Source organism: Gemmatimonadota bacterium, assembly GCA_040388535.1.
In the GTDB taxonomy this organism is placed as follows: Bacteria; Gemmatimonadota; Gemmatimonadetes; order Gemmatimonadales; family GWC2-71-9; genus Palsa-1233.
The window spans coordinates 765,318-1,226,690 of the sequence record JAZKBR010000002.1 but is presented as its reverse complement, the minus strand read 5'-3'; the positions used below and the strand labels follow the sequence as shown (position 1 = coordinate 1,226,690).

Sequence of the window (461,373 nt, the reverse complement as noted above, 5' to 3'; positions counted from 1 at the left end):
TCAGCGATCGCCGCTTCACGATGCTGGTGCTCTTCGCGTTTGCAGTGGTCGCCCTCCTGCTCGCAGGGGTGGGGATCTACGGTGTAGTGTCGTACACCGTGGCACAGCGCACCCGCGAGATCGGCATCCGCATCGCGCTCGGAGCCCGTCCCTCGGCCATGCAGCGCCTGGTGCAGGGCGGCGCGATGGCCGTCGTCGGTCTCGGCATCGCCATCGGTACCGTGGGGGCGATTCTCGCGACCAGGCTGATGCGATCACTCCTCTACGACGTGGAGCCCGGCGATCCGACGACATACCTGCTCGCGATCATCGCGCTTGGGCTGGTCGGCTTTATCGCGAGCTGGGGCCCGGCGCGGCGCAGCACGCGGGTCGATCCGATCACCGCGATCCGGAGCGAGTAGCCTGACACCATTTTGACATACGGGTCGTACACCCCGATATGTCATCTTTCTTCAATGCCGCCGACTGCCTCCGGTTCCTCACCGCGATGGCAGTCGGCGGTGCCCTTTCAGGCTGCAGCCCCGCGCCTCGCGAAACGCCGCTCGCAACCTTCGCCACCGGATGGCTCGCGACCCACAATGCACGAGACTCCGCCGTGGCGCGCAGGTTTGTATCGGAACATCCGGGTGATATTCGTTACACCGCGACCCAGGTCGACAGCGTCGTCGACGACTTCCTCCAGTTCAACAACATTCTCGGTTCACTCACTGCATCCGCACTCGTCCATTCATCGGATACCTCGTACGCGCTCCTCGTTTCCTCCAGCAAGGCGGGGGTGTGGCTCGCCGAGTTCAAACCGGCACGGCAACCCGGAACCGAGCGCGTCACCATCGCGGTGAGCCCGGCCCAGCCGCTTCCGGAGATGACAGCCGCCACCGACCGGATTCCGCTCGTGCGCACCGCATCGGGGCGACCGATCGTGATGGTCCGCGTCAACGGCTCGGCACCACTCCGCTTCGTGATCGATATCGGCACCAATGTCTCGCTGATCACTCCGGCGACGCAGCAACTGGTGACCGGCTCGGCGCCCAGCGGCGATGGTCGCTTCATCTACGACTCGCTCCAGCTCGGCGCGATCCGTTTCCGCTCCGGGCGGTTGCTCGTGGATGACCTGGGCGGTGAACTCGATGGCTTGCTCGGACTCGATCACTTCGCCGCACTGCTATTGACACTCGACTACCCCGGCAATGAGGTACGCCTGAGCCGGGACTCGCTGCCGAGCGCCGATGGCCACGAGATCCTGAACTGCACCCTGCCGCGTCCCGGCTCGCCCACGATTCCGATCTCGCTCGGCGGCGTGGAGGTCAGTGCGGTCCTCGACGTGGGATCAACCATGCCGATCGCGGTGCCCGACTCGCAGGTGGCGGGCTTCAAGTGGCTGCGCGAGCCGGTGGCCGGGAAGCGGCGTTCGGGTCCGCAAATTGCCGACGGCCGTGGACGAGTGGGCCGCTTGAGCTTCGATGCCACGATCGGCACCCTCACCGTCAGGGGTCCGATCGTCGAGGCGGTGCCGGGGCTCCACGACGAGATCCTCCTCGGCGAACCGCTGCTCAACCTTTTCGCCCTCACGCTCGACCAGCGGCACCGCCGCGTTCGCCTCGCGCGGAGTGGTCCTGCGGCAGTCACGGCTCCCGCCGTCACCCTCGCCGGGTTCCGGATCGCGAGCCACGCCGGCACTCCCGTGATCGATGACGTGATTCCGGCCACGGCCGCAGCACGAGCCGGACTCAGGGTCGGCGACACCGTGGGTACGCTGCAAGGGCGCAGTGCCGCCACGATATCGGCCGATGAGATCACCCGAACACTCAATGCAGCCAGTCAGTTCACCATTGAACTGACTCGCGCCGGGAAACGCGTACCACTCGCATTCCCTGCGACAGTGCTGGTTCCGTAGGCAACTCCTGACTCTTTCCCGGATTGTCGTGTGACGAATCCTGCCCGCTGCTTCGCCGCCGCCCTTGTCGCCGCCTCCGCGGCCGGAGTGCTGGAAGCCCAGTCCTCGCGCGGACACCTCAGCAGTGGCAGCTGGGCCGTCGAAGGTGCGACCGTGATCACGATGGCGCGCGACTCGGTGCTCCGCGACGCCACCGTGCTGGTGCGCGACGGCCGCATTCTCCGGGTGGGAGCGGCGGCCGCCGTGGCGATCCCGCGCGGGACACGGCGCATCGACGGCCGCGGCAAGTACGTGATTCCTGGCCTCACCGATATGCACTCGCATCTCTATGCCGATGAGTGGGTCCCCGATTCCGTTGGTCGCTACGAACTTGGCGTCTATCTCGCCAACGGCGTCACCACCGCCCGGATGATGATCGGTACCCCGCTCCACCAGAGGCTGCGCAAGGCGATCGAGGCCGGTACCCTCGCGGGCCCGCAGATGTGGATCGCCTCGCCCGAGTTCTCTGGACAGAAGCAGGTGCACGGCCGCCTCGTGACCACGCCCGACGAGGCTCGCCGCGCGGTGCGCGAGGTGGCCGACTCCGGCTTCGATTTCATCAAGGTGACCACCGACATCACCCTGCCCGTCTACGATGCCATCGTGAGCGAGGCGGCGCTGCGGCACATTCGGGTGGTCGGGCACGTCGACCCGCGCGTCGGCGTCGCGCACGCGTTGCAGTCGGGGCAGCAGATCGAACATCTCGACAATTACATGGAATCGGTACTCGCCGATTCGGCCCCGTCGCGCAACTCGGTCTCGGATGTCGGCGCCTATCGCGTGGGCAACTGGACCACGCTCGACTATGTCGACAATCGCAAGGTCGAGGCGATCGCCGGTGCCACGGCGCGTGCCAGCGGCTACGTCACACCGACGCTCGCCTTCTTCCGGCTCTGGTTTGCGACGCCCACCACCGATGAAGAGTTCCGCGCCCGCCCCGACTACACCCAGATCCCGCCGGCGATGCGTGACCTCTACATCAGGAGTCACAACGCGCTCTGGCGCAATCCACCGACCGAGGCCCGCCGCGCGCACTACATCGCGGTCCGCAACCGGATGGTCCGCGCCATCATCGACTCGGGTGGCCATATCATGGCCGGATCAGACGGTCCGGGCGGGCTGATGGGATATGGCTGGACGCTGCATCGCGAACTCGAGCAGCTGGTCGACGCCGGACTCTCGCCCTGGCAGGCATTGCAGGCAGCGACCACCGTCCCGGCGACTTACCTGCACGCGGAACGGGAATGGGGCCAGGTTGCACCGGGGCAGCGCGCCGACCTGGTGCTCCTTGATGCTGACCCGCTCGCCGACATCCGCAACACCACGCACATCAGCGCGGTGGCGGTAGGCGGACGCTGGTTCGAGAAGCCCGCGCTCGACTCGATGATCCGTGAGGCCGGCGTGCGCCTCAACCCGCAGCCCGCCGACGGCGCGGCCCTGCTCCGCCAGATGCACGATCGCTACGAGGGGAAGTGGTACAAGACGATGACCTTCGTGCAGCGCACGACCTTCCCCGGCCGCCCCGATCAGACCTGGTACGAGACCGCCGAGATGCCTGGCAAGCTCCGCATCGACATTGCTCCAGCCGACAGCGGCAACACCATTCTCTTCGTCGGCGATTCGACCATCCGCTTCCGCCGTGGCCAGCGCGTGGGCGCGCGGGCCGAAGAGAATGTCCTGGGCATTCTCCTGGCCGATGTCTACGGGCTGGCCGCCGATGAAAGCGTCCGCCGCGTCCGCGGCGCCGGATATGACTTGTCACGGCTCGCGAGCGGCAGCTGGCAAGGGCGGCCAGTCTGGATCGTTGGCGCGGCAGCCGGCGACAGCACAACGCCGCAGTTCTGGGTCGATCAGGAGCGGCTCTACACGGTGCGACTGATCGAGAAGTTCCCGGGCGAGTCTCCAGTCGATAGCCGGATCAGCGGTCATACGCCGGCGGGTCAGGGATGGATCGAACGCGAGATCCACGGCTATCGCGACGGCGTCGAGATCCAGGGCGAGTACTACAGCAACATCAAGCTCAATCCCGTGCTCGACCCCACCATCTGGAACACTACCACCTGGACGAGGCCAACATGGATTCCCTGAAGCGGCATCACGGAGCGGCGATACTGCTCGCCATCGCCTGCCTGCGCGCCGCCTCCGCCGGTGCCCAGTTGCAGACCAGGTCCATCGAGAAGATCACCGACGGCGTCTACGGCGCCATCTGGTCGGAGATGAAGAAGGATCCGGTACAGGCCAACTCGCTGATCATCATCGGCGAAACCGGGGTGGCGGTGGTCGATGCCGATTACACCCCGTCGGCGGCGCGCGGGACGGTCGCAGAGATCCGGAAGCTCACGAAACTGCCGGTGCGCTATGTGATCACGACCCACTGGCATGACGATCACATCTTCGGGAACCAAGTCTATCGCGACGCCTTTCCCGGCGTCGAGTTCGTGGCGCAGGTCAACGTTCGCAACTCGATGATCGCGAAGGCGAAGGAACATCAGCAGGAGCTGGTCACGAGCTATGGGAAGGCACTCGAGACCGTGACCACGCGGCTCGCGAAGGGGATCAACGGCAAGGGGGAGCCAATGACCCCTGCCGACCGTAACCGACACCTCGCCGCCCAATCACTCTACCGACAGTATCTCGTCGACTTCAAGTCGGTCCAGATCGTCCTCCCCACGATCACCTTCGTGGATGAGATCACCCTCCACCTCGGCAATCGCGAGGTCGAGGTCCACTCCTTCGGCAAGGGGAACACTCTTGGCGACGCAGTGATCTGGCTGCCCAAGGAGAAGATCGCGGCGGTGGGAGATCTCGTGGTCTGGCCGGTGCCGTACATCTATGGCGGCTTCCCCGATTCGTGGGGCCGGGTGTTGCAGGCGGTGCGCGCCCTCAACCCCGCCGTCGTGGTCCCCGGGCACGGCCCGGTGATGCGGGAGTTCAGCTATGTTGATCAGGTCGCCGCATTGCTCAAGGCCATGAGCACGCAGGCGACCGCTGCTGTCGCCCGCGGCCTCTCACTCGAGGATACCCGCAAGGGGTTCGACCTCACGTCGTTCCACGAGGCGCTGGTGGCCGGCAAGCCGGAGCGCGAGGAGACCTGGGCGGAATCGATCGTCGAATCCGGGATCAAGGCCGCCTACGACGAAGCGAAGAAGAAGCCCGACCCGGGCGCCTGACGCTCATCACCAACACAGCAGGAGCACACGTGCGATTCCGACTCGCCGCCCTGGGGCTCATCGTCACCCTCCCGCTGGGCGCGCAGACGCTGGTCATTTCGAACATGAACAACACCACGGCACAGCTGATCGACATCGCGCGCGGTGCCGTCGTTGCAACGCTGCCCACCACGTCGGTGCCGCACGAGGTCGCCGTGTCGCCCAACGGCAAGTGGGCCGTGGTCACCGACTACGGCGCGCAACAACCGGGGAGTACGGTCACCCTCATCGATGTTGCCACGGCGAAGGTCGCGAAGACGATCTCCTTCGCACCGTATCAGCGACCGCACGGCGCCGTCTTCCTCAACGACAACAAGACGCTGGTGCTCACGGCCGAGCGCGACTCGCTGCTGGTGCTGATGGATGTCGAAGCCGGCAAGATCATCGCGACCAGGCGCACCGGTCAGCGGGTGGGCCATATGGTGGCGATTCCGCGCGACCAGCGCACGGCCTATGTCGCCAACATCACCGCCGGCACGCTCTCGATTGTCGACCTCGCGGGAACTGCCGACCCCGTGGTGATCAAGGTCGGCACGCAAACCGAAGGCATCGGTGTTTCGCCGGATGGTCGCTCCGTCTGGATGGGAAGCAACAACACCGGCAAGGTTTACATCGTCGATGCCGTGCTGCGAAAGGTCGTCGACTCGGTGCAGACCTCGGGCACGCCGTACCGGATCGCGTTCACCCCCGATGGCAAGCTGGCGATCGTGACCAACCCCGAGCAGGACGAGATTCACCTCTATGATGTTGCCTCGCACGCGGAACGCGCCAAAGTGAAAATCACCTCTCCCGATGGCAAACCGGTGGGGCCACAGGGAATCATCATCTCACCCGACGGCAGCCGCGCCTGGATCACGATGGGCACCGCCAATTACGTTGCCGAATACCTGGTGCCGGAACTGCGCAGCGTGCGGCAGTGGGATGTGGCGGCCGGCCCCGATGGCATCGCGTGGTCTTCACAGCAGGCCCGGCCATGAACCGGGCACTCTGCTGCACATTGCTGCTGGCTGTGGTTGGAGCGCCCACGCTCTGCGCGCAGCAGAAGGCAACGCTGATCACCGAGGCGACCTACGGTACCCGGATGAGCGGCGGCCCCGACAACATCAACAGTTACGATGGCCCTGCCCGCTTCAATGTCTCGGCCGCGATCGGATCGCTCGGCCACATCACGCCGCGGTTCGATTTCGGTCCCATCCTGACCGTTGGCGTCTGGGATGATTTCTATCTCGCCGCCGGGCCACGGATGCGTTTCCACGCCTCGCCAAAAGTGGCGGTCGACGTGACGCCGCAGTACATCCTGACCCGCAGCAACCCCGGCTCCGGGCACGCGCTGCTCGATGCCGCGGTGATGTACCGGGATCAGATCGGCTTCGCCGTGCAGATGGGAACCTTCAGTCAGTACCGTTATGGCCCGACCCCGGGTGGCGAGATCGACTACCAGCAATTCCAGAAGGAGGGCGTCTTCGCCGGCTTCCGCATGGGCGGGAAACCCGGCCGCTACGGCATCCTTGCCGACGCCGTGGCGCTGGCCTCTACCCTGGCGCTCTTCGTCGCTGTCTGCAGCAATCGCGGCTGTGACTAACGCACCAGCTCGAGCATCCCGCGCGCCGCGCCGAGGTAGCGGCCTGATGCCGTGCTCACGGTGATATCGACGCGGTAACGTGACCCAGTGAAGCGCGAGACGTCGATGTCGCGTTGCACGGCGGTAATTCCCTGCGCCACATTCGGCGTGCTGAAGGTGAAGGTGATCAGCTGATCGTCCTGCGATTCATTCTCCACCACGCGCGTCACGGTGAGTCGGGTCCGCAGGTCGCGCAACGGCTGGGCACTCCGCATCTGATAGAAGAGCTGGATCCGTTCGGTCGCAACGATCATCGCCTGCGGCGCCATCGCGATCGTGTCCGGCCCCACCATCCAGCGCGGCCCCTGCCCCGCGACGCCCACGATCAGGTCCGATAGCGCGAACGCACCCTCGCCCAGTCGGGCGAGCCGGAAGGTCGCCAGACTCTCGCGAAAGGGCCGGTTCTCTCGCGCCACGACCCGCCAGAAATCGGGCTCGGCCGGAATCGGTCCGGCCACCACCCCCGTGGCGATCCCGGGCCGACCGCTGACCGCGAGTTCCAGGTGTGCCGGTGTCTCGCGTGCCGGCCGCGCATTGCTCTCGGGGCGGAGTTCGACCTCGAGGCGAGCGGTGTCGCGCGTGCTGTAGGTGCCGACGTTGACCTGGAACGGCGCCACGGCGAGCTGCTCTCCCGTGCCGGGGTCCCAGATCCGGTGAACTCGCGCCATCACCCGGGCCTCGTGCGGGTAGGAGCGTGCGGGCACGATCGGCTGTTCCTTCAGGATCTGGGCCAGCAATAGCAGCACGATCATCTCGACTCCAGGGGAAGTCGTAGACCAGAAGATTGGTACCGCGCTCCCTGAGAGTACAACGCTCCTTGAAACGCGCAACCGCCACTGTACCAGCCCCCCGCCGCGGATCGTCTCCCGAACGTTGCAGACCCGCGCGCTCCGTGCGCACCAACCGGTGGCCCATCCGGCCACCGTGAAGTCCATACATAGGAGGAGGTCTCGATGTCCCGCTCACTCGTCACCCTGCCGATGGCGCTTGCCGCTGCGGCACTCTTCGCCGCCGTGCCTGCGCAATCGCTTTCCGCGCAAGTCAACGCCCGCCAGGCCTCACCCGGCTTCAACCTCTTTTCGGTGAATCAGGATGTCGAGATGGGGCGCACCTCGGCCATCGAGGCCGAAAAGCAGCTCAAACTCGCCAATGATCCGGCCGCAAACCGTTACCTCACCGCCATCGTGCAGCGCCTCGCCGCGGTCGCTCCTGGCGCCAAGTTCCCCTACACCGTCAAGCTCGTGGTGGCCCCCGAGATCAACGCCTTTTCGCTCCCGGGCGGGCCGATGTACGTGAACACCGGCCTCCTCGCGGCCGCACGGAATGAATCCGAGCTCGCCGGAGTGCTGGCCCACGAGATGGCGCATGTGGCACTTCGCCACGGCACCAACCAGGCCTCGACCGCCTATCTCGCCAAGGGCGGGGTGAGCATCCTCGGTGGCCTCCTCGGCAAGAGCTCCGGCAATACCTCCGCCATCGTGAACACCATTGGCGGCCTCGGCCTCAACACCGCCTTCCTCTCCTTCAGCCGCAGCGCGGAGAGTCAGGCCGACGCGACTGGCGCCGACATGATGGCGCGCGCCGGGTACAATCCGGTGGCGATGGCAGACTTCTTTGACGTCTTGCGGGCCGAACAGGGGCGCGATCCGAGCAAGCTGGAACAGTTCTTCTCCGATCACCCGGGCGCAGCAGAACGGTCGACGAAGATCCGCGCGCTCGCACAGGGTGCCACGGTGCGCAACGTGGCCGATGTCGGTGGCTTCGCGACCATCCGCTCGCGGGCCGCGCAGGGGCTCACCACCTCGACGGCGTCGGGCTATCCCGGTCGCCTCAATCCACCGGTGGACGAACCCGGCAACTATGGCTCGCCGACTGCCGTCTCGGTGGCGGCCCCATCGACGCGCCTCGTGCGCTATCGCCAGCCGAGTGGCTTCATCCAGATCAACATGCCGTCCAACTGGCAAGTCGCGCAGAGCAGCGGCACCGCCGTGGTTGCCGGGCCTGCCGGCGGCATCGTCGCGACGAACGATGGCGTGCAGCACATCGTCTACGGCGTGATCCTCAATCACTATGCGCCGTTTGCAGGGACCTCCGCAACGGTGAATCGCTACGCGCCCTTCGAGGGGAGCACCGGCGCCGGGCGCACCCTGGCCGACGCGACCGACGACCTCGTCAACACCATCATCCGCGCCAACAGCTACCTGCACGCCGAGCCGAATTCGGCACGCGCCGAAACGATCTCGGGAGCGGCAGGATATTCGGTGATGTTGAGCGGGACCTCGCCGATCACGGGCGAACTGGAGCAGGCCACGCTCTTCACGCGCGGCCTCCCCGATGGGCACGTGGTCTACGGGCTGTCGATCGTGCCGGCCTCGCGAGCCAATGAAATGGATCCCGCGATGATTCGGCTGATGCGGAGTCTCGTCGTGAGCGACGCCGCCGGCCATCGTGCCGATGCGGCGCAGACCAACCTTCGTGGCCTGCGCCTCGGCGCGCGCAAGCGGCCCTAGGCCGCGAGCTTCCCTCCCTTGCCGAGCCAGGCGGCGCGCAGCTTCGCCTGGTCCGGCGTAGGGTTGGGGTTCATTTCGAAGCGCAGCGGTGCTCCCTTCTCGTCCTCGACGAGGGTGATGCCGAGCAGATCGTAGTACTCCTTGACCGGCAGGTGCTGCGCGCTGCGCACATAGCGCTGAAGGAAGTCGGCGACTTCGGGGCCGGCGTGCTGGGCGATCACGTCGAAGAGTGAGTCGTCGGTAAACGCCCGCTTCTTGCCATAGATTTTCGACAGATCCTGGATCAGGTCGCGCAGCCCGTGCTCGCCGTGCGAGAGCTGCAGCAGCTTGATGTCGAGCAGGCCCGCGACGACAGCCCCCCGCATATAGATGTTGCCATACTGCCGCTGACCGGAGTCAGAGTAAGACGTGACTGCGAGTTCCGTGAGCGACCAGGTCGAGTCGTAGGCGGCGCGGTCGTTCTTCATCTTTCCCACCACGGTCGCGAGATATTCATCGGCCGTCTTGAGCCCCGACTCGAGATGCATCTTCTGCGCGGCCCACTCGGTCGACCCCTCATAGAGCCAGAGATGCTGCGATGGCACCGGGGTCTCGAAGTTGAAGTGCTCGATGATCTCCGAGTGGAGATTGAGTGGCGTCACGACGTGGAAGAACTCGTGTGCCGCGATGTCGGAGATCCGCTTGCCGTAGGCAGGCGTGTAGTCCGCCTCCTGCAAGGCGTACTCGGAGCCGTAGGAGTGCTCCCAAGCGCCCTCACCGCGCTCTTCGAAGGTGTAGAGGAAGGTGTAGCGATCGACCGGGAGCTTGCCGAGAAAGGCGCCGGCGGCATTGAGCATGGTCCGCATTGCCTGGCTCAATTGAGTCGCGGTGATCTTGTCGTGCGTGGAATAGACTGCGATGTCGACCGGTACGCCCGTGACCAGCATCCGCGCAGTCGAGAGTCGACCGGCGAGAATCGGCGAGTCGACCAGCTGGTCGTAGTCATCGGCGAGGTATTGCCCGGCAGAAAGGCGGAGCGAGGTGCTCACCTTCCAGTCGCGCGGCGCGAGCAGCTTCACCGAGATCGGCACCGCCTGCATTCCGTGTGGCATCACGAAGAGCGCCTGGCCATTCATCAACGAGTGATCGGCGCTCAGCGACGAGCCGCACATCCGGTAGACGCGGTGTTCGGCGATGTGGGTGGTCCAGGTCGGTTCGATGGTGTAGCGCACTTCGCGGACGCGCTCGGGCGACGAGAGCTTCCATTGGTTGGTCGAGATATGACTCGTCGAGAGCTCGCGGCCCGCGGCATCGTAAGCGTGGAACTCGTGGACGAAGCGCCCGATGTCCATCACCTGATAGGTGCCGGGCGCGGTGGCAGCGAACTGGAAGACGTCGTTCGCCGCCGTGAGCTTGTCGACGCGCAGAGACACCTTGAAGAGGGTGTCGGCGCGATCGTTGAGGTTCACGGTGAAGCGGAGCCTGGCCGGTGCGGGCGCGGCGTGGGCTGCCGTGGCGATAAGCAGCAGCGGGAGAGCGGCGCGCGCGAGGAAGCGGAGAGTTGTCATCCCGAAAATTGCCCCGGCGCGGCAACCCGGGTCTAGAACGACTTTGGAGCGGGGCAAGGCAATTTCGCGCACAAATCAGGCGCTATTCGTCTCGTTTGGCGCGGCGGCGGGCGCGAATGGCGCGGGCCCGGCCGGAGAGGAACTCGAAGCCGATCCAGCCGACCGATTCGGCGAGGCCGGTGCTGAGCACGTTGTCGGAGTGGCGCGGGCCGGTGTAGTCGATGACCCCGACGCCGAGCCAGAGGACGGCGCTCGCGCAGACGAAGAGGATGCGGTCGCGGCGGCGGTCGGGGGCGGACTTCCAGACATCGAAGAGGGCCGAGGCGCTGCCGACGAAGAAGGAGACGGCGAAGAGGGGGAGGCCGGTGAGTTGGTCGTTGTCGGCATCGAGCAGACTGGTCATCGCGGCGTTCACGATCCAGAAGATCACGACGTAGACGAAGACGAGGATCGGGAATGGTCCTTTGGGCTGCTCGTCTTTCACGACGTCACGCTCGGGTCTCCGTGGGGGGTGGTCCGGCTCTTGAGAAAGGTAGCTGGGCGGTAGATTCCGGCATCCTTGCTCACCCCCGGAGCCTGCGTGCCCCGTTGCCTTCCTTTCCTGATCATTGCTGCTGCGGCGTGTGCTGGCATTCCTGCACCGCAACCCGCGGCCAAGGAAGTGTCGCTCGAAATCATTGCGACCGCCGTGGGGGACTCGGTCGATGGCAGCCAGCCATTTCTGGTTGCTCCAGCGCCGAATCGTGGCTTTTACCTCAGCGCACAGGCCCTCTCGGGGCTGGTAGAGCAGCTCGACTCGCTCGGTCGCTTCGTCCGGGTGATCGGCCGCATTGGCGATGGACCGGGCGAGATGCGGGAGCCTGGAGGGCTGATTGCCGAGAGCGGTCGTCTCTTCATCACAGACCGATTCGGAAAGTGGCATACCTTCGACTCGACCGGTCGCTTCCTGCGCGATATCCCCAGCACCATCTCTGGCGTGCGCAACGCGATTCTCCTTCGGGGCGATACCCTGGTCGTGACGCAGCGGATTGGCGACCCGACGCAGCAGGGAAAACCGCTCCACCTGATTGCCCCAGATGGCCGCATCGTCCGCTCGTTCGGGGAGGCCCCGGCATCCGAGGCGCCCAACCACTTTGCGTCATTCTTTCGGGAACTGGCGCGCGAGAGTGATACCAGCTTCTGGGTCGCGCGGAGCGACCGTTACGAGATCGAACTGCGATCGACCAGCGGCGCGCTTCTACGCCGTTTTGCACTGCAGCGTGTGTGGTTTCCACCCCTTGATCACGATCCCGAGAGCATCGACCGCGAGCGCCCGGCGACGACGATTCTCGCGATCCACCGCGACCCGCACGGGCATTTGCTGGTCATCATGCGGCGGGCCAGGGTCGACTGGAAGCCCAATCCAGCACCCGACCGCAAGTTGATGGCTCCTGCCGACGGAATGAAATACATCTCTGAGACCATCGAGATCCTCGATCCCGGCACTGGCGCACTGCTCGGCAGCGTCGAGGAACGCGACTTCCCGATCATGGGCTACCTCGGCGACGATCGACTGATCGGCATTCGGGAGGATGCGCTGGGGAGGCAGGTGCCGGTGATTGTGCGACTGAAGCACTAAGCGATAGAGGATTCGAACCTCGGCTTCCGGGGCCTACCGTACACGATACCGCCCCACACCCTGCATCCCCTCGCGTGCGCTGCCGAGCCACTCGTAGAGCGCGAAGAGTTCGTCGCCCTGGATCAACAGCCGCTGGATCTTGCCTGGCAGACGCACCGTGCTGAGATATTTCCCGGCGGCGTTGAAGACGTCGACCTCGCTACTGTCGTTACGGATGCGCGTGGTGCCAACCCACACGCGCGATTGCGCATCCTCTGCCATGGCACCCACCACCATCGCGGCCTTGGGGCGCCTGAGCATCTGGTCGAAGATCTGCCGGACACTCTTCTTCACTTCCGGGGTGACATTCGCCGTATTGCGCGTGAACTGCGCCTCGATCGCCTCCTTCTCCTGCGCGTTCGGCAACTCCGGTGGCAGTTCCGGTCGGCCGAACTGGCGCTGCTTGACTCCCTTGGCATCGGCGACGAATACCACGTACTCGCGCTGCGCCGGAATGAACCAGCCACCGGCGCGTCGCGGCACGATGGACTTGGCCCACGGCCCGTTCTGGACCGCCGGGTCGACGAAGCGCTTGAGCGAATCGACGTCACTCGGCGAAAAGCGACGAGTCACCACCTTGGTGCGCAGCGAGATGGCGACGAGATCCGAGGCCGTGGCTGCCGGCAGGGTGAGTGCGAGGACCGAATCGCGTGGCGTGCCGAGTAGGGCGAGGACGGGAGTGTGCGGAACGGTGGCCGTCACGCGCCATCCAGACGAGAGCAGCGCGAAGCGGGCGTTGCCCGCGTCGTACACGATTGCCCCACCATCAGACGCCGCGACCATCGACGTCACCAGCCGGAATTCTGAGGGCCCAGAGCCTTCGCGCCCCACGGAGCGGAACGCGCCGTTGCGCGGGTCGATGCAGGTAAGTGAGTGAGCGTCGGAGTTGTAGAGGATGAGGCAGCCAGCACGATCAATCGCGAGCCCGCCATCGGCGCGGTAGTCCAGGGCCTGAAGCATCGGCGTGACGGGAAGTGGCTCGAGGCGTGGCAGCGATTGCGCGCCGAGTTCGATGGTGCCCAGAACGCAGAGCGCTGCGGCGATGCGAAGGGGCGCAGCGACCACTACTTCACCACCGCCAACACCGTCATCGCAAAGGCACTTTCACCGGCGCCCGCGATCGCGACCTTCACGCGATAGCGCCCTGGATCAAGGCTCTTCAACCCCACGCTCCGCTGGATCTCGACCAGCCCGTCGCGCGCCGTCTGCGGAAAGGAAATCGCGAGCCGCGGCTTCTTCCCAACCGCATCGTCGGCGCGGAAGACCTCGAAGGTGAGCACGTAGTCCTGGCCCGGCTTCATGCCGCTGAGCTGGCCGTAGAGTTCGGCCTCGCCGCCGTTGCGGAACGCATTCATCGGATTGAGTGGCACCAGACTGCTCCCCGAGTTCCACTGCGTTCTGCTACCGGCGACCCCCAGCACAACATCGCTGATCGCGAGCCCTCCCTTACTCCCCTTCACCACGACCCTACCGAGTCGCGCGACGGCGCCACGGCCATCCTCCTGCGAGATCAGCAGCGAGCCGGTGTAGTCGCCGGGCTCGATCGTCAATTCGAGCATCCCGCTGAGAAACTCTCCCTCCTTGAGCGGGTGTGGCGTCGCGAAGTTGCGGATCGTATCCATCACGAACCGCCGGCCATCGCCGTGGCGCGCGGCACTGGCCACGAGATGCACCGCATACCCGGTGCGACCACCTGCCTCGGCGAGGGCCACGCTCGATAATTGCTCCCCCGGCAGGGCAAAGACCAGGAGCATCCGTGGGGTACCGTCGACGGCCTGTCGAACCGAGAGGATCTGCACCGTCGGCGTCACGGCCCGCGTGAACCGCCGCGCGAAGCGATCGGTCGAAGTCGCCGTGTCGATGCTCGCCTTGCCACGCGTCGCAGCGGCGACAACGCTGATATTGCTGGTCGTGCCCGCGGCGCCCGCCAGCATCCTGCGCTGAGGCGACGGCGTCCTACCTCCATAGGTCGCAAGCGTCGTGACGCGCGGGTCCGCCGAAAACGGGCAAGTAGCTGGGTCGAGCTGACAGAGTTGCCCACGCTCCTGGGGGTAGCTCGTGAGGATCTGCGGTGTCAGTGCGCTCGCGCCGGCCTGACCGTCGAAGTCCTCCTCCTTGAAGTAAAGCACCAGCGGCGTGCCGCCGTCACGCTCATAGCTCCACCCTTCAATGGCTTGCCCGCCCACCGTCCGAGCGAAATGATCCGGTGGACCCTGTCGGATATACACGAAACCGCGGTCATCGAAGACGATCGTGCTGCTCTTGAACTGCCGCAGGTTGCCTGCGCCGCCGTACATCCGTTTGAGCTGCTGGGCATCAGCAATCGCCGCCGCCGCGGGATCGTCACCCGTCGCGAATTCGGTGCTACGGACTTCGGCATCGAGATCGATGTAGTCGCCCGCCATCGAGCTCCGCGAGATCCTGTGCTTGCCCGTGCGTGGCAGTTCGAGGGTGTAGCTCTTCATGGCATACTCAAACCGCCGGTAGTGCTCCACCAGCCTCGCCCCATCCTGCTGTCCATCGCTCACATCGCGAGTGCCCCAGAACCCCGTGAGCCATTCCGGACGCGCGCTCGCCAGAAGCGAATCCCACTCCACCATCTCCGCCGGCGTGGCGACCCATTTGAGTTCCTGGCGGTAGGCCGCGCGCGACGCACTCGCGCTGTCGCGCGTGCCACGAATCAGGAGCTGTCGCCCCTCGGTGGGATCCTTTGCGGCATAGCGTGCCCGCGCAAGCGAGAGGAGCACCAGCCCGCTGTCGATATCACTGCGCCGCAATGCGTCGCGCAGGAACGCCGTGGCCGAGTCGGGATCGCCACCGGTGAGCTCAACTTGCGCGGCACCATACGCACCCGTTCCCGACAACTTCGGACGTACCCGTCGCAGCATCGCCACCCGCTCGGCCAGTCGCGACGCGCCTTCCCGCGGAATCGAGATCAGCGCGAGTGCCTCGGCAGCAGGGAGATAGTTGATGTCGAGGGTCAGCGCGCGGACGAGGGCGTACCCCGCCCCGGCCTCGAAACTGACGCCGAGCGGCTGCAAGGCGCCTTCGTGCGCGATGAGCTTCGCGCGCGCCGCCTGCACCCGGGCGAGGCCGAGGCCGTACCATGCGAGCGGCCAGGTGGGGTCATCCAGGACGGCACGCTCGAAGATGGCCATCGCCTTCGAGGCGTCGCCGGAATTGCCAGTAGCTGCGGCGCGCTGCACGGCGACGAGCCCGGAACACAGTCGCTTGAGCGAGCCGGTGCCAGTGGTACACGGCTGGGCGCTGGTGGTGGCGGAGTCGAGCCACGCCCGCTGCGCCGGCGACTGCGCGCTCGCGGCGGAGGTGATGAAGAGGAGAGCGATGGCCAGCGGTGGACGCATCGTGGGTCCGGTCGGGGGTCCGAACTGCCGGGAAGCCAGCGTCCTGAATCTACTGCGACCCGGCCATCGCGACAGTCAAGCCGGGCCTCAGCGCAGCTATTTCACCACCGTCAGCACCGTCATCGCAAAGGCACTTTCACCGGCACCCGCAATCGCGACCTTCACGCGATAGCGCCCGGGATCGAGGCTCTTGAGCCCGACGCTCCGCTGGATCTCGACCAGCCCGTCGCGCGCCGTCTGTGGAAAGGAAATCGCGAGCCGCGGCTTCTTCCCAACCGCATCGTCGGCGCGGAAGACCTCGAAGGTGAGTACGTAGTCCTGGCCCGACTTCATCCCGCTGAGCTGGCCGTAAAGTTCGGCCTCGCCGCCACTGCTGAACGCATTCATCGGATTGAGCGAAACCTCGCTGCTCCCGGAGTTCCAGTGGGTCTTGCTGCCGGCCACGCCAAGCACCACATCGCTGATCGCCAGTTGCTGCCTGCTGCCGATCACCGTGATCCGGCCGAGCCGTGCCACGGCTCCACGGCCATCCTGCTGCGAGATCAGCAGCGAGCCGGTGTAGTCGCCCGGTTCGATCGGCAATTCGAGCATTCCGCTCAGGAATTCGCCCGCCTTGAGCGGGTGTGGCGTCGCGAAGTTGCGGATTGTATCCATCACGAAGCGCCGGCCATCGCCATGACGTGCTGCGCTCACCACGAAGTGCACCGGATAGCCGGTGCGACCGCCCGCTTCGGCGAGCGCAAGCGAGGCGAGCTGATCGCCGGGGATGGCAAAGACCACGAGCAGACGCGGGGTCCCCTCGACTGCCTGGCGCACCGAGAGAAGTTGCACGACTGGCTCGACCTGGTGGGGAAATTTCCGCGCAAAGCGATCGGTCGTTGTCACCGTATCGATGTTGGCCTTCCCCCGCGTCGCCGCGGCGGCGACTCGCGCGGTGCTCGTGGTGCGTGCGGCCCCGGCCAGCAGGCGCGACTGCGGCGAGCCGCTTCGCGGCGACGCAACATCGCGCCCGGTCGCCAGTGTGGTGACGCGCGGATCCGCCGAAAAGGTGCAGTCGCCCGGCTCAAGCTGGCAGAGTTGGTCGCGTTCCTGGGGATACGAACTCAGGATTTCCGGCGTCAGCGTCGACGCGCCGGCCTGCCCATCGAAGTCTTCTTCCTTGAAATAGAGGACGAGTGGTGTGCCGCCGTCGCGATCGTAGCGCCACCCCTCGATCGCCTTGCCGCCCACCGTGCGCGCGAACTGGTCGGGCGGTCCCTGACGGATATAGACGACACCACGGTCGTCGAAGACCACCGTGAGACTGCGGAACTGTGCCAGCCCGGCCCCCGTTCCCGAGAAGCGCTTGCTCGCCGCCATTTCGGTGATCCCGGCCTCGGCCGCCGACGTGTCGGCGTCGTGCCCCACGTCGCGCACCACGGCATCGAGGTCGATATAGTCCCCCGCCATCGAGCTACGCGAGATCTGATGCTTGCCGGTCCGCGGCAACTGGAGCGTGTAATTCTTCATCGCGTATTCAAAGCGCCGGTAATGCTCGATCAGCCGCGCGCCGTCCTCATGGCCATCGCTCACATCGCGCGTATTCCAGAACGCCGTGAGCCAGTCGGCCCGCGCGGCCGATGGCAGTGAATCCCACTCCCGCAGTTCGGTCGGCGTCGCGACCCAGCTGAGTTCCTGGGCGTATGCCGCGCGCGAAGCACTTGCACTGTCGCGCGCCCCGCGAATGAGCATCTTACGCCCATCGACCGGATCCTTCGCGGCATAGCGCGAGCGTGCGAGCGCGAGGAGGACCACGCCACTGTCGATGTCGGTGCGCTGCAGGGCGTCGTGCAGGAAGGCGGTCGCCGAATCGGGATCGCCACCGTTGAGTTCGACCTGCGCGGCACTGTAGTCGGCAGTCCCAGTGAGTCTGGGCCGCAGTTTGCGCAGCATCGCGATCCGCTCGACCAGTCGTGACGCCCCTTCCCGTGGAATCGAGATCAGCGCGAGCGCCTCGGCCGCGGGGAGGTAGCTCACGTCGAGCGTGAGCGCGCGGATCAGGGCGAAGCCTGCCCCGGCCTCGAAGCTCATCCCGAGCGGCTGCAACGCACCTTCGTGCGCGATGAGCTTCGCGCGCGCCGCCTGCACCCGGGCGAGGCCGAGGCCGTACCAGGCGAGCGGCCAGGTGGGGTCGTCGAGGACGGCGCGTTCGAAGGTCAGCAGCGACTTCGACGCCTCGCTGGCGTCGCCAGTGGCCGCCGCGCGCCGGACGGCCGCGAGCCCACCGCAGAGTCGCTTGAGGGAACCGGTGCCGCTATTGCATTGCGGGGCGCTGGCGGTAGCCGAATCGAGCCACGCGCGCTGGGCCGGCGACTGCGCGCTGGCCGTGGCGGTGATGATGAGGAAAGCGAATCCGAAAATGCGGCGCATCAACCCTCAGCTCGGCCAGGGGGCGACGAATTTGATGGGAACGACGTCGGCGATCAGCCTGAAGTCACTGAGGTTGCTGGTCACGATGGTAGCGCCGAGTTCGCGTGCCGTCGCCGCGATGAGGAGGTCGTTCGCGAAGCTCCGCTGCGCCAAGCTCGCGGCGTACTTGCCGCTGATCCGCAGGCGCCGGTCGATGCCAGCGGCCAGCTGCCAGGTCGAGTATCCGGGAGTGTGCAGCCGCCGCCTTGTGCGAAACGGCTCGAGCAGTCCCCGGGTCAGGTCACGCAGCTTGCGCGGGGTCCGGGCCCCCACGAGCAACTCGTGGGCGACCACGGCACTGAGGAGAAGTTGCGGCAATTGCGCCCGATGGAATTCCCGAAACGACCTGCCGAAGGCCGAGTCATTGAACGCCGCGATGTAGATATTCGAATCGAGGAGCAACACCGGTGACTACAACGCGGTGTTGAAGGCGTCGAGGAAGCCACCGCGGCCCACCAGACCCTCCAGCCCCGCGTCGACCTCGGCCTGGAATCGTGCCATTTCAGCCACGGCATCGAGGGCACGACTGATGGTCTCGGTCTCGGTCGCCGCACCCAGCACACGCTTGGCCCGATCGATCTTGCGCTGATCGAGAATGACATTCTTGCGCCTGAGGCGCGGGCCCTTCGCCGGTGTGCCCATTGGTTCGTCCTCCGCTCTACATATGCTATGGCCGTCGAACGGTATTGACAAGCTTACGACTTCGCGCGCTTCTTCCGTGGCGCCGGCTTTCGTGCCGCTGGCTTGGCATGCTCCTTCATATGTGCGCGCAGCACCGCGTTCATCTTGGTCTGGTAGCGCGGACCCTGGCTGCGAAACCAGTCGAGCACGTCCTCATCCACTCGGATAGAGATCGGAAGCTTGATGACGGGCTCGACCACTCTCCCACCCACCCAGAAATCATCAGGAAGATTGGCAAGTTCCGGGGGAGAGGTACGTTCGATCTCCTCCTCGGTCATCGCGTCCATACGCGCGAAATCGGCGAAGCCCGGCCCCAGCTGGTCAGCCGTTTTCACCACCAGCCGCGTACGATTTCTTCTCACGGGGGTTACTCCTTCGGGCTGAAATGATGCGACGCTCGACGTGCTCTCCTGCTTGCATCCGATCGGTATAGCAGATGGTCAGGATCCTGCCTCGAGTTGCCCCGACCGCCACGATGCGCCGCTCACCGTAGTCGCGCCGGACATCATCCCATTCGACAGTCCGCCCGGCGAAGCTTGCGCTGGCAAAATCGAAGTCGAAGCCGCGTTCGAGGCGGGTCCTCTCACTCTTGTTGGGGTCCCAGGTGAATCGCATCGCCTACGATGCGGCTGTATATACACGCTATCACCCCTTCCCGTTCGGCACAAGCGTACCACAAAACGCGGATCGAGCGCCCGAACCGAGCTGCGCTACGGCCTGCGATACCGCTCCAGATACCAGAAGCCATCCTCGGCGGCTTCGCGCGCGACATACACCACACCCGGCCCGAAGCCGACAACCTTTGAAGCGTTCCGGAGCTTCGCCGTGCCGGTGTAGCGCGCGTTGCCGTCGAAGATGTCGTACACGGGCACCTGGTCTGACGGCGGCCGCAGTCGCTGGACCCAGACCTCGTTGCGGTCGGAGGCGATGACGTCGTCCCCACTTTCGAAGCGCGGCAGCGCAGCCGGGAAATTGCCGTCGGGAATCGGCCCGCGCTGCTCACGATAGGCGGCCTTTACCTTGTCGTCGAAGAGTACCGGCCGGAAGTCGACGGCCTGTCCGATGATTCGTGAGCCATCCGGGTGGAAGATGTCGACGCGGAACGGCAGCGGCCGGACAATCGCGACGGTCTCGTTGGGAAGCGAGACCCATTCGGTGCGGTTCGCCCAGGATCCCCCAAGAATGGAGCGCGACACTCGGCCGTCAGCTCCGGTAACCGGCGGGCCGAACGTCACCGGCACCATCGGCCAGTACCCGATGGTTTGCGGCGTGGCCGATGCGGGGAGCCCGCGCAGGATCAGCAGCGAATCGGGTCGACCCTGCGGCGGTCGCCCGGCATAGAAGAGCGTGCCATCGCGATTCATCCCGCGCACCGTCGCGAGCCCGGCGCCGTTGAGGTCGTTGCTGCTGAAGCGGGTGCCGGTCAGCGCCCCGGCAGCGCTGACGCCGAGCGCGCGCCCGAGCGCCATATCGGGGACGACGGCACCACCAGCGCCATCAGTGACCGCGCCCACGGGGGCCCGATACTCGTTCGGGCCCGCGCCCTTGTGGCCGAGGGTGACGAGCTTGTCGTTGGCAAAGTCGGCGACGATGATGGCCGGCGTCGTCATATCGGCGAAGACGAAGCGGCCATCGGCGATCTGGATCCCGTGACTCACGCTGGTGACGCCGGTGCTGATGGTGCGCTCCGGTGCGCGCGTGAAGTCGAGCGCGCGCTGGGCTGCGCAGGGGTGGGCAGTGGCGGTGATGGCGAGGGCTGCGCCAATCAAGGCGCGGTGTCGCACTAAGTTGTCCTTCATATCTTCGATTACCTCCCGGAAACCGATTTGAGACGACCCGGACGAAGGCCAAGCACGCTGGTGCCGGTGGAGTCCGCCACGAAGATCAGGCCGCCACCCGCTGCGAAGCGCTTCGTTGCGAAGGGCAAGCGATAGCTGTCGAGATAGCCGCCCGACGTCGCGCTGTAGCGGTCAATCAGGCGGTTCAGATCCGCGGTCCGCCCTGCGAAGAGCACCATCACGGTGTCGGCGGTGATCGCCGCATCGAACGTGGCCCAGTAGCTCATCTCCTTTTCATCCTTGCGAGGCCCAACGGCATAGGCGTCGAAGCTCTCGACATACCGAACGACCCTCGGTGGCCTACGCTCCGTAAGAATCGCGAAGCCGCGACCTGATGTGAGTGCCGCGATGCAGAGGGCCAGATCGGGACTGTTCCGCAGCACCACCTGATGCGACTCCCACTTCGCGCCCACGAGATCTGGCCAGATCGGGGCGCGCTTCGCGACCGGCTTTCCGGTGGAATCCATTTCGTTGAGGCTCGCTGCAAAGACGTCGGCGAGAAGTAGTCGGTCATTGCTGAGCGCGCAGAGTTGGTTCGGCTGCCCGCCCATCGCGCCGAGCGAGATGGTGCCCACGAGCTCGCCATTGCCGCTCCAGCGCGTAACGCGCCGGTCGCGGATGTCGACAACGGCGACCCCTCCGTCGCGATCCGGGGCAATCGCTGCGACGCCACCGAACTCCAGGGGCCCAGCGCCAGCGCGGCCCACCTTCCAGCGCGATGCACCCGTTGTCGCATCCAGCGCCACTATCCGCGCCTCGGCGTTGTCGAACACGTAGAGGGTGCCGCGATTGTAGGTCAGAAGACTTGGCGCCAACAGCGCGGAATCCAAGCCAGCCTTGCCGCTTTGCCAGACGGTATCCCACTGCAGGTCGACCACAACTCTTCCGGCTGGAGCTGCACTGCGACAGCCGATGGCAAGGACGCACACCACGGGAAGTACGGCCCGTAACCTTGTCCCACTAGTGAGCATCGAGCGCCGCCGGCAGCCGAAACTCAGCGAGTGCCGGCTCATCATCGGGGCCAGTGATGACTCCCCACGCGGTGTTGCCGAAGAACACCAACCGAGTGGCGCCGAGGGGAAAGCGGACGCGCCCGTAGTAGTGACCGGAGAGATCGAATGAGGCGAATTCTGGTGGTTCATCGTAGCTGACGCTGACGGACTCAACCTGGCCTCGAGCACTCTCGTGCCTGCCAAGCGCGCGGATTCCCTGCTTCACGCCTGCGGTGTGTACCGGCAGCCAGATGCGCTGCGACCAGTCGAACGCAGGCGCCCCGGCGAGGAGCTGTTTCAGCTCAGGCATGCGAGTGATCGGGCTCCGCATCCCCGGCGGCAGCCGCTGGCCGAAGTCGAGCACGAGCTGCAATTCCTGTCGCTCCTCTGGCAGAAATCGTGGCGGCGTCGCCTCGACATCGGTTCGGAGCAGGCTAGCCCTCGGTTCTAGCGCCTGTAGGGTATATCCGAGCTTGTCCGATCGGAGTGCGAGCCTCCTGCCATCGGGAATGACGGTCCAAAGCACCGACAGAGCGAACTTCGAATCAACGGCACCCGCTGTTGGCGGCGGGGCCGGGACGGTATCGAGGATCACTCCCATGCTGTCCAGCTGGAGTAGTGGCAACTGAAGAAATGAAAATTGTGCGGCGCCGCGGGTGGGCCCTGCGTGGGTGTAGAAAGTGTGGTGCGGTCCGGGAAAGATGTCGATGAGCCCGCCAATCCCACTGATGAAGAACGAGTTAATGAATCGGCCATCGGCCCGATAACGGTTGATCACGCCCTTCAACTGACGCAACAGAATGGTGCCGTCGGCCGCAATCGCGAGCCCAGGCCCGCCGCCACGATATTCACCAGGACCATCGCCCTCGCGGCCAATACGCCTGAGTGCGCTGGCACCTGGCGACAGGATACTCAGCTCGGGGCCGGTGTTGCCGTTGCCATCGAACACGGCAAGGCTGCCGTTGGGGCCGAGTGCCAGTGCGTCGATGCGGCCGAATGGAGCGCCATCGGGCCCAGCGGTGAGTGTGCGGAGTCGAGTGGCTTCGAGTATTGGAACATGAGCGGCTTTCGAGGAGGTGACGAAGGTCGTGTCTCCATGAATTCGCCGATGTTCCTGCGGCGATTGGGCTGCGAGCAACGCCGGCGTGATCGCGAGGGCAGTGCTGAGCAAGGTGGCGCGATTCACCCGGTTGCTCCTCTGCGATGAGATGTGATCATTGCAAGAGCCCACGGAGCCTGTATCGGAAGAGATTGAACCCCACATCCTCGCGACCTGCCTGGGTCCGCTCGGCCACGACACTATCGGAGAGGAATCGTGAGAGTGGCATATCCACGCGCCGCGACGCAACCAGCGCCACAGACGTGTCGGTCACACGATAGACCGCAATGATCGCATCCTGCACCAGGCGCTTGTCGTAGCCGGAAAGGAGTGGCTGTCGGGCGCCCAGTTCATCCTTCTGGCCAATGTCGGCGACCACCTTCCAGCGCGGATCGGCGACGTTGGTGATGGTCCAGAGCAGTCCAGCCCTATCACGCCACGCGCTGCTTGAGATGGCGAGCCGCAGGCCACGCACCCCGACACGTTGCAGTTCACGGAGTGGCTCGATCCCATATGGTGTGAACCACGGCGCCGGCAGCTGATAGCGTCGGAGGAGGCGGCCGTTCGTGTCCCATTCATCGATCCTGGGTGTGTTGTACCACGGCATCGCGTAGAAGTGGCCGCCGCCAGAAGCGGCGAGCGAATGGGGTGCAAAGCCATCGCCGACCGTGGCGCGGGCCTTGAGGGAGTCCCCAAAGTCGCGGCGATTCCCCAATGAATCGACATACACAAACGCTCGACCCGGCATCGACTGCTCGGTCGCCACTACGAGACCACGACCCGGCAGCGCAAGCGTCCGGAATTCTCCGAGGGGCTGGTCGAGCACTTGGGTGATCGGTGCGCCGCCCAGGAGTGGATACCAGAGGATCCGGTTGAAATCGAGCACGCCGAGGGATCCATCCGGGGCGGCGGCCACGGAGGCCGCCCAGCGGAGTTCGCCTGGTCCGTCTCCGGTGCGGCCGAGCAGTCGAACCAGATGGCCGTCCCAGCCATAGACGCCGACTCGCCCCTGTTCCGACATCGGCGCCACATAGAACAACTGATCAGCTCCCTGAACGACGCTCGTCGGGTCGCGTGGGGTGACCGAATCATCTTCGAGGCCGAGGGTCGTGAGAGAATCGAGTGCGATGACGCACTGGGGGCATGCGGGGGTGGTGTCGCGCGCGCTGATGATCTGTTCGGGGATCACGCCGCTCGACGCTGCCCCGTTCGTGGCACTGCGAGGCGCACCGGTCGAGCAACCGGTGATGGCAAGCAGGAGGGAGGCCATCGTGGCAATGCGGATAGCGATACCCTATAGCGGGGGCCGATAGGACGATCGATGAGCTGGGAAGGCGGTCGAAAAGTGCCCGTGCTATAGTGGGGGCGCAAGTCGGTCGCTGGCGCTAAGGACAACTCCCCGCAGTCGTCACCACCAGCGTGGGCTCCGGCTCCGCGAGACCGCAGAGGAGTATGCCGTCGCGAGCGGCAACGCGCCACATCCGCGTGGGAGCTGCCTTTCGCGTGAGCCGACCAGCGGGGTCGAACCAGAATTGCTGCGATGGCCCCTGCGCGGACGAATAATCGCGAGGTTGGGTACTCGCCTGCAGCGCGACACTGCCATCGGCCGCGACCTCCATCGCCGAGATGGACATCACCCCTCCGGGCCCTGCCCGTACTATGAACCGCTCGGGGCCGTCTTGCATCACCGGTATTTCGGCGAACCCCGGAACCGCTCCCCTCGCTACTTCGCTGCCGCGCTTGTCATACACGTGGAACGTGCCACTCCCCTCGGCTGCGAGCGCAACCAGCTGCTGCGCTGAGTTGCAGGCGAGTCGGCCTTCATCGAGGAGCATCATCCGGATCACGATGCTGCTGGCGCGCTTGTCAACGATGTTGGCCGGCGCGAAGCTGCGCACGATTGTGGCACCGCCATCCTGGAGTGCGAGCAGGTGAATCACCGGGGCACTTGCCGACGATGATTTCAGCACCACCAGCTGGCTCCCGAGAATACAGATCGAATGGCCGGTCAGCGGGACCGGAATCCGGTCGAGAAGGCGCGGCGGGCCTGACCGCGACAGATCGAATCGATGTACCGCTCGCTGCGCCTCGTCCATCACGAGCAGATGGTTGGCGCTATCGATCACCATTGCGACTGGTTTCCGGAACTCGCCCGGCCCATCGCCTCGTCGGCCGATGGCGAAGAGTCGCTTCCCCGCGCCCGAGTACGCCACAATCGACGCCTCGGCCACGTCGAGGTGGAAGATCCGGCCGCTGCGATCGATCGCCACCGGCCCGAGCTTCGCGGGCGAGTCATTCCCCGAAGGGGCGCCGATGCCGAAGATCACGGCCGTCGTCGGGGCGCGCTGCGCGTTGGCAGCAGTGACGAGGGTGAAGAGAATCGCGAGCAAGGACGATCGCATGCCCTACCTCCTCCCCGCCCCAACAATCCGCCACTTCACGACCACCGGCACCCCCTCTGCATCGGTGAAAGTCCCCCAGACATGATCACCGGCGAAGGTGAAGTTGAGCAGGTACGCCTGCCGCAGCGGCAGCCGCACTTCGCCGAGGTAGGCACCGCTGCGATCGAAAGCGGCGAAGACCGGCGGCACCTGGTACATCTGCCCCGGTGGTGCGGGCTGCCCCGGAAGCCCCGGCGGATGGACCATCGCACCCTTCACCGCGGTGACGTTGCGCTGGAACCAGAGGCGACCCTCAAGGTCAACGCGCATATCGGCGAAGGCGGATTTCGTCGTCGCGACTCCAGGGTTCGGTACCATCCCTTTCGTTTGCGCAGTCCAGAATGCGAGCCCCGCCTCGAGTTCGCTCCGCTCGGCCGGCAGCACTCGCGTGGCAGGGAGCGGGCGCTCCGCCGAGATCGCGGCCCGAGTGGCTCCGGGCAGCCATACGTCAAAGGCGAGACGATCAGAGAACGATCGTACGATGCGACCATCAGCCTGAGGAAGGATGAATTCCATCGGATCGAAGAGTCGTGGCGGCGCGTTCGAGCCAGTTGATCGGGGTCGTGGCAGCGTGTCGAGGACTTTGCCATCGGCGGCAACCCGCACGAATCCGTAGGCGCTCCAGTCCATCCCGACGCCGGCGCGGGGTCGCGTCACGGCCACCCTGATATAGACCGACTGCGCCGGTCCGGCGAGCAGGTACGGCGCGGGGCCCCCCAGCCCAGGCGGCAGCGGAATACTCGAGAGCACCTCGCCGTTTGCGGTCCAGCGATTCACGCGGTTGTTGCTGTAGTCGAGCATGAGCAGCGAGCCATCATCCCTGGCGGCGAGGCAGCCGGAAATTCCGCGCGCCCCAAATTCGCCGGGGCCTGCGCCCTGGCGTCCGATTGAACGGCGAAGCACTCCGTGCGAATCGAGAACACGCAGCGCCGGACCACTCAGGCCCCGGCTATCGAAGACTGCCACGCCACCATCGGGGAGAGCGGCAATGCAATCGACCGATCCGAGCTCTACTCCCGATCCTGCGCCGCCGACACGCACTTCCTCAATGGCGAGAGAGGGTGCGCCCCAACGGCCTGGGCCGGTCGATCGCACGAGAGCGGTCTCTGGCGGTTTGGATGACTGCGCGACGCCGATCGTGGGCAGACAGCTCAGGATCAAGACGCTCCACCTCAAGGTAGTGCGGAGGAAGTCACCTACTCCTTCAGGCAAGGCGGCGCGTCCATCTCGATTGCCCGGACTACTTCCGCACCGCAACCCGTCGCTCCCGAATGGTGGTCGTCGCACCATTCTTACCTGAAAGACGAAGCACCAGGCGATAGTCGCCAGCCCCGATCCTCGACAGATCGAGCGAACGCTGCAGCATCATCGTCGATGCGTTGGCGCGAAGGTCGGAAGTAATCGTGAGGCGCGGGCTCTTCGCCGTGGTATCACTGGGCCAGAGCTCGAGCCGCAAGCCGTAGTCTTCACCGGCGCGCAGGCCGCTCGCGACGACCGACAAGGTCGCCAGCTCCGTAGTGTGCCATGCGTTGGTCGGATTGAGCAGTACCGGCTGCCCTTGCCACTGCCATTCGAGCCCCCCGCCGACGCGGCCCAGGATCGGATCACCGAGTGTGAGCGCGTCGTTTGCCGTCGCGATCACGGGAACATTGCTGATCCAGGTGGTACCCCCGGTTTCACCAGCAATGTCCGCCGCCGTCACCGCGACCTGCCAGGTGCCGATTCCTGCCGGCACGATGGTGAGGAAACTCAGGAATCCCGCCACTGGCACTGGCTGCGCCAGTCGCCAATGGCGAATCGTGTCGACCGTGCCGGTAATTTCGCCACTCAGCGGGTCACCCACTATTACACGCAGCTTCAGTGATGTGGCCGCCGAGCCGGCGTCGTGCGCAGCGGCAAGACTTGCCAGCGGAACCGCCATGACCACAAGCACGCCACCGTCGGGGATGCCAAATGCCTGCACGACCGCCCGAAGCGGATGGTTGAACCGCTGCGGGTTCCCCTGCGTCACCTCGGCGTTCGTCCGCATGGCCGTGAAGTTCTGCAGGATCAGATTCGCACGTACCCGCGCATCTCCGGGGCCGGCGAGAGCACAGAGACGGGCGTCGACCTGGCAGAGCGACATCAGATCACCCATCGGGACGTTGCGCGCGAGCATCCCGAAATGAAAAGATGGCACACCAATCTTGCGCACCGCCGCTCGTGAGAAGGAGACGATACGAAGCTCCGGCCCGCCATCGCCGTTCGCACTCGCCACGCTCCAGACCAGGGACTCCTGGGCCAGCGCCGCAACGCCTGCCGAGGTAATGGTGTTCGTGGGCGCGCCATGCCGGAGCACTAGTAGCCCGCGGTCATCGATCACGCTGTTTCGCTCGAAATAGCGCGCGTCATAGACCGGTGGGGCCGTCCCTTCGTCGCGCGGAAAGAGCACGTCACCCTCGCTGCCATCCTGCGCTGCGCCACGAGGCGGTATGCCGCCCAACGCGAGGGTGCCGTCGGTGTCCCAGCGATACTGCTGCAGCGCCAGGCGCCAGCGGGAGAACTGTTCCCGCAATCTGGTGCCCGGCAGGCGGCCATCGGCGAGGTCCTCGCGGGCCCAGAACTTCCCGAGCCACGCCGCTCGCGCCGTCGGCACCAGCGCGGTCGATCGCCACTCGCGCAGCTCCGCACCCTCAGCGATCTCCTGCAGTTCCCGCCCGAACACATTGGCGTCGGCCGAGTCGCGGATGGCCGCCGCCCCGGCGTAGTAGGTCGCGCTCGCGAGCGAATCCCGACCAATGGCAAAGTGTGCCGCAGCAAGAAGGTGCAGTCGCTGCGCCTCGCCCAGGGCGCCAGGAAACGGGCGTTCGAGGAGTTTCACTGCCGCGAGTGGATCACCGGCTTCGATCTCGAGCCCGGCCACGGCGGCTGCGACAGCGCGCGGCAAATTGTTGCTGGGCACGCGCAGCTTGCGAAGCAGCTTGAGCTCCACTGCGGGTTCGGCCCAGATGCTGGGATACGGGGCGATCCTTTCCAGCTGCTCTGCGCTCCAGAGGTCGAGGGTGTCCCGCGAGAGAAGCCGGACCAGTGCCCGCACGGCACTGCTCCGCCACCGCGCTTCCTCGCGTGACGGGACGATCCCGATCGGCGAGAGCGGTGCCGCCATCGCCAAAGAGACTCGCGCAATCGCGCGGACGGAGGCGCGATCGAGTGCTCGGCCGTTGAGTTCGGTGAGCAGCGCTCTCGCTGCGCCCGCGTTCGCCTGTCGCTCGGTGATGGACGCGCCTTCGAGCTTCGTCGCGAGTGTGTTCGCGCGATCGGTGAGGTCTTGCGCGTGGAGCGGGGCCGCGAAGGCGACGGCTAACGAGGCGAGTGCTGCAAGGCAGTGATGCCGGACGTTGCTGCGAATAGCGATACCCTATAGCGGGGGCCAATAGGACGATCAGCTGTACCGGGAAGTCGAAGAAAGGTGCTCCTGGCCGGTAGCCAGCGCAAGGAGAATCGTGATGGTGAAGCCGTCCTTGCGTTCCCCCGTGCGCGCCCGGCATACTGCACAGCGCGTGGCGTGCGATGGCGACGCACTCGCCTTCCCGAGGTGTCCATGGCACAGCAGTTCAAGTCGAAGGTCGACAGCTGGTTCATCCTGCTGTTGGTTGGTGTCGCGATTATCGTGCTGGGGACGGCCGTCGTGACGCTGGCCGGTCACGCCCGGCCGTCGATCGGAAGCTGGCTGGCGATCGCGATCCCTGCACCCATCGCACTCGGACTACCGCTCTGGATGCTCCTCGGCACGTCGTATACGATCGATGGTGATACGCTGATCGTTCGCTGCGGTCCGCAGGTGCAACGGGTACCACTGCGTCTGGTGACGAAAGTCGTCGCGACCCGGTCGATCCTCTCTGCCCCCGCCCTCTCGCTCGATCGACTGGCGATCAGCTATGGCAAAGGGCAGAGTGTGGTGATCTCCCCGCGGGAGAAGAGTGCATTCCTCAAGGCGTTGGTTGCGGCCGGGGTCGCGCAGGAGGGTATCGCGGCTTGATCGGCGCGGGAAGGCCGTGGGAAGGTGACCCCGACGGGGACGCGAGGAATCGCGTGCAGGCATCACCTCGGCATCAGGCGCAGCCGCACCAGTCCCACCATCGGTTCCGGCTCCTCGGCGTACGTCAGCGCCATCCCGTCCCGCACGTCGAGCATCAGCGGCAGGTCGGTCTGTCGGCCCAGTTCGGCGCCATCCTCAAGGGCGATAATTCGCGACTCGATGCCGCTTCGCTCGACGACGCTGGTCTTCCCCTCCCCCCTCCGCACCAGCATCACCATCTGCAGGAGTGCCGTGATGCTGTCGAGCCGCACGAGCGCGCGCACCGTGACACTGCGATTCAGTGGCGGCGGGGCCGCCGTCAACAGAACGCCGCTGCCGACCTCCTTGACCTGACTTGGCACAAAATCGGCAAGCTTGCGACGCCACGCGACCGACCCATCACGGCGATAGGCGAGCAGGTCGCCAGTCTGCGCCGCGAAGACCACTTGTGCCTTGTCTGGCAGACAGAGCAAGGAGCCGTTGGTCGCAATGACGTTGAGATTGTTCGTCGCTTTGAAGAGCGGCAGGCCGATGTAGTTGACACGCTTTCCATCAAGCGACCGTGTTTCGATGGTACGCTGCACCTGCGGCCGGTAGCGAACTCCGACGGTTACGTCGGCAAGGGCGCAGATGGGCCGTGCGTACGAGGCCACGGGATACGAGCGCCGCAGGTCGAGCGAATTTTCGGCCGGGGTCAGCACGGTCGCCCGCTGTAACTGGTTGTCGCGGAAGACCAGGTTGCCGTCGGCCTGGAGGTACATCCCGCCGGCCTGACCGATCTCGCCGGGACCCTCGCCTCGCCGCCCAAACAGGCTCAGCAGTTCACCGCGTGGCGAGAGGTAGACCAGGCGATGCTTGCTGAAGTCCGAGATCACCGCGCGCCCATCACCGAGCAACACCCCGAAATCGACGACACCGAGTTCAGCACCATCGGAGGCGGCAGCGTGGCCGAACTGATATTCTGAACTGCCGAGAACAACTCGCAACCCTGCACGTTTGGCTGCGGCTGTCCAGAGCGAGTCCTCATCGATCGATTTGTCGACAACGATATCGATGAGCTGGGAGGTGGGAACCTCCTCAGGCTGGGAGCAGCCGGCTCCCCCAAACCCGAGGGCAATGCAACAGACGGTCGGGAATTTCCACGCCATGATACTTATGGATCGCGAGGAGGAAAGCCTTACTCGCGGGGCCGGGTTATCCTGCCCTGATCACCGCACCGCCACCTTGAACCGCACACTCTCCACCCCGTCCCGCTCTCCAATATTCAGCAGCTGTACCCTCCGCCGCTGCTCGGCTTCGGACATCGCGAACCAGAGCAACAGTTCAGTGCATCTCGATCAGCCACTTGATCACTACCGGCTCACCCTCCTTCGAGAGCGACGCGGACCAGACCGTATTGCCCGTCGCGACAAAGGCGCTTCCCGAGGCGCTCTCCAAGGGGAAACGCACCTCCCCCTCGTACTTGCCCTTGGCCGAAAAGCGCACCCAGACCGGCGGTTCGAAGAGATGCCGGGCTGGTCGCGGCGTCGCGCCAATACTGGGAGGGCCACCCTCCGGACGCGGAATGCCAGCCTCGGCAGGGACGCGTCGAAGCAACCATACCCGCATCCCTGCATCACTGAAAATCCTCTCGAATGCCGGCTTGGTTTCTGCCAACTCGCCCGCCGGAACCGCGCCACGAGTCAAGAGTCTGGTCCATTCCTGGATGGCAGCTTCCTCCGCCAGTTCGGCGGTAGAGAACGGGATGGCCGGGCGCGGGTGGCTCACTGGATGCCAGGCGCCCTTGAGATCCCGAAGGCGGTAGCCCAACTCCGCCTGATCGGCCTCGAGGACGCTCCCATCGATCCGGGGAAACCACTGCACGTTCGGATCGCCGATCCGGTGGCCGCGTTTGCGCAGCGCCATCGCCGAGGGCCGGAGCGTGTCAAGGATCGACCCCGCCGCACTCAGGTGGATGTAGCCGTAGTCGCCGCCATCAAAGACCCCCCCGGGCGTCGGCGGCCTGATGACGGAATGCACGTAGAATGAGCCGTCACGAAGCGGTACCAAGTACGGCGGGAGGCCGCTCGGCCGGACAGGAACGGAAACCGCCGGAAGCAGCTTTCCATTTCGATCCCAGCGAACGATTCGCGACAGCCCTCGGTCGAGCAGCACTATCGTGCCATCGGCGGTGACCGAGATGCAGTCGGACAGTTGCAGGGAGGAATATTCACCCGGGCCTGCGCCCTTGCGCCCGAGGCGTCGGCGAAGCTTGCCGTTCTCGTCGAGGAGTAACAGGGTTGGGCCGTCCATACCCTTGCCATCGAAGAGCGCAACGCCACCATCCGGGGTGGCCGCGATGCAATCGATTCTGCCGAAGGGCTCGGTGTCAGCAGCTCCGCTGACCCGGAGCTGCTCGGAAGCGACAGCGTGGCCCTCTTCCCTGCCGGGGGCCTGAGCAGCCGCGAGCGGCACACTCACGATGCAGGCTGCGGCGCCGATGGCCGCCCAGCAGCGGAATGCGAGGCGCAAGTCGTTCGAGGCGAGGATCATCTGACGTTTCCACTAGTCTAGGTCCCGCTAGAATCGTAGGGTCCCACCCGGCCGGATAGCCAGAGGACTCCATGAAAGTACATCGTGGTCGCCACCCAGCGCAGCGTGCAAATGCGGCGAGGAGGGGCCCCGTCAGTGAGCCCACCGGGATTGAAGGTCCGGTTGCCGTCTTTCTCGGTGATTCTCGCGACGCCGAATGGCCACACCTGGCTGCGGGATCTGGATGGACCGCGGAGGGAACACGAGGTCTGCGCCGAATTCAACCCGGCGGGAACTTCCATGCGACTGGATTCGTGGATGATGGCGCGGTGAGGTGGCGAGGGGATGCGAATGGAGATGCGGCCGAGGAGGTGTACAGGGTGATTTTGATAGAAGCGAAAGCAAAGTACAGCAGAGTCGGCCGGTGCGCTGCTCGCGACAGTCCACCGCATCCGGGTCCGCTCCCCCTCCCGCATCCCGGCGTGGTGGTCATGGCCGCCTGAAGGTGAATCGCGGGTTCGTTCACATTGTACGGTAGCCCTCGCGCAGTGCCCAATCAGCGACCGCTCGGTTCCTGTCGCGCGCACCTCTAGATTAATGTGCAGGTCCCTGCCTCGCATCCTACACGCCGTCGACTTCTGGCAAACAGCCCATACACAATACGCCCGATCCAACGAAGCAATGGGAGCTGTCCGATCAAGCCAGCCACCTTCCAGCGCCTCGAGGCGCGCGCAAGTGCAACAAAGGCATCATAACCGCGGTACGTTGTTCCGTCCGGCGCAAGCACATGCATAGCGCTCATTGCGTTGTGGAGTGACACGGCACGAAGGGTAGGAGTGTCGCCTTCCCCGGCCGTGGTGAAGTCAACCGCTTCAACACTAATATCAGGAAGCCATGCCTGCATTAGTTTGATTGTCCGTCGGCAGCGGGGACATCCGCCATCGAAAAGGACCGTCCAGCGCGCGCTGCTCGGGTTCACCTTTCCGTCGTGAACCTGGCTGTCACTCCTTGTCACCGGGCCCCGCGGTGATCCAGTTGGCGTGACCCAGGGTACGGGGGATACGGCCCAGCTCGCTGGTATCGGCGATGATCGGAATTGCTTTGCGGCCATTCAAGGACACTAGCGAACGCACATACACGCGTGCGTCATTCTTGCCCCGTCGTTGAAATTCATCGCGGAGATGATGACCAAACTGGAGCAACATGTCGGGGTTGCCTATCATCGCTCCCATCTGCCATGGGCGCAAGTACTGCTGTGCGCTCACCCACGCTGTGTCGGAGCCAGAGACCACCAAAAACTGTGCACTACCTGCTTTGTCGCGGAGCATCATCCTCCACGAAAATCGATGCCCCTCTTCGGTCCAGGCCACATCACCGGGGTAGAGCCAGTGTCGAAAGGGGACTGTCAATTGGACTACCATGAACGCAGCAAGGAAGGCCAGCAACGGCCGGCGCGGTTCGTCAAAGGTCGAGACCTCCTTACTTCGTGGCACTCTCGGCGCAGAGAAATAGGTCAAGACACTTCGGGGCCAACTCGGTACGAAGAAGATCGTGGTTGTTGCGACCATCATCCATGGGAAGATTCCGATCGGGAAGAGCTGGGCGTTGATAAAATGGAAGCAAATCGCAGCGATGAATGCGTAGGGGCGCGTGGGCCTGAGCAAGAGGAAAGGCACCACAAAGAGGTCAAATAGCATTCCTCCAACCCCAAAGAATACACCATGCAGCCCATGCCTCAGCAAGAAGTCGACAAAGGGCACAGTCGCTCGGTGATTCATCCACAATCCGGTAGGAGCACCGCCGAGCCAATCAACGTTGAGTTTCGCGAGCCCGCCGTAGAAGTAAATTACACCAACTTGAAAGCGCAGCACCCATATCACCCACGCCGGTACAGTCGCGGGCTCATAATCCTGACGACGCCTGCGGTCGATGGACCATTCTGCATGCGCCGGTAGGACGGCCAATAGCACGAGTATAAGTAGCGCCGCGTAGAAATGGTTGAGGTATCGCGCCTGTTCAAGCAGGAATTGGTAGGCAAAGCTGATTGCAAGAAAGACACTCGCAGCCCTGTAGTACAGTCCGAAAAGCACTGCAAGAGCCGCAAGGCCCATCAAAGCGAAATGGAGGTACAACAAATTGCCGGGCCAAGGGTGTACCCATCCGAACCCGAAGTAGGTGAAATGGAATGATGGATCTATCCAGTAGCTCTTGATCCAATTGTGCGTGAAATACCTAACTACCTCCCACAGGATGATTGCAGCCATCAGGATCCGCACGACCGCGACCGACGAGGCATCGACTGCGAGCAAACCCTTCCGTCGCACGTCGCTCCAGCGGGCGTGGAGCCCTCTCATGCCTGGCGCTAGCACTTCGGAGCCGGCGGCATTCGGAAGACGACTGCACTCTCCACTCCGACCGAGTCCCGCTCAACACCGTACACAAGGCCTTGATTAACGCTGGTGAGGAATGTTCCCCTTGGAGCGATGAAGGAGGCGATGGGAGTACCCTGACATCGGTCGAGCACTACCCAAGGCTGGCCGTTGGCCACCGAATACTGGCCCAAGAGCACTCGGCCATCCTCGGCAACAAGCAGCCCCGTAACCCCCGGGAAAGTATTTGGAATACGGTTCGAAATCGCGACCGAGACGGATGAGGGATCTTTCGCAGAAAGCCGTATCATCTGGCTATGGCTGACCTCACCCATTTCTGAGGCTCGTACCTCCGGTGGTACGTTCACGGCCGCAACCGACAGATCCCGCGAAAAGACCGTGTCTCCGCTTGTCGACAACACCTGCACGGTGAAGTATCGAAGATCCTTCGAACGCGTCAGAAGCGCGGAAGTCACTGCTATGTACCGGCCATTCGGCGAAATTCCCCACTGAGGCTTCTGAACGAGTGGCACAGAATGGCGAGCTGCCGGTCCGTTCTTGGCCTCAAACTCCACATACCCCTCGGCATCGTCGGGTTGCGGGTAGGCAATGCGTCGCTGAATCGCGCCACTTGCCCCGGTAAGGAGGGCGGAAGCAGTGACTCCTTCGGGAACCGCCGGACTGCCGGGCCGCTCATTGGCGAAAGTCACAAATTGGGAGTCTGACAGAATGGCCCATGGAAAGCTGGTTGAGGCACCGTAGACCGGGAAACTCGCGGAATCCTCCGGCTCGGCGTGGGGCGTCGGGTATCGAAATGCCCGTAGAAACGCACCACTTGGAGAGATCAGCGTAACTCGTCGCAGGCCCATGTCAGTGATCCAGAGCGTGTCGGCTATCCACCCCAGACGAGAAATGAACCGGAACTCGCCAGGTCCTTCGCCAGCACGGCCAAAGGTCGCAATCTCCTTCCCGCCAATACCGAAGAGCCGAACAGCATTGTCTTGTCGTTGAAGGATGGCGATTACTCCAGACAACGAGGCGAAGACCCCACCCACCTCTGAGAAGCGTGCTGACGTGCCATCGATCCGAAGTACGGGGATGAGAGTATCCACGACTAAGTGGACCCCACCAAGCTCAACCGGGCTTGGCGCTACGGGATCCTTACTTTGGTCAGGCCCCCCAGTCGGCGCGCCACACGCGAGGATACCAAGTGCGACGATCAGCCCGACGGGCTTCCCAAGTTCGCCAGCAATTGCGATCAACGCGATTCCCTGGCCTTGAGTGCTTCGTCAAGCATTGACGTGACACGCGAGAGCGCTCCGCTAGGTGAGAGCATGCCGTCAATGATAATTGATGGGGTGCCAGTCAAGCCCAGTGTTGTAGCACCCGCCATTCCGCGTTCGATGACCGCCACCTTCCCTGGTTCAGCCACGCAGGCGGAAAATGCAATCGTGTCAGGAACTTGGGCCTCGACGGCAAATCGCCCATACGCCTTCTTGCCGATCGAGTCGCTTTGGCTAAACAAGGCCTTACTGTATTGCTCGAACTTTCCCTGCCTGCCAGCACACTCGGCTGCTCGTGCCGCTGGGTACGCTTCGCTGTGGCCATTCAGCGGCCAGTGCTGGACTACCATGGCGACCTTATCACCATACTTCGCATGGATCTCCGGCCAGGTCTCGAGGGCAAACTTTCGACAGAAACCGCATTGGAAATCCGAAAATACGACCATCTTGATCTGCGCATTCGCAGCTCCCAGGAGTTGCCCCCCTTCTTGGAAAGACTCCCATCCTTTCACGGGGCGTGGTACGCCGGCCGCAGCTACGGGGGGCGGTGTGAATAGCTCTCGCCGTACAACGAGCCCCGTGGTGACCACGGCGCATGATACGGCAACTGTCATCATGACTCGGGAAATAATGCTTGTGTTCGGTTCTGACATCTGAGTCTCGCAGGGCAAAATGGTAGATACCCGATGCTCGAACGTCGCCACAGAGGTCGCGGCGACGTCCGAGCACTTACCGAATCAGGCCTGGAAGCAGAAGATCCGCTCATCCTGGCTGTCGGTGTCCCAGTCGCATCCGGTCGCTGTACCGTTGATGCACTGACCCTCCGCACCGCACCCGGTCATGGCCTGACACATCCCGGTCGGGTTCACGCCATTGCAGGACTCGACGCACATGATGCACGCCCCCCCCAGCGCATCCTGCGCCTGTGCTTCCTGCGAGCTGCCGCCAAACAGCGCGAGCATGGTCACTAGTGTGGCAATAGCCGTGATCTTGTCGGTCCTTCGCATCTGATTCTCCTTGGGAAGGGAAGATGGTTCAGGTGTCGCCAGTGCTCGGGTGAGAGCAACACGACCGATTCAACTCAAGCTCAGCGACGACTGGAACGCTACGGTTCACAGGATAGGACGTCAACGTGGGGGATCTGAAGGCGAAAGCCCCTATCCAATTGAGCCGTCCAAGCTTCGGTGAACACCTTCAACCCATTCGAGGCGGATACTCGTTTCATACTCTCAGCGGGCAGAGGACGGCCCACGCGGAAATCGGTCTTCCAGGCGATCCATACACGGGCACACGATATGCTCCCATCGGACGTACCCTGGCTCGGTGGCGATCCCGAGCTTTTCCCGAACAAAGCGCACATGTTTCCCGATCGTGCTCTCCTTTGGACCGATACGCTCCTCGATCTGTGCATAGGAAAGCCCCTGCCTCAACAGCGCGAATACCTTGGCCTGGGTCTCGGAAAGTTGCTTCAAGGGCCGGAGAACCCTTGTACCGTCTCGCATTAGGGGACTTTCGGACAAATATGAGCCTCCGGAATGGACGACATCAATCGCCCGCCAGAGTTCCTTGGGCACAAATGGCTTCGCAAGAAGTCCTCTCGCGCCGAGGGCGAATAGCCGCCCCGCCGGCGCCCAATCAGGGAAGCCCGTGATCAAGATGAAGCGTGTTGCCGACGATATCTCCATCAGCTGCGGCAACACATCCAGCGTCGACGTCTCCTCCTGCATCCGGACGTCCACGAGCGCGATGTCGGGCTGATGCTCCTCCAGCGCGGTCGCGAGCGTCTCGAGACATTGGACCGCCTCGACGCCGTTGAACCGTTGAGCCACCATCCGTAGGAGGGTCTTCGAGACGAGGGGGTAATCATCTGCAACCACTACAGTAGGCCTGGCGGCAACGGTCACGGGGGTACCCTGGGGGTGGGCAGGTGGCGGGTCTGAAGCGGGTGGATACTACTCATAGGACGGTAGCGGCAAAGTCTTACTGCGTCAACATAGGGAAAACCCTTATTTTTTCGCCCAATCTCTTGACACTGATCCCAGCGCAGCCCGCACGCCGTGCGGCTTTCATTACCTAGCCCCTCGCCTGAATAAGGAGAAAAACTCTTACACAAATGTCATCTATTCGCCGGGTTTCCACTCCCCTCTTCGGGCCCCACATCCAGATCGCCGCGAGGCGCAGCCACGAAACGCCCCCTACCTCACCCTCCACCGCTTCACCACCGCATCTCCCACGGCACTCGCATCATCCGGCGCGCAGACCAGCGCCAACCACTCACCGCGCATCGCCCACCGCCCCTGGAATCCTGCGCACGGCAATACGATGCGTCCCACGAACTGCTCGGCCGTGAAGACCTCCGCAAAGGTCGTATCGCCTTGCTGCCCCACGACCCAGATGCGGCCCGCACTATCAAGTCCCAGCGGCGTGAGATGCGTGAACCACGGCCGTACCTGCGCCGCGAGCTGCGCCCGCCGCAACTCCTGATTCTCGCTCCGCTGCCCCGGCCGGCCGGCGAGTCCGCCAAGCTCGGCATCGACCTGCTTCGCCGAAAGATGATTCTCGGGCAACACCCTGCTGACGGTGTGCTTCAGCATACCGTTCCAGTCATACAGCGCGAGCTGATACGTCTTCCCGTTCGCGACCACGATCCCGCCGCGCCAGCTCCCCAGCGCCGGCGGCACGATCATCCGCGGATCGCTCACTGCCGGGAACATCTCCACATAGTGCGCCTCGGCGTGGTCCAGCACTTCGCGCGTGTGCCCTTCGGCATCCACCAGCACCACACCATAGCGCGGCTGATCGGGCTCCCAGCCGAGCCACTCGTTCTCGCGTGTCCGCGCAAGGGGAATGCGCGGTAACGACAACGTGGTGCGCAACATCTTGCCGGTGGAATCCCATTCGGTGAGCCGGCGGGTGGCAAGATCGAATGCCATGATACTTGAATCGGTAATCTCGAGCGGCAACGCGAGCCGCGCTTCACCCGGCCCCTCGCCACGTCGCCCCGCCTGCCAGTGCACGTGGCCCAGCGTATCAATGGTGCGCAAGACCTTGCCGTCGAGCGAGAGATCGGCGAGCAACACATCACCATGCAGGCCGATGCGAATCGGCGACGTCGGAGAATGCGGTGACGCGGCGACGTCGTTGCTGGTGGGCATCGCCACCAGCGTCGGCATCGCCGGCGCCACGCGCGATGGCGGAGCCGCTGGCGCGGGTGCGCGTTCACCGCCGCACCCCGCCAGGAGAAGGAGAACAATGCTGCTGGTACTGCGTGACATCACTTTCACAAGACTCTCACTTCGTGCAGATCAGAATTCCGTTGTCGACGTCCGGCGCCCCGAGCAGGGTACTAGGACGAGCGTGCTGCGTGGAAGCTAGTTGCCGCCGGCGCCCTGCTTCGGGGTGTACGAGGTGCACATCGTGTTGGCGACGAAGGTCCAGATGTAGCCGGACTCGTAGCCGGTGAGGCAGCCCGACCAGTACGAGCCGTCGGTGAAGGTGCAGAACGAGCCGTTGTAAGCGCAGAACCAGAGCCCGCCGCCGGCATCTTCGGCCTTGGCGTAGGTCTGGATGCCGACGAGGAACAGAACAGAGAGACCAGCATTGAGGAAACGGCGTCCGATGGACATGGGAAATACTCCTGAAGAATGGATTGAGTGGGACCAGCGAATGGGACAGGGCTCGGGGCGCACGGAGCGACATCTCCAGCGCGGGAAATCCGCGACTGGAGCAGAGGGGGGCCAAGAGGATACGTCGGGAAAGCGTCAGGTCAACCCGCGAGAGAAGACGCGAGGATTATCGGGCGGATCGGGAGAAGAATGAGCGCCCTGAGGTTGTCACCCTGAGCGAAGCGAGGGGGCGGTGTCAGGAACGTTGTCATCCTGAGCGAAGCACCCGAAGGGTGCGAAGTCGAGGGAGCGATACTATCCAGAAAAGCTGTCGTCCAGGGGCTCGGTCGGGGGGAAGCCGCTGTTCGCGCCGTGCTCGCGCGGCGCTCGTTCAGCCGGCTCTCTTCGAACGGCCCCCCCGTACCTCGCCCCGATCCTCTCGGCGCGCGTCCGGACATCAAGCAATGTCGCCCCCGGCCGTCGACATTGTCATCCTGACCGGAGCCCGCGAAGCGGGCGCAGTCGAAGGAGCCGAAGCTCCGCTCCCTCGACTCCGCGGCCTACGGCCGCTACGCTCAGGATGACAACTTCGGAGCCCCCCTACCCCGGCTTCGGGATCGCCAGGTACACCCTCGAGATGAACCCGTAGAACTCTTTCATGTAATTGCGCAGGAACTCTTCCGTTCCCGGATCACTCACCGTGCCGTCGGCGTCGATGAGCCCGGGGGTGAAGCGGATGTACCCCTCGGGGGAGTTCATCTGCGGGGCGTTGCAATAGCCGAGGAGGGAGCGAAGATGTTGCTGGGCAACGGCGGTGCCGATGGGGCCGGGTGAGGCGCCGATCGATGCACTCGGCTTCCGGTTGAAGGAGTTCTGGCCGTAGGGGCGGCTGGCCCAGTCGATCGCGTTCTTGAGTCCACCGGGAATCGAGCGATTGTATTCCGGCGTCACGAAGAGCACGGCATCGGATGCCGCGAGCGCGGCCTTGAGTGCGACCACCGGGTCGGGGCAGTTGTGCTCGTGATCAGGCGAGTAGAGCGGCAGATCCTTGAACGGGATCTCGGTGAACACGAGCTCGCTCGGCGCGAGACGAATGAGCGCGGTCGCGAGGATCCGATTGATCGAGGTGCTCGAGAGCGAGCCGATGAAGTAGCCGACGCGGTAGGTCGTGGTCATGGCGAGGGGCCTGTGGTGAGGGCGTGCGCGTGGGGGAGTTCGTGTGAGATTAGCGCCCGGAACCGGGAGGCGCTATGTGATCGAAGGAGGGAGAGGTCGGTCGGTGGTGCCGCGCTCGCGCGGCACCGGTCTCCGCCCCACGTTGGGCCTGCTCGCGCGGCGCCTCGCGCCGCGCAGATCTCCAGGACGACTGACGCGCACCGGATCCGGGTTCAGGGGCTTCGGTCGGGGGGAAGCCGCTGTTCGCGCCGTGCTTGCGCGGCGCTCCGTCAGCCGGCTCTCTTCGAACGGCCCCCCCGTACCTCGCCCCGATCCTCTCGGCGCAGCCCAGACTTCCGAGGCTACTAACGCCCGCCCCAAAAACGCGCGTATATATAAGGAGAAGAACCGATAAATCCTGGGGCTTTTCGACCCCGGACCGCCGCCCTGGCTAAAAGCCCCACGCCGCATCGATCGCGGAACTCTTCCCCACTTCCGGCGAGATTCGCCGATGCCGCAGGGTCGAAACCTCGAGCAGCTCCAACCAGGTCACCCCCGACTGCGGACGTTCAAGGGTCAGTACGAGGAACTTGGCGTCCGGAGAAAATACCAGCTCCTCGACCCAGACATCCCCAAGGTCGATCGACAGGAGGGGGCCACCCCAGTTCTTCGATATCCGAAGAGTATGGTAGTCGGGTGTGTCGTCCCCGGTGGCGAGGCCGGTGACCGCCATCGCCTCACCGTTGCGCGCGAGTGCGAACCTGGGGACGCTATTCCCCCACGGCGAGGTGAAGAGGCGTGGAGATTTTCCGCTGGCGTACGCGATCCAGAGCGTGCCATTGCCATTATTGTCGTGTTGTACGTAGAGCAGACTGTCGCCGCGGGGAAAGAAACTCGGATGCGACAGGTACCCGTCGTACGCGGAGAGCAATGGCGTGATCGTGCGGTCCGCTGATCGATCAAGCTCCGTGATCCTGAGTTCCTGGTTACCCTGGTCGTCGTACCTGACAGCCACGATCCGTTGCCCGTCCGGCGCCCACCGCGCCCACAGCCGGTGGCGGTCGGTCGTGACTTGGCTCAGCAGGCTGTTGTCGTATTCCATCACATACTGATTGCCAGCGAAATTGTACATCAACCTGTTCCCATCAGGGCTCGGTTGAGGCTTGTCGGCGAGGGATGGCGTCGAAATCGGAAGGAAATTGGTGCCGTCAGGGCTGATTCGATATGGCTGGGGCGTACCCGCGACTGGACGCCACATAAACACGATGCTACCGAGCGGCTCCTCCGCAAAGAATGAACCTGCAGAGGAGCCGCTCGGAGAGGAACAGCCGAGCCCCGCCAAAAGTGCAAGGGGGATCAGCCGCTCGCGCATCAGCATCCGACGCCGGGCCAACTGTTTGCTCGCCGCAGCAAATCGACTCCGCCAGAGATTCACGGCCGCGGTCACCGCCAGCCCGCCAGACATCACGCCGAAGAAGATCGAGAAGAGGCCATCACTCTTCAAGCGCTTTTCTCCGCTGACGATCATCGAACCACTGGAAGACCAGCACCACGCTGATGCAGGCGATGGACCCCGCCAGTGGGGCGACCAACAGCGAACCCTCCGGCGGATCAAAATAGTTGCAGATGGATCCGATCACCGCGCCTTCGATTCCGGCGGAGATGACTTTCGTCGCGACACTCTTGCGAACTCGGATGCCGATAAACATGGGGGGTCACCTGAGATGTGCGGTTGACGTGAGGCAAACGCCGGACCGATTCAAACTTAGCAAGAGTATGGGATTGGGCGATGGCCGAGACGCAGCTAGGTCGCCCCGGGCCGCCGGGCACGCGGAAGTTCCGGGACGCGGCGCCTGGGGCCTCCGAAGACTGGTGGGCCGGACAGCAGAAGAAACGGGCCGTTGCCCGCCCTACCGCCGCCACGTCACGATATAGCTCACGATCGACTGCGCACCGCTCTCCGCTTCGGCCACACCCCAAACCCGTCCATTCCCGACAGTCCAGAGCCGGACATTCTTCGGTAGATGAAATTGCCCGGCTTCCCGGCCAGCCGGATCGATGATCACCCACAGTCTGTCGCTCTTCCCTTCCTGACCAACCCAGATGCTGCCATCCCAGCCGATGAGAAGTGCTGATGCTGGTGGGTACCGATCTGGTGCCTTCGCCGCCTTCAGGCCCGACGACACCTGTGCAGGGAGTGCGTTGATTATTTCGTCGAACTCCTTCGAGTCGAGTCGCTCGGTCGGGACGATGTATTCTCTTGAGCGAAGAGTGTCGCCGGTTTCTCCGAGCAGATGAAGCGTGAACGCGCCTCGCGACTGTTGCTCGAGCGTGAGGCTGGTAATAGCCACCCGATCCCCCGAGGGCGAGAACACCATTTGAGAGCGGGGACAGTAGGGGACAGCAACCGCGAGACCGGGCCGGCTGGACCCAAGCATGGTGCAGTCGCTCCGACTCGCATCACTGAGCGCTTCACCGAGAATGCTCACGGGAGTGCCATCGAGTCGCATCCGGACTGCGACTGAAAAATACCGTCCCTGCGCATCGACTCGTGTGCCAATGGCGAGCACCGTGTCTGCACTCACCACGCCTCGGAGGTAGATCCCGCCCACGGGAACCGGCGTTCCGCGCGGGCGAGGGAGAGCAAGAGTGACCGGAACACGCACGGTCTTGACCAGCGCGCGGTCGGGGCCGATCAGTGTCCAACGCTGCAGCGCGTTGTCGCCCACCCAGAGTGAGTCGCCGGTCCAGACTGAGATCGTAGGGCCAAGATAACCGAATTCACCAGGGCCGCCGCCGGATCGTCCGAAGGTACCGAGTGAGGTGCCAGTGGAAGAAAAGAATCGCACCTTGCTATCCTGCGGCTGGCCCACCGCAATCGTCCCGGTCTTGCTGACGGAGACGAAGGAGAGCGCTGACAGGTTTTCCCGATCCGCGTTGATCGTGACGCCGGGGGAGAGTGGCACCACTGGCCACGTGCTTTGGGCGTTCAGGGGTGAAGCGACTACGACAACCGGGAACGCGCAACAGGCACGAAGGAATGACATCGCCAGCTCGGTAGAGGCGGTGCTGTAAATTCACAGCATATCCCGCGACGCACAGCTATGCGATTGATTTCCCTCGGCGTCTGGTACGGAGCCGTTACCAGCTATCCGGGGCTGCGCTCGGTGATGGATGACGGATGATGGATATCCCGAAGGTTGTCATCCTGAGTAGCCTGCCCTGAGCTTGTCCAAGGGAACCCCGCGAATCGCGCGAAGTCGAGCTAGCGATACCTAACGGCGAGAGGGTGCTCCCTCGACTGCGCACCCCTTCGGGGTGCTTCGCTCAGGATGACAAGCCTGGAACCAGGCTTACCGGTACTTCCTCCCTTCCCGCGCGATATTCGCAAACGCATAGGCATTGGGCAGATCAAACGGCACCAGTGCATCCGACGCGATCGCGACCACCAGCTTCTCCTCGGGCCAGACTACCAGCAGCGCGCGCCCGCCATTCGACGTGCCGCCATGGTGCCAGATGGTGCGGCCGGCCGAATCAACGCCGATACGCCAGCCGAGGCCGACGAGAGAGGACGCACCCGAGGCGAGGTGCTGATGCGTGGTCATCATCGTGATCATCGAATCGGGGAGGAAGCCCGGGCGCACAAACGCCGTCCCGAAGCGCGCGAGATCGGTGACGCTCGCGAGCAATCCCCCGCTCGGCCAGCGATCGGAGAGATTGTCTGGCGTGGTGGGCGTTGCGACGCCTTCTGCGTTGACGTCGAAGGTGGTGGCGCGTTCGGGGAGCTTCGCGCCCGGCATATCGGGCGCGGTGAGCTTGAGGTGGAGCGGCTCGATCACTTCGTCGTGCAGCAGGCGGAGGAACGGCTTGTGGGCGGCGCGTTCGAGGGCGAGGCCGAGGAGGTTGAAGCCGTAGCTCGAGTAGGAGTACTTCGTGCCGGGTGCGAAGAGGAGCGAGTCCTGCGCGAAGATCGCGATGGTCGGTGCCAGCGAATCGAACGCGGTGGTGCTGATGAACTCGCGGGCACCGTAGTGGCGAATCCCTGAGAGGTGGCCGGCGAGCTGGCGCAGGGTGATCGGCGCATTCTTCTCGGAATACTCCGGCACGTACTGACGCACATTGGCATCGAGGTTGATGATGCCGCGACTCGCGAGTCGTGCCGCGATGCTCGCCGTGTAGAGTTTGCTCACCGAGCCGATGCGATACATCGTGCTCGGGCCGGGACCCCGGCGCGGCGGTGTTTCGACGGAGCCGCCGGCGTCACTGTAGATCTGCCTGCCGTTCTCCATCACGGCAACCGAGAGGGCTGGCGCTTTGGTGCGCGCGACCAGCGCGTCGGTCGTCTTCGAGAACCACTCGGTGTAGCTGGAGACGTTCTGTGCGCGCGCCGGGGTCGCGATGGAGATGGCGAGTGCAGCGAGCGCCAGGGTGGAGCGGACGAGATTCACGCGACTCTCCGAGCTGGGAGCGATGGGGGTCGGCCAGCGGGAAGTGTACTGTCCGGCGGGGGTGGGGAGTAGGGCGATTTCGGGGCTTACCGGATTTTGACGTCGCGCGGCGGACGCAGGAAGGTGTCATCCTGAGCGGAGCCCGCGGAGCGGGCGAAGTCGAGGGAGCGAAGCATCGTTCCGGGCAGACCCCGAGGCCGACTGACCCCGGGCCACCCCCGGAAATCGCGGCCGTTCCGCCCCCTCCCCCCGCCCCCAAAAACGCGCCTATATATAAGGAGAAAAATCGGTGATTTCGGGGCTTTCCCGCCCCAAACCACCCCGGGCCGCCCGCCGGCCCCCTGCCCCGATTTGACGATTGGTTGATCGCCCCACGCTAAGCTGGCCGGGACCTCCCCCAGCCTGAGGAGCCATCAGTGAACCCCTTTCATCTCACCGTCCTTGGGAGCCCGGAGCTCCGGGCGCCGAATGGCGACCCGATCCGGTTCCGGACCAGGAAGCATCTGGCGCTGCTGGTCTATTTCGCGGTGGAGAGGCCGGTGGCGCATCGGCGGGATAAACTGGCGACCTTGCTCTGGCCGGCGAGTGCGATGGAGGAGGCCAGGCATTCCCTGGCAACCGCACTGTCTGTACTTCGTGGGAGACTTGGTGCTGACGCATTTGACTCAAGCAGGGACGCTGTCCGTCTGATTCAAGGGCGAGTCACCACGGATCTCGATTCCCTTGAAGTCGCCTTCGATTCAACTCTTTTCCCTGCGAGTTTTCTGGAGGAATTTTGCATAGATGACGCTCCGGACTTTCAACAATGGTGCGACGCTCAGCGAATTCGATTGCTTCCGCGAATCCAGTCGGTCTTGTCAGGCCAGCTAAGCGAGTCTCGACGGCAAGGGAACGCTCGGTGGATGGAAGAAGTTGCGGAGCGTTTGCGAGCCTTGGATCATTTGAGTGAGGAGGCAGCGCGGGCCCAGCTCGAGGCGCGCACCATAGTGGGTGACCGGATCGGAGCACTTAGGGTGTTCGATGACTGGAAGCGGCGACTTGCCACCGAGCTTGGCGCAGTGCCAAGCGGAGACTTTGAACGGATCGCGACGCGGCTGCGACTTGCTTCGCTCCCGTCCGGTCACATCGGCGGATTGGCTGACCAGCCTACCTCGGCCTACGCAGATCGAGGACTCTCCGGTCGTTCTCAAGAAACCCAACGATGTCTCGAAATATGGGAGCGGGCAACCGCATGCGCCTCGCCGCATCTCCTGCTTCGCGGGTGTGTGGGCATCGGGAAGTCGGTCCTCGCAAGCCAACTGGCAACTATAATCAACTTACGAGGAGCAGCCGTCTTTCAGATCCGCTGCGCTGCAGCCGAACAGAGAATCGCTTTGGGCGGGATTCTCTCGCTCGTGACCGCCTTATGCAATCACCCCGGCGCCAGAGCGATTTCTCCTGCGCACCTCAAGGTCCTCGCTAGTTGGGCACCTAGCCTCGCGGACTACTTCCCCGGGATCTCGACCACAGACGAGCCCTCACTTCCTGCCGCACACGTTTGCCTTGCTGAGGCCATATCCGCTCTGATCTCCGCAATAGCAGGCGAGCAGCCGGTGCTGCTCGTCATCGATGATGCACACCTGGTGGACGAGCAATCATCGGCCATTATTCACTACCTACTTCGTCGCCTGCTCCGGGAGCCGGTGATGATCTTGCTCTCAGCCCAGATTCATCGGATCGGCCATACTAGTCACGCCGCCGCTTTGATCGCTATACCAAACGAGTGGGTACAGACCGTCGACCTTGATCCGCTATCAAGTGATGACGCCCGCGAACTTATTGTGGGCATCACAGGCCCGCTCGATATGCAGCACTTTCAGGATGTGCGTGCGATCATAGAGTATGCTTCAGGCATCCCAAGTACGCTGAGCGCAATCGCTACCGAGTGGCAACGCGCAGGGAAGCCAAGGTTCCGTAGTTCCTTCAGTGCCTTGCATGAGGATACACCTCTAGCGCCGGCCGACAGCCACTCCGAGGCTATCAGAAGTGCCCTGCTCGCCGTCGACGATGAGGCACTTGCGTTTGTGCAGTTGGCTTCCTTGCTCGGTTCACGCATGGATCACCTTGAGCTATACGAATGGATAGGGCTGTCTCTTCCTGCGGCGGCGCGGGCACTGCGTACACTGGCCGCCAACAATATTTTCGTTTCAGCCAATGCGCGCGTCTCGTTTGCCTCACAACTGGCGAGGGATTGTGCCTATGCCAGCCTTAGCTGTTCGCATCGTGCTTCGCTCCACGACATTATCGGAAGCCACCTGATGCAACACGGAGTGAGTTCAACTGAGGTAGATCCGTTAGAACTTGGGTGGCATCTTGGGCGAGGGAGGACGCCTGCGAAGGCAATGGAATTTCTTCTAACGGTTGGTGAGGATCTGCTTCGTCAAGGTCACAGCGGACGCCTCGCTGCCATGCTCTCCGATGCGCCCACCGTCGCGGCCAGCCTGAACCACTCCGGCTTCGCCCTCCTTCGCGCGGAAGCACTACAAGAGATCGGCTGCTGGGAGGCCTCTCATCTGGCGCTCGAGTCCTTGCCACAAATGCTAAGCAACACTGAGTTGGCACAGGAACGGCTCCTTCGGATTACGAACGATCGCTTTCTCGGAAGACTAGTAGGAGCGAGACTTGGCGAGGCGATCACGGCTTCGCTCAACATTGCCGGGGACAACAGCTTCACTCCTTCTCTCCGTACAAGAGCTGCCTCAACCTCGACCGCTCTCATTTCCTCAAGTCGCAACGACAAACACATTGCTCAGCTTGGCGATGTGACCAGCCAATTGATGGCCGTTCCATTGGCCGGCCACGACGCACTTCACGCATATCACGCCCGTGCGTGGTTTTTGGCACAACGTGGTGGTCCGCGGGTGGCGCTCCCGGTGCTCCTGGAGGGCGTCACGACGATCAGCCAGACATGCCCAGCAGACTCAATCACGACCCGCCTTCTCCTCGGAGCAGGAGTGTCATTGTGTCAGACGGGAAATTACCTCGAGGCAGCGCCGGTGCTTCACCAAGCTTACTCGATCGCCAAAGCCCTTGGTAATCCAGCGTTCATCGCAAACGCGGCATCTGGCCTGGCGTTGGTTGAGGGTCGCCTAGGCAACCCGTCTGCACAGATATCGTTTGCGCGCGAAGCCATCCGGGCCTCTAGTTCTGAGGAGTGGGGCATCTGCTTACTTAGCGCGGCGTATGATCAAGGGCTGGGCCTAGCCATCGAAGGACGGCTTGTCGAGGCAGAAAGCGCGATGGCCGCGTTTGACTCGCGCTTTGACAAAAGACGTCCAGAATGGGTTCAGCAGGCATGGAAACTATGCAAGGCAGATGTGTTGGCACTTGCCGGGAAAGAGCGTAAGGCCCTGCTCGCAGGGAAGATTGGTACGAGTGGGGTTCACAAGAAGCTTCATCACGACTGCTTTGCCGGACCATATGCACGCTGGGTTGCCTTCACCGGTATTAGGACCGGCACTGCAGCGGGCGCACTCGCGAGACTTGAGCGGCAGATAGAGGAAATCGACCGCCATGACGCGAAGGATCAGGCCGAAATCCTCGCAGCAATCGCAATTCTTGAGAACTCGATTGGCGGAAACACGGAAGGAAAGCGGGAGGCAGCGCGAGAACGACTCGGGCGGCTCCCAGGGCCAACTCAGTCGATGATCCGGAGACTGGGTGTCTCGCCGGTTGGCGAAAAGGGCGCGTGGGGTATCCGAGAAGTCGGCTAAGGCGCCTCGTTCACGGCACGATCGTGCGGCGGGCGCTGGCCTATTGCTCGCCCGGACCGCCTCGCCTCATCTGCCCGCGCTCGGATTCTCGGCTGGGGCATGTGATCGGGGATTGAAGACGGATCAGCTATTAGGCGTCGAACAGTTACGGAGTTGACCGTCAACTCAACCAACCTTGCGTCAAATTGTGACGATCGACCTTTGTTCAGTTCTGCAAGCACAACATCCACCGGCAGCGCGTTCCGATAAGGTCGGTTCGTTGTCATTGCGTCGATGGTATCCGCGATTGTGATGATCCTAGCGCCTAGTGGGATCGCTTCTCCGGCGATGCCATCCGGGTACCCACGACCATCCCAGCGTTCGTGGTGGTGACGGACGCAGGCGACTACGTAACCCTGAAACCTCGAGAACGAGGATACGAGTTCCGCACTTTTTGCAGAATGGGTCTTCATTACTGCCCATTCCTCTTCCGTTAGTTTGCCCTCCTTTTGTAGAAGCGGGGCAAACTCCTCATGAATCTTTCCTACATCGTGTAGCAACGCTGCATTCTCAATCTCTTCAATTTCTTCCGGGGTTAGCCCGAAATCTGTCGCGATTGCGCGAGAGAGTCCGCATACGCGGCGGGAATGGCCGGAAGTATAGGGATCTCGGGCCTCGATGGCCTTAACCATCATCGCGAGTTGCTCGCGGACATTCAGTTCAAGCTCGGCGTAAGCGCTGTCAAGCTCTCGATACAGGTCTTGAACGGTATTGAGCTTGCCATACACGTTCCGCACCGCAATAAACGGGATGAATATGCCCACGAAACCGAAGCGTCCGATGCCCTTCTCGTTGTCAAATCTGACGAATAAGTATGCCACGCCGAGAGCCATGAGGCTCGCAGCCATGTCGTATCCGAGTACCCACAGTGTATTCGAGCGCCAGGTTGAAAGGATCGGCTTGTGCGTTGCGAGAGCCACAGCCGTGTTGACGGCGATCGAATTCACGATGAAGTAGACGCAAGCAGCCGCGAGGAACTTACCGATGTCCGTAAGGGCACTCTCGAAGGGTAGGTGCGCACCGCCCGCCACCAAGATTGCCGGTGGATGCGCGCCTCCGAGTAAGTGGTACACACTGAAAGCGAGGCCAACGCTTACGATCCGCTCCGAAACATTAAAGAGGACCTTTAGCGGCGACACACGCGCGTAGAGTTGGGTCACGGCGGTGATGCAGCCTGCAGTGAGCGATCCCCACAATCCGCCAAGTGCAACACCGATCGCCAAGTGCATCACGAACACCAAGGATCCGGCCATCGATCGGGACTTGTTGGCGGTGCGTCCCGTCTCCATGAGGCAGCCCACTACACCCAACGAAATCAACGCCCAGTAGTCTACTCTTGGGCGTGGCAGACCAGTCATGAACCAGAGCAACCCTAGGGCTGCGATGGCGACTGATCCTACGTAGGTTTGGACAGCACGGCTCATGGACATGATAAAAAGGAAGGGAAATCCCCGAGTTGGGCATTTAGATCCAGGTCACGGTCTCCGCGAGGAAAATGCTCGCGATGAAATCGACGGCCGCAGCCAACCATTCCAGCATATGCGTCACCTCCTCCTGGTACCACTCAAAAGTCTGAACTTTTGGAGGGGCAGATCCCGCTCGTGATCTACCAGACGCTTCGCTTGTGGTGTCGCGCTCGGCTCCGCTCAGCCGGGCCCTGGGATTCCCCCCCTGTTTCTCCTCTATTCTGATGCTGCGTTCGCGCGAGACAGAGATCCTCGCGCGTCGGGCTATTTATGCTCGTCGATCGTCGATCGATCATCGATGATCGTTACTTCACAATTGAGAACCGCTCCTTCGACTGCGCCCGCTGCGCGGGCTTGCTCAGGATGACAACGTCCTGTCATCGAGCTTCGGCTCCTTCGACTGCGCGGCCCTTTGGGCCGCTTCGCTCAGGATGACAATCCTTGAGCTTCATCCTTCGACTAGCATGGTGCGGCGCGAGCGCCGCACCTACGGCGGCTTCGCCGCTTTCTCAACGCGCCTGGCGCGCCGCGGCCCAACGATTCGTCGCATCGAGCACCGCATACACTGCCGCGTGCTCACTGCTCTCCCGCACCTCGGCCGTGCCGACCAGCAGCCTGCTCTCGCGGCCACCGATCGCATGCACGCCGATCATCACATAGTGCTTGTCGAACGCCTCGATCAGCTGCGCCCCTTCGAGCGCCAACGAATGCTTGGCAATCAACCGCTCGAGCACCTGCACCGCCGCACGAGCCGCACACTCCACTCGTGAGCGCGCCGTGTCGGGACCTTCCTCGGTGCCGCTCTCGATCCGGCCATTCGCCGTGAGCGTGACCGTGGCAGTGACCCGCCGCTGATGCGGCACCGTCGCCATCACCAGGTCATCAAACAACACGACCCGCGTCATCACGTTCGCCTGCAACGCACTCTGCTCCAGCGCCGCCATCGGCTTCACATCGGCGGTCTGCGCGATGGAGATCTTCCGATGGTCCACTTTCAAGCCCAGATGCGCGAGCAAGGCGCTCTCGATGTTGCGCACCACCTGCTTCGGTGCCTGGCCCGCCTGCGCCAGGATGTGGATCTCGCTCACTTCGCCGAGCGGCGTCGTCACCACCCGCGCCGAGAGGATCCCCTCGAGCGAGGTCAGCAGATTCTCGGCCCGGCGCACACCCCACGGGTCGGTCGCTGGATCCACTGGTGCTCCTCCGGGCCGCGGCTGTGACGCGTCGAACAGATGTTGAGGCGATGCGGTCACACGGTCCCTCGTCGGAAAAATAAATTCGTCAGGCAACGGTATTGCGCCCCGCCGACTTCGCCAGGTAGAGCGCCCGATCGGCCTGATCGAGCAGCGGCCCTTCCTGCGGCGCGGCGGGATCGTACTCCGCCACGCCAATGCTCACCGAGACTTCGCCTTCGCTGTACCCCTGGGCCGAGCCGGCACTCAGGACCCGCTCACGCACCGCATCGGCCACTCGCAAGGCACCGGCACGATCGGTCCGGGTCAGCAGAATCACGAACTCGTCGCCACCATATCTCGCCGCGAGGTCCGTCGCACGAATCGTCCGCCGCAACTCGTCGGACACCATTCGCAGGACCGCGTTGCCACGCTCGTGGCCGTAGCGATCGTTCAGCAACTTCAGGTGATCGAGATCGAGGAAGAGGACGGCGAAATTGTCGCCACTCCGCTTGCTGCGCTCCATCTCGTGATTCAACCGCTGCTGCAACGACCGGTAACTCGCCAGGCCAGTGAGAGCGTCGGTACTCGCATCGCGACTCGCATCGTCGGCCCGCTGACTCAGCCACGGCACACACTGGCGGAGCGACGCGCGCCCAAGAGCGGCTGCCTGCGCAAAGCGGTGACAACTCGGATAGCCACACGCCCGACAATCCCACGCCTTCCCGTTCGGCCCCGTGCCGATTGCTTCCAGTATCGTCCGCACGGCGGCGGGTTCAGCCTGCTGCCGGCGCTGCCCGAAGGCGAACGCGGCGGCGACATCGACCTCTTCCAGCACCACCGGCGTCCGGCTCCGGGCCGGCTCGTACTGCTGGATCAAAGCCCGACGGCGGTAGAGATCCTGCTTCGGCCCGGCGGCAGGGTGCCCCAATGCCCCGGGATGCCCCTGGATATCGACGAAACCGAGGTCGATCCGGTCGTGCCCGACAGCCCTCGCCAGCGCTGGAAGCGCTTCCAGTCCGCGGACCGTGAGGAGCCTGCGGCCCCGGCTCGACCCGCTCACCACCATTTCCAGTGGCAAACCCCCTGCCACCGACATATGCCGCCGCATCTCAGGCGGAACCCGCGAGAAAGTCGTCGGCAATGTGGCCGGCCGGACCTCCCGCAGGGCGAAAAGCTGTTCCAGATCGTTGAAGGTGAGCATCGCATCCAGCTCACCAATGGTGCTTGGGGCACTCATCCCGGCATAGACCACCGGGAGGCCATTCCCGTGCATTTGACGCAGGAATCGCGCCTCTGCCACGCAGGGATGGGTAATAGGAGCCAGATAGGGGACCAGCTCGGGATAGTGGGCGGTGATGGCCGCCACGACGACCGGATCGGTGCTCCGAACCAGGGTCCCCCAGTCGGGGTCTTCCCACAGGTTGAGGTATTCCTGCGCCACCAGTTCGTCGCCGATGACCCCGCGGCTGACCAGCCGGAAACCCGCTTCGTAGCAGGCGTTGACCAGCTGTTCGGGAGTGGCGGGATGGAAATGCGCGACGGCCTCGGGGGCCAGGATCAGCGCGCCAGTGCCGGCTTCGGCGATGGCGAGGGCTTTATCGACGGCTCCGGTGGCGGCAATGGCGTCGTGCGGGCAGGCCGGGACGCATTCGCCGCAGCGGATGCAGTTTTCTTCGACGATTTCGACGACTCGCGCCTCTGGCGGCAGGGCAATGGCGTCGGTCGGGCAGACCCGGACGCAGGCCAGGCAGGCTACACAGCGAGCAGAGTCGACGGCGAGGTGCACGAGAGCCCGGGGCTCAGGGTAACTCGAAAGGAGTAATCCCCTGCAAGTTGGCAAGATCCTTGAGAAGTGTCAAGAGGTGACCCCACTCAACAAATTGCCATATCGTGACTTAGGCGATCCCGAACTCCTTGAGCTTGCGGTAGAGCGTGCGCTCACCGATCCCCAGGACCTGGGCCGCCCGCCGCCGATTGCCCCGGAGTTGTTCCAGAACGGTCTCGATAGTGACCCGTTCGACCTCCGCCATGGTCATTCCGGCCCGATAGACTACCACCGCCTCGGGCTCCGGCTCCTCTTCGGCCGATACTGGCCCCAACGAGGTGACCGGAATTGCGACAGTCTGCGAAATCGAGGGGTCGGAGACCTCGATAACGTGCACGGGCTCGTGGCGTTCTCCCAGTTTCCTTTTGAGTTCCTCGAGCTGGACCCTCAGCTCCATCAGGCTTCTGAGGATGAACTCGAACTCGGCCCCGCCCACCACCGGCCCGTCGCGGGTGTCGATTCTGGGGAGCCGCATCGGCAGCAGCGAGCCGCTCCCCTCGGTGACGTCGGCCGGGATATCCGCCGCCCGGACCTCGCTCCCAAGTGCCAGCACCACCATCGATTCGATCAGGTTGCGGAGCTGACGAACATTCCCCGGCCACTGCGCCGCGACCAGCCGCTGCATCGCTTCCTGCGTGATACCAGGAAAGGTGCGGTCGTGCAGCACCGCGAACTCGCGCACGAAACGCTTGAGCAGCAGCGGAATATCTTCGCGCCGCTCGCGCAGTGGCGGCAGGTAGATGCTCAAGACGTTGAGGCGGTAGTACAAATCGTCGCGGAACTCTCTGAGTGCCACCTGTTCTTTCAGCGCGCGATTCGTCGCGGCGACGACACGCACATCCACCTTGATTGGTGCGACGCCGCCGAGTCGGAAGAAGGAGCGCGTCTCGAGTACGCGGAGCAGTTTGACCTGCACCGACGCGGGAATCTCGCCGATTTCGTCGAGGAAGATTGTGCCGGTGTCGGCAAGTTCGAAGCGACCAAGACGCCGTTCGGCGGCGCCGGTGAAGGCGCCCTTCTCGTGACCGAAGAGTTCACTCTCCAGCAGCGTCTCGGGGAGTGCGGCGCAGTTGATCGCGATGAACGGCTTGCCGCGGCGCGGCGAGAGATCGTGGATCGCCTTTGCTACCAGTTCCTTGCCGGTGCCGCTCTCGCCCTGGATCAGCACGGTACTCGACACCGGCGCCATCTGTTCGATCTTGACCAGCACTTCCTGGATCGCGGCGCTCTCGCCGAAGATCCCGGTACGACGCTGCAGCTCGCGGCGCTCGACCAGTCGACGCACCGTCGCGACCAGATCATCGGTGGCCACGGGCTTCATCATCACTTCGGTCGCGCCGATGCGCATCGCACGTTCGGTGCGGTCGGAATCCGTGGGCTCGAGCAGGGCGAGCACGGCGATTTCGTGATCGCGCGCGTAGGCGGCGAGTTGCAGCGCCTGCGGATCGTGGACACCGCCGCTCAATACCAACAGCGCGGGATGATCGCGGCGCATCGCGTGGCGCCCTTCGTCGGCGCCATTCACGAGGGCGCAGCTCACGCCGGCGGCTTCGAGCGCGCGATCGAGCGGGACGGCGGTCTCGAGATCGGCGAGGGTGATGACGACTTGTGATGCCATATATCAGTGCTCCGTGTCGCCCTGGAGGAGCTGCGCGATGTGGGGCACCAGTGAGGTCATCACTGCGAGCCCGTCGCGGACGCCGCCGAGGGAGCCGGGGAGGTTCACGATCAGGGAGGCGGCGCGGGTCCCCGCGATGGCGCGGGAGAGGGCGGCCTTTGGTGTGGTTGGAAACGCCGCGGCGCGAATCGCCTCGGGGATTCCGGGAGCGTCACGAGTAATGACGGCTCTGGTGGCCTCCGGAGTCACATCGCGGGGGCCGAAGCCGGTGCCGCCGGTAGTGAGGATGACATCGGCGATGTTGCCATCGGCCCAGGCGCAGAGCTGCGAGATGATCGCTCCGACTTCATCGGGCACGACAGCCTGCGCCGTGACCCGGAAGTCGTGCACGCCGGCCCACGCGACTATTGCCGCACCGGATTTGTCGGTCCGTTCACCGCTCGTGACCGAGTCGGAGATGATCAGCACGGCGATGCGTGGCGTCATTGTTCGGTGCCGGCCCGGTTCACAAATGGGCGGCGGGCGACTTCGCCGTGCCACGTTTGCGCGCCCGACTCGAAGAGCAGCGGCGTGCCGGGAGTGCCGGCCGAGGTGGGGAGGGCGGTCATCCCGATGATGCCGACGCGCGGCGAGCGACCGACGGAGCGGATCCGGTCGATGAGCAGGCCCGCGACCGTAACGCGGGCACCGACGGGCGGGATGTCGTCGCCCTGTACCCGGAAGCCGACGATCCGCTTCATCGCACCGGAGCGGCGACGTGACGCAAGCGCCGTCTCGCCCGGGAATGGTGCGCCCTTCATTTCGGCGACCAGCGATTCGAGGCCAGCTTCGACCGGTGTGTCGATCGAGTCGATCTCGATGCCGACGCGTGCGACACCCCACTCGAGTCGGAGGAGTTCCCACGCTTCGCGCGACACTGGATAGATGCCGGCGTGACCGAGTCCGCTCTCGAGTGAATCGCGATCGCGACGGCGGCAGAACAAGTCCACACCATCGGGACCATCAAGCGTGGCGCGGCCTGCGAAGACATCGACGCCGGCGAAGCGCGCGGTCTCGACGTCGCCTGGCTCCATCGGAATCGGATCCATCAACGATTGCAATCGCGTCGCCGACGCTGGGCCGCGCACCGTGACCAGCCCGACATCTTCGGAGATATCGCGCAAACGAACATTGCCGCGTTTGCGACTGACGATGTAATCCCACGCCGGATGACGGAACTGCGCATCGACGAGCAGCATGATCCGATCGGGAAAGCGATAGACCGTGACGCGATCGAGAATCGCGGCATCATCGCGCAGGATCAGCGCGTGGGCGAAGCGCCCCGGCGGCAGCAGCGACACATCCAATGTCGCGACACGATTGACGAACGCGTGCGCATCGACACCGGTGACCTCGAACTGCCCCAGCCCTGCCGGGGTATAGCTCCCGGCCCCGGTCACCAACGTGCGATGCTCCTCGAGCAGCGTGCTCATCCCATCACCAGCGCCAGCAGCGCTTTCTGCGCGTGCAACCGATTCTCGGCCTGATCCCACACGCGCGACCGCGGGCCTTCGAGCACACCTTCGGAGATCTCCTCGCCGCGATGCGCCGGCAGACAGTGCAGCACGATGGCATTCACCTCGGCCGCGCGCATCAGCGCCTCATCGACGATGTAGCCCTTGAACGCTTGCCGCCGCGCGAGCGATTCCTCTTCCTGCCCCATCGAGGCCCAGACATCGGTGTTCACGACATCGGCACCGGCGACCGCTTCTTCGGGATCTTCGGTGATGGTGATCTTGGTCTTGCGGCTGTTGGCGTCGAACAGCGCACGATCGGGTTCGTATCCCTCGGGACAGGCCAGCCGCAGCTCGAAGCCGAGCAGGCCGGCGGCCTCGATCCAGGAGTTTGCCATGTTGTTGCCGTCGCCGATCCAGGCGACGACGCGCCCTTCGAGCGTCCCGAACTCTTCCTTCACGGTGAGCAGGTCGGCGAGCAGCTGGCAGGGGTGGAGCAGGTCGGTGAGGCCGTTGATGATCGGGATGGTGGCGTACTGGGCCAGCTCGAAGAGTTCGGCCTGGCCGTAGGTGCGGATCATGATCCCCTGGACGAAGCGCGAGAGCACCCGGGCAGTGTCCTTGAGTGGCTCGCCCCGCCCCAGCTGAATGTCCTTGTGCGAGAGAAAAATGGGCTCGCCGCCGAGCTGGCGGGTGCCGACTTCAAAGGAGACGCGGGTCCGGGTGCTGCTCTTGGCGAAGATGAGCGCGAGCGACTTTCCCAGGAGCGGCTTCTCGCGATAGGCGCCGCTCTTCATCGCGACGGCAGTATCGAGCAGCGCGAGGCATTCGTCGCGGCTGAAGTCGGCAAAGGAGAGGAAGTCGCGCTTGGTCATTACCGGTCCGGAGGGTGGGGTCGGCCAATATGGCAGAAAGATACCTGAAAAGCGGGGAGGGAGGAGGTGTGTCACCCTGAGCGTAGCGAGGGGGCGAAGTCCGGAAAGTTGTCATCCTGAGCGAAGCACCCGAAGGGTGCGAAGTCGAGGGAGCGATACTCACCTGAAAAGCTGTCGCCCCGGGCCATCGGGCAGGCGGGCGCTCCGACACGCGACGCCTGGGGCCTCCGAAGTCGGATGGGCAGGACCGCAGAGGGAACGCACGTGACCGTCTCCGCAGGGGCTCAGTCGGGGGGAAGCCGTTCTCATCGTGCCGGAACTCGCTCGCTGCGCTCGCTCAGACAGCCGGCTCTCTTCGAACGGCCCCCCCGCACCTCGCCCCGATCCTCTCGGCGCGCGGCGGAGATTGCCATGACAGTCCGTCGCCCCGGGCCGTCGAATAACCGGGAGCTCGGACGCGCGACGCCTGGGGCCTCCGAAGTCGCGCAGTCCCCGACCTCAATGACGCGCGAGCAGTTCGCCATGACGATCCACCCGGTTCGAATGACGCGACGCCCTGTCCGCATGACGAAACACCCGGTCGTGTTAGCGCGGCACCCTGATTTGTTAGCGCGAGGCCCTGATTGTAAAACGGACGGGGTGGTCGCTCTGACGGAGCGCCCTGTCGCCGTGACGAAACGGTCGGATCGCTTGACGAAACGGTCGGTTCGCATGACGCGAGGCCCGGTCATGTTAGCGCGGCACCCTGAATTGTTAGCGCGAGGCCCGGTTCGGAAAACGGAGGGCCTGGTCGCGATGACGAAGTGGCCTGTTCGCCTGACGGACGAGGGTGGCAGCGTGACGGACGGCCCTGTTCGCGTGACGCGAGAGGGTGGCAGCGTGACGGACGGCCTGATTTCCTGACGGAGGAGGCGGTTCGCGTGACGGACGAGGGTGGCGGCGTGACGGAGGGGGTGTTTTGCCCAACGGAGCACCCTGCGCATCTGCCGGAGGGGTCGTACTATATAGCTATCTCCCTCATCGAGCCGACTGACGATGCTGCTGAACGTTTTGGCGCTGCTGACGACGATTGTGGCGGGTTCTTCGCGTGGCGGAGTGGGTGTTCCTGCGGCGGAGGGCTCTGGCCCCCTCGCTTCGCTCAGGGTGACAACCTTGGCGGGCTCTGGCCCCCTCGCTGCGCTCAGGGTGACAACCTTGGTGGGCTCTGGCCCCCTCGCTTCGCTCAGGGTGACGACCGTGGTGGGCTCTGGCCCCCTCGCTGCGCTCAGGGTGACAACTCTTGCGCACGCTGCGCTCAGGGTGACACCGCTCCCTCCCGTCGTCATCCGCGCGGCGCGGATGCTCGACGTCCGCTCGGGCCGGATCACCGACAACGCCCTGGTGGTGGTGCAGGACGGCAAGATCATCCAGGTGGGTGGCGCGGCGCCGGCCGGGGCCGAGGTGATCAATCTGGGCGATGTGACCCTGATGCCGGGGTTGATCGATGCGCATGTGCACCTCACCGACGAGATCCGCCCCGGTTTCGAGATGATCGCGGTGCGGGAGACCCTCGCCGACCAGGCGCTGCACGGCGCCTTCAATGCCCGGAAGACCCTGCTGGCCGGCTTCACCACCGTCCGCAACCTGGGAGCCCCCGGCTTCGCCGACATCTCGCTGATGCACGCGATCGAGCGCGGCGAGACCGACGGCCCGCGGATTATTCCGGCCGGCAACGCGATTGGGATCACCGGCGGTCACTGCGACATCACCGGTTTCGCGCCGGGGCTCCTCCCGCTTGGGCCCATTGATGGTGTGGCGAATGGCGCCGACCAGATGGTCGAGGCGGTTCGGCTGCAGGCGAAGTACGGCGCCAAGGTGATCAAGGTCTGCGCGACCGCAGGCGTGCTCTCGTTTGATGCCACCGTGGGCGCGCAGCAGATGAGTGATGCCGAATTGCGTGCGGTGGTCGAGGAAGCGAACCGGCACGGGCTCAAGGTCGCGGCGCACGCGCACGGCACGGCCGGGATCAAGGCCGCGATCCGCGCCGGGGTCGCGAGCATCGAGCACGGGTCGATGCTCGACGACGAGGCGATCGCGATGATGAAGGAGCGCGGAACCTACCTGGTGCCGACGCGTGCGCTCGCGGGGCTGCTCGACCGCAACGTGCTGCCGCCGCCGATCCGCGCCAAGATGGATGAGGTGATGCCGCTCGCTGATGCGTCATTCCGGAAGGCCGTCGCGGCCGGCGTGAAGATCGCGCTCGGCACCGATGCCGCGGTGATGCCGCACGGGATGAATGCCAAGGAGTTCGCGGCGATGGTCGCGGCGGGGATGAGTCCGATCGACGCGATCCGCGCCGGGACGCTGAATGGCGCCGACCTGCTTGGTACTCCTGATCGCGGCGAGATCGCCGTCGGCAAGCTCGCCGATCTCGTCGCCGTGCCGGGGAATCCGCTCAGCGATGTGACGGTGATGGAGAAGGTGAGTTTTGTGATGATTGGGGGGAGGCGGGTCAAGTAGAATGATCGCGATCTCACCGACGCGACCGGTGGTGCCGCGCTTGCGCGGCACGGGTCTCCGCGACGACTGAAATCCTGTCGCCCCGGGCCGCCGACTTGACGGGAACATCGGGCGGCGACGCCTGGGGCCTCCGAAGCCGGGGTGGGCAGGACAATCGCTTAGCGTTGAGAACTGCGTTTCGAGCATTGTCGCGTTCTCTCTGCGGTCCTGCCCATCCGACCTCGGAGGCCCCAGGCGTCGCGGCATTGAGCACCCGCCTGCCCAGTGGCCCGGGGCGACAGGGACCGCGTCACCCTGAGCGAAGCGAGGGGGCGGAGTTTGGAACCGCAGCGATGCCTTGCCCCCTCACTTCCCTTCGACAAGCTCAGGGCAGGCCGTTCAGGGCGACAACCCGCAGGGCGCCTATTTCCCCGCCACACGATAGAAGCTCTTGTTCACGATCTTCCACCCCTCCGGCAGCTTCAGCAGCGTCATGTAGTCGTTGAATTTGAACTCGCCGAGATCCATGTCGATGCGCGCGACGGCGACGGTGCCGTGGATGTCGAGCATGGCGATGGTGCGTGGCTTGCCATCGGGCGGCCGCTTCGTGCCAGCACGCATCCGCGCGACGTATTCGGTGATCGGGATGATGACCAGGCCGGTGTCGCTCATGAAGGTCATTCGGGCGCCTGGCGCGAACGCGGTGGCCATCACGTCGGCGTCGCCGGTGCCGTGCGCGGTGATGTAGGCCTCGAGGGGGATGCGCGCGGCCTTTTCCTCGGCGCTCTGGGCGAGCGTGGGTGCAGTGAGAGCGGCGGTGGCGAGGGCGGCGAGGAACAGTGAATTGATGCGGATGGACATGTAGTGCTCCGTGTTGTGGATGTATGTGGATCCCGTCACCCTGAGCGCAGCGAGGGGGCGGAGCGTGGAACCGGCGCGATGCCTTGCCCCCTCACTTCGTTCAGGGCGACAGCCTTGTTTGTCACCCTGAGCGCAGCGAGGGGGCGGAGTATGGAACCGCAGCGATGTCTTGCCCCCTCACTTCGTTCAGGGCGACGGCCTGGTTTGTCACCCTGAGCGCAGCGAGGGGGCGGAGCGTTGAACCGGCGCGATGCCTTGTCCCCTCGCTGCGCTCAGGGTGACAACCCTTTCTCGCCTCTCGCTTCTCGTCTATCCCGGCGTCCACCACCAGCTCAGCTTCACCGCGAGCAGGTTCCGCGTCGGTGCGCTCGCGAGATCGGAGAAGGCATTCCCCGCGCTGTAGAAGCCGTCGGTTCGCTGCTGGTTGCGCTCCTGCTGCCAGACGACGAAGAGCGCCGACGACGGCCGGAACTCCCAGCGCAGCACCAGGTTCGAGCGGAGTGAAGAGGTGGTGAGGTCGGGCTCGCTGAGGTCGACATCGTTGCTGCCGTCGCCGTCGAGATCGCCACGCAACCGGCCATCGGCACGGGTGACGCGCGCATCCACCGATTCGAAACGATCACGCTCATCGGTTGCGCGCGGGTTGGTGACCATCCTGAGATCGCGGTAGCTCCCCGAGGTCGTGAACGGTTCGGCCCAGAGCTGCAGCGAGAGTCGCGGCGAGAAGATCAGTGAACTGCGCATGGTGATGCCGGCCGTGCGCTGCGTCGCCTCGCCCACGAGATAGCGCGTGGCACCGGCGAGTGTGGTGGTGCCGATGTACTGCCGGTCTTCGACCTGCGTGCGACGCTGCACACCGACGCTGAGTTCGCTGCGCGGGTTTGGCCGCCAGGTGACGGTGGGGTTGAGCGCGAAGGCGTGGCGGTTGCCGGCCCAGTAGTTCCACTCCTCACCCTGGAGTGCCACGCGGAACGGCCGAGCGGGGTCGCTCTCGATGCGCCAGAAGGAGTAGATGTTGCCGGCAAAGGCGAGTGCGGGGCCGCCGCGGAGCGCGGTCGGGTCGACACCGCCAGGGCGCACGACGTATTCGCCGTAGAGGAACCAGTTGTTGCGCAGCGTCATCCGGCCCACGGCACTCACCGCCTGATTGATCCGGTCGCCATCGGTGGTGCGGTAGTCGTTGGCATTGAGCCGCAGCTCGGCGTTCTGCGCAAACGATGAACGAGTCCACCGCTTGGTGAGCGACGCATCGGTGGCCTGCCGCCCCGACCAGAAGTGGATGCCGAGATCATTGGCCTCGAAGCCCGGAGTGCGCAGGGTGCTCTGCACCTTGAAGCGCCAGTCACCGGTGCGCTTCTCGACCGCGAGCAGCGCGTTGGCGCCGCTGAGCGATGTGCGGGTCGAGTCGAAGCTCGCGGCCCCGTTATCTGCGCGCTGGAAGTAGCGCACCGGTGAGCGCTGCGTCGCCGCCATCGCGGCCTCGCTCCCTTCAACCAGCGAGCCGGTGAATCCCGCACGGAGCTGATAGCCATCGCCGCGCCCCCAGCGATGGGCGAGATCCAGCCCGGTGGTGAAGGCATCACTGCGCAGCGTGGTCGCGCTCACGGAATCGAGCGAGCGATGCACCACCGTGGCGACGGCACCGAGCACCGTGCGGCCATTGCGCAGGTCGCGCGCGAGCCGACCCACGCCGTAGAGCGTGCGCGGTTCGGTGAGGTCGGAGAAGCGGCCGCCGTCGGGAGTTGCGACGCGCGCGCGTTCTTCATCGGTCACTGCCGCGAGGCCGCCGATGGTCCAGCCACCACTCGACTTCCCCACCAGCTTCGCCGCACCGAGGATGGTGGTCTCGCGCGGGGCATCGACCCAGCCGCCGCGGCTGTCGGCCGCAACCTGCGGTGCTCGGCCGATTCGCCGCGAGTAGAGTACGCTCTCGAAACCGCTCGCTCCGGTGAGCGAGACGCGGAAGACGTCGCTCGACTCGGAGAAGAAGGGGCGGCGTTCCGGGTAGAAGAGTTCGGTGGGGCCGAGGTTCACTTCGGAGGGGTCGCCATCGATCTGGCCGTAGTCGGGATTGATCGCGGCAGTGAGCGTCATCGCGGCACCGAGGCCGAGGCGGATGTCTGCGCCGGCCGTACCGGTCCCGACGTTGGCGGACCTGAGCGGATTGCCGCGGACGGTGCCATCGAGGGTTCCCTTCCCCAGCACGTATGGAATCACCTCGACGCGACGCGGCGCGGCGATGTTGCTGATGCCGGCGAGGTCACCGAAGCGCGAGACGAACTGCGACAGGTCTTGCGGCACGATCTGCCAGAGCTGCACTTCGTTCTTGCGCGCGATGGAGCGCATCACGTTGAAGCCGAAGAGTGGCGCGGCATTGCTGCCGAAGCGCAGCTGCGAGAACGGAATTCGGAACTCGGCGCTCCAGCCGGTATTGTCGCGCGAGACTTCGACCTCCCAGGTCGCATCCCACGAGGGGTCAAAGTTGAAGTCGTCGTAGACATACTGATCGATCTTGACGCCGGCAGGATTTACCGAAAAGGCGAAGGCGGTGCGGCGGTCGTGCCAGGAGTCGATGTAGAGCGTGATCCGATCGCTGGCGCTCGGCTCATCGCGACGAGTGAGGGGCGCGAGGATCTTGTCGGGCTCGCGATCAAAGGCGCGCACGCCGACGTAGAGCGCATCGGGGCCGTAGAGGACGCGGGCCTCGGTTCGTTCGGTGCCCGGCTGATTCCAGTCGGGAGTGCGCTGCACGAAGCCGGTGATCGGGGTGGCTTGGGCCCACGCCGCGTCATCAAGTCGGCCATCGAGGCGCGGGAGTGGCCGGGCGGGGGCGGCGCGCGCGGTATCGAAGGCGGCGCTCACGATCACGACTGCTGCGGTTAGCCACATTCGCACGATTCCCGGGTAGCGGACAGCGACCGTACCGGGCGGCAGTGTGGGGAGTTGCGGGCGATGGGGCGAGTGGCGGCACGACGGGATGAATCCCGGGTTTTCGCGATCAGAACTCCGGGCCGAGGCGGCCCTTGAGGCGATCGCGGTAGGAGCGGGAGAGCGGGAGCTTGCGGCCGTCGAGGAGCTTCACGGTGTAGTCGCCGTGGAGGTCGGGCTCGAGTTCGGCGATGCGATCGAGGTTGATGATCGCCGAGCGATGAATGCGGGCGAACTGCGCCGGATCGAGCTGGCTCTCGACTCGCGCCATCGTCTCGCGCAGCAGGTGCGAGCTCCCCTTGCTGTGGAGGCGGACGTAGTTGCCCGAGGCCTCCACGTAATCGACTTCGGCCGCGACCACGATCCGGATCTTGCCACCACTGCGGACCGCGATGCGCGTGAGGTAGCGCGAGCCGGTGCGCAGCTCTTCCACCAGTGCGGTGAGTCGCTGATCGGTGGCGCCGCCGAGTCGGGCGAGGGCCTGACGAGCGCGCTCGACGCATTGGGCAAAGCGATCGCGATCGAACGGCTTGAGCAGATAGTCGAGCGCGTGGACTTCGAAGGCGCGGAGGGCGTAGTCGTCGTACGCGGTGGTGAAGACCACCACGGGTGGCGGCACCTCGAGCGCCGCGAGGACGGCGAAGCCATCGCGTTCGGGCATCTGGACATCGAGGAAGACGACATCAGGCGCGTGCAGCACGATCTGGCGCACGGCCTCGTCGCCGTCGCCGGCTTCACCCACAATCACGATATCGGCTTCGCGTTCGAGCAGCTCGCGGATGCGGGCACGGGCGTGGGGTTCGTCGTCGATGATGAGCGCGCGGAGTGCAGTCACGCCTCGCTCCCGGTGCTGTTCCACGGCAACGAGACGCGGGCGACGGTGCCGCCACCTTCGGCGGGGCCGATCGAGAAGGCGCTCTTTCCTTCGCCGTAGAGTTCCTGCAGGCGCATTCGCGTGTTGCGCAGGCCTACGCCGCAACCGCTGGTGTCGTGGCCATTGCAGCCGTCGGGCCCGATGCCGACGCCGTCATCATGCACCTCGAGTTCGAGGCGGTCGCCGTTGCGGCGTGCGGTCACGCGCACAGTGCCTTTCGCGGCGCGCGGCTCGATGCCGTGGCGAATGGCGTTCTCGACGAGTGGCTGCAGAATCAGCGACGGCACCAGGGCATCGAGGGCATCAGCCGGTACATCGACCTCGACCGAGAGGCGATCGGCGAAGCGGGTCTGCTGGATCTCGGCGTAGCGTTCGAGGAAGGTGAGTTCTCGGCGCAACGGCACTTCGGTTTCGCCGTCGTCCTGCAATGTCTCGCGCAGCAGGTCGCCGAGGCGTGAGGTCACCCGTTCGGCGCCATCGGGGTCGCTATGCACCAGGGCGGCGATGGTGTTGAGCGTGTTGAACAGAAAGTGCGGATGGAGCTGACCGCGGAGCGCCTGCAGCCTGCTCTGCGCGAGATCGGCGCGGAGCTGCGCGGCGCGGCGTTCGCGATCGCGGGCCTGGCTGTAGAGATCGCCGAGGTGCTGGACGAGGGCCATCCCCGAGAAGACGACGGCGGTGAATGCTGCCTTCTTGAGGAGGAACATCAGGATGTGGCGCGGGAAGGCCATGGCGCCGGTGAAGTCGCCGAACAGAAAGGTGCGTTCGAGCAGCACATAGCCCAGTTGCACCGCGCAATGAAAAACGAGCCAGGTGATGAAGAGCCGTGGCAGGGATTTCGGCAGCGAGGCGCGATCGAGTGGCGTGGTGCGCAGCACCGCAAAGACCAGCGGTGAGGCGAGGCCATAGAGCAGAAACTCGGCGCCCATCCACCAGAAGATCTGATCGGGCCTCACGGGGGAGCCTTTCACGGCGTAGAGGCCGATCCCTGACACCGTGAAGACGGCGGCGAGTCCGATCCAGATCGCGGCGCCCAGCTGGGGCGAGATCAGGCGTGGTCGCGGGGCGGCGGTCATCGGGGAAAAGTAGGGCAGGACGCGGCGGGGAGGGTGTGGGGGTGGGATGAGTGCCGTGGGGGTGGGGTGAGGGCCGGGAGAGGGGAGAGCAGTCACCCTGAGCGCAGCGAGGGGGCGGAGCGCAGATCAAAGGTTGTCACCCTGAGCGAAGCGAGGGGGCGGAGCGCTGATCAAAGGTTGTCACCCTGAGCGAAGCGAGGGGGCGGAGTCTGGAGCCGTACCGATGCCTTGCCCCCTCGCTGCGCTCAGGGCGACAGACCCGGCGGCACCACCGCCGCCCTCCTCTCGTAGGAGATCCCCATGCCCTTCCGCCGCTTCCTTCGCGCCGCCTCCAGCATCGCCTTCACCTGGGGCGTGAGCTGGGGAATCCTCGGCACCGCCATGGCGTTCTACACGCTGCTGAAGTTCTTCCTCGAGAATGACACCCTCGGCAAATTCGGCCCCGTATTCATTCTGGGCCAGGGCGTCGTCGCCGCGACCGTGGGCACGATGGCCGGTTACCTCTTCACATTGGTGTTTGCGCGCAACGGCAGCGAGAAACGTTCGCGCAAGCTGGTGAAGATCCTGGGGTCGGTCGCGGCGGTCGCGTTCGTGCCGTTGTTCGGTGGAATACGATTGCTACTCGGCGCACCGCTCGAACTTGAGACGTTGCTGTGGGCGGCAGTGTGGTTCATCGGACTCGGGGCCGATTCGAGCGTGGCGGCGATCGGGTTGGTGCGGCGGGGGGAGGTGTTGGGGCTATCGGCCTGACAGGGGTGCGTGTGTCCTCCTCATTGCTCGCACTCGTAGGTCAGTACTACCCTCGAACGCGCCCTGGTCACGCCGAGGTGGCGACGAAGAATTGACGTCGTCTCTGTGGATGGCGTGCACTTCGGCGTCATGTTTGTCCAGAACAGCCTCACCGTGGTCCACTCCTCCTTCCCTTCCCAGGTTGCCACCTTCATTCCTGTACACGGCCCGGACTCGGTGCACCCGCTACCGGCGACACCGAGGGCGCCGCGGCCGGCCAATGCCGTACCAATCGCGATAAGGTCGGCATCCTCCATTCCGGCGACTCGTCGCAGTGAGGCGCTGTCGATCACGACTTTCGCGTAGCGCAGGGTGTCCAGGTCGTGCCGGTAGACCTCCACGAAAATGGCACCCCTTTCGGAGAGTCGTGAGGGAGGGTCCGCGGGGCGCGCGCCCGAAGTCGGGGCCATAGTGCGAGCGCAGGCGAGCAGGAATGCAGTACCGAGCGCGGAAAGCACGGAGTTGCGCATTGCTACCGCGCCCCTAACAGAATCGCGATGACGGTAATTGGTATCGCCACTCCCGCCCCGCCGAGAAACGTGAGCACCAACTTCTCACCGAGGGTGTGGGGACTTCCCTCGTGTGGACTGAAGGCGATGGCGCCGACCAGCGCAACACCGATGGCGTAGGCGATGATGACAGGACGCGCGGTCGCCTTTCCCGATCCGTGCGCGACGGCGAATTCCCTGGTCAACGCGACGGGCGGACGGCGTGGTGCGACGAGGCCGACGGGTGCGGGGCGTTGGGCCTGCAGTGGCGTAACCGTCGCCGCCCCGACAAGCACAAGCGCCAACAGCAGTCCGAAACGGCTCATCGTCATTCTCCTTGCTTCGCTCGCGTGGACGGCCGCGGACCGCGCGGCAGGCAGGCGCCGTCGATCCCTCCGACGACTCGCTCGAGAACGAGGCGATCAGTGAAGAAATAATGCGCGACCCCGTGGCCCCGTGTGCTCGAGTTGGAGGAGCGATAAGGCGGCTTGCCTCGGCGCTACTCCTTGTGAAAGAGCGACCCGATGAACGCACCAGGGATCATGCCGAACAGGAAGCCCATGATCGTCACCTGAAGTTTTCGCCCGACGGAGGTGTCTACCTCCAACTCATGTAGGAAAAGCGGGATCGCGAGCAGGCTCCCCCCGATCATTGCTCCAGTGAACCAGTACGACTGCCGAGATTCAGAGCGGACGACAGGAAGTGCGGCCGCTTCAGTGTGCCGTGCCGACATCCCGGCCCGCACCTGGGATGCGCGCTGCGCCTCTACCCGCTCTGCGGAGAGCAATGCGACAACCACACACAGTACGACCGCTCTGGCAAGTGTTCTGCCTGCATTTCTCACCACGTCACCACCCCCGCAACAATCAACGTATTCGATCTGGTATCCAGCGGACCCTGCATCTGGACCAGACGCGTCTCCAGGGCGAGTTCGTGGGTCGCGACTCCTCGCCGCAAACCGACGACTGCGTCGATGCCGAGGACGCTGCCACTGTCCCGGTCATCCGGCAGACCGGGGCTCTGCGTCCGCGAAGTGACGCCATAGCCACCGATGCCAAAGTTGCTGTACAACGACCAGACTCCCCGCACCATAGCGAAGCCGAAGGAGAGCCGACCACCCGTCATTCCGATGTGATTCCGGGTCGCCGCCGAACGCGAGTTGCGACCGATGTGCACCACGGCCGCACTCAGCTCCCATGGAGAGGCACCGACGCGGCGCCGGACGCCGGCGGCGAGGTAGGCACCGAACGGCGAGCCAGGTGCATCATCTCCCAGGAGGTCGGCGCCAGCCGCGACTTCAAGACGCAGGGGCGCTTGCGCGGCAGCGACGCTCGGGGCGAGGACGAGGAGGAGTGCAGCGAGACTGGAACGCGGAGAGTTCAATCGGCGCTCAGGAAGGGGGTGCCTGTGGCCTGCCCGAGGAAGCTAGCCCCTCGGCTAACTTTGTTCTAGCGGTACGCGCCACCTGGCGCTTCCTGATTTAACCGGGCGACCACTCATTGGTGAAGCATGCGAAAGATGCCGCCAGCCTGCCTGACAATCGCTTTTGCCGCGCTTGCCGCATACGTCGGGCAAGCATCCGCCCAGGCGAATGGTCCATCCCTTGTTCCTGGCTCAGGGTACGCCCTTCGCATTCCCCCGGCTCTCTTCGCGCCCTTCCCCGTGCGAGCGAGCGATGGGGAACAGTTTTCCACCGCGTTTCTCCAACTCGCCCCCGATGGCAGTGCCATTGTGAATGGGAGCAAGCGCTGGATGGGCACCGGCTATGTCCTGAGCGAACCGGCGACCGTTGAGTCCGCGGTCAAGGATCCGGCACGCGGAACGATATCGATTCGGTTCAAGACGGAGCACCATGGCCGCATTCAACTAGTTGCTCCTGCGGCGGAGGCCAGCCGCGTGCTTCGCCTTGTGCTCTCGCCTGCAGCGGATACGACGAAGGTTCTCGAGGAGAACCACCAGGCCATCTCGAATCGGATATTCGGAGAGACATCGAACCTGGTCTCTGCAGAGGATCGTATGCAGCTGGTGAAGCTGCTTCAGCCAGTGATCCACTTCGATAGCGTCGCCATCGTGAACGGCAGCGGCACAGAATACCTGCTGCTCCTGGACAGAGAGTCGACCTACACCTGTGCCGTCCGCGACGAGCGAGCCCGCTGGTCGGAGCTCATCGACGAAGTTGTCCCTGCTCGAATTGACAGGCTTCGGCGGTCGCACTTGGCGCTTCAGCAGCGGGGCCTCGGACTCGCCGTCAGGGTCACGCTGAAGAGCCCTCGTGGAACTGCGGGATCGGACGCTTCGTGTATCCAGCCTCAGTTCAGTGAGACCGGCACGGTATTCATCCGTCCAGTCGCGATTACCGCATACTTCAACGGGAGTGTGTCACGCGACGCACTCGCCAGGAGCGCTTCGGTTCTGGCCGGAGATACCTGGATCGAGGCCAGGCAGCCGATCGGCGGTCCGTAGCGACGACCTCTCACCCCCCGCTCACCTTCAGCACCACGACGCTCGGCACATCATCTTCGTCGACCGAGCTGGCCCAGAGCATGTCGCGCGCGACAGTGCGGATGGTCACGTTCGCCGGCACGTCGAGGACGCCGATGACGTGGCCATCCTTCGGGTCGATCGTCGCCCACCGGTGCCCAGGCGACTCGCCGAAGAGTTCGAGCCAGATGCTGCCATCGCGGCCCAGAATGGCTCGGCGGACAGGTGGATAGGTAGCGAGGCGTTCGACGCGCTTCCTCGCATCACGGTAGGCCTTGGGGGGTGGACCGAGGCGCGGATCGAAAAGCCGCCCGGCCTCCTCGGCCTTCCAGGCGGAGTCGCTGATCCGTTGCGGGACATAGGCGATGTCTCGATGCAGCAGCGTCTCGCCTCGCGTGGAGAGGACGAGCAGGTTGAACGTACCTGTCTTCCCGGTCTCGTTGCGCTGCCTCACGAACAGGATCCGCGCACCATCGGGGGAGAACGCCTTGGTTGGTGCGGCGCAGAAGGGTGCGGCGATCGCACCGCTCACTGCCCCCGCCTGCCAGCTCTGCACGCACGTGGCGGGTGTCCGCAGGACGGGGATCCGGGCGAGCACTCCCTTCAACTCGCCCCGAGCGGAGACACGCACCACATTTTCCGAATCAGATGGAGTGGTGGTCGAGGGCGCCGCTCGCCGAGCTGGGAGCCTGATGCCGGGGAGCGGTACGAAACTGCCGTCGGAAAAGATCGCGCCGGGAGCAATGCCACCGAGCGCGTCCGGGAGATTTTGTGGATTGGGTCCGGGGAGGTAGAGCGACGGGGGCCAGGTCCAGGTGCGAACCAGCTCACCACGTGGTGTGAGCAGTGTGGTGCGATGGAGTCGAGCATCGAGAATCCACAGCGTGTCGCCGACCCAGCCACTCGCACCGACCACGCGAAACTCGCCGGGGCCTTCGCCACCTTTTCCGAAGGAGCCGATCGGGCGCCCTTCGGCGGTGAAGAGGAGGACCTTGAAATCCTGCATCTGCCACACGGCCATGGTGCCGTCGCGCGCGACGGCGATCTGACTGATCGGGACGAAGGAATGTTGTGTGCCGTCGAGGCGGAGGGATTCGGTGTAGTGGAGCGGCGGGCCGGCGAGTTGGGCAGGCAATCGCATCACGCCGAAGGCAATGCAGCAGAGCGCCGTGAGATGGTGTGTGCGCGGTATCGGCGGGAAGTGCATTCGGCGCTCAGGAAGGGGGTGCCTGTGGCCTGCTGATTGAAGCTAACGTGGATACGAACCAGCCGCCCTCCTGGCGGGGGGGGCGGCTGGTTCGTGCGTTTACTCGATTGTCCTGCCCATTCGACTTCGGAGGCCCCGCGAGCTGTCACCCTGAACGAAGTGAGGGGGCGGAGCAACGTTTCCGCACTTGGCTCCGCCCCCTCGCTTCGCTCAGGGTGACAGCCCTTCCCAACTCAGGATGACAGCCTTTTAGGAGAACTCCGCCCCCTCGCTTCGCTCAGGGTGACAGCCACCAGGCTTAGTGCTTCACCCCGAAATCGGCGATGTGCAGATCGAGGTTGTGATTCAGCCGCATCCCGACCAGGCCATCGGTGCTTGCGCCATCGAGCTCCGACTTCTTCAGCGACTTCACTTCCTTGTCGTTGACCATGAAGCTCACGACATCGCCCGAGACCTTGATCGAGAGCTTGTTGGTCGCGGAGCCGTCGGTCGGCGAGTCCTTGTTGATCGCGTCGGAGGCGGTGTAGGCGACGACCGACTTCGGCTTGCCATCAGAGGTGCGATGGTTGATCAGGAAGGTGCCGTCGACCGGCTTCACGATGAAGTAGAGATAGTTCTGCGTGGCGGTCTGGAGGTCCTTGCCGCCGATGAAGAGGCCGTACGCTTCGTGCTGCGAGCTCTTCCGCTGCCCGAAGGTGGCGCTGACGGTGTAGTTGCCCTTGGAGGCGTCGGCTTCCTTGTAGTAGATGCCGGCCGGACCAGAGGTGTGATGGAAGCCCGGGCCCATCACGCGGAAATTCACGTCGGCCACCGTCGGCGTCGGACGACCCGGGTACGCGGGGTCGAAGCGAACCATCCAGCCGGCCGGAAGACCGGTTCCCTTCACGGCCGTCGTCGGGTCGTGATCCTGTGCGCCGAGCGGCGACACCGCGGCAAAGGCGATGGCAGCCATCAGGGCAATGCGCGAGACGTTCATGGTGACTCCTCGAAGTGGAAAAGAAAACAGGTCATGTTGCGTCCATCAGGTCGTGCTGACATACCCGCATCCGGCCTGCTGCGCCGCAACCACAGCAAACAAGCCGGTCGGTTGCAGGATCACGCCGGGAATGAGGAACTGCTTTGCCGCGGCCGTCGCTTCGTCGCGCGTGGAGTTGTCGGCCCGGCGGAACTTCGCCACAACCATCGAGAAGGCGCGATTGCAGCCGAGCACCACGCCACCACTCGCGAGGAACGATGCGAAGTTCGCGGTGCCGATCGGATTGGTGGTGTAGTAGGCGCCGCTGTCGCGCCCCTGCCCCATCTTGAGTTCCTCGCCAATCTTGAACCGCTCCCAGTAGGCGTCGTTCATCACCAGCGGAATCGCCATATGCCGGAAGACCATCACCAGTGAGGCCTCTTCGGCCTTGATGCCGTAGACTGCCATCGCGTCGGAGCGCCAGCCGGTCGCGCGAGAAAAGGCCATCTCTTCGCCGACCTGCGGGATGTCGAAGACTGCGCGTATCTTGCCGTTGACGCGGTCGGTCCAGGACATGTCCCAGTCGGTGCTCACGGGGGTGAGCTTCTGTTCCGGCGGGGCCGAGGCCGAGAGCGGGGCAAAGGCGCCACCGGTGGCCGCGAGCGCGCTGCCGGCCACCAGTTTGCCCAGGAAATCGCGTCGTGCGTGAGACATCAGGAGATCCGGAAATCGAGTGTTGGCAATATACGACTAGCGTTGGGCTTTGGTTCCGGGGGTGTCACCCTGAACGAAGTGAGGGGGCAAGGCATCGCGTCGGCTCCACACTCCGCCCCCTCGCTGCGCTCAGGGTGACAATCCTCGGGTGAGCTTCGCCCTCTCACTTCGCTCAGGGTGACAATCCTCGGGTGAGCTTCGCCCCCTCGCTTCGCTCAGGGTGACAACTCCCCCATCGCCCATCGCCCATCGCCCATCGTTACAAGATATAGCGCCTCAAATCGTCATCCTGGACGACTCTCGCCAGCCGCTCCTTGACCGCCGCCGCGTCGAGCGTGAGCTCCTTGGTCTTGCCATCGGGCAAGTCAAAGAGAATATCCTCGAGCAGCGTACTCATCACCGTGTGCAGCCGCCGGGCGCCAATATTTTCCATCCGGTCGTTCGCGATCCACGCCGTCCTGGCAATCTCGGCGACCGCATCTGCTCCGAAAACAAGCTTGCACCCCTCGGCCGCGACCAGCGCCTCGTACTGCTTGGTGAGCGCATTCTCGGGCTCGGTCAGGATCCTGACAAAGTCACCCTCGGTCAGCGGCTCGAGTTCCACCCGGATCGGGAAACGACCCTGCAATTCCGGAATCAGGTCGCTCGGCTTGCTGACATGAAATGCGCCCGCCGCGACGAAGAGAATGTGATCCGTGCGCACGTGACCATAACGCGTCTGCACCGTGGAGCCTTCGACGATCGGCAACAGGTCGCGCTGCACGCCCTCGCGTGAGACATCCGGGCCGGTGGTGCTCTTCTCGCCGGCGATCTTGTCGATCTCGTCGATGAAGATGATGCCGTGGTTCTCGACCCGGTCGAGCGCCTCGTTCACGGTCTCGTCCATATCGACGAGCTTGCGCAGCTCCTCGTCTTCGAGCAGCCGCCGCGCATCGGGCACCTTCACCGTGCGACGCTTCGGCTTCTTCGGCAGCATGTCCATCAGCCAGTCGGTGAAGGAACTCTCGGGTGAGTCCATTCCCTCAGGCGCACGCATCGCATCGGTGTTGGGATAATTCTGCGGCGTGACCTCGACCTCGACCTCGCGCTCGTCGAGCTTCCCTTCGGCGAGCATCACCTTGAGCTTCTCGCGCGACGCCGCCTGACGCTTCTTGAGCGCTTCATCTTCCGGATCGCCATCGGCAGCCGGGAGGAGCAGGTCGAGCAGTCGCTCGATGGTGCGCTCTTCGGCCTGCGGCCAGACTTCATCCTCGCGCTCGAGCCGGACCAGCGAGATCGCAGCGTCGACGAGGTCGCGCACCATCGACTCGACATCGCGACCGACGTAACCGACCTCGGTGAACTTCGATGCCTCGACCTTGATGAACGGCGCGCCCGCGAGACGCGCGAGCCGCCGGGCGATTTCGGTCTTGCCGACACCGGTCGGGCCGATCAGGATGATGTTGCTCGGCGTGATCTCGTCGCGAATTCCTTCGGGTGCCTGACCGCGGCGCCAGCGATTGCGGATCGCGATGGCAATCGCCTTCTTCGCGGCCGCCTGCCCTACGATGTAGCGATCAAGCTCGCTGACGATCTGGCGCGGCGGGAGCTCCTCGAGCCAGGGGCGCGGGGCGTTCGGATCGGTGGCATCGGGCGCAGCAACAGGCGTGGTCAAGCGGGCAACTCCAGCACGGTCAGGTGACGATTGGTGTAGACGCAGATGTCGGCAGCGATCTCGAGCGAACGCTGGACGATCTCCTTGGCACTGAGGCGCTCATCGGGCAGCAACGCGCGCGCGGCAGCGAGTGCGAAGGTGCCGCCGGAGCCAATGCCCAGCACGCCATCATCGGGCTCGATCAGCTCGCCGGTGCCGCTGAGCAGGAAGACGTGATCGATGTCGGCGACGATCAGCAGCGCCTCGAGCCGGCGCAGGTAGCGATCGCCACGCCAGTCCTTCGCGAGTTCGGTCGCGGCCCGCGTGAGGTTGCCGGGGTAGCGATCGAACTTTTCCTCAAAGCGCTCGAAGAGTGTCAGCGCATCGGCAACCGACCCGGCGAAGCCGGCGAGGATGCGACCGCCCTTGAGCGCGCGCACCTTGGTCGCCTGCGACTTCATGATGGTGTCGCCGATGCTGACCTGGCCGTCGCCGCCGAGGGCGACGCGGCCGTTCTTGCGGACGGCGAGGATGGTGGTGCCGTGGAATTCAACGCTCATTGCGATCCTGCCTCGTTCGATGGTGGTGCCGCGCTTGCGCGGCACCGGTGCTCGCGAAACGGGGAGCCAGAGCTTCGATTATTCGGAGAGACCGGTGCCGCGCAAGCGCGGCACCACCGGTCTCGGCCCGGGCATCACGATGAATCGGTTACTTCGCCCTCGGATGCGCATCCCGATACACCTGCTTCAGCCGCTCGACACTCGTATGCGTGTAGATCTGCGTCGTGCTCAACGATGCATGCCCCAACAGCTCCTGCACCGCCCGCAAATCTGCTCCGGCATCGAGCAGGTGCGTCGCGAAGGTGTGGCGCATCGAGTGGGTGCGCATCTCCTTGGCGCCAATGGCATCGTAGAGCTTGTGCATCCGTCGCTGGACGGTGACCGCACTGAGCCGCTTGCCGCGACGGCCAATGAAGACCGCCCGCCGCTCGGCCCCCGGCAGCCCCGCCAGCGGCTCCCTCGCCTGAAGGTACTTCCGGAGCGCAATCGACGCCCGGGTCCCCACCGGGACGATCCGCTCCTTCCGCCCCTTCCCCAGCACCTTCACCTGGTCACTCAGCAGATCGAGGTTGCCGACGTCGAGCATCCGCAATTCCGAGAGACGGAGCCCCGACGAATAGAAGAGCTCCAGCATCGCGAGGTCGCGCATCGCATCGACCTCTCCCGTCTCGGCGAGCCCCTCGGCGACCTTGAAAAGCGCCGTGACCTGCTCGGTGAGGAGGTAGGTCGGCAGACGCTTTTCGAGTCGCGGCAACCGCGCCGCGCGGATTGCCGGGATATCGACGTCGTGATGCACGTGCAGCCACTTGTAGAACGACCGCACCGCCGACAACGTCCGCGCCGCGCTCCGCTTCGCCAGCCCGCGCCGATCCATCTCGGCGAGGAAGCCGCGCAGCGCGAGTCGGTCGACGGTGGTGAAGCTCCAGGTGGCGCCACCGTGCCGCCGGTCGAGAAAGTCGGCGAAGGCGTCGAGGTCGCGGCGATAGGCCGAGATGGTGTGGGGCGAGTTGTCGCGCGCCTTCTCGAGGTGGGTGAGGAATTCGGTGATCCGCTCGCGCGTCACACCGTTGCTCGCCACGCCGCGAAATCGCGCCGTGCGCGCTCCACCAGCAACGCCTTCTTCTGATCCTTCTTGACGCGCCCCTCGAGCGGCTCCACCAGGCCGAAGTTCGCATTCATCGGCTGGAAGTGCTTCGGGTCGGCCTCGCGCAAGTAGCGCAACAGCGCGCCGAGCATCGTGGTCGGCGGTGGCGCCACCACTGCTTCGCCATTCATCACTCGCGCGAGGTTGATTCCCGCGAGGAGGCCGGTGCCGAGCGACTCGGTGTACCCCTCCACACCAGTCAGCTGCCCCGCGAAGAAGAGCGGCGCGCCATCGCGTGCCTGCAACGATGGCCCCAGCGATCCGGGCGAGTTGATGTACGAGTTGCGATGGATGGAGCCGTAGCGCAGGAACTCGGCGTTGGCCAATCCCGGAATGCTCCGCAGCACGCGAATCTGTTCGGGAATGCGCAAGCGGGTCTGGAAGCCGACGAGGTTCCACATCTGCGCGGCCTTGTCTTCGCGGCGGAGCTGCACGGCCGCGTAGGGCTCGAGGTTCGTCACCGGGTGATGCAGGCCGATCGGCTTCATCGGGCCGAAGCGCAGCGTCTCGCGGCCACGCTTCGCCATCTCCTCCACCGGCAGGCACCCTTCGAAGTACGGCACCGCATCGAACTCGTGGCCGTGGAACTGATCGGCCGCAGTGAGGGCGTCGATGAAGGCCTCGTACTGCTCCTTGTCCATCGGCGCGTTGAGATAGTCATCGCCGTCGCCCTTGCCCCAGCGCGACTTGGCGTAGAGCACGTCCATGTCGAGCGATTCGGCACTCATGATCGGCGCGATGGCATCGTAGAAGGCGAGGGCGCCGGTGCCGAGGCGCTCGGCGATCGCAGCGGCGAGCGCGTCGCTCGTCAGCGGGCCGGTGGCGACGATGCCCGGCGATGGCAGCGCGACCGACTCTTCACGCGCGATGGTGATCAGCGGATGCGACTGGATCTTCTCGTTGACGAGCGTGGAGAAGACTTCGCGATCGACGGCGAGCGCCGCACCACCCGGCACGCGGGCGAGATCGGCGATCGGCAGCAGGATGGAGCCCAAGTCACGCAGCTCGGCCTTGAGCAGCCCGTGCGCGTTCTCGAGTTCGACTGACTTGAAGGAGTTGCTGCAGACGAGTTCGCCGATCCGGTCGGTCTGGTGCGCCTGGGTCTTCACAACCGGGCGCATCTCGACCAGCGTGACGCTGATGCCGCGCTCGGCGAGCGCCCAGGCGGCTTCGGATCCTGCGAGTCCGCCGCCAACCACCGTGGCGTGGCGGGTGGTGCCGCTCACGATGTGACGGAGCGCCGCTTGCCCGCTGCGCCCCGCTTCGCCTTGGGCGCCTTCCCCTTGTCGGCGAGCAGTGCGACGGCCGACTCGAGCGGGAAGGTCATCGGATCAGTTCCCTTAGGGACCGAGGCGTTGAGCTCGCCGTGCTTCACGTACGGACCATACTTGCCATCGAAGAGCTGCACCGGCTTGCCATCGGACGGATGCGCGCCGATCTCGCGCAGCGGCGTGGCATTCGCGCCGCGCCCGCGACGTGCGGCCTTCGGCTCCGCGAGCAATGCCACCGCGCGATCGAGTTGCACGGTGAGCACATCATCACCGGCCTTGAGCGAGCGGAACTCGACTTCACCCTTGCCGAGATCGTGCAGGATGTACGGACCGAAGCGACCGAGGCCGGCCTTCACCGGGCGCTTGCTCTCGGGATGCTCACCGAGGAGGCGCGGCAACGAGAGCAGGCCGATCGCCATCTCGAGTGTCACCGCATCGGGCTTCACACCCTTGGGGAGAGACGAGCGCTTCGGCTTGACCTTGCTTCCCTCTTCCTGCTGACCGAGCTGCACGTACGGGCCGTATTGGCCATCGAGCACGTAGATCGCTTCGCCACTCTCCGGATGGGTGCCGACCGACGCGGGCCCTTCGGCGCGCTGACGGAGCAATGCTTCGACGCGCTCCGGATCGAGATCGGCGGGCGTGGCATCCTTCGGGAGCGAGGCGCGTAGCGGCTCATCACCTTCGCGCTCGACATACGGCCCGAAGCGACCGATGCGCACGGTGGCGCCGAGGCCGTCGATGGCGACCTGACGCGCCTCGTTCGGCTTGATGTCGCGCTCGCCATTGGCGGTCTGCTGCTGGAGGCCTTCCTCACCAAGGTAGAACTCCTTGAGGTAGGCGAGCATATCGCGCTGCCCTTCGGAGATCTCGTCGAGGCGGTCTTCCATTCCCTTGGTGAACTCCACGTCGACCAGGTGGCCGAAGTGGCGAATCAGCAGGTCGGTGACCGCGAAGGCCGTGAACGTGGGGACCAGAGCCTGGCCCTGGCGCACGACATAGCCGCGATCGACGATGGTGCCGATGATGGACGCGTACGTTGACGGACGACCGACGCCGTTCTCTTCGAGCGCCTTCACCAGCGACGCTTCGGTGAAGCGCGCGGGCGGCTTGGTCTCGTGGCCAACCGGTTCGAGCGCGGAACACTTCGGCGTGTCGCCACTCTTCAGCGGCGGCAGCGGTGTGTCGCGATCTTCGAGCGCCGCTTCCGGGTCGTCGGAGCCTTCGACGTAGGCGCGAAGGAAGCCGGCGAAATCGGTGCGCAAGCCGCTGGCACGGAAGGTCGCGTTCATCACCGCGATTTCGGCGGTGGTCGAGGTCTTCTTCGCGTCCTTCATCTGCGACGCGACGGTGCGCTTCCAGATCAGGTCGTAGAGGGCGAGTTCGTTGCCCTCGAGGTCGGTCTCTTCTGGCGTACGGAAGTGCGAGCCCGCGGGACGAATCGCCTCGTGTGCTTCCTGCGCGTTGGCGACCTTGTTGGCGTAGCGACGCGGCGAGTCCGGGAGATACTCGGCGCCGTAGAGCCGGCCGACGAGTTCACGCGACGCGGTGATCGCCTGATCGGAGAGCGACACCGAGTCGGTACGCATGTAGGTGATGTAGCCGCGCTCGTAGAGCTTCTGCGCCGTCTGCATCGTCTGCTTCGCGCTGTAGCGGAGCTTGCGGTTGGCTTCCTGCTGCAGCGTCGAGGTCGTGAACGGCGCGTAGGGCCGCATGGTGCGCGGCGACTCTTCGACGCTGGTGATCTTCCACGGCGCGCCCTGCAGGGTATCGACCAGCTTGCGCGCGGTGGTCTCGTCGAGCAGTAGCACGTCCTTGTCGGCGGCGACCTTGCCGGTGTTCTCGTCGAAGTCCTTGCCGGTCGCGAGGCGCTTGCCGTCGAGGGCGACCATCCCCGCTTCGAACTCGGCCCCTGCGTGCGCGAGGGTCGCCGAGAGATCCCAGTAGGAACCGGTGCGGAACGCCATCCGCTCGCGCTCGCGATCGACCACGAGGCGCGTCGCCACACTCTGCACTCGGCCAGCACTCAACCCGAAGGCGACCTTCTTCCAGAGCAGCGGCGAGAGCGTGTAGCCCACGAGGCGATCAAGGATGCGTCGCGCTTCCTGCGCGCGCACCATGTCGTTGTCGACATCGCGCGTGTGCAGCAGCGCCTCGCGAATCGCTTCCTTGGTGATTTCGTGGAAGACCATCCGCTTGACGGTGACCTTCGGCTGCAGCACTTCGAGCAGATGCCAGGAGATGCTCTCACCCTCGCGGTCTTCGTCGGTCGCGAGGTAGAGGGTGTCGACGCCCTTGAGCAGTTCCTTCAGTTCCTTCACGACCGACTTCTTGTCGCTCGGCACGATGTAGAGCGGCGCGAAGTCGTTGGCAACATCGACGCCGAAGCGGGCCCACTCCTCGCCCTTGTACTTCGCCGGAATTTCCTTGGCGTCGCCGGGGAGGTCGCGGATGTGGCCCATCGAGGCTGCCACGGTGAAGCCGTCGGGGAGGAAGGCGCGGATGGTGCGCGCCTTGGTGGGCGACTCCACGATGACCAGCGACGTGCCGAGGCCCCCGCCCTGCGACGTTGCCGACGCTCGGGTGCGGGGGGACTTGGACGCCGCGGCCTTCTTCTTCGTGGTAGTCGCCATCACGCTCTCATATATAGGAGGGGCTGCGCCCTCGTCTGCGGCGAATAAGGTAGCGCGAGCCCCACTTTGGGAAGGGGGCGAAAAACCCCGCCGCGGCACCGCCGCACTGCTCAGGAAAACGGAAGTCGTTTCCGGGTAACGCTTTACCAGCCGCCGTAGTGCTTCGCGGCAGCGGCCACCGCGACGGCGGCGCGCTCCGGCGAAAGGGAGCCGACCGCGATTTCGACCCCGGCGAGCCGGTAATACTTCTCCCGGGCCGCGAGGAGCTCCGTCAGCCGCGCCTCGAGAGGAGCATCGGAGAGGAGCGGGCGATCGGTAGAGCCGGCGAGCCGGGCTGCGGCCACCTCGGCCGGCAGCGACAGATAGACGATCAGCGCCCGGGTCTCAACCGACTCGAGGTTCCCCGGTTCCGCCGCCCAGCCGCCCCCGGCCGCGATGATCTGCGTTGTCTCAAGCGCCAGGTCCATCGCCGCCCGTTCGAGCGCCCGGAAATGCGGCTCTCCCTGGTCGGCGAAGATCTCCTTCACGCTCTTCCCGGCCGTGGTGACGATCGAGGAGTCGAGATCGTGCCACCCGGCGCCCAGAATCGTCGCCGCGCGTTCGGCCACGGTGGTCTTCCCCGCGCCGGGCAAGCCGATCAGGACAATCGGTCGCGGGCCGCTCAGCCTTCCTCCGCCGCCGGCTCTGCGTCGGCCTGGATCACTGCCCAGCGCTGCCCCGCCGCCGCGAGATAGCTGTCGCGATTGCGCCGTGTCTCGGCGAGTGAATCGCCGCCGAACTTTTCCATCATCGCCTCGGCCAGCACGAGCGCCACCAACGCTTCCGCAATCACACCCATCGCCGGCACCGCGGTGACATCGGAACGTTCGCTCTGCGCATTCGCTTCCGCACCGGTCGCAAGATTCACGGTCTTGAGCGGCGACATCAGCGTCGCGATCGGCTTCATCGCGACGCGGACGACGAGGGGCTCGCCGGTGGTCATGCCACCTTCCAGACCTCCAGCATTGTTGCCAACACGACGGAACCCGGCGCGCGGGTCGTGTAGGGGCGCGGCTTGCTGCGCCCCTGCGCCGTCGCTCCCCGTCACAATAGGATCGTGCACGGCGGACCCCGGCCTGCGCGCGGCTTCGAAGCCCATCCCGATCTCGACGCCCTTCACGGCGGGGATCGACATCAGCATTCCGGCGAGGCGACCATCGAGTTTGCGATCCCAGCTCACGTGACTGCCGAGCCCGACGGGAATGCCACGCGCGATGACTTCCATCTCGCCACCGAGTGTGTCGCCATCCTTCTTCGCCTGGTCGATGCGGGTGATCATCGCTGCTTCGGCGGCGGGGTCGAGCGTGCGCACGGCCGAGGCGTCGCTGGCGTCATTGAGTGGCGTCGGCAAGACGGCAGGGAGCTGCGCACGAATGCCGCCGAGCGACACGAGGTGCGAGCCGATCTCGATCCCCATTTCGGCGAGGAAGCGCCGTGCCACGGCGCCGGCCGCGACGCGCGCCGCGGTTTCACGAGCAGAAGCGCGTTCGAGGATGTCGCGCGCATCGAGGCGATCGTATTTGAGCACGCCCACCAGATCCGCGTGACCGGGGCGCGGGCGTGTCACGCGACGACGGCGCAGCTCACCGGCGCCTTCGGCCGCCATCACATCTTCCCAGTTGGCCCAGTCGCGATTGTGAATCAGCATCGCGATGGGAGAGCCGAGTGTTTCGCCAGCGCGCACACCGGCGAGCCACTCAATGCGATCCTGTTCGATCTTCATCCGGGCGCCGCGGCCGTAGCCCTGCATCCGTCGGCCGAGATCCTTGTCGATCGCTTCGGCGCCGATGGGGATACCGGCAGGGAGACCCTCGACGATGACGACGAGGCCTTTGCCGTGTGATTCGCCGGCTGTGGTGAAACGGAACGGCATTGCGTTCTCCTCGCGCGCTCGCGGCTGAAGCCGCGGCTCGGCTGCCGCGGCTGAAGCCGCACAAATATTTCCGCGGCTTTAGCCGCCTGATTGCCGAGCCGTGGCTTTAGCCACGAGCTCGGGATCGCGATGCTACCATCCCAATATGTACGCCCGCCCATAAAATGCGAGGCGCCCGACTTTCGTCGGGCGCCCGCATCGTTGTGCCGAGCCGCGACTTCAGTCGCGGTCCGTTGAAATCACGGAGGCGTCGGGTCGTCGAGGATCCGCGGCATCACGAGGATGATGAGGTCCTTGCGATTCTCGCGATTCTCCGTGAAGGAGAAGAGGTTGCCGACGAACGGCAGCGACGAGAGCAGCGGGATCCCTGAGCGGTTGCGGGTCACGGTGGTGACCGTGAGGCCGCCGATGACTGCGGTTTCGCCGTCATTGACCAGCAGGTGGTTCTCGGCCCGCTGCTTCGGGATGGTGAAGCCGAGGTCGACTGCGGCCAGCGCCTGAATGGAGGAGCGCTCGACTTCGAGATCGAGCAGGATCTGGCGGTTGTTGGTCACGTGCGGCGTGGCGACCAGCTTGATGCCGGTCTCCTTGAAGGTCACGTTGGCGCGCGGCGCCTGGTTGACCTGGCCGAACGACGAGGCGTCGATGACTCGCACCGGCGTTTCTTCGCCGGAGAGAATGTTCGCCTTGCGATTGTCGAGCGTGTTGATGATCGGCACGGCCTGCACGTCGGTGAGTTCGACCCGCTCCAGTGCGGAGAGGAAGGAGGTCACCGAGAAGCCGCCGATCGCCGTGCTGAACACCAGGTCGAGCGCCGAACCGGAGATGAGTGCGTCGGCGTTGGAGATGCCGGAGACCGCATTACCACCGAGGTTCACGATGTTGGTGTTCGGATTGTAGGGCTGGCCGGTGCTCGGGTCAGTCCGCTGGATCAGCTTGTTGTTGAACTGCTGGCCGGTACCGATGTCGTACTTGAGGCCGAGCTGCTGCAGGTCGGTCCGGTCAACGAAGATCAGCTTCGCCTGGATCGACACGGTCGGCGTGCGGATGTCGAGCGAGTGCACGAAGTCGACGATGTTCTCGATGCGCGTGCGCGAATCGGTGATGATCAGCGAGTTGCTCGAGGTGTCGGGAATGATCTTGCCACGATTCTTCGTGATCATCCCTTCGACCGACTTCGCCATTTCGCCGGCCTTGGCGTAGTTCAGGCGCACCTGGCGCGTCTCCAGCACTTCGATCGAGTCGAGGCGCGAGAGTTCACCCGGGGCGTCGACGCGAATGATGCCGCCCTTCATCACCACGGCCGAGAGGCCCTGGGTTGCGAGGAAGGCTTCGAACGCATCCGACCAGGTCTGGTCTTCGAGCGTCATCGAGACGGTGCCGCTGATTCCCTTGCCGGTCACGATGGAGCGCTTGCCGGCCTTGGCGAACGAGTAGATCACGTCCTCGATCGGCGTCTTGTCGTAGGTGACCGAGATCCGTGGATCGTCGGCACGCGGTGCCATCGGACCGACCCGGAGGCCGTTCCGCGAGGGAGCCGTCGAGGCCTCGGCACGCGCTTCCTGCGCCCGCGGTTCCGGGGCACGCACGTCGGAGGCGATCGCCTTGGCGCCGCCATTGCTGGCCGACCAGGTGTCGAACGGCGAGTCGGCGAACGCGACGGTCACGATCCCCGGCGTCGAGCGATCGATCTGGAACTCGGGCAGGCGATCGAATTCGAGCACCACGCGGACGACGTTCGGCAGATGCTGCCGCTGACGCACCGAGGTCACGATGCCGCGCTGGCGGCCATCGTAGCCGGTGAGGTCGGCGAGCGTCGCGCCCTCGAGGTCGAGCACGAGGCGATCGGGATCGTGGTAGACCACGTCCTTGACCGTGACCTTGCCGGTGACGGCGATCGCGAGTCGGGCGGTACCGCCGCTACTCGTGAGCGACATCGCGGTGACTTGCGCTTCGGGAGCAGGGCGCAGTGTGGCGGCTGGCGTGCCAAGGAACATCGGCACCAGCATCCAGGAGAGTGATCGGGTCATCATGGCGTCTCGTCCTCCGCCTTACGGAGCGAGTAGGTCTGTTCACGGACGGTGCCGAAGTCGTCCAGGCGCAGCGTGACATCCTTGCGAGTCACACTGGCCACATAGATCCGACCAAGGCGCTGGCCGGGGTGCACGTCATAGCGGCGGTTACTGCCAATATCCCGGAAGATGGCAACACTGTTTCCCGGGTCCCTGGTGTCGTACATGATGGCCGTGAGCTTGAGGTCGGGCAGCTCGGGGCCGCGCTGCGCGGTGGCGAGCACCGAGCGGAACGGGTCGCGTGCTGCACCTTCGTAGGAATAGGTCTCACGCAGCAGCGGACGGCCACCGGCTGCGGCAACAGTATCGATCGCGAGCTTGCTCATCTTGGCGGCCTGGGCGTTGGTCGCGGCCTTGCGGCGTGCGGCACCGGCAGCCATCGCCGAATCGGACTTGAGTGCGGCCAGCGAATCGGCAGGCGACAGCGCGGGCTTGCCGCCACCGCAGCCGACGAGTGCCACGAACGCGAGCGCGGCGAGAGACTCACGGCGCATTGGTGGAGTCCTCCAGCTGACGGGCCTTCACGTAGGTCTTGATCGAGAAGCGGGCTTCGATCATCGCCGTGGTGTCGCCGAGGGCGCGCGCCTGCGCCTGGTTGGCCGCACCGATCGCGACTTCACCCGGCACGATGATCCGGCGGAGTGAGGCGATGTCGGTGAGGAACTGGCCCACCTGATGGTAGTGCCCGATGACCGAGAGCTTGTAGGTGTAGGTGTCGTACGGCGCGGGGCCGGGCTCGGGCGCGACCGGCGCGAAGCCGGAGAACGTCACGCCGCGGACCTTCGCGCGAATCTGGATATCGTCGAGGAGGTTGTTGACCTCGCGCTGCTCCGGCACCAGGGTGCGCAGCACGCCGAGCGACGCCTTGTAGGCCTCGACCCGCTTGCGCAGATCCTCGACCGAACCGTGCGCCAGGTCACGCTTGGCGGTGTCGATCTCGGCGGTGAGCCGGGTGAGCGTATCGGTGAGGAGCACGACGCGCTGCTGCCGCGACTGCAACCCCTTCACTCCGAGCTGGTCGATGCCGGCACCGGTGTAGCCAACGTAGCCCACCAGGAGGGCAATCACGGTGAGCATCACCGGCGTGGACTTGGACATGTCCGCCATGGTTACCTCACCACCGATTCAATGACGGGCACAGTGCGGATGTGCGCCGGGTCGGCCCGGGTATACGAGGCCTGGATGATGAATGACGTGAGCGCGCGGTTGCCTTCGACCACCGTCTTCGCTTCGACCGGGAGGACGTTGGTAAGCCACGGGCTTTCTTCGAGCCGCCGCAGGAAGGCGGTGTAGTTCTGGAGGTCGCTGGTGCGACCGATGATGCGCAGGTTCACCGGCGCAACGACTCCGGTTTCGACGGCGGCAGCGGCGTTGTTGGCGCCGGCACCGGCAGGCGCCAGCATCGAGACTTCGGTCAGCCAGGTGAAATCGGGGAGCGCCGAGCCGATGTCATCGAGAATGTGCGGCCAGGTGTAGCGCTCCTGGTCGACACTCGTGATGGTGCCGATCTGGGCCAGAATCGAGTCGCGGACATTCTCTTCGCGCCGCTTCTGCTTCACGAAGTCGGTGTAGCGCGAATACTCGGTGCGGGCCGCATCGAGCTGCGGCTCCAGCGTCGAGAGCTTGGTCGCGGTGGAGATGTAGACCGCGCCGAGGAAGATGACGACGCCGACCCACGCGGTGAGCGCGGCGGCGAGCCAGGGTTCCTTCACCTTGGAGGTGATGACGACGATCCGGGCACCGAGGCCGGCGAAGGCGGGACCGCTCTTCGTCTGACGCCGCGCACCGGGCCGGAGGTTGATTGTAATCATCGCGTAGGCCTCCTCACGCCGCCGACCGCAGGGCGAGTCCGACTGGGAGCATCAGCAGCGGAGCAATCTCATCGACCTTGAGTTCCCCGAAAGCATCGGGTGATGCATCGAGCCGCTCAAGCGGATGGGCCTGGGTGACCGGCACGCGGAGACGATCGGCGAGCACCCCGGCGAGGCCGGGCACGCGCGAACCGCCACCGGTGAGGTAGAGTCGCGCGAGTGCGCCGACCGGGCGATTCGAGGTCTGGAGGAAGGCGGCCGCGCGTTCGATGCCGAGGGCCATTTCCTCGCCGCGGGCGGCGACGTGCGGGGCCAGCGCGGGATCGAGATCGGAGCCACGCACCACGCGATCGGCGGCATCGGCCGCGAGTCCGCGTTCACGCTGGAGGTCTTCGCGGAGCCGCCGGACACCGACCGCGAGATCGCGGGTGAGGACCGGGACGCCGTCTTCGAGCAGGTTCACCGTGGTGGTCTCGTGACCGATGTTGGCCAGGGCGACCACGCCGCGCATCGCTTCGGGGTAGTTCACCTCGAAGGCGTTGTGGAGGGCGAACGCTTCGACATCGATCACGCTGGCATCGAGGCCGATTTCGGCCAGGAGCGCCAGCTTGGACTCGACCAGTTCCCGCTTCGCGGCGACCAGGAGGACCTGCATCTGCAGGCCATCGGCGTCGGGATCGAGAATCTGGAAGTCGAGTTCGACGTTTTCGGGATCGAAGGGGACGTGCTGATCGGCTTCCCAGCGGATGACCTCGCGGGCCTCCGCTTCTTTCATCCGATCCATCGTGATCTTCTTGATGATCACGTCACGGCCACCGACGGCCACGACCACATCGCGAGTCTTGATCTGGAGGCGAGCGAGCAGATCACGGACGGCGTGGGCCACCAGGGTGGGATCCATCACTTCGCCTTCGACGATGGCGTCGTCGGCTACGGCCTGGATGGCGACCCGCTCGAGGACAGGATGCCCCGAACTGTGGTTCACCACCGCAACCTTGATGAATCCGCTGCCGATGTCGAGACCGACCGTCGATCGCGCGCGGGGGAAGAGCGCCATAGGAGCCCGGATTGTGCGAGGAGGGTTGCTGTAAGGTATCGCCGCCCCGACCGAGAGGTCAAGCGAGGTACCCTATTTCAACCCGTTGTCCGAGGGCCACTTACGCCAACCGCCCCCGGCACGGAACCGGGCTGTTACCCCCGGCAGACAGTCATCAGGTTAGCACTCCCCGTGCCACGGCTACATCAATAGCGGGAGCGATACCCTGACACCCGGAGAGTATCGGCGGCGACGACGCCGATAAGCAGGGTCGCGCGACGCGCACCGACCAGCTGCAGGCGGTCGTTCCGCAGGGTCACCTCGGTCGACAATTGCACCAAGGTTCCCGTGCGCCACGCGATGCTGTGCGCCCACCAGCCGCTGCCGACGGCGGCTGTGCCGAAGTCGATCCGGTCGCCATCAGTCAGCGCAACCAGCACGGAATCGGCATTCACTCGCCGTTCGGCGAGGGCGCTGGCTGCCTGCAGGTCGCCCTCGATGGCGATGCGCAGATCGCCGGCGAGCCGGAGCCGCGCGCTCGCCGCGACCAGGGCGACGGCCGCGAAACCGCCAAGGAGGATCACGGCGAGGAGGGCGAGCGCCAGTGCGAAACCGCAGTCACGCCGGGTGGCGGTGGGTGGCTGGGTTCTGGTCACGGCGGCGGCAGGGGCGCGAAGAACTCGGCGGCACGGCGCGCGGCGGGCTGCACGAAGATGTGCACTCCGCCGCTGTCCATCGCGAAGCGCGACCCCGCCGGATCGAACGGCCCGGCGATCGGCTGCACCGGTGAGGAACCGTCGGCCGGGGCCATCCCGACCCACCAGCGAGAACCCGAGCGGTAGAGTCGCAATTGGACCGGCTCGACGGCCCGGACCAGGAGGACCGGTGCGACGGCGACGCCCAGAGTGAGGTGCAAAGCCGCGCTACCGTCGGGGCAGGTCGAGGTGCCGACAGCAACGAAGGGCGGCTCATCCCACGCGGGGGTGGTCGCGCTGGTGAGGAGCCAGAGTTCGTCGCGGCCTGGCTCCGGGTCACGAGTCGCGCGCCAGCTGGCGCGACTGATATAGAGCTCCGCGCCGCTCACCCGACAGGGCGCCCCTGCCCCGACCGGATGGTGCGCGACCAGGCGATCAGCGGCCGGGACCGCGACATCACCCGGCTCGCCGTCGCGCAGGTCGGCGCGCGACCAGGCGGCGACCGCGGCGAGACTCCGTTGCTCGTCGAGGGCGAGCGACTGACGCTGCGCTGATTTCGCCGATGCGACCACCACCGTGGTCACCAGCGCCGCGAGGATCGCCGCGACCACGAGCACCAGCATCAGCTCGAGCAGCGTGACCCCCGCGCGCGTCAGCGACCGCATCGCACGACCAGCCGCAGCGAATCACGATCGGCTGACTCGGGGAGCAGCAACGACGTGGCGCGTGGTGCCGCCGCATTCCGGCAACTCGCCGCCGTCTCGGCCGCGCGATAGCGCTCCCAGCGATCGGCATCGGTAGCGCTGGCACTCTGCGCACGTCGGCCGAGGCGATCGGCGGTGAGTGCGGCGGCGAGGGCAGCGGCTCCGGCGAGTTCGAGCAGGAGGAGGGCGACGACGAGTTCGACCAGCGAACTCCCTTTGCGAGGTACCACGAGACGCTCCGGCGAGGGGAGTGGCTACGATGGCACAGGGTGCGGTGGCAACGGCGACCAAAACGACGCGAGCCGGTGGCGCATTGTGCGCGACCGGCTCGTCGTGGAAGCTGCGTGGTACGGGCGCTAGCGCGCCGACCTGCTCAGCTGCAGCTGATCACCCCATCCGTGGCCGCTCCCGACCCGACCGTTACGGTGCACTGCTTCGGGTTGGTGCTGATCGACGCGTTGGTGACGGTCGCCGTGAAGGACGTGGCGTTCGCCGAAGCGTTCGCCGTGTTGCCCTGGGAAGCCTGGAAGATCGTGTTCGGCAGCGTGTTGGTGTAGGTCGCGTAATCGGCGAAATACGCTTCCTGTCCGGTGATGATATTCCGGATGTCAGTCTTCACCGACGCCAGCTTCGCCTTGTCCTTGGTGGCAGCGAACTTCGGAATGGCGATCGACGCAAGAATGCCGATGATCACCACAACAATCAGCAATTCAATGAGCGTGAAGCCCTTCCGATTATTGACCGACATCGCTGTGCTCCTCCGGCTTGCTGTGAACCCGATGCTGCTCTGCTGCCCTGTGATTCCGCTCTGACCTTCGATCGACGGCGTTGCGCCGCCGATCGAGGCCGGAGAGAAGACTACACCAGCATTCAGCTGCAGGCGATCTGGCCGTCGGTCGCCGTGCCCGAGCCAACCGTCACGGTGCACTGCTTCGGGTTGGTCGTGATGCTGCTGTTCGTCACGGTCGAGGTGAAGGACGACGCCGTGCCGCTGTGCGACGCGGTGTTGCCGGTCGACGGGGCGAACAGCGTGGTCGGCACCGTGCCGGTGTAGGTGGCGTAGTCAGAGAAGTACGCTTCCTGCGCGGTCATGATGTTGCGCAGGTCGGTCTTCACCGACGCCAGCTTCGCCTTGTCCTTGGTGGCGGCGAACTTCGGGATCGCGATCGCGGCCAGAATGCCGATGATCACGACGACGATGAGGAGCTCGATCAGGGTGAAGCCCTTCTTGTTGTTGGCCAGCATGGTGTCTCTCTCCGGTGCGAAAAGTTGTCTCGGTATCCGCGTGGTGACTCCCGCGCGACCGGAGCCATGGATAGGCACATCCAGTGCCAGCCAATGTGTGGCATTCCAAATCATTGATTTGCAATGAGATAGCGCCTCAACACCGGGGTCACCCCGGGAGGTTGTCGGTCGGTCGCCACAGCGGATTGCAAGGGGGAAAACAGAACGGGAGCCCCCGAAGGAGCTCCCGTTGAGCGGCTGTGGAGGCAGCCAGGCTACTTCAGCTGCAGGCGATCTGGCCGTCGGTCGCCGTGCCCGAGCCAACCGTCACGGTGCACTGCTTCGGGTTGGTCGTGATGCTGCTGTTCGTCACGGTCGAGGTGAAGGACGACGCCGTGCCGCTGTGCGACGCGGTGTTGCCGGTCGACGGGGCGAACAGCGTGGTCGGCACCGTGCCGGTGTAGGTGGCGTAGTCAGAGAAGTACGCTTCCTGCGCGGTCATGATGTTGCGCAGGTCGGTCTTCACCGACGCCAGCTTCGCCTTGTCCTTGGTGGCGGCGAACTTCGGGATCGCGATCGCGGCCAGAATGCCGATGATCACGACGACGATGAGGAGCTCGATCAGGGTGAAGCCCTTCTTGTTGTTGGACAGCATGGTGGTGGATCTCCGTTTTGGTGGTGGCGCGTTACGGCGCGCTCGGCCGATTCGGCCCCACAACCGCTGGCCGTCTGACGACAGACCAGAGAGCAGGAGTGATGCCAAAGCCAGATGGCATTCCGGAAGGCATTGTCAGATAAGGAGTTACTGCGTCACTCTGCGGCCCGCTGCCCCCTTTCCCGGCTTCCCCCGCGCCGGTAGTTTGCAAGGGACCGGAGGGAGGTCGCTTCGCGTCTCACCACATTCAGTCAGGTCGAATGCTCCGTCACCGACTCCGCGGTACCCGCAATCTCCTCGCGGGCGTGCTGGTTGCCACGGTCGCCGCCGTGAGTGGCGGAACGACGCTTCTCAACTTCTTCGCGCAGGACGACGTCCCCCTCATTATCGAGGACGATCGGGCCCAGGACCTGGGGAAGTTCAAGCGGATCTTTACCGAGGCCTACTGGCCGGCTCCCTACCAGCGCGACCTCTACCGCCCACTGACCTCCCTGCTCATTGCCACCGAATGGAAGCTCGGCCGCGGGGTTCCCTTCTCCTTCAAGTGTGTCCAGCTCGCCATCTATAGTGCGTCGGCGATCGCGGTCCTGATCCTCGCGCTGCAGCTCCTCCCCTGGTGGGGGGCGCTGGTCGCCGCACTTTTCTTTGCCGTCCACCCGGTCCATGTGGAGGCAGTCGCGCTCGCGGTGAATCAGGCCGAGGTGATGGTCGGGCTGATCTGCGCCCTGGCCGTTGCGTGGTATGTCAATCGACGGCGGGAAGGGCCGCTGGGGTGGGGCGCCGCCGTCGGGCTGGGGCTCACCACCCTGATTGCGGCACATTTCAAGGAAACCGGACTGATGCTCGCGCCGCTGCTGGTGGCGGCCGAGCTCTTCGTGATGCCGGCGTCGCCGGGACGCTGGCGGATGGTGCGACCGGTCTGGCTGGTGCAGTTCCTCGCAGCTGAAGTGGTGGTGGTGATCCGCTCCTTCATCCAGACCGACCGGCTCAGCGGGACCTTCACGGCCGAGGTCTTCGAGAAGAGCACTCTCTTCAACCGCTTCGAGACGATGCTCGCGGTGGTGCCAGAATGGCTTCGGCTCCACCTCTGGCCCGCCACCTTGCAGGCCGATTACTCCCCCCGGGTGATCGTGCAGGCCACCGGCTGGGGCTACGACCAGTGGCTCGGCCTCGCGATCATCGGGCTCATCGGAGTGCTCGCGGTCCGGCTGCGGCAGCGCGCGCCGATGATTCTCTTCGGGATGGCGTGGGTCACGATCGGCCTCTTCCCGGTGAGCAACGTGCTGATCCCGACCGGGATCGCGATGGCGGAGCGGACCCTCTTCCTCTCGAGCATCGGAGCAATGATCGCGATCGTGGCCTTCGCTCTCGAGGGAGTGCGGGTCGTGGCGCCGGAACGCCGGGTGCTGGTGCAACGGGCGCTGGCGGTGGTGGTCGTGATGGTCACGGTACTGGGTGCTTCTCGCAGCTGGTCGCGTCACAAGATCTGGCGCAATTCGATGTCGATGTGGGGCCAGACGATTATCGATGCGCCCGAGAGCTACCGGGCCTGGGTGGCCTTCGGGACCCTGGTCTATCGGCGGGAGTCGACCGAGCGGGGGATCCTCGCCTACCGGATTGCCCTCAAGCTTTACGACAAGTCCGAAGGGCCGATGATCCAGCTCGCCGAGTGGTACCGACAGGCAGAGAAGTGCCCCGAGGCAATTCCGCTCTATCGCCAGGCCCTCGCCCTCCGGGATTTCGCTCCGGCGATGGCGAGTCTGGCGGCGTGCCTCACCTGGGAGGGCCGGTACCGTGAGGCCCAGCAGGTGGCGCTGACGGGGATGAAGACCGGGATGTATGGCGGGATCTTCCATATCTGGTTCCGGACCGCGCTCGAGGCGGAACGGCAGCACACCCCGGCTCACACCCTGCGATTCCCGAAGGGGCACGAATACCTGTTCGACAAGCCGACACCGAACGCGGCGGGCGAGCAGATGGGGGGCAAGCTCCTCCCCTGAGAAGTTTGCGCCCACTTCTTGCCCATAGTGGAACGGTCCCCTATCCACTGAGAGTGTTCGTTTTGTTGACGGTTCGACGGAAGTACCTGCGACGCGCAGCCAGCTGCTTCGGTTTGCTGGTGATCTGGCACCTGGCGGCCCCCGCTCCCGCGGCGGCCTATGTCGACCCGATGTCGGGGAGCATCGTCGTGCAGGTCGTCGTGGCCGGTATTCTCGGAGCCACCGTCGGCATTCGTCGTTCCTGGCAGGCGATCGTCGGATTCTTTCGTCGATTGACGCGTCGCCGGCTGCTATGACCAGCGCGCGGGTCGGCGCATCGTTCCGGGATCCGGACGGCGTCTTCTATCTCCTGGATGGCGCCCCGCGCCGGCAACTCCACGCGAGTTACGCCAGCGACTGGGCGTTGCTGCATTCGTCCGGACTACTCGATGCGCTCTGGCGCGCCGACCTGCTGATTCCGCATCGCGAAGTCTCGCTCTACGACCGGCTCGACGAGCGCGCCGTTGCGGTCATCGCGCCCGATCAGATCCCCTTCATCTCCTATCCGTACGAGTGGAGCCAGAGCCAGTTGCTGGCCGCGGCGCAACTCACCTTGCAGGTGCAACTGCTCGCCTTGCAGCATGGGATGGCGCTGAAGGATGCCTCGGCGTTCAACGTGCAGTTCATCGGCGCCGGCGCGCTTTTTATTGACACCCTCTCGTTCGCGGCGTACGTACCTGGCACGCCGTGGGCGGCGTACCGCCAGTTCTGTCAGCACTTTCTCGGTCCGCTCGCCCTGATGCGTCACACCGATGTGCGGCTGCGAGACTTGTCGCGTACTCACATCGATGGTCCGCCACTCGATCTGGTGAGTCGCCTGCTGCCGCGCAGCACCTGGCTGCAGCCATCATTGCTCGCCCACATTCATCTGCACGCACGCGGTATCGCGCAACACGCCGAGTCGCCCCGCCCTGCCGCGGCGGGGCGCGGCGTCACCCGCGACGGATTGCAGGCGCTGCTCGAACATCTGCAGTCGAGCGTGGCGGCGCTGACCTGGCAGGGACGCCGCACCGAATGGGGCGGTTATGGCGCGTCCGACGGCTACAGTGCGGCAGCGCAGCAAGCCAAGGAAGCGTTCGTGCGCACGACCGCGACGCAGCACCGGCCGCGCACCGCCTTCGACCTCGGCGCCAACACCGGTCGGTACAGCGAACTCGTTGCCGACAGTGGCGCTCAGGTGACGGCGATTGACGGCGACGCTGGCGCGATTGAGGCACTGCTGACGCGGCTGCAGGCGGCGGGGCGTACCGATATCCTGCCGCTCTGGGTCGACCTCACCAATCCCTCGCCCTCGCAGGGGTGGGCGCACGACGAGCGGATGTCACTTGAGGCGCGCGGCCCGGCCGATCTGGTGCTCGCGCTGGCGCTGGTGCATCACCTTGCCATCGGCAACAACCTGCCACTCGATGCTATCCTCGCATTCCTGATGCGACTCGGTCACCGGGTGGTGATCGAGTGGGTGCCCAAGAGCGATCCGCAGGCGCAGCGGTTGCTGGTGAGCCGCGAGGACATCTTCACGGACTATACCGAGGCGCGGTTCGTTGCCGCCTGCGAGCAGCACGGCCGGATCGAAGCGCGCGAAGCGTTGCCGGAGAGTGCGCGCATCCTGTTCACGGTCGTGCCACGATGAGCTGGCGGGCGCGGCTCCCTGCCCCGGCGCCATTTCTCGCGGCGTGGTATCTGGCGTTGAGTCTGTTGGGGGAGTTCGCGACGACTCGCGAACGCTGGCTCGACGTCGTTGGGACGCTTCTGCTTGCGACTCTCACCGCTGCTTTGGCATGGTTGATTGGCAAGCTGCTCAGGCGTGATCGGCCTCGAGCGACGATGATAGCCGTCATCCTGGTGCTTTGGTTCGCACTCTTCGGCACGGTGCGATTGCTCCTGACGCCGCATTTGAGGCCGCCGTGGACCTCCGCCGGATTGCTTCTGTTGTGCTGGAGCATCCCGATGGTGGTTGGAGTCGTTCTGACGATGCGAACCCCAACGATCTCCACCGGGGCGATCCGCGGGATGAACACCGCACTGAGCGTGCTCATCCTGATGGCGGCGTTCACGCTGTTGCGGCCGCGAGAACCGGAGGCCGTGCCGCCACCGACGTCCGTACTTGGCCATCGTGCGGGTGGCAGGCCGGACATTTACATCATCATTGTCGACAAGCTCTCGAGCGTCAGGACATTCGATGAGAGCTATCACATCAGTTTGCATCCTTTCGCCGATTCTTTGCGGGCGCTCGGCTTTGTCGTACCAGAGCGCGCCCGCACGAATTACGTCCAGACACAGTTGTCGCTCGCATCGATGCTGAATTGGAGTTACCTGCCTCCACTCATCAACGCCGATGCCCCAAAACCATGGGAACGAACCCGGGAGTTGATCGAGAACGCCAAGGCTTGGGCGTTTCTCCAGGCGCTAGGCTACCGCTTTGCCTTCTTCCCGACCGGATTTCCGGGTACCAACCACAATCGGCATGCGCAATTGAATCTGGAGTCGCCGGTGGCGCCGGTAGTCACACTCGGTCAGACCTGGATCCGAAATTCGCCGTTTGAGCCGCTCTGGGGGCGGACCTGCGGTTCCGCCAATTGTGCGACCGCATCAAACTTTCCATATCCAGTTGAATCGCCCGAGGCGCTGAGGTGGAAGCTCGAGACCGTCGCCACTTTGCCGGACAGCGCTGGCCCGATCGTGGCGTTCCTGCATTTCCTGGGAACGCATGAGCCGTACGTATTCGATGGGCAGTGCAAGGATCGGACAGCGTGGTGGCCGAAGACCGATGTTGGAGACGATTCACTGGAGGTGCGTGAGGCCTACGCAGCGCAAGCGGAATGTTCGACCCGCCTGGTACTCGCCTCAGTGCGCGAGATTCTCAAGCGATCGCGAGTACGGCCGGTGATCATCATTCAGGCGGACCACGGGCACGGACGAATCGGGATGACACCGCTGCTCGGAAACTCGATCGCACCGACCGACGCGACCGAGCTGCAGCGTCGGGAACGACTCGGTGTGTTTGCCGCGTACCTCTTTCCGGGCGCCGCCGAGGCCGTCTACGACACCATTACGCCGGTAAATGTCCTGCCGATGGCATTCAATAGCGTATTCGGTACCAGCCTTCCGCAGCAGCCGGACCGTTCGTGGTGGTCGACCTGGCAGCAACCCGTCAATTTCACGGAGATGCGGTGGATTGGCGATTCGATTGCTACGGTGTCGACTCGCTCGACCGTCCGCCGGACGGCGCAGGTCGCTTCCAGGCCACCGTCAGATAACGATTAGCAGACGCGACGGGCCTTCTCAGGGAGTCGGATGTGAGTTTCCGCTCAACGACTCCACAGAGTTCGTGGCTTCGTCCCACCTGAAGGCCATTCGATCGGGGAACGCTTTCCGTATCGTGTCTGTTTCCGCATCGCCCAGGTCGAACGCAATGATCACCCGTGCACGATTGGGGTCGGCAACATTCCGGACAAAGCTTCCATGAGGGTCGTGATCGGCCCGCTCTCTGACAAAGACAAGGATCCTGTCGCCAGGGATTTCCGCCAGCATCCGCCGGAAGACCAGGAACTTGCGCTGAGAATCCTGATTCGCGTCGCGCCAACGGATCAGGTCCGGTCGGGCCCAGAACAGGAGGCCCGCGCCGATGATCACGCCGAGGGCTGTGGTGCGCTGCGGTGCCCTGGATTCGATCAGGAGCCACGCTACTCCCATCGCGAGCACTGCGGCCCAGACTGGATTTGCCTCTGCGTAATAGAGCGTCCAGTACGGCTGATGCGCATAGAGCAGGTACGAAATGTACAGCAAGACTCCAGAGGCCACCGGAACCCAGACCACGACCGGCATAACGATCAAACCGAGAATCAGTATCGGGGCAAGCAGTTTCCTCCAGAGCGAGAAATTGGCGACCCACCAGAATTTCAAGCGCTGTGCCAGAACTTGCGGTAACGCCGCGGGTTGATGCTCGCGATGTCGCAACGCAAAGTCGGCATTCGATGCGGCGATGAACGGGGGCACCTTCAGTAATGGCGCCGTGGAGTCGAGACCGAATCCCATCTTGTCGAATGGAACATATTGTCGAGTATACAGCCCGAGCGGAGTCGCATTCCAGGAACCGAGTACCATCGAGTTCTGGAGGGGAATGGCGAGCAGCGGCAGCATTCCAATGCCGACGGCCGCCAGCAACGGCCCCCATTGTCTTGACCGAAGCGTATCGGCAATTACGACGATGGCGACGGGAATCGTGAAGGCAATCATCGTCAATGGTCGGGTGATCGCTCCCCACCCCGTAACAATTCCAAGCAGGATCAGCCACCCGCTATGGCGAGTCGCACGCCACTTCAGAAGCGCATACCAGCCAAGGAGGCACAGTGCGGTCGTCGTATTCTCCGAGAAGTAGGAGGCGCGCCATCGAGCCTGGCCTGCCTGGGTCAGCCACAGCGCGACGGCAATAGTGCCCGCTCCCGCTCCCGCAACTTTGCGGACAAGGAGCAGCAGCAATGCCCCGGTGAGTCCGACAAGGATCACAGGAACCAGGCCCGGAGCGTGCAATAGCAGTCCTGGGACCAAGGCTAGAGCGTGCCCTGGGGGCATTTTGGGAGCAAGGACTGGAGTGACCAGCACCGCCGATTGCGTAAACGCCTCATGCACGGGGGGGGAGGGGAGAGCCCAATGCCCCGCAGCGAGCAGTTCCGCTTGGAGCAGGTAGGCGCTTTCGTCGTACACCACAGCTTCCGCGTGAAGCCCGCCCCATTGCCACAGGGTGAGGGATGCCGCGAGAATCCCCGCAAGGATCGGGAGCGCCGGGCCATCGCTCCACGCCGCGATTCGTGCCAGTCGTGCCGGCACGATCCGACGCGCGAGCAACGCGACGAGCACGATCAGCAGCAGCAGGACCCACGATTGCCGACCCGGGAAACTCACGATGGCTACCAGCTTATTGGTGAGGTGAAGTGAGCGTTACGTCGCAGGAAGCTGTCACGCCTGATGCATTGGCGGCAACCGTGATCGTGGTCCCGGCCTTCCGCGAGGCCACGATGGTGGCACAGGTCGTCACCGCCCTGCGGCACCTCGGGTGGCGCGTCTGCGTCGTCGACGACGGCTCTCCCGATGCCACAGCTACCGCCGCAGCGGCCGCCGGTGCCACGGTACTGCGACACCCTGTGAATCTTGGCCAGGGCGCCGCGCTCCGCACCGGCTTCGCCTGGGCGCTCGCCCAACCCGCGTGCCGGTATGTGGTGACCTTCGATGCCGACGGACAGCACGACACCGCCGCGGTGGCCACACTCATCGCGCCGATTGCTGCGGGCGAGGCCGATGTCGTCCTCGGTTCGCGCTTTCTCGATGCGACTACTCGCGCCGAAGTGCCACCACTCCGCCGGCTGTTGCTGCGCGCGGCCACCTGGGTGAGTCGCACGACCACGGGGCTTGCCCTCACCGATTCGCACAACGGGCTGCGCGCGTTCTCCACCATTGCGCTGCGACAGTTGCGACTCGAGCAGGACCGGATGGCGCACGCGTCGGAAATCCAGGCCGAGATTGCCCGCTGCGGGCTTCGCTGTGTCGAGCGACCGGTTCACGTGAGCTATACCGAGTATTCCATCGCCAAGGGCCAGCGGTTCGTGGATGCCATCAGCATCCTCTGGGACCTGCTGCTCACACCCCGGAGATCCCGATCATGAAGGGTTCGCAGATTGCCCTGCTCGCCTCGCTGGCGCTCTTCGCCTTCTACACCATCCGGCTCCGCTCTACCGCGATGGACCGACTCACCTACCTCAGCCTCGCCTGTGCCGGCGTGGTGCTGATCGTCTATCCCGAATGGACCAACATGCTCGCGAAGCTGCTCGGGATCGGCCGCGGCGCCGACCTGATGTTCTACTTCTTCATCGTCTTCTGCCTCTTCCACTTCGCCACCAGCGCGGCGACGATGCGGCGCATGCAGCGCGACCTCACCACACTGGCGCAGCACGTGGCGCTGCGCGATGAGGGCGTTCAGCGCGGCGGATAGCGGCGGCGAATTCGCCAGAGCTCGAGCGGGGCGCGCAGGAAATCGCGCAAGCGGAGGCTTGAGCCACCGGGATCCTGCCACACCGGCAACGGCACCTCGCGCATCGTGGCATCCGCATCGCGCAGCCGCGCAAGCAGCTCCACATCAAAGAGCCATCGCGACAGGAAGGGCGCGCCGAGCGCGGCATCGGCCGCCGCCCCGCTGCGCAGCGCCTTGGCGCCGCACTGGGTGTCGTACACGGCGAGCCCGAGCACCAGTGAAGCGCAGGTCGCGAAGATACGACCGAGGTAGTGGCGTCGCTCCGATCGGGTGATATGCCAGCCGAGCAGCTTGATGCGCGAGCCGAGCGCGAGCGTGAGCGCGGGGTCGGCGATGAGTGCTCCACGGAGAAGGAGTGCGCTGTCGAGCGGCGCCGCGAGATCGGCGTCGAGATAGCCGACCAGCGAGTAGCCCGCTGACAAGGCGTCGCGCAGTCCACGTCGCACTGCCTCGCCCTTGCCGCCGTTACGCGGCAAGTGGAGCACCTGGATTCGTTCAGGAGCCTGGGCAGCGAGGGCATCGAGCTGCGCGGCCGTGTCATCGGTGGAGCCGTCGTCGACGAAACGGAGGTCGACCGCATCCTGCGCCGCTACAAACGCGAGGAACGCTTCCGCGTGCAGTCGCTTCGCCTCGTTGAAGGCAGGGATCACCAGGGCGAACCGCGAACTGTTCATTGTTCGGCCCACGCCGTGCGTGCCGAATCGATGCTGATCGGAGTGAAGCGCAAGACGCCGCCGGTGACGCCCTCCTGGGTCAGCAGGAAGAGAGGCTTTCCCGGATGTTCGGCGATGGCGATGCTGTCGAGGTCATGCAGGTCGCGCAGATAGATGTTTCCACTCTTCCCTGCGAGCAGCAGCGGCGAATAGACGGTGAAGCCAGCGCGATCTTCCATGATCCGCCGGATGCAGGCGGGCGCGAGCGTGGAGCCGGGGAGGACGTGCGCCGTGGTGTCGGGCGAACCGTGCAGCGCTACCAGCTTCGAGGAATCGGCCCGGAACGGGGCGAGTCGTTGCACGAGCATCAGTGAATCACCGTGCACCCGCTCGACGGCGGTGAGGGTCTCCTCGAGTCGACAGGCGTCGCTGGTGCGATAGAGCTGCTCGGCCCCCACGCGCGTGACGCCGAGCGCCCACATCCGAACGACCAGTTGCGCGCCCCAGCTCTCTCGTGCAAAGACGACGGCATTGCGCACCCCCGCCTGCTCGGCCAGTGCGTCGACATCGAACCGCATCGAGAGCATGCCGTTGCGATACTGCTCCGCCCGGAGCGGCAGCAGCATCGTGGCGCCCATGACCAACGCGACCAGCCCGCCGGTGAGTACTCCCCGCTGCACGGGGAGCGACGCGCCGCGCTCACGCAGCACGGCGGGGAGGCGCACGGTCCAGAGCGCGAGCCACGGCGCCAGCGGCAGGACAAAGCGGGGCCCGAGGTAGAAACCGTCGTGCCAGTACGCGAAATAGGAGAGCAGCAGGAGTGCACTCCCGGCGAGGATCCAGCGATCGAACGCCGACAGCACGCGAGTGAGGGCGAGCGCGCCAGTGGCGAAGAGTAGCGCCGGCACTGGTGTCTCGAGGAAATAGCTCTGCAGGCGGAGCAGGTAGAGGTTCACCAGCTCGACACCGCGCGCGGGCGTATGCGGAAATCCCCAGGGCGCTTCGTGGAAGCCCAGCTCGTGGGACTTACCCCACATCGCGATGTAGCCGAACTCGAACGGGTTGCCGGTCTGCGACTTGTTCACGAGCAGCAGGAGCGCGATTGGAATCGCGACGCCGATCCCGCTCGCGAGGAAGGCCAGGAGTTCCCGGCGGCCGCCGCGCAGCGCGCGCCAGCCGAGCCAGGCCGCTGCGGGAATCGCGAAGCTCGCCGCATCGAGCGGCCGGATCGTCGCGGCGATGCCGAAACATCCGCCCATGAGGAATCCCGCTGCGGCGGTGCCTCGCGCCGCCGTCGAACCTGAATCCGTCGCGCGGGCGAGCCAATACCCCGCCGCAATCAGCCACGTCGTCTCGGTCACGTGATTCATCATCGAGGCGTCGAGAAAGACGGAGAACGGCGCGAAGGCGAGCATCAGGACGGCGGCGAGCGCGACGCCGTGGCGCGGCTCGAGGACCCGGAGCAATCGGGCAAAGAGGTAAACGCCGATCGCGGCGGAGACAGGCCCGACCAGCCATTCGGCGTGGAGCAGTGTCCCGATCGCGAGCATCGCCGGTCCGCCCGCCGGGAACTGCCCGTACACCTTGCCGCCCCAGTCGAGCAGGTGCATCGAGGAGGTGAACTCGGGGTGCGCGGCTGCCACTGCCCAGAGCCTGCCACCGGCGAAGACTCGCGCCTGGTAGAGCTGGATGACTTCGTCGATGAGCAACGGTTTGGCCGAGAGGACGACCTTTGAGACCACGGCGTAGAGCAGCGCAGCCAGCAGCGCGATGGCGCCGTCGGCTCGGCGATCTGCCGCGTGCCAGCGCTCGGCGAGTCGGGTCCAGCCGCCCACGGGCCACTTCGCCGGATAGCGGCGCGCCGCGATCCCGGCGATGAGCGCCACACCGACCACGATCGCACCGCCGCTCGCCCAGAGGCGCAGCCGCTCGTCATACCACGGCGCCGCGTGCCCGCCGGGGATCCAGTTGGCGAGCGGGAGCAACCCGAACACGATCAGGACGAGCGCCGCGAGCTGGGCCATTCAGCCCATCTCTGCGCGAAATGGTGCCGTTCGCCCAGCCGCCGGCCGCGTCAATTCCCGCCAGAACGGGGATCTTGCGGCGGCAATCGCGCCCAAATAGATATGGTAGTGTAAATCACTACTTTGTGAGGAAACGATGTCGATCTCCATCTCTGCGGCGGATGCGAACCGGGAATTCTCGCGGGTGCTGCGAGAAGTACGCGATGGCGCGAGCTACGTCGTGACGAGCCACGGGAAGCCAGTCGCGAAAATCGTTCCTATTCCCCTCGAGGACCGCGTGAAAGATGCTGCAATGACGGCCCTGCTCGCCCGGCTGCGAAACAACCCGGTCATGCATCTCGGCAAGATCACGCGCGACGACATGCACGACGACTGACGATGAAAGTCGCGATCGATACCAATGTGCTCCTCTACGCCGAGGGGCTCGATGACGCCCCCCGACGTGAGGCGGTGCTCGACTTGCTGCAGCGAATGCCGCGGGGCACGCTCTCGGTGCCCACCGTGGTACTGGGAGAGTTCTTTCACGTCCTGACCCACCGGGGCAATCGGTCGCGAGTTGAGGCGCGAGAGGCCGTAATCAGTCTCGGCGATGCCGTTCCCTTCGTTTCGACGACCGCCGGCGCGTTCGCCATGGCCCTCGACCTTGCAGTCGACCACCGACTCGGCATCTGGGACGCGCTGATTCTGGCGTCGGCAGCGGAGTCGGGATGTCGCCTGCTCCTGAGCGAAGACTATCAGGAGGGATTCACCTGGAATGGCGTGACGGTGACGTCGCCTTTCGCATCTCCCCGCCACCCATTGCTTGAGGCGATGCTTCTGAAAGACGGCGAATACTGATGTTCGAGTACCCTCAGTCTCGCGCGCGCCATTCGGCCACTGCCGAATCAATTGCGACCGGCAGCAACCGGAGCGGCGCCGTCGCCGTGGTGTCCCTGACCAGCAGATAGACCGGCTTCCCCGGGTGTTCACGCAGCAGCAGCGAGTCGAGCGCGTGGAGATCGCGCACGAAATGATTGCCAGCTTTCCCCGCGAGCAGGAGCGGTGCGAAGGTCGTGAAGCCCGCCTGATTCTCGCGGATGCGGCGGAGGCAGGCAGGCGATACCGTGGCGCCCGCCATCAGGTGCACCGCCGAGTCGCCGACGTTGCGCAACCGCACCAGGCGGTGTGATGCATCGGCGATCGGTCTGGCCCGGGCAAGAAAATCGGCCGCGGTGCCACCGCGTCCTTCGAACTCCTGCAGCAGAGCATCGAGCCGGCAGATATCCATGCGCGAGTAGATGTTGTGGGCGTCGATGCGCGACACCCCGAGCCCCCACATCCTCGCATACAGTTGCGCACCCCAACTCTCCCGCACCAGCACGATTGCATCGTGCACCCCGGCAGTTCGCGCCGCGTCATCCGCATCGAGCCGCATCACCGGCAACCCCGCGCGATATTGCTCGGCCCGGATCGGCAGCAACACCAGGCCGCCCAGGAGCAGCGCCGTGATCCCGGCCGTGAGTGTCATCCGTTGCGCGATCAGCGATGCTCCGCGTTCGGCCAGTGCCGACGGGAAGCGGGCGGTCCAGAGCGCGAGCCACGGAGCCAGCGGCAGGACGAAGCGGGGGCCGAGATAGAAGCCGTCGTGCCAGTAGGCGAAGTATGCCAGCAACAGGAGCCCGCACGAAGCGAGCACATAGCGGTCGAACGCAGTCAGCACGCGGGTCAGGGCGAGCGCGCCGGTGGCGAAGAGCAGCGCCGGCACGGGCGTCTCGAGGAACCAGGTCTGCAACCTCAGCAGGTAGAGATTGATCAGCTCGAGTCCGCGCGCCGGCGTGTGGGGCGGGCCCCAGGGGGCGTCGTGGAAGCCGAGTTCGTGCGACCGCCCCCACATGGTGATGTAGCCGAATTCGAGCGGATGGCCGGTCTGGGCGTTGTTGACCCAGAAGAGGGCCGCGAGCGGCAGCGCCACACCGATGCCGCTCGCGATCAACGCGATCCATTCGGCGCGACCACCCCGCAAGGCGCGCAGCAGGAGCCAGACTGCCGCGGGAAGCGCAAACGCGAGCCCGTCGAGCGGACGGATCGTCGCGGCGACACCGAGGGCTACGCCCAGGAGGAGTGCCGCGCGAGGCACGGCACCAGCACCGGCCGGGGCCGTCGCTCTGGTCGCGTGGGCAAGCGCGAGCGCGGCCCCGAGCAGCCACGCCAGCGTCGTCGTGTGGTTCATCATCGAACCACCGAGGAACATCGTGAACGGGGCCAGGGCGAAGAGCAGCAGCGCGGCGAGCGCAACACCAATGCGTGGCTCGACGATGCGGAGCAGCCGAGCGAAGCAGTAGACCCCGGCCGCCGCAGCGATCGGCCCGACCAGCCATTCGATGTGGAGCAGTGTGCCCAGTGCGAGCATCGCCGGTCCACCGGCGGGAAACTGTCCGTACACCTTGCCACCCCAGTCAATCAGGTTCATCGCTGACGTGAACTCGGGATGTGCGGGCGCGGGGAGCCAGAGGTGTCCGCTCGCGAAGATCCGCGCCTGATAGAGCTGGATGATTTCGTCGGTGAGGAGCGGCTTGGCGGAGAAGACGATACGGGCAATGCCGGCGTAGATCACACCAGCCGAGAGGGCGATGCCGGCATCGGCGCGCCTTCCGGCGCTGTGCCAGCGCGTGGATACCCTGCCCCACGCACCGTCGGCCCAGAGCGTCGGCCAGCGACGGATGGCCGCACCGACGGATATTGCTGCGGCGGCCACCAGCGCGCCGCCGATGCTCCAGAGCCGCAACCGCTCGTCGTACCACGGTGCCGCGTGCCCGCCGGCGATCCAGTTGGCGATCGGCAGCAATCCGAACAGCGCCAGCAGCAGTGCGGCGAGCTGCGCCACGCTACTTGACCTCGGTTCCCTCGTAACGCGACAGCTTGCGGTACAGTGTACTTGGATCGATGCCGAGGACTTCCGCGGCTCGCGTCTTGTTGCCGCCCTCGGCCTGCAGCACGAACATGATGTAGGAGCGTTCGATCAGGTCGAGCTGTGGATTGGGCTGCGCTCGATCGGCGACCAGCGGTTCCTTCTTCCGGCGGGTGATCCGGTCGGGGAGATGCTGCGCCTCGATCAGGCCACCACGCGAAAAGACCGTGGCGTGTTCCAGGGCGTTCTGCAGTTCACGCACGTTGCCCGGCCACTCGTAGACCATTACCGCGTCCATCGCTTCCGAATTGAGTGCCTTCGGCTCGATCCCGCGGTCTGCTGCGAGATCCTGAAGGAAGCGATCCATCAGCAGGATGAGATCGTCGCGACGCTCGCGCAGCGGTGGCAGTTCCATCGCGATGACGTTGAGGCGGTAGAAGAGGTCGGAGCGGAAGTTTCCGCGCCGCATCTCCTCCTCGAGATCACGGTTGGTGGCGGCGATGATGCGGACGTCGACCGGGATCGACTCCGTGGCGCCCACGGGAATCACTTCGCGCTGCTGCAGCACTCGCAACAGCTTCACCTGGAGCGATGCCGGCATCTCGCCGACTTCGTCCATGAAGAAGGTACCGCCCCGCGCGGCCGAGAAGAGCCCCTGCTTGTCGCGCACGGCACCGGTGAAGGAGCCCTTCACGTGGCCGAAGAGTTCCGACTCGAGCAGCGTCTCGGGAAGTGCGCCGCAGTTGATCGAGAGAAAGGGGCCATCAGCGCGCAACGAGGCTTCGTGGATGTAGCGCGCGAGCACCTCTTTCCCGGTGCCACTCTCGCCTCCGATCAGCACCGTGGAATCGGTGGGGGCGACCACGTCGGCGAGGCGGAGGACGTCGATGAATTTCCGCGATTTGCCGACCGGGCGCGACACCACCGGCCGCGCGCCACCGCCCGTTTTCCGGATCTCCTGCTTGAGCTGCTTGTTCTCGACCCGGATCTGGCGGAACTCGCACGCCCGGCGGAGAATCGCGACCAGTTCGTCATTCGCGAACGGCTTCTGCAGGTAATAGAAGGCGCCGGCATTGACGGCCTGGATCGCGCTCTGCAACGAGGCCTGCGCCGTCATCAGGATGACCGGCGTCATCGGGTCGTGTTCCTTGACGGCTTGCAGAATGTCGAGTCCGGTGACTTGCGGCATCCGCACGTCGGTGAGGACGATGTCGGCGCTGGCGGTGCGGATGGCATCGAGCCCCGCCTTGCCGCCCTGCGCCACCACGACTTCGAATCCTTCCTTCTTGAGGAGAATCCGCAGGGTATCGAGAATCCCTGATTCGTCGTCAATGATCAGCACCGAGGGCTGTACACTCATGCCCTGTCCTCCCTGTCCCAGGTCGCCGGCAGAAATATCGAGAATGTCGTGCCCGCCCGCGGGGCGGAATCCACCAGAATGATGCCACCGTGCGCCGCGACGGCGCGCTGCACAATAGCGAGTCCGAGTCCGGTTCCACCCTGGCGTCCGGTCACGAACGGTTCGAAGAGCCGCTCGCGAACCGGCTCGGGAATGCCGGGGCCATTGTCACGGATCACCAGCTTGGCCGGGTGTTCGCCCAGCGAAGCCGGCCCTTCCCCCGGTTCGGCACTGCCCACCGTCACGGCCACGAGCCCGCGACCATCGAGTGCCTGGGCTGCGTTGAGGATCAGGTTGCTCGCGATCCGGTGGAGCAGGTCGGCATCGGCCTCGAGTTCGGTGGAGCTCCCCGTGACGATGATCTCGACACCGCGGGCATCGGGGCGTTCCCCCACCACGCGGGCCGCATCCTGGGCCACGTCGAGCAGGTCGAGATGCTCGAACTTGGTGGCGCGCACCCGCGAGAAGTCGAGGAACTCGCTGAGGAGCCGATTGAGGCGTTCGCTTTCGCGCATCACCAGCCGGGCCAGCGTCTGCTCGTCTTCGTCGTCGGGGTCGACGCCCCGGGCCAGCTGCTCGACGGCACTCCGGATCGCGGCGAGCGGGTTCCGGATCTCGTGCGCCAGCGAAGCACTCAGTGCGGCCACTGCCTCAAGCCGCTCGGCCCGCAGCCGGAATTCCTGCAACTTCTTGAGTCCCGAAATGTCGGTGAAGATCGCCGTCACCACCGAGCCGGCATTCCCCGGACGCTGAAACGTCGTCGTGCTGAGGCCGACGGGGAAGAGCGAGCCGTCGCCCCGCCGCACCACGGCCTCGCCGCGCGCGACCCGGGCCCCGTCGACGATGCCGCGCTGGATGGCATCGTGCAGCTCGCGCGAGCGGGAGCGAAGCGTCTCCATCACCGGCTGCCCGGCGACGAAAGTGTCCCTGGTCGCGCCGAGCAGACGACGCGCACGCGGATTCACGAAGCCGAGCCGCCCTTCGCCGTCGACGCTGATCACGCCCGACTGAATGGTCGCGAGAATCTCGTCGGCCTCGAGTCGGGCCTGTTGCAGTGCGGCAGCGAGCGCGGCCTGCTCCACCGAGACGCCGGCGAGCCGGTTGCCCAGGACGGCGATGAGGCAACCGACGAAGGCGATGACGCCGAGCTGGGTCCAGAAGGTCGCACCAGGGGCGAGACCGGTGAAGCGAAGGGTGACCGCGACATAGCAGAGGGTCGCGAATGCCACCACGAGCAAGCCACGACGGACCGGCAGGAGCAGGGCGTAGAGGGTGACGAGCGCTACGTAGAGTGCGGCGACTGGTGTCGCTGCATCGCGATCCACCACCGACACCATCGCCGTGACCACCAGAGTGTCGATCGCAGCCTGGGCCACGATCGCCCACGGCCCGGGAAGCGACTCACCCCGGCGCAGCACGTGCGCCAGCCAGCCACTTCCCAGAATGGCGGCGATGGCCACGAGCACCACAAGCCAGCGTTCGTCGCGGGCCCATCCTGGTGCGAGCACCTGAACCAGCGCCAGGGTGACCAGCAACAGTCGGGCGACGAGAATCCCGGCGAGCAGCGGACGAGGTCCCGGCACGGCGAGCCGGTCGAGTCCTCGGAGCGGGCTCGGTATCGCGGGCTGGATCGCCGCAAATTCCCCGGTGCGCTGCTCCGGGTTCTCGGGTGACGTTGGGTTGGAATTCAAGAGACAGGTAATATGATCTGGTACAGGGGCTTTTCGCCCGGGGGGTACCAGCATGGCAGGCAAGGGATCGGAAGAGAGCGCGACGAAAGTCCGCCTCGACAAATGGCTCTGGGCGGCCCGTTTCTACAAGACGCGTTCAGCCGCGACGGAAGCCGTGGCCGGCGGAAAGGTCGAGGTCAACGGTGAACACCCCAAGCCGGCCAAGACCATCCAGCGCGGCGACCTGATCCGGGTCCGACTCGGGCCGTTCGAACACATCGTGCAGGTGACCGGGTTGGCGGAGCGACGCGGCAGCGCCACCCAGGCCGCGGCGCTCTTCGAGGAAACCGTCGCGTCCGTCGCGGCGCGGGCGCGTCACGCCGAAATGCTGCGTCTCGCGCCGGCGATGGAGTTCGACGAGGGCAAGCCGAGCAAGAAGGACAGACGCGCCCTCGATAAGTTGAGAGGGAGATAGACGAGAAGCGAGAAGGGTGAAGGGAGAAGGGAGCTGTCACCCTTCTCCCTTCACCTTCTCCCTTCTCGCTTCACCCTCCGTCACCCGTCTCCTCATCATGCAGCACCCGCAGCGCCGGCGTGTCGAGATCGTCGAACTGTCCGCTGCGCGACGACCAAAGGAAGGCGCCGACAGCGAGTGCCACGAGCACCAAGGCGAGTGGCACGACGAGAAAGAGGACACTCATGCGGCGACCTCGCGGGCCCGTGGCGCCGTTTCGACGAGCACGTGGCGTGGCTCCGGCCGCGAGCCGGTGAAGGTCGTGCCGAGCCAGCTGCGCAGCACGACGGTGAGCGAACTGAGCGGCATCATGATGGCCGCGATGAGCGGCGAGATCTTCCCGGTCATCGCCAGGGTGAGTCCGATCGCATTGTAGGCAAGCGCCCAGCCGATATTGCGGCGAATCACCCGGAGCGTCCGCTCCGATCCGGTCATCAGTCGCACCAGCGGCGCCAGCCCGGGTTCGGTGAGATAGACGTCGGCCGTGGCGAGACACGCCTCCGCGCCACCATGTACGCCGATTCCGACGTGCGCGGCCGCGATGGCCGCGGCGTCGTTGACGCCGTCACCGACCATCACCACGGTATTACCCGCCGCGCGCCACGCCGCTACCCGTGCCAGCTTTGCCTCTGGCGTCGCCCCGCCGATGACATCTGCCGGTTTGAAGCCGAGCTGCGACCCGACCGCACGCGCCACCGCCGGGTCATCGCCCGAGAGGAGGGTCGTGGTCCAGCCGCGGCTCCGCAGCGCGTCGAGCGCGCCGGCGACGCCGCTGCGAATCTGGTCGCCAAGTCCGGCGACCGCGAGCACCACGCCATCAATCGCGACCAGCACGGGAGTGAGCGTCGGATCCGCGAGGCGATCGAGCCAGGGCTCGACGCCCGTGGCGCGACGCTCGACAAATCGCGGCGAGCCGACCACCACCTCACTCCCGGCAATGCGACCGGTGATGCCACCCCCGACATGATGAGCGACCGCTTCGACCGCCGGCAGGGTGAGCCCAGGCCAGGCGCGACGAAAGCCATCGGCGATGGGATGCGATGAACCCGCCTCGAGACCGAGCACCATCGCGCGACTGCGCTCGTCACCATGCCATTCCGCAAGCGCGAGGCGTCCCTCGGTCAGGGTCCCGGTCTTGTCGAGCACCAGGTGCCCCGGCGTCGCGAGGAGTTCGAGGACATCGCCGCCCTTGATGTAGATGCCGCACCCGGCCGCACGGCCGACGGCGACCGACACCGCGAGCGGCGTCGCGAGTGCCAGCGCGCAGGGGCAGGTCACGATCAGCAGGGCGATGGCGTTGTCCCATGCGGCGGCCGGATTCCGCACGTGCCAGATCAGAAAAGTGATCGTCGCGAGCAGGAGCACCGCGGCGATGAACCATCCGGCCATCCGGTCGGCCGTGGCCACCACCGGAACCCGACGAAGTGCACTCTCCTCGACCTGGCGGAGCAGTCGCGCCAGCCGGCTCGCACTGCCAGCCTGATCGACGCGCACGGTCACTGGTGCGGCCACGTTGAGCGTGCCCGCGTGCACCGCCGCACCGGGGCCGATCGAGACGGGTCGGGACTCGCCAGTGAGCAGTGCCGTATTGACGGTCGTGGCGCCCTCGCACACCTCACCATCCGCCGGGAAATTCTCGCCCGCGCGCACCCGGATCTGCATGCCGGGGAGCAGCGCCGTCGCCGGTACCAGCCGCTCGGTTCCATCGGCATCGCAGACGCGCGCTGAATCGGGGGTGAGCGAATAGAGAAGTTCGGCTGCGTCGGCGGCGGCGCGCTGACCTCGCAGCTGGAGAAATCGCCCCGCCAGCAGCGCGAAGATCAGCACCGTGACACCATCGAAGTAGATCGGCCCGCTATCGGCAACGGTGTTGATCGCACCGCGCAGGAATCCGGCACCGAGGGCGAGAGCAATCGGGAGGTCCATATGGAGCCGTCGGGTGCGCAACGCCGCGAGGGCACCAGTGAAAAAGATTCGACCGGGAAAGAGAAGCGCCGGAATGGTGAGCAGCAGCGACACCCACCGGAAGAGACCGGTGTAGGCCACTTCCATCCCGTGGAACTCGCCGGAGTACAGGGCCAGCGCCGGGAGCATGACGTTGCCGGCGATCGCTCCGGCGACACCGATTCGCGCGAGCATGGCGCGGTCTTCACGACGGCGCATCGCATCGCGCGCGACACCCCGGAACGGATGCGGCGTGTAGCCCAGCTGATCGAGCGTGCGGGCGACCTGCGATAGCATCAGCTGGTGCGGATCCCATTCGATCCGCGCCAGCGACCGTCGCACATCAAGTTCGGCGCGCACGACCCCTGGCACCAGCAACGGGACGCGCTCAACCAGCCAGACGCACGACGCGCAGTGCACGCCCTCGAGGTAGAGCTCGGTCACCGCCCGGCCATCCGGCATGGGCTGCACGTAGAGCTCGGCGAACGCGGGGTGATCGAATTCCTCGAAGCTCCGCCCGCTGCTCCGCACCGCCGCACCGCGCCGCTCGCGAAAGCCGTAGTAGCGCGAGAGCCCGTGGTGCCGGAGGATCTCGAACACCGCCGCGCAGCCGTTGCAGCAGAAGGAGGGTCCGCCCGCGACGTCGAGCAGCGCCGGGGGGACCGCGAGTCCGCAGTGTGCACATGCGACCCCCAACTGGGTCGTGCTCACGGCTGTGGTCCGTGCGACATCCCGGCCATCGGGGTCGCCGGAAGGAGGGCATGGAGCCACTGCATCGGGAGGAGCCCCAGATGCGCCGCGAGCGAGAAGGTACCAAGCAGCAGGATGGTGGTCGCACTCAGGAGCGGCAATCGGGCGCGCACCGCGCCGTTGATTCGCTGCAGTCCCGCCGCCGCCGTGAGCATCAGGGGCAGCGTGCCGAGCCAGAAGACCGACATCAGGGCGGCCCCGCGCCACGGCGAACCACTGCCGCTCGCGACGACCACGAAGGCGTAGAGCCAGCCGCACGGCAGCACACTCGTGCAGAGGCCGGTCGCAGCCGCACGCACGATCGGCGTGGCGTCCCTGAACCGCTGCAGTACGCTCCCCATCGCGCGTTGCCACCCCGCCGGGGGCCGCACCACCACCGCGCGCTGCCCGAGCGCGACCAGCACGGCGTTTGCGCCCCACACCGTCAGCAACATGGCAGCAACAATTGCCGCGATGCCACTCACTCCCGCGAGTGCACCGGTCCGATCGAACCCCGCGCCGAGCAGGCCCGCGACGATGCCGAGGAGCAGATAGGCGATCAACCGGCCGAGATGATACGCGGTGTGCGCCGACCTGGTATCACGCCAGTTCGCACCGGCCGGGGCATAGAGGCAACTGAAGCCGCTGCACATCGCCACGCAATGGACGCTCCCGAGCAGCGATGCCACCAGCACGGCGAGCGCGAGGGTCATCGTGGGGCGTCACCGGGGCGCGAGACCACTACCTGTGCGGCTGCGGTTGTTGAAAGATCGAGGCGGAGGTTTGCCGTGAAGCGTTCCGTGCCGCGGAAGGCCGAGACCCGGTACTCCCAGAGCCCGGTATGTGCCATGTTCACGGGGGCGGCATAGTGTCCCGGCTGTGCGGTGGCCGGGAGGTCACGCTGCTCCGCGTCGTTGGCATAGGCGACCGCCATCGCGTCGACGGAGACCGTGGCACCCACCAGGGGCTCACCCGTGGCATCCCGGATCTCGAGCTCGAGCGGCGTGGTCCCTCGTGATGCGACCGGCCCGATGTGCGGAATCACCTGCCAACCGAGAGCATGGTTCCGGCTTCCTTGTGCCATGGTCGAATCCCAGCCGACTGCCTTGCGGTAGTAGTCCGGTTCGACGGCAAAATGACTGTCACTGTTGGCCACTCGCGCGAGCACGATGCCCAACACCACGTTCGCTCCCAGGACAGTGATGACGATCGTCGGCCAGATGCGATCCTTCCTGATCCACGCCATCAGGGCTTCCCGGGGCCGGCGGTCGGTCCCATCAGGTTGAAGGGGTATTCGGCAGAGAAGGTCTCACCGGCGCGAATGCGCACGGTGATGTCGCGCCGGCCGTTGCGGAACGCCGTGCGCGGCAGCAGTACGAAGAGCGACGTGGTCCGGAGATCGTTGGCATTGACCTGCACCGGATTCTCGGGCGCAATGACCTCGCCATCGTCCGCGCCGCGTACGTCGATCCGATATGCGTGTGGCACGCGGCTGCGATTGCCGATCCGGACGCGGATCTGGTTTGCGATCCGGCCATCCTGCTCGATCCGGAACGGCTCGGCCTGTGAGCGAAGCAGGGTGACATCCGCAGCAGGGCGCGTGCCCAGGGCGTACAGAAACCCGCCGAAGAACAGCGTGAGCGCGAGCGGGTAAAGCACCACACGCGGTCGGAGCAGGTGCCGCGGCTTGCCGGCCAGCGCATCGCCCGAGCTGTAGCGAATCAGGCCGCGCGGCTTCCCCACCTGGTCCATGATGGCATCACAGGCATCCATGCACTGGGTGCAGTGGACACACTCCATCTGCAGGCCGTTGCGGATATCGATGCCGGTCGGACAGGTCGTGACGCAGGCGTGGCAGTCGATGCAATCGCCTGCGTTTGTCGCGCGCTCCTTGCCGCGCGCCCGTGGTTCGCCGCGGTTGTAGTCGTAGGCCACGACCAGCGACTGTCGGTCGAGCAGGGCCGACTGCCACCGGCCGTAGGGGCAGGCGATCAGGCAGGTCTGCTCCCGGAACCAGGTGAAGTCGGTGAAGATGAGCGCGGTAGTCACTGCCATCACCAGGAACGGCGTGGGATGCTCCACCGGCGAGAGTCGCACCCAGCGTTCGAGCGCCTCGGTCCCGACGAAATACGCCAGGAAGGTGTGCGCCAGCAGGAGCGAAAGTGCGAGGTAAACAGCGTACTTGGCCAGCCGACGAGGATGCAGGTGCGCGCCACGCTTGTCGAGCTGGAGCGAGCCACTGCGCCCGCCCTCGAAGAGACGCTCGATCGGCCGGTAGAGAAACTCCAGATAGACCGTCTGCGGACAGGCCCAGCCACACCAGACCCGCCCGAAGAGCGCCGAGAAGAGGAAGATCGCGATCACGACGCTTGCCAGCAGCAGCATCAGCAGGAGCGTGTCGGTTGGCAGGAAGGTGCTGCCGAGGATGGTGAACTGCCGGCGCGGCACGTCGAGCAGGATTGCCGGCTTGCCGCGGATGGTCGCGTGCGGCAGGCCGATGAATACGATGACGAGGATATAGGCCACGATCCGCCGCCGGTTGAACCACGACCCGGTGGAGAGCTTCGGGCGCAACCAGTTGCGCGACCCGTCTTCGTTCAGGGTCGGCAACACGCGTCCGCGAGCGGCGGGGGCAGTCACCGGGCCATCACCTCGCCTTCCGGCGCCTTCGGCTTCGCCGGACGACTGCCATGCAGCGACCACACGTAGGCCGTCACCTCATCGATGTCTTTCGGCTTCAGGATCTGGCCCCACGCTGGCATCCCCTTGGCGAGCACGCCACCGTTGATGGTCGTGTGGATCTGCTCGATCCGGCCGCCGTGAATCCACGCGTCATCAGTGAGGTTAGGGCCGATGATTCCGCCGCCGTCCGTCGCATGACAGGCGCTGCAGTTCTTGGCGAAGATTTCCTGCCCTTCGTGTACGCGCTCCGGCGACGCGGCGAGCGCGAGCAGCTGCTCCGGCGTGATACTCGGTGCCTCGGGCGGGTGTGCCTTCCGCGCCGCGGCCATCTCGGCTTCGTATTCGGCGATCCGCCCCTTCCCCGCCCCGATCCCGAAGCGGTTGACGGCGTAGATCGCCGAGAAGATGATCGTCGCCCAGAAGATGGTGACCCACCACGCCGGCATCGGATTGTCGTACTCCTGAATCCCGTCGTAGCTGTGTTCGATGATCCGGTCCTGTTCACTCACGATCGCCTCCTGCACGACGAAGAGAGGACGGCTCCGCTTCATCATCCAGCGGGAGCCGGGCAGCACGCTGCCAGGTCGCGGCCGACGCCGGACGGAAGACCCAGTAGATGATCCCGCAGAACGCTGCCAGGAAGAGCACCAGCGCGACTTCGGCGTAGATCGAGAGTCCCGCATGACTCATGATGTCGGAGAGTTTCATGGGGTCCTCGTCGCGGCCGGGCGATTCATGGCGATGTCGTGGCCGAGGCGCTGGATGTAGGCGACGATGGCGATGATCTCCTTGTCCTCGAGACCGCGCGGACCACCGGAGGCCGCGACATCGGCGGCGAGAGCGCGGGCCTGTGCCTGCGCCATCGGAATCGCGTTGGTCACCGCCTCACCGTAGGGCACGCCGAGCATCGCCATCACGCCGACGCGCTTCGGAATTACGTCCCAGGGAATCACCGTGCTGGCGAACTGCGGGTAGTTCGGCATGATCGAACGCGCCGCGATCTCGCGCGGGTTCGCGAAGTGACGCACGTGCCAGAGGTTGGGATACTTCCCGCCCTCGCGGGCGAGATCGGGGCCGAGGCGCCGTGATCCCCAGAGGAAGGGGTGATCGTACACGAATTCGCCGGGCTTGGAATATTCGCCGTAGCGCTCGGTCTCATAGCGGAGCGGGCGGATCTGTTGCGAGTGGCAGTTGAAGCACCCCTCGCGGATGTACATGTCGCGGCCGTAGAGCTCGAGCGGTGTATAGGGCTTCACCGAGGCGATCGTCGGCACGTTGGAGCGAATCAGGAAGGTCGGCAGGATCTCGAAGAGCGAGGCCACCACGACCGCGAGAATCGTCAGCGCGGTGAAGAGGAGAGGCATCCGCTCCCAGCGACGGTGATAGCGCATCGCCCGGATCCGGCCGATGAATCCCTCGCCAGCCGGGACCGCGACGGGCGCCTCCATGAAGGCGGGGGCGAGCGGCGCGGCACGGATCACGGGGACTTCGTACTTCGCCGGACGCTTCCGCCAGGTCATCAGGATGTTGTAGCCGAACAGGAACATCCCGACGATATAGAGGGAGCCACCGGCGACCCGCACCCAGTACATCGGCATCAGTTTCGCGACGGTCTCGACAAAGTCCGGATACATCAGGCGACCGGTTTCATCGAAGGCACGCCACATCAGCCCCTGAGTGACCCCGGCGCTGTAGATCGCCACCACGTAGAGGATGATGCCGAAAGTCCCGACCCAGAAATGGGCTTCCGCCAGCTTCTTCGAGTGCAGCGGCGCCTGGAAGAGGCGCGGCAGCAGCCAGTAGATCATTCCGAAGGTGATGAACCCGTTCCATCCCAGCGCGCCGGTGTGGACGTGGGCAATGATCCAGTCGGTATAGTGGGCGAGGGCGTTGACGCTCTTGATCGAGAGCATCGGCCCTTCGAAGGTCGACATGCCGTACGCGGTGATGCCGACAACGAAGAATTTCAGGATCGGATCGTCGACCACCTTGGCCCAGCCGCCGCGCAGGGTGAGCAACCCGTTGATCATGCCGCCCCAGCTGGGCGCCCAGAGCATGATCGAGAAGAGCATCCCCACCGTCGAGGCCCATTCCGGCAGCGCGGTATAGTGGAGATGGTGCGGACCGGCCCAGATATAAAGGAAGACCAGCGACCAGAAGTGCAGGATCGAGAGCCGGTACGAGAAGACCGGTCCCTCGGCCGCCTTCGGCATGAAGTAGTACATCAGGCCGAGGAACGGCGTGGTCAGGAAGAACGCGACGGCGTTGTGGCCGTACCACCACTGCATGAACGCGTCTTGCACGCCGGCGTAGATCGAATAGCTCTTGAAGAGCCCCGCCGGGATCGACAAGTTGTTGAAGATGTGCAGCACGGCGACGGTGACGATGCTGGCAATGTAGAACCAGATCGCGACGTAGAGATGCCGTTCCCGGCGGCGCAGCAGCGTGCCGAAGAAGTTCACCGCGAAGATCACCCAGACCACCGCGATCGCGATGTCGATCGGCCATTCCAGCTCGGCGTACTCCTTGGCCTGCGTCAGGCCAAAGGGGAGCGTCAGCGCGGCACTCAGGATGATCGCCTGCCAGCCCCAGAAATGAACGCGGCTGAGGGTGTCGGAGAACATCCGTGTCTTCAAGAGGCGCTGCGAGGAGTAGTAGCAGCCACAGAAGAAGGCGTTCCCCGCGAACGCGAAGATCACCGCGTTGGTGTGGAGCGGCCGGAGGCGGCCGAACGAGGTGAACGGCAGCCCGAGATTGAAGCGATGATCGGCGAGTTGCAGCGCGATCAGCAGCCCGACCAGCATCCCGATGAGGCCCCAGGCGAAACACGCCACCAGGAACTTGCGGACGATATCATCGTCGTACGAAAACTCGTCGAGCACGACCCCTGGCGGGGTCCCGGCAGCTGCGGCCGTCGCGGTCATCCGGAAACCTCGGCGTGCGGTGAAATGCCAGGCGGACGCGCCCAGTGCGCCCACCACGAACAGGACCTGTGCCTGTCGATTGTCGGCATTGTATCCGCGCGACGGAACCACGTTCAAGCGACTATGAAGGCCTGCGGCGCAGCCCGACGCGAGCATCCCGGACACTCCGCCACTGCGGAGGTCCGGGATGAACACATCTTCACACTGCCTTTACCGGCCGCCGGCAACGAACGGGCCGGCGGGGGACTCAGGGCTTCTTCGGCTCGGGATGCTCGTGCTTCATGGTGGAGTCGTGCTTCATCATGGCGTCGTGCTTCGCCATCATCTCCTTGTCCATCATGGTCTTCATCCTGGCCTCGTGCTTCGCCATGGTTTCCTTGTCCAGCGTGCCCTTCATCATGGCCTCGTGCTCAGCCATCATCTTCTTGTCCATCTTGCCCTTCATCATGGCGTCATGCTTCGCCATCATCTCCTTGTCCATCTTGCCCTTCATCATCGAGTCGTGCTTCGCCATCATTCCGGCATCCATCTTCCCCATCATCATCGAGTCGTGCTTCATCATCTCGCCCTTGGGCTTGTCCATCGTCTGCGCGCTGAGCATCGCGGGAGCGTGCAACAGGGCGACGGCGGCGAGCACGGGCATCAGGGTACGCATTCGCATCGTGAAGTCCTCTTCATGGTGAAAGTACGGCGGTTACAGTTGCTGTCGGTACTAACGCGCAAGGACGGCAGAAAGATCCATCGACGCCGATGAACAGCAGGAGCAGGCGGCGACTTCCGACATCCGTGCCGCGCACGCGCGGCACGAACGGGTGTGGCGCCCGGATTGCGTGAGGACTACAGGCCCCCAAACCACGGATACCCCTGATCCTCCCAGTAGCCGCCGGGCTTCTCCGCGGTGAAAGTCACCCGGGTGAGATATTTCGTCAGCTTGTAGCCCAGCTTGATCGGCGAGTAGAGCCGCAGCGGGGCGCCGTGATCGGGACCAATCGGGCGATCGCCGAAGCCATCGGCGAGAATCGTCTGCGGGTGCATCGCGCTCGCGATATCCCAGCCATTCATGTAACCCTTGTCGAACGATTCGAATTTCACATACTGCGCGTTCGGCAACGGCTTGACGAGGTCGGCGAAGATGCTGAACGGGACCCCGCGCCAGGCGGCCACCGCGCTCCACCCTTCGACGCAATGATGCTCGACGCTGTAGTCGATGTGCGGCAGCGCGGAGATCATGGCAGGGGTGAACGAGGTCGGAGTCGTGACGAGCCCACCGACCTCGAGCCGCCACGCAGCCGGATCAGCGAGCACCGGCATCGTGTCGGAGATGAAGTACGACGGCATCCTGCCGGTGATCACCTGGTGCGGCGGCACCGTGGCGCCGCGCACCTGCAGCAGTTTCTCGCCCAGCTGATTGTTGAAGCCGATGACCCGGTCGAGGACCGGCTGCAGTCGGGGCCCACCATCCCAGCCGCACGCGGCCAGCGCGGCGGGCAGGAACGGCGCCGCCCGGAGAAGGAAGCCCCGGCGATCGAATGCGTCAGCCATGGTTCGGAAACCTCCCCCGATAGCGCCCGGTGATGATCGCCCGCATTGACGCCGGATCGGCGACGAAGACCATCACCACGTGCACGACCAGGAACGCGGTGAAGGTCCACACCGCGACGAAGTGCCAGTAGCGCGAGAGCTGGTAGCCGCCGAAGAGCGAAGTGAGGAAGCCAAGCTGCACCGGCTTGGCGATGGCAAAGCCGGTGAGGATCGAAATGATCGCGAGCAGCAGGATGAAGGTGTAGGCGCTCTTCTGGAGCGGGTTGTGCTTCCCCTGCGGCGGATGATCGGGGCGAAGCCGGAGATAGTATTTGAGCATTGCCACCGAGCCGGGCACGTCCCTGGGGCGAAAGAGCAACGCGCGCCACTCCCCCGACACAATCAGGAAGAGGAGATACGCCGCCCCCGTGAGCACGAACGGCCAGGCGAGGGCGAAGTGCCAGCGGAGCCCGCCGGCAAGCCAGCCCCCGAGGCGGATCGCGCCCGGGATGTGCAGCCGTGAAGCGTCGAAGGGATTAGGGAGCTGGTACACCGCGTCGTGCGGCCCGATGTGGGCGTAGGCGGTATAGATCTGCAGGCCGCTCGCGATCATTCCGGCGAGGAAGACCGCGTTGAGCCAGTGGGTCAGCCGCACGATGCCGCGGTGGCGGACCACGGCAGGCGGGGCCGAAGGCGCTAGCGAAGGCATCGTCATGCGGGATCTACTCCCCAGGGTGGCTGGTGGTTCCATCCCTTCTCCCTTCTCCCTTCTCCCTTCTCGATCAGTTCACCGCCGCGATCGCCTTCTCCCACGCCGCCATTGCGGCCTCGAGCTTGCGCCGTTCGGCGTCGCGCGCGGCGGTCAGGGTGCGAGCTGCCGTGGCCCCGTCTGGCTGGGCATACAGCGCGGGGTCGGCCAGCGACTCCTCCAGCTGGGCCAGCTCCGCCTCGTGCTTCGCCACCTGTGATTCGGCCTCCTCGATGGCGCGTTCGGCCGTGCGGCGCTGGGAGGCGGACATGGCGCCGTCGGCGCTGGGAGCAGCATGCTGCGCCCTCGGCTCGGCGCTCTTCCTGGGACCCGCGCTCGCGCGCGACGCTGCGATTTTCGCCGCTGCAGCAGCGGCCGCCTTGCGCGCCGTGGCCTCGAGTTCCCACTCGGCGAAGTTGCCGGGATAGTCGGTGAGGATGGCATCGTCGAACGACCAGATCCGGGTCGTGAGCGTCTCGAGCAGGGCCCGGTCGTGCGAGACCAGCAACACCGTGCCATCGTACTCGGCGATCGCATCTTCGAGCGCTTCGATTGATTCGACATCGAGATGGTTGGTCGGCTCGTCGAAGACCAGCACATTCGCCTCGGCGAGCATCATCAGCGCGAGCGCCACTCGGGCGCGCTCGCCACCCGACAGCGAACCGGCGCGACGCAGCACGCTGTCGCCCGAGAAGCCAAAGCGACCGAGATGCCCCTGGATCTGGCCGCGGGTCCAGAGCGCACGTCGGATCGCGATCAGATCGTAGAGCGTACTCGTCGGATCGACATCACTCAGGTCCTGACGGTAGTACGCCACCTGCGAGGCTGGCATCAGCCGTACCACACCACCTTCAGCCTTCCGTTCGCCAAGCAGTGTGCGCAACAGCGTCGACTTGCCGGCACCATTCGGTCCGATGAGACCGACCACATCGCCGCGGCGCAGGATGCCGCTCCACGGCTTGAGCAGTTCGCGCCCTTCCACCGAGACCGCCAGCTTCTCGGCCACGAGCACCTGATCACCACCGCGATCGCCGGCCGTGAAGGCGACCGACATGGTCCCTTCTTCACCGGGCGGCGGCGAGAGCCGGGCCACGCGATCGAGCCGCTTGCGGCGGCCCTTGGCCTGCGCGGAGTTGCCGCCGGCAATGTTGCGACGAATGAAATCCTCTTCGGCGGCAAGCTTGGAGTCCTGCTTGCGGAATGCGCGCTCTGCCGAAGCGCGACGTTCGGCGCGCTGCGCCACGAAGCCGGTGTAGCCCACATCGTAGGCCACCGCGGTGCCGGCCTCCAGGTGGAGCATATGATCGGCGACCGAGGTCAGGAACGCGCGATCGTGCGAGATGAGCAACACCGCTTCGTCGATGCTCTTGAGGTAGCCCTCGAGCCAGCGTGCCGTCGCAATGTCGAGGTGGTTCGTCGGTTCGTCGAGAATCAGCAGGTCGGCTGGAGCAGCGAGTTGCCCCGCGAGCGCGAGCCGCCCGCGCTCCCCGCCCGAGAGCGTCGCCACGTCGCGCGTGCGCGCATCGACCGGATCGAAGCCGAGACCTTCGAGCACAGCATCGACACGCGATGATGCCGCGTAGCCACCGGCGTGCTCGAAGCGCTCAAGATCGTGGGCATATTCGTCGAGCATCGCTTCGGTGACATTTTCGCCGGCGGCGCCCATCGCTTCAGTCTGCCGTGCGAGATCGCGCTCGAGTTCGAAGAGATGATCGAAGCCGCGGGCCGCCGCATCCCACACGGTCACCGCACTACCGAAATCGCGGTACTGATCCATGACGGCGATCTTGAGCCCCTGCGCCCGCGCGACCGAACCCTTGTCCGGTTGACGCACGCCGGTGATCAGGTGCATCAGGGTGCTCTTGCCGCTCCCGTTCCGCCCCACCACGCCCCAGCGATCGCCCGCCGCCACGGTGAAAGTGACATTCTCGATCAGGGTATCACTGCCGAATATCACGGCAAGCCCGGAGGCTGCAATCAACGTCACGCCTGGTACTCCCACACAGAAAAACGGGGCGCCGTCCAGCGGAAGAACCCGTCGGACGGCGCCCGCGACCCCCTAAAGTAACCCGCCGGCCGGGTTACGGCTTCTTGACCACCGGGGGCTTGGGCGGGTTCGTGACTTTGAGGTCCACCACCCGCTTCCCGTGGTCGCCATTGACGATCAGGCGCCCGCCGTTGGAGTCGAACTTCGACGAAATGACGCTCTTTCCATTGACCTTGAGATCGAAATTGCCACCAGCCGTGTCGATATCGACGTTGCTGCTGTCGCCCGCCTCGGCGCTGGAGTCGGCCTGCTCGTGCTGGAAGTCGCGCCGGGCCGATTCCGGAATGAGCAGGACGAACTCGCGGCCGGACGGCTGCAGCGTCATCGAGCCGAACGGCACCATCTGCTCCGACGTGCTGTCTTCGATCGTCGCGCAACGGAAGGAGGTGTGCTCGTCGATGTTCTTGGCGTTCGTCACCGTCAGGCGACAATCGTCAAACTTCGCGATCGCGACGGTATCGCTGAGCGTGGCATAGAGATGGAAGCCGGTCACCGTCTTCGGCGCGCTCCGCTCGATGCTGAGCCGCTGCAGGGAGCCGACCTTGGCACCCTCGAACTTGAAGGGCAAGCCGAGTAGCGGGATGTTGATGGTGCCGCTGCCGTCGGCGATCTCGTGAATGGCCCCGCGACCTTTCTGAACCCCGGCGCGGATGATCATGCCGACAGCAAAGATCGCGAGCATTCCGAAAATGATCCGGAACCAGTATTTCGGGGTCATCGGGCACCTCTGAGCGAGTGTCCCCCAGCCGTGCGGGGCGTTGCAAGAGTAAACGTAATCGAGTGGTCCGCGGTTTCATCCGGACGTTACAGCGGTGGAACAGCACGGGGGCCTTTACCTTATGGAGGTGTCGCGCCCTCTCGCCGCCCTTCGCTGGGATAACTCGTTCGCACGCCTCCCCGAGACGTTCCACCAGCGCGTCGCGCCCACACCCATCCCCGATCCGTATCTCGTCGCTTTCAGCCCCGACGCCGCTGCCTTGCTCGATCTCGACCCGGCTGCGGCAACGACGGCCGAGTTCCTGGCGGTGATGAGCGGGGGCGGGCGGATTTCGGCGATGGATCCGGTCGCGGCGATCTACGCCGGCCACCAGTTCGGTGTCTGGGTCCCCGAGCTCGGCGATGGCCGGGCGATTCTGCTCGGCGAAGTCCTCACCGACCGCCACGCGCGCTGGGAAGTGCAACTCAAGGGCGCCGGGATGACGCGCTTTTCGCGAATGGGTGACGGTCGTGCCGTGCTTCGGTCGGCGGTGCGCGAGTATCTCGCGAGCGAGGCCATGGCAGGGCTCGGAGTGCCCACCACGCGGGCACTCGCGATCACTGGCAGCGCCCTGCCGGTATACCGCGAACGGGTGGAGCAGGCGGCGGTACTCGTGCGGCTGGCGCCGAGTCACGTGCGATTCGGTTCATTCGAGCTCTTCGCATCACGCGGGATGCGCGCGGAGGTGCACCAGCTCGCCGACTACATCATCACGCTGCACTTTCCCGAGTTGCTTCCACTGCCGGCCGCCGAACGATACGCGGCGTGGTATCGCGAAGTCGTCAACCGTACCGCGCTGCTGATGGCACAGTGGACCGCCGTCGGTTTCGCACATGGCGTCATGAACAGCGACAACATGTCGATTCTCGGGCTGACCCTCGACTATGGGCCCTTCGGCTGGCTCGACAGCTACGATCCGGGCTTCATCTGCAATCACACCGATCACGCCGGGCGCTACGCCTTCGACCAGCAGCCGCGTGTCGGCCTCTGGAATTGTTCGCGGCTCGGGGAGGCCCTGTATCCGCTGCTTGAGGAAGAGGCGGCGCTCTCTGCGCTTGAATCGTACCGCGGCACCTTCGAGACCGCGATTGATGCGCTGATGCGCGCGAAGCTCGGACTGCAGAGCATCGAAGCTGCGGATCTCGCGCTGCAGGGCGAACTGTTCGGGTTGCTGGCCCGCACCGGAACTGACTACACCCGGTTCTTCCGTGCGCTCTCTCACTACGAAGCAAGCGATCCGGGCACGGTGGAGCCGTTGCGGGACGAAGTGGGCGATGAGCCCGCGCTCGACGCGTGGCTCTCCCGTTACGCCGGACGGCTCGAGGCCGAGGGGTCGCTGGTCGCGGATCGCCGGACGCGGATGCTCGCGGTCAATCCGAAATTCGTCCTGCGCAACTGGATCGCACAGGAGGCGATCGAGCGTGCCGAAGCCGGAGACTTTACGCGCATCGAGCGGGTGCGTGACGTGATGGCGCGGCCGTTCGATGAACATCCCGCCGACGAACGATTCGCGCAGGGGCCGCCGGCTGGCGCGGTGCCGATCGTGGTCTCCTGCTCTTCCTGATGACGAGTCCGATTCCGTCAGGCGGCGCGCCGGTTCCACCGCCGATCATATCACCACCCTTGTTGCTCCCGGTGCCCGACACTGGTGAGGCCGTTCTGCCGCCCGCGGCGGCCTCGATCGGCACCCTCGTCACGCCGCCTGCCGACTTCACTGATGAAGTGCTCTTCGCGATGATGCGCTCGCTCGAGACCACCACGGCGGCGGGGCGGCCACACGAAACGCTGCAGCTGCTCACGACGCTCCCACCGATGATCCGCCACGGCGAAGCGGCGAGCTATTTCGGCGGGATGGCACTGCTGCAACAGGGACGAGTGGACGATGCCGCCGCGATCGCGACCGCCGCACTCGAACAGATCCCCGATTCCGTGCCGCTGTTGCTCCTTGCCGCTGCCACCCGCCCGGCGTCGACGACGACTGCACCTCAACCGCCTCCCTCCGTCGTCACGCGCGAAGGGGAACTGGCTCCGGTTCCATTGCCACTGGCGACAACCCCACCGTTGATTCCCGGTCGGCTCCTCCTCGACCCCGCGATGCACGAGCCGCCACCGGCCACGCTGCTCGACGTGACGCTGCCGCGAGTGCCAGGCGCGCCAGTGACCCCAGCAGAGGTTGCGTCGACTTCGCTTACTCCGCTGCAGGGCGCACTGATCGCGGCAACTCCGGCGGCCGTTGCCGCAGCCGGGCTTTCCGCCGAGCCGGCCGCGTTGCCCGACATCACGGCGTTGCCGCTGAGTCCGGTCATCGTGATGCCGCCGTCACGCGCGATCCCGTTGCTGCTGCAGGCGGTCGACCTGGCACCGCGCGACCTGACAATTTTCGCGCGAATCGCGGCGGCGCTGATGGGGAGCCGCGAACGGCCATTGATGATGGCACTCTTCCGCGAACTCGAACGCGTCGCGCCGGCAAACCCGGCCATTCGTGCACTGGCGACGCTGCTCTCCGGGAACGCGCCGCCCGAATGGAATCCGTGGGCGCGACAAATCGCCGCCCCCGAGCTCTGGCAACACGAGAGCGTCGCACCGCGGGAAGCGCTCACGGCGGACCCACCGCGCTTCGCCCGGGTGGTGACGGACCTCCTCGCCAGCGGCGAACCAGCGCAGGCGCTGGTGTTGCTCGAGCTCCCTGCAGCGCCGCGTCATCCGCAGGTGGTGTTGCTCCGCGCCGAGGCACTGCTGCAGTTGCAACGACCCGAGGCGGCGCTCGCGGTGATTCGCGAGGCGCAGGTGCGCTTTCCCGAGGCCGCCCAGCCGCTCGCCGCAATGGCCGAGCGGCTGCTCGCCGCGCTCGCCCTCCCGCTCGGCGAGCGTGACGCCAGGGTGTCGGTGCTGATGCTTCGTGCCCTGGCCGTGCAACTCGGTGTCACGTCGCCCGACGCGGCGCCAGTGACCTCACTCGCCGATGCGGCGTTGCCGCTGCTCGATGCCGCCGTGGCGCAGCGGAGTCCGCTGATGATGGAAGCGCGCGTGCGGCTGCTGATCGCGAGTGGCCGCGGATCGGAGGCGCTGATCGAACTGCAGCAGGCGCGCGATCTCCAGCCGCACGTCACCAGCTTCGCGAAAATGCTGGAGCTCGTTGATCACGGCCTTGCCACACCGTTTCCGGTCCGGTCTCATCAGGAGGCCGCCGAGATCTTCGCACCGCTGCGTGGCAATCACGCTGATCTGCCGACGCTGCTTTCGCTGGCCCTCGTGGAGCGGCTCGTGCACTCGGGCGAGATGATGGCGCTGGTGGAGCAGGTCAATTCGCAGCGACCGACCGCGATGGTGGATTTCCGCGGGCCCGAGGGAACCGCGGCAGGCCAATGGCTCGGGCAGTTTGCGGTGCCAGTGCCACGCGGAAACGCGGGCGGTGCGCTGTTGATTGTGGCGCTCGCGGGCGGATTCGTGCTGTGGATTGCCGGGCGCACAGGGCTCGTGATTCTGTGGACGGCGCTCTGTGTGCTCGTGGCACTGGCGTGGAGCCGGCTGCGTCGGTAGAGTGGGAGGATTTGGTGAGGTCGTAAATTTATTCCGGGCTCGCATGGAGCTGCAGGTTCGGAACTCCCTTGCCATACTCAGTGAGCGCCCAGAGTCCTCGAGATTCCGGCACCCAGGCATCCCGGCTCCCCTTGGACAAGGTGAGAGTGCCCCGAGGTTCTCCCTTCCGGCTGAACACCCGCCACTCGCGCGCTACCGTGTCGGACGGTGGGGTGAGTCCCAGCCAGATATCACCGTTGAGTGCAACCTTCAGATCGTAGACCACGGGCCAGTACGTCTGGGGTTTCCACTGGGCGTCAAGCCGGGAGAGCGGCGATTTCTGCGCGGACGAATCGGGTTCGGTCCGCCGTACGATTGGGGTAGCTCTGGTGGCCCGAGCGGAGATGGTTTTTTCGAAAAGCCTCGCCCCACTCCCCGTCAGCACGGTCAACTTGAATTTCGCGATCGAATCGAAGCCCGGCTTCAGCTTCACAAAGGCGATCGTGCTGCCGTCACGTGCCGCCGCAAAAAGAGTCGCGGGGCAATGCTGGAAGCGATGATCTTCCTCCTGGAAGTAGCTCGTCTGCCGGACGACGCATCCGTCCCGCGGAACCTTGGCGAGCATCGCCTCGCGCGAGCCGTCAACACCAATCCTCATCAGCCAGGTCTCGACTTCGCGGAAGGCTGCCGCTTCTCCCGGAAGTGCACGACCACTTCTCGTGGCCGACATCAGGAGATCGCCGTTGGGAAATCGCGCGGCGACCCACGGCACTCGAAGCTCACTCTTTGTTCTTGGCAACGCCCCCTGAATCGCCACCGGAATCGGGAGCGAACGCAGCACCACACCCGAACTGCTCAGCAGTGTGAGTCGCGCGAGGTAATGATCAGCCACCCAGAGGGTGTCGCCGTTCCACCCCATCGCGGTGATGAAGTGGAACTCACCGGGACCATCGCCTTTTCGCCCTGCCGTGGCGATGTGCACGCCTTGCGGCGAGAAGAAACGGATGGCATTGTCGTAAATTGGAGCGACTGCAAGCACACCGCTCGCAGAGACCGCCAGGTCGCTGTAGGAACCGAGTCCGTAGCTCGCGCGGTCTATCGTGACGAGCACTTGAGGCGCGGGACGAGCCGTGGCGGGAACTTGAGATGCAGCGGTGCTGAGCGCGCCACTCGAAAGCGCGGCCACGGCAGCGATGGGCAACACCAGTCGAGTGGCGAGTGACATCCAGCACTTCTCCGAGGGAGGGTGATCAAGCTTACCTCGGAGGTGCGGCAATGGTGAAGGGCGTTACGGCGCCGCGTCGAGGAACTCGAGCTTTCCCTTGACCCGTTCGAGCGTCGAACGCAGCGCCCACTCATCCTCGAAGAGCAGGATGCTGGATCCCTTCGAATCGAAGAGTCGCATCCGCGACCGCCCCTCCACCAGTTGATCGATCGCTTCTTCATCGCCGCGCACCCAGCGCGCGTGGCGGAACGGCAACGGCTCGAGCTTGCAGGGAACGCCATACTCGCCCTCGAGCCGGAAGAGCAGCACGTCGAATTGCAGCATGCCGACGGCGCCCACAATCGGGATCGGTCCGACGACCGAATCCTGGAAGAAGACCTGCACCGCGCCTTCTTCGGCGAGTTGCCGCAGGCCGGTGTCGAGATGCTTTCGTCGCAGCGGGTCGGAGACGAGGATGCGCGCAAAGAATTGCGGCGCGAAGCGCGGAATGCCGACGAACGCGACGTCGCCCTTTTCGGAGAGCGAATCGGACACTCGCAGCGATCCGCGATCGTGGATGCCCACCACGTCCCCGGGCCACGCCTCTTCGATCTCGGTCCGCTCGCGCGCGAGGAACTGCTGCGGCTGCGCCATCCGCAACACCTTCTTGGTACGCGCCAGCGTGACGTTCATCCCGGCCGCGAAACGTCCCGAGCAGATCCGCACGAAGGCGATCCGGTCGCGATGCTTCGGGTCCATGTTCGCCTGGATCTTGAACACGAAACCGGTGAACTCCTCGTCAGTCGGCGAGACGATCCGATCTTCCGCCTCGCGCGGCAGCGGGCCCGGTGCGAAGGAGAGGAAGTCGTGCAGGAACGGCTCGACGCCGAAATTGGTCAGCGCGGAGCCGAAGAACATCGGCGAGAGGGTGCCATTCAGGATCGCCGCCTCGTCCCAGGGCTGCCCCGCCATCTCGAGCAGATCAAGTTCATCGCGCAGCGTCGCGAGATTCTCGCTCCCCAGGATGTCGGCGAGGGACGCGCTGTCGAGCGGCACCCGGTGGGTCTCGACCAGCGAGGCGCCGTGATCGATCCCCTTGTCGAACATCAGGACTTCCTTGCGACGCCGGTCGGCCACTCCCACGAATCCGTTCGCCGTGGTGATCGGCCAGGTGACCGGATGAATCCCGAGCCCGAGGTCGGCCTCGACATCGCTCACCAGCTGCAGCGGATTGCCACCCGGACGATCGCACTTGTTCACGAACGAGAAGATCGGCATCCGGCGCATCTTGCAGACGTCGAAGAGCTGACGGGTGCGCTCTTCCACCCCCCGGCGATTGTCGAGCAGCATCACTGCGCTGTCGGCCGCCACCAGGGTCCGGTAAGTGTCCTCGGAGAAGTCAGCGTGCCCGGGAGTGTCGAGCAGGTTGACCTGATAGCCCAGGTACTCGAACTGCATCACCGAGGAGGTGACCGAGATGCCACGCTGGCGCTCGAGCGCCATCCAGTCGGAGGTGGCATGGCGAGCCGCCCGGCGCGCCTTCACCGACCCGGCAAGGTGGATCGCCCCGCCGTACAGCAGGAGCTTCTCGGTGAGGGTGGTCTTCCCGGCGTCGGGGTGCGAAATGATCGCAAAGGTGCGGCGGCGCGCGATCGCCGCAGCGAGCGCGCCAGTGATTTCGTCAGTCATCGGCGGTAAAGGTACACCGGCCTGCCGTTCCCTCCCGGGCGCTGCCGGGATAGAATCCCCGAATGACTGACACCGACAATGCGCCGCTGACCCCGCGCCACTGGATCGCCGTCACCGCCCTGATCTCGGGGCTGGTCGCCCTCTACCTGCACCTCTGGAAGCTCGGCCTGACCGGGCCCCTGGTCTGCAGCGCCAACCACGGCTGCGAGATCGCCCAGATGTCACCGTGGGGCTGGTTCCTGGGAGTCGATGTGGCCCTGATCGGCACCATCGGCTACACCCTGATTTTCGCCACGGCCATTGTCGGCATCCAGCCGCGCTGGATCAACGACCCCCGGATCACCCGGATCCTCGTGGCGCTGATCGTCCCCGCGATCCTCTTCACGATCCGGCTCAAATACGCCGAGTTCGTGATCCTCAAGACCTTCTGCCCCTGGTGCGCGATCTCGGCCGTGACGATCACGACGCACGGGATTGCCGTCCTGTTGGACCGCAGGCGACTGGGCACGAGACTAGAGACTAGAGACTAGAGACTAGCTGGGGGTTTGGTCACCCTGAACGAAGTGAGGGGGCGGAGCTTTCGGCGGGAACGAAGGTTTAGCCCCCTCGCTGCGCTCAGGGCGACAATCGCTCCCCATCTCTCATCTCTAGTCTCTAATCTCTAGTCTCTAATCTCTAGTCTCTCTTCCCACCTCATCCAGTCGTCCAACCGCTCTGAGCTCCGGCGCGAGCTTCGCCGTGACACCCACCACACCAAGCGTGAGCACTCCGCCGAGAAGCACGGCGGGTACCGCGCCGAAGAGTTTGGCCGTCAGGCCAGACTCGAAGCTGCCGATCTCGTTGCTCGATCCGATGAAGATCGCGTTCACAGATGTCACGCGCCCCATCAGGTGATCGGGCACCAGCAGCTGCAGCAGGGTCGATCGCACAACCACGCTCACCATGTCCACGGCACCGCCCAGAACCAGCGCTGCGAACGAGAGCCAGAGTGAGCGCGACAGGCCGAAGATGATCGTGAAGAACGCAAATGCGGTGATCGCGCGGAAGAGCGCGCGCCCGGCGTGCTGCATCGGAGGGCGCCACGCGAGCCAGAGCGACATCAGCACGGCACCGAGTGCCGGCGCTGAACGCAATACGCCGAGCCCCCACGCGCCGACGTGCAGGATATCGGCGGCAAAGATCGGCAGCAGCGCCACGGCGCCACCGAAGAGAACGCTGAAGAGATCGAGGGTCATCGCACCGAGCAGGATCTGCTGTCCGCGCAGATAGCGCACCCCGGCCTTGAGCGACTCCAGGATTGGCTCGCCACCCGTCGCCGCCGCTGGCACGGCGCGAAAGCGGATGGCCGCGAGGGCCACCAGCGCGATGGCGATCAATGCGGCATCGACGAGATAGCTGCCGCGCGCCCCGACCCAGGCATTGAGCAGGCCGCCCACCGCAGGACCGATCACCGCCCCCAGTTGCCACGCCGTGCTGCGCCAGGTCACCGCGTTGGCCTGCAACTCGCGCGGGATCATGGCGGCCGCGAGCGCCGTTCGCGCCGGCTGCAGGAATGCCCGCGCGACGCCACTCACGGCAATGACCGCGTAGGCACCGTAGATCCGGTAGTGCACGGCATCGCCAGGGAGTCCGGCGAGCAACGCAAGCGCCAAGGCGCACGCGAGCAGCACCACGGTCGAGATCAGCGCCAGCTTGCGACGATCCATCCGGTCGGCGACGTGCCCGCCGAAGAGCGACGACGCGATGTTCGGGAGCGCCTCGGCGAGACCGATAAGGCCGAGCGAGAGCGGATCGTGGGTGTCGAGATACATCTGCCACGCCACGACCACGCCCTGGATCTGGACACCCAGGGTCGTGGTGAAATGTGCGGCAAGGAAACGGCGGAAATCGGGAAGTCGGAGCGCGGCGCGCGGGTCGTGCATCCCCTAAGCTAAGGGGTCTTTGTCGCCTTTCCCGGCATCCGGAGTTCGATGGCATTTTTCACGAGGCGAGTGGTGGCCTCGGGTGGCATCGCCACCAGCAATTCCCGTCCGCCACCGGAAAGGACCGGGTACCGGCGGCCGTACTCCGACAGGGCTGGGGAGAGGAAGAAATCAGGAATCGATGTGCCACCCACAGTGACTCGCTGGAGCCGGAACTTCATCACGCCATTCGCGAATTGCGGCATCGAAATTTCGGCCACGAGTACGGCCGTCGAGTCGACGAACGAAAAGATCGGACCGAGCTCGGCACGCGCCTGCGCGGGGAAGTCCATCAGTCGGCCGCGAATGCGAATGCGAGCGGAATCCGACGAGACCCGGAAGGCCAGCGAATCATCGAGCCGCGGCACGCCAAGCCGGGCCAGCAAGTATCCCGTGAAATCGCCAACGTCGATCGTCTCGAGTTTCGTCCGCTTCTGCACGAACACGGAATCGACCGCGAGATTGGCACGCGCGACGCCAGCATTGGTGATCAGCGACCCTGGCATCGGCGCTGGCGATGGCGACGGCGAGGTCTGCCCGGCAGCCGACGACGCCGTGACCGGCGCATAGACCACGGTGGCCAGAACACAGAAGCGCAACAATTGACGCAAGACCACGAGCCTGCTCCCGCTGGGGTTCGACGTGTGGACGCCACCTCGTTGCCCGGAGACACACCGGGGCGCCGGAGCGGCAGACCGACTAAAATGGTGGCGTTCGGGCGCGCGTGCGCCCTCTACTGCCTCGAGACTGCCAATGCGCCCACTGCTCCGCTCTGCCCTGATCGCGGCCCTGACCCTCGGCGCCGTTCACCCTGCGCTCTCCGCGACCGTTCACGCTGGCAACGTTCGCCGTTGGGGCATCATGGGTCATCGCATCGTGGCGCGGGTGGCCGAGGGTCGCCTCACCCCGGCCGCCGCCGCCGAGGTGGCCCGGTTGCTCGATGGTGCCGGGATCCCGTCGGTCGCCAACTGGGCCGACTCCTTCCGGGTCAAGCATCCCGAGACGGGCGTCTGGCACTATGTCGATATCCCTACCTGGGAAAAGAGCTACGACTCGGTCCGCGACTGCAAGGACGGAGGCTGTGTCATTGCTGCCCTCAATACGAAGATCGCGATCCTGAGTGACAAACGTCGCTCAAAGGACGAGCGCGCCGAGGCATTGCGCTTCGTGGTGCATTTCGTGGGAGACATGCACCAGCCCCTCCACTCCGGCGAACGCGCCGACAAGGGGGGCAATGACGTGAAGCTCACCTTCGAGGGGCGCGCCACGAACCTGCATTCGGTCTGGGATAGCGGGATTCTGACGGCGATCGGCGAGAGCGAGGATGCCTTCGTGGAGCGGATCAATCAGCGACTCGCGACGCGCGGCGATCTGCGAATCATTGCGTCGGGAAGCATCACTGACTGGGCGATGGAATCGCACGATGTCGCGCGTGATGTGGTCTACAACTTCGTCCCGCCCTCGCTCGTGCTCGATGCGAGCTACCGCTCCGCCGTTCGCCCGGTGCTGGAAGACCGACTGCTGCGAGCCGGCGTGCGCCTCGCAGCAGTCCTGAATCGGGCCCTCGGCCAGTAACTACGCCGCGGTATCGTAGACGAAGCGCTCGTTGATGATCTTGCCACCCTTCCAGGTCTGGTGAGCCAGCTGGTCCATCGTGATCCGGTAGCCACCCTTGAGGGTGACATCGCCGATCCAGTGGATCACCACCTGGTCGCCGTCGACCAGCACATCGGGCGCGCTCATCGAATGCACCGCCTCGATCGAGTTCACGAACTCCACCTCACGCTCACGGTTGGCCGACTTCCCGATCATCGGTTCCTTGCGATTCTCCTGCATCACCACGCCCTCGTCGTAGTACTTCTCGAAGGCATCCAGCAGCTTGCCCGTCGTGACCAGATGCACGAGGTCGTGGGCAGCATCACGGTTTGACATAGCGATCATCCTCTCGGAAGTGGTTGTGATTGACGGATTCAGATGCTGGCTGGCGACGGCGTCGCCGAGCTGAGCCGGGGCATCGTGACATTGCTGATGGCCCTGTCGAGCGACCACCGACCACTGCCGCGAACCATCACGATCGATGCGAGCGCGAGCGCGAGGAGGTGGAACTCGAAGCCCTCGCCGCCCTGGGTGCCGGTCCAGTTCATGAAGAAGTGCCCGCGATGCACCATTAGCGCGGCGACAGTCATCACCGAGGCGACGCCGAACGAGGCCACCCGGCCAATGAGGCCGAGTACCAGGCCGAGGGATCCGGCGAGCTCAGCGACGATGGCGAGCACGGCGAAGGCCAGCGGAATTCCCTGCGACGTCATGAAGCCCACGGTCCCGTCGAAGCCGTAGCCCCCGAAGAGTCCTAGGGTCTTCTGTAGCGCGTGCGGGAGGATGACGAGCCCGAGGACGACCCGGGCGATGAGCGGGGTGATATCGTCGGTGGTGGCAAGCAAGCGGCGGAACATCTGGTACCTCCAGGGCATCGGTTGACCGTTGCGGGCCCTCTGGCCCGACGGCGATGGAGGTATCTTAGTACAATATGATTTACTAGTCAAGTATTACTCAGCAAACCGTCTCCCGGCAGAGTATGTTCCAGATTGAAAATGGCTATTCCAGGGCGTTTCTGATCTGATCCAGGGCGTGAATCAGCGCTTTCAGCTCGGCAGCGGGAAGTTCATGACCGACTTCCCCCTCGATGCGGGCCATGATCGGATCAAGCTCGGCGAGCAGCGCCAGCCCTTCCGGGGTAATCCGGCAGCGCACCTCGCGCCGGTCATCGGAGGCACGCGAGCGGCTGGCGAGTCCGGCTTCCTCGAGCTTGTCGACGAGTCGAGTGATGGCGGCCGAGGGGTCGATCATCCGGCAGCGAATGGCGAGGGTCGGCAGCCCGGCGCCGCCGGCGCCGCGAAGAATTCGCAGGACGTTGTACTGGGCCGGCGAAATCTTGGACGGCGCGAGCGCACGGGTGATCACGCGATCGAGGATCGAAGCGGTGTGCGAAATGCCGAGGAGCGCCTCCTGGGCAGCGCTCCCGAAGGGTCGGGTCTGGCCGATCTCCGCTTGCAGCTGCGAAGTCGACGGGGTCGCGGACTCGTCGGTCATCGACCCCAAGCTAACTCGTTTTTTCGAGTCAGTGACCCGCGTGGTCGTGCATGTCCATCGCCATTCCCTTCCCCATCCGGTTCAGGTCGGCCAGGTCGGCGATCATTCCTTTGTCGGTGAGGTCGAGCGCCGGCCACTTGCTTAGGTCGTCTGGCGCGAAGAGACCAACAATGTGCGCCATTGCACCAGCGCGCAGCAGTTTGCCCGTCGGATTGTCATAGACGCCAATGACCCGGTAGCGCGTCGCGGTCCTGAGCTTGATGCCGTCGCCGGTCACACCAGGAAGCGATCGCGAGACCGCGGTGACCTTGCCTTCGGCCGTCCGGCTCGCATCCACCTTCGCGATCACCTTGCCCGAGGCGACCTCCTCGAGCCGGACCGAGGTGCCGTAATCGTGCATGTGGCCGCCAAACGCGAGCAGGCGTCCTGACGCCGGAACCGTGAATTCAAAGGACTTCTCGCTGTGCCCAGGCACCACGTCGAAAGCATCTTCGCCGCCGACGGTGAGGTTGACATCGGCGTAGAACGGGAGGGCATCAACCGGTCGCGGACTCAGGTTCTCGGGCGAGTACGGCAGGCGCACGGTCACGGTGACGCAATCGAGATCCTTGCCGCTGGTGTTCTGCCAGGCGAGGTAGACACCAAGCTTCGCTCCCACCTTCATCGGCACCCCGATCGACTTCGGAACGAGTGCAGCCTCAGTCTCGGCGCCGGCGCCGAAGATTCGTTCGGCCGCCGGATACACCAGCTGCCGCCGATCGAAGTTGATACCGATGAGGTGATGAACCATTGCTGCGGGGAGTGGCTTGCCGTCGACGTCGGCGACCTCGATGCGAAAGCCACGAAGCCACCCGGCCACCGGCCAGACGAAGGGGAGCACCGGCGTGTTGTGATCGTTCATCATCGCCATGTCCGCGTGGTCCATTCCCGGCGGCATATTCGGCACGTGGAATGGCCCAAGCGTCACGACGACTTCCCTGCGGGCCTTGTCGATCTTTACCGTCGCAGTCGGATCATGACGGTACGGCAACGCGGGCGGGCCGGCCACAGTCAGGGCCCCGAGCGCAAACAGCAGTCCCAACATCGAAATCACCTCAGTTCCGGGATCTATCGGCAGCGTCACTCTGGAACGTGGCTGCAGAACCTACAACGTCCAATCCAAAGAACTAGTTCCGTCGACCGGCTCTTGCTCGAGTAGCTCCACGAAACTAGGATATGCGCACATATGAATAGACTTTCGGCTCCGTGATCCTCCTCGGCCTCCTCGGCTTCATCGCCGTCGGGATTTCCCTTGGCCTGCTCGGCGGCGGCGGATCGATCCTCGCTGTCCCTGTTCTCGTGCACCTCATGGGATTGCCCGCCAAAGTTGCCGTCCCGATGTCGCTGCCGGTGGTCGGCATTGCGGCGGCGGCCGGAGCCTGGGCTCGCTGGCGCAAGGGTCAGCTACAGCTCAAGACCGTGGCGCTCTTCGCGGCCTGTGCCATGACCGCGTCCTACCTCGCGGCGCGCATCGGCACCCAGATCGCCGACCGGCCGCGGCTGATCCTGTTCGCGCTGGTGATGCTGGTTGCTGCCTCGGCGATGTGGTACCGCTCTCGTCGGCAACCGACGCAGCCTGTTCCGGACGATGCGGTTCCTGTTGTCGCGGCACCCATGAGGGTGATCCCCGCGGCTGTCGCGGTCGGGTCGCTCACCGGCCTCGTCGGCGTGGGTGGTGGCTTCCTCATCGTCCCCGCCCTCGCTGGTGTCCTCGGCCTCCCGATGGCCGCTGCCACGGCCACCTCGCTCGCGGTGATCGCACTCAACACGGTCGCCGCCGGTGCCGGCTGGATTGGTCGCGTCTCGCTCGACTGGCGGACCACTGCGGCGGTGACCGCCGCGGCACTGGTCGGGATGGCGATCGGGACGCGATTCGCACCGCGCTTCGCGGCACGCACCCTGACCCGCGCGTTTGCGGTGCTGCTGCTGGCACTGGCGATCTTCATGTTGTGGCAGGAATTCCGAACGCCGACTCCCGTCTCGTGAGGCGCTGACATGCTCGTCCGTCGATTCTATGATGACCGCCTGGCGCAGGCGAGTTACCTGATTGCCTGTCAGCGCACGGGCGAAGGGATCGTGATCGACCCCGCGCGCGACATCACACCATATCTCGAGGCGGCTCGCGACGAAGGCGTGCGCATCACTCGCGTCACCGAGACGCATATCCACGCCGATTTCGTCTCCGGCGCTCGCGAGCTGGCCGCGCGCACTGGTGCGACGCCGCTCCTCTCTGCCGAAGGCGGCCCTGACTGGCAATACGGCTGGGCGGCCTCCGACGGAGCGACATTGCTGCACGATGGCGACGTGATCTCGCTCGGTGGCGTCCGTCTCGAAGTGTGGCACACGCCGGGTCATACACCCGAGCATCTCGCGTTCGTCGTGGTCGATAGTGCCCGCAGCGAAGAACCGGTCGCGCTCGTCTCGGGGGACTTCGTCTTCGTGGGTGATGTCGGCCGCCCCGACCTGCTCGAGAAGGCCGCTCACATCGCCGGCACGATGGCCGCCGGCGCGCGCGAACTCTTTGCCTCCCTCCAGCGGCTTGCGTCGCTTCCCGACCACGTGCAGATCTGGCCGGGGCACGGCGCGGGCTCGGCGTGTGGCAAGGCGCTCGGAGCGATGCCAACGAGCACGCTCGGCTACGAACGTCGTACCAACTGGGCCTTCGCGATTTCCGACGAGGCGACCTTCGTCGCCAGCGTGCTCGAAGGCCAGCCTGCTCCGCCCAGCTATTTCGGCACGATGAAGCGGATCAATCGCGACGGCCCGCGCGTGCTCGGTGCGCAGGGAGCCGTGGCTCAGCTCCCGGCAGAGCAGCTGGCGACAGCGCTGCTGGAAACAGCGGTCGTCGATCTGCGCCCATTTGCTCAATACGCCGAAGGCCACGTCCGCGGCACGCTGAATCTGCCGCTCATCAAGGCGTTCACGACCTGGGCCGGGTGGCTGCTTCGCTACGACCGCGACATCACCCTCATCTCCCCGGATGAGCGCAGCACCGCCGAGGCGCGCCGGGCGCTCGCTTCAATCGGGCTCGATCGCGTGCGCGGAGCGTTCGACACGACAGTAATCGACGTGGCCCGACACGACTCACGCGACGCGCGGGTAACGAAGGGTGATGTGACGACGGCCGAGTCATTGATGGATGCGGGCAGGACGGTGATCGACCTGCGCGAGGCAAGCGAGTGGAACGCCGGTCACATCCCGGGGGCAGAACATCACCCTCTCGGCACGCTCGCCGACGCGATGGCAGGGGTCGACCGTGATACGCCGCTCGCCATCCACTGCCAGAGCGGCACTCGATCGGCAATCGGTGCGTCGCTGCTCGATCAGCTCGGCTTCACCGATGTGATCGACCTGACCGGTGGCTGGACGGCGTGGTCCGCCGCGGCCAGGAAGGCAACGGCATGACGTCGCGACGGATGGCCACCGAGGCACTCGACGAAATCGCCGAGCGCTTTCGCGCCCTCGGCGAACCGGCGCGACTGGCGTTACTGGAGGCGTTACGGGATGGCGAGCGCACCGTGACGGAGCTGGTGGCGCTGAGCGGGCAGACCCAGGCGAACGTCTCGCGGCACCTGGCGATCCTGCACGCCGCCGGCCTGGTTACCCGGCGACGCGAAGGGGTTTACGTACACTATGTCGTCGCGGACGCCGAAGTGTGGCAGCTCTGTGACCTCGTCTGCAGTCGGCTCCTGCGCGGTGCCGATGCGATGCGTCGTGCGGTCGGCTGAGCGCTAGGGGCCCTCTGTCAGCAATGGCAGCGATGGGGTAAAGGTCCAGGGGTTGGTCAGTCGTGCCGACCCGTCAAAGAGCGTCGCCCCTCTGATCCGTTCGTAGACCGTGTGCCAGCTGTAGACCCCGCCGCTCCCGGCAGCGCCGGAAATCCAGAGCCGCAGGTTGTCAGTGGTTGCGTCGTACTGAAAGGAGGCGCGGTACACCACATCAGCAATCTGCTCGTTCATGCCTCGCACAACGACTGGTGCCTCGTTGACCACCCACGCCACGCCATCCGGCGAACGGGCGAACATCATTGCGGGGGGTGCGCAGCTCCCGCTCGGCTTCGCGCTATACATACCCCAGTACTCGTTGCGTGAGGGGATCCACTGCACGTCGAGGTGCCACGGCATCGGCGCGCCGGCCGAGAGGGTAACGTCCGTGGGAGGGCCCCAGCTGATGCCGTCCGAGGAACGACGGACCGTCATCTTCGTGCTGGTCGCCGAGCAGCCATAGGCCCCCGCATCAACCGCCCACATCAGCCATTCCGTGGCGCTGCGTCGCACGACGGCAGGCGACACCAGCTGATCTCGCGGGGCGTGTACGACGAGCACTGGCGGCGACCACTTCACCCCGGTCGTGCTGCGCACCAGATAGATGTCGTTGCCCTCGTCTACCTGTCGATAATAGAGCCAGATCTCACTCGTCGAGGCGTTGTAGACCAGATCGGGGTCGGAGAGATAGCTCGAGCCCGTCGGTTGGACGACCGGGTTTCGAAGTCCGCTGGGGGTGCGCCAGCGCCAGCTCCCGAGGCCGCCGTAGAACGACGGGTTCTCGAAGTTCCGGTTTCCCTGCGGATACGGCGTCACCACGAGGAAGCTGCCTCGCGGAGTATCGACATAGTCCGGATGCACGGTCTCGTTGGAGCCGTCGTAGGTGCGGAGATCGAGCGGCAAGAACGGGTCGAACGCAATCACCGGGTCAGCAGACGGATCGTGACGAGTCACAAAGTCGAGCATCACGGAGTCGGTCGCCGCCACGGGGCGGGCAATGAGCCGCGATGCGCCGGGCGTGTCGCCGAGCACGAAACGGACGGTGGTCCGCCCATACGGGTCGGTCTGGGTGGTGTCCTCCGTCGGGAGGCCATTCGCGCCCACCCAGACGATACGACGCGCGGCGAGCGGTGTGCCGCTCTCGTCCGTGACCCGGATATCGATCGGTAGCGCGAGTGAGTCACCCGGGTCCCCGACCTGGCCATTGCCACCCATCACCTCGATCCGGACGCGCGCAGGCGGCGGGACCACCGATTCGGTTGGCGCGACCGAGCATGCGACCAGTAATGACACAACAAGGCACCAGCCCCCGCGAGAGGGGTGTCTGACCAGGAGGGACATCGTGACTCGTGTGTTGAACACCGGACCACTCGGGGGGGACCTGAGCGGTGGCTTCCGGTGCTGGCGCTGGGGGAGCGGGTAAGGTCGGACCGAACGGCAATTACCGCAAGGGCTGCAGCGTTACCAGCGGGCTCGGACCCCGCGAACATCGACGTGCAGGAACGGGCCGTGGGCCTTCGTGGGCTTGTAGGCCGAGAGGCCCCCAATGAGATCGGGGTGTGCCAGCTCGATGCTCTCGGCCAGCGTGAGCAGCCATTGCGCGTCGGCACGGTTGACGCGGCCGTCGCGGTTGAGGTCATCCATACGGCCGTTGTCGTCGCCATCGACGAAGACGTCCGCGGCATTGCCATACATATGCTGCGAGTCCCTGGCCCGTCCGCCCAGGCGACCCACACCCTTGGCGTTGTACTGGGGGGTGCGGAAGCCGGACATCACAACCAGATGCGCCGAGCGACCCGCGGCCTCGAGCGCATCTGCAAGGAGCTCGAGCTTGTCGAGGAGGCGGGGCTCGAGCACCAGATACTTCGGCCAGACCGTCGGTTGGTCGTGGGTGACGAAGTCGGCAAGGTGGAATCGCTTGGAGACCGCGAGGTTCAGGTTGTCGAGCGTGACCGGGATGAAGCCATCCGGCACCGCTTCCTGGCCATTTCGCTCGCCGGGCCAGACGCCGAGGCGGTAGCCCCCCAGCAGCCCATGCTCCTTGGCCGCGAATGGCACCAGTGAGAGCAGGTGCACTGCTTCGCCGTCGGGGGCGGCCATCTCGGCGTCGTGGAAGCCGGGGTCGAGGTCGCTGCCGTGCGAAGCAAAGAGGCGTTCGAGCGCCGGCAGCCGGAGGACTCTGGCCGCCTGCGAGGGGATGATCCTGAGCTTACCGCTTTTCCCCAGGAAGGAGAGGAGCCCACGGGTGGTGTCCACGGGCTCCGCCGCCGCGCGGCCGATCAGGCCGACGAGGAGGAGCAGGCCGGACGCCAGGCGGCCGGTCGGGGCGAGGAGCGCTCGAATCGTCACGGGGCGGAAACTACTGCGGTGGACCGCTTCAGGTCAGTCACCCCCGCCGCCGGGTAGGGATAGCCCTTCCGGAGGACCTGATCGAGGGTACGGTCGTGACCGTAGACATCCCCGTAGAAGAAAGTCTCGCCCGCCTCGCTCACCGTCACCGTCTGATACACCAGGAAGACCGGTACCCGGGCCGTGAGCGGCACCCACCGGGTGACGGAATCGGTCGTCATCACGCTCTTCACCGAATCGGCGGGCCATTGCGCGCGATCGCGCAGCAGGAAGGCCGCCAGCGCCATCGGATCACTCACGCGGATGCAGCCGTGCGAGAAATCGCGGCGCGCGCGGGCAAAGAAGCCCTTCGAGGGCGTGTCGTGGAGGTAGATGTCTTCGGCGTTCGGCATCACGAATTTCACGCGTCCGAGCGCGTTCCAGCTCCCCGGCGTCTGGCGCACCTGCACCGTCGTCCCGATGCGCCGGATATTCGAATCGACCGCGGGCACCACAGTCCGGCCGCGCAGCAGTTCGTAGTGTTCCTTCGCGAGATAGCCCGGGTCCTTCCGCGCCTTGGGAAGGATCTCGTCCTTGGCGATCGACTTCGGAACATTCCACGACGGGTGAAACTGGACCGCGACGAGATCCACGGCGAGCAGCGGGGTGTCGTGCTTCACGGCTGCACCGACTACCACGTTCATCGCGAGCATGTCGGCCTCGACATCCTGCGCGGTGCTGAACGCGGTCAGCCGATAGCCCGGAATGTTGACGATGATCGGCGGCACATCGAAGCGTCGCGGCAGCCAGCGCCACCGTTCCAGCGTCAACTCGATCGAACGGACCCGCTCATCGAAAGGATGCAACAGGCGCGCACGGGTGGAATCGCCCACGACGCCATCGGCGGAGAAGCCCTGCCGGCGCTGAAAACGACGGATCGCCTGCTCGAGTGACTTGTCGTAGATCGAATCACCTTCTCCTGCGCGATGCACCGCCGAGCTGTCGCTGAGGTCGCCGATCAGCGTGAGCAGGCGGCGCAGTTGCGGCGCCCCGGCATACGTGGTGCCGACCTTGAGCTTGCGCGGCAATTCCGGCAACGACAGCAGCGTGGAGTCCTGCGCCAGGATCCGATAGGTCACCAGCGCGGCCTGCAGCCGGCGGTACTGATAGAACCGGGGCTCGAGCGCGCGAAAACTCGCGGCCGGCTGGGCGGCCTGACTTGCGTCGGCGAGAAACGCCGTCGCATCGAAGGCTTCGCGCTTGAGCATCAGCGTCGGATGCAGTGTGCGTGGATCGACACGGCCGCGGTCGAGCGCGAGCGCGTAGCGGACGACGGCGGCGCTCAGCGCGATATCGAAGCGCGCCGCCCGGCTGTCGTCTCGGCCCGTGAGTGAGTCGACTTCGGCGGCGAGTCGCGTGGCGTCATAATCGAGTGGATCGAGGCCGCGGTCCCGGGCGCTGCCGATTTCCTTGAGCACCAGGCGCGCGGCGGGCGTCGGCTTCCCCCCAACCAGCCAGTACGGCTCCCAGAGGTGCCCATCGTAGGCGGTCCGCAATGCAACGCGGACATCACCGAGGTCGCCCCAGCGCATCAGGGAGTTGGTCGGCGTATCGAGGGCGGTGTGCAGCTCCGCACTGCCGGTGTCAGCCGGTGGCGTGAGCAGCGCAATCATCAGGGCAGGAGCGAGCAGAAGCATTGGCATCAATCTAGGCAGGAATCGGACCCGCGACCGAAAAGGGTTCAAGACGGAGCACGGGAGTGCTTGTTAAGTGGCAATTTCCGCTGCAACCTGCGCCCCCTGTGGGCGCGTAGTACCTCCGAAGCACGTCACGACATACTGTTTCCGGAGGCACCGATGCGCACCACGACGCTGAGTCTGATCGCCGCCACATTCCTAGCCCTGCCGCTGGTCGCGCAGGACGCACCCAGGCCGCAGGCCGCGCCGCGTCGGGCCGCCGAGGCCGCAGCCGCTGCGGACCGGGCAGCGGATCGCCTCACCGAGGCCCAGCGCGACCGCCTCGAAGCCATCCGGAGCCGCTACAGCAAGGAAGCCCGCAGCGCCCGCGAAGCCTCGCGAGCCCGCCGCGAAAAGATGCGCGACGAGGTCCGCGGGGTCCTGACGGCGGAGCAGCGAGCCCGGCTCGATCGCCGTCGTGAAATGATGCAGGATCGCGGTCCCGGGATGCGGGCCCGGATGGCCCAGCCACGCGGAATGCGAGGGAACGGCAGGGGGCGCGGGATGCGTGGCATGGCCCCGATGCAGATGCGCGGCCGGATGGGTGCCGCTATGGAAGGCAGGATGGGAATGCGCGGCCGAATGGCCCCGGGGGTGGTGGGCGGGCGTGGCATGATGATGCCGATGCCGCGTCGGGCGATGGATGGCGCGCCCGAGGCCCCCGCGCGCCCTGCGATGCGCCGGGCCAGGCCGGCACCGCCGGCTCAGCCCGCCCGCCCTGCAGGGGACAACTAGGCCCGTCGGCCCCCCGCCATGTCGCGCCGCACGGTCAAGCGCTTTCCCTTGATCGTGCTGGCGCGCAACGCGGCGACCACCTTCTCGATCAATTCTTCCGGCAGTTCCACCAACGCAAACTTGTCGGTAATCTCGATGGTACCGATGGCACGTGCATCGACCTTCGCTTCATTGACAATCGCCCCCACCAGATCGGTGGGTCGCAGGTTGTTCTTCCGCCCGGCTCCGACATAGATCCGTGACATCCCGGCTGTCCGAGGCGGCCGCGGCTTCTTGGCGGAATCCTTGGGGCGTTCGGAGCGCTCCATCGGCGCCGGGATATCGGCGTCATCGGCCGCGCCGGCTCCGGCACCCGCTGCGTGCACCAGCTGCACCGCGGCCATCGCGATGTCCATGACATCAAATTCGTTGGAGAGCGACTCCACGACCACGCGATACCGATCCGTCTCGCCCGCGAGCAGTGCCTCGCGAATTGTCGCCGTGGTGACCTCGAGACGCCGCGCCTGCACATCCATCACGGTGGGGAGCTGCGCGGTGACGATCTTCTGCCGGGTCGCCGCTTCGATGTTGCGAAGCAGGCGATGTTCACGCGGCTCGATGAGCGTGATTGCGACGCCCTCACGCCCAGCGCGGCCGGTGCGGCCGATCCGGTGGACATACGCCGCCGGTGACTCCGGCACATTGAAGTTGACCACGTGCGAAAGGTGGTCGATGTCGAGCCCGCGCGCGGCGACATCGGTCGCCACCAGCAAATCGATCTTGCCGGCGCGAGTCTTCTTCATCACCCGATCGCGCTGATCCTGCGTCATGCCGCCGTGCAGCATCTCGACGCGCATCCCGTGTCCGCCCAGGGTCTCGCCGAGGGTATCGACCTCGGTCCGGGTACGACAGAACACCAGCGCCAGCGTCGGCGCCTCGAGATCGAGAATCCGCGCGAGCGCCTGCACCTTGTGGGCGCGGGCTACCACGTACGCCGTTTGCCGCACCCGTGGCTCGGCCCCGGCGACTGCTGCCTGACGCGCGACCAGGATCCGTTCAGGATTCTTGAGATGCCGTTCGGCAATCTTCGCGATCCGCGGCGCAAGGGTGGCCGAGAAGAGCGCCGTCTGGCGCACTTCGGGCACCGCCTCGAGAATGGTCTCGAGCTCGTCGGCAAAGCCCATGTCGAGCATCTCATCGGCTTCGTCGAGGACGACCGCCATCAGTCCGCTCAGATCGAGCGTGCTGCGACGGATATGATCGAGCGCACGACCCGGGGTCGCCACCACCACGTGAACGCCGCGTCGGAGCGCGCGAATCTGCTGATCGAAGGCCTGGCCGCCGTAGATCGGTACCACGATTGCGCCGAACGGCCGGCCGTAGCGATGGAACGCCTCGGCGACCTGCATTGCCAATTCGCGGGTCGGGACCAGCACCAGCACGGCCGGCTTCGACGCGCGCGCTGCCCCGGTCGGCAACCGCTGCAGCAGCGGCAACGCGAAGGCCGCCGTCTTGCCGGTGCCGGTCGCTGCCTGACCGAGCACATCCCGCCCCTGCAGCAGCGGCGGAATCGCCTCGACCTGGATCGGCGTCGGCTCTTCGTAGCCCAGGGCGGTAAGCGCCTCGGTGACGGCGGGCGCGAGCCCGAGTTCCGCGAAGGTGGTCACTACTGCTTGGTCCAGACGTTGTTGCTGCGGTCGATATCGAGCAGTCGCTTCTCGGGATCGAGCTCGACCTTCATGAGCTGCTTCCCCGTGACGGTATAGCGGCGGAGATATTTCACCGAATTGGTGCTCCAGACTTCGGCCGGGTAGCGGAAGTCCTGCGTGGTGCCGTCGGTGTAGGAGAAGCGGGCGATGATCGGCAGGACGCCGCGCTGCTTGTTGCCGTACACGACAGTGATCTGGGTGCTGTCTCCGACCGCGCGCGACGACACCAGGTCGACGCTCTGGTCGAAGCGGGCGTTCTCGATGAACCATTGACGGAAGAACCAGTCGAGTCGCCGGCCGCTGACGTCCATCATGGTGCGATAGAAGTCGGTTGGCGTCGGATGCTTGAAGGCCCAGCGCGCGGTGTAGGTGCGGAACGCGTCGTCGAACGCCTCCGGCCCGAGAATCTCCTGGCGCAACAGCTGCAGGCCGACACTCGGCTTGAGATACGCCGAGAAACCGAGGAACTGCGGATTGATCCGATCGGGATTGATGTCGACCGGCTTGTCGGCGCCGGCCTTCATCACCTGCTCGATGAGCCCTCGCTCCTCGGCCGCACGCGCCATCTGATCGCCCTTGGCGGGATAGCGGCGCCCTTCGGAGAAGGTGTTGATGAAGGTGTTGAAGCCTTCGTCCTGCCACATGTAGAGTCGCTCGTTGGAGCCGACGATCATCGGGAACCACATGTGCCCGATCTCGTGGGTGACGACGTTGTAGAGATCGAACACGTCATCGCCCTTCGCTTCCATCGCGATCATCGGGTATTCCATGCCGCTGATCGGGCCTTCGACGGCCGAGATGTGCGGCCAAGGGTACGGGAACCAGCGCTCGGAGTATTCCTGGATCGACATCCGCGACTGATCGGCGGCATCACTCCAGTTGGCCGACGCGCTTGGGCGGTAATAGCCCATCGCGAGGATTCCCTTGTAGCTCGAGGCATCCCACTGATAATCGGGTGACGCCGCGAAGACCGCGTCCCGAACATTCTTCGCCGCGAACTTCCAGGTCAGCGTGCCGCTGGTCCGCATCCGGGCCGTGCCATTCTTCAGCTCGTCCGCCGTGATGATGCGGATCACGCTGTCGGACTTGGCCGCGCGGGCGATGCGTGCCTGCTGCGCTGGCGTGAGAACTTCGGCGCCGTTCATCAGGGCACCAGTGGCCGCGACGATGTAGCCGGCCGGCACGGTGATGGCGAGGTTGTAGTCGCCGTAGTCGAGGTAGAACTCGCCTTGCCCAAGATACGGGTCAGTGTTCCAGCCCCGCACGTCGTCATACACCGCCATGCGCGGATACCACTGTGCCAGCTCGTAGAGCGGGCCATCGCGACCCATCCGGTCGGCACCATGTTCGGGAATCAGGAAGTGCCACGCGATATCGAAGGTGGCCGTCTTCCCGGGTGCGAGCGGTTCCGCGAGATCGACCTTCATCATCGTCTCGTTGGCGCGGCGCGCGACACTCACGCGCTTCGCCGGACTCTTCGCTGCACCACCCACGACTTGCTCGAAGCGATCGAAGACATCGCCGCCTTCGAAGCCGCGTGCGCCGAACCGGGAGTCCTGCGGAAAGATGAACGAGTTGAGCGAGTTCGCCTTGAAGGCATTCTGCTCGGTTTGCAACCAGACATAGCGGAGCGTGTCTGGCGAATGGTTGGTGTATCGCAGGGTGAGCTGTCCGCGCAGCGTCTTGCTCGCGGTATCGAGCGTCGCGCTGAGGTCGTAATCGGCGCGGTTTTGCCAGTAGGTCGAGCCGGGTGCGCCGGCAGCGTTGCGCACGGTGGTGGCCGTGGGCAGCAAGAGCGGCGCGAAAATGGACGTATCGGCCACCGGCAGCGGAGCAACGGCCCCGGGCTGTTGCGCCTGGGCGGCGGTGGACACGGAGAGAACGAGGGCGAGCAACGCAAGGCGAGACATCGGAAATCCGGGCGAAAAAGGTGGCTGAATATACCACGCGAGACGAGGGGTGACGGGTGACAACCTCCCCATCACCCATCACCCATGACCCGTCACCTCTCGTCACCCCCATGATTCCGTTTTGTCATCTGTTCGAGCGAGGGGCGTCAGTTGTGGGGGCGATTGTCGAGACAGGGTGATTTCCGCATCCGCAACATCACGGAGGAAGCCCATGTTTGCCCAGCTCACCGCCTCGGCGCCGAGCCACGACGCCACTGCCCGCCCGACCATCATCAGCGGGCTGGTCCATCTCGTCCTGATTGCACTGGCCATTCAGGTGACTCGGGGGCTCACGGCAGCCCCGTCCCCGCGCAATGCAGTGGCATCGGAACTCTATCTGGCACCACGACTCCCGGCGGCGGCCGCGTTGCCAGCGAGCGCCGGTGCTCCGGCAACTGCTGCTGTTGCCGCTCCGAACCTGCTCCCCACGCCGGCCCCGCTCGACATCGCGACCTCGCTTCCCGCGGTCAATCTGCCCGCGGCGCCGGGTCGTTACGGCGGCAGCGGATCGGGCGAGCGCATCACACTACCAACGACCGGTGACGGCGACGCCGGAGCTGGCGGTACGCCGTGGCGCGCCAGCGAGGTCGACGAAACCGTGAGTGACCAGCGCGGTCCGCAGCCGCTCTACCCCGCGGTGCTCGCCCGCAGCGGCATCAGTGGTGAAGCCACACTGCAGTACATCGTCGACAGCACCGGGCGGGTCGAGCCAGGGAGCATCATCGTGATCGGCGCCTCGCGCCCCGAGTTCGGAGCGGCGGCAACCGTAGCGATCAGCGCCGCGCGCTTCACGCCCGCGAAGCGCCGGGGCGTCGCCGTGCGTCAGCTGGTACGCCAGTTGATCCGCTTCTCGCTGAAGTCAGGAGGTTGACTGCTCCGAAGCGGGTGCGTGACGTACATTGCAGCATGACCTTCACTCGCTTCGCGCTCCTCGGTGCACTCGCGTGCTTCGCCCTCCCGGCGCAGGCACAATCTCCCCGTGCCGAAGCGCGCACGGCGCAACGAATGGAATCGCTCCGGGGCAACACCCCTGCCCTCTACGCCTTCCTGCGCCAGATGCCAAAGGGCGGGGACCTGCACAGTCACCTCGGCGGCGCTGTGTACTCCGAGAGCTTCCTGCGATGGGCAGCGGAGGATGGCGGTTGCGTAACCACACGCTCGCCGGGCGTGGTGGCACCGCCGTGCGCGCAGGATTCCACACGGGTTCGCGCGACTCGGGCACTCGACGACCAGGCACTCTACGATGCCGTGATCGACGCGACGTCGATGCGCAACTGGCCGCCAGCGAACGGGGCCGGACACGATCACTTCTTCGAGACGTTCGCGCATCTCGATGCGACGTCACGGCGCACCGGCGACATGGTGGCCGAGGTGGCGCAGCGCGCGGCCGACGGCAAGGTGGCGTATCTGGAATTGATGAACACCTTCGAGGGGAGGAGCGTCGGTGCCCTCGCCGCGGCCTCGGGCTATCGCGATGACTGGGCCGCGCTGCGCGACACGATGTTCACGCTCGGCCTGGAGCGCGTGGTGCAGCAGGCCCGCGCGCAGATCGACAGCATCGAGGCGCGTCGCGACACGGTGCTGCACTGCGGTACGGCGGCAGCGAGGCCGGGGTGCGCCGTGACCGTGCGCTGGATCTATCAGGTGCTGCGCGCAGGTGCGCCGGCACAGGTGTTCGGCCAGATGCTGCTTGGCCTGCGGCTCGCCGAGGTCGACAGCCGGGTGGTGAGCATCAACCTGGTGCAGCCCGAAGACTGGCGCGTCCCGATGCAGGACTACTCGCTGCATATGCGAATGCTCCAGTGGCTGCGCCAGCGGTACCCGAAGACGAAGCTCACGCTGCATGCGGGTGAGCTCGCGGCCGGACTGGTGCCGCCCGAGGGGCTCCGGTTTCACGTCCGTGAAGCGGTGGAAGTTGCCGGCGCCCAGCGAATCGGCCATGGCGTGAGCGTCATGTACGAGGATCACCCCGATGCGCTGCTCGCCGAGATGGCGAAGCGCCAGGTGATGGTCGAGATCAACCTCACCAGCAACGACGGCATCCTCGGTGTGCGCGGAGCCGATCACCCACTCAGGAGCTATCTCGCGGCAGGCGTGCCGGTCGCGCTCTCTACCGACGACGAAGGGGTCAACCGGTCGGAGATGACCCAGGAGTATCTCCGCGCGGTGCGGGACCAGGGCCTGAGCTACCAGGTGCTCAAGCGGATGGCGCGCACCTCGTTGCAGTTCGCCTTCGTGGAGGGTGCATCGCTCTGGCAGGACTTCGCCCGGTTGAAGTCGGTGGCCGCCTGTGGCGGAGTGCTCGGCGGAATGCAGAGCGCCCGGTGTGCCGCCTATGTGGCAGCGAACCCCCGGGCGCGGCTGCAGTGGCAGCTCGAGCGAGACTTCTCGACGTTCGAGTCGAGCGCGACGACTACGCGCTGAGCGACGCTACTTCGCTCCGCCGGGTGCGCGACCGATCCGGCGACCGAAGATCATCTTGAAGGCGAGGCGGTCGGTGTTGGGCGTGAGCGCGATGCCGGTACCGAGATTGAATTCCCAGTCGGGGCCGAAGTCGATGTTGATGGCGGGAATGAGCTGCTGATCGGTTTCGTTCGCCGGCAACAGGTTGTTGAGCTTGCCGAGGCCGCCGTAGTACTCCAGCGCGATATTGAGCCGGCGCGACACGTCGAGATTCACCTGCACATTGGGCGCGAACTCGATGCCCTTCCCTGCGTTCTCACCCTTGAGTGCGACTTCTACCGTGGGATTCACCGCCCAGTAGAAGCGGCCAATCTGCTGGTCAATGATCGGACGGATCTCCCAGCTCCAGGTATCCTCGGAGAAGGCGCGGCGCTGATAGCCGACTTCCTGCGACAGCGAGAGTCCCACCGGCCAGTTCCAGCGCTCTGGAACAGACACGCGGGGCCGGATGTGATTGCCGACGTATTCGAGTCCGCCGCCCTTCGGCACCGCGGCAAAGGCGTAGAAGCCGATCTCGAACCAGTCGGTGAAGCCGTGGGTGATCTCGAGGGTCTCGTGGAGCGCGTGATAACTTGGCGAGATGCCGCCCGTCGCGACCCGGCTTCCCTTGCTGGTGAAATTGCTGTGCAGCTCGAAGATCGTCCGGCCCACCGGCACCAGCTCGGCGCCGTAGACCTGCACCTCGTAGTTGTCCTGGGCGGCGGCCGGAATAGCCGCGAGCGAGAGCACCAGCAGGGGAAGCCAGCAGGTCCGTAGGGTCACCTGTTCTCCGAGTAGGGATTCGCGCAGATACGCTTCAGCCGCCCGTCTCGTTGCGGGCAGGGGTGCCAGCGGGGGCGGCCCGGAGGTACTGGGACGGCCAGGCGACGCTCTCACCGAGGGCCTGCGCCGCGTGCAGCGGCCAATACGGATCTCGCAGCAACTCGCGCGCGAGCAGGACCACGTCGGCCTCTCCGGCCGTCAACACCGCCTCGACCTGGTGGGGGTCGGTCAGCAAGCCGACGGCCCCGGTGGCGATCTCTGCGTAACGCCGGATCTGCGCCGCAAAGGGGACCTGATAGCCGGGGCCAACGGGAATCTTCACCTTGGCGACATTGCCGCCAGTGGTGACATCCACGAGGTCGACCGAAGCGGCCTTCATCATTCGTGACAGCGTCACCGACTCCTCGATGTCCCAGCCTCCTTCGGTCCAGTCGGTGGCCGAGAGACGGACCCAGAGCGGCAAGGTGTCGCCAATCGCCGCACGCACCGAAGCGATCACCTGCATCACCAGGCGGCTGCGGTTTTCGAGAGTGCCGCCGTAGGCATCGGTGCGAGCGTTGCTCAGCGGCGAGAGGAACTGGTGCAGCAGGTAGCCGTGCGCGGCATGGATCTCGATCACTTCGAAGCCCGCCCGCACGGCGCGAGTGGCCGCATCGACGAACGCCGTGATGACCCGGTCGATCCCCGCCTGATCGAGCGCGGTGACCAAGGGATAGTCGGACGAGAAGGCGATGGCACTCGGCCCCACCACTTCCCAGCCGCCGGCGTCAATCGGCACTGCGCCGTGCCCGCGCCACGGCGCAAAGGTGCTCGCCTTGCGCCCAGCGTGCGCCAGCTGGATCCCGGCCACGCTTCCCTGCGCCTTGATGAAGTCGGTGATTCGCCGGAGACCCGGGATGTGCGCCTCGCTCCAGATGCCGGCATCGTCCGGCGAGATCCGCCCCTCGGGGAGCACCGCAGTGGCCTCGGTAAAGACCAGCCCGGCGCCGCCAACGGCACGGGTTCCGAGATGGATGTATTGCCACTCGTTGCTGAGGCCATCGGTGTAGGAGTACTGGCACATCGGCGACACCACGATCCGGTTGGGAAGTGTGATGGCGCGCGTGGCGAGTGGGGTGAAAAGCTGGGACACGTGGAACTCCGAGGCGAGATCATCCATCAATCATCCATGATCCATCATCCATCATCCTCAACGCAACACCGTCCGGGGAACAGAGGTTCCCGAATGTCACGAAGCCCCCGATGTCGTCTGACATCGAGGGCTGCGTGGGAACCGAGCGGGGAATCGAGCGAAACCCCGTCCGGCGGTTACTGAATCGTCTGCATCATCCCGAAGATCGGCAGGTACATCGCGATGATCATCCCGCCGACGATGACGCCGAGGAAGAGAATCATCACCGGCTCCATCAGCGAGAGGAGGCCGCCGACGGCGACGTCCACCTCATCATCGTAGAAGTCGGCGATCTTGCTGAGCATTTCGTCGAGACCACCGGTCTGTTCACCGACGGCGATCATCGAAATCACCATCGGCGGGAAGACGCCCGACTTCTCGAGCGGCGCCGCGATGGTATCACCACCAGCGATCGACGACCGCGACGCCATGATGGCGTCCTGGATGACCGCGTTACCGGCGGTCTTTGCGGTGATCTCGAGGCCATCGAGAATCGAGACGCCCGATGAAATGAGCGTGCCGAGGGTACGGGTGAAGCGCGACACGGCCGACTTGCGGAGCACGTCGCCGAGTACCGGGAAGGCGAGCAGCAGGCCGTCGATACGCCGGCGCCCCTGCGTGGTGGCGTAGAACTGCTTGAGGCCAAAACCGGCGGCGCCAATGAACAGGATCAACGCCCACCAGAAGCTCTGCAGAAAGTCGGAGAGCCCGATCACGATGCGGGTCGGCAGCGGCAATTCCATCGACACCGAGGCGAACATGTCCTGGAAGACCGGGATGACGAAGACGAGCAGGATGACGATGGCGCCCATCGCCACGGTGAGAATGACGCCAGGATAGATCATGGCGCTCTTCACCTTGCGGATCAGCTTGTCGTTCTTCTCGAGGAAGGTCGCGAGGCGGAGCAGAATCGTGTCGAGAATACCGCCCGCTTCGCCGGCCGCGACCATGTTGACGTAGAGGGCCGGGAAGACCGTAGGGTGCTTGCCGAAGGCGTCGGCCAGGGTGTTGCCGGCCTCGACGTCGAAGACCACCGCCTTGGTGGTGTCTTTCAGCTTCTGGTTCTCGGTCTGCTGCGCCAGGATGTTCAGCGACTGCACGAGCGGCAGGCCGGAGTTGATCATCGTGGCGAACTGCCGCGTGAAGATCACGACGTCGCGGGTACCCACGCCGCCGCCTGGCAGCGAGATCTTGATGTCGCGCGACGCCTCGCGCAACGACACGAGGAGGAGCCGGTTCTTGCGCAGGTGACCGATGAGTTCGTCCCGGTTGGGGGCGTCATAGGTCCCTTTCAGGATCTGACCGGTCGTGGCGTTTTTCGCGGTATACTCGAACACTGGCATGCGGACTCTCCCTTAGCGCGAACCGGCGAGCTTGGACTCGCCGAAGGCCTGCTCTTCCATGGGCGTCTCGCCGATCGCCCGGAGAAACTCCGCCGGGTTGGGCGAGACGCGAAGACACTCTTCCTTCGCGACCTCCCGGCTCATGTAGAGCTGGTAGAGGCCGTCGTTCATCGTCTGCATCCCGTGCTTCTTGCCCGCCTGCATCAGCGAGTAGATCTGGTGCACCTTGTCGTCACGAATCACCGACCGGATCGCCGGCGTCGCCACCATGATCTCGGCGACCATCGCGCGGCCGCGACCACTGGCCTTCGGCAGCAGGGTCTGGGTGATGACTCCCTCGAGCACGAACGCGAGCTGGGCCCGCACCTGCGACTGCTGATTGCTCGGGAAGACGTCGATGATGCGGTTGATCGCCTCGGGCGCCGAATTGGTGTGCAGCGTCGCGAGCGCAAGGTGGCCCGTCTCGGCGATGGTGAGCGCGGAGGAGATGGTCTCGAGGTCGCGCATTTCGCCGACGAGGATGACGTCCGGATCTTCACGCAGGGCGTACTTCAGCGCCGAGGCGAAGGAGCGCGTGTCGGTACCGACCTCACGCTGGTTGACGATGCACTTCTGGTGGCGATGGATGAACTCGATCGGATCTTCGACCGTGATGATGTGCCCGCGCCGCTCGCGATTGATCTTGTCGATCATCGCGGCAAGCGTGGTGCTCTTGCCGGAGCCCGTGGGGCCGGTGACCAGCACCAGGCCGCGCGGCTTTTCGGCGAGCTTGGCCACGATCGGCGGCAGCTTCAGCTCCTCGAACGACTTGACCGAGAACGGGATCATCCGGATCGCCATCGAGATGCAGCCGCGCTGCTTGAACACGTTGCCGCGGAAGCGCGCGAGGTTCTGGATGCCGAAGGAGAAGTCGAGTTCGTCTTCCTGCTCGAACCGCTTCTTCTGGGCCTCGGTGAGAACCGAGTAGGCCAGCGAAAGGGTGTCCTTCGGCGAGAGGATGTCCTCGACCGAGGCGTCGACGATCTCGCCGTCGACACGAAGCTTGGGGCGCTCGCCGGCGGTGATATGCAGGTCGGACGCGTCGCGCGACAGCATCTCTTCCAGCAGTCCACGGAGGTTCAGGCTCATTCGGCAGTCTCCTTCACGACTTCCTCAAGGGTGGTGATACCCCGCTCCAGTTTCTTCATGCCATCCATTCGGAGCGTCAGCATCCCCTCCGACACCGCCTGCTCGCGCAGGTCGGCTACGGAGTCGCCGGTCAGGATCATTCGGCGCAATGTGGGGGACATTGCCATCACTTCATACAGACCTGCCCGGCCACGATAGCCGGTCCCGCCGCAGTTGTCGCAGCCGGTGCCCTTCTTGAAATCGATCTGGCGCAGCGTCGCGATGTCGGCGTGGAGTGCCGAAAGCTCGACGTCGGTGTAATGGTGCGACGCCTTGCACTGGGTGCAGACGCGCCGGACCAGTCGCTGGGCCACCACGAGATTCACCGCGCTGGCCACGTTGAAGGCCTCGATCCCCATGTCGATCATGCGGGTGATCGTGCTGGGCGCGTCATTGGTGTGCAGCGTCGAGAGCACCAGGTGACCGGTGAGTGCCGCCTTGATGGCGATGCCGCCGGTTTCCAGGTCTCGAATTTCGCCGATCATGATGATGTTCGGGTCCTGGCGCAGGAAGGCGCGCAGCGCCGCCGCGAACGTCAGGCCGATCTCGTTCCGCACGGGGACCTGGTTGATGCCGGGGAGGTTGTACTCGACCGGATCTTCCGCCGTCATGATGTTGGTGTCGACCGTATTGATCCGCTGCAGCGCGGAATAGAGCGTGGTCGTCTTGCCGGAGCCCGTCGGGCCGGTGACCAGCACCATCCCGTACGGATTCAGGATCGCCTTCATCAGGTCCGCTTCGGCCTTGGGCTCGAAGCCGAACTTGGTCAGGTCGAGGGTCAGGTTTCCCTTGTCGAGAATTCGGAGCACGATCTTCTCGCCGAAGAGCACCGGCAGCGTCGAGACGCGGAAGTCGATGACCCGGCTCCCCATCTTGAGCTTGAGGCGGCCGTCCTGCGGCACCCGGCGCTCGGCGATGTTGAGCTGCGAGAGAATCTTGATGCGCGAGGTGAGCGCCGCCTTCATCTTGAGCGGCGGCTTCATCACTTCGAGCAGCGCGCCATCGACGCGGTAACGGATCCGGATCTCGTGCTCGAACGGCTCGACGTGGATGTCGGAGGCACCCCGCTTCACGGCGTCGGTGAGGATGCCGTTGATGAGCTTGACGACGGGGGCATCATCGACGAGCGCCTGCATCGCGAGCGCAGTTTCGTCTTCCTCGTCGTTGACGACCTCGATGTCCTCGGAGATCCCCTCCATCTCCTTGAGGATCGTCTGCAGCTGCTCGTCACTGGTCTCGTAGTGCTTCTCGATGAGGGCGCGCAGGGTCTGCTCGCCTGCCAGCACCGGGAAGAGATCGAACCGGGTGATGAACTTGAGGTCCTCGAGGAGACCCTGGTCTGCCGGATCGGCCACAGCGACCGTGAGGGTGCGTCCCTCGCGCTTGAGCGGCAGCACCATCCGCTTGATGGCGAGGTCGGCCGGGACCAGTCGGAGCATCCGCGGGTCGACCTCGAACTTCGAGAGGTCGACGGCCGGCATCCGGTACTGGCGCGCCAGCACCTTGGTCAGCTCGAGTTCGTCGATCAGCCCGAGGCGGACCAGCACGAAGCCGAGGCGCTGGTGGGTGGTCCGCTGCTCGTGGAGGGCGTGCGCGAGCTGCTCCCGGGTCAGCAACCCCTGGGCAAGCAGGAGGTCGCCGAGCCGGTCGGCGTGGGCCGGATCGCCCGAGGGGGCGTTGAGAGTCGCGTTAGGGCCGGTCATCCCTTGGCGAGGGTGCAAGGGGGATGCCTCGCGGCCACGGGGCCGTGATCGAGTAAAAAGTCACCGAACCACGAGTCGAGCGGCGAGTCGGCCGATCAGGGCCAGGGAGAAGCCACGGACCCGGATCAGGTCAGTGACTTGGCGAAATTGCCCTGCGCTATCGCGAAATGCCACGATGGCGCGAGCTCGACCCTCCCCGATCCCCGGCAAGGCGTCCAATTCCGCCACGCCGGCGCGGTTCAGGTCGACAATGGGATCACCGCCGACGGCCTGAGTATCGGCCACGACGCCACCAAAGGATAGATGCGGCGCGAGGCGGCGAAGCATTGCCGGGCCGATGCCGGCCACCCGGTCGAGCCCCGCGATGCCGCCGAACGCACCGTGAATCTGGCGATCCGCCACGATCCGTTTGGCGAGGGCGGGGCCGACCCCGGGAAGCCGCGCGAGCTCGGGGGGCGTCGCCCGTTCCACGTCGATCCGTTCGGTCGCGTCGATGGGCCGGGCGAGGGCCCGGGCCGAGTCACGATGGGCGAGCGGGTTGCCATCGGCGGCCGGATCGAGCCCGAGCGACACCGGAGCCGGAACGTTCGCGGCCCCCGAGACGGCGCGGATCAGGTGTCCGGCCACCCCGAGGGCGAGGAGAATCGTGAGCGACCTGCGCTCGGCGGGAGACATCACCGAGAATGGCGACCTGCCGTGGGAGGTACCGGCACACGGCGACGCGCGCCGGCGCGAATTACTTGGTGGCGCCGCGAATCACACCGACGGCGACATTGCCCACTGCCTCGAGCGCCGCCTTGCTGAGCTTGTCGGGGGTGTCGTGCTTGGTGTGCCAGGAGCCGTAATCGATATCGATGATGTCGATCGCCTTGAAGCCGGCGGCGATGAGCGGCGTGTGATCGTCGGTGATCGGGCCACCGTACGACGCATCGACGAAGATGTGGCCGTACCCCATCTGCGCCGCAACACTCCAGACGCGATCGACCACGTCGGGCGCGGCGACCTGCGAGCCGGGCTCCTTCGGAATCCGCAGATCCTTGTCACCCACCATATCCCAGAGCACCGCGAAGCTCGGCTTCTCGGCCACGATCGGATTCTTCGCGTAATACTCCGATCCGATCAGCACATCGACGCGCGGCGGGCCGAAGAAGCCGTAGTCCTCGCCATCGAGGAAGACGAGATCGACGCCCACCGTGGTGGGCTGCTTCTTGAGCGCATCAAGCACGCCGAGGAGTACGGCGACACCAGAGCCGCCATCGTTGGCGCCCGGCACCGGCGCCACCTTGTCGATCGAGGTCGGGCCATCGGAGCGCGGCCGGGTATCCCAGTGCGCCAGATAGAGCACGCGATTGGTGGCCGCCGGATTCACTCGCGCGATCACGTTGATCATCTCGATCGAATCGCCCACGGCCGGGTGATGCCACCAGCGCTGCAGCACAACCGAGTCGGTCTTGGTGCGGACCAGCGAGTCGAGCCAGTGTGCCATCGCCGCGTGCGGGGCCGTGCCTGGAATCCGTGGGCCGAAGGCGACCTGCGTCTCGACCGACTTGAGCGCGGCGGCACCATCAAATTCACGTGGCAGCGAACTGCTGGTGTCGCGGCCACAGGCCACGGCAAGCAACAGAAAAGAGGCGGTAGCGAGCGAGAGCCTGGAGCGCATCAGCGATTCCCCGGCATGGTGAGCGGAATATTGAAGTTGAGGGCGGCCGAAATCGTCGACGTCTTCCGATCGAGATATCGCAAGTCATTCACTACCCAACCGAAGACGAGCCCGCCTGTCACCCGCCCGAAGACGTCGGTCGTCAGGGAGCCGTGAATGTCGTGCCCGCGGATATCCGAAACCGTTTCGCACTCCTGGCCCTCGGCGCGCAGCAGACAGTCATTGCTGCGTCGGATGGTGGCATACAGCTGCGTCCGCAGCGGCTTACGGAGTTCCGACAGGGCGCGCGGCAGCCGGACGCTCCAGAATAGCTCGCCGCTCAGGTTATCGATATTCCCGCGCCGGAGCGAGCCGTTGTCGCGGCTCTCGGAGCGGTCCATAGTCGCACGGGTCAGCAGGCTGATGCCGTTGCGAAAGGTGAGACGCACCTCGGGGCCGAACGTCCGGTTGGTGGTTGCGCTCGTTGCCGCTGAGGCACCGTCGAGCCGCGGGGTCCGGGTTGAACTCTGCCGCTGGCGCAGCGACGACGACAGGGTGACCAGGGAGAGGGGGCCACCACGGAAGACTCTGCTCCAACTCACCGAGCCGTACGGCCAGTCACGGGAGCGGGTCTCGGTCACCATGAAGGCATCGGCGGTGGCACGCTGGTAGCGATCGTTGTGGTTTTCCTGATAGGTCGAGGTCACCGACAGGCCGAGCGGCAACTCGAGTCCAGCGGTGAAGGATGTCTCCCAGTACTGACTCGCCCCGAGCGCGACATCACTCCCCTGATGGAGGAAGGAATCGAAGCTACCGGTGCCGAGCTGGTAGCCGATCGACGGATCGAAGGCGGCCAGGTCGAAGGTGGACTGCCGGGTCCGGCGGCGGGTGACATCGAGCTGTCGGAGGCGGGAGAAATACCTGGCGGTCTTGCTGGAATCGCCGAGCACGCGTCGCAGCAGCAGAGCGGGATCGATGGTGGCGCCGATCTCGGAGATGCGGGCGTTGTTGAGCGTCTGGGGAAGAATGTATTCCCCGAGAGTATCCCCATCGGTTCGCACCGGATTGCGGCTCGTGAGAGACCGCGAGAGGATGAACGACGACACGGTCGAGATGCGCGGGCGCAGCCATGACGCGAGTGTCGGATTGAGCGAGATCCCCGAGGTCACGTTGCGATCGCGCTCGACACCGACATCCGTGCCGAGAAACTGGCGGCGCGAGGCGCCGGCGAGCCGCCCGATGGAGGTGGAATCGGGATAGTTCCGGAGATCGCGCGTGCTGGTCCAGTCGGCGTTCAGGGTGATCATCTGCAGTGGCTGCCAGCTGGTACCGACATTGTTGCGCCAGAGATACTGCAACGAGGTCACCGGCTTCAGCAGCGTGTCGGAGGCGCGATGGATCGGCACCAGGAAGGAGGTGTAGTCACCCTGGGTGCGCGAGAGCGTCGTGTTGAGTCGCAGTGCCGTCGGCAGCAGCGCAATGTTCGCGCGACCCAGCGCCCGACCACTCTCACTCTCGCGGAGCCAGCGCGGCAGCCCTCGCGCCAGTCGCCCGAATCCGAGTGAACGCGTTCGCCGCCCCCCGGCGACCGACCATCCCAGCGAATAGTTGAACAACGAGGAATTCGCGTCGCTCAATTCGGTGGTTGCGTCGGCGCCGGCGAAGTTGGCGCTGAACGAGAGCGGATTCAGCAGCAGTCGAGTCAGGAAGCTTCCGGTGTTCACGACGCGGCGCACGTTGAGCGAGAACGAGGAGTTGTTGCTCCGCGGGCGTCGCAGATCGACCAGCTCGGCGGCCCGTAAATCCGAACCGGCAATCAGCTCGGGATCGGTGCTGCTGGCGTTGTAGCCGAGCGACAACGGCATCGCGAGGCCGAAGGACGCCGGCAGAAAGCGATCGAGTCGGAGGTTCGTACTCGCCTGCAAGGTGCCGGTCGTGCGATAGGAGGGGGCCGCCGAAATCTGCCGGAACTGGCCGTCCTGATAGACATAGTCCAGGGTGACATCGCCGAGGTCCGTGGCCAGGAGCCGCGCGTTGATGGCCGCAGCACGACCGACCTCGGTGATGGGAGTCGCGAGCCGGATGTCATCAATCCAGAGCTCGGCTGCCGCTGGCGCTGCGCCACCGGCCTTGTGATAGATGCCCGTGGCAATCTCCTGCACCTTCGCGAGGTTCGGTTCGCTGATCCCCGGATCGCGCAGGTGCACGATGTACGGCCCTTCGCACGCCACGTACGCCTCGGGATCGCCGCCGCATTCAAGCGATCCACTCGGTGCTTCGCCACGGAGATAGCGCTCCTGAACCTGCGCACGCAGCTTGCGCCAGGTGTCGAGATTGACGACGACCTCGGGCTCCCAGGTCGTGGTCAATGCACTCGCGTCGAACCAGTAGAAGTTGCGTGCGTCGGCGCCGACCTTGATGTAGCCTCGCAGCGTGCCGTCTTCCCAGCCGGTGCCACGACCGCGCAGCCAGAGCCGCAGCTCGCGATATGACAGGAGATTGCGCGCGTCGCCGAGGAAACGAAAGTACGCCTCAGCCCGCTCGCCCGAGCGGAGATCCTTGGCAACCACACGGAGGGCCTTTTCGTTGATCTGCTGGCCGAGGCTCGACTGGCCTCCCGCCACGTCCTTCGTCGCGCTCACCACGCCCGGTGGCGGGACGTAGCCGAGTTCGAGGTTCTCGGTGGTGATCGCCGACACCGACACATCACCGTGGCTGACTCCGGTCGACCCGCTGATCCCTGCGATCGGCGTCTCGGCCCGGCGGACCCAGGGCGCGCCAATGAGCCGCATGCGCGCCAGAGCGAAGCGCACCACCGGGTCGGAGCCCCCCTTGTCGGGCGGCGTCAGGAAGGTGAAGCGGAGGTGCTTGATCAGCCGCATGTTGGGCTGGCCAACCTGACGATCCCACTGACGCAGCGGCACGCGGTAGAGCTTCCACGCGGCCTTCCGCCCGGTTGCGTTGTCGGTGGAGACCACGCCGGTGCGGACGAAGTACTTGGGATCGCGCAGATCGATGATGTAGCGGAAGGCATCCTCATCGGGGCCGCGCGCGTTGAGGAGCAGGTCGGCATCGAGATCTTCGGTATCGAGCAGGCCGTTGCCATTGGAGCAGCGGGCCGAGAGATCGCCCCAGGGGAAGATCTCGACGGACGCGGTGACCGTGCGCCGACAGAGCGCTGGCCGAAGCACCGGGCCCAGCGGTCCGGTGACCTGGTCGGGACGGTCGCCGAGAATCCCGACATCATCAGTGACGGCGGAATAGGTGCCCGTGGCATTGCGTTCGGTGTCGAGTCGGCCCGCGCCGACATACTGCCGCCCGGTCCAGGTCGTATCAGTCCCACTCACCGTGAAGGCCGTCGGCGCAATCGCCAGCGCGTCCTCGCTGACACTGCCGAGGTCGAGCATGAAGCGCATTTCCGAGGATTCGACCGGCTTGTCGTCTTCGCCTTCGAAGACCCAGAACTCGAGGAACTCGTTGCGGGTGAGGTCGACACCGGTGAGCGAGAGCGGCGTCACCACCGAGCGCCAGCGTGGCTGGAACGGTCGCGGTGGCAGGCTCCAGTGCGAGTGGTTGTTGCGCGCGACGATGCCGCCAGCGGTATCGGCGTGGAAGGTGATGTAGGCGACGGTCTCGGGGCTGGTGCTCTTGCCGCCGACGATCTGAATGTTCGGGTCGATGGCCTCGGCCGTGATCTCGTTGGCGAGGCCGAGACGATTCGGCACCAGGTTCTGCCAGCTGAGCTGGACGGCGCTGGTCGAGTCGAACCCGCTCGGAAAGCCGAGGGCTTCCACGCCCGCCGACGATTGCGGCATCGAGGAGATCTGCCAGTTCCCTTCACCGAGCCGGATCGGAATCCCGGCATCGTTCTCGAATTCTTCGAGGTAGGCCTCACCCGAGCGATTCGCATCCGGTCGCGAGAACGCGAGTTCGGCATTGAGCTCGAGTGACGACGGCGCCACCACGCCGCCGCGCGCGAGCCCCTTGAGGAAGCGCGAGACCGCCGGGAGACGGAAATTGAATTGTCCGGTCACGCCTGCGAGCAGCGAGGCCGTGGGCTCGAATCCGAGCTGAGGTCGGGTGAAGGCTGTGGCTTCCGACTGATAGAGGCCGACCAGGTTCACGCTGCCGATGGAGCCGACGCGGTAGCGCGCGGTGAGGCCGAAAATCGATGTCGGTGCGATTGCGAAGAAACCCTGCTGCTCGAAGCTCGCGGTCACGGTGGACGTGCCGCGACTGAAGAGACGTTCCGGCTCGAGGAAGGTGACCATTCCGGTGCCGTAGCTGATGGAATAGTCGACACCCCGGGTGAGCCGGAGCCCGTCAACGGTGAGCTGTTCGGTCCCTTCGCGAATCTGGATTGCGTTGAGGTTGATCGATCCCTTGTCGCCGCCGCCCCGCGCCGCGTACTGGAGGCGGATCTGATATTTCGCCGGCGGCCCCTGCTCGAAGAGCAGGTATTCCGGTGTGCGATAGAGCGAATCGTTCCGGAACTGCGGGTCCGGTATCCGCGCCGCGTCGGCAAACGGCTGCTGGGACGGAAAGAAGATGAAATGATCGAGGATCGTTGCCGTCGCACCGGGATCGCGGCTTCGCGGAAAGAGGCGATTGTCGGTGTCGAAGAACTTGGCGTCGTTGGGCAGCGCGAGGCCGAAGCGCGAGAGCCAGGTGCCGACCCCGTCGGGCGGCAGCTCCGAGCGATTCAGCGTGATCGCAACGGCGAGCGAGCCCGCCTGGAGATCACTCCCTGTGACGCGATAGACATTGCGCATCGAGTGCGCAAACGAGCCAGCGTCGGGGCCGCGATTGGGCTGCAGGATCAGGCGCAGGGTATCGCTGCGCGTCGGATCGTCGGTCGCGGGGAAGGTCCCGACGCGGCCACCATCCGCAGTGGTATAGCTCACCGCGAGTAGGTCATTCGGATCGAGCTTGGCCGTGAGCACGAACCAGAGCCCCGACGGATCGAGCCAGTAGTCGCGTCCCTGCTGGAGCAGCTGCCAGCGGAGGGGGCCGATTTTCTCGATGGTGGTGCCACTCTGATTGAGGCCGAGCGCGGTGATGCCGTCAAGGTTCGGGTTGGCCCCGGTCCCGCCGGCCGCGACCGAGCGGTACTTGTAGATCCGCACTTCAGTCGGCTTGAGCGACGGCGCGAGCGTCAGCCCCTGCAGTGAAAGGGCATCGATCGCGGGGTAGCCCGGGAGGGTGCGCGGATCGACGGCCCAGAAGAAGCGCCGCGCCTCGAAATTGAGGTCGGCGACTTCGCGGTCCTGCGGCTCGGTCGTCTCCGACCCGATGGTATAGGTCCTGGTTCCGACCTGGCTCCCCGACTGCGTGGCCGCGAGCGCCTGCACCTCGACCGGACCGAGTTCCACCGTGGTGTTGATGCCGAAGTTGTTGGTCGGGATGCCGGCGGTCAGGAAGCGGGAGAGCGGCGGCCGGAACTGCACCGTGCCGACATCGATCCGCTTCAGCACCTCGTCCTCGAGACCGGTGTACGAGACGCGGATGTTATTGGCGTTATTGAACTCGCGCGTGTTGTCGAGATCGATGTCGACCCGGAGCCGCTGCGAGATCAGTCCACTCGCCTGGAAGCGTAACTGGTTGTCGATGCGCGGCGGCTTGAACTTCGGGCGACACCCCGAATTGGGATCCTGCAGCTGCGAGGGTGTGCAGCGCAGGTTCTTGAAACGGTCGGTCCCGATGGTGAGTTGCAACGCCCCATCAAACTGCAGGTCGGCAACGTTGCGGTTGAGCCCGAAAAGGCCGCGAGGGGCCGCCTCGGCAGCGATGCCACCGTCGGCACGCGGGCTCGCTCCGAACCCGCGGCCACGGTACAGCGCCATCAACAGACGCTGATGGGCCGCCGCAAGACGCTGGGCCTCGACGGCCGCCGTGGTGGCGGTATCGAAACGTGCGACCCGACCCGCCACGGAACGCCCGGCCGGAAAGAGCCAGGGTGCGCGCAGGACCGCCGGCTCCCCCACCGTCGGCAGCGCGCCGGGGAGAGTGCCGTGAACGCCCATTCTGGCACGAATGGTATCCGCGGGAAGCTGGGCCCCGGCGGACCATGGTGCGAGAAGGCTGGCGAGAAGGAGAAAGAGGGCGAGTGGCGCCACGGATGGGGAGTCGGGGGATTAGCTTGGAGACCGGACGACAGTAACCTACGCCCCTCACGTGGGGCACCACAACCGGACGGCCATCCCCCCGCCATGCGCCTGATCACCCGTCACATCGTACGCGCGCTTGCCGCCCCCTTTCTCTGGGGGATTGTGGCGCTGACGGGACTGCTGCTCCTGAATCAGATCAGCGAGCTGATCAACCAGTTCGGCGGGAAGGGACTCCCCTTTGATGTGATGCTGGAGGCGGTCATCCTGGCCCTGCCGGCCCTGCTGACCCTGACCATCCCGATGGCCGTCCTGGTCAGTACCCTGTACGGCTACAGCCAGCTCGCCGCCGACCAGGAAATGGTCGCGATGTACGCCAACGGCATCTCGGTCTGGCGGATGGTCCGGCCGGCACTCGTCGCCGCCGTCGGCGTGGCGCTGGTGAACTTCATCCTCTTCGATCAGGTCGTCCCGCGCAGCAACATCCGCTTCCGGGCGCTCAAGATCGACGTGATGAACAAGACCCCGACGCTGGCACTGCGGCCGGCGCTGCTCAACCCGCTCGGCAATACCTCATATATCCTGCGGGCCGCCACCATCGATGGCAGCACCGGCCGGATGACCGGCGTGACGATCTACGACCTCTCCTCCTATGAGGGGCGCAAGGTTCTCCACGCCGATAGCGGCCGGATGGCGGAATCGCCCAACGGCACCGACCTGCTGCTGACCCTGCGACGCGGCGAGCAACTCGATATCAAGAGTGCCGATCCGGGACGGATCGAAGTCACCCGCTTCCTCGAGAACCGGATCACCATTCGCGGCGTCGCCAACGAACTGCAACGCAGCGATGACCGGTCCAACGAACGAGGCGACCGCGAGATGAGCGGCTGCCAACTGCTCGATGGCGTGGCCGACCAGGAATGGGAAGTCGCCGAGCAGCGGCGCCAGCAGGAGTATTTCACGCGACGCGACCTGCGCCATCTGGCCGGGCTCTCGCCGGTCATCTCGCCGGCATCGCCGACGCAACCGAAGCTGCCGCCGCACTGTGGCAAGTATCGCGACTTCGAGGAATGGTTCGGGCACTTGATGGTGCCTAACCTCAAGCCGCGTGATACCACACCGATGCCACCCGATGAGCGACTGAAGCAGCCGCAACCGACCACCGATCCGGAGCCGACGCGCGCACGCTTGCCACGCGGCACCGTCGCGGTCGTGCCACCGATGCCGCAACAGCTGCCGCCAGCACCGGTGCCTGCTCCCGCAGTTTCGCCGGAAGTCGCCGCCGGAAAAGCGGCCGCGGATTCATCGGCCGCGGGCACGCCGCCCGTGAAGAAGCCGGGAGATGGCGCGCCTCCGGCCGACAGCAATGCCCCGCTCTCACCAGACTCGGCGAAGGCGATTCTCTCCGCCGTGGTGCCAACCAATGAGCACACCCCGGGCGCCGACTCCGCGTTGGCGCTCGCGCTCCGGCAACGCGCGATGAACACGCCGATCCCCCAGAGCAACGGCGCGCTACTACCGCAGGTCGCCGACACGGGCAACCGCAACTTCCTGGTCCCGCCGGTGGTGCAGCAGATCCCGGGGCCCGTGGGCACAATCGAGGAAGTGCGCAGCCGATCGATCCAGATCGGTCGTGCCACCTCGCTGATTCGTCAGTACGAAGTCGAGTATCACAAGAAGTTCTCGATTCCCCTGGCGTCCTTCTGTTTCGTGCTGCTCGGCGTCGCACTGGCGCTTCGTTTCCCGCGGAGCGGAATCGGCCTGGTCATCGGGGCGTCGCTGGTGATCTTCATGGCGTTCTATGTCCTGCTCATCGGCGGCGAGAATGTCGCCAACAAGGGGTACATCTCGCCGATCACTGCGATGCACGGCCCGGTCGTGCTCTTCACCATCCTCGGCCTCGTCGGCGTGATCGTGGCCAATCGCGAGATGGGGACGGCACGCACCGGCGGCATTCTCGACGGATTGCTCTCGATCATCCGCTGGCCGTTCCGGAGGAAGACGTGAAGGTCTTCGGCATCCTCGACCGCTACGTGCTGCGGCAGTGGACCGGCATCTTCCTGCTGTCGGCGATCGGGATCCCGGCGATCTCGGTGCTGATCAATACCGCCGACCGCTTCGGCAAGCTCACCGACCGTCACATCCCGATTCCCGACATCTTCCTCGGCCAGCTCTATCTCTTCCCGTGGCAGATGGCGCAGTACCTCCCGGCCGCCGTGCTCTTCGCCACCGTCTTTACCATCAACGGGATGGGCCGTCACAGCGAACTGACGGCCGCGAAAGCGGGCGGCGTTTCGTTCTACCGGCTGATCGCGCCGATGCTCCTGCTCGCCCTGCTTGCGGTGCCACTGACCTTCGGGCTGCAGGAGGCCGCCGCCGTGAGCACCTCGCGCCAGCGCACCCTGCAAGGCGACCGGACCTCACCAAAGGATGTGCAGCGCTTCCAGTTCGGTTACAGCTCGCCCACGAAGTGGACCTGGGTCATCAAGGAGATGACGCGGGTACCCGCTCGCGCGCAGGGCGGGCTCCTGATCGAAGGACCGATCGTGGCGCACCAGCCGCACTGGACCATCGCCGCCGACAGCGCTCTCTGGCTCGGCCCCCGTGCGAGCTGGCGCTTCTTCTCCGGCGTCAGCGTGGTGACCGACAGTGCCGGGGCCACCACAAGCTTCCGCTATCTCTCCCTGCGGCATCGCCAGCTGGTCGAGACGCCGAACACGCTGCTCGACCAGGAGAAGAAGGCCGAAGAAATGACGATGGAGGAATTCCGCGGCTATCTGGCGCAATTGAGCCGCTCGGGGAAGCCGCCCGGATCGCTCGCGGTGGACCTGCCACTCAAGTACGCGGTGCCGTTCGCCTGCATCGTGATCGCCCTGTTTGGTGCACCACTCGCCCTCACCGCGCCGCGCGCTGGCGCCGCGCTCGGTCTCGCCTTCGCCCTCGGTACGACGCTGGTGTACCTCACCGGCACCCAGATCATGAAAGCGCTCGGTGGCAAGGAGATCATCTCGCCCGAACTCGCGGCGTGGTCAATGAACGGACTCTTCCTGCTGCTGGCGCTGGTGCTGCTGAAACGCGTCCGCTCCTGACCAGCGGGGGCACCTCCACAATGAGTTCCTGCGACCCCCAGAGCTGATCGGCGCTGGTGAGCCACCCGTGCGCCACAGCCCGGCGCGCGGCTTCTCCTCGCACCCGGCCGACGCACGCAAGCGTGGACACCAGCGGGGCGGCTGTCGCTCGGCAGGTCAGCACGATCACCAGCTCCAGGCGACGTAGCAGCAGCCGCTCCATCACGATGCCATGACAGTGGCTCACGCTGACGTGCAGCTGATTGCGGAGCCAGCGGCCGAAGGGGGTCAGGACCAGGGCGGCATCGGGACAGTGGTGCGTGAGGAGTGCCGGCGCACTCCTCGCGAGGGTGAGGCGAATCAGGGCACGCGCCATCGTCATTCCGGATCGGGATGACGAAGGAGTGCGCCAGGTGAGTCAACGCTGGCTCAAACAGCAAGGCCGCCTCCCCGACGGGGAGGCGGCCTCTTTTGCTGCAGCAGCGGCGACTAGTTGAAGGTGTAGCGCGCGCCGAGCTGAATGCGCCAGACGTCGCTGTTGCCAGCGGTCTTTTCGAGCGAGTGATCCATCAGGACGTTGCTGATGGCGCGGAGACGGTAGAGCGCCTTGCCGTCGGCGCCGGTGGTCTGCGCCAGCAGCGGCGAGTTGGAGACGAGGCGCTGCGAGAGGCCCCAATCCTTGTTGATCATGTTGCCGACGTTCAGGATGTCGAGGCGGAACGAGACGGTGTTCTTCTTCCCGAAACCGCGCCCGAAGGCTTCCTGCACCACGCTGAGGTCAGTGCGCCAGACCATCGGCAGCCAGACCGCGCCACGCTTGGCATACTCGCCGCGGTGGGCCGAGAGGTACTTGTCCTGATTGATGTACGCTTCCCAGGCAGCGTTCTGGTCGGCCACGGTGAAGGTCTTGGTGACGCCGTTCACCGTGCTGTTGTACTGCTGGAAGTTCATCTCCGACACGTCCTTGGGAATGTAGATCAGGTCGTTGGTCGAAGCGCCGTCGCCGTTGAGGTCGCCGGAGAAGACGTAGCTCGAGTTGCCGATGGTGCGGCCTTCGAAGTAGAGCGACAGCGTCGTCGCGCCGAAGTTGAAGTATTCCGCACGGTAGGACAGCGCCGCGAACAGACGCTTGCCCGGCGAGTTGGCCGAGAACGCTGCCTCAGGCTTGTTCGGGTTGCTGGAGATCGGATTGCCGTTCCAGCTGCCCAGCGCGACCGAACCCGGGTCGATGGTGTTCTTCGACTCGCCATAGCTGTACGCCGCCTTGGCGTAGAAGCCGTTCCTGAACGCCCGCTCGAGGGATGCAGCGGCATTCCACGAATGGCCCACGGCTTCGTTGCCGAGGACCATCGCGCCCGTGATGCTGCTGTTGAGCTTGTTGCTGGTGTAGCGCGGGCGGTTATCGGCGCCGACGAAGTTGGTCTGCGACGCAGGCAGGTTGGCGTTGATGTACGACGCGCCATTCACGTCCTTGTCGTAGATGAACTCGGCGGTGCCGACGAGGTTCCACGGCAGCCGCTTGTCGATCGCGATGTCGGTGCGCCAGAGCTGCGAGAACTTGTAGTTGTCGCTGGTGATGTCGAGCTCGTAGCTCGCCGCCGGGGCGCCGGTGACGTTGGTCGGCTTGTAGGCAGCCGGGCTCGGGTTGAACGGCCGGGCCTTGGTGTTGCTCTGCTGGTCGAAGCCCGTCAGGATGCCGTTCTGGCCGATCTGGTTCGAGATCCAGACGTACGGCGGCGTGCCGGAGAAGACGCCGGTACCACCGCGGATCTGCGTGCTGCGGTCACCCTTCACGTCCCAGTTGAAGCCGAAACGCGGCGACCAGAGCGGCGACGCCTTCGGCATCTTGCTCGTGGAGTACTGCACCGGGTTGCCATCGGCATCGCGGAACGTCATCGCCGCGGCAACCGGGTTTTCGAGGCCGGTTTCGTCGAAGTGGTGCACGTCGGCGCGGAGACCGAGGGTGAAGCGCCAGCGATCATTCGGACGCCACGAATCCTGGAGGTAGCCACCGTACGACTTCACGTCGAGCGGCTGCAACGGCTTCTCCTGGCCCGGGATGTTGTTGTAGCGGACCTGGAAACGGTTCAGTGTGACCGGCGATGCCGTGCGCGCCGGATTCGCGAGGAAGTCGTTCGCGTCGGTGTAGAAGTCTTCGAGCGAGTTGTAGACGTAGACGCTCTGCGACCCCGAGTAGAAGACGTTGTCGGAGTGGTACTTCTCGGCCGTGACGCCGAAGGTCAGGTCGTGCTTGTTGCCGTAGATCGTGAAGTTGTTCTGCAGCTGATAGCTGTTGTAACGGAGTTCGTTGTTCGGGGTGAACGGCTCCGACCCGGCCGACATGTAGGTGAGGCCGTCCTTCTGGATGTCGATGAGCGGGAAAATCGTCTGCAGCGCGGCGCGGCTCTCATCGCTCTTGGTGTAGCCGATGATGAGGTCGTTGGCCATGTTGCCGCCGAACGTCGACGTCCACTCGGTGCCGAACGAGCGGTTGTTTTCGAGAATGTTGTAGCCGCTGTTCTGGAACGACATCGAGTTCGCGTTGTCGCGGCGGTTGCCGAGGTTGCCGAGCGAGTTCGAGTTCGAGACCGCCTGCCCGGACGACGAATTCAGCAGGTTGTAGCGGACCGCGATCTTGTTGTGCTCGTTCAGGTTGTAGTCGAGCTTGCCGAGGAAGCGGCGCGACGGCACCTCGAGGTTCCAGCCGGTGTACGGGCCGGTGTCGTAGCCGAAGTTGGTCTTGAGGTAGGTCGAGAAGGTCTCGAGGTCTGACTTGAGCACGCGCGTCGTGTTGCCCGCAACGGTCTCGCCGCCGTTGTTCGCCACGAAGGTCGTGGCCGGCTGGGTCTGGGCGTCGTCTTCGTAGCTGCCGAAGAAGAAGAGCTTGTTCTTGATGATCGGGCCACCCAGCGACGCACCGAACTGGTGGAAGTTGAACGTGCCCGGATTGAAGATCAGCGCGCCCGCCTTGGTGCCGACCAGGTCCTGGTTACGGCCGAGGTAGTAGAGCGAACCGCTGAACGAGTTGGTGCCCGACTTGGTCACGGTGTTGACGCCGGCGCCGGCAAAGTTGCCCTGGCGGACGTCGAACGGCGCCACGTTGACCTGCACCTGCTCGATGGCATCGATCGAGATCGGGGCCACGCCAGTACGGCCGCCCGGCTGCGATCCGAGACCGAAGGAGTTGTTGAAGTAGGAGCCGTCAACCGTGATGTTGTTGAGGCGGTTGTCCTGACCCACGAACGACGTGCCGCTCGACTGCGGCGACAGACGCGTGAAGTTCTCGAGGCCGCGCGAGATCGTCGGCAGGGCCGCGAAGACTTCCTTGTCGACTGACGTGGCGGCGCCGGTGCGGTCCGAAGAGAACACCTGGTCCTTTTGCGCCGTGACCGTCAGCTCACCCAGCGTGACGGCCTGGCGACTGGCGACGAGCGCCACATCGGAGGCGACACCGAGCTGCAGGTAGATGTTGTCCTTCGACGTCGGCGTGAAGCCGATGGCGGTGGAGGTGACCTTGTACGGTCCACCGACGCGCATGCCCGGGATCGTCGCACGGCCATCGGCGCGCGTGATCGCGGAGTAGGACGTGCCCGACTCGGTGTGCACGGCAGTGACGCGCGCCCCGGCCACTGGCGCGCCCGACGGATCGGTGACGACCGCGTGGATCGAGGACGTCGTCACGCCCTGTGCCGCGACGACCGCTGGCAATGCCAGCATCGTCACGAGGACGCTCGACACCGTGAGTGCCAAACGCACAAATCGCTTCATTGCAACTCCTGTGATTCCGTGGTGAGGGGTGCCCCGAGACTGGCAGCGGCACAAATGTCGTCCCCGAGAGTGAGGTACGCAAGCAACCAGCCTGGAACTGCTGGAAAATTCCTGGGGAAGGTCACGGGGGAGCGACGGTTGGGTACGAATCAGACGGGGACGGGGGAAGGGGGAGGGGGGAAGGGGGAAGGGGGAAGGGCATGTCATCCTGAGCGAAGCAGCCCGCAGGGCTGCGAAGTCGAGGGAGACGGAGCTCCGCCCCCTCGCTTCGCTCAGGGTGACAAGGTGGTCCCGCTTCCCCCTTCCCCATTCCCCCGTTTCACCCTGCTACCCGACTCCGCTTCTCCCACCACTGCCAGGCGTAATACACCGGCAATCCAGCCAGAATCACCCCGAAGGTGAAGCCGTTCTCCTTGGGGTGGGCAATCAGCGCATTGCCGACCATCCCGACCGACGCGAGCAGGAAGATCGCCGGCACCACCGGGTACCCCAACGTGCGGTAGGGGCGCACCGCGTCGGGGTCGCGCTTCCTGAGGGTGAAGACCGCCATCACGGCCATCGCGTAGAAGGGCCACGCCCCCAGCACGAAGCGGTCGGCGAGGGCGGCGAAGTCGTTCTGGAGCACGTAGGTGACGCCCAGCGCCGCCGCGAGCCAGATCGCGGTCGATGGCGTCTTGAATCGCGGCGAGACCCGGGCAATCGCGGGGAAGAAGAGCCGCTGCTCGGCCATGGCGAAGAAGATCCTTGGGCCGGTGAGGATCGAGCCGTTGACCGACCCGAAGCAGGAGACCATCACCACCCCAGAGATGATTGCCGCGCCGGCGGTGCCGAAGATCGAGATCTTCTTGGCGGCCTCGGAGGCCACCCGGGCCGCGCCGGCCATCTCGGTGATCGGCAGCAGGTAGAGGTAGGCCGCGTTGACCAGCAGGTAGATCACCACGATCGCCGAGGTCCCGAGGATCAGGGCGCGCGGGAGGTTCCGGCCCGGATCCTTCACCTCACCACCCACAAAGGAGAGGTTTGACCAGCCGTCGTAGGTCCACATGATCGGCACCAGGGCCGTCAGCATCAGCGAGACCGTGACCGTGGCCCCCGGCGCCGGGGTCGAGAAGTTGGCGAAGCTCCCCCCCACCCCGAAGGTGAAGGCGAAGAGCCCCAGCCCGAGCATCGCACCGTACTTGAGGATGGTGGTGACATTCATCAGCGCCGAGGCGTAGGCGACGCCGAGATAGTTGAGCAGCGCGATGAGGACGATCACCACGGCTGCCACGTAGCGCTCGGTCTGGGGGGTGAGGGCGATGAACTCCCCCAGGTAGGAGGCGAAGACCAGCGAGATCCCGCCGATGGCCGCGGCGCGGATCACCGTGAGCTCGGCCCAGCCGTAGAGAAACGCCGGCAGCGGCCCGTACGCCTCGAGGATATAGGCGAAGATCCCCCCCGACCGCGGATACGCCGCCGCCAATTCGGCGATGGTGAGCGCCCCGGTGAGGGTGATGACCCCGCCGATCACCCAGAGCAGGAGCATCGGCCCGGGTTCGCCGAGGGCGGCAGCTACCTCACGGGGGACCCGGAAAATTCCGCTCCCGATGGTCGTCCCTACCAGGACGGCAGCGGCACTCCAGAGGCCCAGGTTGCGGGGCAGGCGCTCTTCCATTGGCAATTCCTTGAGGGGGGTGTCCGGCGCTGGTATGTTGCGGCTCTGGAAAACTGACACCACTCGGCCGTCCCGCCTAGGGGCGCGGCCTGCGAGGCAATATTCTGGATGTCTGACGCGACCCCCGCAGCGGCCGTTGCCGTGCGTGCCCCATCGCTTGCCGCCGACCTGGTCACGCTGACCAAGCCGCGGATCATCTCGCTGCTACTGGTTACCACCATCGCGCCGATGTTCATCACGCCGGCGGGGATGCCATCGTGGGGGCTGATCGGCTGGGTCGCCCTCGCGGGCTACCTGATGGCCGGCGGCGCGAACGCGATCAACATGTGGTTCGACCGGGACATCGACGACAAGATGGCTCGCACCAAGCTGCGGCCGATTCCGTCGGGCCGGATGACGCCCGGCGCCGTGTTGCTCTTCGGCATCACCCTCGGCGCAGTGGCCTTCACTCTCTTCTGGCATTTCGTGAATCCGCTCGCGGCGTGGCTCGCGCTCAGCGGGCTGCTCTTCTACGTCTTCATCTATACCATCTGGTTGAAGCGGATCTCGCCGCAGAACATCGTCATCGGTGGCGCGGCCGGCGCCTTCCCGCCGCTGGTGGGCTGGGCGGCGATGACCGGCTCGATCGATCTCGGCGCGCTCTACCTCTTCGCGATCATCTTCTTCTGGACGCCGCCGCACTTCTGGGCGCTGGCACTCAACAAGCAGCGCGATTACGGCAACGCCGGCGTGCCGATGATGCCGAACGTACACGGCGTGCCCGAGACCAAGCGGCAGATGCTGCTCTACACCCTGATGCTGATTCCGCTCACCATCATGCCCACGGTGGTCGGCATCTCCGGGCTCCTCTATGGTGTCGCGGCACTCCTTCTCGGCGTGCGCTTCCTGCAGTTCTGCTGGATGATCCTGCGCGAAGAGGGCGTGACGCCCACGACGTGGCGGATGTACAAGTACTCGCTCTCGTATCTGGCGCTGCTCTTCGTGGCGATGGCTGTCGATCGCTGGATTCCGTTCGGTCACCGCGCACCGCCGCCGCAGATGCTGATTCTCGACTCACCCGAAGTGGCCACGACAACGCCGCATGCGCACTGACCACCGGGCAGGAGCCCTCCTCTCCCGCCCCGTCAGGCCGACTTGCTGAAGACCACCCGCCGCACCTCCGCCAGACCGCTCTTGCGGCTCTGGCCGCGGATCAAGCCGTATCGCGGCGGGCTCATCATTGCTGCGATCACGCTGATCCTGGCATCGGTGATTTCGCTCGCCTTCCCGCTGGTGGTGCGCTACCTGCTCGACGCTGCCTTCCAGCAGCACGACAAGGCGCTGCTCGACCGAATCGCCGTCGGTCTGCTGGTGCTCTTCGCGACGCAGGCGATCCTCAACTACATCCAGACCTACTACCTCTCGGCCACCGGTGAACGTGCCGTGGCGGGGCTCCGGCGCGAACTCTTCGCCAAGCTGCTCGAGATGCCGCCGGGATTCTTCGCCGACCGACGCACCGGCGAGCTGACCTCGCGGCTCACCACCGACATCACCCAGCTGCAAGGGATGATGAGCCACCAGCTCGCCGAGTTCTCGCGGCAGGCGCTGGCACTGGTGGGGAGCATCGTGATGCTCTTCCTGATGCAGCCGAAGCTGATGCTCACGGCGATTGGCGTGATGCCGGTGATCATCGGCTCGGCGCTCTTCTTCGGCATCCGGTTGCGTCGGATCTCGACCAAAGTGCAGGACCAGGTGGCCGAGGCCACAGCTACGGCGGAAGAGGCCTTCTCACAGATCCGGGTGGTCCAGGGCTTTGCGCAGGAGCCGCACGAGATCGCGAGGTTCGGCTCGCGCATCGCCGAAGTGGTGGAGAAGGCGCTCAAGCGGGCACGAGTGCGGGCGCTTTTCTTTGGCGTGATCACCTTCACGACTTTCGGCGGCATCACGGCAGTGCTCTGGGAGGGTGGCCGGATGGTGCTCTCGGGCCAGGTGACGGCGGGGCAGCTGGTGTCGTTCCTGTTATACACGGTGACGATCGCCGCGTCGATTGGTGCGATCGCGACCTTCTTCTCGGCGTTCCAGGAATCGATCGGCGCGGCCGAGCGGGTGTTCGAGCTGCTCGAGAGCGCGTCACCGATTGCCGACCCGCCGGTGCCGAAGGCGTTGCCGTTGCCGATTCGCGGCGAGGTGGAGTTCCGCAACGTCTCGTTCCGCTATCGGCTGATTGACGACGCGACACCGACGCTTGAGGGGCTCTCGCTCCACATCGCGCCGGGCGAAATCGTCGCCATCGTCGGGCCGTCGGGTGCCGGCAAGACCACCATTGCGTCGCTGTTGCCGCGCTTCTGGGACGTGGAAGACGGCACCGTGCTGCTAGACGGCATCGATGTCCGCGACCTCGCGTTGCACGATCTGCGGCGCGCGATCGGGGTGGTGCCGCAGGAGCCGACGCTCTTCAGCGGCTCGGTGAAGGAGAACATCGCCTACGCGCGCCCCGAGGCGTCGGATGCCGATGTCGAGGCGGCCGCGAAGGTGGCAAACGCGCACGAGTTCATCGAGCGCCTCCCCGAGGGCTATGACACGCTGGTGGGCGAACGCGGCGTGAAGCTCTCGGGCGGCCAGCGTCAGCGGATCGCGATTGCCCGGGCGGTGCTCAAGAATCCGGCGGTGCTGGTCCTCGACGAGGCCACCAGTTCACTCGACAACGAGAGTGAGCGACTGGTAGAGGCCGCGCTCGAGCGGCTGCTGGTGGGGCGCACCACGCTGATCATCGCGCACCGGCTCAGTACGGTGCAGCGCGCCGACCGGCTGGTGGTGCTCGAGAAGGGGAAGATCGTGGAACAGGGGACCCACGCGGAATTGCTGCGCCGGGGTGGTGTGTACGCCAAGCTGTTCCAGATGCAATGGCGCGATGGCGAGGATCTCGCCACCGCGCTGAGTGCGCTGCAGGGGGTGGGGCAGCCTGGTTGATTCTCGCTCAATCAGTCCTACGATTTCTGATCGACCACCAGCATACTCTCAACCTCACCCATCTCACCTCTGAGGCGAGTATGCTCAACAGAATTGGCAGGACCGGAGTCGCGGGAATTTTTCTTGCGGGGCTGATCGGGACTTCGGCATTCACGGGGCGCTCGCCGATCAAGCACCCGGCGGAATTCACGTCATTCTCGATGACGGCGTGTGAGCATACCGTACACGGTTACAACCAGTATACTTTCGGCTGGACTGGTTGGACTCACACCGGGAACGTTTGGGAGGTCCGGAGCACTTCCGGAGCAACGGATAACCCTGCGACGGGGACCTACTTGGCGGGTGGCACTTTTTCGGCGGGTGCAAATGTTGGGAGCGTTGATGTACCGATCGACTACGCGGGCGCGCCCTACTCTATGTACATCTGGATTCGTGCGGTTGGGGAAGATGAAGATACGGGTTGGTTTCCATTCGAAGGGAACGCCTTCACCAATACGAATGCCTGCGCCGGTGGCTTGAACTAGCCATGTCCCTGTCAGACCAGCGGCGCCTGGATCGCATGGGGCGCCGCTGGCCTGCAGCAGTGTCAAGAATCTGTCCGAATTTATGCTCGGCTGAGCAGCACCCTTCCGCCAGGATTCGAAAGCCGGATACTTAAGGGGACAGCCTTCTCATCCCCCAATGAGGAATCCGTGCAGCCCCCCCTGCGACGTGGTTCTGACCCGAACGACTCCGACCCTGGACGCAATCAGCCCGATGAGAACCGGCGCAGCTCGTTGCTTGCGGCAGTGCTCGCCAATCCGCACGCGTTCCATTCAGCTGATGGCTTCGCGCGTAAGCTCGGGCTGCGTAATCGACATCACCTAAATCGATTGCTGCGCGAAGCCGGCTTGCCACCATTTCGGACGCTGGCGACGGCGGTCCGGCTGACTTCGCTGCTCGCCGATGCAGGAGCGATTCGTGGCTCACTCTGCTCGGCGTCACAACGCGCTGGCTTCGACCCGGCGTGGGTCTACCGGTCGCTCAAGCGATTGACGGGTCGAGGCTGGAAGGAACTCAGGGGCCTGAGCTCCTATGAAGTGGTGCGGATGACCTGCGCGCGCTGTGACCGCGCGCGGAGCGGTGACTAGGGCCTCCCATTCCCCCCATCGGAAATGAACCGCACGCTGCCGTTCGCGTCACGCCGCCAGAGCGTGAGGTACTTCGACTTGCTCGAGCGATCCTTTCCCGCGATCACTGCCTGACCCACGGTCCAGCCCAGGGTGCCGTCGGTAGACGCGCCTGCGGCCACCGCACCCCACGACCAGTGATTCGCATCCCCATCGAAGCCGGCGGCGATCGATCGGGGCCCCATGGTGAGTTCGCCGCTCGCGGAGAAGGTGACGGCATCCGGTGTTGCCCAGTAGCCGAAGGCTTTCCCCGCTCCTTCCTTCCCCGCCAGCGCCGCAAAGGATGAATCGGCGGCGATGAACTTGGCTGCCGCGCCCGTTGAGGGAAGCAGCGGCCACTCCTTCACCCCGAGCGAATCGCCCCACACGGTCTCGGCGCCATTGAGGAGCCCGCTGAACGCGAGCGCGCTGATGCGCCAGGCGCCGTTCACCGGCTTCCAGGCCGCGAGGAAGCGGGCGATCCGGTGCGACCCGGGCAGCCCGGCTCCGGCCGCCCGATCGATGATCGCGACACCCCAAGCGAGGCCGAGCGACGAATCGCGCGACACTTCGAGATGCTGGGTCTGCCAGGAGATCTTCGCGCCGACAACCGCCTTCTGCAGCCCCAGGAAACGGGTGACCGCCGGTGCCCCCTTGAGCACAGCCGCTCCTGGCCAGACCAGGACTGCGTCGTCGGTGAGCGCTGCGGGCAGCGCCGCTGCGGCACCCGTGGTGTAGACCGCGTCGGAGGTGGCGTGATCGGCTTCGAGGAGCCGTTCGTGGGCCGAGGGAGACTGGGCGGCGAGTGGTGCAGCGAGAAGCAGGAGGGCGAGGCGGCGCATTCGTGGTCCGGGTGTGAGTCGGCCGAACATACGCAGCTGGTACCCTTGAGTGTCAGTCGGTCAGCGGCTCCCTTACCAAAAGCAAACCACCCCCGCCCGGAATCCCGGACGGGGGTGGTTCGTTTACCTGCTGTCCAGCGGTTACCGGATCGTGAACGCGATCTGCAGGCTCGAGATTGCGTTGAGCCCACTGTAGTTCGCGACCAGGAAGTAGTAGGTGCCCGCCGCGAAAGCGACTGCGGCCGACACTTCCGGACCATCGGTCTGCGGCCCGAACTGGTCTGGAATGTTGGCGCCCGAGCTGATGTTCGACGCAGTCGTACCGGCTGCGTTGATCAAGTAGAGCCCAAGGTCGGCCGAACCCTTCCAGTAAAGCTTCATGTCCAGGGTTGCGGCGACCGGCAGGACCATCTTGTAGATCTTGCAGCTGTTCTCGCCGGCGTGGGTGCAGGCGCCACCGACGTTGAACGTGCCGCCATTACCGATGTCAGTCAGCACAACCGTCCTGCCGAGCTTGGCGGGAACGAAGATGGACGGGGCGGTGGCCGGCGAGCCGGTCCCGGCGAGCGTCGGCCCGGCGTAGGTGTTGGTGACCGCAACATTCTTGTCGCCATCCACAGCCAGCTTCACGACGTTCAGGTACTTCAGGGCGATGTTGGTGTAGGTGACCTTACCGGTCGAATTGCGCACCGGGATGACCATCGCCACGGAGCTGTCAGCGTTTACGCTGGCAATGCCTGCCTCGGTTCCGCCGATCAGCACCTTGGAATCCGCGAGGAAACGCAGGTTCCCACCAAGCGTCACGGCAATCGTGTCGCCGATGTTCGGCGCCGCATTGGAGACCGTGGTCGGGGCAACGGTGATGGCCGGTGTGCTAGCGACCGCGTTGGTGGTGGTATAGGTCTTCACTGCGAGCGTCGGAGCGTAGTTCAGGAAGACGTTGGTCACCGTGGCGATTCCGCCGGTGCCAGGCCCGAGAATGACGCTGATGCTGCTCGAGTCTGCCGCCCGGGATGCGATGGCATTCGCGCCAGTCGCAAAGGAGACCGCCGAGGTCGGCGTGAACTTGAGCCCTGCAGGTGCATTGATGATTACCGTATCGCCGGCAACGAGGTTCGCGGTCTTGTTCAGTGCGGCCTCAAGCGTCTTCGGCAACACCACCACGGTGATCGTGCTGGTGAAGCCGCCAGCGGTCGCGGTGAACGTCGACGTCCCATTGTTCGTGCCCAGCGCGAAGTAGCGCTGCTGCGGCTTCACGGCAGGCGGTACCAATTCGCCCGAGGTGTAGTCGGGGCGGTACTTGTCGTCATAGTGGATCGTAAGCGCCGGTCCGGCGTTGCCGACCGTGAACTCGGTCGGAATCGACTGGTTCCGGTCGTTCACGAGGCGGAGCAGGATCGCCACGGAGTCGCCCTTGGTGGTAAATGCCGAGATCGGAGTCGCTTGAACGCCGGTCGGCGCACCCATCAGGTCGATGGTTTCGTCCTTGCTGCAGGCCGACATTGCCAACACGACGGCGAGTCCTGCGGCCCCACGAATCAGTCCCTTCATACGCTGCTCCTCACGAAATGTGATGGATTGCTGCACTTTCGAATGCCGGCCGCAGGCGACCGGTGGGTCACTACTTGTACTGGTCCTATTGCGGCGGCGACGTGGTTCCCCCGCCGGAGCCAGGAATGGCACCGGAGAAGTTGACCCCGAGGTAGGTACCCAGATCGTGGGCCGCTTCGTAGGTCACGATCTCTCTCCAGTCGGAGAGGCCCTGCTCCTTGAGATCGTTCGAATTCATCAGCTGATACTGGCTCAGCCCGTTGCGATCGGCGAAGATGTAGTAGCGCATCCGCCCGCGGGTGTAGCGCCAGACTTCGATATTGGGCGCCCGACCTTCCTGCGCCCGCTTGTAGTTGTCATCCGGTGCACCGTTGCGAGCCCAGATCCGGCCACGATCGGTCTTCCAGCCTGGCCGGGCCGCGCGACCGCGCTCACCGTAGGTCTTGTTGACGTAATCGACCGCGTCGTAGAAGGCGATCCGGTTTTCGTTCTCCGGCGTCGCCTTGTTCTGGTCTCGTTCGGCCCAGAAGGAGACGAGGAACGCCCGCTTGGCCGTGGGGGAAAGTTTGTCGGCCCCGGTCTTCTTGTAGACGGCGAGTTGCTTGTTGGTCGCGATCAGCTGCAAGACTTCGGCAGCTTCGTCGAGCTGCTCTTCGGTCATGCCGCCGAAGTAGGCTTCGTCGAGCCCGCGTGACGCCGACCGAGTCGCGATGTCCCGCGCCAATGACGCCTGCAGCCCGCCGACGGCGAAGTCGCCGCTCCGTTCGATGGTCCGGCCGCCAAGCGCCACGGAAACCACGAACTTGTAGTTCCCTTCGCCCAGACCTTCCAGCGGCAGCTGACCGGCGATGACTCCGCCGCCAGCCGGGATCATCTGCCGGGTAGCCGGCAGCTTGTAGATGCTCTTGCCCGCAGCGTCACGCACGTCAATCGTGGTGGCCGCCGACGCCTCGGCATCGGTATATGCCTCGAGCAGATACGACAGCACGGGATTGGCACCATCGAGCTTCAGGTCGGGCGCGGTGATGAAGCGATACGAACCGCGACCGAATTCCCCGATGCCGGAGGTGCTGTCGCCCGGCGCAGCGCGGCGCATGGCACTGGCGAGCAACAGGTCGGAAACTCCTGGTGACGTCGCGAATGCCTCGACCGCCGTTTGTGTCGTGGCGGTCTTGCCGCTGACACTGTCTTTCACCGTGACCTGCACCAGATAAGACCCCGGTGCCATCGGTGGGAAGCGCAGCGGTTCCATCCCCATGGCGTCGGCGGAACGAGCTGCCGCCGGTGCGCCCGACCACCAGCTCTGGCTGCCGAGCGTGGTGCCGGCAGCATCCTTGATGACCAGAGAGACTTGCCAGGCGATCCGGTTACCGGCGGGTTCCGTCAGCGAATAGGGCACCTGAAGGAACCCGATCACCTGCGTCTGCTTCACCGACGGCACGTAATACCGGATGGCCTGCACTGCCAGACGCGGCGGTGCGGGAACGGTGGCACCCAGGGCGCCGAACGAGAGAAGCAGACCGTAAAGCATTGCTTACCAGCCCAGCGACACGGTGAAGAAGTTCGTCGTGCCGAGCAGGCCCATCTTGCGATAGGCGTAGTCGAAGCCGAGCGAGAAGTTGGCACTGCTGTAGTTCAGGCCGCCACCAAAGGCGAGGCCCTGGGTCTTCTCGGCGCTGGCCTTCTCGACGCCGACTCCGAAGAAGTCGGAATTGTACGAGTTGGCAGGCGTTGAGGAGTACGATCCGCGAACCGCGACGCCGAAGCCCGAGCCGCCGAGCTTGTTGGCCGCGAACTCACCGGCAAAGCCGAAGGCGGCCTTGTTGGAGCGCTGCTGGTTGAACTCACCCATGAGGGTGAAGCGATTGTTCCCCGCGGCGAGGATATCGTATGCCAGACCCACGCGGAACGTGGTCGGCAGCGAGAACCCGCTGGTGCGGAGAGTCGCCGGCTGCGGCAGCGTGGCGATCGGGTCGACGCCTTCGATCGAGTCGCGCGGCGCCGTGGTGCGAATGGCGTCGCCTTCGTACTTGAGCGAGGTACCGAGGTTGGTCAGCGTGAAGGCGAAGCGGATCGGCTTGCCATTCAGGTTCGAATGGAAGTGCGTGCCGAAGTCGAGTGCGAACGCCGTTCCCGAGGCCTGGCCGAGCTGGTCGAAGACGCCCTTGGCCGTGATACCGACCGAGAAGCGATCCGAGAAGTTCTGGGCGAAGGTCAGTGCCGCGAACGTTTCGGAGACGTCGTACAGCTCGCCGTTCCCTTCCGGGTTGGACGGGGTGTACACCGGCTGGTCGTGGAACCCGAAGGTCCCGATCTGCATGCCGAACGCCTTCGACCCGCCGCCGAACGGGAACGCGACTGCGCCCCAATTGAGCTTGGTGTCGGCGACGTAGTTGAACTGCGAGAATTGCACGCCGGGCCGGGTCATCAGTGCGATGGCCGAGGGGTTGGCGTTGACACCACCGACATCAGTGGCGACGGCAACGTAGGATCCGCCGAGAGCGGTGCCGCGGGCGTTGGCACCGAGGAGCAGGAACTCCGCGGAAGTCGTCCCGTAGCCCACGTTGTCGGCGTTGGATTCCTGGGCCACGGCAACCGCCGGCGCGAAGCCGACGAGGGCGAGGGCAAAGATCCAGCGAGACTTGGTGAAGCGCATCATGCGTCGTTCTCCTGAGGTGGGGCGGCGCGTCGCAAGCGGCGCGCCGTCCCGGCTCCGTGGACTACTGGGCGTAGTTGACGATAGTCATGCGGCCAACGGTGGTTTCACCGTTCTCCGCCGTGACGTGGTAGAAGTACACACCGCTGGCGACGAACTGGTTGTTCCGGTTACGGACGTCCCAGGTGAGTTCGCCACCGAAGATCCCCGAGTCCTGCTTCAGAACACGGGTCAGCACACCGCTCGACGTGTAGATGCGGACGGTGGCCTTCTCCGGCAGGTTCACGAAGCGGATGATCTTGCTCGTGGTTGTTGCCTCGAAGGCGCTGGTCACGTAGTACGGGTCCGGCACCGTGTGCACCTTCGCCAGCGAGGCCGCCGTGGAGGCTCCCACAGTGTTCTCGACCGCGTAGGAGACCACGACCTCGGCTCCGACCGCTGTGAACGGGCGAACACCCGCGACGAAGCGATATGGACCAGCATTACCCGACCCACCCGTTCCCTTGCCGCCGGCGATGATGCCACCAGCGTAGTCGCGCAGCGCCCAGACCGTCCCCTGCGCCGGCAGTGCCGCCATTTCGAACATCGAGATGACACCGGCAACGATCATCGAGAAACCGGGATTGGCCTGCAGGTTGGCCGGGTTACGGACCGACTGGCCCGTGGTGGCCTGGTTGTCGCCGGCACCGAAGGCAATCGGACCGAGCGTCGCCGTCTGGCTCAGCGGAACTGCCGGAGCCGTGCACGAGAAGAACGTGTTGGTCGGCTGCGAAATCTTGCTGCGGAACGGTTCGACACAGACCCAGTCGGTCGGCGTGAGGACGCCGGGACGGTTGTCGAAGAAGCCCGCCGCGTTGGTTGCAGCCTGGTTCAGGATGCCCCAGCCAGCCGTCACGGTGTTGGCCTGGAACGGCACCACGACGTTGTGCGTCACGTCGATGACCGAGTCGACCTTGCCCGCGGCGCCCCAGTAGATGTTGTAGTCGGCGGCACGACGGACAGTCGAGAGCGGCGACTCCATGTTGCGCCACTCACGGTTGAACATCGTGTACGCCATCGGCTGGTACACCGTGGTCACGCCGGTCAGCTTGCCGGCATTGGCGAACGAGGTTGTGGAGGAGCACGCGGCCGTCAGACCAGTGCCACCACAGGAGCCGTTGATTGGATCAGCGGTGACTTCGTTCTTGGTGATCGAAGGACCGTCGAACCAGCGGGCACCGTTGTACCGGAAGTTGGTCGTTCCGGCCGGCAGGTCGCCCGCGGCGAAGCCAGGCTCGGCCAGCGCAGCGCCAAGGCTCCAGGCGCCGGTCTTCGGCCCCTCAGGCATCGTGATCGCGAACGAACCCTTCGCCTTGAAGGCCGTGTTGGCGCCGAACTTGGCCGCCAGCACCGGATCGACCGTGAGTGCGTCGAAGAACTGAGCCGACGTGACGTCGAACTCGAGACGGTTGGTGACCGGGATCTTCACCTTCGTGGTCGCGCCATCGGCCGTGAGCGAGACGTAGAAGTTCTGCGCGATCGCCGGTGAACCACCACCGCAGCAGCCAGAGAGATCCATCTGGCCCATGTCAATCGAGTCGAGCTTGACGCGGAGTGCGCCGCCAGTCTTGACCACTTCCTTCGCCAGGTCACCCACGAAGCCGAGCACACCAGCGTTCATCGGCTGCTGCGGACCGGAGAAGATGCCGGTCGTGCCGTCGAGCGTCGGAGCGGTCGGGAACTTCGCGGTCTGATTCACGCCGCGGCCTTCAATCGTCGTGGTCAGCGTGGCGCTGGAGACGTAGTTCGCCGAGTTGGTGTTCGGTGTCACACGCCGCGTGATGCGCGGCGATTCGAGGCTGGACGGACCAGACTGAATCGAGTTGACGTCGAACGCCGTGACGGCGTAGTAGTAGACCAGGCCGTTATGGACGTCATGGTCGTGGTAGACGAACGGGACACCGGTGTTGGCCAGCGCGGGGAAGCCGCTGTTCTTGCCGGTGATGAGCGTGTCGGTCGTCAGGTTCAGGATGTCGCCCGAGATGAGCTGGACGCGGTTACCGAACTTGACCTGGAAGAACTCGCCACTGATGTCGTACGAACGGAACTTGGTGCGACCCACACCCGAGACGATCGGGTCGAAGACACCAGCGCACGACGTGGTGACGCTGATTTCAGGGGCGCAGGCCGAGCCGAGCGGCACCTGGCCGCCGAAGTCCTTGAACTCGGTACCGGCATAGTCGTACTGGGCGATCAGCTTGAGTGAGTTCGGCGAGTCGATGCGGCCGCGATAGATGCGGTAGCCTTCGACGTCGAACTTGCGGTAGTTCGGATCGTAGAGCGGATTCGGTACCGGCGCGCCGCCGCCCGGAGGCGTGACGGTCGGAGTGCTCGCGATCTGGAAGTACGCGTCGCCCTGCGCTTCCGATGCCGACGGCTTCCAGAGCACGGTGACCTGTTCGTCGCCCGGGATCAGGAAGAATTCAGGCACTTCCGGGGAGAACGGGAGCAGGAACTTGGCATCGAACACGGCCTGCGCCGTGAGGCCCTTGTTGAGCAGCGAGCCCGGGATCGTCTTGATTTCCGACTGCTGCACGATGCCGTCGTTGTTGGCGTCGGTGTAGCCGTTGAAACCGGTCAGCGAGTCGATCTTGTTGGCGCCGGCAACGAGGAGGCCCGGGTTGCTGAGGCGGGTCGGATCGCCCGGCGGCACGAACGGCGCGCCACCCTGGTAGGCCGCAAGAGCCACCGGAGCCGCGTGGATGTACGCCACCACGATCGACTTCGATTCGCCCGGCTTCAGCGAGTCGGCCGAGGCCGACTGCAGGATGCGGACGTCCGAACCGGCGTCGGACTTGACGTAGCAGATGTGGGTGACCTGCACGACGCCCTGGTTACAGGCGACGCCAAGGTCCGGTCCGACATCGCCCGACATGTAGCGGAAGAGGCGAGTGGTGTTGGCCGGGTCCGGGAACGAGCCGCCGTTGGTCGTCAGCGAGAAGAGCTGAATCTGACCAGCGCCGCTCGGCGCCTTGAGGTACTTCACGCCGACGAAGCCTGAGCCGGCGAAGAACGGCTTGCCGAAGATGGCCGGGTCGAACTGCCAGCCGGCCGGCTTCGAGAAGGTACCGTCGTAGACGTAACCCATCGCGAACGGCAGGTTCACCGAGGCGAAGTTGGCGCCGGCTGCAGCGACGTCGGCGTCGGCAGCGAAGGCGGCATAGAACGGATTGATGGTGTAGCCCGCAGTCGGCAGCGTGATGCCGAACTTCGCGTTGTTGAGGCGCTGGAAGTTTCCTGCCGCTTCGACCAGCTTCTCGCGGAGCCCGTCACGGACATTCGCGTAGTCCGCCGGATTGACCGACGTGACGTTGTAGAAGGTGATGATGAAGTAGAGGATGTCTTCGTTACCGGCTGGATAGTTCCAGCCCAGACCGCGGTACTCGGCAACGATGCCGAGCGGGTGTGGACGGCCGGCGTTGACGCCCGGATCGCCTTCCCAGGTCAGGAACCAGACGTCGCCCTGCGAACCGGAGAGCCGGCCGCGGAGCAGCGGGTCGAAGAGCACTTCGCTGGTGTCGCCCTGCGGCACGAAGCCGTAGGAGGGCCAGTTCGCTACGTCGCCAGGATTGCCAGCGTTGTAGAGGTCGGTGAGGCCGATACCGTGCTCGGTGGTTCCCTTCGGATCGAAGAAGAAGCCGCCGGTGGTGTCGCCACCCCACGGGTTGGAAGCCGACTTGGCGCCCTTGATGATGCCGGACACCTGCAGACCGGAATTGAACATGTACTGGTCGCCCGTGCCCTTCGGCCAGAAACCGCCGCCGATGGTGGACGAGTTGGTGGAGTCAACGCCGACGAGACCGCCGGTGCTGAGACCGTAGTACACGCGGTTGATGGTCATGGCGCCGAGGGAACCGGCCAGGAGCCGGAACCGTGACCCAGACTTGGCGCCTGGCTCCGGACCTGCTGCAGCCGGGCTCGGCAGTGCCGTTGCCGCCGCGAGCGCGAACAAAAGCGTCGCGATCCTGCCCCGCTTACCACGCAGTGAATGCATTGCGACCTCTCGAGAATGGAAACTGGCGACCGGAGTGGAGCGGATGGGCCGGAAGGCCCATCCGTTCTACCCAGGGCGAAGCGTGGATCAGAAATTCACTTCCATACCGAAGCGTACCGTCCGACCAGCGAAGGCAAACCGCGACACGTGGTAGTTACCGAGCTGGTTGTTGTCCGACGCGCGGCGCTGTTCTGCCAGCGTGTAGACGCCATCGCCGTTACCGAAGCGCTGTTCCGACTTGCGGTAGTAGTAGCAGCTCGGTCCGGCAGAGTTGCCCGAGGCGTCGGCGTAGTTGGCGCAGCCGGCGTTGGACGTCGGCAGCGAAATGGTGCCGCTGGCGTTGTTGTAGGCGCCGTTGCCCTTCGCAAAGTTCGCGAAGGTCGTGGAGTCGCCCGTCCAGGCGCGGTCCTGCGAGGTCACGTTCTGGATCGAGCCAGTGGTCGTGAACACGGTGCCGATGTTCTTCAGGTTCAGGATGTTCCGGCCGTCGGCATAGGCAGTGAAGTCGAGCTTGCCGACCGCGAAGCCCTTGGTCACGCGGAGGTTGAACTCCTTGTAGGCCGGGAGCCGCGCCGCGTTGAAGTCGCCGGCGAGTTCACGTCCGCAGGGGTTGCCCGAGGTGACGTTGATCGAGGCTTCTTCGGTCGCCGGGCAGCGCGTGTACGGCGTGCCGGCCGCGTAACGGAAGGTGCTGAAGATGCCGACGCGCTTCATGATGGAGCCAACCAGCGAGCCGGACTTGTAGTCGGCCGGGAAGTTGAACGCCGCCTGACCCGCGATGTTGTGCGGACGCGAGGTGCCGACCGGCTGGGCCTGCTGCGGCGGCGAGGCGTTGGTGCCGCCCAGGCCGGAGAGGATGCGCGAACCGTAGTTGATGTACGAGTACGGATCGGAGCCGGTGTTCTTGGCATCCTGGAACGAGTAGCTGATGGTGCCGTTGAAGATGTTGCCGAAGCGACGATCGAGGCGCAGGTCGAGTCCGCGGGTGTTACCGAAGTCCTGGTTCACCGTGAGGCGGATGTCGTTGCGGTCGTTGCCGATCGGGTCGGTCAGCGGAATCAGACGACCGGCCGGGTTGGCCAGGTTGTCCTTGTTGTACACGGTCAGGTCGAGGACCATGTCATCGCTGAACGCGTGCGAGACGCCGAACTCGAACAGGATCGACTTGCCGAAGTCGAGGTCCGATCCGTAGTTGTTGTTCGTGTTGGTGATCGAGAGGTCGGTGTTCGACCCGAAGAGCACCACCGAGAAGTCCGGCTGCTGCACCTGCTGCGCGTACGAGAGGCGGAAGTTGGTCCGCTCGGTCACCGGGAAGGCGACCTGGATGTGCGGCGACAGGTAGTTGTGGCTCTTGAACGGCGTCAGGTAATTGTCGACGGTCTCGGGCGTGAAGCCCGGCGCCGACGAGATCCGCGGGAAGTCCTTCCAGTGGCTCGCGCCGACATCGAAATAGTCGTAGCGCAGGCCGCCGACGAGGACGACGTCACCGAGGTCGAGACGATCTTCGGCGAAGACGTTGTAGCGAATCGGCTTGGCCAGCCAGATGTCGGAGAACGACTGACCGGTGGCGCCGATGTTGTAGGTGCTCGTGGTGTACTTGGTGTACTCGCCGCCGAACTTCACGCGGTTGTAGCGGTCGAGCTGCCAGTCGAGGTTGGCCTTGCCGACGAGGCGGTTTTCCGAGGCCGTGCTCAGGACGCCCGGCGCGGTACCGCCGCCGCCAGCGCCCATACCGACGCCGTCCGGCGCGCCGCCCCAGCCCGTGTTGCCGTTGTACTGGGAGGTATTGAAGCGGTCGTAGACCGTGATCGGCGTCCCGGCCTGCTGGATGCGGTAGTTGCGCACGAGTTCATCGGTGACCGGGAAGGTCTTCATGTCATAGATGAAATCGAAGTTCTTGAGCAGCCAGCCGTTGAACGGATTGCGGGTGCTCTCTTCCGACGCCGCAGTGAGCGTCGAGTTGATCGAGCGATCCCACTGATACGAGAGGTAGGCATCGAGCGCGATGGCGCGCGATGCATTCTTGCTCAGCGTCTGGGTCCAGTTCAGCGTCGCCACGTTGTTGCGCGTGAGCGTGCCGGCCGTTCCGTCCGCGCCACGCTGGCCACGGTTCTGGTTGCTGCTCGTGATGTACGAGAGCGACACCCGCGAACCCTGACCGAACGAGTAGTTCAGCTTGCTGGTCAGCTGGATGTTCGTGGTCGGTGCGTACGCGCTGCGGTTGCCGTGGCACTCGTAGCCGTAGTTATCGCGCATGTCCGGGTCGGAGGCATTCGCCACGACCGCGTTGTCGCACTCACCGCGGAACATCGCATACTTGTAGACCGGGACCTGGAAGGTGTCGGAGGTCGCCGAGTTACGCGTGCGCGGCACCGCGTAGGTGGTGTCGACCGTGGTACGGACGAAGTTCGGCACTTCCCAGCCGTTGTAGCCGCGGAGACCGGACTTCGCGCCTTCGAGGACGCCACCGACGAAGAAGGTGAAGTCCTTCATGATCGGGCCGCCGAGCGAGGCCTGCAGGCGGTTGTAGCCCTGGCCGTAGCGCTGACCGGCGAGTTCGTCGGTTTCGTAGCCGACGTTGCCGGCGAAGCGCGAACCACCGGTCTTGGTGGTGATCGAGATCACGCCGCCCTGCGCGCCACCGAACTCGGCCGAGGAGGCGCCGGTGGTGACCGAGGCGTCTTCGAAGGAGTTGGTGCCGACGCCGACGGTGCCGGTGCCGGTGCTCGGCGCGTTCAGGTTGCCCTGCTGGCTTCCGGTGGCGGTAAGGCCACGACCGGCGCCCGTGCCGCGGTTACCCTGGGCGACCGGGACACCGTCGATGTACGTGGCGTTTTCGTCGCCACGGCCACCGCGCACGGAGAGCGTGCCGCCGCCAGGCGAAGAAGCGACGCCCGGCTGCAAGGCCAGGACGCTACCGATGCGGTCGACCGGCAGCTTGTCGGTGTAGGACCCGTCGACGAGCTGCTTCGAGGTGACCTTGTCGCGAGGCACCAGCGCGTTCTGCGCGGCGACGACGGTGATTTCCTGCACCGTCACGGCCGTCTGCGTCAGCGTGATGTCCTGGGTGATGGTCTGACCGGAGAGCATCTTCACGTTCGAGACTTCCACCGGCTTGTAGCCGACGTAAGAGACCCGGATCGAGAAGTCGCCCGCAGGTACGTTGTTGATGAAGTAGTACCCTTGCGGGTTTGCCACGGCAGATGCCGCACTACCGACGATGGCGACGCGCGCATTGGCGACGGGCTGACCGCCCGGGTCGCGAACACGTCCCTCGAGCTTGCCGGTGGACTGGGCAACGAGCGCCGTAGCGCCGAGCCCGGATACCACCGCCGCCAGCGCGACTGCGCGCGCCGAACGTGCGAGGGCCTTCACAACAGTTTGCTTCATGGAACCGTCCTCCGAAGGCGAGATCACAGAGAGACTTCCTTCACCAGCAGGTACTGAGGTATTCCTCGGAAACCCACGCCCCGCCTGGCCTGCAACGGGAATAATGCTGCGTAGGAGAGCGCCCGAGGAGGCGCCCATGGCGACACGAACGCCGCGAGATTCGCGACGACCGGTCACGAAAACCGTGTGTTCCGGTCTACAGTCGGTCAGTTGTATTAACGAAAGGAAAATCCCAGCGGGTTGCCGGGCTGGGAAGAATATGCCCGCCCTTCGTACGAGTGTCAAGCAACTGTCACCGAACCGCTTCCGACCCGGTACCTGGCTGTAACTGGGTGGAACGCAATGAGATGACCCACTCCCCCCTGCCCTGCAACCCCCCGGGTTACCCCCGGGGGACTATGCCGTCACCAGCTCGCGTTGTGGCTCCCGGGGGGTCACGACCAGTCCTGACGGGCCCCAGTACAGGTTGACCTCGCTACGCAACCCGAAGTCACCTGGCAGATAGATCCCCGGTTCGACCGAAAAACCGCTTCCCTGCAGCAGGAGCCGGTCGTCGTGGGTCTCGTAATCGTCGAGGTGCGGTCCACTGCCGTGGAGATCCCGATCGATGCTGTGACCGGTCCGATGGACGAACCACTCGCCGAAACCCGCGCGCTCAATGACTTCCCGGGCCGCCCGGTCGCCGCGATAGCCCGGCACCGGCTCACCCGCCGCGACCAGCGCCTGCAGAGTATGGATCGCGGCATCCCGCGCGTCGCGGACCGTTTCCCAGACCTGCTGGACCCGGGCCGGCACCGCCGTTCCGCTGAACCCCATCCACGTCTGGTCGGCGAAGATCGCCCCCTCGCGCATGCCGCCCCAGAGATCGAGCAGAATGACCTCATCGTTCGCCAGCGTGCGATCGGCGCCCGGATGCGGCTCGTAATGCGGGTTGGCGGCGTTCGGCCCGAACCCCACGATCGGGTGGGTCGTGAGGTACATCCCCGCCCCCTCCATCGCCCGCACGACCTCCTGCTGCATCGCGCTTTCGCTGTAGCCGGTGCCCCCCAGCGTGACCGCCCGGGCCAGCGCCTTGAGGGCGATGTCACGCAGCAGTTCGGCCGCGGTCTGGTGCTCCGCCGTCTCCGCCGCCGACCAGGTCGACACGAACTCGGTCACCAGCCGCGCGCTCGGCACCACCTTCACGCCGAGCGACTGCAGCAGGTCGATCACCCCCCACGGAATCCGGTCGAGATACGGCACCGCATCGCGTGCCGAAATTTCCATCGCCGCGATCTTGCCGCCGACCACTTGCGTGAGTGCCGCGTGCAATTCGGCGTGACGCGAGAATGGAATGATGGTGCCGGGAAAGCCGTCGAACGGCTGCATCTCGATGCGGTGCACAATCGCTGTCATCGGCCCCTCGCGCGGGATCCAGACGAAAACGCGGCGCGTCCCCATCCCACCGGGCAAGAGCTGTTGCGCCACCGGATTGCAGCCGTGGAAGTCGAACAACAACCAGCCATCGGCGTTGATCTGCTCCAGTGATGCCGTGAGGCGAGCACGATCGATTGCGGTGAGACCCTTCATTCGTAACCCTCTCCCCTGGCGGCGAGCCAGCGACAGGTGCGATCGCCGCGTCCGCGGCACGATTCGTGGACCATCGACCCTTCAAAGCCCGCAACGAGCCGCAGCAGCTCGGCCAGGGCCACCGAGTAGAACTGACAGCCGACGCCATCTTCACGCGCCCTGAGCCCGAGCGAATCGGCGGCTTCGGCACGCGCGACGCCGGCCTCGGAACTCATCTCGATCAATAGCCAGCGTCGGGCAAGCTTTGCCGACGCTCGCAGGCCGAGTCGGGTCCCGAGCTTCCCCGGTGCGGCGGCGATCAGCCCGCGCGTCGCGATGCCGAGGCGGCGCGCGGCATAGCGCGCCGCACGGCGGCCCGCGTCGGCATAGACCAGCGCGGCATCGGGCCGTCGGCCAACCAGCCGGAAAACGGCGAGCGCTTCATCTTCGGGAAGGTCGCCACCGGCGGCGGCGCGTTCGCGATAGCGGGCGACCTGTGCCGCCACCGTGGGCGAGAGGCCGAGACGCTTGGCCGCGAGCTCGTGTTCGAGGGCGCCCAGGCCGTCATCGGGCGGGGTATCGATGTTCTGCACGGCCTCGAGCAGGGCGAGGGGCAGGATGGCTGGCGTTAATGACATTGGGGGGAACAACGTAACCCGGAGCGATCGTGACCGGGTAGCAGTGCTTACCTTCCGGGATGTCCGATACCCTCGCCCCGGCCGCCTTCGAAGACGAAGCGCTGCCCCATCTCGATACCCTGTATCGAGTGGCCCTCCGGCTCACCGGCGACCCCGCCGCCGCCGAAGATCTGGTGCAGGACACCATGCTGCGCGCCCTCCGCGGGTGGAGCTCCTTCCGCCCCGGCTCGAACGCCCGGGCCTGGCTGGTCACCATTCTGCGCAACCAGTTCATCAACGGCTATCGCAGCCGGAAGCGGGCGCCTCAGGCCGTCGATATGGAAGCGATCCCCGAACCGGTCGACCTCAAGGACCCCGACCCGGAAGGGCGCTTCTTCCGCGAGCTCGTGGACGATGAGGTGCTGGCCGCGGTCGATGCCCTGCCCACCGATTTCCGGGAAGTGCTCGTGCTCAGTGACATGGAAGGCCTCCCCTACGCCGACGTGGCCGAGGCGCTGGGGATCCCGGTGGGAACCGTGAAATCGCGGCTCTTTCGTGCCCGGCGGATCCTTCAGGGGCGTCTCCGACGTTATGCCGAGGAGACGGGGATCCTCCCGTCGGGGGGAGGGGAGTCATGAGCGAGCTGTCTTTCGATTGCCAGGCCGTACTCGATCGCCTGGATGCCTACCGCCTCGGCGAGCTGAGCGCGTCGGAAACCGACGCCTTCTGCGCCCACCTGGCCGAGTGTCGCAAGTGCCTCTGCGAGGAGAAACAGCAGCAGGCGCTGCTCGAACGGCTCCGCGCCACCTGCCGCAACTGCTGCCCGGAAGAACTCCGGCGCCGCGTGATGCAGGCGTGTGGCTGCAAGGGTGACTGACGTGTTCGATGTGCTGGTGGTGGGCGGTGGTCCGGCGGGAAGTGCGACGGCACTCCGGCTCGCGCGCGCCAACCGGCGCGTGCTGCTGCTCGACAAGGCCGTCTTCCCGCGCGAAAAAGTCTGCTCCGAGTATCTCTCCCCCGAAAGCGTGCGCCATCTCGATCTGCTCGGCGTGCTCACCACGCTCGATCAGCATCACACCTCGGCTCCTCTCGTCGGCACCAACGTCACGGCCGCCTACGGCGCGGCACTCAGTGGCCGCTTCGCCGAGGCGGGTGGCGCACCGTTCCGGGCCACCGGGATTTCGCTGCCGCGCCGCGTGCTCGATGCGACGCTGCTCGACGCGGCAGGCGCGGCTGGCGTCACGGTGATGGAGCGACAGCAGGTCGTGGATCTGGTCCGCGGTCGCGACGGTGTTTGCGGTGTGCAACTGCGCGACGAAGGGGGCCAGCTGTCGACCGCGATGGCACGTGTGGTGGTGGGCGCCGACGGCCTCGGCAGCGTGGTCGCCCGGCGCACCGGTCTCCGGCGTCAGGGCTGGCTCAAGCGGATGGCGTTCGTCGCGCACGTGACGGATGTGCCCGGACTGGGTGGTGCGGCAGATATGCACGTGAGTCGCGATGGCTATGTCGGACTCAATCCTATGGGCGATGGCGTGACCAATGTGGCGCTGGTTGTTTCTGCGAAGGCCGCGGCAGGAGCACGGGGTGATGCCACGACATTCTTCCTCGAGGCGCTCGAGCGTTTCCCCGGAATTCGTGGCCGGATTCATCGCGAGCGGATCGTGCGCGAAGTGATGGTCACCGGACCGTTCGATGCGATGTCGCGGCGCAGCGTGACCGATGGCGCGCTGCTGGTGGGCGATGCCGCAGATTTTTTCGATCCCTTCACCGGCGAAGGGATCTGTGCCGCGCTCGCCGGAGCCGAGCTGGCCGCGGGCGTGCTCGATGAAGTACTCGCAAGCGATACGCCGCTGACCGCCGCACGACTCGCGCACTATCGCACCCTGCGTCGCCAGCGCTTTCTCGGCAAGTGGATCGTCGAGCGGCTGATTGGCTATTCGATGCTCACGCCGGCGCTCTTCGATCGCGCAGTGGGTCGGCTTGAGCGTCGCGGGATGGCGGACACGCTGATCGGTGTGACGGGAGATTTCGTTTCGCCGTGGCGGGTGCTGAATCCGGGTTTCTTGACGAGGATGCTGGTTTGACGTTGTCGCCCTGAGCGCAGCGAGCCGAAGGGTTGTCACCCTGAGCGGAGTCCGCGAAGCGGACGAAGTCGAGGGGGCGGAGCGCCGCTCCTTCGACTACGCGAGCCTGCGGCTCGCTCCGCTCAGGATGACAGCACGGAGCTTCGCCCCCTCGCTTCGCTCAGGGTGACAGCACGAAGCTCCGCCCCCTCGCTGCGCTCAGGGTGACAACACAACACGAAGGAACGATGGACCCATTCGAATTCCGACAACTCTGCGGTCGCTTCGCCACCGGTGTCACCGTCGTGACCGCGCTGGACAGCAGCGGCGTGCCGGTGGGAATGACGGCGAACTCGTTTGCGTCGGTGTCGCTCGACCCGCCGCTGGTGTCGATTGCGATTGAACTGAGCGCGTCAGTGCACGAGGTGCTGCTCACCGCGCCGCGCTTCGCCATCAACATCCTCGAGTCGCACCAGGAGGCGCTGTCGCGTCGCTTCGCCAGCGGCGTCGCCGACCGCTTCGAGGGTGTCGGCTGGCATCGTGGCCCCGACGATCAGGTGCTGCTCGATGGGGCGCTCGCGCACATCATCTGTGAACCGTTGACGACGCTTCCGGCGGGCGATCATACCATCTTGATCGGCACGGTCGTCGGCGGGAGTGCTGCCGACCACGGCCGGCCGCTGCTCTACTATCGCGGCGGCTACGCCGATCTCGAGCCGATGTGATCGGGTGACCGGCATCGCGCTGTCGCGCATCGGGGTGGAAGCACTCGACGACCCCGCCACCGACCCGGCGCTGGTGGTGCGGATGCTGCGCGACATCGCGCGGGCCAATCGCTGGTTTGGCGGCACCGCCGCAGTGCACACGGGCCTCGCGTGGCTGCTCACTCCCGCCGACCAGGGGCAGACCCTCTCGCTCTTCGATGTCGGCACCGGCGCCGGCGATCTCCCGCGCGATGCGGCTGCGTGGGCTGCCCGACGGGGCGTGACGCTGCGACCCTGCGGCCTCGAGCGGATTCCGGCGGCGGCAGCCCTCGCGCGCGACAACGGAGTCCCCACCCTGCTCGGCTGTGCCAGTGCACTACCGCTCGCGAACCGGAGTGTCGATGTCGTGCTGGTGAGCCAGGTTGCGCATCACCTCGACGATGAGGGAATCGTCCAGCTCTTCACCGAGTGCCATCGCGTCGCCCGTCGCGGCGTGATCATCGCCGACCTGCGGCCATCGCGCCTTGCGGCTGTCGCCTTCCGCGTTGGCGGCGCGCTGCTCGGCCTGCACGCGACCACGGTGCTCGACGGCGTGACGTCGCTGCAGCGGGGCTTGACCGCTGAACGACTCCGGGCGCTCGCCGCGCGGGCACATTCGGCACCGATCCACCTCCAGGCGCTCCCCTTCGCCCGGATTCTCCTCTGCTGGCGGACCTCGCCGTGATGCGCATTGTCGATCGCCTGCTGATTCGCGCCACCCCCGATGCGGTCTGGCCGCACGCCGTCATGGTGGAACAGTGGCCGGCGATCCTGCCGCACTATCGCTTCGTGAAACGCCGCGAAGGCGCGCCCGGCGGCGATGGTATCGTGGAGATGTCGGCGAATCGCCCCTTCGGACCGCTCCAGTGGCCCACCTGGTGGCTGTCGCAGATGTGGGTGAACACCGAGGCCAAAGAGATCCGATATCGCCACATCGGTGGTATCACCACGGGGATGGACGTCCTCTGGACCATGACACCGACTGCCGAAGGATTGAGTGACGTGATAATCGTGCACGAATGGTCCGGCCCGCCCTGGTCGCTGTTGCGCGTGCCGGCGGCCGAGCTGGTGATCGGCCCCGTCTTCGTGCATGGCATCGCCGCGCGCACGCTCGCTGGTGTCGCCCGCGCGGCGGAGCGTGCCGGGTGAAGCGTCGCGTTGTCATCACCGGCGTCGGTCTGGTGACCCCGATCGGCATCGGCAAGGAGGCGGTGTGGCAGCGACTGCACACGCGGCAATCTGCTGTGACCACCATCTCCCGTTTCGATTCGACGCCGTTTCGTTCGCACATCGCCGCCGAGGTCAATGACTTCGACGCCGTGGCGATGCTCTCGGCCAAACAGGCGCGCCGCACCGACCGCTGTTCGCAGCTCGGCCTCGCCGCAGCACGGCTGGCACTCGAGGACGCCGATCTCTCGCTTGCCGATGAGACACCCGATCGCGTCGGCGTGATGATGGGCACCGCGCTCGGCGGCATCGGCTTCGCTGAACAGGAAAACACCAAGTACGTGCAGGGCGGCCCACGCGAAGTCGACCCGTTGCTCGCGCTCACGGTGTTCGCTGGCGCGCTCTCGTGCAACATCGCCATCACCCACGGTGTCTCCGGCGTCAACGCCACCAACGCCATGAGCTGCGCCTCGGGAACGCTCGCGATCGGTGAAGCATTCCGCGCGATTGCGAGTGGCCAGGCCGATGTGGTACTCGCCGGTGGCAGCGAAGCACCGCTCTACCCGCTCTGCTACGGCTCCTTCTCGCTCATCCGCGCGATGAGCACCCGCAACGACGACCCGGCCACGGCGTCGCGTCCGTTCGACATCGGCCGCGACGGTTTCGTGATGGCCGAGGGCGCCGCGATCCTGGTGATCGAATCGCTGGAGCACGCGGTGGCGCGGGGCGCTCCGATCTACGCCGAGATCGCCGGTTTCGGACTCACCAACGATGCCTTCCATATGACGCAGCCCCGCCCCGACGGTCGTGAGGCCGTGCGCGCGATGCGGCTCGCGCTGGCCGAGGCCGAGTGCGCGCCCGAGGATGTCGAGTGGGTGAACGCGCACGGGTCATCGACCACGCTCAACGACAGCACCGAAGCGCGATCGATCCGGGAGGTCTTTGGCGAGCATACCGACCGGCTCCCGGTCAGCGGCACCAAGGGGTGGCACGCCCACGCCCTCGGCGCGAGCGGCGCGATCGAGACCGCGATCGCTGCGCTCTCGATCTCGCGGGGCTGGATTCCGGACACGCTCAACTGTGCCGAGCCCGAGCCGGCAGGCGGGCTCAGCTTTGTCCCCGCGGGCGGACTCGCCCTGCGGCCGCGAGCGGTTCTCAAGAATTCATTCGGCTTCGGCGGCAGTAACGCGACGCTCCTGCTCCGCGCCCCGGCGTAGTAGATTGGGCGCGTGGCCGCCCGGTGCGGCCGCTCCCCCGTCCTCAACCCCAGGGTTCCAGCGATGCCGTCACTCGCTCGCCGCGCCGTCGCCGAAGTCTACGGCACCTTCGCCCTCATCTTCTTCGGGTGCGGTGCCGTGGTAATGGAGTCGTTCCCGACGGCGCACTACGGCCTGATGGGGATCGCTCTCGTCCACGCCGTGGTGCTCTCGGTCGCCATCTCGTCGACGATGGCCATCTCGGGCGGTCATCTGAATCCAGCAGTGAGCATCGGGCTCTGGGCGACCGGCCGGCTCAAGGCGCAGGACACCTTCATCTATGTGCTGTCGCAGCTCGCCGGTGGCCTGCTCGGCGCGCTGGTGCTCAAGATGGTGGTGCCGGGGAGTGTCGCGAAGTTCGTGCTGTACGGCACGCCGACGATCTACAACGGCATCTCGTTCACCACGGCCGTCGCGATTGAAGCGCTGCTGACCTTCTTCCTGATGTCGGCGGTGATGGGCACGGCCGTCTCGACCGCCGCACCGAGGATCGCCGGATTCGGCATCGGCCTCACGCTCTTCTTCGCGATCATGTTCGGTGGACCCTTCACCGGTGCCGCACTGAATCCGGCGCGCGCGTTCGGCCCCGCGGTGATCAGTGGCAACCTCGATTCGCTCGGCGCGTATTTCATCGGGCCGATTGTGGGAGCGGTGATTGCGGCGCTTCTATGGGATAAGGTGCTCTTGAAGGAATGACCGTTGGTGCCGCGCTTGCGCGGCACCGGTTTCAAAGACTCGCAAAGGCCCCGAGGAATTGCTCCTTGGGGCCTTTGGCGTTCGGACAGACCGGTGCCGCGCGAGCGCGGCACCACCGGGTGCAGGGCCGCTATCCGCGCGGCTTTCCAGATCTCCGGAAGAGCGACGCTGTATAGCCGAGTAAGATCACCGCCGCCACGACATACGCCGCAATCGCGTAGCTGCCATTATCCGGCATCGGTAAGCTCCTGCGCGACGCGACGCGCGCCAATACCGTAGCGGGTCATCACGAAGCCCAGATACATCACCGTGAAGACGCCGAACGAGGTGAGGAAAGTGCGCAGCATTTCCCACGGCAGTGAGGGCTTGTCGGTCTTGACCACCACCGGCTGCGGATGGGTGGTGTTGAAGAGGTAGACCGTGAGATGGATGAAGGGAACCAGCAGCATTCCCATGATCGCGACGACGGCCGCGTAGCGCGCCCGCTCGGCCGGATCACGCACGGCAGAGCGCAGCGCGAAGTAGCTGCAGAAGAGGAGGAACTCGATCAGCGAGAAGGTCAGTCGCGCGTCCCAGGTCCACCAGGCGCCCCAGATCGGCTTGGCCCAGATCGGACCGGTCGTGAGGAGCACCAGCGCGAAGGCGAGCCCCACCTCGGCCGACGCCTCGGCGAAGGTATCGAAGCGATCGTCCTTCAGCAGCAGGTAGAGCAGCGACGCGATGCCGGCGAAGACGAATGCCATCTCCGAGGCGTAGGCCGACGGCGGATGGATGTAGAAGATCTTCTGGGCCAGCCCCTGGAAACGTTCGGCCGGCGTGAACCGCCAGGCCATCAGATAGATGCCGGCGAGGCCCAGCAATCCGACGAACGCGATGATGCGGCCGCGACGGATATGGGCTTGGGCGTTTTCCAGGGCAGTCGTCATTCGTCCACCACCACCGGGAAGAGCAGGTTGGCGAGCACGAGGAAGGCAACATCGTAGAGCGTCAGCAATCTAAGCCATCCCCAGAGTTCACTCATCGGGCGATGCGCGAGCAGGCGGAGGGTGGCTTCACTCGCCGCAAAGACCGGTGGGATCATGAACGGAAGCAGCAGCACCGGCAGGAGCAGCTCGGCGAAGCGGGTGCGGACGGCCATGGCCGAGAAGAGTGTGCCGACGGCGGTGAAGCCGATCGCCGCGAGAATCGCGACGCCGGCCACCGCCAGCAGCGACAGCGTCGGCGTGACATTGAAGAAGAGAATCCAGAGCGGGAAGGCCACCGCCTGGACCGTGAGCACGAAGGTGAGATTGGCGAGCCACTTTCCCCAGAAGATCGCCTGACGCGGCACTGGCGCGAGGAGAATTCCTTCGAGGGCGGCGTGTTCGCGTTCGAGCAGGAAGGCGCGATTGAGCGCGACCAATGCCGAGAGGGCGAGCGTCACCCAGAGCACACTCGGCGCGACGTCGGCGAGCGAGAGGGTCGCCGGGTCGCGGGCAAAGACGAAGATCAGCAAGACCAGAATGGCGAAGAGGGTCGCCGTGAGCAGCGCCGTCTTGTGGCGCCACTCGATGCGCAGGTCCTTGGCCGCGATCGCGCGGGTGGCGCGCCAGAGACTCACGTGGCCACCGCCCGGGCATAGGCGACCCGGAATTCCTCGAGCGAATCAGGACGCGGAATGTCGAGCACCACCCGGCCGGCCACGAGAACCACGACGCGCGTCGCCGGGAGCCAGGCTTCACCGGGCTCGTGGGTCACGCAGACCACGCCCCGGCCGGCGCTCCGCTCGGCAGCGATCCGGTGACGGAGGTCGTTGGCGGAGCTGGCATCGAGCCCGGTGAACGGTTCGTCGAGGAGGAGGAGAGCCGGGTGGTGGAGGGTCGCCCGGGCGATGGCCAGCCGCTGCAGCATCCCCCGCGAGAAGCCGCCGACCGTGGTGTCGGCACCTCGCGACAATCCGACACCATCGAGCGCATCCTGGACACGGCGTTCGGCCCCGTCGAGCCCGTGCAACGCCGCCGCGAAACGCAGGTTCTCACGCGCCGTGAGGTCGTCGTAGACGAAGGCCTGATGGGAGAGGAAGCCGAGCTGGGCGCGGGCCTCCGGGTCGGCGTGGACGTCGCGGCCCGACACCAGCACGGAGCCGCGGAGCGGTCGGGCGAGCCCGGCGATGCAACGCAACAAGGTGCTCTTCCCCGCCCCGTTGGGTCCTAACAGGAGCACCACTTCGCCGGCCTGGATCTCGAGGGTCACGGTCGCGAGTGCGACCACGCGGCCGAAGCGTCGCTCGACACCACGTACCGCCACGAGCGGTACCAGATCCTGGGTCATCGCAACGTCTGGTAGATGGGCATCGCCGGAAGATACGGCGGGACGGGCAGCAGGGAGAGGGGCGACGAGCCGGAGGAACGGGAAAGCCGCGCCGGGCGCGGCTTCAGTGGCGGCGAATCAGCGTCCGCTGGGCGCGAAGACGAAGAGGTCGTCGAGCTTGGTGAGCACCAGCAGGAATTCGAGTTCGGCGCCGACGCCGCGGAGGACGACATCCTGACGACGGTCGGCGGCGTGCCGCTGGACCATCACCAGCGCGCCCAGCCCCGACGAGTCGACCTCGCGGGTACCGCCGAGGTCGACCACGAGCTGGCCGGCGCCTTCCGACATTTCGTCGAGCAAGGCATTGGCCGACACGCGAAATGCTTCGCGGGTCGCCAGACCCAGACTCTCGGGAGCTTGCAGCACCCGCATCGGCGGTTGCGCGGTGGACACGGTCAAAGGGCCTCCAGCCCGGAAATTCTTCGGGGGCTAGAATCAGCAAGGGCCTTGCCACCGCCCTTCTACAGCCGCTCGTCAAGGAATTGGTCGGCCGGAGTGTGGCGCCATAGCCGCAGTAGATTGAGAGAATCTCCTTCCGGAATCCCGGCACCGATGACCGATCAGCTCGATACCCTGCTCAGTGAGGAGCGCCGTTTCCCACCGCCAGCGGGCTTTGTGGCCAAGGCGGTGGCGACCCCCGCCCTCTACCAGGCCGCGGCCGCCGACCGGCTCGGATTCTGGGCCGAACAGGCCCGGGCACTGGAGTGGTCGCGGCCGTGGGACAGCGTGCTGGAGTGGACCCTGCCGCACGCGAAATGGTTCTCCGGCGGGCAGCTCAACGTGTCGGTGAATTGCCTCGATCGCCACGTCCGGAGCGGGAAGCGGAATCAGGCGGCGTTGCTCTGGGAGGGTGAACCAGGCGACCGCAGGGTACTCACCTACTGGGAGTTGTATCGCGAGGTCGGTCGCGCCGCGAACGCCCTCAAGGCCCTCGGTGTGAAGCGCGGCGACCGGGTCGCGATCTATCTGCCGATGGTCCCGGAAGCCGCGATTGCGATGCTCGCCTGTGCGCGAATCGGTGCAATCCACTCCGTAGTATTCGGGGGGTTCTCGGCCGAATCGCTGCGCGATCGCATCAACGACGCCGAGGCGGTGTGCTGCATCACTGCAGACGGTGGCTACCGTCGCGGCTCGGTGGTGCCACTCAAGCGTTTCGCCGACGAAGCCCTCGCGGAATGCCCGACCATTCGCTCCTGCCTCGTGGTCCACCGCGGCGCTGGCATCGATGCGACCCACTGTCCGATGACCGAGGGGCGCGATCACTGGTGGCACCGCGCGCTCGAGGCGCAGCCGGCCGATTGCCCGCCCGAGGCGATGGACGCCGAAGACCTGCTCTTCATCCTCTACACCTCGGGCACCACCGGCAAGCCGAAAGGAATCGTGCACAGCACCGGCGGCTATCTCACCCAGGCGGTGGCCACCACGAAGTACGTCTTCGACCTGCAGGGCGATGATGTCTTCTGGTGTACTGCCGACATCGGCTGGGTCACCGGCCACTCCTACGTGGTGTATGGTCCGCTCGCGAACGGCACCACCATCGTGATGTACGAAGGGGCACCCGACTGGCCCGAGCGCGATCGGTTCTGGGAGATCTGCGAGCGCTACGGCGTTACGGTGTTCTACACCGCCCCGACGGCGATTCGCGCTTTCATGAAGTGGGGGACCTCACACCCGGCGAAGCACGATCTCTCGCGCCTGCGGCTGCTAGGCACGGTGGGTGAGCCGATAAACCCCGAGGCGTGGATCTGGTACCACGAGCAGATCGGCGCGAAGCGCTGCCCGATTGTCGACACCTGGTGGCAGACCGAGACCGGCGGGATCATGATGACGCCGCTCCCCGGGGTGGTGACTACCAAGCCCGGCTCGGCGACGATTCCCTTCCCCGGAATGGAGATCGAGCTGGTGGACGTGACCGGCAAACCGGTGGCCGAGGGTGGCGGCTTCCTTACCATCAAGTCGCCGTGGCCGGGGATGCTCCGGACCATCTACAAGGATGACGCCCGCTACCAGGAGACCTACTGGAGTCGCTTCCCCGGCCGCTACTTCGCCGGTGACGGTGCCAAGGTCGACGCCGACGGCTACTGGTGGATCCTCGGCCGGGTCGACGACGTGCTCAATGTCGCTGGCCACCGCATCGGCACGATGGAAGTCGAGAGCGCGCTGGTCGATCATCCCTTTGTGGCCGAGGCTGCGGTGGTCGGCAAGGCGCACGAGCTCAAGGGTCAGGGAATCGCGGCGTTCGTGACGCTCAAGGAGGGCCACTCGCCGAGCAGCGAACTGCGCGATGAGCTGCGGGAGCATGTGGCCAAGAAGATCGGGGCGATTGCGAAGCCGGATGACATTCTCTTCTCGGCCGACCTGCCGAAGACCAGAAGCGGGAAGATCATGCGGAGATTGCTCAGGGATATTGCCGAGGGGCGGGCGCTGGGGGATACGACGACCCTTGCCGACCCGGGCGTGGTGGCGAAGTTGAAGGAGCAGTACGAGGCGACGGAGGGGTGATGGGTGATGGATGACAGATGACAGATGACAGATGACAGATGACAGATGATTGATGACAGATGATTGATGGTTGTCGTCCTGAGCGAAAGCCGCGAAGCGCCTGTTGTCGAAGGAGCTGGTCTCGACGGCAAGTGGGTACTCCTTCGACTGCGCTCGCCTGCGGCTCGCTTCGCTCAGGATGACAACGCCGGCCATCTGTCATCTGTCATCTATCATCCATCATCGTCCCATCACCTGCACATTCCCGAAGCTGATCGCATCCGGCGTCACCGGCGTCGGCGCTGCGCCGGTATCACAGAAGGCCTGCGCGGTGCCCGGTGCGGAGTTGCGGAAGGCACGGAGGTTGGACGTCGCATCCTCTGCATTCTGCCCCTCGCCGTTATCGACGACGTACCACGCCACATCGGTTCCAACCAGGAAGAGCGAAAATTTCGATTGCTCGACCACGCCACCGACGCGCGCCGTGTTCCCCTCGATGGAGAGGCAGGTGAGGCGGCCGTGCATGATCGTGGCGCCTGCCACGAGTTGCCATTCCCCATCGACAGAGCCGTCGTCGTGTCGCCGCACCGAGAAGGCGAGGCGACGACGCAGGCCATCGGGGGTGATCCAGTGACCGCCGCCCGAGGCAGAGCCAACGACCGGGCCGGCGACTGATGCGCGAATGGCGGGGGCCTGGTCGGGCAGGGTCGCCTGCTCGGTGGCACACGCGGTGGAGACGACGAGGGCGAGGGCGACTGCGAATTGACGGGTCTGCATAGCATGCTCCGTGGAAGTGGTGACCATTGTGCCACCAAGCTGTGGAGCCCAATAGCACCCGGCTACCACGTCATTGCTCGTCAGGCGATGAGCCGTTCCTGCAGGCGGGAGGGAGTGTCGCCGAATCGACGACGACACCAGAGCACGAGATGGCTGTGACTCGAGAATCCGCATGCGTGGGCCACCCGTGAAATGGCACCAGGTGCACCTTCGAGCTGCTCGAGCGCAGCCCGCAGCCGGAGGTCCATCTGCCAGGCGTGCATCGTCGCACCGGTGACGGCGCGGAAGACCCGGCAGAGATGAAAGGGGGAAACCCCAAGCTCCGCCGACAGTTGCGCGAGGTCAGAGGTCCCGAATGAATCCCGGGCGATCAGCATTCGCGCGTTCATTGCGAGGTCGCGATGCCGAGCAGTGACACGGCGCTTCGACATGCGGCGCCCTTCGGTCGACGCCGCCGAGATCACGTCGTTGACGATTGACACGATCGTCTCTTCGGCGGCGAGGCCAGTAAGTGCCCCTGATGTCAGGAGTCTGTAAATGGTGCGCTGACGGAGGTACAAGGCCGGTGAACACGCCGCGGATTCGACCGTGAATGGCCGATCATCGGTGATGCGATCGAGCGGCAAGCAGCGCACTGCGATTTCGGATGCCAGGGCCGGCGTGACGCCGAACCATTCGCAGCGGTCGCCGGCCGGCGAGAGAACGCGTCGCGAATATTCCTGGCCACGGTTGTAGATCGTCGCAATGTTCGGATCGGCAACGAACGGCCGCGAATCCGCGTGCTGGATCCATACGCCGGTGCGCGGGAAGACGACGATGTGCCCTGTTATCGGGCCACTGTCACGAAAGGCCGGGTGGCCCGGCTCGCACCGAAAGCGGCCCGCGCGGACGGTCGCGGTGGAGAAGATCAGGTCGTCGATATGAACAGGCATCACTACGAGACCCAGAGAGCGTCGGGGAGGTCACGGGGTGATGGGTGAGGGGTGATGGGTCACGGATGACTGATGACAGATGACAGATAACTGGGGTTGTCACCCTGAGCAGCCTGCCCTGAGCTTGCCGAAGGGAAGCGAGGGGGCGGAGGTCAGGGCAGCACTCTTTCCAGGGCGAAAATCGCGATCACCGCCGATTTTATGCAACTTCACGCCGATTTTATGGTGGCTGACGGCCGAGAGATGGTCGTGAACGTTGCCGAGTTGCTGTTGCACGCGACAGAAATGCTGTCTGAGGTCGCCGATATGCCGGCGATTTTTCTGTTTATGCCCCTGAGAGCTGCCGAGATGGGGCTCGCGCCTCGACTTCTGCCGCTGAACGGCGGCGAGATGCTGGTGAACAGCCGCGATATGGTGGTGATTGCCGGCGAGATGGAGCTGAATGGTCGCGATATGGTGTCGTCAGTCGAGTTTCTGGAGACTGACGGCCGCGAGATGGAGCGTGATGATGGCGATATGGTGCTGAACGGCCGTGATATGGTCCTGATCGGTCGCGATATGGTCGTGAATACCCGCGCACTGAGGGTGTGCGCCGAGTTTATGCAGGCGAAAATGCATACGATGGTCGTGATTGAGATTTTCTGCCTGTGAATGCGGGTTTGCGGGGGGTGCCGCCGGCGCGGCGTTGGAAAGTTGCGGCAAAGCAGAGGCCCCCCGCCCCGGGATGAGACCGGTGCGGGGGGCTCTGTCATTCGGATCTCCTCAGCGAATTACAAATCGCACAGCGTTGGCGCCGCGACCGACACGGGCATCACATTGAGTGGGAACCAGCTCGTGCTGTCGGTCGCACTCTTGTAGCGCAGCCAGTAATAGCGATTGTCGGTAATCCCGCCGTTCTGGAGGATCCCGAAGCCTTCAAGGAGCGAACTCGTGCCGGGCTTGGCACTGGCCTTCAGTGTGCCCGGGCTTGGTGGTGAGCTCGAACCAGATTCACTCACTTCCCAGACGAAGGCAGCGGAGGTGCCGCTCACAGTCCAGCTGCCCCACAGCTCGTTATACCAATGCACACCGGACTGCACCTTGTTGCACGAGAATGTGAACGAACTGATCTCGGGCACCGCAGGCGGTGGTGGTGGCGGTGGCGGTGGCGGCGGTGGGGGTGGCGGCGGTGGCGGTGGCGGCGGTGGGGGTGGCGGCGGTGGCGGAGGTGGCGGTGGCGGTGGCGGTGGCGGCGGGAGAATCTCGCAGTCACGCACCACGTTGATGGTACGATAGTACGACGGATGACCGCTGGTAATTGGCAGCTCATCAGGGCGCATCACTTCCAACCCAATGTCGTATTGCGCGCCGCCGCAGGGCGCGGAAAAGGTGAACGCCCGGATAAGCGATGGATCTGGCTGATAGAATTCAGTAAGATGATCCCAAGTTGACGTCCCCACTTGGTGCACCCACAGCCTTGTCAAATACAGTCCGCGCCCGTTCATGTGACCGGTGTCCGGATCGGTCGGATACCAGTTGGTCGCTGTATTCGAAACCTTGAATCGGAAGTTCATTGAGCGTTCGCCGGACGGTGAGCCGGTGATGTTGCTAAACCCGGAGCCCATTGCGACGGTCGCAGTGTCGATTTCCAGCGCTGGCGTCTCGGTGAATGCCGACCCTCCAATGTCACTGTTAATGACTAGATCGACGTAGCCAGCCGCGCCATAGCTTTCATCCGCAATACCGTCTGTGCTGCTACCAGGCAGGAAGCCGAGGCTGCTCAGGTAGTCGACCTGGAAGGTGCGAGTACCGCCATACGTCGGACCGGTGAACTGATACCGCCCAGGGATCGCGCAGTGCCCACGCGCATCGCCTGGATTCGGCGCGACGCTGCGACACGGTCCGTCCCATGCACCCGGATCCCAGAATTCCCACATCAGGGGATAGGCCCCGTCGGTCTCGACCGTGGCGCTGTACCCACCGGGGGCGGAATAAGAAAGCGGGGTCAGCGTGATTTCTTCGCCGCCACACGTTCTTAGCCCACCGTCATAGACGGAACCAAACACCTCACCCTCATCGCCATACGGTGACGTATGTCCACTCGACCCGGGTCCGTAATTGGCAGCAGGGGTCGAACAGAGAACGGCGTTTGCGACTGGGGCATGGCTCACTTCTGTTGACGACACCGGCGCTTCGCTGCCGCAACCAAACGTCAGCGCCGCAAACGCCGCGAGCGCAACGGACCAGCCAACGCGTGTTGGGGGGGATCTCAACATGGGTACCTCGAACTAGGGGGTGATGATGCACAACCTTCAGGGGTATCGCGCCCTGTGATCGGTGGGAGGCGCGATAGTCTGTATATCGATGCGATTACGGATCTGCGCAATACATCGTGTGCGCCACACCGGCCTTGTTCAGGAAGATGACAAAAGTGGTGCGCGGTTGCGGCAGGGAAAAAGGAAAGCCCCGGAGGTGTTTTTCCGGGGCTTTCGCGTCCTGAGAGAGTATCATCCTGAGCGGCCTGCCCTGAGCTTGTCGAAGGGAAGCCCGCGAAGCGGGCGAAGTCGAGGGAGCCAGAGCTCCGCCCCCTCGCTTCGCTCAGGGTGACAAGCTCTCTAGTCTCGAGTCTCGAGTCTCTCGCTACACCTGGATCTGCGCCCCCAGCTCGATGACTCGATTGGGTGGGAGTCCGAAGTAGGCGGTCGCGCTCTGCGCGTTGCGGCTCATCACGCCGAAGAGCTTCGCGCGCCACCCCGGCATCGCGTCGGCGGCGCGGGGTGCGCCGCGCGCACGTGGCGTGACGATGAGGGTTTCGCGGCCGAGGAAGAAGGAGATCTCGCTCATCCGGAGGGAGGGCATGCCGTCTTCGCGATCCTCGTGGAGGCGATCGGTGACGAGCGCGAGAATTTCCGGCACGTCAGGCGATTCGAGGAAACCGTAGTGCGCCATCACCTGGTAGAAGCCTTCGCCCTTCGACTCCACGCTGACGCGATCGGCCGCGGCGACCTGCGGGATCTCGGCCGAGAGCACCGTCATGAGTACCACTTTCTGGTGCAGCACCTTGTTGTGCTTGAGGTGGTGCAGCAGCACCGGTGGCGCCACGTCGGGGATCGAGGTCATGAAGACCGCGATGCCGGGGACACGATGTGGCTGCCGGCGCGCGATGTCGGGCACGAAGAGCTCGAGCGGGAGCGAGGTCTCCTTGAGCAGCGCGGTGACCTGACTCCGCCCTTTCTTCCAGGTGCTCATCAGCAGGTAGAGCAGCGCACCGGCCGCGAGCGGAACCCAGCCACCGTGCGGGATCTTGAGCACATTCGCGGAGAGCAAGGCGACATCAACGCCCACGAACAGGGTCGTGACCGTGACGACCCGCCAGAGCGGCCACTTCCAGATGTTCGACATCACCGCCGCGAAGAGAATCGAGGTGATGAGCATCGTCCCCGTAACTGCCACGCCGTACGTGCCGGCGAGTGCCTGCGGCGTCTTGAAGGCGACCACCAGCGCGATGCACGCGAGCCAGAGTGCGGTGTTGACCCCCGGCATGTAGATCTGACCCATCTCGGTGTGCGAAGTATGAATGATCCGCATCCGCGGGATGAAGCCGAGTTGCATTCCCTGCTGCGTGAGCGAGTACGCGCCCGACACCAGGGCTTGTGACGCCACGACGGCGGCGGCCGTCGCGATGACGACCATCGGATAGAGCGCCCACCCCGGCACCAGCGCGTAGAACGGATTGTAGTCGACCGGCAGCACGCCACTCTGCAGATGATCGAGCAGCAGCGCACCCTGGCCGAAGTAGTTCAGCACGAGAGCCGGCAGCACCAGTGCGAACCAGGCGAGGCGAATCGGCTTGGGTCCGAAGTGCCCCATGTCGGCGTAGAGCGCTTCGCCGCCGGTGATCACCAGCACCACCGCGCCGAGGACTTCGAGTCCGACGAGGCCGTTCTGCATGAAATACTTGACGGCATACCATGGGTTCAGCGCCGCGAGCACTTCGGGATGCGCGCCGATGCCGCGCGCGCCGAGAATCGCAATGGCAATGAACCAGACGGTCGTGAGCGGCCCGAAGATCTTGCCGATGCCGGCAGTTCCGCGCTTCTGCACGAAGAAGAGCGCGGTGATGATCACCACGGACATCGGAACGAGCCACGCCTGGGTAAAGATCGGCGACGCCATCTTGAGGCCGTCGACGGCGCCGAGCACCGAGATGGCCGGCGTGATGACGCCGTCGGCATAGAGCAAGGCGGCGCCGAAGAGTCCGAGGATCAGCAAGGTCGAGCGCTTGCCCACGGACTTGGACTTGCCGCCCGGCCGCACCAGCGCAAGCAGGGCGAGAATGCCGCCCTCGCCGCGGTTGTCGGCGCGCATCACCATCGAGATGTACTTGAACGAGACGACGAAGTTCAGCGCCCAGAAGACCAGCGACAGGACGCCGAGCAGATTGTCGCGAGTGAGGGCAATCGCGTGCGGGCCGGAGAAGCATTCGGCCAGCGCGTAGAGCGGTGAGGTGCCGATGTCGCCGTAGACGACACCGAGGGCGGCGAAGGAGAGGGCGGCGAGCGCCTTCCCCTTCGGCTCGCTGCGAGTGTGGCTCACGGCTTCGGCGGAGTCGCCGGCGCGGTGGCCTTTGCCGCCACGATCGAGTCGACGATGCGCACCATCTCGTCGCCGCTCATCCCTTCATAGAGCCGACCCGCGATGAGGAAGGTCGGGGTCGAACCGACGCCAACCTTGGCCGACTCCTGCGAGGAGGCCTCGATCCGGCCGGCATACTTCGCCGATTCCATGCAGGTCTGCCAGGTATCGGTGTTCACCCCGGCTGCCGCGGCCGCCGACTTGAGCAGACTGAGCGGATTCTTCTGCCCGAAGCGCTCCGTCTGGGTCGCGAAGATATGGTCCTTCATCTCCCAGAACTTCCCCTGGTCGTTGGCGCACGCAGCCGCGTGGGCTACGAGCCGTGAGTTGGGGTGGACCGGGAGCGGCGTGTCGCGGTAGCGGTAGCGGATCTTGCCGGTGTCGATGAGCCGGGCCTTCACATCGGGCCAGGAAACGGCCTCGAAGTTGGCACAGCCAGGGCATTCGAAGTCGGCATATTCGGTCACCTCGACCGGCGCCGAGTCGGAGCCGAGGATGTAGCCCCGGAAGCCGGTCGTGTCGGCCGAGGAGACCACCACGTTGGCCGGAATCGAGACGGTTTTGCCACCGAGGACCCGGTAGCCGACCACGGCGACACCCACCAGGGCGATCCCGCCGAGGAGGTAATAGAAGGACTTCTGGCCCTGAGCCATGCTGCCTCTGGCGCGGCGATCGGTGAGCGCGGGGCCCGGTGGGCCGGCACAACCGCCGCGCGGGAACTGGGATGTACCGCGCTCGACCCGGGGCTTGAACGCCTCCGGAGCCGGGGGCAATCTAACGAACGACGGGCCGGAGAGGGTCAAATCCGGTCGGGTCCTCAAGCCCTTTGCCAAGGCGCCCGATAACCCCGGAATTGCCCCGGGATGAACGGAATCCCTATATTGCGCGTATACAGTGATATCAGTCGCGGGGGAAGCTCCCCGTTAACGCCCAAAGGAAGGTCCATTGACGAAGAAGAAGCCAGCCCCCCGCCCCCCTGCCATGCCAACCGCTTTTGATCAGGGCCGGGACGAGCTGTTCAGCCACATCCTGCGCTGCGGAGTGCTCGAAGCCGCACCAGAGCATCAGAAGGAATGGATGGACGATACGATGCAGTACATCGCCGATCGGTACACCGATCTGAAGCCGGAGGAGCTGACCCAGCTCCGCGTGCTCGGCGAGCGGTTCTGTCAGCCCGTCGTCCGCCGCGCCCCGGCGAACGAAGCCCCGAGCGAAGCAATCGTCGCGACGGAAGAAGAGACCGCAGAGATCTCTGCGTAAAGCAGATGACAGATGACAGATGACAGATGACAGATGACAGTTGACTGATGACGGTTGACTGATGATCGATCGAAGGGCCGACATCTCAATGAGGTGCCGGCCCTTCGCTTTATCTGTCATCTGTCATCTGTCATCTGTCATCTGTCATCTGTCATCCTTCGACAATGACTTCCGTCGTAATCGGAATATCCGGATTCAACGACAGCACCACCGAGCAATACTTGCTCACGGAAAGCTCCACCGCCCGATCGGCCTTGGCCTGCGTCAGCCCTTCGCCGGCGAGGCGGAAGACGAGGGTGAGCGCGTTGTAGCGGCGCGGCATCTCTTCGTTGCGGCGGCCGGTGACATCCACGGTGAACGACTTCAGCTTCACCTGCATCTTCTCGAGAATGCTTACCACGTCGGAGCCGCTGCAGGCGCCGGCCGCGAGGAGCAGCGTGACCATCGGGCCGGGGCCCTCCTTGCCGTTGCCATCGATGACGATGCTGGGCCAGCTCTCCGAGCTCGCCGTGAACGACATGCCGCTGGTCCAGTCGAGATGGCCAAAGCGCAGATTGGGATCAGTCATCGAGTGCTCAGCTTCCGGAAGAAGGGCTTGTTGTAATCGTACAGAGCATAGAGAGCGACCGCTGCCGTGGCCCAGGCGAGCCGCCGCAAGAGCGGCGATCCGAGCACGAAGGCGAGCAGGGTCATCAGTTGCAGCAAGGTCACCGCTTTCCCACCAGCGCGGGCGGGCACCGTCGTGGCGCGACCAGTGGCCACGGTGATGAAGAAGGCGACCGACGCGATGATGTCGCGAATCAGTAGCGCAAACACTTCGTACCAGCTCAGGGTTCCCGAGAAGAGCACCACACCGAACGCCGATGCCATGAAGAGCTTGTCGACGATCGGGTCGAGCATCACCCCGATGCGCGACCCGCCGAAACGGCGCGCCCACCAGCCGTCACCAAAATCAGTGGCCGCCGCGAGCGCCAGCAGGGTGAGCCGAGCCGGAACGCTCGGGAGGAACGGAAAGGCCACCGCCAGCGGAATGCGCACCAGCGTGATGGCATCCGCCACCGCAAACGCAACCCGACGTGATGGACCCTCGGCGCCAGTCATACCGGTAAGCTACCCCGGCAGCCCTGCCGCGACGACGCCCTCGGCCCGGCGCGCCGGATCGAGCGAGGCTGCCGCCACTTCGTGAACCGCCTCCGCCGTCACGCTGCGGTAGGGCGCGCCCGGGTCGTCGAGTTCGATCAACCCTTCTCCTAGGAGCCAGGCATCGGCGATCTCGCCGGCCAGTGCCCCCGCGCCCTGCCGCGCGATCTCGGCCTGCCCCGCGAGCATCGCAACGGAACGCTGCAGTTCATCGGCCGTGGGCGGTGCGTCGCGGAATGCCGCGAGTTCCTCCAGCATCGCGTCGCGCGCCTCGTCGAGACGTTCGGGAGCCATCGCGATGTAGGTCAGCAACGCACCCGCTTCGCGCCGCTGCCACGACGATGCCATCACGGTGTACGCCAGCGAGCGCGCGCTCCGCAACGATTCGAAGAGCCGCCCGCCGAGTCCGCCGGCGACCGCCGACCAGACTTCGGCCGCGAAGCGCCGCGGGTCGGTGCGCGCGGGGCCGGGGAAAATCATCGCGAGGGCCGATTGCTGGCGATCGCGATGTTCGAGACGCTGCCCCGACGCGATCAGCGCGGGCATCCCGGGCGGTGCATCGGGCGCGTCGGTGCCGATGCCGCTGAAGACGGCGGCGAGCTGATCGGCGAGCGCCTCCGGATCTGCATCGCCGACCGCGACCACGGTGGTGGGTCCCTTCGCGATGGCGCGCTGATGCCAGTTGCGCACGTCCTGCAAGGTGAGCGCGGCGAGCGACTCGGCGGTGCCGAGCGCTGGCGCGCCGTAGCCGGCGTCGGAGAACGCCTGCCCCAGCGCGAGCTGGAACGGGAAGCGGCCCATGTCGTCCGCGACGGCCCGGGCATCGTCGAGCAACAGCGCCCGCTCGATCTCGACCGATGCCGGGTCGAAGCGCGGCGAGGTCAGCACATCGCGCAGCAACTCCGCCGCGTGCGCCACGCGCTCCGCTACGACCGACGCGCCAAAGGCGACGACATCGCCGCCGAGTGATGGCGAGAGCACGCCACCGAGAGACTCCATCGCGAGAGCGAGCTGTGCAGCGTCACGATCGGTGGTGCCCCGCACCATCGATCGGACGGCGAGTGCAGCAAGTCCGGCGTTGTCGAGCTGCTCGCGTTCGGTTCGCCGGCGATAGATGGCGAGCGACACCTGCGGCACGTCGCCGTGCCGTGCCGTGAGCAGATCGAGACCCGGCAGCGCCAGATGATGCACGCCGTGCGCCGTCCGACGAGTAATTCGCACGGGGAGCGTCGCGGGCCGGGTGCGCCAGGCGACTTCCTCACTGGGCCGCGGCGCCGCGGCCGGTGCATTGCGCGCCGCCATCAGATCGTTCAGATCGAACGGCGTCGAGTCCTGCTGCGGCAGGTAGGCCACCGCCGAGAGGGCGCCGGTGTCGAGATAGCGTGCCGCGACTTCGCGCAGCTGGGCGGGCGTCACGTCGAGCAACTCCGCCTCTTCGCGATCGAGGTGGGCCACATCGCCATCGGCCTCGGCGCCGGCAAGCGCCGTCGCACGACTCTCGTAGCGTTCGAGCCGGCGACGCAACCGCATCAGCAACAGCGTGCGCACCCGGTCGAGTTCACCGTCGGAGACTTCGCGTTCCGCGAGGTCGCGCACCGCACCGAGCGCGAGCGGCAATGCCTCGGCCAGCCGCGCCGAGTCGAGTTCGGCTCCGAGTGCAAAGACGCCGACATCCTCGGCACCGTAATGTGAGGCACCAACGCCAGCGACAATTCCGGGTTCGCGCAGCAGCCGCTGCAGGCGCGACCCGCGCCCGCCGGTGAGAAGCGCCGAGACGAGCTCGAGTGCCGGTGCGTCGGGGGCGAGGGGGCCAGTGCCGCGCCAGCCGAGGACGACTTCGGCCTGGGTCACATCGCCGCTGAGTCGCAGGGCGCGCATCGTGGCCGCAGAACCTTCTGCAGGCCCGGCAGGAATCGGCGCGTCGGGGCGCGACCAGTCGCCCCACTTCGCGCGAAGTGCTGCGAGTGCTTCCTCTTCGTCGAGATCGCCCACGAGGGTGACGATCACGCGCCCGGGCGTGTAGCGCGACTCGTGGTATGCAGCGACGTGCTCGCGACGAAAGCCTTCGAGCACCGACTCGGTGCCGATGCGCCAGCGCCGGATGCGATGGTTGTCGAAGAGGAGTTCGTGCAGCCGCTCGCCGGCGACGGCCGATGGCGTGTCGAGCTTGCGACGCGCTTCCTGGATGATGACACCGAGTTCACGGCGGAGTTCATCGGGATCGAAGAGCGGATTGCGCACCTGATCGGCCTGCAGTGCCACCGCTTCGATGGCGTGCCGGGCGGGTACAGTCGCGTAGTAGACGGTGCGGTCGTAGGAGGTGTAGGCGTTGAGCGAGCCACCGAGCGCCTTGGTGCGGCGGGCGAGTTCGCCCGGGCCGAGTGACGGCGTCCCCTTGAAGAGCATATGCTCGAGGACGTGCGAGATCCCGGCGACGTCGTCGGCTTCGTCGAGAAAGCCGGCGCGGACGTGGGTGACCAGGGCGGCGGCAGGTGCCGAACGGCGCCGCTGCACCAGCAGCGTCACGCCATTCGGCAACCGCTCTCTGCGCAGCCCCTCGGTGGGATGCGCGCTCACGCGCGCCCGCCGCTCCCCAGTGGCCGCCGCTGCACGATCACGAGCGCCAGCACCAGCATGGCGACGCCGTAGCCGAGCACGTGCAGCAAGTCGTTCCCGTGAATCATTGGCTTCAGCGGGTTGATCAGGTGGAATGGCGGCAGCGCCTTGTAGACCCAGACGAGCCACTCCGGCAGCTTGAGGCCGAAGTTGGCGCCGGCGGTGACGATGGCGGCGAGTCGTCCTTGCAGGAACGAGATCAGGAACACCACCAGCCAGTCCTTGGAGGTGAAGTTCGACATCAGCAGGCAGGCGGAACCGATCAGCAGGAAGCCAAGTGCCACGGTGCCCATCAGATCAACAGTCAGTCCGCTGCCGTTTCGCAGCACCAGCGCGAGCATGCCGCCGAGCATCAGCGGCGCGAGCAGGACGGTGACTCCGGCCAGGAACCAGCGCTGGAAGTAGAACCACGCCGGCGTCATCGGCTTGCTGAACCAGGCGCGGTAATAGCCGCCCTGCAGGTCTCCGCCGATGGATCCGCCGATCGTCATCAGAACCGCGATCGTCAACGTGGCCATGAAGGTGCCGCTCAGGATCGCTTCGGGCTCGGGCGGGGCGCCCATGTTCTTCGACAACCGCAGGACGATCAGCGGCAGCGCGACCGAGACGATCGCAAAGAGCGCCAGCTGCACCTTGATCAGGTCGAGCGCGAGCCACTGGGTGTAGCGGAACGGCGACTTGTCGCGTGTCATGATCCCACCGCCGCGCGGAATTCGGTTTCGAGGCGACTCTCTTCGGGCGAGCACTCGATCAGGATGGCGCCGCCGCTCAGCAGCACACCGAGTCCGGCGCTGAGTCCGGAACGCGTGGCGGTGATCCGCCAGGTCCCCGGACGTCCGGCCACTTCAGTGGCGCCCGCCAGCACTGACGCCACGTCGGGCGCGCCTTCGAAGGTGACCCGCCACACCATCAGCGCAGCACCCGTCGACGCGGTGCCGTGTTCGACAATGCGCTGCAGCCGGCCGTGATTGAGAATCGCGACGCGATCGGCGAGGAGTTCGAGTTCGTCGAGATTGTGCGAGGCGATGACGACCAGTCGGTCGGGACGGCGCAACTCCGCGACGACATCACGGAATCGCTGGGTCCAGACCGGATCGAGACCGTGGGTTGGTTCGTCGAGCACCACGATGTCGAAATCGCCGAGCAGCGCCTGGCCGAGGCCGAGGCGCTGGAGGTTTCCCTTGGAGAGTTGCCGGACCTGCTTCGCCGCGTGCTCTTCGAGGCCGAGGCGCGCCATCATTCCCTGCACCGCGGATTCGCGCTGCGCCGACGGCACGCCCGAGAGTGAGGCCATCCGATGCAGCGTGTGGGGCACCTTCCAGCGGGGCGGCAGGTTGACGAGTTCGGTGAGGTAACCGACGCCCTCGCTGGCCACATAGGTGCGGGGACTCATGCCGTTGACGGTGACCGACCCCGACGTAGGGTGGAGGAAGCCCATCATCAGCGAGATCAGTGTTGACTTGCCAGCCCCGTTGGGGCCGGCAATGCCGACGACTTCACCGCGCTGCATCTCGATCGAGAAATCGGCGAGCGCATCGACGCGGCGACGACGGATGAGCGACACATAGCTTTTACTGGCAGCTTCGAATCGAATCACTGCAGGATCCGGAGGACGCCGGCATCGGCGGAGCCTCGGATGAAGGCTTCGGCACTGGTCACAGGAATACTGACTCCGGTTTCGGCGGTGCCGCGCTGGGCAAACGCCTGCATGAATTCGAGCAAGGTGCCGTCGGCCCACGCGCCTTCGACGGTCTGCAGGTGCATCAGCAGATCATCCCAGGAGCCGCGCAGCGTCAGTCCGGCGAGTGTTTCGATGACGTGGACGCCGGCGTCGGCGGCTGGTCGCTTGAGCATTTCGGGCACATCGCGCATCAGGGTGCCGAAGAGCTCGAGCTGATTCGGGTCGCGCGGCGTGCCGTCGGGCTGCATCGACTCGATCTCGGCGAGCAGCATATCCTCGGCCGACGCTTCACCGCCGAGTTCGGCGAGACGCGCGAGCCAGAGCTGCACATCGGGATCATCATCGCCGACACCGCGGGCGACCTTGAGCAGTTCGATGGTGCGCCAGACGCCGAGATCGTCGAAGTGATCATCGGGCTTGATGCGCGCGAAGTGATGCAACGCGGGGCCGGTCTCGCCACGATCGTAGAGCACGTTGGCGAGGTAGATCCGCGGCTCGGGATATTCGGGTTCGAGTTCGAGCGCGCGACGCAGCCAGTAGAACGCATCGGCATCGAGGCCGAGCCGGTGCGCCGTGTAGCCCAGCGATGCCGCGATTTCCGGCGAGTCGGGATGATGCGAATGCGCGCGATCGAAGAAGAGACGCGCCTCCACGAAATAGCCTTCGCGGAAGAGGGCGCGGCCGACCTGCAACATCAGTTCGTGGTCGTCGTCGAAGCCGAGTTCGATGATGCGATGGAAGGAGCGGAGCGCGCCTTCGATCTGGCCCAGCACCAGTTGCGTCTCACCCAGTCCGGCGAGGGCATCCTCGTGTTCCCCGTCCATCACCAGCGCGAGATCGAACGCCCCACGGGCCCACGCGTATTCCTCGCGCGCGAGTTGGGCGTAGCCTATCCCGACATGGAGTTCGACTGACTGGGGGTACCGGAGGAGCCCCTCGCGGAGGAGGGCGAGGGCATCGTCGTAGCGACCTTCGTTGTACAACTGGTGGGCCTGCTCATCATACTCGTCGGAGCTGAGGTAGGGCTCCGTCATGTGCGATCGGCCTCCAGGCGGGGTCGACTGCAAGATTGGCGGAACTCCATGTAAGTGCAAGAGCTAGAAAAGGATGACGGATGACAGATGACAGATGACAGATGGCGGATGGCGGATGGCGGATGGTGGATGGTGGAGGTCTGTCACCCTGAGCGTAGCGAGGGGGCGGAGGATAGAACCGCAGCGACGCCTTGCCCCCTCACTTCGTTCAGGGCGACCGCCCCTCATCTGTCATCTGTCATCCGTCATCCTTCCCCCCTTGTGCCCCGCGACGCGTTTCCTATCTTACTGACCAGTCAGTTAGTAAAAAGGAGCCGTACCGATGTCTGCAGCCCCGAAAACCGCCCAGCGATTCCAGCGCCGACCCGAGGCCCGACCTGAGGAACTCCTCGATTCGGCCCTCACCGTCTTCGGCGAGCGCGGCTACCGGGCGACCACCCTGGAAGAGGTCGCCAAGCACGCCGGCGTTTCAAAGGGCACGGTCTACCTCTACTTCGCCTCCAAGGACGACCTCTTCAGGGCGATGGTCGAGAAGAACGTCATCGCGATGATCGAATCGGCCGAGGCGCGGGTGCGGGAGCACACCGGCTCGGCGGCCGAGTTGCTGGAGACGATGATGCGGACGATGTGGGCCAAGCTGTCGAAGTCCCAGATGGTCTGCGTCACTCGTCTGGTACAGAGTGAGCTGCCGCAATTTCCCGAGATTCAACGCTACTACTGGGAAAACGTGATCGTGCGGCACCGCCGGCTGCTGCGGGCTATCGTCGATCGCGGCATCGCCAGCGGCGAATTCCGCCCCGAGGCGGTCGCGATGGTGCCGACGATGGTGCCGGCGCTGATCGTCCAGCTCAACCACGTTCGCGCGCTCTTCGGCGGGCTCGACCCCGACGGACCGACGCCCGAGGATCAGATCGAGTCGATCCTGTCACTCGTCTTCGATGGCATCCGTCAGCGCCCGGCGCTGGCGCAGGAATAGAGGGGATACATGCGGTCCACGTTCAAGTTCATTGCCGGTGCAATTGCCGCGATCTCCCTGCTGGGGACGCCGGCACCCGCCGCCGCACAGTCCACTGCCATCACGCTCGCCGACGCGATCGCCCGTGGCCGCAGCAACGGCATCCAGGGATCGCTCGCGCGTCTCTCTGCTCGCGCTGTGGATGTGCGCCGTACGCAGCGGGGCGCCGATTTCCTGCCGAGCATCACGGGCAATGCGGTCGCGATCCGCCAGACCGTGAACCTGACCGAGTTCGGGCTCTCCTTCCCGGGTGTGCCGGAAGTGACCGACCCGTTCACGGTTTATCGCTTCAAGCTCGGGGCCGAGCAGCTGCTCTTCTCGCAGGCAACAATCCAGCGGCTGCACGCGGCAAGAGACACGGCACTCGCCGCGAACCTCGATGCGGCGCGCGTCGGTGAAATCAGCGCTGCCACCGCCGGCGTCGCGTGGCTGCGGCTTGCCGCTGCCGAAGGTCGAGTGCACGGCAGCGAGACCGATTCGGTGACGGCGGCAGCGCTGCTCGAGATCGCGCGCTCGCAGGTCGATGCCGGCACGGCACCGCGAATCGATCGGACCCGCACCGAAACGCAGCTCGCGGCCACGCGCAGCCGACTCGCTGTCGCGCGCAACGAGCGCGACCGGGCCGAGCTCGATCTGGCCCGCGCGCTCGACCTGCCGGTAAGCACACAGGTAACCACCGCGGGCGATCCTACGGTCGCGATCAACGGCCTGCCGAGCAACATCGACTCGGCCGTGGCGATGGCGAAAGCGCGGCGTCAGGACCTCGCCGCAGAACGGCAGCGGACCGCCTTGGCGGAACGGAACCTCAGCGCCATCAAGGCGGAGTTCATTCCGGCGCTCGGCCTGAGCGGAGGCGTCGGTACCTCGGGTGTCGGGCTCGACAAGCTCGCCGGCACCTGGAACGTCGGCATCGGTCTCTCGTGGCCGATCTTCGATGGCTTCCGGCGCGAACGGCGGGCCGATGAACAGCGCCTGAAAATCGATGCGCAGAAGCTCCGCCTCCACGATCTCGAGTCGCAGATCGAGGCCGATGCGCGTCAGGCCGCGCTCGACATCGCCTCTGCCAACAGCCAGATCGTGATTGCCCAGGATCATCTCCGGCTCGCCGAGCAGGAGTTGCAGGAAGCACGCGAACGTTTCGCTGCCGGTGTCACCGGGAGCGTGGAGACCACGAACGCGCAGGCTGATGTAGCCAATGCCCGCGACGTCCTCATCCAGGCCCGCATTGCTGCGGGCGCTGCGCAGGTGAGTGCCGCCAAGGCGCTCGGCTTGCTCGACCAGGTGCACTGACCGGCGCTGCGCCGGAGGATTCGAAGAATGGCAAATCGTACCCCCGTCATCGTGCTCTCATTGGTCGCGCTCGGCGCGGCCGCCTGGGGCGGCAAGAACCTGCTCTACTCGCGCACGCACGTCGTGACCGACAATGCGCAGGTGGATGGCCGCCTGCTGCCGATCGCGAGCAAGGTGCAGGGCTTCATCAGCCGGGTGCCGGTTGAAGACAATCAGGTGGTCAAGGCCGGCGACACGCTGCTGGTGCTCGACGCGCGCGATCTCGATGCTCGCATCGATCAGGCGAAGGCCGACCTCGACGCGGCTCTCGCGATGGCCGGCAACGGCAAGCACGGCGGGCAGCTCTCGGCGCAGCTCGCCGCGGCGCAGGCCACGGCTGCGGGTTCGGGCGCCACGGTGCAGAGCGCCGAGGTCAACGTGCGGAAGGCAAAGGCCGACCTGGAGCGCATTCGCGGACTTGCGGCCAAGCAGATCGTGGCGGCCCAGCAGCTCGATGCCGCGCAGGCCGCCTATGATGCTGCCGCCGCGACGCTCGAGGCCACCAAGCGCGGGCAGTCGGCGACGCAGGCGCAGGTCGGCGTGGCGAGTGCCGCGCTCACTGGTGCCGATGCGCGAGTCGCTTCGGCGCGCGCCGCGCTCGAAACGGCGCAGGTGCAGCGGGGCTGGGCGGTGATCGTGTCGCCGATGGCCGCGATCGTCACCAAGCGCAGTGTCGAGCCGGGTGCACTGCTGCAGCCGGGGCAGACCGCGATGATGCTGGTGCCGATCGAGGACATCTGGGTCACGGCCAACGTGAAGGAGACCAAGCTGGGTCACGTGGCGGTGGGCGATACGGTGGAGTTCACGGTCGACAGCTATGGCGATCATCAGTTCCGCGGCACGGTCGAGAGTCTCTCGCCGGCCACCGGCGCGAAGTTCGCGCTGCTGCCGCCCGACAACGCGACGGGCAACTTCACCAAGGTGGTGCAGAACGTCCCGGTGCGGATCGCGATCGTGGGCCCGCGTGACCCGAAGTATCCGCTCCGCCCGGGGATGTCGGTCGACGTGTCGATCCGGATCGCGAAGTAAGCCGTGGCGTCCATCGCATTGCCGCAGGCCGAGCCACGCAGCCGGGAAGCGATCTACAAGGCGCGCTTCCTGATTGCCTTCGCCGTGACGCTGGCGTCGGTCCTCGAACTGGTCGACACCAGCATCGTCAACGTCGCGATTCCGCACATGATGGGGAATCTCGGCGCGACGCTGCACGAGATCGCCTGGGTCAGCACGGCGTACATCGTGGCCAACGTCATCGTGCTGCCGATGACGTCATTTCTCTCTGACACCTTTGGTCGCAGGAACTATTACACCGGTTCGATCGTGCTGTTCACGGTCGCCTCGTTCTTCTGCGGCCACGCCGGCTCGCTCGAGGGACTGGTCTTCTGGCGCGTGATTCAGGGACTCGGCGGCGGTGCACTGATCTCCACGGCCCAGGCGATTCTCTTCGACGTCTTCCCCAAGGAAGAGCGCGGCACCTCGACGGCGATCTTCGGCGTCGGCGTGATGGTGGGGCCGCTCCTTGGGCCGACACTCGGCGGCTGGCTCACCGAGAACTATTCGTGGCCGTGGATCTTCTACATCAATCTCCCGCTGGGCGTGATCGCGGGATACCTCTGCTGGCGCCACGTGCCGGAACCGTCGGTCACGGTGGAGCGGCACGGCATCGACTGGTACGGCCTGCTCTTCCTCGCCCTCGGCGTCGGCTCCTTGCAGATCATGCTCGAGCGCGGGGAACAGAACGACTGGTTCGCCTCGCGCGAGACGGTGATCGAGGCGATCCTCGCAGCGTTCGGCCTGATCTCGTTCGTCTGGCGCGAACTGGCCACCGAACATCCGATGGTCGACATCCGGATTCTCAAGAACCGGCAGCTCGCCGTGGGCGTCTTCTTCGGGCTGGTGCTCGGCTTTGCGCTCTACGCCTCAACGTTTGCGCTACCGGTGTTCCTGCAGGGGCTGCTGCACTACTCGGCGTGGGATACCGGCAAGGTGATGTTCCCGGGAGCGATTGCGAGCGCGATCACGATGGCCGTCGTCGGGAAGATGGCGCCCAAGATCGACGTGCGACCGCTGGTGGTCACCGGCGTGCTGCTCTATCTCTGGTCGATGGCGCTGCACTGGCAGTTCACGATGGAGATCGGGCTGCACGACACGCTGTTCCCGATCATCATCCGCGGGATCGGGATGGGGCTGGTGTTCGTGCCGCTCACCGGACTCACGGTGGCACAGCTCAAGCCGCAGCAGATGGCGCAGGGGACGGGGCTGTTCAACCTCGCACGCCAGCTGGGTGGCTCGATGGGAATCGCCGTGGCCGCGACGCTGGTCACGCGTTTCACCGAGCATGCGCGCGACGGGCTGCTGCCACACCTCGACGCCTCGAACCCGATCGTCGCGAACTGGCTGTCGGGGGTCACCCAGGCGATGAGTCACGCCGGCGCGTCGATGCAGGAGGCGCAGGCCCGCGCCTATCAGCTGCTCGCGATGAAGGTACAGCAGCAGGCGTCGCTGCTGGCGTACGACAAGCTGTACCTGACGATGGGGCTGGTGTTCACGGCGGCGCTGCCGTTACTGCTGGCGTTCAAGACGGGAAGGGTGACGGGGAAGGTGGAGACGCACTGAGGAGAAGGGAGAAGGGAGAAGGGAGAAGGGCACCGGAGGGTGTCACCCTGAGCGTAGCGAGGGGGCGAAGCGTCGGCTTGGGCCGGGACTCCGCCCCCTCACTTCGTTCAGGGCGATAGCCCATCCCCCGTCCCTCTCGCTGCCAGCTCGCGCGGCGCTAGCGAGAGATCGCTGCGGCTTGGATCAGCGCCGTCGCGAAGGTCACGCCCTCCGCGAAGGACTTCGCTGGTATCCTCTCATCTTTCCCGTGCATCCGTGATTCGCCGGTCGGCATTGCGATGCCGGTGAGGCCGTAGACCGGGATCCCGGCGTTGCGGAAGAAGAGGCCGTCGGTGGCGCCGTTCTCCTGCACCGGGAAGAATGGGAGGGCGTGACCCCACGTTTCGATGGCTGCGCTGTTGATGAGCTCGAGGCGGCTCGGCAGCAGTGGTGACGGCGGCGAGGGTTTCGCGTCGGTCACGATGTCGAACGTGACGGCCGTGTCGTGCACCACGCGCTTGAGCGTGGCCAGCGCCGCGACAGCGCTCTCCCCTGGAATCAACCGACAGTTCACCGTTGCGCGGGCCAGCGCCGGGAGCGCGTTCTCAGCGTGGCCCCCGGCGAGCATCGTCGGGATGCAGGTGGTCCGCAGAATGGCGTTGTAGCCGGGGGAGCGGGCGGCGAGTCGCTCAGCCGCCGCCTGGTTCAGCGGAAGGGCGATGGCCGCCCGGATGGCTGAGGCTTCGGCGGCAGACACGTACTTCGCCTGCGCGGCGAGCTGCGCCCGGGTGACCTCGGAGAGGTGAATCGGAAAACGATATGCCTGCAACCGGCCGAGGGCGGTGGCGAGGCGATAGATGGCGTTGTCGGCACGAGGGAGCGAAGAGTGGCCGCCGGCGTTGTGCACGCTCAATGAGACCGTGTAGTAGACCTTCTCGGAACTCTGCAATTCCAGCCACTTCAATGCCCCGCCATCGATGACCGGCCCGCCGGCGTCGAAGTTGAAGACAAATTCGGCGTCGACGAGTTCACGGTGATTGGTGACGAGCCAGGACGCACCGGGTACGTCGCCGTTCTCCTCTCCCGACGTCAGCGCGAGAATGATGTCCCGCTCGGGCTTCTGCGGGCTCCGCGCCAGTGCGAGCATCCCCGCGATCAGCGTGGCGCCGGGACCCTTGTCGTCGGCGGTCCCGCGACCGTAGAGCCAGCCATCCTGCTCCGTCAGCGTGAAGGGGTCGAGCGACCAGTCTTCGCGCAGCGCATCGACGACATCGAGGTGCGACAGGAAGAGCACCGGCTTCGCCTTGCCGGTGCCGCGGATGCGCACCACGAGGTTGCGATGCCGCTCGGCCGCGCCGATGACGATCACGTCGGCCGCAGGGATGCCGGCGGCGCGGAAGCGCGCGGCGAGTTTCTCGGCGAGCGGGGTGACGTCGCCGCGGACTTCCGAGGTGTTCATCCCGACCATTTCGGCGAGGATCTCGCGGGCTTCGCGCTGGGCCGGGGTGGGTTGCTGGGCGAGCAGCGGCGTGGCGCAGAGGACGAGGAGCGTGGTCGGAAGGAAGCGCATGCGGAGGTGCTCCGGTACTCGAGGTGTCATCCTGAGCGAAGCCCGCGAGGCGGGCGGAGCGAGGGAGCGGAGCTTCGCTTGAAGGTGCGATCTGCGCCACGCGAGGCGCGGCGCGAGCAGGCCCGTCGGGAAGGTGGGATCGGTGCCGCGCGAGCGCGGCACCACCAACTCACCGGGTCCGTCGGACGTCGATGCGTTGCACTACACTCGCCATGATGGTCTGGCCGCGCAAGCGGGTGGTGATGTCGGATTCGATCCGGCGGGTCCAGGCCAAGGGGCCGCGCGTCGGGCTCCAGGCCATCGCGCCGGACTCGCGACTCTCACCGGCGATGGTGGCCGGAACCGAGTCGCCCACGGCCTCGGTGCGATCCTGCGAGAGACGAAGGCTCCAGCGAAAGCGGCGCATGCCACTCGAATCGGCAGTCCGATGCCACGTGCGCCCGCCTGCATCGATGCTGCCATCGATGGCAAGCTCCGGCGGCAACGGCGGCAGGAAGTCGTCCATCGCGCGGCTCAGATCACTCACCTCGACAATGTCGTCGGGAACGAAGGGTCGCTCGATGAGGGTGGAGCGGCCGATCGAATCGACCAGGAGGCGGTAAAGCCCGCCGACAAAGCCGTCGGTGTCGAGGGTGCGACTGTGACCATCGGCGAGTTCGCTCAGCGTGACGCTGTCGGCACTCACCACCAGCGTGTCACCGTGCAGTGTGCTCGAGAAGTGCGCTTCGCGCGCCACGAGGCGGCGGCGCGAGCTGTTCGAAATCCTTGTGATCGCTTCGGTCCGGATCGATTCGGTGAACGAAGCGCCATCGAGTGCGCGGACGGGATAGCGCGGGGCGAAGAGGAGGGCGAGCAGCCCCCACTTGCCCAAGGCCACGAATTGCGCAAGCGGGGTTGTCTCCCTGAGCGCAGCGAGGGGGCCGAGCATCGCGGTACAGCCGAGCTCCGCCCCCTCACTGCGTTCAGGGTGACAACGACTCATCCCAGGTACGGGTACCGCCAATCCACCGGCGGGTTGCCGAGTTCCTTGATGGTCCGGGCCGAGGTCCAGCGGTAGAGATTGAGGATCGAGCCGGCCTTGTCGTTGGTGCCGCTCGCGCGACCACCGCCAAAGGGCTGCTGACCGACCACTGCTCCGGTGCACTTGTCGTTGACGTAGAAGTTGCCCGCCGCGTGGCGCAGCGCCTCGTTGGCCTGCAACACTGCGCGACGATCCTGCGCGAAGACGGCGCCGGTGAGGGCGTAGTCGGTGGCCGAGTCGACCAGCTGCAGCACCTCATCCCACTTGGCGTCGTCGTAGACATAGGCAGTGAGGATCGGCCCGAAGAACTCTTCCTGCATGAAGCGATGCTTCGGATCGTCGACGCGCAGCAGCGTCGGGTTGATGAACCAGCCGGTGCTACGATCGGAAGTGCCACCTGCAACCACTTCAACGCCGGCATCACTCTTCGCGGCGGTCAGCACGCCATCGAGCTTGGTGAAGGCGCGCTCATCGATCACGGCGCCTACGAAGACCGAGAAGTCGGCCGGGTCGCCGACCTTGATCTTCGCGATCTCTTCCTGCATCCGCTGCTTCACCTTCGGCCAGAGCGACTTGGGGATGTAGCAGCGCGAGGCCGCCGAGCACTTCTGCCCCTGATACTCGAAGGCGCCACGGATGAGGCCGGTAACCAGCGCTTCGACGTCGGCGCTCTGGTGGGCGAGGATGAAGTCCTTGCCACCGGTCTCGCCGACAATGCGCGGGTACGAACGGTACTTGCCGAGCCGCTCGGCGACACCGAGCCAGAGTCCGCGGAAGACCGCCGTGGAGCCAGTGAAGTGGATGCCGGCGAGACGGCGATCATCGAGGAGCGCGGCCGAGGTCTGGACTGAGTCACCCGGGATGAACTGGATCACGCCGGGTGGCAGCCCTGCCTCGCGCAGCATGTCGTAGATCAGCCAGTTCGAGAGAGCGGCCGTGGCCGAAGGCTTCCAGAGCACCACGTTGCCGAGAATCGCCGGCGCGGTCGGGAGGTTGCCTCCGATGGCGGTGAAGTTGAACGGCGTCACCGCGTAGATGAAGCCTTCGAGGGCGCGATGCTCGAGTCGATTCCAGACGCCCGGCACCGAGATCGGCTGCTCGTGCAGCAGGCGCTCGGCGTAGTGGACGTTGAAGCGGAAGAAGTCGGCGAGTTCGCAGGCGGCGTCGATCTCGGCCTGGTGCGGGGTCTTCCCCTGCCCCAGCAGCGTCGCCGCGTTGATCCGGGCGCGCCACGGACCGGCGAGCAGGTCGGCGGCCTTGAGGAAGATCGCGGCGCGATCGACGAAGGGCATCCGCTCCCAGTCACGCTGGGCCGCGACCGCGCCATCCATCGCCTGCTGCAACAGCTCGGGCGTGGTCTGGTGGGTGTTGGCGAGATGATGCTGGTGGTTCTGCGGCGAGGTGACCCGGACCGTCTTGCCGGGACGATGCTCGACGCCGTTGATGACTACCGGGATATCGGTCACGCTGCTGCCCAGGGTCTTGACCGCGGCCTGCAGTGCGGCGCGCTCGGCCGTGCCCGGGGCATAGCTGAGGACCGGTTCGTTGACGGGATTGGGAATGTTGCCGATGGCGCTCATGGGGCTACTCCTGCGGGGTTCTGGTCGGCGGGAAGGGTAGGCCGCCCCCCCGGCCCGAGCAAGGATGCTCATTGGCCCTTCGATCGTTACCTTTGGGGCCGTCACCCAGCTCGACTTCGTCCGGAGAACGACCCGATGCGCCGTCTTGTTCCCTTGCTCGCCCTGACTCTCGGTGTAGCCGCCTGCCCGACCTACGACCGCTACAAGTACGTCGCGGGCCAGGACGGCCTGATGTCGGCCGATGAATACGCCAAGTACGGCCCGGAGCAGGCGATCGCGATGGCCGTCGGCCGGGAGTTCGGCAAGGCCCACGGCGCCGACACCCCCGAGGGCTTCGCCAAGCAGGCCGATGCTGCCCTGGCCTACGCCAAGAAGTTCCCCGAGATCAAGAGCACGGTTCCCGACACGCTCGGCCACCGACTCACGGTGACCTTCGCCAGCGGCTGGGTCTCGCAGGTCTCGCCGATTACCGACGGCAAGTCGGGCGACGAGACCGCAGGACTGCCGAAGCACTAGCACCGCACCCCGGAGGGCCCGCTCGTGTCTGTCCCTCCAGGTCTTACCCCGGAATTCCTCTACCTCCTCAGCGGCGACGAAGAAGATTTCGTCGCCGCCTGCGCTGACCTCCGTCCAGTCGATCTCGCCGAGGCCGTCAACGCGCTGCCGCTCGAAGCGGCCGTGCGTGTCGTGGGGGCGTTGCCGTTCCATCGCGCCGTGCAGGTGCTCGACGAACCGGAGCTCGAACGCCGCGGTGAGATCTTCGAGGCGCTCGACGAGTCGACCTCGGCCGCGCTGCTCGATGGCCTCTCGGCCGACCAGCAGGTCGACCTCTACCGCGAGTTGTCGGATGCCGGCCGCGCGCGGCTGCTGCACTTCCTCCCTGCCCCGACCCGGGACACGCTCCGCACCCTGATGAACTACCCGCCGACATCGGCGGGCGGTCTGATGACGACGGAGTTCGTGGGGGTGCCGAGCACCTGGACCGCGGACGAAGTGAAGAAGCACATCGCCGAGGTCGGCAACGCGAAGGAGACGGTGTACGCCATCTATGTGCTCGAGCCGGGGAGCAACACGCTCGAGCGGGTGATCTCGCTGCGCGAGGTGATGATGGTGCCGGGGCCGACGCGAGTCGCAGGCATCGGCGAGGGACGGAAGCCGCTCACCGTGGGGCCGCTGGTCGATCGAGAGGATGTCGCGCGCCTCATCGGCAAGTACAACCTGCTCGCGATTCCAGTGATCGACGAACGGAACCACGTGCTCGGCATCGTCACGGTTGACGACATCATCGACGCGCTGGTGTCGGAGCAGACCGAGGACGTCCAGAAGTTCGGCGGTATGGAGGCGATCGACGAGCCGTATCTGCAGATCTCGTTCGTCGAGATGCTGCGCAAGCGCGGCGGCTGGCTCGCGGTGCTCTTCGTGGGCGAAACGCTCACGGCGCAGGCGATGGGATATTTCGAGCACGAGATCGCCAAGGCCGCGGTGGTGGCGCTCTTCATCCCGCTGATCATCTCGTCGGGGGGCAATTCAGGATCGCAGGCCACCTCGCTCATCATCCGCGCGATGGCGCTCAAGGAAGTGACGCTGGCCGACTGGTGGCGTGTAGTGGTCCGCGAGCTGCCCTCGGGACTCACGCTGGGCACGATGCTCGGCGGCATAGGCTTCCTGCGGATTACGCTCTGGCAATTCCTCGGCTTCTACGACTACGGCCCGCATTACCTGCTGCTGGGCATGACGGTGTTTCTGTCGCTGATCGGGGTGGTGCTCTTCGGGTCACTCGCCGGATCGATGCTGCCGTTCGTGCTGCGGCGCTTCGGGCTCGACCCGGCGAGTGCGAGCGCGCCGTTCGTGGCGACGCTGGTGGACGTCACCGGACTGGTGATCTACTTCTCGGTGGCGTCGCTGATTCTGCGGGGGACGTTGCTGTAAGAACGAGAAGCGAGAAGGGAGAAGGGGGAAGGGAGATTGTCACCCTGAACGAAGTGAGGGGGCGGAACTCTGCTCCAGAACGATGCTCCGCCCCCTCGCTTCGCTCAGGGTGACACGTCGCTAGTCTCTAGTCCGGGTGCGCCTCGCCGCCCATCTTGTCGACTCCTCCCATCATCTCGCCCATCATCTTCCAGTGGTCCCACCCCATCAGCTTGTCCTTGGGATTCCGCATCTCGGCGAGCTGCTTGCGGATCTCGCTCCCCTTGGCGCTGCGTGACATCGTGGTCGAAGCGAGGATGTCGCTGATGATGTCGTGCGTCATATGGAGGTTGTCGAAGATCGCGGCGGCGCGCGGATGCGCGGCGCTGAAGCGTGGCGCCACTGCTGATGTCATCGGCATCACGGTCGGGAATCGCGCCGGATCGGCCACCATCTGCCGGAAGCGGCGCACCACTCCGTCGACGCCGGCACGGCGGTCGGCCGCGGTCTTGCCCGCAAGGAATGGCTCGTAGAGTCCGACCTGCAGCCAGTGATAGGCCCAGATCAGCCCGTTGAACTTCGGCTGCTCTTTACGGAAGCGTTGCGAGAAGGGCTGGTCATCCATCAACTCCATCGCCTTGGGCACGGCAGCGAAGGCGTAATCGGCATCGCTGAGATAGGCGTCGGTCACGCGCTCGATGAGCGAATCGCGCCGCGCGGGGGCAAGCCGTTCATCGGCATAGAGATCGTAGATCTGGCGATGCAGCAGGTGGGCCCAGTCGAAGGCCTGCTTCGCGGGCCACGCAAAGCGGGCGTAGTGCGGCATCACCGCTTCTTCGGCGATCGAGAACTTCGGCGGATGGACCAGCAGGTCGCGCGTGAGGAAGTCGAAGTCGGTCGCCAGCGCCGCGGTGGCCCGATCATTCGGCAGCGTGAGCAGCCGCTCGTAGAGGATCGCGTGGCCGTAGTCGAAGGCGTGGAAGAGCTTCGCCGCATCGGGATACTGCTTCAGGAACTGCCAGTTGAAGGAACCCGGGTAATACATCGATTCGTCGCGACCGTCTTGCGCCGCCAGCGTCAGCGGCGACGCGAGCAGCAGCGCGAGTGCGAGGGTGCGGATCATTTCGCACCTCGCGGCCAGAGGGCGGCGATGCCGAAGGCGTGCGACAGCCCCAGGGTGAGGGAGCGTTCATTGCCGTCGTCTCGGGAGATGGATGTCGCGACGCCCAGGTCAAAGACCAGAGTCGGCGCGAGCTGCGCGCGGAGGCCGGTCGCGGCCGCCCACTCGAAGGCGCCACCGACGACCGACTGGGCCGCGCGCACCTCAAGCAGGAAGAGGGTACTCCGGCGAATCGAGAGCAGGTCAGCGGCCAGCGAACCGCCCCAGCGCGGCGCGGCCTCGGCGGCGGGGAGTGAGCTGCCGTCGCCGAAACCATGCACAACGTTGAGGTGGGTTCGGAAGCGGCCCCAGCTGCGCGTCGCGATCGCCTTCAGTGCCACGGTGGCGCGATCCCCTGCAGCGGCGCCGCCGGGAAAGGCGACATCGGCTCGAAGCGCGAACCCGGGGAGGGCAGCGGTTTCGGAATTGAAGCTGTAGAAGGCGTAGGCGCGCGGCCCGGCGATGCCGCCGCCATCTCCGAGCAGCACCGGCAGCTTGCCGCCGATCATCGCGTTGCGGAAGATCCCCCACCCCAGCTCCGGCGTGACCACGCTCTCGCTGCGCCCCGCCACGCGAGAGATCGCCACGGGCACCATCAGCTCGAAGCCGCGATGCTCGATGGGCCAGGCATCCTCGGTCGCGATGGGTCGGCCATCGTCGAGGTTGCGGTAGTCGGTCTGGGCGGAGAGCGGAGCGGCGAGGAGGAGCGAGAGCAGGAGGGTAAGTCGCATGAGAGAGAAGATAGGGGAAGGGGGAAGGGGGAAGGGAGGAACAGATGTCACTCGATGATCGGGCCGTATCGCGCTCTTCCCCCTTCTCCCTTCCCCTCACCTTAGATTCCCCCCATGGCAAAACCCCGCACGCTCGGCTGGCTCGCCCTCATCGTCGCCTTCTTTGCGTTCCTCGCCTGGACCACGCTCTCGGCCCAGAAGGTGGAATGCGATGTCTGCGTGGAATTCAACGGCGGGAACAACTGCGCCAAGGCGTCGCACGAGACCGAGGCCGAGGCGACGCGGGCGGCGCATTCGACGGCGTGCGGCCCGCTGGCCCACGGGATGAACGAAACCATCGCCTGCGACAACCGGCCGGCGATCAGCACGCGGTGCCGGACGAAATAGTCCCGCTGGCCCCTTCCGCCCCGACTTTCGCCATTACATTAGACGACTGCTCAATCGGTGGGGGGCCCCTGCCCTCGATCCGGTTGCACCGATGGTCGTAAGGCGAAACCAGGAATGGACTTGCGATGGGTCTGACGGACGCGGATCGGGTCATGGGTCGAAAGGTCGAGGTCCTCAAGGATCTCGAGCCTCAGGTAAAGGGGTGGATGGCGGAGCACGAGGAGAAGCGGGAGCTCTGGTTCCCCCACGACCTCCTGTCCCCCGAAGCCGGCACCGACCCCGAAGAACATCGCCAGGTCCTGATCGAACGGGTCAAGGGCTTCCCCGATGCCTGCCGTGCCGCGCTCGCGCTGAATACGCTCACCGAAGAAGGGCTGCCGCACTTCCATCGTCTGCTTGCCGTGTACCTCGGCGACGACTCGCACTGGCGCCTCTGGAACGATCTCTGGACTGCCGAAGAGGATCGCCACGGGGCGGTGCTCTCCGACTACATGCGCGATACCGGCGCGGTCGATCAGCGCCGGATCGAAGAACTCAAGTTCGAATACATCAAGGCCGGCTTCCATCCCGAGTGGGACAAGGATCCGTACCGGGTCTTTGTCTACACCACGCTGCAGGAGCGGGCGACGCAGTATTCGCACGCCAACACCGGTCGCGTCATCGGCGAATACGAACCGGTGCTCGGCGGCATTCTCGCCAAGATCGCGATGGAAGAGGCACGCCACTTCACCTTCTATCGCAGGGTGTTCAGCGAAATTCTCAAGCGCGATCCGAGCGAGGCACTGCGCTCGGCGGCGCACATCATGCCGGCTATTGATATGCCCGGGATCACGATCCCCGGCTTCAAGGAATTCGCCGACGTGATCCGTCGTTCGGGCATCTACGGCCCGCGCGACTACCTGAAGATCGTGCAGGAACAGCTGGCGCACTGGCGGATCGAGACGCTCGAGGGGCTCGACGAGTGGGGCCGCAAGGCGCAGGAACGGCTGCTCGAAGTGCCGGCACGGCTGCTGCGCATCGCCGACCTGATGGAGACCCGCGCCCGCGCGAAGACCTTCGCCTTCGACGTGGCGTTCGCGCGCGAATTCGTGATGGAGTGAGCTGGTGAATCCTGGTATCGTCGCCGCCTACATCGATCTCGGCGTCCGCCTCTTCGTGGCGGGCGCCTTCGCCTTGTCGGCCGTGGTGGCGCTGACCCACTGGGCCGTGCGCAGCGGCAAGCTGCAGCCGTTCAGCGGCTGGCCCCGCTTCGTCCGCGGCTGGAGCGACCCGCTGCTCAAGCCGGTCGAGAAGCGGCTGGTCCGCGCGGGCGGCAACCCGCAGAGCGCGCCGCTCTGGCTGGTCGGCCTCACCGTGCTGGGCGGGCTCGCGCTGATCTCGCTGGTCCGCTGGCTCATCGGGTTCATTTTCGGGCTGCTGGCCCTGGCCTCGAACCCGGCCGGGCTGCTGCTCCCGACGATCGTGCATTACACCTTCTCGCTGCTGATCGGCGCCCTGATGGTCCGAGTGATCGGCTCCTGGTTTGGGCTGGGGCCGCACAACCGCTTCATGCGGATCTTCTACATCCTCACCGACTGGCTGGTGGAGCCACTCCAGCGGGTGCTCCCCAACGTCGGGATGTTCGATATCAGTCCCCTCGTGGCGTATCTCGTGCTATCATTGGCGAGGACGCTGGTGCTCAATGCGTTTTGGGGATAGCCCGCCCTATCGAGATGCCAGACCCGCGACCGGTGGTGCCGCGCTTGCGCGGCACCGGTTTCCGAAGCAAAGGGAGCTCAAGCTCCGATTGACGCGATGACCGGTGCCGCCCAAGGGCGGCACCAACAATTGATTCCCGTGGCGATTTCCCGCGACTTGCGGCCACGTTAAATAATTCGCTAAGACGCCGCCCGGGGGCGACCGTCTGACGCCCGCGGGCTCGTTGTATTCCGGGAGTGTGCGTGAGCGACCTCAACACGGCACGAGTGGCACGAAACGCCAGATTGCCTCAGCTGCTCGCCGAGCGAATTCTGCTGCTCGACGGTGCCATGGGGACGATGCTGCAACGCGCCAGCCTGGTGGAGGCGGACTATCGCGGCGAACACTTCGCCGACTGGCCACGTGACCTCAAGGGAAATCACGATCTCCTCTGCCTCACCCGCCCCGATGTGGTGGGTGGCATTCACAGCGCCTATCTCGACGCCGGCGCCGATATTGTCGAGACCAACTCCTTCAATGCCACCGCCATCTCGCAGGGCGAGTATGGCACCGAGGGATTCGCCCACGCACTGAACGTCGCGGCGGCCCGCGTGGCACGCGATGCGGCCGACCGGGCCGAGAGCGCCGCACGCCCGCGCTATGTCGCGGGTGTACTCGGACCAACATCACGTACTGCCTCGCTCTCGCCGTCGGTGGAAGATCCCGGCTTCCGCAATGTCACCTTCGATCAGCTCGCCGATGCCTATGCCGAAGCCACGGCAGGATTGCTCGAGGGCGGCGCCGACCTGATCCTGGTCGAGACGATCTTCGACACACTCAACGCGAAGGCCGCGCTCTTTGGTGTCGAGCGGACCTTTGACGCCGTGGGCTACCGCGTCCCGATCATGATCTCGGGTACGATCACCGACCGCAGCGGCCGCACCCTCTCGGGGCAGACGGCCGATGCCTTCTGGATTTCGGTGGCGCACTCGCGACCGCTGACCATCGGCCTCAACTGCGCCCTCGGCCCCGACCTGCTGCACGGCCACGTGCAGGACATCTCGCGCGCCGCGAACACGTTCGTCTCGGTCCACCCGAATGCCGGGCTGCCGAATGATCTCGGTGGCTACGATCTCGACGCCGAGTCGATGGCGGAGTCGATCGGGGCATGGGCGCGCGAAGGAATCGTGAACATCGTTGGTGGTTGCTGCGGCACCACACCAGAACACATTCGCGCGATGGCTTCTGCGGTCGCGGGGGTCACGCCCCGCCGCATCCCGACATTGCCGAGCCGCACGCGACTCTCCGGGCTCGAGCCGTTCGTGATCGGCCCCGACACCAACTTCGTGAATGTCGGCGAGCGCACCAACGTGACCGGTTCGCGTCGCTTTGCGAAGCTGATTGCCGAAGGGAGCTACGAAAAAGGACTCGAAGTCGCCCAGCAGCAGGTCGAGGCCGGCGCGCAGATCATCGACATCAACTTCGATGATGCGCTGCTCGAGGGCGAAGCGGCGATGGGGACCTTCCTCCGGCTCATCGCCTCCGAGCCCGCCATTGCGCGTGTGCCGGTGATGCTCGACTCCTCGAAGTGGAGCATCCTCGAGGCCGGGCTCAAGAATCTGCAGGGAAAGGGGATCGTCAATTCGCTCTCACTCAAGGAAGGCGAGGAGACGTTCCTGAAGCAGGCGCGGTTGGTGCGCCGCTATGGCGCGGCCGCTGTGGTGATGGCTTTCGACGAGCAGGGGCAAGCCGAGACGGTGGAGCAGAAGGCCACCATTCTCGAGCGCGCCTTCCGCCTGCTGGTGGACGAAGTGGGGTTCGCGCCGGAAGACGTGATTCTCGACCCCAACGTCTTTGCCGTCGGCACCGGCATCGAAGCGCACGCCGGCTATGGCAGCGCATTCGTGGATGCGGTGGCTGAAGTGAAGCGGCGCTGCCCGGGTGCCAAGACCAGCGGCGGCATCAGCAATGTCTCGTTCTCGTTCCGCGGCAATGACGGCGTGCGCGAAGCGATTCACGCGGTCTTCCTCGAACGCGCCATTCACGCTGGGCTCGACCTCGGCATCGTGAACGCGGGACAGCTCCCCGTGATTGACGATCTTGATCCGGAACTGCGCGAACGGGTTGCGGATGTACTCTGGAATCGTCGCGCCGACGCTACCGAACGGCTGCTCGAGATTGCCGATCGCGCCAAGGCCGGCGGCGCGGCGCCGGGTGCTGACCTGGCCTGGCGCGAACTCCCGGTTGTCGAGCGACTCTCACACGCGCTGGTCCACGGCTTTGCCGACTATATCGAAGCCGACGTGGAGGAGGCGCGCCTCGCCACCGGCAAGCCCCTCGGCGTCATCGAAGGGCCGCTGATGGACGGCATGAATCGCGTGGGCGACCTCTTCGCCGCGGGCAAGATGTTCCTGCCGCAGGTGGTGAAGAGTGCGCGAGTGATGAAGCGCGCCGTGGCGTGGCTGATTCCCTTCCTCGAGGCGGAGCGCGCCGGGCAGGCGCCGCGCAGCAAGGGAAAGATTCTGCTCGCAACGGTGAAGGGCGACGTCCATGATATCGGCAAGAACATTGTCGGCGTGGTGTTGCAGTGCAACGAATGGGAAGTGATCGACCTGGGCGTGATGGTACCGGTCGCGAAGATCCTCGAGACGGCGCAGCGTGAACGGGTCGATCTCGTGGGGCTCTCCGGCCTGATTACCCCGTCACTCGACGAGATGGCGTTCGTCGCTGCGGAGTTCGAACGGGCCGGGCTCAACATTCCGCTGCTCATCGGGGGCGCGACCACATCGCGACTGCATACCGCGCTCCGCATCGCGCCGGCCTACTCGGGCCCCGTGGTTCACGTGCTCGACGCCTCGCGGGCCGTGCCGGTGGCGAGCTCGCTGCGCGACCCGGGGAAGCGCGAGGCCTTCGCGAGCGAGATCACCACCGAGTATGCCCGGCTCCGCGCCGAGCGTGAGGGCGAGCACGAAGGCTCGATGATCTCGCTGGTGGCGGCCCGCGCGAAGCCGGCGCATATCGATCTTGCCGCCGCCGCACCGACGCCGGCCTTCATCGGCGTGCGCGCCTTCGATCATTGGCCACTCGCCGACCTGCGGCGCCGCATCGACTGGACGCCGTTCTTCCGGACCTGGGAGCTGAGCGGCTCGTACCCGACCATTCTCGACCATCCCGAACAGGGCGCCGTCGCGAGCGAGCTCTTTCGCGATGCGAACGCCGCGCTCGACGAACTCGAGGCATCGGGCGGCCTCGTGGCCCGCGGTGTGGTGGGCTTCTGGCCGGCCGACACGCACGGCGATGATATCACGCTCTACGCCGACGAGAGCCGGACCACCGTGAAGAGCGTGCTCCACACGCTGCGGCAGCAGGCGGCGCGCAACGATGATCGCCCTTCCCTTTCGCTCGCCGATTTCGTCGCACCGCGCGCCTCGGGTGCGCTCGACTACGTCGGTGCCTTTGCAGTGACGACTGGCCACGGCCTCGAAGCGCTGGTGGCCAAGGCGAAGGAAACGCACGATGACTATCGCGCGATTCTATTCTCGGCACTGGCTGACCGACTTGCGGAAGCGTTCGCCGAGCGGCTGCACGAAGAGGTGCGCCGGGTGCACTGGGGCTATGCGCCGGATGAACAGCTGGAGAACGCCGACCTGATTCGCGAGAAGTATCAGGGGATCCGGCCAGCGCCGGGATATCCCGCCGCGCCCGATCACACCGAGAAGGCCACGCTCGCGGTACTGCTCGACCTCGAGCAGACCACCGGCATCACGTTGACGGAATCGTTTGCGATGTGGCCCGGTGCCGCCGTGAGCGGGCTCTACTTCTGGCGCCCCGAAGCGCGCTACTTCGGTATCGGCAAGATCGATCGTGATCAGGTGGCCGACTATGCCCAACGCAAGGGATGGGACCTTGCCACGGCCGAGCGGTGGCTGTCACCCGTGCTTGGCTACCGGAGGAAGTAGGATGCCGACCCTGCGCGACCTGATCGACGATGGAGCAGTGCACGTTGTGGATGGTGCGATGGGCACGATGCTCTACCAGAAAGGCGTCTTCCTCAATGTCTGTTTTGATGAACTCGTGGTGCGGCAACCTGACCTGGTGGCCGAAGTGCACGCGGCGTATGCCACGGCCGGGGCCGAAATCATCGAGACCAACACCTTTGGCGCGAACCCGTTGAAGCTGGCGCAGTACGGGCTCTCAGCCGAGACCGAATCGCTCAACACGACGGCGGCGCGGCTGGCGCGGCGTGCGGCCGGGCCCGGGGTTGTTGTCGTTGGTGCGATCGGACCACTCGGCGTGCGGGTCGAGCCGTTCGGCGAACTCTCGCTCGCTGAGGCCGAGGCAGCGTTCGGCCGGCAGATCGACGGACTGCTCGCCGGTGGTGTCGACGGTTTCTGTCTGGAGACCTTTTCCGACACCACAGAAATGGAAGCGGCGATCCGCGCCGTGCGCGCACGCAGCGATCTTGCGGTCATCGCGCAGATGACCGTGGGGCAGGATGGTGCCACGGCGTTCGGCACGACGCCGGAAGTCTTTGGTCCTGCGCTCGAAGCGGCGGGTGCCGACATCATCGGCGTGAATTGCTCAATCGGGCCGCAGGTCGTGCTCGAGGTGATCGAACGGCTCGCCCGCGTGACGCACACACCACTCTCGGCGCAACCGAACGCCGGGCTGCCGCGCGACGTGGGCGATCGCCAGATGTACATGGCGAGTCCGGAGTATGTCGCTGAGTATGGCCGGCGAATGGTGGAAGCGGGCGCGCGCTTCGTGGGCGGTTGCTGCGGCACCACGCCTGAGCATATCAAGTCGATTCGTTCGTTCATCCGATCGGTCACCCCGCGCGGCACTGCATCGGCGGCAGTGGCGCACGATCGCACCGATGCACCGGCGGTGGTCGAGATTCCGTTGGCGGAGCGCTCTGCATTCGGGGCGAAACTCGCGGCGGGCACTTTTGTGACCAGCGTGGAAATCGTTCCGCCACGTGGCATCGACCCGGCGCCGATGCTGGCGCAGGCGCGTTCACTCCGCGCGGCGGGCGTCGACGCGGTAAACATCCCCGACGGGCCACGAGCGCAGAGCCGGATGGGCGCGCTCATCTCGGGACTGCTCATCGAGCGCGAGACTGGCCTCGAGGCGGTGGTCCACTATGCCTGCCGTGATCGCAACCTGCTCGGAATGCTCTCGGATCTGCTAGGTGCCGCGGCGGCCGGGCTGCGCAACCTGCTCATCGTGACGGGTGATCCCCCGAAGATGGGACCGTACCCCGATGCGACGGCGGTGTTCGACATCGACGCGATCGGCCTCACCAACCTGGTCGCGCGGCTCAATCGCGGCCTCGACCCGGGCGGCAACCCGATCGGGGCGCCGACGCGCTTCGTCCACGGCGTGGGCGTCAATCCGGCGTCGACCGACCTCGATCGCGAGCTGCGCCGCTTTGCCTGGAAGGCCGAGGCCGGGGCGTGCTTCGCGATCACCCAGCCGGTCTTCGATCTCCGGCAGCTCGAGGCGTTCCTGCCGCGGGTCGAGCAGTTCGGCGTCCCGGTGATCGCCGGCATCTGGCCGCTGGTCTCGCTCCGGAACGCGGAGTTCCTTGCCAACGAGGTGCCGGGGATCACGGTGCCGGATGAGGTGCTGGCCCGGATGCGTCGGGCGAGCGAGCGCGGCAAGGAAGCGGCCCTCGCCGAGGGGATCGCGATCGCGGCCGAGATGCTGGCGGCGGTGCGCGGGAGTGTGAAGGGGGCGCAGGTGGCGGCGCCGATGGGGAGGGTCGAGGTCGCGCTGGAGGTGCTGAGGTAGGAGAAGGGAGAAGGGAGAAGGGAGAAGGGAGAAGGGAGAAGGGAGAGGGGAGAAGGGAGAGGGGAGAAGGGGGGAGGGAAAGGGCATTATCTTCTCCCCCGAACACCGAACCGGGGTCCCTGGATGACCGTTACACTCGCCGCTGCGCCGCTCTCGATCCTCTCTGAAGAAGAGGAACTCTTCCGGCAGACCGTCCGGGAATTCGCCGAGACCGAGATCGGGCCGCACGTCTACGAAATGGATGAAGCGGCCGAAATCCGCCCCGACCTGATCAAGAAGTTCTTCGAGCTCGGGCTGATGGGGATCGAAGTGCCCGAGCAGTACGGCGGCGCCGGCGGCTCGATCTTCCTCGCCACGCTGGCGATCGAGGAGCTCGCCCGGGTCGATGCCTCGAGCGCGATCTACGTCGACGTCCACAACACCCTTGTCAACAACGCCATCATGCGGTGGGCTACCGAAGAGCAGCAGGCCCGGCTCTTCCCGCGGATGACGACCGACCTGCTCGGCGCCTTTGCCCTCTCGGAGCCGGCGTCGGGATCCGATGCCTTCGCGCTCGAGACCAAGGCCGTCCAGGACGGCGATGAGTGGGTCCTGACCGGTCGCAAGTTCTGGATCACCAGCGGCGCGGAAGCGGGGATCTTCATCGTCTTCGCGAACATCAATCACGAACTCGGCTACAAGGGGATCACTGCCTTTCTCGTCGAGAAGGATTTTCCGGGCTTCTCGATCGGCAAGCGGGAGAACAAGCTTGGCATTCGCGCTTCGAGCACGGTGGAGCTGATCCTCGAGAATTGCCGGGTTCCCGCCGCCAACGTGCTCGGGCCGATTGGTCAGGGCTACAAGATCTCGATCGAGACGCTCAACGAGGGGCGGATCGGCATCGGCGCGCAGATGGTTGGTGTAGCGCAGGGTGCCTACGAGGCCGCGACGAAGTACATCAAGGAGCGTAAGCAGTTCGGCAAGGCGATCGCCGACTTCCAGGGCGTGCAGTTCCAGGTGGCCGAGATGGCGACCGACCTGGAGGCGTCACGGATGCTGGTGTACAACGCGGCCCGGCTCAAGGATGCCGGGCTGCCGTTCACGCGTGAGGCAGCGATGGCGAAGCTCTTCTCGTCGAACGCGGCCGGCCGCATCACCTCGCAGGCGCTCGAACTCTTCGGTGGCTACGGCTACAGCAAGGAGTATCCGGCGGAGAAGTTCTTCCGTGATGCGAAGATTGGCGTCATTTACGAGGGCACCAGCAACATGCAGCTGCAGACCATCGCCAAGCTGATGCTGAAGTAGCTCTTCCCCTCCGCCACCAGCGTCCTGCAACTCCCGGCGGTTTCGGGGCGTACAGGTCTTTGATAGCTGGTGGCGGATCCGTTTCACAACGTGACCTTTCCCGATCCCGCACGCTCCTTGCAGAGCTTGAGGCCCATGACACGTCTGCCTGCCATCCTGGTTCTTGCCCTCCTCGCGCTTCCTGCGGCCCTTTCGGCACAGGACGGCGCGATCGGGCCTGAGCTCGATAGCTGGCTGACCCGGGCCCAGCGGTCGGCGCCCGGCAAGTGGGCGGTCGTGGTTGCCGATCAGGGCGGAAATATCCTCTGGTCGGTCAATGGCAGTGAGCCGATGGTTCCTGCCTCGACCGTCAAGTTGTTGACCACCGGCTTTGCCCGGACCGTGGTGGGGAGCGACGCCCGTCGCGCGACCCGGGTTGTGGGCACTGGCCGAGTGAACCCGCTCTCGGGGACCTGGGAAGGTCGCTGGGCCCTGGAACTCAATGGCGATGTGACGCTCGAGCGGCGCGACCGCACCGGGCCGTCGCTCTCGACCCTGGCAGAGCAGCTCAGCGCGCTGGGTGTTCGCCGCCTGGTCGGGCCGCTCACGGTCACGACGTCGGTGGGTGAGCCACGGTCGACCTACCCTGCAGCATGGAGCGACCGGCATCGTGGCCGGATCTTCGCCCCGCCAGTCGGGCCGATCACTCTCAATGAAAATCTGGTGGAATTCACCGTGGCACCGGGCTCACGCGCGGGTGCGCGGGCCGTGATAGTGGGCGATGCACCGGCGGGTGCCGGCTCGCTGGTTTCCGTCACGGCCACCACGGTTGCGGGTTCGCGCAGCTCGCTGCGGATCTCGGCGCAGAAGAACGGGCGCTGGGTCGTCTCGGGCCGGATTGGCAGCCGAGCGGGTGCGCGCCGTTTCACTTCGGTCGCGAGTGACCCGACGGCCGTGCTCGAGGCCGCGTGGGCACACGCTGTCGCCATCGCCGGCATTGAATGGGTCCACTCTCCCAGCATCGGCTCTGCCGATCCGGGCGAACGCCGCGTACTCGCCGAAATTGTCTCGCAGCCTTTCGATTCGATTGCCCACGAGATCAACACTCGCTCGCTCAACATCGGCGCGGAGCTGATGCTGTTGTGGGGTGGTGGCGTTGACCACGCGGCCGACCGACTCACGCAGCATGTGCGCGCAGTCACCGGACTCGCCGAGGGTGTCACGCTGCACGATGGCAGCGGGCTCTCGTCGGATGACCGAGTGTCGCCATTCGTGTTCACGAGCTATCTCGCGAAGTTCCCGCTCACGCCCGCGGGGAAGAACTTCCCGCTGCTCCTCCCCGCGAATGGCAGCGGCACGTTGCGCCGCCTCGCGGCCGGCCTTCCGGGCCCGGGTGTCGTTCGCGCCAAGACGGGTACGCTGGGCAACTCGTCGACGCTGGTGGGATATCTCGGCCGGAACACCGGGACGCTGCTGATTGCGGCGATGTACAACGGTGGGAGTGTCGGCGCCGCCAAACAGGCCGAGTGGACGCTGTTCCGGCTGCTCGGCGCCAACGGCATCGTGGTTCCGCTCGATATGGACCCCGCAGGGGCGCTGGGCAGCACGCCCGATGAGCCGCCACAGCACTAAGCCACGCCCGCGTCAGCCATCGCCCGCCCGGTCATAAACCATACTAGCGATCGCCGTTAGTATGGTTTAGCGAATACGCCATACTTAAGTCGAACTAGCGCTGTCCGAGTCGTTGCACTACATCCCAGCCAATCAATCTCAAATGCGGGCCAGAAGTCCACTGCGGTTCGATGTGGACACGCTGCGCCGCGCGCACCAGCTCGGTGACATAGAACGACGGATTGGTGACGTCCTGCACCCGATCGCTGGCCCAGAGAAAGCGATCATCCCGGACATACACCCCCAGCACGCCCTCACTCTGCGACCCACCGACCGCGAAGATCTGCACCGCACCGCCCGCGCGCGACTGGCTCGTGCTCACCGTGACGAACCTCGGCGAGACCCGTGCTCGTTGCCGTTCCAGGAGATCGGGAGCTGCCGTCCATCGCCGGGCGATGGCGCGCTTGAGTAGTGGCATCGTGGTCGGATGCGCGATGATGCCCGCACCGCTGGCGACCCAGAAGCGGAGTCCGGCGATATGGGGCCAGATGTCGGTCTGGGCGACGAAGACGACCGGGTGGTGCCCCGGAAAGAGGCGACCGATCCAGGCGGAGTCCTGACGGGCGCGCTGCTCACCTTGAGATGAGTCAAGGATGAACACGGTATCGGCGGCGAGCGCGACTGCGGATGTGAACGACGAATTCACCAGCAGGAAGGAGTGAGGCCCGACCCGGACGGTATCGGGCGCTGCCGTGCTCCAGAACGGTTGAGGCGGGACACGAATGGTGTCTCCCATTTCGAGCGTCGAGGTGATCTCGGGAAACCGGGGCGCACTGTCCCGCGATACCAGATCGGTTTCGCCCGGGCCCTGGCGGAGGGAGCGGAGGCGATCCTTCTGTCCGGCCACCAATCGCATCGTGCTTTGCGGGAAGAGCGCCGGGCCGATGCGGTCCCAGTTGTAGTAGCGATACTCCACCGATTCGGGACCGAAGAAAAAATTCGCTTCCGACCGACGCAACGCCACAGGAAGCCAATCGACTTCGTCAATCAGCAGTGATTCACCGCCACCGGAGGATGGGCGGTGCAGCACGAGGCGGACTTCGTCGCGATAGCGACAGCGCCCCGCCACGGTCACGCGCGCATCATTCGACCAATCGAACACGACCGCCCAGGCGTTGAAGGCTCGCTGCCAGCGGGTTGCGCCGTGCAGCGCGGGTGAGGCAGGGCCGGTCGAATCGGCGGCGCCTACCAGCGTGCTGCGAGCGCCACTCCATGAGGGCTGCCTGGAGAACGGTGCCGGTGCCCGCTCGATGCCGGTAGCCGGGTCGAACCAGAGGTCCTCTTCCGAGACGCCGGCGTCGAACGGCGGGTAGCTGCGATCCGAGAGGTCCCGGAACTCGCGGATCATCCGGGATCGAAGATGGAACATCCGCCCCCCGGCAGCATCGAGCCCGACAGCCTGTACGACCCGCTTCATCACAGCAGAGGCATCAACCGACGTGACCGTCTCGGGACGGCAGTCCAGTAGTTGTGCCGCCTTGCCGGGAGCGGATTGCGGGAGCGTTCCAAGAGCGAGGAGCACCGCGAGCGACGCAGATGGGAATGGCATTCGGTTCCTACGGGCCAATACGCAATCGGATTCGAGGCGTCAACCACATCGCTCGCCTGCCCGGGTCAGCGGCCTCGGCCCGCCCGCCATTCGCGCGGGGTGACGCCAAACTCGGCGCGGAAGGATTTGTTGAAGTTCGACAGGTCGCCAAAGCCCGCAGTGAACGCAATCTCGATCACCCTTGTGTCTTCGGCGTGCAGCTGGCGGGCGGCCTCGCGCAGGCGCGCCCGCAAGATGAACTGGTGCGGGGTCACGCCGGCGACCTGCTGGAAGATTCGCAGGTAATGATATGGGCTCTGCCCGGCGTCGGCGGCGAGTTGCTGCAAACGCCAGGGTTCGGCGGGGCTTGCTTCGATGCGACGAACACTCTCGGTCACGCGCGCGGTGGCCGCAGAGGTGAGAGCCACATTCGAGAGCGAGGTCACTGTGCTGTCACGCAGCGCTGTCGCCGCGAGTTCGACGGCGAGTTCTTCCCACGCGAGCGACGCCGGGTCGTCGGCCGCTGCTGCCGCGCGCACCGCGAGTGGAGAGATTCGCTTCGTGGGGGGCAACCGCGGCGTATGGAAGCGCCGCTCGCTCCGCTTCACGCCGGCATCGGCCGCAATCCGGTCGAAGAGTTCGGCCTCATAACGAAAGGCGATGCAGCGATCGCCCGCCGCGTGTTCGTGGCCGCACTCGAAACACTCACCCGCATTGCCAAGCAGCAGCGCGCCGGGCGTCATAAACGCGCGCCCTCGACCGGAGCGATACTGGAACGTGCCCGCAAGCGTGATCGCAATCGACATCCGCGTGTGCCGCTCCTCGAACGCGCGATCGTCCGGGCCGGCAGTGCAGATCACATCCGCAACCGACCATCCCTCACCCGTCGCGAGCGCGACACCAGTGGTTGCGGCCGGCGCGCCGTCACGCGCACGGCGCGCCAATGCGTGCGGCAACGCCCCCGCAATTTTCCCCAAGTTGCTCGCTCCCGTGGCCACTAGCATACCTCAACGTAGCGCGGCGGCTCGCGTCGCGCACCTGAACTTACGGACCACGAACAGGGAACGGAAACGCCATGAAAAGCTCGACAATTTCCCCGGCACAGAGCAGCGCGACGACGCTGCGCCGGCTCGCAGACGAAGGGTACGATGGGGAGGCGTGGCACGGCGCCAACCTGCGCACCGCACTGGCGGCTGTCAGCGCGGAGACGGCCTTCTGGCGGCCGGGGCCGGGGAGGCACAACATCGCCGAGCTCGCGCTGCATCACGCGTGGTGCGTGCGCGGTGCGGTAGCGCAGATACTCCAGGAGGATGGTGGGGCGTTTCCCGTTGATGGCGCCGACTGGTTCAAGCTTACGGCGGAGTGGCCGCTGAGCTGGAATGACATTCTCGCCACGGTTGCGGAGCAGCAGGCGGCACTGCGCGCGGCGATCGACCGTTACGAAGCGGGGACCGCAGCGGCGGCTCGCTCCAGCGCGGAGAACGCTGACCTGGTGCTCGGCGTCACCTGCCACGGCATCTATCATGCGGGACAGGTGCAGCTCATTGGCGTGCTGCATCAGGCCCAGACCGGCGTGGGGAGCTGAGACGGCGGTGTACTACATCGGCAGCTACGACATCATCGACGCGGTGGCGTTCCAGCGTTATCCACCGGCGGTGATGGCGTTGCTGCCGCGGTATGGTGGCGAGGTGCTGGCCTCGGACCTGGCTGCGCATGCGCTGGAGGGATCGGCGCGAACGATGCACGCGATCATCCGCTTTCCTTCCCGCGAAGCCGCGCTGGGGCTATACAACGATCCGGAGTATCAGGCGGCGAGGAATCTCCGGCCGTGATCTAGGGTCGCCAGATCGGGTTGCAGTCGCTGAAGTTCTGCGGGGTGATAGTCGTGCTGGCGCCCGTGGCGATATCGAGGATCCGAACCACGCTGCGCACATACTTGTCTTCGACGACCTCAGATTGGCAGTAGGCGATCCTGGTCCCATCCGGCGACCAGACCGGGCGTTGCGAGCGGCCCTGCCAGCCAAACGGCGCCCTGGTGATCTCCTGCCCGGTACGGTCCAGCACCAGCAACGCAATGTCATCGGGCCCGAACCCTGAAATCCGATCGCGCGCGATTACCGCAATACGCTCCCCCGTCGGTGCCCAGCTGGCGGGGCCGCCGATCGACCGATTCGCGGTCAGCGCGCTATTTGTCTTGCCATCGGGAGTGACGACATAGAGCGCCTCCGCGTCGGGTTGCAGGTAGAGAATCGACTTGCCGTCGGGGGACCATTCGGGGGTGCTCCGGCGGCGCGGAGTCTTTTGCAGGACCGGTTCGAGATTCTCTCCGTCCCGTCCCACCGTGATCATCTGCTGGTCGCCATCGTAATAGGTACGCAGGAAGACCAGGCGCGAACCGTCAGGCGAGAAGGTCGCCGGTCCGTCGTAGTTGTATTGCGGGGTCAGGAGTGTCGCACGACCCGAACCGACTCGCGAGACGAAGAGCTCCTGCGTCGGTCGATCAAGCGACTGGCAATAGTCAACAAACTGGTAGCACGGCGCCGAGGGGTCTCCCCGCGTCTGGATCCAGGCCATCCATTTGCCATCGCGCGAGAAATTGAGATCGTGCACTCCTTGATCCGGGTATCCGACTGGGAGCCATGTGGCGGGTGTCAGTGACGCCCCGCTCGACGGGTCAACCACAATCTGTCGCGGACCACCCAGCTGGTTGCCGAGAAAGAACTCAGTGCGCGCGACAACGAGTGAGCCAACATTCAACCCTGGTGGATTCACTCCGGCGAGCGTGGGGTTCTCGGTGCACCCGACCGAGAAGCCTGCCACCGCAAGCAGGGGGAGGAGTGACCTCAATCGCATTCGGAGCTCGGGGGTTGGAGACGTTCCAGAAATGTCACAGTTGGAACACTCATTGACCAGCGCAGACCTACTCGGGTCACATAGGATCCAAGCGGCCCCCGGCCTGTCACACCATGAAACGTCTCCCGTGCCGTCGGCGTATTCTTCCTGAATGCTCCCCGCCACAGCGCCAGACGATCTCTTTCTCGCCCTTCAGGCCGCCCTCGCCGGCCGCTATTCGCTCGAGCGTGAGCTCGGTCGTGGCGGGATGGGGATCGTCTACCTCGCGCGCGATGTCCGGCTCGACCGACCCGTAGCGCTCAAGCTGCTTCCTCCGGAGCGAGCGGCCGTGCCCGGGCTGCGCGAAAGCTTCCTGCGCGAAGCGCGAATGGCCGCGCGCCTGGCGCATCCCAACATCGTGCCGATTCACGCCGTCGAGGAGATCGGTCCGTTCGTGTTCTATGCGATGCGCTACGTGGCGGGAGAGACGCTGGGCGAACGTCTGCGCCGCGTCCACCGTCTCGCGGCCCACGATGCCTCGCGCCTGTTGCGCGATACCGCCTACGCCCTCGCCTACGCGCACGCGCAGGGTGTCATTCATCGCGACATCAAGCCCGACAACATCCTCCTCGATGACGATGGCAACCGCGCGGTAGTCACCGACTTCGGCATCGCGCGGCTGGTGGATGCCCCCGATGTGAGCGGCGGACGAATTGTCGGAACACCGGAGTACGTCGCACCGGAGCAGGCCGCTGGCGAAGCCGTCGACGGGCGGAGCGACCTCTATGCGCTGGGCGCCATGGGCTTCCATTGCCTGAGTGGTCGGCCGCCCTTTGCCGGCGATGTGCGCGAGCTGCTCGCTCAGCACCTTACCCGCCCGGCTCCGCCGTTGCTGAGTGTTGCCCCGCAAACGCCGCTGGCGCTGGCGCAGACGATCGACCGCGCACTCTCCAAGAATCCCGACGACCGCTTCGCCACTGCCGAAGCGATGGCCGAGGCGATGGCGCCCACCACAGTGGCGACAGCAGAACTCGCGGTGCCGGTGCGCGTGTGGGTCAATCGCGGCCGCGAGCTGAAGGGGATCTACGTCATCTGGTCGTGCTTCTTCTATGGGCTGGGCACGATGGCGTATGTGGCCAATGCGAGCAACAGCACCTGGAACCTCGGCTCGATCATCTTCCTGATTCTCTGCGCCAAGGCAACGGTGTTGCCGTGGGTCGGTCACGGACTCTGGCGCATCTCGCAGACGCGTCGCGCACTCGAAGCGGGAGTGACTCTCGACGACCTGCGACAGGGACTCGACGTCGCACTCGCGCGTCAGGAAGAAGAGCTGCGCTACGACGAGCTGCGGCCGATTCACTGGTTCCCGAAGCTGGTACGCGTGGGGACCTATGCCTCCCTCGCGGCCGTGATCTTTTCGCTCTTCGGTGGCGTCTTCCTCAGCCACGACTACTACGCGTCGAAGAACTTCTTCGGCTTCTTCGGCCTCGCCACGATGGCGACGGTCGGGGGTGGGCTCTTCGGCCTGATCTTCCCAGGACGCCGGCTCCGGCCGGTCGATCCGTTTGCGCGGCTCCGACGCTGGGTCTGGAATGGCCCGCTCGGCCGCATCATGGGGAAGATCGCCACGATCGGGCTGCCGACTGCCGATCGGCACGACTGGGCCAAGTCGCGTCCGACCGAGACCGCCCTCGGCTCGGCCACAGAAACCCTCTTCGATGCGCTACCCGCGGGGCAGCGGGCCGCACTCGCTGACCTGCCACGCGTGGTCGGGCGGCTCGAGCGGGAGGCGATCGTGGCACGCGAGCACCTCGATCGCGGTGAAGCAGGAGAGTGGGGCGAACGGCTGGAGCGAGCGGTGGCCGCGATCGAGACGTTGCGGGTCGGGCTGCTCCGCATGGCGGCCGGGCGCGCCGAGAGCGCGGCACTGACGGCGGACCTCGACGCAGCACGGATGCTCGCCGAACGAATCGATTACCTGATGGCGGGGGCGGAGGAGGTGGAGGTGATGCTTCGATCGGAGTCGGAGCGCGGCCACCACCAGACGACCCAGGCGCTACCGAGCAAGAGGGCACCGAGCACGTCACTGGGGTAGTGCACGCCGAGGTAAAGGCGTGACATGCCGAGCAGCAACGGCACCGCGATCGCCACGGTCGTGAGCAGGCGCTTCGCGAGACGATTCGTGATGGCACTCGCGAGCAGGAGAAACCCGAAACTCCAGAGCACCGGCCCCATCATTGTGTGCCCCGACGGGTAGGAATACCAGCCCGCATCGCCGAGTCGCTCGATGACCGAGGGGCGCGGCCGGTGGAAGAGCCCTTTCACGGCCAGATAGAAGAGTTCGCCGGTCACACCGGCGAGCAGATAGCGTTTCGCGTGCGCCGGGCGCCCGAGTCGCCACAGGAGCCACGCGACACCAAATGCCATCGGCACTTCGATGAGGCCGTTGCCGAGAAAGGTGAAGAAGAGCATCCAGTCGGTGCGGGCCGGCGTGCGCCAGCCGCCGATGACCTGCAGGATCGCATCGTCCCAGGGAAGTTCGACCCCGCTCACCACCAGCGCCGACAGGGCGAGAAAGAGTCCGGCAAGCCAGTAGACCTGGCGCGGGGGCCGTCGGAGCGAATCCATTCTCGAAGATAGCCGCGCCGGTTACTCGCCCCGGAAGACCCCACCGGTGACGGAGTGGAAATCCATATGCTGATGGCGATGTTCGGCGGCTCGCAACCGGGGTGCGTGCGCACGGAGCAGGTCGGAGCGAGAGATGATCCCGACCAGCTTTCGTGGTGAGGTTCGGGTGACCACGGGGAGACGTCCGACTGATTCACGAACCATGATGTCGGCCGCGTCCCGGAGCGATTGATCGGGATAGGCGACGACCGCTGGCTGCCGGACCAGGTCGCCCACTCGCTGGCTCACGCATGGTTGCCGCAGGTCGCGCATGGTCACCACGCCGACCAGCTCGCCGGTAGCGTCGAGAACCGGAAAGCCCTGGTGTCCGGTAGCGACGTGATGCGCGCCCGTCACCGCGACCGACGCGATTGCATCACTCGCGTGAACTACCTGTACATCCGTGGTCATCGCGCTCCCTACGGTGACGCGAGCGAGGTAATCAACGGCGTATTCGTCCTGCACGAGAATGCCTCGCCGGGCGAGCTTCTCGGTCATGATCGACTGCCGCATCAGCAATCGCGAAATGAGGAAGGCGCTGGTGCATCCCGCGAGCAACGGCAGGAGCCCCAGCGGCTGACGCGTGGTCTCGAAGGCGAACACGACCGAGGTCAGCAACGCGCGCGAGGCCCCTGCAAACATCGCGGCCATCCCCACAAGCGCCGCCACCGGTGGTGCAATACCGAGTTCTGGAAAGTGAGCCGCCGCGACGGCACCCGCGATCGCACCCAGTCCGCTGCCGAAGGTGAAGAGCGGTGCCAGGGTGCCACCTGAGGTCCCGCTGCCGAGGTAGCAGACCCACGCAATAAACTTGAGCAGGAGAAGCGCGGCGGTCGCTGCGATGGTGAGCCGACCCGCGAGCGAGTTGATGATGTTGTCGGGGCCGACGCCGAGAATACGGGGGTCGAGATAGCCAGCCAAGCCGACCACGACGGCACCCACGAGCGGCCACCACATCCAGTGCAACGGCAACTTCTCGAAGAGGTCTTCCACCTTGAAGAGCGACTTCGTGATACCGACCGACACGGCGCCGATCGCGCCACCCAGCAGCGCATAGCAGACGAGCGCGAGGCCGGAGGGCTCGAGGACGTTGGGCATCGGAAAAATCGGCGCGCTGCCGAGGAGGAGCAAGCGGATCGAGGTAGCGGCGCAGGCAGCGAGCGCCACTGGAACGATGGAGCGAGCGCGGAACTCGAAGAGCAGCAGTTCGATGGCGAGGAGGACAGCCGCAACGGGTGCACCAAACGTCGCCGCCATACCGGCCGCTGCGCCGGCGGCGAGGAGCGTCTTCCGTTCATCGGCAGTGACGTGAGTCACCTGACCGAGCAGCGAACCGAGGGCGCCACCGGTGGCGATGATCGGTCCTTCCGACCCGAAGGGGCCGCCGGTGCCAATGGCGACAGCCGCCGAGAGTGGCTTGAGGATGGTGAGCTTGGCCGGGATCCTCGATTCGGCGTGAAGGATCCGGTCCATCACTTCGGGAATGCCGTGGCCGCGAATCGCCTCTGAGCCCCAGCGCGCCATCATGCCAATGATGAGCGCGCCGGCGATTGGCACCAGGATGACTGCGGGCCCGAGATGTGTGGCGGCGGGATCCGCCGGAGTAAAGGACAGCCGTCCTTCGAACGCGACGTGGGTAATGAGCCGGATGAGCGCAGTGAGTAGCGCCGCCGCGAGGCCGCCGGCGAGTCCGACCACCACCGCGAGGGCGGCGATGAGCGGAATCCGGCGATCGGGATTGCCTTCAGGATCGAAGCTGGTCGCCACGGACTATTTCCCGGAACAGTGCAGCGTGAGGCTCCGCCGGCAGCTGTCGCAGTTGAGTTCGACAGGCAAATCGGCCGTGCGCAACCCGAGTCCGCCGCCGACCCGGTTCAGTGCACCGCAATTGGGACAGGCGATGCGGACCGGTTTGAGGCGCGCGGTGCGGGCCAGCTGTCGCGCGGCGGTGACACAACCGATGAGCAGCGCGAGCGGGATGCCGACGAGGTGAATGATCGGAATCGGAATCAGGAGTGCAGCGGCTGCGACCCCGAGCAACAGATATCCGCCGGCGCGAAGTATCCGGTCGCCGAGCGCGAATTGCTGCAACGTGGCGGGCGCCGATGTGATGGCGCCGCCGGCCGATTCCAGGGTGGCGACGATCTGCTGTTCGGTCATTGGTCAGCGGCTCTCGAAGAGGAGCGGTGCGAAGTCGGGCTTGACGCCGAGTCGGTCGACCAGGGGTGCCAGGCCACGCGCGAGGGCGCGCACTTCCTTGAGAGACATGGCATCGAGCGCCGCGAGCAGCTGCTCAAGCGGTGCCGGGGGCGCGTGCTTCACCAGCCGCCGACCCGAACGGGTGAGCGAGAGCACCGCGCGCCGCCCGTCGAGCGGCGACTGTCCGCGCTCGACATACCCGGCCGACACGAGCCGGGTCACCAGGGCGGAGACGGTGTTCTGTCGCGCGCGCATCCGCTGCGCCAGATCGTTAATCGACGGATGGTCGTTGGTGGCGAGCTGACGCAGCACGAAGAGCTGGGCGTTGGTCAGGCCGGTCGTGGCCTCAACCTCCCGTGCGGAAAAATCGAGCGAGGCCACCAGGGCCCGGACCAGCCGGAGCGATCCGGCGCGCGCAGTCAGTTGCATCAACGTTGATATAATTGCGCGTCCGCGGTCGGACAAGGGGAGCCTATCTTTGGGGCAATGTCACCTCCCCTGCTCCCGCGCGTCGTCTCGCTCCTCCCTGGCGCTACCGAAATGCTGGTGGCGATGGGTGCGCGCGATCAGCTGGTGGGTATCTCCCACGAATGTGACTGGCCGCCCGATATCACCACCCTGCCACGCGTCACGACCACACCGATTGATCCGCAGCTCCGCTCCGGAGCGATTCACGCGGCCGTGCAGGATGCGGTCGCCACCGGGCGCTCGGTGATCGGGGTCGATGCCGAGACTCTTCGGGCACTCGCACCCGACATCGTCGTGACCCAGGTTCTCTGTGACGTCTGTGCCGTCGCCGATGGCGAGGCGATGCGGCTCGCGCAGGCGATGGCCAATCCTCCGCACGTGGTTGCACTGAGCGGCCGCACGCTTGCCGGCGTCTGGGAGGATATTCGCCGGCTCGGTGTCGCGATCGGCCGGCGCGCCGAAGCGGGGGCTGTGGCCGACGCCCTGACGGAAATGGTTCGGGTCGAGGTCACGCGAAACACCCGCGGTCCCGCGCCGCGGGTCGTCGCCATCGAGTGGCTCGACCCGCTCTTCCTCGCGGGGCACTGGGTGCCCGAGATGATTGCCGCTGCCGGCGGCGTCGATGTCGGGGCGAGCGCCGGAAGCCACTCGGCGATACGCGAGTCGAGCGAGGTCATTGCGCTCGACCCGGATGTCGTGGTGGTGATGCTCTGCGGATTTGGTGTCGAGCGCGCCCGCGCCGAACTGGCACTGCTCGACGGGACCGTGGCCGGGGCGTGGCTCGCATCACGGCGAACCGTGATGATCGATGGCAACGCCTTCACGTCGCGCCCCGGGCCGCGACTCGTCGAGGGGATCCGGCAGCTGGCCGCAGCGTTCCGCGCCTGAGGTCGCCCCGCTAGAACTTCATCGCGACACGAATCGCGTTGACGAACTCATCGACGTCGGCTTCGCTGGTGGCCCAGCTGGTCATCCAGCGGACCTCGTTTTTCGCTTCGTTCCAGACGTAGAAATGGAATTTCTGCTGCAGCCGCTCGATGACCTCCCGCGGCAGCACCGCAAAGACGGCGCTGCCATCGACCGACTGGGTGATCCGCACGCCGCTGATGCCGCGGACTCCCGTGGCCAGACGCCGCGCCATCGCGTTGGCGTGCTGGGCATTGCTGAGCCAGAGATCATCTTCTGCGAGCGCCAGGAACTGGGAGGAGAGGTAGCGCATCTTGGACGCGAGCTGCGCCGACTGCTTCCGCAGAAAGCGGAGTTCGGTGGCCAGCGCGGGATCGAAGACCACAATCGCTTCGGCCCCCATCCCGCCGTTCTTGGTGGCGCCGAACGACAGGATGTCGACGCCGACATCCTTGGTGATGGCCCGCAAGGTCAGGCGCAGTGATGCCGCCGCGTTGGCGATGCGGGCCCCGTCCATATGCACGCGCATGCCGATTTCCTTCGCCGTGCGACAGAGGGCGATCAGCTCATCGCGGGTGTAGACGGTGCCGTATTCGGTGACCTGGGTGATCGAGATCGCCGCGGGCTGGACGTGATGTTCGTTGCCAATTCCTTCGGCTGCTGCGCGCACCATCGCTGGTGTGAGCTTGCCGTCGGGCGTCGGCACATCGATGAGCTTGCAGCCGGCCAGCAGTTCGGGCGCGCCGCATTCATCGACATTGATGTGCGCCTGCTCGGTGCAGATCACGGCCTGAAACGGTCGCACCAGCGCACGCAACGAGACCACATTGGCGCCGGTGCCATTCCAGGCGAAGAAGACGGCGGTCTCCGGGCCGAACTCGCGGTGGAACCACTTGCGGGCGCGATCGGTCCAGGGATCATCGCCGTAGGCCACTGCCGGGCCGGCATTGGCGGCGGTGAGTGCGGCCATCACGGCCGGATGCACCGGCGCGGTGTTATCGCTCGCAAATTCTCGCGGGAGGCTCATGCGCTGACGTCTTTCGGCGGATCGGTGATGTTGTCTTCCCAGAGGGCGAAGATGTTGCCATCCGGATCGGCAATCATAGCCATGATTCCGAACCCCTGCTGCGTGGGCTCGGCGATAAAGCGGACGCCTGCCTCGCCCAGCCGCGAGCAGAGCGCGAGCAGCTCCGGCACCGCGAAGGTGATGCCGGTGTGCCGACCGACCAGTGCCTTGGCCTCCGGGTGCTCGGCGGGGTGGACGCCGAGGTGCGGCGGTCCTTCGAGAAATTCGAAACCGAAGGAACCCCTCTTCCAGAGTGGGAGGCCGAGTTGTTCCTCGTAGAAGATGCGTGCCCGCTCGAGGTCGGTCACGAAGATGGCGAAGGAATGGAGTGCTGGTGTCATCGCTCGATCACGGAATCGGGCGCAGCGACTGCTGCGCGCAGGTTGCGGCGCATCCGGTCGAGACCGGGGCGCGCCAGTGGAGTGTCGCCATAGCGTTGCTGGTACTCTGTTTCTGTGAGCGTGTCGAAGGCGGCAGGGTCGCGCCGATCGGGATGGTCGCGCCGCGCGAATTCGGTCACGGTCGTGGCCACCGCGAACTTCTCGTTCCAGGGGCAGACCGTGTTGCAGACATCGCATCCGAACGCCCAGCCATCCCACTGCGGCAGCAGCGCGTCGGGAAGGGCGTTCTTGTATTCGATCGTGAGATACGAGAGACAGCGCGTGGCGTCGAGCGAACGCTCCGCCACGAAGGCATCGGTCGGACAGGCATCGAGGCAGCGCGTGCAGCTGCCACATCGATCGGTGTCGATCGGCGCGTCGACATCGAACGGCACATCGGTGAAGATGGTGCCGATGAAAGTCCATGAGCCGATCCGCGGATGGATCAGCATCGTGTTCTTGCCGATCCACCCCAGTCCGGCGCGTTCACCGAGTTCGCGCTCGGGCACGGGGCCATCATCGATCCAGACGTGCGCGAGCCCGGCGCCGCGGCCCTTGAGCCACTCGGCGAGTCGGTGCAGCCGCCCGTGCGTAACGAGGTGGTAATCCATTCCCCGGGCGTAGCGCGCCACCTTGAAGCGATCACCAGTGGCGGGGAGTTCGTCGGCGGGGGCCGCATAGTTCTCGAGGACGACAATCGCGCGCACGGCGCCCGGGGTCGCGGTTGCCGGGAGCTTGCGCTTCTTCGCCTGGCGATGGAGGTAGCGCATCGTGCCACCGTAGCCGGCCGCGAGCCACGCGTCGAGCGCATCGCCGCGACGACTCGGCTGCAGGTCGGCGATGCCGCAGGCGACAAAGCCGATGCGGCGCGCCTCCTCCTTGACCTCGGCCGCCGTCGGCAGCGTCATCGCGACGGCGCGATGCGCGCCGCGTACTCGCCGGTTTCGCCGGTGATGAGCCGGGCGCCGCTGCCGAACGTGAGATACGACCAGCCGTACTCGATCAGCACCAGCAAGCGGTTACGGAAGCCGATGAGATAGGTGAGGTGAATGAAGACCCAGGTGAACCAGGCGAAGAAGCCGCCGAAGTGCAGCCGGCCGAGATTCGCCACCGCCTGCCCGCGCCCGATGACGGCGAGCTCACCCTTGTTCCAGTAGCGGAATGGCGTGCGCTGCTTGCCGGCCAGCGAGGCCTTGATCGCGCGCGCGGTGTATTGCCCCATCTGAATGGCCGTGGGTGCAACCGCCGGATCGGGCGCGGAGGCACCGGCGCCGGTGTGGGCAGCGGCGTCGCCAAGCACGAAGAGATCGGGGTGGCCGGGCACGGTGCAGTCGGCCTCGACGATCACTCGACCCTGCCGATCGAGCGGCGCGCCGATGGTCGCGAGGAGCGGCGAGGCCTGGTTCCCTGCGGCCCAGACTACCGTGGTGGAGGGGATCCGCCACCCCGATGCCTCGACGGCATCCTCGTGCACCGCAGTAACCAGGGTGTTCTCGCGGACTTCGACGCCAAGATTACGGAGGTCGCGTTTGGCGCGTTCCGAAAGCGATGGCGGATAGCTCGAGAGGATCCGCGGGCCGCCTTCGAGCAGGACGACACTCGCCTCGCGCGGATCGATATGACGGAAATCGCGGGCGAGGGCGAAGCGACGAATTTCGGCCAGTGCGCCGGCCACCTCGACGCCGGTCGGGCCGCCGCCGATGACCACGAAGGTCAGGTACTGGTGTCGCAACTTGGGATCGGGTTCCCGTTCGGCGCGCTCGAAGGCGAGCAGGACACGCCGACGAATCTCAAGGGCGTCCTCGATGCTCTTGAGCCCCGGCGCGAACGCCTCCCACTCGGGGTGGCCGAAATAGGCATGACGAGCGCCAGTCGCGACAGCGCAGAAATCGTAATTCACGGTGGCGCCGTCGGCGAGATGGACCGTGCGGCTCACCGGATCGATGCGATCGACCTCTCCCAGCAGCACTTCGAGGTTCTGCTGCTTGCGCAGGATCGAGCGAATCGGCGAGGCGATATCGCTCGGATTCAGCGCGGCAGTGGCCACCTGATAGAGCATCGGCTGGAAGAGATGGTGATTCCGCCGGTCAATGAGGGTCACCCGCACCTGGGCGTGCTTGAGGCCCTTGGCGAGGTAGAGCCCCGCGAAGCCGCCACCGACGATGACTACGTGACGCACGTCGGTGTCACTCATAGTCCCATCGTCTCGCGCCGCCAGCGCGCAAAACGAATGACGTCCTCGACGGGCGGGACGGCCCCTTCGCTGCCGTAGGCGGTGTACATCCGCCAGCGCAGGTAGGTGGCATCGGGCACGGGGAGAAACGGGGCGAGTCGGTACCAGTCGCGACGGCGGAATGCCCAGGCGGTCCGGAGCAGGTCGAGCGCCAGACGGGGCGACACGAGCGCACGTATCGTGAGCGCCGCGGTGAGGGCGGGCCAGGTGCCGCGGTAACGGGGGTCGAGGTCGAGTTCGTTGCTCACGCGTGGAACGTAGGGGGAGCGCAGGCCGGTGTCATCTGCCGCGGCTGCCGTCCCTATATTCCGGCAATGCCGCACACCCCTTCCCCGGCGCAGGATCAGCCCCTCGCCCACTGGCGCCGCGAATTTCCGATCTTCGAGCAGACGACCTACCTCAATTCGTGCTCGCTGGGGCCGTTGTCCCGAGCGTCGCGCCAGCGGGTCAACACCTTTCTGGACCAGTGGGAAGCGCGTGGCGCCGCCAACTGGTACGACGTCTGGTGGGAGGCGCTCGGCGAGCTGCGAGGCCGATATGCGGCCCTGATCGGTGCCGATGTCGGCGAGATCGCCCTGCATCCGTCGCTGTCGAGCATTCTGTCGACAGTGGGAAGCGCGCTGGACACCACGCGGCGTCGCCGGATCGTCACCACGGCCCTCGATTTCCCCACGGTGCCGTATCAGTGGCTCACCCGGGATGTCGAGCTGGTGCTGCTGGAAAGCCCGGATGGAGTGTCGGTCCCGCTCGAGGCGTTCGAGGCGGCGGTCGATGATCGCACCGCGCTCGTCGCGACGAGTCACGTCTATTTCACGTCGGGTGCGATCCAGAATGTTGCCGCGATCGCGACCATCGCGCGACGGCGCGGGGCGCTCTCCTTCGTGGACGGTTATCACGGTGTGGGGCAGCTGCCGGTGGATGTCCGCGCGCTGGGGGTCGACTTCTACGCTTCGGGTGGGCTCAAGTGGCTGCTTGGCGGCTCCGGTGTGGCCTTTCTGTATGCGCGCGCCGAGAGCACGCACGGACTGGCGCCGGGGGCGACCGGATGGTTTGGGCACCGCGATCAATTTGCTTTTGATCCGGCCCAGTTCACGCCGCATGATGACGCGCGCCGGTTCGAGTGCGGTACCCCGCCGATGATGCCGGTGTGTGCCCAGCTTGGCGGGCTCGACGTGCTCGAAGCCGCCGGGGCCGCAGCCATTCGTGATGTCGCCAGTGCATTGACGGAAGATCTCATCGCGGCGGCGCAGACGCGCGGCATCGTGCCGAAGATGGCACCGACGGCGGTGGAGCGGTCGGCGATCGTGATGTTGCCGAGCGACGACCCGCACCGCGATGTCGCACGGGCGGCGGCGGCCGGGTTCATTGTTGATGCCCGGCCAGGGCATGTCCGCGTTTCACCGTACTTCTACAACGTCGCCGATGATCATCGGGCCTTTCTCGAGGTGTTCTGCCATGTCTGAGCGTTCGAGCAGTATCCCCAGCGGGCCGCGCGTCGGCGCGAAGCCCACTGAGGACGAAAAGCTCCTCAATACTCCGCTGACGGAAGAAGCGCTGCGAGTGCGGCGCTCGTCCGACTCGTGGCGTGTCCTGCGCATCCTCGGCGAATTCGTCTGGGGATTCGAGAATCTCCAGGGCGTGGCCGGGGGCGTCTCGATCTTCGGTTCGGCGCGCACCAAGACCGATGACCCGATGTACCAGGCCGCCGTCGAGACCGGCGCAGCGTTCGCCCGTGCCGGGGTTCCGGTGATGACCGGTGGCGGTCCCGGCATCATGGAAGCGGCCAACAAGGGGGCGTTTGAAGCCGGCGGTCTCTCGATCGGGTGCAACATCGAGCTGCCACACGAGCAGCACACCAACCCGTACCTGACGCAGTCGCTCGATTTCAAGTTCTTCTTCGTGCGCAAGACGATGTTCGTGAAGTACGCCGTGGGATATGTGGTCTTTCCGGGCGGATTCGGCACCCTCGACGAGCTGTTCGAGGCACTGACCCTGATCCAGACCGACAAGATCTCCGACTTCCCGGTCGTGCTGTTCGGCACCAAGTACTGGGGCGGCATGGTCGACTGGCTCAAGGAGACGATGCTTGCCGAAGGGAAGATTTCATCGACCGACATGCTGCTGTTCACGGTGACGGATGATCCGGCCGAAGCGGTGCGCGCGATCGAGGAGTGCCGCAAGCGTCTCAACGTCACGGTGGTCGATTCGTGAGTCGGGGCGCGGCGGAGTCGCGTACACCGCCGCGGGTATGGCTCGCGCTGGGCCTGCTGTCGTTCATCAACCTGCTCAACTATCTCGATCGCAATATCATCTTTGCGCTGTTCGAGCCGATCAAGCGCGACCTCGCACTCACCGATTCACAGCTCGGCTGGCTCGGCTCGGCGTATATCCTGGTCTTCTCGGTCGCCGCGCTTCCCTTCGGCGTGCTCAGCGACCTGAAGAGCCGCAAGGCCGTGATCGCCGGCGGGGTCGCGCTCTGGAGCGCGTTCACCTTCATGGGCGGGCTGGTTCGCAACTTCTGGCAGCTGTTCATCTGTCGCGCGAGCGTCGGCATCGGCGAAGCGGCGTACGGACCGGCCTCGGCCTCGATGGTCGCCGACTATTTCCCGGGAAAGGATCGCGCCGTCGCGATGAGCCTGCTCGCGGCGGGCATTCCAGTCGGCGGTGTGCTGGGCCTGCTGCTCGGCGGGTGGCTCGAAGGGATCTACGGCTGGCGCGTGGCGTTCATGGCAGTGGGTCTCCCGGGATTTCTCTGTGCCGTGCTGGTGTATCAACTCAAGGACCCCACTCGCCACGACGAACCGCTCACGGTGAAATCGCTGCTGCACGATTTGGAGATTGGCGTGCGGGGCCTGTTCCGCCAGCTGTACCCCGTGCTCGGCATGACGCTCATCGGGCTGGTGGCGGCGTGGGCATTGAATCGGGAGTACGGTGTCGACTCTCGCAAGGATACCGCCGTGCTCGCCGCCGCGATCGGGCTCGGCGTTGCCCTCACGATCTTCCGCTGGGTCCGGCTGCTGCAACTCGACCGCCGCGAGGAGACGCCGTTCACTCCTGAACTCGAGAGCGCCGTTGACGACCTGCTCCACGCGAGCCGGCTGGTGCTGCGTACGCCGACGCTGGTCTACGTCTTTGTGGCGGGGGCGATGATCTCGTTCGGGATGAACGGCATCGTCGGGTGGGGCCCAACGTTCATGACGCGGGAGTTCTCGCTCAGCAACGGCACGGCTGCGGGGCTGCTTGGCAAGTGGGGATTGCTCTCGGGCGTTCTGGGGGCGATTGCCGGCGGGTTCATTGCCGACCTGCTCAAGCGATGGACCGATCGTGGCCGGGTGCTGACCGTGGCAGTTGGTTTCCTGGTCGGCGGCCCGCTCGCCATCTGGCTGCTCACGGTGCGTGACATCGACGTCTTCATGCCGGTGTTCGCAGTGGCCTTCTTCTTCCTGTCGTGGTACAACGGACCGATGGCGGCGGTGATCTTCGACGTTGTGCCTGCCCGCATCGGCGCGACTGTGAGCGGAGCTTACCTGCTGTTCATCCATCTCGCGGGTGACGCCATCGCCTTTCCGCTGGTCGGCTCACTCTCCGATCGCTTCGGCCTCGATCGCGCCGTGATGGTACTCCCGGTGGTGGCGCTCTTCGGTGGTGTAGTGATGCTGGGGGCGATGAAAACCGTGACCCGCGATATGGCACGGGTGGCGAAGAAGCGCTGACGCGGCTAGCGCCCCCACAGCTCCACGAGTTCCTCGACCACCCGCTCTCCTTCCGCTGCATCGCCCGACCTGATCGCCCCGCTGACACAGTGGGTGAGATGATTCTGCAGCAGCAACTTGCCAACACTGCGCAATGCTTCCTGCACCGACGCAATCTGCACCAGCACATCGGCGCAGTAGCGTTCCTCATCGACCATCTTCTGCAGGCCACGGATCTGGCCCTCGATGCGGCGGAGGCGCTTGGTCAACGCCTCTTTGGTCTCTGACGGGACGTGTGAAGCTTTGTGCATGCGGGAGGCTCCTCTGTTGAGGGTTGATGGATGACAGATGACAGATGACAGATGGTGATTAGTGGATGACGGGCGGCCGGCGAACGACGGAATGATTCACGAGCATCCCAGAAGAGCCATCCGTCATCTGTCATCTGTCATCTGTCATCTGTCATCTGTCATCCGTCAACTGTCATCCTGCTTTGAGTCTCAGACTATTCGTGACCACGCTGACGCTGCTCAACGCCATCGCCGCGCTGGCGATCACCGGTGAGAGGAGCAGGCCGGTGGAGGGATAGAGCACGCCGGCGGCGATTGGGATGCCGATGACGTTGTAGGCGAAGGCCCAGAAGAGATTCTGGCGCATCGTCCGCATCGTGCGACGCGACAGCTCGATCGCGTCGGCCACGCCGCCAAGATCGGCGCGCATGAGGGCGATATCGGCGGCTTCGACGGCGACGTCGGTGCCGCCCCCCATCGCGATGCCGATGTCGGCGCGCGCCAGGGCGGGCGCATCGTTGATGCCGTCGCCGACCATCGCCACAACCTTGCCGGCGCGCTGGAGACGCTCGATCTCGGCCACCTTCCCCTCGGGGAGGACACCGGCAATCACGGTCGCAATCCCGACCGCGCGGGCGACCGCGTCGGCCGTGGCCTGCTGATCGCCGGTGAGGAGCACGACATCGAGTCCGAGTGCGCGGAGCCGGGCGATGGCGGCGGGCGTACTGGTGCGCACCGGATCGGCAATGGCAAGCAGACCGGCGAGTGCACCATCGATCGCCACGTAAACGGTGGTCCGCCCCTGGGTCGCGAGGGTGGTAGCCTGGATGCTCAGTGGCGCGACATCCACGCTCCACTGCTTCAGCAAGGCGGCGTTACCCACCAGGACGGCGTGGCCGTCGGCGATGCCGGTGATCCCCTGGCCGGTGATCGACTGGAACTGCGACGCCGGCGGCACCACGAGACGGCGGTTCTTCGCCGACTGCACCACGGCCGCGGCAATCGGATGCTGTGAGGCGGCCTCGAGTGCGGCGGCAAGGACGAGCAGCTCGTCCTCGTCGAATTGTCCCGCCGGTGCCAGCACGATCTCGGTGACGGCTGGGGCGCCTTCGGTGACGGTGCCGGTCTTGTCGAGCACCACGGTGTCGACATCACCCGATCGCTGCAGCGCCTCGCCACCCTTGATGAGGATGCCGAGCGCGGCGCCGCGGCCCGTGGCCACCATCACGGCGGTGGGCACGGCGAGCCCCATGGCGCAGGGGCAGGCGATGATCAGCACGGCGACACTCGCGGCGAAGGCGCGAACCGCAGGCGCCTGATCCGCCGCGAGATACCATACGACGAAGGTGGTGATGGCGAGCGAGATCACGACCGGAACAAAGATTCCGCTGATCCGGTCGGCGAGGCGCTGGATCGGCGCCCGGCTTCCCTGCGCGTCGCGCATCAGCTGCACGATGCGCGCGAGCACCGAGTCAGCGCCGAGGGTGGTGGCACGAATGCGAAGCGCACCGGTGCCGTTGATGGTCCCGCCGATGACGCGATCGCCTGCTCGCTTGGGCACCGGGAGCGACTCCCCCGTGAGCATCGCCTCGTCGGCGGTGCTTTCGCCCCAGAACACCTCGCCGTCGACCGCGATCCGCTCGCCCGGCCGCACCAGGACTTCGTCGCCCGCAGTGACAGCATCGATGGGGAGATCGATCTCGGCCCCATCACGCATCACCCTCGCCGTGGCCGGCTGCAACTGTGCCAGCGCACGCAGCGCCGTGCTGGTGTTGCGCTTGGCGCGCGCCTCGAGCGTGTTGCCGGCGAGAATGAAGGCGATGATCAGGATCACGGCCTCGAAGTAGCTGTCCGGTGCGAGTCCGCGACTCGTGAACAGACCCGGCATTGCCGTGGCCACGACCGAGTAGAGGAACGCGGCACCGGTGCCAACGGCAACGAGCGTGTTCATGTCGGCCGAATGGTGCCGGAAGGCGATCCAGGCGCGCTGATAGAAGTGGCGACCGGTCCAGCTCATCACGAAGACGGCGAGTGCGAGCAACGTCCATCCCACCAGCGGGGAGGCGCCGTTTCCGTGCGCGGCTCCCGTCATCATCGGCATCGACAACAGCATCGCGACCACGCCGAGGATGCCGGTAACTACTGCCTTGAAGCGCAGCTCGCGGTATTCGTCCTGCTGGGCCACGTCGCGCGCGGATTGTTCGTCGATCGCCGAACGATTCTCGACTGGCAACGAGGCGCCGTAGCCAGTGGCCTCGATCACCTCGACGAGACGGCCGGGGGTGAGTTGCGCGGGATCGAAGCGCACGGTCGCGTTGGCCAGCATCACGTTCACGTCGGCCTGATTGACCCCGGGCTCGCGTTGCAGCGCGGACTGGATCCGGGCCTGGCACGCGGTGCAGGTCATCCCCTCCACGGGGAGGGTGATCGTCTCCTCGGAGCGATGCGCCGACGCCTCAGGTGTGGTGTGCATCGCCCACCTCGGTGGTGGCTTCGACCACCAGTTCGCCGTGAAGCATCCCCATGCCGCAGCTCATTGGATAGCGTCCGACGGCCATCGGCGGAAGCTCGACGGCGGTGCGCTGGTGCGCCGGAAGGAAGCGCCGGAGGTTGAGCGCGGGGATGACGATCTCCTCGGAACAGCTCGAGGTCTCCTGCCGGTCGAAGAGAAGTCGTGCCGGCCGACCCGCCGAAATCCGCACCTCGGCCGGGTCATACCCCCCGAGCACGGTGATGACAACTTCCTGAATTCCGGCCACAGTGCTGGCCCGCGCACTGGTCCGGTCGGCCAGGAAGAACCACCAATTCACCGCGCCAATGGCGGCGATGCCGAGGATCACGACCAACGCGTTCACGACGAACTCACCGCCGCGGTGGCACGGTAGCCGGCGCGAGTCACCGCAGCGGCCAGCTCTTCGGCGCTGGGCCCACCAGCTGGCGATTCGATGACGGCTCGCCCGATCTGGACGCTCTGGATCGTGGCCCCGGGGACACTGCCGAGGGCCTTGTTGACGGCGTTGAGGCAATGGCCGCAGCTCATGCCTTCGATGTGCAGTGTGACGGTCGACATTACCCCTCCAGGGTAAGTGATACGCCTCGACGATATATAGGGGGTGGGGGTATGTCAAGGGTGGCGTCATTGGCACGCCCCCTGCACACTTCGCCCTCTCATGGATTCTCCCGGCGCCACTCCACTCGAAGCGTTTGTCCCGGTGCTCACCTGGGCGGGGTCGCGGCCGAGCATCGCCGAGATCCACACCTGGCACGAGGCGCTGCACGACGCAGTCGCTTCGCTGATGCCGGCGGAGCTGGTGGCGTGCTGGCTCTACCCGGCCCGGGGCGGGGTCGTCCTCGTGGGTCCGCCGTCGCTCACAGCCGAGGTTCTGTCACCTCCGCTGGCCGAGCCGCTGGTGCCGCAGGAAGGGCTCTTCACGCTCGAAGATCAGCTGCGCGCCGGTGGCTATCAATCGGCGATGGCGATCCCGATTCGCGCCGAGGTGCAGGACGTTGGCCTGCTGCTGGTGGGCGCTTTTGCCGACAACGCGTACACCCTCTACGATCAGCGGAAGTTGCATCGGGTGGCGGCACAGCTCAGTACCTGCTGTCGCCGGCTCGCGTCGTATCCGTGGGTTCGTCCTCGCGCGGTGGGCACCGATCACAACAGCACTGTCACGGGGGTCACCGAAGGGCTCCTCGAAGCGATGCGACGCGCGCGCAACGGGAGCGACCTGGTACAGCTCGCCTCCGACGCACTCGCGCTGCAGCTGCCCCACGACCGGCTCGAGCTGATTGCCGTGGCACCGGCACCAGACTGCTGGGCACTGGTCGGCGGTGAGCGGGGCTCGGTGGCGTCGCTGAGCATCGACCCTGACGCGGCGGAAGGAATTGACGCGCTCGCGCATCGTCTCGGATCGCGGGCGATCGGTCGCGTCAGCGACTTGCGCGACATCGACAGCCGCTGGCCGAGCAGCTACGACTCCCGCTCGGCGGAGCGGACGCACAGCGTGCTCGCGGCGCGACTCGAAGTGGGCGATGAACTGGTGGGGTGGCTCTGGCTGGGAAGCGAAACGCCGGACTTCTTCCGCGAGGAGGATGAAGCGGTGGCCCGCCTTGCTGCCGAACTGCTCGCGCCGCGCGTGGCCGCGTGGGCGGCTCGGGCCGAACTTGCGGGAGCGTGGAGCTAGCTGTCGCCGGGGGAGCGGCGGTCAAGAAATGATGCGCCCACCGCTCCCCTGCGATTCACAGCCCGGCCGAAAGCCTCACGACGATGCTGCGGCCCGGATCGTCGGCGTACAGTTTGTAGCGCGAGAGGAAGGATCGATAGCTGGTGTCGAAGAGGTTCCGCACCTGAAGCTCCAGCTGCAGGGGATTCTTCCCACCGCCAACGCCAACACCACCGCCAAGGTTGATCAGCGAGTATCCCTCCGGGGCCACGTCCTCCGGATCGAGTCGCTTCTGCTTCGCGTCGCTCTCGCCGCTCACGCTGAAATACGGCTTCGCCAACACGCCGCCGCCCTGGCCTTCCAGCTGCGCCGACCAGGTAAGGCGCAACGGGGCGACGAACGCGAGCGGCAGGTCGAGCGATGTATTCTGGCCGCGGGTGTAGTCACCACCGAGGTGCAGATGTAGCCAGGCCGTCGGGTGATACTCGAGTGCGCCCTCCACCCCGCTCAACACCGCATTCCCCTGTGAGACGTCGAAGATCTGAAAGCCCGATTCCGGGTCGTCGACTCCGGTTGGGCGCGGGTAGATGTAGTTGCTGATCGCGTTACGGAAGACTCCGAGTTCACCGCGGACCGAGTTGCCCTGCACGCGCAAGGCTACATCAACATTCAGCGATGTTTCGTTCCTGAGGGTCGGATCACCGCGTTCGAAGCGAACGGTGCCTTCATGCACGCCGTTCGAGAAGAGTTCGAACGGTGACGGTGCCCGGAACCCGCGACCCGCGTTGACCACCAGCGCAACCGGCGCCGAGACGCGATAGAGCGCACCGAGGTTGCCGGTGACCGAGTTGTAGTCGCGACGTCCGGCCGCGAGCCCCAGCTCGGCGTCATTCTCGTTGTCGAGTATCCTGTGGTCGAATCGCGCCCCGGCCGAAAACTGCCAGCGTCCAGCCTCCAGCTGCTCGAAAGCGAATGCCCCAATCCCCGTGGCGGTGGTGTTCGGAATCAGCGTTTCTTCGCCAAATTTCGAGAATGCTGTCCGGAGGAAGGACACACCGAGCACGCCGGCGGCCGCAGCGCTCGACGCAACGTGGATGTGGGCATTGGCCGTAGTCGTCCTCGAGAGCAGACCCAGCGCAACATCGGATGCGCCGGCCTCCTCGAACTCCCGACGACGATTTCGTTCAACGCCAAGATCGAACTCGACTCGGCTGCTGCCGCCCAGGCTCACACTCCCTGCGAGCTTTGCACGAGTCGCATTGATCCGCTGGAAGCCCGTTGCATCCGGCTCCTCTGCGGGGTCCTCATGAATCTCGAGTCGTTCGTTGCGCTGGGTGAGCGTGGCTGTCAGGTCGCCCCAGCCACCGTGCACACCAGCGGCAAACGAACCACCAAGCATTGAGAGCCCGGAATTCGAGAGGTTGCCCCGGGGTGTGGCAATGTCCTGCTGCGTTCGCCCGGAGAAGGTGCCGCGAAAGCCGAAGGCGCCACTCGCCCCTTCCAGCAGCGCGCTGCCGTCGGGAGCCCGGCCATTGCTGCCATAGGCGGCGGCGAGGCGACCGCGGACCAGACTGCCAGCGGTGCCGGCGTCGGGGAGTTCTCTTTGCACCACGTTGATCACGCCACCGAGGGCATCCGAGCCGTAGAGCACACTCGCGGGACCCCGGATCACCTCGATCCGGTCAGCGGTTGCCGTTTCGACATTCGGGGCGTGTTCATCGCCCCACTGCTGGGTTTCCATCCTCTGACCATCATCGAGAATCAGGACACGGTTGCTCCCGAGACCGCGGATCACGGGCTTGCCGATGCCGGACCCGGTGGAGGAGTTTCGCAACCCGGGGAGCCCTTCGAGTACGGCACCAAGTGACGGTGCCTGCTGCTTGCTGAGGGCCTCCCCCGAGAGGACCGAGAGAGGTTGTGGCGAATCGAGTGCGGCGGTCGCGAGTGGGGTCGCCGTGGTCTGGATCGGTGGCAACTCCACGACGGTGCGCACCATGGTCAGGTCAAGTTGCAGGTCCGCCCCGCGAAGCGTGAAGCGTCGAACCTGCGGACGGAACCCAACCGCCGCGAAGGAAATTCCGTAGGTCCCTTCGGGGACGCGGTCGAGGCGATATCGTCCCGAGGCATCGGTGCGGGTCGAGCGGTGTGCCTCGAGCAGAACGACCTGCGCTTCGGCGATCGGGGTACCAGCGTTGTCGGTCAATCGACCCGAGAGCGTATATGGTCCGGCAGGTGGCGCGCCAGCGAGGCCCGCCAGCAGCAGTAAGGTCAACATGGCAAAACTCCGTGCGACAAGGGAGGTCGCATCTGCGGGCAGATGCGACAGCGGCACCGCCCCCAGAGCGGAGCGGTGCGATGGCTACTGGAGCGAGAGCTTCAGCCTTGTGCGGGAGGGGCGCGCGAACCGAGACCGCTGATTGGAGCGCGATCGCGGGGAGCATCGACGGAAGGCGATGCGGGGGTGCTGAGAATCGGCCGGGAGAACCGACCGAGCTGGAGCAGAAGCGTGGCGGGAGGGGTGGCGGCGACCGGCGCGCCAAGCTCACAGCGCTCGACGTGACAGGTGGTGTCGCTCGACTCGATGTGATTCGCGGCGACGCGTTGCGGGGTCGAGTGGAAAACAACGGCGTCGACCAGCGGGACAAGGTTGCCGCCGAGGTAGAGCACCAGCGAGAGCAGTGCACGCATCGACCTGGTCACGCCATACCCGCGGGCAGCGTTTCAACGCCAGTACCATCCCGCCGCTTCGGCGGACCATCGACCGGCAGCATGAACCAGAAGGTGCTTCCCTTGCCGTAGATCGACTCGACGCCGATCTGGCCGCCGTGCAGTTCCACGAAACGCTTGCAGAGCACCAGCCCGAGGCCGGTGCCCTGCGCAGCACGCGATGCCGATGCATCGACCTGCGAGAATTCCTGGAAGAGCTTCCCCATATCCTCGCTCTTGATTCCCATGCCGGAATCCGACACCGACACCCAGACGACATCGCGGGTCGCGAGTTTCACCGCTTCGCCGAAGCGAGACACCGCCACGCTCGGCATCGGCGCCACGGTGCGGACGGCCGAGACGGTGATGCGGCCGCCTTCGCCGGTGAACTTCGATGCGTTGGAGAGCAGGTTGAAGAGGATCTGCCGGATGCGGGTGCCATCTGCCACCACTTCGATCGACACCCCCTCGGGCATGTCGACGGTGCACTCCTGGAGCTTTCCGCTGCGCAGTGAACTGGTGTCGGTGACCGCGCCGACGATTGCCTCGCGCACGTCACAGGTCGCGAGCGAGAGCGTCATCCGGCCCGCCTCGATCTTCGAGAGGTCGAGAACCGAGTTGATCAGGCCGAGCAGATGCTTGCCGTTCCGGAGAATCGCCTCGAGAAACTCCTTCTGCTGCTCCTCGAGCGGACCGAGTCCTTCGGTGAGGAGCAAGTCGGAGAAGCCGATGATGGCGTTGAGTGGCGTGCGCAACTCGTGCGACATGTTGGCGAGAAATTCGCTCTTGAGCTGCGTGGCACGCTGCAGCTCCTTGTTCTTGGTCGCCAGCATCCGTTCGTTGCGACGCAATTCCTCGAGCACCGTGGTGCGGTCGAGGCCGAGCACGACCTGGTCGCCGAGGGTCTGCAGCAACTGGCGATCGTGTTCTCCGAAGAAGCGGCCATCCTTGCGGTTGTAGGCACAGACGGCACCAACCACCAGCCCGGCCGAGCGCAGCGGGACCATGGCCGCGCTGGTGAGTCGGCCGGTGAGTTGCTCGTGCGGATGGTTGCGCGGGTCGAGTTCCATGTTGTCGACCAGGACCGCTTCGTCGTGCACGATCACGTGGCCGACCAGCGAGCGCTCCATCGGCACCAGCGAACCGACCGCTGGCAGCAACGGCCCGGCGCCGGCGACCACGCGGACGAAGCGACCCTCTTCCACAACCAGCATGATGGCGCCCCCCTCGGCTTCGAGGAGGTCGGCCGCGGCCTGGGCGATCTGTCGATTGAGTGCGGCGAGGTCGTTGCCGGCGAGGAGTGCAGCGGCAAGGTCGCGGAGTCGCTCGAGTTCGCGATTCCGGCGATCGGCGGCGGCGAGTGCGCGGGAGAGCGATTCCTTCTGACGGCCAGCGGCGGCACGGCCACGCTGCAAGGTGATCAGCGCCAGGAAGGACGCGACCGCAGCGAAGCTCAGCCCGGTGTCACGAAAGTCCTTGGCGAGGAAGGCAACCGAGAGCCAGCCAGCGAGCAAGGCATAGAAGACCAGCGGACCAGTGCCGAAGAGGCCGTCGTACCACGGTCGCGGCGTCGGCACCGGCTGCTTGCGCCGATCTCGCATCACCCCGGTCGGTGGTCCGTCGCTCATGCTCGGGCCTCGTCGGGTTCTTCGATGATCGAGTGGAACATCGTCGTGCCGTGCGCGAGCATTTCGCGGAGGTAGGGGCGACACATGCCACACTGATCGCCACACCCCGTGGCCTCCTGCAGACTCTGCAGATCCCAGCCGTTGGCCCGGGCCAATGGCAGCAGCCGCTCGAAGGTGGCGCGCATACAGACGCACCGGTCAATGCGGAGCTGGGGGAGCCAGGGATTTGACATGAGTCAGAAATGTAGCGGGAGAGAGACTAGAGACTAGAGATCAGCGACTAGAGCCAAAGCGGTGTCCCCCTGAGCGGAGCGAGGGGGCGGAGCATCGTTCCAGGGTGGAGTTCCGCCCCCTCACTTCGTTCAGGGCGACAACCCCTTCCCGCTCTCAACCTCTAGTCTCCAGTCTCTAGTCTCTCGTCTCTCTCAGACCTTGTGGTACACCACGCGCCCCGCCTGCTCCCCATCCTCGGCGGTATACAGCTCGAAATCGTGGAAGAAGGCGGGTGACTCTGCCCGGAGGGTCTGCAGGACCCGGACCGCGAGCCGGCGAATCTCGCGTTCGGCGCCCTCGCCGAGGCGAAGCTCGAGCATCGTGCGCCAGGCCCGGATGTTTCCGCTTACCACGATCTTGGTTTCGGTGCCGTTGGGGAGGACCGAGCGACCGGCTTCGCGGGCGAGCTTGCGGCGATGAATCTTGTCGGCGACCCAGGAGTAGCGCTCCATCAGCTTCTCGACCGCCGCGACGTAGCTGGCCTGGGCCGCTTCCATCGACGCGAGCCACGCCGTCTCGAGTGCCTCATCGCCTTGCACGGCCGGCGGCATCACGAAGGCGGCATCGGATTCGTCGACATAGCGCTGGGAGAGCTGGGAATAGCCGAACCCCGCGCGGTGCCGCACCAGTTCGTGGGTCAGCGACCGTGAGACTCCTTCGATGAGCAGCACATAGACCGCGTGCTCGAAGACCGACCCGTGCCCCTGCTTGAGGATGTTGCCGAGGTATTCGGCGGTGCTCCGCCCGGCCGGATTGTGCTGACTCATGTAGCAGAGTCGGCCCGCGAATTCGGCGAGTTTCTCGCCGTCGGTGCCCGGCTCCTTCCACTGCACGCCGAGATGCGTGGGCTCGAGGAATTGCGGGCGGGCGATCAGCGTGACGACGGGTTCGCGATAGAGGCGCATGAGAGGTCGGGGCGTTGATGGTGGAGCGAACGGGCTGCGATGGCAGCGGCGCGGCGGAAGATAAGCCCCCCTCCCGGTCACCGCTCAGGGTGTCGGAAGGGGTGCCGCCCAGCGTCCGTTGGCCCAGGTCGCGCCCGTCTCGATGGCGCGGAGTTGTGCTGCCACGCCGTCGGGAAGAGTCGCGGCATCGGGACCCACCTTGAGCTGCCGGATCGGATCGGCGGCGTCGCCGAGAATCACGCCTGGGTTCCAGAGACCATCGGGGTCGAACGCCGCCTTCAGCGCCCGGAAGACGGCGATCACGGTGCTGCCGTAGAGCGCCTCGAGGGTTCCTGCACGCAACCGGCCGGCACCGTGTTCGCCAGAGGTCGTGCCACCGAGCCGGATCACTGCGGCCGTCACCTCATCGAAGATGGCGCGGACTCGTTCCCGCCAGTCGGGATCATTCAGGTTGGGGAGCAGGTTCACGTGCACGTGGCCGTCGCCCGCGTGTCCGAAGAGCACGGCGTCGATCCGCTGGCGCGCAGTCGCGGCGTCGATGGCATCGAGGTATTCGGCGAGGCGCTCGGTGGGGACGCAGCCGTCCTCGATGACCTGCAGCGAACGACGACCATCGGTCAGCCCCGCCAGCATCGGAGACGCCCCATGACGCACGGCCCAGAGCTGTTCGATGCTGGCCGGATCGAGGGCGGTCTGGACGTCGAGCACCAGCGGGGTCACCGCGGCGACCAGCTGCTGCAGACGTTCGGCCAGCTCCGGCGCACTGTTCCCCTCGAGGTCCACCAGCAGCAGGCCGGCCGCTTCGCTGAGCAGACCGGGGTGCTCCGGCGTGTCGACGCGGTGCTGAATCAGCCTGAGGAAGGAGGTATCGAGGAGTTCAAGCGTCGAGGGATCGTGGCTGCGAATCGTCGCGAGCACCGCAGCGAGATCGTGACGGTTACGCAGCGCCACACGGAGCGAGGCCCGGGCAGTGGGTATCGGGTCGAGCCGCACCACGATGTCGGTGATGACGCCGAGGGTCCCTTCGGAGCCGATCACCACATCGATCAGGTCGCCCGAGGTGAGCAGCTGGTCGAGCGCGTAGCCGGCGCTGTTCTTCCTGACCTTCGGGAAGGCCGCGCGAATGGCATCCGCGTGGGCGCCGAGGAGCGGCGCCACGGCGGTATACCACTTCACCATCACCGGATGGCCGAGGTCGGCAGGCATCCCGCGTACGAGGGTCAGTGGCCCGACGGCGGTCTCGAGCGTGAGCTCCTTGATCCAGGGCCGGACACTGCCGTAGCGAACGGTGCGGGCACCAGCGGCGTTGGTGGACACCATCCCACCCAGGGTGGCCCAGGCGCCACTCGACGGATCGGGTGGAAAGCGCAGACCATCCCGCCCAGCGAGTGCCTGCAGATGCGCGAGCGGAATCGACGGTGAGAGCCGGGCCGTGCGGTTTCGCGCATTGACGACGCAGCGTCCCGATTCGAAGGCGGTGAGATCGAGAATGAGGCCTTCGCCGAGGTTGCCGCCGTCCATCGCACTGCCGGCCCCACGCGGCGTCACCGACCAGCCGGCCGCGCGGGCATCGTCTATCGCCGCACGCAACTCGGCGAGCGAGGTCGGCCGCACCACAGCCGCCGGGATGATGCGATAGATCCCGGCACCTTCGCTGTACCGTGCGCGGCGGAGCGAGTCGACGGCCTGCGGGGAGAAGGTCATTCGTCGGCCGCCGTGCCGAGGACCGGACGTGCCGCGCGTCGGGCGTAGCGCACCACCGCGCGAATCGCCGTGTTCGACGGCGCCGCGAGTGCGGCCAACGCGGTGAGCAGATACACCTCGCGGCGCGTCATCCGCACGGTGGAGCGCGGGGCCAGTGCGGCGCGCTGCGCCTCGAGGAGTGCGAGCGTCCGGCAAGCGTGGAGCAAGGGCGTCAGGCAGAAAAGCCGCACGCGCACGCCGCTCCGTGGCAGCAGGGTGATGTACTCCACGGCCGGTTCGACACTCGCCTGCGCCTCTGCGAGCAATGGCGCGAGCACATCCCACGATTCGCGTTCCCGGCCGGGAAGGAACATTTCATCGCGCTTGAGCCCGACCGTGTCCCATACCTCGACCGGCACGTGGTCGCGGTCGAGCTGTTTGTCGGCCGAGACATCGCGGATGATGTTGGTGAGCTGCAGCACGAGGCCGAAGGTGGGCGCGAGTTCGTCGAGTTTGCGCGCAACGGCCGCCGTCCGCGGCGGCTGGTAGTCGACGAAGAGCCCGGTGAGTATGTGCCCGACCGTGCCCGCGACATAGAAGCAGTAGCGACGCAACTCGGCCATCGTGGCGAAAAGGGGAAGATCGCGCCGTTCATCGGGCGGCAGTGAGGCCGCCATCCCGTCGATCATTTCGAGAACCCACGGCCGGATCGCCGCCTGCTGCGCGTCGGGCAGCCGGTGCAGCTCGGCGAGCACCGTCGCGGTGCCGGCCATCAGTTCACGGACGTTCTCATCGAAGAGAGAGATCTCGAGATCGTCGACTCTGAGTGACGGGTCGATGACCGCGCGTCGCAATGCGGTGAAGTGCTGCCGTCGTCGATCGCGCAGGAGGCCGGGCTGATCTTCAATCGAGTCGGCGATCCGGCAGACCAGGTAGCTCACGGTGACAGCGTGCGAGAGCGCCGGCGGCAGCAGCCGGATGACCAGCGCGAAGGTCCTTGAGACATCGGGCAGCACTCGGGCGCAGAACGCGCGGCCGTCGTCACGCACTCCGGTCATCGATGCGGCACACCTGTGGGCTGCGGTAGCGAATCCGGCTTGGCGGCTTTTTTCTTGAGGCCCGTGTCCGGCGCGACGGCAGGTGCCGCGACTTCGCCGGGGTCACCGAACTTCTTGGTCAGCCGGTCGAGCAGCATACCAACTCTGATCGCGACCGGATGATTCGGCGGGACGACCCGGTCGAGCGAGTGATCATCGCGCGAAGGGTCGTCGAGCGGCCGATAGACCGTCTCGACCGTGATGCTGCTGTGATTGGGTCGGGACGGATCTGCCCAGGCACGCAGCCGGACGATGTCCACACCGATGGGCCGACGCGTCGTCGGGCGGAGTGTTGCCGCATCGAACCAGCCGGTCTCGAGCCAGCCGTCGGCACTTTCAGTCCGTCGCACCGGGATCGAATCGGCATCGAGGGCGAGCGCGAGCTCCTGCGTCGCTTCGCGGACCGACAGTTCCCACTCCACCACCGTGGCGCTCGGCAGCGAGACGAAAGGCGGGCGGGTCGTCGTCGGATAACACGCGGCGCCGAGCAATAGAGCGGCCATCATTTGCGCGTGTCTCACAGTCCAAGCTCCATCGGTACCGGCGTGGCGCCGCTCCAGTCGTAGAAGCCCTTCCCGCTCTTCCGGCCGAGGTAGCCTGCCGTCACCATCCGGCGGAGCAGTGGTGGCGGAGCGTATCGGGTTTCGCGGTACTGATCGAACATGATCTCGCCGATCCGCACGACGGTGTCGAGCCCGACGAAATCCAGCAACGTCAGCGGTCCCATCGGATGGCCGGCGCCGAGCTTCATGGCGGTATCGATCTCGGCGATACTGCCCCTGCCCTGCTCGAGGGCGTGCACTGCATCGATGAGGTACGGCACCAGCAGGAGATTGACGATGAAGCCGGACTCATCTCGTGCCGTGACCGGAGTCTTGCCGATGGCGTGCACGAAGCCGAGCGCCGCTTCGACCGCCGCCGGGGCGGTGCGAATCGACCGCACCACCTCGACGAGTGGCATCATCGGCACCGGATTGAAGAAGTGCAGTCCGAGGAGACGTTCGGGGTGTGCGAGTCCGACCGATTGATCGACGACACTTAGCGACGAGGTATTGGTCGCGAAAAGCGCGTCGGTACGACAGACGGTTTCGAGTGCCCGCCACAGTTGCTGCTTGGCATCGAGCGACTCGACGATTGCCTCGATGACGAGATCGCATTCGGCCAGCCCGTCGAGTGACGAGGCGAACGTGAGTCGGGCGAGCGCAGCGTCGCGGGCCTCGCCGGTGAGCTGCCCCTTCTCGACGAACTTCGCGAACGACTTCTCGATGCTCACCCGGGCCCGCGGCCACTGAGCGGCGTCGGCGTCGTGCACCAGCACGGTGTAGCCACCCGTTGCTGCCGCCTGGGCGATGCCGCTCCCCATCAGACCGCTGCCGACCACGGCGACGCTGCGAATGGTCACTTGTCCTCGAGCGCCTTGCGCACTTCAGTCGTGATATCGCGCACGACCTGACCCACTTCGCGAGCGAGGCGCGATGACGGCGGCGCTGACTGTGACGTGCCGGGCGGCAGGGAAGGCTTGCGCTCGAGATCGTCGAGCAGCCGTTCCAGGCCGAGCTGTGCGCGCTCCGCGACCGGACGGAACTGACGTCCCACCATCACACCTGCGGCCGCCCCTGGGATCACCGGGATCAGCGCTGCCACTTCGGGAGCACCGAGCACCGCCATGAGCGCTCCGGCGATCGCGCCGCCGACACCGAGTGCCGCGGCGCCGCCGACGTACGCCCGCCGGGTTCGACGCAACGTGGCGGCAATGGTCACGTGACAGAAGCCGGCTTCGAGCGGCGTGATGACCACGCTGATCAGTTCGGCCCGCTCGAGATACGGCTTGCCGCCGCCCTCGAAGATCTTGCGCATCTTGCGCATCGCGCCGGCGAAGGAGCTCATCGGCTCGAAGGTGGTGCGTCCGACCGTGGCGCGCTGGATCACGAAGTGCTCGCGCGATTCGAGATAGCGCGCGATCACCAGCGCGATCCCCTCTTCGGTACCCTGCACCACGCGCTCGCTCGACAGGTCGGCGCGGCCGAACCAGGCGTCGAGCGTGTCGGAAGGTGCGGCGGGCACGGCACGGGTGCGCTCTTCAAGGAGCGCCTGCCGCAAGTGCTGCTCGGGGATGCCGACTTCCTTGCCGAGGGCGAGGACTTCGTCCTCACTGACACCATCACCGATATCGCTCGAAGCGGCCTGGAGTTCGGCGGCCCGCTGCAGCAGGCGGTCGAAGGTGGCGCGATCGATACGCGCAGGAAGTTTGGGTTCCATGATTCGCTCAGCCCGGGAACGCTTCGACGATCACGGCAATCCCCTGCCCGCCGCCAATGCACGCCGACCCGAGTCCGAAGCCGCCACCACGGGCGCGCAGGGCGTGGAGCAGATGCGCGGTGATTCGCGCACCACTCGCCGCGAGCGGATGGCCAATGGCGATCGCACCGCCGTGGACGTTGGTGCGGGCGCGATCGAGGCCGAGTTCTTTCTCGACGGCGAGGTACTGCGCGGCAAAGGCCTCGTTGACCTCGACGAGTTCCATCTGCGCGAGAGTCATTCCCGCCATCGCGAGTGCCTTGCGTGCCGCCGGTACCGGGCCGATCCCCATGATGTCGGGAGGCACACCGGCGACGCCCCAGGCAACGAGTCGACCGATCGGCTTCAACTGATGCGATGCCGCCGTGGCGCCGGTCGTGAGCACGAGCATCGCAGCGCCATCGTTGATGCCGGAGGCAGTCGCCGCGGTCACGGTACCGTTCTGACGGAAGAGTGCCGGCAGGCGCTCAAGCGACTCGCGTGTGGCACCGGCGCGAATGTGCTCGTCGGCCTGCCAGGGAAGATCCTGCTTCGTCTTGCGATCGCGGATCGGCACCGGGATCACTTCGTCGCGGAAGACGCCATCACGCCAGGCCGCGGCGGCCGCCTCCTGTGAGCGGATCGCGAACTCTTCGCACGCCGCGCGGGAGACGCCGTAGCGTTCGGCGAGATTCTCGGCCGTTTCGCCCATAGAGCAGCCGGCGAACGAATCGCGCAGCCCCTCGAAGAGCGAATCCTCGAGCAGCGGCGATGGACCATACTTGATGCCCCAGCGGGCACCGCGCACGATGTGCGGCGCCTGGCTCATCGATTCGGTGCCGCCCGCGAGCACGGCAGTCGCCTCGCCGAGCAGCAATCGGTGGGCACCCTGCACCACCGCCTCGAAGCCCGAGCCGCAGAGTCGGTTCACCGTGACGGCTGGAGTCTCGACCGCGAGTCCGGTTCGCAGCGCGATGTGACGCGCGCAATACATCGCGTCCCTGGAGGTCTGCATCGCGTTGCCGACGATGGCGTGATCAATGAGCGTCGGGTCGATCCCGCTGCGCGCCACGGCGTGCTCCGCCGCGATCACGCCCAGGTCGGTGGCGGAGAGATCCTTGAGGGTGCCGCCAAAGGTGCCGAAGCCGGTCCGGACGGCCGCGAGGAAGACGATATCGGTCATGGCTGGAATATGGCGCAGGGCCGCCGCCACTGCTCAGAGGCCGAGCCGGGTTCCGCACTCCGGGCAATGCTTCCACTGCCGCTCGATCTCTTCGCCGCAGGAGGGGCAGGCCGGGTGGCGCTGGTCGGCACCACAGAAGGGGCAGAACTTCACGACGCGCCCTTCGGGGAGGGCCTCGGTGCAGCTCCAGCAGCTCGCCGACGGCGGGGTGAACTGGACCGCCGTGAGGAACTCGGGCGGGGGGCCGCTCACTGGCGCCGCAGGCGGTGCCTCGAGCGCGACCCGGATCGCGTCGGCGACGACCCGACTCACGGGCAGCGGAATGATGTCGGCGTCGTCAATCGGGCCGTCATCACCGACCTCGATGTTGCTCTCGGCGAGCGGCGATTCCTCGACATCGAGTTCGGGCGCGGGTGCTTCCTCGACTACCCGGCTCGGCGGCATCTGGAGCACGCCCTGCAGTCGCGCGACGGTGGCTGGCGTCACGGTCAGCTCGGCCGAGCGAAGCTTCTGCAGGATATCGAGGTCGGGGAGTTTCGATCCGATGGTCCGCCGCGCCATTTCAGCGGCGTCGTGCGGCGCCACGTGTACCAGCCCCTCCTCTTCCGCGAGGAGCCGCAGCATCAGCGCTTCATAGTCCTCGGAAATATCGATACCGAGAAGCCGACGCGCCTGACGATAGGGGAGGACGCGATCGAGCAGCTGGCCGACGCCGATCGGACCACCTTCGCTGCCACCATCGGCGTGCCACTGGGTGAGCACCGTCGCCGTGAGTCGTTCGAGTTCGGTCACTTCCTCTCCGCCAGTGGAAGCCGCTCGCCGGCCGCGAGCCGGGCCTCGAACGCGGTGAAGGCCGCATCCGGATCGTAACCCGCAAACTTCCCGGCCGCGCGCTTCGCGTCAAGCCACGCGCCATATCCCGACTCGACGATGCCTTCCGAGGTCACCTGCTCGGTAGCCGCACGGACCGCGAGGTCGTTGGCATATTCGTTCTTGGGATGGCCCGCGTGCCCGCGCACCCAGGTGAATTGCGCGTCATGGATCGGGAGCGACTGCCAGAGCGCCTTCCAGAGCTCGAGGTTCTCGATCACGCCGCCGGCGCGGACCCAGCCTCGGGCCTTCCATTTCGGGGCCCACTCGCGGATCCCCTTCACCAGGTACTCGGAGTCGGACACGATCAGCAGGCGGAGCCGGGCACCCTTCTGCCCGAGCAACTGCAGTGCGGCGATCGCGCCAGCCAGCGCCATCCGGTTATTGGTGGTCGACGCCGAATGCAGGTAGAAATCGCGGCGCTGGACTCCCTTGGGAGTGCGGAGCTCGATCAGTCCGCCAGAGCCGCCCGGGTTGTCGCCGGGCTTGCCGTTGCCGAGACAGCTCTCGTCGAGATGAAGCAAGGCGATAGGGAGCGCGGCTGGGGTCAGGGGTCGATTACCTGGAAGTGGTCGAGGTCGGCGAGCACGAAGGTGAGTTCATCGCCGGTCATGGCGAGGAACCCGAGGAGGGCTTCCCGCCCCCTTGAGGTCGTCATCGCCGAGGCCACGACGATGTACTCGTTGCCACGTCGACGAAGGGTGACCCGTTTCCGCTTCCGGACGGCGTGTTCGAGTTGTTCCATCCGTTCAGGGGTCCAGCGGAAAGTGCCCAAAGCGACGAACTCCGTGGCGGTCGGAGAGAAGATAGCGGATGACGGATGATGGATGATGGATGATGGAGAAGGGAGAAGGGAGTGGCGCGCGGCTCAGTACTTGGGGATCAGCGATCCGAGCATCCCGCCGAGTCCCCCGTTGGACAGGGCGAGACCCCTCGCGATCGAGAGGCAACCTCCCTTCTCGCTTCTTCGTTCTCGCTTCTCGGCTAGCGCACCCACTTCCCGCCCAGCATCACCTTCACGACTTGCCGCGAGTTGCGGATTTCGGCGAGCGGGTTGCCGCCGAGGATGACCAGGTCCGCCGTGCCGCCGACGTGCAGCGAGCCGAGCGAATCGGCGCGCAGGAGTTCGGCGCCGCGCAGGGTCCCGGCGCGCAGCGCCTCGAGGGGCGTGAGGCCGGCGCGCACCAGCAGTTCCATTTCGAGATGCACACCCGCGCCGGGGACCAGCAACTGATTCGACGCATCGGTGCCGGTCGCGATTCGGCCGCCGGCGAGCGCAAAGGTGTGGACGAAGAAGTCCTGCACCGCCCGCGAGGCGCGGAAGGCGGGGTAGTCCTCGCGCACCCAGCCAGCCCGCTTGATCATTCCCGGCACATTCCAGTTGGCGCGGGCCGAGTCGGGGACATCGGCGAGTTCGCTGGCGCGGAGGGTGCTGGCATCGTCGAGGCGGGAGAAGGTCTCGTGCAACCCGAGGGTCGGCACCAGCGTGACGCCGTATCGCGCGAGGGTGCGCGCGACCGCAGCGAGGCTGGCGGTGTCGAGGCCGGTCCAGCTCTGTTCGAAGGCGGTCCAGCCCACGAAGAAACCCTTCGCGTGCGCGGCCATCAGCGCCACCGAATCGCCCGCTGCCTCGGGCACGCCGGTCAGGTGTTCGATCGAAGTCACACCTAGCCGCGCCGCGGTGAGGGCGTCGGTCAGGCCGAGATGGGCCGCGACCGGGAGATTTCGGGCGCGGGCCGCCGTAATGATGGCGCCGAGCATTGGCGGCGTGGTGTGGGTGTAGGCCTTGATCCAGGTGGCGCCGTGGGCAAACACCGACGCCACCGCAGCATCGGCTGCATCAGGCGAGGCGAGTCCGATGGCATCCGGGTAAGTGGTCGGGATCCCATCGAGCATCGCCACGGCCTGAAAGAGCCGCGGCGAAGGGGCACGGGTGGCAATGGCGCGCAGCGTGTCGGCGAGCGGGAAACCGTCGTGCAGATCACGCACCGCGGTGACGCCCCAATGGAGTGCGAGGGCGAGTCCCCACGGCTGCAAATGCGTGTGGGCGTCGATGAGTCCGGGGATGATCCAGCGGCCAGTGGCGTCGGTGACGCTCGCCCCGCGCGGCACGGGAACATCAGCACTCGAGCCCACCGCGACGATATGGCCATCACGAACCAGCACCACCCCCTGGGCGATGGTGCGACCGGTGACCACATCGATCACGGTGCCGCCGGTAATCGCGTCCATTCCGAGGCCGGGCCGTGCGGTATCGCACGCCGCCAGCAACAGGAGGGCCAGGGCGGAAAAGCGACGCGCCCCGGTCGGCCCGGAGCGCGTCAACGAGCCGAAGCGAAGCACCACTACTTCCGCTTCTTCGCCGCCTTCTTGGCCGGCTTGGCGCTCTTCTTCGCGGCCTTCTTCGGCGCGGCCTTGGCAGCCGGCTTGGCGCCCTTCTTCGCGGCCTTCTTCGGCGCGGCCTTGGCGGCGGGCTTCGCAGCCTTCTTGGCAGCCTTCTTCGGCGCGGCCTTCTTCGCCGGCTTGGCGGCCTTCTTGGCAGCCTTCTTCGGAGCGGCCTTGGCGGCGGGCTTCGCAGCGGCCTTTGGCGCGGGCTTCGCGGCGGCCTTCTTCGGCGCGGCCTTGGCAGCGGGCTTCGCGACGGGCTTCGCAGCGGCCTTCGGCGCGGGCTTGGCCGCCGCCTTGGGTGCCGGCTTCGCGACCGGCTTCGGGGCCGGCTTCGCCGCAACCTTCTTCTTTGCCTTCTTGCGAGGCTTCGCCGGGAGCGAACCCGGGGCCGGCTCGGGGATGCTCATCGGAGTCGGGGCCGGTGAACCGCCGTTGGACGATTCCATCCAGCCGCCCGACAACTCCCACGAACTCTCCGAATTATGGAACAGATCCATGCTGCGCTCCTGCGGGGTGTAGTGTGTGAAGAATCACGTGCAACGAACCGGAATTTCTGCGACACGTGCAGGTGTGCACGCGTCGACGCGCTATAATATGTCGCGTCCCTTCGTCGCTTGTGCAAGGTGTCCACGAGACCAGATGCGCGCACTCTGCTTGACCGCCACCGGCGGACCCGAAAACCTGGCGCTGCTCGAGCTCCCGTCACCCCCGCTGCGACACGCTGGCGAGGTGCGAATCGGGATCCGGGCGGTGGCCCTCAATCACCTGGATCTCTGGGTGGCGCGCGGGTTGCCGGGGATTCCGGTGCCGGACTTTCCGCACGTGGTGGGGTGTGACGGCGCTGGCGTCGTACTCGAAATTGGTGCGGCAGTCACGCACCTTGCCGTTGGTGATCGGGTGATGATCAATCCGGGGTGGGGCTGCGGCGAATGCGATGCGTGCCGCACCGGCGATGATGTCTTCTGTCGGCAGTTCGGCGTGCAGGGTGAGCATCGCAGCGGCAGTGCCGCCGAAGAAGTGGTCGTGCCGGGACGCGTCGTGATGCCGATCCGGGGCGAGTGGAGCTGGGCCGAGGCGGCGGCTTTCCCGCTCGCGACGCTCACCGCCTGGCGAATGCTGACCACCCGGGCGCGACTCGCCTCCGACGAGACGGTGCTGATCTGGGGCATCGGCGGCGGCGTGGCGCTCGCCGCGCTGCAGATCGCCCGGCACCTCGGCGCCCGCGTTGCCGTCACCTCGGGAAACCCCGACAAACTGGCGCGGGCCAAGGCTTTCGGGGCTGAGCTCCTCGTTGATCATCGCGAAAATGCCGATGTCGCGACCGCGGTGAAGGGACACTTTGGTCACGGCGCCGACGTCATTGTGGATTCGGTCGGCAGCGCGACCTGGGGGAAGTCGCTGCGGGCGCTGCGACCCGGCGGTCGCCTGGTCACCTGCGGAGCGACGGCGGGGCACGATGTCGCCCTCGACCTCCGCCGGCTCTTCTGGTTTCAGTGGTCGTTGCTCGGTTCCACGATGGGCACCCCCCGGGAGTTCGCCGAGGTCGTTGCCCTGGGTGAGCGCGGATTGTTGCGACCGGTGATTGATGCCGTACTCCCGCTCGCCGACGGGAGCGAGGCGTATCGACGCCTTGCTGCGGCAGAACATTTCGGCAAACTCGTGCTCGAGGTTTCCTCGTGAACCAGCTCAGTGAACGCCTGCAGGCCGGTGCCGACCAGCTCTGGCACGTCATTCCGGCGCTCCTCATCGCCGCACTCATCATGATCGCCGGCTATTTCGTGGCCCGGCAGATCGAGAAGTGGGTCGACGCGACCCTCAAGCGCCTCGACTTCAACCGGATGGCCGAAGCGGGGGGGTTCCGCGAAGTGGTGGATCGGACCGGCGCGCAGCTCGATCCGGTTCACGCGGTTGGCAAGCTGCTCTTCTGGCTGGTGATGCTGATCGTGATCCTGCTCGCGTCGGCCGCCCTCGGCCTCGAGAGCATCAACGAGATGTTCGGGATCATGATCTCCTTCATCCCGACGCTGATCAGCGCCATCGTGATCGTGATCCTCGGGATGGTGGTCGGCGAGTTCGTGCGAGGGCTGATTCTGGCATCGGCCGGTAACGTCGAGGGCGTGCCAACCCTCGCCAAGGTGGCCAAGGGCTCGGTGGTGGTGATCGCCATCTTCATGGCGCTGCAGCAGCTAGGAGTTGGAGAAGAGATCGTCACCGCGGCCTTCACACTGATCCTCGGTGCCGTGGCGCTCGCCGTGGGTCTCGCCTTCGGACTCGGCAACACCCATCTGGCCGGCGAAATCACGCGTCGGTGGTACGATCGCAACAGGGAGCGCCGCCGCAAGCCGGAGACGCTCCCTGATGAACAGACCGAGGAATCGAAGGAAGAACCGCTGCTCGACTAAGGTTTCGCCTTCGCCTGCTCCGGCACTGCGTAGCGGAGCAGGCGAATCCCGCCGGGAAATTCCTCTCCCATCAGGATGTGCGTGCTGGTCACGCCGAGTGCGCTGCCGCGGCTCGGCACCTTCACCACGACCCGCACCCCGCTGCTGTCGACCACCTGGAAGGTCCGCACCGAATCGAGCGCGACGGCACTCTTGAAGAGCCAGACGCGCTGATCGGGGGTCTGATAGGCGGCCTCAAACGGCGGCTTGATGGCGGTAAACGGCAGTCGCCGCGCGGCTTCCCGCTGATCTTCCGGGAAGCGCCGAATGAAAATCTGGCGATCCATCTCCTGAATCGGCAGGATCGGGTCCTGCATTGGCGGGCCGGTGAGCGGCTTGGTGGCATTCGGCCGGCGCCATTCGATCCGGTTCTGGAAGACGCGCGCGATCCAGAGCGTCCCGTCACGCCCCACTCCCCAGAGGTCCTGCCCGCCGAGGTTGCGTCGCTCGTAGCGCGGGCCGTTGGCGCCATCGACCGAAGCGAGGTCGGGGGGAGCCAGCCGTGCAATGGTATCGAAGCGGGTCAACTGGGCATCGGCACGCACCACCGCGGCGCTGTCCTTGAGGCCCACTCCATCGCGCTTCGCCTCGGGGGGTACTTCGAAATACCACTGACCCGCCGCATCTCGCGCCCGGGGGAAGGCCCCGTGCAGGGCATCGGGCACTGGCCACGCCTCGAGCCGCGCCGATCCGGGGAGCCAGGCGGTGAAGCGCCGCAGCCCCCAGTCGCCCACGATCACGGTGTCACCGATCCCGAGCAGCACCGAGGGGTGCGGCACCTCGACCGTGGTGATACCTGGAAAAGGCGTGACCGAATGGGCCGTGAAGTCGGCGATCCGGAGCTCGGCTTCCTCGGTCGCGAGGACCACCCACCGCTGGTCCGAGCGCGGGGCGGCGGCCGACAGATTGACCGCCGAGACGATAAGGGTGTCGGGAGTGGCGGCGACCGAGATGACAGGAGCCGGCGGGGGTGGCTCGCTGCAGGCCAGCGCGAGCACGACCAGGAGGAGCGGGAGTCGAGTACGCATGGGAAAGAAGATACCGCGCGATCGTGACGGGGACCCCCTCAAATCGATGACGGGGGGATGACAATCGCCCCCCGCCGCCCGCCCCGACCGGCCGAAAAGGCGCTTCGGACCGCCCCGAGTGAAGTCGGAGGCCCGCCGGACCGATAACCAACTCACCTGAATCCTCTCCTGGAGGGAGAACACGAGTGTTCGCGATCATTGGTCTGCTAGTCGTCATTGTCTCCGTCCTTGGCGGATTCGCCATGGCCGGCGGGCCAATGGCCGTGCTGCTGGCCTGGTCCGAATGGGTCGTGATCTGCGGAACGGCGATCGGAACCGTGCTGGTGTCGACGCCCCAGCCGGTCCTCAAGGCGCTGGTGAAGAAGCTCCCCGGAGTCTTCAAACCGAGCATCGTGACGCGGGAGTACTTTGTTGATGTCCTGAAGGCGCTGTTCGAGCTCTTCCAGGTCGCCCGCCGCGACGGCCTGATCGCGATCGAATCGCACATCGAGGAGCCCGAGAAGAGCAGCATCTTCAAGCGCTATCCGTCGCTGAGTGGCAACCATCACGCGGTGGAGTTTCTCTGCGATGCGTTGCGCACAGTGCTCGTGGGCAGCGTGCCGGCTCACGACCTCGAAGCGATGCTGGAAATGGAAATTGACGTACATCACGAAGCCGACCACCAGATGGTCGCGGCACTGACCCGGGTGGCCGATTCGCTCCCCGGCATCGGTATCGTCGCGGCGGTGCTCGGCATCGTGGTGACGATGCAGAGCATTGGCGGACCGATCGGCGAGATTGGTCATCACGTCGCCTCGGCGCTCGTGGGCACCTTCCTCGGCATCCTGCTCTCCTACGGCTTCATTGCGCCGATTGCCTCGAACCTCGAGGCACGCAACCAGGAAGAAGCCCAGCTCTACCTCGTTCTCAAGGCCGGCACCATCGCCTTCGCGAAGAACCTGCCGCCGATCGTGGCGGCCGAGTTCGCGCGCAAGGCGATCAGTGCAGACACCCGGCCGACGTTCCTCGAAATGGAAGCGGCGTGCAAGTCGACCCGCCTGGAGAAGGCGGCATGAAGACCGATCGTGAACAACCCATCATCATCATCCGGAAGATCGTGAAGAAGGGCGGCGGCCACCACGGCGGCGCGTGGAAGGTGGCGTTTGCCGACTTCATGACCGCGATGATGGCGCTCTTCCTGGTGCTCTGGCTGGTCACGCAGAGCTCCGAGATCCGCTCCTCGATCGCGGGCTATTTCCAGGATCCGCTCGGCCGCAGCAATGAGTCGGGCGCGTCGATGATTCCGGGTGAAGGGCAACCGATGACACCGACCCGGGCGCAGATCCAGGCCAAGCCGGCCGACGGTCGGCACGACGAGTTGCTGCAGCTGAGCCAGCAGATCAAGGAATCGCTGCCGGATTCGCTCGCGTCGGCGGGATTGAGTCAGCACGTGGTGATCGAGGTCACCGATGAGGGGCTGCGGATCTCGCTGCTCGAGGATTCGACCGATGTCTTCTTTGCGAGCGGCAGCGCGACGCTTTTCCCGAAGGCGCAGCAGCTCTTCACCTCGATCGGCACGGTGCTTGAGCGGGTGGGATATCCGGTCATCATCGAGGGCCACACCGACTCGCACCCTTTTGCTGCGGGCAAGGGCTACACCAACTGGGAGCTGAGTGCCGACCGCGCCAACTCCGCCCGGCGGGCGCTGATCCTCGGGGGATACGACGGCGAAAAAGTCACAGCCGTCCGCGGGCTGGCCGATCGTGAGCCGCGGATTCCGACAGATCCGTCGGCGCCGCAGAATCGTAGAGTGACCATTCTGGTGCAGGTGCCGAAGGTCGGCGAGATCCCCGCTGCCACCACCACGGCGCCGAAACCGGACAGCCAGGCGGCGGGGCGGAGGCCGGAGTGAACGCCGGCATCGTCCTGCTGGTGGGCGACAACGCAGCCGAACGCTCCGAACTTGGCATGATCCTGACCCGCCACGGCGGGTTCGTTGTGGTCGAGGTCGGCTCGGCCGACGAAGCGCGGCTCCGGGTCGGCGACCTCGCGCCCGAGGCTCTGGTCGCCAGCATGCTGGACATCGGGCCACTGGCGACGGCGCTGAGCGAGATGATCAACGGCGACCCGACCCTGCTCGGCATCCCGCTCGTCCTGCTCGCGGACAACCTTGACGCCGAGTCCCGGAAGCGGGCGTGGGGCCTCGGCGCCGCGGCCCTGCTCCAGAATCCGGTCGATGCCGGGGAGTTCTCCGGTTGCGTCCGCGCCGTGGTCGCTGCACATCGGACCCGATCGGAGCCTGCGTCTGGCGGGCGCTACGCGATGGAGAGTGTGCGCCAGGTTCAGGAACTGCTCGTCCATACGCTCGACTCGGCCGCCCCCGGTTCGGAGGAGCGAGGGAACGAAGTCGCCGCCGCGGCGCTGATCCTGGCACGGGAGTTCGGGGTTGAGGAGCACCTGCTCGAGGATATGGTGCTTGCCGCACGCCTGCACGAACTAGGGCGGATCGTTGCGCCGGGGCGCGGACGTCCGGGTGAGGGCGCTCCGACGGGGCGAACCCTGATGGCGTCGGCAGTGTTGCTGAGGCAAGTCGAGGTTTTCCGCGGCGCTGCGCATCTGGTAGAGGCGATGGGGGCCAACTGGGATGGTACCGGGACCCCCGCTGACCTCCAGCGTGGCCAGATCCCGCTCCGGGCCCGATTGCTCCGCGTGGTGGTGGATCTGCTCTCTGCGGTCCGGGAACACGCCCGGGAAGGGGATGCCTCGCTCGCCACGGCGGCGATGGCTCTGAGCATCCAGAGCGGCACTCGGTACGATCCGGCGGTCATTGCGGCACTGGATGTGCTTGTAGCGGCTGAGGAGAGCGGGACCCTGCGGCCGGAAGGGAGTCATGTTCAGGTTCCAGACCTGTGCGAGGGGATGATCCTGGCGGCCGATCTTCATACGGCATCGGGGGTCAAGCTGCTTTCGGCGGGGGCGGTCCTGACCAGCCAGAGCCTTCAACTGATCCGCCGGCGCGACGCCATTGACCCGATCGTGCACGGAGTCATCATTCTGTCCAGCGGGCGTTAGTCACCCTCTTCCTGGATTGTGTGCAGATGCTCAATCAACAGGAACTGCTCCGCGCCGCCCACCGCGCGAAGATGGCTGAGGTGATCGCCCGGGGCGTCGGCCACGACCTCCGCAATGCCGCCCAGATGGTCGGCATGGTGCACCAATCCCTGCAATACGATCCATCCTTTACGTCCGCGATGAGCGAGGGGCTCTCGAGCGCGCACTCCACCATCATGCGGCAGATCGGCGCCATGGAGTCGTTTGCGTCCCCTGGTTCTGGGCGGCCAGGGCCGGTCGCCCTCGCCGATGTCGTCGAGCCGGTGGTGGCGATCTTCGCGCGGCGGCGCACCGGGCCACGAGTGGAATTCGAGGTCAACGTGCCCCGCACGCTGCCGCCGATCCACGCGGTGGCAGCCGATCTCGCCGAAGCGCTTTTTGCGGTGCTGCTGAATTCGTTCGACGCGATGGCTGGCCGCGATACCGGGCGGATCGCGATCAGCGCCAGTGTGAGCGACGGCGTGGTATCGCTGATTGTCGAGGATGATGGTCCGGGAGTCGCGAGCGAGGTACAGCCGAAACTCTTCCACCCCTTCGCCGCGCGACGTGAAGGAGGGCATCACCTCGGCATCGGGCTCGCGGTTGCCCGACTGCTCGCCGAAGGGAATGGCGGCACGCTGGAGTATCAACCGACGGTTGCTGCCAGCGGCGCGCGCTTTGTGATGGCAACCCGGCGGTGGAAGTCTTCAGCCCGGCCGGTTGCCCCGAACTGAACGAAGCGGGACGCGCGCGGCCCACGCCGACGCGTCATTGCTGGCACGGGCCCGCTGATTTTCCGACGCCACCTGCACCACCAGTTCCTCACGCAGGATCCCGGTTTCCGTCGGTGCCTCGATTCCAAGCCGAACGCCACGACGATCGCTCGATAGCACCACCACACGGATGTTGCCGTCGATCACGATCGCCTCGCCTTCCTTTCGGCTCAGGACCAGCATGGCTCAGACCATCGTGAGCAAGGTCTGCATCAGGTCGTCGGCGACCTTGACGAGGCGCGATGCTGCCGCGAATGCCTGCTGGTGGACCATCAGGTCAACCATCTCCTCATCGGTCGACACGCCGGTCGCACTGGAGCGACGCGTCGCGGTGCCGTTGGCGAGTGCTTCCGAGGCATCTGATTCCTGGGTCGCATCGCGCACGATGCTGCCGACGCTCGAGACCAGCGACACGTAGAATTCACCGGCCGTGCTGCTGTTGAGCGAGGCAATCGGGGTGGTCCGCAAGCCGGCCAGCTGCAGCGCAACGGCGTTGTCACCGGAGGCGGCCGTGGTCCCGGCCACGATATTCGCAGCGTTGGCGGCGATCGGTGCAGCGAGGGCAAACGAATTCGCGGTGATGCCGGCCGGATCGAAGAAGTTGGTATTGGTCGCGCCGGCATTGGTGGTACCCGCGGCGTGGATGGCGTTGACGGAGGTTACCAGTGCCGACGTCAGGCGATCGAGTTCGGCGCGCACGCTCGGCAGCCCCTGCCCGGCGAGTTCGGAAAGTGCTGCGAGCGACCCGGCAATCGGTGTGAGGTTGCGGGTTTCGCCGACGACGCCAGCGAAGAGGCCGCCCCCGACCGGAGTACGAACATCCAGCGTCTGCTGCTGACTGCCATCGACGAGCAGCGTGTCACCGAACACCACACCCACCGAACCGTTGTCGTGCTCGATGACCCGCACCGAACCGTAGCCCGCGAGCTGATCGAGCAACTTGCCGCGCGCATCCTGCAGGTCCGGCGCGGTGCGATTGGGACCGCCCGCCACCACAATCTGCTGGTTGAGCGTCGCCACCTGCTGGGCGATCGAGTTGACCTGTGTCACGGTATCGCGGAAGGTGTCGACGACGGTCTGGTTGACCTCGTTGATCCGGCCGTCGATGGTGCCGATCTGCCGTACCAGCTGCTGGCCTGCCTGCTGGACTGCTGCGCGCGCCGAGAGTGAGGCAGGATCGTTGGCAAGGTCGGAGAACGAACTGAAGAAGGCATCGATCGATGCCGCGAGCCCGTTGTCCGATGGTTCGCCGAAGACCTGCTCTACGCGGCCCATCAGGTCTCGCAGCGTGTCGGCATGCTGGAAGACGCCGGTCTCGCGACGATACGACGCGTCGAGGAAGCGATTCCGTGTGGCGAAGATCCCTTCGTCGGTAACGCCGCGACCGATGGTGCCCTGAGGCGTCCGCAGTGGCGTCTCGGCTGTAAGGGCGATCCGCTGGCGGGTGTAACCGGGGGTCGTCGCGTTGGCGATGTTGTGGCCGGTCACATTCAGCGCGCTCTGCTGCGTCTGAAGCGCCGACTTGGCGATGCTGAGCAAGGAGCCCAGAGACATGGGTCAGGCCCTGGTGTTGAGAACGACACCACTCGGCGTCGGGCGTTCCTTCACGCCAGTGTGTTGACCGTACTCCGCGGGGCTGTCGGTGACCGAGGTGAAGAGCGTCTGGAGATAGGCATCGCCTGCCTTGAGGGCCCGCGCGAGAATTGCCTGGTTCAGGGCGAGTTCGCGCACCGCCATCTGCGCCTCGTTGCGCAACGTGAGCCGCGCGTTGGCGAGGTCGGGCACTTCGGCGGTCAACTCCTCGATCACCGCGTAGGTCGCCGGCTCACCGCCGGTGAGCAGCTGCATGATCTGTTCGCGGCGACGACGTGCCTGCTCGAGCGTCAGCACCGATCGCGACACAATCAGCGTGGCGGCATCGAGTGTGGCCGGGTCATCCTCGGAGACGCCTTCGCGCTGCCGGGCGAGGGCGTTGCGCAGATCGCTCAGGAGGCGCTCTTCGAGGGCCATCGCCGAGACGAGATCGGCACCGCTTACCATGGTCGAGGCGTCACTTAGTACCGACATCCAGCCTCCCTGCCGCAGACGGGGGATTCCCTGGCGCGGTCGTCGCGACGGGAAGATTCTTGCTCAACTGCCGGTACATCGCCTCAGCGAGGCCGCGGTTCGTCTGCCCTGCGGCGAGTCGCGAAATCTTGTCGTCGAGCATGGTGGTAAACATCTTCTCCGCCGACGAGGTCTCGATCGCCCCGCCCTCGGGCGACGCGTCGCGCATCGCCTGGAAGAGCTGGCCATAGAAGACCGACTCGAGCTCCGAGGCCGCGTGCCGGAGCTTCGCCTCCGGACTCCCTGGTGCCGGCCGCGGTGTTCCGCCGATGGGTGCGGTCACCGGATGACCACGGTCGCGGTCATCGCACCAGCCGCACGGAGCCCGTCGAACACCGCCGCGACGTCGGCGGGCGGCGTACCGAGTGCCTGCAACCCGACTGCCACGTCCCGCACCGTGGCACCCTTCGCGAGCGAGACCACGCCAGCCGACGGTACCGAGGTCGAATCACCGATCCGCACTGTGATTCCGTGCAGCGATACCACGGCCGGGCCCACGCGAGCGTCGCCACCGGCGACGATCATCCCGCTGCGAGCGTCGATGACGATTCGCGGCGAGTCGGACGCGGTCACCGAGAGGGTATCCACGGCCGCGAGGAACATCGGGAGACTATCGGCACCGCCGGCCGGGGCCTTGAGCAGCACCGAGCCCGGATCCTCGACTTTGGCCGCACCCGGGCCGTACTTCGCGTTGATCGCCATGGCGACCCGCGCGGCAAGGCCGAGATCGGGGGAGCGCAACACCAGGCGGGGATTCGCTGCGAGCGTAAGGGCCGGCAACGACGCCTCGAGAATGCCGCCATCGGTGATGCGGCCGCTCGACGCCCCCTTGTTGCTGTTGCCGCGATAGCCGCCCCGCCCGCTCCGCTCCTCGAGCTGGATCGGAATGGCGCCCTGTGCTGTCGCCAGCGGGGCGTCATCGGGATTGGCCACAAGCGGAGTCATCCAGAGCACCCCGCCACGCAATGAGGTCGCGTCGCCGAGCGAGGCGACCTGCACCTCGAAGCGGCCACCAGGCCTGAGGTAGGGCGAGATCTCGGCCGTCACGAGCACGGCAGCGACGTTGCGGAGACGCAGGCGGTCGCCGGGAACTTCGATGTTGAACCGGCGGAGCAGGTTGGTCACCGACTTGACCGTATGCACGGCGCCGTTGCTGTTGCCGAACGACTTGTCGCCGGTGCCGTCGAGGCCGACTACCAGACCATAGCCGACGACGCGCACGGGAACTTCGCCATCGCGTGAGGTGACATCGCCAATCCGCACCTGCGCCGAACTCGACGACGCGATGACGGCGAGTGCCAGCAGCACCCACACCAGGACGCGCCTCATGGCCAGAGCATCCCGAGGATCTTGCCGATGATTCCCGTCTTCGGTGAGATCTTCTTGCCCTTGTAGCTGATCGAGGCGTCGGCAATGCGCGACGACAGGATGGTGTTCCCCGCGCTCACATCCTCGGGTCGGACCAGCCCGGAAATGCTGACTTCCTGCTTGCGGCCATCGATGGCCAGGAGCTTGTGCCCTTCGATGTGCGCCACACCACTCGGGTCGATGGCGGTGACACGAACACTCAGCACGGTGGAGAGCCCGCCGCTGCGATTCGCCACGCCACCCTGATCGGAATGTGCTGCGTAGGAAATACCGAGCGACTTCAGGATCGATGGTGCCGATTCCATATCCCAGGCGCCGGACTGGTCTCGGGTGTTCCGTGCCGTGGTGGTGCTCTGTTCGGTGGCCGTGGCCTGTTCATCGACGATGAGCGCGAGAATGTCACCTACGTGGAGCGGGCGACGATCGGTCAGCCAGTTCGCGCGCATGCTCGCGCGTCGGGTCGTGGTATCGACTGCGGCCGTCGCGGCTCCCGCTGCCGGCGGCACCGCGGCCTGCTGTGCCGCTGCCGACATCACCGGGGCGATCGTCGCGAGTGCGAGCAATCGCATCATCTGCACCTTCATTGTCCTTTCTCCTCCAACCGTGCCGCATTCGGGCCGGTAACAGTTCCTGCCAGCCGGGAACTTCCGGCGCGCGCGTAGACTACTTCACCAAGTCGAGCGGCCGTCAATGCCACGGCTTCCACTTCGAGTGCCACCGCACCCCGATGCCACCGCAACGTCACGGCGTCTCCGGGCGCGATCATCTTCGGCGCCTGCAGCATCAGCCCTTGCAACGGCTCGCCTGCCCGCACGCTGCGCCGCACTTCCCATCCCACGATCGTGGTAGTAGTCGACTTCGGCGGCGCACCCCAGCGGATCCGCTGCTCGGTGACGATGTCGTCCGCCGAGACAAGGTGACCGGGTTCGAGCGCCCGGGCGGTGACCACCACCGAGTCGATCATCCCGGCATGCACGCGCACCGCGATCGGTGCAGCGCCGATCCGCTCTGCCACAATCACCAGCCAGCCATCACTACCCTCACCGGCGACGCGTACGGCCGTGGCGGAATCGAGGCGACTGCGCGAGGCGATGAGCCCCCATTCGAGCCGAAGCCGCTCGGCGCCTGTCTTCCAGCGTGCCGCGATGGCGGTACGCACGCGCACGGCAAAGGCCTCCGGCACGGTGGTATCGGCCGGAGTTCCTGCGGCGAGCACGCTCGCCGAGAGCAACAGTTCAGCGAATGAGATCACTGATCGAGGACATCATGTCCTCGGCCGCGCGAATCGCGCGGGAGTTGATTTCGTAGGCGCGCTGGGCCGCGATCATGTCGGTCATTTCCTGCACGACTTCGACATTGCTCGACTCGAGGGTGCCCTGCAGCAGGCGACCGAAGCCATCCTCCTGCGGCATCCCGGTAGTCGGCTGTCCCGAGGCGACGGTCTCGCCATAGAGGTTGCCGCCGAGCGAGAGCATGCCAGCCGGATTCACGAAGCGGGCGAGTTCGAGCTTCCCGACTTCGACCGACTGGGCGTTCTTGCCGCTGGTTACCGACACGCTGCCGGATTCGGAGATGGTGATGTTGGTCGCGTCGGGCGGGATCACGATGTTCGGGACCAGCGCCGCACCGGAATTCGTCACCAGCTGGCCGCTATCGGAAAGCGTGAACGAACCATCGCGAGTATAGCCGATGTCGCCCGACGGCAGCTGGACCTGAAAGAAGCCCTCACCTTCGATGGCGAGATCGAGCGGCCGTCCGGTCTGCTCCGGTCCGCCCTGCCCGTGGATCCGGGTCACCGCGGCGAGTCGCACGCCATGGCCGATCTGCATCGGACCCACGGTGGCATCGCCTGCCGTGGTGCGCGGCCCCTGGACGGTCTCGTAGAGAACGTCCTCGAAGTTCGCCCGGCTGCGCTTGAAGCCGGTGGTGTTGACGTTGGCCAGGTTGTTGGCGATCACGTCGACCATCTTCTGCTGCGCGATCATGCCGCTGGCGGAGGTACGGAGTCCTGGATTCATTGCCTGTTCCTGGTTCGGAGAATGCGCCGGCTCAGACGCGGCCGATGTCGTTGGTCACAGTACCCATCACGCCATCCATCGTCTTGAGCACGTCGAGGTTTGACGCGTACGCGCGCTGGATCATGATCAGGTCGACGGTGCCGAGCAGCGGATCGACGTTGGCGTCCTCGAGCGCACCCTGCGCAACCGTGACGCCGCTGGCGGACTGGGTCGCTGCGCCGGCGATGAATCGTCCCGCCCCTTCCTTCGTGAGCGTCGAGGGATCGGCCACGGTCTCGAGGCGGAGCTGCCCGACATCCTTGCCGTCGACCGACACGGTGCCATCGGTGCTGATTTCGACGTGCCGACCGCTCACATTGATCGGGCCGCCGGTGCCAAGAATCGGGTCGCCGTGATTGTCGACGAGGGTGCCATCGTTGCCGATGCCAAGCGAGCCGCCCCGGGTAAGCCGCTCACCTTGCGGGGTCTGCACCACCAGAAAACCGTCGCCCTTCAGGGCGAGGTCGAACGGGCGGCCGGTATCGCGGAGCGTGCCCTGCCGCAGATCGATCGACTGCACCGGCACCGGATGCGGATCGCCTGCAGCCTGGCGGGCCGTGATGCGATCGCCCTTGAAGCCGGCGGTGCTCACGTTCGCGAGGTTGTTCGCCGTCGTTTCCTGGAGCCGCGTGTAGTACGACAGCGTCCGGGCGGTGTTGATGATGCTGCGGAGCGGCATCGGGACTCCTGCTAGGGACAACAGGAGGAAAGGCAAGCCGTGTGCCGTATCGGGAGGAGTTGTAACTCGTTGCTATTAAACGACTTGCAATATCGTTCCCGGGCCGGTTCCGGAGGGCGGCAGAAGGGACCGGCAATCCTTTCCTCAGGTCGGCAGAGTCAGTGCGGACCAACCAGTGAACGGACGGCATCCTGGCAGAGCCGGATCTCTCTCGCGATGGCCGCGATCGACGCGCCATCGGCCGCCAGACGCTCGGCCTCGCGCACCCGGTCGGCGTTGGTCCGGAGCGGCTTCCGACTGGTCGCCATGACCAGCTGTTCACTCGGCTTGATCTTCACTGCCGGCAGCTCGATCCGGATGGCGCGTGGTCGACGAACTCGACGCACTCGCCAGACGCGAATCAGGACCACGATGCCGACCAGCGCCACCAGCGTGAAGACAAATCCCACGACTTCGGCACTGGTGGGCTGCGACCCGCCGGTGACGATATCACCGAGCCGCTGAATCGCGATGCGGGCTCCGATGCTGAACGTCATGCGGCCGCCTCCGCCGTCATGTACTCGCGCAGTGTCCGCAACGCGGCGGTCCGCACCTGTGAAATCCGCGATTCCGTGACGTGCAGCACCTCGGCGATCTGCCGCAGGGTGAGTTCCTCGTAGTAGTAGAGTGCGAGCACGGTGCGCTGCTGCTCCGGCAAGGAAGCGATCGCCTCGCGCACCAGGGTGCGACGCTCATCGCGTGCGATGCCGGCATCGGGCGCCGGGGAGTTGTCGTCGGCGAGCAGTTCGGCGAGCGACGGTCGCCCGCCTTCGCCGCCCGCTGGGGCGGTGTCGAGCGCCACGGTCACACCGGTCTCGGCGTCATTCCGCCAGCGCCAGTAGGTCGCCAGATCGATCTGCAGTTCGTGCGCGACCTCTTCCGGCCGCGGGCGCCGACCGAGTTTCCGCTCAAGCGCGGTCGTCGCGGTGGAGACCTGACGCCCCTTGGTGCGCACCGATCGGGGCCGCCAATCGGCCGCACGAAGCTCATCGAGGATGGAGCCGCGGATCCGCTGGGTCGCGAAGGTCGCAAAGGCGAAGCCGCGCTCCGGATCGAAGGCTTCCAGCGCCTGCACCAGCCCGAGCGTTCCTGCCCCGACCATATCCTCGTACGCAAGCGCGTCACCCACTCGTGCGGCAATCTGCCGCGCCGTGTGATGCACCAGCCCCAGGTGTTGGGTCAGCAGTTCGGCGCGCGCGTCGGCGTCGCCGTGTTTCCGATATCGTTGCCAGAGTACTTCGGTTGCGGGTGCCATGATTCATTTCCCTTCAGGCGTCAGGCGCCGACCGCTCATCGCGGACAGGCAGCGGGAGGTCGAGGCGCGTTGTTGCGATTCGGTGGAGCTCGCTCAGGGCGATGCCCGCCGAAGCGGGGCTCAGGAGCCGACGAGGGTCGCGGGCAATCGCCCGCATCTCGTCGTCTTCGGGAATGGCGCCAAGGTAGGACACGTTGCGGCCGAGGAAGCGGGCCGATGCGGCGGCCAGCCGATCGAATGCGGCAGGACCCTCACTCGGATCGAGCGTCCGGTTCACCATCACATCCACAGGCAGCGAGGGGAGCTGACCGTGCACAATCTTGAGCAGCGCATAGGCGTCCGTGAGCGCGGTTGCCTCCGGCATCGTGACCAGCACGAGCCGCGCGGCGCGCAACGAGGCGCAGCGCACCGCGCTGTCGTACCCCGCCCCGGCATCAATGATTACTACGTCGTAGTCTGCAAACAGGCCACTCACCTGGCGCTGCAACCGGGCCCGATCGGTGGCGCCCAGCCCGTGCAGTGCTTCGGCCCCCGACTCTGCCGGGAGGAGCCAGAGGTTCTCCCGGATCGGGACCACAATCTCGGCGGGATCGACGCCGTCACGGACCACGGCGGTGAGGGTGACCGGGGGATGCACCCCCAGCAAGACGTGCAGGTTGCCGAGATTCTGTTCACCATCGACGAGCAGCACGCGGCGGCCAGCGGAGGCGAGCGAAGCGGCGAAGGTCACGGCGGTGAGCGACTTGCCGACGCCCCCCTTCCCGCTGCCGATCACGATGGCAGGAGTGGTCGCAACCGGCTGCGGGCGCGCGCCGGCGCGGAAGCGCTCGCGAAGTCCCGCCGCCTGATCGTTCACGCCGCACTCCGATGGTGATCACGGCGCTCGCGCGCGCCGGCGATGCGATCCGCCGCGTCGCGGAGATCCTGGGGCACGTGCTGTCCGTCGGTGAACCAGCGCATCGGCCGGCCATCCGCCACGGCGATGTCGAAGAGCCGCGCGTCCTCGGGGCACTCGTCGAGCTTGGTCGCCAGCAGGTGCGTCACGTGGTACGAGCGGAAACCATCCATGACCCGGCGCGTCATCGCCGGCATATGCCCGGCAGGAAGTGCGAGGTGTACTTCATTCGGCGCGAGGGCCGAGACCCATCGTCCGACCAGCGCGGTGTCATCGAGCTGGCGAGGGCCGCGGCCCGGGGTATCGACGAGCACGACTTCGCAGTCGGCAAGTCGCGACAGCGCGCGCTGCAGTTCGCCTTCGGCATAGACCACTTCGATCGGCAACGACGCCAGCTCGGCGTAGGTCGACAGTTGCTCGACCGCGCCGACGCGGAAGGTATCGAGCCCGAGCAGGCCGACCTTGCGGCCGCCGAAGGCGAGCGGGTTGGTCGCCAGTTTCGCGATCGTGGTCGTCTTGCCGGCACCGGTCGGTCCCACCACCGCGATGACGCGGCCGGGACGCGGAGACTCCGGGGGGCGCACTGCGACGGCCTTCCGGGGTGCCGGCGTGAGTTCGGCCGCGAGCGTGCGGCCGAAGTCGGCAAAGTCGGGCTGCGCCAGTGTGGCCAGCGCCGCACTCGAGGCAATCAGTTCGAACGCGCCGTTGCGCGATCGCACCTGCAGCACCTGCGCGTCGGGGCCGAGTGCCTCGCGCGCCTGCAACAGCAGCGCGGGCACCGAGGCGCCGGTGAAAATTTCAAGAGACACGTGGCAGCTCCCACATCGCGAGACTCTGGACCGGCATCTGCGGCGGCAATTCACCGAGCGAGATCACCGGCAGTTCGGGAAGAATCGGTTCCACCAGGCGGCGCACACCGACACGCAGTGCCGGCGGCGTGATCAGCGGTCGCGTCCGGCCATCACGCCGCGCCGCGGTGGTCAGTTCGTTGAGGGCCCGCAGCAAGCCCGTCAGCTGATCGGGTTCGAGTGCCGGGCCGCCTTCGCGCACCGGCCGAGGCGTCAGCAACTGCATCAGTGCGGCCTCGAGGCGCGGGCCCACGGTGATGCCGCGGACACAGCCATCCGGATCGGCGAAGATCTGGGCGACCACCGTGGCCAGCGAGCGGCGCACGTGCTCGGTCAGGACCTCGGCATCCTTGGTAAGTTCGGCCGCATCAGAGAGCGTCTCGAGGATGGTGACGAGGTCTCGCACCGGGAGGCCTTCACGCAGCAGCCGCTGCAACACCCGGTGCAGCGTGCCGAGCGAGAGCTTGTTCGGAATGAGGTCGTCCACCAGTGCCGGATGGATCTCGCGAATGCCATCGACCAGCTCGCGCACGTCCTGGCGCGAGAGGAGGTCGCCGGCGTGGCGGCGAATCGTCTCCATCAGGTGGGTCGAGAGCACGGTCGGCGCCTCGACTACGCTGTAGCCGGCGGCTTCGGCCTCGATGCTCCGATCGGGGGTGATCCAGAGCGCGGCCATCCCGAAAGTCGGGTCGGTCGTGCGGATCCCTTCGACCGGCATCGCCGTGCCCGTAGTGTCGAGCGCGAGCATGTAGCGCGGCATCACTTCACCACCAGCCACCCGGACGCCGCGCAGCTTGATGGCATACTCGGTGGGTGAGAGCTGGATGTTGTCGCGGATCCGCGCGGGCGGCACGATGATGCCCAGTTCCACCGCGACCTGGCGGCGCATGATACCGATGCGCTGCAGCAGATCGCCGGCCTGCGCTTCGTTGACGAGCGGCACCAGGGCGTAGCCGAGCTCGACCTCGAGCGGTTCGACCTGGAGCAACTCCTTCATCTGTGCCGCTGGTGCGGCGGCGGTCGCCGCGGCAGCGCCGCTCTTGGCAGTCTGCGCTTCGGGCAGCGTCGAGACCTTGACCCGGTTGCGCCACGCGAGGGTACCGGCGACACCAGCGAGCGTGAGAAACGGCAGCGCCGGCAGCCCCGGCAGAATTGCGAGACCCGCAAGGATGACCGCGGCCATCCCCATGGCGCGCGGCTGGTGCATCACCTGCGCCGCAACCACCGAACCGATCCCGGTGCTGGAGTTGCCGTACGTCATGATGATGCCGGCGGCGGTGCTCACGATGAGCGCCGGGATCTGCGTCACCAGGCCATCACCGATGGTGAGCGAGGTGTAGGTCGCCAGCGACTCGCTCGCGCTCAGGCCCTGTTGCGCCATTCCGATGATGAAGCCGCCGACCAGATTGACGGCCGTGATCACGAGCCCCGCCACGGCATCGCCGCGGACGAACTTGGCCGAACCGTCCATCGAGCCGTAGAAGTCGGCGTAGCGGGCGACTTCCTGGCGGCGACGACGTGCCTCGTTCTCGTCGATGAGCCCGGCGCCGAGGTCGGCGTCGATCGCCATCTGCTTGCCCGGCATCGCGTCGAGGGTGAAACGCGCCGCGACTTCGGCGATGCGTCCGGCACCCTTGGTGATCACCATGAAGTTGATGACGACCAGAATCAGGAAGATCACGAGCCCGACGACGAAGTTTCCGCCGATGAGGAAGTGACCGAACGCGTTGATCACTTCGCCGGCGTAGCCACGCCCGAGGATGAGTCGCGTCGTGCTGACGTTGAGGCCGAGCCGCAGCAGGGTGAGGAGCAGCAGGACGCTCGGGAACGACGAGAACTCGATCGGGTCGCCAGTACCCAGCGTCACCAGCAGCACAAGAATCGAGAGTGCAATACTCAGCGCGAGCAGCCCGTCGAGCACGATCGGCGGCAGCGGCACCACCAGCAGGCCGACGATGATGACGACACCGATGGCAAGCCAGGTCTCGGCGCCCGCGATGAAACCGCGGCGCACCGAGCGCGGCGCATTGGAATTGCCCGGGGCGGCCGGAGCGGCCCCGACGCGCGGGGCACCCGCGCCGGCAATCCCCGTGGCGGACGTGGCACCGATGGCGGTCACGCGCTCCTCCCGCGATCAAGGCCGTGGGGCAGCTTCGCCCGCATCCGGTAGACAAAGGCAAGGACTTCGGCGACGGCGGCATAGAGTGCCGGCGGAATCGGCTTGCCCACTTCGGCGCCAGCGATGAGTGCGCGGGCCACCGGAATGTTCTGGACGATCGGTACGTTTGCGGCCTTGGCGAGCTCACGAATCCGCTCGGCCAGCTTGCGACGACCCATGGCGAGCACGATCGGGGCAGAGGACGAGGCGCCGTCGTACTTGATGGCGACAGCGATGTTGGTCGGGTTGACCACCACCACGTCGGCTTCCTTGACGCGTCCCATCATCCGCTTGCGCGAGAGCGCCTGCGCAATGCCGCGCATCCGGCTCTTGATCTGCGGGTCGCCCTCGCTCTCGCGATGCTCCTGGATCACTTCCTGGCGCGTCATCTTCAGCTGCTTGCCGTGCTGGTAGATCGCGAAGCCATAGTCCGCGCCCGACAAGGCGAGGAAGCCGAGGCCGGCGAAGAGCACCAGACGCGTGGTCACCGACCGTGCCACCTGGAGCACGGCAGGTGCCTCGGCGCCGGAGAGCCCGGTGATCATCGGCCACGCCGAGGTCAGTGCCATCCAGGTGATCGAAGCGAGAATGACCAGCTTGGCAATCGCCTTGAAGAGCGTGAAGAGCGACTGCACGCTGAGCAGGCGGCCGAGCCCCTTCATCGGCGAGACGCGCGAGAAGTCGGGCGCAAGCGGCTTGAGCGAGAGCACGCCGCGTCCCTGGATCGCGTTGATCACCAGCGCCGGGATGGCGATCGCGGCGAAGAACGGCAGCACGGCGAACATCGTCGCGCGCGTCACGTCGCGAATCAGCGTAGTGGCACCGGCTTCGGTGAACGGTTCGGCCGAAAGCCACGAGGTCGAGTAGCGCAGGACACCCGTGACACCATTGCCGATCGAGCTGCCGGCGAAGGCCGCGAGGGCCGCCGCGCCGGAAAGCACGATGATCGCGGCCGAGAGCTCCTGGCTGCGTGGGACCTGACCATCATCGTGCGCCTGATCGAGGCGCCGTGCGGTCGGGAGTTCAGTCTTTTCCTGTCCCTGTTCTTCAGCCATGGATCACGGCCTCGCCAGGACAGGGGTAAACGCCTGGACCAGCTGATCGGCATTGCGACCCACCGAACCAGCCCAGCCGCCGAGCAGCGAGGCGGCGTACGGCAGGGTGGCACCTAGCGCGATGAAGCCGACCGCGACCGTGACCGGCACGGCGACCATCATCGTGTTGAGTTGCGGCACCGCGCGGTTGAGTACGGCGAGCGCGAGGTTGGTCACCAGCAGCGCGACCATCATCGGTGCGGCGACCTGCACCGCGACCGTGAAGATGCTGCCAGCCATCGCGACGAGCGCGCGGCCCCCTTCGGCCAGATTGATCGGCGCGCCCGGCGGAATCGACTGGAGCGAATTGGCGAGCGCGTGCAGCAGCGCAAGATGTCCGCCAACGGCGACATACACGGCGAGGGTGAACTGCCCCTCGAGCTGCCCGATGCCGGGCGAACCGACATCGGCCATGCCGCCGAGGGCGACGCCGAGCGACAGTCCCATCTGCAGCGACACCACTTCGGCCGCCACCGCGACGCCGTGCAGAAACATCGCGGCCGACAGACCGATGGCGATGCCCAGGATGAACTCGGTGACCATCGGCACCACCATCCCGGCCGTATCGGCGGAGAGCGCGGCGCGCTGCGACATCGGCAGCAGGGTGAGCGTTACCACAATCGCCATCGCGCCGCGCAGCTTGGCGGGAATCGCCGTCATCGACCAGAGAGGTGCCACGACCATCAGGCCGACCACGCGCGTGCTGACCAGCGCGAAGGTCGGCCAGTTGATCGGCTGCAGCGTCTCGAGGATCGACAACGGATTCATCGGGCGACCGTCGGCAGGGCCTGGAACATCCCGACCGCAAACGTCACCAGCGAGCGCATCATCCAGGGCAGCGCCACGACGAACACCACCGCCATGGTCACCAACTTCGGGATGAAGGTCAGGCTCTGTTCCTGCACCTGGGTCACGGCCTGCAGCAGCGAGATCAGCACGCCGACCACAAGGGCGGCGAGCAGCAGCGGTCCGGCCAGGGTCAGCACCATCGTGAGGGTGCGCTGCAGCAGGTCGGCGGCGAGTACAGGCGTCATGGCGTCAGACCCGGAAGGAGGCGACGAGGTTCTGCATCACCAGTGCCCAGCCATCGGCGAGCACGAAGAGCAGCAGCTTGAACGGCAGCGAGACCATCACCGGCGGGAGCATGAACATGCCGAGGCTCATCAGCACCGACGCCACAATGAGATCGATCACGAGGAACGGCAGGAAGATCACGAAGCCCATCTGGAACGCGGTCCGCAGCTCGCTGGTCACGAACGCCGAGACCACCGTCATCGTGGGGACTTCGTCGATGGTCTTCGCGCTGTCGCTGCCGGTCATCTGCGTGAACACGGTGAGATCGCGCTCACGCGTGTTGGCGAGCATGAACTTGCGCAGCGGCACGATCGCGGCTTCGTACGCCTGGACCTGACCGATTTCGCCACGGAGATAGGGCTGCAGGGCGGCCGTGTTCGCCTCGGTGAGCGTGGGCTGCATCACCACGCCAGTGAGAATGATCGCGATGGCCACCAGCAACTGCGTCGGCGGCGCACTCTGGGTGCCCAGGGCCGACCGCAGGAAAGAGAGGACGATCAGGATCCGCGTGAATCCTGTCATCAGCATGAAGATCGCCGGCAACAGCGTCAGGGCGCCCATCAGAACGACGATGCCGACCGCACCGGAAAGCTTGAGTTCCTGACCACCCTGCCCCACGCGCAAATCCATCGTGGGGGCGTTCGGACTCGCCGCCGTCGGCTTCACCGGAGCCGTCACTGTGGCGTTCTTCGTGGCGACCGGCTTCGGTGCCGTGATCACCTGCGCAGACGCGAGCGACGGCATCGCGACCAGCGCGAGCATCAGGCCGAGCCAGCCCAGACCCGGAATCCGCGGTCCTTTCGACGCCGGCGCGGCGGTGCGCTCGGCCGCGAGCATCTCGGCACGAGCTTCGCCCTCAAGCTCACCCAGCAACGTGTGGCCATCGCCCACCCCGACAATCAGTACTCGATCGGCCACCCGCAGCATCACGACGCCCTGCCGTGGCCCGGTCGAGACGCGCTGCAGCACGCGCATCGGCGCGCCCCGATCGCTGCGAGGCGTGACTCCCTGCAAACGACCCAGCAGGCGCAACGTCACCACGAGGACGCCGATCGTGACCAGCAGGGCGGCAAAAGCTCCCAGCATGAATCAGCGACTCCCGTTGCCGTTGGCGGCACGGTTCGCCGCGTCACGCGGCTGCGCCAGCACCTTCGTCACGCGGACTCCGAAATGCTCGCCGACGACCACCACTTCTCCTTCGGCGAGGCGGCGACCGCTGACGTAGATGTCGATCGGCTCGCCAACCATCCGGTCGAGCTGCACCACTGACCCTGGCCCAAGATCGAGCACTTCCTGGATCGACATCGTGGTGCGGCCGAATTCGATGGCCACCGGCAGCATCATGTCGAGCAGGGTGTCGAGACGTGCCGACGTTGCCGGATTGACGCCCTGACCAAGTTCATCGAACTCGGGGGAGTTGCCGGCGGAATCGGTCTGCGAAGAAGGTGCGGTCATGCCGAGGGTCTCCTGCGTGAAGTACGAGTCACCTCGCCGAGTGCTTCGGCGGGTTCGGTAATGCGAAGTCCGATGTAGCCCTGCTGCCGGCCGAGCGAGCCCACGAAGAGCCGCCGACCGTTGACGAAGACATCCACGTCGCCGTGGAGCGGCAGACCGGTAGAGATGACCTGGCCCTCGCGCAGGGTGGCGACTTCGAGGGCCGCAAGGGGGAACTCCGTGAGCCGGGCCGCGACCGGGACACGCGCGGCGCGAACATGCCCCTCGACCAGCGTGCGCGCCTGATCGCGATCTTCACGACGAGCGCGCGTGACATGGAGCACGGGGCCGGCCTTTTCCTGCAGGAAATTCTCGAGCGCGATCAGCGGAATGCAGATCGTGAGCAGGCCCGACGTCGCACCACTCTTCACTTCGAGGTTGCCGACGAGGACGTTGTCTTCACGGTTGGCGATCTGCAGCGTCTCGGGAATCGACTCGAACGAGACCTGCGTCGGCTCGAGCTTGAGATTTTCTCCGAACGATTCCGCGAGCAGCAGCATCAGCCGCTCGGTGACGTTGCCGACCACCAGCTGCTCGAGGGCCGTGAGCGGGCGCTGGGTTCCCCACTTCTCGCCCGGGCCGCCGAAGAGCCGGTCGACGAAGTGCGGCGCCAGCTCGGGATCGAGGTCGACCACCGCCTGCGCGCCCGCGTGTTCGCCGAGATCGTAGACGTAGGAAGCGCAGGGCGAGCCGAGCGACATCAGGAATTCAGCGAAGGTGGCCTGCTCGACCGAGACGACGGTGACGTCGGTCGGCTGGCGCAGCCGCGATGAGAGCAGCGACTGCAGCGAGAGCGCGAAGCGGCCGTAGATCGCATCGAGCGTGGCCTGCCGTTCGCGCGAGATGCGCGGCGGCCGGCGGAAGTTGTAGGGGACGACATCCACTGGCCGGGCATTGGCGCGTGGTGCGCCGCGCAGCAGGGAGTCGACATCCTTCTGGTTGGTGGCGTCCATGTCAGCTCCTACTGGATCAGGAACTGCGGGACGTAGACCTTCACCGTATCGCCACCCACGAACGGCGCCGCAACGATGGCGAGTTCACGGCGGAGCGAGTCGCGGGCACCGACCTGCATCAGCCAGCCGAGCGTCTTGCGCTCGAGCACCCCGATCACGGCATCCCGGAACTGGATGTCGGATTCGCGGAGCTTCTTCTCGGCTTCCTCGTTCGGCATCTCGAAGGCGAGCGAGGCGACCAGGAACCGCTGCCCCTGGGCATCGGCCGGGTTCACGATCACGTTTTCGAGCTTGACCAGCTTGGGCGCCGCACCTTCCGCCCCGCCCTTCTTTTCGTGCTTGGCGTCCTTCCCTTCGGCACTGGCCGCCGGTCCGCTCAGCCGGGGCGCCACCACGAAACCGCCAATCCCTGCCCCGACCAGCAGAGCAGCAACGGTGATGAGGATCGGGACGAGCGCCTTCTTGCCACCACCCCCTTCGGGGGCCTCGGCAACGGGCGCATTCGGGTCGGTCACTGGTGCGGCCATGGACTCTCCTCGGACGATTCTGACGGCTGTTCGATAGCCTCTTAGGCAACCGTTGTACCACAGCGAATCGCCGAGGGTAAGTTGTTTTATTCCAAGGAGTTAACCGAAATGGAAATTTCGGGTTGGCGGCCCGCCCTGGGGCCGCCGGGAAGAGCTTGCCGCCCCGGCGGCGAGAGTTGCCGGGGGCGGCCGGATGTGCCAAGGGGCGGCCGTGGACTCGCCACGACCGCCCCTCGATGGCCCCTCGCCCTGCCTTAACGCTTGAGGTTCACCAGCTCGTTCAGCATCTCGTCCGAGGTGGTGATGACCCGGGCGTTGGCCTGGAAGCCACGCTGGGTGATGATCATCGAGGTGAACTCTTCCGAGAGGTCGACGTTCGAGTTCTCGAGCGCACCCGGCGTGATCGTCGAGCTGTTGCTGCTGCCAGCGAAGCCGAGCACGGCCAGACCGGAGTTCGCCGACTCGGCGTACATGTTGTCACCCTGACGCAGCAGGCCGCTGGGGTTGTTGAACTTGGCCAGCGCGATCTGGGCCAGCGCCTGCGAGACACCGTTGGTGAAGAAGCCGGTGATCACGCCGTTGGAGTCGACCGAAATGTGCTCGAGGTCGCCTGACGAGTAGCCGTCCTGGCGCGAAACCACGGCGTTCGACGGGTTCGCGAAACCGGCGAGGCCGTCGATGTCGTTGATGGTCCCGGCTTCGAGAGTGACGTCGAATGCCGCGCCGCCGCCCGCCGGGGTGATCGTCAGCGCGGTGCCACCGCCCGGATAGGTGAAGGCCGAGAGCGCACCGTTGGAGTTGAACGTCGCCGTGCCCGAGCCTGCCGTGACGGCAGCATCCGGACAGGTTGCCGCCCAGTTCCACGCGCCAGGTGCCGTGTTGGTGAAGGTGATGTCGAGCGAGTGCGGCGCACCGGCGCTGTCATACACCGTCACGCCCATCGCGTGCGTCGCCCCGACAGCGGCACCGGCATCGAGGTTGCCGGTGATGCCGATGACCGACGTGGCGCGCGCTGGTGTCTTCTGGCCGAGCGGCAGCACGATCCCGCTGATCCGCGACGAGGTCGAGAAGGTGCCCGACGTGTCGGCGTTGATGCCCTGGACCACGAAGCCGTTGTTGGCCGCGATGAGGCGTCCGCCGCCATCGAGCTGGAAGTTGCCGGCACGGGTGTAGAAGCGCCGCGCTCCGTTGCTCACCACGAAGAGGCCGTCGCCCTGGATCGCGAGGTCGGTGTCCTGACCGGTGGACTCGAGCGTGCCCTGCGTGAAGAGCTGGTCGATCGAGCCGATGTTCATGCCCGAGCCGATCTGGATCGGGTTGACGCCGCCAAGCCCGCCCGGCGGACGCGAGGCCCCCTGGAGCAGCTGGGCGAAGGCTTCCTTGAAGGTGACGCGAGAGGCCTTGAAGGCCACCGTGTTCACGTTCGCGATGTTGTTGCCGATGACGTCGAGCCGCGCCTGGTGGTTGCGCAACCCGGACACGCCGGCGAAAAGGGAACGCATCATGGTGTGGTCTGCTCCGAGCTGGAGTTGGTCGCAACCGAGATCGGCGCGATAGGTAGAACTTCGAGAATGTTCTTCATGGGGATGAGGACACCGTTGACGCGCAGCTGCAGATCGCCATCGGTGAATGCCATCCCGCTGACGGTACCGCGCGTGTAGGTGCCCGTCTTGACCGCGACATTATCCGCGGTGGTTGCCTCGACCTTGAACGTGTAGGCCCCGGTCGGCAGCGCATCGGTGTCGAGGGTGAGGGTCTGCCGCCCCTTCCCCAGGTCAGCAAACTCCTGACGATAGACTTCGTTCCCCTTGGCGTCGAGCACGTGCACGGTGGCCTTCGCCGCCGGCGATGCGAACTCGGCCATGACCTCCGACGGGCTCCCCTTGGTCGCGGTGAAGTCCGAACCGGCGACCAGCACGTCGTGGCCGATAATCGCGGCACCAAGTGAGGTCGACGCGGTGGCCGCTGCGAGCGACTGCGCCGCAGCCTGCGATGCGGCCTGTGAATCGAGCTGCTTCCCGATCTGGATCAGCTGCTCGACGCTCGAGAACTGCGCCAGCTGGGTGGCGTATTCCGTTCCCTGCAGCGGGTTCATCGGGTCCTGATTCTTGAGCTGCGTGACAAGCAGCTTCAGGAAATCGTCCTTCCCCATCACGGCGCTCTTGCCGATGACAGAGCTCGGCGTCGTGGTGTCGGTGGACGTGGTGTTGCCAATCGGCGCGGTCATTCGGTCTCCTCGTCTGGCGCCTGGCGTCGCCGGTCGCGCGGGCGGTCTCCGTCAGGATCCTGACGGCGTCCACCACGTGGTTGCTGTTCGTCGCGCCCCTGGTCGGCACGCGCAGATGCCGCGGGCTTCGCCCGCAGATCATCGGTCATCGCACCAGCGATGACATTCCCCTGGTGTTCCTGTTGCCCTTCGACCTGGATCGTCACGCGCGCCTGAGTGAAGCCGCGCTCTTCGAGCGCGCGCCGCAATTCGGGAAGTTGCGCGGTCAGTGCGGCAGCCTTGCCATCTTCGGCGAGGATCGTCGCGCGCACGGTATCACCACGGACGGCGACGCGAATCCGCGAAGCTCCGAGGGTCTCCTTGTCGAGCTGAAGCGTGACGTGGCTGGTGGGTTGGGCCGTCTTCGGCGCCTCGTCAGGGAGGCGCGTGCCAGCCACTTCCTTCGTGACCGTGGTGCTGTCGTCTGCCGAAGCAGTGTTCACTACGCCGGCGCTTGACGACCAGCTCACCGAGCGCTCCGCGGCGGGCGTGTGTCGAGCAGCACGTTCCCGCTGGGCATTGCCGTGTTCACTGCTCGATGACTCGTGCTCGCCTGCCTGGGCCTCCGGGGCAATCGCCCCGGTCACCATCTCGTCGCTCGACCGGTCGGTCGTCGATGCGACCGGTGCCGGGTCGTGCAGCGGGCGCGCGGCCAGCGGTGTACGAGTTGACGCTTCGCGTGACGGTGATGCTCCCGCAGCTGTGGCGAGGGTGGCAACCACCGGCGTGGCGGCGCGCGATGGCGCCGTGGTGCCGATATCACTGCCTGTGGCGCTCTCGGCCTGATCGGCGGTCTCGCGCCGGGAGCTCTCGCCGCGGATTGGCGTAGTAACCGCCGGTTGCTCCACCGCGACATCCAGGGCAGTAACCACCACGCCAGCAGGGAGCACTGCCGCACTCGCCTTCGCTGCAGTCGGACTCGCGTCGGCGGCGTGCACCGGAATGTCCACCAGGGCAGGATCGATTGCTGGCGTAGCGGGTGCGGTCAACCCTTCAAGCAATTCCGTCACCGCCTGCACCAGCGCCGATTCACCGACTGTGCCGGGTGCCGCCGCGGCGGGTGACGGAGATGTCGCGGGTGGCAGCGGCATTGGCACCGGAGCCGGGGCCGCCGCGCGTGGCGCTTCCGTGTTCGCCGTCGAGGTCAGAGCTTCGATGACAATCGCGGCAGCAGCTGCAGCCGCAACGGCGCCGGGGTTCGTTGCTCCGGCGTCCACGGTCGATGGATCCTGGGCTGCCAGCGACGGCACCTGCGACGACTCATCAGCGCTTCCGCCTTGGCGCGTCGCGGCCGGTTCCGCGGGGGTGGCTTTCGCAGCTTCGCCACGTCCGGACTTCACCAACGGGATCGTCGCCAGCAACCGCGAGCCCTTCGAATGGGCCGCCGCCTTGCCGTGGGTCGCACCACGCTTGCCCGACTCCAGTGCCGCTCGGGCGATGCCCACCAACTCGCCGTCGGTCACCAGCGCGCTGCCGCTAACGGACAGAGTCGTTTGTCCGTCCGCTGCGGCGGAGTCAGTCGAGCCTTCGCCTTCCGCTGTTGGGCCATCGGCCGAATGCTCGCCTTCGACGAGTGACGTCGGCAACAGGGTGGCCGGTTTCGCCTCGATCAGGGGCTTCGCGCCGAGCATCGCATTCAACAACGCGATGAAGGCGCCGGCCGTGGCATCGGCGTCGCTCCCGGGAGCGGCTTCTTCAGCCCCCTGCGCTGTCGCCAGCGCGCGAGGTGCAACGAGCACGTCGAGTGCGTTCACTTGGGGGTGCCACCAAGCAACAGGCGCTTGCCGAGTACGGCGCTGCGCTCTTTCGGCAACGCGGCGAGCAGACCGGCAACCCGGGTGACATCCATCCTGCGCAGCACGCCTTCCACTTCGGCATCGCTGAAGTGTTCGAGCAGCGGGGCGGCCTCGGACGCGGTCAGCTTGCCGAGGATCCCGGCAAGTCGCGGGTAGTCCGGACCTGCCGGTGATGCCGCTGGCGCCGACGCCGGCGTGGTCGGCGGTGGTGTCGCCTTGGTGGCAACGGGAAGCGGGATCGGGTGACTACCGGGCTGCTTCGCCGCCGGCGCACTCGCGCTGTCGCCTGCAGGGATACTCACCGAGTCGTGCGGCGCGGCCTGACTGTCCACCTTGGTGCCGGCTGCGGAGGGCAGCTTGGCGGTGGAATCGCCCGCCGTATGGGTCGAGTCTGCGGTGATTGCAGCCGGCGGCACCGCGGGCGACTTCTTCATCGCGAAGGTGGCGCCCGCGAGGCCGATCACGAAGGCAATCGGAGCCATCACAACAACTTTCATTTCGGCGGCCCTCCACGAGCCGTGTGACGCTGGGCGATCTCGTCGATGTCACCCTGTTCGGCCCGGTTCGCCGCTTCGACCCAATCGGCCGCGCGCTGTTCCTTGAGCCGCTCGATCGTGCGCCGGGCCATGCGGGCCTCGGAAAATCGTGCCATCTCTTCGGCATGCTGCTGCTGCGCTTCCAGCAGGGCAGCCTCGTTCAGTTCCAACTGCGCCTGAGCCGCCTGCATCGTCATTCCGATCGCGGCCCGCAGCCCGGCGGCCGTGGGCACGTCCCCGGTCTGGCCGGCCTGGGTCTGCACGATTTCGAGTTGCGAGGCGCTCGCATCGGATTCGCGCTGCCGCTCGGCGGCGATCTCATTGGCGCGACCGAGGACGCCGGCCTGCAGTCGCTCGGCTGCTTCGCGCAGTTCCAGTACCCGGTCGAGACGAAAGTTGAATCGCTTCATTTGGCGGGCACTCCTTTCTCAAGCTCGATGGCGCGCAGGGCGAGCGCGATGATGGCCATCCGTGTCGCGGCAAACGTGCTGTCCTCTTCGGGACGCTGTTGCAGCAGGGCGAGAATCTCGGGCCGCAGGATGACGGCGGTGTCGACGGTGCGATCGGCGCCGGTCTTGTAGGCGCCTACGGCGATCAGGTCCTCGTTGGCGCGGTAGGCGGCTTCGAGGCGAACCAGGATATCGGCGGCCTGACGATGCTCGGCATCGGCGACAGCGTCGCGCACGCGCGATACCGAGTCGAGGATGTCGATCGCGGGGAATCGTTTGGCGGCAGCGAGTCGTCGCGCGAGCACGACGTGACCGTCGAGGATCGAGCGGGTCGAGTCGGCAACGGGTTCGTTGAAGTCATCGCCTTCGACGAGCACGGTGTAGAGGCCGGTAATGGAGCCGCGCGCACCGGTACCGGCACGCTCGAGCAACCGCGGCAGCTGCGCGAAGACCGAGGGCGGATAGCCCTTCGTCGTTGGCGGTTCTCCGACCGAGAGCCCGACCTCGCGCCACGCCATTGCCACTCGGGTCACCGAGTCCATCAACAGCAGCACATCGCTGCCCTGATCACGGAAGTGCTCGGCGATCGTGGTCGCAACGAGTGCGCCCGTGGCACGCACGACGGCCGACTGGTCGCTGGTGGCCACCACGACGACCGAGCGGGCGAGTCCTTCGGGGCCGAGGTCCCGTTCGATGAATTCGCGAACTTCGCGACCTCGCTCGCCAAGCAGCGCGATCACGTTGACGTCCGAGGATGCGCCACGCGCAATCATGCCGAGCAGGACGCTCTTGCCGACGCCGCTGCCCGCCATGATGCCGACGCGCTGGCCGCGGCCGAAGGTGTGCAGTCCGTCGAGGGCGCGAACGCCGGTCGTGAACGGCTGCGTGACCGGCGGACGCGAGAGCGGATTCGGTGGATCGGCAAGCAGCGAGCGCAAGACCGTGGGCCCCACTGGACCGAGTCCGTCAATCGGACGACCGAGTCCATCGAGCACCCGACCAATCAGCCCTTCGCCGACCGGCACATAGAGCGGACGACCGAGCGGTGCCACCATCGTGCCGGGCTGGATCCCTTCGATCTCGCCCACGGGAAGCAGCATCACGCCGCGCTCGTGAAACCCGGCGACGACGGCGAGCACACTGCGCGACGCGGTGGTGAGCCGGCAGACTTCACCGACCGCGACTGGCAGCGATGACGCCTCGACGACCTGCCCCACGACCCGCGTCACCCGGCCGAACGCAGCGAGGCGCTCGACGCCGGAGATGCGAGAGAGCGCGGTCTCGAGGAGTGCGCTGCTATTCATGACCGAGTCGCTCGTAGAGGTCGAGCAGCGCGCGATCGATCCGGCCATCGATGATGGAGGTCGGGGCTTCGACGACGCAGCCACCGCGCACCAGGGTCGCGTCGCCAATCCAGCGCAGGTCGACTGCCGTCGGCGTCAGCTCATCGAGTCCACCGATCGCCTGCAACGCCGCGAGGTCATCGGGGTGGAGGCGTACAGTGACCGAGCCGGAGACGGGCGCGAGGGTCAGGGCCTTGGTGACGAGACGATGGATCTGCTCGGGGTCGGCGGCGAACTCGCGATCGAGCAGGTGGCGCGCAATCGCGAGCGAGAGCGTGTGCACCGTACTGGCGAGTTCGGTGCGCAAACCGGACGACGCGTCCTCGAGCGCACGCATCGCGGCGCGACAGGCGCCGATGGTCGCATCGAGTTCGCGACCCGAGGTCTCGGCGAACGCTGCCTGGCCTTCCATCCAGCCGCGCGCGTATGCCGCCTCCTCGGGCGTAGGACCCGACGGCACCTGGCCGTCGACCCCAGGCACCGCGACCATCCGCAGGTCGGGTGGGAGCCACTCGCGCACGCCGTGGCGCACCGGCGACTCAGACAATGAATTCATCGTCGCTGGCCCGCTCGACCACGATCTCGCCCTGTTCCTGGAGCGCGCGCGCGATCTTGACGATCTCGCCGTGCGCGGCCTCGACATCCTTCACCTTCACCGGGCCGACCAGTTCCATCTCTTCCATCAGGGCGCTCGACGCGCGCTCCGACATGTTCTTGAGGATGTGCTCCTTGAGCTCTTCGCTTGCGGCCTTGAGGGCGATGGCGAGTTGCTTCCCTTCGATGTCGCGCAGCAGGCGCTGCATCGAGCGACCATCGAGGAGGCGCAGGTCCTCGAAGACGAACATCAGCGCGCGGATGTCGTCGGCGACCGAATTGCCCCGCGTGGAGATGGCGTCGAGCAGGATCTTCTCGGTGCCACCAGGCAGCTGGTTCAGCACCTTCGCGACGGCGGCCGGGCCACCCGATGCCGTCATTTCCTGCGACAAGGTGAGGTCGGAGCGAGCACCAAGTCCGGCTTCGACCAGTTGCAGCACTTCCGGAGAGACCTTCTCCATCCGTGCGATCCGGTAGAGCACATCACCCGAGACGTCGTGCCCCATCGCTTCGATGACGCCGGCGGCGAGCTTCGGGTCGAGATGCGCCAGCACCAGGGCGATGGTCTGGGGATGCTCGCCGCGCAGCACGCTGTTGAGCACCTCCGGCGCCGCCTTCTTCAGGCGCGTGAGACCGGTCTCGACCATCTGCTCCTGGATCTTCTCGAGCACCGACTTGGCCCGCTGTGGTCCGAGGGCCGTCTCGAGAATCTGGCGGGCATAGTCAACGCCGCCCTGCGCGATCGATTCGACCGCCCGCAGGACGTCGTGATACTCCGACAGCACCGAGTCGACGAGTTCGGAACGCACGGTGGGCGTTTCAGCAATCGCCCGCGAAACCACTTCAACCTCTTCGGTCCCCAGCTGCTGGAGAATGCGGGCCGAGGCCTCGGCGCCGAGCGCCATGCAGAGGATGGCCGCCTTCTGCACGCCATCGAGGGCGGCAGCGCGTGGCGGCCGAGCGGCGATCGCGCTCACGCGGCGTCCGCCAGCCAGGCACGGATCACCCGTGCAGCGGCTTCAGGCTGACTCAGCGATTCGGCCTGGACGCGATTGCGCAGCTGGATGTTCTCCGGCGTCGGGACTACGGCCTTGCTTGGCGCCGGGATCGCCTCGAGTTCGTTCTGCTGCTGACCACGCGGCAGCGCGGCGAGGGCGCGTCGCCCCGACGACAGCGCACGCCAGGCCAGCACGAATGCTGCAATCACGGCGAGCAGGGCGGCCAGTGGCGTGCCGAGCTTGCTCACCAGTTCGACGCTCTTGTTGGGAATCGTCGGAGTATCGCCCTTGGCGGCGATGACCGTTGGTGGCTCGCTGAATGCGACGGCGACGACCGAGATGCGATCGCCGCGTGCGGAATCGGCACCGACCGCGTCACGAATGAGTCGTTCGAGCTGGGCGCGCTGGGCATCCTGAACCGCACCCTCGGTGCCGAGCGCCCGGCTGTTGACCATCGCCGAGACGGTGAGCCGGGTGACGTTGCCGACCTGCGAGACGATCTTCTCGACCCGCTTCGAGTTGGCGAAATCGTTGTTGATCACGGTCTGCGACGTCGCGGAGTCACCGCCGCTGCTGCGTGCCTCGTGCGTGAGCACCTGACCCTTCGGGTCGTACTCCTCGACGGTGCGGTCGACCTGATCGAAGTTGAGTCGCGCCGCGACCTGTACCCGGACTTCCGCCGCGCCGACGGCCGTACTCAACAGCTGCTCCACCTTTGACGCGAAATGCTTCTCGACACTTTGCTGCAATTCGAGCTGGTGCGACGACAGTCCGACATCGGTCTCGTCGGCGTTGTTGCTCGAGAGCGGCCGGCCAGTGTCATCGATGACCGAGACGTGGTCGGGCGTCATCCCTTCGACGCTGCTGCTCACGAGCTGACTGATACCGCGGACCTGCGACGCATCGAGCGACTGGTTCGGGCGGAGCGACACGACCACTGCGGCCTCGGCCGACTTCTCCTGACGACGGAGCGGCGAAGCCTCCGGCAGGGCGAGATGCACCTGGGCACGCTGAACACCCTTCAGGGTGCCGATGGTGCGAGCGAGTTCTCCCTCGAGCGCCCGACGATAGGTCACGTGCTGGGTGAAGTCGGTCATCCCCCACGAGGGCTTGTCGAAGAGCTCGAGCCCGGGCCGCCCGTTGGCCGGAAGGCCGTTCTGCGCGAGGAGCACCCGCGCCCGTGCCGCATCGGCCTCAGGCACGTCGATTTCGGCGCCGCCGGACGACAGCCGGAACGGAATCGTCGCCTTGGTGAGCGCATCGGTGATGTTGCCCGCTTCGGCGAGATCGAGTTCGCGAAAGAGCGTCACGTACGTTGGTGCCGTCGCGCGACGACCGACAACGACCGCCATCGCCACGAGACCGACGATGATCGCGAGGACCAGGAATCGCCGGTTCGGGTTCATCATCCGGATGGTATCGAGCACGGGCTCAGGCCTGCACGTTCATGATGGTGCGATACGCTTCGGTGAGCTTGTTCCGGGTCTCTACCAGGAATTCGAGCGACAGCGAAGCTTCTTCCGCCGCCGCCATGACCTGGTGCAGTTCCACCGGCTCACCGCGCAGGAACGCATTGATGGTGTCGTCCTTCACCTGCTGGGCGCCCTGGACGTCGCCAACGGCCCGCTTGAGCAGGTCGCCGAAGGGCGCGCCCGCCGAACCGACGCCGAGCGGCAAGCCGCCGCCGCGTTCGATCGGTGAGACGATCTGTCCGAGCCCGCGAAGTGGAGTGGTCATCGCCTCAGGCCAGGATGTCGATGCGCTGACCAAGCGGCGCAGCGGGTGTCGACGACTTGGCACCACCTGGTCCATAACTGATCGGCCCAAGGGCGTTCATGTCGAGGAAGAAGGCGCGCTCTTCGTCGGTCAGCACATTCCACAGCGCCGAATCGCCGGCACGGGCAGCTGCCGACGGACGGGCAGCCGTCGGCGCAGCGGGCGCGGCAGCCGGTCGGGCCGTCGGTGGATTCACCGGGCGTGGAACGGCGGTCGAAGGCGTGTAGCGAGAGATGGTCACGGGAATCGCTCCGTCAGATGTCGAGGGCGCGGCGCAGCATCGCCTTGGCCGATTGGAACACGGTCGCGTTGGCCTCGTGCATCCGGCGCGCGATCATCAGGTCGACCGTCTCATTGGCGATGTCGACGTTCGGGTAGTGCACGTAACCGGACTCATCGGCATCGACGTGGCCCGGCTCGTAAACCATTCGGCCGGCCCGCGTGTCGTTGACCACCGTGGTCGTCGGCTGCCCGGTCAACGGATCGGTTCCGGCCACCGCGACCTGACGCTGGTATGGCTTGCCATCGGGCCCACGCGTGACATCGGCGTTGGCAATGTTGTTGGCGATGATGTCGAGGAACTGCTGCTGCCGCGCCATGCCGGAGGCGCTGACCCCCAGCGGGCCCATCAGGTTCCGGATCGGCCGTCCCGAGAACGGCACCCCTGGCACGTCAGCCACGGTTCGTGATCGCGGTATGAAGGTCGGCGTAGGACTTCTGGAGCAGCTTCGCGGCGGCTTCGAAGCGGAGCTCGGTATCGGCCAGAGAGGCCATGTTTTGCTGCAGCTCCGCGTCCTTGTTCTGCTGCTCGATCGAGTTCCCCAGCGCATCGGCGAAGTCGGTGCTCGAGCTCTGGGCGGAGGAATTCGCCACCCTGGCGGCAATCGTCTTCTGGGTGGCACTCAACTCATCCAGCCCCGCACGGAGGTTGGAAGTAGAGGTGCCCTGGCCGAACAGTCCGCGGATCATCGAGGCTCCCGATGTGATTCGAGTTCAATTCCTCCTTGGGCAATCCGCGTACCGTAACCGTGGAGACGCCGCAACTCCTTTCAACGCATATGGTTACAAGAAAATGCCACCCCGGACAGATCGGCCGGGGTGGTCATTGGCGCCGGAAGAAAGTTCCCCGACGCCGGTCAAGGTTGCCGTGGGTCGATCAGCCTGGGGCGGGAATGTTCAGCTTGTTGCGGAGGGTTCGTTCGCTGATTCCGAGCAGTCCGGCAGCCCGGACCCGGTTGCCGCCGGTGCTCTCGAGGGCCCGCTTGATGGTGATCTTTTCCAGCTCTTCGAGGTTGAGCGGGAGGGCGGCTGCTTCGCCGGACGTCACCGTCGCCGCAGGGGCGCCCGGGACGAGACCGCCGCCTGCGGCGATCGCCGGTGCGTGGCTGTCGTGCCGGAGGTAGGCCGCAAAGATCTCGGGCACCATCGGCCGCCCCCGGGCCAGAATCACCGCGCGCTCCACCGCATTGGCGAGCTCGCGGACATTGCCGGGCCAGGAATACTGCTGCAGGAAGGTGATCGTCTCGGCCGGGAGGTCACCGACGGCCAGTCCGAGCGACTCCGAGGCGCTCTTGATGAAGTGCTGGACCAGCAAGGGGATGTCGTCGGGTCGCTCGCGCAGCGGCGGCGTCCGGATCGGGACCACGTGCAGGCGATAATAGAGGTCCGCCCGGAAGCGGCCGGCCGCGACCTCGGCGTGGAGGTCGCGATTGGTGGTCGCGATGATCCGCACGTCGACCTTGACCGTGTCCCGACCACCGACCCGCTCGAACTCCTGCTCCTGGATCGCCCGCAACAGCTTGGCCTGAAGGTCGAGCCGCATCTCCGAAATCTCGTCGAGCAGCAAGGTCCCCCGATTGGCGCGCTCGAAGGCACCAGCCGCCCGAGCCGTGGCGCCAGTGAAGGCGCCCTTTTCGTGTCCGAAGAGGACGCTCTCGACCAGTCCCTCGGGGAGCGCGGCGCAGTTGACCGTGACGAAAGCCAGGTCTCGCCGGGGGCTCTGATCGTGAATGGCCCGAGCGACCAGCTCCTTCCCGGTGCCTGATTCTCCTTCGAGCAGGACCGACGCCCGAGTTGGAGCTACCGTAGCGACAGTATCAAGGAGGTCGCGGACGGCCGGACTGCGCCCCACGAACTTCCGGCGCGACTGGATCCGGGTGATTTCCTGGCGGAAGACTTCATTTTCCGAGCGGAGCCGGGCATAGTCGAGAGCGTGCTGGACGGTGATCTGAAGGGTGTCGGCCCGGACGGGCTTGGTGATGTAGTCGACCGCGCCGCTGCGCATGGTGAGGACGGCGTGTTCCACACTGGAGTGTCCGGTGATGATGACGACCGGGATCTTCAGGTGGCGGGTCTCGAGGGTGTGAAGCAGGTCGAGCCCGTTCATGTGGGGCATCTGGAAGTCGGCGAGAATCAGGTCAACGTGATGCGCATCAAGGACTTTGAGCGCTTCCTCGCCATTGGTGGCGAGGATCACGCCGAAGCCGAGCTCTCCCAGTACCTGCTCAAAGAGGGCCCCGACCGCTGGTTCGTCGTCAACGCACAGAATCGTGGTCATCAGCTTCCCGACTCAAGCCTTTGAAAAGGTATCCGATACTCGCGGCACCGCCACTCTCGGATGGAGGTCCCAGGTGCGCATTACCAACTTCATGGTCAACGACCGGCTCCTGCGGAACCTGCAGGCGCAAAACCGGTCATTGAACGAAGCGTCCCAGCAAGTCGCCACCGGTGCCCGCCACGAGAACATTTCGGACGACCCGGTCGCGGGCGCCGCCGTGCTCCGCGCCGACCGCGGTTCCCGCGCCGTCCAGCAGTACCGTCGGAGCGTGACCTCGGTGCAGACCCGGCTCGCCTCGGAAGAGTCTTCGCTCGGTCAGGTGACCGACCTGCTCTCCCGGGCCCAGGAGCTTGCCACCGGGCAGGGTGGCAGCACCGCCAACGCGGCGAGCCGGGCCGCAGCCGCCGTCGAAGTCCAGACGCTCATTGACCAGACGATTTCGATCGGGAACCTGAAGGTGGGCAACGAGTTCGTCTTTGGTGGGACGGAAATCGCGGCACCACCATTTCAGGCCGACGGAACATACGTCGGAAGCGCACTGGGACGACAGGCCGAGATCGGCGCAGGCGACGTGATCAACACGGTCCACAGCGGCCAGCAGATGCTGGTGGACTCTGGCGTCCTCTCCTCGCTCATCACCCTGCGGGACGCGCTCACGGCCGATAACCCGACTGCGATTCGTGACTCGCTCGCGCCACTGGGAAGCGCTTTCGACAACACCCAGCGCAACCTCGCCGAAGTGGGTGCCCGCACGCTGGCGATGGACAACGCCTCGACGGCGCTCGATTCGCTCGCCAACGCGTTCACTGACGAGCGCAGCGCCAACGCCGACATTCCGCTCGAAGAGGCGGCGATGCACCTCGCCCAGGTCCAGAGCTCGGTGCAGGCGGCCATGCTCGCGACCAGCCGGATCCTCAACACCTCCCTGACGGACTACCTCACATGAGCGCGGTTCCACGCGACAAGTTCCTGGCCGAAACCGTGGAGACGCGGCTCTTCGGGCCGCTCACCGTGACGCCCGACGAGACTGTGGTCTTCCCGCGAGGGCTGCCGGGATTCGAGCAAAGCCGCCGCTTTGTCCTGTTGCCTGCCTCGCAGAGCGGGCTCTACTGGCTCCAGTCCCTCGATACGCCCGAGCTGGCATTCATGTTGGTGGAAACGGTCCGGGTCTCCGAGAACGCCTGGGCGCAGACCCCGGGCGCCCTCGCGATCGTGACCCTCCCGTCGGGAGACCAGGCGGCGACGGCCAACCTGCGGGCGCCGGTCCTGATCGATCTGGTTGCCGGGCTCGGCCGTCAGGCGATCATGGCCGATTCCGAGTACAGCACGGCCCATCCATTCGACCTCTCCTCCCTGCTGGGCGCGCCGGCCAAATAGCCGGCTCAAGGTCCTCGGCAGGGGACCGATAACATCACCACACCGCCGGCGACCACTCTGGTCGCCCACCAATCCGGAGCACGGATGCTCCGAAGACACCGTTAAGGGAGTAACAGTACCATGCCGAGCATTCAGACGAACGTTGCAGCAAACACCGCCCTCCGGAACGTCGCGATGTCGTCGACCGGCCTCGACAAGCAGATCGCCAAGCTGTCGTCCGGCTTCCGCATCAACCGTTCGGGCGATGACGCCGCCGGCCTCGCGATCGCGAACAAGCTTCGCGCCGAGAGCCGCTCGCTCCAGCAGGCGTCGCGCAACGCGTCGCAGGCCACCTCGATGCTGCAGATCGCGGACGGTGCCGTGAACACGATCTCCGGGATTCTGGACCGCATGAAGGAACTCGCCACCGCGTCGAACTCCTCCTCGATCGGCACGCAGCGCGACAAGCTGGACGCCGAGTTCCAGTCGCTGAAGTCCGAAATCGGCCGTATCGCCGGCACCACCCAGTACCAGGGCGCCAACCTCGTGGACGGCACCCTTGGCCTGAAGCAGACCGGTGGCACGCTGGCCGTCGGTGCGAACGACGTGACCTCGATCAAGATCACCGGCGCGAAGGCGGACACCTACACCTTCACGCACGCCGCTGGTGTCGCGACGCTGACCACCGGCGCTGCCGCTGGCGACTCGACCCAGGTGCTGGCGATTCCTGCTGGCGTCGCGGGCAGCTACAACTTCGACAAGCTCGGCATCACGGTCGGCGTCAACAGCTCGGTGACGGCGACGGACCTGAACGGCCTGACCATCACCGTTGGTGGCACCGCCGCCGCGGACTTCATGGTCGGCTCGTCGGGCAACTACAGCACCACCGACCTGGTCTCGCTGACCGCGGTCGACCTCAGCACCGGCGCCACGGGCCTCAACATCGCCGGCCTGAACGTCCTCAACGCCACGACCGCCCAGGCGGCCCTGACGGCGCTGGACTCGGCGATCGACAGCTCGAACACCGCGATCGGCACGATCGGCGCGGCGCAGAGCCGGATCGAGTTCGCCAGCAACAACGTCGCGACCATCACGCAGAACGTGATCGCGGCCGAGTCGACCATCCGCGACGCCGACATGGCGGCCGAGATGACCTCGTTCACCAAGTACCAGATCCTGCAGCAGGCTGGTACGGCGATGCTGGGTCAGGCGAACCAGTCCGCCCAGACGGTGCTGTCGCTCCTCCGCTAAGTTTTCGCGAAGGGGTAAATCGGTGAGGGGGTCGCTACGGCGGCCCCCCGCCACTTTTTCAGGGGTCCGCAATGACCACACCGTTGTCTTCGATTGCCGGCGTGATTTCAGGGTTCAAGTACACCGACCTCGTCGACGCCATCATCAATCAGGCGCGCGTCCCCGCCGCCCGAATGGAAACCGAGATTTCGAATATCTCGGCCCGGAAGACCGCGATCGAGTCGTACCGCACCCTGTTGTCCACCCTCCAGACTGCGGCGAAGACCCTGCGGGATGGCAGCGCGTTCGAAGGCACGTCATCCACCAGCACCATCATCTCCGGTCGTTCACTCGCCACGGTGGCCACCACGTCCGCCGCGACACCGGCGACCTACACGCTCAAGGTGTCGGAACTCGCCCGGGCCGAGAAGCTGAGTGCCACTGGCACCCTCAGCACCAGCACGGCACTCGGCGTGACCGGCAGTTTCACCGTCAACGGCAAGACGGTGAATGTCGCGGCCGATGCCTCGCTCGCAACCATTCGCGACGCCGTCAATGCCGCCAATACCGGCGCCACGCCGTCCGGCGTCAGCGCCACGATCATTTCGGTATCACCGACCGACAACCGGCTCATCCTGACCAGCAACGCGACCGGCGCAGCGGGGATTGCCCTCGCTGATACGTCGGGGACCGTGCTTCAAGGTCTGGGATTGCTCACGGCCGGCGGCCTGGTGCCGAACAGCGCCGTGCTCGTCGATGGACGCAACGCGACCTTCGCCATCAACGACATCCCGATGACGCGCAGCTCGAACGTCATCGCCGATGCCATCGACGGTGTGACGTTGACGCTGACCGCCGAGGACGCCACGGCAGAAAACTCGATCGCCGTGGGTCACTTCATCGATCCGGCGCGCACCGCAATGCAGGCGTTTGCCGACGCGTACAACAAGCTCTCGACCTTCGTCAAGGCGCAGAGCACCGTCACCAACGGCGCCACGCCGGCGCTCTACGGCGATTCGATGATTCGCTCGGTGCGTAACGGATTGCCCAGCGTGCTGCTGCAGGCCGTCGGGGGTGCCGCCGCGGATCTGGCGACCGCCGCCAGCGTCGGCCTCTCGCTCAGCCGCGATGGCACCATCAACTTCGACTCGACCAAGTTCGAGGCCGCGTTCAAGGACCGGTTCGCCGAGCTGCCGGCGCTCTTCAACGAGCGTCGCAGCGCCAGCGGCACGGGACTGAGCTTCATCTCGAGCGCGAACAATTCCTCGGAAGGCGACTTCGCGGTGGACGTCACCACGGTCGCCACCCGCGCGAGCTACTCGACCTCGGGCTTCAGCGGCACGTACGATGCCGGCGTCACCCCGGACACCATCACCTTCCGCGATACCAAGAACAACACCACGGTCGATGTCGCCCTCACGACCGGGATGACGTCGTCGGACATCGTGGCTGCGTTGACGGCAGCCTTTGCGGCGAACAACCTGGACCTCACGGCCGAGCTGGCGGGCAACGACATCAAGGTGAGCCACAATGCCTACGGGCAGCTCGCCGGTGTCACGGTCACGATGCAGGGTGCGGGCGATGGCGCATCCGAAGCGTGGAGTAGCGATGGATCCGCCTTCGGCACCGATGTCGCCGGCACGATCGGCGGGAAGGCGGCCACGGGAACCGGCCAGCTCCTGGTTGGCGATTCGGGGCAGACGACCGCCGGCCTGGTGGCACTCTATCAGGGTGCCAGCACCGGCGCGGTCGGCAACCTCTCCCTCGCGCTGGGCACCGGCGCACGGGTCGAACGGCTGCTCAGTTCGTTCCTCGACACCGCGACGGGCGTCCTCGACAGTCGGGTGACGTCACTGACGAACCGCTCGGATGGCTTGACGACGCGCGTCGCCAACATGGATGAACGTCTCGCTCGACGCCGCGCCTCATTGCTGCGGCAGTTCGTGCTGATGGAACAGAACATTTCTGCGTTGCAGAAGCAGTCGACCGCGCTTGGCTCGCTCACCTCCAGTCAGTCGAAGTGATCTCATGAGCTACGGCACGAATTCGAGTCGTTACCGCGAGATGGAAGTGATGGCAATGTCACCCGCGCAACGGGTGGTGCTGCTCTACACCCACCTGCTGGTGAACCTGCGTCAGGCGCGCGCCCATATGGAGCGCGGCGAGATCGAAGCGCGCGGCAACCGCCTGCTTCGGGCCGAAGAGATCGTCCACGAACTCGCGGTCTCGCTCGACCACGACGCGGGTGGCGAGATCGCCGGCCGACTCGCGGCCCTGTATGCCTGGCTGCTGGGAGAGTTTGCCGCCGTGCACCTGCACCCCGACGTCGTGCGCCTCGATGGCGCCGTCCGGGTGATCAGTGAGCTTCACGAAGCCTGGACTGCGGTCGCGGCGCACGCCGCCGAGCCCGCCGCCGCGGCGACTGGATGACTGGCCCCGGGTTCGACCCCACCGAAATGGCCGCGCTGCTGGCGGCCCAGATCGCCGACCTGGCGCGTTACCGCCACGTCGTCGAGGCACAGCACGCCGTGCTCCGGATGGGGGAAGCGGGGATGCTTGAGGTCTTCGCGGCCGAGGCCGACGGGATCATCAGCGACCTCTCGGCCCGGGAAGTCCGTCTGCTCGCGATCCGGGCGGCGGCGCAGTCGGACCTGGTTCCGCACGCGCCTTCGCTCGCGGCCCTCCGGGCCCAGGTCGAAACCGAGCGCGCAGGGGCTGGTGCGGCCGCCATGGAACTGGCGCGGCAGATGGAAATCGAGGCGCGCTCGGTGGCCCGGCAGCTCGAGGACACCCACAAGGCGCTCGACCAGTTGCTTACAGGCTACAGTCAGCGAAAGGACGATGGCGGGCCGGTGTTGCTTGACCGCACCGGTTGACCGGCAGAAAGGTCGGTAAAGGTTTCCGGATCGCGACCGATAACCGTTGGACCACAGCATCCCAGGCCCGGCTTGACTGCCTCGCTGCCCGGACCGGACGCTGTCTGATGGAGGTATCACCATGACTGTCGATCGACTTGGCAATTCCGGCGTCCAGCCCCAGGGGCCGCGCCGCACCGAAGTGACCCCCCGCGACGTCAGCGGGAACCCTGCTGGCGCAACGGATCGCGCCCGGCCGGAAGGCGAACTGGCGGCAGACACCGTCGAGCTCTCGGCCGATGTGGCTGGCGCGACTGGTGGTGAGGCCGTGCCGAATGGCGGGATCGATCCGGCCCGGCTGCGCGACATCGCCCGCCGGATTGCAGATGGCAGCTACGACACCCCGGCGGCACGCGACAAGATCGCCGGGCGCATTCTTCAAGACCTCGATCACTCCGCGGGAGGGTGATTCGCCATGAAGTGCCTGATCGTCGATGACTCGGCCACGATGCGCCGGATCCTCGTCAACGCCATGAAGAGCATCGGCTTTTCCAACATCGTCGAAGCCGGCGATGGGAAGGAAGCGCTCGATCGCATTGACGCCGAAATCGGACTCGTCATCACCGACTGGAACATGCCGGTGATGGGTGGCCTGGAACTGGTGCGTGCCCTCCGGGCGCGCGAAGACACGGCGAGAATGCCCGTGTTGATGGTGACCACCCGCAGCGGCAAGGAAGACATCCTCGAAGCCGTCACGGCCGGGGTCAACAGCTACATCCTCAAGCCGTTCACGCCGCCGGTGCTGAAGGAGAAGATCGATCAGCTCCTCGCGACGGCCGCCGGCTGAGCGAGGAACCGATCATGACTGCGACGCCCCGTCCCGCGGAGTTCGCTCCAGCCGATCTCGAGAGCACGCTCTCGCTCCTTACCCGCCTCATCGCCGAGATTCAGGCGGGCGGGCTGGACACGAACGGCGAGGCGCGGATCGAAGATCTGGTGAGCGCCGTGCGTGCGCGTCCGCAGCTGGCTTCGCTGCCGTCGACGCTCCTGCGCGTCTACAATGAGATCGTCGCGGCGCTGTCGGGCATCCGTCAGACCCGTGAACACATCCAGCATCACGCACTCGATCAGCTCCGCGACACCCAGGACCGGCTGAGTCAGGTCTCGACGACGACCGAATCGGCCGCCCTCGAGATGCTCAATGGCCTCGACCGGACCCTGGCACTGGTGGATACCATCGAGACCGGCGCGCCCGGCCCCGATCATGTCGCTGCCGTGGAGACGCTCCGCAACGAGATCAACAGTCTCTTCGGACACCTGCAGTTCCAGGACATCATCACCCAGCAGCTCCGGGGCATCACCGACCTGGTCGAAGATGTCGAGGCCCGCATGGGTCGCGTCGCCGACCTGCTCGATCAGTCACTGAGTGGCCCTCCCGCCGGGTCCCCGACAACCGACACCGTGCGGGCCGAGCCGAGCGAGTACAACCCCGGCGCCTCGTGGGAGCACCAGACCGAGCAGTCGGAGATCGATGCGGCGTTTGGAAAGACCAAGCCCGTCGCGTAGCGGAAACCGCTGGTGGATGACAGATGACAGATGATGGATGATGGATAAACCGCACAAAGGCCGGCTTCCGAATCAGGAGCCGGCCTTTCGCTTTCCTGCCATCGATCATCTGTCATCTGTCATCCACCATCCACCATCCAATCGGTTACGGCTTCTGCAACAACAACACCCGAAACTGCTCCTCGAACGCGCTGAGATCGATTGTCGCGATCACGATGCCGTTGCGCGGTTCCTCGGGGAGGTACCACTCGGCCACGGTCGGGAGTGAGAGACGCGCCTCTTCGGCGAGCAGTCCCTTGAGGTTGCCGGCGACCATGTTGCCGATCTCACCGACGGCGTCGCGGAGCTCCTCGTCGCTGAGCACCTCGGCCGGCTTCGCGAACATCTCCTCGCCGACGCGACGCGCCAGAGCACTGGGCATCCGGAGCACCACCGTTCCATCCCAGGCGCCACTGATCCGGACGCGCGCCGCGAGGGTGCCGGCGCCAAGAGGACGCGGGGCGACTTCTTCGGGGCGGACGCCGAGGAAGGTCTCCCAGACATCCAGCGTGATCTGTTGCAGTTCATGCAGTCCGAGCGACATCGTCGTTCTCCTCTAGCGTCCGCGCAACCGGTAGCATCCGGCCTGCGAGATCGGGACGCGTTCGTAGCCATCATCAAGATTCAGCGGCGACTCGGCGCCACCCAGGAAGAGTGCACCATCCGGTGCCAGCCGCTGACGCATCCGGCCGAGCAGGTCCTTCTTGGTCGCGACATCGAAGTAGATCATCACGTTCCGCAGGAAGATCACGTCGACGCGCGGAATCGCTACCGGCCACGACTCGACCAGATTGAGCTGAAAGGTCTCGACCATGTTCCGGATCGCGGGATCGATCTCGAATTCCAGACCGTTGCGGCGGAAGAATGGCAGATACTGCGCCGGCAGCCCGCGGTTCACTTCGAGCTGGCTGTAGCGACCGAGCTGGGTCCGGGCGACCATCTGCGACGAGATATCGGTCGCAAGAATGCGCACTGACCACGACGCGAGGGCCGGGAAGGCCTTCCGGATCATCATCGCGATGGTGTACGGCTCCTGCCCGCTCGAACAGGCCGCCGTCCAGATGGTCAGCCGCTTGGTGGCCTGGCGGGCCGCGATCAGTTCCGGGAGGATCGTCGTCCGCAACGCCTCGAACGGATGGATATCGCGGAAGAACGACGTCTCGTTGGTGGTCATCGCATCGACGACTCGCAGGGCGAGTGGTCCGAACCGCTCGATCCGGAGCTTGCTGACGAGGTGGCTCAGCGTCGGCAACCCTTCACCGCGCAGCAGCGGCGTCAGCCGTGCCTCCACCAGGTACTGCTTGTCGGAATCGAGCACCACGGCCGAGCGCTCGCGCACAAAGCTTCGCACGAAGTTGAATTCATCAATCGAGAGCGTCATGATGCGCTCCCCGCGCCGATCGGATGCACGCCACGACCGGCAGCAAGCCGCCGCAGGATTCCCTGCGCCATCTCCGACAGCGGCAGCACCGCTTCGGCGAGGCCCGCGTTGGCGACATAGCCCGGCATGCCCCAGACGACGGAACTGGCTTCGTCCTGAGCGAGCACCCGGCCGCCCATTTCGCGAATGGCTTCGGCACCACGGACCCCATCACGTCCCATCCCGGTGAGGATGACACCGAGCGTTCCGGCGCCATACACCTGCGCGGCCGAGCGGAAGAGCACGTCAACCGCGGGACGACAGGAATTCTCCGGCGGACCCTCGTGCAGGCGGATCACGACCCGGGTCTTCTCGCGCACCACTTCCATGTGCTGATCACCAGGGGCGATCCAGACGGTGCCGGGTTCGACCACGGCACCGGCGACAGCTTCACGCACCTGCAACCGCGAGGTGCCGTTGAGGCGATCGGCCAGCAATCGCGTGAAGAGCGGCGGCATGTGCTGGACAATCAGCACCGGCACCGGGAGGTCGACCGGGAGCATCGGAATCAGCGCCGCCAGCGCATTGGGGCCACCCGTCGAAACACCAATCGTGAGGACATCAAGCCGACCACCGGTTGTGGGCGCTGCCAGGCTAGGACGCAGCACCGGCACGATGGCGCGGCGCGGCACGGCGGCGCCAACTGGCGCGGCGGCAGACCGTTGCTGGGCACGCAAGCCGAGGGCCTTCACCTTGGGCACCAGCTGATCACGCAAGCGCGCCAGCGCCTCGTCGGCATTGGCATAGCCGTGCGGCTTGGTGACGTAGTCGTTGGCACCGAGCGCGAGGGCGTCGAGGGTCGCGGAGCCGCCCCGTTCCGTCAGCGTGCTGCACATGATGACCGGCAGATGCGGGCGCAGCTTGCGCAGCTCGCGCAGCGTGCCCAGGCCATCGAGTTCGGGCATCTCGATATCAAGCGTCACGACGTCGGGATTGATCTGGTCCAGCTTGGCGAGCGCGATGCGACCATTCGCAGCGGTGCCGACGACCTCGATCTCCGGATCCGAGGAGAGCGCGTCGGAAACCAGCCGCCGGACGACCACCGCATCATCGACGACGAGAACCCGGATGCGGCTCACGCGGACGGCTCGCCGACTCCGAGGATTGCCAGCTTGTCGCGGACCACATCCACCGTGAAGGGCTTCATCACGTATTCATCGGCACCGGCTTCGAGGGCACGCATCACCTGATGCATCTCGGTCTCGGTCGTCACCATCATCAGGCGCATCGCGGCAAATCGCGGATCGGCACGCACGGCCATCACGAACTCGAGGCCGTTCATCTCGGGCATGTTCCAGTCCACCAGTGCGACGTCGCAGAGTTCGCCCGCGTGGAGCCGGTCGAGTGCCTCGCGCCCGTTGGCGGCCTCGATCACCTCGAGGCCTGTTTCGACGAGCATCCGCCGCAGGATCCCGCGCATCGCGCGAGAGTCATCGATCACCATCGCACGGCGGTTGGACATTACCAGCTCCCTGCCCCGTTTGCCCCGGAGGCTGCGTGCGCCTCGTCATCGTGGAATTCCGGTGCCCGCTCGACAAAGGCGCGAGGCGCGGCGCCCCGAGGAGCGGGTGCGGACTTGCGTGGTGATGCCTTCCGGCCGGCCGTCTTGCCGGCGTTGCCAATGCTGAACCGCCCGACCAGCTGCTGCAGCGCCGCTGCCATCCGGGCCAGTTCCACCGACGACGCCTGCGTCTCGGAAGCGCCACTCGCCGTGCTCTGCGCAGCCTGCGCCACGCCGGTGATGTTCTGGGCGATCTCGGCCGAACCACGCGCCGCTTCGGTCACGTTGCGGCCGATCTCGGCCGTGGTCGCCGTCTGTTCCTCGACCGCACCCGCGATCGTGGTCTGGATATCGTTGATCTGCCCGATCACGCCCTGGATCTCGCCGATCGCCGACACTGCGCCCGCCGTATCCCCCTGGATTGCGGCAATCTTGCGGCTGATCTCCTCGGTCGCGGTGGCTGTGGCCTTGGCCAGCTCCTTCACTTCATTGGCCACGACGGCGAAGCCCTTGCCCGCCTCGCCCGCACGCGCCGCCTCGATGGTGGCGTTGAGGGCGAGCAGGTTGGTCTGTTCGGCGATCGAGGTGATCACCTTGATGACGTTGCCGATCTCGGCACTCGAGGTACCAAGCTGGCTGATCGTGGCGTTGGTGCGAGCGGCGACCTGCACGGCCGAGGCCGCAATACGGGTCGCTTCGGCGGTGCTCTTGGCGATCTCGCGAATCGACGCGCTCATCTCCTCGCTCCCGCTCGCCACGGTCTGCACGTTGCTGCTGACCTGGTCGGCAGCGGCCGAGACCACGCCAGACTGCGCGGCGGTCTCTTCGGCATTGGCACCCATCTGCTGACTCACCGACGTCAACTCCTCCGACGAACCGGCCAGCGTCTGGGCGTGCTGCTCGAGCTGCCCCCAGATGTCGCGGAGGTTCAGGGTCATCGTCGCGAACGCCTGCATCAGGCGGCCGACTTCATCATCCGACGTCACCTCGACGTCGCGCGAGAGATCGCCATTGGCAACGCGCTCGGCGGCCTCGACGGCCTGCGACAGCGGCCCCAGAATGCGGGCGCGCGTCTGGAACACGGTCACGATCAGCAGGATCGACCCGATCAGCGCGGCGACGGCGACCTGAATGGTGGCTCGCACGATTTCCTTGTCGCTCGCCTTGGCGTTCGTTTCCGCCGCCGCCGCCAGCAGGTCGCTGACATCGGCCATCTGCTTCTCGAGTGCCTTGAACGCCACCATGAAGGTAGGCAGTTCGGCTTCGGCCTTGCGCCCCTTCCGGGCCGCATCATCGGAGATCTTCGTGGCCTGCGTGATGTAGGCTTCGAGCACCGGCGGCGTCGCGTCGAGCGCCTTCCGGATCGAATCGCTCAGCGTGAGCTTCGCGTTGTCGGCGATGCGTGCACGCAGGCTCTTGGCGTGGTCGGCGACATCTTCCTGGGCTGCCTTCGACTCGGCCGGGCTCTGCGCCAGCAAGGCCGCGAGCACGTCGGCGCGCAGCGCGTCGTGCATCTGGTCGGCTTCCATATGATTGCGGATTGCTGCACCAGCCACCGCCGCCGCCTGCACCTGCTTATTGACGTTGCGAAGCGCGTAGAGACCGGTGAGGCCGATGGCTACCGCCATCGCGACGCCCAAACCACCCAGCAGCTGCAACCGACCCTTTACCGTGAACGCCATTGTCGAAATCTCCAGTGGAACCAGGCACAGTGAGCGCGACGCCGAGATGGCGCCGCGCGGTCCTGCTCAGAAGCGAATCGAAAGTCCGAGGAACGGATTGACGCCATCGGCCGCGCGGCTGATGCCGATGTTGGCGCCGCCGTCGATCTGGACATTCGGCGTAATGGCGAAGGTGGTGCCGAAATCGGCGGTCCCAACCCACGGGCCCTTGCTCGACTCACTGAAGATTTCGCCGAACATGCCGAGCCGGTCGCTGAAGTCGTGTCCCACGGTCACCGAGAAGACGGTGTGCACGCTGCGCCCCGCCCGACCTTCTTCGGCAACGAAATCGGTCTCGACCATTGTGCCGAGTCCCCAGTTCGGGGCCAGCTCGACGCTGAGCGGAAGAATGACGCCGCCCTGCACGCGACGACCGTCCGCAAATGGACTCGAGGAGACGAACGGCATGATCCCGAACGCGGTCGTGCCACCGTCGTTGCCCCAGAAGTTGAGCTTCGCACGCAGCGTCATCTCGCCCACGCCATGCTCGGAGAAATTGCCTGAAGGGGTGGCGACGCGCGAACCGGTGATGAACTCGGAAACGAACTGCAGATCGAAACGCGGCGTGACGCCCACCTTGAAGTTCACCGGCGCGATCGCCCAGCCGTGAACGACGGTGCTGGCGTCGACCCGATCGCGGATGTAGTTGATGCCATCCATCTCGACCTGGATGTGGCCGGCATCGACCGTGTAGGGGCTCTCGGTACGATCAGGGCGATCCGTGCTCAGGTCGCGCATCTTCGCGTGCGGGACCGGCTTGAAGATCGAATATTGGGCCTGTGCTGGAACGGCAGCGACCAACGCAAGCGTGGCGAGCAGGGCGAACTGACGGCGCATGATCCGAACCTCAGTAGTGGTGCGTATGACTGAACCTGAGCCACTTATCGGCCCAGTTTTCGAAAACGTGAGCAGTCGCCGGATGGCCTCAACGGCAGGCATTGCCGCCCTTCCGTTGCGCCCGCTCAACACCCCGTCGAATCGGCCTTCCCCTGGGGTGTTGAGCCCGAAATGCACTCCCGTTTTCGTCGCACTGCTACTGGCTTTGCGCCCCTGCTGCCGTCCTCGACGACTTCCTGAACGACTGATTTCTTTACAGTTGACCTCGACAGATTTCTACCGCGGTTCGGCTCGATTCAGCTGACGCCGGCCACCTCGCTCCAGCGAACGGCTTCGCGGTGAGTCCCGGCCAGCGTAGGGTCACGGTCGTGGTCGCCGTTCGAGAAGGTCCGAATCGATTTCCGTTGGGCGCCCGCACGATTCGGCTTGCCGCTATCCCGGGCGGAGGCGAGCTGGAACCGGCCGACCAGTTCCTGCAACTCGACCGCCATCCGGGCGAGTTCACTGGACGAGGCCTGTGACTGCGTCGCACCGGATGCGGTGCTCTGCGCTGCTTGCGCGACCCCCGTGATGTTCTGGGCGATCTCGACCGACCCGCGAGCCGCTTCCTGGACATTCCGGCCGATCTCGGCCGTGGTCGCCGCCTGCTCTTCCACTGCCCCCGCGATGGTGGTCTGGATGTCATTGATGCGGTTGATCACACTCTCGATTTCGGCAATTGCCGAAACGGCGCTGGTGGTGTCGCCCTGGATCGCGGCGATCTTGCGCCCGATTTCCTCGGTGGCCAGCGCGGTCGCCTTGGCCAGCTCCTTGACCTCATTCGCTACCACCGCGAACCCCTTGCCGGCCTCACCGGCACGCGCTGCCTCGATCGTCGCATTGAGGGCCAGCAGATTGGTCTGCTCGGCAATCGAAGTGATCACCTTCACGACCTGACCGATTTCGCGACTCGAGACGCCCAGCTTCTCGATGGTTGCATTGGTGCGTGCCGCTGCGTGCACGGCCTCGCCGGCGACTCGCGAGGCGTCCGATGTGCTCTTGGCAATTTCGCGGATCGACGCGCTCATCTCCTCGCTGCCTGTGGCCACCGTCTGCACATTGCTGCTCACCTGCTCGGCTGCAGCGGAGACGACACCGGCCTGAGCCGCGGTCTCTTCGGCGTTGGCGCCGAGCTGCTGCGAGACTGAAGTCAGTTCCTCGGCCGAGCCCGCGAGCGTGTGTGCGTGCCCGCTGATGGCAGTCATCGTCTCACGCAACGAAGCGACGGTGGCGTTCAGCGCATCTCCGATCCGCCCGACTTCATCGCGCGACGTGACCGCGAGCCGCATACTCAGATCGCCTGCGGCCACCCGTTCGAGCGCGGCGACTGCGGCCACCAGGGGGACCGAGATCCGACCCGCAATGCCGGCGCCGAGGCCGAGACTGATGATCGCGCAGAGCAGGACGGAGCCCCAGAGGATCAGGCGCGTCCGGCCGGCCAGCGCCGTGTTGCTGGCCTCGATCTCACGACCGTGATCAACCAGAAGTGAGTCCAGTCGATTGACCGCCTGCTCGTAGTGCACGCCCGCAGTCCGCATCTCGCGAATCGTCCGCAAACCATCCGCATTCCGGCCCGCGATCGCGAACTTGACCACGCTATCGCGCTCCACCACGAACTCCGCGCGTGCGTCCACCACTTCCGTCAGCGCCCGGGTGAGCACCGGTGTCTTCAACTCGCCCTCGAGAGACTTGATCGCAGCGCCGATGGTGGTGCCGGCAGCGGTGATCTCCTCGCGGATGGCCTCCCTGCGAGCCGGGTCATCAGTGAGGGCGATGTCGCGGAGATTCACGCGATTCCGCTGCATCTGGATCCCGAGCACGTTCGAGCGGGAGAGCGGCACCGTCACGCCTTCGTAGAGTTCGGTATCAGCAGCGTCGATGCGGGAGAGCCCGTTCGAGGCCACGGCGCCGGCCGCGCAGATGAGCGCCACGACGATGCCAAAGCCGATGAGCAGCTTGGATTTCACGGCGAGATCAGTGAACCAGCGCATGGGGGCTTCCTCTTCGCTCTCGGAGCGACGATGGAGGGGTAGTCAGGAAACGCAGCCGCGCGTACCGGCGGACAGCAGGACTATCGGAGTCGTTTCCGGGTGCGTGAGCCGATTTCATGAGGATTGGCTAAGGCTGGCGTGAGACTTCCCTCACATGCGACATACCACAAAAAAGGACGGGCGAGGAATCACTTCCTCGCCCGTCCTCGTTACTCGCCTCCGCTGGCCTCAGCCGATGTGAGCGTACTCCCCATCATGCTCCGCATCTGCAAAATCATCCTCGAACGAATGACTCTGTTCCGGCGACGGGCGGGCCGCCGCCAAAGTCATGCGCGCGCCGCGCGATGGGCGTCGAACGGCCTTATCGCTGACCTGGAAGCGGCTCACCAGCGCCTGCAACTCGACCGCCATCCGCGACAACTCGGCCGAGGATGCCTGCGACTGCGTGGCGCCGCTTGCGGTGCTCTGGGCGGCCTGCGCGACACCAGTGATGTTCTGGGCGATTTCGGAGGAGCCTCGCGCTGCCTCGGTCACGTTGCGACCGATTTCGGCCGTCGTTGCAGCCTGCTCCTCGACGGCTCCGGCGATGGTGGTCTGAATGTCGTTGATCTGGGCAATGACCGCCTCGATCTCCGCAATCGCCGACACCGCACCAGCCGTATCGCCCTGAATTGCAGCGATCTTCCGGCCGATTTCATCGGTCGCGGTGGCGGTGGCCTTCGCGAGTTCCTTCACTTCGTTGGCGACCACGGCGAAGCCCTTGCCGGCCTCTCCCGCTCGCGCCGCTTCGATCGTGGCGTTGAGGGCGAGCAAGTTGGTCTGCTCGGCGATCGAGGTGATCACCTTGATGACCTGACCGATTTCGGCGCTCGAGACCCCGAGCTGTCCGATCGTCGCCGTCGTGCGCGCGGCAGCGGCCACGGCCTCGTTCGCGACGCGACTGGCTTCCGATGTGCTTTTGGCGATTTCGCGAATCGAGGCGCTCATCTCTTCGCTCCCCGTCGCCACCGTCTGCACATTGCTGCTCACCTGCTCCGCCGCTGCCGATACCACACCCGACTGCGCTGCGGTCTCTTCGGCATTGGCGCCGAGCTGCTGCGACACCGAGGTCAATTCCTCGGCCGAGCCGGCCAGCGTGTGGGCGTGACCACCGATGGCGGCGATGGTGCTTTCGAGGCTGTCGAGCGCGCGATCCAGGGCCTTCCCCATCCGGCCCACTTCGTCATCGTTGTCGAGTCCCATGCGCACGGTGAGGTCACCGTCGGCGATCCGGCTCAGCACGGCTTCCGCATCCGAGAGCGGCTTGCGAATGCCGCGGCGGACGACTGGAATCGACAGCGAGGCCATGACGCCCAGTGCCGCAATGATGATGAACAAGCCGATCCGTCCCGTCGATTCCGCGCTAGTGAGCCGGCCGGCCGCCTCCGTCTTGGCAAAGGCCACGGCGCTGTCGAGCGTGGCCGTCGGCGCACGATCCTTCCCCTTCATCGCGGCATCCGCCGCGCCCTGCGCCTTCCGCCCGCTCTTCACAAACGCCGCCATGGCGGTGGTATAGTCGTTGGTCAGCGCGGCGTGGTCGGCCTTGAAGGTCGTGAGCGCCTTCCGGACGGAACCGGAATCCGCCTTCGTCGCGAGCGCGGCCGAGAGCGAGTCCACCTGGGCATCCAGATGGACGAATTCGTCGTGATACTTGGTGAACGACGCCTCGTCGGCTCCGCGAATCAGGATGTCCTTCCAGGCCTGGACCTGCTTCTTGAAGGTCACCTGCAACACACGGGTCTCGTCCTGCAGTGCCGCGTGCGAGGCGAAAGCGTGATAGTCGCGCTCCAGCATCTTGAGCTGGATCAGCGAGACCACGCCGGCCACGATGACACAGCCAGCAAGCAAGGCATACACCTTTCCGGCAATACTCAGATTCTTCAACACGGTCGTAATCCTCTGGCGCCCTGTGGCGCGTCGGTCGTTCACCAGCGGGCGCCCAGGCGCCGTCAGGTCAGAACGTGTAGGACAGATCGAACTGGAAACGGCTCATATAGGGATCACGGCAACCCGCCCCGGTGGTGCAAAGGGCGCGCACTTCCGGCGCGACGAGTTCCGGGGTCGCCCGCGTATCGAGCACGCGACCACGGTAGAACGCTGCGGTCGCCAGGACTTCCGGGCGCACGCGCACGACCAGCGAGGCCAGCTGGCCGACGCTGTTGGAGCCAAGTCGATAGTCGGTGCCGTTGAAGGCCGCGATCACGGCATCCTGTTCGATCCGATAGGCGCCGGCGCTGATCTGCCACTGCCCCGGCTTCACTGTGGCACCGACACGCGCTTCGGCCTGCCACGCGAGCTGCTTCCCATCGGCCGCGCGCACGTTGCGGACCGCGTGCAGCTGCAGGGCCACCGGGAAACGAGTCCCGGCACCACGCTCGGCCACCGCGAGGAGATCCTCGAAACGGAAGGCGGTGCCATAGGCGGCGGCCTTCCCACTGCCGTTGAGCACGACGCTGTTGGACTGCGGCAATGCCGGCTTGATGGTGCCCGCGCCGACCGCGACCGCCAGCGGATTGGCGTTGCGCACGTCGATATAGCCAAGCGCAACCGAGAAGGTGGTGCGCGGCGCCATTCGGAACCGGCTCTGCAACTGGCCACCCTTGATCCAGCTGTCCTCGCCCGATGCCACTTCGAGCATCGGGAGGGCGAAGGCGACGATCGCGACTTCATCAACGCGGTGCGACAGCCCACTCCGGCGCCAGGTCGCGTTGATCCCCTCGGGCGAGAGGTCATTGCTGAAGGTCATGTTGGTCCGCAGCCACGGCGTCGGAAACTTTCCGGCGGTCACGGCCAGGCCCTTCACACCAGCCGGGCGCCAGCTCACGAAGAAGCGCTCGAAGGAGAGCACCTTGCGGGTGAAGAACCCGGTGAAGGTCTGGGTGCCAGACGCCGGCTCGTCGGTGGGGCCGGACGAGAGCGAGACACCGCCACTGAAGGTCTTCGAGAGGTCGCTGGTCGCGTGAATCCTGGCGCGGAAGCGGGCTCGTTCCCGCGTCGGCGTACCGCCGCGCTGGGTGGTCACCTCGAAGCGCGCGCGCACTTCGCCGCTGAGCCGGAAGTTGCCGATCCCCGCGGCGCTCTGCTTGCCGCGACGATCGATGTCGCCGAGGTCGCGCCGGAGCGAATCCAGGCGGTGCGCGAGCGAGTCCATCATCTGTGCCAGCGTGGCCACATCCGTCGCGCGAAACGCACGCGTCGTGTCCACCGCTGCTGCAGGCCGGCTCTGCGGCCCCTGCGCATGCACGGCCGCGGCGCCACACATCGTCATCACCAGCACACTGATCAATCGCGTCCGCATCCGAGTCACCCGGTCAGAGTTTTTCGTGGTGCGCCGACGTGACGGTGCACCGATCCGGGCTTCTTATCGGCGAAGATGAAGGAAACGTGAGCGGGCGAGGAAGCTCTCCTCGCCCGCGCACTTCAGTGGTACCACGCGCGCTCAGCGCAGCGTGGCCGACCAGCCCGTGACCGATGCACCGGTCGACGCAAAAGCCGCGTCCTCACTGGCTTCCGGCGTGACGCGCGCGTCACGTGGTGTCGCTGCAAACTTTCTGGCCGACTGAGAAGTTGACACCGCACGGCGCGATCCGCTGCGCGGCGAATCGACCTGGAACCGACTTACGAGTTGCTGCAACTCGGCCGCCATCTTCGACAACTCGGCCGCCGATGCCTGCGTCTGCGTGGCACCGCTTGCCGTCGCCTGCGCCGCTTGCGCCACGCCGGTGATGTTCTGGGCGATCTCGGCCGACCCACGCGCTGCTTCGGTCACGTTGCGGCCGATTTCGGCCGTGGTCGCGGCCTGCTCTTCGACGGCCCCGGCGATCGTGGTCTGGATGTCGCTCACCTGCGCAATCACGCCCTCGATCTCCTCGATCGCGGCGACAGCACCCGCCGTGTCGCCCTGGATCGCCGCGATCTTCCGGCTGATCTCCTCGGTGGCAGTCGCGGTTGCCTTCGCCAGCTCCTTCACTTCGTTCGCCACGACGGCAAAGCCCTTCCCGGCCTCGCCTGCACGCGCGGCTTCAATCGTGGCGTTGAGTGCCAGGAGGTTGGTCTGTTCGGCGATCGAGGTAATGACCTTGATGACCTGGCCGATTTCGGCGCTCGAGAGGTCGAGCTTCCCGATGGTGGCATTGGTGCGCGCCGCAGCGCTCACGGCATTCCCGGCGACCCGGGTCGCTTCGGAGGTGCTTTTCGCGATTTCGCGAATCGAGGCGCTCATCTCTTCGCTGCCCGTCGCCACCGTCTGCACGTTGCTGCTGACTTCCTCGGCGGCTGCCGACACCACACCCGACTGGGCCGCTGTTTCTTCGGCGCTCGCGCCGAGTTGCTGCGACACCGAGGTGAGTTCCTCGGCGGAACCGGCGAGCGTCTGCGCGTGGCCAGCGATGGTCGCAATGGTCTGGTGCATCGAGGTCACGGCACCGGTGAGCGCCGTCGCCATCCGACCCACCTCATCCTGGCTGCCGGATGCCAGCCGCACGGTCAGGTCGCCAGCGGCCACCCGCTCGAGGGCACCGACAGCGGCAACGAGGGGCTGCGAGATCCGATTAGCCACGGCGAGACCGGCCAAGACGGCCACTGCCAATGCGACGAGGATCGCCGCAACCGAGAGCATCGTGGTCCGCTCCGCTCGCTTGGTGTTACCATCGGACATCGTCGCGCCTGCCTGCTGCATCTTGGTCCCGATCGAGTCGAGCGCGGCATAGACCGGCGACACCTTCACCCGGATCCGGTTCTTGTTGTAGGCCTGTGCTTCGGCGTTCTTGTTGGCCATCGCCAGCGCGAGGGCGGTGTCGCGCAGCGGAGCGTAGCTGGCGTTCGCGGCCTTGAACCCCTCGAGCGCCCTGCGTACGACACTGTCCTTCACTTCGGAATCCACGAGGGCGACGAGTTCGTCCACCCGCGCCAGGCGCTTGTCGATGTCGGCCCGATAGGTCGCCTTCTCGGTGCTGTCGGTCGTCAGCGTGAGGTCGCGCATCCGGACCTGCGCGCGGGCAAACTGGTACGACAGCTCGCCCAGCTTCGTCAGCGGCTTGGTCACTTCCTGGTAGAGACGGGTATCAGCGTTGTCCAGCGACAGCAACTGGGTCACCGTGTAACCGCCAGCCAGTGCGGTCAGCAGCGCCGCGCCGCTGAAACCGAGCACGAGCTTGCCCTTGATCGACAGATCCCGAAACCACTGTGACATCCGCTGCTCCGTTCGAATATTGTGCAGGCGGCGCATGGCGCGCGCCACCGAGTGCCCGCCTTATCGGCACAATCTCCAAAAGGCTGAGCGGGCGAGGGATTGCTCCCTCGCCCGCTCAATCACTGGCTACGACGTCCACTCAGCGCAGCGAGGCGAACCACCCTCCACCCGCGACGATTTCGGCCGGTTCGTTCCCCTGCTCGTCGTCCTGATCGTGCTGCGGACGCCGTACTGGTGGCGCCGAGCGCGCCGGCTTCTTCTTCGTGGTCGCGCGCTGGCGCGGAGCATCGACGTCCACATGGAAGCGCGACACCAGGCGCTGCAACTCGGTGGCCATCCGGGCCAGCTCTGCGGATGATGCCTGCGTCTGGGTGGCACCGCTGGCAGTGCTCTGTGCCGCCTGGGCGACGCCGGTGATGTTCTGGGCGATTTCCGCCGACCCGCGCGCCGCATCGCTCACATTGCGGCCGATCTCGGCCGTCGTGGCCGCCTGCTCCTCAACGGCGCCGGCGATGGTGGTCTGGATGTCGTTGATCTGGCCGATGATGGTGCCGACCTGCCGGATCGCCGCAACTGCCCCTTCGGTATCGCCCTGGATGACGGCGATCTTCTTGCCGATCTCCTCGGTCGCACGCGCGGTTTCCTTGGCGAGCTCCTTCACTTCGTTCGCGACGACGGCGAACCCCTTGCCCGCCTCACCGGCGCGAGCCGCTTCGATGGTCGCGTTCAGGGCGAGGAGATTGGTCTGCTCGGCAATCGAGGTAATCACCTTGATGACCTGACCGATCTCGGCGCTCGAGATCCCCAGCTTGCTGATGGTCAGATTGGTCGCTTCTGCCACCTGCACGGCCGTCGCTGCCACGCGCGTGGCCTCGGCGGTGTTCTTCGCGATCTCGCGGATCGAGGCACTCATCTCCTCGCTGCCGGCGGCCACTGTCTGGACATTGCTGCTGACCTGATCGGCGGCGGCGGAGACCACACCCGACTGCGCTGCGGTCTCTTCGGCGTTCGCGCCCATCTGCTGACTCACGGACGTCAATTCCTCGGACGAGCCCGCCAGCGACTCCGCGCTCTCGCCGATCGACGCAATCGTCGAACGGAGCGAGTCGAGCGCCGTGTTCAGCGCCGTCGCCATCCGGCCCACTTCGTCGGTGCCGTGCTCTTCCATCCGGACCGTGAGGTCGCCCCTGGCCACGGTCTCGAGAAGCTCGGCCGTGTGCCGCAACGGCGTCACGATGCCGCGGGTGATGATGGTGCCGATGAGCAGCATCAGCGCAATGGCGCCTGCCGCCACGCCACCGACGATCCAGCGCGCACGCGCCTCGGCCTGCCGCGCGTCGGTGTCTGCCTGGGTCGCTTCGGCGGTCGCGACCTTCACGAGATGGCTGATGGCGGTGACCTGCTCCTCGTACGATGAGGTCAATACGCCGCGCGCCAGATCGAACGCCTTTTCGCGGTCATCCTTGAGAATGAGCGGCGTGTACTGTTCCTCGAGCACCTTGAAGAAGCGGTCGCCCGGCACGGCCACGCTGTCCAGATGCGCGAGCAGTTCTGGTTGCCCCGAGAGCGAATCCCGCCAGCTCGCAATGCCGGCGTGATAGGCGCTGCTGAACGCCTTCGCCTGCGACACGAGACCCTTCAGCTTCACGGGATCGAGTTCACCGGCCATCCGCAGCATCACCGAATACGGCTCGGAGATGAAGAGCACCGGCGGTGCCGCGTCGCCCACCAGACTCTGGCGTGCTGTCGTCGTCTTCGCGAATTGACCGGACGCCCCCACCGTGTTCATGCTCTTGAAGGCCACGACGCCCAGGCTGACCAGCGCCACCGCGCCAAGGGCGATGAGCCAATTGAGTTTGGCCCCGATGCCGAGTTCGTTGAACCGCTTCATGCCGATGCTCTCCGTCGCGAGTGTCGAGGTGAGTTAGAGACTGGCCTTGACCAGCAGCGCGACCGCATCGCCGAAGGCGGCGGTGCTCTGCCCGGCTTCCTGCGTGGCCGTCACGTCTCCCTTCCCTTTCACGGTCGCGACCACCGAAAGCAGGCCGTTGGCACCCTTGCTCAGCTTCGCCGTTACCACCTTTCCTGCCTTCAGTGCATCTGCGAGCGGCGCTACCGTCGCTTCGGGCAGCAATTCATCGGCTTCGTAGCCGAAGGTCTTCAGGGCGTCGTTCATCTTGTCCCGGGTGACCACGACCACCTTGCCGTCGAGCGACTTGCCGAGCTGGGCGCGCATGGCTCCCGAGAAGGCGAGCGCGTCGGCCGGGGTGCAATCGCCTTCGACGACGGCATTGGCCACGAGCAGGCGAGCCGTGGCATCGACGGCGACCGCGACGGTCTTGCGGGGTGGCAGTTGTGCGCTCGCCGTACCAGCGAGGCTTCCGAGCAGCAATCCAGACAGGATGAACACGCGCATTGAGGATCCCTCCGACCAACTGGGTGTGATGGCGCGAGCCATCATGGCTCGCGCGGTACGGTCGCTAGGACGAGTGCAGCGTGTCGTTGCGACCCCTTCGTTACGATGCGACCGCGACCGGGCTCAACTCGCCGGGGGTAATCGCCCGGTCGGTATCCAGCACCAGCAGCAGTCGATCGGCAGTCTTGTAGGCGCCGGTGATCAGGTCGCGCGATTCGCCGCGCACCGTGTCGGGGCGGGGCTCCCAGGCGGAGGCCTCCACCGCGATCACATCACCGATCTCGTCCACCAGCAGCGAGACCGCGCCGTCGTCATTCCGGATCACCACATTCATCGGCAGGCGATCGTCGGTTCGTGGTGGCAGGTCGAGACGACGACGCAGGTCGACGGCCGTCACGATCTGTCCACGCAGGTTGATCAATCCACCAAGCACGTCATGTGCCAGCGGAACCTTGGTCATCGGCTGGTAGCGAATCACTTCCTGCACGCGTTCGACTTCGACGCCGAAGTAGAGTCCATCAGCAAAGAAGGTGCAGAAATGACGAGTGCTGTCGGGTTGCATCAGGCGGCCTCCGCCACTGGCGATCCGAAGTCATTGGCGAACAGGTCGGCATTGCGGACCAGCGCCTCGAGGTCGAGCAGGTCGGTCACGCTGCCTTGCACCACCACGGCGCCCAGCGTGCCGCGACGCGGCATCGTGTCGCGCACGGTGATCGCTTCTTCCACGATGTCCACGATCTCGCTCACCACCAGACCCACACTGCGATCGCCCGACTGGTAGACCACCACCGACATCATGTCAGGGAGATCCGTCGGCGGTGCGCCGAGGAAGTGCGCGATGTCGAGCAGCGGCATGATGCGTCCGCGATACTGGACCACGCGCCGATTGCCGGAGACCTCGACCGCTGAGGACGGGAACTGCTCGAGGCGCGCGACTTCGCTGAGCGGCACCGCCACTCGCGACGTCTCGCCCACGGCCATCACCAGCAGGGTCTGCCGATTTGCGCGACTCTCGTCGTTGCGCTCTGCGTGATCCACCGAGACCCGCTCACGGGCACCGGCGCTCAGCACATTGGCTGCTTGCGCGAGCCCGAGCACATCGAGAATCAGCGCGACGCGTCCGTCGCCCATGATGGTGGCCCCGGCATAGACCGGCAGCCCCTTGAGGCGCTTGCCCAGCGGCTTCACCACGATCTCTTCGGTATCGCTGACGCTGTCGACCACCAGGCCGAACTGCCGATCGTCGGCACGCAGCACCACGATGTTGATCGATTCGGCCGCTTCGGTCGCCGGCGCCAGCCCGAGCGCGCTGCTCAGGTGCACCAGCGGAAGCAGGCGACCGCGCAGGCGGTAGACCGGTGCGCCGTGGATCATCTCGATCGAGGTGCGGATCTGCTCGCCTTCGAGGCGAACCAGTTCGAGGAGCGACACCTGCGGAATGGCGTAACGCTCGCCGCGTCCCGCCACGATCAGCGCGGGGATGATGGCGAGCGTCAGCGGAATCTTGATCTTGAGGGTCGTGCCGCTGCCGAACGAACTCTGCAGGTCGATCGTGCCGCCGATCTTCTCGATGTTGGTGCGCACCACGTCCATCCCGACGCCACGGCCGGAGACGTTCGTCACCTTTTCCGCGGTCGAGAAGCCGGGCTCGAACACCAGCTGCACCAGGTCGCGCTCGCTCAGCCGCAGTGACTGCGCCTCGCTCACGACACCACGACGCACGGCGGTCTGCCGCACACGCTCCGGATTGATGCCGCCGCCATCATCGGTGATCTCGATGTTGACCTGGCCGCCCTCGTGATAGGCGCGGAGCCGGAGCACACCTTCGGCGCTCTTCCCCGCCGCCACCCGCGCTTCCGGCGTCTCGATGCCGTGATCGACCGAGTTGCGGACGATGTGCACGAGGGGATCCTTGATCGCCTCGATCAACGTCTTGTCGAGTTCGGTGTCCTTCCCTTCGAGTTCGATGCGCACCAGCTTGCCGCATTGCTGCGCGAGGTCACGCACGACGCGGGGCAGCTTCGACCAGACGGTGCCGATCGGCTGCATCCGGGTCTTCATCACCCCTTCCTGCAACTCCGTGGTGATCAGGTCGAGGCGCTGTGAAGTGGCGACGAAGGTCTGGTCATCGAGGGAGGCCGAGTGCTGCAACACCTGGTTGCGCGCGAGGACAAGCTCGCCCACGAGCGTCATCAGCTTGTCGAGCAGGGCCACATCGACGCGGATGCTGGTATCGCTCACGCCAACGGCGTCGACCGCGGCCGAATCGCTCCGGGTCACGATCGTCGCGACTTCTGCGTCGGGCGCCGGTGCCGGCACAGCAGCTGGAATCGCCGGGGCGACCGCAGCATCCGGCGTTGCCACCGTGACCGCAACCGGCGTCGGCTCGGCCACGCCGTCATTCAGGCGATTCAGGCGCGCCAGCAACGCGGAGTGATCCGTCGCGCCTTCGCTGCCGGTCGCCTCGATCGCCTTCAGGATGCCGCGCAGGGCGTCGTTCAACGTGAGCAGGGTGTCGGCAATGTCGGAATCGAAACGGAGTTCACCATCACGGAGGCGACTGAGCACACTCTCACCCACGTGCGCGACGTGCTCGAGCACCGGCAGCGCCAGGAAACCGCTGGTTCCCTTGATGGTATGGACGCAGCGAAAGACGCTCGACAACCGGTCGAGGTCATCGGGCTGCTGCTCCAACGCCAGCATGTCGCGCTCGACCTGGTCAAGGTTCTCGTTGCTCTCGACGAGAAACTCACGCAGGATGTCGTCCATGTCGTTCACTGAGCCCGCCTCCGAATGATCTCGATCAGTTGCTGTTGCAGCTGTGGAGCTAACGGGCTGACTATCGGGCGGCCGGGCCAAAGCATGAGCCAGAAGCCGCACTCCCACTGTATGGAAAGTTGACAGCACCGGAGATTGGAGATTGGAGATGAGAGACTAGAGGGGGACTGCTGCCGAGGAGAGACCCGGCAACTTGTTGCGGGCAGCCGACTTGCGCCGTACGTTCAGGGGATGAAGTACCCTGTGGTAGCCAACTATATCGGTGGGGCGTTCGTGCCGGCCAACGGCGGCCTCGCCCTCCTTGATGTCTTCAATCCGGGCGACGGCAGCGTGATTTCCCGCGTGCCGCTCTCGGCGCAGGCGGAAGTCGATGCGGCGGTCCGTTCGGCCCGGGCTGCCTTCCCGAAATGGGCGGCCACGCCGATCAAGGACCGGGTTCAGGTCTTCTTCCGTTATCGTCAACTTCTTGAACAGCATCTCGACGAACTTGCCGCCCTGGTGACCGAGGAGAACGGCAAGGTCGCTCCCGAAGCCCGGGCGGAGGTGCTCAAATCGATCGAGCTCACCGAATTCGCCTGCTCCCTCCCGCAGATCACCGCCGGCGAGGTGCTCGAGGTCAGCCGCGGCGTCGAGTGCCGGATCGAGCGATTCCCGGTAGGGGTCGTGGCCGCGATCACGCCATTCAATTTTCCCAACATGGTGCCCAACTGGTCGATCCCGAACGCGATCGCCCTCGGCAACTGCCTCATCCTCAAGCCGTCGGAACTGGTGCCGTTGAGTGCCGGTCGGATCGCCGACCTCCTCAAGGAGGCCGGGCTCCCCGATGGCGTGCTGCAGATCGTGCACGGTGGTCAGGCAGCGGTTGAGGCGATCTGCGACCACCCGGGGATCGATGCGATCTCGTTCGTGGGCTCGACCCGGATCGCCAAGGTGGTCTACCGGCGTGCCTCGGAGCAGCTCAAGCGGGTGCTCGCGCTCGGCGGCGCCAAGAATCACCTGATCGTGATGCCCGATGCCGACCTCGATATGACGGCCAGCAATGTCGTGGCCTCGATGTCGGGATGTGCCGGCCAGCGCTGCATGGCCGCGTCGGTGATGGTGGCCGTCTCCGCGACGGATCACATCATCAACCGGATGGTCGAGCAGGCGCGCCGCGTGGTCCCAGGTGACAACCTCGGTCCGGTGATCTCGGCCGAAGCGCGGGCGCGCATTCATCGCTACATCGTCGAGGCCGAAGCCGCTGGTGCGAAGGTGCTGGTGGATGGTCGCAACGTGAGCGTCCCGGGTCGCGAGGGCGGCTACTTCATTGGGCCGACGATTCTTGATCACGTCACGGCCGACATGCGGATCGCCCGCGATGAAGTGTTCGGACCGGTCCTCGCGATCATCCGCGCCCGCGACATCGAGCAGGCGCTCGACGTCGAGAATGCCTCGCCCTACGGCAACGCCGCATCGGTCTTCACCGAGAGCGGCGGCGTGGCGCGTCGAGTGATGGAACGGGCGAGCGCCGGGATGATCGGCGTGAACGTCGGTGTGCCGGTGCCGCGCGAACCGTTCTCGTTCGGCGGCTGGAATGAGTCGAAGTTCGGGGTCGGTGACATCACCGGCCGCGGCTCCATCGAATTCTGGACCCAGTCCAAGAAGATGACCACCAAGTGGAATCGCGAGGCCGGAATCAACTGGATGTCGTGAGCGCGCTGCCGCCCGGCAGCGCGTGATGGCATCAGGAGGTCCTATGTCGGTCGATCGCTCGGTCGAGTTTACCGGAATTCATTTCGAGAATCCCTTCCTGCTCTCGTCGGCACCCCCGACGGAATCGGAAACCAATATCCTGCGCGCGTTCGAGTCGGGATGGGGCGGCGTCGTCACCAAGACGATCGGTCTCCATCCGGTGGTGAACGTCTACGGCGCCAAGGCCAAGTTCCAGCGCACCTCACCGGAAGACGCCTCCGTCTCGATGAAGAAGCGACCCGGTGCGGCACTGCACTCCTCGTGGAACTGGGAACTGATCTCCGACAAGGCGCTCGACTGGTGGGAGCCCCGCCTCCGCCGGATCAAGGAGAACTTTCCCAACCGCGTCCTCGTCGCGTCGATCATGGCGGGCTCGGGAAATGACAAGGAGCTGCGTCACTGGCAGCAACTCGCCCAGAGCTGTCAGGCCAATGGCGCCGACGCGCTCGAGCTGAACTTCTCCTGCCCGCATATGGATCGCCGCGACATGGGGTCCAACATCGGAAAGGATCAGGGGCTCTGCTCCGTAGTCACCGAAGCGGTCAAGGAAGTCTCAACCATTCCCGTCTGGTGCAAGCTCACGCCTGCCACGCCGGATATCGTGGTCGAAGCGGGCGCCTGCTTCCGCGGCGGCGCCGACGCCATCGTCTCATCGAACACCTTTCCGTCGCTGCCGATGATCGACCCCGAAACGCTCGAATTCGAGATCAATGTCGATGGGCTGGTGTCGAGCGGCGGGATGGGCGGTCCCGCGATTCTGCCACTCTCGCTCGCCAAGATGGCGCAACTCGCCCAGGCGTTCCCCGACGGCGCGTTCTCCGGGATCGGCGGCATCTCGGATTTCTCGCAAGCGCTCTCGTACTTCCTCCTCGGCTGCGGCACGGTGCAGGTCTGCACAGCGGCGATGCTCGATCAGGCGGTCGGGCCCAACATCATCAAGCGCCTCAACGCCGGACTCGACGCCTTCCTGGAGGCGCACGCCGACAAGGGCTGGCACCGGATCGAGGATTTCCGTGGCGCACGCCGCGACCGCGTCGTGCTGCAATCGGCGATCCGGCGGCCGAACGAGGCCGACTATCACGCCGGCTTCGAAGCCGTCGAGGGGTACGCCTCGTGATGATGCCGCCGAGCACGCACGTGCCACGCCCGTACACCGGGCCCACGCGCGAGGAAGTACTGCAACTGCGGCGTCAGTTTACGAACCCGGCCGTCTTCACGATGTACCGGGAACCGCTGATGATCGTCGAAGGGCATATGCAGTGGCTCTTCGACGAGACCGGGCGCCGCTACCTCGACATGCTCGCCGGCATCGTGACCGTGTCGTGCGGGCACTGCCACCCCAAAGTTGTCGCCGCCGTAAATGATCAGTCGGCGACGCTGCAGCACGTGACCACGATGTACCTCCATCCGAACCTGGCACTCCTCGCGAAGAAGCTCGCCTCGAAGATGCCGAAGGGTCTCGACGTCACCTATTTCGTGAACAGCGGGAGCGAGGCAACCGACCTCGCGATCACGATGGCGCGGCTCTTCACCGGCAACACCGATGTCATCGCCCTGCGGAACGCCTACCATGGCGGCTCACCTGGTGCGGTTGGTGTCACCTCGCACTCGACCTGGAAGTTTCCGGTGCCGTCGAATGTCGGCGTGCACCACGCGATCTGCCCCGACCCGTATCGCTCGCCATTCCAGGGCACACCCGAGGCGATCGCCACGCAGAGCGCCAACGACATTCGCGAACTGATCCGCTATTCAACCCCGGGAAAGGTCGCCGCGTTCATCGCCGAGTCGATCCAGGGAGTGGGCGGGACGACGCATGGTGCGGCCAACTATCTGCGCGAGGCCTACGCGATCGTGCGCGAACTCGGCGGGCTCTGCATTGCCGATGAGGTGCAGACCGGCTTCGGCCGCACCGGTGCGCACTACTGGGGCTTCGAGAACTGGGACGTGGTCCCCGACATCGTCACGATGGCGAAGGGGATCGGCAACGGGGTACCGCTCGCGGCCGTCACCACGCGAATGGACATTGCCCAGGCGCTCACCCAGCGCATCCACTTCAATACCTTCGCCGGAAACGCGGTGTCGGCCGCGGCCGGCCTCGCGGTACTCGACGTCATCGACGAAGACGGCCTGCAGGAGAATTGTCGCGTCGTGGGTGGCCACCTCAAGGCCGGTCTCACCCGGCTGATGCAGCGCCACCCGATGGTCGGCGATGTACGCGGCATGGGCCTGATGCTGGGTGTCGAGCTGGTGCGCGATCGCGGGACCAAGGTGGCGGCGAAGTCGGAGACGCTCGAGATCGTCGAAGCGATGCGCGAAGCCGGCGTGCTCGTGGGCAAGGGGGGCCTGGAGGGAAATGTGCTCCGGCTCAAGCCGCCGATGTGCATCACCCGCGACGATGCTGACTTCGCACTCGATGCACTCGACCACGCGCTCGCCCAGGTGGGTCACTCGTAGCCCTTACCCCGTCGGGAGCAACTGCCATGCGCTTCGATCGAGTCATCCGGGGCGGCACCGTCGTCACCCCGACCGGGACGTTCGTCGGCGATGTCGGCATTCTGGGCGAGACGATTGCCGCCGTCGGCCCTGGCCTCGATGCCACCGGCGCCGATCTGGTGGACGCCACCGGACACCTCGTCATTCCCGGCGTGCTCGATGTCCACGTGCACCTCGAACTTCCCTTCTGCGGCACCACGTCCGCCGATGACTATCGCACCGGCACGCGCGCAGCGGCCCGCGGCGGTGTCACCACCGTCATCGATTTCGCCATTCCCTACGCGGGAGAGTCGCTCGGCCAGGCCGCCGACAACTGGCTGGCCAAGGCGAAGGAGAAGGCGCTGATCGACTACACCTTCCATATCTGCATCACGCGATGGAACGAGCACCGCGACCAGATCAAGGGGATGGTCGATCGCGGCTTCACCACCTTCAAGGAGTTCATGATCTACGAGTCTGAGGGGTGGCAGTCGGACGATCGCGCCCTCTTCGGCACGCTGGAGAAGATGAAGGAATACGGCACCATGTTGCTGGTGCACGCCGAATCGGCCCGCGTGCTCGATGAACTCATTGCCCGGCATCACACTCCCGAGCTGATGCAGCAGTACGGGGCTCGCCTTCATCCGATGACCCGCCCCAACTTCATCGAGGCCGAGGCGATCTCGCGCGTGGTGCAATGGAGCGAGGCCACGGGTGGTCAGCTCTACATCGTGCATATGTCGACGGCCGAAGGCGCCGACATCATCCGCGCGGCCCAGGCGCGTGGCGTACCCGTGCTGGCCGAGACCTGCGTGCAGTATCTCGTGCTCGACGATTCCGTCTTCGCCCGCGAGGACGGCCACCTCTTCGCCTGCTGTCCGCAACTCAAGAAGCCGGCCGACGTCGAGCGGCTCTGGGCCGGCCTCAGGCAGGGTGAGGTCTCGGTGATCTCCACCGACACCTGCACCTTCTCGCGGGAACAGAAAGCGATGTGGGAGGGCGACTGGACCAAGATCCCGATGGGAATGCCGGGGCTCGAGACACTGCTCCCGCTCAGCTACACGCGTGGAGTCCTCGGCGGTCGCTTCACGCTTGAGGAGATGTGCGAGAAGCTGAGCACCAATCCGGCAAAGATCATGGGGCTCTTTCCGAAGAAGGGCGCCATCCAGGTTGGCGCCGATGCCGACATTGCCATCATCCACCCCACCTCGACGCTCCCGGTCGATCCTGACACAATGGAGACCAATGCCGACTGGTCTCCCTTCGAGGGATGGCCACTCGCGGGCTTCGCGAGGACCACACTGTCGCGAGGCGAAATCATCGTCGACAACTATCGCGTTGTCGGCAAGGCAGGTCGCGGGCGCTGGCTTCCTCGTACGACGGCCGGGCTGCAGTGAGGGCCACCGACGAGGAGATCCGCTACTCGCCGCTCTGGAACGAGGACCTCTCGCCGACCTCGCCCGAGCGGCGCACCTGGTCGACCTACAACATCGCCGCGCTCTGGATCGGGATGAGTGTCGTCATCACCACCTACACCCTGGCCTCGGGGCTGATGCAGCAGGGGATGAACTGGTGGCAGGCGATGCTCACCATTCTTCTCGGCAACGTGATCGTGCTGATTCCGATGGTGCTCAATGCCCACGCCGGCACGCGTTACGGCATTTCCTTTCCGGTACTCTGCCGCGCGTCGTTCGGGGTGCGCGGCGCGAACGTCGCGGCGATCCTGCGCGCCGCCGTGGCGTGCGGCTGGTTCGGCATCCAGACCTGGATCGGCGCCCTCGCGCTCAACCTGCTGCTGGGCGTGGCCTTTCCATCGTGGAGCGGCCTCGCCAACGGCATCTGGTTCTCGTTCGCGGCATTCTGGATGGTGCAGGTCGCGATCATCATCGGCGGCACCGAGGGGATCAAGCATCTCGAAAGCTGGTCGGCACCGTTGCTCCTGGGCGGCGGCCTGCTGCTGCTCTGGTGGGGCATCAGTCACGGGGGCGGCCTCGCCAACGTGCTGACGCAGTCACAGAAGCTGCAAGGCGGTCACGCGGCGTTCTGGACCATCTTTCCCGCGGCGCTCACAGCGAACGTCGGCTACTGGGCGACGCTCTCCCTCAACATTCCCGATTTCACGCGCTATGCGAAGAGCCAGCGGTCGCAAGTGCTCGGCCAGGCGCTCGGGCTTCCCACCACGATGACGCTCTTCGCGTTCATCGGCGTGGCGGTAACCAGCGCGACCATCGTGATCTTCGGCGAGCCGATCTGGGATCCTGTCGTGTTGGTGAGCCGGATTGGCGGAACCGGTGTCATCATCTTCGCGGCCCTGGTGGTCCTGGCGGCGCAGCTCACCACGAACATGGCCGCCAATGTCGTTTCACCGTCCAACGACTTTTCCAATCTTGCACCGCGCCGCATCTCCTATGTCACTGGCGGATTGATTACGGCCGTCATCGGCGTGCTGATGATGCCGTGGCGGCTGTATTCCGATGCGGCGGCCTACATCTTCACCTGGTTGCTGGGGTACTCCTCGCTGATGGGTGCGCTCGGCGGAATTCTCATTGCGGATTACTGGGTCATTCGCCGACAGCAGCTCGACGTGACGGCGCTCTTCCAGGTCAACGGCATCTACAGCTACCGACACGGCGTGAACCCGCACGCCATCGTCGCGCTGGTTGTGGGTGTCCTGCCAGTGATTCCCGGCTTTATCCATGCAGTGAGCACACCCGGCGGCGTGGTCGCGGACCCGGGGCTCTTCGACCATCTGTATCAGTACGCCTGGTTCGTCACCTTTGCGCTCTCCTTCCTGATCTACCTGAAATTGATGTGGCCATCCCGGCCCAGTCCTTCCGTGGAGCGCTGACATGGCCCGAACCGTCAAGTGCGGCCTGATCCAGGCATCGCACGCCTGCAGCACCGATGAGAACCTCGAGATCATCCGCGATGCCAACATCAACAAGCATCTGGAGATCATCGAGCGTGCTGGCCGCGAAGGCGTCCAGATCCTCTGCATGCAGGAGATCTTCACCGGCCCCTACTTTTGCGCCGAGCAAACGACTCGCTGGTACGACACCACCGAAGGGATCCCTGATGGACATACCACGCGGCTGATGCAGGAAGTGGCGCGACGCCATCAGATGGTGATCATCGTGCCGATCTACGAGCAGGATGGTTCGGGGATCTACTACAACACCGCCGCCGTGATCGACGCGGATGGCCGCTACCTCGGCAAGTACCGGAAGAACCACATTCCGCACTGCGGCCCCGGCTTCTGGGAGAAGTTCTACTTCAAGCCCGGCAACTTGGGCTATCCCGTGTTCAAGACGCAGTATGCCGATGTTGGCGTCTATATCTGCTACGATCGCCACTTCCCTGAAGGGGCGCGACAGCTCGGCCTGAACGGCGCCGAGATTGTCTTCAATCCGTCGGCGACTGTGGCCGGCCTGTCGGAATACCTCTGGAAGCTGGAGCAACCCGCCCACGCAGTTGCCAACGCCTATTTCGTCGGTGCCATCAATCGGGTGGGATACGAGGATCCGTGGCGAATCGGCGAGTTCTACGGTCAGAGCTACTTCTGCGACCCCCGCGGACGGATGGTGGCCGAGGGGAGTCGCGACCGCGACCAGCTGATCACGGCCGAGCTGGATCTGGACCAGATCCGCGAGGTGAGAAACATCTGGCAGTTCTACCGTGACCGGCGGCCGGAGACCTACGGGGGGCTGACGGCGCTCTAGAATCGGACCGGGTGGGCCATTCGGCACGGTCCGTGCGGCTGAATCCGCCATTCACCCTGTTCCGGAGGCGTCATGCGCGTGCCTGTGAAGATCCTGCTCGCCCTGCTGGCTGTGCCAACCGTCCTTCCGGCGCAGGGCGCCGGGAAGCACGGATCCGATGTTTCGATCGCCCTCCGCGCCGGCACGCTCGGTTTCGGTGCCGAGATCTCCAAGCTGCTGATTCCGCACGTCGGCATCCGGCTCGGCGCGAACACCTTCTCGCTCAACAAGAACATCGATCAGACCGACATCACCTTCGACGCCAAGCTCAAGGCGAAGGCGCTGACGGCACTGATCGATCTCTACCCGAGCGGCCGCGGCTCGTTCCACCTCACGGGCGGCATCATCACCAACCCGGTCGAAGTCACCGCTACCGGGGTACCGAAGCAGAACGGGACCTTCACAATCAATGATCGTGAATACACCACGGCCCAGGTTGGCACCCTGACCGGCTCCGGCAAGTGGCCGAAGACCTCGCCATACGCGGGCCTCGGCTTCGGCACACCCGCGAACTCGCACTCCGCCATCAAGTTCCTGTTCGACCTCGGCGCCGCCATCGGCAAGCCCACGATTGCGCTTACCGCGACGGGCGCCGCCAACAATGCCCAGTTACAGTCGGACCTGAACTCGCAGATCGTCGACACCCAGAAGGATGTCGACAAGTACGCCAAGGTCTATCCCGTTCTTTCGTTCGGGTTGGCGTACCGCTTCTGATCGATCGGCCTATTCGACCTTGACGTGCCCCATCATCCCCAACGGAGCGTGGGGATCGCACTGGAAGTAGTAGGTCTTCCCGGCGGCGAAGTTCACGGGCACGTCAAAGGTCTGGCCAGGCAGCTGCAACAGTTCGCTGGCGGCGGGAAGATTCGGGACTCCCGGGTTGCTGTCGGGCAGGAAATGCACATTGTGCACGCCGACGCCGAGCGTGAAGCGCAGCACATCACCGGGATGTGCCTCGACCAGTTTGGGCTTGAAGTAGCTGCCGGTTTCGTCGGTGAACATCTCGATCGTGATCACCTTGCCGGTGGGTGCAACTGCCCCTGCTGCCGGCTTTGCCCCCTCCTCCTCGCCGTGCTCCTCCGCCTTCTTCTCTCCGCCACACGCCAGCAGCGCCATCGTCGCGCCAGCAATTACCAGACCCCGCAGGGGGAAACGAGTCGACATAACCACTCCGATTGTGAATGACACTTAGAAACTCTTCCGTTGAAATGCGCGCGTCGCGGCGGCCAGCGGCAGCACGAGCCAGAGCGACAGGGCCAGCACCAGGGCGGCGCGACCCACTTCGGTGCCGAGTGCGTGCTGCACCACCGCACCGGTATAGCCCAGCAAGGCCGCACCATCACTCCCGAGGAGCAGGAGAACGCGACCCACATCGATCGGATTGAGCGCCAGGACCGCCAGCATCGGCGCCTCGACCGGACGCTGTCCGATCATCACCGCGAGCAGCAGGATGAGGCCATCCCAGAGTACGGCGGCGATGAGCCAAAGCCCAAGGGCGGCGCCGAGTGCCCGGACGCGATCGTCAATGCGCAGCGCCACCAGGAACGCGAGGGCACTGCTGATCCCGGTCAGCCCGACGGCGACGAGGAGCAGCGGTGCCAGCCGCATCCCCATTTCGCCGAACAGCAGGCCGTGCCAGAGAAATGGTGCGACCAGCCCCACGACGATTGCTGTTGCGAGGGGAATCACATTCCCGAGGTAGAGGCCCGTGAAGAGCCGTCGCCGCGATACCGGCTGGGCCAGCAGCAGCTCGGTCAGCTCGCGCGCGTGATGCACCTGCACCGTGCCGGCGACGAGGCCGAGCATCGGAGTGAGAATCAGCACCACGTCAATGAGGGAGACGATCGTGGTGGCACCACCACCCGCAAAGCGAATCAGCAATTCACCTGTGAGTGCGAGCGTGCAGACGACACCGATCAGCCAGCGACCACGGAAGGCTTCACGCAACGAGAAGCGGAGCAGCGGTGCGAGCGTGTTCATGCGACCGCCATCCTGGCCCGTCCCGACAGCAGCGCGGCAATAGCCCCTTCAAGTGTGCTCTGTCCGGTGGTCACCTTGAACTGATGGATGGCACCCTGCCACTTCGCCCGGCCGTCGGCGAGAAAGAGAACATCGTCGGCGAGGACTTCGAGTTCCTGAAGGACGTGCGACGTGATCAGCACGGTGGTGCCGGAGGCACGCTCCGCGAGGATGCGATCCTTGAGCACCCGCGCGGCCACTGGGTCGAGCCCCGAGGTGGGTTCGTCGAGCACCAGCAGTTCGGGGCGAAACGCAAAGGCGAGGATCGCGTTGATCTTCTGGCGCGTTCCACCCGAGAGAACACCGAGTGGCCGCTCGAACGCGTCACCCAGCTCGAACGCTTCGGCCAGCGAGAGATCAGGCGCCACGGCCGAGCCGCGAAGCGAGGCGAGGGTCCGCAGCAGTTCCTTGCCGGAGAGATGCGCCGGAAAGTTCACGATCTGCGGCATGTACCCAATGCTCGCACGGTAACCAGGGCTGCCATCGAGCAGGTGCGAACCGACCGCGATGGTGCCGGCATCCGGCGTCGCGAGGCCGAGCAGCAGCTTGAGCAGGGTGGTCTTCCCGGCCCCGTTCGGCCCCACCAGCCCGGTGACCCTGCCGGTCGCGATGTCGGCCACGAGACCGGTCAACACTTCGCGCTGGCCGAAACGCTTCGTCACGCTGCGAAGGTGAATCATCACACGCCCTCCTTCGGCGCCCGCATCAGCGGGCGTGCATCGATGACATTCGCCGGCGTGAGCACCGGCAGCACACGCTCAGCCGCATCGAGCAGGCGCACGAAGAGCGAGCGTTGCAGCAGCAGGGATGCCTGGGCATGCTCCACCAGCATCGCGAAGAGGCGCACCGGGTGGTGCGGCACATCCCCGCGTCCATCGCGGTCGAGGTCCCAGCCGTGATAGGACTCCCACCAGTTACCGGTGAAGTCGGTGGAGGTGCCGGCGCCGTTCACGGCAACATCGAAGGAATTCCGCCGGAAGAGGTTTCCCGAGATCGTTCCACCGCTGGTACTGCCAAGCAAACGCAGCCCCCAGCCATTCTCCTCGAAACGATTGCCCGTGGCGATCACCCGATCGGCGCCGTCGGCAAGCAGGCCCGTCGTGTTACGCCGGAACAGATTGCCGATCAGTTGCGCATCGGCGATCTCCTTGAGCAGCAGACCATACGAGGTCGGACCGCCGTTGTCAGCAAAGGTGTTCCGTTCCATCGTCACCACTTTGGTGTACATCACCGCCACACCCCCGCCATTCGCGGCGAAGGTGTTGCCGGTGTAGTGCGACGAGTCGGAATACATGAAGTGCATGCCGTAGCGATAGTTGTGCTCGCTCCGGTTGTTGCGGACGTTGGCGAGCCGGTTGAACTCGAGGTAGATCCCGTCGCGATGGCCGGTGATGATGTTGTCGTGGATATCCGCCTCGCGGGATGACCACGAGTGGACCCCGTTGCCCATCGCTGCTTCCACGCGCCCCATCGTGCCGGCAATCCGGTTGCCACCGACCTCACACGCCACGGTCCCGGCGAGATAGACGGCGAAGAAAGTCTCCTCGAACCGGTTGTCGAGGATGCGGCAGTGGTGGGCATTCTCTGCGCGCAGTGCGGCGCGGTCTTCGGTGAATGAGCCGCCGGTCGCGGTGAAGGTGAGCCCTTGCACGGTGACCTCATCTGCGCGAATGACCATCAGTGCGTGCTGCCCTTCTCCGTCGATGATGGCACCATGCTCGCCGTGAATGGTCACCGCGCGATTCAACACAATCAGTGGCTCACGGTAGCGTCCGCTGCGCACGAGCACGGTGCCGCCTGCAGGCGTCGCCGCTACGGCGGCCGCGATCGTGCGATACGGGCCGGCCGGTGAGACCACGGTCGTGTCTCCGGCAATCAGCAGTACCGCCAGTGACAACATCATACCGGAACCTGAGCTCCGCGATCAGGAGCGCTGCCGGTCGCCCGCACCGCCACAGCAGCGCGGGGCGTCCGGCTAGTCCACCAGACCAGCACGGCAATGACAAATGCGAGACCGAGCGCGATCGCGGCGCCGCCCGGCCACGCCGTGGCCGTGAAGTTGAGCAACTGCTTGCTCCCGATCAGCGGGGGCTGATAGCTCATTCCAGGGATGATGATGATGGCATTTTCCATATCGAGGTTGTGCCCGTAGTCGTACTCCCAGCGCCAGAAGTCCCAGAGACCGACGGCACCAAGAAGGGCAAAGGTCCCGATCCAGACGCCGAGGAGCCGGCGCGAGTTGAGCACCGCGACCAGCAGTGCCCCCACTCCCAGCGCCGCGAGCAGCCACGGCATGTAACGCAGCTCGGGGATCGCCCCCGGCTCGATCGGCATCATCCCGATGTAGTGATTCAATCCGTTGATGCTGCCGAGATCATTCGGCTTGAGCCCCGTCACGGTATGCGCGAAGATCCGCATGCCGAGACCCTCGGGGTATTGCGGGGCCAGCAAACGCACCTCCCAGAGTGGCCACAGTGCAGCCGCAGCCGGGAGAATCGCTGCGATGCCCATCAGGAGGCGCGCCCGCCGGTTCATGATTACTTCCCGCCTGCGGCGCCGTGCTGGTGATCCATCGGCTTCGGCACGGCGTTCATCCGCGAGAGCTGAGTTGCAGCCTTGGCCGAGATATTGGCCTTGAGCGGCACGTTGGCACCCTTGGCACTCACCCGGACGTATCCCTGCATCTCCTGGTGTAGTGCCGAGCAGAAGTCGGTGCAGTAGAACGGGTAGACACCCGGTGCCTGCGGGATCCAGACCAGCGTCCGGGTCTCGCCCGGCTGCATGATCAGTTCGGCAGTGTTCATCCCGAGCACGGCGAAGCCGTGGAGGATGTCCCAGTCCTGTTCGACGTTGGTGACGTGAAAGAAGACGCTGTCACCGACCTCGACCCCTTCGAGATTGTCCGGGGCGAAGTGGCTGCGGATCGCCATCATCTTGATGTGAACGGCCTTCCCCTTCCGCGTGATGCCGCCTTCGGCTTCCGACCGCGTGACCCACGGCGACTTGTTGTTCGCGAGCGAGAAGAACTTGACCTGCTTGTCCTTGAGGATGCTCGCCGGCAACGCCTGGGCGTAGTGGGGCTCGCCCTGGGTCGGGAAATCGAGGATCAGCTTCATCTTGTCGCCACTGATGTCATAGAGCTGTGCCGACTGCGCCAGCTCGCCACCGGTCGGGAGGTAGCGGTCCTTGGTGATCTTGTTCATTGCCAGCAGATACTTGCCCCACGGCTGCTTCGAATCGCCCCCGGGAATCATCAGGTGCCCGGGCGAGTAGTACGTCGGCGCGCGGTCGAGTACTTCCCACGTGCCCAGCTTCCACTTCACCACTTCCGACGAGATGAACATCGTGGTGTAGGCGTTGCCCTTGCCGTCGAACTCGGTGTGCAGCGGGCCGAGGCCCGGCTTCTGTACTTCGCCCGCAATGGTCGCCTCGTACTTCAGCACTGGAATGCCACCGATATCGCCGTCGAAGGCCTTGGCGGCGATCGCGGCCTTGATCTTCGTCGCCGAATGCACCGGAATCACGGTGGCCAGCTTGCCGCCGCCGACGATGTATTCGCCGCTCGGATCGATGTCGACGCCGTGCGGCGACTTCGGCGTGGGAAGCAGGTACACCACACCAGGGCAGGCCGCCGGTTCCAGCATCTGCACCGACGTCTTGAATTCGACCATCGCCTGCCGGGAATCGGGATCCATGTAGTTGTGCGCATAGCGTGACGGGAAGGCCTTGGCCTTGCCGTCTTTCACGCACCGCTCGGCCAGCTTCCAGTTCACGGCAGCGATGTAGTCCTTGTCGTTCTTCGAGGCGTTCAGCTCGAGCTTGGTATAGGCCTGCTCGGTGTTGTACGTCGTGAAGAAGAACCAGCCATCACTCGGCCCCTTGCCGGCATGGCCGAGGTCGTAGTTGTACCCCGGCATCAGGAGCTGGAAGGCGATATCCATCTTCCCCGGCACGTCGGCCTTGATGAACGAGAGCGTTCCCTTGAAATGCTCCTTGTAGCTCTCGATCGGCACGTCGGCATTGGGGATTGGCACCGAGAAGCGCGTCGCCGAGACGATGTACTCGGAGTTCGCCGTGGTGAAGGGCGAGGCATGCCCGCCCGCGGCGTTCGGAATCTGGAGAATCTCTTCCGTCTCGAAGCGGGTCAGGTCGATGCGGGCCACGCGGGGCGTGTTGTTCCCGTTGATGAAGAGCCAGCGCCCATCCGGCACCGCATTGGTCTGCGACAGCTCGGCGTGGTGGGTATCGTCCCAGGGCACGGTGCCGAAGGTCGTCTCGAGCATCGGCTTGGTTTCTTCGTTGTAGCCGTAGCCGTTCTCGGGGAACTGAGAGAAGACCGGGATCGTCTTGAGCAGGCGACCCGAGGGGAGTGCATACACCGTCACCTGGCCGCTGAATCCACCAGAGAGGAAGGCGTAGAATTCATCGTACTGGCCTGGCGCGACGTACACCGCCTTGGCGGCATCGCCGCTGACCATCTCCTTCGGAGCCGGGGTACTGCACCCGGCCACCGCCCCCATCAGGGCGAGCGAAGCGAACAGACCAACACCGAATCGCCGCATACCTGCCTCACTATTCGTGGCCCCGTGGGGCCGGTCGGGTGCCACACCGCCATCGCGGGGGCACAAGTAGATCATCGACTCGCCAGTCGGCGTGCGCTGTGATCGTTGTCACACGCCGTTCTCGCAGGTACCGGGAGAAGAGTGGCACCTGGAGCGTGAAGGTCGTGTTGAAGCATTCGTGAAGATTTGTTCATGATGCGCGCACGACCAATCGCGTGAGCGGCAACGCCGCTCGATCGAGGGTGCGCCAGAGATTCCACGCGAGGAGATACGCTCCGGTGGCCGAGCAGCTCGCCCCAAATCCGAGTACGACGCCGCCAGGGAGTGGCGCATGCAGGCGCCAGACAAAGCCGATCACCATCAACGTGACGCCGATGTTCGCGACCACCAGGTGAATGCGCGCGAGTCGCGGGGAGAAGAGCGGCGTCGCCGCGAAGCGCGGGAAGACGTGATACGCCACGCCGGCGATCATCATCGTCACGAACCCAAGCAGCAGCATATGGAGGTGGGCGGTGCGATACGCCCCCCACGCCGGGTGGACCGCCATCGCGACGCCGAACGAGACGCCCGCCACGAGCCAGAGCAACGACGCGCGCAGAAATCCGGTCGTGTAGCGCTCCATCAGCAGACCCCGCAGCAGCCGGCGATGAGGTGGACCGTGATCTCGAGACCATCCTCGCCGGCCGCAACCGCGTGCGGCACGTCGGGATCGACCTGCACAATGCCCCCGGTGTTGAGCGCGGCGGCGGTGCCATCGGAGAGGGAGAAGCTTCCCGAGCCGCGGACGGCGGTGATCAGGATGCGTGACGCGTTGCGGTGGGTTGGCAGGCGTTGCCACGGCCCGAAGGTGATGGTGAAATGCCGGCCTTCAGGACCCTCGACCACGTCGGAGATGGTCGGTCGCGTTTCGGGAAGCGTGGGGGGGGGTGGGCCATAGGGACGCACGGTGCAACTCCGGAAAAGGTTGCATCAATCGTCGCCCGCGCCGCCATGCCAGTCCGTGACGCTTGTCACAACGCCCCCTGCGCGCTTCATTCGCAGGATGAGTTCCCTGGTAGATGTCCTGCGCAATGTGCCGATCTTCGCCGAACTCGACGAGCGCGTGATCGCGTTGCTCGCGGTGCGCTGTGTGCCGCGGGCGGTCGGTGAAGGCTTCGTCCTCTTCCGTGCGGGCGATCCCTGCGCGGGCTTGTATGTGGTGCTCGAGGGGAGGGTCCGGGTCTTTCGCTCCTCCCCCGATGGTCGGGAGCAGACCGTGGCCGTCGAGGGGCCCGGCCGGCCGGTCGCTGAATTGCCGCTCTTCGATGGTGGCCCCTACCCGGCGCACGCGGTCACGACGATGCCGACCCGACTCGCCTTCCTGCCACGCGCCGAGTTCGAGCACGCCTTCCGAACCGATCCGGAAGTCGCTGCGGCGGTTGTGCACGCGCTCGGTCACCGGCTCCGGCATCTGGTACAGCTGCTCGAGACGGTGGCGTTCCGCGATGTCGCCGCGCGACTCGCGATGTTGCTGGCCGACTACGCCGACCAGACCGGGCGCAGCAATGCGGACGGGATCCACTTCACGCTGGAGCGGACCCAGGAGGAGCTCGCGACCGAAATCGGGACCGCGCGCGAATCGGTGTCACGCGCGCTGAAGCAGCTCGCGACCCACGGACTCATCCGGAACAGGAAGGGGAGTCGCTTTGTGGTGGCACCTTCGGAGGAGCTGCGGAGCTGGGCCCGTCGTGGTGGGATGTGAGACATCCGTCACAGCGGGCGTGCATTGCGGCGACGAAATTCCCCGGATGACCAGCAACGCCAACTCGTACCTCCCTGAATTCGATCCGGCGCACCTCGTGGAACTCGACCTCCGCGAACTGCTGCGTGCGGGCGGTGCTCCCAAAGCGCAGATTCTCGAGGCCGTGGCCGCACTCCCGGCTGAGGGAGTGCTCCACCTGCGCACGCCATTTCTCCCGGTGCCGCTGATCCAGCTGCTGGAGCAGCGGGGCTTTCAGCATCATGCGGCATCGTTCAGCGAGAGCGACTGGTCGGTCTGGTTCTGGCGGGGCCTGCCGGCAGTGCGCACCGCGAGCAGCGCAACCGGGAGTGCGATCGCGCAGGATGGTGCGGAGGACCTCCGGATGTTGCCACCGCCGGAACCGCTGCTCCGCATTCTCGAGCGCATCGACAGCGAGCGCGCGCCCTTCGACGTATTGCTGCCGTTTTTCCCACAGCCGCTGGTCGAGGTATTGCACGACGGGTCGTGGAGTGTGGTGCTGGTGAGCGAGGCGTCGGATGGGGTAAGGGTGCGGTTGATTCCGGCACCTCGACCGGCCCCCTGATCGCGGCAACGAAAAAGCGGCGGGCCTCGTGAATACGAGACCCGCCGCGCAGAGGCGCCGACCGGAGTCGAACCGGTGATGGAGGTTTTGCAGACCTCTGCCTTACCACTTGGCTACGGCGCCAACGGCGGGGATTCTACCCCGGATGGGGCTCCCCGGCAATCCGGCCCCCTCAGTTGTCGAGCAACTCACCGAAGGGCTTGAGCGGTCCGACCCGGTCGGCCACGACCTTCACCAGCACCGTCAGTGGCACCGCCAGCACGGCCCCGGTGATCCCCCATACCCAGCCCCAGAAGAGCAATCCCACGAAGATCGCGACCGGGTTGAGTGGCAACCGGCGGCCGAGGAGCATCGGCGTCGCGATGTTGCTCTCGATCATGTTGATCACGAAGAAGGCCCCCATCGCGATCAGCGGTTCGCGGGTGGTGTCGAACGACACGAGCCCTGCCACCCCGATGACCGCCAGCGTCACCGCCGCACCGACGTAGGGGATGTAATTGAGGACGGCGGCCACCACGGCCCAGAGCGCGGGATTGGGAAAATCGATCGCGACCAAGGCGCCCCAGGTGAGGACGCCGACACCAGCATTGATGAGCGTCGTGAGCAGCAGGTAGTGTGACATCTGCCCCTGCATCTCGACGATCGCGGCAGCCATTTCTCGCCGGTGTCGCTCGGGCAGCATGTCGGCAAACTTTTCACGGAAGCGATCACCGCTCGCGAGCAGGAAGTAGGCGAGAAAGATCACCGTCATCAGCGCGCCGAGTGCGCTCATCGTCGTGCCCGAGAGCTTGCTCATGATCCCGGCCGGCGCCACCGTGACCGACCGTGCTGGTGGACCGCTCGCCACCCCGCCCTGCGTGACCTGCTGCACCTTCTCGGCGGTCTCCTGCAGACTCTGCAGCGGCTTCGCGAGTTTGCGAATCTTGCGCTCCGCTTGCTCCAGGGTCTTGGGCGCGCGATCGAGCCAGTCGGCCGCTGGCGCCGCGAGCACCATGATCGAGACGATCAGGCCTACCGTCACGCCCGCAACCACCAGCCCTGCGGCCAGGGCGGACGGAATCCGGCGCCGAACCAGCCAGCGAACCGTGGGTGCCAGCAGCAGCGCAAGCAGCCCTGCCACGGTGATCGGCAACAGGAGTGAACTCCCGAGGCGCAGTGCCGCGATTGCGAGCAGGAGAAAAATACCGAGTACAGGGGTCATCAAATGCTCAGCTGTTGGTGAGGCCGTCGCGACGCGCGGTGCCGCGATAGAAGACCACCGCGGTCGCAATCCAGAGGGGCACATCGCCGACCAGTTTCATCACCAGCCCCGCGAGTTGAATGTCCTGGTTCGCCGTGAAATGCGGTGACACTCGCGGGGCCAGCTCGTAGAGTCGATACATCGGCCAGTCGGAAAACACCATCATCATCGCCGGAATCGTGGGCACCACCGTGGCGCCGAAGAGGTAGCCCATCATTCCGAAGACCCCGAGCCGCACGAAGCCATCTGGTGCGAGGATCGGCCACCAGAGGAAGAGTCCGGCCACCAGCCACGCGATATCGATGGCGAAGGAGCCGAGTTGCGTCGTCATCGCCAGATCGACCACGGCTGGAAAATGTGTCGTCACGACCAGGATATTGTACGCCAGCAATCCCGGTAACGCGCGAGCGAAGAAGCGTAGCACACGCTCCAGTCCGGAGCCCGCCGGCGCGAGCGTGCGCCACCCTTCGGCCGGGATGCTCCGCAACAGCGACGGCGCAACCAGCAGCGTGAGGGTCAGGAACTGCACCGTATGTACGCTGGCGAGATACCCCGCGCCAAGTTTGCCGAGCGGCCAGTCGAGGGTCAGCAGCAACGCGATCCACGCGATGACGAACCACTTCGTCGGTCGCCGGACCCACCGCTGCCGCTGACCGAGCAGCCACCAGCCGGCCCCGAGCGACAGCAGCAGCAGATGCACGCCAGGGTACCACTGCCACGTCCAGCTCCAGGGCAATCCGGTTGCGGCACACCACCACTGCATCGACTACTCCGTTCCCGCGATGGGCTGAACCGGGGCGCGCACGCGGAGGTGCCCGCTCCGCGCGAAATCAAGATCAAGCGTGACCGTGTCGCCCACAGCGACGGAGCGAACGAAATGCTCGAGCATGCCGTGGAGCTTCCCCTGGGAGAATGTCACCCGGCTCGCCGGCGCAATCACGAGCAGTGTCAGCGGCGTCATCGTGACCATGCCGCCGTTCGTCACGTTGTCGTGGAGTGAAACCGCGCCGACATCGGTGGTGATGCCACGCAACGTGTCGACAATGGTGCCGTGGTTCTGAATGGTGAAGTAGATCGCGGCGCTGCTGGCACCCGCAGGTGCAATCCGCAGCTGGAGATCGGCGACTTCGAGATCGCCGATGCGCGATCCGCCTCGTGCGCACGCGATCAGGAGGAGTGCGACGAGGGTGGCCTGCCGGCTACTTCGCTCCATACGCCAGCAGCAGCGGGAGATCGTGAGCCCAGTCACGCTGGCGGGTGCCGAACGGGTACATCACCCGACCCATACCATCGCGCGTGTACGCGATCACGGTGGCAGCGTGCCCGACGGCGTAGCCACCGCTCGCGTCACGCACGCTGTCGCGAATCGCCGGCAGCAGCTTCACGATTCCCTGCGCAGCCGCGAGCAACGAGTCAGATCCCGTGAGCCCGATGAACGCGGGGTTGAACCCCTTCACCCAGCGATCGAGCACGGCGATCGAGTCGCGCTCGGGATCGGTCGTCACGAAGACCACGCGGATGTCGCGAGTCTCCTCCTCGGAGAGCTTGTCGAGCACCGCCGCGATGTTGGCGAGGTGCACCGGACAGACATCGGGACAGTGGGTGTAGCCGAAGAAGAGCAGCGTGACCTTGCCCTCTGTCTCGGTCACAAGCGAAAACGGCTTCCCCTTCGAGTCGGTGAAGGTGAAGTCGGGCTTGGGAACCGGGTTCGGCAATTCCGCGCCGAGGAAGCCACTGGGAGAAAGCTGGCCCTGCTCTCCCCCGTTGCACGCGAGTGCGGCCCCGAGGGAGAGCCAGACTGCCAGGCGCTTCACTTCGCGGCGGTTACCGAGAACGCGAAGGCACCGCGCACCGCGTGGCCGTCGTCGGAGGCCGTGCGCCAGCGCACGATGTAGGCGCCGACCGGCAGCGGCTTGGCCACGGTGGCCACGATCGTTGCCGCATCCTTGGTGGGCTTCACCACGAGCTTGGCCACTTCCGTCGAGTCGGACTTGAGGATCGAGATCGCCGAGACCGCCGCGTTGACCTCTTCGGTAAAGGTCAGCGACACCGACAGCGGCGAAGCGCCCTTGGAATCCTTGGCGGGCGTCGACGACTTGAGTGCGGTATGGAATGCACCGCTCGACAGCGCGCTCGCGGTGATGATGGCCAGGAACGACTTGAACAACATGGGTCAGGTTCTCACGGTCTGAGGTTACGATCAGTCGAGCACTTTCACGGAGTCGACATAATACGGCGTCTCGCCGAAGCACGTTGTAGGTACGCCGCGATGCTCGGCATACTCGAGCACCACGCGATGTCCCATCGAGGAACTGAGCGCCTTGGCAGCCGCTTCATTCCGGACCGTGAAGGGCCAGATCGTGGGCGCCACACCCGGGACGCTGCTCATGGCGAGCTCCCCTTCCCAGGTCTTGCAGACCCACCCCTTCTTTGAAAACTTCTGGACGATACCGGCCCGTTCGCCCTCGGAATATGACCAATCGAGGGCCATTCCGACATAAATCGAGAAAAGCAGGACCGGGATGACGACGATGGCCGTTCCAATCAGCCACCAGCGGCGACGGGGACGAACGGCGGCGGAAATGGGTGTCGGCTCGGTCACAGTCTGGGCGCTCGCGGCTGGAGTCGAAGAAGCTTAGCGGGCCGCGCGGGCGCTCGTCGAGAAGACGAAGCCCTTCCCGACCACGAAGACCCACCCGGCCGGCTGGCGATCCGAGGCAAAGCGACGGACAAGGTCGAGCCGGGAGGCCCCGTCATCCGGGGCGCGGGAGGGGCCCAGCCGAAGGCCGACGCCGGCATCCCAGCCAGTCCGACGGGGCGACCCGTGATACCAGGCACCGCCGTAGTCCACGAATGTCGCCAGCCCGACGCCGGTCACCTTGGCGAACTCCTGGAACGCGGTATAGCGGTACTCGACCGTCCCGAAGAACTGCCGGTCGCCGGTGAAGGCGTGTTCCTGGAAGCCGCGCGGTCCGGCGCCCAGGCCGAGATCAAACTCGCTGCCGGCCAGCGGGCTTCGCAGCATTCCCCCTTCGGCGTGGAAGAGGAACTGGTGCCGGGGCGACGGCAGCAGCGCGGCCGTGGCCGCCAGCTGGACCTGGCCCGAATCGAGTCCCTTGCTGGTAAAGAGGCCGCTGGCGAGGAAGTCCCCGGTCAGGAAGCCTCCCGGCAGCCTGGTGCCGGTGTGCAGCCCGAGCCCTGGCGCGACGCCGTTGCGTTCGTAGCCCAGCGCCCCGGGGGCCACCAGCAAGGAGAGCCGCGCCACGGTACTGAGATCGACGTCTTCGGGCCGTCCGAACGATTGGTAGCCGCGCACCACGAGGAAGTCGGCGTGACGTGCCTCGACGTATCCGCCGAACGCGGCGGTCACCGAGTGGGTCGGAATCCGGTTCACGTCGTAGACACCCTGCGTGGCGAAGTCGTCGCGGCGCAATTGCGCCACGGCCCCGACGCGCAGATATCCCTTCGAAGATGCCCGCAATGCCCGACTCGCATCGAGTCGCCCGAGCACGTAGCGTCGCTGGAGGGTATCGCTGGGTGCAGTGAAACCATCCCGGAAGACAAAGATTCGTTCGCGGCGCGTGTCGAACTCGAGAAATGCCCCGGAACGCGTCGCCAGCGAGAAATACGGCTTGCTGATCACACCCGAGAGGAGCTGGCCATCGGAGCGGTCGGCATAGACCACGTTGACACCGACCTTGTTCGCGATCAGCCGCTGCTTGCGAAACTGGAGGATCGTGCTGGTCCGGTCGGGATCCTTCTTGTAAAGCAACTGCGTCTGTGTCAGGGTGCCGAGGAGGTTGTCCTCGATCAGGGCGAGGGTGTACGCCACCGAACCGCCAGTCGACTTGAACCGGAAATCGGGTCGCGTGCTCCAGCCATCGCGGGTGAAGACATTCATCGTCAAGCCCGAATCGGTGCGGACCGAATCGACCTTGACCGTGCTGAAGACCCCGAGGCGCCTGAGGTTGCGGGCGGTCTCCGCCGTGAGCGCGGCGTCGTAGCGATCACCGGGCCGGAACAGCAGTTCGCGGCGAATCAGCGGACTGCGCGTGGTGATATGCAGCGCGTTGACCACCCGGATGCCGAAGAACGACCCTTCCGACGTATCGAAGATGTTGTGCCGGTCGAGCGTGACCGAACGAATCACCTGCGAGGTATCGCGCGACACTTGCGCCAGCACCGGGAACGGTGTCAGCAGGGCCATCGCGATGAGGAGGGGGAACCGGCCCGGCATCGACACCAGCGTCAGCTCAGGCTCTCCAGCAGGCGCCAGAGTTCGAGTGGGGAGAACTCCGCGAAGCGCGCCTTCACATCAGGGACACTCCATTCCCGGAAGATCCACGAGGAGGAGCGTCGGACGTCGCCAGCGACGAAATGCACCCGGCCCGCAATGACCGGCCCATCCTGGCGCGTCTCGAGATGCACCGACCACGTCGTCCCCCCACGGGCGAGGTCGCCCATGTGGTCGGCGTTGCTGAGGTCGATGGTATCGGACGGCGGTGTAGTCATCGGGACCCGTGCAGAGGACTCCCAAGGGTAGCAACGCACGCGGGCCTGCGCCAGCAGGGAACGCTATATTGGGCGACACGCCTTTGGAGATCCCGTGACCCAGACCACCCCGAAAACCTGCTCGCGTTGCGGTGCCTCCGGCACCGGCAACTTCTGCGCGTCGTGCGGCTCACCTCTGGGTCCGCGCGCCTGCGTCAGCTGCGGCACCGCTCTCGGCCCCGACGCAAAATTCTGCCCCGGCTGCGGGGCGGCGGTGGCGGGGGCCCCTGCCGGCGCCCGGATGCCGTTGCAGGCGGCACCGGCCGGAAGCAAGACGCCGTGGATCGTGGCCGCCGTCCTCTGCGTGGTGGCCATCGGGAGCATCGTCTACTCGGCCCGCTCGCGGAACGAACCGACCGGGGCCAACATGGCCAACGCCGGCAACGCGACCGGAGCTGCCGCCGACCCCACGGCCGGAGTGAAGGCGCCCGACATCTCCAACATGACGCCTCGGGAACGCTTCACGAAGCTCTCCGACCGGATCCAGACGGCAATCGAGGCGCGCGACAGCAACCAGGTCTTCCAGTTCTTCCCGATGGCCGAGGGGGCATTCACGCAGCTCCCCGACGGCGACCGCGATGTCGATGCCCGCTACCACATGGGGATGCTCTGGGCGCAGGTCGGCGAGTTCGCGAAAGCGAAAGGCCAGGCCGATTCGATCATGCGGGTCGAGCCGACCAACCTCTTCGGCTACTACATGTACGCGATGCTGGCCGAATTCCGCGGCGACTCCACTGCGGCACAGAAGTCCCGCGCCGATTTCCGCTCCCACTACGACGCCGAGATCAAGAAGGCTCGCCCGGAATACAAGGACCACGAGCCGTTCCTCGACACCTACCGCAAGGGAGCGGGCGCCAAGTGAGTGTTCAGACGATTCAGGTCGCGCACTCGCCGGACTCCGATGACGCGTTCATGTTCTACGCCCTCGCCGAAGGGAAGATCAACACCGGCAATCTGCGTTACGAGCACGAGCTCTGTGATATCGAGACGTTGAATCAGCGCGCCCGGCACAAGGAGCTGGATGTGTCGGCTGTGTCGATTCACGCCTATGCCTACATCGCCGACGACTACGCCCTGCTCTCGAGTGGCTCCTCGATGGGTGACGGCTACGGTCCGCGACTGGTGTCGAAATCGGCGCCTCCCGCCGATCGTGTCTCGGGCAGCAGCACGGTGCGCGCAGCTGCCAAGGGAAAGCGGATCGCCATCCCGGGACTGCTCACCACGGCGTACCTCTCGCTGCGACTCTGGCAACCCGACTTTGAAGCCGTTGTTGTGCCCTTCGACCAGATCGAGGCCGAGGTGCACAACGGTGATGTCGAGCTCGGCCTGATCATCCACGAAGGTCAGCTCACCTACGCCGACGACGGCCTTCATCTCTGGGCCGACATGGGCGAATGGTGGCTCGCCGAAACCGGCCTCCCGCTGCCCCTCGGCGGCAATGTCGTCCGCCGTGACCTCGGTCGCGATGTCATCGAGCAGGTGGCCCGCGACCTCCGCGACAGCATTGTCTACTCGCTGGAACACCGGGCGGCCGCGCTCGCGCACGCGGCGCAGTACAATCGCGGCATCTCCGATGAGCGGACCGACGAGTTCGTCGGGATGTATGTCAACCAGTGGACCGTCGATTACGGCGAGCGCGGGCGCGCCGCGGTACGACTACTCCTCGAGCGTGCAGCCGAAGCCGGGATCATCCCGAAGCGAGTGGACGTCGAATTCATCGGATGATGGATGACGGATGACAGATGACAGATGATGGATAACAGCGAAGGGCCGGCACCTCATTGAGATGTCGGCCCTTCGTCACAATCCACCATCCGTCATCCACCATCTGTCATCTGTCATCTGTCATCCTGCTGTCACGGCACCGCCTGCGTCCGATCCTTCACGAAGAAGACGCCTTCACCGATGCTGGTGATGATGATGGTGCCGCTCTTGAAGTACGGGTAGGTACTCCAGGCGCCGGTGAACTGGACGGCATCGTCCGCCGGGTAGGTATCGAAGAAGCCTACTTCCCGCGGCTTCTTCGGGTCCGAGATGTCCATGATCCGCAGCCCGGAGGAGTAGTTCGCCTCGTAGAGCCGGTTCCCCTTCACGTACAAGTTGTGGTCAATTGATTTGGTCGTGCCGACATAGGTGGCCGTCATCACGGGGTCGTCGAGCTTCGACATGTCCCAGATCATGGTGCGGGTGCCCTTGGCGGCCTCGAGCTTACCTGTCGTGTCGGCCGCCGCGTTGGTCTCGTCGCCTTCGTCATTCAGGTAGAAATAACGATGGTCGTCGGTGAACCATCCCTGGTGGGCATACTGCACGTCGGGGTAGGCGGCGTGGGCGATGGCGACCGTGTGGCTCTTGTCGGTCACGTCCGCCACACTGATGCCGGTCTCATTGGAGCCGATGCAGATCTCCTTGCCGGTGTAGCGGGCGTCGGGGCCGTGATAGGTCACACACTGGGCATCGTGACTGTAGCCGGTCTTGTTGATGCCGGTCTTGGTATCCTGGAAGCAGCCGGCAAATTTCGGCGAGAGCGGGTCGCGGATGTCGATCATGTGCAGTCCGCCGCCACACGTTTCGCCGCCGGAGGACGCCCCGACCGCATAGGCGAAGCCACTCTGCTCGTTGATGACGATGTTGTGGGCGCTGTTGATGTTCCGGTAGATGTAATCCGCCGTGAACACCTTCGGCGTGGTCACGCTCCGCAGCCGCTTGAGGTCGAACACCTGCATCCCGTGCGGACCGGCACCATCGCTCACGATGAAGGCATAGCCCTTGTAGGTCTTGATATCGCGCCACGCGGCCGGGTTAGCCCCTTCGGTCAGCGGCAGGTTTCCGAGGTAGCGCGGATGTGACGGATCGCTGACGTCCACGAACGCCGTCCCGTCGGTGCGCCCCAGCAGGGCGTACTCCTTGCCGCTGAGCGAATCGGTCCAGCCCCAGTTGTCATTCATCTGCGTCCCACGGACCCCGCCAACCTGCGAGATCGGAAGGAACGAAAGCAGCGAGGCATTGCCACAGCTGAACTCCTTCGCCTTCCCAGCGCCGCACTGCACCTCAGCGCCGGTCACGGAGGCAAACTCGGTCGTGGCGATGAAGGCACGACCGGTGGTCGACCAGTTTCCTGCGGCATTCTTGCTGAGAAAGACCACGGTGCCCGAGCCGGCATCCTGCGGCATCGCGACGGCGGCGACCGAACCGCTGGTCGCGAGGGCCGAGCCCAACCCCGCGTTGGCACTCACTGAATCGATGGTCAGGCGCGAGCTGCCGATCCATTCACTGCCGCGACGCTCAAGCCGGTAGACACCACCACGCCGATCGGCGTTTGGTGCGCCGACCCAGAGTTCGTTTCCGACCATGGCCATCGCGGTGCCGAACGTGGCCACGTTGCCGCCGAAGGCAGGTGCGACCCCGAATGGGGACAGCGCCACCCCGGGCTGCCACTGGTCGCTCTTCGCATCGCGGCGGAACACCATCACCGCACCGCTATTGTGATTGGCACCGGGCGCTCCGACAAAGAGCTCATCTTTCTCCAGCAGGATTGCCTGACCGAAGGAAGGCTCCGCCCCGAAACTCGCCGTCGTCACCGGGACAGCAGGCCCCCACTGGCCGTTGCTGCCGCGATGGTAGAGGTATGCCGTGCCGATCGTGCTGTCGCGGCTCCCCGCGCCCACGGCAATCCAGTCGCCCTGCCACGAAATCGCCGAACCGAAACGGTGGTTGAGCGCCTTCGCCTCGGGCGGCTTGAGGGTGCCGGTCTCCTGCCAGGTGCCATCGGCGCCACGCTTGTAAAGGTGGACCGTTCCGGCGCCCTCGCGCGTTGCACCAACTGCGGCCTCATCACCGTTGAGGGCGATCGCGGCGCCGAAGAAGTGATTCACGCTCGGATCAGTGGAGTTCAGCGTTCCGGTCCTGGCCCAGGCGCCGCTTGCGGTACGCGCGTAGGTGGTGATCGTCCCGCCCTTGCCGGTCTGTCCGTTCAGCGCAGTGACCAGCAACGACTTGCCATTCACCCCCATCGAATAGCCGAACCCGTCGCTCGGGCTGCCGATCGGCGACTTGACCGTCTCGATGACGCGCCACCCTGCAGGGCCACGACGATAGAGCCGCACGACCCCGCCCGCACTTCCGGCGCCAGGCTCGGCCACATAGACCACATCGCCGACCACGGCCACGCTCTGCCCGAACTGGGCGCGTTCGCGCACCAGATCGCCCGGCCCAGCGACCGCCGGAAGCGTAGCCAGCGTAGTGAGAACGAGTGCGCCCACGATCGGACGCGAACGAAGAGTCCATGAAGCCATAGTCTTGCTCCTGCAGTTGAAGGAACGACCGGACCTACGGGTGCGGCGTCCGGTTCTCGAACCAGAGCAGCCCACCGCTGCCAACACCAACAAAGAAATCGAGATCGCCATCGCCGTCGAGATCGCCGACCGCAGGCGCCGACAGATCGAACGTGGGGAGCACGAAGGAAGTGTCACGGGTGAAGCTGAACTCGCCCTTCGCCCCCGTGTTCCGCCAGAGTTGCACCCCGCCCTCCTCGCTGCCGATGAGCAGGTCGAGCTTGCCATCGCCATCGAGATCGGCGAGCACCGGTGTGCTCCGCCGGCCGACGTCGAGCGACAGGAAACGATCACTCACGAGCTCGAACTTCGGTGTCGTCTTGCTCCCGACGTTACGGTAGAGATTGATCTCCCCCGACGCCTCACCCACCACCAGGTCGAGCAGCCCGTCCCCGTCGATATCACCCAGCGTCGGTGCGGCGTTGCTGCCGCGGGTCAGGGTGATCAGGGCGGAGTCGGCGAGGGTCCACCTCGGCGCCTGACGCGTGCCGCTATTGCGATACCACTTCACCTTGTCGCGCCAGGTGCCGAGCACCAGGTCGGGGAGCCCGTCGCCGTCGAGATCGGCGAGGGCCGGCGCCGAATGGAACTCGGTCGCCAGCGGCAGCACGCCGCGATCACGGAAGGCCGGCGCCTTGGTGGTGCCGACGTTTTCGAACCAGGTGACGGTACCGATCTCGTTGTTGTCGGGGGCGATCTTGTTGGCGATGAGCAGGTCGAGATCGCCGTCGCCGTCGACGTCGCCGAGGGTCGGCGACGACTCGCTGCCCACGTCGATCATCGAGATCAGCCGCGAGGTCCGCACGCTGAATTGCCCCTTCGCGGTCTGCTCGAGCAGGTAGAGGTTATTGACTGCCGTCGTGCTCGGCCGGTAGGCGCCCCCGATGACACCCATCACAAGATCGAGATCACCGTCGTTGTCGATATCGCCGAAGGTCGGTGCGTTGTAGCCACTGGTGAGCAGCGCGTTCCCCACCGGAAACTGCACCGGTGTGCTCGCGTGCAGGTTGGGCGAGCCGCAGGTTCCGACATTCTCGATCTGCAGCAACCCCGGCTCGAAGAAGTCGCCCCAGTAGAGGTCCGGGTCGCCATCGCCATCGACATCGGCAAACGCCATGGTGTTGGCGCCGTGCATCGTCGGTCGCGTGGTGACGCCGTCGGCGCCGGCGACTCCCCCGATGATCTCGATCCCTTCCCAGCGTTCGGCGAGAAAGCGGAAGCGCGGCATTCCGTCAGGATTCTTTCCGTCTTCCTCGTAGCGGTCGACCGTGCCGCTCACCCGGCCGATGAACAGGTCGAGCTTGCCATTGCAGTCGATGTCCACGGTGTTGAGGATGTTCTGCGGATCGGCGAAGATCGCCTTGCCATCGACGTCGCGAAGCGAGTCGGGCATCGCGGCGAAGCGCGGCGCCGTGCGGCTGCCGTCGTTGCGCCAGATGCGGATGAACGAATTCTTGAGCTCGCCCATCAGGTCAAGGTCGCCGTCATGATCGAGATCCACGAAGCGGAACCATTCACCGACCGCGAGGTCCTGATAGCGTGCGCTGCGCCAGACATACTTGCCACCGACGTTCTCGAAGAACATCAGCTGACTGCCGCGCTCCTGGATGAAGAGGTCCAGGTCACCGTCGCCGTCGATGTCGACGAGCTGGGGGCGCGGCACATCGAAGCCGCCGAGAAACGGCTGTGGCATCGGAATGCCCGCGCTGTCGGCCACCGGCATCCCATCGACACGCTGCACAAACTGCCAGGCGCGCGGCGTCTGCGCGGCCAGCGGCGCTGCAAGGGTCGCGATCGAAGCGAGGAGCGTCGCGACCCCGTGACGCACAGCCATCATCGCGCCCCCGCTGCACCCATCCCGGTGGGCCCGGTGCCGAGCATCAGCGTCTTGACGACCTTGCCCTTCTTCACGTCGATGATCGAGAGCCAGCCGTCACTGGGATTCATGTTCGCCATCCCGGCCATGCCCGGCATGTGATCGTGCGCGCTCTCGCCCGGCTTCAAGGCGCCGGTATTCTGGTTGACGACAAAGAGCATCTTGCCGTCCTTGCGGAGAATCAGGTCATAGGGCTGGGCCAGGTCGCCGGTGATGGTGCGGAGCACCTTCCGGTGCTTCACATCGACCACGGCGACGCCATTGCCGCCGAACAGGGTGACGAACACGGTCTTGCCATCGGCGCTGAACATCGGATCCCACGGCTTGCCGGCCAGCGGAATCTCGGCCACCGGCACGAACGGCGGTGCCTTGGTCAGGTCGAAAATCAGCAGCGAATTGGAGATCTCGCCGCCCACGACCATCGTCTTGCCATCGGGGCTCTGGGCAAACTGCACCAGCGATCGCGTCGTGCCGGAGAGCGTGGTCAGCGTCACATGACCGGTGGCCGTCTCGACCGAGGCGATCCGGTTCTCGGCGAGCGACGCCGTGTGCACCCACTTGCCATCGCGAGTCGCCAGCAATGCGTGCGGCCGCGCCACCTGGATCTCCTGCTCCTCGACCATCGTGAAATCGGAGCGCTTGATCACCGCCAGCGACTTCGGCGGATTCACGGCGGTCATCGATCGACCGACGTAGAGCGAGTCGTGCATCGGGTCGATCGCGAGCAGGCCCGGTGTCTCCATCCTCACCTGGCCGACCACCTTGTTGTTGCGATCGAACTTCACCACCCGGCCGTCACCGATCATCGAGACATACCAGTACGAGCCATCCTTTTCCACCACCACGTGGTGCGGCTTGGCGTTACCGGTGAACCCCATCGTCTTGAGATCGAGCACGGTGTCGACCGTGAGCTTCATCTGGTCGACGACGGTGATGGACGCGGCGGATTGGTTGACGATATAGAGCTTCGGTCCTGCAGGCGGAACGGGGGCCCCCGAAGGGGCCCCCGCGCCGAGACCGACCACTGCCGCGAGTGCGGCAGCGGAACGCGTCAGGAAGGTGATCATGGAATGGCCTGTGTCCGGTCTTTGATGAGGAAGATGCCAGTCTGCATGTTGTTGACGAGGATCGAACCATTCTTGAAGAACGGGTAGTTGTTCCACGCGCCCGAGAAGCCCGGGGCGTTCTCGCCCGGTGCCACGTCGAAGAAGCCGACTTCACGCGGCTTGACCGGATCGGTAATGTCGATGATCCGGAGCCCGGCGACGTAGTTGGACTGGTACATCCGGTTGCCCTTCACGTACAGGTTGTGGTCCGACGCCTTCGTGGTGCCGAGGAACGGTCCGACGAACACCGGGTCATCGAGCTTCGCCATGTCGAAGATCAGGGTGCGCGTGGCCTTCGCCGCATCGCCCTTGCCGCCGGTCTCGTCGAGTTCGTCGTCGACGTAGAAGTAGCGCATGTCTTCGGTCCACCACCCCTGGTGGGTGTAGCCCACGTCCGGGTAGGTCGCGCGCGACAGGATAACCGGGTTCTTCTTGTCGGTCACGTCGGAAATCGACAGCGCGGTCTCGTTCGAGCCGATGCAGATCTCCTTGCCCGAGTAACGCGAGTCGGGGCCGTGGTACATCCGGCAGAGGCCGTCGTGGGTGTAGCCGGTGAGATTGCGCCCGGTCTTGGTGTCGGCAAAGCAGCCAGCGAACACCGGGTGGAGCGGGTCACGCATGTCGATCATGTGATAGCCACCGCCACACGTCTCGCCACCACCATTGCTGCCGACCGCGTACGCGAAGCCGCTGCCGTCATTGGTCATGATGTCGTGAATCGAATAGAGCGCGTCGTACCATGCATCTGGCACGAAGGTCTGCGGCGTCTTGACCGTGCGCAGGTGACGCAGGTCGAAGATCTGGATGCCATGATGCCCCGCGCCGTCGGAAACGATCAGCGCGTAGTTACCCAGCGTCTTGATCTCCTTCCAGATCGCCACGTTCGCCGTGGCCGGCTTCGGCAGGTCGCCGAGGTAACGCGGATGGCTCGGATCGGAGACATCCACGTACGACGTCCCGTCGTTGCGTCCGATGATGGCGTAGTCCTTGCCGGTTTCGGGGTCGGTCCAGCCCCAGTTGCCGCTGAGAATCGTGCCGCGCTTGCCGCCGATCGCCGAGGTCGGCAGGTAGGAGAGAATGCCGGTGTTGCCGCACTCCCAGTCCTTCGCCATCCCGTTCTCGCACTTCACTTCGGTGCCGGCAATGCTCTGCCACTTGTCGACCGTCGGCGGGAACGACGTGTTCTTCATTGTCCAGTTGCCGGTGGGTCCCTTGGCGAGGAACATCACCGTGCCGAGTCCACCGCCGTCGCCCGCCATCCCGACGATCGCGTTGTTGCCGGAGATGGCGAAGCTGTTGCCGAAGGTGCCGCCGCCCGGGATCGAGTCGACCACCAGCTTGTTCATCCCGACCCAGCTGCCGCTCTTGTCCTGGGCGATGCGGAGAATCCGGCCGCTGTTGGCATCGCTTGCGGGGGCGCCGATCCAGAGTTCCTTGTCGACGATCGCGAGCGCGAAGCCGAAGCGGGTGGCACCGCCTTCGAAGGCCGAGAAGGAGCCCTTCTCGCTCCATGGCGAGTCCTTGGTCCGCTCGAAGAGCACCGCGCCACCGGAGAAGGCATTGGCGGCCGGGGTGCCCACGAGGAGGCGATCACCCTTGAGGTTCAGCGAGGCGCCGAGCTGCGAGTTATCGAGGGTCCGACGGCCGACGAGCGCCGCCTCCTGCTTCCAGGTGCCATCGCTGCCCTTCACGAAGGTGTAGACCTTCCCCTTCGACTCCCGGCCAGAGGCGCCCACGGCGACCCGGTCACCATCGACCGAGATGGCGGTGCCGAACTTGTCGCCGGCGGCCGCGCCGCCCTCGGGGGAAAGCGAACCGGCCGCAGTCCACTTGCCGTCGGCACCCATCCGGAAGAGATAGACCGTGCCGCCGGCGGTCTCGCCCGGGGCGCCGACAAAGGCCAGGTCACCGCTCAGCGCCAGCGCCTGGCCGAAATTGGCCCGCGCCTTCTGACCGACATCGCCGATCGTCCCGGCCGAGGTCCAGTTGCCATCGCTGCCGCGACGGAACACCTGCACCGTCCCGCGGCCGCTATCAGCGGCGTTGAAGGTGCCGACCTGGCCCACGAGCAAAGTCGTCCCGGCCGTCGCGAGGGAGATACCAAATCCGTCGCCTGCAGCGCCGTTCGGCGCGTTCAGCTTGCCGGTCGCCTTCCAGATGCCGGTGGGCAGGCGCCGGTAGAGATGCACCAGGCCCTGGCCCCCGCGGCTCTCACCAACGAAGGCCGCATCGCCGGAAATCGCCACCGCAGCACCGAATCCCGACAGACCGGCGCGGTCGCTTCGATCGGACGCGTGGGCGGGTGACACGGACGCCGACACGGCGCACAGCAGCGCCGCGAAGGAGATAGCTCGCTTCATGGAGGTCCTCGTACGGGTTGAAAGAGAGAGCCAGATTATAGCGCAGTCACCCGGTATGGAGGGGGTCGTGGTTCTGTACGAAACGCCCCCCACCCGGTTTCGTCCCGGGCCCCCTCGATTCGACCCCGTCTCCCGGGCGCATTATTCTTCCGTCCTGTCCCATTGCCACCGGAGCCCCCTATGTCCGCCTCGTCGATCGTCGATCCGCTCTCTGCCAGAGGACCGCTCGAGTCCGACGAAGGGGGCGTGACCACGACTCTCATTGTGGACGACGAGGCATCGGTCAGGGATTCCCTCTCCCGCTTTCTCACCGGGATCGGTCACGAGGTGGTCACCGCAGCCGATGGTGCCCAGGCCGTGGCCGAGATCCGTCGCCGCAAGATTGCCTGCATCCTGCTCGATATCCGGCTGCCCGATTCCTCGGGGCTCGACCTCGTGCCGACCTTGCTGGAGCACGAACCCTTCGCCGCCATCCTGATGCTGACCGCCGTGAACGATGCCCATTCCGCCGCGCTCTGCATGCAGCGCGGGGCGATGGACTACCTCGTCAAGCCGGTCGATCTCGCCGACCTGCAGCGGGCGATCGTCCGCGCACTGGCCCGGCGCCGGGAAGCGATCGAGCAGGCGCAGACCCAGGCCTGGCTCCGGCAGGAGATTGTCCAGCGCGGCGCCGACCTCCGGCGCGAGCGCGGCAATCTCGAGCGGATTTCGGTGGCGACCCTCGAGGCGCTGGTGAACGCCCTCGAGGCCAAGGACGCCTACCTCCGCGGCCACTCGGCGCGGGTCGCCGATCTCTCGGCAATGGTCGCCGCCGAGATGGGACTCGGCGATGAACAGATCGAGATGGTGCGCACCGCGGGGCGGCTGCACGACATCGGCAAGATCGGCATCCGCGATGAGGTGATCAACAAGAAGGGGCCGCTCACCAACGACGAGTTCGAACACGTCAAGAGTCACGTCGCCATCGGTGCGCAGATCCTCTCGCCGCTGACCCATCTGCGCGAAGTGATTGCCTTCGTGCGCTCGCACCACGAACGCGCCGACGGCACCGGCTACCCCGACGGCCTCGCGACCAATGCGATTCCGATCGGCGCCCGCATCCTCGGCGCGGCCGAGATCTACGACGCGCTTACGACCGCGCGGCCCTATCAGGAAAAGATGACGCCCGACGAAGCCGTCGCCCGGATGCGCGACCTCGTCGGCACCGTGATCGACGCCGATGTGCATCGCGCCCTCGAGGCGGTGGTGGCGCGGCGGAGTACGCTGATTTTCCTGGATGACAGGACGCTGACAGACTGAACAGCAGGATGATGGATGACAGATGATGGATGACAGATGACAGATAGGCGAAGGGCCGGCACTTCATTGAGTTGTCGGCCTTCGCTGTGTACCCATCATCCATCATCTGTCATCTGTCATCTGTCACCTGTCATCTGTCATCTGTCATCTGTCATCTGTCATCTGTCATCCTGTTGAAACGCCATCCCCTTCAGCCTCGCAATTCTCTCCGCGATCGGCGGGTGCGACGCCAGCAAATTGCCGATCATCCCGCTGAGGCGAGAGAAGTGGCCATCACTCGGGTCCACGATGCAGAGATGCGCGGCACCACGGCCCACGGCGCGCGTCGGCGCGCGCGCACCATCGAGTTTGGTGAGGGCGCGAGCCAGCGCACCTGGGTTGCGGGTGAACTGTGCCGCCGTGGCGTCGGCGAGAAATTCCCGCTTGCGCGAGATCGCCATCGCCATGATGCGGGAGACGATCGGTGCCAGCACGAGCGTGATGAGCCAGAGCACCAGGATGATGATCGCCACGGGAAGGTTCTTCGAACCGCGGCGACCCACGGCGCCCGCAACACCACGACTTGCGCTGCCACTGTGCCAGAGAATCCGGCCAAAGCCATCGGAGAGCAGCGCAATCGAACCGACCATCGCGGCCACCAGCGTCATCAGCTGCGTGTCGTAGCGTGCGATGTGCCCCATCTCGTGTGCCACCACCGCCTGCAACTCGTCGCGATCGAGCAAGGTCAGCAGCCCGTCGGTGACCGCGAGTGACGCGTGCGCAGGATCGCGACCCGTGGCAAAGGCATTGGGATCGTCATCCGGCACCAGAAAAAGCTTCGGTCGTGGCTGCCCCGACGCGATCGACATCTCGTCGACGACGTTCACCAGTTGCCGCTGTCCGTCGGTCGCAGGATTGATCAGCTCCATCGCGTGGGTCGACCAGAGAACCTGCTTGTCGCCGCGCAGCCACGACATCCACGCAAAGCCCGAGGCCAGGAGCGTGACCACGATCCCCACGACCGGGACAACGTGGCGATACGACCCACTCGGCGAGTTGCCGGTCGCGAGGTAGAGTGCGAGGTCGCCGCCGAATCCGACCCAGGCGAAAAAGAAGACGAAGCCGATCAGCAGCCACGACGACTTCCGGCGATTGGACTCCTGCTGCGCGACGAAATCGCGCGCGGGCATGGTCACGTCGGCCGACTAGCGCAGCGAAATGTCGACCTTGGGATTGTCGCGTTCCCCCGGCTCGGAAATCTCCCACAGTTCCGCCGGCGATGCCTTGGCCATCCCGGCGACCAGGTTCGTCGGGAATTGCTGCTGCGCGACGTTGTACTGCGTGGCGCTGTCGTTGTAGTGCTGTCGCGCAAAGGCAATCTTGTTTTCGGTCGAGGTCAGCTCTTCCTGCAGCTGTGACACGTTGCCCAGTGACTTGAGGTCGGGATACGCCTCGGCGACGGCGAAGAGCCGCCCGAGCGCCTGGGTCAGCTCCCCCTCCGCCTTTGCGGTCGCAGCGACGCCGGTCGCCGCGACGGCACGCGTACGCGCGGACACCACCGCCTCAAGCGTTTCCCGCTCGAACTGCAGCGCCCCCTTGACGGTTTCGACGAGGTTCGGAATCAGGTCGTGCCGCCGCTTGAGCTGCACGTCGATCTGCTTCCAGGCATTGGCCACCTGTCCCTTGAGCGCAATCAGCCGGTTGTAGGCCCCGATCATCCAGAGCACGATGACGCCAACAACGACCAGAAGAAGGATGCCGCTCATGGTGACTCCGGGAGAGAGGGGTGAATGAGCCCGCGAAGCTGGGTGACGAGGGCGCGCAGACGGGGATCATCCGCCAGCAGGGGGTGCCCCGCTGCGAGATGGAGTTCGGCGCCTTCGCCCAGAGAAATCCGCTGCCATTCGGCGGAGAGGGGCGGCAGCGGTTCAGGAACGGGGTTCGCATCACGCACCAGCCGGGGCCGGAAGAACGCGGCCCCGAGTCGCTCGGCGACCATCTGTTCAAGTCCCGTCTCACCGGCCCTGGTGCGAAATTCGGCGATCGTCTCGAGGGTCTCGCCCGCTTGCTGCGAGAGTCGCACCGCGACCAGGTCGATGAGATGGCGGTATCCCCACGATGACCCCGCACCACGACCATACGGCGGGTGGATCACGCCGCGTGCGACGTAGAAGCGCACGGTGCGCTCGGTGGTGGGCTTCTCGCGCGGCAATCCCGCGTCGACCATCAGGCCGTCGGCGAGTTCGATGAGCTCGGCGAGACGCCACGGCGCGGATTCGTGATAGCGACGCAGGGCATTGACGGCGACGGAGTTCTTCACGCGCTGAAAGGTTGCGCCTCGCGCTCGCATGCGCCAGCACTCGCGGGCCCACCGCCCCACGTTGCAGTCATGAATCGCGGCGTGACCCTGCCAGAGCTTCTCGTGGCGCTCGTACTTATCGGGCTGCTAGCGTGCATCGGCGTGCCGCGCATCGCGGCGGTGCGCGACGGCATCCGGGTGCGCGAAGAAGCCCTTCGGCTCCTGGCGGCACTCGACCAGGCGCGCGGCGCAGCGATCCGGATCGGCAGCGACACGCGGCTCACCCTTGCCGATTCCGGATATTTCATCGTCGCCACACCGGCCGATTCGCAAGTGGAACTTTGGCGGGCCCCGGGGCCGGCCGGCAATTCCGTGCAGCTCACCGGCAGCGGAGCACCGCTCCTCTTCGGTCCCGCTGGGCTCGCCGTGGGCGCATCGAATCGCACGCTGGTGCTCACCAGCGGCCGGGTGTCCCGGAAAGTGGTGATTTCCCGGCTCGGCCGGATTTCAGGATAGGCCGTACTTGCGGACCTTCGCCAGCAGGGTGGAGCGGGCAATGCCGAGGAGAAGTGCGGCCTGGCGCTTGTTGCCCCCGGTGAACCGGAGGGTGGCCGCGAGATGTCGTGCTTCGGCGCTCTCGAGCGACTCCGGCGCCGGTTGCGCGGCCCCTTCCGTGATCACGAAATCGGGTGCCGGGGAGACCCCGGCAGGGAGGTGCTGCGGATCATCCGACAACACCACATGTCCCGCGGCCTGCAATGCAGCGCGGAGCAACGCGACATCGTCGCGATCGGGGTCGGCCACCAGGAGCCGCACGTGGAGGGGGCGCACCACGCGAAGCTACTTCCCCGGACGCCATCGGGCCAATTTCCGATGAAACTGCCACGTCGGCGTCGCCGCCAACGCGAAACGGCCGGGGCGGGCGTTACACTTCCCCCCGACTTCAACCCGACGCGTACCATGCCGCCACCGCTCGATCTCAAGACGCTCGCCGCAGGCGATGAACTCCAGCACCCGCTCCTCGTGCTCGACGTGATCGCGAAGACGGGCGATCACCCGCGCACCACGCTGGTGCTCGGCAACCGGACCGGACGCATCGAGACCTCGCCGTTCTGGGCGGGTCGCGATGATGTCATTCGCGGCATCGGCAAGGGGATGCAGGTGCAGGTGCTCGGACAGGTCACCCGCTATCGCGAATCGTTGCAACTCGAGGTCACTTCGTTGCGGCCGCTGCCCCACGGGAGCGTGCCGCTCAGCGACCTGGTGCCAAGTGTCGGCTCGGTCGAGAAGTACTGGCAATTCGTCGACGACCTGCGGCAGAAGTTCACGGCTCCGCGCCTCCGCGCGGTGATCGATCTCTTCTATGCCGACCAGCATTTCCGCGAACGCTATGAGCTCTGCCCCGGAGCGCCCGGGACCGGGCACCATGCCGCCCTCGGTGGCCTGCTGCAACACACCTGTGAAGTGATCTCGATCGGCCGCCAGATCGCACGGATCGCGCACGCCGACGAGGAGCTGGTCATTGCCGGTGCGATGCTGCACGACATCGGCAAACTCGAGGCGTATTCCTGGAGCAGCGGCGTCTTCGAAACCACCGAGCGCGGCCGGATGATCGGGCACGTGGTCGAAGGCGTGCTGATGCTGCGCGATGCCATTCACGCGGCTGCGGCACCGCCGTGCACGCCGGAAGAACAGATGCTGCTCGAGCATCTGATCTTGTCACATCACGGGCAGCTCGAATACGGTGCACCGGTGCGCCCGCTCACGCTCGAAGCGGAAATTCTCCACACCGCCGACAATGCCAGCGCGAAGACGGCATCGATCTCCGATGCCTACGCGTCGGCCGAATATTTCCCCGGCGACGCACGCGTCTCGGCACGAAAGGTCTGGCAGCTCGATGGTCGGTGGCTGGTGCGTCTGGCGGCGGACTTCGGGCGCGACACACCCAACGGAAAAGACGAAGCGGCCGATCAGGCGAGCTGATCGACCGCTTCACATTCCGCCGCCAGCGCTCGGGGGCGCAACGGCGGGATGGGTGCTGCGGGTCAGAGCGGCTCGCGGACCACTCGCCCACAGGGCTCTCCGAGGCACCAGATCGGAGGGGTCGTGACGCGCGAAACGCCCCGACAGCCTGAGACATAAGCTAGGGGCGTGCCAGAATCTCGCAAGTGCCTGATTCTATTCGGGTTAGCCCACTTCGACGTGGAAGATTTGTGGGGTCGAAGTGGGGACTGCAACGTCACTTGCCGGGTTTGTCCACGGAATGTGGAGATGTTGATCCACAATTCCACGCCCCGGCAAGCACGCTGATTACATGTTGATGGCCGACTTGAACCCTTTCGGGTCCAGGGGAATCTGCAAGGTCTTGAGCAGAACCTGCAATTTCCAGTCGTATTTCCGGATTGCCTCCTTCGACGCCAGCGCCACTCGGAAGAGCGGATCCTGATCGCCGGGCTTGCTGCCGGCCAGGCCAACTTCGAGCGCCTTGTCGCATGATGCCATCGACCGCTTCAGGTCGGCGAGGCCGGCATTGTAATCGTTGATGACAGCCTTGCCCCGCGCATCGTTGGTACCAACCGTGCCCATCTTGCTCTGCAGGGTGCCAGCGGCACGAGCGGCGCGAACGCAGTCGGACTGCAGCACGCGCGCCGACGAGAGTACGACCGACGGTGACGCCCCGCCCTTGGCACGGATCAGTCGTGCAGAGGTAGCCTCGACCGAGGCGAGGCTGTCCCGCAAGACAATCACGTCCGCCTTGAGCGCGATGCGCATCGGATCGAGCGTGGGCTCTTCTCCGAAGATGACCGCCTGGGCAACCAGCGGCGAGGCGAGCACAGGCGCAGTCCCGCACGCCAGGAATGCCATGAGTGCAATGCGACGATTCACGAATCAATCCCCACTTCGATGTAGCGCCAGCTCGCTTCACCGGCATCATCACCAATGAACAGCGCACCGCCGGCGGAAGCCGCAAACCAGCCCGCCACAAGGCGGCGCGGGCCATCCAGTTCCTGAACAATCGGCGCCAGCCAGCGGCGCATGTGGCGCAGTTCGGGCGCGCGCCGACCGAGCTGGGCCAGCAACGCACCGGCGCCACCGGTCGCACGAAGAAAGTGCGCCAGCGCGTTCGCGCGTTCCGAAAATCCGATCGCCATCACGCCTGGCTCGTTCAACAGCACTTCGCCGTCGTAGGCATCCAGCGTCAGCGCGTCGAGTCGCGGCCCGAGAAAGACGTAGCGGCGACCGTCCGGCGTCCGTCGCTCGACCACGGCGGCAGCAGTCTCCTCGGTGAGCCGACCCGCGTGCAGGAGGTCGTCATCCGGAAGCACCCCGACGACCCGGGTCCATTCGAGCGCGCCCAGTGCCTGTTCCACCGGACAGCCAATCGCATCGTCGAAGGCGACCACCCTGGGAGACTCTCCCGCGCGCAGGATACAGTGCGCGAGGGCCTCTGCCCGATCGGTAAAAGTGCGAACCACCAGCGACGTTGGCGAGGACATAAGCGGGATGATAGACCAGGACCCGAGCCCCGGAAAGGGGCGCCCGCTTGCCAAGGCCCTCCGCTTGACGGCAACATTCAGCCATGGCTGACCTTCGGTCCCTCCGCAGCAGAGTCACCGCAGGGACAGCACTCCTGCTCCTTCTCGTCTTCGCGATGACGCTCCTTGGCGTCTCGGCTGTCAATTCGCTTGACACAGCGGTTCGCGAGGAACTCATCACCGTCCGCGAACGCACCGTGCTCGCCCAGACCATCACGCGCGAGGTGGTGACGGCGATCCGGGATGGCGATGCACTGTCGGCACGTCCGGATTCCGCCCGGCAGCTCGAGCTGGACTCGGCATTTGTGGCGATCCGGTCGGTGACCCTGGCTTACACCCAGAGCGAGCTCAGCCCAGCGGAGCTCAAGTCAGTCACCCGGGTAGGGGCCCTCGCCACCGAGCTGGCCCGCCGCTCGCCCGGCGGCGCGGCGGCGACGACCCTCCCCCGCGCCCCGATCGCCGACTCATTGCTCGACGAAGTCCGGGCGCTCTCCGCCGTTCAGGAGGCAGCCGCGTCCGCCCGGGCCGAGAAGCTGGCCCAGACCAGCGAGGACCGCCGTCTGGTGGTCTGGATCCTCTTCGTGGTCGCGCTCGGAATCGGCGCCGGCTCGGCGGTGAGTACGGTGCGGGCGGTGGTGCTGCCGTTGCGGCGGCTGATCGAGGCCACCGAGCGGGTCGGTTCCGGAGATCTCCGACCGCTCGACCTCGGGCCGATGCCGAAGGAGCTCGGGGTGCTCGGCGGTGCGGTCCGACGGATGAGCGAGGGTCTGCGCAGTGTGGTGGGTTCGGTCGCCGATGTCTCGGCGACCCTGACCGAAAACGCCTCGCAGCTCTATTCCCGTTCAGAACAGTTGACCGAAAGCGCGACCCATGTTTCCCGGGCGATCGGCGAGGTATCCGCAAGCGCCGAACGGCAAGCCACCGGAATGCGCGAGAGCGACGTCGCCCTCGGCGACCTTCGCGCGGCAGCAGCCCGAAGCGCCGGGGCCGGCCAGCGCGTGGTGGCGGTAGCCGACGGGATTCGGCGAACGGCCGCGACCCACCAGGGGCATCTGGGGGCCGCCTCGGCCACCCTGCTCGAGCTGCACGAGGTCGTCGAGCGGACGACGTCGTCGGTCGATCGCCTGACCGATGCAGCGGCTGCCGTTTCCGAGTTCGTCGCCCTCACTGGGCAGCTGGCGGCGCAGACCGAGCTGCTGGCCCTCAACGCCGCGATCGAGGCGGCCCGCGCCGGTGAGGCGGGCGCCGGCTTCGCCGTGGTTGCCGGCGAAATTCGCCAGCTCGCGGAGACCAGCGCCGAGGGTGCCAGGCGGATCGCCAAGACGGTAGCCACCCTGGATGAACAGGTGCGGCTGGTCGCCGCCACGGTCGGCGCGGGCAAGGAGCGTGTCGCCGGTGTCGAGGGGGTCGCCGCAGGGGTGACGCGCGCCCTCGCGGAGATTGTCGGCTCGGTGGAGGAGGTGTCGAGCGCCGCCGGGACGGTGGCGCGCGAAGCGGCCGCCCACCGCGAACTCGCCGACCGGCTGGCCGCCACTGGCGCCGACGTGGCGCGGTCGGCGCAGGTCAATGCGCATGCTGCCCAGGCCGTCACCGATTCGGCGCTCGAGCAGTCGTCGGCCACCCGGGAAATCGCAACGGCGGCAACCACGCTCGTGGCGACCGCCGATCGATTAACCCGATTGGTGAAGGGCTTCCGGGTCTAGCGCTTCTTCTTGGCCGGCGCTGCTGCCTTGGCCGTCGGCTTGGCCGCGGGGGCCTTGGGAGCGGGCTTCGCGACCGGCTTGGCCGGCGCCTTCGCGACGCTCTTGGTGGCGGCCGGCTTTGCAGGAGCCGCCTTCGTCACCGGCTTGGCAGGTGCGGGCTTGGTCGCCGGGACGGCAGCCTTCACGGCTGGCTTCGCGGCCTTGGCTGGTGCGGGTGGAGGCTTGGGCGCAGGCTTCGCCACCTCGGCGGTCTTCGCCGGGGGCGCGACCGGCTTCGCCGGTGCGGCGCTCGACTTGGCAGCCGTCGCAATCGGCGCCGCGGGCTTGGCCGGCTCCGGAACGATGGCGGCCACGGCGGGCTTCGGCGGCAACTTCTTCGCCTTCTCGACGATCGGCTCGATCTTCTTCGGTCGGCTGGCGACCACCACCCGAAGTTCTTCGAGAACCGTATCTATCTCGTCCTGAGTCAACAGGTTACGACGAACGCCAAAGCGCAGCAGCTCCTCGGCGTGGGAGGCGTCGAACTCCTCCAGCCCAGCGGCAGCGCGCGAAAGCGCGACAATAGCGTTGGCGACCGGGCTGCGAAGCACGGCGGCGATGCCCGGGAGGGCTTCCATCAAGGATGAGATCTGGGGCGCGGCCAGTTCGGTCATACGGCCCTCGGAAAAGGCCGAACGTAGACAGGCAGCCACCCCTCCGTCAAGAGATCGGGCGCTTTGGCCCCTTGACGGGGTCCCCGGAAGGGCCTAGCTAAGTAGGACGCGAAACGGCCGGGATCCCCTCGGCCTGCAGCGTGGAGAGGACCAGCAATGGGCCGGCGCCACGTCAAGGAGTTTCGCCCGGACGAGGCCTTGAGCCTCATCAGCGCCGACCGCGAAGGGAAGACTCTCCGGTGCCCGTCCTGTGGCAGCGAATCGGTGGAACGGACCCCGCCGCGCCCCAGTGATGGTGCACCAACCCCAGGACGAGTCGGTCTGATCTGCGGTGCGTGTGGTCGGGTGGTTTCGTACATCGATCGAGGCGAGATCTCCCCCGCCCTGCACTAGGCGTCCGCGCGAAATCAGCACCACCTCGTATGCACCCCGGGTTCGGTTCCCGCGGGGTGCCGTCGGCCTATTCGGGTACGTGGAAGATCCGCTTCCAGCGTACTTCGGTGAAGAACGGGAATGCCTTCCAGCTCTCGGCATCGTAGCTGAAGTAGACCAGGAGTGGCCGCCCGCGAACGTTGATGCGCGGCAGGAAGCCCCAGTAGCGGCCATCGTAGGAGCCATCGCGATTGTCGCCCATGACGAAGAGCGACTCGGCAGGCACGACGACCGGACCCCAGTCGTGCAGATCGGGGGCATAGCCCTCGGGCACCGGCCCGGCGTAGTGCTTGACCTGCCATTCGCGCATCCGCGCCCGCATCAGCGGATCCTCGGTGCGGTCCGGCTCATCATTCCTGGTGTACGGCTCGGTGAGCTTCTTCCCGTTCCGGTAGAGCGTGCCGCTGCGCATCTGCAGGGTATCCCCCGGAATGCCGACCAGTCGCTTGACGACTTTCAGATCCTCCTCGACCGAATCGAAGACGATGATGTCGCCGCGCTCCGGCTCACGCACCGCCGGGAGGCGCTTGTGGATCAGCGGGACTTCGGCGCCGTAGAGGAACTTGTTGACGAAGAGAAAGTCGCCGATCAGCAGTGTGTTCTGCATGCTGCCCGAGGGAATCCGGAATGCCTCGACCAGGAAGGTGCGCAGGAAGAGCCAGACCACCAGGGCGATGGTGATCGACTTGACCCATTCGAGAAACCAGCGCCCGAGTGATGCGCCGCGCCCCGGTGGCGCCATGGCTACTCCTTCCAGTCGGCGATGAACAGATCGGTCTCGCCGGCACTCTTGCCGTGGCGATTGGAGGCGAAGACGAGCCGCTTCCCGTCGGGAGAGAACATCGGGAAGCCGTCGAATTCGCCAGACGTGGTGACCTTTTCGAGACCCGTGCCGTCCGTACGCACGATGAAGAGGTCGAAGTTTCGCCCGCGCGGGTTTTCGTAGTTGGACGCGAAGATGATCCGCTTGCCATCAGGGTGGAAGAACGGCGCGAAATTGGCGCCGCCCAGATGGGTCACCTGATGCGGGTTGCTGCCATCGGCATTGGCCATCCAGAGCTCGAGCTTGGCGGGGCGCACCAGGCGCTTGCCGAGCAGGGCCTGATAGTCGGTGCTGTCGGCCGCACTCTCGGGATACTGCGCGCGCCAGACGATCTGCGTGCCATCGGGCGAGAAGAACGCGCCGCCGTCGTAACCGACGCGGTGGGTGAGTCGCTTCACATTGGTGCCGTCGGACCGCATCGTGTACAACTCGATGTCGCCATCACGTGTCGACGTGAAGAGAATCGTCTTGCCGTCGGCCGACGCCGTGGCCTCGGCGTTGTAGAAGCCGTTGTTGGTGAGCTGACGGGTGTCCGAGCCATCGGTGCGCGCGGTGTAGAGCTCGAAGTGCCCCAGCGGCCAGACATAGCCCAGTGAGCGATCGACCGGCGGCGGACAGTTGGGGTCATGGGCCGCCGTGGAGGCGTAGATGATCCGCTGATCGCGTTCGATGAAGTAGCCGCAAGTGGTGCGGCCCTTCCCGTTCGACACCCGGCGCACATTGGTGCCGTCGATCTGCATCACGTATTCCTGGTCACATCCCGAATCGACTTCGGTCTGGCGCTGGAAGATCAGCCGCTTGCCATCGGCCGAGAAATACGACTCGGCGTTGTTGCCGCCGAAGGTGAGCTGCTGAATGTTGGCCAGATGGCGTTCGCCGGGTTCGGGCGCCCAGGTCACGCGTGCGGTTGAGCGCGGGGCGCAGCTGCCGACAAGAATCGCTCCGGAGAGCGCGAGCATCAGGGTACGAATGGTCAACCTCACGGAATGCTGTGACTGCCGCTTACTTGAGCGCCGCCAGGACCCGCGCGGCATGTCCCTTGGTCCGTACACGTGGAAAGACCTGCTCGATCACCCCGGTGGCATCGATGATGAACGTCGTCCGGATCATGCCGATCACGGTGCGGCCGTACATCTCCTTCTCGCCCCAGACTCCGAACGCGGTTGCGACCGCGCGATCTTCGTCGGCGAGCAACGGAAACGGCAGTCCGTACCTGGTCCGGAAGAGCTGATGCTTCGCCGGTGTGTCGGGTGAAATGCCGAGCACCACGGCACCGGCTGCACGGATCTCGGACCACCCGTCGCGGAACTCGCACGCTTGCGCCGTGCAGGTCGGGGTGTCGTCTTCGGGGTAAAAGTACAACAAGACGCGCTGGCCCTTGAAGTCGGCAAGCGAGACCATGTTGCCCGAATGATCCGCGAGCGTGAAAGATGGCGCCTTCACACCGGCCTGAAGGATCCGTACTTGTCCGGAGCTCACGGCGCTGCAACACGCAGCGATGGCGGCAACACCCGGACCCGGCGAACCGGGTGCGCTCCGTGAGGCAGCAGGCTGCGGTCGAAGAAGTTCCAGGTGGTGTAGCCATCCTCGGACGCCGGCTCGAGCAGGAACGCGGCGAGCAACCCGAACCGCTGATTCGTCGGCACCAGGAAGCTGCCGAAATGGGCCGAGTCGGCAGCGACCGGCGCCCAACGACCCTCGACGCGCACGCTGCAATGCCCCTCGTTGGGCCGCGGCGAACGAATCACGGTGTCCACCGTGAACGCTTCTGCCGGACCAACCCAGTCGTGCCGGAGTCGCTTCACCAGCACGCCCTGACGCTGCAGCAGCTCGGCCACCTTGGCGTCATTGAAGAGGTACGCCGCCGGCATTGCCTCCTTGCGCACCGCGCCGAAGCGATCGTGCACTTCCATCCAGACCGGACGCGATTCGCCAGTGAGGAAGATCTCACTCCGCGGACCCGGAGCCGGGGCCGGACGACCGGGGCCGCGTGGTGGGCCGGCAGGTGCGGCGTTGCTCGTGGCAGTGCATCCCACCGGTTCGGCAATCACCAATGGTCGCGGCGCGTTCGCCATCGCGGTCGAGTCGGGCGCCGGCAGCGTTTCGGTGCGAGTGATTGCAACCAGCACGCTGTCCATCCGGGCCGGAGAAGAAGCGAGCACATTGCCGCGCACGATCACCGAGTCGGGGCGCCAGTTCGCCGTGAGCGTCCGGTGACGCTGCATCTCGCCCTTGTGCTCGACGAAGAAGCGAATCGTTTCGAGGACGAAGGCGTACGTCGCGTCGATCCGGCGCGGGAAGACGTCGTGGCTCATCGCCTCGCTGAGGATCGAGAAGCGCGTCATCCCGTTGAGGTTGGTGCCATAGCGCGGCAGTGACTCGTAGGTATCCCAGCCCGTGGGATTGGCGTTGCCACCGCGGAAGTTGCCGTAGGGATAGGTCTCGAACTTGAAGCGTTCACGCACCCGCTTGCGCACCTGTTCCAGCACCGTGTCCTGCACCCACCCCGTGCTGGGCGTGCGATTGGCATTCAGCCCCGGCGACCAGGTGAGCGCGTAGCCGTGATAGCTGCCGTCCGTGGTGTGCAGATCCATGAACAGGTCGGGATCCCAGGCATTGATCAGTGCCAGCGAGGCGCGCGTCTCGGGGGCATCCTGCTTGACATAGTCACGATTCAGATCGTAGCCCTGACCATTCGGGCGCAGCCCCACGAGCGGCGGGCCATTCTGCTCGCTCCGGTTCCGTTCCTGAGGACCCCAGGCATCGTTGCCGTCGGCGTTGTACATCGGCACGAAGATGATCACGACACTGTCGAGCAGCGGCCGCAGACGGCCGAGGGTGAGATCCCGCATCAGCTGCTGCACGGCCTCCTTCCCTTCGACTTCGCCGGCGTGAATGTTGGCCTGGATGTAGAGCAGCGGCTTGCCGGTCCGCTTTGCCGCCGCCGGGGTCGTTACCAGTGGGCGCGAGAGGATGACGTAGGGGAGGCGCTTCCCTTGCGGAGACTGGCCGAGCGTGCCGACCTGCAGCTTCGCGCCGCGGTGCGTCAGGGAATCGATGAAGGCGAGCACCTCGGCGTGACTCGAGGTTCGCGCGCCGCCGGTCCGCTCGGGGACCGTCTGCTGCGCCCCAAGGGGAAGGGCCGCGAACAACGGGAGCGCCAGCGAAAGAAGTCCACGGTGCCGCATCAATGCTCCTCAGGATGAGCCGGGATCACGAGGCGCCGGACCAGATGTTCGGCAATGCCATCGTCCCAGGTAAAGTCGATTTCGGGAATGACGCCAGCGCCGCTCGGTCGGTTGAGCTGGAGCGGCTGCACGCCGCGCGCGGGACCGTCGACCTGATACTCCCTCGCGAGGGCCACCGGATCGTGGAGCCAACGGATCAAACGATCACGCAGGACGGCGGGCGTCGCGCTCCGGGCTGCCAGCGCGCGCACCAGAAGGTAGCCCAGTGCGTGCGGGTCGTCTCCCCCGGAGAGCAAGTCGATGCTGCCGCGCTTGAAGGCCTCCATATACGCCAGCAGCGGCACCGAGCCTCGTGCCGGTGCGAGCACGGCTTCGGTGGCCCATTCGGCCGCGCCCTCGGCGAGCCAGGGATTGCCATCGAGCAGTCGAAGTTCTTCTGGCGTGTCGAGCAGGCCGGGCGCGGTCCCTTCAAGTCGGGCACCCTCGAAAAGGAGATGCTGCCATTCATGCACCGCGGTCACCACCGCGAATACCGGGGAGATTCCCGGTTCCATCCGGATGGCATCGCGACCCGAGAGGAAACCGCCGAGCCGGCTCCGCGCGACCGATGCGGGGCCGGTGAGTTGCATGCTCTGGCCATCGCGCACCACGCTGAGCGAATCGCGGTTTTCGATCTCACGCCAGAGTCCGAGCGCCTCGGCCACGCCGCCCTGTGCCAGCCACTCCACACCACTCGCGTTGAGTGGGCGGATGAGCCGCGACCCGAGGCGTGCCGCACCGACCACGGGCACCGCCTGCACGGAGCCGAAATGCGTCGGCTCCAGTGGCGGAGCTGGTACCGTGGGCTTGCCCCAGAAGGCGGCGACGAGGGCCGCCGGCGAGCGATACCCGGCAGCGGTCTCGATCCACGGATTGTTGAGGAGCCAGTCCACGGCGTCGGTCCACCAGACTGTCGCTTCGTCGTAGGCCTCGAGCAAGCCGCGGACCGATGCATCGAAGCGTGAATCGGGAACCGAGTGATCGCCTCCGGCGATCCGGCCATTGACGGTGTCGGTACGCGCCTGATTCCACGCGCGCCACCCCGCGCCATAGAGCGAGAGGGAATCGGCCGCGATCGGGAAGCCGGGAGCGAGCACGGCAAGACTGCGCGCCAGCGCCTCGGGCGAGACCGGCGTGGTGTTGCGCTTGCTCCTGGCGATCGCAAATGCGACCTGATGCAGGTCAGTGCGCAAGCGCGGGGCGATACCGAAGATCCGGCGGAATTCATCGTTTGCAGCGGGGCTGCGTGCAATCCGGAGCAACTGGGCGTAACTGAGGGCGCGACCGCTGCTGTCGAATCCAAGCGCGACGCGCTGGGCATTGAGCATCGCATCGACCGTGGGCGGTCGCAGGCCCACCGACTCAGCCAATGCATCGCGCTCGGCAGTGACGGTCGCCGGCGTGGGCATGAGGGCGCGCCACGCCGCCGGCAGCGCGACATGCGTCAGCCCGGTGCCAACGACCACCTGGCGGAGTCGCACGCGCGGGCGCACGGGCCAGCGCGTGATGCCGGCGGGAATCTCCTCGGCGATCCACCGGGTAGCGCGTCCGTCGGGTTCAGTGACGGTGCCCTGCATCGCACCGGAGGTGACGATGCCATCGAATCGTCGTCCGCCCGGTGCCACGCCGAAGGCAATGTGGCCATCGACGATCTGCAGGTCACGCAAGGGAATCCACGCCGTGTCACTGCTCTCGAGCAGCAGCCGACCATTGCGCCCGGTGAGCCGAAGCTCACCGCGTTCGGACCCCACGGGACTCTGGATCTGCACCGCCCAGCGCGAGGGGGCCTGCGCAGCAATGGGAGCGGACGTTCCGAGCAGGGCTCCGGTGATCACGAGCGCTGCACGGCGCATCAGTGCTCCCGTACTCCTTGCGGCCGGCGCACGACATCAGTGGCCTTCACGGTGGCGCCGGGACTCAGCCGATCGAGTCCGCCCACGACGACGCGGTCACCGAGATCAACTCCCTTGCGCACCTCGACGAAGCCGGGAGAGCGCACGCCGAGTTCGACCTCACGCCGGGCCACCTTGTCACCTTCCACGACCCACACCCACGATGCACCCGCGGTCGGGGCGATCGCCTCCTCAGGAACGATGATCGCGGAGGGGCGGACTTCGGTCGCGAGCCGGGCCTCGATGAACATCCCCGGCTGCAGGATGCCCTGCGAGTTGTCGGCGACGGCCTTCACGGTGATGATCCGCCCCGGCAGCGTGACCACCGGATCGACGAAGTCCACCCGCGCCTCGAACGTCCGCGAGTCGAGTGCCGCCACCTGGAATGCCACCCGCTGCCCGACCTTGAGTGAACCGGCGTAGCGCTCCGGCACGGTGAAGTTGATGCGCTGCGGCGAGACCGTCTGCAGTGTGAGCAGCCGCGACGAGCTGTTGACATAGTCGCCAAGCGAGACGAGCCGCTGGCCGATCACGCCGGCAAACGGGGCACGCACCACGGTGCGCGCAAGCCGCAGCTCCAGCAGATCGAGCGAGGCCTGGCTGCTGCGCGAGGTCGCCTCTGCGCGCTCGAGGTCGGCCGGCGCCGCGGCCTTCTCCGCCAGCAGCTGCCGCGTTCGCTCGAGCGACTGCTTCGCGAGATCGCGATCGGCACGCGCGCGCTCCACCTGGGACTTGAGCTCGGCGTCGTCGATCTTCACCAGCGGCGTGCCGGCAGCGACGCGGGCCCCCTCCTTGAAGAGCAGGTCGATCACTCGCCCCTCGACATCGGGGCGCAGTTCGATCTGCTGCATCGCCTCGATCTGGCCGGTGGCCACGATCGCATCGGTCACCGTATCGGTGAACGCTGCCGTCACTTCGACCGGGAGCGTCGGTGGCCCGCCACCCGGCCCGCCTGCAGCGGGCTTCGCGGGTGCCTTGCCGCACGCAGCAAGGACGACAGCAGCAGCGAGCAGACGACGAGAAGAAACGATCACGGAGTACTCCGGTCAGGATCATTGGTCAGGCGGCGACCAAGCATTGTCTCGAGGGCGGCACGCGCGAGCCGCACGCCGTAGCGCGACTGTACCAGATCGGCCTGCGCCTGCACGAGCTGTGACTGGGCATCGAGCAGTTCGAGGACGGTGCCCGACCCGGCGCGATAGCGCGACTGCTGGACCCGCAGGATTTCGGTCGCCACCGCGACACCGGTGCTGCTGATGGCGAGCGCCTGCCTGGAGACATCGTAGTTGGTATACGCCTCGGTCACGTCGCGGCGGGCCGCGCGTTCGAGATCTTCGCGAATGGTGCGGGCAACATCGCGACTGCTCTTCAGGCGCGAGATCGCGAGTTCCCGTTGGCCACCATCCCAGATCGGCAGGGCCAGGGAGAAGCCGACGCTCCGGCGAGTGGTCTGCGTCGGGAAGAACTTGTCGTCGAACTTTCCGAGCGAGGCGAGCAGCGTCACGGTGGGGAAGTAGCTCCCCTGCCGCGAACGGATCTGCAGGTCGGCGGATCGTTCGGTTGCCCGCGCCTGCCGCCACGCGGGTCCCTGGGCCACCGCCTGCTGTACCGCATCGTCGAGCGACATTTCGAGGGCTGAGGGCAGCGCCGGATCAATCGGGGCCGCGTCCACGGCCGTTGCCCGACCGATCCGCCGCCCCAGCTGCAGCTGCGCCACCGTGAGGGTGGCTCCGCTCCGCAGGACGTCAACCTCGGCGCGCTGCACTTCGAGGAGTACCTGCAACGAGTCGGATTGCACGGTTGCGCCGCTCACCACGCGCGCGCGCGCCGTGACCAGTTCCTCGCGCGCGCGCGTACGGCGCTGCTCGGCCACGTCGCGCAGTTCCCGCGCCCCGAGGACGGCGTAGTAGTCGCGCTCTACCTCGAGCGCGGCGGTGAAACGGGCACCGAGTTCACCGGCCTCGCTCCCTTCGAGCTCCACCGCGGCTCGCCGCATGTCGTTCCATTTGCGCCCGCCCGTGAACAAATCGTAGCGCGCATCGAGGGAGGCGCGGCCCGTGGCATTTGCCTGGCTGCCGGTCCCGACATTGAATTGCTTGGTGGAGAGCTGCGAATAGTCGGCCGAGGCCGACACCGAGGGCAGCAGGAAGACCAGCAATGCAGCCTTGCGCGCGGATTCGGCGTTGTGGAGCTGGCCCACCGACTGGACATAGTCAGGATCGAGCCGGACGGCCGCCTGCAGCGCTTCGCGCAACGTCACCACTGGCAGAGTGTCGCGCGATCCTGGCCCGGCGAGCGCCGCGGCCAGCAGGAGCGCGCCGATCACGACTGCTCCGCCGGCTCGAGCACCTGCGCGTGTGCCGTGCGACGCACCAGCGCCCGCTCCAGCAGCACCCAGACCACCGGCACCACCAGCAGCGTGAGCACGGTCGAGAAGAAGACGCCACCCACAATGGCGTACCCGAGCGGGCGTCGCGATTCCGAACCCGCGCCGAGGCCGAGTGCGATCGGCACTGCGCCCATGATGGTGGCGACCGAGGTCATCAGGATTGGCCGCAACCGGATGCGCCCTGCCTCGAGCATGGCATCGGTGAGTTCCATCCCGCGTTCGCGCAGCTGGTTGGCGTATTCCACCAGGAGAATGGAGTTCTTGGTGACCAGGCCAACCAGCAGGATCATCCCGATCTGCGAGTAGAGGTTGATGGTGGCACCGGCGAGTTTGAGCGTGAAGATCGCGCCGAGCACGGCCAGCGGCACCGCCATCAGCACCGTGAACGGATGCACGATCGACTCGAACTGCGAGGCCAGCACCATGAAGACCACGATGATCGCGAGGCCAAAGGCGAGGGTCAGTTCGCCGCCGCTCTCGGAGAGCTCGCGCGACTCACCGCCAAAGGCGATTGTCGTCGACGGTGGCAGCTGCGCCCGCACCACGCCGGTGAGCGTGTCGATCGCTTCGCCCAGCGTGAAGCCGGGCGCGACTGCGGCGCTCAGCGTGAAGGCGCGCACTCGATCGAAGTGGGCGATCCCGCGCGGGCCGGTGGTTTCCTGGACCTTCGCGAGACCGTCGAGCCGCACCAGCTGACCGCCCTTGCCGCGCACAAAGAGCGTCGTCATGTCCTGCGGCGTGGCCCGGCGGGCCGGATCGAGCTGCACCAGCACGTCGTAGAGCTTGTTGTCGCGGGTGAAAGTGCTGCTGCGTGAACCGCCAAGCAGCGTCTGCAGCGTCGTCGCCACGTCGGACACGGGAACACCCAGATCTTCGGCGCGGTCACGATCGAAATTCACCGTGAGCTCCGGTTTGTTGACCTTGAGGTCGGTGTCCACGTTGAGCAGCCCGGGAATCGCGCGCGCGGCCTTGAGGATCCGTTCGTTGGCCACCAGCAGCGAGTCGTAGTTGGGATTCCGCACGATGAACTGCACCGGCGATCCGTTGCCGCCGATCGCCGGTGGATTGCTCGCGAACGCCATCACACCGGGAATTGCGCCGAGCTTGGGGCGAATCTCCTGGAGAATCTGGTCGACCGTGCGGGTCCGCTCCTCCCACGAGCTCAGTCGCGCCACCACGAAACCGCCGTTGGGCGAGCCGCCGCGGCCGATGATCGAGAAGATCGAGGCCACCTCAGGCACCGAGGCGAAGATCTCCTCGACCTTCTTCTGGTAGCCATCGGTGTAGGCGAAGGTCGACCCCTCCGGTGCTGTCAAGTTGGTAAAGATGACGCCGCGGTCGTCGGAGGGAATGAACTCGCGCTTGAGCGTAAGGAAGACCGCCCCGGCGCCGACCAGCAGTGCCGCCACGCCGATGAGCACCATCGCCGGATGACGCAGCGCCGCCGACAACGCCCGGCGATAACCGTTGGCAAGCCCGTCGAAGCCGCGTTCCAGTGCCTTGTAGATCACCCCGTGACTCGGCGGCACTCGCAGCACCTTGGCGCAGAGCATTGGCGTGAGTGTGAGCGCGACGAAGCCCGAGATGAACACGGCGCCGGCCACGGCGATACCGAACTCGTTGAAGAGCCGCCCGGTGTTTCCCTTGAGGAAGGCCAGCGGGATGAACACCGCCATCAGCGAAATCGTGGTGGCCACCACGGCAAAGGAAATTTCCGCGGTACCGCGTCGCGCCGCGGTCTCGGGATCTTCCCCCAGCTCTTCCTGGTGTCGATAGGCGTTCTCGAGCACGATGATTGCATCGTCGACCACGATGCCGATGGCCAGCGTCAGCGCGAGCAGGGTGAAGTTGTTGATCGAGAAGCCGAGCCAGAACATCACCGCGAAGGCCGAGATGATCGAGGCCGGAATCGCGAACGCGGGGATGATCGTCGCGCGGAGATTACGGAGGAAGACGAAGATGATGATGACGACGAGCACCGCGGCCTCGATGAGGGTGCGCTGGGCATCCGCGATGGAGCGCTTCACGAAGACCGACTGGTCGAATGCCTGGATCAGCGTGGCGCCCGGTGGCAGCGCGGCCTGGATCCGCGGCAGCTCCGCCCGGATCCCTTCGGCCACGTCGAGCAGGTTCGCCTTGGATTGGCGCACCACGCCGATGCCGACGGCGGGCACGCCGCTGAAGCGGATCGCCGACCGATCGTCCTGCGGCCCGAGTTCGACCCGTGCGATGTCGTGCAGCTTGATCAGCACGCCATTGTTATTCGACACCGCGAGATCGCCGAATTCTTCCGGCGTCTTGAGTTCGCCCAGGGAACGCACCGTGAACTCGCGACGCGATGACTCGATTCGTCCGGCCGGCACCTCGATGTTGCGCGAGCGGATGGCAGCCAGCACATCCTGCACCGTGAGGCCGCGGGCCGAGAGTTCGTTGGGGTCGAGCCAGACGCGCATTGAATAACGACGCTCACCCAGGATCTGTGCGCTGCCGACGCCCGGGACCGTCTGCAGCCGCTGCTTCACGATCCGGTCGGCGATGTCACTGAGCTGCATCAGGTCGAGCGTGGGCGACGAGAGCGCGAGGTAGTAGAACGGCCGCGCGTCGGCATCCTGCTTCGCCACGACCGGTTCCTCGATGTCGACCGGGAGTCGGCCCCGGACCCGGTTCACCGCGTCGCGGACATCCTGCGCCGCCGATTCGATGCTGCGGTCGAGCGTGAACTCGAGGGTGATGTTGCTGCTCTGCTCGGAGCTGCTCGAGGAGAGCGTGCGGAGCCCTTCGACCGTGCTGAGCTGCTCTTCGAGGATGTCGGTGACCGACGATTCCATCACGCGCGGATTGGCGCCGCGCAACGTGGTCTGCACCGAGATGATCGGCGGGTCGACGTCGGGGAGTTCGCGCACGGCGAGGCGCTGGTAGCCCAGCACCCCGAAGAGCACCAGGGCGAGCGACATCATCGAGGCGAACACCGGCCTCGAGATCGAGATTTCCGAAATCTTCATGGCGCCAACCTATCTTCCTCGAGCAGCGAGGATCGAGAAGCGAGAAGCGATGCGAACCGGGGGGTCATGATCCGGTTACGCACGCTTCCGCTCGTGGTTTCATCGTGCATCAGGAGTCCCCCGTGGCACCCAAACTCACTGCGCGGCAACAGGCGCAGCTCCAGTGGCTCGAGCTCGTTCCGGCGCGGCTCGAAAAGGCCACCAAGATCATCGAGATGATGTCGACCCATCACGCCGACGACACCCAGATGCGGGCGCTCCGCCGACAACTCGACGAGATGAAGGCCCAGGCCGCCGGACTCGGCCTCGGCGCCCTCGCCGACAACTTCGGATTCATGGGGATGTTGATGCGGCGGACGGGGGGACATGAGGTCAAGGTCCGCGGGCTGCGAGAGCTGCTTGCCGGCGCCAAGATCAACTTCGAGGGTGCCTATCGCTCCGCCTCCACGCCAGAGCCCGGCGCGGAGGATGAGGAGACCGGCAAAGTCAGTCCTTGAAGATCTTGTCGAGGATCGGCGAAGCGGTGAACGCGAACATCGAGAAGATGACGGCTGTGAGCATCAGGGTCACGAACGTGAGCGCCGTGATCAGCACGCCCGCGCCGACACCCGCCATCACCATTCCGAAGTAGTAGAGCATCGCGTTTCTCCTGGGGCGCAAGCCCCTGACACAGGGCGGAAAACCTATCACGGCAACGGGTTGAGCCGCAACCGCGCCCAGTCCCAGCCGGCCAGCCCCCGGCGGTTTACCGCCCGAACCTGCACCACCATCCCTGGGGCGGCCCCGACCAGACGCGCCTTGGGGCTAAGCGTGGTCAACCGGTGGGCCATCGGGTCCGATTCCGGGCCCCAGGTCACCTCGTACCGCGCCACCCCCCCCTCCCGGCTCGGATTCCAGTGGATCTCGGCGGTGCCACCGGCCAGCCGGTCGAGGGCCAGCCCGCCCAGCCGTGACGGGGAGGAGGCCAGCAGCATCAGGGTCGCCACTGTGGTCTTGCTGGCCTCGGCGATGAGCTGATGGTTCTCGAATTCGAGTACATCGTGGGACATATGGTAGTGGGGATTCCCCAGCACGGGGTACGACCCGATCCCGCCGACGATGTCGCCATACGCCTCGTAGTACGCCGCCGCATCGGTGCTCTTGTAGTAGAGCGCGTCATAGGTAATCATCTGCGAAAATTGCTGGGCGGCGGCGTGCTGGATGTCACGGATCCCGGGATTGGAATAGCGGATGGTGTTGTCGAGTCGACCGTCGTTGGTCCAGCCGAGCATGTCATTGTTGAGCGCGCCGACGACCTGCACGCTGTCCGCGACGGCCCGACGCACAAACTCCCGACTCCCCAGCAGCCCGGCTTCCTCGCCCGTGAACGACGCGAAGATGATGGTCGCGGGTTGCGGGTGCGCCGCAAGCACGCGCGCGGCTTCGAGCAGCGCGGCCGTGCCAGAGGTGTTGTCATCGGCGCCAGGTCCCTCGGCGCGGGAGTCGAAGTGCGATGACACGACATAGACGAGCTCCGGGTGTTCGGTGCCCTTGAGCACCGCGAGCACGTTGGCACTCTTGCCCCCGAGCGCACCCGGTGGCGAGAACCACTGCGGCCCCGCCACGTAACCGAAGGTGCGGTAGGTCTTGAGGAGGTAGTCGATTGCCTTGGCGTTGCCGGGCTGACTGATGTGCTTCGAATCGAAATCGAAGAGCGACTTTTCGTATCCGAAGATCCGCGCCACGTCGACCTGCGAGGTGACCTGCCGGACCTGGGCCGCAATCGGCTTGAACGTCGCCAGGCCGCGGTCGCGCAACGACACCTCGGCAGCGCGGTTGCCGCGAATCCGCGCCAGCAGATCGGCATCGCTCACCGTGAGGTCGAGGTCGGTGAGATAGACGCCACGCTCAGGAGAGACCGTGTTGCCGTCTCGCTCGGCCACGATCAGTACCCGACAGCCATCGGCGCTGACCACCCATTCGTATTCCGGGGCGATCGTCCGTACGGTGTTGTTGTGGAAGAGCCGCGTCCGCTGCAGCGTGGTCGCATCGTAGATGTAGCTGCGACGGTGCCGCGCTTCGCCGATCACGGCAAGGAGCTTGTTCTGGTTGAGCCAGACCGGGAAAAGGTCGTGCTGGATCTCGCGAGTGAGGCGCACCTCGTTCTTCCCGTCGGCTCCGATCAGGTACAACTCCCAGTCGTAGGTCGGCATCATCTGGAAGACGACGCGGCTGCCGTCGGGCGAGAGCGCCGGGTTGGCGAGTTGTTCCGTCGCGCGCTTCACTACCACCGGGGCGCCGCCGGCAATCGGCTCCACCACGACGGAGTTTTGACCGTTGTCGGCCTTGACCAGGTAGGTCACCGCCGAACCATCGGCCGAGACCGACGCGGACGACCCGTTGACCCACCGCGACGTTCCGGCCACCAGATCGACAATCGCGAACGACGCGGCGGCCTTGATTCCTGCGGCACCACTCGGAAGCCGTACCGGATTTCCCGCCACCACGGCATGCACCAGGTATCGCCCACCAGGAAGCGGAAGCGGCGCGGACTTGAAGCCGTTCATCGCCGCCACGGGGCCGATAACGGCATAGCCGGCGTCGCGCCGCTCGAGCCGCAGGATCTCATTGCGACTGTTGTCGCCCTCCGGCGCGGCGACCACAAAGAGCATCGCATCGGTGGCACCGAACACGACGCCGGTTGGGCGCCACGATTCCATTCCGGCGACCGGCACCGTGGCGCCACTCACCAGTTGCTGCACCACCAGTTGTGCGGGTCCGCTACCGCGTTGCGCGAGGAATGCGACCAGTGTGTCGCTTGGGGAGATCGCCGCAGCGGCCCCGCCGACCTCTCGCACCGGCGTGAGCCCAGGTGCCGAGCGCACGATGCGGGTCACGCGATTGGTGATCGGCCCCGTCTCGTAGCTGGCGAAGGTGCCCTTCGGCGAGAAGGCGGGCCGGCTGCCATCCTGCGTGAGTTCCCTGGTCTGGTAGAGTTCGCCGGTCACCAGCGCGATCGAGTCGCGGAACGTTTCCTTGAGCGGAGTTGCCATGATCCGGGCAAAGCCATCGAGCGCGCCAATGAAATCGCCGTGCTCCCAGGCGAGTGCCGCGACCCGGTAACTGCCGCTGTCCACCGCGACCGCCGCCCTGGGAACGGGCGCACGTTGGGCCCGCAGCGAGAGAGGGAGCAGGAGCGCAGCGATCAGCAGGCGGGTAACACGCATAGGGAACTCCGGAAGAATCAGGGTCTCAGGCCGACTTGATCTCGGTCCACAGCCGATCCCATTGATCGGTTGCCGGGCCGAGGTCGCGCTGGTATTCGAGGCGTGCGAGCTGCGCCGGATCGGGGGGCGCCACCGGATGACGCATGAGTGGAATCGCGGCTCCGTTGACGGGGCCACCGCCGGTCTGCTCGGCGATCTCGGCGGCCACTTCAGGGCGCAGGAGATAGTCGAGAAAGGCGTGCGCGGCCCGTCGATGCGGCGCATCCCGGGGAATGGCGAGGGTGTCGAGATAGATCTCGCTTCCTTCTGCCGGGATAACATACTGCACTCGCGGCTCCTCCAACTGGGCCTGGCGCGCATCAGGGGAGAAGAGCTGTGCCACCTGCACATCGCCACTCACGAGTTGTCCCTTGACCGGTGCCGAAATGTAGGCGCGGAGGTGTGGCTTCACGGCAATCGCGTCGCGCTTGGCCGCCGTCAGCTCGGACCCGTCCGTGCTGTTGATCGATCGGCCACGCCATTTGAGCATCGTTCCGATCACTTCGCGTCCGTCGTCCAGCATCGTCATCTTCCCGGCCAGTGAGGCATCGGCAAAGACACCCCAGGTCGTGAGTGACGCGGCGACGAGATCTTCGCGGTAGGCGATGCCGGTGGTTCCCCACTGATAGGGCATGGCATAGCGCCCGCCGCGATCGGACGGAGCATCGAGAAAGGCGGGAAGCAGGTTATGCCATCGACTCAGCACGGCGTGATCGAGCGGCGCGAGCAACCCGCCTTCCGCGAGCACCGGGACGAGATACGATGTCGGCCCAACGAGGTCATACCCATCGCCGCCGGCAACCAGCTTGGCGACCATCTCCTCGTTGCTCTCGAAGGTGTCGTAGCTCACACGCACCCGGAATTCGCGTTCGAAGCGGGCGATCGTCTCGGCCGCGATGTAGTCCGACCAGTTGAAGATCCGCAACTCGCCCTCGAGCGGGCCCGCGGCCGAGAGTGGCTGTTCGTTGGGGGGTGGCGCCTTCCGCCTGGTGATGCAGGCAGCAAGCATTGATGCGGTCGCGGCGGACAAACCCATCCGCAGGAAATCTCGTCGCATCATACCCGTACGCGCGGCGCGTGCGCCGCGCGGATCTTCGGCAACCTCGAACCCCTGCACGTCCTTCACGGCGAATTCGTGTGCCGCTCAAGGGCGGCACCACCAGGGGCTCCTCGCGTCACACCGAGCGCCTTCTGCGCGAGGAGCAGCAGCAGAGTGGTCACGACCACCAGAATCGCCGAGAGCGCATTCACAGACGGCTCCACGGTGCGGCGTACCATGCCGTAGACCAGCAGCGGCAAGGTGCTGGTGCCTGGGCCAGCGGTGAAAAAGGTGATGACGAAATCGTCGAACGAAAGCGTGAAGGCCAGCAACGCTGCCCCAACGATTCCCGGCATCAGGAGTGGCACGGTGACGCGACGAAAGGTGGTGAGCTCATCGGCACCGAGCGTGAGAGCCGCCTCTTCGAGCGTTTCGTCCATGCCACGCAGCCGCGCGAGCACCACAAGGATCGTGAAGGGCAGCGCAAACGCGGTGTGCGCGACGATGAGCGAGAGGTATCCCAGCGGCAGCCCGAAAGCCCCGAAGAGAATCAGCAGCGAAATGCCGGCAATGACTTCAGGGGTCACGATCGAGAGGGCGAGCGACCCTTCGAGCCACGCGGCACGGCGCAGGCGCCCGCGGGCGAGCGCGAGTGCGGCGAGGGTCCCGAACGCGGTAGCGAGAAGGGTTGCCGAGAGTCCGACGACGAGCGAAGTCCGCAGCGCGATCAGCAGGTCCGCCCGCTCGAGCAGCCGCTGGTACCAGACGAACGAGAATCCGTCCCAGCGAGCGCCACTCCGCGAGGCATTGAAGCTCCAGAGCACGAGGAGCAGCAGCGGCACGTGAACGGAGAGGTAGCCGATAGCGGCAATGGCCGGTATCAGTCGGCGCCTCACGATGCCACCTCGTCGCCCCGGCTACGCGCGCGCAGCACCATGCCAAGCAAGACGAAGCTCAGCAGCAGGAACGACAGCGCCGAACCGAAGGGCCAGTTGCGCGAGGTGGTGAACTGGTTCTGGATCAGGTTGCCGATGAGCATCACCTTGGCCCCACCCAGCAGGTCGCTGGTGAGGAACGATCCCAGCGCGGGGATGAACACCAGCAGCGACCCCGCCACCACGCCGGGCAGCGAGAGCGGCCAGGTGACTCGCCAGAATCGGCGCCAGCTGCGTGCGCCAAGTGCCTCGGCGGCCTCAAGCAGCGCCGGATCCTGCTTCTCGAGCGATCCGTAGATCGGCAACACCATGAACGGGATGTAGCCGGTGACGAGCCCGAACAGCACGGCACCTGGCGTGTAGAGCAGCTGCAGTGGCGCGCTGATCAGGCCGAGCCCCATCAGTGCCTGATTGACGAGGCCGGTATCACGCAGCAGGAAGATCGTCGCGTAGGTCCGCACCAGGAACGAGGTCCAGAACGGCAGCACCACCAGGAAGAGCAACAGCGCCCGCCAGCGTGTGGCCCGGGCGATGACCAGCGCCATCGGATAGCTCACCGCCAGCGCCAGCAGCGTGGCGACCAGCGAGAGGAGCACACTGCGCCCGAGGATCTGCAGGTACAGCGGCTCCCAGAGCCGGGAGATGTGCGCCGTCGTCCAGCCGCCGTAGACGCCACCGAGAATGTGCCGCGGGCGGAAGGCATAACTCGCCATGATGCCGAGGGGGACTGCGAAGAAGATCGCGAGCCAGAGAGCTGCCGGGAGGAGCAGGAATCCGGCGCCGAGCGCAGGACGCCGGTGCATCGTGGCGAGGATTCGTCGCCGGATGCCCTTCATCCCTCGAGCACCTGCGCATCGTGCGGTGCCCACACCACCCGCACCGGATCGCCTGTTCGCCAGGCCAGGGGATTCGCGAGGACACCTTCGTTGCGCAGGGCGACCCGCACCGTGCTGCCATCGCGCAAGGACACGAGGACGTGGAGCGTCTCACCAAGAAAGATGATTTCGCGCACCGCGCCAGCGAATGCATTGCCTGACACCTCACGACCATCATCACGATGCAGCGCAAGCCATTCCGGTCGAACGGCGACGCGCACCGCGTTGCCTGCCGCCATCCCGCTCGTGACCGGTATCTGCCACCGGTTGCCATCGCTGCCAGCCACCTCGGCGACACCATCAACGACCTGCACCACCGTCCCCGCAAAGAAATTCGCCTCGCCGATGAACGACGCGACGAACTCCGTGCGAGGGGTCTCGTAGATCGCCTCCGGCGTGCCGACCTGGACGACCCGTCCTTCGTGCATCACCGCGATCCGGTCGCTCATCGCGAGCGCTTCTTCCTGGTCGTGCGTCACCAGAATGAAGGTGATGCCGAGCGTGCGGTTCAGCTCCTTGAGTTCGAGTTGCATCTGCTTGCGCAGTTGCAGATCAAGGGCGCCGAGCGGCTCGTCGAGCAGCAGGATCGGCGGCTCGAGCACCAGGGCGCGGGCGAGCGCAACCCGCTGCCGCTGGCCACCGGAGAGTTCGCTCGGTCTGCGTGTGGCATAGACGGCCGGATCGAGCCGGACCAGCTCGAGAGCGCGGTTGACGCGCGTGGTGATCTCGTGCCTCGGGACGCGTCGCTCCTCGAGGCCGAACGCGACGTTCGCGGCCACCCGGAGATGCGGGAAGAGGGCGTAATTCTGGAAGACCATCCCGATCGGGCGCTGGTAGGGGCGGCGCCCGGTCATCTCCTCGCCCAGCATCCGGAGGATGCCGCCCTCGGGTTGCTCGAAGCCGGCGATGAGCCGCAGCGTGGTGGTCTTGCCGCACCCGGAAGGGCCGAGGAGCGAGAAGAACTCGCCCTGCGCGACCTCGAACGAGACGCGGTCGACCGCCGTGACGTCGCCGAAGCGACGGGATACCTGTTCGAGAGAGAGGACGGGAGGCGCAGTCACAGAATGAGAAGCTACCGTGCCCCTACCCCCGGCGCACCCACCCCGGCACGTTTCCCTGATGCAGGAAGCCATGCCGCTCGCCGTCGGCTCCGAACTCGCCGACGTGATCTTCCAGGCCACGATCACTGCCGGTCTTGCCGCCTTCGCGCTGGTCCTCTATCGCCGCGTGCGCGAACGATGGCTCGCGTGGTGGGTCGCCGCGTGGGGGTTCTACCTCATCCGCCTCGGCGCCATCATGGCGTTCCTCGCCACGGGGAATCTCACCTGGCTCTTCTGGCACCAGGTCATCACTGGCTGGGTGGCACTCACGATTCTCTGGGCCGCACTGGTCTTCTCGCGGGGCACGCCGTGGCGGAATCGCTACGCCGGGTTCGCACTGGTGCCGCTGGTCGGTGCGTGGCTCGCCGTCAATTCGCTCGATCAGTTCATGGTGGTCGCGATTCCGATGGTGGCGCTCATCTCGGGGGCGACGCTCTGGACGTCGTGGGTCTTCTGGCGCTACGGGCGAACGGCAAACTCGGGTGGCGCAAAGTTCGTCGCGCTCGCCTTTCTCCTCTGGGGACTCCACCACCTCGACTACCCCTTCCTCCGCGCGCGCGGGGCGTGGACGCCGTGGGGCTACTACCTCGACATCCTCTTCGAGCTCTCCGTCGGTGTGGGTTTCGGACTGATGGTGCTCTCCGATTTTGCCGCCAGGCTTGCGGGGCGCACTGACGATCTCGCCCGACTCTCCGGCCTGATGGTCCGGCAGCACGAGGCCGAACGGCGACGGCTCTCGCGCGACCTCCACGACGAGACAGCGCAGACCCTCTCGGCCGTGAAGCTCGAGGTCGGCATGCTGCGCGAGAGCGGCGGTGAAGTCGCCCACGAACGACTCGACCAGATCCTTCACCTCGTCGACAACGGCATCCGCGGGATCCGCCGTGTGATGAACGATCTCCGCCCTGCCCTGCTCGACGACCTCGGCCTGCTGCCGGCGATCCGGTCACTGGCCGAGGATGTACGCGAACGCGGGCCGCTCCAGGTCGAGACCGACCTCCCCGAAGAGGCGCCGTTGTTGACGCACGATGCGGAACTCGCGCTCTTCCGCGCGGCACAGGAAGCGCTCGCCAACACGGTCCGACACTCGGGCGCAACGCGCGTCACCCTCCGTATTCGTGCGGACCGCACGATGGTGACGCTCTCGGTGAAGGACGATGGTCGCGGCTTCCCTCCCGGCCGCGATCTCGCCACCTTCGAGCGTGAGGGACATCTGGGGCTCGCGGGGATGCGCGAGCGGATGGTCGGCCTCGGTGGTACCGTGCGGGTCGAATCCACGAATGGCGTGCATGTCGTGGTGACCCTGCCAGTCGAATTTCAGGAGCAGTCAACATGAACACCCAGGTGATCCGGGTTGCCGTCGTCGATGATCATGCCGTGGTGCGCGAAGGAATTCGCCGCGTACTCGAAGGCGAGCCGGGCGTGACCGTTGTCGGCGAGGGAAAGAACGCCGAAGAGGCGCTGACCCTGGTCGCCAACACGACGGTCGATGTGCTGGTGATGGATGTGGCGATGCCGGGACGTACCGGGCTCTCGGTGGCTGCCGAACTTCACCGTCGCAACAGCAGCACCCGGGTGCTGATGCTCTCGATGTATGATCAGCCGGAGTATGTGCTCGAGAGCGTGAAGGCCGGCGCGCGCGGCTATTTGCTCAAGGACTCTGCGCCGGCCGAACTCCGCCGCGCCGTGCGCACCGTGTTCGGGGGTGAGAGCTACTTCCCTCCGGCGGTCGCGGCCCGGCTCACGGCGGCGATGCGCGCCGATTCGGCGCCGCCTTCACCGCTCACGCTGCTCACTCCGCGCGAACGCGATGTGCTTGTCGGCATCACGCGTGGCGACACCAACAAGCAGATCGCCTCGCAGCTTGGCATCTCCCACCGCACCGTGGAGACCCATCGCGAGTCGCTGATGGACAAGCTCGGCATCCGCACCGTGGCCGGGCTCACCAAGCTGGCCATGGAAGAAGGGTTGCACGGGGAGCGCAGCTGATGCGGTCACGTGCCATTCACTCGTTCGCCCTCGCTGCCGCCGCCAGTGCAACCGCGATCGCCGCCCTCCCCGCCCAGACCCGGCCTACGCTCGTGCTCGACAAGGGTGCCGTGGAGTATCAGGAAAGCTTCTCGAAGGTTTCCCAGGTCATCGAGCTGCGCGATGGCCGCGTCTTGCTGCTCGACAGCGGCGAAGGCGATCTGCTCGTTGTAGACCTGACCCGGAAGAGCTCTGCCAAGGTGTCGCGACAGGGCGCTGGCCCGCTCGAATACCGGTCGCCCGGCATCCTGCTCGGGAGCGTGGCCGACACGCTGCTCTATCTCGACATGATGCAGGGGCGCTTCCTGCTGCTGTCGTCCACCGCGACCCCGCTCGGAACGGCACGCTTCGGCAGCGCGGAGACCGGAGCGAATCTTTCGGGCATAATGCCCACGGCGATGGATTCGCGTGGCCGCGTTTATGGTGCCACCACCGGATTCTCGATGGCGACAGGCGGGGCGAACCGCGCGATGCCGAACATCGCCGATACGGTCGAGATCCAGCGCCTTGACCGAAAAACCGGCAAGACCGCCACGCTCACGCGCATTCGCAACGTCACGTCACAGATGAAGCCGAAGATCGAGCCGGACGGTGCCGGGATGAAGCTCACGATGACCGCGCCAGATGGTCAGGCCATGGATGCCTGGACGGTGCTCCCCGATGGGCGGGTCGCCGTGTTGCGTGACGGCGTGTACCGGGTGCATTTGGTGGCTGATGGCGGGAAGGAGGTACTAGGGCCGGTGATTCCGTATGTCGCCGTGCCGATCACCGCCACCGAACGGAAGGCCATCGTCGATTCGATGCGAGCCGCGACGGACCGAATGATGACGGCGTCACGAAAGGCATTCAGCGCAGCCGCAGGAGCAAGCGGCAAGGCACCGCCGAAGTTCGAGGCGGTCGTGCTGGAGCCGGCGAAATGGGCCACGGCGAAGGCGGCATATACTGGTATTACCAGTTCGCCCGACGGCCTGCTTTGGGTCTCGCTCTCCAGTCCGACCGGATCGCGTACCCAGCGCTTCGACGTACTCAGCGGCGCCGGAGCGCTCCTCGCCCACGTGCAACTCGCGTCGGGCGAGTCACTCGTGGGCTGGGGTCGCGGCACGATCTATACGATGCGGATGGATGAGGATGACCTGCAGTACCTGCGGCGCTACACCCTCCCTGCCATGAAGTAGGCGCGCGACGCGCCTACTTGCCGCCGTAGACGATTTCGCCCGCGATGATCGTCATCACGTTCTTCGTGGTGAGGATCTGCGCTTCGGGGATCGTCATGATGTCATGATCGAGCACGGTGAAGTCGGCCGCCTTCCCCACCACGATCGATCCGTGACGATCCTCTTCGAACGCCGCGAACGCGGGGAACCAGGTGAACATCTTGAGCGCCTGTGCCCGGGTGACCTTCTCCTCGGGATGCCACCCTGGCCCCGACTTGCCATCGAGTGACTTGCGCGACACTGCCGCGTAGAACTCGATCATCGGCTCACCGCGTTCGACCGGCGCATCGGAACCACCCGCAACCGGCACTCCCATCTTGAAGAAGGTCTCCCAGGCATACGCCCCCTTGATCCGCTCCATCCCGATCCGGCTCGGCACGAAGAAGAGGTCGCCGATCGCGTGCGAGGGCTGCATTGAGGCGATGAGGCCGAGCTGCTTGAAGCGCGGCAGGTCGGCGGGAGTCACGATCTGGGAGTGCTCGATGCGCCAGCGCGGCTCCTTCACCAGCCGCTGCGCTGCTGGCACCGCAGCGAGGGCCCCGGCGTAGAGATCGAGCGTGATGTGATTGCCGCGATCACCGATCGCGTGGGTCTCGACCTGGATCCCGGCGCGCAATGCACGTGCGAGCATTCCCTTCACCGCCACGGTGTCGGTGGTGATCAGGCCGCTGGTGTGCGGATCGTCGCTGTAGGGTGCCAGCATCGCGGCGCCGCGCGAGCCGAGGGCGCCGTCCATCACCACCTTGATGTCGCGGACGGTGAGGTGGTCCGCAAACTCGGGCTTGCCGGGACCCTGCGCGATGAGCTTCTCGGCGTCGGGGCTCGGTCCGCTGATCGCCTTGTAGATCCGGACCTTGATGCGCCCCTCACGATAGAGCTTCCGCATCCGCTCGACTTCGGCCCAGGTGCCGTGGGCGTCCTGCACCTGCGTCCAGCCGAGCGAGGTCTCGCGCTCCGAGGCGAGTTCGAGGGCGCGTTCGAGGTCGTTCTCGGTGGTGGCCGGCACGAAGCGTCGGACCATTCCCTGCGCTGCATCGATCAGCATTCCCGTGGGCTGGCCATCGCCATCGAGATTGATGGCACCACCTGCCGGCGCGGTGCTGGTCGCGCCGATCCCGGCAATCTTCAGTGCCGCGCTGTTCGCAATCGAGGCGTGCCCGTCAGCGCGCGTCAGCACCACCGGATTGTTCGGCGCGATCTGGTCGAGGTCGTGGCGAGTCGGGAAGACCGGCGGCGTCCAGAATGTCTCGATCCAGCCGCGACCGGTGACCCACTCGCCTGGCCTGGCGCGCTTCACCGCGGCTTCGACCTTGTCGAGGAAGGCGCTCTTGGTGCTGGTCCCCTCGAGATTCAGCGTCATCTCGCGCTGACCGATGCCGGTGAAGTGCGCGTGCGCATCCACCAGCCCGGGATACACAAAGCGACCCTTGAGATCGAGTGTCCTCGTGGCGGGCCCGACAAACCGTGCCACCGCCGCATCGGTTCCGACGAAGACGATCTTGCCGTCCTTGACCGCGACGGCCTGTGCCATCGGTCGCGCGACATCCACGGTGTAGACGGTGGTGTTCCGCAGCACCAGATCGGCGGCTTGGGCGGCGAGCGGCAGCGGGAGGAGGAGGAGCAAGGAGCGTCGCAGCATGGGGTACCTGCAGAGAGACTAGAGATGAGAGACTAGAGACTAGAGAACAGTGGTGTCGCAGCCAAGTGGAAAAATATACCGGCAACACACCCTCTAGTCTCTAGTCTCTAGTCTCTAGTCTCTAGTCTCTAGTCGCTAGTCTCTCATCTCAAGTCTCTGCGCTTCACGCAGCAGGGCGGTGTTTCGGCGTCCTCGCGAGCGACGCGTTGATGGCAATCAGGTCGACGTACTCCGGATCGAATTCCTCGGGCAGCCAGGAGCGCAGCTCGGCCGATCTCGGGTCGAGCGGCTCGGCGAGCGAGGCGAGCATCTCGCGATACTCGGTGGCGCCATCGCAATCATCTGGTGGAGCGGCACGTCCGCCGGCGAGGCAGGTCGGCAGGCGCTGCCCGACCATCCGCGGGGAGACCAGTTCGAGAATGATCCGGTCGTGCCACGGTTCGCCGTGATGTTCGGCGATGTGAAAGGCGACCGCGCCAGGGTGCAGCTCGAGCATTTCGAGCGAGATCTCGTCGGCTTCGTGTCCGGGCTGCGGATCGTCCATCGGATCGTGATACCGGACGCCGTCGACGTCGAAGGCATAGGCGCCGTCGGCCGCGCGCCCCATCGCCCGCTGGATTACCCCGTGCAGCTCCTGCAGCGAAGCGCGACCCGAGACAGCCACCCGTCGCCAGACGACGGGCAGGATGCCATCGAGTTCGATCCGGAATTGCAGCACATCGCCATCACCGAATCGAATCCGGTGCCGCGCCGGCGCGCCCACTCAGGAGCCCTTCTTGAAAAAGAACTGGTAGAGCGCGGTATGGTCCGGGTCCTCGCAGTTCGCCTCCCATCGTCCGTCCTTGTTGGGGGGAGCAAACCGGCAGGCGAGCCCGCCATCGACGACGCCGAGGACGATCTCGAACCCGGACTTGTAGGCACGCTGATCGACCATTGGCAGCTGGTTGTCGCCCTTGTCGCCGGGCTGCGACATATGCACCAGGGTCGAGTCGCCCCGCTTTTCCACGATGAGTTTGAGCGGAATGATCTGGGACGATCCGGCGGGCGTAGCGCCCGCCGAATAGGTCCCTGGCTCCGGATACTGCGCGAGCAGTGGGAGCGGTGCGACAAGAGCAGCGAGGAGAAGCGCGGCGACACGCATGGCACACTCCCGGGTCGAGGCGGCAGACTCCCTAAGGTATCACCCCTTGGGGCCGCGGTCCACGAGGTGTGATTCCACGAACCAGAGCCATTGGTCGGTCCCGCGGGTAATCTCGGTGAGCATGTCCTGGCTCACGGCGTCGTGGAGGTCGTCCATCTCCTCGATCCCCATGCGCGTCGAGCGAGCGAACGACGAAAGCGAATCGGAAAGCGCCGCGGCGTGCTCGTCCCCGGAGGTGAGTACCAACGGGTAATCAATCAGGTCCGAACGCGCGGCCACGATCCGCACCGTGCCTTCGGCGATCCCGCCGAGCTGCACGATCCGTTCGGCGATTTCGTCGATGTATTCCTCAACTGACTCGTTGATCTCATCGAAGAGCTTGTGCAGGGCGATGAAGTCGCGCCCCTTCACATTCCAGTGGGCCTGCTTGCATTGCGTCTGCAACTCGATGCATTCGGCGAGACGCTGGTTGAGGAGGGCGACGACCTCCGAGCGCGTGGCCGACGGCAGGTCGTTCTTGGTGGGATAGAGCAGTGGCGTCGCCGCTTCGGCGGACGCGGTACGCCGGGCCGGGGCCTTCTTGCCGGCAGGAACTTTCTTGCGATTGGTAGCCATCGGGTACTCCGCAACCTGGGGTGAGTGTGGCTGACGGGACGGGCGAGCGCCCGTTCTTTGCACACCCCACCGGTCAGATTGCCGGTTCCGTGACGCGCGGGGTCAGGGGCCGCAGCGCAGCATCCCTTCCGGCCAGCCCAGCGGGGCCGCGTCACCAATACCAAAGGTGCATGCCAGCGTCGAGCGAAGGTCGAAAACGACGGCCGCCCACCCCGCCGCGGTCGACCGGAGAATCCTGAATCTGACATCGGCTGGAAGCTTCAGCTGCAGCGAATCGGCAGTCGAGACGTAGTGGCCGACGTCGGAGTAGGCCATCTCAGCAGCCGTCATCGCGCTTCGCATCACGCCCTTGAGCTCGGCGAGTCGGGGCCCGGTGGCAGCGGGGAGCGTGTCCTTCACTCCCTCGCACCGCGCCCTGCTGCCAACGGCGCGGGGCGAGTTCACCCGAAGGACCACAACGCGCTCGACATCGTCGCGGTCCTTGAGGCGGCCAACGACAAAGCCGTCGGTGACCTGAAAGAGTTCCAGGCCCGCAGGAAGCTGAACGGATGCCACCGGCCGCCCGGCGGGCGAGTAGACGGACCAGACCGGCGAGGTATCGAGCCGCACCCAGAATCGACCTGCGCCATCGGGCAAGGCTTCTCGCAATGCTGGCGGCGGCACGGCCACAAGCGCATCGAGCAGCTCGACCGCGCAGTGATTGAGGGCATTCGGCAGGTCGCGAACCAGCGTCCGGCGATAGAGGGCGACCTGTGCCGGCGCCGTGCCCGGCCCGGCCTTCGATTCCTGCAGCAGCTTGCCACTGACCAGAAATTCGGACCAGCGCATGCTGCCCTGATCGAAGAGCACCACCGTGTCGCCCCGCACCGAGAGGATGTCGATGCGCCCCTGGAACTCACCCGGTCCACCGCCGCTCCGTCCGATCCGGGAGAGAAACTTCCCCTGAGCGTTGTAGACCCGCAGTTCGTGCGGTTTGCCATTGGAAACCAGCACTCGACCATCGGAAAGGCGTCTCGCGCCACCTACGCGAAGGAGCTCTTGCCGCTCGTCATCGCTGGCGTCACCAATACTGGTCACCGGCGTGGCCATCACTGGCCAACGAGGAGGGGCCTGCCCATGCACTGACATGGGAACGGCAGCCACGATCAGCACGGCAATCAGGGTGCGACCCTTCATCAATGACCTCGACTGAGCGGGGGACCCCACAGAACGCGCCGCGCGGAGCAAAGCTTACTTCGCCGCCGCCTCGAACCGGATCGGCTCCTCGAACCGAAGCGTGATCACCGGCAGCAGCGAATCGGGCGCGACCTCGGGGAGCATCACCGACATCACTCCGTTGGCGACCGCTACCGGCAAGGGAATGTCCTTCGCGCCGAGAAGGAGCGCCTTCTCCGGACGGCTCTGCAACCCCGGCAACGCCAGCGGCCCCGGCTTCCAGTCGAGCACGAAGAGGTGCAGCTGCCGCTCGCCGGCGGTGGTCGAGAGAAATCCCTTCGGGTCGGCGAAGCGTGACGCCGTGGTGCCGTAGATCGCCTTGCCGTGGACTCGCATCCAGGCGCCGATCGCCTCCATCCGGGTGACGGCCTCCGGTGGAAAACGGCCATCACCCATCGGGCCAACATTCAGCAGCAGATTGCCGCCCTTCGACGCGGTCTCCACCAGGATCTCGACGAGCTTGCGCGGCGTCTTCCAGTTCTGGTCGCTCGCCTTGTAGCCCCAGTTGTCGTTCATCGTGATGCACGATTCCCAGTCTTCGCCAGGGATGCCGGTCGCCGGAATCTTTTGCTCCGGGGTGCCGAAGTCGCCGAGTTCACTCCCCTTCGGCGCGCCGCTGCCGTCAATCCGGTTGTTGATCAGGAGCTTCGGCGCCTTCTCGCGGATCTGCGCCTCGAGCGCGAGGGCGAGCTTGTGAGTCCAGGTCGCTTCCCACTGGCCATCGAACCAGAGGATGTCGATCGGGCCATAGTTGCTGAGCAGTTCGTCGACCTGGGTGTGCAGGTAGGTCACGTAGCGGTCAAAACGCGCATCACCCACCGGCCGCGTGGCGAGTTCCCAGTCGCGGCGCGGCAGGTAATCGTGGTGATGCCAGTCCATGATCGAGTGATACCATCCCACCCGGATGTCTCGCTTGCGGAGCGCCTTCGCCAGATCGCGACAGATATCCCGCTGGCTCGGCGTCGCCATCACATCGAAATCGCCGAGCGGGGAGTCCCAGAGGCAGAAGCCGTCGTGATGCTTGGTGGTGAGCACGGCGTATTTCATTCCCGCGCGCTTGGCGAGCGAGGCCCATTCGTCGGGATCGAACGCGGTGGGGTTCCACTGCTTCAGGAGTTCGTCGTATTCCTTGACCGGAATCTGGGCATTGTTGCGGATCCATTCGGCCCACCGCCCGTCGTCCTTCCACTTTCCGGCGAGAATCGAATAGAGGCCCCAGTGCAGAAAGAGCCCGAAGCGTGCCTCGCGCCACCAGGCCATCCGGTCGTCGCTACCGGCAACCGCGATCGCGGGGCGAATGCGCTGCAGCGCCGGCACGGCGAGGCCGGCCGTGGCGACGAAGGTGCGGCGGGAGAGTGGTGTCATTTCACGACCTCGATGCGAAAGCGCATGACCAATGGCACATCATCGGCATCCTGGGCGAGCGCATAGAGCTTGTCGCCACGGAACACAAAGGAGAGATACCCCTTGAGCCTCGAGGGAATCGAAGCCTTCGCCACCAGCTTTCCATCGGCGCTGTAGACATCGTATCGCGCTTCCGGTGTGCCAACGGGAGTGAGGCCAACCCAGATCCTGTCGCGATCGTCGATCTGCAGTTCGTGGAGGCGCGGATAGCTGGTGGGTATCCCGGCCGGCGAGTAATTCGGCTCGCCGTACTTCGAGGCGATCTCCTTGATGTTGGCGATGGCCGCATCGCGTACACTGGCTGGGATCGGAAGCGCCGGCGCCTCTCCGCGAATGACTCCAAGGGTATCGCCCTTCTCCAGTCCAATCCGGTATACCGTGTAGGTCGATCCGTAGGCGCACCAGATGTATCCTGCCGGATGGACCACCTTCATCATGTCCGGCGTGAACGGGATCCCCATGGTGGTCCCTCCGCCAGTTTTGCTGCGGAAGCTGTACGAGGAAGGCCTCGTGTCTGCGACCACCTCGGGCGGCACACATCCGCGAGGGACCAGGCTGTCGGCCTGCCCCGTCAGGTAGTTCGTTCGCTGAAGGCGATAACCTCGCGGCGGGGGGGCGGAGACGCCCTGCATCAGCCGACCCTGACGATCGAACTTGCCATCCCAGATGAAACCGTAGGTATGGACGTCGCGCGGCATTGTCTTGACCAGCGTGCCATCTTCGCGAAGAATAGTCACGCGGTTGTTTCCCGGGTCGTTGATCCAGATGGTACCGTCGGGGGCGCGCGTAAAACCATTAGGGGTCTCGTACTCCGCTGGTCCGCCGCCGCCCCGGCCAATGTTCCTGATGAACTTGCCATCGGGTGCAAACAGCTTCACCGCCTGCGCCTTGTAGTCGAGCACCAGCACATTGCCGTTCTTGGCGACCTCGATCCCCCGCACATCCGAGAGCTCCCCAGCCGACTCATCGGCAGCACCGTACGTCACTTCCGGCACCAGCCGCCATTTCGCCGGGGTTTGCGCTGCAACCGGAACCGCGATGACTACCAGTGGGAGCCACAGATGACGCATGTGCTGCCTCGGGGGAGAGGAGAGCTACAGAGTACCGCGGAGGCGCTTCAGGGCACGCTGATAGTTGGCGGTGGCGGGGCGTGATGTCCAGCTGGGCCAGGCGCTGTCATTGGCGAGCCGACGCACCACGTCGGAGAGCATCGCGGCATCTTCCACCGCGCCACTGAGGTCCCAGTCGGCGCGCACATCATCGTTCACGCGGTGATACTCGCGCGCGAGGTAGGCGTCGCTGCGCTGCTTTCCCCACCCTGCGGGCCTGCCGACATAGTCCATCCCCGAACCCACGAAGAGCCCGGGGATGCCGGCCTTCGCGAAGGCATAATGATCGGAGCGCACATAGAAATTCTGTTCCGGATACGGGTCGCGCGTCATCACCCGCCCCTGCGCCGCCGCCGCGTTGCGGACCAGGGTATCGAGCGTACTCATCCCGTCGCCGATCGAGATCACATCGCGAGTCCGTCCCCAGGGCGTCATGAAATCGAGGTTAATGACGCCGGCCGTCTTCGCCAGCGGCACCGCCGGATGGCGCACATACCATTCGGCACCGAGGAGCCCGAGTTCTTCGACGGCCGTTGCCACGAAGAGCACCGAGCGCCGAGCCGGGCTGGCGGCCGCCGCACGCGCCATCTCGAGCAACTGCGCAATGCCGCCGGCATTGTCGAGCGCACCGTTGAAGATCTGATCACCCTTGAGCGTGGTGTCACGGCCGAGATGATCGTGATGCGCCGAGACGATGACGTACTCGTCTCGGGCGGCCGGGTCGGTGCCCGCCACCAGCGCCACAACGTTGTGCGTGGTGAAGCGCATTACAGTTGGCGCGTAGTGAATCGAGAGACGACCCGGAACGGCGACCGGAGAGAACGACTTGCTTCGAGCCGTCGCACGGAGCGCCTCAAGGGCGCCAGCCGGCGAGAGCAGGCGTGCTCCCGCTTCGGGGCCCACCAGCAGGGTTGTCGCCACCGGCGGCGCAGCTGCATCACGCGCGAGTCCGGTAACCGGGCGGGCCGACTGATTGGCGCGTACCGCGAGGTCCGAAGTCACCACGACGATTCCTGCCGCGCCGCGATCCATCGCCGCTTCCGCCTTCAGGCTCGTCGGGATGTTGACCGACAACGCATCCCACTCCGGACCACTCGGCAGGCCTGCGAGCTGGACGACGATCTTGCCGCGCACGTCAACATTCTTGTAATCGTCCCAGCGATGATCCAGCGTCGCGATGCCGTAACCGACGAAAACCATCTCCCCGCTGACACTGCGAGCGCTGTCAACGCCTGGAGCCAGCACCACCTGGTTTCCCGAGTCCAGCATCACCCCGTCACGTTGCAGCGCGAAGGTGCCGCCCCCCTTGATCCGCACCATCTCTACCGGCTGCAGAAACGAGCCGTTCGCCCCCATCGGCCGGAGGCCGAGTTTGCGAAACTCCTCACTGATGTGGCGCACGGTGAGCGTGTCGCCGCGAGTGCCGGGGCCGCGACCCTCGAACGAATCCGAGGCGAGGATCTCGATCTGATGCATCATCCGCGCGGCGCTCGCCTCGGCCGCGTCGCCCGTCTCCGAGCGCAACATCGCGCGGGTCGAGTCGAGCGAGCCGTCGTTTGCGGCTGGCTTCAGGCCGAGGATGGCGCACATCAGGGCGTAGACGTGGATGTTCTGGAAGGAGTGGGCCACATAGCCGCGCCGGAAGGCCGGCCCGGCTGCCACGAAGAGGGCTCGCATTGACGGGAGGGTGTTGTCCCAGCCGTGCGACGCACTCGCGGCCGACCAGGCGTCGACCTTTCCGCGACGCGTGATACTCCACCCCTCATCGGCAATCAGCACCAGCGGCGTGATTCGCGGGTTGTCATTGAAGTGGAATCGTGCCGGGACTTCTCCCTTGCGGTAGACCTGCAGGTGCGGGTTCGCTCCCTTCAGCTTCGCGTACACTGCTTCAAGCTTGCCGGGCTTCGGCGCAATCGCGCCCACCGGAGTCCAGTCGATCACGTCGACGTCATCGAGCGAGATGTAGTCGTCGAGCGCGATGAGCTGGTTCTTCGGCGTCGACTGCATGCCGTGGTCCGCCACCACGATCACGTTGACGCGGTCGAGCTGGCCACGCGCCGCGAGACCGGTCATCAGGCGGCCGATCATCGAGTCCACCCGGGCGATCGCGGCGTCAGTCTCCGGTGCGCCGGGGCCGAAGGTGTGCCCGGCGTGGTCGACATCACTGAAGTAGAGCGTCACCAGCGATGGCGCCTGCCCCTTGGGCCGCGACAGCCAGGTCAGCACCGAATCGACACGGGCCGCATTCGGAAAGGTGTCCTCGAAGCGCTTGTAGATCGTCGCGCGAACGCCACCAATCTCGGCTTCGGAACCGGGCCAGAAGAAATTGGCCGCACGCTTCCCCTGCTTCTCGGCCGTGACCCAGATCGGCTCGCCACCCCACCAGCGACCGTCGCGCACGGCCATCGAATCGGCCATGGTGAATGAGCCAAGCAACGGATCGCGGATGTTGTTCGCAACGATGCCGTGGTGCTCCGGATAGAGGCCGGTGACGATGGAGTAGTGATTCGGGAAGGTCTTGCTCGGGAACGACGGCGTCATCCACTCCGCGCGCACGCCTCCGCGCGCCAGTGCCTGGAGATTCCTCGCGACCGGTCGGTCGAGGTAATCCGCGCGAAAGCCGTCGAGCGAGATCAGCACCAGGGCTTGATCTCGCGCGACGGGAACAGGGTGGTTCGCGGGAGCGGACGAAGGCGAACAGCTGGTGAGCAGGAGTAGTGCGGCAACAAGGGCGGCGGGGGTCTTGGGCATCCGTGAGGATGCTACCGGACGAGGCGGAACGCCAGCCCCTGAGAGGAGACTAGAGACTAGAGACTAGAGACTAGAGACTAGAGGGGGTCATCCGGAAGCTCTATTGCGGACCGACTGCCCGGACTGCCGTCTCTAGTCTCTAGCCTCTAGTCTCTAGTCTCCAGTACTTGGTCGCTACGCGACGGTAACAGGCACTTCCCGCGACATCGCCTCAGTGGCAACCGGGAGCGTCAGCGTGAGCACGCCCAGCTCGAGCTTCGCATTCAGGCCGGCAAGATCGTACTTGCTGCCGATGGTGTACTGGCGAGTGAAGTTGCCGCGCCCTTCGCGCTCGACGTTCACGGTGATCGTCCGATTCTCGGCCGAGACCTTGAGCTGCTCCGGCTTCACACCAGGCACATCGAGAGTGATCACTGCCTGATCGGCGAGTTCCTGCACGTCGGCACCGCCACTCCACACCGGCACATCGAAGGCGCGGGCGATGAAACGATCAATCGACGGCTCAAGGGCGAAGCCGTTACGGCCGGCAAAACGGGGCATCTGATGGCGGGACATCATGGCTGCAAGCTCCTCCCCTTGCGGGGCGCTGGTTGGGACAGTGCGGCGGAAGCTGTTCCCCGCCGACGACCAGGAGAGGGGCATCGGGCGTGCCAGCCTGGGCCTGCCAACGTCGGCAGATTGCATCGACGCCGGCCAGTCATTGCGACAGAGGCGGTGTCAGATCGACAGAGCAGAGACTAGAGACTAGAGACTAGAGACTGGAGAAGGGGATTCGCAGGCGTTGAGTCGTGGGTGCCTCGTAGCAGACTCGGAGGCGCCGCGCACCAGCTCTAATGTCGCCAGCTCGAACCGCCGTCGGGACTCCGTTGGGCTGCGGAGAGGCAGCCCACGAGCAACGCCGGCGAATCCGGACGGAGTCAGCGGTGTTGCTCGGGGCGTCCGGCGTCTCGAGGATCGGTGCCGCGCGAGCGCGGCATCACCACTCGCCGGGGAGATCGCGCTAGTCCGAAAAGCGCCAGTTCGCCACGTAGTCGCGCTTGAGCGGGACCTCGGGCTTCAGCAGTGCGCGCACCATCTCGATCGGCATCGGTCCGGTCGCGAGAACCGCGTCGTGGAACTGCCGTTCGGTCATCTTCTTCCCCTTCACCACATCGCCATAGAGCGACCGCAGCTGCATCCCGCCAAGCAGGTAGCCCGCCTGGTAAAGCGGCGAATAGTTGCCGTTGAAGGAGCGTCGCACCTCGCCAGTGGCTGAGGCGCGCTCGTGGCCCACCTTGTCGACGAGGAAGTCGATGCACTGCTGCGGCGTCCACTCGCCGAGGTGGAACTTGAGGGAAAAGATGATCCGCGCCGCGCGATGCATCCGCCAGAAGAGTGCCCCCATGCGCTGGTCGGGGGTGGAGTGGAAGCCGAGGTCCCAGAGATGGAGTTCCCACCAGAGCGACCACCCTTCCACATAGAATGGAGTGTCGAAGATGCCGCGCTGGGTGTTGTTGCGATCGGCCATGAACCCTTGCAGGTGATGTCCGGGGATCAGCTCGTGCTGCACGGTGGCGCGGGACATCGGCGCATTGTTCGCGCGCAGCGCCTGCACCTTCTCCTCTTCACTCATCGCATCAGTCGGTGATGAGACCTGGATCACTTCGCCGCCGAGGAAGAACGGATTGGTTTTCTGCGCCTCCGGCGTCATCATCTCCATCCGCCAGACTTCCTTGGCGAGCGCCGGTACGGTGACGAGGTTGTGCTCTTCGACGTATCGGGTGGCCTCCCAGGCCATGTCACGCACGGCAGTGACCTGCTCGCCGACGGGTGGATACTCGGTCTTCACCTTCTCGAGTGCGGCCTTCCAGTCATCACCAAAACCCATCTCTCGCGCGGCGCGCTTCGCCTCGGTTTCGAGAAAGGCATACTCCTTTTCGGCGATGGCGATCAGTTCGGCCGGAGTGTAGGGAATCATCTCGCCCGCGAGGTCCACCGCGAGTCCGTCGGCGCCGATCGGGTCGCCGACGATCGGTTCATCCTGTCCTTCCCTGGCGCCCACAACCTTCTCACGCAGTGCCTTGCGATAGCTGTCGAGCGCCGCGTCGAACTTCTTCGCGGGATCGGCGATCCACCAGGTGATCTGCGCGTCATAGCCCTGATAGAAGCGGAGCCAGGCCGCGAACTGCCGCTTGTATCCGGCGATCGCATCGGCGGCGCGGTAGGCCACGATCTTCGTCGCCTTGACGCCGGTCGGCACGCCATCGGTGTTGCCGAGGCCCTTGCTCGTCTTGTCGATCTGGCTCGTCATCCATGCGATGGTTCGCGCCGTAGTGGCCGGATCGGGGCGCTGCAGGGTCCGGCGTGCCTCGAGCAGTGCCGCGAGGGTGTCCGCGAAGGGCAACAGTGCCGTCATCTCACCGGCCAGCTTTGCCTCGCGGTCGAGGAGGCCGAGTTCGTAACGGAGCTTGTTGTCGAGCAGCAGGTAGTCCACCTGCGCGGGTCGCGACAGCTTCTCGAAGGGCAGCGCCTTGAGTTGGGCGCGCCAGGTGGTGTTGAAGCTCCGGAACCGCTCACGCCTCACCGTGGAATATTCGGTCGTGTAGCGCCGGCTCAGCGCGCCGCGGTCACTCTGCCAGCGGTCGAGCACCTGGGCGATCTCGCTCTTGGGCTGTGCCATCAGTGCAACCAGGTCGGGAACGCTGGCATCGCGCGACTGGGCGGCGAGCGGCATCGCGAGGAGGCAGAGGCAGGCGAATGGCGCGAGGCGACGAACCACGGGCGGGCTCCCGAAAAAGAGTGCAGCAAAGGTAGCGCGGGTCTCGCTGCGCAGGGCGTTACGCCGTCGGCTCCCTCTCCGCGCGCGCCTCACGAGCCACGGATTCGCTAGCGTTGCTCGTGGGCTGCCTCTCCGCGTCTGTTACAGCCGCCCGCGATCGCGCTAGCGATACCAGCCATCGTGAGCGACGGCTGTAAAGGCCGCTCCGAGGCACCCACGACTCAACGCCCGCGAATCCTTTCGAGGAAGTGCTAGACGGCATTGAGTCGGTGGGCGTTCGGCGCGGGGGGCCGCGGGAGGAGAATCAGTAGGGAGCGCGTCCTTGGCCGGCGCACCATGCGCCGGCGGGCGATTCGCAGGAGCGTCCGCCGAGCGGGCGGGAGCGCCCGCCGCCGGACGCGACCGAATCGCGGACGCGCGGATCCTGATCCGACGACCGCGGCCTCCCGTGCCGAGCCCGAGCAGCAAAATTCCGGCAGTTCCGTCGCTGGAAGGATCTGCGCCGCGCGAGGCGCGGCGCGAGCACCTACCGGCGGAGCACCCGCTCCATCGCGCGCGCAAGTTCCGCCACGGTGTACGGCTTCTCGACCACCTCGCAGCCACTCTCGGCGATGAACGCCGCCGTGGCTGGCTCGACCACGTCGCCCGTCACGAACATCAGGCGGCCCAGCAGCACCGGCCGCTCGGCGCGCAAGCGGGCGAAGAGTTCGCGTCCCCCGATGCCGGGCATCTTCAGGTCGCAGAGCACGAGGACAGGAAGTTCGGCATCGCTCGCGTGCAGCAATATCGCCAACCCCTCCTCGCCCGACACCGCTTCGCGCACCAGCCAGCCGCTCCGGTGCAACAGGCGGGAGAGCGTCGACCGAACCGAGCTCTCATCATCGATGATCAGCACCGTCGCGCCGCTCCCGTACGCCGCCGCCGGCCGTGGAATCGCCCGCAAAGTGGTCGCGGTCGACGGGGTCCAGGCGACCTCGTCAGCTGTCGCGATCGGCAGCGCGAGGACGAACCGGGCGCCCACCCCCGGCGCCGGACGATTCTCGAGCCGCAGCGTTCCGCCGTGCTGTTCGACAATGCCGAGCGACACCGAGAGCCCGAGCCCGGTCCCCTGCCCGACAGGCTTGGTCGTGAAGAACGGCTCGAAGATCCGGCCGACTTCCTCCGCCGGGACGCCCGGCCCGTTGTCCTCCACCGCGAGCATCACCATGTCGCCGACGTCCCAGCAGTGAAGCCGTACCAAGCCGCCATTGCCCGCGGCAGCGCAGGCGTTGTCGAGCAGGTTGACTACCACCTGCTCGATGGCGAGGCGATCGGCAAGAGCCCGCGGCATCGCCTCCGGCAAATCGAGCGTCACCGTCACGCCACTGGCCCGCTGCTCCGCCGCGTGCCCGGCCACGACCCGCTGTACCAGCACGGCCAGGTCGACCGGATCACGGCGCTTCTCGCGTTGACGGACAAACGCGAGCAGGTCCTTCACGATGTGACGGGCCCGGTGCGCCTGCTCGTAGATGAGTTGCAGCGATCCGCGCGTCTCGGCGTCGCGCGTCTCCTGCAGCAATTGCTCACTCTGCCCGAGCACCACGGCGAGCGGGTTGTTCAGCTCGTGCGCAACGCCCGACACCAGCCGTCCGATCGCCAGCATCTTCTCGGAATCCGCCACGCGACGCTCGAACTGCTCCCGCTCAGCCTCCGCGCTCCGCTGCTGCGTCAGGTCACGGAGAATCACCACGCTGCCGGTGCGTTCGGTGCTCCGCAGCACGCCGACGGAGAATTCCAGCGGAAACTCACTCCCGTCACTGCGAACACCGTCGCCGCGCAGTGTGAGCGGCCCCTCGAGCTGAACGCCGAGTCGCGCAGCAATCGACTGGGTGGTAACCTGCCCCGGGAGTGTCTCGCTGATCACGACGAATGATTCAAGCGAGCGGCCGAGCATTGCCGGCATCGTCGTACCGAACATCCGCTCGGTCGCGGAATTCCCGAGATCGACACGCCCTTCGGCGTCGAGTGTGATGATCGCTTCTTCGGCCGCCTCGATGATGCCGAGAAGTCGCGCTTCGGAGGTCGCGAGATCGTTGAGGCGCCCTTCACGTTCGGCGGCGAGATCGATGAACGAGGCCTGCACCACACAGGCGACGACGGCAGCACCAAGCAGCGTGGCAACGAGCGCATCACCATATCCCGACGCGCGGGCAATGGCATCGATCCAGGGGGCGCTCTCGCGGAGCACCGATCCGAAGAAGACCGCGAGGAAGTAGATCAGCCAGAGCGCGGCGTAGCAGGCCAGGGCCACCGCGAGGAAACTCGGTGCCCGGCGGTAGGGCGCGTGCACCCGGCGCAGGATCAGGACGGCACAGGCCAGGAAGAGCAGCGGCGTGACGATCACCTGTACCTGAATGATCCGTCCCTGTGGCAACAGCAGGCTCATCACGAGGCCGAGCACCGCGGCGGCGAAGGCCACCCGGCGCTCGGTGACGCGAGCGACGGGAATACCCGCCGCCTGGATCGCGCCCAGGGCAACCATCGCGAGGAAGACGAACTTCGCGGGGGCATAGAGGGATGCCGCGAACGCCGCGAGGATCGGCGGCACCGACCACCCCAGTCCGCTGGCGAGTGGGGCGACGAGGTAGCCGGTGAGGCCGATGAGCAGTGAGCCCCAAGCGATCGACCAGGTCGTCAGCAGTCGTTGCTGTGCGCCGAGCCGGGCGAGCTGACGGAAGAGACCCAGCAGGACGAGCGCGCTGGTCCACTGGACCAGCACGCCGACAATCTCGAGGGTGGTGAATTCTCCCACGCCGGCGCGTCAGCCGGGTGGGCGGGCGAAATCACTCGTCCGCGTCAGGTGATGCCCTGCCTGCGGCAGGGGGTCAGACGTAAATCGCCCCGCCGCCGGCCCGGAACTCTTCCGACTTCTGTGCCATTCCCGCTTCGGCCTCCATCTGCTTCGCCGAATCGCGGATGTCCTGCGAAATCCGCATCGAACAGAACTTCGGGCCGCACATCGAGCAGAAGTGGGCGATCTTCGCGCCTTCAGCCGGCAGCGTCTCGTCGTGGAAGGCGAGGGCCGTCACCGGATCGAGTGCAAGATTGAATTGATCGCGCCAGCGGAACTCGAAGCGCGCCTTGGACAGCGCGTTGTCACGCATCTGGGCGTGCGGATGTCCCTTGGCGAGGTCGGCCGCGTGCGCCGCAATCTTGTAAGTGATTACCCCGGTCTTGACGTCGTCGCGATTCGGGAGACCGAGGTGCTCCTTCGGCGTCACGTAGCAGAGCATCGCGGTGCCATACCAGCCGATCATCGCCGCACCGATGGCGCTGGTGATGTGATCATAGCCGGGCGCGACGTCGGTGGTGAGCGGCCCGAGGGTGTAGAACGGCGCCTCGCCGCACCACTCGAGCTGCTTCTCCATGTTCTCCTTGATCAGGTGCATCGGCACATGACCGGGGCCCTCGTTCATCACCTGCACATCGTATTCCCACGCGATCTTGGTCAGCTCGCCCTGCGTCTTGAGTTCGGCGAACTGCGCTTCATCGTTGGCGTCGGCGATCGAGCCGGGACGCAGGCCGTCGCCCAGCGAGAACGACACATCGTACGCCGCCATGATCTCGCAGATGTCACGGAAGCGGGTGTAGAGGAACGACTCCTTGTGATGCGCAAGACACCACTTCGCGATGATGCTGCCGCCGCGCGAGACGATGCCGGTCATCCGCTTCGCCGTCATCGGGATGTACGGCAGCAGCACGCCCGCGTGCACGGTGAAGTAGTCGACGCCCTGCTCCGCCTGCTCGATGAGCGTGTCGCGATAGACTTCCCAGGTGAGGTCCTCGGCGACACCGCCGACCTTCTCGAGTGCCTGATAGATCGGCACCGTGCCGATCGGCACCGGCGAGTTGCGCAGGATCCACTGCCGCGTCTGGTGGATGTCCTTGCCGGTGGAGAGATCCATCACCGTATCGGCGCCCCAGAGTGCCGACCAGCGCAACTTCTCGACCTCTTCCTCGATGCTCGACACCACCGCCGAATTGCCGATGTTGGCGTTGATCTTCACGTGGAAGCCGCGTCCGATGATCATCGGCTCGAGTTCCGGATGATTGATGTTGGCCGGGATGATCGCGCGACCACGCGCCACTTCACTCCGGACAAACTCCGCCGACATCCCTTCACGCAGCGCGATGTACTCCATCTCGGGAGTGATCTCGCCCTTCCGGGCGTAGTGCAGCTGCGTCACCGGTCCAGTGCCGCGGAGCACCGTGCGTCGCAGTGCCGAAGGCATTTCCAGGCCGAGGGTCTGATCGGCGTCCGGAATCTCGATCACGTTGCGCGCGCGAATCCAGGGGAGGCGCACGGCCGGAATCCCCTCGAGCACATCACAGTCCTGGGGGCCGGAGGTGTCGTAGACCCGGAGCGGTGCGTTCGGAGTGCCGTCGGGGGAGTCGGCGAGCCGGATCTCCCGCATCGGGACGGCGATATCGCCCGGGCCCGGGAAATAGACCTTCTGGCTATTCGGAAAGGCCTCGGCGAACGAGGAGGCCTCGAGTGGGACGGAGGTGGCCATCGGTGCTCCTGAAGCTGGTCCGCCTCCCTACGCCCGTCTGAACGGGATCAGGTTCCAAGCGTGCCTCTCAACCCCGACCCGGAGGTGGGTGGGGTGCCGCTGGCGGAAACGAAAAGATACGGGGTAGCCTCGCCGCCTGCCCCCTGCCCCCTTCCCCTCCTCCCTTCCCCCCTTCCCCCTTCCCCCTTCTCGCTTTTCGGCTTTGTCGCACTTTGCAACCTCTGGAACATTCCCCTCGTACGGAGCCCCATTCCAACAGAGACCACCCACCCACCGGCCCGCCCGGACGGGGGAAGAGAGATGCTCAGGGCCCTGCGACTCGCGATTCTCCTTCTGCCGCTCCTCGGATGCGGCGGGGCGGATGGTCGTGCGATGGACCTCTCCGACCCTGCCGTCCTGGCCTCGCACCAGAAAAAACAGCTCGAAGCCGCCAACAGCATCGTGAAGGCCTCCGACAGCATCTCCCGGGCAATGGTCCGCGACGAAGCCGCGATCCAGCTGGTCGACCGCTCGGGATCCGACCGCGGTGAGCAAGGCGACACGCCGGTGGACTCGCTCACCCGGTACCGCACCACAGTCGATTCGCTCCGCGCGCTCAATCGCGCTCGCCTGGTCACCATCACCCACCTGCGCCGGCAGCTCGACGCCCTCGGACCAGGCGTCAAGTTCGTCAACGATTCCCTGCGCGTGGCGCGCCAGCACATCAGTTCACTCGAGTCGCTGCTGGTGCTGCGTGAACAGCGGATCGTCCAGCTCGAAGCGCAGGTCGATTCGCTGATGCGTGCCAACGGGATTCTGGTCGAGTCCAATGCGGAACTGCGCGATACCATCGTGGTCCTCCGCGACACCATCTTCGGCCTGCGACGGCGCGTCGACAGCCTCAGTGCGCTCGGGCACGTGGCCGTGGAACCGGCCCGCGCGGCCGCACGCACCGCTGCCTACGTGGTGCTCACGCGTGACGAGGTGAAGCGGATGAACCTGCTCGACGATGACGAAGATCTCGTCTGCGAGCGAATGCCAGCAGGGTCAATCGCCATCGACCGCGAACACCCGGTGCAGATCCGGCTGCCGCGCGCCCGCAAGGGATTCAACCTGATCGGTCGCGCCGACCTGCAGGAGATGCAGCAGCAGGGCGAACGCGTCTGGTCGTTCGACGATCAGTCGATGCTCTTCTCGATCGACGATCCGGAACGCTTCTGGCAGGCCTCGACCTGCCTCGTCTTCGTGATCCAGTGAGCCGGCTCCTGCAGGCGCTGCGTCAGACGCTTCTGTCGCTCCCCGGTCTCGCGATCCTGTCTGGCGTCATCATCCTGGTCGTAGCGCGGACCGCTCCGCCGCGCGTGCTCTCCGCCGCCCTGCTGCTCGAACTCTGCTGGATTGTCGGCGCAGCGTGGCGCGTGCTGCGCCGCGAACATCTTCCGACCGGCGTGATTCCCGCCTTCCTCTGCGTCGTCCTGATCGGTGTCATCGCGTCGTATTTCGCGCTGATGAATCAGGCCAGCCAGACTCGCCTCGAGCTGCGCGGCGTCGCCTTTCCCACGCGCCAGGGACACTTCAGCGTGGGCACGGTGCCCGGTGTTTCCGCACGGCTCGCCACACCAGGCGATTCAGTCCCTGGCTGGCAGCTCTTTCTTACCCGCGGCGACAGCGGCGCCTTCCGCCTCGATTCGCTCGATGGCGTCGACGCGATCGCAACCCGACCCGAACGTGGCGGGGGGCCGTTGCGCGGAGCCGCGCTCGCCATCGGCGGCAGCGCAATCACCCTCACCGATCGCGGCTCCAACACCACCACGGCATCGATGGCGCTCCGGCGCGACGCGGCCGGCAACCTCGTCCTCGTGGCCACTCCCGACACCGCGTTCCTCTCGCCTGGTGGCCGGGACGATGCCGATCCGGTGCTGGACCACCGGCGCGAGCGCGACCTGCACGCCGGCATCACGCTCGACCGGTTGCTCTGGTCGCGCCCGCCGCCGCGCTGGGCCGCCTCATTCTCGGCCTCGCTTCCCGATGCCGGCTATCTCGATCGCGCGCTCCGCTTCAGCCACCTGCGCGCGCAGCGCGACCTGGTCATCACGCCATCTGCGCTTGGCGCGGCCATCACCGGCACCACCACCTCGGCACAGGTTGCTCCAGGCGACACGGTCGAAGTGATGAGCAGCGGCAGGCGCTGGGAGTTCGCCCTCGAATCGCGCGGCGTGCAGGACGAAGACACTCAGCTCGCCGTCGTGCGCTTCGTCCGGAATCCGCGTCCGCTGCTCTCGGCGCTCCCGCCGCGCTCGGTCTGCGTATCCAATGGCGTCACCGATGGCGAATGCGGCATCGTCTCGAGCCACCTGATTCCGGGTACCTCGCCGCTGCTCTATTTCGCCGGACTCGGTCTCGACACCTCCCGATATTTCGCGGTGGGCCGAGCGGTCGAGAGCAAGGACGGGGTCGAGTTCGTGACCCACGTCGCACTGCGTGACTCGATGTCGTTCGGCGAAGAAGCGCTGGTCACCGCCTTTCCGACCCGCGCCGCTGCAGGCTACCTGCTGCGCTTCACCCACCTTACTGCCTCCGATGGTGCGCGCATCATCGTGGCGTGCATCGGCCTCCTGTTGATGGTGTTCGGCACGATCGGGATCGCGCGGCGCGGCAGTCGCAGTGATGCCGATGAAAGCATCCCGGTCATCCGTGGTGCCGACGCGATGGTGCTGGGCATGGTCGTGCTCGCGATTCTCGGGCTGCGCCTGATCCTCGGGCTGCGCATCGCCGAGGCCAATCCGTATGTCGAGAGCGGGCGCAACACCGCCTTCGCGATGTGGTGTGTCGTGATCGTCGGATTCGTGCTCGTCATCCGCGGCGAACAGCTCATCGCGTGGCTCGACCGCTTCGGTCGTCGCCACGCACTGATGATCGCCGTTGCCGTCGCGGTGGTGCTGGCCCCGCTCTACTGGTTCAACCCGACGCGTGCCCCGCTCCCGTCGGGACTTCTGGTCGTCAGTGCCGTGGCGCTCCTCGCTTTCCTCGCACGGGAAGGGACCAATCGCGACCAGCTCCGCGAGCGCCTGCCGATGCTCACCCTCATCGGTGGTACGGTCACGGTGCTCTTCGCCGGCATATCGGGCGAAGGGGCGCGGGTACCGATCGATGTGCTCGCCCGCGTGCTCGCCTACGCCACGATCGCCGCAGGAGCGTCGCTGGGCTGGAGCGTGGCGCTACGCGGTCTTGGTTCCTGGGCCGTGAAGTGGCAGCGCGCACTGATGATGTTCATCACGACAGCAACTTTCCTTGTCGTCGTGGTCTCGCCCGCCTCTCGCCTCGGCCGGATGGCGCTCTTTGCGAGCATCCTCGTCGCGCTCAATCTCTTCGCCCGCCGCGGTCGCGCCTTCGAATCGCTGGTCGACAACTTCCGGATTCCGGAGCGATCACGCTGGCTCTGGGCCGCGATGCCGGCGGTGCTCGTGGTGCTGATGGCGCGCGCCGATACCGGCCTCGCCCTCGTCGCGGGTATTCCGCTGACGCTCGCCTTCCTCCTCGCCATCCCGCCGGGAGCGTCGGCGTGGCGCAAGCGACTGCTCGTGACCTACGGCGTTGGAGGACTCGTCGCGCTGCTGCTCCTGTTGCCGGTCTTCTTCCCGCGCACCGAACGGCTCAAGGTGGCGATCCGCAACGGCAGTTCGGCCGTCGAACAGGACCAGGCCTTCCGCGGTCTCGGCGGTCCGCTCCGCTTCTGGCCGTCGTCGTCCCGCGCACTGGTCCGTGGCATTGCGGCACACGATCCCGACTACCTCGAGGCGATGCTCCTGACCGCGGGACCCTCGGCCGCGCGAGAGGAGATCATCCGCTCGGTGGAACAGGTGCAGGGTGGACTCGCATACGCGGTCGCAGGGTGGAGTGGTGAAGGCCTCGTCTCGCCCGCACCGCTCGGCCGTGGCGTGCCCACCGCGGTCGCATACGCCGAAAACACCTTTGACGTCTTCGTGCTGCAGGAGCACGGGCTGATCGGTGGACTCGCGGTGCTGCTGCTCTACGCGGCACTCCCCACGCTGATGCTCTTGCCGTTGCTCCGGCGCAGAGGGGTCGAGACGCACGACGCCGCCTTCCTCTTCGCCGCGGCGTTGCTCATCTCGATTCCGGCGTGGTACGTGGCGGGCGCCAACCTCGGTGTCTTCCCACTCACCGGCCAGAACATTCCCTTCCTCGGGCTCAACTCCTGGGTCGACGTGCTGCTCTATGGCGGGCTGGCGGCGCAGGGAGCCGCGTTCATCGGGCGAGGCGAAGTGATGGCCCTCGCGGCGCCGGGGAGCAGCGCATGAGTGAACCCCTGCAGCTCAAGCCCGGCTCGCGCTCCTTCGACATCCGCGCGGTGATCACGGCGATCATCGTGCTGAACCTCTGCGGCTTCCTCTACGTCGGCATCCGACTCTGGAGCACATCGCTCGGCGCCAAGCGACCGTTCGCGGTCGCGTATGCGACGCTCGAGAGCCGGATGGAGACAATTCTCGGCGCGAAGCGCGATCGCAATCCGCTGGCGCGTGGCGTCACAGTCGATCGCTTCGCGGTCTCGGGACCGACTGGCGCGCCACTCTGTGCCGACACGCTCCGCGTCGATCCGGCGGAGCGTGGCCGCTACCCGGCCTTGCGCGATGGCGGCTTCCTCGCCGATCAGGTGCAGGCGTACAACGGCATCCGTCGCAAGCAGGTGCGCCTCGCTCGCCTGGGGCAACTTGATCTCGAGGAAATCTGCGGCTCGCCGACACCGTCAATTCTGCTCGCCGGTGATGACGGCCCCGACACGCTGCGACTCTCCTCGCGGGTGGCGATCGAGAATCTCCGCGTACGGGCGCCGGTCGCGTCAACCACTTTCGGCGTGCTCGGTCGTGGTTCCATTGCGGGGAAGTACAGTCTCACGTCACGCAAGGCGATGGCACTCATTGGTGGTCGCGACTCGCTTCCGCCCACGGGCTGCCTGCTCCGCGCGATGCAACCGGCCGGGCTCACGGCGCTGCAGTGTCTCGAGCGTGGTGGCCCGGCGAAAGAGGTGAACATCACCGAAGGCGGGCGACTCGGCGCACTCTCCATCAAGGTGATTCCTGCGAAACTCAAGCTGCGCCTCGATGGCGTGCTGGTGCCGCCCGGCAAGGAGGTGGCGTTGCCGCGCGGTGCCCTGGTCGACCTGCGCCTCGGTGACAGTGCGCTCATCGAGCCGGCCGTGGTGTCGCGGACACCCGGCAAGCCGCTCGGTGGCGTGCGCTGGATCAACGGCCGCCTGCAGTGGGTTCCGATGCTCCCCGGATTGCCGATCTATCTGCACGATGCGCTGGGCGCGGGGGCACTACTCCCCGATTCGCTGGTCGCCAAATCAGGTGCAGACCGTTTCCTGCGGCTTACCATCGACCCCGAACTCACGACCGAGCTCAACGCCCGGCTCAATGCCTTCGTGGCCGGCAATGCGAAAGTGGTTCGCAGCGATCTGCGCTTCGCCTCGGTGCTGCTGCTCGACATCGCGACCGGTGAAGTTCGTGCAATAGGCGAAGTCGGCCGCGCGCGCGACGGCCTCAGTTGGCTCCGGCAGCCGGTGACCGTGGGCTCGGCGATCAAGCCGATCCTCGCGGCATCGATCCTGAGTCAGTGGCCGGAACTCGGTTCACTCGAGGTCTACCACGGCGGCGAGGATGTCGTGAATTCCCTCGGCACGGCGTCGTTCGGTGATGCCGCGTTCGAGGTGGGCCATGCCTGCCCGAAGCACACCTGGGTCGGCTTGCGGCTCTTCCTCACCTGCTCGAGCAACCTGTATGCGGCGTCGCTCACGGCGCTCGGGATGCGCAGCGCCGAGGAGCGCTCGCCGAGTGTAGCGCCGAGCGGGATGCAGACCGGCGCGATGCGCCAGGGGTCGAGTGGCAATCGGCTATTCGTGAGCTCGCTCCCTGCCGGCGGCATCTCCGAGCAGCTCTTCCACGCGAGTACCCTGCGCGCCGGACTCGATCGGACCTTCGATCTCACCGCCAGCGCGGAGCTCGCGCGCGCCCAGCGTGAGAGCCGGCCGTGGGATTCGGTCGCCGTCGGCTTTGTCTCGAACGGCGCCAATCCATCGCTGACGGCAGTGAACCCTGGGTCGGTGGCGGAAATTCTCCCATCGCGACTCGACCTGCTCCCGTGGGGTCAGCAGCGCGAGCCGGTGCGGGGACTCGCGACCTACGCCATCGGTGCCGGTGAGAATCGCATCTCGCTCTTTCGGCTCGGCGAGGCGTATCTGCGCATCATCACCGATCGGCAGGTGAGCATCTCGCTGGTGGCATCCCCGGTGGAGCGGTCGATCGAGCGGATGCCGGTGATGCGGTTCGCTCGTGAAGGATGGTACCCGGAGCTGATGGGTGGCCTCACCGATGTCTTCCAGGCGGGAGGGACCGGACGCGTGGTGGGTGACGCGGTCCGCCAGCGCTTCAACCACGAGGTCCGTCCACTCGGCAAGACCGGCACACTCGGTGATAGCGATGACCGGGTCTTTGCGAAGACGCTGGTGATGGGGCTGGTGCCCGCCAATGGCTTCCGCGGTGCCGCCGCGCGCTGCGGCGTGATGGCCGTGGTCTACTTCCGGTTTCGGAACTCCACCAATGATGCGGCGATGACCTTCACCGAAACCCAGTTGCTGCCGCTCATTCAGCGTCACCGCGGCGCCCTCATCGACTGCCCCGGGAAGCGTCAGTAGTCCTCCGGAAGCGGACCCCTTGCGGCCGGGGCTACCTTAGGAAATGCCTCTTTCACTCCGAGTCTTCAATCGGGCCGGCCAACTGGTCGGCCCGATCCCTGTCTCCTCCGTCGTCAAGACCGATGCCGAGTGGCGCGCCCAGCTTACCGAAGAGCAGTATCGCGTCGCCCGCTCACGCGGGACCGAGGCACCGTTCTGCGGTACCCTGCTCGACAACAAGAAGGAGGGAGTCTATACCTGCGTCTGTTGCCACCTCCCCCTCTTTGCGTCGAGTGACAAATTCGATTCCGGCACCGGCTGGCCGTCGTTCGTGCGGCCGATCGCGCGGGAAAACATCTTGACGATCATGGACGCGACACACGGGATGATCCGCACCGAGATCTGCTGCTCGCGATGCAAGGCGCATCTCGGACACGTTTTCGACGATGGCCCGGCGCCCACTCGCCAGCGGCACTGCCTCAATTCGGAATCGCTCGCGTTCACCGAAGCGAGCGACCTCGCGTCGCTGGCCGATCCGGCAGCGGAATGACAGTTCACGATTCCGGTCGTCGCACCGCCATTCGCCGCGCGGCGCCGCGGCCGGCAGTGACCAGGCCGACCCGCGGCAACGGCGAACTGATCTTGATTGTCGAGGATGAAGCGGGGCTGCGGCAGGTCACCGCGAAAACGCTCGAGTTCTTCGGCTACCGCGTCCTCACCGCCGAACACGGTGCCGAAGCGGTCGCACTCTATCGCGAGCACGGGAGCGACATCGCCCTCGTGTTGACCGACATGATGATGCCGGTGATGGATGGTGCGGCGACCGTGGCCGCCCTGCGCGTGATCAACCCCGACATCCTGGTCATCGCCGTGAGCGGACTCTCCGACGAGAGCACGGCCGAACTTGTCGCGTCGCTCGAGGTGGATGCCTTTCTGGCCAAGCCGTTCACCGTCGATGAGATGACCACACTGCTGGCGCGGACCCTGCGGGCCGAGCGCCCGGAGTCTTCACCGGAGTGAAACCCCGCGTCTCGCTGCTCCCCGGACTGCTCCTGGTGGCGGCCTGCGCCAGCGGGCGAAGGATTCCGGTTGGCAGTACCCCGGCGCCGGGCGTCGCGACCTCACTCACCGATGGGTTCCGCACGCTTGCCCCGTATCGAGTTACGGCAGTCGACAGCCGCCGCATCGGCCACGCGGCATACTGGCGTGCCGTAGCACCATCACTTGCATCGCCCGCGCTCTCGGTGACTCCGATCGGCACATCCATGCTCGGCCGCGAACTCCGCGCCGTGACCTTCGGCAAGGGGAGCACGCGCGTCCTGCTCTGGTCGCAGATGCACGGCGACGAGTCCACCGCGACGATGGCGCTTGCTGACATACTCGCGTGGCTCGCCGACCCTGCAGCTGATCCGCTGCGTGAACGGCTCAGCCGAGCCCTCACCATCACCATTGTCCCGATGCTCAACCCCGATGGCGCCGAGCGATTCCAGCGCGAGAATGCGGCGGGCATTGACGTCAACCGCGATGCGCGGCGGTTGTCGACGCCGGAAGCCCGCGCGCTCAAGGCGCTGCACGACTCGCTGAAGCCGGCGTTCGGCTTCAACCTGCACGATCAGGGCGCCCGCACGCGCGCTGGCACCACCGGGCCGCAAGCCGCGATCGCATTGCTCGCACCGGCGATCGACGCGACCGGCCGCTACGACGCGGTCCGCAGCACCGCGCGCCGGATCGCTGCGACGATCGCCCGCGCACTCGCCGATTCGATTCCGGGGCGAGTGGCGAAGTATGACGAGGGGTTCAACCCGCGGGCCTTCGGCGACCTGATGCAGACCTGGGGCACCAGCACGGTGCTGATCGAGAGTGGTGCGCTTCCCGGCGACCCCGACAAGCAGCGACTGCGTGGCATGAACGGCGCCGCGCTCCTCGTGGCACTCGACGCCATCGCAACCAGCCGCGGTGCGAGCGGCACATCACTCGCTTACGACGCTTTGCCACCCAATTCCGGTGGGGCAGTCGATCTGCTCATTCGCGGCGGGATGCTGGTGCTCCCGGGCCAGGCTCCGTTCCGCGCGGACCTTTCACTCACCTTCGACGATCTCCTGCTGCACACCAATCCGCGGCTACGCGAAGTGGGCGATCTCTCCGCGGTGATCGCCATCGACACCGTTGATGCCAGCGGGTTGTTCCTTCATCCCACCGGCGAGACGCTGCGCACCGGCCCCGACGGTGCCTGGCTGCCGCTCGGTGGCGTGTCGCGATTCGTCATCCGGCGCAGCAGCGATCCCGCAGCGGCGCCCGTGCGGACGGTGCCGTAGCCCGTAGGTCCCGCCGCCGGGGGTGAGTACCTTTTAGGACTCATCGCTCCGGAGCCCGTGACGTGTCCGTTGCCCCGTTCCACCTCGCCTTTCCTGTGGATGACCTCGCCGCGGCGCGCGCCTTCTATGCCGGCCTGCTGGGCTGTCGCGAAGGGCGCAGTTCCGATCAGTGGATCGATTTCGACTTCCACGGTCACCAGATCGTGGCCCACCTCTCCCCCAACGACGTACACCGCAGCGCTGCCAATCAGGTGGATGGGCACGCGGTGCCGGTCCGGCACTTCGGCGTGATCCTCGAGTGGAACGCCTGGCACGCGATGGCCGACCGCCTGCGCAGTCTCGGTATCGTCTTCATCATCGAGCCGGGGATTCGGTTCGTCGGTCAGGTCGGTGAGCAGGCGACGATGTTCTTTCTCGACCCCGCCGGCAATGCACTCGAGTTCAAGGCCTTCAAGGATCCGAGTCAGGTCTTCGCACGGTGATTCGCTTCGCCCTCGCGCTTTGGCTCGTAGGTGCGCCGCTGGCAGCGCACTCGCACCTCTTTGGTGCGGCGCACCCCTTGATCGCCCAGACGCAGACCAATGTCCCGCCTGCCCTCCGCAAGATCATCCCGCCGGTGCCGACGCCGGAGTCCTTCGTCTCCGACGCGAATCACGTGCTCACCCCTGACGCGCACGCGGCGCTCGATGCGCGCATCCGCGAATTGCAGGGAGCCGGGTTCGGTGACATTGCTGTCGCGATCATCGCCGACATCGGCGATTACTCGCCCAACCAGGTCTCGGTCGCGATCTACCGGAACTGGAAGGTCGGCAGTGTTGCCGCGATCGGTTCGGCGCATCGCGATGTCGGCGTGCTGCTGCTGATCGTGCCCAAGGAACTCGCGCCGAACAAGAAGGGGCAGTGCTACATCGCCCCAGGCACAGGCGCCGAGGGGATTCTCACCGACGCCACCAGTGCATCGATCTGCCGTGACGCCATCATCCCGTTTCTCAAGACCCGCGATTACCCCATGGCGCTCACCGCCGGTGTGAACGCAATTGCCCTGAAGCTCCAGGGCGACGTGGGACTCGCGGAATCCACGAGTACCGCGATGCCGATCGCCGGGGCCCCGAGCGAGGAGCGCCACGGGCCGTCGCCCCTCTGGTTCATTCCGGGCGGGATCGGTGCCACACTTGCCTCGCTCTTTGGTGTCCGGCGCTGGCGGCGAAATCGGCCGCGGAAGTGCCCTCGCTGCGGTCGGCAGATGACGCGAATGAGCGAAAGCGCCGACGACTCCCAGCTGGTGCCCGGGCAGCAGCTCGAGGAGCAGCTCAAGAGCGTTGATTACGATGTCTGGGAGTGCGTCTGCGGCGAACACCTCGTGCTTCCCTACAAGGCGATCTTCAGCAGCTATTCCGAATGCCGGGAGTGCCATCGCCGGACGGCAAAGTCGACGCGCCAGGTGCTCCAGCACGCGACGACATCCTCGAGCGGGCTCGCCCACGACACCTACGTCTGTGCATCGTGCCACGCGTCGTGGGTTGTCAGCGTGACGCTGCCGCGCATCAGCGAATCGTCGAGCAGCGGTGGCTCGTCGGGCGGTGGTGGCGGCTCGTCCTTCGGCGGGTCGGGGTCGAGCAGCGGCGGTGGAGGCGGCGGCGGCTACTGATGTTTCTTCTCGATGTCGCTGGCCGACGGCTCGCCCGCTACCTCACCAAACCACGACACGATCGTGTCCACTCGACGACCGCCCCACCGACGGCGCTCGCGGCCGCGTTGCGCCCCGGCGATGTCCTGCTGATCGAAGGAAGTTCGCGGATCTCGTCGGCCATCAAGTACCTGACGCAGTCGACCTGGTCGCACGCGACCCTCTGCATTGCGCCACCCGACCTGACCGCAAAGCCCGGACTCGAACCCTCGGTACTCCTCGAGGCCGATGTGTCACGCGGCGTGCAGCTGGTCCCGCTCTCCAACTACTCCTCGCTGCACACCAGGATCTGCCGCCCGGTCGGGCTCACGGCGCAGGAAATCGGCGCCGTCATCGAGTTCGCGATCCACCGTGTCGGACATCAGTACGACATGAAGCACATCTTCGACCTCGCCCGCTTCCTGATCCCGAACCCGCCGGTGCCAGTGCGCTACCGGCGTCGGCTGCTGGCCATCGGCAGCGGCGACCCGACGCGTGCCATCTGTTCCGCGCTCATCGCCGAGGCGTTTCACACGGTCGGCTACCCGATCCTGCCGACCGCGCGCTTGCTGCCGCCGGCCGACCCGATCGCCCTGGCTGACCACAAGGAAGCGCTCCATATCCGGCATCACGCGCTCTTCACGCCGCGCGACTTCGACGTCTCCCCCTATTTCGAGATCATCAAGCCGACCCTCGAACAGGGCTTCGATCCGCATCGGCTGCAGCTCATCACCGACCCATTCGAGATGGCGCTGGGCGATTAGATTCGGGCAGGCATTTTCCCTCAGGAGTCAACCATGATGCGCATTCTCTCCCGATCCCGCTTCGTCGCGATCGCACTGCTTGCAGCGTGTGCCAAGGCCGACACCAAGGCCGCCACGGATACCACTGCGGTGGCCGTGGCGCCGGCACCAGTCGCTGTCGCCAAGGACAGCGCAACCCTCGAGACGATCAGCTACGCCCCAGCGCTGAACATCGATCTTGCAGCCTCGACCAAGCTCCCGTCCGGCATGTACATCCGCGATCTCAAGGTCGGCAAGGGTCCAGCCGCGAAGACCGGGATGCAGGTGAGCGCCAACTACGCGGTCTACTTCACCGACGGCAAGCTGATCGAGACCAACGACAAGGGGCCGCCGATCACCTTCACGCTGGGTACCCAGGGAATCATCGCCGGCTGGAACGAGGGATTGGTGGGGATGAAGGTCGGCGGAACCCGCCAGCTCATCGTGCCGTCGGCACTCGCGTATGGCCAGTCGGGACGAGGGGAGATCGGGCCGAACACTCCGCTGTTCTTCACAGTCGAACTGCTTGGGGCGAAGTAGTGCTGCTGCGCAACATCAGCAGAATGCTGCTCCCGGCCTCACTCGTGCTGGCTGCCTGCTCAAGTCCCACCGGAGAGAGTCCCGTGATTGCCATTGAAGCGACCAATTTCGCAACCGCGCTCGGCGTCAATCTCGCCGGCTCAACCAAGCTGCCATCGGGGATGTACATTCGCGACCTCGACGTCGGCACCGGTACCGCGGTCGCCAATGGGCAATTGCTCTCGATGCGCTACACGGGCTGGCTTGCCAACGGGACGCAATTCGATGCCACCGGCACCAAGCCACCATTCCAGTTCCGCCTCGGCAGCGGCCAGGTCATCGCCGGATGGGACCAGGGTGTCGCGGGGATGAAGGTCGGCGGCAAGCGTCAGCTCGTTATCCCACCCGCACTCGGCTACGGCTCGAGGACGAACGGGCCGATCCCCGGCAACTCGGTTCTGGTGTTCAACGTCGAAGTGGTGTCGGCACAATGAGCGGCGGGGCGCGGCAGTTGCTCGTCGCACTCACGCTTGCCGCGACTCCCCTCACGGCGCAGCAAGCGCCACGGCTCGAACACTTCACGGTGACCGTCGACGGCCACCCCTTCGCCGTCTGGGCGCGCCGACCGCTCCATCCCAAGGGCGTCATTCTCCTGCAGCACGGCTCGACCTGGAGCTCGCTGCCCGACTTCGACTTGCAAGTCCCGGGCGACAATCGCTCGGTGATGGTTTCCCTTGCCACGCGCGGCTACGCAACCTACGCACTCGACTTGCGCGGCTACGGTGCCACGCCGCGGGACTCGCTGGGGTGGAACACCCCCGATCGCGCCACCGAAGACCTCGCCGGTGTGCTCGCGTGGGTCGCAACGAAAAACCCGAAGCTGCCGAAGCCGTATCTCGTCGGGTGGTCCAATGGTGCGCGGGTCGGTCAGCTGCTGGCGCAGCGGCACCCCGACTTCATCTCGCGGCTGGTGCTCTACGGCGCGCCGGCGATGCCCGCGACTCAGGCCGCGCCAACGCCGTTTCCCACCACCGCCTCACCGCATCGCGCCAACACCGCCGAGGCCGCGGCGAGCGACTTCATCTCTCCCGACATCACGCCGAAGCGGGTGATTGACCTCTACGTCAAGGCGGCGCTCAAGGCCGACACCATTCGGGCGATGTGGACGGCGCAATACCAGTGGGGCGCGCTCGACCCGGCCAAGGTCACCACGCCGACGCTGCTGATTCAGGGCGAACACGATCCGGTCGCACCCTTCGACGCGAGCCGCAACATCTTCAGCAAGCTCGCCACCGCAGACAAGACGTGGGTGATCCTCCCCGGCAGCGATCACGCTGCTCTGCTGGAAGACACCCACGCATCGTTCATCGCGGCGATCGTTTCGTTTCTCGAGCGACCGCGGGTGACGCAGCACTAACTGATATCGGGCACTCGTCGCCCTGAGCAAAGCGAGGGGGCGGAGTCCGGCGCCCGCGCTGTCACCCTGAACGAAGTGAGGGGGCGGAGCTCTCCTGAATTGCTGTCACCCTGAACGAAGTGAGGGGGCGGAGCGCCGTCACAAAAACGGTGCTCCGCCCCCTCGCGTTGCTCAGGGTGACAACTCCATCATCCATCACCCATCACCCATCACCCCTCCTGCATCACTTCCCTTCCGGCTCCCGGTTGCCGCTGTCGAGCATTCCGCCACGCGTCACCAGCTGCGCCGCCAGCACCGTCTGAATCACACTGGCGATATTGTTGGTGGCCGTCTCCCCCGCGCCGGTGCCATTCCCTGAAATCGTGATCAGCTTGGCAGTCGAGAGCGCCGCGGCAATGGCCGGGGCGATCTCCGGCAGCATTTCGATCTGGCGGTAGCGGAAGTAGCTCTCACCACCCGCCTGGATCGCGGCATTCACCTTCTGGATGCTCTCGGCCGTTGCATCTGCCACTCGCCGGATGCGGATCGCTTCGGCATCGGCACTCGCCTCGGCCTCGAGGCGGACGCGGGCGGCATCGGCGCGCGCCTGCGCGATCTGCGTGGCATCGAGCTCGGCCGTGCGCTGCAGGCCGGCGGCCTCCTGCCGCTTCGCCTCGGCCGTCGCGATCAGCGCCGCGTTGGCCGCCTTGGTCTGTTCGAGTTCACGCTGCTTGTCGGAAATCACCCGCTCGGCATCGATCTGCGCTTCCTTGGCGCGACGCGACTGCATCGCCGACACGATCTCGGCGTTGGCCTGGGCTTCGGCGGCAGACTGGCGCCGACGCGCCTCGGCCACTTCGGACTGCACGATCTTGATGTTGAGCGAATTGAAGATCAGGCCAAGGTCGGTCAGTTCGCGCGAACAGGCCTTGCGGATGATGACGGCGAGCGGATCGTCTTCATCTTCGATCATGTCGCCTTCGCGTACCATCGCGGCGGTCTGCGGTACCGCCGTCGCCACCTGCATCTGCTGCCCTTCGCCGGGAAGCAGCGAGCGCATCGCACTCGGTGTCGCCTTGGCGCTGAAGAGCTGATCGTGCGTGAGCAGGTTGATGGCGCGACGGCCCGAGCTCGACAGCAGGTCGGTGAGGGTGTTGAGCTGATCGGCGTCGTTCTTCGAGAAGAAGCGGTTCGCCGCGGTACGGATCAACACGTCGCTGTCGCCCACCGAGACGATCGCACTCGCGAGCACCCGCACCTTGATCGGACGCGGCGTGCTGAACTCGTCGATGTCGGCCGTCTGGTCGGTGATATCAAGATCGACGTTGATGACCTTGCTGCTGATGGTGGTGCCCGTCGTCAGCAGCGGGATCTCCTTTGACTTCCCCGGTCCGCGATAGATCACGGTGCCACCGTTGAGCCAGCTGACCATCCGGATGGTGCCGGCCTCGACGTTCTTGAGGAAGGACGCTACCACGAATGGCATCACGACGAACGTGAAGACCAGTACTCCACCAGCAATCAGCACACCTGTCGACAAAAACGACGGCATATCAGACTCCACTAAGGGGATTCGTTCGGGATACTACAGCCGGGTAACGGTGCAGCGATTTCGTTCGGCGTCGATCTCCTCGATGCGAACACGATCGCCCGCGCGAACGCGGTCACCCGCGAGGCGCTCGGCCGCGGGTAGCGTGGCCAGCAGCTGCACCACGTGACCATCCATCTCGATGGCGACCATTCCGTTGCCCTTCGCATCGAAATTCGACACGACGGTCGCCTCGCCAGTGACGGTGGATTCGAGCGTCATCGCGGGGTTGGAGCCGAATCGCATCACGAAATTCCAGATCGGGACGACCAGGAATCGTTCGAACGCGAAGCCACCGGCAATCGCGAGCAGCAGGAGCGGCAGACCACCGAGCAGGGGCTGGAAGAGCTTGCCGCTGACGCCCACGCCGAGGAGCACGGAGAAGATGATCCGCGGGGACATCAGTTGCCATACGGGAGAGAGATGGCCGCCCGGCGAGTGGGCAGCGCCGGCATGATGGCCGCTGTGACCGTGGTGCCCGCCGCCCCCGGTGTGGCCGGAGTGGCCATGGCCGATACCGTGGCCGTGCGCCCCGCTATCGTGCCCGTGACGACCAAGCCCCGTCAGCGCCATCGCGACGAGGCCGATCCCGCCAAGCAGGAGTACCAGCGTGTAGTTGTCCATCCCGGAGGGAAAGCTAATGGCTTTAGCGTCCCGCGCTGGTCGTCCTCGCCTGGTAGAGCAGCGTCCGGAAACGATCGTGCAGCTGGGAGCCGTTGGCGGGAAGCAGGTTGGTCATCAGGACCGCGACGATCCCGTCGGCAGGATCGATCCAGTAGGTGGAGTGATAGGCGCCACCCCAGCCGTAGAGTCCGGCGTTGCCATAGACACCGGCACGCCCCGGATCGAGCAGGACGGAGAAACCGAGACCGAAGCCGCTCTCGCTGCCGCCGTAGAGCGTGCCGACCTGATTGCTGGACATCAGCGCCACCGAATTCGGCGAGAGCAGCCGGGTTCCCTCGAGTTCTCCGTTGTTGGCAAGCATCTGCAGAAACCTGGTGTAGTCACCAGCCGTGGAAATCAGGCCAGCGCCACCCGAGAACGAGAGGCACGGCCCGCCGACGTAATCGCCCTGACCACGGGGGCCTTCGGCCGCGCGCGTCAGCGTGCCACCGTCGAGGGAGTAAACCGTCGCGAGCATTGCGGCATCGGCCTGCTTCACACAGAACGATGTGTTGAACATCTTGAGCGGGGCGAAGATGCGTTGCTGGAAGAAGTCGCTGAGCGACATGCCCGACGCGCGCTCGATGACACAACCGAGGATGTCGGAGTTGTAGCCGTAGACCCACGCCTCACCTGGCTGGGCGACCGCAGGGAGCCGGGCGATGCGTTCGATGCTCTGACAGATCGGCTCGTGCTTGTCGGCGAAGTACCAGCCGTAGCCCGCCTTCGGGCCGAGTTCCTCCTGGGCGTAGGCCGCGCTCACGGCCGCGTCGGTGCCATAGGAATAGCCGGAGGTCTGGGTCAGCAGGTCGCGCACAGTGATCTGCCGCTTGGCCGGGACAATCCGGCGAACCTTTGTGCCGGCCGAATCCACCATCGCCGACACGGTGGTGGTCGCGAAAGCCGGAATGAAGCGCGAGACGCGGTCGCTGAGCCCGAGTCGGCCCTCTTCGATCAGCAGCATCGCCGCGACCGAGGTCACCGCCTTGCTCTGCGACGCGATCCTGAAGCGGGTCGCGAGTTGCATTGGGTGCTTGCTCTCACGGTCGGCCATCCCCCACGCGCCCTCGAAGATCACTTTCCCGTGCCGGGTCACCATGGCGGTCATCCCGGCGACCCTGTTGCTATCGACGGCCTGCTCGAAGAAGTGTTGCAGGCGCGTGAGCCGGGCAGCCGAAAAGCCTTCCACTGCCGGAGCCGCGTGAGGCAAGGCCTGTGAACACACCGGGGAGGCCCCGACAATCAGGAACGCGGCAGCAATGGCGTGACAGCGCACAGGCGGACTCCGGAGGGAGGAAGGCAATCCCAGACAATCCGCCGGATTGACCTCCTCCGCAAGGCCCGCAGCCCCGCCGGCAGTTGCATCCCGCGCCGAGCGAAGCAGTATTCTGCATTCTGCTGATTCGCCTGCCACCCACCCGCGAGAGCTCATGGCCGAACCGATGCCCCAGACCCGAGAGAACCACGCGCGCTTTGTCCCGGCCTGGCACTTCGTGGCGTGGCCGATCCTCTTCGGACTCTTTGTCTGGGCAGTGATTCGTCTCGTCAGGAATCCGTCGGCGGATTCGATCGGCGATGCCCTACTCCAGTTCGCGCTGCTGATTGTGCTGGTATTCGCCCGCTGGTTTGCTTTGCGAGTGCAGGACCGGGTCATTCGCCTTGAGGAGCAGCTCCGCTTCCAGCGACTCTTTCCCGCCGCACTCCTCGTACGCATCAACGAGTTCACCAGGCAGCAGTACATCGCGCTGCGGTTTGCCTCCGATACCGAGCTTCCGGAGCTTGCGCGCAAGGTGCTCGACGAGAAGATCACCGATCAGAAGACCATCAAGGCCCTGATCCGTACCTGGCGTCCCGACTACATGAGGGTTTGACGATGAGCAACAATCCACGACGCGACTTCCTCGGCTGGCTCGGTGCCAGCGCGCTCCTTGGCGCGACCGCTTCACCGCTGGGAGCCAGCGCACCACCGAGCGAGTCGGACCCGCGCGCACTCGCGGTCGATTACGACATGACCTGGACCGACAAACTGACGGGCAAGTACCGCGCGGTGTTCGACTCACCGGAGGCATCCGAAGGCGCGGCACTCTTCCGGGCCATCGTCTGGCAGGATCACTACAAGGCGGTCTACGGTACCGACCCCAAGGAGATGACGCCGGTCGTGGTTTTCCGGCACGCTGCCATCCCGCTGGTGATGAACGATGCCTACTGGGAGCGTTTCGAGGTGGGCAAGGAAACCAAGATTCGTGATGCGAAGGGTAAGAAGTGGACCAAGGTCAATCCGATCCGTGCGGCGCCCGCAGGGTCGCCACCCGCCGCGTCGAAGTACACGCTCGAGACGTTCCTCGCGAACGGTGGCATCGTACTGGCCTGCAACATGGCGTTCTCCGAGATCGTCGGCGCGTTCATGAAGGCCGACAAGCTCAAGCGTGATGAAGCGCGGAAGAAGGCGCTCGAGCAGCTCATTCCCGGGGTGATCCTGCAACCGTCCGGCGTCTTCGCTGCGCTCCGGGCGCAGCAGGGCGGCTGCGCCTACCTGCTCGCGAGCTGAAGGAACTCCCAGTGAGCGCTGCCACCCCCTGGCTGCTCGCGCATTCGGTCTGGCCCACCGTGCGCGAGCAGCAATACGAAGTGGCGGTGCTGCCGTGGGGCGCGACCGAGGCCCACAACACCCACCTTCCCTACGCCACCGACACCATCCAGGCCGACGCGGTTGCCGCCGAGTCGGCCCGACTTGCGTGGCAGGCGGGGTCGCGGGTGGTGGTGCTTCCTGCGATACCGTTCGGCGTCAACACCGGCCAACGTGATATTCCGTTCTGCATCAATCTCAACCCGTCCACGCAGGCCGCGATTCTCGCCGACATCGTCGAGACGCTCGCGCGCCACGGCGTGCGGAAATTCGTCGTGCTCAATGGTCACGGCGGCAACGACTTCCGGCAGATCCTCCGGGAGCTGCAACCGCGGACCACGATCCTCCTCTGCCAGGCGCACTGGTACACCATCGTGAATCCGGCGCCGTTCTTCACCGAACCGGGAGACCACGCAGGCGAACTCGAAACTTCGGTGATGCTCCATCTCGAGCCGGCGCTGGTGCGACCGCTCTCGGAGGCCGGACCTGGTGCCGCGCGATCGTTCGCGATCGGTGGCCTGCGGGAAGGGTGGGTCTGGGCGCAACGGGAATGGAGCAAGGTGACCGACGACACCGGTGTCGGAAATCCCGCACACGCGACGGCGGAGCGCGGAGCACGCTATTTCGCCGAGGTCACCCGGCGCTTCGGCGACTTCCTGCACCAACTCGCGCAGGCGGATCCGGAGGCGATGTATGAGTGATCGAGGAGCCCGCTAGTGCTGCATCTGCTATGTCAACTCGCCGCATCGGGAACCTCGCTCGTGCTCCTCGGTACCGGGATGCCGCGGCCCAACCCGGAGGCATCCGGGCCGGCAACCGCGGTCGTGGTAGGAACGCGGACCTTTCTCTTCGATGCCGGTGCCGGCGTGATGCGCCAGCTGGCCGCCGCAAAGCTCCCGATCAATGGTGTGACGGCGCTGTTCATCACTCACCTCCACAGCGATCACACACTAGGTCTCCCCGACCTGATGCTGACCTCGTGGGTGATGGGGCGGCGCACTCCGATGGTGGCATTCGGACCACACGGATTGCAGGCGATGACCGATCATCTTGTCGCGGCGTGGAAAGATGACATCGATATCCGCGAGCACGGCCTCGAACAGGAGGCGCCTGGTGGCTATCGCCTCGATGTCCACGAAATCAGCACGCGGGTGCTCTACGACAGTGCCGGCGTTCGCATCATCGCCATTCCGGTCGAGCATGGTGACTGGCCCGAGGCCTATGGTTTCCGGATCGAGACCCCGGGGCGCGTCATCGTGATATCGGGCGACACGCGCTACAGTGCGGCGCTCCAGGCCGCCACGCGCGGCGCCGACATTCTCGTCCATGAGGCCTACCCCGAAGTGCGGCTGGCACCTGAGAAGCGGCCCGGCGGGGAGTCGTGGCCGGCGTACATGCGCGCCTTCCACACATCGGATGTCGAGGTCGGGCGGCTCGCCGCGGTCGCGCAGCCGAAGTTGCTGATCCTCCACCACCTGGTGCGGATGCAGGGGACGGACGCAGAATTGCTGGCTGGTGTGAGGCGCGGCGGCTTCACCGGCCGAACCGTCATCGGGCACGACCTCGAACGCTATTGAGGAAACCGAACCCCGGTACCTTCCGTCGTGCGCAGGATGAAAAACACCCCATACCGCCTCACTGCCGCGCTGCTGCTCTTCGCGCCGGCACTCCTCGCCGCCCAGGCCCCCTCGCCCTGGACCCCGCTCGGCCGCCCGAGAAAGCTTGCGCCGCGCCCCACGACTTCGGCAATCACCTCCGCAGACCTGATGACCCGCCTCTACCGCTTCGCCGACGATTCGATGCGCGGCCGGTTGCTCGGGGAGGAAGGGAACTACAAGGGCGTCGAGTACATCGCGAGCGAGATCAGGAAGTACGGCTTCGAGCCGGCCGGCGATAACGGCACTTTCTTCCAGACCATACCGGTCTACGACCGGACCTTCGATACCACCAGCACCATCAGCGTCGATGGCACCCGGCTCACACTCTGGTCCGACTACGCCCCGCGCGACCAGGGAGAGAAGGCCCGGTCGATTGATGGAGCCGCGATCGTATTTGGCGGCACCGTGGGTGACCCGGCGACGATGCTCCCGGCGGCGCAGGCTGCCGGAAAGGTCGTGATGGTCATTGCTGGTCAGCCGGTACCGGGGAACCCGCCCGGCACCGCCAACCGCGGCGCTCTCACGGCCCAGTACGCCACCGCCGCGGGAATCCTCGTGGTCGGTCTCGACCGGATTACTCCCGAGGGGCTCGCGATCTACAAGGTCCCCAGTCAGACCTTCGTCGATGGTAGCGGCCCGGAGACGCCGAGCTACGCCTACATCACGACGCGAGTCGCCGACCTGCTCCTCGGCGCACCGGTCGCGTCGGCTACCCTCGGCGCCGCGGGCAAGACGGTGAGCGGCACCCTCCGATTCGCGAATCGCCCGATGCAGTTCCCCGGCCGCAATGTCGTCGGCATCCTCCGTGGCTCCGACCCTGCCCTGCGCAACGAATTCGTCGCCATCGGTGCGCACAACGACCACATCGGCACCGACAACTCTCCGGTCGCGCACGACTCGATGTACATCGTGAACCATCTCTTCCGGAAGAGCGGCGCGGATGATCCGCCGCCGACCCTGACGCCGGCCGACGCTGCAAAGGTCAACGCCGCGCTCGCAGCGATCCGCAAACAGACCCACGGTGCCTCGGCGCGACCCGACTCGATCTACAACGGTGCCGACGACGACGGTTCGGGGTCGATGAGCGTGCTGGAGATCGCGCAGTACTTCGCCTCCCTGAAGGTTCGCCCGAAGCGCTCGCTCCTTTTTGTCTGGCACGTGGGTGAAGAGGAAGGACTCTACGGGTCGCAGTACTTCACCGATCACCCGACCGTGCCGCGGGAATCGGTCGTCGCCCAGCTCAACATCGACATGATCGGGCGCGGTGACGCGACCGATGTCACCGGTCAGCGCAAGGCTGGTGGCGTGGTCACGGGCGGTCCCGACTACCTGCAGCTGATCGGCTCGCGGCGCCTCTCCACCGAACTGGGCGATCTGGCGGTGAAGACCAACACGGTGGGCAAGCACGGATTGAAGTTTGACTACGAACTCGACGCTGACGGCCATCCGCAAAACATCTATTGCCGCAGCGATCACTACGAGTACGCGCGCTACGGCATTCCGATCATCTTCTTCACCACCGGTGGTCACGCCGACTATCACCAGGTGACCGACGAGCCGCAGTACATCAACTACACCCACATGGCCCGGGTCGCACGCTTCGTGGCCGATATGGGCACCCGCGTCGCGAACCTCGACCATCGTCCGCTGGTCGACAAGCCGAAGCCCGACCCGCACGGCGCCTGCCAGCAGTAGGTCGAAGGGGGACGGGTGATGGGTCACGGGTGATGGGGAGTGCAGGATGACACTCCGACCCGTCACCCATCACCCATCACCCGTAGTTCCGCAGAAACTCCATCAGCCGGTCCACATCGCGCTGCACGCTGCCGAGGCCGAGCGAGGCGCGCAACGCCCCGACGGCGCGCCGACCGAGCGCTGCGGCCGCGTGGGGATAATCGAAGGCCGGCCCGATCGCCGCGAAGCGGGATGCGGCATCGGTCGGAAAGTCGAGCGCCCGCTCGGCACATCCAGGATTGCAGAAGCAGCCGCCACGCAGCGCCAGGCCCGCGTCGGATGCCTTCGCTTCCACTTCCCAGAACGGCACCACGTCGCCGGTGGCCTCAAGCAGGGTAAACGCCACCGTGGCGCCGCGGTCGGCGCAACTGCGCGGGCCGTGGATTGACACCCGCGGTGCGTCATTCTCGTGCCGCAGTGCGCCGAGACCGTCGAGCATACTGGTGGTGAGCGAGGCGAGCTGACGGCGCAGCCGCGGTTGCAGCCCACGTACCATCGCAAGTGCCGGCGGCACCGCCCCGGCCGCGAGAAACGGCGGCGTCCCATCCTCGAAGCCTTCGGCGCCGTGGCGCAACCGGTGCACGCCGCTCTGCACGGATGCCCACTCCACTGTGCCGCCAGCGAACCAGGGGCGCTGCAACGCAGCAAGAGCGTCACGACGGGCCACCAGCGCGCCAAGCCCCGCCGGGTAACCGGCAATCTTGTAGATCGAGAGCACCACAAAGTCGGGGCGAACCGCCGAGAGATCGAGTGACATCGTCGGCAGATAGGCGGCTGCATCGAGCAGCACGCGATAGCCGAGCTGGTGTGCCACGTCGATGAGTTCGAGGGAGTGCCTCACGCCCGAGAAGTTCGACTGCGCGGGAAAGCCGAGGAGGCCACCATACCCTCCGCTAGACTGCGCCAGTACCTCTACCGGATCCAGCAACTGCAATTCATCATCGAGTGGAATGGTGGTAACCAGGGCACCACGCCCGGTCGCGAACTCGCGAATACCGTTGACCGAATTGTGGTTGTCGGCCGTGAGTAGCAGCGGTGTCGCTGCGTCGAACGGGTACGCTTCGCCCACCACGCGGCACGCCGCCGACGCATTCGCCACCAGGACCACGGCGTATTCGTCCGGATCGGCGTTGAGGAAGGCAAGGATTGCCTCGCGCGCAGCGTCGAGATCATGCGTGGCACCGCGTGAGGCGGCATGCTGCGAATGGGGATTGCCGAGCACCGTGCGATCGAGCCGGGCGAGGTCATCGCGGAGGAGCGACGCCGGGTGCAGCGCCGCGCCGCCATAGTCGAGATAGGTGAGCCCGGCCGCATCCACGCGTGACAGCTCACGCCCGCGCCACTCGCTGAACCAGCGATCGGAGGTGACTTCGACTTCTGTCAGCACGTATTCCGCCGCCGCTGCCGCCGGCCTTCGCCCGGGATTCGTTGCGCCACCGGTCGGCCACCGAAATAGTTGCTCAGGCTGCGGATCCGTGCAAAGTCCGCGTTTCCGGCGCTGTCCGTGGCTGGTGGAATCACTGGCGAAAGCACTTCCTGTTCCCAGGCCGAGAGTCCGCCGCGCAGTTGTCGTGCGCCGATTGCCCCGCGACGCTGCAGACGCGTGAGCGCATCACTCGAGAGTGTTGTCGCCTTGCTGTAGAGCACAATCGTCTCGTCGGGCGAGAACGACAGTGTGTCGACGTCGGTCGACGCGAGGTGAATGGCGCCGGGAATCTGGTAAAGCATGGTGTCGACCTGGTCGGACACCTCGATGACTCGCAGCCCGGCGCGACGATCGTGGATCCACCTTGCGAGATCGAGTGGCGCGACGTCGCTCACCGAACTGCCAGTGCGCGGGGCCTCGTCCGCACCGAGTGGCACCGCCGCGAACAGCGCCAGCACCGCGGCGATCGTGGTCAGCACCACGTGCGCGCTGTGTCGTACCGGATTGCGCTCGGTCCCGACGCGTCGTTCGATGTACCCGCCCACACCAAGCGCCCCAAAGGCGATCAGGACCAGCAGGGCAACGGTCACGCCGCTCGAGAGCCCCAGGTCGTGGGGCAGCGTGGCATCGGCGCGGAGTCTGTTCTCGGCGACGCGCCCGAGCAGCGGCCATAGTTCGGCAGTGACGAGCGTGCCAGCAAAGAGACCGGCGATCGTCGCGAGCCCGTCACGGCGACCGGTGCCGGCGGCAACGCACGCGGTCCCTGGGCAGAGCGATGCGATGGCGAAGCCCGCCCCGAAGATCACCGCGCCGATCAGCTGTGGCTGCAGGTCCGTCGGCGGGAGCGCCAGCCGGGAGAGATCGAGCCAGCCGAATCGACCGGCCCAGAAGAGACCAAGCATCGCGGTGATGATCGCCGAGAACATCACCTTCATCACGGTGAAGTCGCGGCCGGCGAGTTGCGCCGCGATGGTGCGTGGCACACCGAAGCCGGCCCGTTCGAGGGCGGCGCCGAAGGCGAGCCCGACAGGAACGGCCGTGACGGCGGGAGCGACCTCGAAAAGCGGCGCCATCACGGGATCACGCGCGAAGCGGCGAGGCGTCGCATCACGAACGCGGCGGCAAAGGCACTCCCGAAGGCCACCGGGATGAACAGCCATGCCCCGGTCGAAAGCATCGCACCACCGGTGAGCGCGAGTCCACTGGTGCAGCCATGAGCGAGGCGTGCGCCCGCGCCCATCAGTGCGCCACCCGAGAGGGCGCGAAGCAATCGAGAACGACTCTGGTCCGGGTCACCCGCAGCTCCTGCGCCACGAAGCCGGCCTGCGAAACGTGCCGAGAGCCAGGCACCAACCGCGACGGCGAGCAACTCCACCACCAGCCAGTCTCCGAGCAGCCCCGCCGGGCCATCGGGGATCCGGTCGGCGATGTAGGTACCCGACTGGGCGTGCGCTGGCGCCACCGCGTGCACGGTGGCAGCAGCCGCGCTGGCGAACGCACCGGACGCTCCGAGGCCGCGACCCGTCACCACCAGGGTGACGAGCAGGACCAGGCCCAGCAGAACGCCGGCGATGATCGGATCCGCGTAGGGACGACGCAAAGTCACGGCGCGCGCTTCGCGCTGGCCGAAGCGTTGTCGGTGGGGAGTTTGCGATTGGACCAGTCGTGGAACGAGCCGTCGTAGAGCTGGACCGGATGTCCGAGTACCCGCGCTGCGAGCAATACCACCGTGGCCTGCTGCCCGATGTGGCAGTAGACCACCAGACTGTCTCCCGGGCGCACGCCCGCCGCGGTGAACTTCTCCAGCAGTGCGGCGCGCGGCAGGAGTTGTTCGGCGTCGTCCACCAGGCTGCTGTAGGGAATATTGATCGCACCGGGGATATGCCCCTGCGCCATCATTGCTGTCTTCGGTCCGCTGAAGTAGACGCTTGCGCGCGCATCGATAAGGCGGGGCTGCACCGCGTGTTGCAGCGCAACAACCTGCTGCGAATTCACGACGGCGGCCGGGAGCATCTTGCCGGTGTAGTGGGCCGCTGTCGGAGCTGGTGGCACGACCGCGGTCACCGGATTGCCGGCGCGTTGCCAGGCCGCCAGCCCGCCGTCGAGGAAGAGCGCGCGGGTGCCGAGTCCGGCATACCCGAGCGTGAAGTAGAGCCGGGTCGCATTGTCGACCGAACCCGGACCAAAGACCACCACGACCCGAGTCTGGTCGCCGATGCCATTCCGTTCGAGGTTCTGCCGCAACTGCGCTTCGGGGAGCATCTCGAGCATCGGCATTTCGTCCGAGGCGAAATCCCGCTGCTCGGCGAAGCGGGCCCCGGCGATATGAGCGGTGGCATACTCTTCCGGACGACCGACATGCAGGAGCACCAGGTCGCGATCGTTGAGGTGCGCGCTCAACCACGCGGAGGTGACCAGCAGCTGTTCACCGGTGGGGAGCTGCGCACCGGCAGCAGCGACACCGGCCAGCAGCGCCCCGACGAGCAGTCGGATCTGTCGCATCGCTCACCCCTTCCTGGCGACGGGAGTCGCGGTGCTGTCGAGCGGCAGTTTGCGATTGGTCCAGTCGTTCATCGAGCCATCGTAGAGCTTCACCGGATGGCCGGCGATGCGCGCGGCCCAGAGCACCATCGTTCCCTGCTGACCGATATGACAGTACGCCACGACCGTGTCGCCTGGTGCGATGCCGGCGGCGGCAAAGATCTGTTCGATCCGGGCCTTCGGCAGGATCCGCATCGAATCGTCGGTGAAGGTGCCGAAGGGAAGCGAGACGGCGCCGGGGATGTGTCCCGCCTTGACCCGGTCGGTGGACGGTCCGAAGAAGAAGACGGAATCACGCGCGTCGACGAGACGGGCCCGGCCGGTGGGTCGCATCGCTTCGACGTACGCGTGATCGACAATGAGTGACGGCAACGGCCTGGGGGTGAAGTGGCCCGACTTGGGCACCACCACTGCGGTGGTGAGCGGTAGGCCCGCACGCTTCCATCCCTCGACGCCGCCATCCATCAGGAATGCATTCGCGCCGAGGCCGGCGTAGCCGAGGGTAAAGAGCAGACGAGTGGATGGGGTGCCCCACTCGTCGCTGAACATCACCACCACCCGCGACTGGTCGGAAATGCCGAGACGCTCAATCGCGGCCTTGAGTGAATCCACCGGCGGAACTTCCAGCGCCAGTCCACCCGGAGTCCGCGGCGCGGCGAGGATCTGCATATTCACGAACTGCGCCCCCGGCACATGCTCCTTGTCGTAGCTGCCCTTCTCTCCCACCTGCAGGAATACGGTCTTGCCATCGTTCACGAACTTCGCCGCAGCTTGCGGCGAGATCACCAGCTGCTGCCCGGTGGGAAGCTGGGCCACCACGGGAAGCGCGGCCCCCACCACCAGCGCGAAGCCGACGAGTGCAACGGGAAAGGCGATCGAAGACATGAGACGCTCCACGACAGTGACTGGTCCGCTGCGCGAGTGCGGCGGACACGCATTGAATGGTGCGCTGGGGTGCGCTCTGCGTGGTGGTGCTACGGTGTGGGAGTCGTGCAGGAGTTGTGCGGACCGGCAGACGTTCAGGCTGTGAAACGGTATCCCGTCTTGAACACGGTGTGGATGTGGCGCGGGTTGGCCGGGTCGACTTCCAGCTTCCGGCGGAGTTCGGCGACGTGCGAATCCACCGTGCGAGAGAGCACGAGCGCCTGATAGCCCCAGACCTCGCGCAACAGCACCGAGCGCTGGGCGACGGCTCCCTCGCGGCGCACCAGAGCCAGCAGCAGCGCGAAGGCCTTGGGCGAGAGCGTGACCGCCTCACCGGCTCGTGTCACCGAGTGCGCTGCTGGAACAATCTCCACATCGCCGAAGGTGATCCGCTCGATCGCCCCCGGCGACTCGGCCGTCGCGGCGCGACGCAGGAGCGCATGGACGCGCTCCAGCAGCTCCACGAGGCCGAACGGCTTGGTGACATACTGGTCGGCGTCGAGGCGGAAGCCGCGGATCTTGTCGGCCTCCTCGCCGCGCGCCGACAGGATGATCACGGGCAGGTGACGATGAATACCCCGCAGGGCGCGCAGGACCTCGAAACCATCGATGCCGGGAAGCATCAGATCGAGAATCACAAGGTGGGGCCGCCACGCGCGGACCAGCGGCACCACCTCGCGGCCATCGGCCACCGTGCGAACATCGAAGCCTTCCATGCCGAGATTCTGCGCCAGCAGCTCGGCCAGTTCGCGCTGGTCTTCGACCACCAGGATCCGCGACATCAGGCGTGCCCACCGGGGAATGTCACGATGAAGGTCGCCCCGCCACCGGTATTCTCTGCCACCCGTGCGGTACCGCCGTGGCGTTCGGCAATCTCGCGCACCACGGTGAGGCCGATGCCGCTGCCACCAGCCGCGCGCGTCACGGCCTCGCCCCCGCGCTGGAAGGGTTGCCAGATCCGGTCCTGCTCCTGCCGCGACACCCCCGGCCCCTGATCGGCCACCACGAGTCGCGCACCACCACCAGCCATCGCCTGCACCTTGACCCGCACCGTCTGCCCGTCCGGTCCGTACTTCACCGCGTTGTCGAGCAGATTGAGCAGCACCTGACGCAGCGCGCCGGCGCGCAGCGCGGCAACCGCGTCTCCTTCGACAGCCACCTCGATGCTGACTCGGCGTGGTGCCGCCAGCGGTGCGAACTCGGCCACCACACTGCGGACCTCGGCGGCCACATCGACCGGCTCGCGTGGTGTCGCGTCGTCGGGGCGCTCACCGCGAGAGAAGCGCAGTACGCCTTCCACCAGATGCTGCAGCCGCGTCACCTCACGATCCACCAGGGCCAGCGCCGCTTCGCGTCGGGCAGGATCGGCTTCGCGTCCGAGGCGGAGCATGTCGGTCACCAGCCGGATCTGGGTCAGCGGCGTGCGCAATTCGTGCGAGACATTGGCCACGAAGGTGGCGCGATCGCGTGCAAATCGCGCTTCACGCCGCAATTGCACCATCGCGACCACGGTGAGTCCGGCCGCCAGCAGCAGCAGGGCCAGCAGCAGCGGCAGCCGCGAACGCGGCAGACCGCCGATCGTGAGCTTGTCGGTCAGCTCCGGTCGAATCTGCAGCTGGATTACCATCTGGCCGTAGCTCAGCGGCAGCGTGGCCTGCGCCGGAATGCGCCATTGCGCCGGCACGTTCCAGCCGAAGAGCGCCTTCCCTCGCGTGTCACGCACCTGCACCGACAGAATGTCGCGATTGCTCCCCTTCGACGAGAGTGCCTCGGGAAGCAGGCCCGGCGCATCGAGCACATTCGCGAGCAGCGCTGCCAGCATTTCGCCGGAGTATTCGGCCGCATACACCATCGTGTCACCGCGTGCCGTCGGCATCAGGGTGCTGACGATCAACCGGGTGCTGTCGCCCTCGCGCCCCATGGCAATCAGCTGGTATCCCCAGGGAGAGCGCGGGGAGCGCGCGACCACGGTCAGCGTGTCCAGCAGCCACCGCCGCTCGGCAACACTGTACCCCGAATCAGCGGTGATGTACTGCTCTCGCGGCCGGTCGACCAGCCAGCCGGAATCGGGGGAGGTCGCGCGATTTCGCCCCACGTTCAGCGTGTCAGTCCCCAGCTTGAAGCCGAGAAATGCCATCGGCAACGGACCAGCGCGCGTCACGTGACAATTACAGGCGGGATCCCAGGGCAGATAGTGCCCAAGTTCAGGCGCATTGGGGATCCGCATCGAGAGATGCAGTTCGTTGCCGTGATTCACGGCGCCGAGGGCCTCACGCGCCATGGCACGCAACGCCTCGGTGAGATGTTCGCGGTAACTCCAGATCACGAAGGTGGAGTACCCCCAGAGCGCATTCCGCGCGACCGCTTCGTTGGAGCGCGCGCTGCGCTGCGCCTCCGCCAGGGCCAGCCCGATACAGCCGAGCCCGGCGAGCAGAAAGAGGAGCGGCCACCCGATGCGGGGAGAGGTCGAATCACGACGCATACCGTGAAGGTGGCCCCGCCGTATCGATGGGGCTAGGGCCGAGATGTGCAGAAGTGGTGGAGACCGTGCCAGTCTTCTCCTATTATTGAGCCCGTGAATCCCACCACCCGAATCCGCCGCGCGACCGTTGCCGACGCCGACCTGGTTGCCGCACTCGGCGCCCGCCTCTTCGTTGAGGCATATGGTCCGACTCATCCCGAGCCCGACCTCACCCCGTACCTCGAGCACGCCTTCGCGTCGGACCTGGTGGCCGAGGCGCTGGCACGACCAGGTGTGGTGGTGTTGCTGGTTGAAGGCGACGATGGCACGCTGATCGGCTACGCCCACACCGCCACCGGCGATGCCCCGTTTCCCGACGGCGTGGGCGGCAGCCGGGCGACCGGAATAGAACGCTTCTACCTCGACGGCAGGTGGCACGGACGCGGCATCGCCGACGCGCTGATGACGGCCTGCTGTGACACGGCCCGTGCCGCCGGTGCCGATCGGATCTATCTCCAGGTCTGGCAAGAGGCTCCCCGGCCGATTGCCTTCTACCGGAAGTCCGGGTTCGAGGTGGCCGGGTCGGCAACCTTTCGCTTCGGTGCGCGCCTCGACGACGACTTCCTGATGCTCCGGATGCTCTGAGCGCCCTTGCGGCGATTCCCGGCGAGACGCATTAGTTATAGAGCAGGTATCCGCTCGTCAGTGGCATCCCCAGACAAGTCAGTTCGTCGGCAAACCCGCACGGGAGTGTTCCGATGGCTCACGCGCCGCTTCCTCTCGCTCCTCGCCGATTCGGCGAAACTATGCGGACGGACGCGTGGTGGATTCAGCCACTGATCACTTTCCTGATCCTTTCGTCCTTCATCGTCTACGCCACCTGGTCTGCCTTTCAGGGCGACCATTACTACTTCGGCTCCTACATCTCGCCATTCTATTCGCCTGAAATCTTCGGAGCGTCGCCTCACGCGCTCTTCGGACCGAAGCCGGGATGGTGGCCGGGATGGATGAAGTTCTCGCCGGCGCTGCTGATTCTCTGGGCGCCAGGCGGCTTCCGTTTCACCTGTTACTACTATCGCGGCGCCTACTACAAGGCACTCTGGGCCGATCCGGTCAACTGTGCCGTGGGCGAACCGCGCAAGAGCTACTGGGGCGAGCACTCCTTCCCGCTCATCCTCCAGAACCTGCATCGCTTCTTTCTCTTCATCGCCATCCCCTTCCTGCTTTTCCTGGCGAAGGATCTGTACGAGGCGTTCTGGTTCGTCAACGCCGCGGGCACCCGGGAATTCGGCGTCGGAGTCGGGACCCTCATCCTCGCCACGAATCTCGTGCTGCTGGGCGGCTACACCCTCGGTTGCCATTCGTTCCGCCATGCGGTGGGTGGCCTGATGGATCGCCTCTCCGAGCGCCCGGTGCGGAAGACACTCTATGACTGCTCGAGCTGCCTCAACCGCGCTCATATGAAGTGGGCGTGGTGCTCGCTGGTGATGGTTGCCTTCTCCGACATCTACATCCGCCTCTGTTCGATGGGTATCTGGCATGACTGGAGGCTCTTCTGATGGCGGAGTACGAAACGCACGAACACGATGTCCTCATCATTGGTGCCGGCGGCGCAGGGCTGCGCGCCGCGATCGAAGCCGCGGCGGCTGGCGTGCGCGTGGGGCTCGTCTGCAAGTCGCTGCTCGGCAAGGCCCACACCGTGATGGCGGAGGGCGGTGCCGCGGCCGCGATGGGCAACGTGGATGACCGCGACAACTGGATGGTGCACTTCGCCGATACGATGCGCGGCGGGCAGTACGTCAACAACGCCCGGATGGCCGAACTGCACGCCCAGGAGGCACCGGCCCGCATCATCGAGCTGGAATCGTGGGGCGCGGTCTTCGATCGCACCAGCGACGGCCGTATCCTGCAGCGCAATTTCGGCGGCCATCGCTACCCGCGCCTGGCGCACGTGGGTGATCGGACCGGACTCGAGATGATTCGCACGCTGCAGGATCACGCGATCCATCAGGGCATCGATGTCCATATGGAAGTGACCATCATTTCGCTGCTGAAGGATGGCAACCGGGTGGTGGGTGCGTTCGGCTACGATCGCGAACGCGGCCGCTTCCGGCTCTTCAAGTGCAAGGCCGTCGTCCTGGCGACCGGCGGTGTCGGGCGCGCGTTCTCCATCACCAGCAATAGCTGGGAGTACACGGCCGATGGCCAGTCGCTTGCCTATGCGGCCGGGGCCGAGCTGCAGGATATGGAGTTCGTGCAGTTCCACCCGACCGGCATGGTGTGGCCGCCGAGCGTGAAAGGCATTCTGGTCACCGAGGGTGTGCGCGGCGAAGGCGGTGTGTTGCGCAACAAGGAAGGGCGTCGCTTCATGTTCGACGACATTCCGGAGAACTACCGCGCCCAGACCGCCGACACCGAAGAAGAAGGGTGGCGCTACACCCAGGGCGACAAGACGGCGCGTCGTCCACCGGAGCTGCTCACGCGCGATCACGTGGCGCGCTGCATCATGCGCGAAGTGCGCGCCGGCCGCGGCTCGCCCCACGGCGGCGTCTTCCTCGATATCTCCTGGATCAAGGATCGCCTGCCGAACGCCGCGGAGCACATCAAGAAGAAGCTCCCCAGCATGTATCACCAGTTCAAGCAACTTGCCGATATCGATATCACGAAGGAGCCGATGGAAGTCGGCCCCACCACGCACTACATCATGGGTGGCATTCGGGTCGACGGCGATTCGCAGATGACGTCGGTTCCGGGTCTCTTCGCCGCCGGCGAGTGCGCCGCCGGGCTGCACGGCGCCAATCGTCTCGGCGGCAACTCGCTCTCCGATCTGCTGGTGTTCGGCCGTCGCGCCGGCGAATATGCGGCGCGCTTCGCCCGGGAGCAGGGCGCCGGCAGCATCGACAGCGCGGCCGTCGAACGTGCCGCGGCGAACGCGCTGGCGCCCTTCGAACGTGGCGTTGACGCCGAGGGTGCCTACCATGTGCAGCACGACTTGCAGTCGATGATGCAGGACCTGGTGGGGATCGTGCGTCGCGAAGACGAGATGCAGGAGGCACTTGCCCACCTCCAGCAACTGCGAACCCGCGCGGCGAAGGTCGGCGCGATCGGCAACCGCGAGTACAACCCCGGCTGGCACACCGCGATGGATCTCGGCAACCTGCTCACCATCTCGGAAGCCATTGCCCGATCTGCTATTGAACGGAAGGAGAGTCGCGGCGGGCATTTCCGCGAGGACTACCCTGACAAGGATCCCGCGGCGGCGCGCTTCAACATTGTCGTACGCCAGGGGGCCGATGGCGCCATGGTCCTGTCGCGCGAACCCGTTACCCCGCTCACCACCGAACAGGCCCGCATCATCGAGGAGCAGAAGTAATGGCACAGGCCACCTTCCGCATCTGGCGCGGCGCCGACGGCGGCGGCGCATTCGTCGACTACCCGACCGAGGTCTCCGAGGGGATGGTGGTGCTCGATGCCGTCCACGGCATCCAGGCCGACCAGGCCAATGACCTCGCCGTTCGCTGGAACTGCAAGGCCGGCAAGTGCGGTTCCTGCTCGGCCGAGATCAACGGCAAGCCGCGGCTGATGTGCATGACCCGGCTCAACGAGCTCGATATGAGCAAGCCCGTCACGGTCGAACCGATGCGCGCCTTCCCGCACGTGCGCGACCTGGTGACCGATGTGAGCTGGAATTTCCGGGTCAAGAAGAAGATCCGCAAATTCACGCCGCGCGCGCCCGACGCCCCGGACGGCACCTGGCGAATGCAGCAGGCCGATGTCGACCGGGTGCAGGAGTTTCGCAAGTGCATCGAATGCTTCCTCTGCCAGGATGTCTGTCACGTCCTGCGGGATCACCAGAAGCACGAGAGCTTCGTCGGCCCGCGGTACCTGACCTATATCGCGGCGCTCGAGATGCACCCGCTTGACACCGCCGACCGGATGGACGAACTCCGGGAAGCCGACGGGGTGGGCTACTGCAACATCACCAAGTGCTGCACCAAGGTCTGTCCCGAAGGGATTGCGATCACCGATAACGCGATCATTCCGCTCAAGGAGCGGGTGGTGGATCGCTTCTACGATCCGCTCCGGGCGCTGGTGCGCCTGGTCCGTGGCTCGTCGACTTCATGAGTAGTCCGAACCGTTTCCGGAGCGTCCCATGCTCGCACTGAAACTGCTTTCCGCTGCCGCGATTCCGCTGGCGCTCGACAAGGCCGAACGGTATCGGCTGCTCAACCAGCCGTGGGCGGCCGAGAGCATCTGCCTCGACATTCTCAACACCGACCCCGGCAACCAGAAGGCGTTGCAGGTCCTGCTGCTCGCGCGCACCGATCAGTTCGGGTCGGAATCGGCAGGGGCGGCAAGCCGGGCGCGGGAGACCCTCTCGCACTTTACTGGCGAGTATGAGCGCGCCTACTACGGCGGGATCATCTGCGAACGCCGCGCCCGGGCGCAACTGGAAAAGCGCACCCCGGGAGCGAGCCAGAACGCGCACGAATGGCTGACCGAGGCGATGGCGCTCTACGAGCGAGCCGAAGCGATCCGCCCGGTCGACGACGACGACGCCATTCTGCGCTGGAACAGCTGCGCCCGGCTCCTCAATGATTCACCGCACATCGCGCCGCGCGAACGGGAGATGATCGAGCCGATGATCGGGGAGTAACGCACGGCACGAGATCGTGTCGCCAAAGTGTGGCGCCGCTGCAACGCTCGACTGTGACCCGCTCGATGCATTCTGCTGGCGATTCGTCAACATTCGACGTTAGCTTTCTCCAGTCACGATTCCCCGACAATCTGCTGCATCAGCCACCAGCCGTCGCACTGCGACGGCGCGGCCTGCGTCACCATCCGACCCGGAACCTCTCATGCGTGTTCGCCACGGAAGTCTCGCGCTGCTGGCGCTGACCTTCCTCACTGGTTCTTGCAGTGATCGCGCCCCGGCGATTACCGGCACCTCGCCGACCGAGCTCGCACCAGGCGGCGTCGCTCGCGTCGTGATGCCCTCGGTGCGCATCAGCGAATTCCACTATGACAATGTCGGCACCGATGCGGGCGAGGCGATTGAAGTCTCCGGGCCAGCCGGCACTGATCTCACCGGCTACTCGCTGGTACTCTACAACGGCACCGGCGGCGCCGTGTACAACACCACGGCGCTGAGCGGCACCATTCCGGTCGGGTGCAATGCACGCGGCGTCGTGGTGACGACCTATCCCGCCAACGGCATCCAGAATGGTTCCCCCGACGGCATCGCCCTCGTCGGTCCGGGAGGAGTGCTGGTCGAGTTCCTCTCCTACGAGGGCGTCTTCGCCGGCGTCGGTGGGGCCGCGAATGGAGTGACCTCGACCGATGTCGGTGTGACCGAAGCCGGAACCGAGCCCCTCGGAATGTCGCTCAAGCGCGATGGCACCGGGGCGTGGAGCGGGCCAGGCGCTTCGTCCTTTGGCAGTTGCAACGACGAGGACGTGATCGCCCCGCCGCCTCCACCACCGCCGCCACCCCCACCCCCACCGCCACCACCGCCACCACCCGGCCCGCCCGAAGTCCGCTTCAGCGAGCTGCACTATGACAACGTCGGCACCGATGCCAACGAGGCCATCGAGATCGAAGGTCCTGCGGGCACGTCGCTGACGGGCTGGAGCATCGTGCTCTATGATGGCAACGGGGGTGCGGCGTACAACACGACGGCACTCACCGGCACGATTCCCGCCACCTGCTCCACCCGTGGTGTCGTGGTCGTGACGTATCCCGTCAATGGCGTGCAGAACGGGTCGCCCGATGGGATGGCCCTCGTCAACAATCTCGGACAGATTGTCGAATTCCTCTCTTATGAGGGGGCCTTCGCCGCGACCACCGGACCTGCAAACGGCATCACCTCGACTGATATCGTCGTCAGCGAGGCCACTTCGTCACCAGTTGGGCAATCGCTCCAGCGCACCGCGGCCGGCGCGTGGCAGGCGCCCGCGACCGCGACCTTCGGGGCTTGCAACAGCGGGGGCGTCGTGCCGCCGCCGGCGAACACCATCGCCTTCAGCGGCAGGATCTCTTCCGATCCGGCCCTCCCGGTCGGCTTCCAGGACCAGATCTTCGCCACCGTGCGCAACGGCTCCGGGACCGTGATCAACACCACCGTGACCTGGTCCTCCGATACGCCGGCGATCGCGTCCATCGACCAGAATGGCGTGATGACCGCACTGGCACCCGGGATGGCGGTCATCCGTGCGACGGCTGCCGACGGCATCACCACCGGCACCACCTCGCTCCCCACCAGGATCGCGGTGGCGAGTGCGACGGCGCTATATGCCGGCAATGCCGAATTCGGCGAGCCAACCGATGCCGACGCCAGCGACGACTTCATCATTCGCCGGGATCAGTACACTCTCTCGTTCAACAAGAACCGCGGGACCCCGAACTGGGTCGCCTACGACATCGACGTTACGCAGTTCGGCGCCGAGGATCGCTGCGACTGTTTCACGTACGATCCCGCGCTCCCCGCAGCCTACACCCGCTACACCACGGCGGATTACACCGGGGCCGGGGCCTATCACGGTTACGGCATCGATCGCGGCCACCTCGCCCGTTCCTTCGACCGGACCTCGGCCTCGCTCGACAACGCGACCACGTTCTACTTCAGCAACATCGTGCCACAGGCCGCCGACTTGAATCAGGGCCCCTGGGCGAACTTCGAGAATGTGCTGGGTGACTATGCCCGCCTCCAGAACAAGGAGGTCTACGTCATCGCTGGTGTCGCGGGGAGCAAGGGCACCATCAAGGACCAGGGGATCATCACCATTCCCGCGCAGACGTGGAAAGTCGCGGTCATCATGCCACACGATAAGGGACTCGCCGATGTCCAGAGCATCAGTGACCTTCAGGTGATTGCGGTCATCATGCCCAACGAGCCTGGCGTCCGGAACGTCAACTGGGAGAGCTACAAGACCACCGTCGATGCGGTGGAGGCATTGAGCGGATACGATCTCCTCGCCCTCCTGCGCAATGACATCGAAATTGCCGTCGAAAGCAACACGAAGCCCCCGGTCGCGGTGCTCAACGGGCCGTATGCCGCCACTGAGGGATCGTCAGTCGCGATGAGTGCGAGCGGCTCGAGTGATCCTGATGGCGATGCGCTGACGTATGCCTGGCGCTTCGGTGACGGCGCCACGGCGACCGGTGTGAACGTCAGCCATACCTATGCGCAGGACGGTGGGTACACGGTACGGCTCATTGCCACCGATATTCGCGGGCTCGCCGACACTGTGTTCGCCAGCGCCACGGTGAGCAACGTCGCGCCTTCGGTGAGCACCTTCGCCGGTGCCACCCTGCTCCCCGGCGAGATCTTCACCAGTAGCGGCAGTTTCACCGATCCCGGTGCCGACAGCTGGAACGCCACGGTGGATTATGGTGATGGCTCCGGCATCCAGCCGCTGGCGCTCTCCGGCAAGACCTTCGCGCTTTCGCACCTTTACTCCAGCGCGGGCTCGTTCACGGTGAGTGTGCGCGTCGCGGATGACGATGCCAGCGGCACGAGCACTCGGGTGATCAAGGTGCTGACGCCGGCCGAAGGGGTTGGCAATGCGAATGCGCTGATCGAACAGCTCGCAAATGCCGGGGTCATCAACAAGGGCAACGCCAATTCGCTGGCGGCCAAGCTCGACGCTGCAGCTAAGAGCGTCGGCAACGGCGGCACCAATGCCGCGTTCGGCCAGCTCAGCGCCTTCCTCAACGAACTCGATGCGATGGTGCGATCGGGGAGACTGACGGCGGGCGATGCGGCGAACGTGAAGGCGCTGATCGAGCGCATCATCCAGGCGATCTCGTAGCGGTCGCCAGAATGGAACGAACAAGGCCCCGGCGCTGCACGGCGCCGGGGCCTCGTTCGTTTATTCGCTCACCAGCACCCGCTCGATCCGGCGATCCGGAAGAATCCAGATCATTGCGACGACCACATATAGCGCACAGGAGATGCGCGGGTCAATGAATGCGCAGGCAATCGCGATGGCGTAGATGACGTTGGACGCGATCCCTTTCCGGTCGCGACCCACCGCGAGGGCGATCGGAGAATCGGCCCCGTGGTGGGCGATCAGCGCCCGCAGCAGGATGAAGTACGCCGCACCGGCATTGAAGAGCACCACGCCATACAGGGCGACCGGCCCCCGCTCGAAATGATTCTCCCCCATCCACGCGGTCACGAACGGCACCAGCGAGAGCCAGAAGAGCAGGTGCAGATTGGCCCAGAGCACCCGTCCGGTGACGCTGTGCACCACCTGAAACGTGTGATGGTGATTGTTCCAGTAGATCCCGATATAGATGAACGAGAGCAGATAGCTCAGGAAGACCGGAATGAGGGGCTGCAGTGTCGCCAGGTCGGCGCCGTGCGGCACCTTCAATTCGAGCACCATGATGGTGATGATGATGGCGAGCACGCCATCGCTGAAGGCCTCGATTCTCCCCTTCCCCATCGGCAGCTCCCCGGGCGATACTGTGGGTCCGGCGCTGCAAAAGTAGCACCGGAGGGTCGATGTCGATTTCGGGCTTCCCCGGTCGACTATGAGGTACGCACCAACTTCCTCACCTGCTCAAGGAGTGCACCATGCGTTACCTCTGCCTGATTTACGACGAAGAAAAGATGCTGGGCGAGATGTCCCCGGCCGAAAGCGGCGCCTTCTTCGGAGAATATCGCGCCTTCACCGAATCGGTGCGGGAGAGCGGTCACTACATCGGTGGCAATCCGCTGCAGCCCACCTCGACCGCCACCACCGTGCGCATTCGCAATGGCAAGGTCTCGATGACCGACGGACCGTTCGCCGAAACGAAGGAACAGCTCGGCGGCTACTACCTCATCAACGCGAAGGACCTCAACGAGGCAGCCCAGATTGCGTCGCGGATTCCCTCGGCCCGCATCGGTTCGATCGAGGTCCGCCCGATCCTGGAGATGGGACCGTCCTGAGATGGAGCGGGAACTCGACGCGCTCTATCGCAGCGAGTCCCGAGCGGTCCTCGCGACCCTGATTCGTCTCCTCGGCGATTTCGATCTCGCCGAGGAGGCGTTGCAGGACGCCTTCGCCGCAGCCGTCGAGCAATGGCCTACCGCCGGACTCCCCGGCAATCCTCGCGCGTGGCTGGTTTCCGCCGGGCGCTTCAAGGCGATCGACCGTCTCCGTCGCCGCGCTCGCTTCGATCAGAGCCTCCTGGCCGATGCCGATCGACTCGAATCGAGCATTCCTGCGGTCGCCTGGGAGGAGCCGGGCCTCGAGGACGATCGGCTGCGGCTGATCTTCACCTGTTGTCACCCCGCGCTTCCGCCCGATGCCCGGATCGCCCTGACTCTCCGTGAGGTGTGCGGGCTCGCGACCGAGGAAATCGCGCGTGCCTTCCTGATCGGTGCACCGACGCTCGCGCAGCGCATCGTCCGTGCGAAGGCCAAGATTCGCGACGCCGGCATCCCCTTCCAGCTGCCCGAACGTGCTGACCTTCCCGAACGACTCGGCACCGTGCTGCAGGTGATCTATCTGGTCTTCAACGAAGGGTACTCGGCAACTTCTGGTGAGGTGGTGACCCGCGCCGATCTCGCGGGTGAGGCGATCCGGCTCGGTCGGCTCATGGTCGAACTCCTCCCCGAGCCCGAAGTCTTCGGACTGCTCGCCCTGATGCTCCTCCAGGATGCGCGCCGCGCCGCGCGAAGCAATGCCGCCGGCGACCTGATCCTGCTCAGCGAACAGGATCGCGCAGAATGGGACAGGGAGCAAATCGCCGAGGGAGTGGCATTGGTCCGACGTGGATTGAAACGGCGTGCCACCGGCCAGTATGGGCTGCAGGCCGCGATTGCGGCGATCCATGCCGAAGCCGCAACACCCGAGGACACCGACTGGGCAGAGATCGTGGGCCTCTACGATCTCCTGCGGAGGGTGGCACCATCGCCGGTGGTTGAGCTCAACCGGGCCGCCGCAATCGCCATGCGCGATGGTCCCGCGGCTGGCCTCGCGCTGGTCGACCAACTGTTGCAGGACGGTGACCTCGAGGAGTATCACCTCGCCCACGCGGCCCGTGCCGACCTCTGCCGTCAGCTCGGACAACTCGACGTCGCCGCCGATTCGTATCGTCGTGCCCTCGAACTCACCACCCAGGCGCCGGAGCGGCGCTTCCTTGAGCGGCGCCTGGCATCACTCCAGCAGTCGCGATGAACGTCAGCGCGTTCGCGCGTTGTAGATCTTGTTCACGATCTTCCATTCGTTGCCGACCTTGAGCATCGACAGGTAATTCACGTACACCGACTTGGGATACGTCTCCTGCACCTTGACCGACGCCGCGTTGCCGGTGATGTCAACGGCCAGTACCTCGAACTCGCCGGCTTCTTCCTTCCCGGCCACGGTCGCGAAGCCGCGATACCAGTCGGGCTGGGTGAGCTGGCCGATCTGGCCGCCGCGGTTGATGAACATCAACTTCGCGTCGGGCGTGAAGGTCCGCTCGAAGCTCTTCACATCGTTGAACTTGAGGCCGTGGAGATACTCCTTCACGGTGGCGCGGACGTTGGCTTCTTCTGAACTGGCAGCCGCAGCGGGCGCCTGTGCAGCGAGTGGGGTAGCGGCCAGGACGACAAGCAGGGAGAGCAAATGGCGGGAGTGCATCGAGAGCTCCGGAGTGGGCGTCAGGTCGTGCGCGTGGTGTGAGAGTAGCGCGGCGCCCGCGCGAGGGGAGTGGCAGCTCGGGTGCCCTCACACACTTCTGACCTCCTACGGCTTGGTGCTCCCGGCCGTTTCCTTGAGCAGCTTGTCGAAGGCCGGCGTCCCCTTGAGCGAGGCGAAGCTCGGGTCGATTCGGAGGCGCGCAGCCGTCAGTACGTAATTCGCTCGCGTCACCTGCTCCACCATGACCGCGGCCTTCTCCTTCATCCCGGCAATCGTGTAAATGCGTGCGAGCTGGAGTTCGCCATAGAAGTAGTTCGGGTCGGACATCGATTGGCTGGTCGCTAGTTGCACCCCCAGCTCTCCCTCCCGCACCGCATCTGCGGTCTTCCCGACCAGCGCCAGCATCACCCCGTACAGCGTATGGAGTTGCGGGTCCTTCGGATTCGCCGCCGACTGGGACGCGGATGTCGCCAGTGACGAATCGGCATAGGCGCGGGCCCGCGCCATCTCGCCACGCTGCTGCGCCAGAATCGCCAGCGATTGGCCCCACCAGGCGCGATCGTTGTCGAACGCCGCCGGCGAGAGTCGGAAGAGGAGATCCTGCTCCGCCGGCTCGAGCACCCAGGAAAATTCATTGTAGCCGGCAAAGTACGCGACCACCTCAGTGGCGGGGGTTGGCCCGATCGCAGCACGAACGGTGCGACGTGCCCCTGCGATATCGCCTTTCATCACGTATGCCATCGCGAGGTACTGCACCGTCCCCAGGTCCGTTGCCTTGAGCACAACGGCCTGCTCACCGACGGCGATCGCTTCATCGATGCGGTGCAGTGACACCAGCGTCGTCAACAGCGAGGCGAGGGTGGCCTGTGAACGGGGGTCGAGCTCCCGCGCACGCGCGAGCTTGGCAAGCGCCGCATCGAACCGGCCGACCCGGACGTCGGTCCCGGCGGAGAGGGTCAGAACGTTGGGGTCCTTCGGGGCGGCCGCGAGTGCGAGGTTGGTTTCGCGATCAGCGGCCTCGACATCGCGAGTCACCAGCGACTGATACCGGGCCGCCGCCATATGCGTCGACCCCGAATTCGGATCGAGGCGGAGCGCGCGATCGATCGCCTCCTTCGCGCGCTGGGCCTCGGCCGTCTGGCGCGTCCCGTTGCTGTAGACACTCGTCCATGCTGCACCGAGCCGTGCCCAGGCATCGACGAAGGTGGAATCGAGCGCCACCGCCTGCTCATAGTACCCGGCTGCCTCGCGCTGTGATGCAGCGGCGTTGCTCGCGATCGCACGCCCCTTGAGGTAGAGATCGTACGCTGCGGCGTTCGTGGTCGGCCGCGCCGCGAGCTCCGCCTGATCGTGGCTGCCAAGCGCGGTACCGAGGGCCCCTGCGACCTGTGACGCGATCGAGGTCTGCATCTGGAAGACATCGGTCATGCCTGCTTCGAACGGCTGCGACCAGGTCGTCGCCCCCGTCCGGCCATCGACCAGTTCCGGCACGACCTGCACCCGCCGCACCCCGCCAATACCCGCCCAGCGCACCTTGCCGACCAGCAGATAGTCCACACCCAGCTCGCTCGCCATCTCCACCGGCGTCTTGGTGCTGTTGCGATACTGATCGGCGCTGGCCGAAGCGATTACTGTCAGCTGACCGATCTTGGCGAGCTTGCCGCGTACTTCATCCACAATGCCATCGGCGAAGTAGGCGTCCTCGGCGGTACCCTGATTCACAAACGGCAGGATGGCCACCTTCTTCAGGCCACCACTCCCGCCACTCGTCGTAGGTCCGACTGCGAGCATCGTGGCGGTCATCGCCCAGACCGCGAGTGCCGCGACGCCGCCGAGTGCCGCGTTACGCCAGCTGAGCAGCGCGTCGAGCTTCTTCGCCGGCTGATGATCGCGGCGCCTTGCTTCAGCACGCGATGTCAGGAACAACGCCAGTGCGCCGCCACCGATCAGCAGCCCTGCGATTCCCAGCACCCAGGTCGGCAAGCCGCGACGCACAGCCGCCACCACGAAACCGGTGAGCACCACGAGTGCGAGCACGCCGAACGCGAGCCACAGCTTGCCACTCGGCACGCCACTCGCCACCGCAGTTTCGCGGCTGCCATCGCGCACCTGGTCTTCGGCCGCACGCAGCGCCTCGGCCATCTCTGCTGCCGTCTGGTACCGGTCGGCGGGCGATTTCGCGAGCGCCTTCTGGACCACCGCCGCCACGCGGGGCGCCAGCCCCTCGCGCGTGGCGGTGAGTGGGCGCGCCGTCTCGGTCAACGAGCGCGCAATCACGGCCTGAGCGGTCGGACCACTGAACGGCGGCTCGCCCGCAATCATTTCGTAAAGCACGCAGCCGAGCGCGTAGATGTCGGCGCGACCATCGACATCGACCGCGCCCATCGCCTGCTCGGGACTCATGTACTGCGGCGTTCCGATCGCGAGACCGGTCTGCGTCAGCGACTTGCCGCCGCCCGAGATCGCGCGTGCAATACCGAAGTCGGCCACCAGGGCGTGTCCGGCGCTCAACAGGATGTTGGCCGGCTTGATGTCGCGATGCACGATGCCGCGGCTGTGGGCGTATTCGAGCGACTCCGCGACCTCGCGCGCGAGCCGCACGGCTTCCAGGACGGGGAGTTGCTTCTCGCGCGACATCCGCGACGGCAACGACTCGCCGTCGACGAACGGCATCACGTAGTAGAGGAACCCTTCGGAAGTGCCCGAGTCGAAGACCGGGAGCACGTGCGGATGGCTCAGCTGTGCCGCAATCTCGACTTCGCGCAGGAAGCGCTCGGTACCGAGTGTCTCCGCCAGCTCCGGCCGCATCACTTTGACGGCGACCTTGCGACGATGCTTGGGGTCTTCGGCGAGGTAGACCGTCGCCATCCCACCCTCGCCGAGCACCCGCTCCACCCGGTAGTGCGCGCTCAGGGCCCGGGTGAGCCGCGAGACCTCCACCGCGCCGGTAGGGGCGACCCGTTCGGGGACCCCCGGTTCGGTCGGTGTGGCAGCGCCGCAATTCAGGCAGAAGTGCGCCTGCATCGGGAGCGGAGTACGGCAGGTCGGACAGGCGCGGGTCGCGCTGGTCAAGGCTAGGCCCCGTCAGTACTTGGGATATGTCGTTTGGAAGCAATAAAGGAACGACAATCCCGAGGGGACCGCAAGGATCTTCAAGAAGTCAGGGCGTCGCCCTGGCCGGCGCCTCGAACACCCTGGCGTCGATCCGGTGCCCGGTCTTCCAGTCGGAGTATTCCTCCATCTGGACCGGTTTCCCGTTCATGAACATCTGGACCCGGGTCGCGAGCCAGCCGCCGCCGGTCGCCACGTACTGTTCGAGGTGCACATCGAGCGGTGGCTGCCCCGGCGCGAGCCCGATCAGGACGCGCACCACCACCATCCGCTTCGGATCCACCCAGAACTGCGCCGCCGTCGTGTCGGAGGCATCGGTCGCACCGACGACCCAGACCGGCTCCCCCTGCCAGTTCCCTTCGCGCACCCGGCCGAGGTCGATCTTCGTGCTCGCGAGATCCTTCACCGTGCGCTCAACCGGCTGCAGATAGACGCCCTCGATCAGCGGCAGGAAGAAATTCCCGTCGGCACTGGCTCGCGCGAGTTTGCCGCCGCGCACGATGTACCCTGAATCAGCGGTATTGATGGTGTAGTTGCCGAGGGTGGAATCGCCCTGGTCGATCCGCAGCAAGGTTCCGCGCGCAGGACTCTGCCAGAGGCGCTCGTGCCACGCTTCCTCTCGCGTGCCGTTGGGGCGATAGAGCGTGGTCTTCTGGGCAAACTCGAGCGTGGGGTACCACTTCCCCGCGTACTTGGCACGCATCCTTTCGAGTACTTCGGTGCCGTTTTTCGGGATTCGGGTGCTCTGGGCCGTGACGGGGGCCGCAAGGATGAGGGCGAACGCGAGGGGAACCAGAGTGTGGTGGCGCATCGGCAGGTCCTGTAGGGTAGATGAGAGGGGCCTGTCCGTGAGTACGCGGAAGCGGGGGACGGGTTTCCATCCCCCCGGATTGCCTTACCCGCCGTTGATCTCCCCAACGCTTCGGCCTGCGCTCAGGGCGACTGGAGCCCGACGTCAAAATTCCCGGTCAACGTCAGGGCTCCGGTCGTATTGGCGCCGGGGGCGAGCGAAGCAGTGTAGCTCCCCTTGATCCGCGACGCCGTCGCGCTCGTGACCGTGACCGTGCCGGTACTCTGCGACCCGATGGCGCCCCAGCTCTGGACAGTTCCGCTGAGGAACACCGTCATCGTGCGTTGCACCCCAGTTCCGAGTGTGTAGGTCCCGACTCCGGCGTATCCCGAGATCAGCATATTGATGCTGTGCGTGACGTTGCTGGCACCGATCGTGAGCGTGCCCGACGACGGTGCCGCCACGATCACGATCGTCGCGGCATTCCACGCGGTTCCACCAAGCGTCCCGCCAAAGGTGCTGCCAACATTCAGCGGTACCGTGACCGAGCCGGTGGAGGTGACGGGCAGGTCGAAGGTGCCCTGGGTGACGGTGCGGTTTCCGGTGGCCCCGCCACTTACTGGTGCGGCGACGAACGAGAAGGTCCCGGTGATGCTCGTGGCGGACACCGCCGTGACCGTGACCGTGCCAGCGGCACCCGAGAGCGGGGTCGACCACGACTGCGCTCCCGTGACGATGGTGGCCGTCCCACCGGGGACCGTCGGCCCGACGCCCATCGGATAGGTCCCCGGCGCACCGATGTTCCAGAGGGTCAGCGACATCGAGGTCTGGGTCGGGCTCGTGATCGAACCGATCAGGGTGAACGTTCCGTTCGCCGAGCCGTGCGCCGAGGTGCTGATAGCGAGGGAGTTCCACGCGGCACCATCGATCTTTGCAGAGAACGCGGCCGTGTTGCCGCCGTCGCTGGGGCCGGAGCTGGATGAGCCGCAGCCGGCAAGGCAGAACGCTGCGAGGGCAACGGAGAGGGAGAGTCGGGGGGACATAACGCCTCGGCAAGGGATCGAGGAAAAAAGGCGAGAACGAAGAACTTGCAGTCCGGACTCGCGTCGCGCCAGACCTTTCTGACCGCGTGGCGCTCTGGCAGGCTGGCGCCCGGGTGACCAACGGCGTATCGTCCCTCCCTACCCCACAGCCCGCCCTCAGGTCCCCACTCTTTCGTGGAGCGACGATGTCCTCGCGCCGAAATTTCATTCAGGCCCTCGCCGGGGCGTCCGCCGCCCTTCCGGTCTTCCGTGAATCGGCAATGCGCCAGGTGGTGCGCGCGACCGATCGGCTCGGCAGCGCCAACCCGCTGGCAGCGGCGGAGGATGAGGCGTACTGGGGCGAGATCCAGCGCGCGTTCGACGCGGATCGCTCGATGATCAATCTCAACAACGGCGGCGTCTCACCGACGCCATCGCACGTGCTCGAGCAGATGATCCGCGATCTCAAGTTCAGCAACGAGTTGCCGGCGAATCATATGTGGGCGGTGCTCGAGCCACGGATCGAGAGCGTGCGTCGCGACCTCGCGCACGATTTCGGCTGTGATGTGGAGGAGATCGCCATCACCCGCAACGCCTCCGAAGGCCTCGAGACGCTGATCCTCGGCATGGACCTGCAGCCGGGCGACGAAGTGCTGGTCACCAACCAGAACTACGGCCGGATGCTGACGACCTGGGACCAGCGGGTGCGTCGCAATGGCATCGTCCTCAAGCAGGTGTCGTTCAAGGTGCCGCCGCCGTCGCAGGACTATCTCGTCGATGTCTTCCGCAAGGCGATCACGCCGAAGACGAAGATCATCGAGATCACGCACATCACCAATCTCACCGGACAGATCTTCCCGGTGCGCGAGATCGTTCAGATGGCGCGTGAGCGCAACATCGAGGTCTTCGTCGACGGAGCGCACGCCTACGCGCACTTTCCGTTCAACCGCGACCAGCTCGACGTGGACTACTACGGCACCTCGCTGCACAAGTGGCTGCTGGCGCCGATCGGCACCGGCTTCCTCTATGTCCGCAACGCCAAGATCAAGAACATCTGGCCGATGATGGCCGCCCCGGCAACGATGAACACCAACATCCGGAAGTACGAAGAGATCGGCACCCATCCGGCGGCGAACCACAACGCCATTGCGGCGGCGCTCGCGTTTCATCGCGGCATCGGCTCCGATCGCAAGGTTGCACGCCTGCGGTACCTGCGCGACCGCTGGGCCAAGCGCCTGCTCGCCGCGAGCGATCGCGTCACGATTCCGACGCAGATCAACACGCCCTACTCCGGCGCGATCGCCCTCCTCTCGATCGAGGGGATCGACCCTGGCAAGCTCGGCGCCTGGCTGCTCGAGAAGCACCGCATCGTCTCGACTCCCATTGTGCACGCCGAATTCAGCGGCCTCCGCGTGACTCCCAACGTCTACACCACGGTCGACGAGATTGACACCTTCGCCGACATCGTCGAGCGCGCGATCAAGAAAGGCATCGCGTAGCCGAGAAGCGGGAAGGGGGAAGGGGGGGGGGGGGGG

At 65.8% G+C, this 461,373-nt stretch carries 413 protein-coding genes, 1 tRNA gene, 2 pseudogenes and 2 riboswitches (1 of these 418 cut by a window edge); of the genes and pseudogenes, 129 read left to right on the top strand and 287 right to left on the bottom strand.

Annotated elements, in window-relative coordinates:
- The 6 genes in view from V4558_09005 to V4558_08980 are tightly spaced (at most 38 nt apart) and all read left to right on the top strand, a layout consistent with a single transcriptional unit that may run on beyond the window.
- Window positions 1–401 carry the final stretch of an ABC transporter permease gene (locus tag V4558_09005; GenBank protein MES2305634.1) on the top strand. Its footprint begins 2,254 nt before the window's first position, so only the last 401 of its 2,655 coding nucleotides appear in the window; its start codon lies off the left edge, out of view; the stop codon is at window positions 399–401.
- Window positions 402–439: 38 nt separating this feature from the next.
- Window positions 440–1,894 carry a hypothetical protein gene (locus V4558_09000; protein ID MES2305633.1) on the top strand — a complete coding sequence of 485 codons (1,455 nt, stop codon included), beginning with the start codon at window positions 440–442 and terminating at the stop codon, window positions 1,892–1,894.
- A gap of 30 nt (window positions 1,895–1,924) precedes the next feature.
- Window positions 1,925–4,021, top strand: a complete 2,097-nt coding sequence (locus tag V4558_08995) for an amidohydrolase family protein (GenBank protein MES2305632.1) — start codon at window positions 1,925–1,927, stop codon at window positions 4,019–4,021.
- Complete coding sequence (locus V4558_08990) at window positions 4,009–5,103, top strand: MBL fold metallo-hydrolase (protein MES2305631.1); 1,095 nt, start codon at window positions 4,009–4,011, stop codon at window positions 5,101–5,103. Before V4558_08995 ends, V4558_08990 begins: the two co-directional genes overlap by 13 nt.
- A 29-nt stretch (window positions 5,104–5,132) precedes the next feature.
- Complete coding sequence (locus V4558_08985) at window positions 5,133–6,119, top strand: cytochrome D1 domain-containing protein (protein MES2305630.1); 987 nt, start codon at window positions 5,133–5,135, stop codon at window positions 6,117–6,119.
- Window positions 6,116–6,724: a hypothetical protein gene (locus tag V4558_08980; protein MES2305629.1), complete on the top strand. Its 609-nt coding sequence runs from the start codon at window positions 6,116–6,118 to the stop codon at window positions 6,722–6,724. Before V4558_08985 ends, V4558_08980 begins: the two co-directional genes overlap by 4 nt.
- Here the strand turns inward: V4558_08980 and V4558_08975 are convergent.
- The gene (locus tag V4558_08975) at window positions 6,721–7,515 is read right to left on the bottom strand and encodes a hypothetical protein (GenBank protein ID MES2305628.1); all 795 of its coding nucleotides are present in this window, start codon (window positions 7,513–7,515) and stop codon (window positions 6,721–6,723) included. The genes V4558_08980 and V4558_08975 overlap by 4 nt on opposite strands.
- A 201-nt stretch (window positions 7,516–7,716) precedes the next feature.
- Here V4558_08975 and V4558_08970 point away from each other — a divergent pair, with 201 nt between their 5' ends.
- Window positions 7,717–9,273 carry a M48 family metallopeptidase gene (locus V4558_08970; GenBank protein MES2305627.1) on the top strand — a complete coding sequence of 519 codons (1,557 nt, stop codon included), beginning with the start codon at window positions 7,717–7,719 and terminating at the stop codon, window positions 9,271–9,273.
- On the opposite strand, the gene V4558_08965 is transcribed toward V4558_08970, so the two are convergent.
- Together V4558_08965 and V4558_08960 are read right to left on the bottom strand one after the other, a co-directional pair.
- Window positions 9,270–10,820 (bottom strand): peptidase, encoded by a 1,551-nt coding sequence (locus V4558_08965; GenBank protein MES2305626.1) that lies wholly within the window; start codon window positions 10,818–10,820, stop codon window positions 9,270–9,272. The two genes, V4558_08970 and V4558_08965, sit on opposite strands and share 4 nt — an antisense overlap.
- Before the next feature lie 82 nt (window positions 10,821–10,902).
- Window positions 10,903–11,304, bottom strand: coding sequence for a hypothetical protein (locus V4558_08960; protein MES2305625.1), 402 nt, complete (start codon window positions 11,302–11,304; stop codon window positions 10,903–10,905).
- 96 nt (window positions 11,305–11,400) lie between these two features.
- On the opposite strand from V4558_08960, the gene V4558_08955 reads away from it, so the two are divergent.
- On the top strand, window positions 11,401–12,438 hold the full coding sequence (locus V4558_08955) for a hypothetical protein (protein ID MES2305624.1): 1,038 nt from the start codon (window positions 11,401–11,403) through the stop codon (window positions 12,436–12,438).
- A 33-nt stretch (window positions 12,439–12,471) separates the two neighbouring features.
- Here V4558_08955 and V4558_08950 read toward each other — a convergent pair whose 3' ends face one another.
- From V4558_08950 to V4558_08885, 14 genes are all read right to left on the bottom strand, one after another.
- Window positions 12,472–13,542 carry a hypothetical protein gene (locus tag V4558_08950; protein ID MES2305623.1) on the bottom strand — a complete coding sequence of 357 codons (1,071 nt, stop codon included), beginning with the start codon at window positions 13,540–13,542 and terminating at the stop codon, window positions 12,472–12,474.
- Complete coding sequence (locus V4558_08945) at window positions 13,542–15,842, bottom strand: hypothetical protein (GenBank protein MES2305622.1); 2,301 nt, start codon at window positions 15,840–15,842, stop codon at window positions 13,542–13,544. The genes V4558_08950 and V4558_08945 overlap by 1 nt, the downstream gene beginning before the upstream one ends.
- Before the next feature lie 96 nt (window positions 15,843–15,938).
- Window positions 15,939–18,251, bottom strand: a complete 2,313-nt coding sequence (locus V4558_08940) for a hypothetical protein (protein MES2305621.1) — start codon at window positions 18,249–18,251, stop codon at window positions 15,939–15,941.
- A 6-nt stretch (window positions 18,252–18,257) separates the two neighbouring features.
- Entirely contained in the window at window positions 18,258–18,695 is a 438-nt protein-coding gene (locus tag V4558_08935; GenBank protein ID MES2305620.1) for a type II toxin-antitoxin system VapC family toxin, read from the bottom strand.
- Window positions 18,696–18,701: 6 nt separating this feature from the next.
- Window positions 18,702–18,932, bottom strand: a complete 231-nt coding sequence (locus V4558_08930) for a hypothetical protein (protein ID MES2305619.1) — start codon at window positions 18,930–18,932, stop codon at window positions 18,702–18,704.
- A gap of 53 nt (window positions 18,933–18,985) precedes the next feature.
- Entirely contained in the window at window positions 18,986–19,333 is a 348-nt protein-coding gene (locus V4558_08925) for a BrnA antitoxin family protein (GenBank protein MES2305618.1), read from the bottom strand.
- Window positions 19,293–19,586, bottom strand: a complete 294-nt coding sequence (locus V4558_08920) for a BrnT family toxin (protein ID MES2305617.1) — start codon at window positions 19,584–19,586, stop codon at window positions 19,293–19,295. Before V4558_08920 ends, V4558_08925 begins: the two co-directional genes overlap by 41 nt.
- A gap of 95 nt (window positions 19,587–19,681) precedes the next feature.
- Window positions 19,682–20,755: a hypothetical protein gene (locus V4558_08915; GenBank protein MES2305616.1), complete on the bottom strand. Its 1,074-nt coding sequence runs from the start codon at window positions 20,753–20,755 to the stop codon at window positions 19,682–19,684.
- A gap of 23 nt (window positions 20,756–20,778) precedes the next feature.
- The gene (locus V4558_08910; protein MES2305615.1) at window positions 20,779–21,624 is read right to left on the bottom strand and encodes a hypothetical protein; all 846 of its coding nucleotides are present in this window, start codon (window positions 21,622–21,624) and stop codon (window positions 20,779–20,781) included.
- A gap of 145 nt (window positions 21,625–21,769) precedes the next feature.
- The gene (locus tag V4558_08905; protein ID MES2305614.1) at window positions 21,770–22,987 is read right to left on the bottom strand and encodes a hypothetical protein; all 1,218 of its coding nucleotides are present in this window, start codon (window positions 22,985–22,987) and stop codon (window positions 21,770–21,772) included.
- Between the two features lie 28 nt (window positions 22,988–23,015).
- Window positions 23,016–24,170, bottom strand: a complete 1,155-nt coding sequence (locus V4558_08900) for a hypothetical protein (protein ID MES2305613.1) — start codon at window positions 24,168–24,170, stop codon at window positions 23,016–23,018.
- Window positions 24,171–24,285: 115 nt separating this feature from the next.
- The gene (locus V4558_08895; protein MES2305612.1) at window positions 24,286–25,302 is read right to left on the bottom strand and encodes a 6-bladed beta-propeller; all 1,017 of its coding nucleotides are present in this window, start codon (window positions 25,300–25,302) and stop codon (window positions 24,286–24,288) included.
- Between the two features lie 3 nt (window positions 25,303–25,305).
- Entirely contained in the window at window positions 25,306–26,382 is a 1,077-nt protein-coding gene (locus V4558_08890; GenBank protein ID MES2305611.1) for a hypothetical protein, read from the bottom strand.
- Window positions 26,383–26,581: 199 nt separating this feature from the next.
- The gene (locus V4558_08885; GenBank protein MES2305610.1) at window positions 26,582–28,486 is read right to left on the bottom strand and encodes a hypothetical protein; all 1,905 of its coding nucleotides are present in this window, start codon (window positions 28,484–28,486) and stop codon (window positions 26,582–26,584) included.
- Between the two features lie 435 nt (window positions 28,487–28,921).
- Here V4558_08885 and V4558_08880 point away from each other — a divergent pair, with 435 nt between their 5' ends.
- Window positions 28,922–29,359 (top strand): PH domain-containing protein, encoded by a 438-nt coding sequence (locus V4558_08880; protein ID MES2305609.1) that lies wholly within the window; start codon window positions 28,922–28,924, stop codon window positions 29,357–29,359.
- A 62-nt stretch (window positions 29,360–29,421) separates the two neighbouring features.
- Here the strand turns inward: V4558_08880 and V4558_08875 are convergent, their stop codons facing one another.
- From V4558_08875 to V4558_08815, 13 genes are all read right to left on the bottom strand, one after another.
- A complete protein-coding gene (locus V4558_08875) occupies window positions 29,422–30,546 on the bottom strand; it encodes a hypothetical protein (protein ID MES2305608.1) in 1,125 nt (374 codons plus the stop codon).
- A gap of 175 nt (window positions 30,547–30,721) precedes the next feature.
- Window positions 30,722–31,930: a 6-bladed beta-propeller gene (locus tag V4558_08870; GenBank protein MES2305607.1), complete on the bottom strand. Its 1,209-nt coding sequence runs from the start codon at window positions 31,928–31,930 to the stop codon at window positions 30,722–30,724.
- 980 nt (window positions 31,931–32,910) lie between these two features.
- Complete coding sequence (locus V4558_08865; GenBank protein ID MES2305606.1) at window positions 32,911–34,263, bottom strand: HTTM domain-containing protein; 1,353 nt, start codon at window positions 34,261–34,263, stop codon at window positions 32,911–32,913.
- A gap of 1,273 nt (window positions 34,264–35,536) precedes the next feature.
- Window positions 35,537–36,175 (bottom strand): thioredoxin domain-containing protein, encoded by a 639-nt coding sequence (locus V4558_08860; GenBank protein MES2305605.1) that lies wholly within the window; start codon window positions 36,173–36,175, stop codon window positions 35,537–35,539.
- Between the two features lie 123 nt (window positions 36,176–36,298).
- Window positions 36,299–36,568 (bottom strand): hypothetical protein, encoded by a 270-nt coding sequence (locus tag V4558_08855; protein MES2305604.1) that lies wholly within the window; start codon window positions 36,566–36,568, stop codon window positions 36,299–36,301.
- A gap of 222 nt (window positions 36,569–36,790) precedes the next feature.
- The gene (locus V4558_08850) at window positions 36,791–37,465 is read right to left on the bottom strand and encodes a response regulator transcription factor (GenBank protein MES2305603.1); all 675 of its coding nucleotides are present in this window, start codon (window positions 37,463–37,465) and stop codon (window positions 36,791–36,793) included.
- A 291-nt stretch (window positions 37,466–37,756) separates the two neighbouring features.
- Complete coding sequence (locus tag V4558_08845) at window positions 37,757–38,836, bottom strand: hypothetical protein (protein MES2305602.1); 1,080 nt, start codon at window positions 38,834–38,836, stop codon at window positions 37,757–37,759.
- A 96-nt stretch (window positions 38,837–38,932) separates the two neighbouring features.
- A complete protein-coding gene (locus V4558_08840) occupies window positions 38,933–39,187 on the bottom strand; it encodes a hypothetical protein (protein ID MES2305601.1) in 255 nt (84 codons plus the stop codon).
- Window positions 39,188–39,766: 579 nt separating this feature from the next.
- Window positions 39,767–40,342: an NADPH-dependent FMN reductase gene (locus V4558_08835; GenBank protein ID MES2305600.1), complete on the bottom strand. Its 576-nt coding sequence runs from the start codon at window positions 40,340–40,342 to the stop codon at window positions 39,767–39,769.
- A gap of 430 nt (window positions 40,343–40,772) precedes the next feature.
- Window positions 40,773–41,849 (bottom strand): hypothetical protein, encoded by a 1,077-nt coding sequence (locus V4558_08830; GenBank protein MES2305599.1) that lies wholly within the window; start codon window positions 41,847–41,849, stop codon window positions 40,773–40,775.
- Window positions 41,815–42,030, bottom strand: coding sequence for a hypothetical protein (locus tag V4558_08825; protein MES2305598.1), 216 nt, complete (start codon window positions 42,028–42,030; stop codon window positions 41,815–41,817). Before V4558_08825 ends, V4558_08830 begins: the two co-directional genes overlap by 35 nt.
- Before the next feature lie 201 nt (window positions 42,031–42,231).
- Complete coding sequence (locus tag V4558_08820) at window positions 42,232–43,287, bottom strand: hypothetical protein (GenBank protein MES2305597.1); 1,056 nt, start codon at window positions 43,285–43,287, stop codon at window positions 42,232–42,234.
- 387 nt (window positions 43,288–43,674) lie between these two features.
- Complete coding sequence (locus tag V4558_08815; protein MES2305596.1) at window positions 43,675–44,769, bottom strand: serine hydrolase domain-containing protein; 1,095 nt, start codon at window positions 44,767–44,769, stop codon at window positions 43,675–43,677.
- A gap of 590 nt (window positions 44,770–45,359) precedes the next feature.
- On the opposite strand from V4558_08815, the gene V4558_08810 reads away from it, so the two are divergent.
- Window positions 45,360–48,521 (top strand): AAA family ATPase, encoded by a 3,162-nt coding sequence (locus tag V4558_08810; protein ID MES2305595.1) that lies wholly within the window; start codon window positions 45,360–45,362, stop codon window positions 48,519–48,521.
- Here the strand turns inward: V4558_08810 and V4558_08805 are convergent.
- The 7 genes from V4558_08805 to argF form a co-directional block, all read right to left on the bottom strand.
- Entirely contained in the window at window positions 48,518–49,984 is a 1,467-nt protein-coding gene (locus V4558_08805) for an HD-GYP domain-containing protein (protein MES2305594.1), read from the bottom strand. The two genes, V4558_08810 and V4558_08805, sit on opposite strands and share 4 nt — an antisense overlap.
- A 551-nt stretch (window positions 49,985–50,535) precedes the next feature.
- On the bottom strand, window positions 50,536–51,219 hold the full coding sequence (locus V4558_08800; GenBank protein MES2305593.1) for a hypothetical protein: 684 nt from the start codon (window positions 51,217–51,219) through the stop codon (window positions 50,536–50,538).
- Window positions 51,220–51,307: 88 nt separating this feature from the next.
- A complete protein-coding gene (locus V4558_08795) occupies window positions 51,308–52,987 on the bottom strand; it encodes a diguanylate cyclase (GenBank protein ID MES2305592.1) in 1,680 nt (559 codons plus the stop codon).
- 109 nt (window positions 52,988–53,096) lie between these two features.
- Window positions 53,097–54,644, bottom strand: coding sequence for a sigma-54 dependent transcriptional regulator (locus V4558_08790; GenBank protein ID MES2305591.1), 1,548 nt, complete (start codon window positions 54,642–54,644; stop codon window positions 53,097–53,099).
- A 3-nt stretch (window positions 54,645–54,647) separates the two neighbouring features.
- Window positions 54,648–55,130, bottom strand: coding sequence for a MogA/MoaB family molybdenum cofactor biosynthesis protein (locus tag V4558_08785; GenBank protein ID MES2305590.1), 483 nt, complete (start codon window positions 55,128–55,130; stop codon window positions 54,648–54,650).
- Window positions 55,127–56,116, bottom strand: a complete 990-nt coding sequence (locus tag V4558_08780) for a hypothetical protein (GenBank protein MES2305589.1) — start codon at window positions 56,114–56,116, stop codon at window positions 55,127–55,129. Before V4558_08780 ends, V4558_08785 begins: the two co-directional genes overlap by 4 nt.
- Window positions 56,113–57,012, bottom strand: coding sequence for an ornithine carbamoyltransferase (gene argF / locus V4558_08775; protein ID MES2305588.1), 900 nt, complete (start codon window positions 57,010–57,012; stop codon window positions 56,113–56,115). Before argF ends, V4558_08780 begins: the two co-directional genes overlap by 4 nt.
- A 1,269-nt stretch (window positions 57,013–58,281) precedes the next feature.
- On the opposite strand from argF, the gene V4558_08770 reads away from it, so the two are divergent.
- Window positions 58,282–59,511, top strand: coding sequence for an amidohydrolase family protein (locus tag V4558_08770; GenBank protein MES2305587.1), 1,230 nt, complete (start codon window positions 58,282–58,284; stop codon window positions 59,509–59,511).
- Between the two features lie 402 nt (window positions 59,512–59,913).
- Here V4558_08770 and V4558_08765 read toward each other — a convergent pair whose 3' ends face one another.
- The 4 genes from V4558_08765 to V4558_08750 all read right to left on the bottom strand — a co-directional run bounded on the left by V4558_08765 (window position 59,914) and on the right by V4558_08750 (window position 65,229).
- On the bottom strand, window positions 59,914–60,351 hold the full coding sequence (locus V4558_08765; protein MES2305586.1) for a nuclear transport factor 2 family protein: 438 nt from the start codon (window positions 60,349–60,351) through the stop codon (window positions 59,914–59,916).
- Window positions 60,352–60,660: 309 nt separating this feature from the next.
- Complete coding sequence (locus tag V4558_08760) at window positions 60,661–63,240, bottom strand: DUF5916 domain-containing protein (GenBank protein MES2305585.1); 2,580 nt, start codon at window positions 63,238–63,240, stop codon at window positions 60,661–60,663.
- 109 nt (window positions 63,241–63,349) lie between these two features.
- Window positions 63,350–64,114 carry a LytTR family DNA-binding domain-containing protein gene (locus V4558_08755; GenBank protein MES2305584.1) on the bottom strand — a complete coding sequence of 255 codons (765 nt, stop codon included), beginning with the start codon at window positions 64,112–64,114 and terminating at the stop codon, window positions 63,350–63,352.
- Window positions 64,111–65,229 (bottom strand): histidine kinase, encoded by a 1,119-nt coding sequence (locus V4558_08750; protein MES2305583.1) that lies wholly within the window; start codon window positions 65,227–65,229, stop codon window positions 64,111–64,113. The genes V4558_08755 and V4558_08750 overlap by 4 nt, the downstream gene beginning before the upstream one ends.
- A 300-nt stretch (window positions 65,230–65,529) precedes the next feature.
- On the opposite strand from V4558_08750, the gene V4558_08745 reads away from it, so the two are divergent.
- Window positions 65,530–65,979, top strand: a complete 450-nt coding sequence (locus tag V4558_08745) for a hypothetical protein (protein ID MES2305582.1) — start codon at window positions 65,530–65,532, stop codon at window positions 65,977–65,979.
- A 20-nt stretch (window positions 65,980–65,999) separates the two neighbouring features.
- Here V4558_08745 and V4558_08740 read toward each other — a convergent pair whose 3' ends face one another.
- From V4558_08740 to V4558_08730, 3 genes are all read right to left on the bottom strand, one after another.
- Window positions 66,000–66,359, bottom strand: coding sequence for a hypothetical protein (locus tag V4558_08740; GenBank protein ID MES2305581.1), 360 nt, complete (start codon window positions 66,357–66,359; stop codon window positions 66,000–66,002).
- 131 nt (window positions 66,360–66,490) lie between these two features.
- On the bottom strand, window positions 66,491–66,832 hold the full coding sequence (locus tag V4558_08735) for a hypothetical protein (GenBank protein ID MES2305580.1): 342 nt from the start codon (window positions 66,830–66,832) through the stop codon (window positions 66,491–66,493).
- A 514-nt stretch (window positions 66,833–67,346) separates the two neighbouring features.
- Entirely contained in the window at window positions 67,347–67,889 is a 543-nt protein-coding gene (locus V4558_08730) for a hypothetical protein (protein MES2305579.1), read from the bottom strand.
- A gap of 513 nt (window positions 67,890–68,402) precedes the next feature.
- On the opposite strand from V4558_08730, the gene V4558_08725 reads away from it, so the two are divergent.
- Window positions 68,403–68,969 (top strand): hypothetical protein, encoded by a 567-nt coding sequence (locus V4558_08725; protein ID MES2305578.1) that lies wholly within the window; start codon window positions 68,403–68,405, stop codon window positions 68,967–68,969.
- 10 nt (window positions 68,970–68,979) lie between these two features.
- Here the strand turns inward: V4558_08725 and V4558_08720 are convergent, their stop codons facing one another.
- From V4558_08720 to V4558_08620, 21 genes and pseudogenes are all read right to left on the bottom strand, one after another.
- Window positions 68,980–70,194: a hypothetical protein gene (locus tag V4558_08720; GenBank protein ID MES2305577.1), complete on the bottom strand. Its 1,215-nt coding sequence runs from the start codon at window positions 70,192–70,194 to the stop codon at window positions 68,980–68,982.
- 298 nt (window positions 70,195–70,492) lie between these two features.
- Window positions 70,493–71,170, bottom strand: a complete 678-nt coding sequence (locus tag V4558_08715) for a hypothetical protein (protein MES2305576.1) — start codon at window positions 71,168–71,170, stop codon at window positions 70,493–70,495.
- Between the two features lie 45 nt (window positions 71,171–71,215).
- Window positions 71,216–71,863, bottom strand: a complete 648-nt coding sequence (locus V4558_08710; protein MES2305575.1) for a hypothetical protein — start codon at window positions 71,861–71,863, stop codon at window positions 71,216–71,218.
- Between the two features lie 259 nt (window positions 71,864–72,122).
- A complete protein-coding gene (hslU, locus tag V4558_08705) occupies window positions 72,123–73,517 on the bottom strand; it encodes an ATP-dependent protease ATPase subunit HslU (protein MES2305574.1) in 1,395 nt (464 codons plus the stop codon).
- Window positions 73,514–74,056, bottom strand: a complete 543-nt coding sequence (gene hslV, locus V4558_08700; protein MES2305573.1) for an ATP-dependent protease subunit HslV — start codon at window positions 74,054–74,056, stop codon at window positions 73,514–73,516. Before hslV ends, hslU begins: the two co-directional genes overlap by 4 nt.
- A gap of 148 nt (window positions 74,057–74,204) precedes the next feature.
- Entirely contained in the window at window positions 74,205–75,134 is a 930-nt protein-coding gene (locus tag V4558_08695) for a tyrosine recombinase XerC (protein MES2305572.1), read from the bottom strand.
- On the bottom strand, window positions 75,116–76,426 hold the full coding sequence (gene trmFO / locus V4558_08690) for a methylenetetrahydrofolate--tRNA-(uracil(54)-C(5))-methyltransferase (FADH(2)-oxidizing) TrmFO (protein MES2305571.1): 1,311 nt from the start codon (window positions 76,424–76,426) through the stop codon (window positions 75,116–75,118). Before trmFO ends, V4558_08695 begins: the two co-directional genes overlap by 19 nt.
- A gap of 7 nt (window positions 76,427–76,433) precedes the next feature.
- A pseudogene (gene topA / locus V4558_08685) lies at window positions 76,434–79,011 on the bottom strand (type I DNA topoisomerase).
- 236 nt (window positions 79,012–79,247) lie between these two features.
- On the bottom strand, window positions 79,248–79,736 hold the full coding sequence (locus V4558_08680; GenBank protein ID MES2305570.1) for a shikimate kinase: 489 nt from the start codon (window positions 79,734–79,736) through the stop codon (window positions 79,248–79,250).
- Between the two features lie 29 nt (window positions 79,737–79,765).
- Window positions 79,766–81,016: a chorismate synthase gene (aroC, locus tag V4558_08675; GenBank protein MES2305569.1), complete on the bottom strand. Its 1,251-nt coding sequence runs from the start codon at window positions 81,014–81,016 to the stop codon at window positions 79,766–79,768.
- 239 nt (window positions 81,017–81,255) lie between these two features.
- Window positions 81,256–83,049: a secretin N-terminal domain-containing protein gene (locus V4558_08670; GenBank protein ID MES2305568.1), complete on the bottom strand. Its 1,794-nt coding sequence runs from the start codon at window positions 83,047–83,049 to the stop codon at window positions 81,256–81,258.
- The gene (locus V4558_08665) at window positions 83,046–83,582 is read right to left on the bottom strand and encodes a hypothetical protein (protein ID MES2305567.1); all 537 of its coding nucleotides are present in this window, start codon (window positions 83,580–83,582) and stop codon (window positions 83,046–83,048) included. The genes V4558_08670 and V4558_08665 overlap by 4 nt, the downstream gene beginning before the upstream one ends.
- Window positions 83,572–84,195, bottom strand: a complete 624-nt coding sequence (gene pilO / locus V4558_08660) for a type 4a pilus biogenesis protein PilO (GenBank protein MES2305566.1) — start codon at window positions 84,193–84,195, stop codon at window positions 83,572–83,574. The genes V4558_08665 and pilO overlap by 11 nt, the downstream gene beginning before the upstream one ends.
- A gap of 2 nt (window positions 84,196–84,197) precedes the next feature.
- Window positions 84,198–84,899: a PilN domain-containing protein gene (locus V4558_08655; GenBank protein ID MES2305565.1), complete on the bottom strand. Its 702-nt coding sequence runs from the start codon at window positions 84,897–84,899 to the stop codon at window positions 84,198–84,200.
- Between the two features lie 13 nt (window positions 84,900–84,912).
- On the bottom strand, window positions 84,913–85,956 hold the full coding sequence (gene pilM / locus V4558_08650) for a type IV pilus assembly protein PilM (protein ID MES2305564.1): 1,044 nt from the start codon (window positions 85,954–85,956) through the stop codon (window positions 84,913–84,915).
- A 185-nt stretch (window positions 85,957–86,141) separates the two neighbouring features.
- Window positions 86,142–86,591 (bottom strand): hypothetical protein, encoded by a 450-nt coding sequence (locus tag V4558_08645; GenBank protein ID MES2305563.1) that lies wholly within the window; start codon window positions 86,589–86,591, stop codon window positions 86,142–86,144.
- On the bottom strand, window positions 86,588–87,295 hold the full coding sequence (locus V4558_08640; GenBank protein ID MES2305562.1) for a prepilin-type N-terminal cleavage/methylation domain-containing protein: 708 nt from the start codon (window positions 87,293–87,295) through the stop codon (window positions 86,588–86,590). Before V4558_08640 ends, V4558_08645 begins: the two co-directional genes overlap by 4 nt.
- Entirely contained in the window at window positions 87,283–87,564 is a 282-nt protein-coding gene (locus V4558_08635) for a hypothetical protein (protein MES2305561.1), read from the bottom strand. Before V4558_08635 ends, V4558_08640 begins: the two co-directional genes overlap by 13 nt.
- A 143-nt stretch (window positions 87,565–87,707) precedes the next feature.
- On the bottom strand, window positions 87,708–88,082 hold the full coding sequence (locus V4558_08630) for a prepilin-type N-terminal cleavage/methylation domain-containing protein (GenBank protein MES2305560.1): 375 nt from the start codon (window positions 88,080–88,082) through the stop codon (window positions 87,708–87,710).
- Window positions 88,083–88,204: 122 nt separating this feature from the next.
- Window positions 88,205–88,579: a prepilin-type N-terminal cleavage/methylation domain-containing protein gene (locus V4558_08625; GenBank protein ID MES2305559.1), complete on the bottom strand. Its 375-nt coding sequence runs from the start codon at window positions 88,577–88,579 to the stop codon at window positions 88,205–88,207.
- Window positions 88,580–88,838: 259 nt separating this feature from the next.
- On the bottom strand, window positions 88,839–89,213 hold the full coding sequence (locus tag V4558_08620; protein ID MES2305558.1) for a prepilin-type N-terminal cleavage/methylation domain-containing protein: 375 nt from the start codon (window positions 89,211–89,213) through the stop codon (window positions 88,839–88,841).
- 260 nt (window positions 89,214–89,473) lie between these two features.
- Between V4558_08620 and V4558_08615 the strand changes: the two genes are divergently transcribed.
- From V4558_08615 to V4558_08600, 4 genes are all read left to right on the top strand, one after another.
- Complete coding sequence (locus tag V4558_08615; protein ID MES2305557.1) at window positions 89,474–91,213, top strand: tetratricopeptide repeat protein; 1,740 nt, start codon at window positions 89,474–89,476, stop codon at window positions 91,211–91,213.
- 65 nt (window positions 91,214–91,278) lie between these two features.
- Window positions 91,279–91,509, top strand: a complete 231-nt coding sequence (locus V4558_08610; protein MES2305556.1) for a hypothetical protein — start codon at window positions 91,279–91,281, stop codon at window positions 91,507–91,509.
- On the top strand, window positions 91,506–92,882 hold the full coding sequence (locus tag V4558_08605; protein MES2305555.1) for an SAM-dependent methyltransferase: 1,377 nt from the start codon (window positions 91,506–91,508) through the stop codon (window positions 92,880–92,882). The genes V4558_08610 and V4558_08605 overlap by 4 nt, the downstream gene beginning before the upstream one ends.
- Entirely contained in the window at window positions 92,879–94,516 is a 1,638-nt protein-coding gene (locus V4558_08600) for a hypothetical protein (protein ID MES2305554.1), read from the top strand. The genes V4558_08605 and V4558_08600 overlap by 4 nt, the downstream gene beginning before the upstream one ends.
- 18 nt (window positions 94,517–94,534) lie before the next feature.
- Here V4558_08600 and V4558_08595 read toward each other — a convergent pair whose 3' ends face one another.
- On the bottom strand, window positions 94,535–96,154 hold the full coding sequence (locus tag V4558_08595) for a hypothetical protein (protein MES2305553.1): 1,620 nt from the start codon (window positions 96,152–96,154) through the stop codon (window positions 94,535–94,537).
- 29 nt (window positions 96,155–96,183) lie between these two features.
- Between V4558_08595 and V4558_08590 the strand changes: the two genes are divergently transcribed.
- Both V4558_08590 and V4558_08585 read left to right on the top strand, forming a co-directional pair.
- Window positions 96,184–96,912 carry a glycosyltransferase family 2 protein gene (locus tag V4558_08590; GenBank protein MES2305552.1) on the top strand — a complete coding sequence of 243 codons (729 nt, stop codon included), beginning with the start codon at window positions 96,184–96,186 and terminating at the stop codon, window positions 96,910–96,912.
- A complete protein-coding gene (locus V4558_08585) occupies window positions 96,909–97,238 on the top strand; it encodes a DUF2304 domain-containing protein (GenBank protein MES2305551.1) in 330 nt (109 codons plus the stop codon). Before V4558_08590 ends, V4558_08585 begins: the two co-directional genes overlap by 4 nt.
- Here V4558_08585 and V4558_08580 read toward each other — a convergent pair.
- A complete protein-coding gene (locus V4558_08580) occupies window positions 97,223–97,951 on the bottom strand; it encodes a glycosyltransferase (protein MES2305550.1) in 729 nt (242 codons plus the stop codon). The two genes, V4558_08585 and V4558_08580, sit on opposite strands and share 16 nt — an antisense overlap.
- Window positions 97,948–99,954 (bottom strand): hypothetical protein, encoded by a 2,007-nt coding sequence (locus V4558_08575; GenBank protein ID MES2305549.1) that lies wholly within the window; start codon window positions 99,952–99,954, stop codon window positions 97,948–97,950. Before V4558_08575 ends, V4558_08580 begins: the two co-directional genes overlap by 4 nt.
- A gap of 136 nt (window positions 99,955–100,090) precedes the next feature.
- Here V4558_08575 and V4558_08570 point away from each other — a divergent pair, with 136 nt between their 5' ends.
- Both V4558_08570 and V4558_08565 read left to right on the top strand, forming a co-directional pair.
- Window positions 100,091–100,330 (top strand): type II toxin-antitoxin system prevent-host-death family antitoxin, encoded by a 240-nt coding sequence (locus V4558_08570; protein MES2305548.1) that lies wholly within the window; start codon window positions 100,091–100,093, stop codon window positions 100,328–100,330.
- A gap of 2 nt (window positions 100,331–100,332) precedes the next feature.
- Window positions 100,333–100,791, top strand: coding sequence for a PIN domain-containing protein (locus V4558_08565; protein MES2305547.1), 459 nt, complete (start codon window positions 100,333–100,335; stop codon window positions 100,789–100,791).
- Between the two features lie 13 nt (window positions 100,792–100,804).
- On the opposite strand, the gene V4558_08560 is transcribed toward V4558_08565, so the two are convergent.
- The 3 genes from V4558_08560 to V4558_08550 are packed head-to-tail and all read right to left on the bottom strand — an operon-like array spanning window position 100,805 to window position 105,931.
- Entirely contained in the window at window positions 100,805–102,817 is a 2,013-nt protein-coding gene (locus tag V4558_08560) for a hypothetical protein (protein ID MES2305546.1), read from the bottom strand.
- Between the two features lies 1 nt (window position 102,818).
- Window positions 102,819–104,201, bottom strand: a complete 1,383-nt coding sequence (locus tag V4558_08555) for a sigma-54 dependent transcriptional regulator (GenBank protein MES2305545.1) — start codon at window positions 104,199–104,201, stop codon at window positions 102,819–102,821.
- Window positions 104,198–105,931 (bottom strand): ATP-binding protein, encoded by a 1,734-nt coding sequence (locus tag V4558_08550; protein MES2305544.1) that lies wholly within the window; start codon window positions 105,929–105,931, stop codon window positions 104,198–104,200. Before V4558_08550 ends, V4558_08555 begins: the two co-directional genes overlap by 4 nt.
- 52 nt (window positions 105,932–105,983) lie before the next feature.
- Here V4558_08550 and V4558_08545 point away from each other — a divergent pair, with 52 nt between their 5' ends.
- Window positions 105,984–106,385, top strand: coding sequence for a S4 domain-containing protein (locus V4558_08545; protein MES2305543.1), 402 nt, complete (start codon window positions 105,984–105,986; stop codon window positions 106,383–106,385).
- 70 nt (window positions 106,386–106,455) lie between these two features.
- Here V4558_08545 and ccoS read toward each other — a convergent pair whose 3' ends face one another.
- From ccoS to V4558_08480, 13 genes are all read right to left on the bottom strand, one after another.
- The gene (ccoS, locus tag V4558_08540; protein MES2305542.1) at window positions 106,456–106,611 is read right to left on the bottom strand and encodes a cbb3-type cytochrome oxidase assembly protein CcoS; all 156 of its coding nucleotides are present in this window, start codon (window positions 106,609–106,611) and stop codon (window positions 106,456–106,458) included.
- On the bottom strand, window positions 106,608–109,079 hold the full coding sequence (locus tag V4558_08535) for a heavy metal translocating P-type ATPase (GenBank protein MES2305541.1): 2,472 nt from the start codon (window positions 109,077–109,079) through the stop codon (window positions 106,608–106,610). The genes ccoS and V4558_08535 overlap by 4 nt, the downstream gene beginning before the upstream one ends.
- Complete coding sequence (locus V4558_08530) at window positions 109,076–109,810, bottom strand: sulfite exporter TauE/SafE family protein (protein ID MES2305540.1); 735 nt, start codon at window positions 109,808–109,810, stop codon at window positions 109,076–109,078. The genes V4558_08535 and V4558_08530 overlap by 4 nt, the downstream gene beginning before the upstream one ends.
- On the bottom strand, window positions 109,807–110,343 hold the full coding sequence (locus V4558_08525) for a FixH family protein (protein MES2305539.1): 537 nt from the start codon (window positions 110,341–110,343) through the stop codon (window positions 109,807–109,809). The genes V4558_08530 and V4558_08525 overlap by 4 nt, the downstream gene beginning before the upstream one ends.
- The gene (gene ccoG / locus V4558_08520; protein MES2305538.1) at window positions 110,343–111,737 is read right to left on the bottom strand and encodes a cytochrome c oxidase accessory protein CcoG; all 1,395 of its coding nucleotides are present in this window, start codon (window positions 111,735–111,737) and stop codon (window positions 110,343–110,345) included. Before ccoG ends, V4558_08525 begins: the two co-directional genes overlap by 1 nt.
- Window positions 111,734–112,288 carry a cbb3-type cytochrome c oxidase N-terminal domain-containing protein gene (locus tag V4558_08515; GenBank protein ID MES2305537.1) on the bottom strand — a complete coding sequence of 185 codons (555 nt, stop codon included), beginning with the start codon at window positions 112,286–112,288 and terminating at the stop codon, window positions 111,734–111,736. The genes ccoG and V4558_08515 overlap by 4 nt, the downstream gene beginning before the upstream one ends.
- Window positions 112,281–112,487 carry a cbb3-type cytochrome c oxidase subunit 3 gene (locus tag V4558_08510; GenBank protein ID MES2305536.1) on the bottom strand — a complete coding sequence of 69 codons (207 nt, stop codon included), beginning with the start codon at window positions 112,485–112,487 and terminating at the stop codon, window positions 112,281–112,283. Before V4558_08510 ends, V4558_08515 begins: the two co-directional genes overlap by 8 nt.
- Window positions 112,484–114,703 carry a cytochrome-c oxidase, cbb3-type subunit I gene (gene ccoN, locus V4558_08505; protein ID MES2305535.1) on the bottom strand — a complete coding sequence of 740 codons (2,220 nt, stop codon included), beginning with the start codon at window positions 114,701–114,703 and terminating at the stop codon, window positions 112,484–112,486. The genes V4558_08510 and ccoN overlap by 4 nt, the downstream gene beginning before the upstream one ends.
- 247 nt (window positions 114,704–114,950) lie before the next feature.
- Complete coding sequence (locus tag V4558_08500; GenBank protein ID MES2305534.1) at window positions 114,951–115,364, bottom strand: hypothetical protein; 414 nt, start codon at window positions 115,362–115,364, stop codon at window positions 114,951–114,953.
- Window positions 115,365–115,540: 176 nt separating this feature from the next.
- Window positions 115,541–116,245: a molybdopterin-dependent oxidoreductase gene (locus V4558_08495; GenBank protein MES2305533.1), complete on the bottom strand. Its 705-nt coding sequence runs from the start codon at window positions 116,243–116,245 to the stop codon at window positions 115,541–115,543.
- Entirely contained in the window at window positions 116,238–116,939 is a 702-nt protein-coding gene (locus tag V4558_08490; GenBank protein MES2305532.1) for a cytochrome b/b6 domain-containing protein, read from the bottom strand. The genes V4558_08495 and V4558_08490 overlap by 8 nt, the downstream gene beginning before the upstream one ends.
- Before the next feature lie 67 nt (window positions 116,940–117,006).
- Entirely contained in the window at window positions 117,007–118,959 is a 1,953-nt protein-coding gene (locus V4558_08485; GenBank protein MES2305531.1) for an ABC-F family ATP-binding cassette domain-containing protein, read from the bottom strand.
- Between the two features lie 94 nt (window positions 118,960–119,053).
- Window positions 119,054–119,737 (bottom strand): hypothetical protein, encoded by a 684-nt coding sequence (locus V4558_08480; protein MES2305530.1) that lies wholly within the window; start codon window positions 119,735–119,737, stop codon window positions 119,054–119,056.
- Between the two features lie 127 nt (window positions 119,738–119,864).
- On the opposite strand from V4558_08480, the gene V4558_08475 reads away from it, so the two are divergent.
- On the top strand, window positions 119,865–121,340 hold the full coding sequence (locus tag V4558_08475) for a YdiU family protein (GenBank protein MES2305529.1): 1,476 nt from the start codon (window positions 119,865–119,867) through the stop codon (window positions 121,338–121,340).
- Entirely contained in the window at window positions 121,340–123,316 is a 1,977-nt protein-coding gene (locus V4558_08470) for a hypothetical protein (GenBank protein ID MES2305528.1), read from the top strand. The genes V4558_08475 and V4558_08470 overlap by 1 nt, the downstream gene beginning before the upstream one ends.
- Before the next feature lie 28 nt (window positions 123,317–123,344).
- Here the strand turns inward: V4558_08470 and V4558_08465 are convergent, their stop codons facing one another.
- Both V4558_08465 and V4558_08460 read right to left on the bottom strand, forming a co-directional pair.
- Window positions 123,345–124,520 carry a hypothetical protein gene (locus tag V4558_08465; protein ID MES2305527.1) on the bottom strand — a complete coding sequence of 392 codons (1,176 nt, stop codon included), beginning with the start codon at window positions 124,518–124,520 and terminating at the stop codon, window positions 123,345–123,347.
- A gap of 63 nt (window positions 124,521–124,583) precedes the next feature.
- Window positions 124,584–126,188, bottom strand: coding sequence for a peptide chain release factor 3 (locus V4558_08460; protein ID MES2305526.1), 1,605 nt, complete (start codon window positions 126,186–126,188; stop codon window positions 124,584–124,586).
- A gap of 62 nt (window positions 126,189–126,250) precedes the next feature.
- On the opposite strand from V4558_08460, the gene V4558_08455 reads away from it, so the two are divergent.
- Complete coding sequence (locus tag V4558_08455) at window positions 126,251–126,718, top strand: vitamin K epoxide reductase family protein (protein MES2305525.1); 468 nt, start codon at window positions 126,251–126,253, stop codon at window positions 126,716–126,718.
- A gap of 138 nt (window positions 126,719–126,856) precedes the next feature.
- Here the strand turns inward: V4558_08455 and V4558_08450 are convergent, their stop codons facing one another.
- Complete coding sequence (locus V4558_08450) at window positions 126,857–128,110, bottom strand: MFS transporter (GenBank protein ID MES2305524.1); 1,254 nt, start codon at window positions 128,108–128,110, stop codon at window positions 126,857–126,859.
- Between the two features lie 8 nt (window positions 128,111–128,118).
- Window positions 128,119–128,766 carry a hypothetical protein gene (locus tag V4558_08445; protein MES2305523.1) on the bottom strand — a complete coding sequence of 216 codons (648 nt, stop codon included), beginning with the start codon at window positions 128,764–128,766 and terminating at the stop codon, window positions 128,119–128,121.
- 136 nt (window positions 128,767–128,902) lie between these two features.
- On the opposite strand from V4558_08445, the gene V4558_08440 reads away from it, so the two are divergent.
- Complete coding sequence (locus V4558_08440; protein ID MES2305522.1) at window positions 128,903–129,724, top strand: S1/P1 nuclease; 822 nt, start codon at window positions 128,903–128,905, stop codon at window positions 129,722–129,724.
- Here the strand turns inward: V4558_08440 and V4558_08435 are convergent, their stop codons facing one another.
- The 4 genes from V4558_08435 to V4558_08420 form a co-directional block, all read right to left on the bottom strand.
- Complete coding sequence (locus V4558_08435) at window positions 129,725–130,081, bottom strand: SnoaL-like domain-containing protein (GenBank protein ID MES2305521.1); 357 nt, start codon at window positions 130,079–130,081, stop codon at window positions 129,725–129,727. It lies immediately after the preceding gene.
- Between the two features lie 38 nt (window positions 130,082–130,119).
- Window positions 130,120–130,602, bottom strand: coding sequence for a DoxX family protein (locus V4558_08430; GenBank protein MES2305520.1), 483 nt, complete (start codon window positions 130,600–130,602; stop codon window positions 130,120–130,122).
- A 142-nt stretch (window positions 130,603–130,744) separates the two neighbouring features.
- Window positions 130,745–131,239: a MarR family transcriptional regulator gene (locus V4558_08425; GenBank protein MES2305519.1), complete on the bottom strand. Its 495-nt coding sequence runs from the start codon at window positions 131,237–131,239 to the stop codon at window positions 130,745–130,747.
- A gap of 28 nt (window positions 131,240–131,267) precedes the next feature.
- A complete protein-coding gene (locus tag V4558_08420) occupies window positions 131,268–132,323 on the bottom strand; it encodes a hypothetical protein (GenBank protein MES2305518.1) in 1,056 nt (351 codons plus the stop codon).
- Window positions 132,324–132,484: 161 nt separating this feature from the next.
- Between V4558_08420 and V4558_08415 the strand changes: the two genes are divergently transcribed.
- Genes V4558_08415 through V4558_08405 form a run of 3 tightly spaced genes read left to right on the top strand, consistent with a single transcriptional unit; the run spans window position 132,485 to window position 135,006 of the window.
- Window positions 132,485–133,264, top strand: coding sequence for a sulfite exporter TauE/SafE family protein (locus V4558_08415; GenBank protein ID MES2305517.1), 780 nt, complete (start codon window positions 132,485–132,487; stop codon window positions 133,262–133,264).
- A gap of 9 nt (window positions 133,265–133,273) precedes the next feature.
- Window positions 133,274–134,683, top strand: coding sequence for a rhodanese-like domain-containing protein (locus tag V4558_08410; protein MES2305516.1), 1,410 nt, complete (start codon window positions 133,274–133,276; stop codon window positions 134,681–134,683).
- On the top strand, window positions 134,680–135,006 hold the full coding sequence (locus tag V4558_08405; protein ID MES2305515.1) for a metalloregulator ArsR/SmtB family transcription factor: 327 nt from the start codon (window positions 134,680–134,682) through the stop codon (window positions 135,004–135,006). The genes V4558_08410 and V4558_08405 overlap by 4 nt, the downstream gene beginning before the upstream one ends.
- 3 nt (window positions 135,007–135,009) lie before the next feature.
- On the opposite strand, the gene V4558_08400 is transcribed toward V4558_08405, so the two are convergent.
- The 3 genes from V4558_08400 to V4558_08390 form a co-directional block, all read right to left on the bottom strand.
- The gene (locus tag V4558_08400; GenBank protein MES2305514.1) at window positions 135,010–136,335 is read right to left on the bottom strand and encodes a sialidase family protein; all 1,326 of its coding nucleotides are present in this window, start codon (window positions 136,333–136,335) and stop codon (window positions 135,010–135,012) included.
- Between the two features lie 168 nt (window positions 136,336–136,503).
- Window positions 136,504–137,391, bottom strand: a complete 888-nt coding sequence (locus tag V4558_08395; protein ID MES2305513.1) for a DUF882 domain-containing protein — start codon at window positions 137,389–137,391, stop codon at window positions 136,504–136,506.
- A complete protein-coding gene (locus V4558_08390; GenBank protein MES2305512.1) occupies window positions 137,388–139,067 on the bottom strand; it encodes a L,D-transpeptidase family protein in 1,680 nt (559 codons plus the stop codon). The genes V4558_08395 and V4558_08390 overlap by 4 nt, the downstream gene beginning before the upstream one ends.
- A gap of 159 nt (window positions 139,068–139,226) precedes the next feature.
- Here V4558_08390 and V4558_08385 point away from each other — a divergent pair, with 159 nt between their 5' ends.
- Entirely contained in the window at window positions 139,227–139,841 is a 615-nt protein-coding gene (locus V4558_08385) for a hypothetical protein (protein MES2305511.1), read from the top strand.
- Here V4558_08385 and V4558_08380 read toward each other — a convergent pair.
- On the bottom strand, window positions 139,838–141,487 hold the full coding sequence (locus V4558_08380; GenBank protein ID MES2305510.1) for a DEAD/DEAH box helicase: 1,650 nt from the start codon (window positions 141,485–141,487) through the stop codon (window positions 139,838–139,840). The genes V4558_08385 and V4558_08380 overlap by 4 nt on opposite strands.
- On the bottom strand, window positions 141,487–143,439 hold the full coding sequence (locus V4558_08375) for a M1 family metallopeptidase (GenBank protein ID MES2305509.1): 1,953 nt from the start codon (window positions 143,437–143,439) through the stop codon (window positions 141,487–141,489). Before V4558_08375 ends, V4558_08380 begins: the two co-directional genes overlap by 1 nt.
- Before the next feature lie 211 nt (window positions 143,440–143,650).
- Here V4558_08375 and V4558_08370 point away from each other — a divergent pair, with 211 nt between their 5' ends.
- Window positions 143,651–144,349 carry a TonB family protein gene (locus V4558_08370; protein ID MES2305508.1) on the top strand — a complete coding sequence of 233 codons (699 nt, stop codon included), beginning with the start codon at window positions 143,651–143,653 and terminating at the stop codon, window positions 144,347–144,349.
- A 35-nt stretch (window positions 144,350–144,384) separates the two neighbouring features.
- Entirely contained in the window at window positions 144,385–145,902 is a 1,518-nt protein-coding gene (locus V4558_08365) for an adenosine deaminase (protein MES2305507.1), read from the top strand.
- A gap of 6 nt (window positions 145,903–145,908) precedes the next feature.
- Here the strand turns inward: V4558_08365 and V4558_08360 are convergent, their stop codons facing one another.
- The 8 genes from V4558_08360 to sprA all read right to left on the bottom strand — a co-directional run bounded on the left by V4558_08360 (window position 145,909) and on the right by sprA (window position 159,842).
- A complete protein-coding gene (locus V4558_08360; GenBank protein ID MES2305506.1) occupies window positions 145,909–146,703 on the bottom strand; it encodes a hypothetical protein in 795 nt (264 codons plus the stop codon).
- A gap of 34 nt (window positions 146,704–146,737) precedes the next feature.
- Window positions 146,738–147,835 carry an NADH:flavin oxidoreductase/NADH oxidase gene (locus tag V4558_08355; GenBank protein ID MES2305505.1) on the bottom strand — a complete coding sequence of 366 codons (1,098 nt, stop codon included), beginning with the start codon at window positions 147,833–147,835 and terminating at the stop codon, window positions 146,738–146,740.
- 176 nt (window positions 147,836–148,011) lie between these two features.
- Window positions 148,012–149,217 carry a type II secretion system F family protein gene (locus V4558_08350; protein ID MES2305504.1) on the bottom strand — a complete coding sequence of 402 codons (1,206 nt, stop codon included), beginning with the start codon at window positions 149,215–149,217 and terminating at the stop codon, window positions 148,012–148,014.
- 12 nt (window positions 149,218–149,229) lie between these two features.
- Window positions 149,230–150,345: a type IV pilus twitching motility protein PilT gene (locus V4558_08345; protein MES2305503.1), complete on the bottom strand. Its 1,116-nt coding sequence runs from the start codon at window positions 150,343–150,345 to the stop codon at window positions 149,230–149,232.
- Window positions 150,342–152,087, bottom strand: coding sequence for a type IV-A pilus assembly ATPase PilB (gene pilB, locus V4558_08340; GenBank protein ID MES2305502.1), 1,746 nt, complete (start codon window positions 152,085–152,087; stop codon window positions 150,342–150,344). The genes V4558_08345 and pilB overlap by 4 nt, the downstream gene beginning before the upstream one ends.
- 60 nt (window positions 152,088–152,147) lie before the next feature.
- The gene (locus tag V4558_08335) at window positions 152,148–152,762 is read right to left on the bottom strand and encodes a helix-hairpin-helix domain-containing protein (GenBank protein MES2305501.1); all 615 of its coding nucleotides are present in this window, start codon (window positions 152,760–152,762) and stop codon (window positions 152,148–152,150) included.
- A gap of 61 nt (window positions 152,763–152,823) precedes the next feature.
- On the bottom strand, window positions 152,824–153,747 hold the full coding sequence (locus tag V4558_08330; GenBank protein ID MES2305500.1) for a M28 family peptidase: 924 nt from the start codon (window positions 153,745–153,747) through the stop codon (window positions 152,824–152,826).
- The gene (gene sprA, locus V4558_08325) at window positions 153,747–159,842 is read right to left on the bottom strand and encodes a cell surface protein SprA (protein ID MES2305499.1); all 6,096 of its coding nucleotides are present in this window, start codon (window positions 159,840–159,842) and stop codon (window positions 153,747–153,749) included. The genes V4558_08330 and sprA overlap by 1 nt, the downstream gene beginning before the upstream one ends.
- A gap of 93 nt (window positions 159,843–159,935) precedes the next feature.
- On the opposite strand from sprA, the gene V4558_08320 reads away from it, so the two are divergent.
- Both V4558_08320 and V4558_08315 read left to right on the top strand, forming a co-directional pair.
- Complete coding sequence (locus tag V4558_08320; protein ID MES2305498.1) at window positions 159,936–161,837, top strand: LptF/LptG family permease; 1,902 nt, start codon at window positions 159,936–159,938, stop codon at window positions 161,835–161,837.
- A complete protein-coding gene (locus tag V4558_08315; protein ID MES2305497.1) occupies window positions 161,834–162,919 on the top strand; it encodes an LptF/LptG family permease in 1,086 nt (361 codons plus the stop codon). The genes V4558_08320 and V4558_08315 overlap by 4 nt, the downstream gene beginning before the upstream one ends.
- Here the strand turns inward: V4558_08315 and V4558_08310 are convergent.
- From V4558_08310 to V4558_08300, 3 genes are all read right to left on the bottom strand, one after another.
- On the bottom strand, window positions 162,834–163,274 hold the full coding sequence (locus V4558_08310; GenBank protein MES2305496.1) for a hypothetical protein: 441 nt from the start codon (window positions 163,272–163,274) through the stop codon (window positions 162,834–162,836). The genes V4558_08315 and V4558_08310 overlap by 86 nt on opposite strands.
- 113 nt (window positions 163,275–163,387) lie before the next feature.
- Entirely contained in the window at window positions 163,388–166,666 is a 3,279-nt protein-coding gene (locus V4558_08305; protein MES2305495.1) for a carboxypeptidase regulatory-like domain-containing protein, read from the bottom strand.
- Window positions 166,667–166,985: 319 nt separating this feature from the next.
- A complete protein-coding gene (locus tag V4558_08300; GenBank protein ID MES2305494.1) occupies window positions 166,986–168,320 on the bottom strand; it encodes an amino acid permease in 1,335 nt (444 codons plus the stop codon).
- A gap of 108 nt (window positions 168,321–168,428) precedes the next feature.
- Between V4558_08300 and V4558_08295 the strand changes: the two genes are divergently transcribed.
- The 3 genes from V4558_08295 to V4558_08285 all read left to right on the top strand — a co-directional run bounded on the left by V4558_08295 (window position 168,429) and on the right by V4558_08285 (window position 172,399).
- On the top strand, window positions 168,429–169,412 hold the full coding sequence (locus V4558_08295; GenBank protein MES2305493.1) for a heme o synthase: 984 nt from the start codon (window positions 168,429–168,431) through the stop codon (window positions 169,410–169,412).
- A gap of 42 nt (window positions 169,413–169,454) precedes the next feature.
- A complete protein-coding gene (locus V4558_08290; GenBank protein ID MES2305492.1) occupies window positions 169,455–171,269 on the top strand; it encodes an ABC transporter transmembrane domain-containing protein in 1,815 nt (604 codons plus the stop codon).
- Window positions 171,270–171,961: 692 nt separating this feature from the next.
- A complete protein-coding gene (locus V4558_08285; protein ID MES2305491.1) occupies window positions 171,962–172,399 on the top strand; it encodes a hypothetical protein in 438 nt (145 codons plus the stop codon).
- Here V4558_08285 and V4558_08280 read toward each other — a convergent pair.
- The 8 genes from V4558_08280 to V4558_08245 all read right to left on the bottom strand — a co-directional run bounded on the left by V4558_08280 (window position 172,396) and on the right by V4558_08245 (window position 187,075).
- Entirely contained in the window at window positions 172,396–173,259 is an 864-nt protein-coding gene (locus tag V4558_08280) for a hypothetical protein (GenBank protein ID MES2305490.1), read from the bottom strand. The genes V4558_08285 and V4558_08280 overlap by 4 nt on opposite strands.
- 141 nt (window positions 173,260–173,400) lie before the next feature.
- On the bottom strand, window positions 173,401–174,810 hold the full coding sequence (locus tag V4558_08275) for a hypothetical protein (GenBank protein ID MES2305489.1): 1,410 nt from the start codon (window positions 174,808–174,810) through the stop codon (window positions 173,401–173,403).
- A gap of 85 nt (window positions 174,811–174,895) precedes the next feature.
- Entirely contained in the window at window positions 174,896–176,341 is a 1,446-nt protein-coding gene (locus V4558_08270) for a GWxTD domain-containing protein (protein ID MES2305488.1), read from the bottom strand.
- Window positions 176,342–176,344: 3 nt separating this feature from the next.
- Window positions 176,345–177,469, bottom strand: coding sequence for a PorV/PorQ family protein (locus tag V4558_08265; protein MES2305487.1), 1,125 nt, complete (start codon window positions 177,467–177,469; stop codon window positions 176,345–176,347).
- A gap of 61 nt (window positions 177,470–177,530) precedes the next feature.
- A complete protein-coding gene (locus V4558_08260; GenBank protein MES2305486.1) occupies window positions 177,531–181,499 on the bottom strand; it encodes a T9SS type A sorting domain-containing protein in 3,969 nt (1,322 codons plus the stop codon).
- Between the two features lie 87 nt (window positions 181,500–181,586).
- Window positions 181,587–184,889 (bottom strand): TonB-dependent receptor, encoded by a 3,303-nt coding sequence (locus V4558_08255; GenBank protein ID MES2305485.1) that lies wholly within the window; start codon window positions 184,887–184,889, stop codon window positions 181,587–181,589.
- A 396-nt stretch (window positions 184,890–185,285) separates the two neighbouring features.
- Window positions 185,286–186,458 carry a M24 family metallopeptidase gene (locus V4558_08250; GenBank protein MES2305484.1) on the bottom strand — a complete coding sequence of 391 codons (1,173 nt, stop codon included), beginning with the start codon at window positions 186,456–186,458 and terminating at the stop codon, window positions 185,286–185,288.
- Window positions 186,455–187,075, bottom strand: a complete 621-nt coding sequence (locus tag V4558_08245) for a hypothetical protein (GenBank protein ID MES2305483.1) — start codon at window positions 187,073–187,075, stop codon at window positions 186,455–186,457. Before V4558_08245 ends, V4558_08250 begins: the two co-directional genes overlap by 4 nt.
- A 59-nt stretch (window positions 187,076–187,134) precedes the next feature.
- Here V4558_08245 and V4558_08240 point away from each other — a divergent pair, with 59 nt between their 5' ends.
- From V4558_08240 to V4558_08205, 8 genes are all read left to right on the top strand, one after another.
- Window positions 187,135–187,692 (top strand): sigma-70 family RNA polymerase sigma factor, encoded by a 558-nt coding sequence (locus V4558_08240; protein ID MES2305482.1) that lies wholly within the window; start codon window positions 187,135–187,137, stop codon window positions 187,690–187,692.
- A complete protein-coding gene (locus tag V4558_08235; GenBank protein ID MES2305481.1) occupies window positions 187,689–187,931 on the top strand; it encodes a zf-HC2 domain-containing protein in 243 nt (80 codons plus the stop codon). The genes V4558_08240 and V4558_08235 overlap by 4 nt, the downstream gene beginning before the upstream one ends.
- Window positions 187,924–189,138 (top strand): FAD-dependent oxidoreductase, encoded by a 1,215-nt coding sequence (locus V4558_08230; protein ID MES2305480.1) that lies wholly within the window; start codon window positions 187,924–187,926, stop codon window positions 189,136–189,138. The genes V4558_08235 and V4558_08230 overlap by 8 nt, the downstream gene beginning before the upstream one ends.
- Window positions 189,139–189,365: 227 nt before the next feature.
- Window positions 189,366–189,842, top strand: coding sequence for a flavin reductase family protein (locus tag V4558_08225; protein MES2305479.1), 477 nt, complete (start codon window positions 189,366–189,368; stop codon window positions 189,840–189,842).
- A 4-nt stretch (window positions 189,843–189,846) separates the two neighbouring features.
- Window positions 189,847–190,545, top strand: coding sequence for a methyltransferase domain-containing protein (locus V4558_08220; GenBank protein ID MES2305478.1), 699 nt, complete (start codon window positions 189,847–189,849; stop codon window positions 190,543–190,545).
- On the top strand, window positions 190,545–191,009 hold the full coding sequence (locus V4558_08215; GenBank protein MES2305477.1) for an SRPBCC family protein: 465 nt from the start codon (window positions 190,545–190,547) through the stop codon (window positions 191,007–191,009). The genes V4558_08220 and V4558_08215 overlap by 1 nt, the downstream gene beginning before the upstream one ends.
- Window positions 191,006–192,244, top strand: coding sequence for a beta-ketoacyl-[acyl-carrier-protein] synthase family protein (locus tag V4558_08210; protein ID MES2305476.1), 1,239 nt, complete (start codon window positions 191,006–191,008; stop codon window positions 192,242–192,244). The genes V4558_08215 and V4558_08210 overlap by 4 nt, the downstream gene beginning before the upstream one ends.
- 63 nt (window positions 192,245–192,307) lie before the next feature.
- On the top strand, window positions 192,308–192,979 hold the full coding sequence (locus V4558_08205; protein ID MES2305475.1) for an aquaporin: 672 nt from the start codon (window positions 192,308–192,310) through the stop codon (window positions 192,977–192,979).
- Between the two features lie 227 nt (window positions 192,980–193,206).
- On the opposite strand, the gene ccsA is transcribed toward V4558_08205, so the two are convergent.
- The 4 genes from ccsA to V4558_08185 form a co-directional block, all read right to left on the bottom strand.
- The gene (gene ccsA / locus V4558_08200; GenBank protein MES2305474.1) at window positions 193,207–193,905 is read right to left on the bottom strand and encodes a cytochrome c biogenesis protein CcsA; all 699 of its coding nucleotides are present in this window, start codon (window positions 193,903–193,905) and stop codon (window positions 193,207–193,209) included.
- Window positions 193,902–194,579 carry a heme exporter protein CcmB gene (locus tag V4558_08195; protein ID MES2305473.1) on the bottom strand — a complete coding sequence of 226 codons (678 nt, stop codon included), beginning with the start codon at window positions 194,577–194,579 and terminating at the stop codon, window positions 193,902–193,904. The genes ccsA and V4558_08195 overlap by 4 nt, the downstream gene beginning before the upstream one ends.
- Window positions 194,576–195,289 carry a heme ABC exporter ATP-binding protein CcmA gene (gene ccmA, locus V4558_08190; GenBank protein MES2305472.1) on the bottom strand — a complete coding sequence of 238 codons (714 nt, stop codon included), beginning with the start codon at window positions 195,287–195,289 and terminating at the stop codon, window positions 194,576–194,578. Before ccmA ends, V4558_08195 begins: the two co-directional genes overlap by 4 nt.
- 117 nt (window positions 195,290–195,406) lie before the next feature.
- Window positions 195,407–195,721 carry an STAS domain-containing protein gene (locus V4558_08185; protein ID MES2305471.1) on the bottom strand — a complete coding sequence of 105 codons (315 nt, stop codon included), beginning with the start codon at window positions 195,719–195,721 and terminating at the stop codon, window positions 195,407–195,409.
- Window positions 195,722–195,880: 159 nt separating this feature from the next.
- Here V4558_08185 and acs point away from each other — a divergent pair, with 159 nt between their 5' ends.
- Window positions 195,881–197,830, top strand: a complete 1,950-nt coding sequence (acs, locus tag V4558_08180; GenBank protein ID MES2305470.1) for an acetate--CoA ligase — start codon at window positions 195,881–195,883, stop codon at window positions 197,828–197,830.
- 219 nt (window positions 197,831–198,049) lie between these two features.
- Here acs and V4558_08175 read toward each other — a convergent pair whose 3' ends face one another.
- Window positions 198,050–198,586, bottom strand: a complete 537-nt coding sequence (locus V4558_08175; protein ID MES2305469.1) for a hypothetical protein — start codon at window positions 198,584–198,586, stop codon at window positions 198,050–198,052.
- Window positions 198,587–198,666: 80 nt separating this feature from the next.
- Window positions 198,667–199,518, bottom strand: a complete 852-nt coding sequence (locus V4558_08170) for a helix-turn-helix transcriptional regulator (GenBank protein MES2305468.1) — start codon at window positions 199,516–199,518, stop codon at window positions 198,667–198,669.
- Between the two features lie 201 nt (window positions 199,519–199,719).
- On the opposite strand from V4558_08170, the gene V4558_08165 reads away from it, so the two are divergent.
- Window positions 199,720–200,169 (top strand): hypothetical protein, encoded by a 450-nt coding sequence (locus V4558_08165; GenBank protein ID MES2305467.1) that lies wholly within the window; start codon window positions 199,720–199,722, stop codon window positions 200,167–200,169.
- A 119-nt stretch (window positions 200,170–200,288) separates the two neighbouring features.
- On the opposite strand, the gene V4558_08160 is transcribed toward V4558_08165, so the two are convergent.
- From V4558_08160 to V4558_08150, 3 genes are all read right to left on the bottom strand, one after another.
- Window positions 200,289–201,563, bottom strand: coding sequence for a hypothetical protein (locus tag V4558_08160; GenBank protein ID MES2305466.1), 1,275 nt, complete (start codon window positions 201,561–201,563; stop codon window positions 200,289–200,291).
- A gap of 574 nt (window positions 201,564–202,137) precedes the next feature.
- The gene (locus V4558_08155) at window positions 202,138–204,093 is read right to left on the bottom strand and encodes a potassium transporter Kup (protein ID MES2305465.1); all 1,956 of its coding nucleotides are present in this window, start codon (window positions 204,091–204,093) and stop codon (window positions 202,138–202,140) included.
- The gene (locus tag V4558_08150; GenBank protein ID MES2305464.1) at window positions 204,090–204,785 is read right to left on the bottom strand and encodes a thioredoxin domain-containing protein; all 696 of its coding nucleotides are present in this window, start codon (window positions 204,783–204,785) and stop codon (window positions 204,090–204,092) included. Before V4558_08150 ends, V4558_08155 begins: the two co-directional genes overlap by 4 nt.
- Window positions 204,786–205,077: 292 nt before the next feature.
- Between V4558_08150 and V4558_08145 the strand changes: the two genes are divergently transcribed.
- Window positions 205,078–205,392 (top strand): hypothetical protein, encoded by a 315-nt coding sequence (locus tag V4558_08145; protein MES2305463.1) that lies wholly within the window; start codon window positions 205,078–205,080, stop codon window positions 205,390–205,392.
- 151 nt (window positions 205,393–205,543) lie between these two features.
- Here V4558_08145 and V4558_08140 read toward each other — a convergent pair whose 3' ends face one another.
- The 6 genes from V4558_08140 to V4558_08115 are packed head-to-tail and all read right to left on the bottom strand — an operon-like array spanning window position 205,544 to window position 211,863.
- On the bottom strand, window positions 205,544–205,960 hold the full coding sequence (locus V4558_08140) for an OsmC family protein (GenBank protein ID MES2305462.1): 417 nt from the start codon (window positions 205,958–205,960) through the stop codon (window positions 205,544–205,546).
- On the bottom strand, window positions 205,957–206,493 hold the full coding sequence (locus V4558_08135) for a CDP-alcohol phosphatidyltransferase family protein (GenBank protein ID MES2305461.1): 537 nt from the start codon (window positions 206,491–206,493) through the stop codon (window positions 205,957–205,959). The genes V4558_08140 and V4558_08135 overlap by 4 nt, the downstream gene beginning before the upstream one ends.
- A gap of 9 nt (window positions 206,494–206,502) precedes the next feature.
- Window positions 206,503–209,109: a pitrilysin family protein gene (locus V4558_08130; protein ID MES2305460.1), complete on the bottom strand. Its 2,607-nt coding sequence runs from the start codon at window positions 209,107–209,109 to the stop codon at window positions 206,503–206,505.
- Window positions 209,106–209,840, bottom strand: a complete 735-nt coding sequence (locus V4558_08125) for a hypothetical protein (protein MES2305459.1) — start codon at window positions 209,838–209,840, stop codon at window positions 209,106–209,108. Before V4558_08125 ends, V4558_08130 begins: the two co-directional genes overlap by 4 nt.
- The gene (locus tag V4558_08120) at window positions 209,837–210,745 is read right to left on the bottom strand and encodes an ABC transporter ATP-binding protein (protein MES2305458.1); all 909 of its coding nucleotides are present in this window, start codon (window positions 210,743–210,745) and stop codon (window positions 209,837–209,839) included. The genes V4558_08125 and V4558_08120 overlap by 4 nt, the downstream gene beginning before the upstream one ends.
- The gene (locus V4558_08115) at window positions 210,742–211,863 is read right to left on the bottom strand and encodes a tetratricopeptide repeat protein (GenBank protein ID MES2305457.1); all 1,122 of its coding nucleotides are present in this window, start codon (window positions 211,861–211,863) and stop codon (window positions 210,742–210,744) included. Before V4558_08115 ends, V4558_08120 begins: the two co-directional genes overlap by 4 nt.
- 322 nt (window positions 211,864–212,185) lie before the next feature.
- Here V4558_08115 and V4558_08110 point away from each other — a divergent pair, with 322 nt between their 5' ends.
- The 4 genes from V4558_08110 to V4558_08095 are packed head-to-tail and all read left to right on the top strand — an operon-like array spanning window position 212,186 to window position 216,820.
- On the top strand, window positions 212,186–212,839 hold the full coding sequence (locus tag V4558_08110) for a TetR/AcrR family transcriptional regulator (GenBank protein MES2305456.1): 654 nt from the start codon (window positions 212,186–212,188) through the stop codon (window positions 212,837–212,839).
- 9 nt (window positions 212,840–212,848) lie between these two features.
- On the top strand, window positions 212,849–214,168 hold the full coding sequence (locus tag V4558_08105) for a TolC family protein (protein ID MES2305455.1): 1,320 nt from the start codon (window positions 212,849–212,851) through the stop codon (window positions 214,166–214,168).
- 27 nt (window positions 214,169–214,195) lie between these two features.
- Window positions 214,196–215,236, top strand: a complete 1,041-nt coding sequence (locus tag V4558_08100; protein MES2305454.1) for an HlyD family secretion protein — start codon at window positions 214,196–214,198, stop codon at window positions 215,234–215,236.
- Between the two features lie 3 nt (window positions 215,237–215,239).
- Window positions 215,240–216,820: a DHA2 family efflux MFS transporter permease subunit gene (locus V4558_08095; protein MES2305453.1), complete on the top strand. Its 1,581-nt coding sequence runs from the start codon at window positions 215,240–215,242 to the stop codon at window positions 216,818–216,820.
- Between the two features lie 157 nt (window positions 216,821–216,977).
- Here the strand turns inward: V4558_08095 and V4558_08090 are convergent, their stop codons facing one another.
- The 3 genes from V4558_08090 to pruA all read right to left on the bottom strand — a co-directional run bounded on the left by V4558_08090 (window position 216,978) and on the right by pruA (window position 220,970).
- Window positions 216,978–218,369: a M20/M25/M40 family metallo-hydrolase gene (locus tag V4558_08090; GenBank protein MES2305452.1), complete on the bottom strand. Its 1,392-nt coding sequence runs from the start codon at window positions 218,367–218,369 to the stop codon at window positions 216,978–216,980.
- Between the two features lie 169 nt (window positions 218,370–218,538).
- Window positions 218,539–219,297, bottom strand: a complete 759-nt coding sequence (locus V4558_08085) for a hypothetical protein (protein MES2305451.1) — start codon at window positions 219,295–219,297, stop codon at window positions 218,539–218,541.
- A 50-nt stretch (window positions 219,298–219,347) separates the two neighbouring features.
- Window positions 219,348–220,970: an L-glutamate gamma-semialdehyde dehydrogenase gene (pruA, locus tag V4558_08080; GenBank protein ID MES2305450.1), complete on the bottom strand. Its 1,623-nt coding sequence runs from the start codon at window positions 220,968–220,970 to the stop codon at window positions 219,348–219,350.
- Window positions 220,971–221,105: 135 nt separating this feature from the next.
- Here pruA and V4558_08075 point away from each other — a divergent pair, with 135 nt between their 5' ends.
- Together V4558_08075 and mgtE are read left to right on the top strand one after the other, a co-directional pair.
- Window positions 221,106–221,486 (top strand): hypothetical protein, encoded by a 381-nt coding sequence (locus V4558_08075; GenBank protein ID MES2305449.1) that lies wholly within the window; start codon window positions 221,106–221,108, stop codon window positions 221,484–221,486.
- Between the two features lie 24 nt (window positions 221,487–221,510).
- Window positions 221,511–222,899, top strand: a complete 1,389-nt coding sequence (gene mgtE / locus V4558_08070) for a magnesium transporter (protein ID MES2305448.1) — start codon at window positions 221,511–221,513, stop codon at window positions 222,897–222,899.
- A 127-nt stretch (window positions 222,900–223,026) separates the two neighbouring features.
- Here the strand turns inward: mgtE and V4558_08065 are convergent, their stop codons facing one another.
- Window positions 223,027–224,001: a hypothetical protein gene (locus V4558_08065; protein ID MES2305447.1), complete on the bottom strand. Its 975-nt coding sequence runs from the start codon at window positions 223,999–224,001 to the stop codon at window positions 223,027–223,029.
- Complete coding sequence (locus tag V4558_08060) at window positions 223,998–224,768, bottom strand: hypothetical protein (GenBank protein MES2305446.1); 771 nt, start codon at window positions 224,766–224,768, stop codon at window positions 223,998–224,000. Before V4558_08060 ends, V4558_08065 begins: the two co-directional genes overlap by 4 nt.
- A gap of 114 nt (window positions 224,769–224,882) precedes the next feature.
- Here V4558_08060 and V4558_08055 point away from each other — a divergent pair, with 114 nt between their 5' ends.
- From V4558_08055 to dacB, 7 genes are all read left to right on the top strand, one after another.
- Window positions 224,883–225,155, top strand: coding sequence for a hypothetical protein (locus V4558_08055; protein MES2305445.1), 273 nt, complete (start codon window positions 224,883–224,885; stop codon window positions 225,153–225,155).
- Window positions 225,156–225,307: 152 nt separating this feature from the next.
- Window positions 225,308–226,255, top strand: coding sequence for an acyl-ACP desaturase (locus V4558_08050; GenBank protein MES2305444.1), 948 nt, complete (start codon window positions 225,308–225,310; stop codon window positions 226,253–226,255).
- A 4-nt stretch (window positions 226,256–226,259) separates the two neighbouring features.
- The gene (locus V4558_08045; GenBank protein MES2305443.1) at window positions 226,260–226,853 is read left to right on the top strand and encodes a YggT family protein; all 594 of its coding nucleotides are present in this window, start codon (window positions 226,260–226,262) and stop codon (window positions 226,851–226,853) included.
- Between the two features lie 128 nt (window positions 226,854–226,981).
- Window positions 226,982–227,056, top strand: a riboswitch (SAM riboswitch).
- Window positions 227,057–227,095: 39 nt separating this feature from the next.
- The gene (gene metH / locus V4558_08040; GenBank protein ID MES2305442.1) at window positions 227,096–230,791 is read left to right on the top strand and encodes a methionine synthase; all 3,696 of its coding nucleotides are present in this window, start codon (window positions 227,096–227,098) and stop codon (window positions 230,789–230,791) included.
- A 1-nt stretch (window position 230,792) separates the two neighbouring features.
- Window positions 230,793–232,625, top strand: coding sequence for a bifunctional homocysteine S-methyltransferase/methylenetetrahydrofolate reductase (locus V4558_08035; GenBank protein ID MES2305441.1), 1,833 nt, complete (start codon window positions 230,793–230,795; stop codon window positions 232,623–232,625).
- 123 nt (window positions 232,626–232,748) lie between these two features.
- Window positions 232,749–233,909 (top strand): acyl-CoA dehydrogenase, encoded by a 1,161-nt coding sequence (locus V4558_08030; protein MES2305440.1) that lies wholly within the window; start codon window positions 232,749–232,751, stop codon window positions 233,907–233,909.
- Between the two features lie 135 nt (window positions 233,910–234,044).
- Window positions 234,045–235,520 carry a D-alanyl-D-alanine carboxypeptidase/D-alanyl-D-alanine-endopeptidase gene (gene dacB, locus V4558_08025; GenBank protein MES2305439.1) on the top strand — a complete coding sequence of 492 codons (1,476 nt, stop codon included), beginning with the start codon at window positions 234,045–234,047 and terminating at the stop codon, window positions 235,518–235,520.
- 94 nt (window positions 235,521–235,614) lie between these two features.
- On the opposite strand, the gene V4558_08020 is transcribed toward dacB, so the two are convergent.
- Together V4558_08020 and V4558_08015 are read right to left on the bottom strand one after the other, a co-directional pair.
- Window positions 235,615–237,108 carry a hypothetical protein gene (locus V4558_08020; GenBank protein ID MES2305438.1) on the bottom strand — a complete coding sequence of 498 codons (1,494 nt, stop codon included), beginning with the start codon at window positions 237,106–237,108 and terminating at the stop codon, window positions 235,615–235,617.
- 65 nt (window positions 237,109–237,173) lie between these two features.
- Window positions 237,174–238,091 (bottom strand): AraC family transcriptional regulator, encoded by a 918-nt coding sequence (locus tag V4558_08015; protein ID MES2305437.1) that lies wholly within the window; start codon window positions 238,089–238,091, stop codon window positions 237,174–237,176.
- A gap of 71 nt (window positions 238,092–238,162) precedes the next feature.
- On the opposite strand from V4558_08015, the gene V4558_08010 reads away from it, so the two are divergent.
- Together V4558_08010 and V4558_08005 are read left to right on the top strand one after the other, a co-directional pair.
- A complete protein-coding gene (locus V4558_08010; GenBank protein MES2305436.1) occupies window positions 238,163–238,672 on the top strand; it encodes a DinB family protein in 510 nt (169 codons plus the stop codon).
- Between the two features lie 7 nt (window positions 238,673–238,679).
- Window positions 238,680–238,919 (top strand): DUF1330 domain-containing protein, encoded by a 240-nt coding sequence (locus V4558_08005; GenBank protein MES2305435.1) that lies wholly within the window; start codon window positions 238,680–238,682, stop codon window positions 238,917–238,919.
- 1 nt (window position 238,920) lies between these two features.
- On the opposite strand, the gene V4558_08000 is transcribed toward V4558_08005, so the two are convergent.
- Window positions 238,921–239,940 (bottom strand): hypothetical protein, encoded by a 1,020-nt coding sequence (locus V4558_08000; GenBank protein ID MES2305434.1) that lies wholly within the window; start codon window positions 239,938–239,940, stop codon window positions 238,921–238,923.
- 151 nt (window positions 239,941–240,091) lie between these two features.
- Here V4558_08000 and V4558_07995 point away from each other — a divergent pair.
- Window positions 240,092–240,901 (top strand): annotated as a pseudogene (locus V4558_07995) (serine/threonine-protein kinase).
- 992 nt (window positions 240,902–241,893) lie between these two features.
- Here V4558_07995 and V4558_07990 read toward each other — a convergent pair.
- The 4 genes from V4558_07990 to V4558_07975 are packed head-to-tail and all read right to left on the bottom strand — an operon-like array spanning window position 241,894 to window position 245,214.
- Window positions 241,894–242,547 (bottom strand): phosphatase PAP2 family protein, encoded by a 654-nt coding sequence (locus V4558_07990; GenBank protein MES2305433.1) that lies wholly within the window; start codon window positions 242,545–242,547, stop codon window positions 241,894–241,896.
- Between the two features lie 21 nt (window positions 242,548–242,568).
- A complete protein-coding gene (locus V4558_07985; GenBank protein ID MES2305432.1) occupies window positions 242,569–244,353 on the bottom strand; it encodes a chloride channel protein in 1,785 nt (594 codons plus the stop codon).
- A 3-nt stretch (window positions 244,354–244,356) separates the two neighbouring features.
- Window positions 244,357–244,746, bottom strand: coding sequence for a hypothetical protein (locus tag V4558_07980; GenBank protein MES2305431.1), 390 nt, complete (start codon window positions 244,744–244,746; stop codon window positions 244,357–244,359).
- A 3-nt stretch (window positions 244,747–244,749) separates the two neighbouring features.
- Window positions 244,750–245,214: a MarR family transcriptional regulator gene (locus V4558_07975; protein MES2305430.1), complete on the bottom strand. Its 465-nt coding sequence runs from the start codon at window positions 245,212–245,214 to the stop codon at window positions 244,750–244,752.
- Between the two features lie 57 nt (window positions 245,215–245,271).
- Between V4558_07975 and V4558_07970 the strand changes: the two genes are divergently transcribed.
- Entirely contained in the window at window positions 245,272–246,141 is an 870-nt protein-coding gene (locus V4558_07970) for an ABC transporter substrate-binding protein (GenBank protein MES2305429.1), read from the top strand.
- A gap of 10 nt (window positions 246,142–246,151) precedes the next feature.
- Here V4558_07970 and V4558_07965 read toward each other — a convergent pair whose 3' ends face one another.
- The 5 genes from V4558_07965 to V4558_07945 are packed head-to-tail and all read right to left on the bottom strand — an operon-like array spanning window position 246,152 to window position 250,086.
- Window positions 246,152–247,186, bottom strand: a complete 1,035-nt coding sequence (locus tag V4558_07965; protein ID MES2305428.1) for a low specificity L-threonine aldolase — start codon at window positions 247,184–247,186, stop codon at window positions 246,152–246,154.
- A complete protein-coding gene (locus V4558_07960) occupies window positions 247,183–247,566 on the bottom strand; it encodes a VOC family protein (GenBank protein MES2305427.1) in 384 nt (127 codons plus the stop codon). The genes V4558_07965 and V4558_07960 overlap by 4 nt, the downstream gene beginning before the upstream one ends.
- Window positions 247,563–248,513, bottom strand: coding sequence for a tRNA epoxyqueuosine(34) reductase QueG (queG, locus tag V4558_07955; GenBank protein ID MES2305426.1), 951 nt, complete (start codon window positions 248,511–248,513; stop codon window positions 247,563–247,565). Before queG ends, V4558_07960 begins: the two co-directional genes overlap by 4 nt.
- Window positions 248,510–249,799, bottom strand: a complete 1,290-nt coding sequence (locus tag V4558_07950) for an NAD(P)/FAD-dependent oxidoreductase (protein ID MES2305425.1) — start codon at window positions 249,797–249,799, stop codon at window positions 248,510–248,512. Before V4558_07950 ends, queG begins: the two co-directional genes overlap by 4 nt.
- The gene (locus tag V4558_07945) at window positions 249,796–250,086 is read right to left on the bottom strand and encodes a hypothetical protein (GenBank protein ID MES2305424.1); all 291 of its coding nucleotides are present in this window, start codon (window positions 250,084–250,086) and stop codon (window positions 249,796–249,798) included. Before V4558_07945 ends, V4558_07950 begins: the two co-directional genes overlap by 4 nt.
- Before the next feature lie 66 nt (window positions 250,087–250,152).
- Here V4558_07945 and V4558_07940 point away from each other — a divergent pair, with 66 nt between their 5' ends.
- Genes V4558_07940 through V4558_07930 form a run of 3 tightly spaced genes read left to right on the top strand, consistent with a single transcriptional unit; the run spans window position 250,153 to window position 253,551 of the window.
- Window positions 250,153–251,301: an aminotransferase class V-fold PLP-dependent enzyme gene (locus tag V4558_07940; GenBank protein ID MES2305423.1), complete on the top strand. Its 1,149-nt coding sequence runs from the start codon at window positions 250,153–250,155 to the stop codon at window positions 251,299–251,301.
- Window positions 251,294–252,049: a TIGR00730 family Rossman fold protein gene (locus V4558_07935; protein ID MES2305422.1), complete on the top strand. Its 756-nt coding sequence runs from the start codon at window positions 251,294–251,296 to the stop codon at window positions 252,047–252,049. The genes V4558_07940 and V4558_07935 overlap by 8 nt, the downstream gene beginning before the upstream one ends.
- On the top strand, window positions 252,046–253,551 hold the full coding sequence (locus V4558_07930) for an MFS transporter (GenBank protein ID MES2305421.1): 1,506 nt from the start codon (window positions 252,046–252,048) through the stop codon (window positions 253,549–253,551). Before V4558_07935 ends, V4558_07930 begins: the two co-directional genes overlap by 4 nt.
- Window positions 253,552–253,556: 5 nt before the next feature.
- Here V4558_07930 and V4558_07925 read toward each other — a convergent pair whose 3' ends face one another.
- The 4 genes from V4558_07925 to V4558_07910 form a co-directional block, all read right to left on the bottom strand.
- Complete coding sequence (locus V4558_07925; GenBank protein MES2305420.1) at window positions 253,557–253,799, bottom strand: metal-sensitive transcriptional regulator; 243 nt, start codon at window positions 253,797–253,799, stop codon at window positions 253,557–253,559.
- Between the two features lie 214 nt (window positions 253,800–254,013).
- Complete coding sequence (locus tag V4558_07920; protein MES2305419.1) at window positions 254,014–256,293, bottom strand: heavy metal translocating P-type ATPase; 2,280 nt, start codon at window positions 256,291–256,293, stop codon at window positions 254,014–254,016.
- A complete protein-coding gene (locus tag V4558_07915; protein MES2305418.1) occupies window positions 256,277–256,675 on the bottom strand; it encodes a cupredoxin domain-containing protein in 399 nt (132 codons plus the stop codon). Before V4558_07915 ends, V4558_07920 begins: the two co-directional genes overlap by 17 nt.
- On the bottom strand, window positions 256,672–256,890 hold the full coding sequence (locus V4558_07910) for a cation transporter (protein ID MES2305417.1): 219 nt from the start codon (window positions 256,888–256,890) through the stop codon (window positions 256,672–256,674). The genes V4558_07915 and V4558_07910 overlap by 4 nt, the downstream gene beginning before the upstream one ends.
- 100 nt (window positions 256,891–256,990) lie before the next feature.
- On the opposite strand from V4558_07910, the gene V4558_07905 reads away from it, so the two are divergent.
- Window positions 256,991–258,004 (top strand): hypothetical protein, encoded by a 1,014-nt coding sequence (locus V4558_07905; protein ID MES2305416.1) that lies wholly within the window; start codon window positions 256,991–256,993, stop codon window positions 258,002–258,004.
- A gap of 55 nt (window positions 258,005–258,059) precedes the next feature.
- Here V4558_07905 and V4558_07900 read toward each other — a convergent pair whose 3' ends face one another.
- The 16 genes from V4558_07900 to V4558_07825 form a co-directional block, all read right to left on the bottom strand.
- On the bottom strand, window positions 258,060–260,258 hold the full coding sequence (locus V4558_07900) for a TonB-dependent receptor (GenBank protein MES2305415.1): 2,199 nt from the start codon (window positions 260,256–260,258) through the stop codon (window positions 258,060–258,062).
- Between the two features lie 101 nt (window positions 260,259–260,359).
- Entirely contained in the window at window positions 260,360–260,671 is a 312-nt protein-coding gene (locus V4558_07895; protein ID MES2305414.1) for a hypothetical protein, read from the bottom strand.
- A gap of 8 nt (window positions 260,672–260,679) precedes the next feature.
- Window positions 260,680–262,317 carry an ATP-binding protein gene (locus tag V4558_07890; GenBank protein ID MES2305413.1) on the bottom strand — a complete coding sequence of 546 codons (1,638 nt, stop codon included), beginning with the start codon at window positions 262,315–262,317 and terminating at the stop codon, window positions 260,680–260,682.
- Window positions 262,314–262,502 carry a (2Fe-2S)-binding protein gene (locus tag V4558_07885; GenBank protein ID MES2305412.1) on the bottom strand — a complete coding sequence of 63 codons (189 nt, stop codon included), beginning with the start codon at window positions 262,500–262,502 and terminating at the stop codon, window positions 262,314–262,316. The genes V4558_07890 and V4558_07885 overlap by 4 nt, the downstream gene beginning before the upstream one ends.
- Window positions 262,503–262,742: 240 nt before the next feature.
- Window positions 262,743–263,495, bottom strand: a complete 753-nt coding sequence (thyX, locus tag V4558_07880) for an FAD-dependent thymidylate synthase (protein ID MES2305411.1) — start codon at window positions 263,493–263,495, stop codon at window positions 262,743–262,745.
- An 84-nt stretch (window positions 263,496–263,579) separates the two neighbouring features.
- Window positions 263,580–265,199 (bottom strand): FAD-binding oxidoreductase, encoded by a 1,620-nt coding sequence (locus tag V4558_07875; GenBank protein MES2305410.1) that lies wholly within the window; start codon window positions 265,197–265,199, stop codon window positions 263,580–263,582.
- Window positions 265,196–266,236 carry a squalene/phytoene synthase family protein gene (locus V4558_07870; GenBank protein ID MES2305409.1) on the bottom strand — a complete coding sequence of 347 codons (1,041 nt, stop codon included), beginning with the start codon at window positions 266,234–266,236 and terminating at the stop codon, window positions 265,196–265,198. The genes V4558_07875 and V4558_07870 overlap by 4 nt, the downstream gene beginning before the upstream one ends.
- Window positions 266,233–266,796 (bottom strand): hypothetical protein, encoded by a 564-nt coding sequence (locus V4558_07865; GenBank protein MES2305408.1) that lies wholly within the window; start codon window positions 266,794–266,796, stop codon window positions 266,233–266,235. The genes V4558_07870 and V4558_07865 overlap by 4 nt, the downstream gene beginning before the upstream one ends.
- Window positions 266,793–267,677, bottom strand: coding sequence for a 3-hydroxyacyl-CoA dehydrogenase family protein (locus tag V4558_07860; protein ID MES2305407.1), 885 nt, complete (start codon window positions 267,675–267,677; stop codon window positions 266,793–266,795). Before V4558_07860 ends, V4558_07865 begins: the two co-directional genes overlap by 4 nt.
- Entirely contained in the window at window positions 267,674–268,534 is an 861-nt protein-coding gene (locus V4558_07855) for a hypothetical protein (protein MES2305406.1), read from the bottom strand. Before V4558_07855 ends, V4558_07860 begins: the two co-directional genes overlap by 4 nt.
- Before the next feature lie 7 nt (window positions 268,535–268,541).
- Window positions 268,542–269,735 (bottom strand): acetyl-CoA C-acetyltransferase, encoded by a 1,194-nt coding sequence (locus V4558_07850; GenBank protein MES2305405.1) that lies wholly within the window; start codon window positions 269,733–269,735, stop codon window positions 268,542–268,544.
- Between the two features lie 33 nt (window positions 269,736–269,768).
- A complete protein-coding gene (locus tag V4558_07845; protein ID MES2305404.1) occupies window positions 269,769–270,527 on the bottom strand; it encodes a zinc ribbon domain-containing protein in 759 nt (252 codons plus the stop codon).
- The gene (locus V4558_07840) at window positions 270,524–271,129 is read right to left on the bottom strand and encodes a ribonuclease H (protein MES2305403.1); all 606 of its coding nucleotides are present in this window, start codon (window positions 271,127–271,129) and stop codon (window positions 270,524–270,526) included. Before V4558_07840 ends, V4558_07845 begins: the two co-directional genes overlap by 4 nt.
- Window positions 271,130–271,152: 23 nt before the next feature.
- Window positions 271,153–271,380 carry a hypothetical protein gene (locus V4558_07835; protein ID MES2305402.1) on the bottom strand — a complete coding sequence of 76 codons (228 nt, stop codon included), beginning with the start codon at window positions 271,378–271,380 and terminating at the stop codon, window positions 271,153–271,155.
- Between the two features lie 209 nt (window positions 271,381–271,589).
- Window positions 271,590–272,948 carry an amidohydrolase family protein gene (locus V4558_07830; protein MES2305401.1) on the bottom strand — a complete coding sequence of 453 codons (1,359 nt, stop codon included), beginning with the start codon at window positions 272,946–272,948 and terminating at the stop codon, window positions 271,590–271,592.
- Between the two features lie 2 nt (window positions 272,949–272,950).
- Complete coding sequence (locus tag V4558_07825; GenBank protein ID MES2305400.1) at window positions 272,951–273,490, bottom strand: hypothetical protein; 540 nt, start codon at window positions 273,488–273,490, stop codon at window positions 272,951–272,953.
- A 142-nt stretch (window positions 273,491–273,632) separates the two neighbouring features.
- On the opposite strand from V4558_07825, the gene V4558_07820 reads away from it, so the two are divergent.
- Window positions 273,633–274,673 carry a zinc-binding dehydrogenase gene (locus V4558_07820; GenBank protein MES2305399.1) on the top strand — a complete coding sequence of 347 codons (1,041 nt, stop codon included), beginning with the start codon at window positions 273,633–273,635 and terminating at the stop codon, window positions 274,671–274,673.
- A complete protein-coding gene (locus tag V4558_07815) occupies window positions 274,670–275,395 on the top strand; it encodes a hypothetical protein (GenBank protein MES2305398.1) in 726 nt (241 codons plus the stop codon). The genes V4558_07820 and V4558_07815 overlap by 4 nt, the downstream gene beginning before the upstream one ends.
- On the opposite strand, the gene V4558_07810 is transcribed toward V4558_07815, so the two are convergent.
- Entirely contained in the window at window positions 275,392–276,462 is a 1,071-nt protein-coding gene (locus V4558_07810; protein MES2305397.1) for a hypothetical protein, read from the bottom strand. The two genes, V4558_07815 and V4558_07810, sit on opposite strands and share 4 nt — an antisense overlap.
- Before the next feature lie 185 nt (window positions 276,463–276,647).
- Between V4558_07810 and motA the strand changes: the two genes are divergently transcribed.
- Genes motA through V4558_07790 form a run of 4 tightly spaced genes read left to right on the top strand, consistent with a single transcriptional unit; the run spans window position 276,648 to window position 280,265 of the window.
- Entirely contained in the window at window positions 276,648–277,517 is an 870-nt protein-coding gene (gene motA / locus V4558_07805) for a flagellar motor stator protein MotA (protein ID MES2305396.1), read from the top strand.
- The gene (locus V4558_07800; GenBank protein ID MES2305395.1) at window positions 277,514–278,353 is read left to right on the top strand and encodes a flagellar motor protein MotB; all 840 of its coding nucleotides are present in this window, start codon (window positions 277,514–277,516) and stop codon (window positions 278,351–278,353) included. Before motA ends, V4558_07800 begins: the two co-directional genes overlap by 4 nt.
- Window positions 278,350–279,513 (top strand): HD domain-containing phosphohydrolase, encoded by a 1,164-nt coding sequence (locus V4558_07795; protein MES2305394.1) that lies wholly within the window; start codon window positions 278,350–278,352, stop codon window positions 279,511–279,513. Before V4558_07800 ends, V4558_07795 begins: the two co-directional genes overlap by 4 nt.
- Before the next feature lie 26 nt (window positions 279,514–279,539).
- Window positions 279,540–280,265, top strand: coding sequence for an ATP-binding protein (locus V4558_07790; GenBank protein MES2305393.1), 726 nt, complete (start codon window positions 279,540–279,542; stop codon window positions 280,263–280,265).
- On the opposite strand, the gene csrA is transcribed toward V4558_07790, so the two are convergent.
- From csrA to V4558_07615, 35 genes are all read right to left on the bottom strand, one after another.
- On the bottom strand, window positions 280,239–280,487 hold the full coding sequence (csrA, locus tag V4558_07785) for a carbon storage regulator CsrA (protein ID MES2305392.1): 249 nt from the start codon (window positions 280,485–280,487) through the stop codon (window positions 280,239–280,241). The two genes, V4558_07790 and csrA, sit on opposite strands and share 27 nt — an antisense overlap.
- A 3-nt stretch (window positions 280,488–280,490) precedes the next feature.
- Window positions 280,491–281,858 (bottom strand): flagellar hook-associated protein FlgK, encoded by a 1,368-nt coding sequence (gene flgK, locus V4558_07780; protein MES2305391.1) that lies wholly within the window; start codon window positions 281,856–281,858, stop codon window positions 280,491–280,493.
- Between the two features lie 3 nt (window positions 281,859–281,861).
- Complete coding sequence (locus V4558_07775; GenBank protein MES2305390.1) at window positions 281,862–282,371, bottom strand: hypothetical protein; 510 nt, start codon at window positions 282,369–282,371, stop codon at window positions 281,862–281,864.
- Window positions 282,355–282,693 (bottom strand): rod-binding protein, encoded by a 339-nt coding sequence (locus tag V4558_07770; GenBank protein MES2305389.1) that lies wholly within the window; start codon window positions 282,691–282,693, stop codon window positions 282,355–282,357. The genes V4558_07775 and V4558_07770 overlap by 17 nt, the downstream gene beginning before the upstream one ends.
- Window positions 282,690–283,739 carry a flagellar basal body P-ring protein FlgI gene (locus V4558_07765; GenBank protein MES2305388.1) on the bottom strand — a complete coding sequence of 350 codons (1,050 nt, stop codon included), beginning with the start codon at window positions 283,737–283,739 and terminating at the stop codon, window positions 282,690–282,692. Before V4558_07765 ends, V4558_07770 begins: the two co-directional genes overlap by 4 nt.
- Window positions 283,736–284,362, bottom strand: a complete 627-nt coding sequence (locus V4558_07760) for a flagellar basal body L-ring protein FlgH (GenBank protein ID MES2305387.1) — start codon at window positions 284,360–284,362, stop codon at window positions 283,736–283,738. Before V4558_07760 ends, V4558_07765 begins: the two co-directional genes overlap by 4 nt.
- Complete coding sequence (gene flgA, locus V4558_07755) at window positions 284,359–285,030, bottom strand: flagellar basal body P-ring formation chaperone FlgA (GenBank protein MES2305386.1); 672 nt, start codon at window positions 285,028–285,030, stop codon at window positions 284,359–284,361. The genes V4558_07760 and flgA overlap by 4 nt, the downstream gene beginning before the upstream one ends.
- A complete protein-coding gene (gene flgG, locus V4558_07750) occupies window positions 285,014–285,796 on the bottom strand; it encodes a flagellar basal-body rod protein FlgG (GenBank protein MES2305385.1) in 783 nt (260 codons plus the stop codon). Before flgG ends, flgA begins: the two co-directional genes overlap by 17 nt.
- A 31-nt stretch (window positions 285,797–285,827) precedes the next feature.
- Window positions 285,828–286,514, bottom strand: coding sequence for a flagellar hook basal-body protein (locus V4558_07745; protein MES2305384.1), 687 nt, complete (start codon window positions 286,512–286,514; stop codon window positions 285,828–285,830).
- 158 nt (window positions 286,515–286,672) lie between these two features.
- The gene (locus tag V4558_07740) at window positions 286,673–287,050 is read right to left on the bottom strand and encodes a hypothetical protein (GenBank protein MES2305383.1); all 378 of its coding nucleotides are present in this window, start codon (window positions 287,048–287,050) and stop codon (window positions 286,673–286,675) included.
- Window positions 287,047–287,808, bottom strand: coding sequence for a FliA/WhiG family RNA polymerase sigma factor (locus V4558_07735; protein ID MES2305382.1), 762 nt, complete (start codon window positions 287,806–287,808; stop codon window positions 287,047–287,049). Before V4558_07735 ends, V4558_07740 begins: the two co-directional genes overlap by 4 nt.
- A 13-nt stretch (window positions 287,809–287,821) precedes the next feature.
- Complete coding sequence (locus V4558_07730; protein ID MES2305381.1) at window positions 287,822–288,664, bottom strand: AAA family ATPase; 843 nt, start codon at window positions 288,662–288,664, stop codon at window positions 287,822–287,824.
- Complete coding sequence (locus V4558_07725; GenBank protein ID MES2305380.1) at window positions 288,661–289,512, bottom strand: hypothetical protein; 852 nt, start codon at window positions 289,510–289,512, stop codon at window positions 288,661–288,663. The genes V4558_07730 and V4558_07725 overlap by 4 nt, the downstream gene beginning before the upstream one ends.
- A complete protein-coding gene (flhA, locus tag V4558_07720; protein MES2305379.1) occupies window positions 289,502–291,670 on the bottom strand; it encodes a flagellar biosynthesis protein FlhA in 2,169 nt (722 codons plus the stop codon). The genes V4558_07725 and flhA overlap by 11 nt, the downstream gene beginning before the upstream one ends.
- Window positions 291,667–292,764: an EscU/YscU/HrcU family type III secretion system export apparatus switch protein gene (locus V4558_07715; protein MES2305378.1), complete on the bottom strand. Its 1,098-nt coding sequence runs from the start codon at window positions 292,762–292,764 to the stop codon at window positions 291,667–291,669. The genes flhA and V4558_07715 overlap by 4 nt, the downstream gene beginning before the upstream one ends.
- A gap of 3 nt (window positions 292,765–292,767) precedes the next feature.
- The gene (locus tag V4558_07710) at window positions 292,768–293,571 is read right to left on the bottom strand and encodes a flagellar biosynthetic protein FliR (protein MES2305377.1); all 804 of its coding nucleotides are present in this window, start codon (window positions 293,569–293,571) and stop codon (window positions 292,768–292,770) included.
- Window positions 293,568–293,837 (bottom strand): flagellar biosynthetic protein FliQ, encoded by a 270-nt coding sequence (locus tag V4558_07705; protein MES2305376.1) that lies wholly within the window; start codon window positions 293,835–293,837, stop codon window positions 293,568–293,570. Before V4558_07705 ends, V4558_07710 begins: the two co-directional genes overlap by 4 nt.
- A gap of 4 nt (window positions 293,838–293,841) precedes the next feature.
- Entirely contained in the window at window positions 293,842–294,963 is a 1,122-nt protein-coding gene (gene fliP, locus V4558_07700) for a flagellar type III secretion system pore protein FliP (GenBank protein ID MES2305375.1), read from the bottom strand.
- Between the two features lie 3 nt (window positions 294,964–294,966).
- Window positions 294,967–295,332, bottom strand: coding sequence for a flagellar motor switch protein FliN (gene fliN, locus V4558_07695; protein MES2305374.1), 366 nt, complete (start codon window positions 295,330–295,332; stop codon window positions 294,967–294,969).
- Window positions 295,329–296,324 (bottom strand): FliM/FliN family flagellar motor switch protein, encoded by a 996-nt coding sequence (locus tag V4558_07690; protein ID MES2305373.1) that lies wholly within the window; start codon window positions 296,322–296,324, stop codon window positions 295,329–295,331. The genes fliN and V4558_07690 overlap by 4 nt, the downstream gene beginning before the upstream one ends.
- A gap of 8 nt (window positions 296,325–296,332) precedes the next feature.
- On the bottom strand, window positions 296,333–296,851 hold the full coding sequence (locus V4558_07685) for a flagellar basal body-associated FliL family protein (protein MES2305372.1): 519 nt from the start codon (window positions 296,849–296,851) through the stop codon (window positions 296,333–296,335).
- A gap of 254 nt (window positions 296,852–297,105) precedes the next feature.
- Complete coding sequence (locus tag V4558_07680) at window positions 297,106–298,356, bottom strand: flagellar hook protein FlgE (GenBank protein MES2305371.1); 1,251 nt, start codon at window positions 298,354–298,356, stop codon at window positions 297,106–297,108.
- The gene (locus V4558_07675; protein ID MES2305370.1) at window positions 298,353–299,078 is read right to left on the bottom strand and encodes a flagellar hook capping FlgD N-terminal domain-containing protein; all 726 of its coding nucleotides are present in this window, start codon (window positions 299,076–299,078) and stop codon (window positions 298,353–298,355) included. Before V4558_07675 ends, V4558_07680 begins: the two co-directional genes overlap by 4 nt.
- Entirely contained in the window at window positions 299,075–300,871 is a 1,797-nt protein-coding gene (locus V4558_07670; GenBank protein MES2305369.1) for a flagellar hook-length control protein FliK, read from the bottom strand. Before V4558_07670 ends, V4558_07675 begins: the two co-directional genes overlap by 4 nt.
- Window positions 300,868–301,410: a hypothetical protein gene (locus V4558_07665; protein ID MES2305368.1), complete on the bottom strand. Its 543-nt coding sequence runs from the start codon at window positions 301,408–301,410 to the stop codon at window positions 300,868–300,870. The genes V4558_07670 and V4558_07665 overlap by 4 nt, the downstream gene beginning before the upstream one ends.
- The gene (locus V4558_07660) at window positions 301,407–301,859 is read right to left on the bottom strand and encodes a hypothetical protein (protein MES2305367.1); all 453 of its coding nucleotides are present in this window, start codon (window positions 301,857–301,859) and stop codon (window positions 301,407–301,409) included. Before V4558_07660 ends, V4558_07665 begins: the two co-directional genes overlap by 4 nt.
- Window positions 301,856–303,202: a FliI/YscN family ATPase gene (locus tag V4558_07655; GenBank protein ID MES2305366.1), complete on the bottom strand. Its 1,347-nt coding sequence runs from the start codon at window positions 303,200–303,202 to the stop codon at window positions 301,856–301,858. The genes V4558_07660 and V4558_07655 overlap by 4 nt, the downstream gene beginning before the upstream one ends.
- The gene (locus tag V4558_07650) at window positions 303,195–303,797 is read right to left on the bottom strand and encodes a FliH/SctL family protein (protein ID MES2305365.1); all 603 of its coding nucleotides are present in this window, start codon (window positions 303,795–303,797) and stop codon (window positions 303,195–303,197) included. Before V4558_07650 ends, V4558_07655 begins: the two co-directional genes overlap by 8 nt.
- Complete coding sequence (gene fliG / locus V4558_07645; protein ID MES2305364.1) at window positions 303,781–304,812, bottom strand: flagellar motor switch protein FliG; 1,032 nt, start codon at window positions 304,810–304,812, stop codon at window positions 303,781–303,783. The genes V4558_07650 and fliG overlap by 17 nt, the downstream gene beginning before the upstream one ends.
- On the bottom strand, window positions 304,809–306,260 hold the full coding sequence (fliF, locus tag V4558_07640) for a flagellar basal-body MS-ring/collar protein FliF (GenBank protein ID MES2305363.1): 1,452 nt from the start codon (window positions 306,258–306,260) through the stop codon (window positions 304,809–304,811). The genes fliG and fliF overlap by 4 nt, the downstream gene beginning before the upstream one ends.
- Before the next feature lie 4 nt (window positions 306,261–306,264).
- The gene (gene fliE / locus V4558_07635; GenBank protein MES2305362.1) at window positions 306,265–306,570 is read right to left on the bottom strand and encodes a flagellar hook-basal body complex protein FliE; all 306 of its coding nucleotides are present in this window, start codon (window positions 306,568–306,570) and stop codon (window positions 306,265–306,267) included.
- A 4-nt stretch (window positions 306,571–306,574) separates the two neighbouring features.
- Complete coding sequence (locus V4558_07630) at window positions 306,575–306,850, bottom strand: hypothetical protein (protein MES2305361.1); 276 nt, start codon at window positions 306,848–306,850, stop codon at window positions 306,575–306,577.
- A gap of 13 nt (window positions 306,851–306,863) precedes the next feature.
- Window positions 306,864–307,289 (bottom strand): flagellar basal body rod protein FlgC, encoded by a 426-nt coding sequence (gene flgC, locus V4558_07625; GenBank protein ID MES2305360.1) that lies wholly within the window; start codon window positions 307,287–307,289, stop codon window positions 306,864–306,866.
- The gene (locus V4558_07620) at window positions 307,282–307,578 is read right to left on the bottom strand and encodes a hypothetical protein (GenBank protein MES2305359.1); all 297 of its coding nucleotides are present in this window, start codon (window positions 307,576–307,578) and stop codon (window positions 307,282–307,284) included. Before V4558_07620 ends, flgC begins: the two co-directional genes overlap by 8 nt.
- Before the next feature lie 187 nt (window positions 307,579–307,765).
- Entirely contained in the window at window positions 307,766–309,166 is a 1,401-nt protein-coding gene (locus V4558_07615; protein MES2305358.1) for a sigma-54 dependent transcriptional regulator, read from the bottom strand.
- Between the two features lie 73 nt (window positions 309,167–309,239).
- On the opposite strand from V4558_07615, the gene flgL reads away from it, so the two are divergent.
- The 9 genes from flgL to V4558_07570 all read left to right on the top strand — a co-directional run bounded on the left by flgL (window position 309,240) and on the right by V4558_07570 (window position 316,173).
- Window positions 309,240–310,112: a flagellar hook-associated protein FlgL gene (gene flgL, locus V4558_07610; GenBank protein ID MES2305357.1), complete on the top strand. Its 873-nt coding sequence runs from the start codon at window positions 309,240–309,242 to the stop codon at window positions 310,110–310,112.
- Complete coding sequence (fliW, locus tag V4558_07605; GenBank protein MES2305356.1) at window positions 310,109–310,543, top strand: flagellar assembly protein FliW; 435 nt, start codon at window positions 310,109–310,111, stop codon at window positions 310,541–310,543. The genes flgL and fliW overlap by 4 nt, the downstream gene beginning before the upstream one ends.
- Window positions 310,544–310,663: 120 nt before the next feature.
- Complete coding sequence (locus V4558_07600; protein MES2305355.1) at window positions 310,664–311,773, top strand: flagellin; 1,110 nt, start codon at window positions 310,664–310,666, stop codon at window positions 311,771–311,773.
- Window positions 311,774–311,844: 71 nt separating this feature from the next.
- Window positions 311,845–313,776 carry a flagellar filament capping protein FliD gene (gene fliD / locus V4558_07595; protein MES2305354.1) on the top strand — a complete coding sequence of 644 codons (1,932 nt, stop codon included), beginning with the start codon at window positions 311,845–311,847 and terminating at the stop codon, window positions 313,774–313,776.
- Window positions 313,777–313,780: 4 nt separating this feature from the next.
- Window positions 313,781–314,182, top strand: a complete 402-nt coding sequence (gene fliS, locus V4558_07590; protein ID MES2305353.1) for a flagellar export chaperone FliS — start codon at window positions 313,781–313,783, stop codon at window positions 314,180–314,182.
- Window positions 314,179–314,628 carry a hypothetical protein gene (locus V4558_07585; GenBank protein ID MES2305352.1) on the top strand — a complete coding sequence of 150 codons (450 nt, stop codon included), beginning with the start codon at window positions 314,179–314,181 and terminating at the stop codon, window positions 314,626–314,628. Before fliS ends, V4558_07585 begins: the two co-directional genes overlap by 4 nt.
- Window positions 314,629–314,749: 121 nt before the next feature.
- A complete protein-coding gene (locus V4558_07580; protein ID MES2305351.1) occupies window positions 314,750–315,076 on the top strand; it encodes a hypothetical protein in 327 nt (108 codons plus the stop codon).
- Between the two features lie 6 nt (window positions 315,077–315,082).
- A complete protein-coding gene (locus tag V4558_07575) occupies window positions 315,083–315,454 on the top strand; it encodes a response regulator (GenBank protein MES2305350.1) in 372 nt (123 codons plus the stop codon).
- A 14-nt stretch (window positions 315,455–315,468) separates the two neighbouring features.
- Window positions 315,469–316,173 carry a hypothetical protein gene (locus V4558_07570; protein ID MES2305349.1) on the top strand — a complete coding sequence of 235 codons (705 nt, stop codon included), beginning with the start codon at window positions 315,469–315,471 and terminating at the stop codon, window positions 316,171–316,173.
- Window positions 316,174–316,318: 145 nt separating this feature from the next.
- Here the strand turns inward: V4558_07570 and V4558_07565 are convergent, their stop codons facing one another.
- The 14 genes from V4558_07565 to V4558_07500 all read right to left on the bottom strand — a co-directional run bounded on the left by V4558_07565 (window position 316,319) and on the right by V4558_07500 (window position 334,136).
- On the bottom strand, window positions 316,319–316,756 hold the full coding sequence (locus V4558_07565; GenBank protein ID MES2305348.1) for a chemotaxis protein CheX: 438 nt from the start codon (window positions 316,754–316,756) through the stop codon (window positions 316,319–316,321).
- A gap of 12 nt (window positions 316,757–316,768) precedes the next feature.
- Entirely contained in the window at window positions 316,769–317,593 is an 825-nt protein-coding gene (locus V4558_07560) for a protein-glutamate O-methyltransferase CheR (GenBank protein MES2305347.1), read from the bottom strand.
- Window positions 317,590–318,711 (bottom strand): chemotaxis response regulator protein-glutamate methylesterase, encoded by a 1,122-nt coding sequence (locus V4558_07555; GenBank protein ID MES2305346.1) that lies wholly within the window; start codon window positions 318,709–318,711, stop codon window positions 317,590–317,592. The genes V4558_07560 and V4558_07555 overlap by 4 nt, the downstream gene beginning before the upstream one ends.
- A complete protein-coding gene (locus V4558_07550; GenBank protein MES2305345.1) occupies window positions 318,708–319,094 on the bottom strand; it encodes a response regulator in 387 nt (128 codons plus the stop codon). Before V4558_07550 ends, V4558_07555 begins: the two co-directional genes overlap by 4 nt.
- Window positions 319,094–320,815 carry a methyl-accepting chemotaxis protein gene (locus V4558_07545; protein ID MES2305344.1) on the bottom strand — a complete coding sequence of 574 codons (1,722 nt, stop codon included), beginning with the start codon at window positions 320,813–320,815 and terminating at the stop codon, window positions 319,094–319,096. Before V4558_07545 ends, V4558_07550 begins: the two co-directional genes overlap by 1 nt.
- Window positions 320,816–320,881: 66 nt before the next feature.
- Window positions 320,882–321,691, bottom strand: a complete 810-nt coding sequence (locus V4558_07540) for a transporter (GenBank protein MES2305343.1) — start codon at window positions 321,689–321,691, stop codon at window positions 320,882–320,884.
- Between the two features lie 296 nt (window positions 321,692–321,987).
- A complete protein-coding gene (locus V4558_07535; GenBank protein ID MES2305342.1) occupies window positions 321,988–323,721 on the bottom strand; it encodes a methyl-accepting chemotaxis protein in 1,734 nt (577 codons plus the stop codon).
- 228 nt (window positions 323,722–323,949) lie between these two features.
- Window positions 323,950–325,647, bottom strand: coding sequence for a methyl-accepting chemotaxis protein (locus V4558_07530; GenBank protein MES2305341.1), 1,698 nt, complete (start codon window positions 325,645–325,647; stop codon window positions 323,950–323,952).
- Window positions 325,648–325,714: 67 nt separating this feature from the next.
- Window positions 325,715–327,058, bottom strand: coding sequence for a putative porin (locus tag V4558_07525; GenBank protein MES2305340.1), 1,344 nt, complete (start codon window positions 327,056–327,058; stop codon window positions 325,715–325,717).
- Between the two features lie 141 nt (window positions 327,059–327,199).
- On the bottom strand, window positions 327,200–328,951 hold the full coding sequence (locus V4558_07520; GenBank protein ID MES2305339.1) for a methyl-accepting chemotaxis protein: 1,752 nt from the start codon (window positions 328,949–328,951) through the stop codon (window positions 327,200–327,202).
- Window positions 328,952–329,090: 139 nt separating this feature from the next.
- Window positions 329,091–330,842 (bottom strand): methyl-accepting chemotaxis protein, encoded by a 1,752-nt coding sequence (locus V4558_07515; GenBank protein MES2305338.1) that lies wholly within the window; start codon window positions 330,840–330,842, stop codon window positions 329,091–329,093.
- Between the two features lie 33 nt (window positions 330,843–330,875).
- Window positions 330,876–331,367, bottom strand: a complete 492-nt coding sequence (locus V4558_07510) for a hypothetical protein (GenBank protein ID MES2305337.1) — start codon at window positions 331,365–331,367, stop codon at window positions 330,876–330,878.
- A 100-nt stretch (window positions 331,368–331,467) separates the two neighbouring features.
- Complete coding sequence (locus tag V4558_07505; protein ID MES2305336.1) at window positions 331,468–331,929, bottom strand: chemotaxis protein CheW; 462 nt, start codon at window positions 331,927–331,929, stop codon at window positions 331,468–331,470.
- Complete coding sequence (locus tag V4558_07500) at window positions 331,929–334,136, bottom strand: chemotaxis protein CheW (GenBank protein ID MES2305335.1); 2,208 nt, start codon at window positions 334,134–334,136, stop codon at window positions 331,929–331,931. Before V4558_07500 ends, V4558_07505 begins: the two co-directional genes overlap by 1 nt.
- A 240-nt stretch (window positions 334,137–334,376) precedes the next feature.
- Between V4558_07500 and V4558_07495 the strand changes: the two genes are divergently transcribed.
- The 7 genes from V4558_07495 (at window position 334,377) to V4558_07465 (ending at window position 342,820) form a co-directional block, all read left to right on the top strand.
- Window positions 334,377–335,837: a CoA-acylating methylmalonate-semialdehyde dehydrogenase gene (locus V4558_07495; GenBank protein ID MES2305334.1), complete on the top strand. Its 1,461-nt coding sequence runs from the start codon at window positions 334,377–334,379 to the stop codon at window positions 335,835–335,837.
- Window positions 335,838–335,880: 43 nt separating this feature from the next.
- On the top strand, window positions 335,881–336,993 hold the full coding sequence (locus V4558_07490) for an NAD-dependent dihydropyrimidine dehydrogenase subunit PreA (GenBank protein ID MES2305333.1): 1,113 nt from the start codon (window positions 335,881–335,883) through the stop codon (window positions 336,991–336,993).
- 20 nt (window positions 336,994–337,013) lie between these two features.
- Window positions 337,014–338,330 (top strand): aspartate aminotransferase family protein, encoded by a 1,317-nt coding sequence (locus V4558_07485; protein ID MES2305332.1) that lies wholly within the window; start codon window positions 337,014–337,016, stop codon window positions 338,328–338,330.
- Window positions 338,331–338,356: 26 nt separating this feature from the next.
- Window positions 338,357–339,745, top strand: coding sequence for a dihydropyrimidinase (hydA, locus tag V4558_07480; protein ID MES2305331.1), 1,389 nt, complete (start codon window positions 338,357–338,359; stop codon window positions 339,743–339,745).
- A complete protein-coding gene (locus V4558_07475) occupies window positions 339,742–341,196 on the top strand; it encodes an NCS1 family nucleobase:cation symporter-1 (GenBank protein MES2305330.1) in 1,455 nt (484 codons plus the stop codon). Before hydA ends, V4558_07475 begins: the two co-directional genes overlap by 4 nt.
- A 1-nt stretch (window position 341,197) precedes the next feature.
- Window positions 341,198–342,067, top strand: a complete 870-nt coding sequence (locus V4558_07470) for a nitrilase-related carbon-nitrogen hydrolase (protein MES2305329.1) — start codon at window positions 341,198–341,200, stop codon at window positions 342,065–342,067.
- Window positions 342,068–342,139: 72 nt separating this feature from the next.
- Complete coding sequence (locus V4558_07465; protein MES2305328.1) at window positions 342,140–342,820, top strand: hypothetical protein; 681 nt, start codon at window positions 342,140–342,142, stop codon at window positions 342,818–342,820.
- A 9-nt stretch (window positions 342,821–342,829) separates the two neighbouring features.
- Here V4558_07465 and V4558_07460 read toward each other — a convergent pair whose 3' ends face one another.
- From V4558_07460 to V4558_07425, 8 genes are all read right to left on the bottom strand, one after another.
- The gene (locus tag V4558_07460; GenBank protein ID MES2305327.1) at window positions 342,830–343,270 is read right to left on the bottom strand and encodes a plastocyanin/azurin family copper-binding protein; all 441 of its coding nucleotides are present in this window, start codon (window positions 343,268–343,270) and stop codon (window positions 342,830–342,832) included.
- Window positions 343,271–343,294: 24 nt separating this feature from the next.
- The gene (locus tag V4558_07455) at window positions 343,295–344,086 is read right to left on the bottom strand and encodes an ABC transporter permease subunit (protein MES2305326.1); all 792 of its coding nucleotides are present in this window, start codon (window positions 344,084–344,086) and stop codon (window positions 343,295–343,297) included.
- On the bottom strand, window positions 344,083–344,787 hold the full coding sequence (locus tag V4558_07450; protein MES2305325.1) for an ABC transporter ATP-binding protein: 705 nt from the start codon (window positions 344,785–344,787) through the stop codon (window positions 344,083–344,085). Before V4558_07450 ends, V4558_07455 begins: the two co-directional genes overlap by 4 nt.
- Before the next feature lie 17 nt (window positions 344,788–344,804).
- Window positions 344,805–346,028 carry a nitrous oxide reductase family maturation protein NosD gene (gene nosD / locus V4558_07445; GenBank protein MES2305324.1) on the bottom strand — a complete coding sequence of 408 codons (1,224 nt, stop codon included), beginning with the start codon at window positions 346,026–346,028 and terminating at the stop codon, window positions 344,805–344,807.
- A complete protein-coding gene (locus tag V4558_07440) occupies window positions 346,025–346,660 on the bottom strand; it encodes a hypothetical protein (protein ID MES2305323.1) in 636 nt (211 codons plus the stop codon). Before V4558_07440 ends, nosD begins: the two co-directional genes overlap by 4 nt.
- A gap of 2 nt (window positions 346,661–346,662) precedes the next feature.
- Window positions 346,663–348,645 carry a Sec-dependent nitrous-oxide reductase gene (nosZ, locus tag V4558_07435; GenBank protein ID MES2305322.1) on the bottom strand — a complete coding sequence of 661 codons (1,983 nt, stop codon included), beginning with the start codon at window positions 348,643–348,645 and terminating at the stop codon, window positions 346,663–346,665.
- Window positions 348,646–348,877: 232 nt separating this feature from the next.
- Window positions 348,878–349,309, bottom strand: a complete 432-nt coding sequence (locus V4558_07430; GenBank protein MES2305321.1) for a cbb3-type cytochrome c oxidase subunit I — start codon at window positions 349,307–349,309, stop codon at window positions 348,878–348,880.
- Window positions 349,309–349,632 (bottom strand): hypothetical protein, encoded by a 324-nt coding sequence (locus V4558_07425; GenBank protein ID MES2305320.1) that lies wholly within the window; start codon window positions 349,630–349,632, stop codon window positions 349,309–349,311. The genes V4558_07430 and V4558_07425 overlap by 1 nt, the downstream gene beginning before the upstream one ends.
- A gap of 97 nt (window positions 349,633–349,729) precedes the next feature.
- Between V4558_07425 and V4558_07420 the strand changes: the two genes are divergently transcribed.
- Together V4558_07420 and V4558_07415 are read left to right on the top strand one after the other, a co-directional pair.
- Window positions 349,730–350,428 (top strand): Crp/Fnr family transcriptional regulator, encoded by a 699-nt coding sequence (locus V4558_07420; protein ID MES2305319.1) that lies wholly within the window; start codon window positions 349,730–349,732, stop codon window positions 350,426–350,428.
- Between the two features lie 46 nt (window positions 350,429–350,474).
- A complete protein-coding gene (locus V4558_07415) occupies window positions 350,475–351,011 on the top strand; it encodes a DUF2249 domain-containing protein (protein MES2305318.1) in 537 nt (178 codons plus the stop codon).
- A gap of 52 nt (window positions 351,012–351,063) precedes the next feature.
- Here V4558_07415 and V4558_07410 read toward each other — a convergent pair.
- From V4558_07410 to V4558_07370, 9 genes are all read right to left on the bottom strand, one after another.
- Window positions 351,064–351,134: transfer RNA gene (locus V4558_07410), tRNA-Cys, on the bottom strand.
- A 49-nt stretch (window positions 351,135–351,183) separates the two neighbouring features.
- Window positions 351,184–352,212 (bottom strand): AI-2E family transporter, encoded by a 1,029-nt coding sequence (locus V4558_07405; GenBank protein ID MES2305317.1) that lies wholly within the window; start codon window positions 352,210–352,212, stop codon window positions 351,184–351,186.
- A 7-nt stretch (window positions 352,213–352,219) separates the two neighbouring features.
- A complete protein-coding gene (locus tag V4558_07400) occupies window positions 352,220–353,014 on the bottom strand; it encodes a cytochrome c oxidase assembly protein (GenBank protein ID MES2305316.1) in 795 nt (264 codons plus the stop codon).
- A gap of 3 nt (window positions 353,015–353,017) precedes the next feature.
- Window positions 353,018–353,464 (bottom strand): copper chaperone PCu(A)C, encoded by a 447-nt coding sequence (locus V4558_07395; protein ID MES2305315.1) that lies wholly within the window; start codon window positions 353,462–353,464, stop codon window positions 353,018–353,020.
- Entirely contained in the window at window positions 353,451–354,065 is a 615-nt protein-coding gene (locus V4558_07390; GenBank protein ID MES2305314.1) for an SCO family protein, read from the bottom strand. The genes V4558_07395 and V4558_07390 overlap by 14 nt, the downstream gene beginning before the upstream one ends.
- A complete protein-coding gene (locus tag V4558_07385; GenBank protein ID MES2305313.1) occupies window positions 354,062–354,421 on the bottom strand; it encodes a copper resistance protein CopC in 360 nt (119 codons plus the stop codon). The genes V4558_07390 and V4558_07385 overlap by 4 nt, the downstream gene beginning before the upstream one ends.
- A gap of 30 nt (window positions 354,422–354,451) precedes the next feature.
- Entirely contained in the window at window positions 354,452–354,853 is a 402-nt protein-coding gene (locus tag V4558_07380) for a hypothetical protein (protein MES2305312.1), read from the bottom strand.
- 33 nt (window positions 354,854–354,886) lie between these two features.
- Window positions 354,887–356,494, bottom strand: coding sequence for a hypothetical protein (locus tag V4558_07375; protein MES2305311.1), 1,608 nt, complete (start codon window positions 356,492–356,494; stop codon window positions 354,887–354,889).
- A 5-nt stretch (window positions 356,495–356,499) separates the two neighbouring features.
- Window positions 356,500–356,763: a hypothetical protein gene (locus V4558_07370; GenBank protein MES2305310.1), complete on the bottom strand. Its 264-nt coding sequence runs from the start codon at window positions 356,761–356,763 to the stop codon at window positions 356,500–356,502.
- Window positions 356,764–356,857: 94 nt separating this feature from the next.
- On the opposite strand from V4558_07370, the gene V4558_07365 reads away from it, so the two are divergent.
- Window positions 356,858–357,664 carry a zinc ribbon domain-containing protein gene (locus tag V4558_07365; protein MES2305309.1) on the top strand — a complete coding sequence of 269 codons (807 nt, stop codon included), beginning with the start codon at window positions 356,858–356,860 and terminating at the stop codon, window positions 357,662–357,664.
- Window positions 357,661–358,527: an MqnA/MqnD/SBP family protein gene (locus V4558_07360; protein MES2305308.1), complete on the top strand. Its 867-nt coding sequence runs from the start codon at window positions 357,661–357,663 to the stop codon at window positions 358,525–358,527. Before V4558_07365 ends, V4558_07360 begins: the two co-directional genes overlap by 4 nt.
- Before the next feature lie 131 nt (window positions 358,528–358,658).
- On the opposite strand, the gene V4558_07355 is transcribed toward V4558_07360, so the two are convergent.
- From V4558_07355 to V4558_07340, 4 genes are read right to left on the bottom strand one after another with little or no spacing between them, the layout of a single operon-like run.
- Window positions 358,659–361,094 (bottom strand): choice-of-anchor B family protein, encoded by a 2,436-nt coding sequence (locus V4558_07355; GenBank protein MES2305307.1) that lies wholly within the window; start codon window positions 361,092–361,094, stop codon window positions 358,659–358,661.
- 34 nt (window positions 361,095–361,128) lie between these two features.
- Window positions 361,129–362,970, bottom strand: a complete 1,842-nt coding sequence (locus V4558_07350; protein ID MES2305306.1) for a VCBS repeat-containing protein — start codon at window positions 362,968–362,970, stop codon at window positions 361,129–361,131.
- The gene (locus tag V4558_07345) at window positions 362,967–364,076 is read right to left on the bottom strand and encodes a YncE family protein (protein ID MES2305305.1); all 1,110 of its coding nucleotides are present in this window, start codon (window positions 364,074–364,076) and stop codon (window positions 362,967–362,969) included. Before V4558_07345 ends, V4558_07350 begins: the two co-directional genes overlap by 4 nt.
- Window positions 364,073–366,475: a choice-of-anchor B family protein gene (locus V4558_07340; GenBank protein ID MES2305304.1), complete on the bottom strand. Its 2,403-nt coding sequence runs from the start codon at window positions 366,473–366,475 to the stop codon at window positions 364,073–364,075. Before V4558_07340 ends, V4558_07345 begins: the two co-directional genes overlap by 4 nt.
- Before the next feature lie 180 nt (window positions 366,476–366,655).
- On the opposite strand from V4558_07340, the gene V4558_07335 reads away from it, so the two are divergent.
- Complete coding sequence (locus V4558_07335) at window positions 366,656–367,774, top strand: HD domain-containing phosphohydrolase (protein MES2305303.1); 1,119 nt, start codon at window positions 366,656–366,658, stop codon at window positions 367,772–367,774.
- A 158-nt stretch (window positions 367,775–367,932) separates the two neighbouring features.
- Here V4558_07335 and V4558_07330 read toward each other — a convergent pair whose 3' ends face one another.
- Genes V4558_07330 through V4558_07320 form a run of 3 tightly spaced genes read right to left on the bottom strand, consistent with a single transcriptional unit; the run spans window position 367,933 to window position 370,073 of the window.
- Window positions 367,933–368,943 carry a M48 family metallopeptidase gene (locus V4558_07330; GenBank protein ID MES2305302.1) on the bottom strand — a complete coding sequence of 337 codons (1,011 nt, stop codon included), beginning with the start codon at window positions 368,941–368,943 and terminating at the stop codon, window positions 367,933–367,935.
- Window positions 368,944–368,958: 15 nt separating this feature from the next.
- Window positions 368,959–369,519: a LemA family protein gene (locus V4558_07325; GenBank protein MES2305301.1), complete on the bottom strand. Its 561-nt coding sequence runs from the start codon at window positions 369,517–369,519 to the stop codon at window positions 368,959–368,961.
- Window positions 369,516–370,073 (bottom strand): hypothetical protein, encoded by a 558-nt coding sequence (locus V4558_07320; protein ID MES2305300.1) that lies wholly within the window; start codon window positions 370,071–370,073, stop codon window positions 369,516–369,518. The genes V4558_07325 and V4558_07320 overlap by 4 nt, the downstream gene beginning before the upstream one ends.
- Window positions 370,074–370,142: 69 nt before the next feature.
- Between V4558_07320 and V4558_07315 the strand changes: the two genes are divergently transcribed.
- Window positions 370,143–370,568: a GspH/FimT family pseudopilin gene (locus tag V4558_07315; GenBank protein MES2305299.1), complete on the top strand. Its 426-nt coding sequence runs from the start codon at window positions 370,143–370,145 to the stop codon at window positions 370,566–370,568.
- On the opposite strand, the gene V4558_07310 is transcribed toward V4558_07315, so the two are convergent.
- Window positions 370,560–370,883: a helix-turn-helix domain-containing protein gene (locus tag V4558_07310; GenBank protein MES2305298.1), complete on the bottom strand. Its 324-nt coding sequence runs from the start codon at window positions 370,881–370,883 to the stop codon at window positions 370,560–370,562. The genes V4558_07315 and V4558_07310 overlap by 9 nt on opposite strands.
- A gap of 42 nt (window positions 370,884–370,925) precedes the next feature.
- Here V4558_07310 and V4558_07305 point away from each other — a divergent pair, with 42 nt between their 5' ends.
- Window positions 370,926–372,035 (top strand): HD domain-containing protein, encoded by a 1,110-nt coding sequence (locus V4558_07305; GenBank protein MES2305297.1) that lies wholly within the window; start codon window positions 370,926–370,928, stop codon window positions 372,033–372,035.
- 327 nt (window positions 372,036–372,362) lie between these two features.
- On the opposite strand, the gene V4558_07300 is transcribed toward V4558_07305, so the two are convergent.
- Together V4558_07300 and V4558_07295 are read right to left on the bottom strand one after the other, a co-directional pair.
- Window positions 372,363–372,938 carry a hypothetical protein gene (locus V4558_07300; GenBank protein MES2305296.1) on the bottom strand — a complete coding sequence of 192 codons (576 nt, stop codon included), beginning with the start codon at window positions 372,936–372,938 and terminating at the stop codon, window positions 372,363–372,365.
- A complete protein-coding gene (locus V4558_07295) occupies window positions 372,935–373,549 on the bottom strand; it encodes a hypothetical protein (protein ID MES2305295.1) in 615 nt (204 codons plus the stop codon). The genes V4558_07300 and V4558_07295 overlap by 4 nt, the downstream gene beginning before the upstream one ends.
- An 83-nt stretch (window positions 373,550–373,632) precedes the next feature.
- Between V4558_07295 and V4558_07290 the strand changes: the two genes are divergently transcribed.
- Window positions 373,633–375,291 (top strand): methyl-accepting chemotaxis protein, encoded by a 1,659-nt coding sequence (locus V4558_07290; protein MES2305294.1) that lies wholly within the window; start codon window positions 373,633–373,635, stop codon window positions 375,289–375,291.
- On the opposite strand, the gene V4558_07285 is transcribed toward V4558_07290, so the two are convergent.
- The 9 genes from V4558_07285 to V4558_07245 all read right to left on the bottom strand — a co-directional run bounded on the left by V4558_07285 (window position 375,288) and on the right by V4558_07245 (window position 387,709).
- Window positions 375,288–375,908: a hypothetical protein gene (locus V4558_07285; protein MES2305293.1), complete on the bottom strand. Its 621-nt coding sequence runs from the start codon at window positions 375,906–375,908 to the stop codon at window positions 375,288–375,290. The genes V4558_07290 and V4558_07285 overlap by 4 nt on opposite strands.
- 496 nt (window positions 375,909–376,404) lie before the next feature.
- The gene (lepB, locus tag V4558_07280) at window positions 376,405–377,118 is read right to left on the bottom strand and encodes a signal peptidase I (protein ID MES2305292.1); all 714 of its coding nucleotides are present in this window, start codon (window positions 377,116–377,118) and stop codon (window positions 376,405–376,407) included.
- A 2-nt stretch (window positions 377,119–377,120) separates the two neighbouring features.
- Entirely contained in the window at window positions 377,121–378,182 is a 1,062-nt protein-coding gene (locus V4558_07275) for a hypothetical protein (GenBank protein MES2305291.1), read from the bottom strand.
- 19 nt (window positions 378,183–378,201) lie between these two features.
- On the bottom strand, window positions 378,202–378,678 hold the full coding sequence (bcp, locus tag V4558_07270) for a thioredoxin-dependent thiol peroxidase (GenBank protein ID MES2305290.1): 477 nt from the start codon (window positions 378,676–378,678) through the stop codon (window positions 378,202–378,204).
- Complete coding sequence (locus tag V4558_07265; GenBank protein ID MES2305289.1) at window positions 378,675–380,387, bottom strand: M14 family metallopeptidase; 1,713 nt, start codon at window positions 380,385–380,387, stop codon at window positions 378,675–378,677. Before V4558_07265 ends, bcp begins: the two co-directional genes overlap by 4 nt.
- The gene (locus tag V4558_07260) at window positions 380,387–382,279 is read right to left on the bottom strand and encodes a hypothetical protein (protein ID MES2305288.1); all 1,893 of its coding nucleotides are present in this window, start codon (window positions 382,277–382,279) and stop codon (window positions 380,387–380,389) included. Before V4558_07260 ends, V4558_07265 begins: the two co-directional genes overlap by 1 nt.
- The gene (locus tag V4558_07255; protein ID MES2305287.1) at window positions 382,279–383,352 is read right to left on the bottom strand and encodes an efflux RND transporter periplasmic adaptor subunit; all 1,074 of its coding nucleotides are present in this window, start codon (window positions 383,350–383,352) and stop codon (window positions 382,279–382,281) included. The genes V4558_07260 and V4558_07255 overlap by 1 nt, the downstream gene beginning before the upstream one ends.
- Window positions 383,349–384,644, bottom strand: coding sequence for a TolC family protein (locus V4558_07250; GenBank protein MES2305286.1), 1,296 nt, complete (start codon window positions 384,642–384,644; stop codon window positions 383,349–383,351). The genes V4558_07255 and V4558_07250 overlap by 4 nt, the downstream gene beginning before the upstream one ends.
- The gene (locus tag V4558_07245) at window positions 384,641–387,709 is read right to left on the bottom strand and encodes an efflux RND transporter permease subunit (protein ID MES2305285.1); all 3,069 of its coding nucleotides are present in this window, start codon (window positions 387,707–387,709) and stop codon (window positions 384,641–384,643) included. Before V4558_07245 ends, V4558_07250 begins: the two co-directional genes overlap by 4 nt.
- Window positions 387,710–387,831: 122 nt before the next feature.
- Between V4558_07245 and V4558_07240 the strand changes: the two genes are divergently transcribed.
- The gene (locus V4558_07240) at window positions 387,832–388,206 is read left to right on the top strand and encodes a hypothetical protein (GenBank protein MES2305284.1); all 375 of its coding nucleotides are present in this window, start codon (window positions 387,832–387,834) and stop codon (window positions 388,204–388,206) included.
- Here the strand turns inward: V4558_07240 and V4558_07235 are convergent.
- Genes V4558_07235 through V4558_07210 form a run of 6 tightly spaced genes read right to left on the bottom strand, consistent with a single transcriptional unit; the run spans window position 388,196 to window position 394,864 of the window.
- Window positions 388,196–388,348 (bottom strand): hypothetical protein, encoded by a 153-nt coding sequence (locus tag V4558_07235; GenBank protein MES2305283.1) that lies wholly within the window; start codon window positions 388,346–388,348, stop codon window positions 388,196–388,198. The genes V4558_07240 and V4558_07235 overlap by 11 nt on opposite strands.
- 47 nt (window positions 388,349–388,395) lie before the next feature.
- Window positions 388,396–390,915: a M20/M25/M40 family metallo-hydrolase gene (locus tag V4558_07230; protein MES2305282.1), complete on the bottom strand. Its 2,520-nt coding sequence runs from the start codon at window positions 390,913–390,915 to the stop codon at window positions 388,396–388,398.
- Window positions 390,916–390,940: 25 nt separating this feature from the next.
- Window positions 390,941–392,080: a spermidine/putrescine ABC transporter substrate-binding protein gene (locus V4558_07225; protein MES2305281.1), complete on the bottom strand. Its 1,140-nt coding sequence runs from the start codon at window positions 392,078–392,080 to the stop codon at window positions 390,941–390,943.
- Window positions 392,077–392,889, bottom strand: coding sequence for an ABC transporter permease (locus tag V4558_07220; GenBank protein ID MES2305280.1), 813 nt, complete (start codon window positions 392,887–392,889; stop codon window positions 392,077–392,079). The genes V4558_07225 and V4558_07220 overlap by 4 nt, the downstream gene beginning before the upstream one ends.
- Window positions 392,886–393,764, bottom strand: a complete 879-nt coding sequence (locus tag V4558_07215; protein ID MES2305279.1) for an ABC transporter permease — start codon at window positions 393,762–393,764, stop codon at window positions 392,886–392,888. Before V4558_07215 ends, V4558_07220 begins: the two co-directional genes overlap by 4 nt.
- Entirely contained in the window at window positions 393,761–394,864 is a 1,104-nt protein-coding gene (locus V4558_07210) for an ABC transporter ATP-binding protein (protein ID MES2305278.1), read from the bottom strand. The genes V4558_07215 and V4558_07210 overlap by 4 nt, the downstream gene beginning before the upstream one ends.
- Window positions 394,865–394,922: 58 nt before the next feature.
- On the opposite strand from V4558_07210, the gene V4558_07205 reads away from it, so the two are divergent.
- Genes V4558_07205 through V4558_07195 form a run of 3 tightly spaced genes read left to right on the top strand, consistent with a single transcriptional unit; the run spans window position 394,923 to window position 398,106 of the window.
- Window positions 394,923–396,239, top strand: a complete 1,317-nt coding sequence (locus V4558_07205; protein ID MES2305277.1) for a sensor histidine kinase — start codon at window positions 394,923–394,925, stop codon at window positions 396,237–396,239.
- Entirely contained in the window at window positions 396,236–396,892 is a 657-nt protein-coding gene (locus tag V4558_07200) for a response regulator transcription factor (protein ID MES2305276.1), read from the top strand. Before V4558_07205 ends, V4558_07200 begins: the two co-directional genes overlap by 4 nt.
- Window positions 396,892–398,106 carry a hypothetical protein gene (locus V4558_07195; GenBank protein ID MES2305275.1) on the top strand — a complete coding sequence of 405 codons (1,215 nt, stop codon included), beginning with the start codon at window positions 396,892–396,894 and terminating at the stop codon, window positions 398,104–398,106. Before V4558_07200 ends, V4558_07195 begins: the two co-directional genes overlap by 1 nt.
- Window positions 398,107–398,119: 13 nt before the next feature.
- Here V4558_07195 and V4558_07190 read toward each other — a convergent pair whose 3' ends face one another.
- From V4558_07190 to thiC, 12 genes are all read right to left on the bottom strand, one after another.
- Window positions 398,120–399,784: an amidohydrolase gene (locus V4558_07190; protein ID MES2305274.1), complete on the bottom strand. Its 1,665-nt coding sequence runs from the start codon at window positions 399,782–399,784 to the stop codon at window positions 398,120–398,122.
- A 163-nt stretch (window positions 399,785–399,947) separates the two neighbouring features.
- A complete protein-coding gene (locus V4558_07185) occupies window positions 399,948–400,547 on the bottom strand; it encodes a plasmid pRiA4b ORF-3 family protein (GenBank protein ID MES2305273.1) in 600 nt (199 codons plus the stop codon).
- Complete coding sequence (locus V4558_07180) at window positions 400,548–400,925, bottom strand: hypothetical protein (GenBank protein MES2305272.1); 378 nt, start codon at window positions 400,923–400,925, stop codon at window positions 400,548–400,550.
- A gap of 39 nt (window positions 400,926–400,964) precedes the next feature.
- The gene (gene dps / locus V4558_07175; protein MES2305271.1) at window positions 400,965–401,540 is read right to left on the bottom strand and encodes a DNA starvation/stationary phase protection protein Dps; all 576 of its coding nucleotides are present in this window, start codon (window positions 401,538–401,540) and stop codon (window positions 400,965–400,967) included.
- 102 nt (window positions 401,541–401,642) lie between these two features.
- Entirely contained in the window at window positions 401,643–402,716 is a 1,074-nt protein-coding gene (locus V4558_07170; GenBank protein ID MES2305270.1) for a hypothetical protein, read from the bottom strand.
- 54 nt (window positions 402,717–402,770) lie between these two features.
- Window positions 402,771–404,120, bottom strand: a complete 1,350-nt coding sequence (locus V4558_07165; GenBank protein MES2305269.1) for an alpha-L-fucosidase — start codon at window positions 404,118–404,120, stop codon at window positions 402,771–402,773.
- Complete coding sequence (locus V4558_07160) at window positions 404,117–405,229, bottom strand: 6-bladed beta-propeller (GenBank protein ID MES2305268.1); 1,113 nt, start codon at window positions 405,227–405,229, stop codon at window positions 404,117–404,119. Before V4558_07160 ends, V4558_07165 begins: the two co-directional genes overlap by 4 nt.
- A 24-nt stretch (window positions 405,230–405,253) precedes the next feature.
- Complete coding sequence (locus V4558_07155) at window positions 405,254–408,019, bottom strand: alkaline phosphatase family protein (protein MES2305267.1); 2,766 nt, start codon at window positions 408,017–408,019, stop codon at window positions 405,254–405,256.
- Between the two features lie 174 nt (window positions 408,020–408,193).
- Window positions 408,194–408,577 carry an Hsp20/alpha crystallin family protein gene (locus tag V4558_07150; GenBank protein ID MES2305266.1) on the bottom strand — a complete coding sequence of 128 codons (384 nt, stop codon included), beginning with the start codon at window positions 408,575–408,577 and terminating at the stop codon, window positions 408,194–408,196.
- Window positions 408,578–409,019: 442 nt separating this feature from the next.
- Window positions 409,020–410,777, bottom strand: a complete 1,758-nt coding sequence (locus tag V4558_07145) for a DUF885 family protein (GenBank protein MES2305265.1) — start codon at window positions 410,775–410,777, stop codon at window positions 409,020–409,022.
- A 526-nt stretch (window positions 410,778–411,303) separates the two neighbouring features.
- Entirely contained in the window at window positions 411,304–413,568 is a 2,265-nt protein-coding gene (locus V4558_07140; protein MES2305264.1) for an ATP-binding protein, read from the bottom strand.
- A gap of 73 nt (window positions 413,569–413,641) precedes the next feature.
- On the bottom strand, window positions 413,642–415,330 hold the full coding sequence (thiC, locus tag V4558_07135; GenBank protein ID MES2305263.1) for a phosphomethylpyrimidine synthase ThiC: 1,689 nt from the start codon (window positions 415,328–415,330) through the stop codon (window positions 413,642–413,644).
- A gap of 7 nt (window positions 415,331–415,337) precedes the next feature.
- Window positions 415,338–415,441, bottom strand: a riboswitch (TPP riboswitch).
- A 189-nt stretch (window positions 415,442–415,630) separates the two neighbouring features.
- Between thiC and V4558_07130 the strand changes: the two genes are divergently transcribed.
- The 12 genes from V4558_07130 to V4558_07075 all read left to right on the top strand — a co-directional run bounded on the left by V4558_07130 (window position 415,631) and on the right by V4558_07075 (window position 428,699).
- Window positions 415,631–416,566: a hypothetical protein gene (locus V4558_07130; protein ID MES2305262.1), complete on the top strand. Its 936-nt coding sequence runs from the start codon at window positions 415,631–415,633 to the stop codon at window positions 416,564–416,566.
- Window positions 416,563–419,628 carry a hypothetical protein gene (locus tag V4558_07125; protein ID MES2305261.1) on the top strand — a complete coding sequence of 1,022 codons (3,066 nt, stop codon included), beginning with the start codon at window positions 416,563–416,565 and terminating at the stop codon, window positions 419,626–419,628. The genes V4558_07130 and V4558_07125 overlap by 4 nt, the downstream gene beginning before the upstream one ends.
- Window positions 419,625–422,021: a hypothetical protein gene (locus V4558_07120; protein ID MES2305260.1), complete on the top strand. Its 2,397-nt coding sequence runs from the start codon at window positions 419,625–419,627 to the stop codon at window positions 422,019–422,021. Before V4558_07125 ends, V4558_07120 begins: the two co-directional genes overlap by 4 nt.
- Before the next feature lie 43 nt (window positions 422,022–422,064).
- Window positions 422,065–422,550: a peptide-methionine (R)-S-oxide reductase MsrB gene (gene msrB / locus V4558_07115; protein ID MES2305259.1), complete on the top strand. Its 486-nt coding sequence runs from the start codon at window positions 422,065–422,067 to the stop codon at window positions 422,548–422,550.
- Window positions 422,547–423,020 (top strand): response regulator, encoded by a 474-nt coding sequence (locus tag V4558_07110; GenBank protein MES2305258.1) that lies wholly within the window; start codon window positions 422,547–422,549, stop codon window positions 423,018–423,020. Before msrB ends, V4558_07110 begins: the two co-directional genes overlap by 4 nt.
- The gene (locus V4558_07105; protein MES2305257.1) at window positions 423,017–424,315 is read left to right on the top strand and encodes a M14 family zinc carboxypeptidase; all 1,299 of its coding nucleotides are present in this window, start codon (window positions 423,017–423,019) and stop codon (window positions 424,313–424,315) included. The genes V4558_07110 and V4558_07105 overlap by 4 nt, the downstream gene beginning before the upstream one ends.
- Before the next feature lie 62 nt (window positions 424,316–424,377).
- A complete protein-coding gene (locus V4558_07100) occupies window positions 424,378–424,797 on the top strand; it encodes a VOC family protein (protein ID MES2305256.1) in 420 nt (139 codons plus the stop codon).
- Window positions 424,794–425,963 (top strand): TPM domain-containing protein, encoded by a 1,170-nt coding sequence (locus V4558_07095; protein MES2305255.1) that lies wholly within the window; start codon window positions 424,794–424,796, stop codon window positions 425,961–425,963. The genes V4558_07100 and V4558_07095 overlap by 4 nt, the downstream gene beginning before the upstream one ends.
- Entirely contained in the window at window positions 425,963–426,745 is a 783-nt protein-coding gene (locus V4558_07090) for a YiiX/YebB-like N1pC/P60 family cysteine hydrolase (protein MES2305254.1), read from the top strand. The genes V4558_07095 and V4558_07090 overlap by 1 nt, the downstream gene beginning before the upstream one ends.
- Before the next feature lie 33 nt (window positions 426,746–426,778).
- Window positions 426,779–427,303, top strand: coding sequence for an FKBP-type peptidyl-prolyl cis-trans isomerase (locus V4558_07085; protein MES2305253.1), 525 nt, complete (start codon window positions 426,779–426,781; stop codon window positions 427,301–427,303).
- On the top strand, window positions 427,303–427,776 hold the full coding sequence (locus V4558_07080; GenBank protein MES2305252.1) for an FKBP-type peptidyl-prolyl cis-trans isomerase: 474 nt from the start codon (window positions 427,303–427,305) through the stop codon (window positions 427,774–427,776). The genes V4558_07085 and V4558_07080 overlap by 1 nt, the downstream gene beginning before the upstream one ends.
- The gene (locus V4558_07075; GenBank protein MES2305251.1) at window positions 427,773–428,699 is read left to right on the top strand and encodes an alpha/beta fold hydrolase; all 927 of its coding nucleotides are present in this window, start codon (window positions 427,773–427,775) and stop codon (window positions 428,697–428,699) included. The genes V4558_07080 and V4558_07075 overlap by 4 nt, the downstream gene beginning before the upstream one ends.
- Window positions 428,700–428,922: 223 nt before the next feature.
- Here V4558_07075 and V4558_07070 read toward each other — a convergent pair whose 3' ends face one another.
- The 3 genes from V4558_07070 to V4558_07060 are packed head-to-tail and all read right to left on the bottom strand — an operon-like array spanning window position 428,923 to window position 432,205.
- Complete coding sequence (locus V4558_07070; GenBank protein MES2305250.1) at window positions 428,923–430,230, bottom strand: hypothetical protein; 1,308 nt, start codon at window positions 430,228–430,230, stop codon at window positions 428,923–428,925.
- 33 nt (window positions 430,231–430,263) lie between these two features.
- Window positions 430,264–430,890 carry a hypothetical protein gene (locus V4558_07065; GenBank protein MES2305249.1) on the bottom strand — a complete coding sequence of 209 codons (627 nt, stop codon included), beginning with the start codon at window positions 430,888–430,890 and terminating at the stop codon, window positions 430,264–430,266.
- 22 nt (window positions 430,891–430,912) lie between these two features.
- Window positions 430,913–432,205, bottom strand: a complete 1,293-nt coding sequence (locus V4558_07060) for a serine hydrolase domain-containing protein (protein ID MES2305248.1) — start codon at window positions 432,203–432,205, stop codon at window positions 430,913–430,915.
- A 166-nt stretch (window positions 432,206–432,371) separates the two neighbouring features.
- On the opposite strand from V4558_07060, the gene V4558_07055 reads away from it, so the two are divergent.
- The 5 genes from V4558_07055 to V4558_07035 are packed head-to-tail and all read left to right on the top strand — an operon-like array spanning window position 432,372 to window position 436,908.
- Window positions 432,372–432,800, top strand: coding sequence for a DUF6526 family protein (locus V4558_07055; protein MES2305247.1), 429 nt, complete (start codon window positions 432,372–432,374; stop codon window positions 432,798–432,800).
- Between the two features lie 2 nt (window positions 432,801–432,802).
- Window positions 432,803–433,477 carry a hypothetical protein gene (locus V4558_07050; protein ID MES2305246.1) on the top strand — a complete coding sequence of 225 codons (675 nt, stop codon included), beginning with the start codon at window positions 432,803–432,805 and terminating at the stop codon, window positions 433,475–433,477.
- Window positions 433,478–433,488: 11 nt separating this feature from the next.
- Complete coding sequence (locus V4558_07045; protein MES2305245.1) at window positions 433,489–434,256, top strand: creatininase family protein; 768 nt, start codon at window positions 433,489–433,491, stop codon at window positions 434,254–434,256.
- Between the two features lie 15 nt (window positions 434,257–434,271).
- Window positions 434,272–435,132 (top strand): MBL fold metallo-hydrolase, encoded by an 861-nt coding sequence (locus V4558_07040; GenBank protein ID MES2305244.1) that lies wholly within the window; start codon window positions 434,272–434,274, stop codon window positions 435,130–435,132.
- Window positions 435,133–435,168: 36 nt separating this feature from the next.
- Entirely contained in the window at window positions 435,169–436,908 is a 1,740-nt protein-coding gene (locus V4558_07035) for a M28 family peptidase (GenBank protein MES2305243.1), read from the top strand.
- Between the two features lie 76 nt (window positions 436,909–436,984).
- Here the strand turns inward: V4558_07035 and V4558_07030 are convergent, their stop codons facing one another.
- The 7 genes from V4558_07030 to V4558_07000 all read right to left on the bottom strand — a co-directional run bounded on the left by V4558_07030 (window position 436,985) and on the right by V4558_07000 (window position 444,320).
- Window positions 436,985–438,334, bottom strand: a complete 1,350-nt coding sequence (locus tag V4558_07030) for an aminotransferase class V-fold PLP-dependent enzyme (protein ID MES2305242.1) — start codon at window positions 438,332–438,334, stop codon at window positions 436,985–436,987.
- On the bottom strand, window positions 438,328–439,446 hold the full coding sequence (locus V4558_07025; GenBank protein MES2305241.1) for a YeeE/YedE thiosulfate transporter family protein: 1,119 nt from the start codon (window positions 439,444–439,446) through the stop codon (window positions 438,328–438,330). The genes V4558_07030 and V4558_07025 overlap by 7 nt, the downstream gene beginning before the upstream one ends.
- Complete coding sequence (locus V4558_07020; protein ID MES2305240.1) at window positions 439,446–439,979, bottom strand: YeeE/YedE thiosulfate transporter family protein; 534 nt, start codon at window positions 439,977–439,979, stop codon at window positions 439,446–439,448. Before V4558_07020 ends, V4558_07025 begins: the two co-directional genes overlap by 1 nt.
- Complete coding sequence (locus tag V4558_07015; protein ID MES2305239.1) at window positions 439,976–440,875, bottom strand: rhodanese-like domain-containing protein; 900 nt, start codon at window positions 440,873–440,875, stop codon at window positions 439,976–439,978. Before V4558_07015 ends, V4558_07020 begins: the two co-directional genes overlap by 4 nt.
- Before the next feature lie 3 nt (window positions 440,876–440,878).
- A complete protein-coding gene (locus V4558_07010; protein ID MES2305238.1) occupies window positions 440,879–441,799 on the bottom strand; it encodes a rhodanese-like domain-containing protein in 921 nt (306 codons plus the stop codon).
- Between the two features lie 134 nt (window positions 441,800–441,933).
- On the bottom strand, window positions 441,934–442,620 hold the full coding sequence (locus V4558_07005) for a response regulator transcription factor (GenBank protein ID MES2305237.1): 687 nt from the start codon (window positions 442,618–442,620) through the stop codon (window positions 441,934–441,936).
- Entirely contained in the window at window positions 442,620–444,320 is a 1,701-nt protein-coding gene (locus V4558_07000; protein MES2305236.1) for a HAMP domain-containing sensor histidine kinase, read from the bottom strand. Before V4558_07000 ends, V4558_07005 begins: the two co-directional genes overlap by 1 nt.
- Window positions 444,321–444,413: 93 nt before the next feature.
- Here V4558_07000 and V4558_06995 point away from each other — a divergent pair, with 93 nt between their 5' ends.
- From V4558_06995 to V4558_06970, 6 genes are all read left to right on the top strand, one after another.
- Window positions 444,414–444,944, top strand: coding sequence for an N-acetyltransferase (locus V4558_06995; protein ID MES2305235.1), 531 nt, complete (start codon window positions 444,414–444,416; stop codon window positions 444,942–444,944).
- A gap of 161 nt (window positions 444,945–445,105) precedes the next feature.
- On the top strand, window positions 445,106–445,858 hold the full coding sequence (locus V4558_06990) for a succinate dehydrogenase (GenBank protein ID MES2305234.1): 753 nt from the start codon (window positions 445,106–445,108) through the stop codon (window positions 445,856–445,858).
- Window positions 445,858–447,672, top strand: a complete 1,815-nt coding sequence (locus V4558_06985) for a fumarate reductase/succinate dehydrogenase flavoprotein subunit (GenBank protein MES2305233.1) — start codon at window positions 445,858–445,860, stop codon at window positions 447,670–447,672. Before V4558_06990 ends, V4558_06985 begins: the two co-directional genes overlap by 1 nt.
- Complete coding sequence (locus V4558_06980) at window positions 447,672–448,424, top strand: succinate dehydrogenase/fumarate reductase iron-sulfur subunit (GenBank protein ID MES2305232.1); 753 nt, start codon at window positions 447,672–447,674, stop codon at window positions 448,422–448,424. The genes V4558_06985 and V4558_06980 overlap by 1 nt, the downstream gene beginning before the upstream one ends.
- 28 nt (window positions 448,425–448,452) lie before the next feature.
- Window positions 448,453–448,956 carry a hypothetical protein gene (locus tag V4558_06975; protein ID MES2305231.1) on the top strand — a complete coding sequence of 168 codons (504 nt, stop codon included), beginning with the start codon at window positions 448,453–448,455 and terminating at the stop codon, window positions 448,954–448,956.
- A 202-nt stretch (window positions 448,957–449,158) separates the two neighbouring features.
- Window positions 449,159–452,110: a DNA/RNA non-specific endonuclease gene (locus V4558_06970; protein ID MES2305230.1), complete on the top strand. Its 2,952-nt coding sequence runs from the start codon at window positions 449,159–449,161 to the stop codon at window positions 452,108–452,110.
- Between the two features lie 60 nt (window positions 452,111–452,170).
- Here the strand turns inward: V4558_06970 and V4558_06965 are convergent, their stop codons facing one another.
- Window positions 452,171–452,749, bottom strand: a complete 579-nt coding sequence (locus V4558_06965) for a TMEM175 family protein (GenBank protein ID MES2305229.1) — start codon at window positions 452,747–452,749, stop codon at window positions 452,171–452,173.
- 131 nt (window positions 452,750–452,880) lie between these two features.
- Between V4558_06965 and V4558_06960 the strand changes: the two genes are divergently transcribed.
- A complete protein-coding gene (locus V4558_06960) occupies window positions 452,881–453,237 on the top strand; it encodes a YciI family protein (GenBank protein ID MES2305228.1) in 357 nt (118 codons plus the stop codon).
- Window position 453,238: 1 nt separating this feature from the next.
- Entirely contained in the window at window positions 453,239–454,471 is a 1,233-nt protein-coding gene (locus V4558_06955) for an RNA polymerase sigma factor (protein ID MES2305227.1), read from the top strand.
- A gap of 3 nt (window positions 454,472–454,474) precedes the next feature.
- Here V4558_06955 and V4558_06950 read toward each other — a convergent pair whose 3' ends face one another.
- The 4 genes from V4558_06950 to V4558_06935 form a co-directional block, all read right to left on the bottom strand.
- Window positions 454,475–454,915 (bottom strand): nuclear transport factor 2 family protein, encoded by a 441-nt coding sequence (locus V4558_06950; GenBank protein ID MES2305226.1) that lies wholly within the window; start codon window positions 454,913–454,915, stop codon window positions 454,475–454,477.
- A gap of 105 nt (window positions 454,916–455,020) precedes the next feature.
- Window positions 455,021–457,987, bottom strand: coding sequence for a protein kinase (locus V4558_06945; GenBank protein MES2305225.1), 2,967 nt, complete (start codon window positions 457,985–457,987; stop codon window positions 455,021–455,023).
- An 88-nt stretch (window positions 457,988–458,075) separates the two neighbouring features.
- Window positions 458,076–458,837 carry a hypothetical protein gene (locus V4558_06940; GenBank protein MES2305224.1) on the bottom strand — a complete coding sequence of 254 codons (762 nt, stop codon included), beginning with the start codon at window positions 458,835–458,837 and terminating at the stop codon, window positions 458,076–458,078.
- A 122-nt stretch (window positions 458,838–458,959) separates the two neighbouring features.
- Window positions 458,960–459,859 carry a DUF6252 family protein gene (locus V4558_06935; protein MES2305223.1) on the bottom strand — a complete coding sequence of 300 codons (900 nt, stop codon included), beginning with the start codon at window positions 459,857–459,859 and terminating at the stop codon, window positions 458,960–458,962.
- Window positions 459,860–460,044: 185 nt separating this feature from the next.
- Between V4558_06935 and V4558_06930 the strand changes: the two genes are divergently transcribed.
- Window positions 460,045–461,337: an aminotransferase class V-fold PLP-dependent enzyme gene (locus V4558_06930; protein MES2305222.1), complete on the top strand. Its 1,293-nt coding sequence runs from the start codon at window positions 460,045–460,047 to the stop codon at window positions 461,335–461,337.
- The last annotated feature ends 36 nt before the right edge of the window (window positions 461,338–461,373 follow it).

What these genes read in the sequence shown, in the direction of transcription:
- V4558_07560 (MES2305347.1), bottom strand. Translation starts at nt 317,593, where the DNA reads ATGACGCTCTCGATTGATGAATTCAACTTCGTGCGAAGCTTTGTGCGC.
- V4558_07190 (MES2305274.1), bottom strand. Translation starts at nt 399,784, where the DNA reads ATGCTGCGACGCTCCTTGCTCCTCCTCCTCCCGCTGCCGCTCGCCGCC.
- V4558_08495 (MES2305533.1), bottom strand. Translation starts at nt 116,245, where the DNA reads ATGGCTGACGCATTCGATCGCCGGGGCTTCCTTCTCCGGGCGGCGCCG.
- V4558_06975 (MES2305231.1), top strand. Translation starts at nt 448,453, where the DNA reads ATGCTCGCACTGAAACTGCTTTCCGCTGCCGCGATTCCGCTGGCGCTC.
- V4558_07735 (MES2305382.1), bottom strand. Translation starts at nt 287,808, where the DNA reads ATGGCACCCGCAACCGAAGTACTCTGGCAACGATATCGGAAACACGGC.
- V4558_07165 (MES2305269.1), bottom strand. Translation starts at nt 404,120, where the DNA reads ATGACACCACTCTCCCGCCGCACCTTCGTCGCCACGGCCGGCCTCGCC.
- V4558_08470 (MES2305528.1), top strand. Translation starts at nt 121,340, where the DNA reads ATGACGAGTCCGATTCCGTCAGGCGGCGCGCCGGTTCCACCGCCGATC.
- V4558_06985 (MES2305233.1), top strand. Translation starts at nt 445,858, where the DNA reads ATGGCGGAGTACGAAACGCACGAACACGATGTCCTCATCATTGGTGCC.
- V4558_07295 (MES2305295.1), bottom strand. Translation starts at nt 373,549, where the DNA reads ATGTCCTCGCCAACGTCGCTGGTGGTTCGCACTTTTACCGATCGGGCA.
- pruA (MES2305450.1), bottom strand. Translation starts at nt 220,970, where the DNA reads ATGAGCGCCATCGGCAACATTCCCAATCCCGTCAACGAACCGGTCCTC.
- V4558_07215 (MES2305279.1), bottom strand. Translation starts at nt 393,764, where the DNA reads ATGAAGGGCATCCGGCGACGAATCCTCGCCACGATGCACCGGCGTCCT.
- V4558_07455 (MES2305326.1), bottom strand. Translation starts at nt 344,086, where the DNA reads ATGAACACGCTCGCACCGCTGCTCCGCTTCTCGTTGCGTGAAGCCTTC.
- argF (MES2305588.1), bottom strand. Translation starts at nt 57,012, where the DNA reads ATGACCAAGCGCGACTTCCTCTCCTTTGCCGACTTCAGCCGCGACGAA.
- V4558_07230 (MES2305282.1), bottom strand. Translation starts at nt 390,915, where the DNA reads ATGCGTGTTACCCGCCTGCTGATCGCTGCGCTCCTGCTCCCTCTCTCG.
- V4558_07500 (MES2305335.1), bottom strand. Translation starts at nt 334,136, where the DNA reads ATGGACGACATCCTGCGTGAGTTTCTCGTCGAGAGCAACGAGAACCTT.
- V4558_08825 (MES2305598.1), bottom strand. Translation starts at nt 42,030, where the DNA reads ATGTTTATCGGCATCCGAGTTCGCAAGAGTGTCGCGACGAAAGTCATC.
- V4558_07440 (MES2305323.1), bottom strand. Translation starts at nt 346,660, where the DNA reads ATGAACCGGCGGGCGCGCCTCCTGATGGGCATCGCAGCGATTCTCCCG.
- V4558_08465 (MES2305527.1), bottom strand. Translation starts at nt 124,520, where the DNA reads ATGTCACTCGCCACTCGACTGGTGTTGCCCATCGCTGCCGTGGCCGCG.
- V4558_08745 (MES2305582.1), top strand. Translation starts at nt 65,530, where the DNA reads ATGCCCTTCCGCCGCTTCCTTCGCGCCGCCTCCAGCATCGCCTTCACC.
- pilM (MES2305564.1), bottom strand. Translation starts at nt 85,956, where the DNA reads ATGGCGCTCTTCCCCCGCGCGCGATCGACGGTCGGTCTCGACATCGGC.
- V4558_07130 (MES2305262.1), top strand. Translation starts at nt 415,631, where the DNA reads ATGCTCAGGGCCCTGCGACTCGCGATTCTCCTTCTGCCGCTCCTCGGA.
- V4558_07710 (MES2305377.1), bottom strand. Translation starts at nt 293,571, where the DNA reads ATGAATCCGTTGTCGATCCTCGAGACGCTGCAGCCGATCAACTGGCCG.
- V4558_08805 (MES2305594.1), bottom strand. Translation starts at nt 49,984, where the DNA reads ATGAGCCGTGCTGTCCAAACCTACGTAGGATCAGTCGCCATCGCAGCC.
- V4558_07850 (MES2305405.1), bottom strand. Translation starts at nt 269,735, where the DNA reads ATGACCGATATCGTCTTCCTCGCGGCCGTCCGGACCGGCTTCGGCACC.
- V4558_08580 (MES2305550.1), bottom strand. Translation starts at nt 97,951, where the DNA reads ATGAACAGTTCGCGGTTCGCCCTGGTGATCCCTGCCTTCAACGAGGCG.
- V4558_08250 (MES2305484.1), bottom strand. Translation starts at nt 186,458, where the DNA reads ATGAAGGGTCTCACCGCAATCGATCGTGCTCGCCTCACGGCATCACTG.
- V4558_07920 (MES2305419.1), bottom strand. Translation starts at nt 256,293, where the DNA reads ATGCACACCACACCTGAGGCGTCGGCGCATCGCTCCGAGGAGACGATC.
- fliE (MES2305362.1), bottom strand. Translation starts at nt 306,570, where the DNA reads ATGACCACTCCACTTCGCGGGCTCGGACAGATCGTCTCACCGATCGAA.
- dps (MES2305271.1), bottom strand. Translation starts at nt 401,540, where the DNA reads ATGGCTACCAATCGCAAGAAAGTTCCTGCCGGCAAGAAGGCCCCGGCC.
- V4558_08330 (MES2305500.1), bottom strand. Translation starts at nt 153,747, where the DNA reads ATGCGCTCCAGGCTCTCGCTCGCTACCGCCTCTTTTCTGTTGCTTGCC.
- V4558_07170 (MES2305270.1), bottom strand. Translation starts at nt 402,716, where the DNA reads ATGAAGGGTCGCACCCTGATTGCCGTGCTGATCGTGGCTGCCGTTCCC.
- V4558_08420 (MES2305518.1), bottom strand. Translation starts at nt 132,323, where the DNA reads ATGTTGGGACTGCTGTTTGCGCTCGGGGCCCTGACTGTGGCCGGCCCG.
- V4558_08320 (MES2305498.1), top strand. Translation starts at nt 159,936, where the DNA reads ATGCGCCTGATCACCCGTCACATCGTACGCGCGCTTGCCGCCCCCTTT.
- fliW (MES2305356.1), top strand. Translation starts at nt 310,109, where the DNA reads ATGAGCGCGGTTCCACGCGACAAGTTCCTGGCCGAAACCGTGGAGACG.
- V4558_07290 (MES2305294.1), top strand. Translation starts at nt 373,633, where the DNA reads ATGGCTGACCTTCGGTCCCTCCGCAGCAGAGTCACCGCAGGGACAGCA.
- V4558_07900 (MES2305415.1), bottom strand. Translation starts at nt 260,258, where the DNA reads ATGTTGACCTTACTGCTGCTGGCGGGCCTCGCTGGCGCGCCACCTGCC.
- V4558_07660 (MES2305367.1), bottom strand. Translation starts at nt 301,859, where the DNA reads ATGAAGCGATTCAACTTTCGTCTCGACCGGGTACTGGAACTGCGCGAA.
- V4558_07970 (MES2305429.1), top strand. Translation starts at nt 245,272, where the DNA reads ATGTCACCTCCCCTGCTCCCGCGCGTCGTCTCGCTCCTCCCTGGCGCT.
- V4558_07650 (MES2305365.1), bottom strand. Translation starts at nt 303,797, where the DNA reads ATGAATTCATTGTCTGAGTCGCCGGTGCGCCACGGCGTGCGCGAGTGG.
- fliP (MES2305375.1), bottom strand. Translation starts at nt 294,963, where the DNA reads ATGCTGGGAGCTTTTGCCGCCCTGCTGGTCACGATCGGCGTCCTCGTG.
- V4558_09000 (MES2305633.1), top strand. Translation starts at nt 440, where the DNA reads ATGTCATCTTTCTTCAATGCCGCCGACTGCCTCCGGTTCCTCACCGCG.
- hydA (MES2305331.1), top strand. Translation starts at nt 338,357, where the DNA reads ATGCGCTTCGATCGAGTCATCCGGGGCGGCACCGTCGTCACCCCGACC.
- acs (MES2305470.1), top strand. Translation starts at nt 195,881, where the DNA reads ATGACCGATCAGCTCGATACCCTGCTCAGTGAGGAGCGCCGTTTCCCA.
- V4558_06980 (MES2305232.1), top strand. Translation starts at nt 447,672, where the DNA reads ATGGCACAGGCCACCTTCCGCATCTGGCGCGGCGCCGACGGCGGCGGC.
- V4558_07350 (MES2305306.1), bottom strand. Translation starts at nt 362,970, where the DNA reads ATGATGGCTGTGCGTCACGGGGTCGCGACGCTCCTCGCTTCGATCGCG.
- V4558_07465 (MES2305328.1), top strand. Translation starts at nt 342,140, where the DNA reads ATGCGCGTGCCTGTGAAGATCCTGCTCGCCCTGCTGGCTGTGCCAACC.
- V4558_08090 (MES2305452.1), bottom strand. Translation starts at nt 218,369, where the DNA reads ATGCGCTTCCTTCCGACCACGCTCCTCGTCCTCTGCGCCACGCCGCTG.
- V4558_07675 (MES2305370.1), bottom strand. Translation starts at nt 299,078, where the DNA reads ATGACCGCGCCGATTGGCAACACCACGTCCACCGACACCACGACGCCG.
- V4558_07580 (MES2305351.1), top strand. Translation starts at nt 314,750, where the DNA reads ATGACTGTCGATCGACTTGGCAATTCCGGCGTCCAGCCCCAGGGGCCG.
- V4558_07980 (MES2305431.1), bottom strand. Translation starts at nt 244,746, where the DNA reads ATGACCGAACAGCAGATCGTCGCCACCCTGGAATCGGCCGGCGGCGCC.
- V4558_07940 (MES2305423.1), top strand. Translation starts at nt 250,153, where the DNA reads ATGCCGCACACCCCTTCCCCGGCGCAGGATCAGCCCCTCGCCCACTGG.
- V4558_08810 (MES2305595.1), top strand. Translation starts at nt 45,360, where the DNA reads ATGGAGGAGGCCAGGCATTCCCTGGCAACCGCACTGTCTGTACTTCGT.
- V4558_07685 (MES2305372.1), bottom strand. Translation starts at nt 296,851, where the DNA reads ATGGCCGCACCAGTGACCGACCCGAATGCGCCCGTTGCCGAGGCCCCC.
- V4558_07490 (MES2305333.1), top strand. Translation starts at nt 335,881, where the DNA reads ATGTCGGTCGATCGCTCGGTCGAGTTTACCGGAATTCATTTCGAGAAT.
- V4558_08335 (MES2305501.1), bottom strand. Translation starts at nt 152,762, where the DNA reads ATGTCTCCCGCCGAGCGCAGGTCGCTCACGATTCTCCTCGCCCTCGGG.
- V4558_08720 (MES2305577.1), bottom strand. Translation starts at nt 70,194, where the DNA reads ATGCACTTCCCGCCGATACCGCGCACACACCATCTCACGGCGCTCTGC.
- V4558_07065 (MES2305249.1), bottom strand. Translation starts at nt 430,890, where the DNA reads ATGGACAACTACACGCTGGTACTCCTGCTTGGCGGGATCGGCCTCGTC.
- V4558_08940 (MES2305621.1), bottom strand. Translation starts at nt 18,251, where the DNA reads ATGCGCCGCATTTTCGGATTCGCTTTCCTCATCATCACCGCCACGGCC.
- V4558_07820 (MES2305399.1), top strand. Translation starts at nt 273,633, where the DNA reads ATGCGCGCACTCTGCTTGACCGCCACCGGCGGACCCGAAAACCTGGCG.
- V4558_08460 (MES2305526.1), bottom strand. Translation starts at nt 126,188, where the DNA reads ATGACTGACGAAATCACTGGCGCGCTCGCTGCGGCGATCGCGCGCCGC.
- V4558_08050 (MES2305444.1), top strand. Translation starts at nt 225,308, where the DNA reads ATGGGTCGAAAGGTCGAGGTCCTCAAGGATCTCGAGCCTCAGGTAAAG.
- V4558_08265 (MES2305487.1), bottom strand. Translation starts at nt 177,469, where the DNA reads ATGATGCGCTTCACCAAGTCTCGCTGGATCTTTGCCCTCGCCCTCGTC.
- V4558_07330 (MES2305302.1), bottom strand. Translation starts at nt 368,943, where the DNA reads ATGCCCGCGCGCGATTTCGTCGCGCAGCAGGAGTCCAATCGCCGGAAG.
- V4558_07615 (MES2305358.1), bottom strand. Translation starts at nt 309,166, where the DNA reads ATGACCACGATTCTGTGCGTTGACGACGAACCAGCGGTCGGGGCCCTC.
- V4558_08275 (MES2305489.1), bottom strand. Translation starts at nt 174,810, where the DNA reads ATGAAGGGACTGATTCGTGGGGCCGCAGGACTCGCCGTCGTGTTGGCA.
- V4558_08600 (MES2305554.1), top strand. Translation starts at nt 92,879, where the DNA reads ATGAGCTGGCGGGCGCGGCTCCCTGCCCCGGCGCCATTTCTCGCGGCG.
- V4558_07090 (MES2305254.1), top strand. Translation starts at nt 425,963, where the DNA reads ATGTTTCTTCTCGATGTCGCTGGCCGACGGCTCGCCCGCTACCTCACC.
- V4558_07575 (MES2305350.1), top strand. Translation starts at nt 315,083, where the DNA reads ATGAAGTGCCTGATCGTCGATGACTCGGCCACGATGCGCCGGATCCTC.
- V4558_08135 (MES2305461.1), bottom strand. Translation starts at nt 206,493, where the DNA reads ATGACTGGCGCCGAGGGTCCATCACGTCGGGTTGCGTTTGCGGTGGCG.
- V4558_07120 (MES2305260.1), top strand. Translation starts at nt 419,625, where the DNA reads ATGAGTGAACCCCTGCAGCTCAAGCCCGGCTCGCGCTCCTTCGACATC.
- V4558_07075 (MES2305251.1), top strand. Translation starts at nt 427,773, where the DNA reads ATGAGCGGCGGGGCGCGGCAGTTGCTCGTCGCACTCACGCTTGCCGCG.
- V4558_06960 (MES2305228.1), top strand. Translation starts at nt 452,881, where the DNA reads ATGCGTTACCTCTGCCTGATTTACGACGAAGAAAAGATGCTGGGCGAG.
- V4558_08945 (MES2305622.1), bottom strand. Translation starts at nt 15,842, where the DNA reads ATGCGTCCACCGCTGGCCATCGCTCTCCTCTTCATCACCTCCGCCGCG.
- V4558_08245 (MES2305483.1), bottom strand. Translation starts at nt 187,075, where the DNA reads ATGTCATTAACGCCAGCCATCCTGCCCCTCGCCCTGCTCGAGGCCGTG.
- V4558_08020 (MES2305438.1), bottom strand. Translation starts at nt 237,108, where the DNA reads ATGCCATTCCCATCTGCGTCGCTCGCGGTGCTCCTCGCTCTTGGAACG.
- V4558_08760 (MES2305585.1), bottom strand. Translation starts at nt 63,240, where the DNA reads ATGTGGCTAACCGCAGCAGTCGTGATCGTGAGCGCCGCCTTCGATACC.
- V4558_06950 (MES2305226.1), bottom strand. Translation starts at nt 454,915, where the DNA reads ATGCACTCCCGCCATTTGCTCTCCCTGCTTGTCGTCCTGGCCGCTACC.
- V4558_08110 (MES2305456.1), top strand. Translation starts at nt 212,186, where the DNA reads ATGTCTGCAGCCCCGAAAACCGCCCAGCGATTCCAGCGCCGACCCGAG.
- V4558_07950 (MES2305425.1), bottom strand. Translation starts at nt 249,799, where the DNA reads ATGAGTGACACCGACGTGCGTCACGTAGTCATCGTCGGTGGCGGCTTC.
- V4558_07565 (MES2305348.1), bottom strand. Translation starts at nt 316,756, where the DNA reads ATGTCGCTCGGACTGCATGAACTGCAACAGATCACGCTGGATGTCTGG.
- queG (MES2305426.1), bottom strand. Translation starts at nt 248,513, where the DNA reads ATGACGCTGCCGACGGCGGCCGAGGTCAAGGAGGAGGCGCGCCGCATC.
- lepB (MES2305292.1), bottom strand. Translation starts at nt 377,118, where the DNA reads ATGGCGCCACCGGGGCGCGGCGCATCACTCGGGCGCTGGTTTCTCGAA.
- nosD (MES2305324.1), bottom strand. Translation starts at nt 346,028, where the DNA reads ATGATGTTGTCACTGGCGGTACTGCTGATTGCCGGAGACACGACCGTG.
- V4558_07160 (MES2305268.1), bottom strand. Translation starts at nt 405,229, where the DNA reads ATGCGTCATCTGTGGCTCCCACTGGTAGTCATCGCGGTTCCGGTTGCA.
- V4558_07150 (MES2305266.1), bottom strand. Translation starts at nt 408,577, where the DNA reads ATGATGTCCCGCCATCAGATGCCCCGTTTTGCCGGCCGTAACGGCTTC.
- V4558_07430 (MES2305321.1), bottom strand. Translation starts at nt 349,309, where the DNA reads ATGGAGCGCTACACGACCGGATTTCTGCGCGCGTCGTTGCTCTGGCTC.
- V4558_08350 (MES2305504.1), bottom strand. Translation starts at nt 149,217, where the DNA reads ATGCCAGTGTTCGAGTATACCGCGAAAAACGCCACGACCGGTCAGATC.
- V4558_07690 (MES2305373.1), bottom strand. Translation starts at nt 296,324, where the DNA reads ATGGACGCCACCAACCAGAAGGATGTCGACTCCCTGCTGCGCGGCGCA.
- V4558_07745 (MES2305384.1), bottom strand. Translation starts at nt 286,514, where the DNA reads ATGCCGCTCCGCAGCATCATCAACACCGCCCGGACGCTGTCGTACTAC.
- V4558_08490 (MES2305532.1), bottom strand. Translation starts at nt 116,939, where the DNA reads ATGACGATGCCTTCGCTAGCGCCTTCGGCCCCGCCTGCCGTGGTCCGC.
- V4558_08525 (MES2305539.1), bottom strand. Translation starts at nt 110,343, where the DNA reads ATGGCGTGGATCAGGAAGGATCGCATCTGGCCGACGATCGTCATCACT.
- V4558_08575 (MES2305549.1), bottom strand. Translation starts at nt 99,954, where the DNA reads ATGGCCCAGCTCGCGGCGCTCGTCCTGATCGTGTTCGGGTTGCTCCCG.
- V4558_08670 (MES2305568.1), bottom strand. Translation starts at nt 83,049, where the DNA reads ATGATGACCCGATCACTCTCCTGGATGCTGGTGCCGATGTTCCTTGGC.
- V4558_08175 (MES2305469.1), bottom strand. Translation starts at nt 198,586, where the DNA reads ATGCAGACCCGTCAATTCGCAGTCGCCCTCGCCCTCGTCGTCTCCACC.
- V4558_08255 (MES2305485.1), bottom strand. Translation starts at nt 184,889, where the DNA reads ATGAAGCAAACTGTTGTGAAGGCCCTCGCACGTTCGGCGCGCGCAGTC.
- V4558_08545 (MES2305543.1), top strand. Translation starts at nt 105,984, where the DNA reads ATGGCAGGCAAGGGATCGGAAGAGAGCGCGACGAAAGTCCGCCTCGAC.
- V4558_08115 (MES2305457.1), bottom strand. Translation starts at nt 211,863, where the DNA reads ATGACGGAGCCCTACCTCAGCTCCGACGAGTATGATGAGCAGGCCCAC.
- V4558_07000 (MES2305236.1), bottom strand. Translation starts at nt 444,320, where the DNA reads ATGCGTCGTGATTCGACCTCTCCCCGCATCGGGTGGCCGCTCCTCTTT.
- V4558_07655 (MES2305366.1), bottom strand. Translation starts at nt 303,202, where the DNA reads ATGAATAGCAGCGCACTCCTCGAGACCGCGCTCTCTCGCATCTCCGGC.
- V4558_08300 (MES2305494.1), bottom strand. Translation starts at nt 168,320, where the DNA reads ATGGAAGAGCGCCTGCCCCGCAACCTGGGCCTCTGGAGTGCCGCTGCC.
- V4558_08655 (MES2305565.1), bottom strand. Translation starts at nt 84,899, where the DNA reads ATGATTACAATCAACCTCCGGCCCGGTGCGCGGCGTCAGACGAAGAGC.
- V4558_07885 (MES2305412.1), bottom strand. Translation starts at nt 262,502, where the DNA reads ATGCGCGCCACCTTCGAGCGGCTGCTGCCATTGGCCCGGGCCAACGGC.
- V4558_07285 (MES2305293.1), bottom strand. Translation starts at nt 375,908, where the DNA reads ATGGAAGCCCTCCCGGGCATCGCCGCCGTGCTTCGCAGCCCGGTCGCC.
- V4558_07775 (MES2305390.1), bottom strand. Translation starts at nt 282,371, where the DNA reads ATGTCGGTACTAAGTGACGCCTCGACCATGGTAAGCGGTGCCGATCTC.
- V4558_07325 (MES2305301.1), bottom strand. Translation starts at nt 369,519, where the DNA reads ATGAGCGGCATCCTTCTTCTGGTCGTTGTTGGCGTCATCGTGCTCTGG.
- V4558_08000 (MES2305434.1), bottom strand. Translation starts at nt 239,940, where the DNA reads ATGCGATTGAGGTCACTCCTCCCCCTGCTTGCGGTGGCAGGCTTCTCG.
- V4558_07315 (MES2305299.1), top strand. Translation starts at nt 370,143, where the DNA reads ATGAATCGCGGCGTGACCCTGCCAGAGCTTCTCGTGGCGCTCGTACTT.
- V4558_08640 (MES2305562.1), bottom strand. Translation starts at nt 87,295, where the DNA reads ATGCGGTCGCTGACGCGCGCGGGGGTCACGCTGCTCGAGCTGATGCTG.
- V4558_06940 (MES2305224.1), bottom strand. Translation starts at nt 458,837, where the DNA reads ATGCGCCACCACACTCTGGTTCCCCTCGCGTTCGCCCTCATCCTTGCG.
- V4558_07765 (MES2305388.1), bottom strand. Translation starts at nt 283,739, where the DNA reads ATGAGGCGCGTCCTGGTGTGGGTGCTGCTGGCACTCGCCGTCATCGCG.
- V4558_07550 (MES2305345.1), bottom strand. Translation starts at nt 319,094, where the DNA reads ATGTCCAACCGCCGTGCGATGGTGATCGATGACTCTCGCGCGATGCGC.
- V4558_08065 (MES2305447.1), bottom strand. Translation starts at nt 224,001, where the DNA reads ATGATCCGCACCCTCGCACTCGCGCTGCTGCTCGCGTCGCCGCTGACG.
- V4558_07515 (MES2305338.1), bottom strand. Translation starts at nt 330,842, where the DNA reads ATGAAGCGGTTCAACGAACTCGGCATCGGGGCCAAACTCAATTGGCTC.
- V4558_08790 (MES2305591.1), bottom strand. Translation starts at nt 54,644, where the DNA reads ATGGCATCACAAGTCGTCATCACCCTCGCCGATCTCGAGACCGCCGTC.
- V4558_08830 (MES2305599.1), bottom strand. Translation starts at nt 41,849, where the DNA reads ATGATCGTCAGCGGAGAAAAGCGCTTGAAGAGTGATGGCCTCTTCTCG.
- V4558_07370 (MES2305310.1), bottom strand. Translation starts at nt 356,763, where the DNA reads ATGACTACACCGCCGTCCGATACCATCGACCTCAGCAACGCCGACCAC.
- V4558_07875 (MES2305410.1), bottom strand. Translation starts at nt 265,199, where the DNA reads ATGACCTTCTCCCCGCAGGCCGTCGACTCGCTCCGCCGCGCACGGTAC.
- V4558_08365 (MES2305507.1), top strand. Translation starts at nt 144,385, where the DNA reads ATGACCTTCACTCGCTTCGCGCTCCTCGGTGCACTCGCGTGCTTCGCC.
- pilB (MES2305502.1), bottom strand. Translation starts at nt 152,087, where the DNA reads ATGACCGGCCCTAACGCGACTCTCAACGCCCCCTCGGGCGATCCGGCC.
- V4558_07245 (MES2305285.1), bottom strand. Translation starts at nt 387,709, where the DNA reads ATGAAGATTTCGGAAATCTCGATCTCGAGGCCGGTGTTCGCCTCGATG.
- V4558_07855 (MES2305406.1), bottom strand. Translation starts at nt 268,534, where the DNA reads ATGGAACCCAAACTTCCTGCGCGTATCGATCGCGCCACCTTCGACCGC.
- V4558_08585 (MES2305551.1), top strand. Translation starts at nt 96,909, where the DNA reads ATGAAGGGTTCGCAGATTGCCCTGCTCGCCTCGCTGGCGCTCTTCGCC.
- V4558_07155 (MES2305267.1), bottom strand. Translation starts at nt 408,019, where the DNA reads ATGCCCAAGACCCCCGCCGCCCTTGTTGCCGCACTACTCCTGCTCACC.
- V4558_08205 (MES2305475.1), top strand. Translation starts at nt 192,308, where the DNA reads ATGCCGTCACTCGCTCGCCGCGCCGTCGCCGAAGTCTACGGCACCTTC.
- V4558_07505 (MES2305336.1), bottom strand. Translation starts at nt 331,929, where the DNA reads ATGCAACCCGACAGCACTCGTCATTTCTGCACCTTCTTTGCTGATGGA.
- V4558_08555 (MES2305545.1), bottom strand. Translation starts at nt 104,201, where the DNA reads ATGAGTGTACAGCCCTCGGTGCTGATCATTGACGACGAATCAGGGATT.
- V4558_07035 (MES2305243.1), top strand. Translation starts at nt 435,169, where the DNA reads ATGAAAAACACCCCATACCGCCTCACTGCCGCGCTGCTGCTCTTCGCG.
- V4558_08215 (MES2305477.1), top strand. Translation starts at nt 190,545, where the DNA reads ATGCGCATTGTCGATCGCCTGCTGATTCGCGCCACCCCCGATGCGGTC.
- nosZ (MES2305322.1), bottom strand. Translation starts at nt 348,645, where the DNA reads ATGGGGGCGGTGGCCGGGTGCAGTACCCCGGCTCCGAAGGAGATGGTC.
- V4558_08060 (MES2305446.1), bottom strand. Translation starts at nt 224,768, where the DNA reads ATGCGACTTACCCTCCTGCTCTCGCTCCTCCTCGCCGCTCCGCTCTCC.
- thyX (MES2305411.1), bottom strand. Translation starts at nt 263,495, where the DNA reads ATGCGCCTCTATCGCGAACCCGTCGTCACGCTGATCGCCCGCCCGCAA.
- flgK (MES2305391.1), bottom strand. Translation starts at nt 281,858, where the DNA reads ATGTCTCTGGGCTCCTTGCTCAGCATCGCCAAGTCGGCGCTTCAGACG.
- V4558_08840 (MES2305601.1), bottom strand. Translation starts at nt 39,187, where the DNA reads ATGTCCATCGGACGCCGTTTCCTCAATGCTGGTCTCTCTGTTCTGTTC.
- V4558_07085 (MES2305253.1), top strand. Translation starts at nt 426,779, where the DNA reads ATGATGCGCATTCTCTCCCGATCCCGCTTCGTCGCGATCGCACTGCTT.
- V4558_08735 (MES2305580.1), bottom strand. Translation starts at nt 66,832, where the DNA reads ATGAGCCGTTTCGGACTGCTGTTGGCGCTTGTGCTTGTCGGGGCGGCG.
- V4558_08170 (MES2305468.1), bottom strand. Translation starts at nt 199,518, where the DNA reads ATGCCTGTTCATATCGACGACCTGATCTTCTCCACCGCGACCGTCCGC.
- pilO (MES2305566.1), bottom strand. Translation starts at nt 84,195, where the DNA reads ATGGCGGACATGTCCAAGTCCACGCCGGTGATGCTCACCGTGATTGCC.
- V4558_06970 (MES2305230.1), top strand. Translation starts at nt 449,159, where the DNA reads ATGCGTGTTCGCCACGGAAGTCTCGCGCTGCTGGCGCTGACCTTCCTC.
- V4558_07570 (MES2305349.1), top strand. Translation starts at nt 315,469, where the DNA reads ATGACTGCGACGCCCCGTCCCGCGGAGTTCGCTCCAGCCGATCTCGAG.
- V4558_07895 (MES2305414.1), bottom strand. Translation starts at nt 260,671, where the DNA reads ATGCGTGCACTGCTCTCGCTGGTGCTCTACCTCGGCGGCAACCTTGTC.
- V4558_07545 (MES2305344.1), bottom strand. Translation starts at nt 320,815, where the DNA reads ATGGCGTTCACGGTAAAGGGTCGGTTGCAGCTGCTGGGTGGTTTGGGC.
- V4558_08900 (MES2305613.1), bottom strand. Translation starts at nt 24,170, where the DNA reads ATGGCCTCCCTCCTGCTTGCCATCACCGGTTGCTCGACCGGTGCGCCT.
- V4558_08370 (MES2305508.1), top strand. Translation starts at nt 143,651, where the DNA reads ATGTTTGCCCAGCTCACCGCCTCGGCGCCGAGCCACGACGCCACTGCC.
- V4558_07585 (MES2305352.1), top strand. Translation starts at nt 314,179, where the DNA reads ATGACTGGCCCCGGGTTCGACCCCACCGAAATGGCCGCGCTGCTGGCG.
- ccsA (MES2305474.1), bottom strand. Translation starts at nt 193,905, where the DNA reads ATGACGACTGCCCTGGAAAACGCCCAAGCCCATATCCGTCGCGGCCGC.
- V4558_08855 (MES2305604.1), bottom strand. Translation starts at nt 36,568, where the DNA reads ATGCGAAGGACCGACAAGATCACGGCTATTGCCACACTAGTGACCATG.
- V4558_07420 (MES2305319.1), top strand. Translation starts at nt 349,730, where the DNA reads ATGAGTTCCCTGGTAGATGTCCTGCGCAATGTGCCGATCTTCGCCGAA.
- V4558_07205 (MES2305277.1), top strand. Translation starts at nt 394,923, where the DNA reads ATGCAGGAAGCCATGCCGCTCGCCGTCGGCTCCGAACTCGCCGACGTG.
- V4558_08880 (MES2305609.1), top strand. Translation starts at nt 28,922, where the DNA reads ATGGCACAGCAGTTCAAGTCGAAGGTCGACAGCTGGTTCATCCTGCTG.
- fliN (MES2305374.1), bottom strand. Translation starts at nt 295,332, where the DNA reads ATGACCGCACCTTCTTCGCAGACCGATTCCGCCGGCAACTCCCCCGAG.
- V4558_06955 (MES2305227.1), top strand. Translation starts at nt 453,239, where the DNA reads ATGGAGCGGGAACTCGACGCGCTCTATCGCAGCGAGTCCCGAGCGGTC.
- V4558_07355 (MES2305307.1), bottom strand. Translation starts at nt 361,094, where the DNA reads ATGGCTTCATGGACTCTTCGTTCGCGTCCGATCGTGGGCGCACTCGTT.
- V4558_08405 (MES2305515.1), top strand. Translation starts at nt 134,680, where the DNA reads ATGACGTCGCGACGGATGGCCACCGAGGCACTCGACGAAATCGCCGAG.
- V4558_07015 (MES2305239.1), bottom strand. Translation starts at nt 440,875, where the DNA reads ATGCGACAGATCCGACTGCTCGTCGGGGCGCTGCTGGCCGGTGTCGCT.
- V4558_08715 (MES2305576.1), bottom strand. Translation starts at nt 71,170, where the DNA reads ATGAACGTCTCGCGCATTGCCCTGATGGCTGCCATCGCCTTTGCCGCG.
- V4558_07870 (MES2305409.1), bottom strand. Translation starts at nt 266,236, where the DNA reads ATGACCGGAGTGCGTGACGACGGCCGCGCGTTCTGCGCCCGAGTGCTG.
- V4558_08765 (MES2305586.1), bottom strand. Translation starts at nt 60,351, where the DNA reads ATGTCCATCCGCATCAATTCACTGTTCCTCGCCGCCCTCGCCACCGCC.
- V4558_07345 (MES2305305.1), bottom strand. Translation starts at nt 364,076, where the DNA reads ATGATCACCTTCCTGACGCGTTCCGCTGCCGCACTCGCGGCAGTGGTC.
- V4558_07335 (MES2305303.1), top strand. Translation starts at nt 366,656, where the DNA reads ATGTCCGCCTCGTCGATCGTCGATCCGCTCTCTGCCAGAGGACCGCTC.
- V4558_08410 (MES2305516.1), top strand. Translation starts at nt 133,274, where the DNA reads ATGCTCGTCCGTCGATTCTATGATGACCGCCTGGCGCAGGCGAGTTAC.
- V4558_08030 (MES2305440.1), top strand. Translation starts at nt 232,749, where the DNA reads ATGACCGTTACACTCGCCGCTGCGCCGCTCTCGATCCTCTCTGAAGAA.
- V4558_08750 (MES2305583.1), bottom strand. Translation starts at nt 65,229, where the DNA reads ATGACCGCCGCCCCGCGACCACGCCTGATCTCGCCCCAGCTGGGCGCC.
- V4558_08390 (MES2305512.1), bottom strand. Translation starts at nt 139,067, where the DNA reads ATGCTTCTGCTCGCTCCTGCCCTGATGATTGCGCTGCTCACGCCACCG.
- V4558_07405 (MES2305317.1), bottom strand. Translation starts at nt 352,212, where the DNA reads ATGACCCCTGTACTCGGTATTTTTCTCCTGCTCGCAATCGCGGCACTG.
- V4558_08085 (MES2305451.1), bottom strand. Translation starts at nt 219,297, where the DNA reads ATGCTCGGCCCCCTCGCTGCGCTCAGGGAGACAACCCCGCTTGCGCAA.
- V4558_08455 (MES2305525.1), top strand. Translation starts at nt 126,251, where the DNA reads ATGACTGACACCGACAATGCGCCGCTGACCCCGCGCCACTGGATCGCC.
- V4558_08845 (MES2305602.1), bottom strand. Translation starts at nt 38,836, where the DNA reads ATGTCACGCAGTACCAGCAGCATTGTTCTCCTTCTCCTGGCGGGGTGC.
- V4558_07055 (MES2305247.1), top strand. Translation starts at nt 432,372, where the DNA reads ATGCCCCAGACCCGAGAGAACCACGCGCGCTTTGTCCCGGCCTGGCAC.
- V4558_08100 (MES2305454.1), top strand. Translation starts at nt 214,196, where the DNA reads ATGGCAAATCGTACCCCCGTCATCGTGCTCTCATTGGTCGCGCTCGGC.
- V4558_07740 (MES2305383.1), bottom strand. Translation starts at nt 287,050, where the DNA reads ATGACGTTCAGCATCGGAGCCCGCATCGCGATTCAGCGGCTCGGTGAT.
- V4558_08780 (MES2305589.1), bottom strand. Translation starts at nt 56,116, where the DNA reads ATGAGCACGCTGCTCGAGGAGCATCGCACGTTGGTGACCGGGGCCGGG.
- V4558_07340 (MES2305304.1), bottom strand. Translation starts at nt 366,475, where the DNA reads ATGAAGCGAGCTATCTCCTTCGCGGCGCTGCTGTGCGCCGTGTCGGCG.
- V4558_08970 (MES2305627.1), top strand. Translation starts at nt 7,717, where the DNA reads ATGTCCCGCTCACTCGTCACCCTGCCGATGGCGCTTGCCGCTGCGGCA.
- V4558_07810 (MES2305397.1), bottom strand. Translation starts at nt 276,462, where the DNA reads ATGCGTACTCGACTCCCGCTCCTCCTGGTCGTGCTCGCGCTGGCCTGC.
- V4558_07975 (MES2305430.1), bottom strand. Translation starts at nt 245,214, where the DNA reads ATGCAACTGACTGCGCGCGCCGGATCGCTCCGGCTGGTCCGGGCCCTG.
- V4558_07415 (MES2305318.1), top strand. Translation starts at nt 350,475, where the DNA reads ATGACCAGCAACGCCAACTCGTACCTCCCTGAATTCGATCCGGCGCAC.
- V4558_08375 (MES2305509.1), bottom strand. Translation starts at nt 143,439, where the DNA reads ATGTCTCGCCTTGCGTTGCTCGCCCTCGTTCTCTCCGTGTCCACCGCC.
- V4558_07200 (MES2305276.1), top strand. Translation starts at nt 396,236, where the DNA reads ATGAACACCCAGGTGATCCGGGTTGCCGTCGTCGATGATCATGCCGTG.
- V4558_08270 (MES2305488.1), bottom strand. Translation starts at nt 176,341, where the DNA reads ATGCTTTACGGTCTGCTTCTCTCGTTCGGCGCCCTGGGTGCCACCGTT.
- V4558_07460 (MES2305327.1), bottom strand. Translation starts at nt 343,270, where the DNA reads ATGTCGACTCGTTTCCCCCTGCGGGGTCTGGTAATTGCTGGCGCGACG.
- V4558_08570 (MES2305548.1), top strand. Translation starts at nt 100,091, where the DNA reads ATGTCGATCTCCATCTCTGCGGCGGATGCGAACCGGGAATTCTCGCGG.
- V4558_08885 (MES2305610.1), bottom strand. Translation starts at nt 28,486, where the DNA reads ATGGCGGCACCGCTCTCGCCGATCGGGATCGTCCCGTCACGCGAGGAA.
- V4558_08055 (MES2305445.1), top strand. Translation starts at nt 224,883, where the DNA reads ATGGCAAAACCCCGCACGCTCGGCTGGCTCGCCCTCATCGTCGCCTTC.
- V4558_07070 (MES2305250.1), bottom strand. Translation starts at nt 430,230, where the DNA reads ATGCCGTCGTTTTTGTCGACAGGTGTGCTGATTGCTGGTGGAGTACTG.
- V4558_08310 (MES2305496.1), bottom strand. Translation starts at nt 163,274, where the DNA reads ATGGCGCGTGCCCTGATTCGCCTCACCCTCGCGAGGAGTGCGCCGGCA.
- V4558_07265 (MES2305289.1), bottom strand. Translation starts at nt 380,387, where the DNA reads ATGCGGCACCGTGGACTTCTTTCGCTGGCGCTCCCGTTGTTCGCGGCC.
- V4558_08870 (MES2305607.1), bottom strand. Translation starts at nt 31,930, where the DNA reads ATGATCCTCGCCTCGAACGACTTGCGCCTCGCATTCCGCTGCTGGGCG.
- V4558_07400 (MES2305316.1), bottom strand. Translation starts at nt 353,014, where the DNA reads ATGCAGTGGTGGTGTGCCGCAACCGGATTGCCCTGGAGCTGGACGTGG.
- thiC (MES2305263.1), bottom strand. Translation starts at nt 415,330, where the DNA reads ATGGCCACCTCCGTCCCACTCGAGGCCTCCTCGTTCGCCGAGGCCTTT.
- V4558_08710 (MES2305575.1), bottom strand. Translation starts at nt 71,863, where the DNA reads ATGTCTCACGCACGACGCGATTTCCTGGGCAAACTGGTGGCCGGCAGC.
- V4558_08035 (MES2305441.1), top strand. Translation starts at nt 230,793, where the DNA reads ATGCCGACCCTGCGCGACCTGATCGACGATGGAGCAGTGCACGTTGTG.
- V4558_08260 (MES2305486.1), bottom strand. Translation starts at nt 181,499, where the DNA reads ATGCATTCACTGCGTGGTAAGCGGGGCAGGATCGCGACGCTTTTGTTC.
- V4558_06965 (MES2305229.1), bottom strand. Translation starts at nt 452,749, where the DNA reads ATGGGGAAGGGGAGAATCGAGGCCTTCAGCGATGGCGTGCTCGCCATC.
- V4558_08430 (MES2305520.1), bottom strand. Translation starts at nt 130,602, where the DNA reads ATGTTCCGCCGCTTGCTTGCCACCACCGACGATATCACCCCGCTCATC.
- V4558_08975 (MES2305628.1), bottom strand. Translation starts at nt 7,515, where the DNA reads ATGATCGTGCTGCTATTGCTGGCCCAGATCCTGAAGGAACAGCCGATC.
- V4558_07935 (MES2305422.1), top strand. Translation starts at nt 251,294, where the DNA reads ATGTCTGAGCGTTCGAGCAGTATCCCCAGCGGGCCGCGCGTCGGCGCG.
- V4558_08625 (MES2305559.1), bottom strand. Translation starts at nt 88,579, where the DNA reads ATGCTGGCCAACAACAAGAAGGGCTTCACCCTGATCGAGCTCCTCATC.
- V4558_07800 (MES2305395.1), top strand. Translation starts at nt 277,514, where the DNA reads ATGAAGACCGATCGTGAACAACCCATCATCATCATCCGGAAGATCGTG.
- hslV (MES2305573.1), bottom strand. Translation starts at nt 74,056, where the DNA reads ATGAGCGTTGAATTCCACGGCACCACCATCCTCGCCGTCCGCAAGAAC.
- V4558_08010 (MES2305436.1), top strand. Translation starts at nt 238,163, where the DNA reads ATGAAAAGCTCGACAATTTCCCCGGCACAGAGCAGCGCGACGACGCTG.
- V4558_08565 (MES2305547.1), top strand. Translation starts at nt 100,333, where the DNA reads ATGAAAGTCGCGATCGATACCAATGTGCTCCTCTACGCCGAGGGGCTC.
- V4558_06935 (MES2305223.1), bottom strand. Translation starts at nt 459,859, where the DNA reads ATGTCCCCCCGACTCTCCCTCTCCGTTGCCCTCGCAGCGTTCTGCCTT.
- V4558_08280 (MES2305490.1), bottom strand. Translation starts at nt 173,259, where the DNA reads ATGCGCCGCCTCGCCCTCCTGCTTCTCGCTGCACCACTCGCCGCCCAG.
- V4558_08785 (MES2305590.1), bottom strand. Translation starts at nt 55,130, where the DNA reads ATGACGCCACGCATCGCCGTGCTGATCATCTCCGACTCGGTCACGAGC.
- V4558_07010 (MES2305238.1), bottom strand. Translation starts at nt 441,799, where the DNA reads ATGTCTTCGATCGCCTTTCCCGTTGCACTCGTCGGCTTCGCGCTGGTG.
- V4558_08140 (MES2305462.1), bottom strand. Translation starts at nt 205,960, where the DNA reads ATGACTGATCCCAATCTGCGCTTTGGCCATCTCGACTGGACCAGCGGC.
- aroC (MES2305569.1), bottom strand. Translation starts at nt 81,016, where the DNA reads ATGCCGTTCCGTTTCACCACAGCCGGCGAATCACACGGCAAAGGCCTC.
- V4558_07535 (MES2305342.1), bottom strand. Translation starts at nt 323,721, where the DNA reads ATGCGCTGGTTCACTGATCTCGCCGTGAAATCCAAGCTGCTCATCGGC.
- V4558_07990 (MES2305433.1), bottom strand. Translation starts at nt 242,547, where the DNA reads ATGGATTCGCTCCGACGGCCCCCGCGCCAGGTCTACTGGCTTGCCGGA.
- V4558_07665 (MES2305368.1), bottom strand. Translation starts at nt 301,410, where the DNA reads ATGAAAGTTGTTGTGATGGCTCCGATTGCCTTCGTGATCGGCCTCGCG.
- V4558_08930 (MES2305619.1), bottom strand. Translation starts at nt 18,932, where the DNA reads ATGGGCACACCGGCGAAGGGCCCGCGCCTCAGGCGCAAGAATGTCATT.
- V4558_08075 (MES2305449.1), top strand. Translation starts at nt 221,106, where the DNA reads ATGCGCCGTCTTGTTCCCTTGCTCGCCCTGACTCTCGGTGTAGCCGCC.
- V4558_08150 (MES2305464.1), bottom strand. Translation starts at nt 204,785, where the DNA reads ATGGCTCAGGGCCAGAAGTCCTTCTATTACCTCCTCGGCGGGATCGCC.
- V4558_07180 (MES2305272.1), bottom strand. Translation starts at nt 400,925, where the DNA reads ATGCGTGTCGCCGCGCTTCTCCTCGCTGCTCTTGTCGCACCGCTCCCA.
- V4558_07520 (MES2305339.1), bottom strand. Translation starts at nt 328,951, where the DNA reads ATGTCACAGTGGTTTCGGGATCTGTCGATCAAGGGCAAGCTCGTGCTC.
- V4558_06930 (MES2305222.1), top strand. Translation starts at nt 460,045, where the DNA reads ATGTCCTCGCGCCGAAATTTCATTCAGGCCCTCGCCGGGGCGTCCGCC.
- dacB (MES2305439.1), top strand. Translation starts at nt 234,045, where the DNA reads ATGACACGTCTGCCTGCCATCCTGGTTCTTGCCCTCCTCGCGCTTCCT.
- V4558_08895 (MES2305612.1), bottom strand. Translation starts at nt 25,302, where the DNA reads ATGCGATCGTCCTTGCTCGCGATTCTCTTCACCCTCGTCACTGCTGCC.
- csrA (MES2305392.1), bottom strand. Translation starts at nt 280,487, where the DNA reads ATGCTGGTCCTGAGCCGAAAGGAAGGCGAGGCGATCGTGATCGACGGC.
- V4558_07705 (MES2305376.1), bottom strand. Translation starts at nt 293,837, where the DNA reads ATGACGCCTGTACTCGCCGCCGACCTGCTGCAGCGCACCCTCACGATG.
- V4558_08665 (MES2305567.1), bottom strand. Translation starts at nt 83,582, where the DNA reads ATGCGCCGTGAGTCTCTCGCCGCGCTCGCGTTCGTGGCACTCGTCGGC.
- V4558_07195 (MES2305275.1), top strand. Translation starts at nt 396,892, where the DNA reads ATGCGGTCACGTGCCATTCACTCGTTCGCCCTCGCTGCCGCCGCCAGT.
- V4558_08990 (MES2305631.1), top strand. Translation starts at nt 4,009, where the DNA reads ATGGATTCCCTGAAGCGGCATCACGGAGCGGCGATACTGCTCGCCATC.
- V4558_08105 (MES2305455.1), top strand. Translation starts at nt 212,849, where the DNA reads ATGCGGTCCACGTTCAAGTTCATTGCCGGTGCAATTGCCGCGATCTCC.
- V4558_08860 (MES2305605.1), bottom strand. Translation starts at nt 36,175, where the DNA reads ATGACAGTTGCCGTATCATGCGCCGTGGTCACCACGGGGCTCGTTGTA.
- V4558_08240 (MES2305482.1), top strand. Translation starts at nt 187,135, where the DNA reads ATGTCCGATACCCTCGCCCCGGCCGCCTTCGAAGACGAAGCGCTGCCC.
- V4558_08235 (MES2305481.1), top strand. Translation starts at nt 187,689, where the DNA reads ATGAGCGAGCTGTCTTTCGATTGCCAGGCCGTACTCGATCGCCTGGAT.
- V4558_07025 (MES2305241.1), bottom strand. Translation starts at nt 439,446, where the DNA reads ATGGCGCCGCTTTTCGAGGTCGCTCCCGCCGTCACGGCCGTTCCTGTC.
- V4558_08450 (MES2305524.1), bottom strand. Translation starts at nt 128,110, where the DNA reads ATGCACGACCCGCGCGCCGCGCTCCGACTTCCCGATTTCCGCCGTTTC.
- V4558_07905 (MES2305416.1), top strand. Translation starts at nt 256,991, where the DNA reads ATGGATTCTCCCGGCGCCACTCCACTCGAAGCGTTTGTCCCGGTGCTC.
- V4558_08920 (MES2305617.1), bottom strand. Translation starts at nt 19,586, where the DNA reads ATGCGATTCACCTGGGACCCCAACAAGAGTGAGAGGACCCGCCTCGAA.
- ccoS (MES2305542.1), bottom strand. Translation starts at nt 106,611, where the DNA reads ATGAGTGTCCTCTTTCTCGTCGTGCCACTCGCCTTGGTGCTCGTGGCA.
- V4558_08605 (MES2305555.1), top strand. Translation starts at nt 91,506, where the DNA reads ATGACCAGCGCGCGGGTCGGCGCATCGTTCCGGGATCCGGACGGCGTC.
- V4558_08345 (MES2305503.1), bottom strand. Translation starts at nt 150,345, where the DNA reads ATGAGCCTGAACCTCCGTGGACTGCTGGAAGAGATGCTGTCGCGCGAC.
- V4558_07050 (MES2305246.1), top strand. Translation starts at nt 432,803, where the DNA reads ATGAGCAACAATCCACGACGCGACTTCCTCGGCTGGCTCGGTGCCAGC.
- V4558_07680 (MES2305371.1), bottom strand. Translation starts at nt 298,356, where the DNA reads ATGATGCGTTCCCTTTTCGCCGGCGTGTCCGGGTTGCGCAACCACCAG.
- ccoN (MES2305535.1), bottom strand. Translation starts at nt 114,703, where the DNA reads ATGACCGCGACGGCCGCAGCTGCCGGGACCCCGCCAGGGGTCGTGCTC.
- V4558_07385 (MES2305313.1), bottom strand. Translation starts at nt 354,421, where the DNA reads ATGTTGTTCAAGTCGTTCCTGGCCATCATCACCGCGAGCGCGCTGTCG.
- V4558_08480 (MES2305530.1), bottom strand. Translation starts at nt 119,737, where the DNA reads ATGACCCCGAAATACTGGTTCCGGATCATTTTCGGAATGCTCGCGATC.
- V4558_06990 (MES2305234.1), top strand. Translation starts at nt 445,106, where the DNA reads ATGCGGACGGACGCGTGGTGGATTCAGCCACTGATCACTTTCCTGATC.
- V4558_07525 (MES2305340.1), bottom strand. Translation starts at nt 327,058, where the DNA reads ATGCGGACGCGATTGATCAGTGTGCTGGTGATGACGATGTGTGGCGCC.
- V4558_07495 (MES2305334.1), top strand. Translation starts at nt 334,377, where the DNA reads ATGAAGTACCCTGTGGTAGCCAACTATATCGGTGGGGCGTTCGTGCCG.
- V4558_07760 (MES2305387.1), bottom strand. Translation starts at nt 284,362, where the DNA reads ATGAAGGTGCAGATGATGCGATTGCTCGCACTCGCGACGATCGCCCCG.
- V4558_08500 (MES2305534.1), bottom strand. Translation starts at nt 115,364, where the DNA reads ATGCGAATGCGTACCCTGATGCCCGTGCTCGCCGCCGTCGCCCTGTTG.
- V4558_07260 (MES2305288.1), bottom strand. Translation starts at nt 382,279, where the DNA reads ATGCGCCGTGCAGCGCTCGTGATCACCGGAGCCCTGCTCGGAACGTCC.
- V4558_07960 (MES2305427.1), bottom strand. Translation starts at nt 247,566, where the DNA reads ATGACACCAGCACTCCATTCCTTCGCCATCTTCGTGACCGACCTCGAG.
- V4558_07910 (MES2305417.1), bottom strand. Translation starts at nt 256,890, where the DNA reads ATGTCGACCGTCACACTGCACATCGAAGGCATGAGCTGCGGCCATTGC.
- V4558_07890 (MES2305413.1), bottom strand. Translation starts at nt 262,317, where the DNA reads ATGAGCGACGGACCACCGACCGGGGTGATGCGAGATCGGCGCAAGCAG.
- V4558_08440 (MES2305522.1), top strand. Translation starts at nt 128,903, where the DNA reads ATGCGCCCACTGCTCCGCTCTGCCCTGATCGCGGCCCTGACCCTCGGC.
- V4558_08875 (MES2305608.1), bottom strand. Translation starts at nt 30,546, where the DNA reads ATGGCGTGGAAATTCCCGACCGTCTGTTGCATTGCCCTCGGGTTTGGG.
- V4558_08865 (MES2305606.1), bottom strand. Translation starts at nt 34,263, where the DNA reads ATGAGAGGGCTCCACGCCCGCTGGAGCGACGTGCGACGGAAGGGTTTG.
- V4558_08305 (MES2305495.1), bottom strand. Translation starts at nt 166,666, where the DNA reads ATGAAGCGATTTGTGCGTTTGGCACTCACGGTGTCGAGCGTCCTCGTG.
- V4558_07790 (MES2305393.1), top strand. Translation starts at nt 279,540, where the DNA reads ATGCTCAATCAACAGGAACTGCTCCGCGCCGCCCACCGCGCGAAGATG.
- V4558_08620 (MES2305558.1), bottom strand. Translation starts at nt 89,213, where the DNA reads ATGCTGTCCAACAACAAGAAGGGCTTCACCCTGATCGAGCTCCTCATC.
- V4558_07620 (MES2305359.1), bottom strand. Translation starts at nt 307,578, where the DNA reads ATGATCCGCGGACTGTTCGGCCAGGGCACCTCTACTTCCAACCTCCGT.
- V4558_07715 (MES2305378.1), bottom strand. Translation starts at nt 292,764, where the DNA reads ATGGCTGAAGAACAGGGACAGGAAAAGACTGAACTCCCGACCGCACGG.
- V4558_07395 (MES2305315.1), bottom strand. Translation starts at nt 353,464, where the DNA reads ATGGAGCGAAGTAGCCGGCAGGCCACCCTCGTCGCACTCCTCCTGATC.
- V4558_07470 (MES2305329.1), top strand. Translation starts at nt 341,198, where the DNA reads ATGGCCCGAACCGTCAAGTGCGGCCTGATCCAGGCATCGCACGCCTGC.
- V4558_07965 (MES2305428.1), bottom strand. Translation starts at nt 247,186, where the DNA reads ATGAGCCTCCCGCGAGAATTTGCGAGCGATAACACCGCGCCGGTGCAT.
- V4558_08435 (MES2305521.1), bottom strand. Translation starts at nt 130,081, where the DNA reads ATGTCAAACCGTGATGCTGCCCACGACCTCGTGCATCTGGTCACGACG.
- V4558_08965 (MES2305626.1), bottom strand. Translation starts at nt 10,820, where the DNA reads ATGACAACTCTCCGCTTCCTCGCGCGCGCCGCTCTCCCGCTGCTGCTT.
- V4558_08015 (MES2305437.1), bottom strand. Translation starts at nt 238,091, where the DNA reads ATGCTAGTGGCCACGGGAGCGAGCAACTTGGGGAAAATTGCGGGGGCG.
- V4558_07235 (MES2305283.1), bottom strand. Translation starts at nt 388,348, where the DNA reads ATGCTCTACTACTTCGGAATGGTGATGGCGGGTGTCGGCGCGGGCGTG.
- flgG (MES2305385.1), bottom strand. Translation starts at nt 285,796, where the DNA reads ATGAATCCAGGACTCCGTACCTCCGCCAGCGGCATGATCGCGCAGCAG.
- V4558_07600 (MES2305355.1), top strand. Translation starts at nt 310,664, where the DNA reads ATGCCGAGCATTCAGACGAACGTTGCAGCAAACACCGCCCTCCGGAAC.
- V4558_08510 (MES2305536.1), bottom strand. Translation starts at nt 112,487, where the DNA reads ATGAAACTCTCCGACATCATGAGTCATGCGGGACTCTCGATCTACGCC.
- V4558_08980 (MES2305629.1), top strand. Translation starts at nt 6,116, where the DNA reads ATGAACCGGGCACTCTGCTGCACATTGCTGCTGGCTGTGGTTGGAGCG.
- V4558_08835 (MES2305600.1), bottom strand. Translation starts at nt 40,342, where the DNA reads ATGACCACGACCTACCGCGTCGGCTACTTCATCGGCTCGCTCTCGAGC.
- V4558_08530 (MES2305540.1), bottom strand. Translation starts at nt 109,810, where the DNA reads ATGACCCTCGCGCTCGCCGTGCTGGTGGCATCGCTGCTCGGGAGCGTC.
- V4558_07540 (MES2305343.1), bottom strand. Translation starts at nt 321,691, where the DNA reads ATGCGCCGTCAGTTCGCCCTGCTCGCCACGCTTGCGTTGGTCGCTGCC.
- V4558_08295 (MES2305493.1), top strand. Translation starts at nt 168,429, where the DNA reads ATGTCTGACGCGACCCCCGCAGCGGCCGTTGCCGTGCGTGCCCCATCG.
- V4558_07825 (MES2305400.1), bottom strand. Translation starts at nt 273,490, where the DNA reads ATGGATCTGTTCCATAATTCGGAGAGTTCGTGGGAGTTGTCGGGCGGC.
- fliS (MES2305353.1), top strand. Translation starts at nt 313,781, where the DNA reads ATGAGCTACGGCACGAATTCGAGTCGTTACCGCGAGATGGAAGTGATG.
- V4558_07305 (MES2305297.1), top strand. Translation starts at nt 370,926, where the DNA reads ATGAAACTGCCACGTCGGCGTCGCCGCCAACGCGAAACGGCCGGGGCG.
- V4558_08425 (MES2305519.1), bottom strand. Translation starts at nt 131,239, where the DNA reads ATGACCGACGAGTCCGCGACCCCGTCGACTTCGCAGCTGCAAGCGGAG.
- V4558_08225 (MES2305479.1), top strand. Translation starts at nt 189,366, where the DNA reads ATGGACCCATTCGAATTCCGACAACTCTGCGGTCGCTTCGCCACCGGT.
- ccmA (MES2305472.1), bottom strand. Translation starts at nt 195,289, where the DNA reads ATGACCCAGGATCTGGTACCGCTCGTGGCGGTACGTGGTGTCGAGCGA.
- V4558_08630 (MES2305560.1), bottom strand. Translation starts at nt 88,082, where the DNA reads ATGTCGGTCAATAATCGGAAGGGCTTCACGCTCATTGAATTGCTGATT.
- V4558_08615 (MES2305557.1), top strand. Translation starts at nt 89,474, where the DNA reads ATGCTCCGTCACCGACTCCGCGGTACCCGCAATCTCCTCGCGGGCGTG.
- V4558_08385 (MES2305511.1), top strand. Translation starts at nt 139,227, where the DNA reads ATGCGCACCACGACGCTGAGTCTGATCGCCGCCACATTCCTAGCCCTG.
- V4558_08165 (MES2305467.1), top strand. Translation starts at nt 199,720, where the DNA reads ATGCAACTTCACGCCGATTTTATGGTGGCTGACGGCCGAGAGATGGTC.
- V4558_08125 (MES2305459.1), bottom strand. Translation starts at nt 209,840, where the DNA reads ATGACACGCGACAAGTCGCCGTTCCGCTACACCCAGTGGCTCGCGCTC.
- V4558_07005 (MES2305237.1), bottom strand. Translation starts at nt 442,620, where the DNA reads ATGTCGCGGATCCTGGTGGTCGAAGACCAGCGCGAACTGGCCGAGCTG.
- V4558_07510 (MES2305337.1), bottom strand. Translation starts at nt 331,367, where the DNA reads ATGCGCGTGTTCATCCTGTCTGGATTGCTGCTCGGAAGCCTCGCTGGT.
- msrB (MES2305259.1), top strand. Translation starts at nt 422,065, where the DNA reads ATGCCTCTTTCACTCCGAGTCTTCAATCGGGCCGGCCAACTGGTCGGC.
- V4558_07110 (MES2305258.1), top strand. Translation starts at nt 422,547, where the DNA reads ATGACAGTTCACGATTCCGGTCGTCGCACCGCCATTCGCCGCGCGGCG.
- fliD (MES2305354.1), top strand. Translation starts at nt 311,845, where the DNA reads ATGACCACACCGTTGTCTTCGATTGCCGGCGTGATTTCAGGGTTCAAG.